Origin of the sequence: Microbacterium sp. OR16 (genome assembly GCF_047306725.1) — a bacterium.
Taxonomy (GTDB): Bacteria; Actinomycetota; Actinomycetes; order Actinomycetales; family Microbacteriaceae; genus Microbacterium.
Genome location: NZ_JAZEXK010000001.1, coordinates 112,043 through 561,208, shown reverse-complemented (window position 1 = coordinate 561,208; position 449,166 = coordinate 112,043). Strand labels below are relative to the sequence as shown.

The window sequence follows — 449,166 nt, the reverse complement described above, 5'->3', positions numbered from 1 at the left end:
GGCCGCGTTCGACAAGGGTGAGAGCAAGAACACCTACGGCACCGGCTGCTTCCTGATCTTCAACACCGGCGAGGAGGTCGTGCACTCCAAGAACGGCCTGCTCACCACGGTCGGGTACAAGCTCGGCGACGGCCCGACCCACTACGCCCTGGAGGGATCGATCGCGGTCACCGGCTCACTCATCCAGTGGCTGCGCGATCAGCTCGGCATCATCGGCTCAGCGCCCGAGGTCGAGGACCTCGCTCGTCAGGTCGACGACAACGGCGGCGTGTACATCGTCCCGGCGTTCTCGGGTCTGTTCGCGCCGTACTGGCGCCCTGATGCCCGTGGCGCCATCGTGGGCCTGACCCGGTACTCGAACCGGAACCACATCGCTCGTGCCGCTCTTGAGGCCGTGGCCTTCCAGACCCGCGACGTTCTCGACGCGGTGAACGCGGATGCCGGTGTCGATCTCTCCGAGCTGAAGGTCGACGGCGGCATGGTCGCGAACGACGCGCTCATGCAGTTCCAGGCTGACGTTCTGGGCGTGCCGGTCGTGCGTCCGGTCGTCGCCGAGACCACCGCGCTCGGGGCCGCCTACGCCGCCGGTCTCGCCGTGGGCTTCTGGAGCGGGCTCGACGACCTGTCTGCCAACTGGCAGGAGGACAAGCGCTGGGAGCCGAGCATGGACGCCGAGGAGCGCGACCGTCAGCTGCGCCTGTGGCGCAAGGCCGTGTCGAAGTCGATGGACTGGGTCGACGCCGACGTGCGCTGATCGCCGACTGACGAAGCGGGCCCGGGGATTCCTCCCCGGGCCCGCTTCTTCATTCGTTCTCGAGAAGGAGCGCTTCGATCACGGCGAGGAACGCCCGCCCGGCCGCGCGGGGTGCCCGCGCGTCCCACGCGGCGTACTCCACCCGGAGCGGACCGTCCAAGACCTCAACCGGGACGACGTCCGCCCGCGATCGTCTGACGACGCCCGGCGACAGCAGCGTGACCGCGAGTCCGGCGGCGACGAGTCCGAGCAGCAGCTCCGCAGAGTCCGCTTCGAAGGCGACATCGCGACCGAGACCGGATGCCGCGAACGCCGTGTCACCCTGCGCCCGTCCGGACGTCCCCGCGGGGAAGTCCGCGAATACGGCACCGGCGAGATCGTGAAGGCGGATGCTGTCCCGACCGGACAGCTCATGACCGGGTGGCACGGCGACGACGAGCCGCTCCCGGGCGAGCATGCGCAGGCCGACGCCACCGGGGAGGATGTCGGCGCGGAGCCCGATGAGCGCGACGTCGAGGTCGCCGCGGCGGACGGCAGCGATCAGCGCGTCGCTGTTTCCGACCGTCAGCTCAACCCGAACGGCGGCGTGCGCCTCGCGGAATCGTGCTATCAGCGCGGGCACGTCGACGGCGGCGACCGTCGGGATGACGCCGACGCGCAGCGTGCCGATCACTCGCCCCGCCGCCGCCACGGCATCCTCCTTCGCCGCATCCGCCGCGGACACGGCGATCCGCGCCTGCCGCAGGAAGGCTTCGCCCGCCTCGGTCAGACGCACGCTCCTGCTGGTGCGGGTGAACAGCATCTGTCCGAGTTCTCGTTCGAGCGCGGCGATCTGATGGCTCAGTGCGGACTGGGTGACGAAGCAGCGCGCGGCCGCGCGCGTGAAACTGCCGGTGCCGGCGACCTCGACGACGTAGCGCATCTGCTGCAGGTCCATGAATTCATGATCTCAGTTCATGGCTAAGGCGCAAAGCATGCGTTGGAGTCATGACTGCGACTGGAGCACGCTGGAATTATGAACCGGCTGACCCTGCTGCTCCTCACCGCCCTCGCCCCGATGGCCTGGGGCACGACGTACCTCGTCACTAGCGAACTCCTGCCCGCGGGGCATCCATTGCTCGCCGGTCTCCTGCGCGCGCTTCCCGCCGGCCTCCTCGCGACCGCGATCGGACGCACGCTCCCCCGCGGAGCATGGTGGGGCAAGGCTGCGGCCCTCGGCATCCTGAACATCGGCGCCTTCTTCCCGCTGCTGTTCCTCGCCGCCGAACGCCTTCCCGGAGGCGTCGCGGCCGCCGTCGCAGGCGTGCAGCCGCTCATCATCCTCGGACTCGGGTCGCTCATCCTCAAAGAGCGCATCCGCCCGCTCACGGCCGCCGCTGCAGTGGCCGGCACCGGCGGTGTGACACTGGTCGTGCTCGGCCCAGCCGCCGAACTCGATCTGATCGGCGTCCTCGCCGCGCTCGGCGGCATCACGGCCACGGCCTTCGGCATCATCCTCACCAAGCGGTGGGGCCGGCCGAGCGGCGTCGGCCCGATCGCCTACGCGGGTTGGCAGCTGACCGCGGGCGGGCTCTTCCTCCTCCCGCTCACACTGCTCCTCGAGGGCGCACCGACGACCGTCGACGCCGGAGCCGTCCTCGGGTACATCTGGCTGGGCACGGCCGGCGGTCTCATCGCCTACACGCTGTGGTTCCGCGGCATCCAGCAGCTGCCGGTGGCCGCTCCGGGTCTGCTCGCCCTGCTCTCACCTGTGGTCGCCATGGCACTCGGCGCGCTCGTCGCCGGGGAGACCTTCACACCGATGCAGGCCGTCGGACTGGTGCTGGTGCTGACCGCGCTCATCGCCGGTCAGATCTTCGCGCAGCGGACCAGGATGCCGTCGGCGCCTCGCGCCGAGGAGATCCGCACGGACGAGCTCGTCCGGCGCTGACGGATCAGCCCTTGCCGAACAGCTTCTGGATCTCCGCGAGATCGGCCTCGCTGGGCGCCTTCTGCCCGCCGAGCCCGAAGCCGGTGCCCGTCGGCGTGGTGTTCGAGGTCGCGAGGCCCGCGTTCTCTGCGGCGCGCTTGGCCGGGTTGCCCGAGCGGGAGCCACCGCCCTTGCCCTTGGCGCCCTTCTTGCCGCGCTTGCTCGAAGCGCCGGGCTTGCCCATGGGCCCCATGCCGGGGATGTTCGGCGTGCCGCCGCGGGCGACGGTCTTCATCATCTTCGCGGCCTGCTCGAACCGCTGCACCAGCTGGTTGACGTCAGTGACCGTCATGCCCGAGCCCTTGGCGATGCGCATGCGGCGCGAGCCGTTGAGGATCTTGGGGTTGCGACGCTCGCCCGGGGTCATCGAGCGGATGATCGCCTCGGTGCGGTCGATCTCGCGCTCGTCGAAGTCCTCGAGCTGCTGCTTCATCTGGCCCATGCCCGGCAGCATGCCGAGCATCTTCTTCATCGAGCCCATCTTCTTCATCTGCTGAAGCTGGTCGAGGAAGTCCTCGAGGGTGAAGGCCTCGTTGGCGAGCTTCTCGGCCATCTTCATGGCCTCTTCCTCGTCGAAGGCCTGCTGGGCCTGCTCGATGAGGGTCAGGATGTCACCGAGGTCGAGGATGCGGCTCGCCATGCGGTCGGGGTGGAACGGCTCGAGATCCTCGAGGTTCTCGCCGGTGGAGGCGAAGATGATCGGACGCCCGGTGACCGACGCCACCGAGAGCGCGGCGCCACCGCGCGCGTCGCCGTCGAGCTTCGACAGCACGACACCGGTGAAGTCGACGCCCTCCTGGAACGCCTTGGCCGTGTTGACCGCGTCCTGTCCGATCATCGCGTCGATGACGAACAGCACCTCGTCGGGACTGGTCGCCTTGCGGATGTCGGATGCCTGCTTCATCAGCTCGGCGTCGACGCCGAGGCGTCCCGCGGTGTCGATGATGACGACGTCGTGCTGGTGGCGGCGCGCGTAGTCGACGCCGTCCTTCGAGACGCGGATCGGGTCGCCGACGCCGTTGCCGGGTTCGGGGGCGAAGACCGTGGCGCCCGCGCGCTCGGCGACGACCTGCAGCTGGTTGACGGCGCTCGGACGCTGCAGGTCGGCGGCGACGAGCAGCGGCGTGTGCCCCTCACCCTCGAGCTGCTTGGCCAGCTTTCCGGCGAAGGTGGTCTTTCCCGATCCCTGCAGCCCCGCGAGCATGATGACCGTCGGCGGGTTCTTGGCGAACTCGAGACGACGCTGCTCGCCGCCGAGGATCGCGATGAGCTCCTCGTTGACGATCTGCACGACCTGCTGCGCCGGGTTCAGCGCCTTGTTGACCTCGTCGCCGAGGGCGCGCTCGCGCACCTTCGCCGTGAAGTCCTTGACCACCGCGAGCGCGACGTCCGCGTCGAGCAGAGCGCGACGGATCTCGCGGACGGTGCCGTCGACGTCGGCGGGAGTCAGCTTTCCCTTCGTGCGCAGATTGCGGAAGGTCTCGGTGAGCCGATCGGAGAGCGTGCCAAACGTAGCCATGGTGCCTCTGATTCTACGCGAGCGGCGAGCGTCGTCCGATCAACCCCAGGGAAGGTCGTGCACGCTGCGCATCGCGTCCTCGAACTGCGCCTCGAGCGACGCCTGCCCGGCGCCCCGCTCGGCCCACACCCGCACGGATGACAGCACTGCCGTCGCGAACGCGGAACCCAGGATGTCGGCGCGGATCACCTCGATGCCGGCGCTGCGTGCTGCCGCGGCGATCGCCGATGCCAGCCGCGCGTGCCGCAGCCCCGTGTCCCGCATCAGCTCCGCTTCCACGCCCATCGCGCTCGCATGACGCAGCGCGAGCGCCAGCGGATCGGGTGCCAGATCGTGGAGCATGGGTCGCAGCGCGTCTCGTACCGCCGCGCCGTCGGCATCCGTCCCCAGGCGCGCCAGCGCCACCAGGGCCGCATCGACTCTGGCGTCGAATCCCGACCAGAGCACGTCGCTCTTGGACGAGAAGTAGTTGAAGAAGCTCGACCGGCTCACTCCGGCGCGACGGGTGATGTCGACGATCGACGTCGCCTCGTACCCCTGCTCGAGGAACAGTTCGCAGGCGGCCTCCGCGAGAGTCTCGCGAGACGACGCCCGGGGACGCCCTGCTCGCGAAGCCGTGGTCATAGCGATCAGCGTAGCCGCGAGTCGCGCCCGACGGTCGCCTGAACGTCGTATTGTGAATGTCACCACTTCTTGGACCCCATCCAACAATAAGGAATCTCCGATGCTCGACATCCAGACCCCCAGCCTCGCACCCGACTTCGTGCCCTACCTCGACGGGTGGGAGCTGCAGCGCAGCATCCACCACGACGTGGTCGCGGGCACCAGGCCCGACACGCTGCTGCTGCTCGAGCACGAGGCCGTCTACACCGCAGGCAAGCGCACCGAGGCGCACGAGCGACCGCACGACGGCACGCCCGTCGTCGATGTCGACCGCGGCGGGAAGATCACCTGGCACGGCCCGGGTCAGCTCGTCGGCTACCCCATCGTCCGTCTTCGCGAGCCGATCGACGTGGTCGAGCATGTGCGTCGACTCGAGCGGCTGCTGATCGGCATCCTCCGCCCGCTCGGCGTGGACGGCTATCAGGTCGACGGCCGCAGCGGCGTATGGGTGCGCCGTCCGCTGGGCGAGGACAAGGTCGCGGCGATCGGGGTGCGGGTGCAGCAGGGGGTGACCATGCACGGGTTCGCGATCAACTGCGACAACACGCTGGCAGGTTTCCGCGGGATCATCCCGTGCGGCATCACCGACGCCGGCGTGACGACCGTGAGCGAGGTCACCGGTCGGCACGTCACCCCGGCTGACATCGTGCAGTCCGTCGCCGACGTCTTCGCTGCCGACTACGCGACCGAGGACGAAGGGATCGCCGCATGAGCGCCGCACGCCCCGAGGGCCGGAAGCTCCTGCGCCTGGAGGTCCGCAATGCCGAGACGCCGATCGAGCGCAAGCCCGAATGGATCAAGACCAAGGCGAAGATGGGTCCGGAGTACACGGCCCTGCAGTCGCTGGTGAAGACCGAGGATCTGCACACCGTCTGCCAGGAGGCCGGCTGTCCGAACATCTTCGAATGCTGGGAGGATCGCGAAGCGACCTTCCTCATCGGCGGTTCGCAGTGCACCCGGCGGTGCGACTTCTGTCAGATCGACACCGGCAAGCCGGACGCGTACGACACCGATGAACCGCGCCGGGTCGCCGAGAGCGTGCGGAGGATGGGCCTGCGCTACGCCACGGTCACGAGCGTCGCCCGCGACGATCTGCCCGACACCGGTGCGTGGCTCAATGCCGAGACGGTGCGGCAGATCCACGCGCTGAACCCGAACACCGGAGTCGAGCTGCTCGCGAACGAGCACAACGCCGACCCCGCCTTCCTCGGCCAGATCTTCGATGCCCGTCCCGAGGTCTTCGCCCACAACGTCGAGACCGTGCCGCGGATCTTCAAGCGCATCCGCCCTGCGTTCACCTACGAGCGCTCGCTGAGCGTGATCACCCAGGGCCACGAGGCGGGACTCATCACGAAGTCGAACCTCATCCTCGGGATGGGCGAGGAGCCCGAGGAGGTCGTGGAGGCGCTCAACGACCTTCATGGTGCCGGATGCGACATCATCACGATCACGCAGTACCTGCGGCCGACACCGCGTCACCTCCCGGTAGCGCGCTGGGTGAAGCCTGACGAGTTCGTCGAGTTCAAGGCCGAAGCCGAGCGCATCGGGTTCCTCGGCGTGCTCGCCGGCCCGCTGGTGCGCTCGTCGTACCGCGCCGGACGACTCTGGGCGCAGTCGATGATCTCGAAGGGGCGGAAGATCCCGCCGCATCTCGCGCACATCGCCGAGGGCGCCGACCTCGGATTCGCTCAGGCGGTGTAGACGGGCTCCGCTCGACGGGGTGCTGCGCGAGGCGGAGGGGCCCATGCGCCCCGAGGCTCCACGCAGCGCCCAGCGCTGTCTGGAGCGGGCGTGGGGATCAGTCGGCGCTCGTGACCGACTGCACCGAGCCGTCGGATGCCAGGTTGACCAGCAGCACCTCGTCGGTCTCGTCGGCGTCGAGCGCATACTCGAGCACGGCGAACGGCTCCGACCCGCCGTGTTCGTCGGCGAGGATCGTCATGCTCGACAGCCGCAGCGACCGGATGATGTCGACCGCGGCGTCGCCGCTGACGTCGACCAGCACGTCCTCGAGGTCGTCGCCGAACGCCTCCTGCTGCTGCAGGATGTACTCGGTCACCTCACTGGTTCGATCGTCGACTTCGGTGAGCATCGCGCCGCGCACCGTGGCATCCAGCTCCTCGATCCCGGCGATCAGCGCAGCGGCGATGTCGAGCGCCGCCATCGAGACGTCGTCCTGGTCGGGAGCCGTGAGATCGACGGTCACCGACTGATCACCGAAGTCCACTCGCTCGGTCCAGAAGATGGCGCCGTCGGGCCCCGAGGACAGCACCCCGAAGTAGTCGTGTTCGATCGCCATATCGCTATGAAACCAGCCTCTCCGCCACGGCGGTAGCCCCAGGTCGTCTCACGCGCCGACCAGCGACGACACGAACACGTGCGGAGTGAAACCGGTGAGATCGTCGATGCCCTCGCCCTGGCCGAGCAGCTTGACCGGGATGCCGGTGCGCTCCTGCACGGCGAGCACGAAGCCGCCCTTGGCCGAGCCGTCGAGCTTGGTGATGACGAGCCCCGTGACGCCGGCGTGCTGCAGGAACGACTCCGCCTGCATGACCCCGTTCTGGCCGGTCGTCGCATCGAGCACGAGCAGCACCTCGCTGATCGGCGCCTGCTTCTCGATGACGCGGCGCACCTTCGACAGCTCGTCCATCAGGCCGCTCTTGGTGTGCAGGCGGCCGGCCGTGTCGATGATCGCGATCTCGATGCCCTGATTCTTGGCGTACTCCACCGTCTGGAAGGCGACGGATGCCGGGTCCTGCCCCTCCTGCTGCGGGCGGACGATGGCCGCTCCCCCGCGCTGCGCCCAGGTCGCGAGCTGCTCGACGGCCGCCGCGCGGAACGTGTCGGCGGCACCTACCACGACGCTGCGCTCGAAGCCGCGCAGGAACTTCGTGAACTTTCCGATCGTCGTGGTCTTGCCGACGCCGTTGACGCCGACCACGAGCACGACGGCCGGTCGCTCGGTGAGCTTGAGCGTGGTGTCGAACTTGGCGAAGCGCTCTTCGAGGGTCTCGCGCAGCATGCGCTGCAGGTCGCGCGGATCCGTGGTGCGGTACCGGTCGACCTTCGCGTGCAGCTCGTCGAGCAGCTGCTCGGTGATGTCCGGGCCGAAGTCGGCGGTGATCAGCGCCGTCTCGAGGCCTTCCCACGTCGTCTCATCGATCGTGGGCTTGACGAACATGCCGCGCAGCGCACGACCGAGGGACCAGGACTTCTCCGCCATGCCTCCAGCCTAGGTGTTCACGCTGGGTTGAGCCGGATCAGGCGGATGCCGCGGCGCGGTCGCCCACGCGCTGCCCGACGACCGCCGAGACGCCGTCCTGGCGCATGGACACGCCGTACAGGGCGTCGGCGATCTCCATCGTGCGCTTCTGGTGCGTGATCACGAGCAGCTGCGAGCTCTCGCGCAGCTGCTCGAACACGGTGAGCAGCCGACCGAGGTTCGCGTCGTCGAGCGCCGCCTCCACCTCATCGAGGATGTAGAACGGGCTGGGCCGGGCTTTGAAGATCGCGACCAGAAGCGCGACCGCCGCGAGCGACCGTTCGCCGCCCGAGAGCAGGGAGAGCCGCTCGATCTTCTTGCCGACCGGTCGCACGGCGACCTCGATACCCGTGGTCAGCATGTCGTCCGGGTCGGTGAGCGAGATGCTGCCGGACCCGCCGGGGAACAGCAGCGGGAACACCTCGCCGAAGGCCTGCCTGGTGTCCTCGAACGCGGCGGCGAAGATCGTCTGCATGCGCTCGTCGAGCTCGGCGATGATCGTGAGCAGATCCTGGCGCGTCTTGGTCAGATCGGCGAGCTGCTCGGTGAGGAAGGCATGCCGCTGCTCGAGCGCCGCGAACTCCTCGAGGGCCAGGGGATTCACCCTGCCGAGCTGCGCGAGCTTCCGCTCGGCGTCCTTAAGTCGTCGCTCCTGTGCGCGCCGGTTGAACGGGATGCCGGCGTCGTCGTCGCCGCCGTCGGCCTCGGCGCCGGGGTCCCGGGGAATCAGCTGATCCGGACCATATTCCGCTACGAGAATATCTTCATCGAGCGCGAGTTCCGATGCCACCCGGTCGAGGAGGCTGCCGAGGTGCAGCTTCTTCTCGTGGATCTGCAGTTCGAGGCCATGCACGCTCTCGGTGAGTCCGGCGAGTCGGTCACGCAGCGAGCTCTCCTGCTTGCGCAGCGCGACCAGCTCCTCGTTGTGCGCCGAACGCTCTGCCTCGGCGGCCGCGAGAGCGACCCGCGCCTCGCTCACGGATCGATCGATCGAGTCCAGCACACGGGGCAGCTCCTCCGCGACCCGCGACGCCGCCGCCCGCTGCGCGCGGCGGATCACGGCGCGTCTGGCCGCTTCGGCCGCGGCATCCCTCTCCTGCTCCCGCTGACGCTCGAGAGCGACGACGCGCGCCTGGGCCGCACGCACTCGCTCGCGGAGGGTCTCGATCTCGAGGCGCGCCCGCACCTCGCCCTCGCGTGCCGTTTCCAGCGCGTCGAGCAGCCCGTCACGGGCGGAGGCGTCGAGAACGGGACGCGGCTCGGACTCGGCTGCCCGCAGGTCTTCCCTGGCAGCGAGTGCCTTCTGCTCGGCATCCGCCACGGCTGACTGCGCCTGTGCGAGGCTCGACTCGAGTCGGTCGCACTCGGCGACCGCCGCTTCGTGCTGCACGGTGACGCGGTTGACCTGCTCGGCGTGATTCGCCAGCGCGGCGTCGTGCTCCCGCAGCGCTCGCAGCGCGTCCTTCGAGACGCGCCTCGCCTCATCGAGGCGGTCGGTGGCATCCACGCGCGCCTCGCGCATCGCGTCGACGATCGTGCGCACCTCTGCGAGGCGCTCCGCGGCGGCGTCCCGCTCTGCCGCGAGTTCGAGGCGCGACGTCTCCCCGGATCCGGCGCGGAGGGTGTGCGCCGTGACCACCTCGCCGGTTCTGGTGACGATCGTCGTGCGATCATCGCCGAGCTCGTCGAGAACGCGGCGCACCCGCCTCGCCGCGTCGATGTCGTCGGCGATCAGCACCGCGGCGAGCAGAGACCTCACACCGTGCGGAGCGTCGACGACCTGGACCGCGGGAACGGCCCCGTCGACAGCTGGAGCGTCGATCGACGCTCGCACCGTGCCTTCGGCGACGACCAGGTCGACCGTCGCGCGTGCGCCTTCCGACACGAGAGCGAACGCATCATCGACCGAGTCGACGAGCACGCCCTCGGCGAGCGGGCCGAGAACCGCGGCGATCGCGCCCTCGAACCCCGCACGCACCTGCACCGCGTCACCGACCAGGCCGCGCACCCCTGGGGCTCCGGATGCCACCATCTCCGCCGCTCCGCCCGAGAGCGACAGCGCGCTGGTCAGTGCGGCCGCCTTGGCCGTCAGCGCATCGGCTTCGCGTTCGGCCTCGTGCAGCCGCTCCCGCAGCGAGTCGCGCTCGGCCTCCGCGGCGGCGACGTCCTTCTGCGCCTGGTCGTACGCCGCGGCGTACTCTGCGGCGGAGCCGTCTGGTGCGTGCGCGTCGTCGATCGCCTCGAGCGCGTCGGCTGCCTCGCGGCGGCGCTGGTGAGCGGATTCCAGTGCCTGCTCCTGCCGCAGCACCGCCCCGCGGACGGCGGCGAGAGCGGAAGCCGCCGCGTCGGCGTTGCCGCGCAGGGTGTTCAGCCGCATGTCGTACTGCGACACCAGCGCGCTCTGCTCGGCGATGTCGACGTCGAGAGTGTCGAGCTCGGCCCGAGCGTTCACGACATCCCGACTCGCGGCCACCGCAGCGTCCTGCGCGTCGCCGAGGCCCTCCGAGATGCGGGTGATCTCGTCGGCCGCCTCGTCGATGGTCTCCTGCGTGACGGTGATCGCGGTGACCGCGTCGTCGTCTTCGCTGCCGAGCAGCGCGAGACGCTGATTCGCCAGCGTGTACAGGCTGCGCATCCGCTCCTGCGCCTGCTCGAGCGCGAATGCGACGCTGCGCGCTCGGTCGACAGCGGCGGAGTTCTGCTGCTGCTCCAGGCGCTGGATGCCCGCCCGGACGCCCTCGGCCTGCTCGGAGAGCACGAGTCGCTCGGTGTGCCGCTCGTGCTCGGTCCGGGCGTGGTCGGCGAGGGCGGTGCGCAGCGCGACCACATCGTCGGCGAACAGGCGGGCCTTGGCGTCTCGCACGACCGCCGCGATGGTCTGCGCCTCGCGGGCGATCTCGGCCTGCCGCCCCAGCGGCTTGAGCTGCCGACGGATCTCCCCGGCGAGATCGCTGAGCCGGGTGAGGTTCGCCTCCATCGCGTCGAGCTTGCGCACCGTCTTCTCCTTGCGGCGACGATGCTTGAGGATGCCCGCGGCCTCCTCGATGAAGCCGCGGCGGTCTTCGGGCGATGCCTGCAGCACGGTGTCGAGGCGCCCCTGGCCGACGATGACGTGCATCTCACGGCCGAGTCCCGAGTCGCTGAGCAGCTCTTGGACATCGAGCAGGCGGCAGCTCGAGCCGTTGATGGCGTACTCGCTGGAGCCGCTGCGGAAGAGCGTGCGGCTGATCGTCACCTCGGCGTAGTCGATGGGCAGCGCGCCGTCGCTGTTGTCGATGGTCAGCTGCACCTCGGCACGGCCGAGGGGACCACGGGTCGACGTGCCCGCGAAGATGACGTCCTCCATCTTGCCGCCGCGCAGCGTCTTGGCGCCCTGCTCCCCCATGACCCAGGCGAGGGCGTCGACGACGTTCGACTTGCCCGACCCGTTCGGGCCGACGATGCAGGTGACCCCGGGCTCGAACACGAAAGAGGTGGGCTGCGCGAACGATTTGAAGCCCTTCAGCGTCAGGCTCTTCAGATGCATGCCGGCGCCTTCGGGGTCAGGGGGTTCACGGGTCAGACGCTACCGGAATCACGCGGAACGACACGGATTCCGCGCCGTATTCCACGCGTTCAGCCCTGGGATGCGGTACCCGCGACACGCCGGGCCGAGAGAAAAAGCTTGACGAGAGCTGAGAGTCTTCACTAGCGTGGCGTCCGATCACAAGAGAGGAGGTCACCGATGATCACGAACGACAACGCCGCCTGGTTCTTCACCATGCCGCTTGCGAGCGCGCCACACGCCGCCGCGTCGGTGACCTTCGCCCGTTCTCAGGGCTAGAACCACACCGCCTCTCCCGATCTCTTCGACGCATCCCCGCGTCAGATCGATGATCGCCGTCGCCGTCCCGCGGGTCGTCGACCTCCGCCCGCACTGCGGGCCTCGCCCGTCAGCATCCTGACAGTCGACCGGACCACGTCCGTCCCGACCGTTCGGAGACGCTGCGTTCCCGGGCGCCGTCTTCGCCGTCTCGGCGACGACGGGCCCCGCCACCTCCCACAGAAAGCACACACATCGTGAGCACCGTTCTGCTGACCGATCACCGGCAGCAATCCACGTCCATCCATCCACCGGATACCGAGGGTCGCCAGACCATCAGCATCCCCGACCGAGACGGTCTGCAGCGCCTGACGCTGATCGACCGGCTCTCCTTCCGAATCGGGCTGCGGCTGCTGCAGCACAGCACGAGGACTCGGGTAGCCGCGCGTTCGTTCGTGCCGGATCTCGACCGTCGGCCGATTCGCGAGACCGAGGCGATCAGCCTGCTGGTCTGGGGCTACCAGCGCCGGCAGCTCTGAAAGGCAGATGATGTCCACCACTCCGATCGCCGGCGCGGTCCTGCGTCCGCTCGAGCTCCCCGCCCGAGCGGACGCGGGTCCCTCCCCCGCAGTCCGCGCCTACGCGACGGTCCGCAACGAGCTGCTCATCGAGACCACCGGTCGCGACGATGACTGCCTCACCGCGTCCGAGCTGCTGTCCACGCTCTTCTCCACCCCTGACCGCGACCGCCGTCATTGGACGATCGAACTCGACGGAGACACCGTCGGACGCTGTGCACTCGATATTCTGCAGGATGACGGCGGTGAGACGGGATTCGTGACGGTCGCTCTGCTCCGTCGCGCCTGGGGCCGGGGAATCGGACCGGCCGTATACGCGCAGATCGAGACCGTGGCGCGGGACGCGGGCGTGCGCAAACTGCTCAACTGGTCGGAGCACCACGACGCCGATCCTCCGCTGGCGCGGATCGAATCCCCGACGGGCGCCGGATCCGCTCCCCTCGACCGCACGGCACGCTTCCTGCAGCGCACCGGCTTCCGGCTGGAGCAGGTCGAACGCGGAAGCGCGCTGACCTGGAGGCGGGACACTGCCGAGCACCTGCGCCGCCTGCGTGACGATGCGGCCGCGCACGCCACCGAACACCGGATCGTGCAGTGGACGATGCCGACGCCGGACGAGCACGTCGGCGGCTACGCCTGGATGAAGTCGCGCATGTCGACCGACGTGCCCGATGGCCAGCTCGGCATGCCGGAGGAGACCTGGGACTCCGAGCGCCTTCGGCGGGAGGAGGCGCGGCTGATGCAGCGCGGCTGGACGCTTCTCGTCACCGCCGCCCAACATGTCGCGACCGGCGAGCTCTGCGCGTTCAACGAGCTCGCCATCGGAACGGAGCAGACCGCCGGAACGCATCAGTTCGACACTCTCGTGCTGTCCGAGCATCGCGGGCACCGGCTCGGCATGCTCGTGAAGACCACCGGACTGCTGGCCTGGCGCGAACAGCATCCGTTCTCTCCTCGGGTGACCACCTGGAACGCCGAGGAGAACCGACCGATGCTCTCCATCAACGAAGCCATCGGCTTCACCCCGATCGCCTATGAGGGCGCATGGAGGAAGGACCTCGCATGAGCACGACCATCCCGACCGACGTCACCGGAGTGACGATCGCCCCGCTGAGGATTCCGGAGACGCTGGACGCCCCGGACGCGGCTGAATTCCACGCCTTCGTCGCTCTGAACAACGCCATCTGTCTCAGCGACACGGGATTGCACGACCTCGATACCACCGCCGAGGAGATGCTGCCGCACTGGCGCGCGACGACCGACTACGTGCAGCAGACGCTGCTCGCCCGCGAAAAGGGCGAGATCGTCGGCGCCGTGACCGTGACGCACGCGACCGCAGAGCCCACCAGCGCGGAGATCGACCTGATGGTCATGCCCGAGAACTGGGGCCGCGGCATCGAGCGGGCGCTGCTCTCTGCGGCGGAGGCGCAGGTGCGACGGCTCGGCCGCAAGGTGATCCAGACGTGGACCCTGCACCGGCCCGATCCAGGCGACTCGCCTCTGGCGCCGAGGACCGGATGGGGACGGGTGTCGCGCACTCCCCACGCGCAGCTGCTCGACGGCGACGGGTTCACACTCGAGCAGGTGGAGCGCAACAGCGCCTTCGATCTGCAGGGCGATCTCACGCCGATCGAGGGGATGCTCGCCGACGCACTGGCGGTCGCCGGCGACGACTACCGTCTCGTCGAGTGGACCGTACCCACCCCGCCCCAGCTGCGCGCGGGCTATGCGTGGGCGCTGTCGCGGATGTCGACGGATGCACCCAGCGGAGACCTCGAAGTGGATGAGGAGATCTGGGATGCCGATCGCATCGCGCGGCGCGACGCCAGATTCGTCGAGGGCGGCCAGACCGTCTCGGTCGCCGCGGTGGAGCACGTCCCGACGGGCACGCTCGCCGCGTTCAACGAGCTCGTGACCGGCACTGATCCCGAGGGCGTGACGCACCAGTACTGCACGCTGGTGCTCAAGGAGCACCGCGGGCACCGTCTCGGCCAGATCGTGAAGTGCGCCAACATCCTGCGCTGGCGCGGCATCGCCCCGGGCTCACCGCGGATCAACACGTTCAACGCCGAGGAGAACCGCCCGATGCTCGACATCAACGAGGCGATGGGCTTCGTGCCCGCCTCGTACGCGGGCGCCTGGCAGAAGAAGCTGGCCTGATGCTCTTCACCACCTCACGCCTCGACCTTCGCGAGCTGACCGCCGACGACCTGCCGGCGCTTCGTGCCATCCTGCAGGATCCGGAGACGATGACCGCGTACGAGGGCGCGTTCGACGAGCAGATGGTGCAGGCCTGGCTCAGCCGGATGCGCGAGCGCTACCGCGACGACGGGTTCGGGCTCTGGGCCGTGGTGCTGCGCGAATCCGGGGAGATGATCGGCCAGTGCGGACTGACCAGGCAGCACATCCTCGGGGAGGACGTGATCGAGGTCGGCTACCTGTTCAATCGCGAGCACTGGCGGCGCGGGTACGCGACCGAGGCGGCGGCCGGATGCCGTGACCATGCGTTCACGGCACTCGGTGCCGACCGTGTGTGGGCTCAGGTGCGCGACACGAACATCGCGTCGATGAACGTCGCGATCCGACTGGGCATGACAGTGCGAGGACGCTTCATCAAGCACTACCGCGGTGTGGACATGCCCCACCTGGCGTTCGCGATCGACCGTCCGGCGGAATGACGGCCCGGCTCAGCGGCGACGCTGGCAGCGCGGGCAGTAATGACTGGAGCGGTTCATGAACGCCTCGCGACGGATGGGACCGCCGCAGCGTGGACACGGCTGACCTCCGCGCCCGTAGGCGTTCAGCGAGTGCGCGAAATAGCCGGCCTGCCCATTCACGTTGACGTACTGCGCGTCGAAGCTCGTACCGCCCTCTGCCAGGGCCTTCTCGAGCACGAGACGGACCTCGGCGAACAACCGGCGCAGCGCCTGCACCGACAGGGCGGTGCCGTGCGTCTCGGGGTGTATGCGCGCCGCCCACAGCGACTCGTCGGCGTAGATGTTGCCGATGCCGCTGACCAGTGACTGGTCGAGGAGGATGCGCTTGATCGCGCTGGATCTGCGACGGATGCGCGCGACCACATCTGGCTCTGCGAACGCGGGGTCGAGCGGATCGCGGGCGATGTGCGCGACCTGCGACGGCACCAGCGGATCGGCCGTGCCGTAGCCGCCGGGTGCGGCATCCGGCGTGGGCAGCAGACGGTCGACGGCGAGCGAGCCGAAGGTGCGCTGATCGGCGAAGACGACGGCGAGTACGCCGTGACTCGGATGCTCGATGCGCAGGCGCACGCGTTCGTGGCGCTCGAGCGGGGCATCCGGATCGCGCAGCAGCATCTGCCCGCTCATGCCCAGATGCGCGACCAATGCTTCCACTTCCCCGCTGCGCGCCGACAGCGGCAGCCAGAGGAACTTCCCCCGCCGCGCAGCGGCGCGCACGTCGCGGCCCTCGAGACGGCCGACGAAGTCGGCGGCGTCATGCGGATGCCTGGTGAGCGCCCGCTCGTCGAGCACGTCGACCGACAGCACGCGCGCGCCGGTGACTGCGGGTGCGAGGCCGTGACGGACGACCTCGACCTCGGGAAGCTCGGGCACGCCGGATCAGACCCGTTCGCTGAGCAGCCGCCAGGCGTTGAGCGCGGCAGCCATCTCGGCCGTCTTCTTGCTCGTGCCGACGCCGCTGCTCGTCAGGTCGCCGACCCGCACTGTCGCGGTGAACACCCGGTGATGGTCGGGGCCGTCCGACTCGATGGAGTACACCGGCGGGGTCGCCCCGAGCCGGGCGGCCAGCTCCTGCAGACTCGTCTTGGGGTCCATCGCCGCGCCGTAGCGCTCCGGGTCGGCGAGCAGCGGCTCGGTCAGCCGCAGCACCAGCTCGGTGGCGGCATCCGGCCCCGCCGACAGGAAGGTCGCGCCGAAGACTGCTTCCATCGTGTCGGCGAGGATCGAGTCCTTGTCGCGACCACCGGTCTGCTCCTCGCCTCGTCCGAGCCGGAGGTGCTCACCGAGTCCGATAGCGCGAGCGACCTCGGCGAGGGCGACTGTCGAGACGACGCTCGCGCGCCGCTTGGCCAGCTCGCCCTCGTCGAGGTCGGGAAGCGTGGTGAAGAGCATGACGGTCACCGCGAGCCCGAGCACCGAGTCCCCGAGGAACTCGAGACGCTCGTTGTTCGGGATGCCGCCGTGCTCGTACGCATAGGAACGATGCGTGAGCGCTCGCTCCAGCAGCTCAGGATCTATGTCGACGCCGAGCTTCTCGACCAGCGATGCCCGCCCCGTGAGAATATCGGTCATGACCGATCCGATCAGATGTCGGCGACCTTGCGGCCCTTGTACTCGAGGAACAGCTCGGTGCCCTGCGAGTCGGTGACGACCTTCGCCTGGTGCGGGCGGCTGTAGACGACCTTGCCGTTCTCGACCGTCTTGACGAGCGCGGGAGCCTCGGCCTTCCACTGCGCGCGGCGCGAGCGGGTGTTCGAACGGGAGACCTTGCGCTTCGGGGGGTTACCAGCCATGACTAGCTCTCTTCTTTCTCGGCGGCGCGGCTCTCTGCCGCGCCGTCCTGGTCTGTGATCTGTCGGAGCGCGCTCCACCGAGGATCGATGGGAGCAGGGCTCTCTGCACCGGCGCTCTTGGACAGCTTCTCGCCCGTGTTCGGGTCGAGACCCGGGCAATCCGGCTGACACACCGGCTGAAATGGAAGCGACAATACGATCGCATCCCTGACCAGAGTTTCAAGATCCACGTGGTCGTCTTGAACTTCGAAGTCAGTTTCTTCCTCACCAGGATACGCGAAAAGCTCCTGGAACTCGACTTCGACAGGCGCGGAGATCTCGGTGAGGCAGCGTCCGCACTCTCCGGAGTACTCCGAATCGGCCGTGCCCGACACGAGGATCCCCTCGTGCACCGACTCGAGGCGCACGTCGAGGTCGAGAGTCTCGCCGGCTTCGACCGCGACGATTCCCTCACCCCACTTCTCGCTGAGGGTCACCTCGAAGCGGTGCTCGCGCATCTCGCCCGGCTTGCGGACGATGTCACGGACAGGGAGGAAGAAGGGGCCGTCGACTCGGGATTTCACCCCGCCATGCTACCGGTCGTGACCTGCACCAGGGCCGAACGGCTCAGAGCCCTCGGGCTCCGGTGTCGAGGAACGATGCGACGACGGGCGGAACGAACGGCGAGACGTCGCCGCCGAGCGCGGCCACCTGGCGCACCAGCGAGCTGGACACGAGCGCGTGCGCGGGATCGGGAAGGAGGAACACCGTCTCGATGTCGGCCAGGTGACGGTTCACGATCGCCATCGGCGACTCGTAGGCGACGTCGACCTGAGAGCGGATGCCTTTCACCAGCACCCCGGCGTCGACGTCGCGGGCGTAGTCGACGAGCAGGCCCATGCTCCACGATCCGACGATGATGTGTCCGTCGATACCCGCCTCGGCGATCGACTGCTCGAGCAGGCTGAGCCGCTGAGCGATCGGCAGCATCGCCTCTTTGCCGGGGTTGTGCACGACCAGCACGTGCAGCTCGTCGTACAGACGGGCGGCGCGCGAGATGACATCGAGATGCCCCAGCGTGGGCGGGTCGAACGATCCGGGAACGACGGCGATCCGAGAATTCACTTCGATGCACTCCGCTCACTCAGTACAGGCACGACTTCAGCCTATGACACCGCACCCTCAGTTCTTGCTGAGGGCGGCGCGATCGGATTCGCTCACCCGGCCGGCGATCGCGACGCGCAGCCCGGGGTGCGCCACCAGCATCGGATCGTCTTCGAGGATGTCGGCGGCGATGTCCCGCGCGTAGGCGATGAGCCCGGCGTCTTTGACCACCCGAAGCAGCCGCAGCGATGACTTGACGCCGGCCTGGGCGGCGCCGAGCACGTCGCCTTCACCGCGCAGCTCGAGGTCGACCTCGGCCAGCTCGAATCCGTCGAGTGTCGCGGCGACCGCCTCGACCCGCTCTCTCGCGAGCGAGGCGCCCTCGGCCTCGGTGACGAGCAGGCAGAGGCCGGGGTGCGCACCGCGGCCGACGCGACCGCGCAGCTGGTGCAGCTGCGAGACACCGAATCGATCGGCGTCCATGATGATCATGGTCGAGGCGTTCGGCACGTCGACGCCGACCTCGATCACCGTCGTGGCGATGAGCAGGTCGATCTCGCCGCGCGCGACCGCGCGCATCACGGCGTCCTTCTCCTCCGCCGGCATCTTGCCGTGCAGCACCGCCCGTCGCACTGTGCCGAGTACCGGATGCGTGGCGAGCAGCTCGTCCAGCTGCACCACTCCCCACCGGGGACCCTTGCCCTCGACGTCGGCCGGCGGCTGATCGTCGGCCTCCACCGACTCCTTCGCCGTGTCGATCGCCGCGCACACGGCGAAGACCTGGCGCCCATCCGCGATCTCCTCGGCCGCGCGCGCCCAGACCCGCTGGAACCACTCCGGATGCTCGGCCAGCGGCGCGACGTGCGTGGCGATGCCGGCACGGCCGGCCGGCATCGACCGGATGACCGAGGTGTCGAGATCCCCGAAGACGGTCATCGCGACGGTGCGCGGGATGGGCGTCGCGGTCAGCACGATGGCGTGCGGGGCGGTGCCCTTGGCGCGCAGCATCTCGCGCTGCTCGACGCCGAAGCGATGCTGCTCGTCGACGACGACGAGCGCCAGGTCGGCGAAGGTGGTCTTCTCGGAGAGCAGGGCGTGAGTGCCGATCACGATCAGCGATTGACCGGATGCCACGCGCAGCGCGGCTTTGCGCCGCTCCGGCGCGGACATCTGGCCGGTGAGCATGGTCGGGATGAGCTCGGAGGCCATGTCGGGGCCGAGCATCTTCGTGATCGATCGGAGGTGCTGCGCCGCGAGCACCTCCGTCGGGGCGATGAGCGCGGCCTGTCCGCCCGACTCGGCCGTCTGCAGCATCGCTCGCAGCGCGACCAGCGTCTTGCCCGAGCCGACTTCACCCTGGATCAGACGGTTCATCGGCCGATCGGCGCTCAGGTCGGCGGCGATCTCGGCGCCGACGCGCTGCTGGTCTGGAGTGAGGGTGAATTCGAGGCGGGCGTCGAAGCGCTCGAGCAGTCCCCCCGGCTGGGCGATTCGCGGGGTGGCGGTCAGCGCCCGCACCTGGATGCGCTGCTGTAGCAACGCCGTCTGCAGCACGAGGGCCTCGTGCATGCGCAGCGTGCGGACGGCCGGATCGATGTCGGCCTTGCGCCGCGGCCGATGGATAGCTTCGAGTGCCTGCCGGGCGGTGAGCAGCCCCTCGCGGGCCCGGACGTCGTCGGAGAGCGGGTCGGGCACCTCACCCAGCTGATCGAGCACCACGCCGACCAGCTTCGCGATCTGCCAGCTCTGCATCGCCGAGGTCGCCGGATAGATCGGGATGGGGACGTCCTGCAGGGCATCCGCCTGACGGTAGGCGCTCTCGGTGTCTTCGAAGAGCTGGTAGTCGGGATGCGCGAACTGCACCCGGTCTTTGAACATGCCGACCTTGCCGGAGAAGATGCCGCGGCGCCCGACCGACAGCTCCTTCCGGCGCCACTCGGCCTGTCCGATGTTCTTCGCGAAGAAGGTCAGCGACATCTGCCCGACGCCGTCGCCGATGATGACCTCGAGCATCGCACCACGCCGATTGCGCATCTCGCGGGCCGTCGCCGATATGACCTCGCCGACGATGGTGACGGTCTCGCCGACGGGCAGCTCGAGGATCGGCGTCAGCTCGCCGCGATCGGCGTAACGCCGCGGATAGTGCCCCAGCAGATCGCCGACGCCGGTCATCCGGAACGCCTTCTCGAGTGTCTTGGCCGTTGACGCGCCGAGGGCGGTCGTCAGCGGCGTGTCGAGCTCGAAGGACATGGTTCGAGTCTACGGAGCGCCGGGGACATCGACCGCTTGTCGTATCGTGATCGGGTGACGAGGATCATCGCCGGCGGCGCACGCGGCGCACGGCTCGACGTGCCCGGCGCCGGAACAAGACCCACCAGCGACCGGGTGCGCGAGTCGCTCTTCGGGGCGCTGGAGGCGATGGATGCCATCGCCGGGGCCCGCGTGCTCGATCTGTACGCCGGCAGCGGTGCGCTCGGCCTGGAGGCCATGAGCCGGGGCGCCCGGTCGGTCGATCTCGTCGAGATCTCGCGCTCGGCTGTGGGCGTCGTCGGCCGCAATGCGGGCGTCGTCGCCAAGGCCATGGGCGGCGCTGCGGCGTCGAAGGTCCATCAGAGCACTGTGCGCGCCTATCTGTCGCGCGCGCAGGGTCCGTTCGATCTCGTGTTCACCGACCCGCCCTACGACCTGGACGACTCGGCGATGACAGCCGATCTCATCGCTCTCGCTCCTCTGCTGTCGACGGACGCGGTGGTGGTCATCGAGCGCGGAAAGCGCGCGGCACCGCCCGACCTCGACGCCGCCGGCCTCACTCTCTTGAGAGAGAAGGCTTACGGAGACACCCGGGTGTGGTGGGCTGAGCCCGCCAGCGACGACGCCTGACGTCGTCCCACCGGGGTCAGCGCGCGTGATCCCAGTCGCGGTACGGGTCCCAGCCCGTCTCGTCGACGGGCTGCCCGTCGACGAGAACCGGAGCCCCCATGCGGGCGGTCACCGTGCCGATCCTCTCGAAGCCCTCGGGCACGACGCCGCCGTCGGGGAAGATCGCCAGCAGGCCGTGGTCCTCTCCCCCGCCCAGCGCACGACCGCGATCGCCGCCGAACGCCAGCGCGTCCAGCGCCGCTCCGGAGAGCGCGATCGTGACTCCCGAGGCATCCGCCAGTCGTGAGGCGTCGAGCGCCAGGCCGTCGGAGAGATCCATCATGGCGTGGGCGCCGGCTTCCGCCGCGACCGGTCCGAGATGCAGCGGTGGCACCGGGCGCAGCTGGCGATCCAGGGCGCGCTGCTGAACGGCATCCAGCGACGCGCGATCGACCGGAACCGCAGTGGCACCGTCGCGGAATCGGGCGAACAGCAGCCCGAGGCCCGCCGCCGCGACGCCGAGCTCGCCGGCCAGGGCGACGACGTCGCCGGGGCGCGCACCGGCACGGGTCACCGCAGGGCGTCCGTCGAGGTCGCCCAGCGCCGTCACCGCGATCATCAGCAGCTCGGACACGGTGAGATCGCCCCCGACGACCGAGCATCCAGGCGCAAGCCGGGCGCAGCACTCGCGGAAGCCGTCGGCCATCGCCGTGATGAACGACAGCCGGGTGTCTGCGGGCACCGCGAGCGACACGAGCAGGCCGGTCGGGACCGCGCCCATCGCGGCGATGTCGGAGAGGTTGACCGCCGCAGACTTCCAGCCGAGGTCGTAGCCGCTCGACCACGCGAGCCGGAAGTCGGGCCCTTCGACCAGAGTGTCGGCGCTGGCCACGACCGACCCCGACGGGGCGTCGATCACGGCCGCGTCGTCGCCGGGACCGAGCACGGCGTGCGCGGCCGGTGCCGTGCGCGAGAGGATCGCGCGGAGCACCGCTCCCTCCGAGATGTCGCCGATGCGCGGGTCGTCGTCGGAACCGGATGCCATGCCGACAACGGTAGCCTGGAATCATGCTGCGCCGTCTCGCCCTGATCACCGGTGCGGCGATGATGCTCGCCCTCACCGGCTGCTCGACCACCGTCGCCCTCACCCCCGCCGACGATGCGAACAATCCCGCGTGCGCGGAGGTGACGGTGCGCCTGCCGCAGAGCGTCGCCGGGCAGGACCGTCGGTGGACCGACGCGCAGGCCACCGGTGCATACGGCACGGACGGGAAGACGAGCGTGATCCTGACCTGCGGAGTCGCCGTTCCGGGTCCCACCGCCGACCTGCAGTGCGTGACCCTCGAGGGCATCGACTGGCTCGTCGACGAGTCGGACGCGCCGCGGATGCGCATGACGACCTACGGCCGCAACCCGGCGGTGCAGGTCTTCGTCGACACCGAGGTCGTCAGCGCCAACGATGTGCTCACCAGCTCCGGCATCGTGTCGGGCGTGCGGATGATCGAGGCCGACAGCGCCTGCTCGACCCCGGACGAGCTGCCCGAGTAGCCCTTCGGCAGGCTCAGGGCCCCAGAGGGAGCAGAGGCCCCGAGGGCTCAGCGGCGCAGCCCGCCCTCGATCAGCTCGGTGATCAGGTCGCCGTAGCTCAGGCCCGACGCGATCCAGCACTTCGGGAACATCGAGATCGGGGTGAACCCCGGCATGGTGTTCAGCTCGTTCACGACGATCCCGCCGTCCGCGGTGAGGAACACGTCGACCCGCGCGAGGCCCTTGCCGTCGACCGCCTCGAACGCGCGCACGCCGACCTGCTGCACGGCCGCGATCTCGGCATCCGACATCTCCGCCGGGCAGACGACGTCGACGCCGTCGCCACCGAGGTACTTGCCCTCGAAGTCGTAGAATCCGCGCGAGGTGAGCACGATCTCACCCGGCAGCGATGCGCGCACGCCGTCGGCGGTCTCGAGGATCGCGACCTCGATCTCGCGGCCGACGATGCCCGTCTCGACGAGCACCTTCTCGTCTTCCGCGAAGGCCACCTCGAGAGCCGCGTCGAGCTCGCCGAGACTCTCGACCTTCGACACCCCGACGCTGGACCCCGCCCGCGCGGGCTTGACGAAGAGCGGCAGACCCAGCTCGGCGATCGCCGCGCGCAGCGGCGCCGACTCCTGCTGCCAGGCACGCTGCCGCACGGTCACCCACGGCGACACGGCGATGCCCTCGGATTCGAGGGCGACCTTCATGAAGTGCTTGTCCATGCACATCGCCGAGTCGAGCACCCCGCCGCCCGCGTACGGGATCTCGAGGATGTCGAAGAAGCCCTGGATCGTGCCGTCCTCGCCGTGCGTGCCGTGCAGGATCGGCAGCACCACGTCGACGGCGGCGAGCTCGACCGCGGAGCCGTCCGGCGCGATCACCCGCAGGACGCGGTCGCCGGCTTCGGGCCAGCGGATCCGGGTGCCGTTGTCGATCACCTCGGGCATGCTCGCCGCGTCCAGCGCGAACTTCGCCGGGTCGTCCTGCTCGAGCACGAACGCGCCCTCGCGCGTGATCCCGACCGGAATCACGTCGTAGCGATCGCGGTCAATCGCCGCCAGCACCCCGCCCGCCGTTGCGGAGCTGATCGAATGCTCGCTGGAACGCCCGCCGAAGAGCACCACCACCGTCTGCTTGTCCATGATTGGTCCTCTCCTCCTGCGGAGTGTCGTCGTCGGTGGTCAGGTGCGGTGCGATGTCGCGCGGATCCATCCGTCCGTCGAGCACCATCTTCACCTGCTGCACGATGGGCATGTGCACCTCGGACTCGTGCGCGAGCTGCAGAATGGGCGCGACCGAGGCCAGTCCCTCGGCGGTCTGATTCATCTGCTTCACCACATCGTGGAAGCTGTAGCCCTGCCCGAGCAGCCGCCCGGCGGTGTTGTTGCGACTCAGCGGCGACTGACAGGTGGCGATGAGATCGCCGAGCCCGGCGAGACCCTGCAGGGTCTCGGGCCTGGCGCCGTTGGCGACTGCGAAGTCGGTCATCTCGACCAGACCGCGGGTGATGATCGACGCCTTGGTGTTCTCGCCGTACCCGACGCCGTCGACGATGCCGATGGCGACCGCGATGAGATTCTTCAGCACACCGCCGAACTCGGTCCCGATCACGTCGGTGTTCACGAACGAGCGGAAGTACCGGTTGCGGGCGGTGCGCGCCACGACATCCGCCGTCTCCTGACTCCGCGCGGCGATCACGGCCGCCGTGGGCTGCTCGCGCGCGATCTCGAGGGCGAGATTGGGTCCGGATGCCACCGCGACCCGATCCGGATCGCACCGCAGCTCCTGCTCGATGACCTGACTCATCCGCAGTCCCGACGAGCGCTCGACGCCCTTCATCAGGCTGACGATCGGGATGTCGCGACCGGCGAGCAGCGGGCGGAGAGCCTTCAGGTTCTCACGCAGGGTCTGACTCGGCACCGACAGGTACACCTGCTCGGCGCCGTCGAGGGCGTGGGCGAGCTCGTGCGTGGCTCTCATGCTGCGGGGCAGATTGATGCCGGGCAGGTATTTCGAGTTGCGCTTGGCCTCGTCGATCTCGTGTGCGAGCTCGGGCCGGCGCGCCCACATGGTGACCTGGGCGCCGCCGTCGGAGAGGATCTTGCCGAAAGTGGTGCCCCAGCTGCCCGCCCCGATGACGGCCGCTCGTGTGCCGGACGGCTGCGGTGTGCGCTTATGAATCAAGGCGCCCCGTCTCCTTCTGGCCGTGATCGCCCGGATTCCAGCGCTTGTCAGGAGCTTTCTCGTCGCGCAGCTCTTCAAGCAGAGCCGTGATGGCGTCCATCAGCCGCTCGGTCGCGATGTTCAGCACACCGGGGTCGCCGGCGTGACCGCGCAGGTCTGACAGATCGACGGGATCGCCGATCAGCACCCGCACCCGCTTGCGCAGCGGCCAGAGGCTGAGCCCCTTCTGGTAGCGCCCCATGATCTGCTGGGTTCCCCACTGCGCCATCGGGATGAGCGGGATGTCGCCGGTGAGCGCAAGGCGCACCGCACCCGACTTGCCGCGCATCGGCCACATCCCGGGGTCGCGGGTCAGCGTCCCCTCGGGATACACGATCACGCCGCGACCGTTCTCGACCAGTTCACGGGACTGCGTGAGCGTCTGCTTCGCCGCCGATGCCGACGACGCGCGCGCGACGGGGATCATGCCCGTCTTCCGCAGGATCCAGCCCAGGACGGGCACGCGGAACAGGCTGTCCTTGGCCATGAACCTGGGCAGCCGGCCGGAGCGGAACACGGCGATCGCGACGATCAGCGGATCGAATTCGGAGTAGTGGTTCGGCGCCACGACGTAGGCACCTGTGCGGGGCAGCTTCTCGGCTCCGGTGACCGTGATCTTCGCGAGGAGCGACACCGGCGGGATGACGATCGCCGCGAGCGGCCAGAACAGACTGGGGCGGCTGCGTTCGGAGGCGGCCATCAGCTCACCGGACGACGTCGAAGTCCGCACCCAGGGCGCGGAGCTTGTCGAGGAACTTCTCGTAGCCGCGGCTGAGGATGTCCACACCCGACACCTGAGACTCGCCCTCGGCCGTCAGAGCGGCGATCACGTGGCTGTAGCCGCCGCGCAGGTCGGGCACCACGATGTCGGCGGCATGCAGCGGCGTGGGTCCGGTGATGACCGCCGCCTGCTCGAGCTCCCGGCGCGGCACGCGCCGCGGTCCGTTCTGCAGCCCGTGCGGGTGCACCTCGATGTCGGCGCCCATCTTCACCAGGGCCTGGGTGAATCCGAAGCGGTTCTCGTAGACCGTCTCGTGCACGATCGAGCGGCCGGGCGCCTGGGTCAGCGCCACGATCAGCGGCTGCTGCCAGTCGGTCATGAATCCGGGGTGCACGTCGGTCTCGACGATGACCGGCTTGAGCTCGCCGCCGCGCCGGAAGAGGATGCCGTCCTCCTGCACGTCGAACCAGCCGCCCGCCTTGCGGAAGACGTTGAGGAACGTGAGCATCTCCTGCTGCTTGGCTCCGGCGACGAAGATCTCACCGTCGGTCGCGAGTGCGGCGCACGCCCACGATGCGGCCTCGTTGCGGTCGAAGATGGCTCGGTGATCGTAGCCGCGCAGCGTCTCGACGCCCTCGATCAGGATGACGCGGTTGGGCTCGTACGAGATGATGGCGCCCATCTTCTGCAGCACCGCGATGAGATCCATGATCTCCGGCTCGATGGCGGCGTTGCGCAGCTCGGTCACGCCCTGCGCGCGCACCGCGGTCAGCAGCACCTGCTCGGTGGCGCCGACGCTCGGGTACGGCAGGTGGATGTTCGCGCCCTTGAGACCGTTGGGGGCCGAGAGCCGGATGCCGCTCGGCTGCTTCTCGACGACCGCACCGAACTTGCGCAGCGCGTCGAGGTGGAAGTCGATCGGACGGTCGCCGATCCGGCATCCGCCGAGGTCGGGGATGAACGCCTGGCCGAGCCGGTGCAGCAGCGGACCGCAGAACAGGATCGGGATGCGCGACGCGCCGGCGTGCGCATCGATCTCCTCGTAGTGGGCGGATTCGACGTCGCTCGGGTCGAGGATCAGCGAGCCGGGCTCGTCGCCCTCGGTGACGGTCACGCCGTGCACCTCGAGCAGCGAGCGCACCACGGCGACGTCGCTGAGACCGGGGACGTCGCGCAGCGTGCTCGCCGTCTCGCCGAGCAGGGTCGCGACCATCGCCTTCGTGGCGAGGTTCTTGGCGCCCTTGACGTCGACGCGCCCACGCAGCGGTCTGCCGCCGCGGATCGCGAGAACGGATCCGGCGGGAGCCGGCATCCGATCGTCTACAGCAACTCGCGGCGATGTCGTCATTCGGGCCTCATCTTCTTCGGGACATCGCGGCGGTCACCGCGTGTCTGCGTCTGTCACGGCGGATGCCGCGGGGCTTGTGGCCCCCGGCCCACGATGCTGCGACCTATCGGACAGGAAGCGTACGTGGCCGCCACGACTCGCGACGGGCCTCGAACTGCGCGATCTTCTCTTCGTTGCGCAGCGTGAGCCCGATGTCGTCGAGCCCTTCGAGGAGCCGCCATCTAGTGTAATCGTCGATCCCGATCGAGGCCTGGAAGACAGGCCCCGCTCCTGCCGTCGATCCGGGTACGGTCACCGTGCGAGCCTCGAGGTCGACCGTGATCACGCGGCCGGGCTGCTCGTCGATCAGCTCCCAGATCCGCTCGATCTCCGACTCCTCCACCGTCGCCGCCAGCAGCCCCTGCTTCCCGGAGTTGCCGCGGAAGATGTCGGCGAAGCGCGAGGAGAGCACGACCGCGAACCCGAAGTCGCGCAATGCCCAGACCGCGTGCTCGCGGCTCGATCCCGTGCCGAAGTCCGGCCCCGCGACGAGCACGGACGCGCCCTGGTACGGAGCCTGGTTCAGCACGAAATCCGGGTCCTGACGCCAGCCGTGGAACAGGGCGTCCTCGAAACCGGTCTTCGTGACGCGCTTGAGGAACACCGCGGGGATGATCTGGTCGGTGTCGACGTTCGAGCGCTTCAGCGGAGCGGCGATGCCGGTGTGGGTGGTGAACTTCTCCATCAGATGCTCGCTTCCAGGTCGGCGGGGCTCGACAGCGTGCCGCGGACCGCAGTCGCGGCGGCGACCAGCGGCGAGACCAGGTGGGTTCGACCGCCCTTGCCCTGGCGGCCCTCGAAGTTGCGGTTGGACGTCGACGCGCAGCGCTCACCCGGAGCGAGCTGGTCGGGGTTCATGCCGAGGCACATCGAGCATCCGGCGAAGCGCCATTCGGCGCCGAACGCCTCGACGATCTTGTCGATCCCCTCGGCCTCCGCCTCGATGCGCACACGCGCGGAGCCGGGGACGACCATCACGCGCACGCCGTCGGCCTTCTTCCTGCCGTCGATGATCGATGCGAAGGCCCGCAGATCCTCGATGCGGCTGTTGGTGCACGAGCCCATGAAGACGGCGTCGACCTTCACCTCCTTCAGCGGCGTGCCGGGAGCCAGATCCATGTACTCCAGCGCACGCTCAGCGGCGGCGCGCTCGTTGGCATCGGCGATCGAGGCGGGATCCGGAACGGACGACGACAGCGAGCTGCCCTGGCCGGGATTGGTGCCCCAGGTGACAAAGGGCTCCAGCGCGTCGGCGTCGATGAACACCTCCGCATCGAAGGTCGCGCCCTCGTCGGTAGGCAGAGTGCGCCAGTATGCGACCGCATCGTCCCAGTCCTGCCCCTGCGGGGCATGCGGCTTGCCCTTCACGTACGCGAACGTGGTCTCGTCGGGCGCGACCATGCCGGCACGGGCGCCGGCCTCGATCGACATGTTGCAGATCGTCATGCGCCCCTCCATCGAGAGGGCGCGGATGGCGCTGCCGCGGTACTCGAGCACGTAGCCCTGTCCCCCACCGGTGCCGATCTTCGCGATCACGGCGAGGATGATGTCCTTGGCGGTGACCCCGGGGCGCAGCGTCCCCTCGACATTGATCGCCATCGTCCTGAACGGCTTCAGCGGCAGGGTCTGGGTCGCCATGACGTGCTCGACCTCGCTGGTGCCGATGCCGAACGCCATCGCTCCGAAGGCGCCGTGCGTGGAGGTGTGCGAATCTCCGCAGACGACGGTGATGCCGGGCATCGTCAGCCCGAGCTGCGGCCCGACCACGTGCACGATGCCCTGCTCGGCGTCGCCGAGCGAGTGCAGTCGCACGCCGAACTCCGCGGCGTTGCGACGCAGCGTCTCGATCTGCGTGCGGCTGGTGAGGTCGGCGATCGGCTTGTCGATCGCGAGCGTCGGCGTGTTGTGATCTTCGGTCGCGATCGTCAGATCGAGCCTGCGGAGCGGGCGTCCCTCGGCGCGCAGCCCGTCGAACGCCTGCGGGCTGGTGACCTCGTGCACGAGGTGGAGGTCGATGTAGAGAAGATCGGGTTCGCCGTTCTCGCCCTTGACGACGAGGTGGTCGTCCCAGACCTTCTCGGCGAGGGTTCGCGGCGCTGTGCTGCTGGTCATGCGGTGTGTTCCTTAGATGGCTCGAAGAGTCGGCCCATGATGGACTCCGCGACGAGGAAGGCCTTAGATCGAGGTCCCGTCGCGGCTGCTAAGAAGAAGAACCACCCGCCGCATGCCGGTCAGTTTACACGGCGTCGACGGGTGGCCTTCCGGTGTGTTTCACACTGCGGAACCGGTCGGGATCAGCCCTCGATCGCGGCCTTCCGGTCGCGCCGCGAGGCGACCAGGCTGGCGATGGTGGCGACGGCCATCGACGCGAAGATCACACCGAGCGACACCCAGTTGTTGATGTCAGGAGCCCACTCGATCGGCTGACCGCCGTTGATGAACGGCAGCTCGTTCTCGTGCATCGCGTGCAGGATCAGCTTGACCCCGATGAATCCCAGGATGAACGCCACCCCGTAGTGCAGGTAGCGCAGTCGATCGAGCAGGTCGCCGAGCAGGAAGTACAGCTGACGCAGACCCATCAGAGCGAACAGATTGGCGGTGAAGACGATGAACGGGTTGGTCGTCACCCCGAAGATCGCGGGGATGGAGTCGACCGCGAACATCAGGTCGGTGACGCCGAGCGACACGAAGACGATGAGCATCGGCGTGAAGATCTTGCGACCGGCCACGACGGTGCGCAGCTTCGGGCCGTCGTACTCGTCGCTGATCGGGATCACGCGGCGGATCTGCCTGACGATGAAGTTCTCGGTCTTCACGTCGTCCTGCTCCTTGTCGGGCATCGCCTGACGCACAGCGGTGAAGACGAGGAACGCGCCGAAGAGGTAGAAGATCGGGCTGAGGTGCTCGACCGCCGCTCCGACGATGAGGATGAAGATCGCACGCAGGATCAGGGCGATGATGATCCCGACCATCAGCGCCTCCTGCTGATAGCGGCGCGGCACCGAGAACTGCGTCATGATCAGCACGAACACGAACAGGTTGTCGATGGAGAGGCTGTACTCCATCGCCCATCCGGTGAGGAAGTCGAGCGACGACTTCGTGTCGCCGAAGAAGAACAGCGTTCCGGCGAAGATCAGCGCGAGCGCGACGTAGAACGCGACCCAGAGGCTGGATTCCTTGGTCGAGGGGATGTGCGGACGCTTGAGGATGAGCAGCAGGTCCGCGATGAGGACCACGGTGAGCACGATGAGGGACGTGACTTCGAACCAGACGGGAATCAAGGACTGACGCCTTTCGGAGGGTGCGGTGAGTACCGAAAGTCTCTCCCCGCATGGTGACATGCGTCGCACGGCCGGAGCAGCTTTGATGGTGCTCGTGATGACGATCCGTGCGATCTCGGGATACTCCCCCTCGCTGAATCGATCGTAGCCGATCCGAGACGGTGGCCCGTTCCCGGACACCTGCATATGAGAGACACTCAGACTGTCGACGACGATCGGAAGAAGGATGCCGGCAAGCACGCAGGACCGCGAGTGGGCCGCCAGGGCTGCGTCCGGTGATCAGGATGCATTCCGCGCGATCTACCGCGCCCATGTGCGTCCGGTGTACTGGACCGCGTTCGGGATTCTCGGCTCGCTCTCGGATGCCGAGGACGTGGTGCAGGAGACCTTCGTGGTCGCTTGGCGGAAGCTGCCCGGACTCGACCTGCTGGGCGAGTCCTTGCTGCCGTGGCTCGCGACGATATGCCGGTTCCAGGCGGCGAACCGCCTGCGTCGCATGCGCCGCGACGCGGCGAACACCGCCGATGCCGCGGACGAGTCACTGCCCGACACGGTGAGCGTCGAGGATCAGGTCATCGCGTCGTCGCTCGCCGAGCGGATAGCCGCCGAGGTGGAGCGCCTGGGCGACACGGATCGCGAGATCTTCCGCCTGTGTGCGGTGGAGGGCTACGCCTACGAGGCTGCCGCCGCGAAGCTCGGGGTGAGCCACGCCGTGGTCCGCAATCGTCTCTCGAGGGTGCGTTCGCGACTTCGCGGCGCAGTGAAGGAAGAGAGAGACGCATGAGCGAGGAGATCGGGCTGCCGCCGCTGAGCGACGAGCGCATCGCCGGCATGGAACGGGCGGTCTTCGACCGCATCGCGCGGGAACCGCGTGAACCGAGCGGGGTGCAGTCGGCTCGAGATCGGCGCAGGCGCGGGTGGGTCACCGCGCTCGGCGTCGCCGCAGCGTTCGCAGCAGGCGCTCTGATCGCGCCCCCGCTGCTCGACGGCATCGGTACGGGCCTGAGCGCCTCAAGCGGCGACTCGTCGGCGGTGTCACCGGAGGGCGACGCCGTCGGCCAGGTTCCGCCCACCGCAGTCGAGGGCTTCTCGGGCGGATCCGCGGACGGCGGCACCGACTCCGCAGGCGGCGGCGTCGTCGCACCTCGCGACGACCCCGGGAGCAAGGGCGCCGATCTGCCGTTCGCCCACCTCGATGAGACACGCGAGATCATCGTCACGGCGGAGATGACGCTCCGCGTGCGCGATGCCGAGAAGGCGGCGGACGACATCACGGCACTGGCCGTGGAGCACGGCGGCTTCGTGGAGTCGGCCTCACTCGGCCTGGATCCGGATGCCGGCGACACCGTCCCCGAGCAGCCTCGCGAACCGGGCACCGGGTGGATCAGCATCCGAGTTCCCGCCGCCGATCTCGACGAGGTGATGGCGGCGGTCGGAGACGATGCGGAGGTCGTGCGCTCGTCGATCTCGCGCGATGACGTGACCGCTGCGGCCGTCGACCTGCGAGCCCGGATCGATGCGGCGCGCGCGTCGGTGCAGCGTCTGACCGAGCTCATGGGCAAGTCGGGTTCGGTGGGAGATCTGATCGAGGCGGAGTCTGCGCTGAGTGAGCGTCAGGCACTGCTCGAGAGCTACGAGCAGCAGCTGAAGCGGCTCGACGAGCAGGTGGCGCTGTCTACTCTGACGATCCAGCTGACCGAGCAGACGACGGCGAGCGAGGCGGATCCTGCGGGCTTCGGCGACGGTCTGCTCGCCGGCTGGAACGGCCTGATCGGCGCCCTGAACGGACTCGTGGTCGTCATCGGGTTCCTGCTGCCGTGGCTCGGCATCGTCGCTGTCGTGCTGCTGGCCATCTGGCTGATTCGCCGACGGCGTCGCGCGGGACGGCCTGCGGACGCCGCCCCGTGATCTGACCGCCTTCTTCCAGGGCGACCCGGGCGTCCGGTAGCGTGCGGTGATGACAGCTCAGACCTTCACCCCGCGTCACGCCATCGTCACCGCCTCCGACTCGGGCATCGGCGCCGCGACGGCGCTGGCACTCGCCGACGCCGGCATGGATGTCGGCATCACCTGGCACAGCGATGAAGAAGGGGCCGAGCGCACCGCAGCAGGCGTGCGCGAGCGTGGTCGCAACGCGATCGTCACGCGGTTCGATGCGACCGAGCTCGACCACGTCGCCGGGGTGATCGATGATCTCGCGGAACGCCTCGGCGGACTCGACGTCTTCGTGAACAACGCCGGCGCGAGCGTGCCGCGTCCGTTCCTCGATGTGCCTCTGCGCGAATGGCGCGAGACGGTCGCGCTGAACCTCGACGGCGCGTTCGTCGGGATGCAGGCGGCGGCACGCCGCATGGTCGCCTCAGGGGCGGGCGGACGGATCGTCGCCGTCACGAGCGTGCACGCGCACCAGCCGCGAGTGGGATTGGCCGCCTACATCGCGGCGAAGCATGGCCTCTCGGGTCTGATCAAGACGATGGCGCAGGAGCTCGGCGTGCACGGGATCACGGCGAATGCCGTGGCGCCCGGCGAGATCGCCACGGCCGCGAGTGGACGCACATCGAAGGATGCCGATCGCACCCACCGACCCGGCGTGCCGCTGGGACGCCCGGGCAAGGCGGAGGAGGTCGCGGCCGTCATCGCCTTCCTCGCCTCGGCGGATGCGAGCTACGTCACGGGAGCGGACTGGAGCGTGGACGGTGGGATGCTGCAGATGGGCCCGCAGGCCGGATCGCACTTGACCGATGACGAATGGCGCAAGGGCTGAGGCGCCTCAGATGCGAAGAAGGCCCTCCGGAACCGGAGGGCCTTCTTCATGTCGGTGACCCCAGCGGGATTCGAACCCGCGTTACCGCCGTGAGAGGGCGGCGTACTAGGCCGCTATACGATGGGGCCGTCACTGCAACCGTTCAAGTATGCCATGACCGTTCCCGGCGATCCAAATCGGTGCGCCACCTGCTCAGGCGAGCATGTCCTTCACCATCGGCACGACCTTCTCGCCGTACAGGCCGATCGAATCCAGCATCGTGGCATGGGTGATACCGCTCTGGTCGTACTTCAGATCGAAGCGGTCGACGTCCAGAGTGCGCAGCGTGCCGACGATCTTGCGAGCCACCGTCTCCGGGGATCCGATGTACAGCGCACCGCTCTCGATCTCCCGCTCGAAGTCGCCGACAGCGGGGGGCGGCCAGCCCCGCTCCCGACCGAGCCTCGTGCGCATGGCGAGCCAGCCGTCGTGGGTGAGTGCACGAGCCTGTTCGTCGGTCTCGGCGACGAGGCCAGGTGAGTGCACGGCGACAGGCTGATGGGGCACTCCGAACTGATCCTGCGCCCGCGTGAACAGGTCGATGTACGGCGCGAAGCGCGCCGCCGGACCGCCAATGATCGCGAGGAAGAGTCCGAAGTTGTAGCGTGCGGTGCGGACGACCGAGTCGGGACTGCCACCCACCCCGACCCAGGTGCGCAGGCCGTTCGCCGTCGTCGGGTAGACCCGCTGATTCTCGAGCGGCGGACGCGTGCTGCCCTGCCAGGTCACCGGCTCCTCCTTCAGCAGCAGCGAGAGCAGGTCGAGACGCTCTTCGAACAGCTCCTCGTACTGACGCAGATCGAAGCCGAACAGCGGGAACGACTCGACGAACGACCCGCGTCCGGCGACGATCTCGGCCCTCCCGCTCGAGACGGCGTCGAGTGTGGAGAAGCGCTCGAACACGCGCACCGGATCGTCGGAGCTGAGCACGGTCACGGCCGAGCCGAGCCGGATGCGCTCGGTTCGCGCAGCGATGGCGGAGAGAACGATCTCGGGGCTCGAGACGGCGAAGTCGGGGCGGTGGTGCTCGCCCAGGCCGAAGAAGTCCAGTCCCGCCCGGTCGGCAAGTTCGGCCTCCTCGATGATGTCGCGGATCACCTGCGGATGCGGGACGGCTTCGCCGTCGGCGTCCTCGGTGACTCCCCCGAAGGTGTCGAGCCCGAATTCGATGTCAGTCATGCCGACAGGAACCGTCTGTCACGAAGATTCATTCCGGTGAATGCAATATGCGGATATGCAGAAGGCCCTCCCAGATCTCGGAGGGCCTTCTGTGTCGCTGTGACCCCAGCGGGATTCGAACCCGCGTTACCGCCGTGAGAGGGCGGCGTACTAGGCCGCTATACGATGGGGCCGTTCGGCCCTGAGGGCCGATCTGGCAACCGTGCAAGTCTGTCACGCTGCGCGCCGACCGTCCAAATCGCCCCGCAGTCGTCCGCATCACGGGCGTGTCGCATCGGCCGACTTGCTCGGAGAGGACCGGCGGAGTTTACTTCGGTCATGCGCATCACGAAGTACGAACACGCAGCACTGCGCGTGGATGAGGCCAACGCGACCCTTCTGATCGATCCGGGTTCGTTCACCACCCCGCCCGACGATCTCAGCGGGATCGTGGCCGTTGTGATCACGCACGAGCATCCGGATCACTGGACCTCTTCCCACCTCGACCGGGTTCTTCGTGCCGCACCCGGCACGCCGATCTTCAGCACAGCGGGCGTAGCGGGCGCCGCGCCCGGTTACGAGATCACCGTCGTGTCGCCTGGTGACGAGGTGACGGTCGGCGGATTCACCCTGCAGTTCTTCGGGGGTCGGCATGCCGTGATCCACGAGAGCATGCCGGTGGTCGATAATCTCGCGGTGCTCGTCAACGACGAGCTGTACTATCCCGGAGACTCCTACGCGATCCCCGAGGGCATCGAGGTGCGCACCCTCGCTGCACCGCTCGGTGCTCCCTGGCTGAAGATCGGCGAGGCCATGGACTTCGTGCTGGCGGTCGCGCCGCGACGATGCTTCGGCACGCACGACATGACCCTGTCGACGGTCGGGCGCGACATGCACCGCCAGCGCCTGCAATGGGCTACCGAGCAGGGCGGCGGAACGTTCTTCGAGCTCGACCCGACCGAGAGCCTCGACGTCTGACTCCGGCCTTGGACGTTTGACGCAACGCCTCGACGTCTTCCGCAACGCCTCGACGTCTGGATCAGTGCCGCTCCGCCTTCACAGCCCGGCCTGAGCCGCCCGCACCCGCAGATCGCGTGCGAGATCGTCACGCGACTCGATCACCAGGCGTCGGAGTGCGCCGGGCGCATCGGCGTTCTGATCCAGCCAGGCGTCGACGGCATCGGTGCTCTCGCTCGCGGGGAAGAGACCCAGCACGAGACGCTGCGCCAGCTCGATGCTGCGCTCGGCCCAGGCTCCCCGGATGCGCTCGAAGTACTGCTCGTCGAAACGGGCGATGAGATCGCGACGCCCACCGGCCCGGAATCCGGAGATCGTGGCGTCGAGGTGGTCGTTGCTCAGGTCGAGGTCGTTCCACGCCGACTCCCATGCCGCGGCGCGGGTCGACGCGTCGGGTCGGGACGCCAGTGCACGGATCTCGGCCGTGCGGCCGGCGGCTGTGTCGTCGGCGGCATGCTCGGCGGCGATCGCCTCGGCATCCGCATGCCCTGTGGTCGCGAGCGCGGTGAGCAGAAGCCAGCGCAGGTCGGCGTCCATCGGCAGCCCCTGCGGTGCGTCTCCGTCGAGGATGGCGCGCACGTCGGCGGCCCGGGAATCGTCGAACGACGATGCGGCGGCGAAGGCCCGTGCCCATGCGAGCTGAGCGTCGCTGCCGGAGTCGGCGCTCTGCAGTGCCGCCCAGGTCGAGTCGACCCACGAACGGCGCTGCCGGGCGCGCTCGTCGTCGACGACGTAGTGCCCGATCGCGAACGCGGCGTTCAGCAGCGTCGCACTCAGCAGTGCGACGTTCGGCTCGGCGGGCGCATGCGCCCGCACGATCTCGAGATAGCGGGTGGCGGCCAGCTCGCCGTCTCGTGTGGCGTTCCACAGTGACGACCAGATGAGGCCGCGGGCGAGGTCGTCCGACATGGTCGACAGCGACGCGGCGACCGTGCTGAGCGAGCGCTCGTCGAGTCGCACCTTGGCGTAGGTCAGGTCTTCGTCGTTGAGCAGGATGAGGTCGGCATCCGGGATCTGCACCTCGGTGCGCTCCTGGTCGACGGTCACCTCGATGCGCTCGCGCAGGGCGAGCGTGCCGTCGACGACGTCGTACAGCCCGACGCGCAGCCGGTGCGGGCGGGGGGCGACCTCCCCGCTGTCCTGCACGATGACGCGTCGCCCCTCGGCATCCGTCTCGAGCCACAGAGCCGAGACACCGCTGGTCTCGAGCCACGACCGCGACCAGTCGCGCAGGGGCTGGCCGGAGGCCGCCTCCAGCTGGTCGAGGAGGTCTCCCAGGGTCGTGTTGCCGAACGCGTGCGCGGCGAAGTAGCGGCGGGCGCCCTCGAAGAACGCCTCCTCGCCGACGAACGCCACCAGCTGCTTGAGCACGGAGGCGCCCTTCGCGTAGGTGATTCCGTCGAAGTTCAGCTTCGCCGCTTCAAGATCGGGGATGTCGGCGACGATGGGGTGGGTGGTGGGGAGTTGGTCCTGCCGGTACGCCCAGGTCTTGCGGCTGTTCGCGAACCGGGCCCACGCGTCGGTGAAGCGCGTGGCTGCGGCCGAGGCGTGAGTGCCCATGTAGTCGGCGAACGACTCCTTGAGCCACAGGTCGTCCCACCAGCGCATGGTCACGAGGTCGCCGAACCACATGTGCGCCATCTCGTGCAGAATCGTGTTGGCGCGCGCGCCGCGCTGAGCGTCGGTCGCCGCTCCCCTGCTGATGTAGGCCTCGGTGAAGGTGACCAGACCCGGGTTCTCCATCGCACCGAGGTTGTACTCGGGCACGAAGATCTGGTCGTACTTGCCCCACGGATAGGGATACGCGAACACGTCGGTGAAGAAGTCGAGCCCCTGGCGGGTGACCTCGAGGATCTCGTCTGCTTCGAGGTGCTCGGCGAGGGACGCGCGACACAGCACGCCGAGGGCGATCCGCTGGTCGTCCCGCATCCACTCGCCGTCGATCCGGGCGTAGGGCCCGGCCGCGACCGACGTGATGAAGCTCGAGATGGGCAGCGTGGGGGCGAACTCGACCGTCTGCACGCCGATGCCGGAGACCACGTGCGCGGGCGACTGGTTCGACAGCACGTGCCAGCCGGCGGGAGCGACCACCCGGAAGGTGTAAGCGGCCTTGAGGTCGGGCTGCTCGAAGCACGCCATCACCCGGCGCGAGTCGGCCGGCTCGTACTGCGTGTAGAGATACGTCTCGCCGTCGACGGGGTCGTGGAAGCGGTGCATGCCCTCGCCCGAGCGACTGTACGCCGCGACAGCCTCCACGCGGACGACGTGCGAGCCGCCGAGGCCGTCGAGCTGGATGCGAGCGCCGTCCCAGCGCACCTCCCGCTCGTCACCATCGACGACGACTCGGTCGACGGATTCCCCGATGAAGTCCAGCCACGTCTCGGCCTCGGACGCATCGAAGGTGAGCGTCGTCACCGTGGGGAATCCGGTGCGAGCGCGTTCGGGCGCACCGGCGAGGTCGAGTTCGACGCGCACCTCGCGCAGCGCGATCGACGCTGCGCGACGGGAGGCCTCGTCGCGGGACAGGTTGGCAGAGCTCATTCCTCCATCGTGTCATGTCGCGGCAGCCGTCGCAGTGGCCTGCGCCGAGAGCGCAACCCCCTTTCCGTGCGGATCCAGTGACGCGAGCCTGGTTCGGGTACCCACGTGAGAAGGAGTGAACATGACCGACGAGAACACCCCCGACCAGCTGATCTTCCAGAACCCCGTGGATCGTTTCCCCTCGATCACCCCGCCGAAGCAGGATCAGCCCGAGCCGGGCCTCGACGCCGAGCTGAAGCCGAAGGCCGACCGAGGAGAGCAGTCCTACCGCGGAACCGGGCGGCTCGAGGGGCGTCGTGCCCTGATCACCGGCTCCGACTCCGGGATCGGCGCGGCTGTGGCCATCGCGTTCGCCCGCGAAGGTGCCGACGTCGCGCTGTCGTACCTGCCGGAAGAGGAGGAGGACGCGCAGCATGTGAAGGCCGTGATAGAGGAATGCGGGCGTCGGGCATTCCTCTTCCCTGGAGACCTCACCGACCGCGATTTCTGCGCCGAGCTCGTCGGGAAGGCGGTGCAGGCCCTCGGCGGCCTCGATGCCCTGGTGAACAACGCGGGCAAGCAGATCGCCGTCGAGGACATCGCCGACCTCAGCGACGAGCAGGTCACCGAGACGTTCACGACGAACATCGTCGCGATGTTCCGGATCTCGCAGGCGGCCCTGACGCACATGCCCGCCGGGTCGACCATCGTGAACACCACCTCGATCCAGGCGTACGAGCCTTCGCCGCACCTGCTGGATTACGCCTCGACCAAGGCTGCGATCAACAACTTCACGAAGGGTCTTGCGCAGCAGGTTGCGGGCAGGGGCATCCGTGTGAACGCGGTCGCGCCCGGTCCGATCTGGACGCCCCTGCAGGTCTCGGACGGCCAGCCGAAGGACGCGCTGCCGGAGTTCGGCAAGAGCACTCCGCTCGGTCGCGCCGGTCAGCCCACCGAGCTCGCCCCGGCCTACGTGTTCCTCACCTCGCCGGAGTCGAGCTACGTGCTGGGCGAGACCCTGAACGTGAACGGCGGCATGCCCACGCCTTGAGCACGCGCGATGTCGCCGGTGCGGATCACGCCGTGGTGCGCACCGGCGCCTTCGCGAGCGCCTGCTCGAGGTCGGCGAGCAGGTCGTCGACATTCTCGAGCCCGATGGACAGCCGCACGACATCGGCCCCCGGTCGCGCCTCCGGTGCGACCGGACGATGGGTGAGCGCGGCCGGATGCTGGATCAGCGAGTCCACGCCGCCGAGGGACACCGCGTGGGTGAACAGGCGCACGGCTCCGGTGAGCGCCTCCGCCGCGGCGTAACCGCCGACGAGGCGGATGGCGATCATCGCTCCCCCACCGCGCATCTGCCGTCCGATCAGCCCCCGCTCGTCGCCGAACTCCGGATACAGCACCTCGCTGACGGCCGGATTCTGCTGCAGGGCGTGAGCGAGCGAGCGGGCGGTGCTCTGCTGCGCGTGGATGCGCATGGGCAGTGTGGCGAGGCCTCGATGCAGCAGATACGCGCCGAGCGGATGCAGCAGCGCACCCGTGATCGCGCGCACTCGCCGCAGCGCCTGAGCGGTCTGCTCGCTGCACGAGATCACGCCGGCGATGACATCGCCGTGACCGCCGATGTACTTCGTCGCGCTGTGCATCGACATGGTCGCGCCGAGGTCGAGGGGGTTCTGCAGCAGCGGGGTCGCGAACGTGTTGTCGACGAGTACGGGGACGCCGCCCGACTGCGCCACGACGGCGGCGATGTCGACGAGGTCCAGCGTCGGGTTCGCGGGCGTCTCGAGCACGATCATGCCGGTGTCCTGGCGGATGCTCGACGACACCTCGTGCTCGTGGCAGAAGGTGACCTCGGCCCCCAGCAGGCCCGAGTCGAGCAGATGATCGGTGCCGCCGTACAGGGGCCGCACCGCGACGATGTGGCGCTTGCCGACGGCGGTCGTGTGAGCGAGGATCGCGGCGGTCATGGCCGCCATCCCCGAGCCGAAGGCGACGGATGCCTCGGAGTGCTCGAGCTCGGACAGCGCCTCCTCGAAGCGCGCCACCGTGGGGTTCCACAGCCGGGCGTACACGTTGCCGCCGTCGGGCAGCGGATGGCCGCCGGTCGCCATCGACTCGTAGGAGTCGCCGCCGTGCAGGATGTCGGGCAGCGGGTTCGTCGACGACAGGTCGATGGGCGCGGCGTGGACGCCGAGGGCGCCGAAGTCGGCGCGGCCTGCGTGGACGGCAACGGTGTCGGGGTGCAGCGGCATGTCGGGCATGCCGTAGATCCTGCTCTCATCTCGCATCCCAGTCCAGCCTCATTGTCGAAGAATGACACCGAACACGCGTATGTTGTTCGCAGAGCAATTCGCCGTGAGACTCAGGAGCACAAGTTGGCCGCAGCACAGCACGGCCTCGTCGACGAGCTCGACCTGCGCATTCTGGCGGCGCTGATCGAGGCCCCCGACGCCCCGATCAAAGAGCTCGCGCTGGAGCTGGGCATCCCCGCATCCACCTGCGCCTTCCGGCTGCGTACCCTGCGCGGTCGCGGAGTGATCACGGGCTCACGCCTCGAGATCGATCCGGCGAGTGTCGGCGCTCCGGTGCAGGCCATGATCCGCGTGCGCCTCGGCACTCACAGCAGGGACGGCGTGGAGGCGCTCTTCGACGCCCTCGCGACGACCCGCGGTGTGCTGCAGGTGTTCCACATCGCCGGGGCCGACGACTTCCTCGTGCACGTGGCCGTGGCCGATGCCGCCGCGCTGCGCGACATCGTGCTCGAGCGCATCACGGTGCACGACATCGTGCGGGCGACCGAGACGCAGCTGGTCTTCGAGCTTCGCGAGGGCGCGGGCGTCATACCGCGTCGGTGAGCTCAGCGCTCCGCCGCGATCTCGTCGGGACGATCTGCGACGGGCTCTCCGGCGAAGCGACGGGTGCTGAGCCACAGGATCACGCCCACGGCCAGCAGGATCGCCGCGAAGAGCCAGACGATCGGGCGCTGCTGACTCAGCAGCACCAGGCACGAGATCACGCCGAGCACGGGCACGAACGTCCACACCCGGAAGTGCTCGTGCTGCACCCTGTCACGGCGCAGCACCAGAACCGACACATTGGCGCTGATGAAGACCAGCAGCAGAAGCAGCACGACGGTCTCGGCGAGAGTCGCGAGGTCGCCGACCAGCGTCAGCAGCATCGCCACCACGGTCGTCGATGCGATCGCCACCCACGGGGTGCGCCGCCGCGGCAGCACCCGCCCCAGCGGTGCGGGGAGCAGACCCTGCTCGGCCATGCCGAACGCAAGCCGGCTGGCCATGATCATCGTCAGCAGAGCGCCGTTGGCGACGGCGATCAGAGCGATGAGGCTGAACAGCCACGACGGCACGCTGACCCCGGTCGCCTCGACGACCGCCAGCAGGGGACCCGTCGACTTCTGCAGCTCGTCGGTCGGCAGGGCTGCAGCACTCGCGACGCCCACGAGCACGTAGACCACACCGGCGGTGACCAGGGCGCCGAACAGCGCCCGCGGATACACCCGACTGGGCCGCTTCACCTCTTCGATCACGTTCGCCGAGGTCTCGAACCCCACGAACGAGTAGTAGGCGACGATCGCGCCGCCCAGCACCGCGCCGGCGACGCCGACCCCCTCGGGCAGCTCGGTCGCTCGGCCGAGGTCTCCTCCACCCCCTCCGACGTATATGGCCACGACGACGATCACGATCACGAGTCCGGAGAGCTCGATGGCCGTCATCACGAGATTCGTGCCCATGGATTCGCGGATGCCTCTCGCGTTGAGCAGTCCCACGAGAACGAGGAACACCATCGCCGCAGGGATCACCGGCACGTCGATGAAGGTGGCCAGGTAGTCGCCCGAGAACGCGATGGCGAGGCCCGCCGCGCTCACGACGCCGGCCGCGAGCATGCTGAACCCGACCAGGAACGACAGCAGGGGGCTCCGGAACGCGCGCTCGGCGAACACGGCCGCTCCCCCGGCCCGCGGATACTTGGTCACCAGCTCGGCGTACGAGCCCGCGGTGAGCAGCGCCAGCAGCAGCGCGACGATCAGGGGTGCCCACAGCATGCCGCCCGCGCTCTCGGACAGCACACCCATGAGGGCGTAGATCCCCGCGCCCAGCACATCGCCGAGGATGAAGGCGAACAGCATCGGGCCGCTGATCGCGCGGCGCAGGCGGGGAGAGCTCTCGGTGGTGTCCATCCCCCGACGCTACGGAGAGTGCGCCGCCGGCGCATCCCCTTGACACCTGCTCGGCTGCACCGATAGCCGCACGGGCGGCCGGGGCTCAGGCCGTCGCGTCGGCCTCGCGACGAGGCAGCACCCAGCCCGCGCGCGGGAAGTGGCAGGTGTAGCCGTTCGGGTAGCGCACGAGATAGTCCTGGTGCTCGGGCTCGGCCTCCCAGAACGGCCCGGCGGCCTCGATCGTCGTGACGGCCGGGGCGGGCCACAGTCCCGAGGCGTCGACGTCGGCGATGGTCTCGCGCGCGATCCGCTCCTGCTCGGCGTCGAGCGGGAAGATCGCCGAGCGATAGCTGGTGCCGATGTCGTTGCCCTGACGGTTGAGGGTCGACGGGTCGTGGATCTGGAAGAAGAAGGCAAGGATGTCGCGGTACGTCGTCTGCGACGGGTCGTAGACGATCTCGAGCGCCTCGGCGTGACCGGGGTGGTTGCGATAGGTGGCGTGATCGTTCTCACCGCCGGTGTAGCCGACCCGAGTGGCGAGAACACCGGGCTGGCGACGCACCAGATCCTCCATACCCCAGAAACAGCCGCCCGCGAGCACCGCCGTCTCAGCGCCGTCGCGGCGGGTGATCTCTCCGGTGTCGCTGGTTCCGCTGGTCATGCTCGTCTCCTCTTGATCGAATCCGGATGCCCGGGTCTTCCATTCTGCCCTCGTCGGGCCTGCCGAGGGCCGGTCTCGGCGCCGACTGCCCGGGAATGCAGGGCTCGGCGTCTAGGTTGGTGCTGAGAGCCGCACGGCGGCGGGTCCCGGCATCCGAGGAGAGAAATGCGCCCCTATCTCGACAAGTCCGCTCCCGAGGTCTGGAAGGCCGCGGGCGACTACTCTCGCGCTGTGGCAGGCGAAGCCGAGCGCCGCGGCCTGACGCTGCAGGAGAGCGAGTTCATCAAGATCCGCACCTCTCAGCTGAACGCCTGCGCGTTCTGCCTCGATCTGCACACGCGCGAGGCCCGAAGCGCCGGAATCCCGCAGCAGAAGATCGATCTTCTGCCGGCATGGCGTGACACGAGCCTCTTCTCCGAGCGGGAGAACGCGGTGCTGGCGATCGCGGAGGCTGCGACCCGTCTGCCGCTCACGGAGGAGTCGAAGGCCGATCTGTCGGGTGCTCATGCCGTTCTCGGCGACGAGGCGTTCGCCGCCGCGGAATGGGTTGCGCTGACCATCAACATGTTCAACAGGATCTCGATCCTCAGCGAGCATCCGGTGCGCCCACGCAACGACAACGGAAAGGTGCTGTCATGACCGAGAAGCGATTTGAAGTCCGCGAGGTTCCCGACCAGTCGCACTACGTGCTGATCGACCGCGGGCCGGACGGCACGCTGTCGGATGAGATCGGCGAGTTGTCGTACGCCGACGTGGGCGACGAGCGGGTGCTGTACCACACCGGCGTCTCTGAGGCGTACAGCGGGAAGGGGCTGGGGTCGAAGCTGGTGCGCGCCGTCGTCGACGACGTGGTCGCCGCCGGCAAACGCATCGTCCCGGTCTGCCCCTATGTCGCGGCGTGGCTTCCCAAGCATCCGCAGTACGCCGATCACGTCGTCGAGCGCCGCAGCGAGCACGGCGCGGCGGTCAAGGCTCTGACCGACTGAGAGGCATGATCATGATCATCGCCGCGCTCGTCCTCGCCGCTCTGGCGGCGCTGCTGCACGTCTACATCTTCTACATGGAGTCGATCGCGTGGACCAGTCCACGGGTGCGCTCGACCTTCGGCACCTCGCTGGAGGAGGCGCAGGCGACGAAGGAGATGGCGTACAACCAGGGGTTCTACAACCTGTTCCTCGCGCTGATCACCGCGATCGGCATCGCGCTCATCGTCAACGGAGCCGCAGACGCGGGAGCCGCGCTCGTCTACGCCGGTGCCGGCTCGATGGCCGCCGCCGCGACGGTGCTCTTCGCCTCCAGCAGTGACAAGCGCGGGGCCGCGCTGACGCAGGGCGTGCTGCCGCTGCTGACCGTCATCTCCCTGACGATCGGTCTCGCGCTGCGGGGTTGAGCTACTCGCGCGGGCGCAGCCGCACCGTCGGCAGCGGCGGAGCCGGCAGCGGGGCGAGCTGACCGTCGGCATAGGGACCGAACAGCGCAGGCTTCCCCATATCGCGCGGGTCGGCGCTCTCGAACCCGAGCTCCGCCTGGTAGCGCCGGCGGAACTCCTCGATCTCGTCGTGGCTGCGCCCGATGAAGTTCCACCACATCACGATCTGCTCGCCCAGCGGCACGCCGCCCAGCAGGATCACGCGCGCGCCCTCGGGTCCCGCGGTGATCTGCATCGTGTCAGCGCCGGTGGGCACGTAGCCGAGCTCGCGATGCTGCACTGCGGCGTCGTTGACGGTGATGGATCCGGTCTCGGCCAGGGCCGCGTGCTCGAAGTCGCGACGAACCGGCAGCGTGACACTCGCGCCGGGTTCGAGAAGAAGCTCGGCACCGAGCATGTCCGGGGTTCGCGTGTCGACCGGAGAGGTTGATCCGAGCAGCGAGCCGATGAACACCCGGATGCTCGCGCCGGGCAGTTCAACGGGGTCCGGCGCGTAGTGCGCGAAGCCGTGCTCTGAGAACCGGGTGGCATCCGGGAGGGCATACCAGAGCTGCACGCCGTGCAGCACCGTCGTCTCAAGGGTGCTGATCTCCTGATGGGTGATTCCCTGACCCGCGATCATGAGGTTGAGCTCACCCGGCAGCACCGCTGCCGCGACGCCGTTCGAGTCGAGGTGGTCGATGCGCCCGGTGAAGAGCCACGACACCGTCGCGAGTCCGGTGTGCGGATGCCGCGGCACCTCCATGCCGCCTGTCTCGGCGACGTCATCCGGGCCGTAGTGATCGAGAAAGCACCACGCTCCCACGAGCGATCGACGCCGCTGCGGCAGAGTGGGGTAGACCGTCATGGCCCGGATGCCGCCGAGCGGCACCTCACGAGGTGTGAGCACCTCCACCGCGGTGCACGGCTCGCCCGGGTCGAGAACGCGCAGCGGCGGGTTCTTCTCGAGGTTGGTCATCGCGGCTCCTGAGTCTGTTGCGACTGCGTGCGGGATGCAGTCAGCGTAGCCGCGATCCACATGAATCCGTCCCTGGACGGTGCAGCCGCGACGGGCGGCACGTCGGATGCCGCGAGGTCAACCCCCTCCTCGGCGCAGGGCTCAGCGTCGACTCTGGGGAGATGACGTGGGCATGATCCGCCCACCAGACGTCAGGAGTCGAGATGAGCACACCCAATTCGGATCCTCGTGACCGCGAAGCCGCAGCCGTGTCCGCCGAGCGAGGACCCACCCAGCGCGAAGAGGCACTGGAGCGGGAGCAGGAGCGGTTCGGCGGCTTCAAGTGGGGATCGGCCTTCTTCGGCTGGCTCACGGCGACCGGCACGGCGGTTCTGCTGACGGCGCTTCTGGGTGCGGTCGGGGCCGGCCTCGGTCTCGGTGTCACCGAAGGCGACGTCGAAGACGCCGCGCAGGAGATCGGGGCGAATGCTCAGACGGTCACCATCATCGGGGCGATCGCCCTGGCCGTCCTGCTGTTCATCGCCTACTACTGTGGCGGCTACGTCGCCGGTCGGATGGCCCGATTCTCAGGGGCGAAGCAGGGCCTGGCCGTCTGGATCTGGGCCATCGTCATCGCGATCGTGGTGGCCGTCATCGCCGCCGTGGCCGGTTCGCAGTTCAATGTGCTCGGTCAGCTGAACAGCTTCCCCCGCATCCCCGTGGATGAGGGCAGCCTGACTGTCACCGGCATCGTCACCGCGATCGTCGTGGCTCTGGTCAGTCTGGGCGGCGCGATCCTCGGCGGCATCGGCGGAATGCGCTACCACCGCCGGGTCGACCGCGTAGGACTCGGACGCTGAACCGCCGGCGACAGAGAGGAGGACAACCCATGATCGAGGCACACAGGATCAACAGCCTGTTCGACGCGGACGTCGTCGACGCGGACGGATCGAGGATCGGCACGGTGAAGCACGTGTACGTCGATCCGGAAGGCGGTCAGCCGCTGTTCGCCGGTGTCGCCACCGGCTGGTTCGGCAGATCGGAGTCGTTCGTGCCGCTGCGCGACGCCGACTTCGACGGCGAGGTGCTGCACCTGCGGCACGATAAGGACACAGTCAAGCACGCCCCCCGCATCGATGCGGACGGCGTTCTGACCGACGACGACATCGATCGCATCCAGGACTACTACGACGACGGCGACACCGATTCCGGCGACGCCGACACGCGCGATGCCGCCTCGGTCGAGTCCGCCGCTGTGGACCAGCGACCCGCGCGCAAGCGGATCCGCGTGCACAGGTACGTCATCACGGACGAGCGGACGGCCACGGCTTCTGGCACGCAGCACGACGCAGCGTCGGATCGTGGCCGGGTCGTCGACGAGACACGGTACGAGACGGTCGAGGACCCGGGTCCGGACCGGCTCGACGAATCGCGAGTGAGCGCAGCGGACGAGTCGCGCGATCGCGGAGGCGACGAGCTGCGGCGCCATCGCGAGTGAGCGCGACGGCGCCGCAGGGCGACTCGGCATATCGCTGTCAGTCGTCGATGTCGCTGAGCAGGTCTTTCAGAGCCTCCTCGATCGACGTGTGATCGTACTGGCCCGCCCTGCTCTCGGCCGAGATCACCGCGCACCGGTGCAGACGGCGGAAGTCGCCGTACGGAAAGCTGTACCGGCCCTTCGTGCCCTCGGTGGCGCTGGTGTCCTCACCCAGATGCCAGAGCGCGAACTCGTCCATGCCGTGCTTGTCGATGAACGCGTTCTCATCGTCCGTGCTCGGCGCGTGCTCGCTCCAGTCGTCGCGTTCGTCTCGGACGACGTCGCCCTTGCGCAGCAGTCCGCGGGCGTGCTCGAGAGCCTTCTTGTTCAGCTGGGTGGCCATGGTCTTCTCCCCTTTTCTCGTGCGTGCCTGCTCCACATTGCGACAGCGGGGCGGCGACCCGAAGGCCCTGGCGGGTGCGGAGGACGGATGCTAGGCACGCGGCGCGCATTCGATCCGATCCGGTTCTGATTCCGAACCACTCAGCAAGCGGCCCTCGGGGCCGATCGGAGGATCGGGGAGCAATGTCGAAGCAGAATCGTCGGGGCACGTTCATCGTCTTCGCCGCGATCGCGGGAGTGGTCAGTGGTCTGGTGTTCCTCGCGGCGGCAGAGCTGTCGGCGCTGCTGGTCGCCAGGGATGCGAGTCCGGTGCTGGCGGTGGGCTCGTTCGTCATCGACGTCGTGCCGCAGCCGCTGAAGGAGTTCGCCATCTCGACGTTCGGGGAGTTCGACAAGATCGCGCTGCTGATCGGACTGGGACTCGCAGTGGCCATCGCATCGGCTGTGGCCGGCATCCTGCAGCTCGTCCGGCCCCCTCTCGGCGTGATCGCACTCGGCATCGCCGGGGCGCTGTCGGTGGCCGCGACCACGACGCGCGCGGGAGTCGCCCCGCTCGCGTTCCTCCCGCCGGTGATCGGGGCGGTCGCGGGATGCGTCGCGCTCATCTTCCTCCGCAAGCGGCTCGTATCCTGGCAGCGTGCGGCCGTCGCCCCCGAGGCAGGAGCCGCCCCCGCAGACGGCGTGACCATCGACAGGCGACGGTTCTTCGCTCTCGCCGGGATCGCCGGGGGATCCGCGCTGATCGTCGGGATCACGGCCCGCGCAGTGAACGCGGCGACCGCATCCGTCGCGGCGATCCGCAAAGGACTGCGTCTGCCACCGGCGCGCACATCGGTGACCATCCCCGATGGAGCCGAACTCGACGTCCCGGGGATCTCGCCGCTGTTCACCCCCAACTCGGACTTCTACCGGGTCGACACCGCCCTCACCGTGCCCACCGTGGACCCGGCGAGCTGGCGGCTCGTGATCGACGGCATGGTCGACAAGCGGGTCGAGCTCTCGTTCGACGAGCTGGTGGAGATGGGATTGGACGAGTACGCGATCACCCTGACCTGTGTCTCCAACGTCGTTGGCGGCGACCTGGTCGGCAACGCGATGTGGCTGGGTGTGCCGCTCCGAGACGTGCTGCGGCTGGCCGGCCCGCACACCGATGCCGACATGGTGCTCTCCCGCAGCGTCGACGGCTACACCGCCAGCACGCCGCTGTCGGCCCTCACCGATGACGGCCGCGATGCGATCCTCGCCGTCGGCATGAACGGACAGCCGCTCCCGCTCGAGCACGGATTCCCCGTTCGCATGGTGGTCCCGGGACTGTACGGGTACGTGTCGGCGACGAAGTGGGTCACCGAGCTCAAGGTCACCACGTTCGAGAAGGATGAGGCGTACTGGACGCCGCGCGGCTACAGCGCCCAGGCCCCCATCAAGTTCTCGTCGCGCATCGACACCCCGAAGATCGGCAAGAGCGTCGCGGCCGGACGCATCCCGATCGCGGGTGTCGCGTGGGCGCAGACGGTGGGCATCGAAGCCGTCGAGGTGAGCATCGACGACGGCGAGTGGCAGCGCGCGACGCTCTCCGCCCCGATCAACACCGACACCTGGGTGCAGTGGATGCTGGAGTGGGATGCCACCCCGGGAACCCACTACGTCACCGTGCGTGCGATCAACAAGGACGGCGAGATGCAGGTCGAGGAGAGCGCGCCGATCGCGCCGGACGGATCCACGGGCTGGCAGCGATCCCTGATCGCCGTGAGCTGAGACTCGCGCGTCGGAGAAACAGAGAACCCCCGCCTGAGCGGGGGTTTTTCTTAGCTGGGGTACCTGGACTCGAACCAAGAACAACTGAACCAGAATCAGCCGTGTTGCCAATTACACCATACCCCAAGGGCGAAACCGGAGCCTCGCACCGAGAGTCAAGCTTACCCGAGCGGCGTGCAGATGGCGAATCGGCGCCGGATGCCCGGGCGTGGCGCACCCGGCGCCATCACAGCTCCCCCATGCGGGCCGGCTTCGTCCACCGCAGGAACACCGTCGAGCGGGTGATGCGCGCGAGATCCGCCAGCAGGGCGCCCACCTTCGTACCGATGCACAGGCTGAGGAACATCATCGGCGCCGACGCCAGCGCCTGCGCGTCGAAACTCGCCAGCGACATCAGACCGACCGTGCCGGGCACGAGCAGCAGGAACGCCGGCTGGAACGACACGGTGGCGGGTACGGCCAGCATCACGCGCTCGAGCACGCGGGCGGCGACGAACAGCACGGCTGCCGCGATCCCGATCGCCACCACGCTGCCCACCATCGGGCTGAACGCGGCCAGCACGCCGTAGGTGCCGGTCATCGCCACGATGCAGACGAGGGTCAGACGGAAACCCGATCCGAACGCCAGCCCGATACCCACGGCCAGCACGATGACGGCGATCCATGCCGTCCACACTGGCGGCAGAGCGTCCCACCCGGCGCTCTCGTTCGACAGCTGCACGGCCTCGCCGACCAGCGCCGCCGATGCCGAGTCGACGCGCAGGCCGGTCAGAGCGGCCCCTGCGTACAGGCCGGCCGCCATGAACGCCAGCATGATGAGTCCGTACATCAGGCGCGATGCGCCGGTCACGATGTCCGTCGAGGTCAGCTCGAGCAGCGCGTTCGTGATCAGCGCGCCCGGAACGAGGATCGCCACCGGTGCGCACACCGCGAACAGCGGCACGGGCCCGAGATCCAGCGCGTTCGCGACGACCCCGACGAGCAGAGTCGACAGGAACGACGACACGAAGGGGGCGACCGCCGCCGCTGCGCGCACCCGCATCATCAGCAGGGTGAGCCCGCCGACGAGCAGTCCGACCAGCAGCGCGAGCGCCGCCGCCCACCACGGGCAGCGGAACAGCACCGCCAGCGCCGCCGAGAGCAGTCCGCAGCCGATGACGCTCTGCGCGCCCGGCATCCGGCGGGGCGTCGCGCGGATCGCCGCCATGCGCGCGGGAGCGGATGCCAGCGGCACCGCCCCCATCTCGAGGTCGCGCACCAGCCTGCTCGCGCGAGCGGACTGACGGAACGTCAGCGCCTCGCCCTTGCCGATCACCGTCGTGGTCGCCGACGCCGCACCGGGCCTGCTGACCATGACCATCTCCGGCAGGATCGCGAACTCGAGGGTCGTCTCGGGCGCCGCGCGACGGCTCACCTGCTCGAGAGATCCCCGCACATCGGTCACCGAGGTGCCGCATTCGAGAAGCAGCACGCCGAGATCGCCGAGGATCACATCCGTCTCGGCGGCCGGCATCACGGCATCCGGCGCCAGACGACTCACGCCAGGAAGTCGGCGAGCATGCGCAGACGACGCAGCGACTCGCCCTTGCCCAGCAGCTCCATCGACTCGAACAGCGGCGGCGAGACGCGCCGACCCGTCAGAGCGACGCGCGGCGGACCGTACGCGATGCGGGGCTTCAGCCCGAGCTCGTCGACGAGCTTCGCCGAGAGCGCCGCCTGGATGGCATCCGGGGTGAAGTCCTCGACCGGCTCGAGAGCCGCGGCGCACGCCTCGAGCACCTCGGCGGCGTTCGCCGGCAGGCCCTTCAGCGCATCGGCCTCGTACGAGACGTTGTCGGTGAACAGGAAGCCGAGCATGCCGGCGGACTCGCCCAGCAGCTGCATGCGCTCCTGCACGAGCGGCGCCGCGCGGAACGCAAGAACGATCTGCTCGTGGGTCGGCTCGCCGCCGAACACGTCGGCCGCGGCGAGATAGGGCAGCATCCGCTCGGCGAAGTCCTTCTCATCCAGCATCCGGATGTGGTCGCCGTTGATCGACTCGGCCTTCTTCTGGTCGAAGCGGGCCGGGTTCGGGTTGACGTCGGCGATGTCGAACGCGGCGATGAACTCGTCGAGCGAGAACACGTCGCGGTCGGCCGCGATCGACCAGCCGAGAAGCGCCAGGTAGTTCAGCAGGCCCTCGTGGATGAAGCCGCGCTCGCGGTGCAGGAACAGGTCGGCCTGCGGATCGCGCTTGGACAGCTTCTTGTTGCCCGTCTCGCCGAGCACGAGCGGCATGTGCGCGAAGCGCGGCACGAAGGTGGTGACGCCGGCCTGGATCAGCGCGTCGTACAGCGCGAGCTGGCGGGCGGTCGACGGCATGAGGTCTTCGCCGCGCAGCACGTGGGTGATTCCCATCAGCGCGTCGTCCACGGGGTTCACGAACGTGTACAGCGGCACGCCGTTGGGGCGCACGACGACGAAGTCGGGGAACGAACCCGCGGGGAACGTCACCTCGCCGCGGATGAGGTCGACGTACGTGAGGTCCTCATCGGGCACCCGCAGCCGAAGCGCCGGCTGACGGCCCTCGGCGCGGAAGGCGGCCTTCTGCTCGTCGGTGAGGTCGCGGTCGAAGTTGTCGTAGCCGAGCTGCTTCGCGCGGCCGTTGGCCTCGTTGCGCGCGTCGATCTCCTCCGCCGTCGAGTAGCTCTCGTAGAGCGCGCCGGTCGCCAGCAGCTTCTCGATGACGCCGCGGTAGATGTCGTGCCGCTCGGACTGGCGGTACGGCGCGTGCGGACCGCCGACCTCGACCCCTTCATCCCAGTCGATCTTCATCCAGGTGAGCGCGTCGACCAGCTGGCGGAAGCTCTCCTCGCTGTCGCGCGCCGCGTCGGTGTCTTCGATGCGGAAGACCAGCTTGCCACCGTTGTGGCGCGCGTACGCCCAGTTGTACAGCGCCGTGCGCACCATGCCGACGTGCGGCAGGCCGGTCGGCGAGGGGCAGAAGCGCACGCGGATGTCGGATCCGGTCGCGGTGGTGGTGAGGGGATGCACGGTAGCCATATCCCCTCGATTCTATCCGGGGCGGATGCCCGAGCCCGGCGCGTCCCGATACCGCACTGCGATCAGCGGACGTGCTCGACGGCGATCGCTGCGGTCTGCGTCATCGGCATCCGTCCGCCGTCGGCGCGATCTGCGGTCAGGTCGTCGAACGCCGTGCGGAACCTCGCGCGATCGGCGTCTGCCAGCGTCGCGTAGAACGCACCCGCACCGGCCACTCCCCCGGTGACCGACTGCCAGAGCGCCTCCGGCTCGACGTGCCACGTCCACGTGAGCTCAGTGACCTCGGGGTGCCACCCCGCCTCGGTCAGCATCCGTCGCAGGCCGTCGGCGGTGCGCTCGAAATCCCTATCGGGGTCGAGTCGTGCCGGGGATGCCGGAGCGAGGCCGGCGCGCGCGGTGACCTCGCGCCACAGCGCAGTCGGTGCCGCCGACCAGGTCGTGACGATCACGAGGTCGCGGGACACCCGTCGCAGCTCGGTGGCCGCAGCTCGCGGGTCGGGAACGTGGTTCAGCACGAAGTTCGCCGTGACCGCGTCGAACCGGCCGTCGTCGAACGGGAGATGCGGTAGCGCGTGGCTGACGATGGGCAGCTTCGGATGCCGGGCGCGGGCGACCTCTCGCATGCTGGGCTCGGGCTCGGCTGCGGTGACCCGCCAGCCGGCATCCGCCCATGCCGCGGCGAGGGTGCCGTCTCCCGCGCCGACGTCGAGCAGCGCGCGGCCGCGAGCAGGCCCGGCGATCTCCCGCAGCCGTTCACCCGTGCCCGCGCACAGCGCGGCGTACGAGGCGGCGAACGCCTCGCCCGTGCCCGCCCAGCTCACGCCGCACCATCCCGGATCATGCCGCACTCGCCGATCATGCCGTCTCGCGGATGCGGCCCAACGGCGAGAGGGCGATGATGGCGATCACGAGCACCAGCGCGACCGTGGCGAGGCCGCCGTAGCCGAACTGGGTGAGCACGATACCCGCGCCTGCGGCGCCGACGGCCGCCGTGAGGCTCATCAGCGAGTCGCTGACGCCCTGACGCCTCGGGCGCATGAGCACGGTCGACGATTCGGTCAGCAGCGCCGCTCCGGCAACGGTCGCCGCGCTCCAGCCCAGGCCGAGCAGGATCAGCGCGACCATCACACCCGCCGGATGATCGCCGGCGATCATCGCGGTGAGCAGCGAGGCGGTGAGCACGGCCTGCCCGAGCAGCACGACCCGGATGCGCCCCCACCGATCGGCGAGGATGCCGAACAGCGGTGACAGGCCGTACATGCCTGCGACGTGCAGCGCGATCGTGACACCGACCAGCAGTGTCACATCCTGCGTCGATCCGTGTCCGCCGCCGTGCGCCATGTGCTTCAGATGGATCGGCGTCATCGCCATGACCGACGCCATCACGGCGTGCGAGCCGGAGACGGCGAAGATCGCGTAGCGCGCGACGACCGGTCGGTCGATGTCGGCGCCGAGCACGGCGCCCTTCGCCGAGGATCCCGCCACCCTCATGGCGGTCAGCAGCGGGTCGGGACGCAACGCGACGACGTACAGCACGAGCGCCGCTGCCTGCGCGATGAGCGAGAAGAGGTACGAGCCGGTCAGCGGCGGCATCCCGATCCGAGCGCCGACCTCTTCGCCCAGCGGCAGCAGCAGAGGCCCGGTCACGCCGCCCACGGTCGTCGACCAGACGACGATCGACAGATCACGCCCGCGGTGTGCGGGCGAGGCGAGGTCGGTGGCGGCGAAGCGCGACTGCAGATTGCCGGCGTTGCCCATCCCGATCATGATGATGCCGACCAGCAGCAGCGGGAAGAAGCGCAGCGCGGCGGAGGTGATCACGATGCCGATGCCGATGAGGGCCAGCAGGTTGCCTGCAGTCAGCGACATCCTCCGGCCGCGGCGCGCCGCGAACCGGGACAGCGGGATGGCGAAGGCGGCGGCTCCCAGGGTGACCGATGCGGTCGCGAGCCCCGACAGCGCGTCATCGCCGGAGAGGTCGGCGGCGAGCAGCGCGCCGAGCGAGACCGTGGCGCCGAATGCGATGCCGCCGAGCACCTGCCCGGCGGCGAGCACGCCGACGGTGCGCCTCTGGACGGCGGGCAGATCCTCGATCGGCGGCGTGCTCACCGCACTCACGCGGCGGGGGCGGCGTCGCGCACGGGATTGCGCAGCACGCCCAGTCCGCTGATCTCGATCTCGACGGTGTCTCCTGCCACGATCTCGCCGACGCCCGCGGGTGTCCCGGTCATGATCACATCCCCGGGCAGCAGGGTGAAGACCGCAGAGGCGTAGGCGATGATGTCGGCGACCGAGTGGATCATGTCGGTCAGCGGAGCCTGCTGGCGGGTCTCGCCATTCACACGGGTCTCGAGCCTGGCGCCGGCCGCGTCGAACTCGGTCTCGATGATCGGCCCGAGCGGGCAGAAGGTGTCGAACCCCTTGCCGCGGGTCCACTGCCCGTCCTTGCGCTGCAGATCGCGGGCGGTCGCGTCGTTGCCGATCGTGTAACCGAAGACGTAGTCCAGGGCATCCGCGGCACTGACGTTCTTGGCGATGCGGCCGATGACAGCGACGAGCTCGCCCTCGAACTCGGTGCGCTCGGAGATCACGGGGCGCACGATGCTGTCGCCCGGGCCGATGACCGCGGTGTTCGGCTTGAGGAAGAGCAGCGGCTCCTCCGGCGCGACGTTGCCGAACTCCGCTGCGTGGTCGTGGTAGTTGCGCCCCACGCAGACGACCTTCGAGCGTGGGATCACCGGGGCGAGCAGCGCGACGTCGCCGACCGGCACGCGCTCCCCCGTCGGCTCGTAGCCGGCGAACATGGGGTCGCCGTCGAGCACGACGATCTCGTCATCGTCGAGGATGCCGTACCGGATGCCGTCGTTGTGACTGAAACGCGCGATCTTCACCCCGTCAGCCTATCCCCGCCGTCCCTCCCCCGCGGGTCCTCCGCCCCGCCTCCCATCAATTGCGCCGACACCCCTACTTCTTGCCGACACCCCTACTTCTTGCCGACACCCCTACTTCTTGCCGACACCCCCAGCTACGGGCGACCGTACGTAGGGGTGTCGACAGTAGGTGGGGGTGTCGGCGGCCGCGCGACCGGCGGCTGGGAGGCGGGAGCGCGAGCAGCGAGCAGAAGGCAAGAGCGCTCAGCCGGGTGGACGGACGCCGAATGCCGCGAGGCGCGCGCCGAGGGCATCCGGCGTCCTGATGTGTTCGTATCCCCAGCGGGCGAATCGCCACCCGGTCACGCCGCGGATGTCGTCCTCACGCCGCTTCTCCGCCAGCACTGCCGTGTGTGCGTCAGGCGCGCTCCGCAGAGTCGCGTCGGTGTACTTGCCCTCACCATCGAACTCGCCGAAGGTGCGGGAACGCAGGAATGCGAAATCGACCCAGTACTGGTCGCCCTGCGACCCGGTGACCGGGATCTGCAGGTCATATTGCGAGAACCCGAGCTGGTGCAGGCGGACTCTACTCACACTCTCGCCTGGCAGCTGAGCGCGGCCGTCGGCGAACTCGATGACGCACCGTGCCTGCCGCACGCCTCGGAGCCCGATGCCTGCCCGTTTCAGGACATCCGCTCGCCATTCCGCGTCCGCGTCGGAATCCCGCTGCTGGCCGGTGACCGACACCTGCCGAAGTGCCGCATCGGCACAGCCGACGGCCATCTCGAACGTTCCCGTCCGCGCGACGTCTAGTGCAGTGCGGGCCGGCGATGTCAGCCGAAGGCCATCGAGCTCCGCCACCTCGTCAGCCGCCAGCCGCATGTCCCGCCGGATGACCCCGGCGATCACCCGACTGTGCCGTCGTCCGTCGACGACGATCTGCACCGGCTTGTCGCCCATGCGGTACAGCGGCAGGCCCCAGATGACCGCTGCGGACGTATGACTGAACAGGGGCCCCGTTCCGGGACTGGCTGCGCGCACCGCCAGCACCTTCAGCAGATGCCGGCCCTCCCACCACAGAGTGGACCAGTCCCCCGCGCGGACATAGGCACCGCGATGCAGCCTGATCAGTCGCCCCGCAGCGACGTCCTGGCGCAGTCGCCGAACAGGTAAGCCAGCCGCCAGAAGCTGCTCTCTGCTCAGCAGCAGCTTCCTGGCCTGAGAGATCTCGAGACGTCGGCGCATTCCGACATCCTGATCCGCCGGACCGGGCACATTCCGGCCCTCCACAGGCAAGATCGCTGAGCCCTGCCTGTGCAGAACGAGTCCGTACCCCGCGACACCCCTACAAAAGGACGACACCCCTACCTGCGGGCGGCCGCACCTAGGGGTGTCGGCAGCAGGTGGGGGTGTCGGCGAAGAACGGCAGAGAGGCCCAGGTCAGTCGACGCGGACGAGCCAGCCGTGCTTGTCTTCGCGCCGGCCGTACTGGATGTCGGTCAGCTCCTCGCGCAGCGAAAGGGCCAGGTCGCCGAGTGGCTGCTCGTCTTCGAAGTCGTCCGAGACGAGGGAGCCGATCGGGGTGACGACGGCGGCGGTGCCGCAGGCGAACACCTCGACGATGTCACCGGATGCCACACCCTGGCGCCACTCGTCGAGCGAGACCGCACGGCGCTCGACCGTCAGCCCCCGGTCTTCCGCGAGCTGCAGCAGCGAGTCGCGGGTGATGCCCTCGAGGATGCTGTCGGACTGCGGCGTCACGACCCGGCCGTCCTTGTACACGAAGACGACGTTCATGCCGCCGAGCTCTTCGACATTGCCGTCCTGATCGAGGAAGACGACCTGGTCGCAGCCCTTCGCCGAGGCTTCGGCCTGCGGCAGCAGGCTGGAGGCGTAGTTGCCGCCGGTCTTGGCCGCACCCGTGCCGCCCTTGCCCGCGCGGGCGTAGGTCTTCGACAGCCAGATGCGCACCGGCTTCACGCCACCGGTGAAGTAGGCGCCTGCGGGCGAGGCGATCAGGTAGTACGCCACCTTCTTCGCGGGGCGCACCCCGAGGAACGCCTCCTTCGCGAACATGAACGGCCGCAGGTACAGGCTCTGGTCGACTCCAGACGGCACCCAGGCTCCGTCGACGGCGATGAGCTCGCGGATTGACTGCACGAAGTACTCGGTGGGCAGCTCGGGCAGGGCGAGACGGCGGGCGCTGCGGCGCAGGCGCTCGGCATTGCGATCGGGGCGGAAGGTGTACACGCCACCGTCGGCATGGCGGTACGCCTTGATGCCCTCGAAGATCTCCTGCCCGTAGTGCAGCACTGCGGCGGCCGGGTCGAGTGAGATCGGGCCGTACGGCTGCACGCGCGGCCGGTGCCAGCCGCCCTTCTCCGACCAGCAGATGTCGACCATGTGGTCGGTGAAGTTCGTGCCGAAGCCCGGGTTCTGCAGGATCTCCTCACGCTGTGCCGGGCTCTTGGCGGCGAGATTCTTCGTCACGGCGAACGTGAGCTCAGCGGTGTCGGAGCTGGCTGTGGTGGCGGTGTCGGTCATGTCTGTCCTCTGTCGGGATGCGGCGGCGATGCGCGCGTGCTCTCAGGTTACGCCTGCAGCCGGGCGATGATCGCGTCGCCCGTCTCGGCCGTGGTGCGCGCGGCGCCCCGGCCGGCGATGTCTGCTTCGACCGCCCGCTGCACCCGCGCGGATTCGTCGCGCAGGCCGAGGTGGTCGAGCAGCAGGGCGACCGACAGGATCGCTGCGGTCGGATCGGCCTTCTGCTGCCCCGCGATGTCGGGAGCCGAACCGTGCACCGGCTCGAACATCGAGGGGAAGGCGCCTTCAGGGTTGATGTTGCCCGAGGCTGCCAGGCCGATGCCGCCCGTGACGGCACCGGCGAGGTCGGTGAGGATGTCGCCGAACAGGTTGTCGGTGACGATCACGTCGAATCGCGCCGGATCGGTCACGAGGAAGATGGTGGCGGCGTCGACGTGCAGGTAGTCGACGGAGACGTCGGGATGCTCGGATGCCACCTGATCGACGATCCGCTTCCAGATCGCACCCGCGTGCACCAGCACGTTGGTCTTGTGCACGAGGGTGAGCTTTCGGCGCCTCCGCTCGGCGAGCTCGAAGGCGTAGCGGACCACGCGCTCGACGCCGAATGCGGTGTTGACGCTCGTCTCGTTCGCGACCTCGTGCGGGGTTCCCTTGCGGATCGCCCCGCCGTTGCCGACGTACGGCCCCTCGGTGCCCTCGCGCACGACGACGAAGTCGATCTCGCCGGGGTTCGCCAGCGGGCCGGATGCCCCGGAGAACAGCTTCGAGGGACGCAGGTTCACGTAGTGGTCGAGTTCGAAGCGCAGCTTCAGCAGCAGGCCGCGCTCGATGTTCGCGTCTTTCAGGCGTTCGTCACCTGGCATGCCGCCCACGGCGCCCAGCAGGATCGCATCGTGCGAGCGGATCGCCTGCAGGTCGTCGTCGGTGAGAGTGTCGCCGGTGGCGAGGTAGCGATCGGCACCCAGCGAGAACGATGTCTTCTCGAATGTCACGTCGCCGTCTGCGGTGACCGCATCGAGCACCCGCTCGGCCTCGGCGATGACCTCTCGTCCGATGCCGTCACCCGGGATGACGGCCAGCTTCACGACGCGCGACATGAGTCTCCTTGGGGCCCTGCTCGTCCGCAGCGCGGGTCGCCGCGGACTCTGTCTCCAGCGTAGCGGCGCCCTGGCGCCGCTCACGCCGGATGTCAGCGCGTCGGACGCAGTGTGGTCGCGGCGACGACGATGGCGGATGCGACGAGCAGCGCGCCGATGAGAGAGGTCGTCACGATGCCGGAGTCGAAGGCGTGCGCGGCGGCCCGCCACAGGGCATCCGCCTGGCCGCTCGGCAGATCCTGCGCGGCCGCGTACGCGCCGGCGAGAGTCTCGCGTGCCTGGGCGGCGGCCGTCCCGGACACGCCGTCCGGAATCGTGAGCGCGCCGCGGTAGAAGGCCGTGATGATCCCGCCCAGCACAGCCGTGCCGAGCACCGCGCCGAGCTCGTATGCGGTCTCAGAGACGGCGCTCGCGGCGCCCGCCTTCTCTGCCGGAGCGTGAGCGAGGATGAGCTCGTTCGAGATGGTCTCGGCGGCGCCGATTCCGATGCCCAGCACCACGAATGCCAGGATCAGCCAGGCGACGCTGTTCCACTGAGCGGTGAACGCGACGATCAGGTATCCCCCGACCGACAGCAGCAGCCCTGCGGGAACGACGATGTGCGGTGGCACACGCCGCGAGATGGGCACCACGCTCAGGCCGGCGACGATCATGGCGGCCATGCCGGGCACCAGGGCGAGACCGGCGACCATCGGCGAGAGCCCGAGCACGAGCTGCAGCTGCTGAGGCACGAAGTAGAGGAATCCGACGAGCGCGATCACGCTGAGCAGGTTCACGAGGATTGCACCGCTGAAGCCGCCGCGACGGAACAGGCTCATGTCGAGCATGGGCGTCTCGGCGCGCAGCTGGCGACGCACGAACAGCCACCCCATCACCAGGCCCACGACGACGAGCAGCGCGGCGACGATCGTCGGCCCGTCGACGGCGAACGACTTGATCGCGTAGACGATGGGGATCATCGCGGCCATCGACAGGGCGATCCCGAGCGGGTCGATGCGTCCTGGGTTCGGGTCGCGGCTCTCCGGCAGCAGCCAATAGCCGCCGACGAGCAGCGGCACGAGCATGGGCACCGCGATGAGGAACACCGAGCCCCACGCGAAATGCTCGAGCAGGAATCCCCCGACGACCGGCCCCAGCGCCGATCCAGCCGAGAAGCCCGATGCCCAGATGGCGATGGCCAGGCGGCGCTGGTCGCGGTTCGGGAAGATCGAGCGCAGCAGCGACAGGGTCGATGGCATGAGCATGGCGCCGAAGAAGCCCAGGGCCGCCCGTGCGGCGATGAGCAGGCCGGCCGTCGGCGCGAACGCCGCCAGCGCGGACACGACGGCGAAGCCGGTGGCGCCGATGAAGAGCATCCGTCGCCGACCGAACCGATCGCCCATGACGCCCATGGTGACGAGCAGGCCCGCGAGCACCAGGGAGTAGACGTCGATCACCCAGAGCTGCTCGGCACCGGTGGGACGAAGAGCGAGCGAGATCTCGGGCAGCGCGAAGCTGAGCACGGTGTTGTCGACCGACACCAGCAGCACGGGCAGCATGAGCACGGCCAGCGCGGCCCACCCTCGTGCACCGACGCGCGCACCATCGTCGTGGGTCAGCCGGGTCGGGGCTGTGACGGACATTCCTGCACCTCTTCTGCTTCGCCGGTTTCTAAACCGTCCGGCTGGTACAGTAACACAGGATCCCGATCGTCAGGAGTAGCCGATGTCCCGTCCCCCGCTTGCTCGCGAACGCGTACTCGACGCATATCAGAGCATCCTCATCGCCGAGGGCGAGCGAGCCGCCACTCTCGAGGCGGTGGCGCGCGAGGCCGGGGTCTCGAAGGGCGGGCTCCTCTATCACTTCGCCGCGAAGGAAGACCTGACGGCCGGACTCGTCGCCCGACTGGCCGCGCTGACCGACGATGACCTGCACCGCATGTCGGCCGCGGCGGAGGGACCGATCGCCTACTACGTGCGCACCTCGGTCATGGAGGACGACGCGCTCGACCGCACGCTCATCGCCATGACGCGGCTCGCCCAGGGCGGCTCGGCGACGGCATCCGATGCCCTGCGCGAGGTGCGCACCCGGTGGGCGGATGCGATCCGTCCGCACGTACGCGACGAGACGGCGCTCGATCTGGTCATGCTGCTCAGCGACGGGCTGTACTTCAACAACTCGCTCGCCGAGCCCGGCGACGACCAGAGCACGCTGAGCGAGTTCGTGCCCGCGGGCGCCGCGCTCGAGCGACTGATCGACCTTGTGGTGAACGCGACGACCCCGACCGCGGGCTGAACCGGGCTCCGCGTCACGCGGCTCGCCCGCGCCTGTCCGGGAGCCAGGTGTCGCCTGCGCGGGGTCCATAACCGGCATCCGGCTCCTCGCCTCAGCCGACCCCAGCCCGCATGGCTCCTCGCGTCAGCCGACCCCAGCCCGCATGGCTCCCGGCCTCAGCCGGCCCCACCCCGCCCGGCGGAGGCCGGGAGCCACATGCCGGCTGTGAGCGCCGCATCACCGGCACGTGCCTCCTCGCATCAGAAGCGAGGAGGCACGTGAGAGCTATCAGACCTCGGCGATCTCGATCTGACGGAACAGATCCGCGTCGATCGCCGCGCTGACGTCTTCGAGCAGCTCCTCGGCGACGGGCGAGTCCAGGGTCAGCACGCTGAGCGCCTGGGCACCGGCCGCCTCTCGTGCGATCTGCATCCCGGCGATGTTGATGCCGGCGTCGCCGAACTTCTGGCCGTAGACGGCGACGATTCCGGGTCGGTCTGTGTACAGCATCACGACGTGGTGCTTCTCGATGGGCAGCTCGATCGCGTGCTCGTTGATCGAGACGAGCTTCTCGATCTGCTTCGGCCCGGTGAGCGTGCCGGACACCGCCAGCTGCGACCCGTCGGAGAGAGCACCGCGCAGGGTGATGACGTTGCGGTACTCCTCGCTGATCTCATCCTGCAGCAGGCGCACGGCGATGCCTCGCTGCTCGGCGAGCAGCGGCGCGTTCACGTACGACACCGTCTCGCTGACGATGTTCGTGAACACGCCCTTGAGCGCGGCGAGGCGCAGCACGCTGACGTCGTAGTTGTTCAGCTCACCGTGCACCTCCACGTCGAGACTGGTGATCGGCGCCTGCGCGAGCGCGGAGAAGATCTGGCCGAGCTTCTCGACGAGAGGGATGCCCGGACGCACGTACGGGTCGATGACGCCACCGGCGACGTTGACGGCGTCGGGCACCAGGTCGCCGCCGAGCGCGAGGCGCACCGAGCGCGCGACGGAGACGCCGGCCTTCTCCTGCGCCTCGTCGGTGCTCGCACCGAGGTGCGGGGTGACGACGACGTTGGGCAGACCCAGCAGCGCCTGGGCGGTGCTGCCCTCGGCGGGGGGCTCGGAGGTGAACACGTCCAGTCCGGCGCCGGCGATCTCGCCGGCGACGAGCGCCTCATGCAGGTCGGCCTCGTCGATCAGACCGCCGCGCGCGACGTTGACCACGAACGCGGTCGGCTTCATGGAGGCGAACTGCTCGGCCGCGATCATGCCGGTCGTCTCGGGCGTCTTCGGCATGTGGATGGTGATGAAGTCCGACTCGGCGACGAGCTCGTCGAGCGTGACGAGCTGCACCCCGAGCTGCTGCGCGCGAGCGCTGGTGACGTAGGGGTCGTAGGCGATGACGCGCATGTCGAAGGCGTTCAGTCGCGCCGCGACGAGTGCGCCGATCCGGCCGAGGCCGATGATGCCCACGGTCTTCTCGAACAGCTCGGCTCCGGTGAACGAGCTGCGCTTCCATGCGCCGCTCGACAGGGACGCGTGTGCAGCGGGGATGCGACGGGCCAGGCTCAGGATGTGCCCGACGGTGAGCTCTGCGGCCGAGACGATGTTCGACGTCGGCGCGTTGACGACCATGACGCCCGCGGCGGTCGCGGCCTTGATGTCGACGTTGTCGAGACCGACGCCGGCCCGGGCGACGACCTTCAGCTTCGGTGCATGCGTGAGCGCCTCGGCGTCGATGCGCGTGGCGGAGCGCACGAGCACCGCGTCGGCGTCGGCGAGGGCCGCGAACAGCGCCTCACGATCGGTTCCATCGACCTCGCGAACGTCGAAGTCGGGCCCGAGCGCCTCGATCGTCGCGGGCGAGAGCACCTCCGCGAGCAGGACGACGGGCTTGGTGGCGGTGTTGTTCGGCACAGGTATCCTTCGGGGCAGGACGAGCGATGGTCAGCCGATGCGCCGCACGCCGTCGGGGCGCAATCGCGACAAACTTTACCTCAGCGCCGCCGGCGCCCCCGACCGTGTGACGGCCCGAGTCAGCGGCACGATCGCGGACGGTCAGCTCAGCAGCGACGCGCCGTTGCGCAGCGCGAAGCTCAGCGTGTCGAGCCAGAACACCGCGCTGAGGCCGAGCCCGGCCAGCATCGCGACGATGAACACGCCGAGCGGGCGGCGGCGCGTGACCAGCAGCGCAACCGCGAACACGATCATCGGCACGATCACCGGCATCACCAGCAGGGTCCAGCCGTACCCGCTGATGCCGGCCTGCGCCATCTCGATCAGATAGAAGGTGGCATTCCAGATGACGAATGCGTAAGCCAGACCCAGGATGCCAGTCGCGAACCCGCGCGCCGCGCTGACGAGCCGCGATGCCGTGGGGGCGGCGGTCGGAGTGTTCTCGCTCACAGCACTCCCCCTCCGCCGGCGACGACGAACGGCCAGGGCACGAGCAGTGCGGCGCCGACCACCAGGGCGCTGATGCGCACCCAGTCCCTGACACCGCGGGTGAGCAGGATCGTGGCGGTGAACCAGAGCGCAGGCGCGAGCACGGCGATCCACATGCTTGCGAGATACAGCGGAGCCGGGAGCATGAACATCGCCTTCGCCTGCATCCCCACTCCCCCGATCGCCCAGCCGATCGTGTAGAGCAGGTAGACGCCGCCGAGGATCCCGAGCAGCACGAGCGTCGCCGTGCCGATGCCCTGCGACTCGTCCTCGACGTCGGCCCCGCGGACGGAGTCGGCCGTCGCGGGTGCGTCGGGATGCCCGCCCGCGGGGGCGACGGCCGCTTCTGCGGATCTCTGATCAGCTGATCGGCGGTCCGCGGGACGAAGGGATGCGACATCGCGGTCCTGTTCGCGGCGCGGGTGAGGTCGGCGCGCCTCTAGCGCGTCGTCGCCCTCCCAGCTGAGAGCGTCATCCTCGGGATCGGAATTCATCCCTCCAGCGTACCCAGCGCGCTGCGACCCTCCCACTAGGCTCGGGCTCACAGCATCCGGGAGGACGAACGTGACAGACGACAGCAGGCGGGTCTCCGAGCCCCGTGACAGCAGCGCGGCCGCGGCCGAGCACAGCTGGCGGCCGACGGCCGAGGCCAAGCGGAGGTCGACGATGCTGCGCGCGATCGCCGCCGCGCTCTGGGCGATCGCCATCGCCGCCGAGGCCACCGCGATCTTCTGGCTGCTGCGGCAGCGCGAGACGACCGGCGGCGAGGGTCGGCTCATGCGCGACCCCGAGAGCGGACTGCTCGTGAAGGACGGCGCAGAGTCGGTGTTCCCGCAGTGGGCGTTCATCACGCTGCTCGTGCTGCTCGCCGTCATCGCCGCTCTGGCCATCAGCGGCTCCATCCTCTGGAAGAGAGCGAATCGGCTCGACCCGGCGCAGCGCTCCGACGCCGTGCGCTTCTTCGTGCAGAATCAGCTGGGCGCCATCATCGCGGTGGTGGCGTTCCTTCCGCTGATCATCATGGTCTTCCTGAACAAGGACATGAGCGGGCGGCAGAAGACGATCGCCGGTGCGGTCGGCATCGTCCTCGCGGTCGTCGCGACGATCATCGGGGTCGACACCGAGCCGCCTTCCGTCGAGCAGTACACCGCCGACCAGTCGACCGTCGTCCAGCTGCTCGGTGCGGATGAGGTGACCTGGGTCGACGGCGGCAGGGTGTACCACGTGTGCGATCAGGTCCCCGACATCCAGACCGGCAGCGAGATCAGGTACGGCACGACCGGTGAGGCCGTCGAGGCCGGCAAGACCCGGTTGACGCTCGAGTTCGCCTCCGAGCTGCGCACCTGCGCTCTGCCCGTGCCGTCCAACGCAGCGGAGATCGCCGATGCGCTGCGTGCGATCCGCGACGGCGCGGCGGTCACCCTGCCCGCACCGCGATGGGGGCAGGGCGATACACCCCCGATCGTCGTCGACGACGCCCCGGCGGCCGGCTGACCCGAGCCAGGAGACGAAGTGAGGGAGGCACCCGGCGAACCGGATGCCTCCCTCACACGAACGGGATCAGCGCGCCGCGCTGCCCTCGACGTAGTCCTCGTCCTGCGACTTCCATGCGAACAGCGAACGCAGCTCCTTGCCGGTCGCCTCGATGGGGTGGCCCTGCTCCTTCTCGCGGAGGGCGAGGAACTCCTCGGCGCCGTTGTCCTGGTCCTCGATGAAGCGCTTCGCGAACGCGCCCGACTGGATGTCGGCGAGCACGCCCTGCATGCGCTCCTTGACACCGGCGTCGATGACGCGCGGACCCGAGACGTAGTCACCGAACTCGGCGGTGTCGGAGATCGACCACCGCTGCTTGGCGATGCCGCCCTCCCACATCAGGTCGACGATGAGCTTGAGCTCGTGCAGCACCTCGAAGTAGGCGATCTGCGGCTGGTATCCCGCCTCGACCAGCGTCTCGAAGCCGGCCTGCACGAGGTGGCTCATGCCACCGCAGAGCACGGCCTGCTCGCCGAACAGGTCGGTCTCGGTCTCTTCGGTGAACGTGGTCTTGATGACGCCGGCGCGGGTGCCGCCGATCGCCTTCGCGTACGACAGGGCCAGCTCCCACGCCTTGCCCGAGGCGTCGCGCTCGACGGCGATGATGTCGGGGATGCCTCGGCCGGCGACGAACTCGCGGCGCACGGTGTGGCCGGGAGCCTTGGGGGCGATGAGGATGACGTCGATGCCCTCGGGAGCGTCGATGTAGCCGTAGCGGATGTTGAAGCCGTGCGCGAAGGCGAGCGCCTTGCCGGGGGTCAGCTTGTCCTTGATGGACTCGTTGTAGATGGTGCGCTGGTGCTGGTCCGGCGCGAGGATCATGATGACGTCGGCCCACTCGGCCGCGTCGGCGACGTTCTTGACAGGGAAGCCGGCCTCCTCGGCCTTCGCGATCGACTTCGAGCCCTCCTTGAGGGCGATGGTGACCTCGACACCCGAGTCGCGAAGGTTCATGGCGTGGGCGTGGCCCTGCGAGCCGTAGCCGACGATCGCGACCTTCTTGCCCTGGATGATCGAGAGGTCGGCGTCTGCGTCGTAGAAGATCTCGGTGCTCACGGTGTTGTTTCTCCTTGCTAGTGGTTGAACGGGCCCTTCGACAGGCTCAGGGACCCAGAAGTTCGTATCGTCTGCGAGTCAGCCGCGCAGGACGCGCTCGGTGATGCTCTTGCCGCCGCGGCCGATGGCGAGCAGGCCCGACTGGGCGAGCTCCTTGATACCGAAGGGCTCGAGTGCGCGCAGCAGCGCCTGCACCTTGCCCTGGTCGCCCGTGACCTCGACGACCACGGCATCCGGGGCGTAGTCGACGATCGACGCCCGGAACAGGTTGACGATCTCGAGCACGTTCGAGCGGGTGTTGTTGTCGGTGCGCACCTTGATGAGCATGTGCTCGCGCTGCACCGAGCTCGACGGCTCGAGCTCGACGACCTTGATCACGTTGATCAGCTTGTTCAGCTGCTTGGTGACCTGCTCGAGCGGCAGGGCGTCGACATCGACGACGACCGTGATGCGGGAGATGCCCGCGACCTCGGTCACGCCGACGGCGAGCGAGTGGATGTTGAACCCGCGGCGGGCGAAGAGGCCCGCGACGCGGGTCAGAATGCCCGGGGTGTCCTCGACGAGGAGGCTCAGCACGTGTGTGGACATGGCTCAGATCTCCTCATCGAATGCCGGGGCGTGATCACGCGCGTACTGGATGTAGCTGTTGCTGACGCCCTGGGGCACCATCGGCCAGACCATCGCGTCGGCACTGACGACGAAGTCGATCACGACCGGACGGTCGTCGGTCTCGAGTGCCGTCCGGATCGCGGCATCCACGTCCTCCTGCTTCTCGACTCGCAGCGCGAGGCAGCCGTACGCCTCGGCGAGTTTGACGAAGTCGGGGATGCGCACGGTGCCGTGTCCCGTGTTCAGGTCGGTGTTCGAGTGCCTGCCCTCGTAGAACAGCGTCTGCCACTGGCGCACCATGCCGAGCGACGAATTGTTGATGATGGCGACCTTGATCGGGATGTTGTTGATGACGCAGGTCGCGAGCTCCTGATTCGTCATCTGGAAGCATCCGTCGCCGTCGATGGCCCAGACCACGCGGTCGGGCTCGGCCACCTTGGCGCCCATGGCCGCCGGAACGGAGTAGCCCATGGTGCCCGCGCCACCCGAGTTCAGCCAGGAGTTCGGCCGCTCGTACTTGATGAACTGCGCCGCCCACATCTGGTGCTGCCCCACCCCGGACGCGTAGACCGCCTCGGGGCCGGTGAGCTCGCCGATGCGCTGGATGACGTACTGCGGCGACATCAGGCCGTCCTCCGGCTGGGCGTAGCCCAGGGGGAACTCGGATTTCAGCCCGTCGAGGTACGACCACCACTCCTCGGTGTCCGGCGTCCCACCCGCGATCGCGCCGCGGAAGGCCGTGTCGAGGTCGACGAGCACATCGCGCACATCGCCGACGATCGGCACATCGGCCGTACGGATCTTCGAGATCTCAGCAGGGTCGATGTCGACGTGCACGACCTTCGCGTTCGGGGCGAAGAGTGCGGCCTTGCCCGTGACACGATCGTCGAAGCGCGCGCCGAGCGAGACGATGAGGTCGGATTCCTGCAGCGCCAGCACAGCCGGGACCGTGCCGTGCATGCCGGGCATGCCGAGGTGCTGCGGGTGTGAGTCGGGGAACGCACCACGGGCCATCAGCGTGGTCACGACAGGCGCGCCGGTCGACTCGGCGAGCGTCAGCAGCTCGGCCGAGGCGTGCGCGCGGATCACGCCGCCACCGACGTACAGCACGGGCTTCTTCGACTCGGCCAGCAGGGTGGCCGCGGCCTGGATCTGCTTGCCGTGCGCCTTGGTGACGGGGCGGTACCCGGGCAGGTCGATCCGCGGGGGCCACACGAACGGTGCGATCTGCTGCTGTGCGTCCTTGGTGATGTCGACGAGCACCGGGCCGGGACGGCCGGTCGAGGCGACCTCGAACGCCGCGGCGATCGCGCCGGGGATCTCCTCCGCGGTCTTGACGAGGAACGAGTGCTTGGTCACCGGCATGGTGATGCCGACGATGTCGGCCTCCTGGAAGGCGTCAGTTCCCATCAGCGTCGAGAACACCTGACCGGTGATCGCGACCATCGGCACCGAGTCCATATAGGCGTCGGCGATCGGGGTGACGAGGTTCGTCGCACCGGGGCCGGAGGTGGCGATGCAGACGCCGACCTTCCCGGTCGCCGCGGCATAGCCTTCGGCGGCGTGACCCGCGCCCTGCTCGTGCCGGACCAGCACGTGACGCAGACCCGAGGCGTCCATGAGCGGGTCGTACACCGGCATGATGGCGCCGCCGGGGATGCCGAAGACGTCGGTGACGCCGAGCTTCTCGAGCGAGCGGACGACGGCCTCGGCCCCTGAGATCTCGGGAGCTGTGGAGGGACGTGCGGGCGGCCGCGGCACGGCGGTCGCAGATTCAGGAGTCATTTCGCATCCTTGGTGATCTGTGTCGTCAGGAGGTCAGCCGGTCACCGCGCCCTGTGCGGCGGAGCGCACGAGACGGGAGTACTTGGCGAGGACGCCACGGGTATAGCGCGGGGGAAGGGGCTCCCAGCCCTCACGGCGGGAGCTCAGCTCAGCCTCCTCGACGAGTAGCTCGAGGGAGCGAGCCGCGATATCGACCCGTATCAGATCACCATCGCGCACGAAGGCGATGGGACCTGCGTCCACGGCTTCGGGTGCTATGTGGCCGATGCACAGGCCGGTTGTGCCGCCTGAGAATCGTCCGTCCGTCAACAGTAGTACATCTTTTCCGAGGCCCGCGCCCTTGATGGCCGCGGTGATGGCGAGCATCTCGCGCATGCCGGGTCCGCCCTTGGGGCCCTCGTATCGGATGACGATCACGTCGCCGGCATTGATCTCCCCGGCCGCCAGGGCATCCATCGCCCCGCGCTCGCGCTCGAACACGCGTGCCGGACCCTCGAACACGTCCGCGTCGAAGCCCGCGGACTTCACCACGGCGCCCTCGGGAGCGAGCGAGCCGTGCAGGATGCTGATGCCGCCCGATGCGTGGATCGGGTTGTCGAAGGTGTGGATCACGTCGCCGTCGACGGGATCCGGGTTCAGGTCGCGCAGGTTCTCGGCGACGGTCTTGCCGGTGACGGTCAGCGCGTCGCCGTGGATCAGGCCCTCGTCGAGCATCGCCTTCATGATCACCGGGATGCCGCCGTGACGGTCGACGTCGTTCATCACGTACTGACCGAACGGCTTCATGTCGGCCACGTGCGGGGTGCGGCTTCCGATGCGGTTGAAGTCGTGCAGCGACAGCTCGATGCCCGCCTCGTTGGCGATCGCCAGCAGGTGCAGCACGACGTTCGTCGAGCCGCCGAGCGCCATCGCCAGCGCGATGGCGTTCTCGAACGACTCCTTGGTGAGGATGTCCTTCGTGGTGATGCCCTGACGCAGCAGGTTCACGACGGCCTCGCCCGAGCGGTGCGCGAAGTAGTCGCGGCGGCGGTCGGCCGCCGGTGGCGCAGCCGAGCCGGGAAGGCTCAGGCCGAGCGCCTCGGCGACGGATGCCATGGTGTTGGCGGTGTACATGCCCCCGCACGCGCCCTCACCCGGCGCGAACGCGCATTCGATCCGCTTGAGGTCCTCCTCAGACATCCGGCCCGCTCGGCACGCGCCCACGCCCTCGAACGAGTCGATGATCGTGATGTCCTTCTCGGTGCCGTCAGAGAGCTTGACCCAGCCGGGCGCGATCGATCCCGCGTACAGGAACACGCTCGACAGGCCGAGGCGAGCGCTGGCCATCAGCATGCCGGGGATCGACTTGTCGCAGCCGGCGAGCAGCACCGTGCCGTCCAGGCGCTCGGCCATGATCACCGTCTCGACCGAGTCGGCGATGACCTCGCGAGACACCAGTGAGAAGTGCATGCCCTCGTGGCCCATCGAGATCCCGTCCGAGACGGAGATGGTGCCGAACTGCAGGGGGTACCCGCCACCCGAGTGCACGCCCTCCTTCGCGCCCTGTGCGAGCCGGTCGAGGCTCAGGTTGCACGGCGTGATCTCGTTCCAGCTCGATGCGATGCCGACCTGCGGCTTCTCCCAGTCGGCGTCGCCCATGCCCACGGCGCGGAGCATGCCGCGGGAGGTGGTCGCCTCGATGCCGTCGGTGACGACGCGGCTGCGGGGCTTGATGTCGATGTCTGGCTGGGCGCCCGACATGCCGGGCTGAGAATCGCGGGTGGACATGACGGAAGTCTATTCCGGTCGGGCGGCCCGTTCCGACGCGATGACTTCCAGAAGTTCGGCGACCTGCTGTGGGGATCCCACACGCAGCGTGGCGGCTGTCTCCCCCGGTCCGACGCGCACGCCGAGGTCGTCACGGGTGAGCACCCGCAGTGCGTCTTCGTCGGTGACGTCGTCGCCGGCGAACAGGATGCCGGTGGCACCCGTGTGCGCGCGCAGCACCGCGATCGCCGTGTCCTTCCCCTCGTCGCGCGAGGAGTACTCGAGGATGCGATCGCCGGTGCGGCGGCGCCAGTGCCGGGCGCGGCGCGCGAACACCTCGTCGACCGCTGTGAAGGCCTCCTGCTCCACCTCGGGCAGTGCGGGGCGACCGTGGATGCCGATCCCGAACGTCTTGCTCTCCAGCTCGACCCCGGGATACGCGCTCAGAAGGGGTGCGAGCTCTTCGAGCAGGGCGTCGCGCAGCATCCTGTCCGGGTCTTCGGCGTCAGCCCCCGCCTCGCCCTCCCCGGGGTACCAGTACTGGGCGCCGTGGGATCCGGCCAGCACGATCGGCGAGTCGTCGCGGTGCTCGGCGATCTCGCGCAGGTGCACGAGGCTGCGTCCGGAGATGAAGGCCACCGTCGTGTGCGGCAGAGCGGTGAGATCGACCAGCGCCTTCTGCACCTCGGGGATCGCGCGCGCCGACATCGGGTCTGCGACGAGCTCGGACGCCGTGCCGTCGAAGTCGAGCGCGACGAGCAGCCTCTGCGTGCGGGCGATCGCCGACAAGGCCGGGTCGGATGCGCCCGGATGCCACTCGCGGGTCATCCGTGTGCTCCCTCGTGCTGGCGGTGGCGATTGCGCCCGGCCTGCTCGAGCGCGCGCAGGAACGACTGCGACCAGGCGGTGACGTCGTTCTCGAGCACTCGCTTGCGCAGCGCGCGCATCCGCTTGCCCTGCTCGGCGCGGGGCATCTCGATCGCGTCGACGATGGCATCCTTGAGGCCCTCGATGTCGTGCGGGTTCACCCGCAGGGCCTGGCGCAGCTCGTCGGCGGCGCCCGTGAACTCGCTCAGCACGAGCACGCCGCGGTTGTCGGCGCGGGTGGCCACGTACTCCTTGGCCACGAGGTTCATGCCGTCGCGCAGCGCAGTCACGAGCATGACGTCGGCGGCGAGGTACATGGCGACCATCTCCTCGCGGGGGAACCCCTGGTGCAGGTAGCGGATCGCGGTGTGTCCGAGCGTGTCGTGGTCGCCGTTGATGCGGCCGATCGCGAGCTCCACCTCGTCGCGCAGATGCATGTAGGCGTCCACTCGCTCCCGGCTCGGGCTCGCGACCTGGATGAACGCGACGTCCTCGACCGAGATGCGCCCCTGGTCGAGCAGCTCGCCGTACGCCTTGATGCGGTGCCGGATGCCCTTTGTGTAGTCGAGGCGATCGACGCCGAGCAGGATGTGCTTCGGGTTGCCCAGTCCTTCGCGGATCTCGAGTGCCCTCGCGCGGATGTCCGGGCGCTGGGCGAGCTCGCGGTAAGGCGTCGTGTCGATCGAGATCGGGAACGCCTTCACCAGCGGCATCCGCCCGTCGGGAAGGGTGATGCTCGACGCCCTCGTCTCGTGGCCGAGTCGTCGTTTGGCTGCGGCGAGGAAGTTCGCGGCGTCCTGCGCCCGCTGGAAGCCGATCACGTCGGCCCCGAGCAGCCCGCGAAGCACCTGGTCGCGCCAGGGAAGCTGTGCGTAGAGGCCGTGCGCGGGGAACGGGATGTGATGGAAGTAGCCGATGGTCACGTCGGGGCGCAGGCTGCGCACCATCTCGGGCACGAGCTGCAGCTGGTAGTCGTGCACCCAGACGGTGCCGCCCTCGGCGACGGCGTCGGCCGCCGCCTCGGCGAAGCGCAGATTGACGGCGACGTAGGCCTCCCACCACTCCCGGTGGTACTGCGGAGGCGCGATCACGTCGTGGTACAGAGGCCAGATCGTGTCGTTCGAGAAGCCCTCGTAGTAGTCCTGGATCTCCTGCTCGCTCAGGGTCACGGGAAGCAGCCGGATGCCGTCGGCGGTGAACGGCTCGATCCGCAGGTCCGCCTGACCTGCCCAGCCGACCCACGCGCCGTCGACGCTGCGCATCATGGGCTCCAGCGCTGCGACCAGCCCGCCGGGAGACGTGCGCCAGATCTCCTCGCCGTCGGGGGTGATGATCCGATCGACCGGAAGGCGGTTGGCGACGACCACGAACTCTGCGGCGACCATGTGACTCCTCTGCTCGGTGTCTCCAGGCTACCGATGACCGCAGCGAGGGTTACGGGGGTTGACGAGCCGTCGTCAGCGCTGCACGGGGCTGATCAGGCGGTTCACGATGCCGGCGATCAGCACGATCCCCGAGGCGATGAGCGGCAGCAGCAATGCGGCTTGCGTGCCGAGGCTCTCGGCGATCGCTCCGGTGCCGGCGGAGGCCGCAGCCTGGCCGACGACCACGCCCGAGCCGAGCATCGTCATCACCGTCGCCGAGCGACCGAGCGGGCTTCGCGCGGCGCCGAGACTGTACTGCGTGACGATGGTCGGCCCGACGCCGATGCCCAGCAGCGCGAGCGCGAGGATCATCGCGCCCACCGACCCGGCGGCCGCGAACAGCGCAGAGCCCGCCACGAGGATCGTCGCGAACACGATCCAGCGCGCATGCAGCGTGAATCGCGGCGGCAGCCACACGACGCCGAGCGCGAGCACGGCCGATCCGACGCCCATCACCCCGTACAGCAGACCCGCCTGCTCGGCGGCCCCGCGATCGGCCATGAACGAGGTGAGCGCGGTCAGCGCGGTGCCGAAGAACAGACCGATGCCGAAGATCCCGGTCACGACCACGAGCAGGGCGGGGCGGAACAGCTCACGCGCGCGCGACGGCGCGCGGCCGTCGGAGTCGCGCTCGAGGGAGACGTGGCGTCCGGTGGGGTGCAGCGCGAAGGCTCCGACGAACAGCAGCGTCAGGGCCGATGCGATCGCGATGGGCGCCCATGGCGCGATGAACGAGGCGAGGATGCCGACCAGGAACGGTCCGAACACGAACACGGTCTCATCGGCGGCCGACTCGTACGACATGGTCGCCGAGGTGGTGCGGGCGCGCTGCATCTCGGGCATCCGCTCGGCGATGATCGTGACGAGCCGGGAGCGCGACATCGGCGAGACCTGGGGCGCGGTCGCCCCGATGGTGAAGGCCGATGCCAGCACGAGGGCGTCGGCGGCGGGGGCATAGACGATCAGGGCGAACACGGCGAGCATCGCGGCGTTCAGCACGCCGCACAGCAGCAGCACGGGCCGCTGGCCCCACCGGTCGGCCGCCGCGCCGAGGAACGGACCGACCAGTGCCGTGCCGAGGCCGACGGCGGCGGAGGTGAGCCCGCCGAGGCTCAGCGAGCCGCGGACGGTGACGACCATGGTCAGCACGCCGACGACCATCATGGCGAAGGGCAGTCGCGCGACGAACGCGATGACGAAATACGGGATGCCGATCAGCCGCAGCAGGCTCGGCGAATTGGCGGTGATCTGTGTCATGTGGCTCTCACACGTCGAGGGACGCGGGTCGGGTGCCGCCGCTGTCCGCCGGGATGCCGGCGGCCGGTAGATACACAGCAGGATCTGCTGTCAACCCTACCCGAGCATCCGGCCCGCTCGGATAGCGTGGAGCCATGCGCTATCTCCTTCGCACCGGACTCTTCAGCGCCATCTCCACGGGGTGGACCCTGCTGCGCGGCTCGCGCGGCCAGAAGTTCACGTGGCGGGCGGTTCTCGCCTGGGTGAGCTGGGCGATCACGCTCTCACTCGCGATCGGCGCAGTCAAGGACATGCGCCGCGTCGACAAGGGGCTGCCCGTCTCGGCCGACTCGCCCTTCGCGCCCAAGCCCGACAAGAAGGAGCTTCGCGAGAAGCGCCGCGACGAGGTCAAGCGCCTTTCGAAGCAGCGCTGATCGCGCATCGCGCTCCGACCGCCGCCGGGCGTCGGCCGGAGCGCCGGCGAAGAGCCTCAGCGGGTGAGGATCAGTGCCTCCCCCTGCCCGCCTCCGCCGCACAGCGCGGCGACCGCGGTGCCAGATCCGCGGCGTGAGAGCTCGTGCGCCAGGTGGACGACGAGGCGGGCTCCGCTCGCGCCGATCGGATGTCCGATGGCAATGCCACCGCCGTGCACGTTGATCATGTCGCTCGACAGTCCCAGCTCCTGCTGCGATCGTGCGACAACCGCGCCGAAGGCCTCGTTGATCTCGACGAGGTCGAGATCGCCGGCGGTGATGCCCTGCTTCTCGAGCGCCCGCTCGATGGCGCGCGCCGGCTGCGCCTGCAGCGAGTTGTCCGGTCCTGCGGTCTGGCCGCTGGCACCGATGACGGCGAGCACCGGCCACCCCCGGGCGTCGGCGTTCTCTCGGGTGGTGACGACGACGGCGGCCGCGCCGTCGGAGATCTGCGAGGCGTTGCCCGCGGTGATCGAGCCGCCCTCGGCGAACGCGGCGCGCAGACCGGCCAGCGACTCGACTGTCGTGTCGGGACGGATGCCCTCGTCGCTGACGAGCACGATGGGCTCCCCCTTGCGCTGCGGCACGCTCACCTCGACGATCTCGGCGTCGAACACCCCCTCGTCCTGCGCCGCGGCGGCACGCTGGTGCGACAGCGCGGCTACAGTGTCCTGCATCTCCCGGGTCATCCCGAATCGCGGGTTGTGCCGCTCGGTCGACGCGCCCATGCTCTCGCGATCGTAGGCGTCGGTGAGCCCGTCGTGGGCCATGTGATCGAGGACCTCGACGCTGCCGTAGGTCCATCCCTCGCGCGAGCCCATCAGCAGGTGCGGCGCGCGGGTCATGGACTCCATGCCGCCCGCGACGACGGTGGTGGCGTCGCCGGTGCGGATCATGCGCGCCGCATCGATGATCGCCGTGAGCCCCGACAGGCAGACCTTGTTGACCGAGCTCGCCGGCACGTCCCAGCCGATGCCCGCGCCGACCGCGGCCTGGCGGGCGGCGTTCTGCCCGGAGCCTGCGGCCAGCACCTGCCCCATGATCACCGCGTCCACGGCATCCGGCGCGACCGACGCCTGCTCGAGCGCGCCGCGGATGGCCAGCGAGCCCAGCTGCGGTGCGGTGAACGAGGCCAGCTGACCCTTCAGCCGCCCCTGCGGGGTGCGGGCGGCGGCGACGATGACGATGTCGCTCATGAGTGCTCCTTCAGAGTTTCGGGGATGGTCAGTGCGGGCTCGGTGGCGGCGACGACGTCCTGCACGCTCACACCCGGCGCGGTCTCGACCAGGACGAGCCCGTCGTGTGTCACGTCGATGACGGCGAGATCGGTGATGATCCGGTCGACCACACCCCTGCCGGTCAGCGGCAGCGAGCAGTCGTTCACGATCTTCGCCGATCCGTCCTTGGCGACGTGCTCCATGAGGATGATGACGCGGCCGGCGCCGTGCACGAGGTCCATGGCACCGCCCGGGCCCTTGACCATCTTGCCGGGGATCATCCAGTTCGCCAGGTCGCCGGTCGCCGACACCTGCATGGCGCCGAGGATCGCGGCGTCGATCTTGCCGCCGCGGATCATGCCGAAGCTCGTCGCCGAGTCGAAGAACGCCGCGCCCGGCAACAGGGTCACGGTCTCCTTGCCGGCGTTGATCAGGTCGGGATCGACGTTCTCCTCGGTCGGGTACGGGCCGACCCCGAGAATGCCGTTCTCGGACTGCAGCACGACGGTCACGTCGTCCGGCACGTGGTTGGGCACCAGGGTGGGCAGACCGATGCCGAGGTTGACGTACTCGCCGTCGGTGAGCTCCTGGGCGGCTCGGGCCGCCATCTCGTCGCGGGTGAGCGCCATGGTCATCTCTTCCCTTCCTGGGGGCGGGTCGTGCGGCGCTCGATGCGCTTCTCGATGTCGCTGCCCACCTCGACCACCCGGTGCACGTAGACGCCGGGGAGGTGCACGCTGTCGGGGTCGAGCTCGCCCGGTTCTACGAGCTGCTCCACCTGCGCGATGCAGATGCGGCCCGCCATGGCCGCGAGAGGGTTGAAGTTTCGTGCGGCCTTGTTGAACACGAGGTTGCCGTGCCGGTCGCCCATCAGCGCGTGCACGAGCGCGAAGTCGGTGGTGATCGCCTCTTCGAGCACGAAGTCGCGCTGTTCGCCGTGGAAGTCGAAGGCGCGCACGTCCTTGACGGGCGAAGCCACGGCGATCGTGCCGTCGGCGTTGTACCGGCGCGGGAGCCCGCCCTCGGCGACCTGCGTTCCGACACCCGTCTGCGTGAAGAATGCGGCTATGCCTGAACCGCCCGCGCGCAGCTTCTCAGCCAGCGTCCCCTGCGGGGTGAGCTCGAGCTCGAGGTCGCCCTCGAGGAACTGCCGTTCGAACTCCTTGTTCTCGCCGACGTAGGAGGAGGTCATCTTGCGGATGCGGCGCGATCCGAGCAGGATGCCCAGGCCCCAGTCGTCGACGCCGCAGTTGTTGCTCACGACGCTGAGATCGCCCGTTCCCTGCGCATGCAGCGCCTCGATGAGCGCCATGGGATTGCCGGAGAGGCCGAAGCCGCCGACGGCGAGCGACGCGCCGTGCGGGATGTCGGCGACCGCCTCGGCCGCCGATGGGAACTGTTTGTCGATCAAGACCACTCCTTCGTGTGCGCTGTCTCCAGCATCCGCGCACGCCCGACAGCAGGCAAGCCGGCGCTTGCGATGTGGTCGTCCGACCGACTAGCGTCCACATCGTGGAACGGCTGGACGGCACGCGGCGCACAGTGCCCGGAGCGCAGGCGGTCGCGCGCGCTGCGGCGCTGCTGCGCCTGGTCTCGGCATCCGCAGACGGTGTCGGCCTGCAGTCGCTGGCGCGGGATGCCGGGCTGAGCCGCTCGACCGCGCACCGCCTGCTCACGGCGCTGCGCGTCGAGGGGCTCGTCGACCAGGACGAGACGACGGCGAGATGGATGCCGGGGCCCGAGCTGTATCTGATGGGAACCGTCGCGGCCGCGCGGTACGACATCACCGAGCTCTCTCGCGACATCGTGCGATCGCTCGCCGTGAAGACAGAGGAGAGCGCGTTCCTCTCCACGCGTCGTGCTGACGAGACGGTGTGCCTGGTGCGCGAGGAGGGCTCGTTCCCCATCCGCTCCTTCGTGCTCAGCGAGGGGGTGCGCTTCCCCCTCGGTGTGGCGAGTGCGGGCCTGGCGATCCTCGCTTTCCTCCCCGACCACGATGTGGATGCGTATCTCGAACGCCACCCAGAGCTGGAGGAGCGATGGGGCTCGGCGCACGGCGACCGCCCGCTGCGGCGAAGGCTGGGCGAGACGAAGGCGCGCGGGTACTCGGTCAATCCCGGGCTGATCGTGGAGGGCTCGTGGGGCATGGCGGCCGCGGTGTTCGACAGGGAGGGCCGTCCGGATTGGGCGCTCAGCATCACCGGCGTCGAGTTCCGCTTCTCAGCGGACAGGCTTCCCCAGCTGGGCCGAACACTGCTGGCGCACGCGCACCAGCTCTCGTCGCGGATCGCAGGCGGCCGCCACTGATCCATTAGATACCGCCAGGTATATACTTGTTGGTATGCATAAATCCGAAGCGGTCACGGCGATCGTTCTCGCCACGCACGCGCTGGCGCGGATCGCCGCACACGATGCCGGCAACGACGCACCGTCCGCGCAGTGGCGTGCTCTCAGCATCCTCGATCAGCGGGGCGGGATGCGTCTCGGCGCCCTGGCGTCCGCCGCCCGCACGACGCAGCCGGGCATGACTCGCCTGATCGGCACGCTCGAGCAGGCGGGCCTCGTCGAGCGCACTGCCGACCCCCACGACTCCCGAGCCACCGTCGTCACCGCGACGGAGGCCGGAATCCGCGCCCTCGACGACTGGCGCACCGAGCTGGGCGCCACGCTCGCCCCGCGCTTCGACGGCCTCAGCGACGACGACTGGCGAGCGATCGAGCGCACCGCCGCCATCCTCGGCGAGCGCGTGCAGAGCACATCATCCGACACGACGGGAGCACACGAATGAGCGGAACACCACAGGGATCGATCTGGCGTCAGCCGGCACAGGTGTGGGCGGTCGCGTTCGCGTGCGTCGTCGCGTTCATGGGCATCGGCCTGGTCGACCCGATCCTTCCTGCGATCGCGGAATCGCTGCAGGCCTCCCCCGTCGAGACGGAGCTGCTGTTCACCAGCTACCTGCTGGTGACCGGGCTCGCGATGCTCATCACCAGCTGGATCTCCAGCCGCATCGGCGCCAAGGCCACGCTGCTGGTGGGCCTCGGGCTGATCGTGATCTTCGCCCTGCTGTGCGCGGTGAGCGGCAGCGTCGACTGGGTGATCGGCTTCCGCGCCGGCTGGGGACTGGGCAACGCGCTCTTCATCTCGACCGCGCTGGCGACCATCGTCGGCGCCGCTGCCGGCGGCAGCGGCGCCGCCATCGTGCTCTACGAGGCGGCGCTCGGTCTCGGCATCGCGGTCGGTCCGCTGCTCGGCGGTCTGCTCGGCGAGCTCAGCTGGCGCGGCCCGTTCTTCGGCGTCGTGGTGTTGATGGCCATCGGGTTCATCGCCGTGCTCACGCTCGTGCGCACCGACGGCGAGCGCCGCGAGCCGATGCCGTTCTCGGCGCCGTTCCGCGCGCTGCGCCGCCCCGCCCTCGCCGTGCTCGCCGTGGCCGCCCTGTTCTACAACATCGGCTTCTTCGTGCTGCTGGCGTTCTCGCCGTTCCCCCTCGGCTTCGGTGCCATGGGCATCGGTCTGACCTTCTTCGGCTGGGGTGTGGCACTCGCGGTCACGAGCGTCTGGGTGGCTCCCGCCCTGATGCGCCGCGCCTCTCGTGCATCGATCATCCTCATCACCCTGCCACTTCTGGCCGTCGACCTCATCGTCGCGGGTCTCGTCGTCGCCGACCCCGCTGCGCTGGTGGTGTGCATCATCGCCGGCGGTCTGCTGCTCGGCGTGATGAACACCGTCCTGACCGAGGCCGTGATGGAGGCCACCGACCTGCCGCGCTCGGTCGCCTCGTCGGCCTACTCCGCCGTGCGGTTCCTCGGCGGCGCGATGGCGCCCCCGACGGCGGCCGCCCTCGCCCACGCGTACGGCGACACCGTTCCCTACCTGTTCGCGGCGGCCGCCGTGCTGCTCGCGGCTCTGACGGTTCTTCTCGGTCGCCGCGCCCTCGCCCACATCGACGATCCGGCCGCGGGCGACGGCGAGGAGGCCGCGGCTATCCTCATCGGAGACGCCGCGTGAGCGGCATCCACCGTTCGCGCCGATGAGGAGAGAGCTCGTGACCGATTCCGACACGCTTCCGCCCCGCAGCCGTCTCGTGCGCGAGCGTCTCGCCGAAGCCGGGATCGACGCCCGCATCATCGTGCTGCCCGAATCGGCGCACACCGCCGCGCTGGCCGCGCACGCCATCGGATGCCCGGTGGGCGCGATCGCGAACAGTCTCGTGCTCGTCGCCGACGGGGAGCCGATCCTGGTCATGACCAGTGGGGCCCATCGTGTGGACTTCGTCGTGCTCGCCGAGCAGATCGGGGCGGAGTCCGTGGCGATGGCGTCGCCGGCGGTCGTGCGGTCGTCGACGGGACAGGTCATCGGCGGGGTGGCGCCGGTCGGGCACCCCGCTCCCCTGCCGACCTACCTCGACGAGTCTCTCAGCGCGTTCGGCGAGGTGTGGACGGCAGGGGGCACCGCCGAGACCGTGCTGCCGCTCACCTTCGCGCAGCTGACCGAGGTGACCGGCGGCAGGATGGTGCGGGTGCGCTGATCACTCGACCATCAGGTCGTCGATCTCGAGGTCCTCGTCGAGCAGGCAGTAGATGATCAGGTCGGGGTACTCCTCCGGCGCGATGAAGAGCAGCGTGATGCCTCCGTCGCCGAACACCACAACGCCGTCCAGAGCGATGTCGTCTCTCAGCGCCTGCAGCGCCTCGACCAGGTCGGCCTCGTCGTCGTCTTCGTAGGCGGCTTCGGTGAGCTCTTCGACGACCTCGCTCTCGCGCGCCTCGAGGATCTCCTCCGTGAGACGCGCCAGGGCGTGCTTCACGGTCTCCTGCATGGTCTCGAGGTCGGGAAGGTCCTCGCGTTCGACAGGCTCCTCGTCCTCTTCGTCGTCCTCATCTTCGTCGTCGTAGTCGAACTCCTCATCGAATTCGTACTCGACCGTGACGCGTCGGCCTCCGGGCAGTTCCACGGTCGCGGTGAGCGCGCCGTCCTCATCGGTGTCGATGTCGTCGAGATCGATCATGAGAGCCACCTCCTGTCCGCCATGTTCTCACCGGGAGGCCGCGTACGGAAGAGCCGAAGGAAGCGTGGTGCCGGTGCCGCGCTGCTCTAAGGTCGTCGCATGAGGAGAACGCGTGGACGGGTCGTCGATGTCGACACGCTCGCGGACTTCGACCGCCGTCTCGCCGCAGGCGCCCGCTCGCTCTACGGATGGCGGATGCGCGCACTGGACCTGACCGAGCGCAGCAGCGCCCTGCGGTCGGTCGATGTCACCGGATCGCTGTTCCTGGGCTGTCGCCTGGCGCTCGCCGACGAGTCGTCGGTGCGGGCGCGTGGCGCGGTGGTGTTCCCGGAGGTTCCCGGCATCCCGATCGACACTTACCGCACTGCGCTGTACACGCCTGGCGAGCTGTTCGGAACCGCGGACTACGCGGACAGCCTCGATGCGCGCACCTACGCCTGGTCGAAGCGCGTGACGTCGAGGGATGCCGCACTCGCGAAGTCGCTGCACGATCACACCATCGATCTGGCGCTCTCGGACTGGGTGAGCGGTCGGCGGCTCGTCGGCGTCATGGGCGGGCATGGTGTGGTGCGCGGCAGCCGCGAGTACGCCGACGGAGTCGAGCTCGGCCAGCACCTGTCTCAGACGCTGACGGTCGCGACCGGCGGCGGACCGGGCGCGATGGAGGCCGTCAACCTCGGCGGATATCTCGCGGGCCGAGGAGCGGATGCCCGAGAGCACGCGCTCGGGATGCTCGCCGCGGTGCCGAGCTTCGCACCGAGCATCGCCGCGTGGGCCGACGCGGCATTCGCCGTGCGGCACGAGTTCCCCGGCGGCAGCGAATCGCTCGGCATCCCCACCTGGCACTACGGACACGAGCCGCCGAACCCGTTCGCCAGCGCGATCGCCAAGTACTTCCGCAACGCGCAGCGTGAGGCGATCCTGCTGGAGGTGTGCCAGGCCGGCATCGTGTTCCTGCCGGGGTCGGGTGGCACCGTGCAGGAGATCTTCCAGGATGCCTGCGAGAACTTCTACGCCGACGAGTCGTCGGTCGCCCCGATGATCCTCGTCGGGTGTGCGTACTGGACCGAGCAGTACCCCGCCTGGCCGCTGCTGACCGCACTCGCCGCCGGGCGGCCGATGGAGCGCCACGTGCACCTCGTCGACACCGTGCAGGAAGCGGTCGATCTCGCCACCGCCGGCGCCTGAGGCGCGCAACCCGCCCGGCAGACCGATGCGATTTGGCGCGACCATCAGCCGCTGGTAATGTAATTCCTCGGCCGGGGAAATCTTCCCGGGCCACGCACCTCTAGCTCAATCGGCAGAGCAACTGACTCTTAATCAGTGGGTTCAGGGTTCAAGTCCCTGGGGGTGCACGGACAAGCCCCGAAGACTCTCGCCAGTCTTCGGGGTTTTTCTGCATGCGGGCCGCACGTCGCCACACGCCACGTAGAGTTCCGGCATGGAGATCACGCCGGACGTCGTCGTCAGCCTGCGCGCCGATGAGGTGTTCGTCTTCGGCAGCAACGCCGCAGGTCAGCACGGCGGGGGCGCCGCCCGCGTCGCCCACGAGAGGTTCGGCGCCGTGTGGGGCGAAGGGCACGGCCATCACGGTCAGTCGTATGCCATCGACACGATGAGCGGCCTCGACGTGCTCACACGTGAGGCGCGTGCATTCATCGGGTTCGCGACCGAGCATCCGGATCTGCATTTCCTGCTCACCCCGGTGGGCTGCGGCATCGCCGGATACACGCCGGAGCAGGTCGCCGTTCTGTTCGCGGGTGTGCCCGAGAACGTCGCCGTCCCCGCTTCGTTCGTGCCGTACCTCTGAGCGACTCGGCCTGCAGAGGCCGGGCGGCGGGCGCGTTTCGTGTCTGGACCGATATCCTGCAGGCGGGTTCGCCCGAGAGGCCGCGCTTATCCTGGATAGGTGACCGACACCCGCGACGACGCCGACCTCGCCGCCGATCTCGCGCTCGCTCTGCGGCTGGCGGATGCGGCGGACGCCCAGTCTCTCCCCCGCTTCGACGCGGCCGATCTGCAGGTCTCGCGCAAAGCCGACCGCACGCACGTGACCGATGCCGACCTCGCCACAGAGCGCGCGATCCGAGAGCTGCTCGCCGCCGAGCGCCCTGCCGACGGCATCTTCGGCGAGGAGTACGGCGCGGAGGGCGACACCCACCGGCAGTGGATCATCGACCCCATCGACGGCACGGCGAACTTCCTGCGCGGAGTGCCGCTGTGGGGCACGATGATCGCCCTGGCGATCGACGGCGTGCCACGCGTCGGCGCGGTCAGCATGCCGGCCCTGTCACGCCGCTGGTGGGCCGCCGACGGTCTCGGCGCGTGGACGAACACCGCAGACGCTCCCCGCCGCCTCTCGGTGTCTGATGTGGACTCGCTCGACGATGCCAGCATCAGCTTCCAGAGCATCGGTCAGTGGGCCGACGCCGGGAAGCTCCCCGAGCTCCAGGCGGTCGCCGACCGCGTGTGGCGCGACCGCGCCTACGGTGACGTGTACAGCTACATGCTGCTCGCCGAGGGCCGCATCGACATGGTCGCGGAGTTCGACGTCAAGGAGTACGACATCGCCGCAGCCGTGGCGATCGTCCGAGAAGCGGGCGGCCGCATGACCGCCTTCGACGGGGCCGAGACCCTGTCGGCGCTGTCCACGCTCGCCACGAACGGCATACTGCACGACCCCTTCCTGTCCCTGTTCCGCGACGCGCGACTCCCCTGAGCACGCCGCGGCACCTCCCCTCTCCCCGGATTCCCCATGAGCCCCCGCACTCCCCTCGCCTTCAGCGCGCTCGCAGCCGTCCTCCTGCTCGCGTCGTGCTCCGCACCGGACCCTACGCCGACGCCCACGCCCCCCGCATCGACGAGCGTCGAGCCGACGACTGCCGCGACCACCGCGCCGGTCGACGACGCCACGCCGGCGCCCAGCGCCGAGCCCACCTGCAAGACGATCATCACGCCCGGCACCGTCGACGCCCTGACCTCCCAGGGATGGACCGCGAAGCAGGAAGAGCTGCGCATCGGCGAGACGCTCATCGAGGACGGCCTGCTGTGCATGTGGGCCGACTTCAGCACGGCGTCGGACCACGGCCAGATGTACGGGTGGGGCGCGCTGGACGCGCGCACCTCCGACGTCGCCCAGTCGAACCTGAAGCGCGACGGCTGGCTGCGCTCGACGGAGGGCGATCTGGTGTACTTCACCGAGGACCCGGCCTACGCCATCGCGACCGACGACGACGGCTTCGGCATGACCTACGAGTTCGGCGACGGCTGGGTGAAGTTCGCGGACACGAAACAGGGCCTGCTGCTCATCGAATGGAAGGGATGAGCGAACAGGCCCGGGAGCGAAGGCGCCGCGCGAGCGGCGCCTTCCGTCACTTCTGGCGCTGACCCCAGCTGTCGGTGCGGCGCGTCGCCGAGCCGCGCTGGCGCATCACGTACGCCATGGCCAGGCTGACGAGGATGATGCCCGCGCTGAACGCCACGCCCTGCCAGGCGGGCATCTCCCACGCTGCGCCGAGAAGCCACATGCCGCCCAGGAACAGCACGAGGAACACGATGAAGTCGACCATGTCGAAGCCTTTCCGATCGTCGGATTACCCTCTCAGCTTACCGGTCTGACCGGCGACTCCGCGGCCGCGTCCGTGGGAGCCGCGCGGTTAGAGTTGGTGCATGCCGAGGACTCGCCCGTGACCGCGACGACAGACCGGCCCTCGCGCCGCGGACGCCCGGGGCATGATCGTGCCGACGTCATCCGCGTGGGCGTGCAGCTGTTCAACGAGCAGGGCTACGACGCGACATCGGTGTCGGATCTGACCGCTCGGCTCGGCGTGACGAAGTCCGCGCTGTACCACCACGTCGATTCCAAGGAGCAGATCCTGCAGATCGCCCTCGACGACGCCCTGGGAGGTCTGGAGGATGCCCTGCACGCGGCGCTCGAGCATCCCACGGCCGGTGAGCGGCTCACCGCCATCGTCGACGGCGCCGTGCGGGTGCTGACCGAGCGGCTGCCGCAGGTCACGCTGCTGCTGCGCCTGCGCGGCAACAGCGAGATCGAGCTCGCCGCTCTCGAGCGGCGTCGTCGGTTCGACCACACGGTCACCGGCATGGTGCGACAGGCGCAGGCCGAAGGACTGGTGAGAGCGGATCTGGACGCCGGTGTCGCCACCCGCCTGATCTTCGGGATGATCAACTCGGTCGTCGAGTGGTATCGGCCGGATGGCCCCGTCGACCCGCAGCTGCTGGGCGCGGAGATCCGCGCGGTCGCACTCGACGGGCTGCGCCCTCGGGTGTGAGGGGCGTGGGTCCTCGGGACTGGTCTTCCACAGTGACAGCGGCTGGTGGAGCTGGGGGGAATCGAACCCCCGTCCGACGCTGCTAATCCACGTCTTCTCCGGGCGCAGTCTGTGGAGGCGTTCTGCTCGGCTCCGACCTTTGTCACAGACACCTAAGTCGACGAGCCCAGTCTGGGAAGAGTCCCACGTGACGTCCAGACGCCGTCACGCAGCAAGATCCCTAGATGACGCCAGGGTCCGTATGGGGATCACATACGGTCTGACGGACTATCGGGCTCGCTTAGGCAGCGAGGGCGAAGTCGTTGCGCTTGGTTTCGGCAACTATGTTTTTGCAGGGAGCGTTCACGAGATAACCCTGCATCCTCGGCCCGCTTCTCGTCGATACACAGGCGCCGTCGAAACCGATCAGCCCCGTGGACCTTCTCGCGAAGGAGCCGCTGTCACACTGTGGAATTACCAGCGGGAGCATGTGCTCCCGAGCATCACAGACTACAACGGATCGACGCCGGATGCTATTCCGCCCCGGGTCCGTCCGCACCCGCCGGTCCGCGCTGTGCCGTACAGTCGCTCGCATGAGCGAAGTCATCATCACCGTCCGCGGCGAGCACGAACTGCGCGTCGCGCCCGAGCGCGCCACCGTCCGACTCAGCGTGGCGCTCGACGGCCCCGAGCGAGAGGCGGTGGCGCAGCGGGTTCTGGCCCTCGCGGGGCCGGTGCGCGAGAGCATCGTCTCACGGGAGGACGCGGGCAGCGTGACCGCCTGGACCAGCCAGCGGCTGAGTGTGTACGCCGAGCGGCCCTGGAACGCCGATGGGCGCAGGCTCGCGCCCGTCTACCGCGCAAGCATCGACTTCACCGCCACGTTCGCCGACATCTCGGAGCTGTCGCTGTGGGCCACCGAGCTCTCCGCCGAGGACGGCGTCGCCCTCGGCGGGGTCGATTGGCATCTGACCCCTGAGACCGAGCGCGAGGTCGAGCGCGAGGTCGCGACCCAGGCCGTCGGCGTCGCCGTCTCGCGCGCTCGGGCCTACGCTGAGGCGCTCGGTCTCAGCACCGTCATCCCCCTGGAGATCGCCGATCGCGGGCTGATCTCGGCCGAGACCGCCGGCTTCGCACCGGTCGCGATGCGTGCTGCCGGAGCCTTCGACACGGCGCCGGCGATGGAGTTCCAGGGCGAGGAGATCACCGTCTCCGCCACGGTGGAGGGCCGCTTCTCGGCATCCTGACAGCTCCTGCTGCGGGCGAACCGTCGCCCGCAGCAGCAGCCGTCAGCCGATGGCGAAGGGCGCGAGTTCGGCCGCGAGGCGCTCGGAGACGTGCGCGTGCACGGCCGTGCCGTTCTCCTCGTGTTCAGCCGAGACCAGGACACCGCTCTCGTGAACCGCCGAGATGAGATCTCCCCTGTCGTACGGCACGAGCGCGCGTACCTCGACGGCCGGCATCGGCAGGCGCCGCTCGATCTCGGCCCGCAGCTCCGCGATGCCCTCCCCCGTACGCGACGACACGAAGTGAGCGTCGGGTGCGAGGCCGCGCAGCACGAGGCGCTCGTCGGGGTCGATCAGGTCGGCCTTGTTGAAGACGACGATCTCAGGGATGTCCCGCCCGCCGACGTCGCCGATCACATCGCGCACCGTCTGCAGCTGCGCGGAGGGGTCGGGATGCGAGCCGTCGACGACGTGCACGAGCAGATCGGCCTGGCCGACCTCCTCCAGCGTCGAACGAAACGCCTCGACCAGCTGATGCGGGAGATTGCGCACGAAGCCGACCGTGTCGGCGAGCGTGTACACGCGGCCGTCGGCCGATTCGGCCCGCCGGACGGTGGCATCCAGTGTCGCGAACAGCGCGTTCTCGACGAGCACGCCGGCGCTGGTCAGAGCGTTCAGCAGGCTCGACTTGCCGGCGTTCGTGTACCCCGCGATCGCCACCGAGGGAATGGTGTTGCGCTTGCGTTCGGCCCGTTTGGCGTCGCGCGCCGGAGCGAACTCGCGGATCTGCTTGCGCAGCTGCGCCATGCGGGTGCGGATGCGACGGCGATCGAGCTCGATCTTCGTCTCACCGGGTCCACGTGAGCCCATGCCCGCGCCGCCCGCGCCGACCTGGCCGCCGGCCTGACGGCTCATCGACTCGCCCCAGCCGCGCAGTCGCGGCAGCAGGTACTCGAGTTGAGCCAGCTCGACCTGCGCCTTGCCCTCGCGGCTCTTCGCATGCTGGCTGAAGATATCGAGGATGACGGTGGTGCGGTCGATCACCTTCACCTTCACGACGTCCTCGAGCGCGCGTCGCTGACTGGAGGCGAGCTCGGTGTCGGCGATGACCGTGTCGGCGCCCACGGCGGCGACGATGTCTTTGAGCTCCTGCGCCTTGCCGCGGCCGAGGTAGGTCGCAGGGTCGGGGTGCGGCCGGCGCTGCAGCAGACCGTCGAGCACCACGGCGCCTGCCGTCTCAGCGAGGGCGGCGAGCTCGCGCAGCGAGTTCTCGGCATCCTCCTGCGCGCCCTGCGGATACACGCCGACCAATACGACGTTCTCCAGACGCAGCTGCCGGTACTCGACCTCGGTGACGTCCTCGAGTTCGGTCGAGAGGCCCGCGACACGTCGGAGGGCATGGCGATCCTCGAGGTCCCACTGCGCGCCGTCCGCGTCGGTGTGGGCGGCTGATGCCGCATCCTGCAGCGCCTGGGCGGCGCCGAAGACGCGCGCCTGCGTGCGCGGCTCTGCGTTCGCGAGCACGCGATCCAGTGCGTCCTGTGTGATGTTGTCGTCGTTGGTGTTCGTCATCCGGTGGTGAACTCTGTCCTCTCTGAGAAGCGCCTTAACCTTAGCCCGCGGTGTCCGGTACGCTCACTGCATGCCGTCGTCCGATCATTACTTCAGTGCGGCCCCGGCCAGTGCCGAGAACCTCCGAACCATCACCGTCCCGCTCGCGGGACGCGATCGGGAGGTGACCACCGCGGGCGGCGTGTTCAGTCCCGACCGGCTCGACACCGGCACTGCGGTGCTGTTCGCCAACATGGCTCCTCTGCCGCCGAGCGGCAACTTCCTCGATCTCGGATGCGGGTGGGGCCCGATCAGTCTCACCATGGCCCTCTCAGCGCCGCACGCCACGATCTGGGCGGTCGACGTGAACGAGCGGGCGCTGGATCTCACCAGGCGCAACGCCGAGTCCCTCGGCCTCACCAATGTCAACGCCGTGAAGCCCGAGGATGTTCCCGACGACGTGGTGTTCACCACGATCCGCTCGAATCCGCCGATCCGGGTGGGCAAGAGCGAGTTGCACTCCATGCTCGAGCGCTGGATCCCCCGCCTCGACGAGCGCAGCGACGCCTGGCTGGTGGTGCAGCGCAACCTCGGCTCCGACTCGCTGCAGCGGTGGATGGCTTCGGTGTTCACCCCGGGCTTCAGCGTGACCCGCGCGGCGACCGGCAAGGGGTACCGCATTCTCAAGGTGCGCCGGCACGGCACCCCGCCGACCGCCCCGATCGTGCTGCCCGAATGAGCGATCGGCCTCAGACGAGGTCGATCTCACCCCGGTAGACGAGCTGCGCGGGCCCCGACAGGGCGACGTGCTCGCCGTCCTCCGCGGGGAACATCCGCACCCCGAGCACCCCTCCGGGCACCTCGACGCGCCACTGATGCGGCGCTTGCGACCCCGCCCAGTGCCGTACCGCGAGGGCGGTCGCCGCCACACCCGTTCCGCAGCTGAGCGTCTCGCCGACACCGCGCTCGTGCACGCGCATTCGCACATGCCCGATCCCGTCTCTTACCAGGGGCTCGCCCGGCACCACGAACTCGACGTTCGCACCGTCGACCGGGGCGGGGTCGAGAATCGGTGTCGGGTTCAGGTCGAGCCCGGCGAGCTCGTCGTCGGATGCCAGGGCGACCACGACGTGCGGATTGCCCACGTCGATCCCGAGGCCAGGGCGCGGGACCGAAAGTCCCGCCGCCCGCGCGAGCGGCTCGCCGCCGACGAGCTTCCACAGGCCGAGATCGACCTGGTAGCCGTTCTGGGAGCGCAGCACATCGCGCACCCCGGCCCTCGTGCCGATGGGCAGCGTCGAGCCGCTGTCGATCGTGGCGAGGCCAGCGCGAAGCAGGTAGTGCGCGAAGACGCGGATGCCGTTGCCGCACATCTCGGCGATCGACCCGTCTGCGTTCCGATAGTCCATGAACCACTCGGCATCCGGCTCCTCGGCCAGAGCCGCCGCGCCTTCGGGAATCGACGCGGATCGCACCACGCGCAGCACGCCGTCGGCGCCGACGCCGAAGTTGCGGTCGCACAGGGCCTGCACCTGAGTGGCCGCGAGATCGAGAGCGCCGTCGGCGTCTTCGATGATCACGAAGTCGTTCCCCGTGCCGTGCCCTTTGGTGAATGCGACCATGCGAACAGTCTAGAGATCGTCGGAACCCCCGACCCGGTACCTGCCGCACATGAAGCTGCGGTTGCGCGCCACGTCGATCAGCTCGAGGTCTACTCGCCGTGGCAGGAGCGGCGCCCCCGATCCGAGCATGACCGGCGCGTACTGCACCCAGACCTCGTCGAGCAGCCCGGCGTCGGCGAACTGGCCGGCCAGGTCTCCCCCGCCGACGATCCAGAGGTCCTTCCCCTCGGCCGCCGCCGTCATCTCGGCATGCACCTGACGCACGTCCTCATGTGTGAAGCGCACGTCGCCCCGTGCCGGAGCGGGGATGTCGCGGTGGGTGAACACCCAGGTCGGCTGCGCGTAGTCCCATCGTCCCTCCTCGTGCCGCATGACCCACTCGAACGTGGACGATCCCATGGCGAGAGCCCCGATCCCGGCGATGAACCCGGGATAGGCCATCGGACCGTTCTCGTCGATGTCCTGGCTGAGCAGCCAATCCAGCGAGTGCTCGGGTGTGGCGATGAACCCGTCGAGTGACGAGGCGGTGTAGTAGTGCGTGGCCATGCGCCCATCGTGCCTGCAGCCGCCGACGCCCGCCAGAGTCAGTCGATGAGCGAGTCGACGTCGACGGGGTGCTCGGCCCATTCGATGTCGGGGTAGCGCTTGAACCACGACACCTGTCGCCGCGCGTAGCGGCGAGTGAGCGCCTGCGTCTCGGCGATCGCCTCATGCTGGTTCAGCTCGCCGCCCAGCTGCGCGAGCGCCTGCGCGTATCCGATCGCGCGTGACGCGGTGACGCCCCTCTCGATGCCGTCGGCGCGCAGGCGGTCGACCTCTTCGAGCATCCCGTCCTGCCACATCCGCTCCACGCGTCGGTCGAGGCGCTCGACGAGCTGCTCTCGCGGCGTGTGGAGGCCGATGATCCGTGTCGCGGGATGCCACAGCTCGGGCTTCTCGGGCAGAGCCGCCCCGTGCGTCGCGCCGCCCTGCTCGATGACCTCGAGCGCGCGGACGATACGGCGTCCGTTCTTCGGATCGATCCGGGCGGCGGTCTCGGGATCGCGCGCGCGCAGCTGCTCGAACACCGCTCCGGCACCGTGCGCGTCGAGCTCAGCTTCGAGACGGGCTCTGACGGCCGCATCCCTCGGCGGGAAGCGGAAGTCGAAGATCACGCTCGAGACGTACAGTCCGGAACCGCCGACGAGGATCGCATCGCCGCCGTGGGCGTGGATGGCTGCGATCGACTCTCGGGCGCGCGGCTGATACCAGGCGACCGCCGCCTCGTCGGCGACCTCGCGGACATCGAACAGGTGGTGCGGGATGCCCCGCCGCTCGGCGACGGCGAGCTTGGCCGTGCCGATGTCCATGCCCCGATACAGCTGCATGGCATCGGCGTTGACGATCTCGGCCGGATTGCCGCGTGCGCGCAGCCGCTCGGCGAGGTCGAGAGCGAGCTCGCTCTTGCCGGTGCCCGTGGCGCCGACCACCGCCCAGAGCCGGGGGTGGCCCGGTCGCGCCGAGTGCGGGGTCAAGACCCCGCGGGGCGCAGGGTGGGCAGGCCCAGCGAGACGGTGCGCGGCGCACCCGACTCGCCAGCCGTGGCGGGAACCCCGCACGATGCGGCCTGCGCGCGGTCCCATGCGTCGCCGCCTCGGGTGCGGCGGATGCGCAGCGGCGCACCGGTCGGATCGTCGGCGAGGAGATGGAACGGCGCGCCGTGGGTGATCTTGACGGTGACGACGTCGCCGGGGCGCGGCAGCTCGGAGCCCGGCGTCACCTCGAAGTGCACCAGACGGTTGTCCTCTGCACGACCGGTGAGGCGGTGCGTGGAGGCGTCCTTCTTGCCCTCGCCGACCGAGACCAGCACCTCGACCTCACGGCCGACCTGCTTCTGGTTCTCTTCCAGCGAGATCCGCTCCTGCAGCGCGATGAGGCGCTCGTAGCGCCGCTGCACCACATCCTTGGGCACCTGGTTCGGCATGGTCGCGGCGGGCGTGCCCTCGCGGATGGAGTACTGGAACGTGAAGGCGCCTGAGAAGCGGGACTGCTCGACGACGCGCATGGTGTCTTCGAAGTCCTCATCGGTCTCGCCGGGGAAGCCGACGATGATGTCGGTGGTGATGGCGGCGTGCGGGATGCGCTCGCGCACCTTCTCGATGATGCCGAGGTAGCGCGAGCTGCGGTACGAGCGGCGCATCGCCTTGAGGATGCTGTCGCTGCCGGACTGCAACGGCATGTGCAGCTGCGGCATGACGCTGGGGGTCTCGGCCATCGCGTCGATGACGTCGTCGGTGAAGGCTGCGGGGTGCGGACTGGTGAACCGGATGCGCTCAAGCCCCTCGATCTCGCCCGCCGCACGCAGCAGCTTGCTGAACGCCTGGCGGTCGCCGAATTCGACGCCGTAGGAGTTGACGTTCTGCCCGAGCAGAGTGACCTCGATGGCCCCGTCTTCGACGAGCAGGCGGATCTCATTCAGGATGTCGCCGGGCCGGCGGTCCTTCTCCTTCCCGCGCAGGCTCGGCACGATGCAGAACGTACAGGTGTTGTTGCATCCGACCGAGATCGACACCCAGCCGCTGTGCGCGGAGTCGCGCTTGGTGGGCAGGGTCGAGGGGAAGACCTCGAGTGACTCGAGGATCTCGAGCTCCGCCTCGCCGTTGTGGCGAGCGCGCTCGAGCAGCCCCGGCAGGGAGCCCATGTTGTGCGTGCCGAAGACGACGTCTACCCAGGGCGCCTTGTCGAGCACAGCCTGCTGATCCATCTGCGCGAGGCACCCGCCGACGGCGATCTGCATGCCCTCGTGCTTGTCCTTCCGGGACTTCAGATGCCCGAGGGTGCCGTAGAGCTTGCCGGCGGCGTTGTCGCGGACGGCGCACGTGTTGATGATGACGATGTCGGCCTCGTCGCCGGCATCAGCCCGCACGTACCCTGCGCTCTCGAGCGAGCCGGAGAGACGCTCGGAGTCGTGCACGTTCATCTGGCAGCCGAAGGTGCGCAGCTCGTAGGAGCGACGGCGCCCATCGGCGGCGATCGCCGCGTCGGAGAGCGCGATGATCGTCGGTTCGGAGGAGAGAGAAGACATGATGCGTCCATTCTACGAGCCGCCCGGCCTGGTGGCTGAGCGGCCCGTAGAGCGGATGCTCAGTCGGAGTCGACGAACCGGACGCCCGAGGGCCGCATGCCGGGGCGGGTCGCCGCACGACGCACGCCGACCTCGCTCAGAGCTGTGCGAGCGGCGTCCATCGCGACCGATCCGCCGTAGCCGCGACGGGCGAGCTGCCCGTGAAGCCGGCGCAGGGCGGTGTCGTACTCGAGGCGGCTCATGCCGGATGCCTTGCTGCGGGCGAACTCCAGTGCACGCTCGGCATCGTCGTCGGGCAGCTCTGCGAGTGCGTCGTCGACGATGTCGCGCGGGATGCCGCGCTGCGCGAGCGATCGAGCCAGGGCGATGCGGCCCTGTCCCTTTCGCTCGGAGCCCGAGGTCACCAGCAGCGACGCCAGCGTGTGATCGTCGAGATAGCTGCGGCGGAGGAACTCATCGATCACGTCTTCGATCGCGTCGCGATCGAGGCCGTTCTCGCGCAGAACCGATCGCGCTTCCGAGACCGACAGCTGCTTGGCGCGGAGCTTGCGCACCAGGGTCTCCTCGGCGCGCTGACGGATCTCGTCGGCGTCGGGTTCGACCGGCGCTGGCTCGTCATGGGCGTCGCCCGGATCGTCGAATCGCACGCCGGCCGGCGCGGGCGCGGCCCTCACGGAGTCCGTGGCAGGGCCGACGCCACGCGCGCCAACGAAGAGCGGGATCACCGGCGCGAGCTTGTCAGCGGATGACATGACTCACCACGGTTGTTGAGCGACGTCGAAACACGTCAGCGGATGACATCAGGCCGGACGACGCTCGGCGAGCTCGTCGACGGTGGCCTCGGCCTTGACGCCGACGCCCAGCTTCTGCTTGATCTGCGTCTCGATCGCCATGGCGATGTCGTCGTTCTTGATCAGGAAGTTGCGGGCGTTCTCCTTGCCCTGCCCGAGCTGATCGCCGTCGTAGGTGTACCAGGAGCCCGACTTCTTGACGATGCCGTGCTCGACGCCGAAGTCGATGAGGCTGCCCTCGCGCGAGATGCCTACGCCGTAGAGGATGTCGAATTCGGCCTGCTTGAAGGGCGGGGCCATCTTGTTCTTGACGACCTTGACGCGGGTGCGGTTTCCGACCGCTTCGGTGCCGTCCTTCAGCGTCTCGATTCGACGGATGTCGAGGCGGACCGAGGCGTAGAACTTCAGCGCCTTACCACCGGCCGTCGTCTCCGGAGAACCGAAGAACACACCGATCTTCTCGCGCAGCTGGTTGATGAAGATGGCGGTGGTCTTCGTCTGGTTCAGCCCACCGGTCAGCTTTCGCAGTGCCTGCGACATGAGTCGGGCCTGCAAACCCACGTGCGAGTCGCCCATCTCGCCCTTGATCTCCGCCTCGGGAACGAGGGCGGCGACGGAGTCGATGACGACGAGGTCGATCGCGCCCGAGCGGATCAGCATGTCGGCGATCTCGAGCGCCTGCTCACCCGTGTCGGGCTGCGAGACGAGCAGCTGATCGATGTCGACGCCGAGCTTGCGCGCGTACTCGGGGTCGAGCGCGTGCTCGGCGTCGATGAACGCGGCGATGCCGCCCGCGCGTTGCGCGTTGGCGATCGCGTGCAGCGTGAGCGTGGTCTTACCAGACGACTCGGGACCGTAGATCTCGATGATGCGTCCGCGCGGCAGACCTCCGATGCCCAGGGCGACGTCGAGGGCGATCGACCCGGTCTGGATGACCTCGACGGGAGCGCGCTCGTCGCTGCCCAGTCGCATGATCGAACCCTTGCCGAACTGACGCTCGATGTGCGCGAGCGCGGAGTCCAGGGCCTTCTCGCGGTCGTCGGTTGATGGCATGACGTGCTCCTCTGTATCTCGAAGTTCTGCCGCCTGTAGGCTGTCGCGGCCGTTCCGGATGGAGTGACTCTGCGACAAGGCGTATGGCTCAGTGCCACATCCCTCACCGTACGAGCAGCCACCGACATTGGTTCGGCGACAGCGTCTGATGTGGAGAAGATGACCTCAAGACCACTTGTGCAGAACACTACGCGGACATCGAACACATCTTCGACGACACGCCGAAAGCGAACCGCGGAGTTTCGTTCAGCGCTCGCGGGGATCCAGGCGCCCGACGCCGTAGCGACGCGTCGCGGGAACGTCGGTCTCGTCGCACAGCGCGAGCCAGATGTCGCGCGGGGGAACACCGGCATCCAGCGCCTCGCGCGCCGTCCTGCCGAGCGACCCGAGGATCAGGTCGTGCACAAGAGAGTCCGCGCGGCCGCCGAACTCATCGGCGACCGCGCGGAGGAACTCGCTTCGTCTCATGGGAGTCGCTGCAGCGTCAGTGCAGCGACAGCTCGGGCTCGACCTCGGCGACGAGGTCGTCTGGCACCACATCCGGGAACGGGCTGAGGCCCTCGAGCACGGAGATGCGGTCACCCACTTCGCGCATGATCGTCGAGATCGGCACATCGAGCGCTTCGGCGACCGATGCGAGGATCTCGCTCGACGCCTCCTTCTGACCGCGCTCGACCTCGCTCAGGTAGCCGAGGGCCACTGAGGCCTTGCTCGCGACCTGTCGCAGGGTGCGCCCCTTCTGCAGGCGGAAGTCCCGCAGCACATCGCCGATTTCCTGTCTGACGAGGATCATCGGAACCTCCTCTCCTTCGCGCCACCCGGAACCTGCTCCGAGGGAATCGCCAGTCTAACCCGACCGGGTGTCGTTGAATCTACTGTTTCTCGCTGTGTTTGAGTTGTGAGTGAACGACTTGTCACACAGGGAGGAACGCCGGCGCGCGAGGCGCTATTCCCGCACGGCGTCCAGCGCCGCCGCGATGGCCGCCGCGGTCGCCTGGGCGCGGATCTCGGCGCGCGTCCCCATGAACAGATGCGGGATGCTCCTTGCGCCCGTCGGGGTGACGACGCCGATGTGCACGGTGCCCACCGGCTGGCCGTCGGGCGAGTCGGGCCCGGCGATGCCCGTGGTCGCCATGCCGACGTCCGCGGGGCGCGCATCGACGGCCACAGCCCGCCGCACGCCCTCGGCCATCTGCACGGCGACGTCCGGATGCACCGCACCATGCTCGACGAGCAGACCGGCGTCCACGCCGAGCAGGGTGTGTTTGACCGGCGTGGCATAGGCGACCACGCCGCCCAGCAGCGTCGCGGACGCACCGGGGACCGACACGATCTCGGAGGCGACTGCTCCGCCGGTGAGCGACTCGGCCACGCCCAGCGTCCAGCCGCGCTCGCGCAGAGCGGCGACCAGCAGCTCGGCGTCGGTCATCCGGCCCTCCGACGACCGCGCACCTGTGCCACGACGTAGTCGATGCCGCTCGCGACGGTGAGCACGAGCGCCAGGATCATCAGCACCTGCGTGACCACGACCCAGGCCGTCTGACCGACCAGGCCGTGCAGCGGCAGCAGCGCCCAGCTCAGGGCGATGCCCTGGACGACGGTCTTGATCTTTCCCATCCAGGCCGCGGCGACCACGTGCTCGTGCACGAGAGTGAAGCGGTGGATGGTGATCGCCCACTCCCTGATCAGGATCACGACGATGATCCACCAGGGAACCTCGCCGAGGATCGCCAGCCCGAGGAAGCCCGCACCTGTCAGCAGCTTGTCTGCGATCGGGTCCCACAGCTTGCCGAAGTCGCTGACGATGTCGTACCTGCGGGCGAGGTAGCCGTCGACCCAGTCGGTCGATATGGCCAGCACGAACAGCACGGCGGCCACCCAGCGCATGACGATGTCGTCGGCGCCGAATGTGCCTGCGATGAGCAGGAGCACGAAGAAGACGACCGCGAGAGGGATGCGCGCGACCGTGATCGCGTTGGGGAGCTGCCGGGGAATCGCCATCAGTCGCGCCCCGTCAGGCCCCAGGCGTCCTCGTCGCCGTCGTCATCACTCTCCACCACCGGCAGCCCTTCGAACTGCCGGGCCACCGGGTCGTGGCCGTACTGGTCGGCGGAGGCGGACGCGCTCGCGGCCGGCGCGGCCGGCGCGGCCGGTGCCGGCGCGTCCTCGCCGCGCAGCTTCGCGAGCACACCGGGAAGCTGCTCGGATGTCACCAGCACATCGCGGGCCTTGGATCCCTCGGATGGGCCGACGATCTCGCGCGACTCGAGCAGATCCATGAGACGACCGGCCTTCGCGAAGCCGACGCGCAGCTTGCGCTGCAGCATCGAGGTCGAGCCGAACTGCGACGACACGATCAGCTCGGCGGCGGCGAGCAGCAGCTCGAGGTCGTCGCCGATGTCCTCGTCGACCTCCTTCTTGCGCGCCTCGGCAGACTCCTGCACGTCGGGCCGGTACTCCGGGCGCGCCTGCTGAGTGACGTGCTTGACGACCGCCGAGATCTCGGCCTCGTCGACCCAGGCGCCCTGCAGACGGAACGGCTTCGACGAGCCCATCGGCGAGAAGAGCGCGTCTCCCTGGCCGATGAGCTTGTCAGCACCCGGTGCGTCGAGGATGACCCGGCTGTCGGTCACGCTCGTCACGGCGAACGCGAGTCTGGAGGGCACGTTCGCCTTGATCAGGCCCGTGACCACGTCGACGCTGGGGCGCTGCGTGGCGAGCACGAGGTGGATGCCAGACGCGCGGGCCAGCTGCGTGATGCGCACGATCGAGTCCTCGACGTCACGCGGGGCGACCATCATCAGATCGGCCAGCTCGTCGACCACGACCAGCAGGTACGGATAGGGCTTGAGCACGCGCTCGCTGCCCGGCGGAACCTGCACCTCGCCGGCGCGGACGGCCTTGTTGAAGTCGTCGATGTGGCGGTACCCGAACGACGCCAGATCGTCGTAGCGCATGTCCATCTCCTTCACGACCCACTGCAGCGCTTCCGCCGCCTTCTTGGGGTTCGTGATGATGGGCGTGATCAGGTGCGGCACACCGGCGTAGCTGGTCAGCTCCACCCGCTTGGGGTCGATCAGCACCATGCGCACATCGGCGGGGCGGGCGCGCATGAGCAGGCTCGTGATCATCGAGTTCACGAAGCTGGACTTTCCCGACCCCGTCGAACCGGCCACGAGCAGGTGCGGCATCTTGGCCAGGTTCGCCACGACGATGTTGCCGCCCACGTCCTTGCCGACGCCGATGGTCAGCGGATGCGTGCTCTTCTGCGCGGCGCTCGAACGCAGCACGTCGCCGAGCGCGACGGTCTCCTTATCGACGTTGGGGATCTCGATGCCGATGGCACTCTTGCCGGGGATGGGCGACAGGATGCGCACGTCGTTCGATGCGACCGCATAGGCGAAGTTGTTGCTCAGCTGCAGGATCTTCTCGACCTTGACGCCGTGACCGACCTCGACCTCGTACTGCGTGACCGTCGGTCCGCGTGAGAAACCGGTGACCTTGGCGTCGACCTTGAACTGCTCGAGCACGCTGGTGATCTGCTCGATCGTGCGGTCGGTGGCATCCGAGCGCACCACCGGCGGCGGTCCCGACTTCAGCACCGCCGTCGAGGGCAGCACGTACGGAGCCGCTGGCGCCTGCAGCCCCTTCTCCCCCGGTCCGTCGGTGCCGAAGCCGTCGAGCCCTGGCAGCTCACCGGTGGATCCGGAGTCGTCGAGCAGCGCCGTCGTGTTCTGCTCACCGAGCATCCCGGTGAGGGCGCTGACGTCGGAGAGCACCTCGGTCGCCGCATCCGCCCCGCCGTGCGCGGGCTCGTCGTCGACGATGACCGCCTGGTCGTATGCGGTCTTCTGGGCGGGCTCGTCGAAGAGAGCCGTGATGGCCTGGGAGTCGACGTCGTCGTCCGGCGTCTCCTCCCGCCCGCTCTTGTTGCGGCGCCACCACGGCAGCGCGTCGTCGTTCTCCGCGTGGTCAGCGGCGCCCGCCTCCTCGGCGGTCTGGCGCAGGGGGCGCTCGGCGCCGAACATCCACGCGTACAGATCGCCCAGTCGCTCGCCGATGCGGTTCGGCGGCGTCTTGGTGAGGATCAGGATGCTGAGGACGGCCAGCATCGCGAGGACGATGTACGCGACGACCGGGGTCAGGAAGGCCAGCGGCTCACCGAGCATCCAGCCGAAGAGGCCACCGGCGGCGCTGAGCTCGGGCATCCCGTCGCGCGGCTGCGGCCGGACGATCGCGCCGGTCGCCCCGGTCGTGCCCGATGCGACATGCAGGATGCCGGCGAGCGAGAGCACGAAGAGCCCGAAGCCGATCCCGATCCGGCCGTTGTCGTGCACCGACGACGGATGCCGGAACAGCCAGCCCGCGAGAAGAAGCAGCAGCACGGGAAGCACGAACGCGACCCGGCCGACCAGCAGCCCCCAGGTGAAGGCGCTGACGTTCTGCGCGATCACGTCGCCGATGAAGAACCACTCGACCACGCCGCCGACGATGGCGAAGAGCACCAGCAGCAGCGGGAAGCCGTCGCGCCGCTGGTCCTTCTCGAGGTTCTCGGGTCCGAACGCGCGGAACAGACCGCCCACGCCGTGCGCGAGCCCCAGCCACATGCGCACTCCGAGCGGCGGCCGCTCGGCGTCGTCGATGTACTTCTTCGGAGCCGGAGCGGCTTTCGCGCTCGATCGGGCCGTCGTCTGCCGCTTCGGGCGAGACGAGCTCGCGCTCTCGGACGCGCGCTCGGACTTGGTGGTGCTCCTGGCCATGTCATCCACGGTACGGCCGACGGCGGACAACGGCCCGCAGTGACGCGGCTTTGCGCGGTATCAGGCCTCGATCACGAGGGGCACGATCATCGGGCGGCGGCGCAGCTTCTGGTTGACCCAGCGACCGATCGTGCGACGGATGATCTGCGAGAGCGCGTGGTTGTCGCGCACGCCGTTGCTCGCCGCCTCTTCGAGGGCGGCGACGATCTTCGGCGTGATGTCGTCGAACACGCGGTCTTCCTCCGCGACGCCGCGCGCATGGATCTCGGGGCCCGAGATGATGCGTCCAGTCGAGGAGTCCACGACGACGATGACGGAGACGAAGCCCTCTTCGCCGAGGATCCGGCGATCCTTCAGGTCTGCGTCGGTGATGCCGCCGACCGTCGATCCGTCGACGTACACGAAGCCGATGTCGAGCTGCCCCGCGACCCGCGCCTCGCCGTCGCGGAGGTCGATGATGGTGCCGTTGCCCCCGACGATCGTGCGCTCCTCGGGGATGCCGGTGTCCTGCGCGAGCTTGGCGTTCGCGATCAGGTGGCGGTACTCACCGTGCACGGGCAGCACGTTCTTCGGCTTCAGGATGTTGTAGCAGTAGATCAGCTCACCGGCCGCAGCGTGTCCCGAGACGTGCACCTTCGCGTTGGCCTTGTGCACGACGTCGGCGCCGAGCTTGGTGAGCCCGTCGATGACGCGGTAGACGGCGTTCTCGTTGCCCGGGATCAGGCTCGAGGCGAGGATGACGGTGTCGCCCTCACCGGGCTCGATCGCGTGGTCGAGATTCGCCATGCGGCTGAGCACGGCCATCGGCTCACCCTGCGAGCCGGTGGACATGTAGACGATCCTGTCGTCGGGCAGGTCGCGCGCCTTCTTGTAGTCGATCAGCACGTTCGCGGGCACCTTGAGGTACCCCAGCTGCTCGGCGATCGTCATGTTGCGCACCATGCTGCGGCCGAGGAAGGCGACGCGACGCCCGTGCGCGTGCGCGGCGTCGATGACCTGCTGCACGCGGTGCACGTGGCTGGAGAAGCTGGCGACGATGACGCGGCGACGCGCCTTGCCGATCACCTGCTCGAGCACGGGGCCGATGGAGCGCTCGGTCGGTGTGAAGCCGGGCACGTCGGCGTTCGTGGAATCGACGAGGAACAGGTCGACGCCCTCCTCGCCGAGACGCGCGAAGGCGCGCAGATCGGTGATCCGTCCGTCGAGCGGCAGCTGGTCCATCTTGAAGTCGCCGGTCGCCAGCGCGAGGCCGGCAGGGGTGCGGATGGCGACGGCGAGGGCATCCGGGATGGAATGGTTGACCGCGACGAACTCGAGGTCGAACGGCCCGACCCTCTCTTCCTGGCCCTCCTTCACCGTGAGCGTGAAGGGCTTGATCCGGTGCTCTTTGAGCTTCGCCTCGACGAGCGCGAGCGTCAGCCCCGATCCGATCAGCGGGATGTCCTGCTTCAAACGCAGCAGGTACGGCACCGCGCCGATGTGGTCTTCGTGGCCGTGGGTCAGCACGACGCCGACCACGTCGTCGAGCCGATGCTTGATCGGCTCGAAGTCCGGCAGGATCAGGTCGACGCCCGGCTGGTGCTCTTCAGGGAAGAGCACGCCGCAGTCGACGATGAGGATCTTGCCCTCGTACTCGAACGTGGTCATGTTGCGACCGACCTCGCCCAGACCGCCCAGCGGGGTGACCCGCAGCGTTCCGGGGGCGAGCGGCTCGGGGTCGGCGAGGGGGAAGGTCATTCGGTCTCCTCAAGCGGGCGTGAGGCCCGGTCATGTCGGTGTCAGCGCGCAATCGCGCTCATCGTGTGGTGCCGTGCACCTTGGGCAGTGCGCCGCCCGCGGCCGCGTTGCGGTCGGGGCGGAAGTTCGAGAAGTCGGCGCCGGCGACATCCTTGACGAGGGCGAGCTCGTCCTCGATGAGGGCCGCCTCCCACTCCTCCGGCCCCACGAGGGGCAGACGCACACGGGGGCTGTTGATGCGACCCAGGCCGTGCAGGATGTACTTAGCCGACACGGTGCCGGGCACGTGCGTCATCGCCGCGCGCACGAGCGGCTCGAGACGCTTGTGCTCGGCGGTCGCCGTGGCGAGGTCGCCGCGGTTCACCGCGTCGACGATCGTGCGGTAGGGCGCCGAGGTGATGTTGGCGGTGACGCCGATCATGCCCGTGGCGCCGATCGAGAGGTGCGGGAGCACGTTCGAGTCATCGCCCGAGAAGTACATCAGATCGGTCTGGTTCAGCACGCGGCTGACCTCGCTGAAGTCGCCCTTGGCGTCTTTCACGGCGAGGATGTTGGGGTGCTTGGCCAGGCGCAGGATCGTCTCGTACCTGATCGGCACGCCGGTGCGGCCGGGGATGTCGTAGAGGATGACAGGCAGATCGGTCGCGTCGGCGACGAGCCGGAAGTGGGTCAGGATGCCGGCCTGGGTCGGCTTGTTGTAGTACGGCGTGACGATCATGATGCCGTCGGCGCCGGCCTTCTCGCTCGCCTTGTACAGCTCGATGGCGTGCGCGGTCTCGTTGGACCCTCCGCCGGTGATGATCTTCGCCCGCCCCGCCGAGACGTCCTTGCCGACCTCGACGAGACGGATCTTCTCGTCGTCGGTGAGTGTGGAGGTCTCGCCGGTCGTCCCGGTGACGACGATGCCGTCGGCACCGTCGCTGATGACGCGGTCCATGTGCTTCTCGGTGGCCGGCCAGTCGACCTCGCCGTCGGCGGTCATCGGGGTGACCAGTGCGACCAGCACCTGTCCGAAGGGATTTTCCGCGTGCGTCATCCTCTCAGCGTAGCGTTTCACCGCCCGCCGCCGGGACCCGCGTCAGACGCGACCGCGACGTGCGATGCCGGAGGTGAGCCGGCTGGGCAGCACGCGCGTGAGCGCGACGATGAGCTTGTACCTCAGCGAGGGGATCGACACGGGGCGGCCGAGCCCGGCATCCCGCAGGCCTGCGCGCACGACCCGGGGTGCGTCCAGCCACATGATGCCGGGCACGCCCTCCCGGCCCGGCGTGAGCCCCATCCTCTCGTGGAAGCTCGTGTGCGTGAAGCCGGGGCACAGCGCCGTGACGCTGATGCCGTCCCGGGCATACTCGGCGTTCGCCCACCGGCTGAACCCGATCAGCCACGCCTTGCAGGCGGAGTAGGTGGAGCGGGAGATGAATCCGGCCACGGATGCCACGTTGATGATCCGTCCGCCGCGGCCGCGCATCGCGCGGATGGCCGCGTGCATGAGTCGCATCGACGCCTCCACGTGCACGCGCAGATGCCGCACCTCGTCATCGATCGGGTTGTCGGCGAACTGCAGGGGCAGCCCGAAGCCCGCGTTGTTGACGAGCAGGTCGATCGGGGCTGCGGCGTCGGCGACCCGCTCCGCCACGCGGTGCAGGTCGGCTTCGAGCGCCAGGTCGGCGACGATCAGCTCGACGTGCACGCCGTGCTCCTCGCGCAGCTGTGAGGCCGATGTCTCGAGGGCGTCGGCGCTGCGCGCCACGAGGACGAGGTCGGCGTGTCGCGCGGCGAGCTGCCGCGCGAACTCGGCGCCGAGTCCTGCGCTGGCTCCGGTGATGAGTGCGGTCGGCATCAGCGCTCGTATCCGAGGAAGCGGTACCGGATGCCGGTGCGGGACGTCTGCCACTCCCCTTCGTCGACCAGACGCCAGCCGTCGACCGAGGGTGCATACGCGTCGCCGTCGACCTCGATGTCGAGCTCGGTCACCTCGAGGCGGTCGGCGTCGCCGATCACCTGCCGGAAGATCTCCGCTCCGCCGATGATCCAGACGCGATTCTGACCCCGCACGGCCTCGGCGATGCCGGCGACGCGACGAGCGCCGTCCGCACTCCAGTCCTGACTGCGGGTGATGACGATGTTCTCGCGGTCGGGCAGCGGGCGGAAGCGCTCGGGCAGCGAGTCCCACGTGCGGCGGCCCATGATCACGGGCGTGCCCGAGGTGACCTCCTTGAAGTGCGCGAGATCCTCGGGTACGTGCCAGGGCATCCCTCCGTCGGCTCCGATCACGCCGCCTCTCGCCTGGGCCCAGATAAGCCCTGCCCAGGTCATACCGCCACCGCCGCTCGGATCGCCGGGTGATGCTGATAGCCCTCGACGACGAAGTCCTCGTAGCGGTAGTCGAGGATCGACTCCGGCGTGCGCGCGATCTTCAGCGTGGGATAGGGATACGGGTCGCGCCCGAGCTGCTCGCGGACCTGCTCGACGTGATTGTCGTAGATGTGGCAGTCGCCGCCGGTCCATACGAAGTCGCCGGGTTCGAGCCCGGTCTGCTGCGCGACCATGAGGGTCAGCAGCGCGTAGGAGGCGATGTTGAACGGGACGCCGAGGAACAGATCGGCGCTGCGCTGGTAGAGCTGGCACGACAGCCTGCCGTCGGCGACGTAGAACTGGAACAGCGCGTGGCACGGTGCGAGCGCCATGTCGGGGATGTCGGCGGGGTTCCACGCCGACACGATGAGGCGGCGCGAGTCCGGTGTCGCCCTGATCTGCTCGATCACCTGGGAGAGCTGATCGATGTGGCCGCCGTCCGGTGTCGGCCAGGAGCGCCACTGCACTCCGTACACCGGTCCGAGGTCGCCTGAGGCGTCGGCCCACTCGTCCCAGATCGTCACGCCGTTCTCCTGCAGCCAGCGCACGTTGGAGTCGCCGCGCAGGAACCACAGCAGCTCGTATGCGATCGACTTGAAGTGCACGCGCTTGGTGGTGATCAGGGGAAACCCCTGAGAGAGGTCGAACCGGATCTGGCGTCCGAAGACGCTGGTCGTGCCCGTACCCGTTCGGTCGTCCTTGTGGGTACCCGACTCCAGCACGTCACGCAGCAGATCTTCGTATGGTGTCGGCACGACTGCACTCATGCCAGCAACGATACGTCACGCGATGTCACACTCGGGCGCGGCTGCGGCGTTCGACGTAGCCTCGACGCATGCCGCTCGAGACCGCCCTGCTCACCGTCGGCGCCCTGCTGGTCGCGACCGTCGGCGTCGGGGCGGTGTGGCGGGTGCTCGACGGCCGGCGCCGGCGTGCATCCGGTCGCGTCGACGTCGTTCGCCTTGGCCTGACGCCGGGCCGAGCCGCCTTCGTCCTGTTCAGCACCGAGACCTGCGCTCGCTGCCCGCAGGTGAGACGGATGCTGCACGGAGTCGTCTCGGATCGCGGTGCGCTCGTCGTGCACGATGTGGATCTCACGCACCGCGCAGATCTGGCCGCGAAGAACCACGTCCTGAGCACGCCGACCACGCTGCTCGTCGACGCCGATGCTCAGGTCGTCGCCCGATTCACCGGCGTGCCGCGCCGGGAAGCCGTCATCGCCGCTCTCGACGAGCTGCCCGCCCTCCAGGACGCCTCATGACCTCGCACACCACGATCGACCCGCGGGCTCCGCGATTCGCCGCATGGATCACCTCCGCACTGCTGCTCATCGCGACCGTCTTCGCGCTGACCGGCATCGCGGCATCGAGCGCGAGCGCGTCGTTCGGGTGGTTCGCGTATCAGCCCCTCGCATCCTCGACGTTCCCCGCTGGTCATTGGCTGATCGGAACGGCGTCCGTCGCGGAGCGGGCATCCGACCCGGGCTTCATCATCGCCTCGGTCGTCGCCGCCCTGTTCGTCTGGGGCGTCGTCTCTCCGTCCACCTCGCCGTGGTCGGTGCTGTTCCGCACGTCGGTCCGCCCTCGCCTCGCCCCTCCCGTCGAATTCGAGGATGCGCGCCCGCCGCGCTTCGCGCAGGGTGTCGGGCTGATCGTCGTCGCAGCCGGGCTGGTGTTGCACCTCGCAGGTGTGCCGCTGGCCCTCCCGATCGCGACCGCCGCGGCGTTCGTCGCGGCCTTCCTCAACGCGGCGTTCGGCTTCTGCCTGGGCTGCCAGCTCTATCTGCTGCTGCAGCGCGTGAGCCCGCTCGGACGCGGCGGGGCGTCCGCCTGAGTGCTGTTCCCGCGGAGCCTGCGTCTGGATAGGCTGGCCGGGCGACGCGAATCCGCGTAGCGATGCGACGAGCGATTCTCGGAGGAACAATGACCGTCACCAGCGAAGCCGCAACCACCTGGACCGGATCCCTGATGGAGGGCTCGGGCACCGTCGCCTTCTCGAGCTCGAACCTCGGCACCTTCCCGATCGACTGGAAGTCGCGCAGCGAAGGGTCCGAGTCGACCACGACGCCGGAGGAGCTGATCGCCGCAGCGCACGCGTCGTGCTTCAGCATGGCGCTCTCGCACGCCCTGGCCGAGAACGGCACCCCGCCCGAGCGGGTGAACACCTCGGCGTCGGTGACCTTCAAGCCGGGCACCGGCATCACCGGCAGCCACCTGAACGTCAACGCGAGCGTTCCCGGCCTCACTCCCGAGAAGTTCCAGGAGATCGCCGAGGGCGCCAAGACCGGATGCCCGGTCTCGCAGGCGCTCGCCGGCATCGAGATCACCCTCGAGGCCAGCCTCGCCTGAGATCCGCGTCGTCAGGGCCGCGTCCGGGAGAGCCTGATCGCCTCGCGGATGCTGGCCCTGGCGTCCTTGCGCCGTCCGGCGGCGTCCTGCACCACACCCAGGCGGTAACGAGCGCGCCAGTCGGCGGGCTCCGCCTCCGCGGCCGCGGCGTACTTCTCGACCTGCGGCTCGATGTCATCGCGCATCAGACGCCCGCTCGGCGTCAGCTGCTCCGGCGCGGCCGGCATCCCGCCCTCGGCGTCGAGCGTGCGCCCCAGCCGATCGGCCGCGAAGCCGAAGATCAGCTCGCGCACCAGCGCCCACGCCCCGATCGCGGAGATCAGGATCAGGGCGGTCGCCATCCCGATCGAGGTCGGAGTCGCGACCCGGAGGAACATCACCGCCAGCCAGCCCGCGGTGACGACGTAGAGCAGCAGGGCCGCTGCCATCACAGCCACCCCGATCCGTGAGCTCATGCGCGGGCCCGGATGCCGATGTCGACGAGATTCTCGAGGCCGACGACCACCCCGCGCGCATCGCGCGCGTACGGAACCGCGAGCCGGATGCCGGGGGCGTAAGCGGCCGCCGAGTCGATCGTGTCGTGCACGACCGTCAGCGTCTCCCCCGGACCCGACAGGATGGCCTCCTGCTTCGCGATGACGCCCGGGCGGCGCAGCGAGTGCACCGGCACCCCGGCGATCTGCTGCCCGCGCGCACGCTGGTCGACGTGCGGCGCCTGGAACGGACCCTGCGCCTCGCGCGCGGCGACCATCAGCTCGGCCGTGCGCACCGCGGTGCCGCTGGGCGAGTCGATCTTGCGATCGTGATGCGCCTCGATGATCTCCGCCGAGGGGAAGAACGGCGCCGCGGCCGCCGCCAGCGCCGAACCCAGGGCCGACCCCAGGGAGAAGTTCGGGATGAACACGGCACCGGTGTCGGCGGCATCGACCAGGGGCCGCACCAGTGCGATGCGCTCCTGCGACCATCCCGAGGTCCCGACGAGCACGTTGATGCCGCGCTCGACCGCCGCCCGCACCACGTCGATGCTCACCGCCGGAATCGACGCATCGACGACGAGGTCGGCGCCGTCCATCTCATCGAGGTCGCTCGCCGATCCGAGCACGGAGCGCACCTCGAAGCCGTCGAGCTGATCGATCACCGCGTGGATGATGCGACCGAGTGAGCCTGTACCGCCGACGAGGGCGACCTGTGTCGTCATGCTCCCAGTCTAGATTCGCCGGCCGGGAGGCTCCGCGAACGTGACCCGGCAGCTCGCCGCCGAGTCAGACGAGCGCGCCCTCGGGCAATCCGGTGCGCAGCTCCATCGGCAGGTGCCCCAGATCGTTGTGGCTCAGCAGCGTCCACGGTCTGCCCTGCTTCTGAGCGATCACGGTCAGTCCGCAGTGCGCCTGGTTGAGTGTCATCCACCGCCAGTCCGGGGCGCCGAGCACCTCGCGCACGAACCACGAGATGACGAAGTTGTGGGTGATCAGCACCTCGTGCACGTCGCCGTTGCGGCGCCGCAGGAACTCGCCCACCGCATCTGTCATCTGCGCCGATCCCGCCTCGATCTCGGCCTCGCTGACCGATCCGAAGAACGGCTCGTACACCGAGGGCACGTCGTCGCTCATCCCGCTGGGCACGCAGTCGAAGAGCAGAGCCGACGGCACCGGGTCGACCGAGGGCAGCCGGGCCGCGACGGTGCGTGCGGTCTCCGCCGCGCGCAGCAGCGGAGAGTGCCAGACCGAATCCAGCGGCAGCCCCGAGAGGCGATCCGCGATCAGCTCGGCCTGACGCCGTCCTCGAGGCGAGAGGGGTCCGTCGTCGACGCCGTGCTCGGCATCCTGATGTTCACCGTGTCTGACCAGATAGATGTAATGCGTCACTGCCCGCTCGCTTCAGCCCGTCCCCCTCGGAAGGGCGATCCCAGCTTAGGTCACCGCACCGACACGACGCCGAGGCGCGACGGGATGCGCACGGACTGTGCGCTCAGTCGCCGGCGCGGGTGAGCTCGGCGACCTGCGAGCGCAGCAGCGTGACCCCTGCGCCCTGCATGAGCTCCTCGACGTGCTGCGGCGCGAACGCGTTCACGATCGGAGCCACCACTGTGCGCTGCGCGAGCAGCCACGCGATCGAGACGGCCGCGACCGGTACCGAGAGCTCCGCCGCGATGCGGTCGAGCACTCGCAGCACGCGGATGCCGCGGCGGTTGAGGTTTCCCTTCATCTGCTCGCCGCGTACGCCGGCGACCGCGGACCTGCTGCGGTGCTGACCTGAGAGGAAGCCGTGCTCGAGCGCGTGCGACGGAGTGACCGCCAGGTTCTGAGCCCCGGCGACCAGGCGCAGATCGCCCTCGAATCCCCGACGACGCACGAGGTTGTAGGGCTCGTCGACGACCTCGATGCGCGGGTAGCCGGCCGAGGCGAGGATCCTCGCTTCGACGAGACGCTCCGCGGCGAAGCGGAACGCTCCCACCGAGCGGATCTTCCCCGCGTCGCGCAGCCATTCCACCGTCGCGAGGGTGTCTTCCAGCACCGAGCTGCCATCGAGTGAGGCGTCGAGGTACACCACGTCGATGCAGTCGACGGCGAGTCGCGTGAGCGACCCCTCGACCGCGCGGACGAGGTTCACCGATCCGAGACCGGGGTTGTCGGCGTGGGAGCCGATGCGCACGCTCAGACTGATCCGGTCGCGCACGCCGCGCGCACGCAGCCACTGCCCGATGATGTGCTCGCTTCGTCCGCCCGAGAAGCCGTCGGCGGTGTGCACCGCGTTGCCGCCGAATTCGACGTAGCGATCGAGGATCTGGCTGCTGGTGTGCTGGTCGATGCTCCAGCCGAACTCGGCGGCGCCGAGCATGAGGGGGAAGATCGACAGTCCGGTCTCGCCGAGAGGCACCCTGATCCCCTCGCCGACCCCGGGTCCGACCACTGGGATCGGCGCCGACGGGTGCGAGTCGAGGCCGGGCGCGGTGCTGGTCGGCGCGCCGGCCGAGCCTGCCGTGCCTGTGCCGAAGAGCTTCACATCGCCACCCCCGTAGCCACGCACCTCTGGTGCGTACTTCGAGGGTAGGCGAGCGCGGGCACGGTTCCGCTCACGACAGCGGCACGGGCGGCAGGTTCTCGTAACGGTTCGATCACATCGGATACGAAAGAACCCGGGATCGCGGCGCTGGGCGCGCGATCCCGGGTTCTCGGGTCGGGGATGCCGATCAGCCGGCATCCCCGTGGCTCACGCTTCGGCGGTCTCCGACGCGCCCTCTGCGGGTGCGTCGTCGATGACCGGCTCGAGCGACAGCTTGCCGCGGTCGTCGATCTTGGTGATTCGCACGAGCAGCTTCTGACCGACCGAGAGGACGTCGTCGACGTTCTCGACGCGCTTGCCACCGGCGAGCTTGCGCACTTCGGTGACGTGCAGCAGGCCGTCCTTGCCGGGCAGCAGCGACACGAAGGCGCCGAAGGTGGCGATCTTCACGACGGTGCCCAGGAACTGCTCGCCGACCTCCGGGTTGGTCGGGTTGGCGATCGCGTTGACCTGAGCGCGGGCGGCCTCGGCCGACGGGCCGTCGGTCGCTCCGATGTAGACGGTGCCGTCCTCCTCGATGGAGATCTGCGCGCCGGTCTCATCCTGGATCGCGTTGATGGTCTTGCCCTTCGGCCCGATCAGCTCGCCGATCTTGTCGACCGGGATCTGCACGCTGATGACGCGCGGCGCGGTCGGCGCCATCTCGTCGGGAGCGTCGATCGCGGCGTTCAGCACGTTGAGGATCGTCAGGCGCGCGTCGCGCGCCTGGGTCAGGGCCCCTGCGAGCACCGACGACGGGATGCCGTCGAGCTTGGTGTCGAGCTGGATGGCCGTGACGAACTCGCTCGTGCCGGCGACCTTGAAGTCCATGTCGCCCAGGGCGTCCTCGGCTCCCAGGATGTCGGTGAGGGCCGCGTAGCGGGTCTCACCGTCGACCTCGTCGGACACGAGGCCCATGGCGATGCCGGCGACGGGGGCGCGCAGCGGCACACCGGCGTTCAGCAGCGACAGGGTCGATGCGCACACCGAGCCCATCGAGGTGGAGCCGTTCGAGCTCAGCGCCTCGGAGACCTGGCGGATCGCGTAGGGGAACTCCTCGCGGCTGGGCAGCACCGGCACGAGCGCGCGCTCGGCGAGGAAGCCGTGCCCGATCTCGCGACGCTTCGGCGACCCCACACGACCGGTCTCACCGGTCGAGTAGGGCGGGAAGTTGTAGTGGTGCATGTACCGCTTGCTCGTGGTGGGCGAGAGCGAGTCGATCTGCTGCTCCATCTTGAGCATGTTCAGCGTGGTGACGCCCATGATCTGGGTCTCACCGCGCTGGAAGATCGCCGACCCGTGCACGCGCGGGATGACCTGTACCTCCGCGTCGAGCGGACGGATGTCGGCCAGGCCTCGGCCGTCGATGCGCACGCCGTCGGTGAGGATTCGTCCGCGGACGATCTTCTTGGTGACGGACTTGTACGCCGCGGAGAACTCGAGCGGGGCGGCGGCGGGCAGCTGGCCGGCCTCGGTCGCCTCGATGAGCTCGGCCTTGACGCGGTCCTTGATCGCGTCATCGGCGCTCTGGCGCTCCTGCTTGTCGGCAATCTGGTAGACACCGGTGAGCTCGTCGTAGGCGCGGCCGGCGACGAAGTCGTAGACCTCCTGGCTGTACGCCGGGAATACCGGGTAGACGCCCGGCTCCTTCGACGCCGTGGCGGCGAGCTCCGCCTGCGCCTTGACGAGCTGGGCGATGAACGGCTTCGCGGCCTCGAGGCCCTCGGCGACGACGTCCTCGTTGGGCTTGGTGGCGCCGGCCTTGATCAGGTTCCAGCTGCCCTCGGTCGCCTCGGCCTCGACCATCATGATCGCGACGTCTTCCGAGCCGTCGGCCTTGGTGACGACGCGGCCTGCGACGATCAGGTCGAACACGGCCTCGGAGACCTGCTCGGCGGTGGGGAACGCCACCCACTGATCGGCGTGCTCGCCGTGACCGGGGATGAACGCGAGGCGCACACCGGCGATCGGGCCGGAGAACGGCAGACCCGAGATCTGGGTCGAGGCGGAGGCCGCGTTGATCGCCAGCGCGTCGTAGTACTCGCCGGGGGCGATCGACAGCACGGTGATGACGATCTGCACCTCGTTGCGCAGGCCGTCGACGAACGACGGGCGCAGCGGGCGGTCGATCAGACGGCAGACGAGGATCGCCTCGGTGGAGGGGCGGCCCTCACGGCGGAAGAACGAGCCGGGGATCTTTCCGGCGGCGTACGAGCGCTCCTCGACATCGACCGTCAGCGGGAAGAAGTCGAAGCCCTCGCGCGGGTGCTTGCCGGCGCTGGTGGCCGACAGGAGCATGGTCTCGTCGTCGAGGTAGGCCGCGACCGAGCCCTGGGCCTGCTGGGCGAGGCGTCCGGTCTCGAAGCGGATGGTGCGGGTGCCGAAGCGGCCGTTGTCGAGAACGGCCTCGGTGGCGGTGATTTCAGGACCTTCCAAGAGGTCTCTCCTTCTTTGTTTAGGCTCGCGCGCCCGTGTGGCGCGCGAGTTATCGCGAAGGAGCGGATGCGGACAGATATAAGCGCGCGGGCATCCCGCGAATCTCGCCTGCGCTGGCCACCAGTAGAAGACCACCCGGCGCCGTGTGCGACGAGGAACCCACCACAGGGGACCAGCTTCTCAGCCGACCGCTCCGTACCGTGTTCTGTTGTGCGGCGCAGAGTGCGCCACGCCCGATCCTATCAGTCGGCGTGTCGGGGGCGGGATCCGGGGTCGTGATCGCGGTCGGATGCAGGCTTCGCCTAGGCTGACCACCATGAGCGAAGACAAGGCAGTCTCCTCCGAGGAGATGAAGCGCAAGTTCAAGGAAGCGCTCGACAAGAAGAACGCGCAGAATCGGGGCGGCGAGGCCCACCTGGACGGCGATTCCGCCGTGCATGCCACGCACGCGCCGCAGATGAAGCGCGAGTTCCGGCGCAAGAGCGGCTGAGCTGCTTGCCGGGCAACGACGAAGGGCTGCGACGGGACCGTCGCAGCCCTTCGTCTCTCACTCCCCGGCCAGCCCGCCGAGCAGGTGACCGAACGAGCGACCCTCGCCGAGGTAGGTCGCCGGATCGTAGGGGTCGACGACCTCGGCGGCGCCGCGCCTGACGATCGCCTCGGCGAGCTCCTTCGCCCCCTTCTCGATCCGCTTGGCCAGCGGGGCCACCTCATCGCCCGCGCCGCCCCAGTCGCTCGATGCCGCGAACACTCCGGTCGAGACCGCCTCGGCGTGCAGATAGGCGAAGAGCGGACGGATCGCGTAGTCGATCGCCAGGGAGTGCCGAGGCGTGCCGGCGTTCGCGCCGATGAGCACGGGTTTGCCGGTCAGGGCATCCGGGTCGAGGACGTCGATGAACGACTTGAAGAGGCCGGAGTAGCTGGTCGAGAAGATCGGCGTAACCGCGATCAGCGCATCCGCCGAGACGACTGTGTTGATCGCCGTCTCGAGCGCCGGAGGCGCGAAGCCGGTGAGGAGGTTGTCGGTGATGTCGTGCGCGAGGTCGCGCAGCTCGATCACGTCGACCTTCACGTCGATGTCCTGCTCATGCAGCGCCTTAGCCGTCTCCGCCGCCAGTCGGTCGGCGAGCATGCGGGTCGACGAGGGGTTCGACAGGCCGGCCGAGACGACGGCGATGCGTCGCTCGCTCATCTCAGGCTCCCTTCCGCGCGAGACCGAACGCCGCACCGGCGGGAACGGGTGCGTCCTGATAGGGGGATCCGGCGGTGAGGTTGTCACCGCGATTCGCAGACGGGCGCGCCTGGCGAGAGGGCCCGTCACCGTAGACCGCACGCACCCGTGCAGCATGTGTGGGGGCATCCGGAACCGTCTCGGGGCGATCCTTGGCGAGTTCGCGACGCAGCACCGGCACGACCTCGCCACCCAGGATGTCGAGCTGCTCCAGCACGGTCTTCAGCGGGAGACCCGCGTGATCGATGAGGAACAGCTGACGCTGGAAGTCGCCGAAGGTGTCGCGCATCGACGCGTAGCGGTCGATGACCTGCTGCGGCGATCCGACGGTCAGCGGCGTCATCTCGGTGAAGTCCTCCATGCTGGGACCGTGGCCGTAGACCGGCGCGTTGTCGAAGTAGGGGCGGAACTGCGTCACCGCGTCTTGGGAGTTCGCGGCCATGAACACCTGACCGCCGATGCCGACGATGGCCTGCTCGGGCGTGCCGTGGCCGTAGTGGGCGTACCGCTGCCGGTACAGCTCGATGAGGCGCTGGTAGTGCTCCTTCGGCCAGAAGATGTTGTTCGCGAAGAAGCCGTCGCCGTAATAGGCGGCCTGCTCGGCGATCTCGGGCGTGCGGATGGATCCGTGCCAGACGAACGGCGCCACGCCGTCGAGCGGCCGCGGGGTCGCGGTGAAGCCCTGCAGCGAGGTGCGGAACTTCCCCTCCCAGTCGACGACGTCCTCGTCCCACAGCTTGCGAAGCAGCGCGTAGTTCTCGATCGCGAGGGGCAGCCCCTGGCGGATGTCCTTTCCGAACCAGGGGTAGACCGGGCCGGTGTTGCCGCGACCGAGCATGAGGTCCATGCGTCCGTCGGTGACGTGCTGCAGCATCGCGTAGTCCTCGGCGATGCGCACGGGGTCGTTGGTGGTGATCAGCGTCGTGGAGGTCGACACGATCAGTCGCTCGGTCTGCGCGGCCACGTGGGCGAGGAAGGTGGTGGGGCTCGACGACCAGAACGGCGGGTTGTGGTGCTCGCCGATCGCGAAGACGTCGAGGCCCACCTCTTCGGCGTGCCTGGCGATCGTCGCGGTCGCCTTGATGCGCTCGGCCTCGCTCGGAGTCACCCCGGTCGTCGGATCCTGCGTGATGTCGCTGACCGACATGATGCCGAACTGCATCGCGCTCTGCTCGTTCACTGTTCTCTCTCCGCTCCGGATGCGGGACCGCATCCGTTCTATTCACTTGAATGTACTTGGTGAAACGCCGAAGCGGTCACTTTATTCCCGCCCACCCGCAACCGCTAGCCTCATGCCATGAGCAGTGCCGAGCAGCATCCGCCCGCGACCGCCGCGGTCGCCAAGCCGCGTCGACGGGTTCCGTTCTGGGACAACGCGCGCTTCGCCTGCATCGTACTGGTCGTCATCGGGCACGGCACTCAGCGTCTGATCTACGATTCCGACGTCTCGTACGCGTTCTACCTGTGGGTGTACGCGTTCCACATGCCGGCCTTCGCGATCATCTCCGGCTACTTCTCCAAAGCGGGAAGCCCGACCAGACGTCAGATGGCTCGGGTGATCACCGACATCCTCGTTCCCTACGTGATCTTCGAGGGGCTGTGGACGCTCACGAAGTGGCTCGTCGAGGGGAAGGCCGACCCCAACCTCACGAAGCCCTCCTGGACGCTGTGGTTCCTGCTCGCCCTCGGCATCTTCCGTCTGGTGCTCCCCTATCTGGCGCTCTTGCGCTGGCCCCTCGTCTGGGCCCTGGCGATCTCGGTCGGAGTGGGGTACGTCACGAACGTCGACAGCACGTTCTCGCTGTCGCGGACGCTGGGCCTGCTGTTCTTCTTCACGCTGGGGTGGTGGCTCAGAGAGCGTGACGTGGTGCGGCGGCTGCACCTCATCGAGTTCCGCCCCTGGTGGGTGCGGGCCGTCGCGGTCGCCGTGCTCGTCGCGTGGGGGGCGGCCTGCTGGCTGTGGCTGGATGTGTGGGAGACCATCGACCTCAGGCACTGGCTGTTCTACGACGACTCCTACGCCGACCTCGCCGGTGAGCAGTGGTGGGCGGGTGGCATCCGCCTCGGCCTCATCCTTCTCGCCGTGCTGCTGAGCGCTTGCTTCTTCGCGCTGCTGCCGCGGCGCACCCAGCGCTGGACGACACTCGGGCAGTACACGATGTACGTGTACCTGCTCCACTCGTTCGTGCTCTACCCGTTCCGCGAATCGGGCGTGCTGCGGGGCCTGGATCCGACGTGGATCTGGCTGCCGCTGATCATCGCGCTCTCGGTCGGCATCGCCTTCGTGCTCTCGTCGAAGCCGGTGCGCTCGCTGTTCCGCCCGCTGATCGAACCGCGCCCGCGCTGGATGTTCCGCGACTCGGACCTGTCGTCGGGCGGCGACCACCGCAGCGATCCCACCGGCTCGCGGCGCAGCCGCTGAGACCGCGTCAGGCGAACAGCGCCGCTCCCACGTAGGATCCGGAGGCCGCGCCCGGCGGCACCGCCCACACGCCCGACCCGACGTGCCGGATGTATTCGATGAGCAGATCGGTCGACAGGCGCTTCTGCAGCGCGGTGAACTGAGCGGGATCCCGCTGGTACGAGAGGAAGAACAGTCCGGCATCGAGACGTCCGAGCGCGTTGTTCCCGCCGACGTAGTTGAAGCCTCGGCGCAGGATCCGCACGCCGCCGTTCGTGTCCGGGTGCGCGAGTCGCACGTGGCTGCGCACGTCGAGGCCGGCCAGCTTCGGCTTGGCCATCTCGGTGCCGCCGCTGAGCGGCGCGCCCTCGGCCTTATCGCGCCCGAAGATCCGCTCCTGCTCGCCGAGGCGCACGCGGTCCCACGTCTCGATGAGCATCGCGATCTTGCGGGCCACGAGGTACGAACCGCCCGCCATCCATTCCGGATCCTCATCGCCCGCCCAGACGTGCGTGTCGAGCGCGTCCCGGTCGTCGGCGAGGATGTTCGCGGTGCCGTCCTTGAAGCCGAAGAGGTTCCGAGGCGTCTGCTGCTGCGCACTCGTGCGGGACGTCTTCCCGAAGCCGAGCTGCGACCAGCGCAGCTTGGCGCGCCCGAAGGCGATTCTGCTGAGGTTGCGGATCGCATGCACGGCGACCTGGGGGTCGTCCGCGCAGACCTGGATGCACAGATCGCCGTCGGACTGACCAGGATCCAGGTCGTCGCCGAGGAACGCCGGCAGCCGTTCGAGCTTCGTCGGGCGTCTATCGCCGATTCCATACCGATCGCCGTCCTCGTTCGCGAACAGGGTCGGTCCGAACCCGAACGTGATGGTGAGGTTCGCGGCGTGCAGCCCGAGAGCCTCCCCGGTGTCGTCGGGCGGGGAGTCGGGCCCGCCGCCGATGGCGCCGGACGCGCTCACCTCGAGTCCCTGCGTGAGGCGCGACGCCGCGTAGCTCCAGTCCTGCAGCAGCTCGATCAGGTCGGTCCGGTCGCTGCGGGGCATCATGTCGAATGCGGCGAAGTGCAGATGCTCCTGCACGTCGGTGGTGATGCCCGCCTGATGCTCGCCGAAGAACGGGTGCCGGTCTTCGGCATCCGCGTCCCTGCGCGGGGCGCCGAATGCGTATCCGATGCCGCCCCCGGCCAGCGCGAGCGCCGCCCCTCCTCCGGCGGCCAGGCCCAGCAGACCCCGCCGGCTCAGGCCGGCGCGGGGCTGCTCGTCGTGCTGCGGCATGCCTGCTCCCCTCAGGACAGCGTCGTGGCGGTCAGCCGCGACAGCGGCTCGGCGAGGGCGTTGATGAGATCGATGAGCTCTCTTCTCTGACCGTCGGTCAGATCGGTGAACGCGACGAAGCCGTTCTGCAGGGATCCGTGCTGAGCGAGCGCGCCCTCGAGGTCGGCGTAGCCGGTCGCTATCTCGTCGACGAGCCGCTCGCCGTCGGCGCCCTTCGACGCGGCCAGCTCCCGCACCAGCGAGAATGCCATCTTCGATCCCTCGACGTTGGCGGCGAAGTCGTAGAGGTCAGTGTGCGACCACCAGTCCTCCTCGCCGGTGATCTTCCCTGTTGCGACCTCGTCGAGAAGCGCCACGGCGCCGTTCGAGATCCCGGTGATGCCCTGGTCGTCCAAAGCGGTCGTGAAGTCGTCCGAATGCACGTAGTCGAAGAGCTCCTGCACGTCGGCGACCAGCAGATCCCCGTACTCGCCGCGCTCCTCGGGCGTCGACGGCGCCCACCCCTGCCAGGCGGGAGTCGCACCGTCGGAGTTGAGGGCATCCGGTGCCGGCTGCCAGAGATCCTTCTCGATGCGGTGGAACCCGGTCCACTCCAGCCCCTCGGCGACGGCGTCGACCTCGCGGTAGTCGATGCGCGGGTCGAGGTCGCCCAGCGCCTCGGCGACGGGCTCGATGCGCTCATAAGAGGCGCGAGCCAGCGGGAAGAGCGCACGTGCCCGCTCGTCGTCCCCTGCCGCGTAGGCGCTCACCAGGTCGGCGACATCGGGTACGAGGGCTCCGACCTGATCTTTCACGAACGCGGCGTAGAGATCTACCGCCTGCTGCTTCTGCTCGGCGTCCGGCCCGTCGATGCTGACCTTGTCGCCCGTGACCGTGAATGCGGCCTTGCCCACGCCGTCTCCGATCATCCCGGGCTTGCACACGGTGTAGTAGTCGCCGGGCTGCGCGACGACCGTGAGGGTGCGCGACGCCGCCGGAGCGATGTTCTCGACCTCGCCGACGATGCGCAGGCCGTCGTCGGCCAGAAGGTAGAACTCGGTGACCTGGTCGCCGGCGTTGGTCACCTCGAATGTCAGCGTGCCGCTCGTGGCCGTGCCCGTCGAGACGTCGCATGCACTGTCGGTCGAGGACACGGTGAACGATGCCGCGGGGTCGGCGGACTGCTTTGCGACGCAGCCGCTGAGGGCCGTCACGGCGATGGCGCCGAGCGCGAGGACGCTCAGCGTTCGGGGTGCGTGGGTCATGCTGCTCCAGAAGAGTGGGTCACGAGGTCTTCGCGGCGCACCGCGGACGCGGATGCGGGACTCGAAACGGGTTGAGGGGCGCGGGAGCGCGCCAGCCCGCGAACGAAGAGAGTGCCGACGACCGCCATGTACAGCGTCCATGCGATCACCTGCAGCCAGGTCATGCGCGGCATGAAGCCGATCGTCGCCTGAAGGACGGTCGCCCAGGCACCGCCTGGGGCGATCACGGCGGTGGCGTCGAAGGCCCACCCGAAGGGGAAGCCTGCGAGTCCGGTGAGCACTGCCCCGGTCAGCGCATCCGTCGGCGCGGCGGCGGTGAACGGACCGCCGAGCACGCCGGCCTCCTGCAGATCCATCACGGCGTAGGCGAGCACACCCGCCGCGACGACGACGAGGAAGCCGCCCGTCCAGGCGAAGAACCGCCTGAGGTCGAGCTGCACGGCGCCGCGTGCGAGCAGCCAGCCGACGATCACGGCGAGAAGCAGGCCGAGCAGCGCACCGAGCAGCGACTGCGGCGCGTTGCCGAAGGACTGCACCATCGACCACAGCAGCAGCGTGGTCTCGATGCCCTCGCGGGCCACCGAGACGAATCCCACGGCGATCAGCGCCCACAGGCTCCCGTGCGCGAGAGCGCGATCCACACCGCCCTGCAGGTTCGACTTCATCGTGCGGCCGGCCTTCTGCATCCAGAAGATCATCCAGCTGACCATGCCCACCGCCACCAGCGAGAGCGAGCCGCCGATGATCTCCTGCGCCTCGGTGGTGAGCGCGTACGCACCGAAGGTGAGGACGGCGCCGATGCCGAGCGCGAGGGCGATGGCGATACCGATGCCGATCCACATGCGCCCCAGCACGTCCGCGCGACCGAGTCGGCGGATGTATGCGACCAGGATGCCTACGACGAGGGCGGCTTCGAGGCCTTCGCGAAGGCCGATGAGGAGCGCTGCGAACACGGGATTCGATTCTGCCGACGGATTGATAAGGGGTGCCTTACCTAAGCAACTTTAGCATTCGGTTCTCGGCATCCCCGTGCGTCCACCGGTAAGAGAAGGCAACATTCGTGCGAGCCGGCGGGCGGGGACCTAGCGTCGACGCATGACCGATCTCACCCTCCCCATCCTCGACCTGTCTCAGCTCGACGCCGGCGCAGACGCGGCCGACCGGTTCCGCGCGGACCTGCGCGCCGCGACGCGGGACGTGGGATTCTTCTACCTCACCGGAACGGGCATCCCGACCGATCTCGAGCAGCGGCTGCACCGCGCCGCGAGGGACTTCTTCGCGCTCGACGACGACGACAAGCTCGCCATCGAGAACGTGAAGAGCCCGCACTTCCGGGGGTACACGCGCATCGGCGGGGAGCGGACGAAGGGCGCTGTCGACTGGCGCGAGCAGATCGACATCGGTCCGGAACGGGACGCCGTCGAGGGCGGTCCGGCGTTCAACCGCCTCATCGGGCCGAATCTCTGGCCCCAGGCGCAGCCGGAGCTGCGCGCCGTCGTCGCCGAGTGGCACGCCGCTCTGTCGGGCATAGCACGGAAGCTGCTGCGCGCGTGGGCACTCGCCCTGGGCGCCGAGGAGTCGTACTTCGACGACCACTTCGGTGAGCCGTCGACGCTCATCAAGATCGTCCGATACCCGGGCACGACCGACCCCGAGCCGCAGCAGGGCGTCGGCGCCCACAAGGACAGCGGCGTGCTCACGCTGCTCTGGGTGGAGCCCGGGCGCGGCGGCCTGCAGGTCGAGCGCGACGGCGAGTGGGTGGACGCCCCGCCCGTCGACGGCGCGTTCGTGGTGAACATCGGCGAGCTGCTCGAGTACGCGACGAACGGGTATCTCAAGGCGACCAACCACCGGGTCGTCTCCCCGCGAGCGCCGCACGACCGGCTGTCGATCCCGTTCTTCTTCAATCCGGCTCTCGACACGAAGCTGCCGCTGATCGAGCTCCCGGCCGATCTCGCCGCACACGCGCGCGGCGTGACCCGCGACCCGGCGAACCCGATCCACAGCCTCTACGGCGAGAACGCGCTGAAGTCGCGCCTGCGAGCGCATCCCGACGTCGCGGCCATCCATCACCCCGACCTCGTCGGGGCAGCCTCCTAGCCCGCCACGGCAGGGCCCGGCTGGCCGGGCCGGTCCGGTTCGCGAGGCTGGCCGGGTCGGACCGGGTCGCGATGCTGGCCGGGCTGATCCGACTGGGCCGGAGCCGAGCCGAACTCCACGATCGCTCGCAGCGCATCGAGGTGCGCCTGGAACGCGTGCCGACCCTCGGCCGTACCCGCCACCCAGGTGCGCGGGCGACTGCCTGCCCGTCCCCGCCTGACCCGCACGTAGCGCACCGTCTCCAGCGCCGAGATCGCCTTGCTCAAAGCCGAGTCCGACACCTGCAGGATGCTGCCGAGTGACCGAGGTGGCAAGCGCGGCAGGAATGACGAGAGCCGCCCACACCGGTGGGCGGCTCTCCAAGAATGTTCTGCGCGATTGAACGCTGGTCGATTACCGGCGCAGACCGAGACGCTCGATGAGCGAGCGGTAACGGTTGATGTCGACATCCTGCAGGTAACCCAGCAGGCGACGGCGCTGACCGACGAGCAGGAACAGGCCACGGCGCGAGTGGTGGTCGTGCTTGTGTGCCTTGAGGTGCTCGGTGAGGTCCTTGATGCGCTGCGTCAGCATTGCGACCTGCACCTCGGGGGATCCGGTGTCACCGGGGTGCGTCGCGTACTCTTCGATGATCGCCTTCTTGACGTCTGCTTCCAGTGCCATAGATTCGATCCCCTCTCTGCTTGTTGCGCGGTGCCCGACGCCGAATGCGTGGGCTCTCTTTATCCGCGGCCGATCAAACGGCAACCTCGACAGCCTACCAGCATTCAGCAGGGCGGATGCGCACCGGTAGCCTCGTCGGGTGCAGTTCTCCCGCGCCCACCTGATCGATCTCAGCCCGCTGAGATCCAGCCCGGCCTTCGCCCGCATGTGGATCGGCTCTGCACTCGCCGGGATCGGCGGCCAGCTCACGATCGTGACCGTCATGCTGCACGTGTTCGAGCTGACCGGCAGCACATTCGCCGTCTCCATGATCGCGGTCGCCGGCCTGGTGCCGATGATCCTCGCCGGACTCTACGGCGGGATGCTCGCCGACGCGTTCGACCGTCGACGTGTGGCGCTCATCGCCGCGTCCGTCGCGTTCGCGGCCACGGCGCTGCTCACCGCGCTGACATGGACGGGCACCGAGACGATCTGGTGGCTGTACGGCCTCAGCATGGTCATCGCCGCAGCCAACTCGGTGGGCATGGCGACCCGCACGGCGATCGTGCCGCGACTGATCCCGCTGAATCAGCTCGCCGCTGCGTCGGCGCTGAACGGCGTCGCCTTCGGCTTGACGGTGATGGTCGGGCCCGCTGTGGCGGGCGTGCTGGTCGCCCTCACCGGGTTCGGATGGACGTACACGATCGACGTGGTCCTGATGCTGTGCATGTTCCTCGGGCTGTGGACACTGCCCGCCCTGCTGCCCGAGGGCACGATCGTGCGGCCGGGGCTGGCATCCCTCGTCGACGGCTGGCGCTTCCTGCGCCGGGCGGGCAACATCCGCGCGCAGTACCTGCTCGACATCGCTGCGATGACCTTCGGCAACCCTCTCGCGCTCTACCCCGCCCTCGGCACGGTGCTGCTCGGCGGGGGCGCCGTGACGACCGGACTGCTGACCGCGTCGGTCGCGGTGGGGACATTCGCGTCGAGCCTGTTCTCGGGCAGGATCGTGCAGTACCGCTGGCACGGAGTCGGCATCGCCAGGGCGGTGCAGGCCTACGGCGCCACGATCGCGATGTTCGGCGTCGTGCTGCTCATCGGGGCGTTCCTGCCCACGGCATCCGAGCACTCCCCCGATGTGCCGCTCATCGTCCTGGCCTGCATCGTGCTCGCCCTCTCGGGAGCGGCCGACAACATCAGCTCCATCTATCGCAACACGATGATGCAGGCAGCGGTGCCTGACGCCATGCGCGGACGCCTTCAGGGGGTCTTCATCATCGTCGTCGCCGGCGGGCCGCGACTCGGGGCGCTGTACGCCGGCACGCTGGCGACGCTCACCGCGCTGTGGTTCCCGCCGCTGCTGGGCGGGATGCTGGTGATCGGCCTCGCCGTGATGATCGCCCGGCTCACACCGCGCTTCCGCGCCTACGATGCACTGAGCCCGAAGGCCTGAACCGCTCTCGTGGCGGCTCGACCCCCGGGCTCGGGATGCCTCGTGCTCAGGCCTGCAGGGCGCCCTGCAGGTCGAGGTTGATCGTGATGTCCTTGCCGACGAGCACGCCACCGGTCTCGAGAGCGGCGTTCCAGGTCAGACCGAAGTCCTCCCGGTTGATCACCGTCGTGGCCGAGGCGCCGGCCTTGTAGTTGCCCCACGGATCGGTGCCGAAGCCGCCGAAGTCGAACTCGAAGCTCACCGGCTTCGTGATCCCGCGGATGGTGAGGTCTCCGTCGACGAAGAAGTCGCCGTCCTCGACGCGCACTCCGGTGGAGACGAACTCCATGGTCGGGAAGTTCTCGACGTCGAAGAAGTCCGCCGAACGCAGGTGGTTGTCGCGACCCTCGTCCTTGGTGTCGACGGACGCGACGTCGACGCTCGCCTCGACCGTGGCATCGAGCGGGTTCTCAGGTGCGGTGAGCGTGGCGTTCTTGATGCCGAAGGAGCCGCGCACCTTCGAGATCATCATGTGGCGCACGCTGAAGGTGACCTCGCTGTGGCTCGGGTCCAGGACCCAGGTGCCGGGACGATAGCCGGGGATCTCGATCGACATGTGTGTGTTCTCCTTGATGGTCATACGTGCGCTGTCGCGCCGTACCGAGAATAACTTACATTCACATGCATATATTCCCGAGATGTCGGATCGATGCGAGAACCCCCGCCCACTGATGTGGACGGGGGTTCCCTGGGTACGGATCCGCTCAGCCGACCGCGACGAGGTCGATGATGAAGATGAGGGTCTTGCCGGAGAGGAAGTGTCCGGATCCGGCCGCGCCATAGGCGAGGTGCGGCGGGATGACGAGCTCACGGCGTCCGCCGACCTTCATCCCGGGGATGCCGTCCTGCCAACCCTGGATCAGGCCGCGCAGCGGAAACTGGATGGTCTCGCCTCGGCCCCACGACGAGTCGAACTCCTCACCGGAGTCGTACTCGACACCGGCGTAGTGCACGGTGACGGTGTCGCCGGGCTTCGCCTCGGCGCCGTCGCCCTCGACGATGTCGCGGATGACGAGCTCTGCGGGGGCGGGTCCGGTGGGTGCGTCGAACTCAGGCTTCGTGCGTTCAGTCATGGCTCCATCCAACCCCGGCGCGCGTGCCTCGGTCAATGCGAGACATCCGCTGAGCGCGTAACCGTGACCTGGCCCTTCCCCGTGGCGATCCGCGCAGGGTCTTGACTTCGCCGGGTGCGCGAGGCACCCTGTGTGTAGATCAACTCAGCGCCCGGGAGACTCGCAGGCATCGCCGCAGCACCGGGCGCTGAGTCTGTCCCTGGGCTACGGCCCGAGCCGTCAGTACGCGAGCAGGCGGGCTCTGGCATCCCGGGTGCGCATCAGCAGCGCGTGCTCGTCGGCCGAAGCGAGCGGGTCGCGTCCGGTGATCGCCCGCTGGCGTACCGCGGCGAGAGCGGCGGCATCGCGGATGAACGCCTTCATCACGTCTCGGCGGTCGCCGCGCAGGCCGGCCGCCCACTGCAGACCGGTGCGCCGGCCGGCCGGCGTCGCCAGCATCTCGACCTCCTGCGGGGTGAACCATCCCGCAGCGGCGTAGTCGCCGAGGCGCAGACGCGTCAGCCGCGCCTCCTCCCGTCGCAGCGCCAGGATCGCGATGATGAAGGCGATGAAAAGCGGCACCTGGGTGGTGATGTACAGCGCGATGAAGTCGCCCAGCAGAGACGAGCCGTTCCAGTACGCGTGCAGTGCGATCGCGCCGACCAGTCCCGTCGCGGCCGATCCGACAGCGCCTGCCGTGCTCGCACCGCGACGCGCGGCCAGGCCGATGGCGAATCCCGTCAGGGCCGTGAACATCGCATGCGCGAACGGCGAGACGAGTCCGCGCAGGATGAACGTGACGGTGAGCTCTCCGGCACCGCCGGAGGTGAGACTGGTGCCGAAGTACTGGATGTTCTCGGTGAACGCGAAGCCCGCGCCCACCAGTGCGCCGTAGACCACGCCGTCGACCGGGCCGTCGAACGCCCGTCGACCGATCACGAAAACCAGCAGAACACCGGCTCCCTTGGCGAGCTCCTCGATCACAGGCGCCTGGATGACCGCGGCGAAGAACTCGTTGCGCTGACCGACAGCCAGCGCGAACGCCAGGTCGACAAGCAGCGTGATGCCCACGGCGGCCACCGCTCCCCAGGCGAGCGCGAAGATCACGAGGCTCTTCGGCTCCGGCTCCCACCGGTCGATCATGCGCACGCCGGTGAGCACGATCGCAAGCGGCACGAGAGCGAGGACGAGTCCGACGACGGACGCGCCGACTCCGAGGAACAACGCGAAGTACGCGATCAGCGCGATCAGCAGGAAAGCGAGCACCCCGAACACCCAGACCGACGCGCTGCGTCCCCGTCGGGCCGGCATCGGAATCGCCGGCATCGCCGGAGCGGGCGCCGGCGCCGACGGCGCAGGCGGGGCGTACGGTGAGCGACCGGCGAGCATGGTCGGGAACGGGTCCGAGGGCTGCGCGGCCGAGGGCCGTCCTCCAAAGCTCATGAGCAAAGCCTAGAGGCCACCTCTGCCGCGGGCGGCACCGCGACGGGTAGCGTAGAGACATGCGTTTCGCCCATCTGAGCGCTCGCGATTCCGAGGCTCTGCAGCTCGCCGTCATCGACGGCACGGAGGCCACCCTCGTCAGCGACCTCCTCTCCCCCGCTCCGTCGACCCTGCAGCAGCTGATCGAGGGCGGCGACGAGCTGCTCGAGCAGCTGCGCGCCGCATACAGCGCGGGCGACGCACCGCGGCATCCGGTGGCGGATCTGCGATTCGGCCCCGCCGTCGTCTCGCCCCCGCTCATCCTGGCCGTGGGCCTGAACTACGCCGCCCACTCGAGTGAGCTGGGGCTCAAGACTGACACCGCGCCCACCGTCTTCACGCTGTGGCCCAACTCCCTCGCCGCCCACGGCGGCACCACCTCGTGGCCGCGCGCGCTGAGCGAATCGGTCGATTACGAGGCGGAGCTCGGTGTGATCATCGGCCGACCCGCGAAGGACGTCACCGCCGACGAGGCGCTCAACACCGTGTGGGGATACACGGTCGTCAACGACATCACCGCGCGCGACATCCAGTTCGCCGAGGCGCAGTGGTCGCGCTGCAAGTCGTTCGACGGCTTCACCCCGACCGGCCCGGTGGTGGTGACGGCTGATGAGATCCCCGACCCGCAGGACCTGCACATCTGGGCGGTCGTCGACGGGCAGACCGTTCAGGACGCCAGCACGGGGCAGATGGTGCGCAGCGTCGCCACGCTGATCGCGCACCTGTCGTCCTCCGCGACCCTGCAGCCCGGCACCCTGATCTCCACCGGCAGCCCCGGGGGCGCCGGCTACTCGCGCGATCCGCAGATCTTCCTGCGCGACGGCTCCACCGTCACGGTGGCTGTGGACGGCATCGGCGAGCTCACCACGCACTGCCGCACGTCCGGCTGATCCGAGTCCGCTCCGACGCCGAATCCCCGCTCTGACGCCGAAGAGGCGGATGCCGTACGGCATCCGCCTCTTCGCATCTCCCTGCCTACGCCTGCGGGAGGTCTTCCGCGCCGATCACGGGGATCGCGGCGGTCACGGTCTCCAGTCCCGACAGGCGGGCCGGCGAGATCTGCTTCATGACCTCGTCGCGCGACATGAGGCCGGCCTCGACCACCAGGTCGGCGACGTTGCGGTTGGTGAGCAGCGCGGTCTTGGCCAGCGCCGCGGATGCCGCGTAGCCGATGAAGGGGGTGAGCGCGGTGACGACGCCGACCGACGCGCCCACCATCGCGCCGAGGCGCTCGCGGTTCGCCGTGATGCCGTCCACGCAGTTCACGCGCAGCGTCCACATCGCCTGGCGCATCCAGGTGATCGACTGGAAGATCGAGTGCGCGATGACCGGCTCGAACGCGTTGAGCTGCAGCTGACCGCCCTCGACCGCCATGGTGACCGTGACGTCAGCGCCGGCGACGGCGAAGGCGACCTGGTTGACGGCCTCGGGGATGACGGGGTTGACCTTGCCTGGCATGATGCTGGAGCCGGCCTGCATGGCCGGAAGGTTGATCTCGCCGATGCCCGCCTGCGGACCAGACGAGAGCAGACGCAGGTCGTTGCAGATCTTGGAGAGCTTGATCGCGTTGCGCTTCAGCGACGACGAGAACGACATGAAGGCGCCGGTGTCGCTCGTCGCCTCGACGAGGTCGGTCGCCGTGCTGAGGTCGAGTCCGCTGATCTCGCGCAGGTGCTTGAGCACCGTGGGCGCGTAGTCGGGGTGGGTCGTGATGCCGGTGCCGATGGCGGTGGCGCCCATGTTGATCTCGGTCAGCAGCGAGGCGTTCTCGGTGAGACGGCTGTGGTCCTCCCCGAGGGTCGTCGCGAAACCGTGGAACTCCTGCCCGAGGGTCATCGGCACGGCGTCCTGCAGCTGGGTGCGGCCGACCTTGAGCACGTCGTGGAACTCGTTCGCCTTGCCGAGGAACGACTTGCGCAGCAGGTCGAGCTCGTCGAGCAGCGAGACGAGGTTCAGCGAGAGTCCGATCTTGACCGCGGTCGGATAGACGTCGTTGGTGGACTGGCTGCGGTTGGTGTGGTCGATCGGCGAGAGGAAGGCGTAGTCGCCCTTCTCCCGACCCGCCATCTCGAGCGCGATGTTCGTGATGACCTCGTTGGCGTTCATGTTCGTCGAGGTGCCGGCCCCGCCCTGGATGACCCCGACGATGAACTGGTCGTGGAACTCGCCCTCGATGACTCGCTGCGCGGCCGCGTCGATCAGATCGGCCTTGTCGGGGTCGAGCACCCCGATCTCCTTGTTCGCGCGCGCGCTGGCCTGCTTGACCATCGCAAGGCCGCGCACCAGGTCGGGGTACACCGAGATGGGGCGCTTCGTGATTGGGAAGTTCTGCTCGGCCCGCAGCGTGTGCACGCCGTAATAGGCGTCTCCCGGGATCTCGATGCTTCCGATCGAATCGGTCTCTGTGCGGGTAACAACAGGCTCAGACGCGGCCATGTCACATCCTTGTGGGTAGTGGCGATCAGGGATTCGGGGGATTCCTCTAGTCTATGACGCTTCAGCGCACGGGCTTGCGGGAGAACTCCTCGAGTCGCTGCTGCGGTGTCAGGGACGCCATGCGCTGCGCCCACTCGCGCGTGAAGTGGTCGCCGGTCGGCGCTGCGATCACCGGCACCACCGTGTGGGTGATCGTGTCGGGGTGGACGTGCGCGAGCTGGAACGACTGAGCGGCATCCATGCCGTTGACCTCGACCGCCGGCCGCGCGACGTTCATGGTGTAGCAGGTCGCGGAGGCGACGCTGACGGGGATGCCGGCGAACAGTCCGTGCGATGAGTAGTGCAGGTGTCCGGCCAGGATGGCACGCACGTCGGTGTCGCGCAGCACGTCGGCGAGCTCGTCCTGATGGCGCAGCTCAAGGATGTCGAACAGCGGGATGTGGCTGGGCAGCGGCGGATGGTGCATCGCCAGGATCGTGCCGTGCGGTGCCGGCTCTCGCAGCACGTCGCTAAGCCACTCGAGCTGATCGGCCCCGAGGTCGCCGTGGTGCCAGCCGGGAACGCTCGTGTCCAGAGCGACCAGTCGCAGCCCGTCGAGATTCCACACCCCGGTGACCGGCTGCTCGGTCGGCTCGAGATCGAGCAGGTGCTGCCGCAGCGCAGGTCGTTCGTCGTGGTTGCCCGCGACCCAGACGATCGGGCAGCCGAGATCGGCCGCGAGCGGCTCCATCGCGGCTCGGAGGCGGCGGTACGCGTCGGGCTCCCCCAGGTCGGCGAGATCCCCGGTGACGACGATCGCCGCCGAATCGCTGCCGATGGCTCGGATCGCGTCGAGCGTGCGGCCGAGGCTCTCCTCGACGTCGAACCGACCGCCCAGACGAGCACCGCCCGCGAGCAGGTGGGGATCGCTGATGTGCACGATGACGTGGGACGCCGGCGCGTGGCGGCCGAACACGAAAGGGCCTGACATGCCCTCAGCCTAGGACCGCCCTCGCCCGTGGATCCGCGTCAGTGGCCGACGACGATGAGAAGGATGCCGCCGAGCACCGCCGCGCCGCACAGGATGAAGCAGCCGATCGCGGCCACGAAGGCCAGGGTCTTCTGCCCCTCGCTCAACGGGCTCTTGCGCGCAGCCTTGGCCGCCTGCTTCGCCGCGCGTCTGATCTCCTTCTCGGAGAGCACGGTGATGGCATCCGTGAACTCCGCCGGCGTCACCACCGGAACCCGTCCGGCACGGACGAGCATCCGCAGACCCAGCGCGTAGAACAGCACGATGGTGCCGGCCCCGAGCAGGGCGGCGAGGAAGACGTTGACGAAGGCGCCCCAGTCGATGCTCATCGTGCGTCCTCCTGCTCGTCCACGGCGATGTCCCACTCGGCGAGCTTGGCCCGGGCCTTGCGGTTGGCGATGGCGCTCTCCCACTCCTGAGCGGCCTTCTCGGCGGCGGCGAACTTGTGCGCCGCCTTCTCGGCAGCGCGCTTGGCCGCCTTGATCTCGGCGGGCGATGCGCCCGCCTTCTTCAGCTTCTTCGCCCGGCGTGCCGCGCGCTCGGCCTCGTCCGCCTTCCGCTCGGCGCGCTCGAGCGCGCGCACGAGCTCCATCCGGCTGGCGCGACGGGTGGGGGCCGGCACATCGGGCTGGTCGACGGCGAGGCCGGACTCGGCCACGTCGCTCATCGCGTTCGCGGACGTCACAGCGTTGCGGCGCGAGTACAGGAACAGGCCCACGATGATCACAAGCGCCAGCACCGCGTCGATCGCGACACCCCAGTTGCCGAACCAGATGACCAGGAGTGCGGCGAGGGCGCCGACGCCGCCCGCCGCGGGAAGGGTGAGCAGCCAGCCGATCGCGATGCGGCCGGCGGTGGCCCAGCGCACCGAGGCGCCGCGTCGACCGAGGCCGGAGCCGATGACCGAGCCCGAGGCGACCTGCGTCGTCGAGAGCGCGAAGCCCAGGGCGCTGGAGGCGAGGATCGTCGCGGCGGTGGAGCTCTCGGCGGCGAAGCCCTGTGCGGGCTTGACCTCGGTGAGACCCTTGCCGAGGGTGCGGATGATCCGCCACCCGCCGAGGTACGTGCCGAGGGCGATCGTGAATGCGCAGGCCACGATGACCCAGAACTCGGGGTTGTGGTAGTCGTCGCTGCCGGGATCACCCGTCTGCCAGCCGATCGTGATCAGCGCCAGAGTGATGACGCCCATGGTCTTCTGCGCGTCGTTGGTGCCGTGCGACAGCGCCACCAGGGAAGAGGTGAAGATCTGACCCCAGCGGAAGCCCGAGCGACCGTCGGGCTTGCCGTCGTACCGACGCGTGACGCCGTAGGCGATCTTCGTCGCGATGAATGCGATGATGCCGGCGGTGAGCGGTGCGATCATGGCGGGGAGGATGATCTTCGACAGCACCATGCCGAAGTCGATGCCCGTGGCGCCGACGCCCACCAGGGTGGCGCCGATGAGGCCGCCGAACAGCGCGTGCGAAGAGCTCGAGGGCAGACCGAGCAGCCACGTGAGCATGTTCCAGGTGATGGCGCCGATGAGTCCGGCGAAGATGAGCGGCAGGAAGATCTGCGCGCCCATCTCGCTGATCGCGTCTTCTCTGATGATCCCGCCCGAGACGGTCTTGGCGACCTCGGTCGACAGGAACGCGCCGACCAGGTTCAGCACCGCGGCGAGCAGCACTGCCGTCTTCGGCTTCAGTGCGCCGGTGGCGATGGGGGTCGCCATCGCATTGGCGGTGTCGTGGAATCCGTTGGTGAAGTCGAAGAAGAGCGCCAGCGCGATGACCAGCACGACGATGAGGGCTGCGGTTTCCACCGGTCTCTTTCGTTGGGACTGCCAGGGAGGGGCCGAGAGATCGGCTTGTGACGAACGAAGAGTTCACCGTGGGTTTGTCATCCGTTAGAGGACCCTGATGAATCCTCCCATCCTGCCCGGTCGCGGTCAACTCGCCGGGTAGCGTGGCAGGGTGACCGATTCCCGCATCCAGCCGCCCGCGGCGGCCCGCCGCATCACCACGCGCTCCCACCACGGCGACGAGTTCGCCGACGCATACGAGTGGCTCCGGGCCAAGGACGATCCCGAGGTCATCGCGCACCTGGAGGCGGAGAACGCCTACACCGAAGCGCGAACCGCGCATCTCGCCGCGCTGCGCGAGACCCTGTTCGAGGAGGTCCGCTCGCGCGTGCAGGAGACCGACCTGTCCGTTCCCACGCGGCGGGGCGACTGGTGGTTCTACAGCCGCACCGAGGAAGGCGCCCAGTACGGCATCCACTGCCGCACCGCCGCCCACGGCGACGACTGGACGCCGCCCGTGCTCGAGCCGGGCGTGCCGGTCCCGGGCGAGGAGGTGCTGCTCGACGGCAACGTCGAGGCCGAGGGACACGAGTTCTTCTCGCTCGGCGCCTTCGATGTGTCGGACGACGGCACGCGACTGCTGTGGTCTGTGGATGTCGAGGGCTCGGAGCTGTACACCGTGCATGTGCGCGATCTGGCATCCGGAGACAAGCTCGCCGACGTGATCCCGAACACCGGCCAGGCGTTCTTCACGCCGGACGGCACGTCGATCCTGTACACCACGCGCGATGAGGCCTGGCGACCCGACACCCTGTGGCTGCACCGTGTCGGAACCCCCGTCGGCGAGGACGTCAAGCTGTTCCACGAGCCGGACGAGCGCTTCTGGATGGGCGCGGGCATCACCCGCAGCCGCAGATACCTCGTGATCGGGCTGGGCTCGAAGATCACCAGCGAGGAACTGCTCATCGACCTCGCCGAGCTGGCCGCCGATCCGCTGACCGTCGAAACGCAGGTGGTATGGCCGCGGCGTGACGGCGTGGAGTACTCCGTGGATCACGCCGTGGTCGACGGCGAGGATCGCCTGCTGATCCTGCACAACGACGACGCCCTCGACTTCGAGCTGGTCTCGGTGGCGGCATCCGACCCCGCGGGCGCACGGCAGGTGCTGATCGCGCACCACGCAGGTCGGCGGATCATCGATGTCGACTGCTTCCGCGACTTCGCGACCGTCGAGTACCGCAGCGAGGGGCTCGTGCGCTCGGCGATCATGGATCTCGCGACGGGGGCGCTCGACGACGTCGATTTCGACGAGCCGCTGTTCGACGCCTACTTCAGCGGGAACCCCGAGTGGCACTCGCCGTTCCTGCGGATGGCGTACACCTCGTTCGTCACGCCGTCGCAGGTGCTCGATCTCGACGTCGCGACCGGCGAGAAGCACCTGCGCAAGCAGATGGCGGTCCTCGGCGGATACGACCCGGCCGATTACGGGCAGCAGCGAGTGTGGGCGACGGCCGACGACGGCGCCCAGGTGCCGGTCTCGCTCGTGTGGAAGCGCTCTTTCGGCGATCCCGGCGTCGAACCGCGCGCTGTGCATCTGTACGGCTACGGATCGTACGAGCACTCGATCGATCCCGCGTTCTCCACCATGCGCCTGTCGATGCTCGATCGCGGCGTGATCTTCGCGGTCGCCCACGTGCGCGGTGGCGGCGAGATGGGCCGGCACTGGTACGAAGAGGGCAAGGAGCTGCACAAGCGCAACACCTTCACCGACTTCGTCGCGTGTGCACAGCACCTGATCAGCACCGGAGTCACGGTGCCCGAACAGCTCGTCGCCGAGGGCGGCAGCGCGGGCGGCCTGCTGATGGGCGCCGTGGCCAACCTCGCCCCCGAGCTGTTCGCCGGCATTCTGGCCGGCGTGCCCTTCGTCGACGCGCTGACCTCGATCCTCGATCCCTCGCTGCCCCTCACCGTGGTCGAGTGGGACGAGTGGGGAGACCCGCTGCACGACCCCGAGGTCTACGCGTACATGAAGTCCTACACGCCGTACGAGAACATCCGCGAGGGTGTGCACTATCCACGGATCCTGGCGATGACATCGCTCAACGACACCCGCGTGCTGTACGTCGAGCCGGCGAAGTGGGTCGCGGCTCTGCGGTACGCCGGCGCACAGGACGTGATGATGAAGTGCGAGATGTCGGCCGGGCATGGCGGCGTCAGCGGACGCTACAACTCCTGGCGCGAGCGCGCGTTCGAGCTCGCGTGGATCCTGGACGTGCTGGACCTGACCGACTGACGGCCCGGGCGCACGGCGTCCGCCCCGGTCGATGAGCTCCGACCGGGGCGCTCAGCCGAACAGCGCGGCTGCTTCGTCGTACCGGCTGCGAGGCACGGTGTTCAGCTCGCCCAGTGCCTCGGCGAAGGGCACCCGTACGATGTCGGTGCCGCGCATCGCGACCATCTGACCCCACGCGCCGTCGACGAGGGCGTCCGCCGCGTGCAGCCCGAGTCTGGTCGCCAGAACCCGGTCGAATCCCGAAGGGGATCCGCCGCGCTGGATGTGACCCAGCACGGTCGAGCGCGTCTCGATGCCGGTGATCCGCTCGATCTCGGGAGCGAGGATCTCGCTGATGCCGCCCAGACGCGGCCGGTTGAACGCGTCGAGTCCCTTGTCGCTGTACGCCTCGTCCATGCCCTTGAGGGTGAAGCCCTCCGAGACGACGACGAGGGGTGCGCGGCCGCGAGCCGCGGCGCTGCTGACCAGCGAGCAGATCTCGTCCATCGACATGGGCACTTCAGGGATGCAGATGACGTGCGCCCCGGCGGCCATGCCGGCGTGCAGCGCGATCCAGCCCACGTGCCGGCCCATGACCTCGGCGACCATGCAGCGCTGGTGGGAGTCGCCGGTCGTGCGCAGCCGGTCCATCGCGTCGGTGGCGATGTTCACCGCGGTGTCGAAGCCGAACGAGTAGTCGGTCGCGCGCAGATCGTTGTCGATCGTCTTGGGCACGCCGAGCACGTTGATGCCGTCCTTGGCCAGACGATCCGCGGCCGCGAGGGTGCCCTCGCCGCCGATCGCCACGATCCCGTCGATCCGGTGACCGTACAGCGTCTTGGCGATGTTCTCGGCTCCCCCGCGCGTGCCCTCGTACGGGTTGGTGCGGCTCGTGCCCAGGATCGTGCCGCCGACCTTCGACAGCCCCTTCACCTCGTGGCGGGTGAGCGGGAAGAAGTCGCCGTCGACGACGCCCCTCCAGCCGTCGCGGATACCGACGAACTCGAGGTCGTAGGTGGTGGTGCCCTTGAGCACGATGCCGCGGATGACCGCGTTGAGGCCGGGACAGTCGCCGCCGCTGGTCAGGATGCCGATCTTCATGCTGCTGCCTTCGTGCTTCGGGTGGAAAGGAGAGAAAAGGCGACGCTGCCTGCTGTCGACCCTAGCGCTCCTCGGTCTCGAAACGCCATTCGGGGTCGCCGAAAACGGAGGATCTTGCCGCGAGCGTCGCCGCAATGTGCGGTTCTTGGACGATATCGCCCTGAACAGACGCGAACGGGCGCCAAGAACCTGTGTTCTTAACGCCCGTAGTCGCTCCCCGGGTCATTCCGCGCCGAGAGCCTCCCGCAGCAGATGCATCAGCGCAGCCATCTGCACCGACTCGCCCGGCTCCTCGGCGACGGCCTCGCCGTCGAGCGCGCGGGCGGCGAGCCCCTGCTTCTGGTCGATCAGCTCGGCGATCTTCGTGTCGAGGGTGTGCGCGGCGATGATGCGCCACGCGGTCACCGGCTCGTCCTGACCGATGCGGTGCACGCGGTCGATCGCCTGAGTCTGCTCCGCCGCCGTCCAGCTCAGCTCTGCGAGCACGACGTTCGAGGCCACCTGCAGGTTGACGCCGACGCCGGCCGCCGTGAGCGAGCAGACCGCCACGCCCACCTCAGGGTCTGTGTTGAACGCGTCGATCGCCTGCTGGCGCGCGGGGGTCGTCTGGTCGCCTCGGATCGATACCGACTTGATCCCGGCGGCGGCGAAGTGCGCCTCGGCCTGATCCATCACGTCGACGTGCTTGGCGAAGAACACGACCTTCTCGACCGAGCGCTGCAGCTGCGCCGCGTAATCGGCGGCGAGCAGAGCCTTGGCCTGGCCGATCTTGCGCACCATGGTGAAGACGTTGTCGCCGCCGGCTCCGGCGGCCTTCGACTCCTCCAGCTCGTTGTGAGCGACGAGGCGCACGATGTCGTCGTCGATGCTCTGCGACACGCTCGAGGACCCGCCTGCAGACGACCCGTGCGCGGCGGTGCGCGCCTCGACGATCCGGCGGTACTTCGCGGCCATCCGCTCGCCCAGCTCGCGCTCGGCCGCCCGGATGCCCCGGCCGAACTCGTCGTCCAGCTGCACGGGGAGGTCGGCGATGAGCTTGTCGGGCAGATCCGCTGCGACGTCCTTCTTCTTGCGCCGCACGATGCCCATCGAGATGACCGCCTCGCGCGCTTCGGCGTAAAAGGACTTGTCCGCCGGGGTCAGTCCGGTGGCATCCAGCTTCTCCATCAGCTCGCGCTCGGGCTTCTCGCCGTTCGTCCAGCCGAGGAAGCGCCAGATCGCGTCGAAGTCCTCGACGTCGTTGATCAGCGGAGTGCCCGTCAGCGCGAGCATGAGCGGGTTGCGCTCGCGGTCACGGATGCGACTCGCGAGAGCCAGCACGTTCTGCGAGCGCTGCGACGACAGGTTCTTGATGAAGTGCGCCTCGTCGACGACCATGCCCTTCAGGCCGATGGAGCCGAGCCACGACAGGTGCCTGTCGAGGATCTCGTAGTTGACGATGAAGACGTCGGCGAAGGCGTCGATGTCGGCCCCGTCGCCCTGGATTACGGCGGCCCGGCGCTGCGGCGTCCAGCGCTCGACCTCGCGCGCCCAGTTCATCTTGACGACGTTGGGAACGACGACGAGCAGCGGGTACGCGTTCGCGACCGAGGCGGCGAGCACCGACTGCGCCGTCTTGCCGAGTCCCGGCTCATCGGCGAGCAGGAAGCTGCGATGACCTGAGCGCACCGCCTCGACGAAGCGTGACTGATGCACCATGACCTCGCGCCCCTTGGGCGAGATGTGGTCGTACTCGGGCGTCGGGGGCAGCTCCATCGTGGCCGCTCCCCCACCGGCACCCGACTCGAACGCCTTGTACAGCGGACCCATCAGCTCCCATCCGTCGAGCCGGCGGCGCGGCACGGCGGCGGGGCGGGGGGTCAGATCGGGCGGGAGGAAGGGCGACGCCAGCAGACGCGACTCGACCGACGGCGGGGTGACCTGCTTCTCTGCGAGAGCGGCCGGAACCACGGGGGTCTGCACGATCGGGGCGACGTCGGTGATCACCAGCTCCTCGGGGGCGAGCTCGGCCCCCGACTCGAGCAGCCAGTCGCGACGCATGCGCTTCGCGACCGGCGAGGTGGCCTGATCAGCCTCGAGCAGCTGGATCAGCGACGTGTCGCGGGCGGCCGTCTTCGCGAGGATCGTGGCGACCCCGTCGAGCCGCTTGAGCAGCTCGACCCTGGCCGCGTCCGTCAGCTCGCCGTCGGCCTTGACCCTGGCGCGCTCCTCACGCACCAGAAAGGCGATCACCTGGAACTTCACCCGGTTGGTCGGGCCCAGCTTGGCCCGCTGCGCCTTCGCCTCGATCTCGCGCACCTTGCGCGCGAGGATCGGGATCAGCGGCGCCTCTTCGTCTCGACGGGACGTCTTCTTTCGCCGCGGGGCGGCGGTCGCCGTGCTCGGCATGCTCCTCCTGAGCGTGAGTACCGGTCATCCGGCGGGGCCGGAAGCTGCTCTCCGTGAGCGGCTCCGATGAGGCGACCGCGAGGATGCGGAGTGCGAGGGTCGGGTGCGGACCTGGTCAGAAACGCGGATGCCAGAACCCTCGCCAACAGTCTACGCCATGCCCGAGGTCATCCCCAGAGCTGTGCGACCATGTCGTCGGCGTACCCTGCCATGTCGACGTTGATCCACTTCGTCGACAGCCACGCGTTGGCCCGGAAGACGTGGATCTCGCCGATCGCACCGGGCATCTCGCCTTCGAACCTCTCCTCGGCGAGGCAGCGCGTCTGCTGCGGGTCGCCGTCGACGACCTGGCAGTCCGATCCCGCGGCGCGGTACGCATCACGCAGGACCTCCGACTGCTCTGCGTCGACGAGTGCGACCGTCGTCGCGATGCCGACCTCCGACGCCACTCCCCACGTGCAGCGCAGGTGCGGAAGACCCTCGATCATCTGCACCGCCACCGGCAGGTCGGTCGAAGGCATGGTCAGGGTCGGGTCGTTCGCCGGCAGATGCGCCGCGGTGAGGCGATCGCGCATCGACGCGCTGAAGACGTCCTCGCATGCTGCGGGCAGCTCGATCGAGTCGTCGGCGGGTGCCGACGTGCTCGAAGGAGCCGCTGAAGGCGTGCCCGTGCTCGCGGGGCCAGGGCTGGCTGCCGACGTGTCACTCGCCGTGGGGTCCGGCGTGCCGGGCGTGCAGGCGGTCAGCGAGACGGCGATGATCGCGCCGCTGACGATGGCGAGACGCATTCGAGCGGACATGCCCCGATGCTACTCGCCCCCGGTCGCAGGGCCGAGCGGGCCGATGAACTCGTTCGCACGGCGGGTCAGCGGTGGCCGAGCAGTCGCTCGCGCGCGACCGACACGTCGTCCGCCATCTGCGCGATGAGCGCTTCCATGCCCTCGAACGCCACCATGCCGCGCAGGTGGTCGGTGAACTCGACCGTCACACGATGCCCGTACAGATCGAGTCCGGTCTCATCCAGCACATGCGCCTCGACCTGGCGGCGCTCGACGTCGTCGAAGGTCGGGTTGGTTCCGACCGAGATCGCCGCAGGATGCCGGATGCCCGTGACGTGGTCGTCGAGCCATCCCGCGTACACGCCGTCGGCCGGTGCGAGGGCGTCGATCATCTCTGACAGGTTGGCGGTCGGGAATCCGAGTTCCCGGCCGCGCTTGAGCCCGTGCACGACCTCGCCGGTGACGGTGACCGGCCGCCCCAGCACGGTGGCCGCGTGGGCGACGTCACCGGCGGCGAGCAGCTCGCGCACCCAGGTCGACGACACCCTGCGGCCGCCGCCCTCGGGGGTGACGTCGTCGATCACGTCGACGCTGAAGCCGTACTGCGGGCCGAGCTTCTGCAGCAGTGCGGGATCGCCCGCGCCGCCGCGACCGAAGCGGAAGTCCCTGCCGACGAGGATCATCGCGGCGTGCAGGGAGTCGACCAGGATGTCGCGGACGAAGTCCTCGGCGGCCAGTGCCGCCAGTGCGCGGTCGAAAGTGAGCACCAGGGTGGCGTCCAGGTCGAGCTCGCCGAGGAGCTCGACCTTGCGGTCGGTCGCGACGACGTTCTCCGGGCACAGCTCGGGACGAAGCACCTCGAGCGGGTTGCGGTCGAAGGTCACGGCGACGGTGCGAGCCCCGATCGCGCGCGCATCCTCACGCATCCGCTCGATCACCGCTCGATGCCCCACGTGCACGCCGTCGAACTTCCCGATGGCGACGACGGAGCGGCCGAAGTCGGGCGGCACGTCAGCGGGATCGCGGAAGACGATCATGCCGCCTCCCTCTGCGGCCGGTGCGTGCGCAGCCACCACAGCCCGAACACGGGCAGCACGAGCGGAATGAAGATGTAGCCCATCCCGAAGTACGACCAGACGCTGTCGTGGCCGAACAGCGCCGGCGCAAGCAGGCTGAGGGCGCCGACCACGATCACACCGGTCAGCTCGAAGACGATCGCGATCCAGGCGACGGTGTACCAGCCACGGCGGTGCGCCAGCACGAGCGCCAGCGTCGCGAGGATGTACACCGCGGCGGCCAGCACCGAGAGGCTGTAGGCCAGCGGCGCCTCATCGAAGCGGCGCACCACCTGGACGAAGCTGCGACCGGTGGCCGCCAGAGCCATCACGGCGTAGACGATGACGAGGACTCGGCCGATACCCGTCATCCGGGCGCGCGAAACGGTGTGGGACATTGCGTCGTCCATCTTACGCGCGTCGGCGACACGGGCCGACGGCATCACGCGACCTGGATGGTCCAGATCGCGTTCATCCGCCACAGCATGATCGCCAGCGACAGGCCGATCACACCGAGGATGACCGTGCTCCACCTGGTGCGATCGATCAGCGCCCATGCCGCACCGCCGACGGGCAGCAGCACGGCCGAGACGAGGTAGACCCAGAACTCGAGCAGATCCCCGGTGGGAGGGTTGCCGGCCAGTGGCGCGACAATCGCCATCACCACCTGGGCGATGAGCAGCAGCTCGACCAGCAGCAGGCTGCCGACCGTCCAGTCGCTCGGTCGGCGTCCGGCGAGTCCGGCGACGAGGCAGAACAGCCCTGCAGCGGATGCGACGACGATCTGCGTCAGGGTGAACCACAGGATCACGGCTGAACCTCCGGCATGTTCATGGCGCTCTTGATGTCCTTTCCGCGGGCCTCGACCACGCCGACGAGCTGCCCATCAGGGTCGATCGCCGCGACCTCGGAGTCGGCCAGCCGCCCCGCCTGGCCGTGGAGCCGTTTGCCGTGGCGCAGATCCTTCGCCTCGTCGCCGGTCACAGCCAGCACCGGCATCGTGCGCCCGGCTGCGGCGGCCGGGCTCAGGGTCACGGCACCGGCGAGCCCGTCGATTCCGACGGCGTCGGCCACGTCGAAGCCGCCCACGCGGGTGCGCCGCAGAGCGGTGAGGTGCCCGCCGACGCCGAGTGCCGCCCCCAGATCCCGGGCCAGGGCGCGGATGTAGGTTCCCGACGAGCAGTCCACGATGACGTCCACGTCGATGACGCCGTCCTCGCGACGGACGTCGAGCATCTCGAAGCGCGAGACGGTGACCTGCCGTGCGGCGAGGTCGACCTGCTCGCCCGCTCGCACGCGGTCGTACGCGCGTCGTCCGTCGACCTTGATCGCCGAGACCGAACTCGGCACCTGCGAGATCGCGCCGGTGAGGGCGGCGACGCCTGCCGCGATGCCGCCATCGGTCACGGTTTCGACATCAGCGCGCTCGGCGGTCTCGACCGTCTCACCCTCGGCGTCGTCCGTCGTGGTGCGCGCGCCGAGCCGGATGGTCGCGGTGTAGGTCTTGTCGGCGCCGACGATGTACGTGAGCAGCCGGGTGGCCCCTTCGATGCCGATCACCAGAAGTCCGGTGGCCATGGGGTCGAGGGTGCCGGCATGTCCGACCTTGCGGGTGCCGAAAGCGCGCCGGGTGCGGGCGACGACGTCGTGGCTGGTCAGCCCGCCGGGCTTGTCGACGAGCAGGATGCCGGGTGAGACCATCCCTCAAGCCTAGAGCGTGCACATCGGCGCACCGACGCGTCGAGCCGGCAGGCCGGCGGCTTAGGCTGGTCGGATGCCCGTGTCCTGCTCGCAGTCAGCCGACGCGTGGCGCGGAGCGCTGCTCGACTGGTACGCCGCGACCGCGCGCGACCTGCCGTGGCGGCGCGCCGAGTTCGCCGTGGAGTACGGCGCGTGGGGCACGCTGGTGAGCGAGTTCATGCTGCAGCAGACGCCCGTGACCCGGGTCATCCCGCACCTCGACGCGTGGCTGCGCCGCTGGCCGACTCCGGCCGCCATGTCGAGCGCCTCGCCTGCCGAGGTCGTGCATCAGTGGGCGAACCTCGGCTACCCACGGCGGGCGCTGTGGCTGCACAGGGCGGCGACCGAGATCGTCGAGAATCACGACGGCACCGTGCCGCGCGACGTGCCTGCGCTGCTCGCGCTGGCCGGCATCGGCGAGTACACCGCGCGCGCCGTGGCGGTCTTCCATTACGGCGACCGGCACCCGGTCGTCGACACGAACACGCGCCGCGTGATCGCCAGGGCGGTCGACGGGCGCTCCCAGCCCGATCCGCCGGCGAAGCGGGATCTCGCCAGGATGGCCGACCTGCTGCCAGATGACGTCGCCGAGTCGGCGGTCTTCAACGCCGCCATGATGGAGCTGGGAGCGGTGGTCTGCACGGCGCGCACACCGAAGTGCGGCGTCTGCCCTCTGGCATCCGGATGCGCGTGGCTGGCCGCAGGCCGGCCCGACACCGGTGATTCGCGTCGCCGGCAGGCGCGCTTCGAGGGATCGGATCGTCAGGCACGCGGAGCGGTGCTCCGCGCGCTGCGTCTCGCACCCGACCACCGGCTGGCGGCGGACGCGGTCGCGGCCGACTGGCCGGATGCTGCTCAGCGCGATCGTGCGATCGACTCGCTCATCGCCGACGGGCTCATCGAGGCAGTCGGCGGAGCGCTGCTGCTGCCCCGCTGAACAGCACGGGTGTCAGTCCTCGTCCTCCTCGTCGCGACGATACGGGTCGGCTTCGCCCGCGTGCGTGGCGGAGGACGCCAGTCTCGCCACCTCGGCGTCGCGCTCGCGCGCCTCCCGCAGGAGGTCGGCGATGTGACCAGCGCTCTCGGGCAGCGCATCCGGGATGAACTCGAGCGTGGGAACGAGGCGCACGTTGAGCTGCCGACCGACCTCCTTGCGCAGCAGTCCGGTCGCCGACGTGAGCGCCGCGCCGCTGGCGACGCGCTCCTCGTCCGTGCCGAGCACGGTGTAGAACACCGAGGCGTGCTGCAGGTCGCCCGAGACGCGCACCTCTGTGATGGTCACGAATCCGAGACGCGGATCGCGCAGCCCCTTCTCGAGACGCTCGGCGAGGATGACGCGGATGCGGTCCGCCAGACGTGCCTGTCGTTCTCCAGCCATTTTCACTCCTTTGGTGACGAATGAGGGGCGCCCGCAGGCGCCCCTCATCGTGCCGTATGGATCAGCCGCGAGGCTTCTCGACCATCTCGGTGGTCTCGATCTCGTCGCCGATCTGGATGTCGTTGTACTTGCCCAGGCCGATACCCGCCTCGAAGTCCGTGCGGACCTCGGTGACGTCGTCCTTGAAGCGACGCAGCGACTCGATGGCCAGGCCATCGGCGATGACGACGCCGTCGCGGATGACGCGCGCCTTGGCATTGCGCGTGATCGTTCCGGAGCGGACGATGACACCGGCGATGTTGCCGAACTTCGAGGAGCGGAACACCTCGCGGATCTCGGCCACACCCGACTGGACCTCTTCGAACTCGGGCTTAAGCAGGCCCTTGAGCGAGTTCTCGATCTCGTCGATCGCGGAGTAGATCACCGAGTAGAACCGCACGTCGACGCCCTCGCGGGCGGCGGCCTCGCGGGCCTTGGTGTCGGGGCGGACGTTGAAGCCCACGATGATCGCGTTGTCGATCGTCGCCAGGTTCACATCCGACTCGGTGATCGCACCGACGCCGCGGTGGATGATGCGCAGCTGAACCGAGTCGTCGACCTCGATCTTGAGCAGCGATTCCTCCAGCGCCTCGACGGCACCGGAGACGTCGCCCTTGATGATGAGGTTGAGCGTCTCGACCTTGCCCTCTTCGAGCGCACGGGTGAAGTCCTCGAGCGAGATGCGCTTGCGGGCCTTGGCCAGCAGGGCGTTGCGCTCGACGGCCTCACGCTTCTCAGCGATCTGGCGCGCCATGCGGTCCTCGTCGGTGACGATGAAGACGTCACCGGCGCGCGGCACCGAGTTCAGACCCTGCACCTGCACCGGGCGCGACGGGAAGGCCTCGGAGACCGACTCGCCGTTCTCGTCGAGCATCGCCCGGACGCGGCCGTACGCGGTGCCGGCGACGATCGCGTCGCCGACGCGCAGCGTTCCGGACTGGATCAGCACGGTGGCGACCGAACCACGGCCCTTGTCGAGCTTCGCCTCGATGGCGACACCACGGGCTGCCTTGTTCGGGTTGGCCGTCAGGTCGAGACCCGCGTCGGCGGTCAGCAGGACCGCGTCGATCAGCTCCTGGATGCCCGTGCCCTGGCGAGCCGAGACGTCGACGAACATGACGTCGCCGCCGTACTCCTCGGCGACCAGCCCGTACTCGGTGAGCTGCTGGCGCACCTTGGCCGGGTTGGCCTCGGGCTTGTCGACCTTGTTGACGGCGACCACGATCGGCACATCGGCGGCCTGCGCGTGGTTGAGCGCCTCCACCGTCTGCGGCATGATGCCGTCGTCGGCGGCGACCACCAGGATCGCGATGTCGGTGACCTGGGCACCACGGGCACGCATGGCGGTGAACGCCTCGTGACCGGGGGTGTCGATGAAGGTCACGGCACGGTCGATGCCGTCGTGCTCGGTCCAGATCTGGTATGCACCGATGTGCTGCGTGATGCCGCCGGCCTCGCCCTCGATGACGTTGGACTGGCGGATCGCGTCGAGCAGTCGGGTCTTACCGTGATCGACGTGACCCATGACCGTGACCACGGGCGGGCGGATCTCGAGATCCTCGTCGCTCTCGGCCTCGAGCTCGGCCGCCAGGTCGAGGCCGAAGCCCTCGAGGAGCTCCTTGTCCTCGTCCTCGGGCGAGACCATCTGGATCTTGTAGCCCAGCTCCTCGCCGAGCACCTCGAAGGTCGCCTCGTCGAGCGACTCGGTGGCCGTGGCCATCTCACCCAGGTTGAACAGGATCGTCACCAGGGTGCCAGGCTGCACGGTGTAGCCGTTCAGAGCCTCGAGCTTGTCGGCGAAGTCCGCGATGGATGCGCCGCGGCGCAGACGGATGATCTCGCCGTTGCCCTTCGAGACGTTGACGCCGCCGACGACCGGCGCCGACCGCATCTCGAACTCTTGGCGCTTCGCCCGACGCGACTTGCGCTGCTTGCTCTTGCCGCCGCCCTTGCCGAAGGCGCCTGCGGTTCCGCCACCGGGGCCACGACCGCGGCCACCGCCACCGCCGGGACGACCGGCGAAGCCGCCGCCCGGACGCTGAAAGCCGCCGCCTGCACCTGCACCGGCGCCGCCGGGACGGCCGGGAGCGCCGGGACGCTGCTGGAACGGTGCACCGGGACGTCCGCCCTGACCGCCGCGCGCGCCACCGGGACGACCGGGACGCGGGGCGCCGACGCGGGGGGACCCGGGACGCGGAGCCTGCGGACGCGGGATGTTGCCGGGGGTGGGTCGCTGGCCCATGCCCTGAGCCGAGGCGAAGGGGTTGTTGCCCGGGCGAGGGCCTGCGGGGCGCTGCCCCATGCCCTGAGCCGACGAGAACGGGTTGTTGCCGGGGCGCGGGGCGCCGGGCTTCGGGGCACCGCCGGGCTTCGGGGCGCTGTCACCCGCGGGGGCGCTGCCACCGGGCTTGGGAGCCGACGGCTTGGCGGGTCCGGGCGTGGGCGCGCCGGACGTCGCCGCGGGAGCGGCAGGCTCAGCGGGCGTCTCGACGGCGGCCTCGGCCGGAGCCGTCTTCCTGGCGGGACCCGGCTTGGGTCCGGGGGTCGGCGCCTTGGGCGAGGTGACCGCGGACTTCGCCGCCGGCTTCGCCTCGGTCTTCTCGGCCGGCTTCGCGTTGGGGTCGGCCTCGATCGCAGCGCGCAGCTTGCGCGCCACCGGGGGCTCCACCGTCGAAGACGGGCTCTTCACGAACTCGCCGAGCTCCTTGAGCTTCGCGAGCGCGAACTTGCTGTCGACGCCGAGTTCAGCGGCGATCTCGTGCACACGTGGTTTGGCAGCCACAATTCTCCTGTCTGGGTCGGTCCGCCCAGGCAGGGCAGACCACTAGTCGCGGACGGGTCTCATTTCGAGCCGTTCACTTTGTTTCCATAGCCGTTCAGCCTTTGTTCCGGTGGAAGTACCGTTGGATGGTCTGCGCGTCCTCCGCCTCGGGGAATCCGATGGACGGCGGCACGCGGAGTGCTCGTGCGAAGGCCCGTCTCCGCAGCGCGGTGTCGAGGCACTCGGGCGTCGGATGCAGCCACGCGCCCCTCCCCGGCAGAGCAGCCCTCTCGTCTACGACGAGTCGGTCGTTCTGCACGACCACCCTGATCAGGGCGGATCGAGAGGCACGACCGCGGCAACCTACGCACGTTCGTACAGGTTCCATCTTACACCTCAGCGCGTCGACCGACGCCCGCCGCACCGCCGGCGGGCAGGCCGACGCTGCTCACTCCATCACGCTGTCGGGCTGGATGTCGATCTTGGCGCCGGTCAGCTTGGCGGCGAGGCGGGCGTTCTGCCCCTCCTTGCCGATGGCGAGCGACAGCTGGTAGTCGGGCACCAGTGCCCGCACGGCCTTGGTGCTCGCGTCCAGGACGAACGACGAGGTCACCTTCGCCGGTGACAGGGCGTGCGCGACGAAGGTCGCCAGATCCGGGTGGTGGTCGACGATGTCGATCTTCTCCCCCGCGAGCTCCTCTGTCACAGCGCGGACCCGTCGACCCATCTCGCCGATGCACGATCCCTTGGCGTTCACCGAGGGATCGTTCGCCTTGACCGCGATCTTGGTGCGGTGGCCGGCCTCGCGGGCGAGCGAGACGATCTCGACGAGGCCGCCGGCGATCTCGGGCACCTCGAGGGCGAAGAGCTTGCGCACGAGGCCGGGGTGGGTGCGCGACACGGTGATCTGCGGACCCTTGGCGCCCTTGGCGACGCTGGTCACGTATACACGCAGGCGACGTCCGTGCGCATAGTCCTCACCGGGCACCTGCTCCTCCGGCGGCAGGATGGCCTCGACCGTGCCGAGGTCGACGTGGATCATGCGCGGGTTGGGACCCTGCTGGATGACGCCGGCGACGATGTCGCCCTCCTTGCCGCGGAACTCGCCGAGAACGGCGTCGTCGGCGATGTCTCGCAGCCGCTGGCTGATGACCTGCTTGGCGGCGTAGGCCGCGATCCGGCCGAAGCTCTCGGTCGCAGCCTCCTCCTCGCCGATGACCGCGCCCTCCTCGTCGGTGACGGACTGCAGGACCGCGACGTGTCCGGTCTTGCGGTCGAGCTCGACCCGCACTCCGGCGGGAACCGAGCCGTCCTCCGAGACGTGCTTGCCGTAGGCGGTGAGGATGGCCTGCTCGATGATCGACACGAGTTCGTCGAAGGGAATCGCCTTCTCCTTCTCGATTCCACGCAGCAGGGCGAGTTCGATGTCCATCAGCGGTCTCCTCTATTCAGCTCTCACCGCGGACAGGTGCTCCGCGGGCATCAGACAAGAATAGCCGATCCGGCGCGGCTCAGCTCGCCGAGGGCAGCTCGTTGATGGCCCGGATCAGGGCGTAGAGCTGGCCGACGCTGCGCTGCTCGAGGTGCAGGGCCAGGCGGGGCAGCTCCACGACGTCGCCCGCGGTGCGCTCGACGTCGAGAGGTTCGGTTCGCTCGATGCGACCGTACTCGCACATGTGCCCGAAGCGCTCGTTGAGGCTCTCGATCTCAGCATCCGTCGGAGCGTGCACCAGACGCAGCACGAGCAGACCGTCGACCCAGCGCAGCGAGTCGTAGTTGCTCCAGAATCCGGTGACGCTGGCGGCCGCCTCTTCCACCGAATCGGTGATCAGCACGCGATCGAGGTCATGCGGTGAGATCACCCCGGCCGGTGCGAGGTGTTCGTCGACGAAGCGCTTCAGTCCGCTCCAGAATGTGCCATCGGGCGCGTCGAGGAGCACTATCGGCATCGGCTCGGCCTTGCCGGTCTGCTGCAGGGTGAGCAGCTCGAACATCTCGTCCATGGTGCCGAAGCCGCCGGGCAGGCAGATGAACCCGCGCGACTCCTTGATCAGCATGAGCTTGCGGGTGAAGAAGTACTTCATCGACACGACCTGCGTGCTCTCGGCGACGATCGTGTTCGCGCGCTCCTCGAACGGCAGGCGGATCGACACGCCGAGAGACATCTTCGATCCGGCGCCCTCGGCCGCCGCCTGCATGATCCCGGGCCCGGCGCCGGTGACGACCATCCAGCCGTCGTCGGCGAGGGCCGACGCCACGTCGCGGGCCTGCACGTACAGCGGGTCGTCCTCACCCGTGCGTGCGGAGCCGAACACCGTGACCTTGGGCACGTGGTGGAACGGCTGGAACAGACGGAATGCGTTGTGCATCTCCTGCAGTGCAGCCGAGGCGATCTTCAGATCGAGTCGGTCGGTGCCCTCCTGGCCCAGCGACAGCGAGGTCTGCAGCAGCCGGGCGATGAGACCCCGCTCGGTGCGGATGCCTGCTTCGTCGAGAAGCGCGGTGATCTGCCGGCGCAGGTCTTCGTCAAGCGCGGCGTCCGTCATGCCTCCACCTTCGCACAGCCCTCCCGAGGCGGCCTGCAGAACTCACGCGGTGAGTCGGGCGACGGCCTCGTCGGCCGACAGCGATTCCCGCTCGCCGGTGGCGCGGTCCCACAGCTCGACCTGCCCGTCGGCCGCCCCGCGGCCGACGATCACGATCTTCGGCACGCCCACGAGCTCGGCGTCGCCGAACTTGACCCCGGGCGACACCTTGACCCGGTCGTCGTAGAGCACGTCGAGCCGAGCGGCCTCGAGCCGGTTCGCGATGTCCTCAGCCACGTCGAAGGCGACCTGGTCGCGACCGGCGGCGACGACCTGCACATCGAACGGCGCGACGGACGCGGGCCAGATCAGGCCCTTGTCGTCGTTGTTCAGCTCGGCGATGATCGCGAGGATGCGGGTGACGCCGATGCCGTACGAGCCCATCGTCACGGTGACGAGCTTGCCGTTCTGGTCGAGCACCTTCAGTCCCAGCGCCTCCGCGTACTTCCGCCCGAGCTGGAAGACGTGGCCGATCTCCATGCCCCGGGCCAGCGAGACCGGGCCCGACCCGTCGGGTGCCGGGTCGCCCTCGCGGACGTTCGCGATCTCGACGGTGCCGTCGGCGATGAAGTCGCGACCGGCGACGACGGTGTGCGCGTGCTTCTGATCGATGTTGGCACCCGTGATCCAGCGGGTGCCGTCGGCGACGCGGGGGTCGACCAGGTACCGGATGCCGGTGGCCGACTCCTCACCGAGAACGGGTCCGGTCTCGGACCACGGGCCGATGTAGCCGCGGACGAGCAGCGGGTTCCGCTCGAAGTCCGCGTCGGTGGCAGCCTCGACCTCGGCGGGTGCGAAGGCGACCTCCGCGCGCTTGAGATCGACGTCGCGGTCGCCGGGGATGCCGACGATCACGAGCTCGCGGGAGCCGTCGAGGTGGGTCAGCGCGAGCACGACGTTCTTCAGCGTGTCGGCTGCGGTGTACTCCCCGTCGAGCACGGCGTTGCTGTGGGCGACGAGCGTGTCGATGGTCGGGGTGCCGGGCGAGTCGAAGATCGTCGCCGGTCCCACGCCCTCCCAGCCGACGGCATCCGGAGCGGTGGTGGTGTACGCCTCGACGTTGGCGGCGTAGCCGCCCTCGCTGCGCACGAAGGTGTCCTCTCCGACGGGCGTCGGGTGCAGGAACTCCTCGCTTCGCGAGCCGCCCATCGCGCCGGCATCCGCCTGCACGATCGCGTACTCGAGGCCGAGGCGCCGGAAGATGCGCTCGTAGGCGTCGCGCTGCGCCATGTAGCTGGCGTCGAGGCCCTCGTCGGAGGCGTCGAAGGAGTAGGCGTCCTTCATCGTGAACTCGCGGCCGCGCAGCAGCCCTGCACGGGGACGGGCCTCGTCGCGGTACTTGTCCTGGATCTGATAGAGCGTCAGCGGCAGATCCTTGTACGACGAGTACAGGTCTTTCACGAGCAGGGTGAACGCCTCTTCGTGGGTGGGTGCGAGCAGGTAGTCGCCGCCCTTGCGATCCTGCAGCCGGAACAGCAGGTCGCCGTACTCGTCCCACCGTCCGGTGGCCTCGTATGGTTCGCGGGGCATCAGCGCCGGGAAGTGCACCTCCTGGGCTCCCGCCGCGGCCATCTCCTCGCGGATCACGGTCTCGATCCTGGCCTTCACCCGCAGGCCCAGCGGCAGCCAGGCGAAGATGCCCGCCGCCTGCGGCCGGATGTACCCGGCGCGGATCAGCAGCTTGTGGCTGGCGACCTCGGCGCCGGCCGGGTCTTCGCGAAGCGTGCGGAGGAAGAAGTTCGAGAGACGAGTGACCACGGGGCAAGTCTAGTGACCCGCGGTCACCCGTCCCGTCGTGGTCAGTTCAGGGCTCGGGTGCTCTCCGGGATGACGCCGTTCGCGTACAGATCGGTTCCGAGGTCCTGCAGTGCGGTGAGCGCGACACGCTGCGTCATCGGCCCGTACGATATGCGCGAGACGCCCAATGCCTCGTACTCGGCTGCGGTGAGCGCTCCCGGCAGCCCGATGACGCTGACCTTGTTGCGGCCGATTCCGTCGACCAGGGTGCGGGTGGCATCGGCGTCGAGCACCCCGGGGACGAAGACGGCGGTCGCCCCCGCCTCGATGAACGCGCGACCGCGCTGCACGGCATCCGTCAGCTTGTCGGCGAGCGGCTTGTCGCCGCCACGAACGATCGCGTCGGTGCGGGCGTTGAGCGCGAACGGCACGCCCTCCGCCTCCGCGGCCTTGACGATCGCCTCGACCTTCGCGACGGATTCGGCGAACGGCGCGAGTCGATCCTCGATGTTCGCGCCCACCACGCCGACGCCGATCGCGAGCCGGGTGGTCTCGCCGGCGTCGCCGTATCCGTCGTCGAGGTCGGCGGTCACCGGCAGGTCGACGCCGGCGGCGATGCGGCCGACGAAGTCGATCATGAGGTCGCGTGGGATCTGACCGTCGGCATAGCCGAAGGTCGCCGCGATCGAGTGACCGGCCGTCGCGAGAGCCTTGGTCTCGGGAAGCGCGGCGACGGCCTTCGCTGAGACGACGTCCCAGATGTTGACGACGCGGAGGATCTCGGGGGCGTCGTACAGGTCGATGAGGGTGCGGGCCTTGTCAGCATTCGTCATGCCCTCACGGTAGTGCGCGTGGCGCGGTGCGGGGGCCGCTGTCACCCAAGATCTCCAGGGCTCTGCATAGGGTGGACGCATGCCTCAGCGTCGATCACACGTTTCGCCCTCCGCCGCGCAGAGCGAGCTCGCTGAGGCGCTGACCGCGCTACGCGAGGGGATCGAGGCGCCCGTCGAGTTCCCACCTGAGGCGGTCGCCGAAGCCGAGGCGGCGAGCGCGCCGACGCCGGAGCTGGATCTGCGCGACGTGCCCTTCGCCACTCTCGACCCGCTGGGCTCGAAGGATCTCGACCAGGCGTTCCACCTCGAGCGCGCCGGCTCGGGCTACCAGGTGCGGTACGCGATCGCCGATGTGCCCGGCTTCGTGACGCCCGGTGGCGCCGTCGACGCGCAGGCCCGCCTGCGCGGGCAGACCCTCTATCTCGCGGACGGCAGCATCCCGCTGCACCCCCGGGTGCTGTCCGAGGATCGCGCGTCGCTGCTTCCGGATGCCGAGCGGCCGGCGCTCGTGTGGACGTTCACCCTCGACGCCGAGGGGTCGAAGACGGACTTCCGGCTCGAGCGCGCCCTCATCCGGTCGCGAGCGCAGCTCGACTACGTCTCGGCACAGGCATCCGTCGATCGGGACGGAGATCACCATCTCCCTCTGCTGCGGGAGATCGGCGAACTGCGCCGCGTGCAGGAGGCCGAACGCGGTGGCGCGAGTCTGAACCTGCCTGATGAGGAGGTCGTGCAGCGCGCGGACGGCCGTTACGACATCGAGCGCCGCCACCCACTGGCCGTCGAGGACTGGAACGCGCAGCTGTCGCTTCTGACGGGAATGGCAGCGGCCGAGCTGATGATCGACGCGAAGGTCGGCGTGCTGCGCACCATGCCGCAGCCGGACGAGCAGGCCTTCGCGCGCTTCCGCCGGCAGACCGAAGCGCTGGGGCGGCCGTGGAAGGACGGCCGGTACGGCGAGTACCTGCGCGCGCTCGACAAGAACGATCCGCTGACGCTGCCCGTTCTCGAGGCTGCGGCGTCGCTGTTCCGCGGCGCCGGCTACGTCACCTTCGACGGGCGACTGCCCGACGGTGACCTCGAACAGGCCGCGATCGGCGCACCCTACGCGCACGCCACCGCTCCCCTGCGCAGACTGGTCGACCGGTGGTCGCTGGCGATCTGCGAGGCCGTGTCGCAGGGCCGACCCGCGCCGGACTGGGCACGCGACTCACTCGCGGAGCTGCCGTCGCTCATGCAGGAGTCGGCGCAACGGGCGTCGCGGCTGAATGCCGAGACCCTCAACCGGGTCGAGGCGGCGCTGCTGCAGCCGCTGGTCGGGACACGGATCGACGCCACGGTCATCGAGCTGCGCGGCGAGGATCGCGCCGCGGTGCAGATCGCGGAACCCGCCGTGACGGCCACGGCACCCGTGCCCGAGGACGCCGAGCTGGGCTCGCACGTACGGCTTCACCTGATCGCCGTCGACATCGCCCACGGCGAGGTGGAGTTCGCCGCGTGAACAGCTGGCATGGTGGTCGCCTGCAGCGCTCTCAGGCGGCATGGGTACACGCGCGTCTGTCCGAGCCGACGCTGATCGACGACCTGTCGTGGGATTCGTCGGACTCAGTGGTGCTGCACGTGCGCACGACCGACGGCGATGTCATCGTGAAGGCAGGCGGCCCGGCGAATCACCACATCGGCCGTGAGATCAGCGCCCACGTGGGGTGGACGGCGCCTCTCGAGGCGACCGGGCATGCTGCCCGGCTGCTCGACAGCTCCGCTGACGAGCGGGTGATGGTGCTCGCGCATCTGCCTGGTGAGCTGGTCGAGGGGACTGACGCCGAAGGGCATCCGTCCACCTACGTTCAGGCGGGGAACCTGCTGCGGCGGCTGCACGACCGCGAGCAGCGCACGGATGCCGGATATGAGCGCCGGGCGAACGAGCGCGCCCTCGCCTGGTTGGACGGCACTCACCGGGTGGATCGAGCATCCGCAGCGCACGCGCGAGGCGTCCTCCTGGCAGATCCCGCAGCCCCGGTGACGGTCGTGCCCACCCATGGCGATTGGCAGCCGCGGAACTGGCTGGTTGACGACGGCACGGTGCGGGTGATCGACTTCGGGCGCTTCGCGTTCCGCCCCGCCGCCACCGATCTCACCCGACTCGCCGCGCAGCAGTGGCGAGACGACCCGACCCTTGAGGCTGCGTTCTTCACTGGCTACGGCGGCGATCCCCGCATCCCGGACCGCTGGCGGATGGATGCCCTTCGTGAGGCCATCGGCACGGCCTGCTGGGCGTTCCAGGTCGGCGACGAGGCCTTCGAGGCGCAGGGGCACCGGATGATCGCAGAGGCGCTCGCCGCGATCTGATCCGCCGCTGCTGCTCCGCACCGCTAAGCATTCGGGCGGAATATCTCCGGTAGTGCCTCGACGAAGCCCTCGAAATGGCTGTACCACATGGAATGGGCAGCGCCGTCGATGGCTCGGACGTCGACGCCGGCGAGGCGCAGTGCGTTCGCATCGTCGTCGGAGACGAACCGGCTCGGATGCGCCCGAACGAGGATCGCACCGGCGCCAGGACGGTGATCGACGTCCGACTCCGATGACACCGATGCCGCAGTCGCCGGATCGAAGCGCCAGGCCGCCCTGGCCTCGACGACCGCGTCGTCAGCGCTGTAGAAGAATCGACTCTGTCGCAGCCGATCGGCGTCGATACGTGCGCGACGGTCTGCCTCGTACTGCGTGGTGAGTTCGCTGACGTCGCCGCCCCCGGCGAACGCGCATACGGTGTCGACGTAGACCTGCGTGTCGAGGGCGAGGCGCGCCGCTGCGGCGCTCAGGACGGTTCCGCCGTAGGAGTGTCCTATGCCGGCGAGTCGACGAGGATGGCCGATGAGCCGATGCCGGTGCGCGAGCGCGGCGACCGTCGCAACCACCGCATCCGCAGCCGAGCCGACCGAGCCTCGCGGATCGCGCGGCGACAGCCCGTGGCCCGGCAGATCCAGCGCTATCACGCGCGTGCCCTGTGCCGCGAGCCGTTCGCTGACTCGCCACCAGCTCTCCGACGATCCCATCATGCCGTGCAGCAGGAGGACGCTGCGTTCGGCGTCGGCGGGCCCGGTGACGACGGCGTTCAGCAGCATCCGCTCAGTCAAGCATGGGTGTCACCAGGGCCATGCGCCGGGGCCGCCGATCCGCGCGGCGTGAAGAGTACGCGAACCACCGCATCTCGTCCCGACGCGTTGCGGACGTTCTGGGCAGACCGACTGGCTGAGGGGCCGACGCTGTCGGATGCCGAATCCCGGCTTCGCCGATACATCATCACCGACCTGCTCGACGATCTTCGTGATGCGACGGATCCCCTCGAGAAGCAGATGATCTCCGGTCTGCTGTTCGAGCGGACGGCAGAGCTCATGCTGCTGCTGGCGGGAAAGTGGATCGGAACGGGCAAATGGCTTCCCCGGCGCCTGCGCGAGTGGGACGCGACGCGCGCACAAGCGCTCGCCGAACCCTTGGTGTCCGGGGATCATGCCGCGTTGGCCGAGCGGGTTCACGCGGAACTCGATCGTGCCGGCGGACGCGTGCAGGCGGGGTTCCGACGATGAGACGGATGTTCAGTGTCTCCGAGGTTCGCGCGAGCCCATTCGCCGGCCTGTCTCGTCCCGCGTGAAGACGGGTGATCAGGCGGGCGTGACCGTCGTCGTCATGACCAGCAGCTGCGGGTCACTCAGATCCAGGGCGACTCTGATGGAGGAGAATTCGGCCAGCGACCGCACGTGCGTGCCACCGCACAGGAATCCGACCTCGCCCTCGGGCAGCGTGCAGCGCCACGTGCGACGGTCGATGATGCTCGGCCCGTCGACATCGATGCGACTCGCGCCGGCCGCGGCGACCCAGCCGGCGAGTGTGTCGTTGATCCGCGTCTCACGCTCGGCGAGCGTGGCGGCGAATCCCTCGGAGTCGAAGCCGGCCTTGCGCAGGCTCTTGCCCAGGCGATACTCGTCGACGCTGCCGTCGGCGTGGATGCGGCTGGACTGGTTCGCCTTCCCCTCGAAGTCGGGATTGCCGAGCGGGTCGGTGCCGATCTCCTTGCGCCACAGGTCGGCCAGCGCCGCGTCGAGGGCGAGGGATGCCAGGTGGCACGCGGTGTGCCCTCGGCTCAGCGACGCCCGGCGATCGGCATCCACTGTCAGTGTGACGGAGGCGCCGACGGCGATATCTGCCGGGATCGCTCCCTCGGTCCGGTGGCCGACCATCCACGTCCAGCCCTCGCCGCCGCGCTTGACGGGGATGTCGGAGCCGACCGCCAAGGCACCTTCATCACTGATGGCAGCCATGACGGCCTCAGTCACGCTCACCTGCACGTCGCCGACGGTGATCGCGCCGGAATCGCCGGGCTGGTCGGGCCAGGTGTGGTCGACAGGATGGAACGGGGTGGCGTCCACCACCACGATCGCGGCGGTCTGATCGACGAGAAGCACCTCGCCCTCGCCGGTCAGTGCGCCATCGGGGAACGAGACGAGCGTCGACTGCATGGCTTCCTCTCGCCGGCTCAGCCGGTGATGACCTGGGCGGTGCCGAGCGGTGCGTCGGAGCCCATCTCGGCTGCGATGCGGTTGGCCTCTTCGATGAGCGTGGCGACGATGTCAGCCTCGGGGACGGTCTTGATGACCTCGCCCTTGACGAAGATCTGGCCCTTGCCGTTGCCCGATGCGACGCCGAGGTCAGCCTCACGCGCCTCGCCGGGGCCGTTCACGACACAGCCCATCACGGCGACACGCAGCGGGACCGTCATGTCCTTGAGCCCCTCGGTGACGTCTTCGGCGAGCGAGTACACGTCGACCTGCGCACGACCGCACGACGGGCACGACACGATCTCGAGCTTGCGCTCGCGCAGGTTCAGCGACTGCAGGATCTGATGCCCGACCTTCACCTCTTCTGGGGGCGGCGCCGACAGCGAGACGCGGATCGTGTCGCCGATTCCCTCACCCAGCAGGATGCCGAATGCGGTGGCGCTCTTGATCGTGCCCTGGAACGCCGGGCCCGCCTCGGTCACGCCGAGGTGCAGCGGCCAGTCGCCGCGTTCGGCAAGCTGGCGGTACGCCTTCACCATGACGACGGGGTCGTTGTGCTTGACCGAGATCTTGAAATCGTGGAAGTCGTGCTCCTCGAAGAGCGAGGCCTCCCACACCGCGCTCTCGACCAGAGCCTCCGGCGTTGCCTTGCCGTACTTCTCGAGCAGTCGGCGGTCGAGAGACCCAGCGTTCACGCCGATGCGCAGCGAGACGTCGGCCGCCTGCGCGGCCTTGGCGATCGCGCCGACCTGGTCGTCGAACTTGCGGATGTTGCCGGGGTTCACGCGCACCGCCGCGCACCCGGCGTCGATCGCCTGGAACACGTACTTCGGCTGGAAGTGGATGTCGGCGATCACCGGGATCTGGCTCTTCTTCGCGATGATGTGAAGCACATCGGCGTCGTCCTGCGACGGCACGGCGACGCGGACGATCTCGCAGCCGGATGCCGTGAGCTCGGCGATCTGCTGCAGCGTGCCGTTGATGTCGGTGGTCTTGGTCGTCGTCATCGACTGCACGCTGACCGGGGCATCGCCGCCGACGAGCACCTTGCCGACCCGGATCTGACGGGACTTGCGACGCGGGGCGAGGACTTCGGGGACGCGCGGCATCCCAAGATTCACTGCAGGCACGCGTCCAGGCTACCGCCGCCCGATCGACGTCGGCTGGAAGCGGGCCTTTTCGTGTCCGTCACGACATCGACGAAAGTATGGACGCTATCGAATCTTTGTTCTATACTGGTGGCATGCTCATCGATGAGGAGTCCGGCCCGATCCCGCAGACAGCGGGTGATGTGCTGGGCGTGCTTCTCGATGACGTGACCTGTTCTGAGGTGGATGCGAATCGGTATGCGGCGCGTCAGGCGCAGCGGGTGGTGGAGGCGGTGGATTTCGCGCGTCGGCATCCGGAGGTCTACACGATCGACGCGGACGTGCAGATGGCGGAGCGGGCTGTTGTTCTGGAGCTGTCGCTGCGGTTGCGGATCTCGCAGGAGCGGGTGCGGGAGCTGTGTTCTGTCGCGGAGACCGCGGCGCGGGATCTGCCGTTGCTGTGGCAGCGCGCCCGGGATGGGTTCGCGTCGATGCACAACGTCGGGGTGATCGTCACCGCCGCCGGCGCGCTCGCGTCCCCGGTGGGTGCGCCGCGGGAGGTCGAGGATGCCGAGGCCGCCGCTCTTGCGCGGCTGGATCGTGCGGCGCAGGAGTGGGTGCTGACCTGCTCATCGGCGGTGCTGCGGCAGCGGACGAAGAAGCTCGTCGACCGGATCACCGGCGACAGCGCCGCCCGCCGGCACACCCGCGCGATGGCCGAACGGCATGTCGGCCGCTCCCCCGCCGGCGACGGAATGTCGTGGATCACCGCGCTCGTGCCCACTCACGAAGCCGTCGCGGTGATGCAGCGCCTGACCGCCACCGCCAAGCACACCCAGAAAGACAGGCGCGACGGGCGCACGCGGGATCAGATCCGCGCCGACCTGTTCAGCGCCTGGCTGCGCGGCATCGGCACCGCAACGGCAGTGAAGACGAAGATCTTCGTCACCGTCCCCGTCCAACTCCTCGCCGGCCAACCCGTTCCCGTCGAATCCGCCTCAATCGTCGGCGGCGACAGCATCGACCCACTCACCGCCAAGCAGCTGTTCCTCGACGCCCGAGGCTTCCGCCGGGTGATCACCGACCCCGTCAAGGGCGTCGTGGCCGACATGGACCGCCGCACCTACCGCCCCACCCGAGCACAACGCGACTGGCTTACCCTGCACCACGGCACCTGCTCCCGCGACGGATGCACCCGCCTCGCCCTCGACGCCGACCTCGACCACGACCGCCCCTGGGCCGAAGGCGGGACCACAGATCTGACGCAACTGCGACCACTCTGCCCGCGCGACCACACCATCCGACATCGCACCCGCGTCCGCTATCGCACACGGCCCGACCGCACGGTGCAGATCGTCTCCCCCACCGGATACACCAGCACCGCACCACCACCCTTCTGAACCGTTGGAAGCGGGCACCGTGTCCGTCATACGCCCGATCGCGCCCCGCGCGATGTGCTAATTTCACGGTATGTCCGCGACCCGCACCTGGTGGCCCGCCTTCTAGGCGGTGATTCGCGTACCCACGAGATCAGACCGCCTTCCGGGGCGGTCTTTTTCTTGTCCGCACCGGATCCCCGACCGAGGAGACACCGATGACCGCAGTTCCGCTCGCCCGACTGGCTGAGCTCACGGCCGATCACGACGCATCGTTCGTGCTGGTTGCGCGTGAGGGCGGCATCGACCTGCTCACGGGCGATGTCGCCGATGTGGATCATCTCGCCGACATCCCGCTCGACGGCCCGGATGGACCTCGCGAGGTGTTCGCCCTGGTTCCGTACCGCCAGGTGCGCGAGCGCGGGTTCGACGCGCAGGACGACGGCACGCCCCTGCGCTGCCTGCTCGTCGACGAGCACATGCAGATCGACAGGGCCGAGCTGATCGCCGCCCTCCCGCAGAGCCCGATCGCGCTCAGCGATGGAGGCTTCGACATCTCCGATGACGACTACGCCGACATCGTCGAGCGCGTCATCGCCGATGAGATCGGCAGGGGCGAAGGGGCGAACTTCGTCATCCGTCGCGACTATCGCGCGAGGTTCGACGCCGACGACCGCACGGCCGCCCTCACCTGGTTCCGCGCCCTGCTAGAGCACGAGCGCGGGGCGTACTGGACGTTCGCGGTCATCACCCCGGGCCACATCGCCGTCGGCGCCAGTCCCGAGGCGCACGTCGTCGCACGCGACGGCGTCGTGACCATGAATCCCATCTCGGGCACCTTCCGCCACCCGGCGGGCGGATCGACTCGCGAATCGCTGACCGAGTTCCTCTCCTCGACCAAAGAGACCGAAGAGCTGTTCATGGTCGTCGACGAAGAGCTCAAGATGATGAGCCAGGTCTGCTCGGACGGCGGGCGGATCACCGGCCCGCACCTCAAGGAGATGTCGCGACTCACGCACACCGAGTACATGCTGCGCGGCCGCAGTCGCCTCGATCCGCGTGACATCCTGCGCGAGACGATGTTCGCCCCCACCGTGACCGGATCGCCGATGCAGAACGCGTGCGCGGTCATCCGCAGACACGAACGGTCTCCGCGAGGCTACTACTCGGGCGTCGCCGCGCTCTTCACCCCCAACGGCGACGGCGGACACGATCTGGACGCCCCGATCCTCATCCGCACGGTGTATCTCTCCGACAGGCAGCTGCGAGTGCCGGTCGGTGCCACGCTGGTGCGCCACTCCGACCCGCTCGGCGAGGTCAGCGAGACGCACGGCAAGGCGGCCGGCGTGCTCGGCGCCATCGGCGCGATCGAGCGTGACCGTGCGGCCGAGGCGCGGGATGACGATGCACCGGGCGAGACTCGGCTGGCCGACGACCCCGAGGTCTCCGCTCTGCTTTCGTCCCGAAACACTCGCCTGGCCGACTTCTGGATGCAGCCGCAGAATGCCCACCCCGGTGGCCGCTTCGCCGGTCGGAGTGCGCTGGTCGTCGACGCCGAAGACCGCTTCACCACCATGCTCGCCCACCAGCTGCGCCACCTGGGACTCGACGTCGAGATCGCCGCGTGGGACGTCGTGACCGACAGCGCGATCGATGCCGCAGACCTCGTCGTCGCAGGCCCAGGGCCGGGCGATCCCCGCGACGCCGCCTCGCCGCGCATAGCGCGCATGCAGCAGGTCGTCGCGCGCCGACGCGACGCAGGGGCACCGCTTCTCGCCGTGTGCCTGAGCCATCAGATCCTCGCTGACCGGCTCGGCATCGACCTGGTGCCGCTCGACGCACCGCATCAGGGCGTGCAGAAGACCGTTCCGGTCTTCGGGCAGGACGCCTCGGTCGGCTTCTACAACACCTTCACCGCCCGGGTTGCACCCGGCACCGCTTCGGTGGCGGATGCCGAAGTGTCGGCTGACGCCTCCAGTGGCGACGTCTTCGCGCTGCGCGGCGAGCGCTTCGCGTCCGTGCAGGGGCACCTCGAGTCGATACTGTCGCGCGACGGACTCGAGACGCTCGAACGGCTCGCCGCCCACGCCCTCGCCTGACTCGCGAGGCTCTGCCCGACAGACTCGTGCCGGCAAGCCTGCTGAGAGGGTCAGATGCCGGCAGAGCCTGCTGAGAGGGTCAGCCGCGGAGACTCTGCTGACAGACTCAGCCCAGCAGGCTCATCGGCTTCACGAGGTCTGCCACGATCAGCAGCGCGCCCATGCCGATCAGCAGCACCGCCACGACCACGGTCACCGGAACGAGCCGGGTCGCGTCGACGGGCTTCGGAGCCGCGCGCCCGGTGATCTTCGCCCACGCGCGTCTGACGCCCTCCCAGAGAGCGACGACGACGTGCCCGCCATCGAGCGGCAGCAGCGGAATGAGGTTGAACACGAACAGCGCGATGTTCAGTGCCGCGAGCAGGTTCATCAGCACGACAAGGCGGTTCAGCACCGGGGCATCCGTGGCGGCCACCTCGCCCGCCAGACGACCGACGCCGACCACGCTGAGCGGACCGTTCGGGTCGCGCTCGGCCCCCGTCACGAGAGAGGCGCCGACGTTCCACAGCTTCGCGGGCAGGTTGACCACGAGAGAGGCGACGGCCCCGGTCTGCTGCAGCGCGAGCTCAGGACCGGTGGCGATCGGCTGCGGCACGTACTCGCTCTGCGCGAAGATGCCCGCGTACCCGACCGTGCGCGTGACCGGTTCGCCCTGCTCGTCGAGAACCGCGCGGCCCTCGGCATCCACCTCACCGCGCTCCGCGGCCACCGGTGTCAGCGTCAGATCCACCCGCTGACCGTCGCGTTCGACGACGAGATCCAGCGGCTCGCCCGGTGAGCGCTGGATGATCGCGGAGGCCTCTGCGAACGTGTCGACCCGCTCGCCTCCGACGCTGACGAGCACATCGCCCGCCTGGACACCCGCCTGCGCCGCGGGTGCGGCAGGGTCGTCCCTCTCGCAGCTCTGCTGGGTCGTGCCGGCGGGCAGAACGCATTCGGTCACCGACGCGACGGTCGTGCTGGCCTGCTGGATGCCGATTCCGGATGCCATGATCGTGAAGATGGCGATGGCGAGCACGAAGTTCATCGCCGGCCCGCCGAGCATGATGATCACGCGCTTCCAGACCGGCAGGCGGTAGAAGACGCGATCCTCGTCGCCGTCTGCGATCGTCTCGTCATTGGCGGCGCGCGCATCCTGCACGAGGGAGGCGAACAGACCGCGGGCGGGGGTGCTCTTCGCCGACGGCGGGTACATGCCCGACATCGATATGAAGCCGCCGAGCGGCAGCGCCTTGAACCCGTACTCCGTCTCGCCGATCCGCTTCGACCACAGCCGCGGACCGAAGCCGATCATGTACTGACCGACGCGCACGCCGAACAGCTTCGCGGGCAGCAGGTGCCCGACCTCGTGCAGGCCGATCGACAGGCCGAGGCCGATCAGCATGAACACGACGCCGCCCAGGTACAGCAGGATCTCCACCCGTCCACGCTAGTGGCAGGTCTGAGGAATCCCCTGGATCCCCCGAACGCCGGGGGCGACCGGGCCGCGTGAGATCATGGACGGGATATGACCACGACATCGCTGCCCCCTGTGCTTCGTCCGGCCGACCCACCGCGTCGTGCGCTGACCGAGCTGGCCGACCGCTTCGCCCGAGACGTCCGGGGTGACATCGACGGCGTTCAGCTGAGCGGCATCACCCTCGCCACCGCCGACCTGCGCGCGGGTGAGGCCTTCGTCGCCATCCAGGGCGTGAATCGCCATGGTGCCGAGTTCGCGCAGATCGCGGCAGAGCAGGGCGCAGTCGCGGTGATCACCGACGAGGCGGGCGCGCAGATCGCCGCCCCGGCAGGCCTGCCGGTCGTCGTCGTCGACGACCCGCGCGGGGTGCTGGGTGCGCTGAGCGCCTGGGTGTACGGCACCGGCGCGGGCGACCCGCTGCCGCTGCTGTTCGGCACGACAGGCACCAACGGCAAGACGAGCGTGACGCACCTGCTGCAGGGGCTGCTGGATCAGATCGGGGTCGTGTCGGGTCTATCGTCTACGGCGGAGCGTCACATCGCGGGCGAGGTCATCGTGTCGCGCCTGACGACACCCGAGGCATCCGAGATGCACGCCCTGCTCGCCCTCATGCGCGAGCGTGAGGTCGAAGCCGTCGCCGTCGAGGTCAGCGCGCAGGCCCTGTCTCGCCACCGCGTCGACGGGATCATGTTCGACGTCGCCGGATTCACCAACCTCTCGCACGACCATCTCGACGACTACGCCGACATGGAGGAGTACTTCGAGGCGAAGCTGCCGCTGTTCACTCCCGAGCGCTCGCGTCGCGCGGTGGTGAGCGTGGACTCCGCTCCCGGAGCCGTCGTCGTCGAGCGCGCCACCGTCCCCGTCGTCACCGTCGGCACGCCGGCGATCGCGGCCGATCCCGATGCCGCCTCACGCGCAGACTGGGTCGTCTCGATCGACGACGAACGCCCCAGCGGCACCGCGTTCACGCTCACCGGTCCTGCCGGACGCACGCTGTCGACCGTCGTGCCGGTGATCGGACCGCACATGGCGGCCAACGCCGGACTCGCGATCGTCATGCTGCTGGAGGGCGGGTACGACTGGGAGCGCATCACCGACGCGCTCGAGCGCGACGGGCACATCGTCGCCCACCTGCCGGGGCGCACCCAGTTCATCTCGGGCGAGACCGGTCCCGCCGTGTACGTCGACTTCGGGCACTCCCCCGACGCCTTCGAGAAGACGCTCGCCGCCGTGCGGCGAGTCACCTCGGGCAAGGTCCTCATGCTGTTCGGCGCAGACGGCGACCGCGACGCCACCAAGCGCTTCGACATGGCCCGCACTGCGGTCGAGGGCAGCGACATCCTCGTGGTCACCGATCACCACCCCCGCTTCGAGGATGCCGCGTCGATCCGCGCCACCCTCGTCGAGGGCGCGCGTCGCGCACGACCGGACGCCGAGATCCACGAGGTGTCTCCTCCGGAGGACGCGATCGTGACCGCCGTCGGGCTGGTCGGCGAAGGGGATGCCATCCTCTGGGCGGGGCCGGGGCACCAGGACTACCGCGACATCCGCGGAGTCCGCACGCCGTACTCGGCCCGCGAGCTGGCCCGCCGGGCGCTCATCGCCGCCGGCTGGCCGACGCCCGAATCGCACTGGCCCGTCCCCTACGCCGACTGAGCTCGGATCGGGGGGTCTGCGCTGGGCTTCGGCCGATCAGGACGCGGCGATCAGGGCATCCGCTTCTGCTCGCGCCCAGGCCTCGGCCTCGGCGAGCGCCTCGATGGTCAGTTCGTCCGGCGCATCGTGGGCATCCACGACCCGCCGCACGGTGTCGACGATGCCGAGGAAGGTCAGCCGGCCCTCGTGGAACGCGTGCACAGCCTGCTCGTTCGCGGCGTTGTAGACCGCCGGGAACGTGCTGCCGGCGCGACCGACCGCCTTCGCGAGAGTGACGGCGGGGAACGCCTCGTCATCGAGGGGCTCGAACGTCCATGACTTCGCGGTCCGCCAGTCCAGCGGTCGGCCGACCCCGCCGACACGGTGCGGCCAGTCCAGGCCGAGCGAGATCGGCAGACGCATATCGGGTGGAGAGGCCTGCGCGATGGTGGAGCCGTCGACGAATTCGACCATCGAGTGCACGATCGACTGCGGATGCACGACCACCTCGATGTCGTCGTAAGGCACGTCGAACAGCAGATGCGCCTCGATGACCTCGAGCCCCTTGTTGACGAGCGTCGCCGAGTTCGTGGTCACCATCCGCCCCATGTCCCAGGTCGGATGCGCCAGCGCCTGCGCGGGCGTCACGTCACCCAGCTCGGCGCGCGAGCGGCCGCGGAACGGCCCGCCGGATGCGGTGACGACGAGCCTGCGGACCTCGGCGCGTGTGCCGGCGCGCAGCGCCTGAGCGAGGGCGGAGTGCTCCGAGTCGACCGGGACGATCTGATCCGGCGCCGCCGCCGCGCGCACCAGCTCACCGCCGACGATCAGCGACTCCTTGTTGGCGAGAGCCAGGGTGCGTCCTGTGTGAAGAGCCGCGAGCGTCGGCCCGAGGCCGATCGATCCAGTGATCGCGTTCAGCACGACATCGGCGTCCACGTCGCGCACCAGCTGCTCGGCTTCGACAGCGCCGAGAGCGGTGTGCTCGACCTGGAACTGCCGTGCCTGCTCGGCGACCTTCTCGGCGTTGCTGCCCGCTGCGATGCCGACCAACTCGAACCGGCGCGGGTTCGCGCGAATCACATCCAGCGCCTGGGTGCCGATGGAGCCTGTGGAGCCGAGGACGATGACGCGACGCATTCCGTCAGCCTATGCGAGAGGGCGGCGACCCTGCCGGATCGCCGCCCTCTCGTTCAGCGGATCACTGCGCGGCGGGTGCGTGCTGCGTCGCGAGGATGTCGATGACGAACACGAGGGTCTTGCCGCCGAGTTCGTGGCCCTCCGGGTCGTCGCCGTAGGCGAGCGCCGGGGGGATGACGACGAGCACCTGGGATCCGACCTTCTGACCGGCGAGCGCCTGCACGAATCCGGGCACGTAGGTGTTACCAGGTGCGGCGTACGGCGCGCCCTTCGACCACGACGAGTCGAAGCTCTCGCCGCTCTCCCAGTCGACGCCGTAGTACTGCAGCAGGGTGGTGTCGCCGTCGGCGACCTCGGGCCCGTCGCCCTGCTTGAGAACAGAGATCTTCAGCTCGTCGGGGGCGTCGCCGGCGGGGACGGCCACGTCGGGTTCTCCGTCCTTGGCGAGCTTGACCGTCGGCATCCCGTCGACCGGCTCCTGCTTCTCGCCCCACGCGGCGGTGGGCACCTTGTCGAGCACGTCGATGATGTACAGCTGCGACTCTGCGCCGCCGGAGGCGGGCAGCGCGAACGCGACGCGCGTGCCGACCGGAGAGCAGCCGACCGCCTCGGCGAGCGCCTGGTTCGCCAGCGCGTCCTGCGGAAGCAGCTCGCCCTCGGCGTAGCCGATGTCACCGAGGTGGTCACCGGTCTTGGAATCGAAGGCGCTCATCGCGTAGGCGATGTAATCGCCCTCGCTGACCTTCTCGCCCTCGCCCTCGGAGATGACGGTGCGCTGCACCTCATCGACCTTCTGGTCCTTCTTCAGGGTGATCTCAGCGGGCTGACCGAATTCGCCGCTGACGTCGACGCTGTCGGTGAGTGCGCCGGGCGCGGCGACCTGCGCGCAGGCGTCGGCGCCGCCCTTCGAATCGGCGGACTTCGACTCGTCCTGTCCTCCGGAGCAGCCGGTGAGCAGCAGTGCGGTGACGGCCACGGTGGACGCAAGGGTGAGGGGGCGCAGACGCAAGATGAGACCTCGGATTCGCGGAACGGGAAGATCCCATCCTGATGCACCGTGCTTTGCCGTCGCTGAGTGCCCGACCCGCGCGGCGTCATTCCGTGGCGGGCATGCACCGGAAGATAGGCTCTTCCGGTGAGTTCTGAGCAGTCGGCGATCCCCGCGGATCCCGGACCCGAGACGCCGCGGCACCGATCCCCCCGCCAGGCCGGTTTCAAGTACAAGGTCGGACGGATGCTCGCGGCCTCTGTGGCGCGGGTCGTGTACCGGCCCCGCATCGAGGGGCGCGAGAACGTGCCGCTCACCGGCGCGGTGATCCTCGCCAGCAATCACCTGTCGTTCATCGACTCGATGGCGATCCCGATCGCCGCTCCCCGCCCGGTGCACTTCCTCGCGAAGTCGACCTACTTCGAGGGCACCGGGCTCAAGGGCGCCATCTCGCGCGACTTCTTCACGTCCGTCGGGGCCATCCCCGTGCGCCGGGGGGCGGGCCAGGCCGCTCTCGACGCGCTCGACCAGCAGCGCCAGCTGCTCGACGACGGCCTCGCCGTCGCCCTGTATCCCGAGGGCACCAGGTCTACGGACGGCCGGCTGTACAAGGGACGCACCGGCGTGGCCTTCCTGGCCCTGCAGACCGGGGCTCCCGTGGTTCCCGTCGGCCTCATCGGCACCGACAGGATGATGCCGAAGGGCGCGAAGATGCCGTCGCTCAGCGAGCGCGTCACTGTGCGCTTCGGCACCCCGATCGACGTGTCGACGCACGGCCCGGCGACGAGCGGACGGGCTCGCCGACTCGCCACCGACGAGATCATGGCCGCCATCCACGCCCTCAGCGGGCAGGAGCTCGCGGGCGTGTACAACGAGCCGCCCGCGCAGACCCCGATCGAGAAGATCAGGCAGGCGCTCCCCCACGAGCGCCGCTGAGCTCAGGCCGGCGCGGGCGCCACGATGACCGTCGCCTCGTGATGCACGGGGAAGTTCACCGAGTTGGCGATGAAGCACCACTCGTGTGCAGTGTGGTGCGCGCTCCTGGCCGCGTCGAGCATCGATTCGTCGGCCACCTGCACTCGAGGTCGCAACGTCACCTCTGTGAACGCACCACCGCCCCGGCCGTCCTCGCGCATCACTCCCGTCGCGTCGTCGCGGTAGTCGGTCACCACCACACCCGCGGTGACGCACGCATGCAGGTACGACAGCAGGTGGCATTCCGACAGGGCGGCCAGAAGCAGGTCCTCCGGGTTCCACCGGCCGGGGTCGCCGCGGAACGGCTTGTCTGCCGAGGCGAGCAGGTCGGGTTTCCCTTGGATGCCGATCGTGACGTCGCGGGTGTAGTCGCGGTAGCCGCTCGTGCCGGTGCCGCGATTGCCCGTCCAGGTGGTCGTGAGCGCGTAGTGGTGTTCGCCGAGGGAGGCCATCGCGCCAGTCTGCCATCCGGCGGCGCATTAGGCTTGTGTGGTGCTCGAGACTCTCACCATCGCTGACGCCGTCGAACTCGCGATCGTGGAGCGCAACGGCTTCGTGGAGTCCCGCCATGCGGGCGCCGCGGTCGTGCTCTCCCCCGAAGGAGAGGTCATCGCACAGCACGGCAATGCCGAGGCCCTGATCCTGCCGCGCTCGAGCCTGAAGCCGCTGCAGGCGATCGCCAGTGTGACGGCGGGTGCGACGCTGGAGGGCGAGCAGCTCGCTCTCGGCACGGCCAGCCACAGCGGCACGGATCGGCACGTGGAGGTCGTACGCGAGATGCTCGCCGCCGGCGGGCTCAACGAGGACGACCTCGGCTGCCCGGCCGCATGGCCCTCTGACTCGACGGCACGGCGCGACATGCTCCGCGATCACGCCGACAAGGCGCGGGTGCGGATGAACTGCTCGGGCAAGCACGCTCTGATGCTCCGCGCCTGCGTCGCGACCGGGTGGCCGACCGAGGGATACCTCGACACCGCGCACCCGCTGCAGGTGCACATCCGCGATGTCGTCGAGCGCCTCGCCGGTGAGAAGATCGCGCACACGGCGATCGACGGGTGCGGCGCGCCGGTGCACGCCATCACTCTGCTCGGCCTGGCGCGGGCGATCCACCGGATCGGCTCGGCCTCCGAGCGCTCCCCGTTCGCCCTGCACCGGGTCGCCGGCGCGCTCGTGCGGGCCGTGCGCGAGAACCCGTGGACGATCGCGGGACCGGGCGAGCCGGACACCATCGCCATCGAGACGCTCGGCGTGTTCGCCAAGCACGGCGCCGAGGGCGTGATGGTCATGATCGCCCCCGACAACACGACCGTTGCGCTGAAGACCCTCGACGGCAGCAGCCGCGCATCGGCGATCGTGGCCGCGACCCTGCTCGCGCGCACGGGAGCGCTCACCGAGGCGGACGTCGCCGCTCTCGCGACGGCGCTGCCGCTCGACGTGCTCGGCGGCGGTCAGCCCGTAGGCATGATTCGTCCCGGTTCCGGCATCTGACGCCCCCGCTCGTCACATCACCCGCACGCGCCTCGCGCGGCCTCCTGCCACCACCGCCCACGCCCTGCCCTCGTGGAGCCTGGCGAACGGCGGAGTATCGCGCACCCCGGCGAGCTGGCGCAGCTCTGTGGCGCATTCGGCCGCGACCACGAGTTCGCCTGCGGTGCGGATGCTCTGCAGCAGCGACCACTGCGCACGCCACCGCTCGGGATCGCCGACGATCACCCGCGGCGAGCCATCGGCATCCGGGGAGTCCGCCGCGGCATCGCGCTCCGCCAGGGTGATCACCCGGCATCCGGGGTTCGCGTACGCGAGCGACGCGCGGGTCTCGTCGACCGCCGATGTCACGACCCCCGCGGTCGAGCGCTGCGGCCGCCAGGTAGCGCCGTCGCGAGCGCGCGTGCCGGCCCCACGCCCGCTCGTCCCAGCGACCGGATCCGCCCAGCACAGCTGCACGTCACGGCCGTCCACCCATCCGCGGCCAGCCGGGCGATGCGGATCGAACCCGGCGGAGTCTCCGCCGGCGGCGATGTGCTCCACCCTGCTGCCCAGCCGCAGCAGCGCTCGGTGCGTCACGCCGTCGAGCAGCCGGCCGACCGGACCCGACGCCCGCGACACGGTGATCACGGCACCCGCCGGGGCCCGGAGGATGCGCTCCCAGCGGCTGACGAACAGCTGCGCGTGCTCGGCCGGGTACTGAGCGAACAGCACGTCGAGATCATCGCAGAGGACCATCCCGTGGCGGCCCGACGACAGCTCGGCGACAGCATCCCACGCCTCCTCCGCGTCCACCGGGATGACGACCGCATCCGGGACCTGGGAGTGCACGGCGCGGATCAGGGTGCTCTTGCCCGAGGACGGCCCGCCGATGACACCGAGCCCTTCACCGGCTGCAAGACGCACCCACGGCTGTCTCTGCTGCTCGGGCTCATCCGCCCTGCCGAGCACGACGCCGCCGCGCTCGCCACCGCTGCGGTCGGCGGGCACGTCGATCATCCGGGGCAGCGGCGGCAGCCAAGGGCTGGCCGGCGTCTCGACTCCCGCCCACCGGCGCACCACCGTCGCGAGGTCGTGCGGTGCGGTCAGCGCGACGCGCATGGCCTGCGGCTCGACGTCCTCCGGTCGTCGCACGTAGGCCAGCCCGCGCGACGCCGGTCCGCCTGGCAGCTCGGCAGCGGCCTCCGATCCGATCACCAGGCGGCTGTCGGCGGGTTCGGCCACGCGCAGGCTCAGCCGAAGCGGACAGTTCGCCGCCAGGGCATCCCGGATCACGCCGCCCGCGCGCTGCGTGCCGAGAACGAGGTGCATGCCCAGCGCGCGACCGCGCGCGGCGACATCCGTGAAGATCGCCGCGAGATCGGGATGCTCCTGCACGAGGGCGGCGAACTCGTCGACCACGATCACGAGCCGCGCGAGCGCGGGCAACGTCCCCACGTCCCGCGCACCGGCTGCGGCCAGCGCCGCCTCCCTGCGACGCAGCTCGGCGCTGAGGCTCCCCACACCGCGTCGGGCGCCGGCCGCGTCGAGATCGGTCACCACCGCGACGACGTGCGGCAGGGCGCGCAGCGGATCGAACGCGGTGCCTCCCTTGAAGTCGATCAGCACGAACGTCACCTCCTCGGGTGCGTGCGCGGCCGCGATCGCCGCCACCCAGCTGGTCAGCAGCTCGCTCTTGCCCGTGCCGGTCATGCCGGTGACGATCGCATGCGGCCCGTCGTCGACGAGATCGACGAGCACGTCGCCCTGTGCGCCCCGCCCGAATCGGGCGAGGAGCCGACCGTCTCCGCCGGCCCCGGCCTCGAGCTCCCCGAGCGTCACGGCATCCGGGAGCCGAGCGTCGTCCTCCGACCTGCTGGCGGCTCCGACGGCGATCATGCCGACCTGCTGCTCCGAGACCGCCTCGAGGGACAGATCACTCAGCCCCTCCGCGGTTCGCGCCACCGCACGCGATGGCGCGATGCACTCGAGTACGGTCGTGACGCCCTCCGGTGGCTCCTCCCCCGGCAGCCGAATGCAGATGACCGCCTCGGCAGGTTCTGCTCCGTCGCCGACCCTCAGCCGCAACCGCGCTCTGCGTCGATCGACGTGCGGGAAGCCGCCGAGCCCCCAGTCCGAGACTCCGGGGCCGTGCAGGCTCAGCTCCGATGGCCCGAACCGCAGGCAGAGCTGCGCCACCAATGCCCGGACGACGGCGGTCGCGACCGGCCGCGGCGCGCGCACGCACACTCCGCCGCCGAGCTCGACGATGATCGGGGCGTCGGCGAGCTGCTCGGCGCGCTCGCGAAAGACGCGGGATCTTTCGTCGTCGCCGCCCGACGCACGCACCCGGCTCGCGGTGCGCCCTCGCCCGATCACGAGCTCGGTGGCGGCGCTCAGGCTCGTACCGCCGCGTAGCGGCGGGTCGAGCAGGCATCCGGCCAGGTCGGGTGAGCGATGCCAGAGAATGCGGTGCTCCTGCTCATGCAGGCGCACAAGCTCGTCTTCCGCGCGCTGCCACGCCGCATCGGATTCGCCCTCCGCCTGCCGACGCGCTCTGCGCCGCGATCGCATGCCGTCGAAGAAGGAGGCGAGCAGCATGAGTGGGCCGAGAGCGGCGAAGCACAGTGCGAACAGAGATCCCGTGATCAGCCACAGCACCACGCCAGCGATGACCGGGACGATGGCGGCCAGCAGCGGGAGCGGTGGTCGCGTCGGCGGCGCGGGAGCTGCGGGCAGGACGATGGTCGTGGCATCCATCCGCCCATCTCAGCGCATCGCGGCGGCCCGCTCGGACCTGTCCACAGGCCCGAGCGGCTCAATCCTCGATTGCGGGTTCTGTGGAGGAGGACTCTTCGGCGGCGGCCGAGCGCCCCGCTGCGGTCTGGTCGTCGGCGCCACCGGTGAAGCGCACGTTGAGCACGATCAGCGTGACGTTGTCTCGTCCGCCGTTCTCGAGCGCGGCATCGACCATCGCGTTGACCGCATCTGCGGGCTCGGCGTTCTCACGCAGGAAGTGCAGGATGCCATAGTCGGTGAGCTCTTTGGTGAGGCCGTCGGAGCAGATGATGAAGCGGTCGCCGTCGACGACGTCTATCGCGACGTAGTCGGGTGAGACGAGCTCGTTCGCCCCGACCGCTCGAGTGATGACGTTGCTGTACGGGTGGGCGTCGGCCTCTTCCGGGCTGATCTTGCCCGAGGCGATGAGCTCCTGCACGACCGAGTGATCGGTGGTGACCTGGATCAGGCGGCCTTCGCGCTCGAGGTAGACCCGCGAATCGCCGATATTCAGCGAGATCCAGCGCCAGCCGTCCTCACCCCGATCCAGGTACACGCCGGTGAGGGTCGTTCCGGTGCCCTCATCGGTCGTCTCGGGATGGCGGTGGATGTCATCGACGGCGAGCTGAAGGGCGGCGACGATGCGCTCGTCGTCGATCGGGCCCGCGTCGACCATGTCGGAGAGCCGATCGACGGTGGCCTGGCTGGCGATCTCCCCACCCGCGTGCCCGCCCATGCCGTCGGCGACGATGAACAGCGGGTACTTCGCGAGGAAGGAATCCTGGTTGTTCTCGCGGCGGCGGCCCCGGTCGGTCACGCCCGCCCAGGTGAGCTCGAGGTCATCGCTGACGCGGAAAGTCTGCGTCGTGGTCTCAGGCACGTGGGCTCTCCATAAGGCGGTGCGGCGGCCGGTCGGCCGCAGGATTCATGATCATCGTAGTGGCGCCGTCACATCCGGTCGCCAGGGTCCTCGGGCAGCGGGAACAGTGCGTCGATCTCGGCCAGGTCGTCCGCCGACGGCGTCCAGGCGTCGGCGGCGGCGGCGTTCGCCTCGACCTGCTCGGGTGTCGTCGCCCCGGCGATCACGCTCGAGACGGCGGGCTGTGCGAGCAGCCATCCGAACGTGGCCTGAAGCATCGTGATGTCGCGCTGATCACAGAAGGCCTGGTACTGCTCGAGAGCGTCCCAAGGGGCATCCGCCCAGATGTGCTGACGCGTCTGCATGATCCGGCTGCCCGACGGTCCGCCCTCGCGGGTGAACTTGCCGGTGAGCAGCCCGTTCTTCAGCGGGAAGAACGGGAAGAAGCCGAGATCGTAGCGGTCGACTGCCGGCAGCACCTCGCGCTCGGAGGCACGCGCCAGCAGCGAGTAGTGGTTCTGCGCGGAGATGAAGCGCCCGGTCGAGCGGGCGCGGGAGGTGAGCTCGGCCTCGGCGATCTGCCAGCCGGTGAAGTTCGAGTGCCCGTAGTAGCGGATCTTGCCCTCGTCGACGAGCTCGTCGAGGGCGTCGATCGTCTCTGCGATCGGCGTCTGCGGGTCGGGCAGGTGCAGCTGGTACAGGTCGATCCAGTCGGTGCGCAGACGGCGGAGCGAGTGCTCGACAGCGTGCCGGACGTATCGGCGCGATCCGCGACCACCCGGGAAGTCGTAGCCCATATCGCGCTCGTGACCGAACTTGGTGGCCAGCACGACGCGCTCGCGGCGTCCCTCGAGCGCCTCGCCCATGAGCTCTTCGCTTCGGCCCGCGTCGGCGCCGTACATGTCGGCGGTGTCGAAGAAGAACACGCCGTTCGCGAGCGCAGCGTCGATCACCTCGCGGGTGCCGACGAGCGTCTCGGTCACGGTTCCCGCACGCCCGAAGTTGTTGCAGCCGAGACCGGCGGCGGATACGACGAGTCCGGATGCGCCGACGCGACGCTGCGAGGTGACCATATGTCCACACTATCGGGGCGACGGACGTGCCCGGACCGGCGCGGCGGTCGGGTGACGCCATCGCGACGGCGGATGCGCCCGGACCGGCGGACGTGCGGCGCACTGACACGACAGAGCCCCCGACGAGGTCGGGGGCTCTGCGCTATCGGTTCAGGGACGCGGCTGCGACGGGTCCTCCGGGTCTGCCGGGGGCGCAGGAGGTGCGGCCGGAGGCGCTGCCGGCGGGGCGGGAGGCGCGGGAGGGGTCGCCGGCGGGGGCACAGGCGCGCCCGGTGCCGGCGGAACCGGCGCTGCGGGGTTGACCGGAGCGCCAGAGCCCGGCTGCTCGTAGCCCGGCTGGGCCGGCTGCCCGTAACCGGGCTGCGCCGGAGGGGCGTAGCCCTGCGGGGCGGGAGGCGTGTACCCCTGCGGGGCAGGCGGCGCATAGCCCTGCGACGCGCCCCAGCCGGCCGCCGGGGCTGCGTTCTGGCCGGGCTGCACGGGGACGCCGTCCCAGACCGTGCGGTCGGCGAGGAAGCCGTTGCCGGCCCACGGCGCGGGCGCGATGTTCGGGTTCCAGCGTGAGCGGTCGAACGCGGCGATGCCCATCCACACGATGTTCAGCAGCACGAAGAGGATGACCCAGGCCGCTTCCTTCTGCAGCTTGAGCCCCACGCGCCAGCCCGCCATCGCGAAGAGCGCGGTGAAGACCAGACCGAAGATGCCGCCGATGCCCGTCCAGGAGAGCAGAAGCGTCGCGCCCAGCGTGTACAGCACAAGCCAGGGGCTCATGTCGCCGAGCTTGAAGAAGATCATCTCGCGGTAGACCGGTACCCAGGCGCGCCACTTACCGACGACGCCGGCCTTCTCGAAGATCTTCATCATGAAGATCGACGAGATGACGTACATGATCGGCCCGACGATGAACAGCAGCACCGTCACCAGGCCGATGATCGCAGCGAAGGCGGTGTAATCGCCGTAGTCGCCATATCCCATGAATGAACCAGTCTCTCGTAGAGAGGAAGCCGTCGTGCTCCCCCGTGCGGATCTCGTGCACCCGACATGCTAGCGAAGCCGCCGGATCACGGGCAACGAGACGCCGGCGGATCAGTCGCCGACGACGAGCTCCAGCACACCGGCATCCGCGCTCTCGCGCATCCGGATGCCGTTCTGCTCGGCCCACCGCAGCAGCGCGCCCGCGGATCGAGCCCTCGGGCGTGTCGTGGCGAGGGCGCGCACGAGAGCGCCCTTGCCCCTCTTGTTGAAGTGATTCAGCGCGCGACCCTCGTCGGTGACCACCCGCACGTATGTCGATGGAACGACCCCCGCCACCGGCCCGAGCGCCACATACGACTCGCTGCGCAGATCGAGCACGAAGCCGGCCGCCGTCAGCGCTTCGGAGGTCGCCTGCGCCCAGTGGCGGCGCAGAGCCCTGATGCCGGGCAGGGAGGTGCCGGCCGCCAGCCGGTACACGGGGATCTCGTCAAGGGCGCCGATCGGGCCGAACGGCGCCGAGTGGATCAGGACGTGCTCGCCGAGCCAGTGCCGTGCCTGCCGATCCAGTGAAGCGGCATCGAGAGCGTCGTAGAGCACGCCGGTGTAGCGGTCGATGGCGGCCATCGTGGGGGCTGCGCGCAGCATCCGGTTGCGCTCGACCTCACCCGCCTGACGTTCGCTGAGCTTCAGCACTCGCCGGGCCTCGCTCTCGTCGGCGCAGAGCGCGACGAGGGCGTCGATCAGCTCGGCGCGTTGCGGGGTCAGCGCCGGCAGCGCAAGGCTCTCGAGGCGCAGCGGGCCTCCGGATCCGCCTGGACGCTTGGTCTCTGACGGGGGCAGAAGGATCTTCATGGGCTCCACACATGAGAAGCGTCCGCTCCGGTTCGTGCGGGGCACGATCCGGAGCGGACGCGGGGCAGTACTGCTGTCAGGCGATCAGCGCGGCGTTGCCGGCAACGATGGTGAGCGTCTCGCCCTCCATCGAGAGGAAGCCGTCCTGAGCGTTCGCGAGCACCTTGCTGCCGTCGGTCTGAGTGATGCGGACCTCGCCCTGAGCGAGGATGGCCAGCACCGGCTCGTGACCGGACATGATGCCGATCTCGCCCTCGACGGTCTTGGCGACGACGAGCGACGCCTCCCCCGTCCAGACCTCCGCGTCAGCGGAGACGAGGCTCACGTGCAGCGCCATGGTCAGGCGTTCTCCTTCTGGATCTTCGCCCATGCCTCTTCGACGTCGGAGATGCCGCCGACGTTGAAGAACGCCTGCTCGGCGACGTGGTCGAAGTCACCGCGGCAGATCGCATCGAACGACTCGATGGTCTCCTTCAGCGGCACGGTCGAGCCCTCGACGCCGGTGAACTTCTTCGCCATGTAGGTGTTCTGCGAGAGGAACTGCTGGATGCGACGGGCACGCGAGACGACGATCTTGTCCTCTTCGGAGAGCTCGTCGACACCGAGGATGGCGATGATCTCCTGCAGCTCCTTGTTCTTCTGCAGGATCTGCTTGACGGTGGTCGCCACGCGGTAGTGGTCCTCGCCCAGGTAGCGGGGGTCCATGATGCGCGACGTCGAGGTCAGCGGGTCGATCGCGGGGTACAGACCCTTCGACGCGATCTCACGCGAGAGCTCGGTGGTGGCGTCGAGGTGCGCGAACGTGGTCGCGGGGGCCGGGTCGGTGTAGTCGTCGGCCGGCACGTAGATCGCCTGCAGCGAGGTGATCGAGTGGCCGCGCGTCGAGGTGATGCGCTCCTGCAGGAGGCCCATCTCGTCGGCGAGGTTCGGCTGGTAGCCCACAGCCGAGGGCATGCGGCCCAGCAGCGTGGAGACCTCGGAACCGGCCTGCGTGAAGCGGAAGATGTTGTCGATGAAGAGCAGCACGTCCTGCTTCTGCACATCGCGGAAGTACTCCGCCATGGTCAGCGCCGACAGGGCGACGCGCAGACGCGTCCCCGGCGGCTCGTCCATCTGGCCGAAGACGAGGGCGGTCTTGTCGAAGACGCCCGCCTCCTCCATCTCGTGGATGAGGTCGTTGCCCTCACGGGTGCGCTCGCCGACACCGGCGAACACCGACACACCACCGTGGTCCTGCGCGACGCGCTGGATCATCTCCTGGATGAGCACGGTCTTGCCGACACCCGCGCCACCGAACAGACCGATCTTTCCACCCTGCACATAGGGGGTGAGGAGGTCGATCGACTTGATGCCGGTCTCGAACATGGTGGTCTTCGACTCGAGCTGGTCGAAGTTCGGCGCCTTGCGGTGGATCGGCCAGCGCTCGGTGACCTCGATGGTCTCGCCGGGCTCGGCGTTGAGGACCTCGCCGATCACGTTGAAGACCTTGCCCTTGGTCACGTCGCCGACGGGGACCGAGATGGCCTCGCCGGTGTCGCGCACCTCCTGACCGCGGACGATGCCGTCGGTCGGCTTCAGGGCGATGGCGCGGACGAGGTCGTCGCCGAGGTGCTGTGCGACCTCGAGCGTGATCTCGGTCGAGTCCTCGCCGATCGTGATGGTGGTCTTGAGGGCGTTGTAGATGTCGGGGATCGAGTCGTGCGGGAACTCGATGTCGACAACCGGACCGTTGACGCGTGCGACGCGTCCGACGACCGCGGTCGCCGGCTGCTCAGCCATGGCGGTGGTGGTCATTTCTCGTCTCTTCTCCTGATGTGTGTCAGCTGGATGCCAGGGCGTCGGCGCCGCCGACGATCTCTGCGATCTGCTGGGTGATCTCGGCCTGGCGAGCGTTGTTGCGCAGGCGGGTGTAGTCGGTGATCAGCTTGTCGGCGTTGTCGCTGGCCGATTTCATCGCCTTCTGCGTCGCGGCCTGCTTCGCGGCCGACGACTGCAGAAGCGCGTTGAACACGCGGCTCTGGATGTAGACCGGCAGGATCGCGTCGAGCACGGTCTCGGCGTCGGGCTCGAACTCGTAGAGCGGGTACACCGCGGCGGTCGCCGTGTCCTCGGCCTCTTCGATCTCGAGCGGCAGCAGACGAAGGGCTGTGGGCTCCTGCGTCATCATGCTGACGAAGCGGTTGTACACCAGCACGATCTCGTCGACGCCCTCGGAGGCGCCACCGCGCAGGAAGGCCTCCTGCAGCGTGTGCGCGATCTCCTCGGCGGTGTGGAACGACGGCGTGTCGGTGTCGCCGATCCATTCCGCGGCGGACTCGATGCGACGGAACTGGAAGTACCCGACCGCCTTGCGGCCGATCAGGTAGTACACCGGCTCCCGGCCGAGCTCGCGCAGACGCTCGCCCTGCTCGAGACCCTCGCGGATCACCTGCGAGTTGAACGCGCCGGCGAGACCGCGGTCACTCGAAAAGATGACGACCGCCGTGCGACGGATTGTCTCTGCCTCGCGGGTGAGCGGATGATCGACGCTGGAGTGCGTCGCGACGGCCGACACGGCCCTCGTCACGGCCTGCGCGAAGGGGCTGGACGCCTTGACGCGTGCCATCGCCTTCTGGATGCGCGAAGCCGCGATGAGTTCCATCGCCTTCGTGATCTTCTTGGTCGTCTGAGCAGAAGAGATCTTCTGCTTGTAGACCCTGAGTTGAGCGCCCATGAATCAGTACCTCACGCGATTACGCGCGACGACCCTTGACGATCTTCTCCTGGCTGACGTCACCGGCGTCCTCTGCCGACACCTGCTCGTTGCCCGGTGCGCTGATCGACTGGCCCCTGCCGCCCTGGAACTCCAGGATGAAGGCGTCGGTCTGCTTGTCGAGCTCTGCCACCGTGGCGTCGTCGAGGACGTTGGTCTCGCGCAGCGTGTCGAGGATCGACGTGTTGCGACGCAGGTAGTCGAGAAGGTCGCGCTCGAAGCGGAGCACGTCCTCGACCTCGAGCGAGTCGAGCTTGCCGTTCGTGCCGGCCCAGATCGAGACGACCTGCTCCTCGACGGGGTACGGCGAGTACTGCGGCTGCTTGAGCAGCTCGGTCAGGCGCGCACCTCGGGCGAGCTGGCGGCGCGATGCGGCGTCGAGGTCGGAGGCGAACATCGCGAACGCCTCGAGCGAGCGGTACTGCGCGAGCTCGAGCTTCAGCGTTCCGGAAACCTTCTTGATCGACTTGACCTGTGCGTCACCGCCGACACGGGAGACCGAGATTCCCACGTCGACCGCCGGACGCTGGTTGGCGTTGAAGAGGTCGGACTGCAGGAAGATCTGGCCGTCGGTGATCGAGATCACGTTGGTCGGGATGTACGCCGAGACGTCGTTCGCCTTGGTCTCGATGATGGGCAGACCCGTCATCGAACCGGCGCCGAGCTCGTCGGACAGCTTCGCGCAGCGCTCGAGCAGACGCGAGTGCAGGTAGAAGACGTCACCGGGGTACGCCTCGCGCCCCGGCGGGCGGCGCAGCAGCAGCGACACGGCGCGGTAGGCCTCGGCCTGCTTCGACAGGTCGTCGAAGATGACCAGGACGTGCTTGCCGCCGTACATCCAGTGCTGGCCGATGGCCGAACCGGTGTAGGGGGCGAGGTACTTGAAACCGGCCGGGTCGGACGCGGGAGCGGCGACGATCGTCGTGTACTCGAGGGCGCCGGCCTCTTCCAGCGCGCCCTTGACGGACGCGATGGTCGAGCCCTTCTGGCCGATCGCGACGTAGATGCAGCGCACCTGCTTGTTGACGTCGCCGGACTCCCAGTTGGCCTTCTGGTTGATGATCGTGTCGATCGCGATGGCCGTCTTGCCGGTCTGGCGGTCGCCGATGATCAGCTGACGCTGACCGCGGCCCACCGGGATCATGGCGTCGATCGCCTTGATGCCGGTCTGCATCGGCTCGTGCACCGACTTGCGCTGCATGACGCCGGGCGCCTGCAGCTCGAGCTCACGCGAGCCCTCGGTGGCGATGGCGCCGAGTCCGTCGATCGGGTTGCCGAGCGGGTCGACGACGCGGCCCAGGTAGCCGTCGCCGACGGGGACCGAGAGGACCTCGCCGGTGCGGGTGACCTCCTGGCCGGCCTCGATGCCGGTGAAGTCGCCGAGCACGACCACGCCGATCTCGTGCTCATCCAGGTTCAGGGCGAGGCCCTTGGTGCCGTCCGCGAACGTGACGAGCTCGTTGGCCATGACGCCGGGAAGTCCCTCGACGTGCGCGATGCCGTCGGCCGCGTCGATGACGGTGCCGACTTCGGTCGCGACGGCGCCGGTGGGCTCGTACGCGGCGGCGAAGTCCTTCAGCGCGTCACGGATGACGTCGGGGCTGATCGATAGTTCTGCCATTGTCTTCCCTTTGTGTGTCTGGGTGTCCGCGGTTCCCCGCGTGAAGTTGTTCAGCTCGCGAGCTTCTGGCGAAGATCGGCGAGTCGGGCGGAGATGCTGCCGTCGATGACGTCATCGGCGATCTGCACGCGCAGGCCACCGACGACGGTCTGGTCGATCACCTGGTTGATGGAGATCTCGCCGCCGTAGCGGCGTGCGAGCGCGTCGTGCAGACGCGTCTGCTGCGCATCGGTCAGAGCGGTCGCGGTGTACACCGTCGCCACCGTGCGGTCGGCCTGTGCGGCGACGATGTCGATCGCACGGCCGAGCACCTGGCGGACACGGCGCTCTCGCGGCATGCGCACCAGCGACGAGGCGACCAGCACGGTCGCCGGTGACGCCGAGCCGCCGAGCACCTTCTCGACGAGTTCGCCCTTCGCCGGCGCGCCGCCGAGGCGGCTGCCGAGGGCGAGCTCGAGCTCGGGATTCGCCGCGACGAGGCGGGAGAAGCCGAACAGCTCACCCGCGATGTCGTCGCCGGGAGCAGCCTTCGCCGCAGCCCGGATGGCGAGCTCTTCGACACCATCGACCAGGTCGGACGTCGACGACCACCGCTCGGCTGCGACCGCGGTCAGCAGCGTGCGCACCGGAGCCGAGACACCGGCGAAGACGGCCGAGACGAGCGCGCTGCGCGCCTCAGCCGGAGCTGCGGGATCGGCGAGCGCGCCGCTCAGCTGAGCCGACTCCCCGATGGTGCGGGCCGCAGCGAAGAGCTCGGCCGCACTGTCGAGGTTCAGGCCCGACGCTGCGGCAAGCGCGTCCGTCGATGCCGCGAGTGCCTGAGTGGTCGCGCTGCCCATTACTTGGCCTTCTCGAGGTCGGCGAGGAAGCGGTCCACGACGGCCGTCGCACGGGCGTCATCGCTGAGGGTCTCCCCCACGACGTTGCCGGCGAGGTCGATCGCGAGCGTGCCGACCTCGCTGCGCAGCGAGACGAACGCCGCCTGGCGCTCGGCCTCGATCTGCGAGTGAGCGGCTGCGGTGATGCGGCCGGCCTCGGCGACCGCGGTCTCCTTGGCCTCGGTCACGATCTTCTTGCCGTCCTCACGGGCGGCTTCGCGGATCTCACCGGCTTCGGTGCGTGCCTCGGCGAGCTGGCGGGTGTACTCCTCCAGCGCGGCCTCGGCCTGCTTCTGCGCCTCATCCGCCTTGGCGATGTTGCCTTCGATAGCGGCTGAGCGCTCGTCGAGCATCGCGGTCAGGCGAGGAAGGGCGACCTTCCACACCACGATGAGGATGATGAGGAACCACAGGCCCGACCAGATGATGTCGTACCACGCGGGGATGAGCGGGTTCTGCGCCTCGGTCTCCGCCGCGAGGTTCGTGACAAGAGCGTTCAGCATCCTGTCTCCTTCAGAAGTCGGTGTGGATTACGCGGGGAACGGGATGAATGCGACGGCGATGCCGACGAACGCGAGTGCCTCGGTGAAGGCGATACCGATCCACATGAGGACCTGGAGACGGCCGGCCAGCTCAGGCTGACGGGCGACACCCTCGATGGTCTTGCCGACGACGATGCCCACGCCGATGGCCGGTCCGATGGCTGCGAGGCCGTAGCCGACCGCACCGATGTGACCGTTGATTTCAGCGAGAACCGTAGTAGCGTCCACGGGTTTTTCCTTTCGTTGGGTGGGACGGCAGTTGCCGACCCGCTCAGTGCTCTTCTGCGACCGCGAGCTGGATGTAGATCGCGGTGAGGACGGTGAAGACGTAGGACTGCAGGACGACGACCAGGATCTCGAAGAGAGTGAAGGCGCCGCCGAAGGCGAGCGTGCCGACGCCGAGCGCCGCCCAGCCGCCACCTGCGGTGAAGAAGAAGAAGTGCGTTGCCGCGAAGCACAGCACGAGGATCATGTGGCCGACGACGAGGTTCATCATCAGACGCAGGGTGAGGGTCACCGGACGGATGATGAAGGTGGAGATGAACTCCAGCGGGGTGACGATGATGTAGACCGGCCACGGCACGCCCGCGGGGAAGAGCGAGTTCTTCCAGAACCCGAGCGGGCTCTTCTTCATGCCGGCGTAGATGAAGGTCACGTAGCTGATCACGGCGAGCGTGAGCGGCACGGCGATGATCGCGGTTCCCGGCATGTTCAGGAACGGGATGATCCCGGTGATGTTCATGAACAGGATCATGAAGAACATCGTCACGAGCAGCGGCGCGAACCGCTCGCCGTCCTTGCGGCCGAGCAGGTCGTGACCGATGCCGGTGCGGACGAAGCCGATGCCCATCTCGACGAGGCTCTGGAAGCGGCCCGGCACGACCTTCATGCGACGGGTGCCGAGCCACATGATCAGCACGACGGCGATGACCGACAGCAGCTGGATGAGGTGGATGCGGTGCATCGGCACACCGAACACGGTGAAGAGGATGTCCGGGAAGAACTCGTCCATCGACGGGCCGTGGAATTCACCGTCACCGGCGATCGGACGAAGGGTCAGGGTCGCAACGGGATTCAACAGCGCGGGCTCCAGCTTCGGGTCACCGGCGAGAACCGGGGCGACGAGGGACGTTGTGCGTCAGCGCAAGCGCTCGCGAGACGAGCGGCGGGCACGGGACTACATTACCAGATTCAGCGGTCGCCCTCGGTCGCACCATGCGCGTTTCGGCCGCCGGTGTCGGGTTCGTCCTCGGGGTTGACCGTCGGGAGTTCGATGTCGCTCACGTGCGGCAGACGCATGCGGACGAGCACGACCGCGTCGACGACCAGGGAGAGGATCACCCCGGCGACGATGGAGAGGAAGAAGACGAGCGGCGAGATCCACGGCTGTCCGCTGATCACGATCATGATCACGAGGAACAGACCCAGTTTGACCAGCCAGCCGCCCAGCACGATCGCGAAGAAGAGCTGCACGTAGAGGGGTTGTCCGAACCAGCGGTTCGCGAACAGGATGCTTCCGGCCGTGATCCCGAGGAACACGAAGGCGAGCAGCACGCCCACCAGTCCGCTCCACAGCCCGCTCGTCCCGTCGACGGCGTATCCGATGCCGCCCGCGGCGAGGGCGAGCACGACGGCCGCACCCGCCGACCACGTCAGCGTGCGCCGCAGGATGGGTGTGCTGGAGACGGGGCTCGGGGTCATCGGGGCTCCATGTGCTCGGTGTCGGGAAAGGTCGGATCGGATGGGCTGGCGGCTCTGCGCTCTGCGGCTCTTCGCCGCACCCGCAGCGGGGTGCGCGTGACGATCAGGCAGGCGACGACGCCCACGATGCCGAACGCGACGGCGGCGAGGTACCCGCCGGGCCAGTCCTGCCGCCCGGCGATGTACATCAGCAGCACGGTCAGCGAGATGATCGCACTCCACGCATAGAAGATCAGCACGGCGTCGCGGTGGCGGTGACCGAGATCGAGCATCCGGTGATGCAGGTGCTTGCGGTCCGGAGAGAACGGCGACCTGCCCGCGCGCATGCGGCGTGAGACGGCGAGGCCGAAGTCGAGCAGCGGCAGCATGACGATCACGAGCGGCAGGACGATGGGGATGAACGCACCGAGCAGCTGCGAGCGGCCGAAGCGCTCGGGATCGAAGGCGTTGACATCGCCCTGTGTCGTCAGCGCGATAGTTGAGGTCGCCATCAGCAGACCCAGCACCAGGGCACCGGAGTCGCCCATGAAGAGCTTCGCCGGGCTCCAGTTCAGCGGCAGGAATCCGAGGCACGCCCCGATGAGCACCGCCGCGAGGAAGGTCGCGAGGTTGAAGTAGCTGGTCGCGCCGGAGTCGCGCGTGAGGATGTAGGCGTAGACGAAGAACACGCCGTTGGCGATGAGACAGACGCCCGCGACCAGCCCGTCCAGCCCGTCGATGAAGTTGACGGCGTTCATCACCACGACGATCGCGAACATCGTGATCGAGATGCTCACCCAGCTGGAGACGAGGATCATGTCCCCGACCGGCAGCGACAGGATCTGCAGTCCGCCGCCGACAGAGATGATCCCAGCGGCGAGGAACTGCGCGGCGAGCTTGATCATCCAGTCCAGATCGATCAGGTCGTCGATCACGCCCACCACCGCGATCAGAAACGCGGCGGCGAGGATGGCCCACAGGGTGTTCGGCGGCGACCACATGTTCTCGAAGAACGGGTTCGCGGCGGAGATGAGGACGGCGCTGGCGATGCCTATGAACATGGCGACGCCGCCCAGGCGCGGGGTCGGCGTCTTGTGCACATCGCGTTCACGGATGCCGGGGTACAGCTTGAACCGCAGGCTCAGCCGCCACACCGCCCACGACAGCGCGAAGGTGATCGCCGCCGTGAGGATGATCGTGAACAGATACTGCTTCACTCTTCGTCGACCGGGCTCTCGTCGACCGGGCTCTCGTCGACCGGGCTCTCACCGGCCGGGCTCCTCCCGTCCTCGCCCGGCTGCTCCTCGGGCTCGAGCAGGTCGCCGAGCACCTCGGACAGCTGCTCCCTGGTCACTGCGCCGTCACGGAGGATCCGCACCATCGGGGTCTCGCCGTCGGGCGCGGCGACGAGCGAGGTGGCGTCGACGATGGTCGAGGGCACGCCGGTCTCGCTGTAGCCCTCCTCCAGGTAGACCGCGACGCTGTCGCCCAGCATCGCCTGCGCGTCCGACGCGATGATCGCCGCGTCGCGGCCGCTGAGGTTGGCACTGGAGACGGCGAGCGGGCCGGTCTCGGCCAGCAGCTCGAGTGCGATGCGACGATCCGGCATCCGCACGGCGACGGTGCCCTTCGTCTCGCCAAGGTCCCAGGTCAGCGACGGCTGGGCGGGCAGCACGATGGTGAGCCCCCCTGGCCAGAACGCGTCGACGAGCTTCTGCACCGGCGCGGGAACCGACTCGACGAGGGCGGCGAGCACGTCCGGTCCCGCGACGAGGACGGGCGGCGGCATGTCGCGTCCGCGACCCTTGGCGTCGAGCAGGCGCTGCACGGCGGCGGGCGAGAACGCGTCCGCGGCGACGCCGTACACGGTGTCGGTGGGCAGCACGACGAGCTCGCCACGGGCGATCGCCTGACGGGCATGGCGCATGCCGGCGAGGATCTGGGAGTCGTCGCGGCAATCGAAGACAGTTGACATGGCGCTCCTAGTCTACGTCGGTGATCTCCGTGCCCCCTGGCGTGCGAGCCCGCCCGGGGCGGCCGCGATCAGGCCCGCAGCGCCGTCGTCGCGCGGTCGCGACGGGTGAGGTCCTGATGCGTCGCTGCTGCGCGCCAGCCGTCGACGGTGAGGATGTCGCGGATGGCGGCACCCTGCAGCTCGCCGTGCTCGAGCACGAGCAGCCCGCCGGGGTGCAGCAGCTGCCGCGCACGCGAGCTGATCACGCGCACCACATCCAGGCCGTCCGCGCCACCGTAGAGCGCCTGCGCCGGGTCGTGCAGCCGCACCTCGGGGTCTCGCGGGATCGCGTCGTCTGGCACGTACGGCGGGTTCGAGATGACCACGTCGACAGCGCCGCGCAGCTCATCGAACGCCGTGGCGAGATCGCCGAGCACCAGCGTGAGATTGCCGACACCGCTCACGTTGCGCTCGGCCCAGGCATGCGCGTCGGCGGAGCGCTCGACCGCGTGCACCCTCGCGTGCGGCACCTCCGTGGCCATCGCCAGTGCGATCGCGCCGCTGCCGGTGCCGAGGTCGACGGCGATCGGCTGCGCGGACGCGCTCTCCAGCAGCGCGTCGATCGCGAACTGCACGACGGTCTCGGTCTCCGGCCGCGGCACGAAGACGCCCGGGCCGACGGCCAGCTCGAGGTGACGGAAGGCTGCTCGGCCGGTGAGGTGCTGCAGGGGCTCGCGCGCTGCGCGCCGGTCGACCAGGAGGGCCAGCCGCTCGGCATCCGGTTCGGCGATCCGCTCTCCCCGAACGACCGCCGCCTGCAGTTCGCCGCGACCGAGCCCGAGCACGTGTCCGATGAGCAGCTCGGCGTCGACGAGCGGGTCCGGGACGCCCGCATCGGCGAGTCGCTGCGCGATGACGCGCAGCTGCGCCGAGATGAGAATGGGCATCCCCTCAGCGTAGGCGGTGCGGGCGCCCGGTCACACTTTGTCATCATCCAGACCACGCCCCGTAGGCTGATCTCGCTGAACTCCGTTCACCAGAACTCCGCTGACGAAAGGTCTGCCATGACCGGCATCCACAACGACATCACGAGCACTTTCGGCAACACGCCCCTGGTGCGGCTGAACCACCTGACCGAGGGCCTCGACGCCACCGTTCTCGTCAAGCTCGAGTCGTTCAACCCGGCCTCGAGCGTGAAGGACCGCATCGGCATCGCGATCGTCGACGCCGCCGAGGCGTCGGGAGAGCTGGCGCCGGGCGGCACCATCGTCGAGGCGACCAGCGGCAACACCGGCATCGCCCTGGCGATGGTCGGCGCCGCACGCGGCTACAAGGTGATCCTCACCATGCCCGCCTCCATGTCGAAGGAGCGTCGCGTGCTGCTGAAGGCGTTCGGCGCCGAGCTCGTGCTCACCGACCCGACGCTGGGCATGAAGGGCGCGATCGAGAAGCTGCAGGAGATCATCGAGTCCACCCCCGGAGCGGTGTGGGCCCGTCAGTTCGAGAACTCCGCCAACCCGCAGATCCACCGTGAGACGACCGCACAGGAGATCCTGCGCGACACCGACGGACAGGTCGACATCTTCGTCGCCGGCGTCGGCACGGGCGGCACCATCACCGGCGTCGGGCAGGCCCTCAAGTCGGTCAAGCCCGAGGTCCACGTCGTCGCCGTCGAGCCGGCCGATTCCCCCCTGCTCTCGGAGGGACGCACCGGCCCCGCGAAGATCCAGGGCATCGGACCCAACTTCGTGCCCGCGATCCTCGATCGCGACGTGATCGACGAGATCATCACCGCGGGCTTCGAGGAGTCCCTCGAGACCTCCCGTGCGCTCGCGGCCAAGGAAGGCATCCTCGTGGGCATCTCGGCCGGCGCCGCCGTCGCGCAAGCGCTGAAGATCGCGGCTCGACCCGAGAGCAAGGGCAAGCAGATCGTGGTCATCGGCTGCGACACCGGCGAGCGGTACCTCTCCACCGCGCTGTTCGAAGACCTGCGCGAGGACTGACCGTCCCCGTGAGCATGCTCTCCCGGGTCCGCGAAGACATCGCGGCCGCCCGCCGTCGCGACCCCGCTGCCCGCAGCGGGGTCGAGGTGGCTCTGCTCTACCCCGGCCTGCACGCCGTGTGGGGTCACCGGGTGTGGCACGCGCTGTGGCGGCGCGGGCTGCGCTTCATCGCGCGCATGGGGTCCCAGCTGACGCGCTGGCTCACGGGGATCGAGATCCATCCGGGCGCGCGCATCGGCCGGCGCTTCTTCATCGACCACGGCACGGGCGTCGTGATCGGCGAGACAGCCGAGATCGGCGATGACGTCATGATCTACCACGGCGTCACGCTCGGCGGCCGCACGCGCGATCACGGCAAGCGGCACCCCACCCTCGAGGACGGCGTGTCGGTGGGCGCCGGCGCGAAGATCCTCGGTCCGGTGCGCGTCGGCGCGCGGTCGGTCGTCGGCGCGAACGCCGTCGTCACCAAGGATGCTCCGGCCGACAGCATCCTCGTCGGAGTTCCGGCGAAGCCGCGGCGGCGCACCGATTCGGACGACTCGCGGGCGCTGCTGACAGCGCCCGACTACGCGATCTGAGACCTGTCGCTCACTCGCCGCCGAGGGCGGACAGCCTGGCCTCCTCGTCGGCGTGGATGGCCGACTCGATGATGGGCTCGAGCGCGCCGTCCATCACCTGGTCGAGGTTGTACGCCTTGTACCCGGTGCGGTGATCAGCGATGCGGTTCTCCGGGAAGTTGTAGGTGCGGATCCGCTCGGAGCGGTCCATGCCGCGGATCTGCGAACGGCGGGCGTCGGATGCCGCGGCATCCCGCTCCTCCTGCTGTTTCGCGAGCAGCCGGGCACGCAGCACGCGCATGGCCGCCTCGCGGTTCTGCAACTGCGACTTCTCGTTCTGCATCGACACCACGATGCCGGTGGGCACGTGCGTGATGCGCACCGCGGAGTCGGTGGTGTTCACCGACTGGCCGCCCGGGCCGGACGAGCGGTAGACGTCGATCTTCAGGTCGTTCTGATCGATCTGGATCTCCTCGGGCTCGTCGACCTCGGGGAAGACGAGCACGCCCGTGGTGGACGTGTGGATGCGGCCCTGCGACTCGGTGGCGGGCACGCGCTGCACACGGTGCACGCCGCCCTCGTACTTCAGGTGCGCCCACACGCCCTGCGACGGGTCGGACGACGCGCCCTTGATCGCGACCTGGACGTCCTTGTAGCCGCCCAGATCGGATTCGTTGCGCTCGAGCAGCTCGGTCTTCCAGCCCTTGGATGCCGCGTACTGGACGTACATGCGCAGCAGGTCGGCGGCGAAGAGGGCGGATTCGGCGCCGCCCTCCCCTGCCTTGATCTCCATGATCACGTCGCGAGCGTCGTCGGGGTCGCGCGGGATGAGCAGGCGCCGCAGCTTCTCCTGCGCCACCCGCAGCCCCTCCTCGAGCGCGGGCACCTCGTCGGCGAAGGCGTCGTCCTCCCTGGCCAGCTCGCGAGCCGCCTCCAGGTCGTCTGATGCCGTCGTCCACGCCTCGTGTGCGGCGACGATGCGGTTCAGCTCGGCGTAGCGCCGGTTGACCCGCTTGGCGCGCGCGGCATCGGCGTGCACCGCCGGGTCGGAGAGCTCCTCCTGCACCCGGCGATGCTCCTCGATGAGGGCCTGGACCGATTCGAACACGCCTCTGCTCCGCTCAGCGGTGGGTCAGCGGATGCTGTTCTCGTGGGCGTGCGCGCCGCCGTTGGTGTTCGGCGTCGGCACAGACTTCTGCATCTGGAAGAGGAACTCCACGTTCGAGCCGGTCTCCTTGAGCTTGCCCAGCACGACCTCGAGCGCCTGCTGCGGGTCGAGGCCGGCGAGGGCACGACGCAGCTTCCACGTGATCTTGACCTCGTCGGCCGACAACAGCATCTCCTCGCGGCGCGTGCTCGACGCGTTCACGTCGACCGCAGGGAAGATGCGCTTGTCGGCGAGCTGACGCGACAGACGCAGCTCGCTGTTGCCGGTTCCCTTGAACTCCTCGAAGATGACCTCGTCCATCTTCGACCCGGTCTCGACGAGAGCGGTCGCGAGGATGGTGAGCGATCCGCCGTTCTCGATGTTGCGCGCGGCGCCGAAGAAGCGCTTCGGCGGGTACAGCGCCGCGGCGTCGACGCCGCCGGTGAGCACACGGCCAGACGCAGGCGTCGAGATGTTGTACGCGCGGCCGAGGCGGGTGATCGAGTCGAGCAGCACGACGACGTCACGACCCAGCTCGACGAGGCGCTTGGCACGCTCGATCGCGAGCTCGGCGACCGTCGTGTGATCCTCTGCCGGACGGTCGAAGGTCGACGCGATGACCTCGCCCTTCACGGTGCGCTGCATGTCGGTGACCTCTTCGGGGCGCTCGTCGACGAGCACGACCATGAGGTGCACCTCGGGGTTGTTCTGCGCGATCGCGTTGGCGATCTGCTGCAGCACGATGGTCTTGCCCGCCTTGGGCGGTGCGACGATCAGGCCGCGCTGGCCCTTTCCGATCGGCGCGACCAGATCGATGATCCGCTGGGTGAGCTTCTCCGGAGCGGTCTCCAGACGCAGCCGCTCCTGCGGGTACAGCGGTGTCAGCTTGCCGAACTCCACGCGGTTCGCGGCGTCGTCGGGCGAGAGGCCGTTGATCGAGTCGACCTTGACCAGGGCGTTGTACTTCTGGCGGCCCTGCTGCTCGCCCTCGCGGGGCTGCTTGATCGCGCCGACGACCGCGTCGCCCTTGCGCAGGTTGTACTTCTTCACCTGGCCGAGCGAGACGTAGACGTCGCTGGAACCGGCGAGATAGCCGGTGGTGCGCACGAAGGCGTAGTTGTCGAGCACATCGAGGATGCCGGCGACGGGGATGAGCACGTCGTCCTCGCCGATCTCGGTCTCGAACTCGTCGGCTGTGGTGTTGCCGCCGCCGCGGCGCTTGCTGCCCCGCTGCCGGCCGCGGCCCGAGCCGCCGTCCTCGTCGGAGTCGCTCTGTCCGCCGGTCTGGGAGCCGCCGTTCTGGCCACTGCTGCTCTTGTCGCCGCCGTTCTTGTCGCCGCCGCGCCCGCGACTGCGGTTACGGCTGCGACTGCGGCTGCGGCCGGAGCCCTCGCCATCGCCGTCGTTGTCGCCGCCGCTCTGCTCGTTCGCCGGCGAGGTCTGCTCGCTCGGGGCGGATCCGGCCGGTGCTTCGGCGCCGCTCTCGTCTTCGGCGGCCTTCGCGCCGCGGCGTCCGCGAGAGGGACGCTTGGCGGGCTCGGCAGGGGCGTCCGCCGTCTGCTCATCGATGGCACCGGCGGCCTCGCTCGCTGCGGCGGTCGTCTCGGTGGCGCCCTCGTCGCTCGTCGGCTCGGCGGGGGCTTCGCTCTTCTTCGCGCGGGAGGGGCGCTTGCGAGCCGGCTTCGCCGGCGCCTCCGCGACGTCGGTCTGCTCGGCCGGAGCCGCGGTCGTCGCCGAAGCATCCGTCGCGGACTCGCTGGGCGCGACGGACGCCGGTGCGGCTGCAGGCGCGTCCGCGGCCGGCAGGTCGAGCGTCTCGGCGTCGGCCTTCTTTGCGCGCGTGCGCCGTGGCGCCTTGGCCTTCGGCTGCTCCGCAGCAGGCGCCGCATCGGCTCCCGGCCCGGGCTGGGCTGCGGCGGAGTCGGCCGCAGGCGCCGTCGAGGTGTCAGCGGCGCCGGCCTCGGCTGCTGCGGCGGCGGAGGCCGTCGTCGCGCGGCGCGGAGCGCGCTTGCGTGCCGGCGCCGGAGTCTCGGTCGTCACCGACTCGGTGGTCGTGGTGTCGTTCTGGGTCTCGGAGAGGTTCTCCACGAGTACTCCCTCATATGTCGTGGGAAGACGAGCAGTCCGAAGTTGCACGCAGCAGATGCTGCGGGCATCACACGCGCCGACGCAGAGCGCCTGCCAGCCAGTACCTGGATGTTCCTGGGGATCGCGTGCGGACTTCGCAGAAGTGCGATAGGGCGAGATTCACGAAGTTACGTGGTGCCCTCCGCTCGTTCCCTCACTGTACCACCCTGCACGTCCACTGCGAGCATGTGCGCCTGCCACGGAGTGTCCGTCACCGTATCGGCCAGCTCCACGGCGCGCTGGCGCGCGCCTGGCCCGTCCGCCAGCACGAGAACACTGGGGCCGGCGCCCGAGACGACCGCCGCGAACCCCTCGGCCCGCAGCGCCTGGACCAGACGCAGGGTCTCCGGCATCGCCGGACCGCGGTACTCCTGGTGCAGACGGTCGTCGGTCGCGTCGAGCAGCAGCTCGGGGCTCTGCGTGAGCGCGGCGATGAGCAGCGCCGAGCGCGACACGTTGAAGACGGCGTCCTCGCGCGAGACGTGCGGCGGCTGCAGCGAACGGGCGAGCGACGTCGACATCGTGAAGCCCGGCACGAACACGAGCGGCGCGACGCCGCGGTGCACGAGCAGCTTCTTGTGCTGCGGGCCGCGCTCCCCCGTCCAGGCGATGGTCAGACCTCCGAACAGGGCGGGCGCGACGTTGTCGGGATGGCCCTCGAGCTCCGTCGCCAGGCGCAGCAGCGCCTCGTCGTCGAGGTCGACATCCCCCGCCAGCAGCCCCTTTGCGATCAGGATGCCCGCTGCCACAGCCGCGCCTGACGATCCGAGGCCGCGCCCATGAGGCACGCCGTTCTCGGCGTGCAGGTGCAGACCCGGCATCCGGCGGCCGACATCGGCGTAGACGTGCGCGACGGATCGGACGACGAGGTTGCTCTCGTCGGTCGGGATATCCGCCGCGCCCGACCCGGTCACCTCGATCACGAGACGGTCGTCGTCGAAGGACGAGGCGGTGAGCGTGTCGTACACGCTCAGTGCCAGACCGAGGGTGTCGAATCCGGGGCCGAGGTTGGCGCTGGTCGCCGGGACGGTGACCATGACGGTGCGGATCGCGCCGTCGACGTGCGGCGTCTGGGAGGTGACCGGCTCGGCCGGCACGAGGGTGACCCCCACGCTCATTCCCCCTCGACGCGCAGCACCGACACGACCCGCTCGACGACATCGCTCGCCGTCAGCCGGTCGACGGCGGCGCTCAGGGCGCTGTCGGTGGCACGGTGCGTCCCGATGATCAGCCGCGCGCTCTCCCGGTCGGTGCCGTCGGATGCCGGGATGACGGTCTGCACGAGCGTCGCGACGGACACGCCGCCGTCACTGAGCAGGCCGGCGATGGCCGCGAGCACACCCGCCTCGTCCGATACCTCGAGAGTGATCTGGTAGCGGGTGAGCACGTGGCCGATCGAGACGATCGGCAGGTTGGCGCGCGTGGATTCGCCGACGCCCGTGCCGCCGGCGATGTGCCGCCGTGCGGCCGAGACGACATCGCCGAGCACGGCGGATGCGGTCTGCACGCCGCCTGCACCGGCGCCGTAGAACATCAGCGATCCGGCGGCCTCGGCCTCGACGAAGACGGCGTTGTTCGCTCCGTGCACGGCGCCGAGCGGGTGATCGCGAGGGACGAGGGCCGGGTACACCCGCACCGAGATCGACTCGGGCCCACCCTCGCCGAGACGCTCGCACACGGCCAGCAGCTTGATGACGAAGCCGGCTTCCCTGGCCTCCTCGATCATGTCGGCCGTCACGCCCGTGATGCCCTCGCGATGCACGGCCTCGAGCGGAACCGCGGTGTGGAAGGCGAGCGATGCCAGGATCGCCGCCTTCTGCGCGGCGTCGTAGCCTTCCACATCGGCCGTCGGATCGGCCTCGGCGTAGCCGAGCCGCTGGGCGTCGGCGAGCACGTCGGCGAAGTCGGCGCCCTCGCCGTCCATGCGGTCGAGGATGTAGTTCGTCGTTCCGTTGACGATGCCCATGATGCGCACCACCCTGTCGCCGGCCAGCGAGTCGCGGAGCGGGCGGATGATCGGGATCGCGCCGGCGGCCGCGGCCTCGTAGTAGACCGAGGCACCCACCCGCTCGGCCGCTTCATAGATCTCCGGCCCGTGGGTGGCGAGCAGCGCCTTGTTCGCAGTGACGACATCTGCGCCCGAGCCGAGGCCCAGCAGGATGTGGGAGCGAGCCGGCTCGATGCCGCCCATGAGCTCGATGACGATGTCGGATCCGGTGATCAGCGTCTCGGCGTCGGTGGTGAACAGCTCGCGAGGCAGGTCGACGTCGCGTGGAGCGTCGACGTCGCGCACGGCGATGCCGGCGAGCTCCAGGCGGGCGCCGGCGCGGTCGGCGAGCTCGTCGCCGTGACGCAGCAGCAGGGAGGCCACCTGAGAGCCCACGGCTCCGGCTCCCAGCAGCGCCACACGAAGTCGTCGGTAGTCAGTCATCTGCGCTCCTCAGCACGTTCGGGTCGGGGCTTTCGGTCTGGCCGCGGACGGCCCGGGCTCACTGCGGGATGCCCGCGTCGCGAGCGAGCAGGTCGGCGAGCGATTCGCCGCGCACGATCACGCGTGCCTCTCCGTCGGCCACGGCGACGATGGGCGGCCGGGGCACATGGTTGTAATTGCTCGACAGGGGCGCGCAGTAAGCTCCCGTGGCGGGGACGGCGAGGAGGTCGCCCGGGGTCAGATCGCCCGGCAGGTACTCGTGGTCGACGACGATGTCGCCCGACTCGCAGTGCTTGCCCACGACGCGCACCAGCACGGGATCGTCGGTGCCTATCCGGGAGGCCAGGCGCGCCGAGTACTGCGCGCCGTACAGGGCCGGGCGGGCATTGTCGCTCATACCTCCGTCGACGCTCACGTAGCGGCGAGTGGCCGTCTCGAGAGCGACGTCCTTGGTCGTCCCGATCTCGTAGAGGGTCACGCCGGCGTTGCCGACGATCGCCCGGCCCGGTTCGAACGAGAGTGCGGGCACGGGGATGCCGCGGGCTGCGCACCCTTCGGCGACAGCCGCGACGATGCCGTCGGCGAGATCGGCGATGGGCGTCGGGTCGTCGACGCGCGTGTAGGCGATGCCGAACCCTCCGCCGAGGTTGAGCTGGGGGATGTCGCCGCCCTCGAGCAGCTGCTGGTGCAGGTCGAGCAGGCGCGAGGCGGATTCACGGAACCCGGCGACCCCGAAGATCTGGGAGCCGATGTGGCAGTGCAGGCCGGCGAACACGAGTCCGTCGATCTCGCGGATCCGCGCGACGACGGCCGGCGCCTGCCCGAGCGGGAAGCCGAACTTCTGGTCCTCGTGGGCGGTCGCCAGGAAGTCGTGGGTCTCGGCGTGCACGCCGCTGTTCACGCGCAGCATGACCCGCTGCGACGCGCCGGTGCGGGAGACGATGGCGGCCAGACGCTCGACCTCGATGACGCTGTCGATGATGATGGTGCCCACGCCGGCATCCACGGCCCGCTCGAGCTCTGCCACCGACTTGTTGTTGCCGTGGAAGCCCAGCCTCCCGGCATCCGCTCCCCCGGCCAGCGCCACCTCGAGCTCGCCGCCGGTGCAGACGTCGACGTTCAGCCCCTCGTCCAGCACCCAGCGCACGATCGACGTGTTCAGCAGAGCCTTCCCCGCGTAGTAGACGCGCGCCGTCGTTCCGTGAGCGGCCGCCGCTCGCTCGAAGGCGGAGCGCAGCGCTGCAGCCCGGCGGCGCACCTCCGACTCGTCGATCACCTGCAGAGGCGTGCCGTGGACGCGGACCAGCTCGCCGACCGCCACGCCGGCGATGTGCAGCTCACCGTCGGCATCCCGCTGCGCCGACATCGGCCACACCCCCTCGACCAGGTCGTTGGCGTCGTCGGGGACGACCAGCCATCCGGGGGCGGGAGAGGAGTCGGGGGAATGCACGCAGCGCCAATCGGGTCACGGTTCTGACGGGGTTCGCCGTGGAGACGAGGTCGACCCTGATTCTAGGACACCCCCGAGTCAACCCCCGTTCACATTCCGACGCACTCAATAGTGTGGTGAAGATGGAGAGGCCGACGAGTTCCGACCCCGGTTCGACCCCCGAGCAGAAGGGATGGATGGCGCGGACATCTGCGATGGTGATCCGCCGCCTGCTGCAGCTGCGCATCGTGCGCGCCGCGCTGCTCTACACCGGCAGGCGCGGGCCGATGCTCGCCGATGCGGTCACGTACCGCGCGCTGTTCAGCGTGTTCGCCGCCGTGCTGCTCGGGTTCTCGGCGGCGGCGCTCTGGCTCTCACAGGACGCCGCGGCCTGGACCGCCGTCGTCTCGGCCGTGGACTCGGCTGTGCCCGGTCTCATCGCGACCGGCGACGACAAGGGCATCGTCGACCTCGATGACATCAAGGCGCCGGGCGGGCTGTCGGTCGCAGGGGTGATCTCGCTGATCGGTCTCATCGGCTCGGCGCTCGGGGCGATCGGGTCGATGCGCAATGCGGTGCGCACGATCGCCGGGACGGAGTCCGCCGATGTGATCTGGTATCTCGTGCTGCTGCGCAGCGTGCTGCTCGCGCTGATCATCGGCGGCACCTTCGTCGCCGCCGCAGGCCTCACCTTCGCCGGGGAGCTGATCGTGGGCTGGTTCGCCGGGATCGTGGGAGTCGCCGGCGACTCGGCCGTGGTGTTCTGGACGGTCCGTCTGCTGTCGATGGTGATCGTGTTCGCGCTGGATGCCGTTCTCATCGCCGCGGTGTACCGGATGCTGTCCGGCGTGCGCGCCTCGGCCGGCGTGCTGTGGGGCGGCGCCGCGATCGGTGCGGTGGGCCTGCTCGTCCTTCAGGAGCTGTCGAGCCTGTTCGTCGGCGGCGCGAAATCGAATCCGCTGCTCGCCTCGTTCGCGTCGCTGCTGGCGCTGCTGCTGTGGCTGAACCTCTCGTCGCAGGTCATCCTGCTGGCGAGTGCCCTGATCACGATCTCGCACCGCGAGCGCAGCGACCGGGTCGCGGAGCGCTTCGGGGCCGAGACGCTGCCCGAGTTCGCGCTGCGTCGGGCAGAGGACGACGTGCGAGCCGCCACGGCGAATCTGCGCGCGGCGCAGAAGGCGGCAGCTCCCGAGTGACCCGCACTGCGGCCGCCTGAGCCTGCCGAAGGGGCGCGCTCCCAGGGTGGGCGGGCTCTCGACGCGTCGAGGGTCCGGGCAGTTAGGAGCGGGGGCAGGTGCCGGGCTCGAGGAGCGCCGGGTCGACCGCTATGCGACCATCGGCGGCGATGTCGGCGACGGCGCGGCTGCCCTCGACGCGCAGACCGGTGAGGGTGATGCCGGCGGGGAGACGGTCGGCGATGCAGATGCGCTGCGGCTGTGTGATCGCCGCGCCCGCCGCACCGACCAGGCCCGAGACGGCATCCAGGTTCACCGCGGCTCCGTTGAACATCACCGCGACGGGTGTCAGCACCAGATCGCCGTCTTCGGCCCCGGGCGTCACGGTGAGCCCGACCGGGATCCGACTGCCGAAGAGCTCGAGGTCGGCCTCTATCGTCGCGTCAGGCTCTGTCAGCTCGATGCCCGAGATCGGCAGCGACGACGCCTCCAGCAGCGAGCCGAACTGGCTCTGGTCGATCGAGACCGTTCCCTCCGCCGCGCCCAGTGCTCCTCCCGAGACCGGGACGTCGCGGGCGGTGACCCGCGCGGAGCCGGTGATGCCGCCGATGGTGACCTCGTCCGAGGCGAGCTTCACCTCGTCGAGGGTGCCTGCGATCAGCTGCGGCAGCATCACTCCCGCCACCTGCACGTCGAGCTGCTGCTCCTCGGGCAGATCGAGGTTCGAGATCACGAGCGAGCGGATCGTGTTCGGCACGATGGCACGCGCGACGAGCTCTCCCGCGGCCACGAGAGCCGCCAGCACCAGCACGATGACGAGCACGACCCACGGCCAGCGAGGTCGACGCGTGGTGGCGGCCGCGTTCGTCATCGGGTCACATCCGCTCGGGGGCCGAGACGCCGAGCAGGTCGAGCCCGTTGCGCAGCACCTGTCCGGTGGCGTCGTTCAGCCACAGCCGCGTGCGATGCACCGTCTCGATCGGATCGTCGCCCTTCGGGATCACGCGGCAGCTGTCGTACCAGCGGTGGTACAGGCCCGCGAGCTCCTCGAGGTAGCGCGCGATGCGATGCGGTTCACGCACCTCGGCGGCGAACGCCACCAGGCGGGGGAACTCCTGCAGCGCGCCGAGCAGAGCGCTCTCGGTCTCATGCGTGAGCAGCTCAGGAGCGAACTCCGAACGGTCGACGCCGGAGTCGCCGGCATTGCGCGCCACATTGTGCGTGCGAGCGTGCGCGTACTGCACGTAGAACACCGGGTTGTCGTTGGTGCGCTTCTGCAGCAGCTCGGGATCGAGATCGAGCGGCGAATCGGCAGGCGAGCGCTCCAGCGCGTAGCGCAGCGCATCGGTGCCGATCCATGCCCGCAGATCGTCCATCTCGATGATGTTCCCGGCACGCTTGGACAGACGAGCGCCACGCACCGAGACGAGCTGACCGATCAGCACCTCGATGTTCTTCTCGGGGTCTTCACCCGCCGCGCCCGCGACCGCCTTGAGGCGGTGCACGTAACCGTGGTGGTCCGCACCGAGCAGATAGATCTTGTTCTGGAAGCCGCGGTCGCTCTTGTTCAGGTAGTAGGCGGCATCGGCGGCGAAGTACGTGTACTCGCCGTTCGAGCGCCGGATGACGCGGTCCTTGTCATCGCCGAAGTCGGTGGTGCGCACCCAGACGGCGCCCTCCTCGTCGAACACATGCCCCTGAGCGCGCAGCCGGTCGACCGCCTGATCGACGAGGCTCGCGCCGTCAGGTCCCGCGGCATGCAGAGTCCGCTCCGAGAACCACACGTCGAAGGGCACGTTGAACGCGGCGAGGGATGCCCGGATCTCGGCCAGCTGATACTCGTATGCCTGATCGCGCGCGATCACGAGCTGCTCGACCTCGGGAAGATCGAGAAGACCAGGGTGCGCGGCGAGCACGCGTGCGGCGAGTTCGGCGATGTACTCCCCCGGATAGCCGCCCTCCGGCGTCGGCTCGCCCTTGGCGGCCGCGACGATCGACTGCGCGAACCGCTCCATCTGCGCCCCGGCGTCGTTGATGTAGTACTCGCGCACGGCATCCGCCCCGCTGGCCAGCAGCAGGCGCACGATCGAGTCCCCCAGAGCAGCCCACCGGGTGTGGCCGATGTGCAGCGGTCCGACCGGGTTCGCCGAGACGAACTCGACGTTCACCGAGACTCCGACCTGGGATTCGTTGGTGCCGTACGACGCGCCCGCATCGACGATGGTCTTCGCGAGGGCGCCGGCCGCGCCGGCCTCGAGACGGATGTTGATGAATCCAGGACCGGCGATCTCGACACCCTGGATGCCGTCGATTCCGGCCAGGTCGTCGGCGATCCGCTGCGCGAGATCACGGGGACTCGAGCCCAGCCGCTTGGCCAGACGCATCGCGATGTTCGTCGACCAGTCACCGTGATCCCGATTGCGGGGACGCTCGAGCACGATGTCCGCAGCGTCGACGCCGAGTGCCTCATCCGGTCGCAGCGACGCCGCGATCGGGTCGAGGACGGCGAGGACGGCGGCGGAAAGGGCTTCAGGGTTCATAGGAGACCAAGTCTACGGCTCGCCGCATCTCCGACTCGAAACAGGCGGGGCGGTGGCGCCGCCGGCCTTCGTGATTCATTCGTGACGAGGCGATGTTTGACGTTTTCGTCGCATGAGAATAGTTTTCAGTGCAACGGGGATCCCGGACGAGGGCTTGCGCTCTCGCCCCGCAAAGAACCTGGAGGCAATGGTGCCACGGACCCGCGACAACGGAAACGGCCTGACGATCGCACGGCGCATCGCAGACCGTCGTCGCGCCATGCCGGCGGCGATGAGCAGGATCGCCGACGTCATCGCCGAGCATCCCGCCGCTCCGGTCGAGATGACGATCACCGAACTGGCCGGCCACGCCGGAACGTCGGCGGCCACCGTCACCCGGTTCTGCCGCGCGCTCGGCTTCGACGGGTACACGCAGTTCCGGGTGGGCGTCGCGTCCGAGATCGGTCGGGGCGATGCCGAGGAGAGCTGGCACGCCGACATGGGGCGCGAATTGAGCGCATCCGACGAGCCCGGCAAGATCCTGCAGACGCTGCTGAGCCTGCACATCGAGAGCCTGCAGAGCACCGCCTCCGGCCTCGACCTCGATTCCGTACTGCGCGCGGCGGACGCGATCACGGCGGCGCGCCACGTCGACATCTACGGTGTCGGCGGGAGCGGGGTCATGGCTCGGGAGTTCCAGGGGCGGCTGTACCGCATCGGGGTGAACGCGCACAGCTGGTCCGACGTGCACGACGGTCTCACCAGCGCTGTCCTGCAGGATCAGTCGTCGGTCGCGATCGGCATCTCGAGCACCGGTCGCACCGAGGAGACGGTGCAGATGCTCTCCCAGGCGCGCTCGGCCGGGGCGTTCACCGTCGCCATAACCCACGACAGCGACTCGCCGCTCGCCGCGCTCGCCGACATCTCGCTCGCCACCGCTGAGCCCACCGCCTACCTGCGTCCGGACGACCTGTCGGTCAAGCACTCCCAGCTGCTCGTGCTGGACCTGCTCTACGTGCTCGCCGCGCAGCAGACCTTCGGCGTGGCCTCCACCCGACTGGCGGCCAGCGCGATGGCCGTGGCTCCGCACCGCCGGGCGCCGCGCACCCACCGGCCCGATGCCGCCGTGCCCTGAACCCAGGGAAGACCCCGAACCCGAATACCGATTCACACCCACAACGGAAGGTAAAGAGATGGACATCAAGGACGCATCCATCAGCCGTCGCAACCTGCTGCGCGGTGCGGCGGCCGCAGCACTGCTGCTGCCGTTCAGCGCCACCCTCGCCTCGTGCGCTGCTCCCGGCGGCGGCGGAGGCGGCAAGGCACCGGCCGGTGAAGTCACCGCGGACAACCCGTTCGGCGTGGCAGCCAACTCGAAGGTCGACGCGGTCATCTTCAACGGCGGCTACGGCATCGACTACGTCGAGAACTCCGCGAAGCTGATGGAGAAGAGCAAGGGCCTGGACGGCGTGACGGTGAAGGTCTCGCCGTCGACCAAGATCGCCACCGAGCTGCAGCCGCGGTTCGTCGGCGGCAACCCGCCCGACCTCATCGACAACTCCGGTGCGAACTCGATCGGCTGGAACACGATCCTCGAGCAGCTCGAAGAGCTCGACGACGTGCTCGACGCCAAGAACAGCGACGGTGAGACGATCAGCGACACCGTCTTCGCCGGTGTCAAGGACCCCGGCACGTTCGATGGCAAGTTCGTCGCGCTCAACTACGTGCTGACGGTCTACGGCATCTGGTACTCGTCGAGCCTCTTCGAGCAGAACGGCTGGGCGGTTCCCACGAGCTGGCAGGACCTCAAGGACCTCGGCGCCAAGGCCAAGGAGCAGGGCAAGTACCTGTTCCTCTGGGGCAAGGAGGCGGCGACCTACTACCAGACGATGGTCATCGACTCGGCGGTCGTCCAGGCCGGCGACGACGTGCGACTCCCCCTGGAGAACCTCGCCGAAGACGCCTGGTCGCACCCTGTGCTGCAGGACATCCTGAACATCTTCTACGAGCTGATCCAGGCCGGCTACGTCAAGCCGGGCGGCTCGGGCACGCAGTTCACCGAGGCGCAGGCGCAGTGGAGCAACGGCCAGGAGGCCCTGCTCTACCCGTCGGGCTCGTGGATCGAGAACGAGATGAAGGATCAGACGGCCGACGGATTCAAGATGAAGGGCATCTCCGAGCTGCCGCTGGACGGCAACCAGACGACGCCCGCCGGCACGGCACGCGTCGAGGCGGGCGAGCCGTTCATCGTCCCGTCGAAGGCGAAGAACCCCGAGGGCGGCAAGGAGCTGCTTCGCACCATGCTGTCGAAGGAGGCTGCCACCGACTTCGCCAAGAGCAAGCTCGCGCCCACGGTCGTGAAGGACACCGTCCCGGCCGACGGATTCGGTTCGACCGCGCTGGTCTCGCAGTCCGAGATCATCGATGCAGCGGGCAGCAACGTCTTCACGATCAAGTCGACGAACCTGTACGGCATGAACGGCGACCAGCTGCCGATCTGGAACTCGTTCCTCGACGGCAAGATGGACGTCGCCACGCTCACCAAGCAGCTGCAGGCGCTGGTCGACAAGGTGCGGGAGGACGACTCCATCAACAAGATCGAGATCAAGTGACCACTGCTCCCGGAGTCGACGCGGCGCTGGACACCGTCGCCGTGACGGCGGCCCGGGCGGGGCGGCGCAAGCCGCCCCGCCTCGGGCGGCGCCCGCTGACCTTCGACTACGTCTCCTTCCTGCTGGTGTTCCTCGGCCTGCCGGTCGCGGTGTTCCTGATCTTCGTGATCTCGCCGTTCGTGCAGGCCGTGTACTACGCGATGACGAACTGGACCGGCTTCACCCCCGAGATGGACTTCATCGGGGTGAAGAACTTCGTCAAGCTCTTCAACGACTCGACTTTCATGCAGGCGATGGGCAACAACATCCTGCTCGCCATCGTGCTGCCGCTGATCACCCTCACGATCGCTCTCATCTTCGCGAGCATGATCACCATCGGCGGCCCCAGCAGCGGCCAGGTGCGCGGGCTGCGTGCGTCGAGCTTCTATCGCGTGGTGTCGTTCTTCCCGTACGTCATCCCCGCCATCGTCATCGGCATCCTGTGGAGCATGATCTACACGCCCAGCGGCCTGCTGAACGGGCTGCTCGGCGCGGTCGGCATCGACATGAACGACTTCGCCTGGCTCGGCGACGAGCGCACCGCGATGGGCGCCTCCATCTTCGTCATGGCCTGGGGCATGATCGGCTTCTACATGGTGCTGTTCATCGCCGCGATCAAGGGGGTGCCGGCCGAGATCTACGAGGCTGCGCGCATCGACGGCGCAGGCCGGTTCCGCACCACGGTGTCCATCACGCTGCCACTCATCCGCGACAACGTGCAGACCGCCTACATCTACCTCGGCATCATGGCCCTGGACGCCTACGTGTACATGGTCGCGCTGAACGCGACCGGTGGCCCAGGCAACAGCACGCTCGTGATGAGCCAGTACCTGTTCCGCACGGCCTTCGAGAAGGGCCAGTTCGGCCTCGCCAGCGCCATGGGCGTGGTGCTCGCCGTGATCACACTCATCTTCGCCGCGGCCGTGTTCCTCGTGAACCGCCTCACCGGCGGCAAGGACGACGGAGGTCGAGCATGAGCCAGCAGACCCGCACCCTGGTCGCGGTCGACCCCGCACGCGCGCGCCGCGAGGCCGGCGCCGATCGCAAGGCCACCATGACCGCAGGAGACCGCGTCGTCGGCGCCGTCTCGCACGTGGTGCTGACCATCTGGGCGATCATCGTGATCCTGCCCATGCTCTGGACGCTGCTGAGCTCGTTCAAGTCCACGAAGGAGATCTTCGCGTCTCCGTTCGGCCTGCCGGCGCAGTGGAACTTCGACAACTACGTCTCGGCCTGGGGCAAGTACAACTTCGGCCAGATGTTCCTGAACACGGTCGTCGTCGTCGGATCGGCGCTGCTGCTCGTGATGCTGCTAGGCGCCATGTGCGCGTACGTGCTGGCCCGCTTCTCGGTGCCAGGCAGCCGGGTGATCTACTACCTGATGCTGGCCGGGCTCACTTTCCCCGTGTTCCTCGCGATCGTGCCGCTGTTCTTCATCCTCCAGGGGATGGGCCTGCTGAACACGCTGCCCGGACTGATCATCACCTACGTGGCCTTCGCCCTGCCCTTCACGGTGTTCTTCCTGTTCTCCTTCTTCAAGTCGCTCCCCTACGAGATCCAGGAGGCCGCCTACGTCGACGGCGCAAGCGAGTGGCGCACCTTCTTCCAGGTGATGCTTCCGATGGCGAAGCCGGGACTCGCCGCGGTGGCGATCCTGAACTTCCTGGGACTCTGGAACCAGTTCCTGCTGCCGGTGGCGCTGAACACCGAGCAGGCGAAGTACGTGCTCTCGCAGGGCATGGCGGCGTTCGCGTCCGCCGCCGGGTACGCGGTGGACTTCGGCGCGCTGTTCGCCGCGGTGATCATCACGATCGCCCCGGTGCTGCTGGTGTACGTCTTCTTCCAGCGTCAGCTGCAGGGGTCGGTCACGCAGGGCACGTCGAAGTAGCATCCTTCGCTTACGCTCTTCTCATGACCCTGCACCCGCCGACCCGACGGCGCCGCACGGCCCTTGCGATCGGAGGCGCCCTCGCGGTGGCGCTCGCCGTCACCCTGGGCATCACCCGCCCCTGGCTGCCGCCGGCGGAGACCGCTCCGGTGGCTGCCGCCGAACACGGCGTCTCACCGGTGGCGCTCGCCCTGCCTGACGATCCCGAGGTGCTCGTCTTCGGCGATTCGTGGACCTACGGCTCGGCCGCGACTGTGCCGACCGACGGGTACGCGTACCGCCTTGCCCGACTGCTCCCCGGCGACACGGTCGTGCGCGGGGTGCGCGGCAGCGGGTACCAGCGAGCAGGACTCGACGGACCGGACTTCCTCACCCGCGTCGGCGAACTGGAGTCGTGGATCGATCCGGATCTGATCATCCTGCAGGGATCGATCAACGATCGGCTGTCTGACGCGGCGGCCTATCCCGCCGCGGTGAACGCGGTGTGGCATGCCATGGTCGCGAAGTACCCCGGCGTGCCGATCGTCATCCTGGGACCGGCGCCACACGAGCTGCCGGTCGGCGCGTCGACGGCGCGCATCGATCGCGATCTCGCCCGTCTCGCCGAGGCGCGGGGCTGGTGGTACATCTCCCCCGTGCAGGACGACTGGATCACCGACGCGAACTACCTGCAGCTGATCGACGTCGGCGCCGGTCGCAGGCATCCGTCGGATGCCGGTCACGCCTACCTCGCAGAGAAGGTCGCCGCCGCGCTCGAGCGCTTCAGGACAGCCCCGGTGACCGCCGCCGACGAGGCGAAGCCGAAGCCGGCCAAGTAGTCACTCGGTCGACGGGTACTCCACCACTCCACCGCTGATCACGGCTCCGCGCGTCAGCGTCGCCTCTGCCACGCGCCCGTCGGGCATCAGATGGCCGACCGCGATGTCGCGCGCCAGCAGATGATCGGCGATGATCCGCCGGTGGCAGCGCCACCAGACCGCCTCCGAGCACATCACCGCGGCCCGCCCGTCGATGCTGTCGGCGACCGCCAGCAGCTGCTCCATCCCCTCGGCGAAGTCGGCGCCCAGTGCGTAGTCCGCATAGTTGTGGAAGCTGCGGTTGCGCCACATGCCGTTGACCTCATCCGGGATCTGACGCTGCAGGTTGCGGCGTCCGCCGAGCTGTTCGATGCGCAGATACCGGATGTCATGCTCGGGCATCGATGCGGCGAGAGAATCGGCGTTGAACCACGGGTATCGGTTCGAGCCCGGCAGCCGGCGCACGTCGATCAGCGCGCCCACCTCGGCCGCGCGCAGCAGCTCGGTGAACTCGTCCAGAGGGTGCGTGGAATGGCCGACAGTGAGGATCATCGCTCAGTCATCGAGCAGCGTCAGAGCGCTTCCCTTGTGCGCCGCGACGTGGTCGGTCTTGTCGCTCTTGATCTCGTACTGCGGGTCGTCGTCACTGGCGCGTCGCGTGCGGCCCATGAATTCGAAATCGGACGTGTGCACCTTCGTGATGCGCCCGCGCACGCGCCCCGCCTCGGAGTTCCAGCTGACGTGCTCTCCGACCTTGTACCTTCTCGTCATCGCCGCGCTCCTCTCGAAGATCCGCCGCCGGAGACGGAGAAGACCGCCCGTGGGCGGTCTTCTCCGATACGTGCCCCCGACAGGAATCGAACCTGCGACCTACGGTACCGGAAACCGGCGCTCTATCCGCTGAGCTACGGAGGCGTACCGGTCGAGCCTACCAGCTGCGCACCCCGCGGATTGCACGCGCGCGACGGCTGCGCGCCAGCGGCTCCGAGCATCCAGACCGTCAGTGCGATCACGGCGAGCAGCGGCGCCGTGCCCTGAGTGGCGGCGGCACGGAGCTTGGTGCGGTCGGAGAAGACCAGCACGAGGGCTGCGGCGAGCAACATCCCCGTGCCGGCGAGGGCGAGGGTGACACCCGCCGCCTGTGCCCCACCGCGACGAGGACCACCCCGAGCAACGTGGCGACGTCGAGGAAGAGGTTGTAAAAGCCCTGGTTGAAGGCGAGGGCACGCGTCGTCTCGGCGTCGGCAGCGCTCTGCACGCCGAAGATCCGGCGGGTGGCCCTCGACCCGCTGGCACCCTGCCGCGCCGGCCTGGCCGGGAGCCCAATGCCGGTCACCAGGCACCCACACCCGACATCTGGCTCCCCCACCCGCGCCGGACCCTGCCGCACCAGCCTGGGCGGGAGCCGTATGCCGGTCACCGGGCCCGCGCACCCGACATCTGGCTCCCCGACGCGGGCGCGGAGACCGCCCGCCAGGGACCGGTCAGACGAGGAAGAACGGCAGCAGCCCGGGATTGTGGGCGTGCACGAGCACAGCGAACACGACGGCGTCGAAGAGCAGGTGCACGGTCACCACGTACGCGAGCGAGTGGGTGCGCAGGAAGATCCAGCCCTGCAGCAGCGCGAACGGGATGGTCAGCACCGGTCCCCAGGCCCGGTAGCCGAGCTCCCACAGGAAAGACACGAACACGATCATCTGCAGCACGTTGGCGCTGAGAGCCGGCATGTGCCGGCGCAGCAGCGCGAAGACCGTGCAGATGAAGAACAGCTCGTCCCAGATGCCCACCGCGCCGACGCCGACGAACAGCCGGGCGATGAGATCGGCCGTGTCCACGACCGGCCAGTTGTGGTAGACGCCGCTGGTGATGAAGTAGAACGGCAGGATCAGCCACCCGAGCACGAGCACCCCGATCAGCCACACCCACTGCCACGGCGCCCAGCGCATGCCGGTGCGCCAGGGGAACGAGATCGCCCGGTCGCGGAACGCGAAGCGCGACAGCAGGTACGGCACGAGCAACGCTCCCCCGAGCGCGAGCGTGAAGCGCAGCATCGAGAGGTCGTCGAGCTGCGCCTCGAGCGAGATGGCGTGCACGATCAGCATCCCGATCGCGATCAGCGCCAGGTCGCGAGTCAGCGACGGCACGCGTCGCTCGCCGATCACCCGGTCGGGTCGGTGTCCGACCGACACGGCGATCGAGCGCGGAGACCTGCGTTCGATCAGCGCGGCGGTCCCGAGGCCGAAGATGATGAGAAGCCACCCGGCCCAGGTCCAGCCGAGCACGAAGAAGGCGGGCGCGGCAGCGCACACCAGCGCCGCCGGAGGGATGCTGCGCCAGGCGGTCTTCGTCACACCCGCGGCACCCGGCGGTAGGTGAGGTCGCGGATCTCGCGTCCTCTGGCGATGCCCTTGCGCTCGAAGGCGGTCATCACGCGGCCGTCGAAGCGCTCGGCCCACTCGCCGTCGAAGGCGCGCTCGAACTCGGGCGCCTCGTCGAGCACCTCGCGCATCTGCAGCGCGTAGTCCTCCCAGTCTGTCGCCAGACGCAGCACTCCCCCCGCGGCGATCGCGTGCGCGGCGGTCGCCGGGAAACCGGGCCGGATGAGCCGCCGCTTGGTGTGGCGCTTCTTGTGCCACGGGTCGGAGAAGAAGATCCACACCTCCGACGCCGATCCCTCGGGCAGATACGTCGAGAGCACCTCGGGAGCATTCGCCTCGACCAGCCGCAGGTTGCGAACGTCGGCGGCCGCGGCGTCGAGCATGGTGCGCGCCAGCCCCGCCCGGAACACCTCGACCGCCAGGAAGTCGGCGTCGGGCGCGGCGGATGCGGCGGCGACGATCGCGTGGCCCTGGCCGGAGCCGATCTCGACGATCAGCGGCGCCTCGCGTCCGTACTCGGCCGCGACATCGAGCCGCGCCTCGGGGTGCACCGAGGTGAAGGCCACGTCGCGGGGGACGTCCAGCAGATAGAACGGCGCGTGCTGCTCGAATGCCCGTTCCTGCGCCTCGGACATGCGGCCGCTGCGGCGCACGAACGAGACGGGCTCATCGCGGAAGGTGCGTGGTTCAGGCATCCCTCCAGGGTACCGGGGCGCTTCGACAGGCTCAGCGACCCGGGTGGACGGGATGCCCCGCGAACGGCCGGTCACCGCGCGGGCTCCGTGACGAAGTCGATCAGCTCCTCGACCCGGCCCAGCAGGGCGGGTTCGAGGTCTCGGTAGGTCGTGACGCGAGAGAGGATCCGCTTCCAGGCGTGGGCGATGTCGGTCTGGTCGTCGGCCGGCCAGCCGAAGGCGCGGCAGATGCCCGTCTTCCAATCCGTGCCGCGCGGGATCTCCGGCCATGCTCGAATGCCCATCGCCGCAGGGGTCACGCACTGCCACACATCGATGTAGGGGTGCCCGACGATCTTCAGGTGCCGGCCGTGCGGACCGCGCATGATCTGATCCACGATGCGAGTCTCCTTCGAGCCGGGCACCAGGTGATCGACCAGCACACCGTAGCGACGGGTGGACGACGGCGGCGACTCCGCGAGCAGCTCATCGAGCAGATCGAGACCCTTCAGGTACTCGACGACGACGCCCTCCACGCGCAGGTCCGCTCCCCAGACCTTCTCCACGAGCTCGGCATCGTGCCGCCCCTCGACGAGAATGCGGCTCGGCAGCGCCACTCGCGCCCGGTCGTCGGCTACGGCGAACGACCCGGATGCCGTGCGGCGGGGTCCTGTCCGCTTCGCGACGGGCACGACGAGCTTCACCGGCTTGCCGTCGATCATGAATCCGCCGCCGAGCGGGAAGCTGCGCCGACGGCCCTTCCAGTCCTCGAGCTCGACCATGCCCGCCTCGATCCGGGTGACCGCACCGCAGTACCCGTCCTGCGCGACCTCGACGACGAGATCCCTCTCTGCCGCGACCTCGGTCGTCTTGGCGAAACCGCGCTGCCGCCAGCCGTCGGCGAGCACGTCGGAGCCGTACATGTCGTCCATGCCTCCCAGCGTATGCGTCTGCGCTGAGGGCGAACGGCGAACCCGCCGTGGGTGCTGTCGCCGGTCGGGCCCAGTGCATAGACTCGTGCCATGGTGCACGCCTGCCGGCCGGAGGGAACACGATGAGGAATCGGTGGCGGACTGCGACCGCGGTCCTGCTCGGTGTTCTGATGGGCGCGCTCTCGCTGAGCATGGCGTCCGCGACCGATCCCGGTGAGCTCGACGGGCAGATCACCGACCGCAGCGGTGTGATCTCCGCCTCCGATCGGGCGGATGCCGAGGCGACCCTCGACAGGCTGCGCGAAGAGGCGGGCATCGACCTCTTCTTCGTCATGGTGCCGCAGTACACGTCGCCGGCCGATCCTGCCGCGTGGACGACGCAGACGGCGCAGGGCAACGGGTTCAGCGACACCCAGTACCTCATCTCGGTCTCGACCGAGGGTCGCAATTACACGATGTACCGCCCGGACCGGGGCGAGATGAGCGTCGAGCAGCGCGACGAGATCCTCGCCGCCATGCGACCGGATCTGTCGGAGAGCGACTTCAGCGGCGCCGTGGTCGCGGGCGCGGACCGGGCGTACGACATCTACGTGCTCGAGCCGCAGCGAGCGGCAGAGCAGCAGCAGCGCGCTGCGGAGATCGCCGCACGCACAGCGATCATCGTCGGCATCGTCGTCGTGGTCGTCGTCGTGATCGTCGTGATCGTGCTACTCGTGCGCCGCGCCCGCAGGCGGGCGGCGGAGCAGGCCGAGCGGCAGGCGCAGCTGGCCGAGCTCGGCAGGCAGGCGAACATCGCGCTGGTGCGCACCGACGACCTCGTGCGCACCAGCGAACAGGAGATGGAGTACGCGCGTGCGCAGTTCGGCGACGAGGTGATCGGCCCGTTCGTGACGGCCCTGCAGACCTCGCGCACCAACCTCGACCAGGCGTTCTCGCTGCAGCAGAAGCTCGACGACGAGGTTCCCGACACCGACGAGCAGCGCATCGAGTGGAACCAGCGCATCCTGCAGCTGTGCTCGGACTCGACGCAGGTGCTCGTAGAGCGCAAGGCCGAGTTCGACGAGCTGCGCGAGCTCGAGCAGAACGCCCCCGCCGCGCTCGAGAACGTGCGCCGTCTGCGCGCCGCCGCCGGCGCCGAGATCGAGCGGGCCGATCGCATCCTCGACGACCTCGCCGCCGTCTATGCGCCCTCAGCGATCTCCCCTGTGGTCGGCAACACCGCCGAAGCCCGCTCTCGCATGACATTCACCGACGAGCGCATTCGGGAGGCCGATGCGCTGATCGCCGAGGGCGAGACCGGCGACGCCGCCGTCGCCGTCCGCGCGGCGGAGGGCGCCGTGCAGCAGGCCACTCAGCTCGAGGACGCGGTCGAGAAGCTGCAGAGCGATCTGCAGGCCGCCGACGAACGAGCCGCCGCGCTCATCTCCGAGCTGAACGCCGATGTGCAGACGGCCCGTTCCCTCCCCGACTCGCAGGGCGGCATCGCTCAGGCGGTGACGGCCACGCTGCAGGGCATCCAGCGCGCTCAGGCGATGCTCGGGCCCTCCGGGCGGCAGCCTCTCGACGCCCTTCGGGTTCTGGAAGCCGCCAACACGTCGATCGACGCCGTCATCCAGCACGGCCGCGACGAGCAGGCCAGGATCGCACGCGCACTCAGCATGCTCGCCGATGCGGTGCGCCGCGCCGAGATGCAGATCTCCACCGCGGAGAGCTACATCCTCAACCGCCGTGGTTCGATCGCATCGACCGCGCGCACCCGTCTCGCCGAAGCACGGGCGACGCTCGAGCAGGCTCGCTCACTCGCTCAGACCGACCCGGTCGCGGCGCTCTCGCTCGCCCAGCGGGCGGACGCCCTGGCGTCGGAGGCCATCCGGATCGCACAGAGCGACTACTCCGGGTTCAGCGGCGGCGGCGGTCGCGGCGGTGACACCCTCGGCGCTCTGCTCGGCGGCATCCTCATCGGCCAGGCCACCGGCGGTCATCACGGCGGCGGCTGGGGCGGCGGCGGCTGGGGCGCAGGAGGCGGCGGCTGGAGCTCCGGCGGCAGCGGCGGGGGCGGCTTCTTCGGAGGCGGCGGAGGCGGCGGCTTCTCGGTCGGCGGCTTCGGCGGCAGCTCCGGCAGCAGCGGCGGCGGAGGCGCGTTCTGACGTCGACGCCGGGCCCCTCACGATCTGACACGACCATCGACCACGACAACCTGAGAACAGCAAAGGAATGAACATGGCCAAGGAATCCATTTTCGGGCGCATCTCGACCCTCGTCCGCGCGAACATCAACTCGCTCCTCGACCAAGCCGAGGACCCGCAGAAGATGATCGACCAGCTCGTCCGCGATTACACCAACAACATCGCCGACGCGGAGTCGGCGATCGCCGAGACCATCGGCAATCTGCGCCTGCTCGAGCGCGACCACGAAGAGGACGTCCGCGCCGCACGCGAGTGGGGCAACAAGGCACTCGCCGCCAGCCGCAAGGCAGACGAGCTGCGCTCGGCCGGCAACACGACCGACGCCGACAAGTTCGACAGCCTCGCCAAGATCGCCCTGCAGCGTCAGATCGGCGAAGAGCGCGAGGCACAGGCGGCCGAGCCGCAGATCGCGGCGCAGACCGAGATCGTCGAGAAGCTCAAGGGCGGGCTGAACGGCATGAAGGAGAAGCTCGGCCAGCTCAAGACGAAGCGCAGCGAGCTGCTCGCCCGGGCGAAGGTCGCCGAGGCGCAGACCAAGGTGCAGGATGCCATCGGCTCGATCAACGTGCTCGACCCGACCAGCGAGCTCGGTCGTTTCGAAGACAAGATCCGCCGTCAGGAGGCCCTCGCCCAGGGCAAGGCCGAGATCGCCGCCTCCTCGCTCGACGCGCAGTTCGAGAGCCTCGAGGACCTCGGCGAGCTGACCGAGGTCGAGGCCCGCCTCGCCGAGCTCAAGTCCGGCGGCACCTCGCGTGCCGCCCTCGAAGCAGAGTGATTCCGAGGGGTGGATGCCGTGCGCGGCATCCACCCCTCCTTCTCCCCCCGGAGAGACCATGACCCGTTTCCTGATCGTGCCTCAGTGGCAGGGCTCGCCGTCGGCCCGCGCCATGCTGCTCACCGACGGCGCCGCCGCGATCGCCGGCGATCTGCCGCGCCGTGATACGACGATGCTCGACGTGCCGCTGGAGGCCGGCGACTCTCTCGGCACCGGCATCCGGCGGCTGAGCGCTCTGCTGCGCACTCGTGAACTCGTCACCGAGCGCATCGCCGCCACGAGCGAGCCGACCGTGGTGGTCGGCGGCGACTGCAGCGTGAGCGTCTTCGCCCTCTCGGCGATCGACACCTCGGAGCTCGCCGTGCTCTGGTGCGACGCGCACCCCGACCTGAACGACGCGTCCACCTCGCCGTCCGGAGCATTCGCCGGGATGGCGCTCCGCGCGGTGATGGGCGAGGGCGAGCCGCAGCTCGCCCTGTCACCCGGGGTGCCCGCCGAGCGGATCGTTCTGCTGGGCTCGCGCTCCATAGACGACACCGAGCGGGATGCCCTGGAGCGGGTCAGCGTGCTCTCCTCCGACAGCCTGGCAGATGTCGGCGCCGTGGCCGCAGCGGTGCGTGCGACGGGTGCGAGTCGGGTGTGGGTGCACATCGACGTCGACGTGCTCGATCCTGCGGAGTTCGAGGGCGTCTCCGAAGCCGCGCCCTTCGGGGTGAGCGCGACTGATCTCGCCGCCGCGCTGAGGCGCCTTCGCGAGGAGGTGCCGCTGGCCGGCGCGACCATCGCCGGTTTCGCGCCCCGCAGCCCGGCGGATGCCGTGCTCGACCTCGGCGCGATTCTTCGTCTGATCGGCGCCGTGGCATGACGGCCGAGTGGCGGGCCCACGCAGCGCGCGCGCTCGCGCGCGGACGCCGCGTCGACAGGATCCTGCCTTCGGTGCTGCTCGACTCGCCGATCAGCAGCCTGGGCTATGCCTGGGGCACCGCCGTCGGGTGGGTATGGGGTTCGCTGTGGAGCACGGGGAGAGTGCAGCGTCGAGAAGGACTCTGGGTCTTCCAGGGGCTGCCCGCGTGGGCATTCGCGCGCGGTGGAGTCTGCGTGGGCGGATGCTTCCTCACCGGCGACCGTGATCCGTCAGACGCCGTGCTCAGGCATGAAGCCGTCCACAAGCGCCAGTGGCGCCGATACGGGTTCCTGATGCCCGTGCTGTATCTGCTCGCGGGACGGGATCCGCTTCGCAACTGGTTCGAGGTCGAAGCGGGCCTGGAGGACGGCGGTTACGTGCCGCGGTCGCGGCGAGTCGGTCAGTCGGACGTGAGACCGTAACGGGACGGAGCGTGGATCGCCTCCGCCGGCACGGTTCCCGCATTCGTCAGGTGGTCGACGATGTCGGCAGTGCTCAGCCAGCCGCCGAGCAGAATGACCTCGGTGCCCAGACCGGCGCCGGATTCGTCGCAGAGCATCTCGTCCGCCCAGGCGATCGCGGCTCGGCTGAGCGCCTCCCCCGTCGCGCGCGGCTGCAGGCCCCGCCGCGAGCGAGGCAGCCAGGCCACGGTCATCCGCGGCGGCGCCGAGATGACGCCGATGTCGCCGGCATCGGGCACCTCGATGAAGACGCGGCCGACGGCGCACATGGGCAGCGTGGCGAGGGCGAGCTCGAGATCGGCGAGCGAGTGCTCGTCAGCCGTGATCAGGTGCTGCACCTGCGGTCGGCGGGACGCTCGGCGTGCGGCGCGGCCTGCTGCGTACGTCTGAGTGGTGCCCATGATGACTTCACTCTACCACCTATGTAGGGTTGCCTAACCTCATTCGACCGCGCACCGACGGGCGCGATCAGGCGAGCAGTGCCTCCGCCAGCGCATGGAGCTCGGCGTCGGCCATCCCGGCGTCGCGCAGGAACGCCGCCACCGATCCATAGCGGTCGTCGATGTCGGCCAGAAGCGACGCCATCACGGGAGCGGGTGACTCGGTCGCAAGCTGCACGGCGTTCGTGGCGTCGGGCAGGTGCGCGCGCAGGTACTGCACGATCGCGCGGTTCCGCTCCGGCGGCAGCTGCGACGCGGTGAGCGCGTAGTCGGCGACCACGGCATCCCGATCTGCCCCGACCGCACTGAGCGCGAGAGCGACCGTGACACCGGTGCGGTCCTTCCCCACCGTGCAGTGCACGAGTGTCGGCTCGCCTGCCGCGATGATGCGAACCGCGTCCACCAGCCTCGGTGCGGACTCGTCCACGAGATGACGGTACATCGCGGTCAGATCCATATTGAGCGCGAAGAACGAGCCGACCGATCCGAGGAACAGCGGGATCCGCGTGATCGGGACGCCGCTGAGAGCGGACGGCTCCCGGTCCACCTCGGCGTCGTCTCGGAGATCGACCACGTGCCGCACGCGGTCGGCGAGCAGCGCACCACCCTCGGGCGTGAGGTCTGCGAGGTGACCGGAGCGCAGCAGCACTCCGGAGCGCACCCGCGCGGAGCCAGCGCGGATGCCGCCGACGTCACGGAGATTCGCGACACCGCCGACGCTGAGCACACTCATGCTCGCACTCGGATCAGACGCGGGGACATGCCTCCACCCTACGCGCCGTACGGCGCGTCAAACGAAACACCAGAAATGCAGATAGACAAGCCTTAAGAACGATATCTGAGCAATATACAAAGTATGACACGCACAAGTCGTGCAGACTGATCCCGCATTTCTCGCTGCACCCGCCGCAAGAGCAGAATATGGCCGTGGTTGAAGACATCAGCGAGTTCGGCTACCTGCCCCAGCAGGCGCAGGCCCTGGGCACCGACCTGCCCCGCGCCGAGCGTATCGCGATCACCCTCCCCGACAGTCGCGCGCTCAGCGCGCTGCGCTTCGGCGACGGCGACCCCGAGGTGACGCTGCTGCACGGTGCCGGTCTCAACGCCCACACGTGGGACGCTGTCGCGCTGCTGCTCGGCCGTCCGGCCATCGCGATCGATCTCGCCGGTCACGGTGACTCCTCCTGGCGCGACGACCTGGACTACTCCCCCGCCGTGCTCGCCGCCGACGTCGCGCGCGCTCTCGCGGCCTGGGCGCCGCGCCCGCAGATCCTCGTCGGCCACTCCCTCGGCGGGCTCACGGCACAGATCGTCGCGTCCGAGCATCCGGAACTGGTTCGCGAGCTGATTCTGGTCGACATCGTGCCCGGCCTCGACACCGACGCAGCTCCGTCGGTGCTGCGCGAGTTCTACGCGGTCACCGACTTCGCCTCGCGCGATGAGGCGGTCGACCGCGCGCAGGCGTTCGGCTTCGGCGGGAGTCGAGCCGACACCGAGCGCGGCGTCTTCTTCAACACGCGCGTGCGCGACGACGGCCGCGTCGAATGGAAGCACCACTTCGCGCACATCATCGCGTCGGCCTTCGACTCGCTGAAGACGGAGCGCACCGCGCCAGGCGCCGCACCGTGGGCGCAGCTCAGCGCCGTGGACGCCCCGGTCACGCTGGTGCGCGGTGAGCGCGGCTTCCTGCAGGATGCCGACGTCGTCGCGTTCACCGAGCACCTTCCCACCGCCGCTGTCATCACCGTCGACGCCGGACACAACGTCCAGGAGACGGCCCCCGACTCCCTCGCCGCCATCGTGACCGGCGCGCTGACCCGCGGGACGCGCTGAGCGCGCGCCGCACCCCTTCGAGAGGACGACCCTTGTCTGCTTCCCCCGCCCGGCGCTCCGCCGGATTCGCCGCACTCGGCCTGCTCGCCGCCGGCGCGATCGCGCTCAGCGCCTGCGCCCCTGCCACCGAGCCCACGCCGACGGCGTCCGCTGCGGTCGACCCCGATGCGACCCTCACCGTCGGACTCGTCCTCGAGCCCACCAATCTCGACATCCGGCACACCAGCGGTGCCGCTCTCGAACAGGTGCTGGTCGACAACATCTACGAGGGGCTCGTCACCCGCACGCAGGACAACGGGATCGAAGAGCGTCTGGCGAGTGCGTACGAGGTGTCGGCCGACGGACTGACCTACGAGTTCACGCTCAACGAGGGCGTCACCTTCCACGACGGCACTCCGCTCACGTCGGCCGATGTCGTCGCCTCGTACGAGACCGTCAGGACGGATGCCAGTGTGCAGGGCAACGCGGAGTTCGCCGGCGTCGCCTCGATCGCAGCTCCCGACCCCCAGACGGTGACGATCACCCTCACTCAGCCCGACCAGAACTTCCTCTTCACCCTCACCGGGCCCGCCGGACTGGTGTTCAAGAACGGCGACACCACCGACCTGAAGACCGATGAGAACGGCACGGGCCCGTTCGTGCTCGATCGCTGGGCGAAGGGCAGCGCCATCACCTTCGACAGGTACGACGAGTACTGGGGGGAGAAGGCCACGATCGGAGAGGTGGTGTTCGAGTACATCCCCGACTTCACCGCCGGAGTGAACGCGGCGCTCGACGGCACACTCGACGTGCTCACCGCCGTCGACCCGAACCTCGTCTCCCAGCTCGAGGACACCGGCGACTTCACCATCACGAGCGGCCGCACCACCGACAAGGCGACCCTCGCCTTCAACAACCGAATGGCCCCCCTCGACGACGTCCGGGTGCGCGAGGCGCTGCGTCTCGCCGTCGACCATGAGGCGCTCGTGGAGGCGATCGGCGCCGGCCAGACGCTGTACGGTCCGATTCCCGAGCTCGACCCCGGTCACGAGGATCTCAGCGACGTCGCGCCCTACGACCCGGCGAAGGCGAAGAAGCTGCTGAAAGAGGCCGGTCACGAAGAGCTGGATCTCACCCTCACCATCCCGTCGTTCTACGGCACGACCGCGGCTCAGGTGCTGGTGTCGGACTACGCCAAGGTGGGCGTCTCGCTCGAGGTCAAGCGCGTGGAGTTCCCCACCTGGCTCGACGACGTGTACACGAACCACGACTACGAGCTCAGCTTCGTGCTGCACGTCGAACCGCGCGATTTCGTGAACTTCGCCAATCCCGACTACTACTTCGGCTACGACAACGCCGAGGTGCAGAAGCTGTACGCCCAGTCGCAGACCGAGATCGACCCGAAGAAGTCGGCCGACCTGCTGAAGAAGGCCGCACGCATCGTCTCCGAGGACCACGCGGCTGACTGGCTGTACAACGGCGCCACGCTCACCGCGCACACCGCGGCGGTCGCCGGCTTCCCGACCGACTCGATCAACTCGCGCATCGATCTCGCCGGCGTGACGAAGTCCGCGGAGTGATCCGCTACGCGCTCACACGAGGAGCCCTGCTGGTCGCAGGGCTCCTCGTGTCGAGCGCGATCATCTTCCTGACGCTGCGGGTGTTCCCCGGGGACGTCGCGCAGCTCATCGCCGGCACTCAGGCCGACCCGCAGACCGTCGCGGCGCTGCGCGAATCGCTGGGCCTGAACAAGCCGCTGCTCGCGCAGTACACCGACTGGATCGGCGGCATCCTGCGCGGCGATCTGGGCACCTCGCAGCTCAGCGGCGCGTCGGTGGGCTCCGAGCTGGTCGAGAAGTCGCGTGTCACGGTTCCTCTCGGGCTGATGGCGCTCGTCATCGCCCTGCTCATCGCGGTGCCGTTCGGGGTGGCATCCGCCCTGCTGCGCGGCCGCGCGGGCGGCACCGCCCTGAGCTTCGGCGCGCAGGCCCTGGCCGCGGTCCCCGTGATCTGGGCCGGGATGATGCTGGTCGTCGTGTTCGCCCACTGGCTGGGCTGGCTGCCGGCGCAGGGCTTCCCCCGAGCGGGGTGGACGACTCCCGCCAAGGCGTTCGAGTCGCTGCTGCTTCCTGCCCTGACCATCGGCATCGTCGAGGGCGCCATGCTCATGCGCTTCGTCCGCAGCGCCACGCTGCAGGCCGCCGGTCAGGACTTCGTGCGCACCGCGGCCGCGAAGGGCCTCACACGGCGCCAGGCGCTCATCCGTCACGGCATCCCCGCCGTGGGGCTCTCGATCGTCACGGTGCTCGGCGTGCAGGTCGCCGGCATCGTGGTGGGCTCGGTCGTCATCGAGCAGCTGTTCACCCTTCCCGGCATCGGGCGGATGCTGGTCGCCGACGTCGGGACGCGCGATCTGATCAAGGTGCAGAGCGAACTTCTCGTGCTCACCGGATTCGTGCTGATCATCGGCTTCATCGTCGACCTCGTGCACCACGCCGTCGACCCCAGGCAGAGAGCGGAGGAGAGCTGATGCCCCGCTGGCTGCGCGCGCTGCTGTCATCGTGGACGGGCCGGTTCGCCGCGCTCGTCGTGGTCGTGATCGCGCTGACCGCCGTCGTGTCGGTGTTCTGGACCCCGTTCGATCCGATGCTCTCCGACGTGCGCGGGCGCTGGGCGGCGCCCGGCTGGCCGCATCTGCTCGGCACCGACAGCACCGGACGCGACATCCTCAGCCTGATCATGGCTGGTGCCCGCACCACGGCCTTCGTCGCCGTCGGGGCGGGCATCGTGGCGACGCTCGTCGGCGTCTCCCTGGCCGCCCTCGGCGCGTTGACCGCGAGATGGGTGCGCGAGAGCGTCGCCGTGCTGGTCGACATCCTCATCGCGTTCCCCGTGCTGATGATCGCCATGATGATCTCCGCCGTCTGGGGCGGATCGCTGTGGGTCGTCGTCTTCGCCGTGGGAATCGGCTTCGGGGTGAGCATCGCCCGGGTCACGCGCCCCGAGCTGCGCCGCGTGCAGCAGAGCGACTTCGTGCTGGCGGGCCGGGCATCCGGGCTCACCGCCGGCCAGAACCTCGTGCGCCATCTGCTGCCGAACATCGCCCCGGTGTTCATCGTGCAGCTGTCGTGGTCGATGGCCGTCGCGGTGCTCGCCGAGGCCGGGCTGTCCTACCTCGGCTTCGGTGCATCGCTCACCGAGGCGTCGTGGGGCACGCTGCTGGCCGATCTGCAGCGCTACATCGGCGTGCATCCGCTCACCGTCGTCTGGCCGGGCATCGCCATCACGCTCACCGTGCTCGGGCTCAATCTGCTCGGCGACGCGCTGCGCGAGGCCACCGACCCCACGCTGTCGCGCCGCTCCGCGCAGGTGCACGTCCCGGAGGTGGTCGCATGACTCTCGAGGTCGAATCGCTGGTCGTCGAGATCGACGGCGCACGCGTGGTCGACGGCGTGACGTTCACGGTGCAGGACGGTCAGCGACTGGGCCTGATCGGCGAATCCGGATCCGGCAAGTCGATGACCGCGCTGGCGATCCTCGGGCTGCTGCCCGAGGGGGCGGAGGTCAGCGGCAGCATCCGCTGGGACGGCGCCGAACTGGTCGGCATGCCAGACCGGGACCTCGCCCGCCTGCGGGGCGATCAGATCGGCATGATCTTCCAGGAGCCGCGCACCGCCCTCAATCCCATCCGCACCGTGGGCAGGCAGATCGCGGAATCCGTCCGCATCCACGAGCGGATCGGCAGGCGCGAGGCGCGCGAGCGCGCCATCGCCGAGGCGGCCCGCGTGCAGCTGCCCGACCCGGCATCCGTCGTCGATCGCTACCCGCACCAGCTGTCCGGCGGTCAGCGCCAGCGCGTCGCCATCGCGATGGCGCTCGCATGCCGGCCGCGGCTGCTCATCGCCGACGAGCCCACCACCGCGCTGGACGTGACCATCCAGGCGGAGGTGCTCAAGCTGCTGCTAGGACTGGTGACCGATGAGGGGATGTCGCTGGTGTTCATCACGCACGATCTCGCCGTGCTCTCGCAGGTCGCGACCCATGCGGTCGTACTCGAGCACGGCCGGGTCGTCGAGCAGGCGCCCATCTCGACGCTGCTCAGCTCGCCGGCTTCGCCGGTGACGCGCGCGCTGCTGCGCGATGCGACCGCGACGCTGTGGCGAGCTGATGCCCGCGGCGAGGGGACGGGATCATGAGCGCGCCCTCCGGGCCCGCCGAGCGCGGACTCATCGTCGCCGAAGCCCTGAGCCGCAGCTTCGCCGTGAGACGTCGCACGATGTTCGACCGACCGCGCACGGGCGTCGCGCTGCACCCGACCGACCTCGAGGTCGCCGAAGGCGAGTCGCTCGGTCTGATCGGCGAGTCCGGATCAGGAAAGTCGACGCTCGTGCGGCTGCTGCTCGGACTCGACCGGCCCACCGGCGGCCGGGTGCGCGTCGCCGGTCGCGAAGTGGACGCCTCGGCGGGCGCCAGGTCGCTGCACTGGCTGCGCCGGGAGACCGGGCTGGTCTTCCAGGATCCGTACGCATCACTCGACCCGCGCATGAGCGTGGGCCGGATCGTCGCCGAGCCGCTATGGGCCCTCGACATCCCCGGCGACCATCGCGCACGGGTGCGAGAGGTGCTCGCGCAGGTGGGTCTCGACGCCGAGATGGCCGACCGGCATCCGCACGAGTTCTCGGGTGGACAGCGGCAGCGCATCGCGCTGGCGCGCGCGATCGTGCACCGCCCGCGCATCCTCGTCGGCGACGAGCCGATGTCGGCGCTCGACGTCACAGTGCGTGCACAGATTCTCGCCCTGCTGGCCCGGCTGCGCGATGAGGAGGGACTGACGATGATCACCGTGTCGCACGACATCGGCCTCGTGCAGCACCTCAGCGACACCGTCGCGGTGATGAAGGATGGCCGCGTCGTGGAACGCGGGACCGTGGCGACGGTGCTGCAGCATCCCGCCGAGGAGTACACGAAGCGCCTGCTCGCCGCAGTGCCGGTCATCCCCTCGCCCTGACGGCCGGCGATGTGGGCGGTGGCGAGAGCTACAGCGCCTTCTGCAGGAAGTGCACGCCCAAGAGTCGACCGAACTTCTCCCCCACCTCGGTGAGCCGGCCGGCGTCGACGAAGCCCGCCTTGCGGTGCAGTGCGATCGATGCGTCGGCTCCGTGATCGGCGATCACGGCGATGATCTGGCGAAGACCGGCATCCCGGCATCGGTCGAGGAAGACGGCCAGCAGCGCCCAGCCCACACCCCGACCGGCCGCCGAGGGGGCGAGGTAGATCGAGTTCTCGGTCGTGAACCGGTACGCCGACTTCGCCGACCAGGGCACGCCGAGCGCATACCCCAGCAGCTCGCCGGACTGCGTCTCGGCGACGAGGAACGGGATGCCCGCCTCGGCGATCCGAGTCACCTTGCCCGCCCAGTCGTCGAGGGTCGATTCGACCTCGTCGAAGGTCACGGTCGAGGTTCGCACATAGTGGTTGTAGATGTCGCGGATCGCCGGCAGATCGACATCCGTCACCGAACGCACGCGCAGCTCGCTCACGCCTCCCCCGCCACGCGCCAGTCGACCGGGTCGGCGCCCATCGATTCGAGCAGGGCGTTCGCGCGCGAGAACGGCCGGGAGCCGAAGAAGCCGCGGCTCGCCGACAGCGGCGAAGGATGCGCGGACTCGATCGTCGGCGTCTGCCCGAGCAGGGGCTTCAGCGCTGCGGCGTCCTTCCCCCACAGCACCGCGACCAGCGGCAGCTCACGTGCGACGAGCGTGCTGATCGCCAGCTCGGTCACCTTCTCCCATCCCCACCCGCGGTGCGATGCCGGGGCGCCGGGGCGAACCGTGAGCACCCGATTCAGCAGCAGCACTCCCTGCTCGCTCCACGCGGTCAGGTCGCCGTGCGGCGCCGGAGGGATGCCCAGATCGCTGTGGCGCTCCCGGTAGATGTTCCCGAGACTCCGCGGCAGCGGGCGCACGTCACGATCGACGGCGAAAGACAGACCGATCGGGTGACCCGGCGTGGGATACGGGTCCTGCCCGGTGATCAGAACCCGAACATCGGCCAGCGGACGCTGGAAGGCCCGCAGCACGTTCGCACCCGCAGGAAGGTAGCCGTGACCGGCTGCCTTCTCGGCTCGCAGCCGGTCACCCAGCTCGGTGATCATCGGCTGCACGGGCGCGAGCGCCTGCGCCCAGCCGGGGTCGATCTCGCCGTTCTCGGCGAGCTCGACGAGCGGGCTCCGCATCAGTCGTCCGTGCGCACGTGCAGCGCACCGCGTGCCAGCAGGTGCTGTGCGGCCTGGGCCAGCGGGCGCATGGTGACCAGATCGAGGTTCACGCGACGAGGTGCGTTCAGCGCATAGGCGATGAGCTCTGCCACATCGTCCGCGATCAGGGGCTCGGCGACGCCGTCGTACACCGACTCGGCTGCGACCGCATCGCCGCCGAGACGGTTGAGCGCGAACTCCTCGGTGTGCACCATGCCCGGCGCCACCTCGACCACACGGATCGGCTCGCCGTGCAGCTCCTGGCGAAGCACCTTCACGAGCATCGCCTCGGCGGCCTTGGCTGCGTTGTATCCGCCGCCACCCGGATACGCGGCCTGCGCCGCGGTCGAGGTGACGAACACCGTGTCCGCATGGCCGTCCGCGGCAGCGGCCCGGCGCAGCAGCGGGAGCAGGCCCGCGACGAGCCGCTGCGTGGCGAGGACGTTCGCGTCGTACATCCACTGCCAGTCGTCGATCGACCCCTGCTCGATGCTGTCGGTGCCGCGCGCGCCGCCGGCCACCTGCACGAGCGCGTGCACGGGCCCGGTGCGCTCGAGCTCGGCGACGAGCGCGGCGACGGCGTCCGAGTCGGTGAGATCGCAAGCGACGGTCGACGCCCCGGTCTCGGATGCCAGCTGCGCGAGCCTGTTCTGCCGCCGTGCGACGCCCACGACCTCCCAGCCCTGAGCGCGCAGCACGCGCACGGTCGCCTCTCCGATACCCGAGCTCGCTCCGGTCACCACGGCACGTCTGATCACCATGGTCTCCACCGTATGCGGAACCCGGCCCATATCCGATCATCGCGCTGTGTTACGTAACATTTCCCGGCGGTTGTCGCCCGCCGCGCGGGTTCGTAGTGTCGCTTGCAGGCATCCAGCCGACCGACCCCACGACCCGAACCTGGGAGCACGTCATGACCGCAGCCGAGAACTGGCGCTTCGAGACCAAGCAGATCCACTCGGGCGCCGCGCCCGACCCGGTCACCAAGGCCCGCGCCACGCCGATCTACCAGACCACCTCGTACGTGTTCGACAACGCCGACCATGCCGCGAACCTGTTCGCGCTGGCCGAGTTCGGCAACATCTACACCCGCATCCAGAACCCCACGCAGGACGTGCTCGAACAGCGCCTCGCCGCTCTCGAGGGCGGCACCGGAGCCCTTGTGCTCTCCAGCGGTCAGGCGGCCTCCACCTTCGCGATCCTGAACATCGCCGAGGCGGGCGACCACTTCGTGGCATCCAGCGCGATCTACGGCGGCACCTACAACCTCTTCAAGTACACCCTCGCCAAGCTCGGCGTCGAGGTGACCTTCGTCGAGAATCAGGACGACCTCGACGAGTGGCGCGCAGCCGTGCGCCCGAACACGAAGCTGTTCTTCGCCGAGACGATCGGCAACCCGAAGATCAACGTGCTCGACATCCGGGGGGTCGCCGACGTGGCCCACGAGAACGACGTGCCGCTGATCGTCGACAACACGATCGCGACGCCGTACCTCATCCGCCCGTTCGAGCACGGTGCCGACATCGTCACGCACTCGGTGACGAAGTTCCTCGGCGGTCACGGCACCACCATCGGCGGCGCGATCATCGACGGCGGCACTTTCGCGTGGTCGCAGCACGTCGACAAGTTCCCCGGTCTCACCGAGCCCGACCCCTCGTACCACGGTGCGTCGTACACGACCGCGGTCGGCGACGGCCTCGCGTACATCATCAAGGCCCGCGTGCAGCTGCTGCGCGACCTCGGCTCCGCCATCTCGCCGCAGAGCGCGTGGAACCTCATTCAGGGCGTCGAGACCCTGTCGCTGCGCATCGAGCGTCACGTGCAGAACGCGCAGGAGATCGCCGAGTGGCTCGAGAACCACGACGACGTCGCCTCGGTGAACTACTCGGGTCTGCCGTCGTCGCCCTGGTACGCCAAGGCCAACGAGTACGCCCCGAAGGGCGTCGGCGCGGTGCTGTCGTTCGAGCTGAAGGGCGGAGTGGCGGCCGGACGCGAGTTCGTGAACAGCCTCACCCTGTTCAGCCACCTCGCCAACATCGGCGACGTGCGCTCGCTCGTCATCCACCCCGCATCGACCACGCACTCGCAGCTCTCACCCGAGCAGCAGCTCTCGGCCGGTGTCACGCCGGGCCTCGTGCGCCTCTCGGTGGGCCTCGAGAACATCGACGATCTCAAGGCCGACCTCGACAGCGCGCTGGCTGCCGCCCGCCGCGTCGCCGAGGCCGCCCGCGCCTGACCTGCTCCACTACCGCGGATGCCCCGGACCGGACGGTCCGGGGCATCCGTGCGTTCCGGGCCGGCGGCCCTCCGTCGGCGCCCCGACCCGCGGGAGAGCTGCACGGGAGGCATAGGTCTGTTCCCGCGCCCCCACAACCGACATCCGGCTCCCCCACACACCCGACGGCAGCACCGGCCAACTGCCGGTCGGGGCCACTTGCCCCGTCAGGCCGTGGCGATCTCCAGTCGCGCCGCTCGGGCACGCGTCAACCGCCCGAGGAACGCGGATGGGTCGGTCAGATCGGACTCGGTCAGCCGGATCACGATCCACCCGAGATCCTCGAGCCGACGTTGGCGACGGATATCGGCACGCCATTGCTCTTTCTCCGTGCGGTGCCCGTCGCCCTCGTACTCGATCGCGATCTTGAGCTCGGGGTAGGCCAGGTCGATGCGCGCGACGAAATCACCGCCGTCGCGCACGATCCACTGCATCACCGGCTCCGGCAGCCCGTGATCCATGATCAGCACGCGCGTCTCGGACTCCTTCGGAGACTCGGCGCCCTCACGCGCCATGTCCAGCGCACGACGCGCCCTGACGCACCCGGAGAATCTCCCCCACTCCTCCAGCCGGCACCGGATCTCCTCACGGGTCGCCAAGGGTCTCGGTGCCTTGATCCCGGGGTAGTTCGCGGCGGTGGTGAGAAGCGCGTCGAAGGCCGCCACCAGCTGAGCGAAACCGAGGGCGGACCGCGTGGTGAGCACTGCCGCGACCGGGTCGACCACTGCCGCCCCCGTGAAGATCATCTGCCGGGCACGGTGCGGCACCAGCCGACGTCCCTTCACTCCCGCACCGCGGGGCGGCGCCGCGTCCGGCCCGACGCACACATGCAGCGGCTCTGCAGCGCTCCAGGCATCCGGAAGCGGCAGTCCCCACAGACGCATCGCGGTGGGACCGACGAACACCTGTCCGGGCAGCATGATGGCGCGATAGCAGTCGACCAGATCGCGAAAGCTCGCCGGGGCGCTTCTCGCACGAGCGCCGTGGAAAGGACGAGCGAGATCAACGGCGTCTCTTCGTGATCGCCCCACTCCGGCAGCGGCAGCAGCACGGGTTGTGAATCGGTCACCGAGGCCACGGGGCAGGGGCTTCGGTCGGCGCATCCCGACATCGTCGCCGCATCGCGACAGGTGCGGATGCCCAGATCCCGGCATCCGTGCACAACTTCCCGGATGCGGCAGACTGTGGACGAATCCTCCGCGAGCCGTCCAGTGCACCGGCGTCCGGCGCGGCAGATCCCCCGTCCGGGAGCCAGACGCCGGTTACAGACCGCCGAGAACCCGCATTCGGCTCCCGCCCACCACGCAAGCGGCTGACAGCCGACGGACCTTGCAGATCCCGCGTCCGGGAGCCAGACGTCGGTTGCAGACCGCCGAGAACCCGCATTCGGCTCCCGCCCATGACGCGGGCGCAGTCACGCCGAGTCCACCGGGAGCTAGACGTCGGTTGCAGACGCCCGAGAACCGACATCCGGCTCCCGCCCAGCACATCCGCAGCAACCGGGCCGACGTGGCACGTCAACCCGTAACCTGCGGCGGGGTCAGTCACCCACAGGCGAGAATGGACGCATGGACTGGCAGACGACGTCTGAGGACACGGTGCCATCGGCCCCGGTGACCGAGGCCGACGTGCGTCTGCTGCGCGCACGCCCCCCGGCCACGGGCGCCTGGCGGGACGGCGATCCGGCGGGTGAGCGGCACTTCACGTTCCTCGGCGACTTCCGCACCGAGAACGGTCAGCTGCTGCCGGCCACCCGCCTGGCGTGGGAGAGCTGGGGCGAGCTGAACGAGGCGCGCGACAACGCCGTGCTGATCCTGCATGCCCTCACCGGCGACAGCCACGTCCGCGGCCCTGCGGGGGCCGGGCACCCCACCGCCGGATGGTGGGAAGACATCGTCGGACCTGGATCGGCGATCGACACCGACCGGTGGTTCGTCATCGCGCCGAACATGCTGGGCGGATGCCAGGGATCGACAGGACCCGCGAGCATTGCGCCGGACGGGCGGGAATGGGCATCCCGCTTCCCCTACCTGACGATCCGCGACCAGGTCGCGGCGCAGATCGGCCTCGCCGACACGCTCGGCATCGAGCGCTGGGCTGCGGTGATCGGCGGTTCGATGGGCGGCATGCACGCCCTGGAATGGGCCGTGATGCAGCCCGAGCGCGTGGAGCGCCTGGCCGTGCTCTCGTCTCCCCCGGTGACGACCGCCGACCAGCTGGCGCTGAACTTCGTGCAGCTCGAGACGGTGCGCATGGACCCGCGTTTCGCCGGCGGGGAGTACTACGACGCGGCGCTCGGCGAGGGCCCGCACCGCGGCCTCGCGCTGGCGCGCCGGATGGCGCTGCTGAACTACCGCAGCCCGATCGAGCTCAACCAGCGCTTCCAGCGCTCGTGGCAGTCGGATGTGTCGCCGCTCGGGCGCGGCGGACGGTTCGCGGTCGAGTCGTACCTCGACTTCCACGGCAACAAGTTCACCCGCCGGTTCGACGCCAACAGCTATCTCACCGTCGTCGAGGCGATGAACTCGCACGACATCGGCCGCGATCGCGGCGGCGTCGAGCAGGCGCTGCACACCGTGACGGCGAGAACCCTCGTGCTCGGGATCGACACCGACCGACTGTTCCCCGTCGACGGCCAGCAGCGCATCGCGCGCAGCATCCCGAACCTCATCGACGATGAAGCCGTGGTCCTCACCAGCGACTTCGGGCACGACGGCTTCCTCATCGAGACGGACCCCGTCGGAGCGCATCTGGAGCGTCTGCTCGCCTCGTGACGCGAGTGCCGATCCCGGTCGGGCAGGCGCAGACGCTGGCGTGCGCCGGATGCCCGTTCAGCCCCGCTCGTATTGCCACGGCAGCGCAGCCATCGTGAGCCGATGCCGCGCACCCGGCGCCCCCGGCTGGTCCGGATGCTCCTCGTCGCCGGCCCACAGCGCGCGCATCCCGCGCTCGAGCTGCTGCATCCGCGTCTCGTAACGGGCGAAGGCGCTGATCGCCGCGAACGCGTCATCGACAGTGCGATGCTCACGCAGCGCATGCAGCGTGACCCACGTCGGCGGAAAGAGCGTGAGCTCCCCCGCCGCGTGCCGTTCCAGCGCCCCTCCGGGCGTCATCCAGAGCGCTTCCTCGATCTCGCCGGGGTTCGGCCGCAGCGCCTCCCCGTCCTCGCGGGCGAGGAAGAACCAGGTGCGGAACCGCACCGGTGTCTCGGCCGGCGGCACCCAGCGTGAGAGGGTCGCCAGATCGCGGATGCCGATGCCGGCCTCCTCACGGGTCTCCCGCACGGCCGCACGAGACGCGGCCTGCTCCTCGTCGTCGCCGTCACGCTCGTCGCCAGGGTCGACGCGCCCGCCCGGGAAGACCCAGGCGCCGGGGAATGAGCCGGTCGCGGGGCGCCGCAGCATCAGCACCTCGACGCCGTCCGCAGCGTCTCGCAGCACCACGGCGGTGCCGGCGACGCGCATCGGGGCATCCATGCCGACACTCTAACGGCCGCGTGCCGCCGTCTCCGGCGCCGGCGTCTGCTCCGGTGCCGACGACTGCGCACGGTAGGCGATCAGCACGATCGCGAGTCCGAGCACGGCGAGCACCGCCCCGACCCATTCGGGGGCGGTGTAGCCGAAGCCCAGCGAGATCGCCGCTCCGCCGAGGAAGGCCCCCAGGCTGTTGCCGATGTTCAGCGCCGAGTGGTTCAGCGCCGCCGCGATCGACTGGTTGTCACCTGCGACGTCCATCAGACGGGTCTGGATCGCGGGGCTCAGCACCGAGGCGATCGCGCCGACGAGCATGGCGGTGATGATCAGCGGCACGACCCAGAACGACAGCACCGCGAGCAGCACGAGCACCGCCGCGAGCGCCGCGAGACCCCAGACCAGGGTGGCTCGCAGATCGCGGTCGGCCAGCCGTCCGCCGGCGAGGTTGCCCGCGGTCATGCCCACCCCGACCAGCACCAGGGTCACCGGCACGACCCACTGCGGAGCGCCGGCGACCTCGGTCACCAGCGGGGCGATGTAGCTGTACACGGCGAAGAACCCGCCGAAGCCGATCGCGCCCATGCCGAGCGTGAGCCACACCTGCGGCACCCGGAACACGCCCAGCTCCGATCGCAGCGTGCGGCCGGGATCGCCCGGATGCGCCGGCACGAACAGCGCGATGCAGACCGCCGCGAGCGCGAACACGGCGGTGACCACGAGGAATGCCGTACGCCAGCCCCACTGCTGCCCCAGGAAGGTTCCCAGCGGCACCCCGACGACGTTGGCGACGGTCAGCCCGGTCAGGATGAACGCGACACCCTGCGCGCGCTTGCCCGGACCGAGCATGTCGGCCGCCACGAGCGCGCCGATGCCGAAGTACGCGCCGTGCGGCAGGCCGGCGAGCAGCCGCGACGCGCCGACCAGCCCGAAGCCGGGCAGCACCACGGTGAGCGCGTTGCCGAGGGTCAACGCGATCGCGAGCGCCAGCATCACGCGGTGCCGTGGGAAGCGCGCGACAGCTCCGGCGATCGTCGGCGCGCCGATCACGACGCCGAGCGCATAGAGCGAGATGAGCAGACCGCTCTGGCCGATCGCCTGCTCGCTGCTCGCCGCCCAGACGTCGGGAAGCAGGTCCTGGGCGATCTCGGGCAGCAGGCCCATGATGACGAATTCGGTCATGCCGATGCCGAAGCTGCCGACGGCGAGGGAGAGGAGCGCCCTCATCGCCGCCCCCCTCGAGGGATTCGAGGGAGTCACCCGCCCATGCTACCGGCCGATCGCATCACCGTCGGCGGATGCGTCGATCGCCTTCTCGAGGCGCTCGATCTTGGCATCCAGCTCGCCGCTGTATCCGGGGCGGATGTCGGCCTTCAGCACCAGCGAGACACGCGAGCCGAACGGCATCACGGCCTCGGTGGCCCGCTTGACGACGTCCATGACCGAGTCCCAATCCGGGCCTTCGATCTCGGTGAACATGCTGGTGGTGCGGTGCGCGAGACCCGACTCCCGCACCACCTTCACGGCGGCTGCGACGGCGTCGTGCACCGAATCGCCGGAGCGGCCATCGCCCGAGGGGGCGACGGAGAATGCGACGAGCATGATTCCTCCTGTTTTCGTGGTCGATCGCGTTTTCGTGGTCGATCGCGTCAGCGACGCGTCGTGGCAGTGCGCAGCACAGCGTGCACGGCGACGACGAGCGTCACCACGAGCATGGCATTGCGCACGGTCAGCAGCAGCACCGGCACCGGATGCGCGGCGAGCAGTCCGTCGTAGGTGAGCGGGTAGATGCAGAACGTCAGCGCGCACACCAGCAGCACGAGGGCCGTCGTCGTGTGCGCACGGGTGTGGTCGAAGACGATCCACAGCATCGCCGGCACGATGAGCCAGGTGGTGAACTGCGGCGAGCCCACCCTGTTCGTGACGATCAGCGCGGCGACGAGGGCGAGCGCGAGCGGCGGCAGCAGATGCGTCCACGCGGCGCCGCGGTGCGCGCGAAGCGCTCCGAGGATCAAGATACCCGCGACCGCGATCACCATGGCCGGTGTCGTGACCGCCGCGACGGCGGCCGCTCCGTCCGCGTCGATCTGGAAGGTGAGGATGTCGAAGCTGTACTCGATCCTCGCGTCGCCGGCGACCGCCGCCCACAGGAACGGCGTTGCGGCGACTGCCTCGATCTGCAGACCTCGGCCGGTCTGGGCGGTGACGAACCCGAAGAGTCGCTCGCCCGCGCCGAGCGCCAGCAGTGTCGCGGCGATCGCGGCGGTGACCGCAGCTGCGGTCACCGCGAGCTCCCGTCCGCGTCGGCCGGCGGCGATCGCAGCGACCAGCAGTGCGCCGGGCCAGATCTTGACCCACGCGCCGACGGCGAGCGCGGCCGCACCCAGGCGCGGATGCGAGGCCAGCCACAGTCCTCCGGCGAGCGCGAGTGGCACGGTGATCGCGTCGATCCGGTACATCGAGATCGGGCCGAGCAGCAGCAGCGCGGCGACCCAGAACCAGGCGGCCGCGAGGCGACGCGGTCCGCGACCTCGCAGCAGCAGGGTGAGCCCGAGCGCGTCGCACGCGGTCACCAGCAGCGCCCAGCCCACCAGGTACGCCCCGGGACCACCGAGAAGGGGCACGAACAGCACGGCGATGGCGTGCGCGGCCAGCATGGGCAGCAGCGCGAGCTGCGGGTACACCCAGCTCTCGGTGATCCCCACGATCGCGTCGCCGCCGAGCGCCGCCTGCGCCCACGGCTGATACACGAGCACGACGTCGCCCATCGGCTGGCTCGGCAGCAGCCACCCGGCGGCCGCGACGATCGCATGCACGATGAGGAACGCCGCCCATACCGGCCAGGGGCGCGACATCACCTCCGGCGCCCCGGCGTCATGACAGCAGCTCGCCGATGGCGCCGGGCAGCGCTTCGGCGACGTCGAGCGCGACGATCGGATGCCCGGCCCGACCTCCTTCGGCCGTCGATGCGCCCGCGACTCCGGATGCCCGTGCCGCCGCCCGCCCGTGCAGCCAGACTGCTGCTGCGGCCGATTCCGCCAGAGAACGACGCGGATCGGCTGCGATGAGCGCGCCGATCACCCCGCCCAGCACGTCGCCCGTGCCGGCGGTCGACAGCCAGGCCGTGGTGTCGCCCACGACGATCGGCTCGTGGTCGGGCCCGGCGATCATCGTGCGGGAGCCCTTGAGCAGCACGGTGGCTCCGAGGCGCGACGCGGTCTCGGACGCCGCCTCGACCCGTGCATCCTCGCCTGCGAGGTCGACCTCCGCGAGTCCCAGCCCAGCGCGCAGTCGCGCGAACTCGCCGGCGTGGGGTGTGAGCACCATCGGAGCGGTGCCGTCGGCGGCGAGATCCAGCGCGCCCGCGTCGACGACGACGGCGGCGTCGCCGTGCAGGATCTCCTCGAGCACCTCGCGTTCGCGTGCGTCGCGGTGCTCGGCATCCGTCCCCGATCCGATCACCCATGCACCGACCCGCGTCCGGCCGGCCTCGTCTCTGGCAACGGTCTCGGGCCGGCGAGCCAGCACGGCATCGCGCGCACCGCCGGTGTAGAGCACGTACCCGGCCCCGGCCCGCCAGGCCGCCTCGACCCCGAGCACCGCGGCGCCCGGATACGCGGCGGAGCCGGTGCGCAGTCCCACGACACCGCGCGAGTACTTGTCGTCGTCGGCGGTCGGCACACGCAGCAGCGCACCGGTGTCGGCCCTCGTCCACTCCCGCAGCATGAAGAACACGCTAGCGCGCCCTGCTCCCCCGCTCGGGCGATAGCGTCGAGCTGTGACCATACTCTCGACACCACGACTCTTCGCCCCGCTCGACATCCGCTCGCTCACCGTCCGGAACCGGCTGTGGGTGTCGCCGATGTGCATGTACAGCGCCGTCGACGGCGTGCCGCAGGACTGGCACCGCACGCATCTGGCGCAGTTCGCGTCCGGCGGTGCCGGACTGATCCTCGCCGAGGCGACCGGCGTGGTGCCCGAGGGGCGCATCTCGCCGCGCGACACCGGGATCTGGAACGACGAGCAGCGCGATGCCTGGGCGCGCATCGTCGACGACGTGCACGAGCGCGGCGGACTGATCGGCATCCAGCTCGCCCATGCCGGGCGAATGGCCTCGACGTGGTGGCCCTGGGCCGATCAGCGCGGCACCGTGCCCGCGTCCGAGGGCGGCTGGCCCACGGTCGCCCCCTCCGCGATCGCGTTCGAGTGGTACGCGGCTCCCGCCGCTCTCGACACGGCGGGCATCGAGCGGATCGTCGAGGCGTTCGCCGCTGCGGCCCGGCGCGCCCTGGATGCCGGATTCGACGTGCTCGAGGTGCACGGAGCGCACGGCTATCTGCTGCACGAGTTCCTCTCCCCGCTGGCGAACGTGCGCGACGACGAGTACGGCGGTCCGCTGGCGAACCGCGCCCGGCTGCTGCTGCGCATCGTCGAGCGCGTGCGCGAGGTCGCGGGCGACGCGACCCCGGTCTTCGTGCGGCTCTCGGCCACGGACTACGCGGACGGCGGCTTCACTCCCGAAGAGGCCGCCGAGGTGGCCGCCTGGGCGATGGATGCCGGAGCCGACCTCGTCGACGTCTCGAGCGGCGGCATCGTCGCCCACCCTCGGATCGAGTACCGCCCCGGCTTCCAGGTGCCGTTCGCGCGGACCGTCCGCGCGGGCGGGCGCGTGCCCACCGCCGCCGTCGGACTGATCACCACCGGCGCGCAGGCCGAGGAGGTTCTCGCCTCGGGCGCTGCCGACGCCATCTTCGCGGGACGCGAGTGGCTGCGGGATCCGCACTTCGGCCTGCGCGCGGCCCACGAGCTGGGCGCCGAGGTGCCCTGGCCGCCGCAGTACCAGCGCGCCCACTGGCGCTGACTGCGCGAAAGCCGGCCCGGCAGGCGATCCCTGCCGGGCCGGCGTGCGTCAGCGGCGGGTCAGCGGCCGTGGCCGCGACGAGTCGCGTCCTGCACCTCGCCCACGAGCTCCTCCAGGATGTCCTCGAGGAAGAGCACGGCGGTGGTCTCGCCCGAGCGGTCGCGCACCTTGGCGAGGTGCCGCCCCGCGCGGCGCATCGAGGCCAGGGCATCCTCGAGATCGGTCTCCTCCTGAACGGGCAGCATGTGGTGGATGCGCTTGGCCGGCAGGGGCTGGGAGATCTTCTCATCGGGCTCGGGCCCCTCGGCCGCGCGCAGCACGTCCTTCAGGTGCACGTAGCCGATCGGCGAGTGCTCGTCGTCGACGATCACGTATCGCGAGAAGCCGTAGCGCGCGACCGCACGCTCGACGTCGTCCGGCGTGGCGGTCTCGGGCAGGGTGATCAGGTCGGCGAGCGGCACGGCGATGTCGCGCGCCTTCTTGTCGGTGAACTCCACGGCCGCGGCGACCGCACCGGAAGAATCGGTCAGCACGCCCTCGCGCCGCGATCGGTCGACGATCGTCGCGACCTCCTCGAGCGTGAACGTCGAGGCCGCTTCGTTCTTCGGCTGCACGCCGAACAGACGCAGCACGCCGTTGGCGATGCCGTTCAGAGCCCAGATGATGTGTCGGAACACCCGCGACACCCAGACCAGCGGCGGCGCGAGCACGAGCACGGCGCGGTCGGGTATCGAGAACGCGAGGTTCTTCGGCACCATCTCGCCGAACACGACGTGCAGGAACGACACGAGCGCGAGCGTGATCACGAACGCGCTGACCGAGATCACCGCGGGATCCCAGCCCAGCGCGTGCATCGGCACCTCGAGGAGGTGATGGATCGCGGGCTCCGAGACGTTCAGGATCAGCAGCGAGCAGATCGTGATGCCCAGCTGCGAGGTCGCGAGCATGAGGGTGGCGTGCTCCATCGCGTACAGGGCTGTCCTGGCCGCGCGGGAGCCGCGTTCGGCGAGCGGCTCTATCTGCGAGCGACGCGCCGAGATGACGGCGAACTCGCCGCCGACGAAGAAGGCGTTCGCGGCGAGCAGCACGACGAGCCAGACGAGTCCTGCCCAGTCGCTCATCGCTCGTCCTCCGTCGCGTCCTGTGCCGGGTCGGCGGTGTACCGGATGCGGTCGATCCGGCGGCCGTCCATGCGCACCACGCGCAGCACGCCGGTGCCGATCCTCACCTCGTCATCGAGCACGGGGAGCCGCTCGAGCACGCTCATCATGTAGCCGGCGACGGTGTCGTACACCTCACCCTCGGGCACCTCGATCCCCGTGCGGGAGAGGAGCTCGTCAGGACGCAGCTCGCCGGGGAACGTGATCGAGTCGAGCCGGCGCACGATGCCGGCCCGGGAGCGGTCGTGCTCGTCGGACACCTCGCCGACGATCTCCTCGATGAGGTCCTCGAGGGTCACGATCCCGGCGGTGCCGCCGTACTCGTCGACCACGACGGCCATCTGATAGCCCTTCGTGCGAAGCTCGGCGACCAGCACGTCCAGGTGCACGGTCTCGGGCACGCGCAGCGGCTCGGTGCTCAGCGCGCCGACGGGCACCTCGGCCCGCTTCTCACGAGGCACGGACACGGCGGCCTTGACATGCACGACGCCGGTGATGTCGTCGAGGTCGTCGTCGTACACCGGGAATCGGCTGTGGCCGGTGCGCCTGGCGAGCCGGATCACGTCGTCCGCCGAGTCGCCCACCGAGATGGCGTGCATGCTCGGCCGCGGCGTCATGATGTCGTCTGCGGTGAGGCGGGCGAAGTTCAGGCTGCGATCCAGCAGCGTCGCGGTGTCCTTCTCGAGCACGCCCTGGCTCGCCGAGCGGCGCACCAGCGACGAGAGCTCCTCCGCGCTTCGCGAACCCGAGAGCTCCTCCTTCGGCTCGATGCCGATGCTGCGCAGCACGCCGTTGGCGCTGCCGTTGAGCACCACGATCGCGGGCTTGAAGACGGCGGTGAACACGGTCTGGAACGGGATGACCAGCTTCGCCGTGGCGAGGGGCAGCGCGAGGGCGAAGTTCTTCGGCACCAGCTCGCCCAGGATCATCGAGAGGAAGGTCGCGACGAGCATCGCCACCGTGACTGAGATGGGCGTGGCCGCGGCATCCGGAATGCCCCACGCCTCGAGAAGCGGCGCGAGCAGCTTCGAGATGGCGGGCTCCATCGTGTAGCCGGTCAGCAGGGTCGTCAGCGTGATGCCCAGCTGCGCCGACGACAGATGCGTGGAGGTGATCTTCAGCGCGCGGATCGTCAGGCTGAGCCGGGATTCGCCCCGCGCCTGACGGGCTTCGAGCTCTGCGCGGTCGAGATTGACCAGAGCGAACTCGCTGGCGACGAAGAGTCCCGTCCCCACGATGAGCAGCAGCCCCACGCCCAGCAGCAGGAATTCCATCAGCTGCGTCCCTCGACATCCTTGAGGAGCGGGCAGTGGGGCGATGTACTACAAGAAGGAGGGTCGTCCATAGTGCGCACGATCTTACAGAATGCGGCTGTGCTCGCATCGGGCGAAACGGCCAGCGCGCCAGACGATTCGGAATCCGTTTGGCATTAGGCTTGATGACTGTTACGCAAGTGCGACCCGGGCGCTGCAGCCAGCGCCAGGTGGCACGTGAGCTTCAGCGACGAAAGAGGGCGATAGAGCGTGTCGAACCAGGTGACCGGCGTCGGTGGCGACGGGGGGTTCGGAGCCAACTCCTGGCTCGTGGATGAGCTCTACGAGCAGTTCAAGAAGGACCGCAACTCGGTCGACAAGGAGTGGTGGCCGATTCTCGAGCAGTACACGCCGGATGCCGCGGCTCAGCCCGCCGGCGGCGCCCCGGCAGCGTCTGCCGAACCCGCGCACCCCGTCACCGCGCCGATCCCCGTGATCGGCGCGCAGCCCGTCGCCCGCACGACGGCGAAGCCCGCCAAGCAGGCGCCGATCCCGGCGCAGGCACCCAAGCGCGAGGCGAAGGACGACGCGCCGGCCGAGGAGGAGCGCGTCACGCCGCTGCGCGGCATGCCGAAGACCCTCGCGGCCAACATGGATCAGTCGCTGTCGGTGCCGACCGCCACCAGCGTGCGCACGATCCCCGCGAAGCTGATGATCGACAACCGCATCGTCATCAACAACCACATGTCGCGCACCCGTGGCGGCAAGGTGAGCTTCACCCACTTGATCGGCTGGGCGCTGATCCGCACGCTCAAGGACTTCCCGAGCCAGAACGTGTTCTACGCCGAGGTCGACGGCAAGCCGTCGGTCGTCGCGCCGGCGCACGTGAACCTCGGCATCGCCGTGGACGTCCCCAAGCCCGACGGCACCAGGGCCCTACTCGTGCCGAGCATCAAGCGCGCCGACACCATGACGTTCGGCGAGTACCTCGCCGCCTATGAGGACCTCATCGCCCGCGCGCGGGCCAACAAGCTCACCGCGGCGGACTTCGCCGGCACCACGGTCTCGCTGACCAACCCGGGCGGCATCGGCACCGTGCACTCCGTGCCCCGCCTCATGAAGGGCCAGGGCTGCATCATCGGCGCCGGCGCCCTCGACTACCCTGCGGAGTTCCAGGGATCGAGCCAGCGCACGCTCACCGAGCTGGGCATCGGCAAGACGATCACGCTGACCAGCACCTACGACCACCGCGTCATCCAGGGTGCGGGGTCGGGCGAGTTCCTGAAGAAGGTGCACGAGCTGCTGATCGGCGAGCGCAGCTTCTACGAGGACATCTTCGCGTCGCTGCGCATCCCCTACCAGCCGATCCGCTGGAACGCCGACATCGCCGTCGACCTCGCCGAGCGCGTCGACAAGCAGTCGCGCGTGCAGGAGCTCATCAACTCCTACCGCGTGCGCGGTCACCTGATGGCCGACATCGACCCGCTCGAGTACGTGCAGCGCTCGCACCCCGACCTCGAGATCGAGAGCCACGGACTCACCTTCTGGGACCTCGACCGCGAGTTCGTGACCGGCGGCTTCGGCGGCCGTCGCGTGATGAAGCTGCGCGACATCCTCGGCGTGCTGCGCGACTCCTACTGCCGCACTCTCGGCATCGAGTACATGCACATCCAGGATCCCGAGCAGCGCCGGTGGTTCCAGGAGAAGCTCGAGGTCAAGTACGTCAAGCCCAACCACGACGAGCAGCTGCGCGTGCTGCGCAAGCTCAACGAGGCCGAGGCGTTCGAGACGTTCCTGCAGACGAAGTTCGTCGGACAGAAGCGCTTCTCGCTCGAGGGCGGCGAGTCGCTCATCCCTCTGCTCGACGAGGTGCTGCAGGGCGCGGCGAACGCCGGCCTCGACGGCGCGGCGATCGGCATGGCGCACCGCGGCCGGCTCAATGTGCTCACGAACATCGCGGGCAAGACGTACGGCCAGGTGTTCCGCGAGTTCGAGGGATCGCTGACCCCAGGCAACCAGCGCGGTTCGGGCGATGTGAAGTACCACCTCGGCACCGAGGGCACGTTCATCGCCGAGGACGGCGCCGAGCTGCCCGTGTATCTGGCCGCCAACCCCTCACACCTCGAGACCGTCGACGGCGTGCTCGAGGGCATCGTGCGTGCCAAGCAGGACCGCAAGCCCATCGGCACCTTCGCCTGGCTGCCGATTCTGGTGCACGGCGACGCGGCGTTCGCCGGTCAGGGCGTGGTGGTCGAGACGCTGCAGATGTCGCAGCTGCGCGGCTACCGCACCGGCGGCACGGTGCACATCGTCGTGAACAACCAGGTGGGCTTCACCACGCTGCCGACCGATTCGCGCACCTCGGTGTACGCCACCGACGTCGCGAAGACGATCCAGGCGCCGGTGTTCCACGTGAACGGCGACGACCCCGAGTCGGTCATCCATGTCGCACGTCTTGCCTTCGAGTACCGCGAGCGCTTCCACCGCGACGTCGTCATCGACCTGATCTGCTACCGCCGGCGCGGTCACAACGAGGGCGACGACCCCTCGATGACCCAGCCGCTGATGACCGACCTCATCCAGGCGAAGCGGTCGGTGCGCAAGCTGTACACCGACGGCCTCGTCGGCCGCGGCGACATCACCGAGGAGGAGTACGACCAGGCCAAGGCGGACTTCCAGAACCGCCTCGAGATCGCCTTCGCCGAGACCCACGCCGCCGAGACGGGTGCGACGCCGATCGCCCCCGACCTGGCGCCGGTCGATGCGCAGGTGGGCGCCCCCGACGTCACCGGCGTGCCGCTCGAGGTCGTCCACCTCATCGGCGACGCGCACGCGAACAAGCCGGACGGCTTCACGGTGCACTCGAAGCTGCAGCAGCAGCTCGACAAGCGCGTGGCGATGAGCCGCGAGGGCGGCATCGACTGGGGCTTCGGCGAGCTGCTCGCCTTCGGGTCGCTGCTCGTCGAGGGCACTCCCGTGCGCCTCGCCGGACAGGACTCCCGTCGCGGCACGTTCGTGCAGCGTCATGCTGTGCTGCACGACCGCCGCAACGGCCAGGAGTGGTTGCCCCTCGCCAACCTGTCCGACAGTCAGGGCCGCTTCTTCGTCTACGACTCGCTGCTCAGCGAGTACGCCGCGCTCGGGTTCGAGTACGGCTACTCGGTCGAGAACCCGGATGCCCTCGTGCTCTGGGAAGCGCAGTTCGGCGACTTCGCCAACGGCGCCCAGTCGGTGATCGACGAGTACATCTCGGCCGCCGAGCAGAAGTGGGGCCAGCAGTCCAGCGTGGTCATGCTGCTGCCGCACGGCTACGAGGGGCAGGGCCCCGATCACTCCTCCGCGCGCATGGAGCGCTTCCTGCAGCTGTGCGCGCAGGAGAACATGTACGTGGCCCGCCCCTCCACGCCGGCGTCGTACTTCCACCTGCTGCGTCGCCAGGCCTACGCCCGTCCGCGCAAGCCGCTGATCGTCTTCACGCCGAAGGCGATGCTGCGTCTGCGCGGTGCGACCAGCGAGGTCGAGGACTTCACCGCGGGCCGCTTCGAGCCGGTGATCGACGACGACCGCGGTCTCGACCGCGACGCCGTCACCCGGGTGCTCGTGCACTCGGGCAAGATCCACTGGGATCTGCGCAGCGAGCTCGAGAAGAACCCGAATCCCCAGATCGCGCTGGTGCGCCTCGAGCAGCTCTACCCGACGCCGATCGACGAGCTGAAGGCGATCACCGACTCGTACCCGAACGCCGAGCTCGTGTGGGTGCAGGACGAGCCCGAGAACCAGGGCGCCTGGCCGTTCCTGGCGCTGCAGTTCGCCGAGGTCCCCGGACCTCGCCAGTTCCACGCGGTGACCCGTCCGGCAGCCGCGTCGCCGGCGACCGGGTCGTCGAAGGTGCACGCGGCCGAGCAGGTCGCTCTGCTGAAGACCGCGCTGAGCGTCGGCTGACGCTCGAGCGGATGCGAGAGGCCGCCGCCCTCCTCGGAGGGCGGCGGCCTCTCGCCGTCATCGGATGGCGGTCAGTACCAGATGCCGAGCAGCGGAGAAGGCGTCGTCAGGAACGCCAGGGAGAGGGCTTCGACCGCGGCGTCGGCGCCGTGGATGCGACCGGCTGCGGCGAGCTGCGCGGCAGGCACTCCCCCGGCGTAGATCGTCGACAGCTCGACCACGCCGAGCGTGACGTCCGGCGAATCCGACGTCGCGCCCAGCCGGCACCGGCCGCTGTCGTCGATGGTGATCCGCCAGTCGCCTGCGGCGAATCCGAGCGGGTCCTCGACGCGGATCACGAGATCGAGCGGCGCACGGTACGTGCGCGCGGCGAGCGCCGCCTCGACGTCGAGCACCCGCAGCCAGCCGTGGTCGTGCACCTCGGCCGTCACCGCGCGCTGATCGGCGACCAGCCAGGGCAGCGGATCGTCGATCGGACGCAGGTCGACGCGCGCCTTGTTCACCAGGTCGTGCTGCACGACGAACCGCCAGATCGCGCGCAGCGCGTCGTCGGAGGTCGTGATGATCGAGCGGATGCGCATCTCGGAGCGGAAGCCGCCCGGGACCTCGGCGAGCGTGTACGCCATGGCGCCCTGCAGCGCGCCGTCCGCGTCGGTGAACCGCACCCCGCGGACGGCCGCCGCCTCCTTGTCGCCCTCGGCGAGGCCCGCCATGCGCTGCCAGCGACCGCGCCACCCGCGGATCTGGCCGGAACGCACCCCTCGGGATGCCTCGTGCAGGCGCTCGAGGTCGTCGGCGAGAGTCTGCTTGTCTGCGTAGATCAGTCGCCCGGCCGACGTCTCGACCCCGCCCCAGCCCGCCCGGGCCGTGTCGACGGTGAATCGCATGACGGGCACGGCGGGGCCGAAACCGTAGCGGCCGTAGATCGTCGCCTCGGATGCCGTGAGCCCGGCGACCGGGACGCCGGCGTTCGCCGCGGCTCGCAGCTCGCCCTCGAGAAGGCTGCGCGCGATGCCGCGTCGACGGTGGGTGCCGGCGACGGTGACCGAGCTGATCGCCCACATGTCGATCTCGCCACCGGGGACGCTCAACGGCGTCACCCAGCTGTTCACCGTGGCGATCGGCCAGGTGCCGGCCGACGGGTCGTAGACGCCGATGTTGCGCCGCATGCGCATGGTCTCGCGGGTCTGCGCCAGTTCGGCGTCAGTGGGGTCCTCATCGAGGAAGCCGCGCGAGTCAGCGCGGAGGAAGCCCTCCGCGTCGGCATCGACTGCCATGTCGGCGATGCGGTAGTCCAGGCCCTTCTCGCGCAGGCGTCGCTGCGACTCCGGGTCGACGGAGATGATGGTCTCTTCCGATGCGGTCATCCGTCCAGCCTAGGGGGACGTGCTCCCGCCACCGCCGTCAGTGAGTCGCCTGGGCCGCTCTCAGGCGCGCGAGCACCTGGTCGCGCAGCTCTTCGGGTGCGGTCTCCTTGCAGGCGCGCGCCACGACCTCCGTGAGGGTCGTGGCGACGAGCGCCTCGTCTTTGCATGCCTCGCAGTTCTCGAGATGCTCGCGGATCTCGAGGTGCCCGGTGCGGCACACCTCGTTGCGGAGGTACTCCTCCAGATCCCGGCGCGCCTTCTCGCAGCCGCAGTCACTCATTTCCTGCTCCTCGGTTCTGCCGCGCGGATTCCCCGTTCAGCGGCGTAGTCGGCCAGCAGCTCGCGAAGCATGCGCCTGCCACGGTGCAGACGGCTCATCACGGTGCCGATGGGGGTCTTCATGATGTCGGCGATCTCCTGGTAGGAGAACCCCTCGACGTCGGCGAGGTAGACCGCGAGGCGGAAGTCCTCCGGCACCTCCTGCAGCGCGTCCTTCACCACCGACGCCGGCATGCGGTCGATCGCCTCCGCTTCGGCGGAGCGGCCGTGCGACGCGGTCGTCGACTCGGCGCCGCCGAGCTGCCAGTCCTCGAGTTCGTCGATCGTGCCCTGGAACGGCTCTCGCTGACGCTTGCGGTAGATGTTGATGTACGTGTTCGTGAGGATGCGATACAGCCACGCCTTGAGGTTCGTGCCCTGCGTGAAGCTCGACCACGCGCCGTAGGCCTTCACGAAGGTCTCCTGCACGAGGTCGGCGGCGTCGGCCGGATTGCGCGTCATGCGCATGGCCGCGCCATAGAGCTGATCCATGAAGGGGATCGCCTGCTCCTCGAAGTCGCGTCGAGGATCGCTGGAAGCTGTCTCGTCCATCACCGGCCAGTCTAGGCGGGAGCGCACCGCGTCCGAGGGGGCGTCGACGCGGTCGAGGAGCACGTTCGCCGTCATCCGTCTTCTCCTCTCCCTCTGTCGCAGGCCTTCACTAGGCTAAGAACCGATGAGCACTGAACGGTATTCCCCCGCATCCTCGCGAGGCCGGTACGTCGCGCCGGCCGCCGAGCACGCCGTGCGCGCGTCCGTCACGATCCCCGGCTCGAAGTCGCTCACGAACCGCGAGCTGGTGATCGCCGCGATCGCCGACGGTCCCGGCCGGCTGATCCGCCCGCTGCACTCGGACGACTCGCGTCGCATGATCGAGGCGCTGCGCCAGCTGGGCGTCGGCATCGAGGAGGAGCCGTCGGACGGCGAGTTCGGCCCGGATCTCGTCATCACGCCCGCGCGCCTCCGCGGAGGGGTGAGCATCGACTGCGGTCAGGCCGGCACCGTGATGCGCTTCATCGCCCCACTCGCGGGCCTCGCCGACGACGAGGTGCACCTGACCGCGCACGAGAGCGCGCTGCACCGCCCGATGGGCGCGCTGATCACCGGGCTGCGGGATCTCGGTGTCGACGTCGACGATGAGGGCACCTGGTCGCTGCCGTTCACCGTGCGCGGGCACGGACGCATCCGCGGCGGACGGGTCGAGATCGACGCCTCGGGATCCAGCCAGTTCGTCTCCGGGCTGCTCCTCGCCGCACCGAAGTTCGACGTCGGCCTGCATCTCGTGCACACCGGCGAGCGCCTGCCGAGCCTGCCGCACATCGACATGACGATCGAATCCCTCAGCCGACGGGGCATCCGCATCGAGCGCCCCGCCGCGGGCGAGTGGCTCGTCGAGGCGGGCGTGCCGCGGGCCAAGGACGTGGCGATCGAACCCGACCTCTCCAACGCCGCGCCGTTCCTGGCGGCCGCGCTGGTGACCGGTGGGGAGGTCACGGTTCCGGGGTGGCCGCTGCACTCCACGCAGCCGGGCGCCCTGCTGCCCGACATCCTGCACGCGCTCGGCGCCCACACGAGCCGGCACGGCGGTGCTCTCACGGTGCGCGCGGGCGACGGCATCCGCGGCCTCGACATCGACCTGTCGGCGGCCAGCGAGCTGACGCCGACCATCGTGGGTCTGGCAGCGTTCGCCGACGGTCCCACCACCATCCGCGGGGTCGGGCACATCCGCACGCACGAGACCGACCGCATCGCGGCGCTCGTGAACAACCTGCGCGCCCTCGGCGGCGAGGCCGAGGAGCTCTCGGACGGTCTTCGGATCATCCCGCGTCCGCTGCACGGCGGCGTGTGGCCGGCGCATCACGATCACCGGATGGCGACCACCGGCGCGCTCATCGGCCTGCGAGTCCCCGGCGTCGAGATCGACGACATCGGCACGACGGCCAAGACCCTGCCGGAGTTCACCCTGCTGTGGGAGCGCATGCTGACGGGCGCCATCGCGTGAGCTGGCTCGGCGACGACGACGACCTCGACGATGTCGAGGAGTTCGACGAGAGCCGCATCCGCACCCGCCCCAACCCGAAGGCGAACCGCCCGCGCACGAAGCGCCGCCCGGCGCACGACGACGCGGAGATCGGGCGCATCCTGGGGGTCGACCGCGGCCGGTACAGCGTGCTGCTCGGCGAGGACACCGCCGACGAGCGCATGATCACCGCCGCCCGAGCCCGCGAACTGCGTCGCACGCCGATCGTGACCGGCGACGAAGCCCGTGTCGTCGGCGACCTGTCGGGCGACGACGGCACCCTGGGCCGCATCGTCGGCATCGTAGAGCGCACCTCGCTGCTGCGCCGCAGCGCCGACGACACCGACCAGGTCGAGCGCGTCATCGTCGCGAACGCCGACCAGATGCTCGTCGTCGTGGCAGCGGCGGATCCCGAGCCGCGCGCCCGGCTCGTCGATCGCTACCTCGTGGCAGCGCTGGATGCCGGCATCCGCCCTCTGCTCGTCGTGACGAAGACGGATCTCGCCGATCCCGCCGACTTCCTCGCCCACTTCGACGGTCTCGACCTGACGGTGTTCACGAGCGCGCGCGGGCACATGCCGGTCGACGAGATCGGTACGGCCCTGGTGGGCCATTCCACCGTGTTCGTCGGGCACTCCGGCGTGGGCAAGTCCACCCTGGTGAACGCGCTGGTACCCGAGGCGCACCGCGCGACCGGGCATGTCAACGAGGTCACCGGCCGCGGCCGGCACACCTCGTCGTCGACCGTGTCGCTGCGCTACGTCGGCGCGACGGGCAGCGGCTGGGTGATCGACACCCCCGGTGTCCGCTCGTTCGGGCTCGGGCACGTCGATCCCGCCAACATCCTCACCGCCTACACCGAGCTGGCGGAGATCGCCGAGAACTGCCCGCGCGGCTGCACGCACCTGGCCGACGCCGAGGACTGCGCGCTGAACGAAGCGGCGGCAGACGGCGAGCTGAGCGAGACCGGACAGGCCAGGCTGGAGTCGCTGCAGCGGCTGCTGGCCACCTTCGCCGGATAGGCTGGACGGGTGACGACACGCCTGGAACCCGGTACGCCCGCCCCCGACTTCTCGCTGCTCGACCAGGACGGCAACACCGTCTCGCTCGCCGATCTGCGCGGCCGCAGAGTCATCCTGTACTTCTACCCCGCGGCCATGACGCCCGGCTGCACGACCCAGGCGTGCGACTTCCGCGACAGCATCTCGTCGCTGCAGGCGGCCGGGTACACCGTGGTCGGCGTCTCCCGCGACGAGCCTCAGAAGCTGAGCACCTTCCGCGAGCGCGACGGGCTCACCTTCACGCTGCTCAGCGATCCCGACCACGCGGTGCACACCGCGTACGGCGTGTGGGGCGAGAAGATGAACTACGGCAAGGTCGTCGAGGGCGTCATCCGCTCGACGTTCGTCATCGACGAGCAGGGCACGATCAGCGCGGCGCAGTACAACGTGAAGGCGACCGGTCACGTCGCCCGGCTGCGCAAGATGCTCGGCATCGACGCCTGAGCTCCGAGCGGGGCGCCCCTCTCAGTCGCGGGCGCCCCTCTCGCCCGGCTCAGCCCCGGTCGCCCGGCTCAGCCCCGCTGGCCCGGCTCGTCGCCGCTCCGCAGCCGCGGATCGGATGCGCCGTCGCGGCGCGTGGCGCTGATCAGCAGCACCAGGCCGATCAGCGCGGGCCCGCCGACTCCGAGGGTGAACAGCCACACCCTGGGCTCGAGGCTGAGCGAAGCCAGCCCGAGGGCGACCCCGAGCACCTGGAACACCACTCCTCCCGATCGCGCCCAGGACGCACGACGCAGCGTGCCCCACGAGAACGCGCCGAGCGCGACGGCGGCGATGAGGGTGAGCACGATGAGCGCGATGCCGCCGATGGTCGACGACGTCCCACCGCCGCCCAGCGCCAGCAGCTCGATGATGCTGACGATGCCCAGCGCGATGCCCTCCAGGGCGAGAACGATGGCGGCGGCTATGGTCGGGCCGGAAGGGCGCACGGGTGCTCCTCTCAAGAGCTGCATAAAACCCTTGATTTCAAACTGCTTCTGTAACACAATGGAACAAGCCATGTGCTCCCACATCGGAGTGGGGCGGGCGATCGCCCGCATCACCAGGGTAGCCGACCCCGATCCGCTCACCCGATCTGAGCGCCGCGCGAACGGCGCCCGCACCGAAACACTATCTCTGAGGAGCCCCCCGTATGGATTGGCGCGATAAAGCAGCCTGCCTGACCGTCGACCCCGAGCTGTTCTTCCCCGTCGGGAACACCGGACCGGCCGTCGACCAGATCGAGAAGGCGAAGGCCGTGTGCGCCACCTGCACCGTCACCGAGATCTGCCTGCAGTACGCCCTCGAGTCCGGCCAGGACTCGGGCGTCTGGGGCGGCCTGTCCGAAGACGAGCGACGCGCTCTCAAGCGCCGCGCCGCCCGCGCACGCCGCGCCGGCTGACCCCGGCCGCCAGCCTCCCGATCCGATCCCAAGCACCCACGATCGCAGAAGCGCCGGTCATCCTGAGCGATGACCGGCGCTTCTGCGCGGTGCGGGACGGCGTCGTCCGGGTCAGACCGAGATCCAGCGCATCGGGATCTCGATGACCACCTCGGTGCCCTTGCCTTCGGCGCCCTTCCACTCGATGCTGCCGCTGAGCTCGCCCTGGATGAGCGTGCGCACGATCTGCGTGCCCAGGCCCTGGCCCACCCGCCCCTCGGGCAGGCCGTGCCCGCTGTCCGCCACCGTCACGCGCAGCAGCTCCGAAGTGCGGGTCGCCTCGATGTGCACAGTGCCCTCCTGTCCTGCGAGACCGTGCTCGACGGCGTTCGTCACCACCTCGGTGAGAGCCAGCGCGAGCGGGGTCGCGTACTCGCTCGGCAGCACGCCGAAGCGACCCTCGAGCTGCGTGCGCGCGCGGGTGTTGGGCGCGGCGGCCACCTCGGCGACGAGCTTGAGCACCCGGTCGAACACCTCGTCGAAGTCGACCGTCTGCGCGAGACCGCTGGCCAGGGTGTCATGCACGACCGCGATCGACTCGACGCGCCGCATCGCCTGAGTGAGCGCCTCGCGCGCCTCATCGGAGTGCGTGCGACGGGCCTGGATGCGCAGCAGCGACGCGACGGTCTGCAGGTTGTTCTTCACACGGTGGTGGATCTCGCGGATCGTGGCGTCCTTGGTGATCAGCTCCTGCTCCTGGTGGCGCAGCTCCGACACATCGCGGCACAGCACGATCGCACCGATCCGGGTGCCGTGATCCTTCAGCGGGATCGCTCTCAGCGACACCGTCACGCCGCGCGCCTCCATGTCGGTGCGCCAGGGTGCGCGACCGGTGACGACGACGGGCAGCGACTCGTCGACCTGGCGCGACGGCGGCACGAGGCGCGTGGTGACCTCGGCGAGCGACTCCCCCTCGAGCTCGTCGTCGAAGCCCATCCGGTTGAACGCGGACAGCGCGTTGGGGCTCGCGAAGGTCGTGATGCCGTCCACATCAAGACGGATGAGTCCGTCCGACGCACGCGGCGCTCCGCGGCGCGGTGCCGTGGGTGCGGCCAGGTCGGGGAACTCGCCCGAGGCGATCATGTGGAACAGGTCGTTCGCGCACTCGTCGAAGCTGATCTGCTGGCGCGACGGCATCCGTACCTCACCGAGGTTGGTGTGCCGCGTGAGGACGCCGATGATCTCCCCCTCATCCTTCCCCTCCCGGCGGCGCACCGGCACGGCCCGCACCCGGGTCGGAGTCTCCTCGAACCAGTCCGGCGATGACGAGTCGACGATCGCACCGGACTCGAACGCGGACTGCACCTGCGTGCGCCACTGCGGACGCACCTTCTCACCGACGAGGTCGCGGTAGAACAGGGTGGCTGCGCCGCTTGGGCGGGAGTGGGTGACGGCGACGAACGAGCCGTCGGCGGTCTTTATCCAGATCACCATGTCGGCCGAGGCGAGATCGGCCAGCAGCTGGCCGTCGCCTGCCAGACGATGGAGCCACTCGACATCCGCATCGGTGAGAAGACCCTGGGCGTGGACGAGGTCGCTGAGTGTTGACACGCCTTCAGCCTACTGGCGCCTCGCCTGCCGTTCAGAAGGCGATCAGAGGATGGCGAGTGAGCTCGCCCGCCATCTGGCGTCGAAGCCCTCCAGCCGGATCGCGACGGCGCGCGTGCGCCCGGGCCCCGCCACCACCACGACCGCTTCGATCACATTGTCGACGGGCGCGCTCTCGCGGATCGAGAGGATCTGGAAGCTCGGGCGGGTCGGCGCCTGGTTGCGCGCGCTGCGAGCGCGTGCCGACAGGTTCGCTCTGGTGACGAGAGCGCGGAACGCGTCTTCGCTGAACCATCGCGCGAGCTGGTCGACCTCGCGCACACCGGCGAGCACCTCCAGCGCCCCCTGCGTCAGACTGCGCAGCAGCGGCACCGGATCGGGCAGCTCTGCCGCCGAGGTCGGCTGCGGAGCGAAGTACTCGTTCAACGTCGTCGTCATTCCGCGATACCCCCCGGCTCGTGGTGCTGCTCATCTTCGTAGCGAACCCCACGAAAGTAGCACAGGGCCTCGGCCGTGACGAGGGCGTCCGCACCCGGCTGTGGATAACCCGCATGATGCCGATCGGTTCTCCTCTACTGTCGACAGCGTGGAATGGGAGCATCTCTTCGACGACCTCGAGGGCCAGCTCGCGGCCGAGTGGGAGGCGGAGCGGGCGGCGCTGGATGCCGAGTCCGAGCGACTGCGCATCTCGAAGCTGACGTTGCACGACCGCCTGCGTGCGATGAGCGCGACCGAGGGCAGGATGGTGCTGGAGCTGGCCGGCGGCGAGCGATGGGATGCTGTGCTGCGCGTGGTCGGCGCCGACTGGGTGGGAGTGAACGCGGGCGGCGACTCCCGGATGAGGATCGCGCCGCTGGGGGCTGTCCACTCGGTCGCGGTCGACCACGGCACCCTGCTCGGCAGTCTCTCGGCCGACCCGCCCGACGGCGGCCTGCGCGGGCGGATGACGCTCGGGTTCGTCCTGCGCGACCTCGCACGGCGGCGGGTGCCCGTGACGGTGGGCAGACGTTCGGGCGACCCGCAGCACGGCACGATCGATCGCGCGGGTGCGGACCATCTCGATCTCGCTCTGCACGATCCGCACGAACCTCGACGCGTGCGCGCGGTGCGCGGGTTCCGAAGCATCCCGTTCACCGCCCTCAGCTGGGTGCGCGTCGAAGACGCCTCCGGCGCCGTCTGAGCGGTCGGCCTGCTGGAGCCGGGAACGCTGTCAGTCCCTCCGGAGCGGCGCGGTCCCCCACACCTCGGGGAAGCTGGCCTCGTTCGACTGCCGCCAGAGCGCCATCCGGCGCGCCTCCTCGGACTGCGCGTCGAGGTACTCGGCGAGGCTGGCGTGCTCGACCCGCCATCTCGGCGGCGATCCGACCCGGGATCCGCGCAGGCGCCCCTCGTGCACGAGGTCGATGACTTCGTCGACCTCGATGCTGAGAAGCTCCGCCACCTGCGCGGGCGCGAGGAAGCGCGGAGCCTCTCTGGATGCGTCGGACATGCCTTCATTCTCCCCCGCCGGTGGATGAAAGCCGTCGCGGACAGGCCGCTGTGGATAACTTCGGCGGCGATCATCCGACTTCTGTGACGATGTCTGGATGATCCGCTCCCGTGCCCATCGCCCGTTCTTCGGCGACCTGCGCTTCGTGATCGGCGTGGCGCTCGTGATCGCCTCGGTCGCCGGCGTCTGGATCCTGGTCTCGACCTCACGTCAGACCGCTCCGGTGCTCCAGGCGACGCGGACGGTGCTTCCCGGCGAGTCGATCAGCTCTGCCGACCTGCAGGTCGTGGAGGTGGGGCTCGGGTCGCTCGGGGACTCCTATCTCGCCCCGCACAGTCTCGAGTCAGGCGCGGTCGCGGTGCGCACGCTCGCCGCCGGGGAGCTGGTGCCGCTCGCCGCCGTCGGAGACGCCGACGACCTGAGAACCACGTCGGTCGTGATCGGCAGCACAGCCGTGCCGGCCGATGTCACGAGCGGCGCGTTCGTCGAGCTGTGGCATGCGCCTCCGATCGAGGACGGCCGCGCGTTCGAAGAGCCCCGCATCCTCGTCGCCGACGCGGTCGTCGCGCGCGTCGCCGAGGAGGAGGGGATGCTGGCGGGAGCGCGCACCGACGTCGAGGTCATCGTCGACCGGGCCGATGTCGCCGACGTGCTCGCTGCGATCACGGGCGGGGACGCCATCTCGATCGTCCCTGTGGGGGCGGGCTCGTGATGAATCTGATCCTTGTCGACGACGGGCCCGATGCGGCGCTGCTCGCGACCGATCTCGAGCTCGAGGGGGCGCGGGTCGCGCTCGTGCCGCCAGACGCCGTGCCCGCTCTGCAGCTGAGCGGGATCGACGCGCTGCTCGTGCCGCCGATCCGCTCGCTGCTGACGGCCGAGCTGATCAGCGCCTGCGATCGCGCGGCGGTGCGCGTGGTGCCCGTCGGCACGACCGATTCGCGGATCGCGTCGCGCTTCGGGCTGCCCGCTCCCCTGCCGTTCGACACGCCCGCCGCGCACGTCCTCGCCACCATCGCCGGCGGCAGCGGCGCCAGCGAAGCTTCCGATCCCGCCCGGCCTCCCCGCGTGCTGGCGGTGTGGGGGCCGCACGGCGCACCCGGGCGCACCACGCTGGCCATCCAGCTCGCGGTGGAGCTGACCAGGGCGGGACGCCGCACCGCGCTGGTCGATGCCGACACCGTGGCACCGTCGGTCGCGCTGCAGCTGGGGCTGGGCGATGAGTCGCCGGGGCTCGCCGCCGCGTGTCGGCGAGCGCAGCTGGGCAGCCTCGACGTCGCCGAGCTGGCGCGGCTCGCGGTGCCGCTGGAGACATCGGCGGGAGCGCTCGACGTGCTCAGCGGGCTCAATCGTCCCAGCCGGTGGCCGGAGCTCGCAGCGGCGCGCGTGCGCGCGACGCTCGCGGTCGCCCGGGACTGGCAGGACGAGATCATCGTCGACGTCGCAGCGGCCTTCGACGAAGACGACGATCTGCTCGGGCCCGATGCGCCGCTGCGCCACGCGGCCACCGCCGCCGTGCTGCTCGAGGCGGATGAGGTGGTCGCGGTGCTCGGTGCGGATCCGCTCGGCGTCAGCCGCTTCCTTCGGGGGTACGCCGAGCTGCGTCATCTGGTGGGAGACACGCCCGTGACGGTGGTGGCCAACCGGGCGCGTCCCGGTCCCCTCGGCATCGATGCGAGGGGGCAGATCCGTCACACGCTGAGCCGGTTCGCGGGGATCGACGACGTCGCCTTCGTCCCACAGGATCAACGTGCGGCGGATGCCGCGGCACTGCACGCCAAGGCGATCGCCGACGTCTCGCCGCGCTCTCAGCTCGTCAGCTCGGTGCGGCGCATCGCCGCCGGCCTCGGCGCTCGCGCCGAGGTCACTGCCGGTAGCTGGAGAGGAAGTTCCCGAGGCGCTCGATCGCCTCGCTGAGCACGCGGGCCTCCGGCAGGGTCACGACGCGCAGGTGGTCCGGGGTCGCCCAGTTGAATCCGGTGCCCTGCACGAGCAGGATCTTCTCCGACACGAGCAGGTCGTAGACGAGCTTCTCGTCGTCGCGGATCTCGTGCACCTCGGGGTCGAGCCGCGGGAAGGCGTACAGCGCTCCTGCGGGCTTCATGCAGCTGACGCCGGGGATCGACTCGAGACCGCGCCATGCGATGTCTCGCTGCTCGTGCAGTCGGCCGGTCGGCGCGATCAGCGAGTCGATCGACTGCACCCCGCCGAGAGCCGCCTGCACGGCGAACTGCGCGGGCACGTTGGGGCACAGACGGGTGGATGCCAATAGGGTGATGCCCTCGAGGAACCCCTGCGCGTGCGACTTCGGCCCCGTGATGACGAGCCATCCGGAGCGGTACCCGGCGACCCGGTAGGTCTTGGAGAGCCCGTTGAAGGTGAGGCAGAGCAGATCGGGGGCGAGCGTCGCAGTGGGGATGTGCGTCGCCTCGTCGAACAGGATGCGGTCATAGATCTCGTCGGAGAGCAGCAGCAGCTCGTTCTCTCGAGCGATCTGCACGAGACCCTCGAGCACCTCTCTCGAGTACACGGCGCCGGTCGGGTTGTTGGGGTTGATGATGACGATCGCTTTGGTGCGCGATGTCACCTTCGAGCGGATGTCGTCGAGGTCGGGCTGCCAGCCGTTCTGCTCATCGCAGACGTAATGCACCGGCGTGCCGCCGGCGAGCGAGGTCATCGCCGTCCACAGCGGGTAGTCCGGGGCGGGGATGAGCACCTCGTCGCCCTCGTCGAGCAGCGCCTGCATGACCATGGTGATCAGCTCGGAGACGCCGTTGCCGAGGAAGACGTCGTCGGGGTCGAAGCGCGGGAAGCCCTCGATCTCCTCGTACCGGCTGACGACGGCACGACGAGCGGTGATCACGCCCTTGCTCTCGCTGTAGCCGTGCGCGGTGGGCAGGGCCGCGAGCATGTCGCGCACGATCTGGTGTGGCGCCTCGAAACCGAAGGTCGCGGGGTTGCCGGTGTTCAGCTTGAGGATCTGGTGCCCCTCGGACTCCAGGCGCGCCGCCTCGACCAGTGCCTTGCCGCGGATCTCGTAGAGAACGTTCCTCAGCTTCGACGACTGATCAAGTGTGCGGCGGGTCATTCCGCAAGGATACCGGCAGCGGCAGAGTGAGCTGACGCGGGCGACGTCCGCCGCCCGCGTCCGCGCGCACTACTTCTTCTTCTTGCTCTGCGCCCGTCGCTGCTCACGGTTGCCGGCGGGCTGCTCATCGGCATCCACCGACTGACCGAACGCGCCGCGCGCGGATGCCCGCGCGGTGGCCGCCTTCTGCACCTGGCCGCTCTCGTTGCGCACCTCGACGTCGCCGGCGTCGTTCGGCGCCGAATACTCCAGCTTCTGGACGGGCTGCTCGTCGACCAGGCCCTTGGCCTCGACCTCGGTCTGGTCCTCGCCCGCACGACGCACCTCGACCTCGAGGTTGAAGAGGTAGCCGACCGACTCCTCCTTGATCTGGCCCATCATCGCCTGGAACATCGCGTACCCCTCGCGCTGGTACTCGATCAACGGGTCGCGCTGCGCCATGGCCCGCAGGCCGATGCCGTCCTTCAGGTAGTCCATCTCGTACAGGTGATCGCGCCAGCGACGATCCAGCACCTGCAGCACGACGCGACGCTCGAGCTCGCGGGTCGCGGCCTCGCCGAGCGTCTGCTCGCGCTTCTCGTACGCGATGCGCGCATCCGAGAGCAGCTCGCGCTTGAGGCCCTCGGCGGTGATGGCGCCCTTGCGGTCGCCCGCCTCGGCGACGACCTCGTCGATCGTCACATCCATCGGGTACAGCGTCTTGAGCTCTGCCCACAGCGCGTCGAAGTCCCAGCTCTCGGTGTGACCCGTGCTGGTGTGGTCGTCGACGATCCCGCCGATGGCATCCTCGATGAAGTGCTGCACGCGGTCGGCGATGTCATCGCCGTGCAGGATCTGCCGACGGTCGGCGTAGATCGCCTCGCGCTGGCGGTTCAGCACGTCGTCGTACTTCAGCACGTTCTTGCGCATCTCGGCGTTGCGCGCCTCGACCTGCGACTGGGCGCTGCGGATGGCGCGGCTGACCAGGCCCGACTCGATCGGCACGTCGTCGGGGAAGTTCGTGCGGGCCAGGATGGCCTCGGCCGCGCCCGACTGGAACAGGCGCATCAGGTCGTCGGTGAGGCTGAGGTAGAAGCGGCTCTCACCGGGGTCGCCCTGACGGCCCGAGCGTCCGCGCAGCTGGTTGTCGATGCGACGCGACTCGTGACGCTCGGTGCCGAGCACGTACAGGCCGCCGGCCTCGGCGACCTTGACGCCGTCCTCGGCGACCTTCTTCTTCATCGCCTCGTAGGTGTCGTCCCACGCGGCCTCGTACTCCTCAGGAGTCTCCTCCGGATCGAGGCCCTTGGCCTTGAGCTCCTGCACCGCGAGGAACTCGGCGTTGCCGCCGAGCATGATGTCGGTTCCTCGGCCGGCCATATTAGTGGCGACCGTGACCGCACCGAGCTTTCCGGCGAGCGCGACGATCTCCGCCTCCCGCGCGTGGTTCTTGGCGTTGAGCACCTCGTGCTTGACGCCCTTCTTCGCGAGCAGGCGCGAGAGGTACTCGCTCTTCTCGACGCTCACGGTGCCGACGAGCACGGGCTGACCCGCCTTGTGGCGCTCGGCGATGTCCTCGACGACCTGGGCGAACTTCGCCTGCTCGTTCTTGTAGACGAGGTCCGGCTGATCCTTGCGGATCATCGGGCGGTTGGTGGGAATCGGCACGACGCCGAGCTTGTAGGTCGACATGAACTCGGCCGCCTCGGTCTCGGCGGTTCCGGTCATGCCGGCGAGCTTGTCGTAGAGGCGGAAGTAGTTCTGCAGGGTGACGGTGGCCAGCGTCTGGTTCTCGGCCTTGACGGGGACGGACTCCTTGGCCTCGATCGCCTGGTGGATGCCCTCGTTGTAGCGGCGCCCCACGAGGATGCGGCCGGTGTGCTCGTCGACGATCATGACCTCGTCGTTCATCACGACGTAGTCGGTGTCGCGCTTGAACAGGGCGATGGCCTTGATCGAGTTGTTCAGGAACGAGATCAGCGGGGTGTTGGCCGACTCGTACAGGTTGTCGATGCCGAGGTAGTCCTCGACCTTCTCGATGCCGGGCTCGAGGACTCCGATGGTGCGCTTCTTCTCGTCGACCTCGTAGTCGACGCCGGGCTCGAGGGTGCGGGCGATCTTGGCGAATTCGGTGAACCATCGGTTAGCCTCGCCCGACGAGGGTCCGGAGATGATGAGCGGGGTGCGGGCCTCGTCGATGAGGATCGAGTCGACCTCGTCGACGATCGCGAAGAAGTGCTCGCGCTGGACGAGGTCCTCCTTGCGCCATGCCATGTTGTCGCGCAGGTAGTCGAAGCCGAACTCGTTGTTCGTGCCGTAGGTGATGTCGGCCGCGTACTGCTGGCGGCGCACCTCCGGGGTCTGACCGGAGACGATGGTCCCGGTGGACATTCCCAGCGCCCGGTGCACGCGGCCCATCAGCTCGGACTGGTACGAGGCGAGGAAGTCGTTGACCGTGATGACGTGCACGCCCTTGCCTGCGATGGCGTTGAGATAGGAGGGGAAGGCCGCGACGAGCGTCTTGCCCTCACCGGTCTTCATCTCGGCGATGTTGCCGAAGTGCAGGGCCGCACCGCCCATGATCTGCACGTCGTAAGCGCGCATGCCGAGGGTGCGGCGCGCGGCCTCGCGCACGGCGGCGAAGGCCTCTGGCATCAGCTGGTCGAGCGTCTCACCTTTGTCGAACCGCGCGCGCAGCTCGGCGGTCTCGTTCCGCAGCTCGTCGTCGGTGAGCTTCTCGAAGTCGTCTTCGAGCGCGTTCACGGCCTTCGCGACCTGCTTGAGCCTGCGGAGGATGCGTCCCTCGCCCGCGCGCAGCAGCTTCTCGAGAGGATTCGCCACGGATGTCTCCCTTGGGTATACGTCCCGGAACAACGGTCTGCACCGGACATGCTTTGCCATGTTACCGGCGCGTGACCTGCGCACGCTGTGCACCGGCGGGTCGGCGCACGCTCACGGCGAACGGACACGCCGGGCGGGCTGCGACGAGCATCCGATGTTGCCGGATATGCATATACCGAGAAACGCGATACCGGTGCGTCCGGTCGAGGAGTCACCATGTCCGTCCGCCAGAGCCTGCTCGCCATCCTCGACCAGGGGCCGTGCTACGGCTATCAGCTGCGCGCGGAGTTCGATCGTCGCACGGGCTCCACCTGGCCGCTCAACGTGGGCCAGATCTACAACACGCTCGAGCGCCTCGAGCGCGACGGCCTCGTCGAGAGGGGCGCGGTCGACGAGCGCGGGCACGTGTACTGGGAGATCACCGCTGCCGGGCGCGCGAACGTGCGCGACTGGCTGGGATCCCCCGTCGAGCGCGCGCACAGCACCCGCGACGAGCTGGCCGTCAAGCTGGCGGTCGCCGCGACCCTGCCCGGAGTGGACGTCGGCGCCGTCATCCGACGACAGCGGACGGCCTCGCTGCAGCAGCTGCACCAGCTGACCGAGGCACGCGGCGCGTGTGCCGATGCGAGCGACCCGGAAGAGCTCGCCCGCTCACTGGTGGTCGACTCGATGATCTTCGCCGCAGAGGCCGAGACGCGCTGGCTCGATCACCTCGAGCGGCGCCTCGGCGAGCAGCCGCTGCAGGCCATGCAGCTCGCGCTGTCGACCGACCGCCCCAAGCGCGGCCGGCCCGCGAAGACCCCCGCCTGACGTCGACGTCGGCCGACGCGGCCGTGACGTTCGCGCACGGCGCATCGGATGCACAGCACGCGCATCGACCTCGACCGTAGGATCGACACATGGCCGGATTCTGGGGCAGACGCAGACGTGAAGATGAAGCGCTCGCAGCGCAGGACGCGGATCTGGCGCGCCGCGCCGAGCAGGCACTGGTCGCCGCCGACGAGCGCATCCGCACCACCTCGGACGAGCTCGCGTTCGCACAGGCCGAGCTGGGCGACTCGCTGACCGCCGACCTCGGCAACGCGCTGCGGTCGGTGCGCACCCACCTCGGCGAGGCGTTCCAGCTGCACCAGCTGAACCACGACGAGATCCCCGACACGACCGAAGAGCTGCGCACTCGCAACGCGCGGATCGTGCAGCTGTGCGAGTGGGCCGAGAGCCTGCTCGACGAGAAGACCGGTGAGCTCGCCGAGACGGTCGCGAAGGTGCGCCGGGCCCCAGAGATCATCGCGCAGGTGCGTCGGGATGCACAGTCGCTCGCCGCGCGCATCCCCCAGGCGCGCTCGACGATCGAGCGTCTCTCGTCGCGGTACTCCGAGACCGCGATGCGCCGCATCGCCTCGTCCGGCGATGAGGCCGAGCAGCTGCTCGCGTTCGCCACGCACGGCGCCGACGTGTCGGAGCGTCGCCGGGCCGCCCGCCAGAACGAGGAGGCGAACCTCGCGCTCGAGACGGCGACCGAAGCCGTGCGCCGCGCCGGCGCCCTCCTCGATGCTGTCGAGGACTTCGAGATCCAGGCGCTGCGCGCCGAGTCGACCCTCGCGGACGTGGTCGCCGATTCACGGGGCGACATCGTCGCCGCCCGCAACGCACCGCAGACGCCAGAGGTCGCGAAGGCGACCGGCGAGCTCGAGGAGGCGCTGCTCGCACTCGCGCCGTCCGGCACCCGCAACGATCCGTTCGCCGAGCTCACCCAGCTGCGCGCGGCCAACACGGCCCTCGACGACGCCATCGCGAAGGCACAGTACCGCGCACAGAACCCGCTGCCCTCTCTCGATCACGTGCAGCACGCCCTCGACGACGCCGATCGCCAGCTGGGCGTGGCGCGCGGTCTGATCGCCGGGCATCGCGGCTGGATCGGCGCCGATGCGCGCACGCGACTCGCCGAAGCCGAGCGGCTGCGCATGGACGTCCCCGCGATGCTCCCCGCCGAAGACACCCGCGAGCAGGCGCTGGCCGCCGCACGGCGGGTGGCGCTGCTGGCATCCGAAGCCCTGCAGCTCGCTCAGCGCGACATCGACTCGTCCCGACCGCAGAACCAGGGCTGGGGCGGCGACAGCTGGGGTGGCGGGGGCCGCCGCGGCGGCATGGGCGGCGGCGACATCATGGGCGGCGTCCTCGGCGGCCTGGTCATCGGCAGCATCCTCGACGGCATCTTCGACTAGCTGTACTGACCGGACACGTTGATCAATCGTGAGAAGGGCGGCTGGTTGCCGCACGCGGTGTGGGGCCTGTGGTGGTTGTACTGATGCAGCCAAGCACCCAGGGCGTCGCGTCGTTCTTGCTCGCTGGTGTAGCAGCGGGCGTAGGCCCACCCGTCGGCCAAGGTGCGATGGAAGCGCTCCACCTTCCCGTTGGTCTGCGGCCGGTACGGACGTGTCCGCTTCGGAGTGATCGACAGGGCTTCGCAGGTGTCGCTCCACAGGTGCGACCGGTACGCGCCGCCGTTGTCCGACAGGACACGTTCGATGGTGACGCCGCGGTCCGCGTACCACTCCACGGCGCGGTGCAGGACGGCAACTGCTGTGGCGGCGGTTTCGTCGTCGTGGACCTCGGTGTATGCGACGCGGGAGTAGTCGTCGATAACGGTGTGCACGAACGCGTACCCGAGCTTCGGGTTGTGCCACTTGCTCTTTGGTTTCCCAGGGGTCGCCGCGCGGTTCCGTTCTCCCTGCGGCCGGCCGACAAAGCGCCACCCGCCGCCGTCGGGGATGTTCCCGAGCTTCTTCACGTCCACGTGCACTAAGGACCCGGGGTGGGGGTGCTCGTACCGGCGGATCGGCTCACCGGTGGCCCGGTCGACGTACGACAGCCGGTTGAGGCGGGCCGTCGTGAGGATGCGGTGGACTGTCGACGGGGCGATGCCGAGCCGGGCGGCGAGCTGAACTGGCCCTTCCCGCAACCGCATTCGCAGGCTGACGCAGCGCTTTGTCACCGACTTCGACGTCTTCTTGGGCGACGTCCTCGGGCGCGACGAACGATCCTGCATCGGCTCGCCGGCGAGGTAGCGGTCGACCCACCGCTTCACGGTCGGCCAGGAGACCTGAAACCGGGCGGCGATCTCGCTGATAGGCCACCCGTCCTCGACGACGAGGCGAGCGACTTTCAGGCGATAGCGCGGGGTCAGTGCGGCGTTGGGGTGGCTCAAAACTCCTCCTGACATGGGTCGGTGGCCGGCTGCGTCAGCGACCGGCCACCGTGGGCGACGTTCTACTTGGTGCCCTGCGCTGCGTGGAAGGACAGCGCGGGCGCGAGCCAGCTGTCGAGTCCGGTCCCTTCGAGCGCGGCCGGCTCGACGCTGATCCAGCCGTCACCCATGGGTCGGTCTGTCCCCATGAGCGCGGGGCGGGCGCCCGGGCGGGCGAGCAGTTCCGCCGCCGTGCTGGGGTCGATGCGCAGCAGGAGCGCCCCTTCGCGGCGCGCGGCGACGACCATGCGGCCCTCCACCATGAAGGACACGCCCCCGAACATCGGTACCTCGCGGGGGCTACTGTCCCGCAGTGCGTGGCGAACGCGTTCAACGAGGCTCCGCTGGGCCGTCATCGGCCGCCCTTCTCGATGTACTCGGGGCCGTTGTAGTGCAGGTTCAGGGACGTGATGAGGTCGCCGTCGAGGGTGAAGAACTCGGCAAAGGTCATGGGGCCGCCGGGCATGGTCGCCGTGTACAGCACGGCCGAGCCGGTGGGGCCGGTCACGTCGTGGATGATCTCGATCTGCTTGACCGTCGCGATGAAGCCTGAGACGCCTCGCAGGAAGCCCTCAGTGGCATCGGGGCGGTGGCCGGCGAGGGGCCCGGTGAAGTCGAGATGGTCGCCGAGCAGGGGCCGCAGGGCGGCCCCGTCCCCGTAGTTGTCGGAGCCGGACTCGAGGATCCGGTAGTAGTCCTTGAGGACCTGCGGGGCAGTGGAGGACAGGGTGGCGGGCATGGCTCTCCTTGGTGTGAGAATGATGCTTGAAACTTTCAAGCAGGAACTTGAGAAAGTCAAGGAGTGTTGGGTGAAGTCCTACGGACAGCTGTGCTCGATCGCCCGCGCCCTAGATGTGGTCGGCGACCGCTGGACTCTTCTGATCGTGCGCGAGCTCCTGATCCAGGGGCCGTCGCGGTTTGGGGAAGTGCAACGCGGCCTGCCCGGCATCGCGACAAACCTGCTCACCCAGCGCTTGCGCGACCTCGAGGCGAATGGGGTCGTCACCCGCGAGTCATCCCCCGGAGCGACGGGCGTCCCGACATACCGGCTCACCGACCGTGGCACGGCCCTGGACGGAGTGTTGCGTGAGCTCTTGAAGTGGGGCGCGCCCACGGTTCCAGACGCGGCGCGCGACGCGATCTTCCAGATGCACTGGCTCAGCCAGCCAGCGCGCTTCCTGCTCCAGGACCACCGGCCGACCGAGCCGGCCGTCGTCATCCGCTTCGGCACCCTCGATGACGGCTTCGACCTCACCGCAGCGAGGGGAGTCGTGGCAGTCCAGCCCTGCAAGCTCGACGCGAGCCCCAGCGCCAGCGTCACGGGTCCAGGACCTGTCCTGGTCGCGCTGCTGCAGGGAGCCATGCCCCTAGCTCTTGCCGTCGCAAATGGTGTTCGCGTCGAGGGAGACGCCAGTGCACTTGACCGAGTCCTGCCACCCACGCGCTGATCAATCAACGTCCCCGGTCAGTACACCTAGCTCTTGCCGTCGCAAATGGTGTTCGCGTCGAGGGAGACGCCAGTGCACTTGACCGAGTCCTGCCACCCACGCGCTGATCAATCAACGTCCCCGGTCAGTACAACTAGCCCTCTGGCAAGCTCAGACAGACAGAGGCGCCTTCCCCGAGGGGAAGGCGCCTCTCGTGCGATCAGGAGGCGATGGCCTCCTCGGGCGGGGCCGCGGTGGTCAGCGAGATGACACCGTAGTCCCAGCCCTTGCGGCGGTAGACGACGCTCGGGTGGTCGGTGCGGGCGTCGACGAAGAGGAAGAAGTCGTGCCCGACCAGCTCCATGCGGTCGACGGCCTCCTCGACGGTCATCCATTCGGCGTCGAAGCTCTTGGTGCGGATGACGACGGGCGAGTACTCCTCTTCCTCGTCGCTCTGGACGGGGATGGCTCCGGTGGCCACGGCGCGCAGCACGTCGACCGAAGCCGGCTGCACGTCGATTCCGGCGAGCGCTCCGCTCTCCTTCTCGAAGTGGGCACCGCGGGGGTGGTTGCGCCCGTCGATCCTCTTCTCCTTGGCGCGGCGCAGCTGCTCGGCGAGCTTGTCGAGCGCCATGTCGAAGGCCGCGAACTTGTCGGGATCGACCGCTTCAGCCCGGATCACCGGGCCCTTGCTGAGCAGCGTGAGCTCGACCGTCTCATCGGGTATCCGGCCGTTGCGATAGGCACGGTGGGTGACCTTGATCTCGAGTCGCTGCGCCCGCGGGGCGAGCGTCTGGATACGGGCTGTCTTCTCTTCGACAACGGTGCGGAATCGATCGGAGATGCTCACTCCGACGCCGACGATGCTCGTTTCCATCACTGTCTCCTTGTCCCGGTCCGCCCGGCCAAGGGCGGACCGTGGTCGCCTTGTGACCCCCTACGCTAGTCGCCGTACACCGACATGTCACTATCCGCTCCCGATGATTTCACCGTGTCGTGCAGACGCGGTGTCGCGGCGAGCGCGACGGCGCACACGGGGGTGAATCCGGCGGCGCGCAGCGCCCGTGCCGCCTCATCGAGTGTCGCCCCGGTGGTCACCACGTCGTCGACGATGACGACCCTCCCCCGCCCGCGGCGGGCGGCGCGCATGCTGGCCGAGACGTTGCGAGCGCGCGCCTCGCGGCCCAGGCCGCGCTGATCGCCGGTGCGCCGTGCGGGCACCAGCAGCCGGTGCGCGCTCGCGCCGGCGCGGCGGACCAAGAGATCCGGCACCCGGTAGCCGCGACGGCGGAAGGCTGCGCGGCTGGTGGGCACCGGCACGATGAGAGCCCCGGTGCCGCTCGTGCGCAGGATGCCGGTCAGCGCCGCGCCGAGCGGACGGGCGAGCATGGTCGCGCCGTCCTCCTTCAGTCGCCTGATCGCGCGCGCGGGGACACCCTCGTATCGCAGCGCGGCGTGCACGGGCATGCCCTTCGGCGTGCGCACCTGCTGCGGGTCGGCGCGCAGCAGCATCCGGCATCCATCGCACAGCAGAGTGCCGCTGCGGTCGCATCCGGGGCAGCTCGCCGCGAGCAGCAGGGCGAGCGCGTCGCCGCCGATCCGTCGCCAGGCATCCGCGTCCATGCGTCGACAGTGCCTGATCGCGCGGCACGCGCGCACGGCGCAGCGCGTCTGTCGGGGACAACTCGGCGCTCCGCGCCCCGGTGCAGGACGACTCAGTAACCCGCTCGGGTGCCGAGCACGCGCACGTCTGCGATCGCCTCCTGCCAGAACGAGCCGCGCAGGGCGTACACCGACTGATCGGTGGAGAGCACGCGCACCCCGGTGACCGTCTTCGCTCCCGAGAGCGCGACCGCCCCCGCCGGCGCCGACGAGACCGCCGATGGGCCGCCGATCATGTGCGTCGTCAGCGTCGGGTCCGGTGTGGCGCTGAGCACGGCGACCGCATCGGCGCCGACCCACGACAGCCCCTGAACCGCTCCGGAGAGCTGCGCTACGTCGTAGTAGGGCGTGCCGAGGCTGATCGGACGCTGCTCCTCGTCGCGGATGATCGAGGCGACGACGAGGCGGCGCTCGCCCCCCGAGGTGACGATCGCGGCGACCCGCGCGCCGTCGGCCGACACGCGCAGCTGGTTGATGGCATCCGCCGACGGCCAGGCGTCGGCGACGGCCGATGGCTCGGCCTGCGCGGTCGACGCCTGCACCGCGGTCGGGTTCGAGGTCGGGACGGTCCAGATCAGCCCGAACGGATCGAGTGACGGCGTGATCAGGCCGGAGCGACCGTCGACCTGATTCGTGTGGCCCTCGCTCACCGCGAACACGCGCCCGTCGCGCAGCTGCACGGAGGCGAGCTGTGCGTCGGCCGAGACGTCGACTGCGGCGATCGGGTCGTCGATCTTCGCGATCTGCCCCGTGAGACCGCGGACCGGAGCGATCTCGCCGCCCGATGTGGCGGTGCCGAACATCTCGTCGCCGAGCACCAGCACGCCGGGGTCGACGATCGGGTCGTCGACCGTGATGCGACCCGCGTCGAGCGGGACGCCGTCGACGAGCAGCCGCACCTCGGCGACGCCCGCGCCCTGCAGGCTCGCCTCCAGCTGGGTGCGCATCCGCGCCAGGTCGGTCGGCGAGGCAGAGAGCGCGGCGCGGTTCAGGGGCACGGACGCGACCTGCGCCGCGTCAACCGTGACCGCGTCGCCGACCATCTCGACGTCGGACGAGAACGGCCGCACGGCCGGCGCGAGCCATTCGCTCGGCTCACCCGAGATCAGCGCCCGCACCACCGTCGTCGCCATGGCCGCCCGGCGGGGGAACCAGCGCACATCCGGCACGAGGTGCGTCCAGGTGGGGTCGAAGTACTTCAGCGAGAACTTCTCGTAGACCTGCGAGAACGTCTCGACGTCGAGGGTGACGCCGTCGGGTGCCTCGGCGATCCGCCACTCGCCGCCCTTCTCGCGCACGAGGCGGTAGGTGGCGTTCGCCGTGCCGGTGTCGGCGCTGTAAGCCCCCGTGCCGTCCACGCTCGCCACCTGCGCGAGCGACACGCTGACCTCCGCCGAGGTGGCGTCCTCGTCATCCGACTCGACCGTCGAGTCGTAGTCGCGATCCTCAACCGACTTGTCGATGGTGACACCGGCGTCGGGCTTCCATGTGCTCTGGAAGTCGTCGGTGAGGAACTTCCTGGCCGTCTTCCACGAATCGGCGGGCGACATCGACGCGTCGAGGAATCCCTCGACGATCCGCGCGGGGCCCGCGCCGGGCTCGGGATCGTCGGCGATGAACGAGAAGGGGGGCTCCTCGATCTCCTCCCCCACCGCGAGTCCCGCGTTGGGAGGGCCGGAGGTGGGCAGTCCGGTGCAGCCGGCCAGCACGACCGCGGCGGCCAGCGCGGCGGCGAGCGCCGACAGAAGACGGATGCCAGTGCGCGAGGTCATGATCTCCGCCGTCCCTTCTCGCCGAGATCGCCGGGGCGGCCGGGATCGCCGGCGCTCGGCTCCGGGGCGTCCGCTTCCGGCTCGTCCCGCGCACCGCGCAGTGTGATCGGCTCGGTGACGTCGATCAGGTCGACGACGCCCTCCGTCGGCTCCAGCGGCACAGGACCGCGCCCGACCTCGACGTCAGGGCCGCGCGGGATGGTCAGCACGAAGTTCGTGCCGACGCCCAGCTCCGACCACACGTCCAGGGTTCCGCGGTGCAGTCTGGCGTCGCCGAGTGCGATCGAGAGCCCGAGACCGGTTCCGCCGATCGTGCGCTTGCGCGACGGGTCGGCGCGCCAGAACCGGTCGAACACGTGCTCGGCGTCTTCGGGGCGCATGCCGAGCCCGAAGTCGCGTACGCCGATGGCCACGGCGTGCTGATCGCTGTCGACGGTGATGACGATCGGCTCGCCCTCGCCGTGCTCGATCGCGTTGCCGATGAGGTTGCGCAGCACCCGGCGCACCCGGCGCGGGTCCATGTCGACGGGTGAGTAGCCACCCGGCGCCACGAGCCGCAGCTCGCTGCCGTGCGCGGCTGCGAGCGGGCGCATCTGATCGACCATCTCCTCCGCGAGCTGTGCGAGGCTGGTCGCCTCGACCTCGAGCTGCACGGATCCCGCGTCGTATCGGCTGATCTCGAGCAGGTCGGCCAGCAGGGTCTCGAAGCGCTGCACCTGGGTGTGCAGCAGCTCGGCGGTGCGGGCGGTGACCGGATCGAAATCGTGCCTGGTGTCGTTGATCATCTCCGCGGCGAGGCGGATCGTCGTCAGCGGCGTGCGCAGCTCGTGCGAGACGTCCGAGACGAAGCGCTGCTGCACGAGCGAGAGCTCGGCGAGCTCTCTGATCTGACTCTGGATGCTGTCTGCCATCGCGTTGAACGAGCGTCCGAGACTCGCGAGCTCGTCTTCGCCGTACACGGGAAGGCGCACCTCGAGGTCGCCCGCGGCGAGGCGCTCACTGGTCTCGGCCGCCTCGACGATCGGTGCCGATACCGAGCGCAGGACGAGCCAGAGGATCGCGGTGATGAGCGCCACCAGGGTGAGTCCGGCGAACCAGAGGGTGCGCTGCACGAAGAGCAGGGTCTCGTCGGCGTCTGCCAGGTCGTACGCGATGTACACCTCGTATGTGCCGACGCCGCGGAACTCGAGCAGCTGCCCGACGACGATGCCCGCGGCGACGGTGCCATCGGGCTGGGGCAGGGCGATCGACTGCCAGGCCTGGCGCGTCGTCACCTGCGTCACGCGCGTGCGCAGCTCGTCGCTGAGCGCCAACTGCCCCGACGAGTACTCCAGGCTGCGGAAACCGGTCGGCGTGTAGCCGTCGCCCTGTGCCGCGGAGATGAAGCCGACGATGCGGCTCGACGAGGCCGTGCGGCCCAGCACGCGCTGCGCTTCCCCCCACACCGCCGCGATCGTCGCGCGATCATCTCCGGTCTGCCCCGAGTCGAGCTGCTTCTGCGCGGCCGACACCGCTGCTCGAGCGTTGTGCAGCGCTTCGTCCTTGCGCGATTCGAAGAGATCGCCGCGGATGACCAGGGCGATCACCACGCAGATGATGAAGATCGCGAGCGACGTGAGCAGCAGGGTTATCGCCGTGGCGCGGAAGCGCATCGAGGTGCGCCACAGGCCGGAGACGACGTCAGGCCAACGGCGAGGCCCTCCCCAGAGCGCTGCGGTGACGCGCGTCGGAGGATTCACGGCCACGATCGGACCTAGCCGACGCTGCCGGCGCGGTAGCCCACCCCGCGGACGGTCGTGACGATGCGCGGGTTGTCGGGGTCGAGCTCGACCTTCGCCCGCAGGCGCTGCACATGCACGTTCACGAGGCGCGTGTCGGCCTTGTAGTGATAGCCCCACACCTGCTCGAGAAGCATCTCGCGCGAGAAGACCTGCTGCGGCTTGGATGCCAGGGCGACGAGCAGCTGGAACTCGAGCGGGGTCAGCGCGATGGGAGCCGTTCCGCGGCGCACCTCGTGCGCATCGACGTCGATCGTCAGATCGCCGACGCGAAGCACCTCGGTCTCGGCCTGCGGCGCGGGGCGGAGACGGGTGCGGATGCGCGCGACGAGCTCCTTCGGGTTGAACGGCTTGACGATGTAGTCGTCGGCGCCGACCTCGAGCCCGCGCACCACGTCGGCCGTGTCGCTGCGGGCCGTGAGCATGATGACGGGGACGCCGGACTCGGCTCGGATGCGGGTGCAGATCTCGATGCCGTCCATCCCGGGCAGCATGAGATCGAGAAGCACCAGGTCGGGCCGGCTCGAGCGCCATTCGTCGACAGCCAGCGCGCCGTCGGCGCAGAACAGCGCCTCGAAGCCCTCGGTGCGCAGCACGATGCCGATCATCTCGGCGAGCGCCGTGTCGTCGTCGACCACGAGGATACGAGAGGTCATGTTCCGCTCAGCCTCAGCTTTCTTCCTGTGCGGCACCGGCAGCGCCCCGGGGAGGCGACTCGGATCAGCCTACTTGAGAATGCTCGTCGCGCGCGGAGGCGGAGCACGCGTCCGGTCGGGGGCATGTGCCACGATGGGAGGGCGCAGGGAGGGAGTGCGAATGAGCGGTCAGACCTGGACCCCGGCACCGAGGAAGAGTGCGATCCCATTGCACCCGATGACGTTCGGGATGATTTTGGGGCGATCGTTCAGCGCTCTGCGGCACAACCCGAAGGTGCTGTTCGGATTCGCCGTCGCGGTGCAGTTCGGCATCACGGCCATCGCCGTCGTCGTGATCGTGCTCGTCGCGGGCTTCTCGGCCGCCCGCATCGCGAGCGTGCCGGCGGGATCGCCGGATCAGGGCCCGATCATCGCCGGGACCGTCGCGCTGGGCATCGTCGTCGGCATCGTGCTGACTCTGGCGAGCGTGGCGTTCACCTCGATCGTGCAGGGCCTGGTCGCCGCCGACGTGTCGTTCGCCGCCCTCGGGCGGAAGGCCCCGCTGCGCTCGCTGTGGTCGCGGGTTCGTCCCGCGTTCTGGCGGCTGTTCGCCTTCGCGCTGCTGCAGGGGCTCGCGGTGCTGCTCTGGATGCTCGCCATCGCCGGCGCCGCGATCGCGATCATGGCCGGCAGCGACTTCTCGGGCGGATCGATCGGTCTCGCCATCGGCCTGGTGGTTCTGCTCGTGCTGGCGAGCATCCCGCTGGTGGTCTGGCTGAGCACGAAGCTGCTGGTCGTGCCCGCGGCTCTGGTTCTGGAGCGGGCGCCGCTGGGCGCGGCGCTCGTGCGTTCGTGGCGTCTCATCCGCGGCCGCTTCTGGCCCGCCCTCGGCGTGATGTTCCTCATCGGCGCGATCATGGGCCTCGCCGCTCAGGTGGTGAGCGTGCCGGGCTCGATCCTCTCCGGCGTCCTCGGCGGCGTGATGGCACCGTCCGGATCGCCGGATGAGAGCGAGGTGATCGGCTTCCTCGCGCTGACGATCCTGCCGCAGATCCTCGTGCTCGCCGTGCAGGCGATCACCCTCGTCGTGCAGGGCACGGGCGCCACTCTCATCTATCTCGACAGCCGCATGCGCTACGAGGGCCTCGACCAGACCCTGATCCGCTTCGTCGAGCGCAGCGCCCACGGCGCATCGGACGACGAGCTCGGCGACCCCTACGCAGTCGATCCGGCGCGCGCGGTGTCGAAGACTCCCCCGCCCAAGCAGCAGGCACCGGCGTACGCGGGGTACGCACCGAGCACTCACCCCGGCGGGCAGTACGGCACTCAGCCGTATGGGACTCAGCCGTACGCCGGCCAGCCGTACGCCGGCCAGCCGTACCCCGGCCAGCCGTACGGGACTCAGCCGTACCCCGTCCAGCAGTACGGCGCTCAGCCCTACCCAGGCCAGCAGCAGGCGGCACAGGGCCACCCCGGGCAGACGTATCCGGTGCAGCCGCCCGCCTCCGGCGCATCGCCCACGTCCGGGCAGCTGCCGCCGTACGCCGCCCCGCCCCAGCCGCCGATGCCGCAGACCCCGAGCGCTGCGCCTTCGCCGTCGCCGACCGCGTCCTCCTCCGACGGCTGGGCCGCACCGGGCGGAGCCGGATGATCGCACTGCTCGCCGCCGCAGACGTGTTCGTGCCCGACGGCGACGAGGCGCGCCGCCGCGCGCAGGAGGAGCTGTCGAAGCCCGAGTACCAGGCGGCGAAGCCGAACTGGTTCGACCAGCTCGCCGCTGACGTCGCAGACTGGTTCTTCGGGCTGTTCGACGGCGACGGAACGGGCGCCGTCGCGCCTCTGGCGCTCACGATGATCACGATCGTCGTGGTCGCCGCGGTGGTCGTCGCCCTCATCGTCTGGGGCAGGCCCCGCGCCTCCAGGGCGATGCGCGGACGCGCCGACCTGCTCGGCGAGAAGGACGACCGCTCGGCGGCGCAGCTGCGCACCGACGCCGAGCGCCGCGCGCGCGAGGGCGACTGGGACGGCGCGGTCGTGCTGCGCTTCCGCGCACTCGCCCGCGGCCTGCTCGAGCGAGACCTCATCGACCCCGCCCCCGGCGCCACCGCACAGGGCATCGCTCGCGAGGCCGCGCCCGCTCTGCCGCAGCTCACGCAGACGCTGCACGAGGCGGCCACGCTCTTCGATGCGGTGCGCTATCTCGGAGCGCCCGTGAGCGAGGCCGACTACCGCACCCTCGCTGCCGCAGACGACCGCGTCCGGAACACCGCGCCACGCCTGACCGCCGATGCCGGGACGGTGCACGCATGAGCACGAACGACATCAGCACGAACAGCGCGGGCGCAGCCGACTCGAGCAACACCTCCCCTGCCGACGCTGCCGACGCTGCGGGAAGCACGGCCGCCGCACGGCGACCGGGCCGCCGCGGCAACGTGCTCGGCTGGGTCTTCGTCGTCGCCCTGCTGATCGGCATCGCACTGCTCTCGCTGCGCCTGGTCAGCACCGCTCCTCCGCTGGGCGGCGTGCTCAACCCCGAGTCGCCGGCGCCGGGCGGCGCGAAGGCGATAGCCGAGCTCGTGCGCCAGCAGGGCACCGAGGTGGAGGTGGTGCGCAGCCGCGCGGCGGCCGCCGCCGCGCTCGAGCCCGGCAGCGCGCTCGTGCTGGCCGACCCCGTCGCCCTCACCGACACCGCGGTACTCGACCTGATCGACGGGGCCGATCGCGTGATTCTGCTCAGCACGAGCGCCCGGATGCTCGAGCTGCTCGAGCTCGGCACCGGTGCAGGCGGGCTCGGCGCCGTCGAGGCCGGCTGCGATCGCGCGGAGTTCTCCGACACGGGAACGGTCGAGGCCGAGCGCATGTTCGACCCCGCCGACGGCGTCGAGGGCTGCTTCCGGGGCTCGGACGGCGGCGCCGCCCTGCTGATCGCCGACCGCGAGGGAGCGCGCATCTCGTTCATCGAGGCGACCCGCATGCTCTCCAACCGTCATCTCGCAGACGACGGCAACGCCGCGCTCGGGCTCGCGCTGCTCGCGCAGACCGATCACGTAGTCTGGTACGTCGGATCGCTCGAAGACGGCGACCGGGTGGCCGATACCCCTGCGACTCTTGGCGAGCTCACTCCGGCCTGGCTCACCCCGGCCATCCTGCTCCTGCTCGTCGCCGGCGTCGCCGCGATCTGGTGGCGAGGCGCGCGCTTCGGCCCGCTGGTCTCCGAGTCGCTGCCGGTGACCGTGCGCGCGTCCGAGACCATGCACGGCCGTGCCCGTCTCACCGCGAAGGCCGCGGATGCCGCGCATGCCGCCGCCGCGATCCGAGCGGGCACGCGCGCCAGACTCGCGCAGCGCCTCGCCCTCAGTGCCCGGGCGACGGCCGTGGAGGTCGCGGACGCGGCATCCGATCGACTCGGAATCCCCCGAGGATCGCTGCATGATCTGCTCGGCGGCACCGCCCCCGCCGACGACCGCGAGCTCGTCGAGCTCGCCAGACGACTCGCCGAACTCGAGACGGCGGTCGACGCCGCCCATACCGAAAGGAATCGCCCGTGAGCGACGAGAGCACCACCCCCACCGCCACGCTGGACGACGACGCGCTGCGCCAGGCGATGCACCGCGTGCGCACCGAGGTCGACAAGGCCGTGGTCGGGCAGGCCGGCACGGTCACCGGTCTGCTCGTGGCGCTGCTGGCGCGCGGGCACGTGCTGCTGGAGGGCGTGCCGGGCGTGGCGAAGACCCTCGTGGTGCGCAGCTTCGCCCGCGCCGTGGGACTCGACACCAAGCGCGTGCAGTTCACCCCCGACCTCATGCCGGGCGATGTCACCGGCTCACTCGTCTACGACGCCCGCACCGGCGAATTCGAGTTCCGCGCAGGGCCCGTCTTCACCAACATCCTGCTCGCCGACGAGATCAACCGCACGCCGCCGAAGACGCAGGCGGCCCTGCTCGAGGCCATGGAGGAGCGCCAGGTGTCAGCCGACGGCCTGAGCCGTCCGCTGCCCGACCCGTTCCTCGTCGCCGCCACGCAGAACCCCGTCGAGCACGAGGGCACGTACACGCTGCCCGAGGCGCAGCTCGACCGGTTCCTGATGAAGCTCGTCGTCGGCATGCCGGAGCGCGACGCCGAGGTCTCGGTGCTGCGCCTGCACGCGAGCGGATTCTCGCCTCGCCTGCTGACCGGGGTCCAGGCCGCCGTCAGCGCCGACGAGATCCGCGCGGCGCAGGATGCCGCAGCGCGGGTGCAGGTCAACGACGACGTGCTCGGCTACGTCGTCGACCTCGCCAGGGCGACGCGACACTCCCCCTCGGTCGAGCTGGGCGCGAGCCCCCGCGCCTCGACCGCGCTGCTGGCCGCCGCCAAGGCTTGGGCGTGGCTGAACGCGTCGACCGCGGTGACGCCCGACCACGTGCAGACCATGCTCATGCCGGTGTGGCGTCACCGCCTGCAGCTGCGACCGGATGCGCAGATGGAGGGCGTCTCCGCCGACGCCGTGCTGCAATCCGTGGTGCAGCAGACTCGCGTGCCGATCTGACATGTTCGTCACCGCTCTTCTCGCCCCGCTGATCGCGCTGGGCGTCGTGCCGACGGCGCTGCTGAGCGTCGCCGGCGCGCCGCCGTGGGCGGTGTTCGGCGGCTGGGTGCTGCTGTGCGTCCTGCTCGTGACCATCGACGTCGTGACTGCCCCGAATCCGCGTTCGCTGATCCTCACTCGGTCTATTCCCGCTCGTGCACGCCTCGGCGAGCCGGTGCAGACCAGCGTCGCCGTGCAGAACATCGGCACGCGCACCCTGCGCGGGCAGCTCCGCGACGCCTGGCAGCCGACCGCGGGAGCCGATGAGGAGCGCGTGCGGCTCAGTGTCCCCGCCGGAGAGCGTCGGCGCTTCGATGTGCCGCTGCGCCCGCGCCGCCGAGGCGAGCTGGTCAGCGAGTTCGTGGTGGTGCGCTCGCGAGGACCGCTGGGTCTTGCGGGACGGCAGGCGCGGCACGATGTGCGGGGGGCGCTGCGGGTGCTGCCCGCGTTCAGCTCGCGCAAGCATCTGCCCTCACGCCTGGCGCGGCTGCGCGAGCTCGACGGCAACACCTCCATCCAGGTCAGAGGCCAGGGCACGGAGTTCGACTCGCTGCGCGAGTACGTGCGCGGAGACGACATCCGCTCGATCGACTGGCGGGCCACCGCACGCGCCGGCACGACGATGCTGCGCACCTGGCGCCCCGAGCGCGACCGGCAGGTCGTCATCCTGATCGACACGGGCCGCACCGCCGCCACCCGCGTGGGCGACGGCACCCGGCTGGATGCCTCGCTCGAAGCTGCTCTGCTGCTCTCCGCCCTCGCGGCTCGGGCGGGCGACCACGTCAACCTGCTCATGTACGACCGGGTGGCCCGCGCGCGCGTCACCGGCGTCGAGGGTGCGGCGCTGCTGCCGGCACTGACCGATGCGATGGCGCCCGTGCACGCACGCCTGGTCGACACCGACTGGGCGGGCGCGTTCGCCGCCATCCGCACGCTGACGACGCGACCGTCGCTGATCGTCGTGCTGACCGCACAGGATGCGGCCGAGACGGCGCGCGGATTCCTCGGCGCGTTCCCGACGGCCTCGCGGGCGACGACCGTGCTGGTGGGCTCGGTGACCGACGACGCGATCGCAGAGCTCGCCCGGCGGCGGGAGTCGAGAGCCGACGTCTATCTCGCCGCGGCCGCCGAGCAGACCATGGCCGACGCGCAGGTCGTCGCCGATGCCATCCGGCGCGCCGGCGGCGAGGCGATCGCAGCCGATCCCGAGCAGCTCCCGCCGCGCATCGCCGATCGCTACCTCGAGCTGAAGGCAGCAGGTCGCCTGTGACACGCTGACCCGATGCATTCGCTTTTCTGACTGATTCAGAATAAGGTGGAGGCATGCCCCCCTCCGATGTCGCTGCTCAGCAGCGCCTGCGCGATGCCGGCCTGCGCGTCACCGTGCAGCGGATCCGGGTGCTCGAGACCCTCGCCGCGAGGCCCCACGCCTCGGCGGAGGTCGTCTTCACCGGCATCCGTGACGCGCTTCCTGGCATCGCGCTCGCCACGGTCCACGGCATCCTGAACGATCTCACCGAGGCCGCCATCGTGCAGCGCGTGAATCTCCCCGACGTCGGCAGCGCCCTCTACGAGCTGCGCACCGACGACAACCATCACCACGTGCAGTGCGTGAGCTGCGGGCGCGTCGAAGACGTCGCCTGCGCGATCGGCGCCGCCCCCTGCCTGCACCCCTCTCACGACCACGGCATGCGAATCCTCGAAGCCGCGGTCACCTACCGAGCCCTCTGTCACGAATGCGAAAGGAACGGCAATGGCTGACAAGCCCGCAACCACCACACAGACAGGAACGCCCGTCGCAAGCGATGCGCATTCGCTGACCGTCGGCGCCGACGGCGTCACCGCGCTGCACGACCGCTACCTGGTCGAGAAGCTCGCATCGTTCAACCGCGAGCGCGTGCCGGAGCGCAACCCGCACGCCAAGGGCGGCGGCGCGTTCGGCGAGTTCGAGGTCACCGAGGACGTCTCGGCGTACACCCGCGCCGCCGTCTTCCAGCCCGGGGCGAAGAGCGAGACGCTGCTGCGCTTCTCCTCCGTCGCCGGCGAGCAGGGCTCGCCCGACACCTGGCGCGACGTCCGCGGCTTCTCGCTGCGGTTCTACACCACCGAGGGCAACCTCGACATCGTCGGCAACAACACCCCGACCTTCTTCCTGCGCGACGCGATGAAGTTCCCCGACTTCATCCACTCGCAGAAGCGCCTCGGCGCGTCGGGTCTGCGCGACGCCGACATGCAGTGGGACTTCTGGACCCTCTCCCCCGAGTCGGCCCACCAGGTCACCTACGTCATGGGCGATCGCGGCCTGTCGCGCTCGTGGCGCCACCTCAACGGCTACGGCTCGCACACCTACCAGTGGGTCAACGCCGCCGGTGAGCGCTTCTGGGTGAAGTACCACTTCCTCTCCCACCAGGGCGTCGAGCGCATGTCGGCCGGCGAGGCCGAGCGCATCGCCGGTGAGGACGCCGACTACTACCGCCGCGACCTGTTCGAGGCGATCGAGCGCGGCGACTTCCCGAAGTGGGACGTGTACGTGCAGATCATGCCGTACGAAGAGGCCAAGACCTACCGCTACAACCCCTTCGACCTCACCAAGACCTGGTCGAAGAAGGACTACCCGCGCATCAAGGTGGGCACGTTCACGCTGAACCGCAACCCGCAGAACTTCTTCGCCGAGATCGAGCAGGCCGCCTTCTCGCCCGGCAACCAGGTTCCCGGCACCGGCATCTCGCCCGACAAGATGCTGATGGCCCGCGTGTTCTCGTACTCCGACGCGCAGCGGTACCGCATCGGCGCGAACTTCAACCAGCTGCCGGTGAACCAGCCGCACGCGGCCCAGGTGCGCAACTACATGCACGAGGGTCAGATGCAGTACCACTACGCCCCGGCCGAGCACCGGGTGTACACCCCGAACTCGTACGGTGCCGCAGGCGGCCCCGAGGCCGACCCGCTGCTCGGCGTCGAGGCGAGCTGGGAGTCGGACGGCGAGCTGGTGCGCGCCGCCGCCACGCTGCGCGAGGACGACGGCGACTTCGTCCAGGCGAGCATCCTCTACCGCGAGGTCTTCGACGACGAGGCGCGCGAGCGCTTCGTGCAGACCCTCGTCGGCCAGTACAACGGGCTGACCGTCCCCGCCATCCAGGAGCGCTTCTTCTGGTACTGGGGTCAGGTCGACCAGGACCTGGAGGCTCAGCTTCGGGCGCTCGCGGGCGCGCCGATCGGCGAGCCCGAGCCGATCGGCATCGGCGAGTAATCCCGCTCACGCGAACACGAGGCCCCTTCATCGCCGCGATGGAGGGGCCTCGGCGTGTGCCCGCCCGGCTCACCCGGTGATGCGGGATCATCGAAGGACGATCCGGCGCGTGGCCGGCATGATGAGGAGAGCCGGCATGACCGAACCCCGCACGTCCGTCGCAGCCGCGGCCGCTTCCCGTGGCGCCCGGCTGACCGCCGAGGGATTCGGCTCGTTCCTGATCGTCTTCCTCGGCGTGGGCGCGTCGCTGTTCACCGCCACGCTGTTCGCCGATCCCGGCGCGGGCTCAGCCGTGAATCTGACCGTGGCGCTCGCATTCGGCATCGCACTGCTCGCCGCCTTCAGCTCGTTCGCGGGCATCTCCGGCGGGCACTTCTCCCCTGCGGTGACCATCGGCGCCGCTGCCGCCGGCCGCCTGGCATGGCGCGACGCGCTGCCGTACGTGCTCGCGCAGGTCGTCGGCGCGGTGATCGCCTCGACGGCGCTCATCGTCGTGGGCCTGTTCGGCCCGGACCGGTGGCTGGAGCGCGTGCAGGATGCCGGGTTCGCGAGCACGGGCTGGGGCACGCTCTCGCCGGGCGGGTTCGGGATGCCCGCGGTGATCGTCATCGAGATCATCCTCACCGCGCTGCTCGTGCTCGTCTTCCTCAGCGTGACCCACCCCGAGCGTCGAACCGCGGCGGGTGGCGTGGCGATCGGGCTCACCTTCGCGGCGATCCAGTTCGTCGCCATCCCGGTGGCCGGCGGCGCCGCGAACCCCGCGCGCGCGATCGCCACGGCGATATACGGGGGCATCGGCCCGCTCGCTCAGCTCTGGGTGTTCCTCGTCTTCCCCGCCGTCGCAGCGGCGGCGATCGGCATCGCGTACCGTGCTCTCTTCGATGGCACAGTCGAACCGGATGGCGGCGAGTCGGACGACGACTCCGGAGGGTGGTCCTCGCTCACCCAGCCGTGAGCGTCGGCGTGCCCGCCTCGTACTCGACGAGGTCGCCGCTCTCGCCCCGACGCGCTGCGCGCCTGCCGATGACGAGCATGTAGAACAGGAACGCGCCGAGCGCCAGCGCGCCGATCCCGATCTTCACGGGCCACGGCAGGTTCGAGCCGGTCACGAAGCCCTCTACCAGACCCGAGAGGAACAGGGCGAAGACCAGGCCGATCGCGACCGTGGCGAGAGCACGACCGCCGGCGGCCAGCGACTCGGCCCTGGTCCGCCGCCCGGGGGCCGCCCACGCCCAGAAGATGTGCAGGCCCGCAGCGGCCGCGACGAAGATGGCGGTGAGCTCGAGCATCCCGTGCGGCAGGATGTGCAGCACCATGGTGTCGAGGTGTCCGTAGGCCGACATGACCGCGGCGGAGACTCCGAGCCCGAAGGCGTTCTGGATCAGCATCCACACCGGCCAGATGCCCGTCACACCGAACAGCACGCACTGCATGGCGATCCACGCGTTGTTGAGCCAGACCATCCCCGCGAACGACGCCATCGGGCCGTAGTAGTCGACGAAGTCCTCCTCGGCGTACTGCCGCAGCACATCGGGCGGCCCCAGCGTCGCGATCAGCGCAGGATCGGAGGCGATCCACGCTGCCGTGAGCGCCACCACGAGCACGAAGGAGATCGCGATGACAGCGGTGGTCCAGCGGATCCGGTACAGCGCCGCGGGCAGCTGCAGCGCGAAAAAGCGTGCGGCCTGCGCGAGCACGTTGTCGCCCGCCCCGGTGAATCGCAGCCGCGCGGCAGCGAGAATCGTCGACAGGTACGCGCCCTGCGGCGAGTCACCCACCGACGTCTTCAGCTCGGCGAGGTCGGCGGACGCGGCGCGATATCGCACGATCAGCTCGTCGACCTCTGCGCCGCTCAGGCGGCGTCTGCGGCTCAGCGCATCGAGCCGTTCCCATTCGGGGCGGCGGGCGTCGGCGAGGGCATCGGCATCCACCTGATTTACTGTACTCATGTCAGCCACGATCACCGATGAGCAGGAGATCCTGTCGGGCGAGGCCGTCGCCATCGACGTGCAGCCGGTCGGCTTCGTGCTGCGCGCCGCGGGCGCTCTGATCGACATGGCCATCGGGTTCGCCCTGTTCCTCGCGGTCACCTTCGTGCAGGTGTGGCTGATGACCGAGGGCCTGCTGACCGAGCACACCTTCCGCATCCTGATGATCTGCGCCGCCGTGCTGAGCTTTCTCGTGCTGCCGATCACCGTCGAGGTGGCCATGCGCGGCCGCAGCGTCGGCAAGCTCGCGGTCGGCGGGCGCATCGTGCGGGTCGACGGCGGGGCGATCACCTTCCGACACACGTTCATCCGCGCCCTCGTGGGGGTGCTCGAGGTGTACATGACCTTCGGCGGGGCCGCCGTGATCACCGGTGCGCTCACCGCCCGCTCGCAGCGACTCGGCGACCTGGTCGCCGGAACCTACTCGCAGCGCGTGCGCACCCCCGCCCTGCCCTCGCATCAGCCGCATTTGCCGCCGTCGCTGCAGGGGTGGGCCGCCGTCGCCGACGTCGCGCGGATGCCCGATCGGCTCGCTCGGCGCATCTCGCAGTTCCTCGCAGGCGCTCAGCGTCTCTCACCCTCGGCACGAGCCAGCGTCGCGCACGAGCTCGCTCTCGAAGCGCAGCCGTTCATCTCGCCGGTGCCGGCGGTGTCTCCCGAGGAGCTGCTGCTCGGGGTGACCGTGCTGCGCCGCAGGCGCGAACAGCGCGCGCTCGCGCTCGCCGACGAGCGCGCCGAGCGCCTGAGCGGACGGCGCATCGGGCTCTGAGCGCGGCGCCGCGATCGGCGCTCGTCAGTCCGTGACGAGCGCAGCGGCTGACGGTGCGGTCATCAGGGCGTGGTCATCAGGGGGGGCGCTCACGAGCGCAGCGCCTCGTGGCGGATCACCAGCCACCCGGCGGGCACCGACAGCCGATCGGCGTGCTGGGCGCACAGGTCGTGCGCGTGCGGGTCGCCACCGGGCCCGAGCGGACCGAGCGCGGCCATCTGGTCGCCGTAGTCGAAGGTGAGCGTCGCGATCGCCTCGCGCGCACAGGCGACCTTCGAGCACAGCCGTTCACCGACGGCCAGGTGCGCGTCGAGGCGCGATCCTCGGTCGCGTCGCGACGCATCGTCGAGTCGGAGTCTGTCGTCCATCGCCTCCACACTATGACCGGGTCGTGCGAGCGGGGTGCAGCCGCGCGGCAGCGAATAGACTTTCGGCATGCCCGCCCGACGCTCCTCCCCCGCACCCCGGCGCGGCACGCGTCACGGCCGCCACGGTCGACTCGGGCGCAGTGAGGTGGTCAGGCCGCCCCTGCCGCCGCTGGACGGGCGGCTCGACCGGTTCGAGATCACGGTCGGCAGCGCGGTCGAGTATCTTCGCGGCACCTGGGAGGAGCTGCGAGACGTGCGCTTCGAGATCGCCGCGATGCCCGCGCACGATCGCGCCGACGGCATCCCGCTGTGGCGAGCCGACCCTGCTGCGCAGCGGGTGACGCTGTACCGGGTGCCGATCGAGCGCCTGCTGCCGAAGGGACACGACGACGCGGCCCATCGCCGCATGGCCGTCGAGAGCGCCGTATTCCATGCGGCGGCCGAGTACGTGGGGCGCGAGCCCTGGGAGCTCGGGCCGGACGGCCGCGACCACTGATCGCTCGCGCGCGGACCGGACGGGCCCGACGGGTCGTCAGGGGTGCACGATGATCGGCTGCTGCGTCGCCGGCGGCGCCCACAGCGGCCAGCCCGCGATCGCCGCGTCGCCGAGCAGGCCGACCGCGGCGTGAACCGCCCCGTCGGCGGTGAGCAGATGCTCGCCGGGCTGCAGCGAGACCTGCTCGACGCCGTTCGGCGCCAGTACGACCGTTCGCTCGTCGACGCCCTCGAGGGCCACCGTGGCGGTGCTGTCCTCGGCGTTGCTGAGGTACAGCGTCGCCGCCGCACCACCGGGAACGCTGAAGGGCACGGTGCCGGTCAGCTGCGGGGCGGGCAGCATCCAGGCGAAGTCCTCGCGCCCGTCCGCACGCACCGTCTGACGCGCACCGGCGACGACCTGCGCGGTCGCGTCGATCTCGATGTCGTGCGCCCCCGCGCCCATCCCCGTCAGGGAGACCTCGGTGGGGGTCTCCGCGGTGAGTTCGATCACGTACTCGTCGGAGTCGACCGTGCCGTCCGCGCCGCGCACGCGCACCGTCGCGGTGGCGTCTTCCCGCGGCGAGAGGATGCGCAGCAGGATGCCGGTCGAGTCGTCTCCCTCGGAGATCGGCTGCGACTGGGCGCCCAGCAGCCGCAGACTGCGCTGTGCGCCGCCGACGCCGTCCTGCACGTCGATGCCGACCGCGTCGAGCGTGCGCACGTGCGCCGACTGCAGCGCTGCGCGCACGGGCGCTCCGGCGGCGATCACCTCGATGACCGGACGCGGCTCGGCACCCGCGACGGATGCCAGCGTCAGGGTGGTCTGCGTCTTCGGCGGGACGATCTTGGTGGTCGTCTTGCGCTGGGCGCCGTAGACGTTCAGCTGAACGGTGGAGGGCACGTCGGCGGGGTTGGAGAGCAGGATCAGGTCGGACGATCCCGTCGAACCGTCGCCGCCGACCAGCCATGAGCTCATCCCCGGCTCGCGGCACGGCGCGGCGGCGAATCCGCGCAGATCCTCTTCGTCGAGGCTGACCGCTTCCGATGCGGAGATCAGCGGCGCGGTGCGATCCGCGACGGCCGCCGTGATGCTCTGCGCGCCCTCCCCGCCCAGCACGTTCGGCATCGCCAGGTCGGTCGTGGTCGTCTCGTGCTCGCGCGCGTCGATCCGCACCGTGGGGGCGGCCGCCGAGACCAGCGACTCGGCCCGGCTGGAGTCGCGCCCCAGCGCACGGAAGGCTCCGTTGCACACGATCGTCGCATCGCCCGGCACCGGGGTGACCGTCGCGGCGGCGGGCTCGTTCTGCACACTCGGCCACGGCGTGGCGACCGCGGCGACGACGCCGAGAACGCATGCCGCGGCGACGACCGCCCCGGTGGCGAGCCTGGCGCCGGTGGCCGCGAGGCGGATCGTGCTCTGCTTCATCGGCTGTTCTCCTCGGCGGCGGGATGCGGAGTGGCCGTTGCCGCGGTGGGCGACACGACTCCGGCGGGTTCGGGCTGACGCTCCCGGGCCGGTGGGCCGGACTGGGCGGGGCGCGCGTCGTCGGCAGCGTCGCCGTCGCGCGCATCGGCGACCTGCGCACCGGAATTCTGCGCATCGGAACCCTGCGCACCGGTATCGTGCGCATCGGTATAAGTTGCAACGGCATCGCCATCCGCCCGTCGCGGGGCGATCGGCTCGTCGAGTGAGCGGCCGACGACACGCGAGCGAGCGCGAGCGGCGCGACGCGACGCGCGCGTCGGGATCGACAGCAGCACGGCGGCCAGCACGACGATGAGCTGCCCCAGCCCGATGAGGTTGCCGAGGGCGTTCTGCGCATGCGAGGGCTGTGCGCGCTCAGCGGGTGTCGTGGCCGTCTGCCACAGCATCCCGTTGGGGGTGTCGCCCGCCTTCACGAAACCGGCGCGCTGGTCGATCGCCGTGATCGCGGTCTCGCTCATGCGGCGAGCCTGATCGCTCTGGCCGGGAAGCGAGGAGAGCAGCACGAAGCCGATCCCGCGATCGGTGAGCGCCGCCGCGGCATCGAAGTCGCGGGCCGAGAGCAGGTCGACCGCGTCAGCGGCGAGAGAGTCGTCGCGCACACGCGTCGCAGTGGTGAGCATCGTGCTCTGTGCACTGAGTGTGGCGCTGGGGCCCCACACCACCTGGGTGGCGAGGGAGCCGTCGTCGAGGGGCGTCATGACGAGCGTGCCGCTGTCGGCGTCGTCGGAGGCGTGGGCGGCGACCAGAGCCGGCAGCGTGCTTTTGGCTCCGTTGCGGATCTGCGCCTCACCGAGGTTGACCGCGAGCAGGCCTGGCACAGCGCACACGAGCACCCCGACGCCGGTGACGAGCGCTGCTGCGGAGCGGAATGCGGGCACCGCCACGACCGTGTCGAGGGTGACCAGCGCAGCGCCGACTGCACCAAGCCACGCGAAGCTGAGTCCGGTTCCGGGCCAGATGGCGACGGCCTCGCCCTGGGCGAACGACACCTGCACGCCTACCGCGATCATCGACGTGACGAGTCCGGCCATCGTGGTCGCGAGAAGGGCGAAGCCCGCGCGCCACCGCGGAGAGAGCGCCGAGGTCAACGCGAGCACCGCCACCGGCAGCAGCAGCAGGAAGGCGAACGGCGCGAAGCTGCCGCCCAGCAGCCACTCCCACCCGCCGCGGTCGGGCGACGGGAAGCCCTGAGCGATGAGCAGGCGTCCTGCGGCGTCCGAGGCCGCCTGGGCGAGGGGCGCGACGGCGCCGGGGTCGGCCAGCAGCGCCCACGGATCGCCGTGGCGCAGCTGCCAGTAGACCAGGGGTGCGAACAGCGCGGCCGCGGGGATCAGCAGCCAGAACACGCGCACGGCTCCGCGCACCCGGCCGGCGGCGAGCATCGCCATCACCGCCAGGCCCCAGAGCGCGACGACAGCCGGCGCGAGCGACGGCGCACAGGCGAGGGAGGCTGCCGCGAGCAGGGATGCCGCTCCCGCCGCTCCCCAGGATCGGTGCGCCACGGCCGCGGAGTGGAACAGCCAGGGCAGCAGCAGGTGCAGCAGCACCGCCGCCGGTCGGCCCTGCACGAGAGCGGCGAGGAACGTGGGAGCCAGCGCCCACAGCACGCCGCCGAGGATCCGCAGGCCGGCACGGTCGGTGATCCTGGTCGCGGCGAACCACCCGCCGAGCACCGCGAGCGGAAGGGCACCCAGCCAGAGCAGCACGACCGCGAACGACGGCGAACCCGGCCACAGGGTGCCGAGCACCGCGAGCACAGCCGCGAACGGGTCTGCCGGTCCGATGATGCCGGGGCCGAGATCGCGCAGACCCCAAGCGGCGTCGTTCCAGAGGTCGGCGACCGCCTGCTGCATGGGAAGAAGCTCGCCGCCGCCGATGCTGGGCCAGGCGAGCAGCGGGAAGAACGCGGCGATGCTGACCACGAGCGCCGCGAGCACCGCCCACGCACCCCCGCCGCTGAAGAAGTGCAGCTCGCTGACCGCGCCGCGCTCGCTGCCGTGCCCGTCATCGAGGCGGTGCCGCAGCTGGGTCCGCGTCACGCGAAGCGGAGCGATGCCGGCCCATGACGCCGTGCGGAACGAACGGATCGCACGTCGTGAGCGCGCCACTGCCGGCACCGCTAGCATGGCGGCCAGGGCCGCTCCCCATTCGGGGGCGACAGCACCCGGCCGCTTGCCGATGAGGTGAACGATCGAGCGCCAGAGGGCCAGCGGCAGCAGGCTCAGCCAGTGCAGCGGAACAGCGAAGGCCGGCGCGTAGGCCAGGCGCCGGTGCAGCTGGGCGCGACGGATCGCCCACGTGCGCGCGGCTTCTCTCTGCGGGAGTGCGGCGACGCCGTCGGGTCGCACGCCGATGCGCGCCTTCGGCACGAGCACGATGCGTGCGCCGCCGAGCCGGGCGCGCACGCCGAGGTCGAGCCCCTCATCGGCGCCGCCGAGACCGGGATCGGGCCGCAGCACGACGGGCGCGGCTCCGCGGATGAGCATGCCGCGCACGTCTGCACCGAGGACGTCTTCGGCGGCGTCGTGCTGCCCCTGATCGAGTTCGTCGGCGGCGAGCTCGACGGCTCTGCCGAACCGGCTCATGCTCACGCCCATCGACACGATCTCGCGGTCGTCATCGTATCGCACGAGCTTCGGGGCGGCGAGAGCGGCCGACGGCGAGCGCTCGAGCGAACCGGCGAGAAGCTGCAGCGCCTTGCGCCGCGGCCTCGAGTCGTGGGTGAGCATCCACACCGAGCTGCCACTCGCCACGCGCGGCTGCGCCAGGGCGACGGCTTCGGCGAACGTCGTGGTCGCCCGCGCCTCGATGATCGCCTCGACGCTGTGCCCGATGCCGTCGATGGCGCGCACCTGGGCACCGCTGCCGAGCACCACGACGGTGACGGCGTCAGGCGGGGTCGTCTGAGCGCGGAGGGCGTCGAGGGTCTCGCTGAGCTGTGCTGCTGCGGAGTCGCCGGTGCGTGCGACGACGATGGCGTGTACTCGGGATGGCATGGCAGAGACAGCCTAGACAGGCATCCGCGGGGCGCCGATCATCGACCTCGGCGTGCCCGCGAAGCCGTCAGCTCGCGCGGCGCTTGAGCTTGCGGCGCTCGCGCTCGCTGAGACCGCCCCAGATGCCGAAGCGCTCGTCGTTGCTGAGCGCGTACTCGAGGCATTCGCCCCGCACGTCGCACGATGTGCAGATGCGCTTGGCGTCGCGCGTCGAGCCGCCCTTCTCGGGGAAGAACGCCTCGGGGTCGGTCTGCGCGCACAGCGCGTCGACCTGCCAGGCGAGCGCGCCATCATCTTCGGCGTCAGCCCGGCGTACTCCGGGTACGCCGAGGTTCACTGGATCGACGAACCAATTCTCGGGAACGTCTGACCGGTAACCCGTCATCTCGATCTCCCAACCCTGCTTGTGCCCCCTCCGGGCCGTGCACCACTAATTACACCCGTGTCATTCGCTGCGGTCAAGTCGCGGATCGTAAACCCTCAACGGGGCGTTTAAGGTTCATTGAACGCCCATCGGCGTGTCGCGCCGGTGTACGCGAGCACGGTTGGAGGCGAGTGCGAGCGAGGCCGGGCGCGGTAGCCTGAACCCGATGGCCGTGTACAGCAAGCATCCCGTGGCCCCTCGCCCCGCGGCGCCGCCCCGCGAGACGACCGGGCACCTGCTGGTGCGCGCGTACAGCGTCCTGGCTCTGTTCTGCGTCTTCGCGCACACGGCCGTGTACAACACCTTCGGGGCGCTCGGATCAGGCATCCTGCTCGTCGTGCTCACGGCTGGCGCGCTGGCCATCTGGGTGCCGGAGGTCGTCGCGCAGCGTCCCACCCGCTTCCCCTGGCGCCGACTGCCGTGGGCGGCGCTCGGCTATGCGGCCCTGGCCCTGACATCCTCCCTCTGGTCTCGCTGGCCCGCCGCCACGCTGCTGACCTGGTCGCTGCTGGCCGCCATCACCGTTACCGCGGTGCTCATCGCGACCACCCTCACCTGGAACGAGATCGCCCGCGCGATCTCGACCGCACTCAAGCTGATCCTGGGGCTCTCCCTCGCTATCGAACTATGGGTCGCGCTCGTGCTGCGCCGCCCGCTGCTGCCGAACTTCGTCGATCTGCCGGAGGGGAAGATCGATCCGCACCTCTACTGGGTGCGCGGCAACCTGTTCGACGACGGCCGGATCCAGGGGGTCGTCGGCAACGCGCACACCCTCGCGATGATGTGCCTGTTCGCGCTGATCGTGTTCGCCGTGCTGTACGCGACGCAGGTGCGACGGCGCACCATGCTGATCTTCTGGGCTGTGCTCGCCGTCGTGCTGCTGGTCAAAGCCGCGTCGGCCACGGTCTACCTGAGCATCGCGGTCGTCGTGGCGGTGCTGGCCGCCGTGATGCTGATGCGTGCCGCGACGCCCCGGGGGCGCGGCCGGCTGTACCTGCTCTTCGCCGCTGTCGCCGTCGTCGGCGTCGGGGGCGCGGTGCTGCTGCGCGATCAGCTCCTGTCGGCGCTCGGCAAGGGCTCGGATCTCACCGGGCGCATCGAGATCTGGCAGGCGGTGTGGGAGCGTGCCATCACCCGGCCCGTGTTCGGCAACGGCTTCTCCTCCCCCTGGGTTCCCTGGGATCCGGCGTTCGACGGCTGGATCGTGAACCACGGGCTCAGCGTCTTCCACGCGCACGACATGTGGCTCGACGTGTTCCTGCAGCTCGGCGTGGTCGGCGTCGTGCTGATGGCGGTCGCCTGGCTGGCGCTGCTGTGGCGGGCGTGGTTCTTCGCCGTCGACCGGCCACGGTGGGATCTCGACGCCCGTCGCCCCTACTCCCCCCTGTCGCTGCTGCCCGTGCTGTTCACGGCCGTGCTGCTCGTGGAGGGCCTCGCCGAATCGGCGCCGATCATGCTGTGGGGCTGGCTGCTGCTGATCCTGCTCTCGTTCAAGATGAAGGCGGTGCCGCTCATCGGCGTGGGGGTCGGCGAGCGCACGCCGGTCATCTCGCACGGCCCGCAGCCGCGGCAGGTGCCATGACGCCGCGGCGCCTCGTCGTGTCGATGCTGGGTTCGGCGCTGTTCGCACGCGCCTACACGCTGACCGCGCTCACCGCGGTCTTCTCGTCGTTCCTCATCGAGCGGATGATGTCGCCGGTGAGCCTCATGACCATCATCGGCGCCCTCGCCGTGATCGGCGCCGCGGTGCTGGTCGTGCGCCGCGAGGAGCTCTCGCTGCTGCGGCTCGCCCCGACCTCGCTGCTCGGCTTCCTGCTGCTCGCTCTGCTGAGCGTGCTGTGGTCTTCGGATCGCGGGGGCACGGTCGCCGGGTGGTTCACCCTGATCGGCTACGCCGTCATCGCGATCACGATCGGACACGTGCGCGACACGCTGCAGACCGTGCGGGCCATCGGCGACACGCTGCGCTGGCTGCTGAGCCTGTCGCTGGCGCTCGAGATTGTGTTCGGCATCCTGCTCGACACCCCGTTCCGCCTGCTGGGCATCGAAGGCTCGCTCGCGGTCGGCGGCCCGGTGCAAGGGATCTTCGGCACCCGGAACATGCTCGGCTTCATCGCGGTGATCGCCCTGATCACGTTCGTGATCGAATGGCGCACGCAGTCGATCGGTCGCGTCGCGGGCGTGCTGTCGGTGGCGCTCGGCGGGTCGCTTGCGCTGTTCTCCGCCTCGCCGACCGTCGTGGTGCTCGCCGCGGCCGTCGGTGTGGCGACCGTCGCGCTCGTCATCGTGCGACACACGCCGGCCCACCGCCGCAGCGCCGTCCAGGTGGCGCTGGGAGGGCTGGTGGTCGTGGGGCTCGTCGTCGCATTCGCGCTCCGACACCAGATCATCCGTCTGCTGGATGCCGGCTCCGACTTCTCGACCAGGGCCGACCTGTGGAACATGATGCTCGACTTCATCGCCCAGCGGCCGATCACCGGTTACGGATGGTTCGGGCCATGGCCGCGGGGCGAGTACCCGTTCACGTACATCAACTTCCTGCTGTCGGATCACCACCAGTCGGCGCTCAACGCGTACTTCGACCTGCTGCTGCAGCTGGGCTGGGCGGGGCTCGCGCTCTTCGTCGTGCTCGGCGGGGTCGCGCTCGTGCGCTCGTGGCTGGTGGCGAGCGTGCGCCGCTCGGTCGTGTACGCGTGGGCGCCGCTCGTGCTCGTCACGCTGGGGGTGGAGTCGATGTTCGAGAGCTTCGCTCTCACCTCGACGGGCTGGCTGCTGCTCGTGCTCTGCGCCCTGCGCGCGGGGCAGACCAGGTCGTGGCGCGAGAGCATCGACGCGGCCCACACCGGCGCGATCCCGACGCTCGGGTCGGAGCGCCCGCCGCTCCCGGGCGCCACAGGATGATGGAGATAGACTGTGATCCCGTGACCCCCGTGACAGAATCCCTGCCCGTCCGCACCCGCTCGGAGAGCTGGGCATGACCGGCAGCGCGTTCGATCCGTCCACCGCGTCGATCGTCATCGTCACCTACAACCGCTCGCACCTGCTCAGCGGGCTGCTCACCAGCATCCGGTCGATGGATCCGAAGCCCGGCCGCGTCGTGGTCATCGACAACGCATCGTCGGACGACACGACCGAGGTCGTCGACTCCTTCCGCGACGACCTCGGCACAGAGATCGTCTACCGCCGCCTCGAGACCAACACCGGCGGCTCCGGCGGCTTCAGCGAGGGCATGCGCACGGCGTACGAGCTGGGATCCGAGTGGATCTGGATGATGGACGACGACGTCGAGGTGCTGCCGGACGGCCTCGCGAAGATGGGTCGCTGGTCGCGGCGCTTCAAGAGCATCCAGGGCCGGCGCTACGACTACGACGGCAGCGAGTTCTACTGGCAGTACCGGATCGCCGACCGGATGGGCATCCCGATCCCCTTCGCGCCCTCGAAGTTCGACTCGTCGGGTTTCAAGGAGATGAACAGCGGATGCTTCGAGGGCATGTTCATCCATCGCTCGATCGTCGCGCAGATCGGCCTGCCCGACCCGCGCTTCTTCATCTACTGGGACGACCAGATGTACGGCTGGCTGGCCTCTCGCCTGACCACCGCGGTCATCGTCGACGAGTTCGTGCTGCGCCGCACGCGTGAGATCAAGCAGTGGGACATGGGCATCCGGCACATGAACGCGTCGAGCAACGCGTACCGGTACTACATCATGCGCAACCGCGCGTTCATCAAGAACTACTACCGGGTGCACGGGGTGTACAACCCGGTGCTGTTCGGCCTGGGCACCTCGGCGACGTTCGCCAAGGAGCTGATCCGGCTGCTCTTCGTCGAGCGCACGGTGCGCGGGACGAGCAACCTGTTCCGCGGTCTGCGCGATGGCGGCCGGATCGGCCGCGATCGCACCTGGCAGCCCATGCCGGCACTGGAGGCACGATGACCGAGCAGCAGCCCGAGTACGTCTGGGCGTACGCGGACGAGGTGCCCAAGCGCGGCCGCACGTGGCTGATCGTCGGCCTGGCGGTGGCTGCGGTCGTGATCGCGGCGCTGGTGTTCTGGCTGTTCCTGCGGCCCGGTGCGCCGCTCGCGAGTGCGACCGCGACGCCGAGCGCGACGCCGTCTGCGAGCGTTTCGCCCTCGGCGTCTGCTTCTGCAACGGAGTCCGCGACTCCTTCTGCGGCGCCGTCCGAGGCGCCCGAGCCGTCGATGACGCCGGTGACCACACCTCCCCCGCCGGTCGACCCGAGCATGGATGCGTTCCGTGGCCAGGTCGGCGGCTGGCTCGATGATGCGCTGACCGGACTGGGCATTGTCGAGGATAGCCGCGGCCAGGAAGCCGTCGCCGTTGTAGACACGCTGCGAGCGGATGCCCAGCGACTTGGTGAACGAACCGCACCGTCGTCGATCGCGTCGGATTGGCAGGAAGGCGTCCGAACCTACTCGGAACGCCTGAGCGCGTTGCGTGCCGCAGCGGCCGCGGGCACGAGCGTGTCAGTGGACGCGTCGCGGTCGTCCGTCGAAGCATTACGCGAACTGGTCGGTCTCTGAGACCGTTGCTCAATCCACCAATGTCCAGGATCGTAGCCCCGGCGCTGGGCCTCACATGCTGTAAAGCCGCTTCGCCAGTTCCGCTTTCTGCGCCCCCAGCGTCCTAGCTGTCTGCGGGAAGGACGCCGACGCAGACGCACGCGCCAACACGTCGCCCTTACCCGTACTATCGGGCTGTCTGCTCCAGCCAGTACCGGCTCGGAGCAGCAGATCGTGCTTCACGTCGTAATATCCAGGCCGAACGTTCACAACGGTCCCCTGTGCTCCCGCAGCTGCGGCCAGTAGATGGAAATGGAACCGTGACGTGAGCCATTTTTGACCTTCAAAGGCAGGGAAGCCTTCGTCCCACATGCGCAAGAATGGGAAGAACTCAGCACGCTCGCCGAGATGAGGTTGCGCAAAACGCGTATCGTCCGGTGGGATAGCTTCAGCGAAGCCCACAGTCGTACCCTCGCTCACGTCGGCAACAAAATCGCGGACGTGCGCGGCCAAACTTGCCTCATCGCCCTCAGCAATCAGATCGCCTTGAATCAGCACCATCGCCGGTGGCAACGAGTCCCGCTGAGCGTAGATCGGTCGCTTATTCGCGAACGCGAGAAAGGCGTCGTCGGTACCTAAGTGGATGTCGAAAATTGATGCTCCCTCATGGTCGCGCGACTCGACATAATCAAACTGGGCCAACTGATCCCGCATCCAGTGTCTCGTCGACGGTTCATGGGGAAGAAGACCCTGGCCCGTTGCGAAGACTTTCACGCCGTAATGCCGCTTCACTGCCGTGATGGCGGCAACTATAGCGAGATTCCTTGACCAGATGGTATTCATGTACCCGCCACCTAGCACATGAATTGAGGACATAGCCCGCAACTGTCGCAAACCGAGATCGTTCTTAGGGGATCCTAGACCGGTTACCATCGCTTCTATCCACTGCGCCGCGTCGTGCACCTCACTCGGGCCATTGCCGTGGGCCATCTGCCACAGAGTGTTCGTCGTTCTCAACCGGGGATGAGTATCTCGAAATAAGTGAGCGGCTCGTCCGGGCTCCATGCAGTCGAGCCACACCTCGCGTTGCGGATGGTGTTCAGCAAGCCAGTCCAGCCACGACCTCGCGATGAACTCGTCACCGAAATTCGGATGACCAGCAGCAGAGATGAGGTAGATAGGTTCCGGTTGCTCCACATCTCGGAACCGGAATCGGGCGCACAAATTGCGCATCACTTTTCGCATACGACCTAACCGACCTCGACTGTAACCGACCGACTCGACGACCGAGCGACGCCGCGAGACCAGTATATCGTGCGGTTCAGGGCATTTGCTGGCAGGGTGGGCTTCACGAGGAATGCTCGGCGTTGTAGCGGTCGAGCACGTCGCCGATAGACGCGTCGAGAACCAGCGCTCCCTTGTCTAGATAAAGTCCTCGCTTGCAGAAGCGGCGCAGGTCGCGCTCGTTGTGGCTGACGAAGAAGAGCGTTCGCCCTTCCGCGAGCAGCTCGTCGATCCGCTGATAGCACTTCTCCCGGAATGCCTTGTCCCCAACAGCGAGGACCTCGTCGACGAGCAGGATCGGCTCGTCGAGCTGAGACACGACGGAGAACGCGAGCCGCACCTTCATCCCGTTGGAGAGGTGTTTGTAGGGTGTGTCCTGGAAGTCTTCGAGCTCAGCGAACGCGATCATTTCGTCGTATCTTCTCGAGACCTCGGCGCGGGACATGCCGTGCAGTCCTGCCGTCATCCGCACGTTCTCCCGCACCGTGAGGTCGCCAACGAATCCGCCGGTGAGTTCGATCAGGGGCGCGACGCCGCCGTGCACGGCGACCTGTCCCTCGTCGGGAAGAAGCACGCCGGCGACGAGCCGGAGCAGGGTCGACTTGCCCTGGCCGTTTCGGCCGACCACGCCGATCGACTCCCCCGGCTGCACGGTGAAGCTCACACCTCGCAGGGCCCAGAACTCGCCAGGCCGGGAGCGACGGGATGCCCCGGCGAAGAGATCCTTAAAGCTGCGGCGTCCGCGGCGGTTGCGCCGGAAGTGCACGCCGAGGTCCTTCACCTCGATTGCTGCGGCCATTACAGCTCCTTCAACACGGGGCGCTCGAGCGTCCGGAACACCCACACGCCCAGCCCAAGGATCATCAGGCTCATCACCGCGCTGATCACCACGGTGAGCGCGTTCCACTGATCAGGGAAGAAGGCCATCCGGTACAGCGTGAAGATGCCTGCGAGGGGGTTGAATGCACCGATCACATCGAACGGTTCAGGCAGGTTCGAAACGCTGTAGATGATCGGGGTCGCGTAGAAGAGCGCCCGCAGGATCAGCCCGGTGGTGCGTTCGAGGTCGGCGTACAGGGCGCACAGCGGTGCCACGAGCAAACCGAGTCCGATAAGGAGGATGATCTGCAGCACCACCGCCACCGGCAACCACAGAAGCCCCCAACCGATCTGCACTGTGTGACCCGAATCGCTCTCCGTGAGCAGGTTCACGACGACGAACAGCGCCATCACGGGCAGTGAGAAGAGGAACTCGATGCCTTTGCTCAGCACGATCCGGTTGACCCAGATCGAGCGGGGAATGGCGGTGGATCGAACCAGCCTGGAGTCGCGTTTGAAGGCCTTCGTGAAGTCCGATACGGAAGAGTTGAACCACACCCACGGCAGAAGACCGCTGATGAGGAAGATGATGTACGGGTCCTCGCCGACGTCCCGTTTGAAGACCTGAGTGAAGACGAACCAGTAGATCGCGCTCATCACGAGCGGATCGAGCACCGACCAGAGGTACCCGAGCGCGCTCGTCGAATAGCGCACCTTCAGGTCGCGCGCCGACAGCAGCCACAGCGAATGCAGATAGCGCTGCGGTGTGCCGGGCGCGCCGACCGTGGTCCTGCTCATCTCTCTCCTGCGCTGATCAGACCGCATCCCGCGGACGCGGAAAGCGGTCAGTTCTGCACACTATCGATCGTCTTGCGCCACTGCTCGGCGGAGGTGATCATCGGCGCGCCCTTCGAGTACTGCTCGGCGAGCCGCTTCCATCCGAGAGCGAGCTTGAGGTTCAGCCGGATGCTGCGCCAGAGGAACTTGTGCATCGTCGCGCGGTCGCGCTGGTACCACGCGACGCCGAGGCCGTCTGGAGAGGTCACCAGCGCGGAATCGATGTCGGCGAATCGCCACCAGGTGATGTCCGGCGCCGGGATGACGCGCTCGGGGTTGCGCCGACTGCCTGCCGCCTGCTTAATCAGCAGCTGGCGCATGGCGACGCGGACGGCGAGGGCCAGAGTAGCCACCGGATTCGTCGGCTTGCGCACGCTGCCGAGGATTGCCACCGAGGAGCGGCGAACCGGCGGGAGCGCGGAGAAGTCGTCGACGACCTTAGAGTCGACGTACTTCGTGCGCAGCTCACGGATCTCCGCCTGCTTGCTCGGAAGCAGGTCCGGGAGTACGGACGGCCCGCGGAACGCGTCCTTCAGCGCCTCATGGCGAAGGCGAACCGCCGAGTACTGCAGCATGAACAGCAGCTTGATGTCGCCGAGGAAGGAGTGCAGCGGAAGGTATCCCCCGTTGCGCACATCCGAGTGCAGAAGACCGGTGATCACACGGTTGCGGTGGATGAAGTACTCCTCCCACGTGCGCGTGGGGTCCTTGTCGTGCCACGCCATGTGCCACACCGCCACACCGGGCAGGCACACGGTGGGGTACCCCTTCGCCCGCGCCCGCAGAGAGAACTCGATGTCGTCGAACTTCAGGAAGACCGGGAGCGAGAGGCCGATCTCCCGCAGGATCGACGTCGGGATGAGGCACATCCACCACCCGTTGAAGTCGGCGCCGAGGTAGCGGTGCAGCTCAGGCGTCTCGCGCAGGGGCTCCTCGGCGAAGTCGTGGTCGTACTCGCTCGCGCCGGAGGGTCGCATCCACGACTTCCGCGGATCCCACACCTCACCCTGAGTGTAGAGTACGGAGCGATCGTCGAGGTGGAGCATGCCCCCTCCCACGATCGTGGGCGTCACCGCGAAGTCTGCAAAACGCACCGCCCGCACGATCGCCTCCGGTTCGGAGATCGCGTCGTCGTCGAGCAGCAGCACGTAGTCGCTGCTCTCCGAGCTGAGCCCCTCGAGCATGGCGCGTGAGAATCCGCCGGAGCCGCCCAGATTCGGCTGGCGGACGATCTCAAGGGTGTCGCCGAGCGCTGCGGCGGCATCCCCGAAGCCCGGCTGGTCCGACACGAGATCGGTGCCCTGGTCGACCACGATGACGCGGTCGAGCACCTCGTGCACGTGCTCGTTCTGCCCGACGGCGATGATCTGATTGAGGCAGTACGTGGGTCGGTTGAACGTCGTGATGCCGACGGTTGTCTTGCCGGGCTTCCAGGTCTCTGGTGCAGCAACCTGCCATTCCGCCGATACGAGAGTGACGTCCTCGTCGCCTGATGCGAGGTCGAACCAGTATGAACCGCCATCGATGAACGATGTGATCGGCAGTTCGAAGGTCACCGTCTCGTCCGCGAACGACTTCGACGCCAGCGCCGACGCCCGCCCTCGCGCGCTCGATTTGTAGACCGAGATGAGGCCACGGCCCTCGACGGTGGCGACCAGCCGTACCGACCGGACCCGGGTCCAGTGCTGCCAGTAGCTCGCGGGGAACGCGTTGAAGTACGTGCTCAATGACACGCGACGGTGAGCGTACACACGAATGCTACGCCGGTCGACGATCTCGTACGCCTCTCCCGGCTGCGACCCGTCGCCGGAGCCCGTGTCGACGTACAGGGCCGAAACCTCCGCCACCCCCTCGAGGGGGAAAACGGTGTGGTTGACGGCAATGTAGTTCTTGTTCTGTTCGTCAGTCATGTCGCCGTCCCTCACGCGAGCTGATTGTTCCACATGGTGAGCGCCGAGCCGATCGCCATGTGCATGTCGAGGTACTGGTACGTGCCGAGGCGACCGCCGAAGTGCACGTCCTGCTCGCCCTTGGCGAGCTCGCGGTATGCCAGCAGACCGTCGCGGTCCGCGGGCGTGTTGACCGGGTAGTACGGCTCGTCCTCGCGGTTTGCGAATCGCGAGAACTCGCGCATGATGACCGTCTTGTCCGACTCGAAGATCGCCTTGCGCTCCGGGTGGAAGTGCTTGAACTCGTGGATCCGGGTAAACGGCACGTCCAGGTCGGGATAGTTCATCACGCTCGTTCCCTGGAAATCGCCCACGTTCAGCACCTCCTGCTCGAAGTCCAGCGTGCGCCAGCTCAGCTCACCTTCCGCATAGTCGAAGTAGCGGTCGACGGGACCCGTATAGACGACCGGCAGCTGTCCCACCGTGTCGCGCTTGTTCAGCGGCTGAGTCTCATCGAAGTAGTCGACATCCAGCTTCACCTCGATGTTGGGGTGATCGGCCATCCGCTCCAGCCACGCCGTGTAGCCGTCGGTCGGCAGACCTTCCCAAGTGTCGTTGAAGTAGCGGTTGTCGTAGGTGTAGCGCACCGGGAGCCGGCTGATGATGTCACCCGAAAGCTTCTGCGGGTCGGTCTGCCACTGCTTCGCGGTGTAGTCGCGGAAGAACGCCTCGAACAGCGGGCGACCGACGAGGGCGATGCCCTTCTCCTCGAAGTTCTGCGCAGACTTCACGTCGAACTCCCCCGCCTGCTCCTTGACCAGCGCACGCGCTTCGTCGGGCGAATAGGCAGCGTGGAAAAACTGGTTGATCGTGCCGAGGTTCACCGGCATCGGATACACGACGCTGTTGTGGTTCGTGTAGACGCGGTGCACGTAATTCGTGAAGGTCGTGAATCGGTTCACATACTCCCACACCGTCGCATTCGACGTGTGGAACAGGTGCGCACCGTACCGGTGCACCTCGATACCCGTCTCGGGTTCGGCTTCGCTGTACGCGTTGCCGCCGATGTGGCCACGCCTGTCGATGACAGTGACCTTTCGTCCCGCTTCGGCTGCGCGTTCAGCGATGGTGAGGCCAAAGAAGCCCGACCCGACGACGAGGAGATCCATGTATGCAACTTTCCTGATACTGAGCGACGGAAGCGTGTGCGCGCCCGCGAGAAGCAGACGCCTTGCCATCTTAGCTGGCCGTCGGCTAGCCCCCTGAGGAGAGGAGCGGCGTCAGCTGCGCCACGGCGATTGGCATCGGCCTAAGGACGACGGCTGCGATGCCGGAAGTGCTTCTTCAGCCGCGGCGACATACAGCCCGTAATACGAATAGCCGCGCCACCGCGTCAGCGGAGCAGTGCTAGGACATCCTCTGGAATCTTCCCCAACCTGTCGTCCAGGGCGTCCTTCCAGCCGGCGCGAATTGCGCGAAGCTGCTTCCAACGATCCGGAGCGAGGAGAGAGCCACCCAGCACCATTTCTGCAAGCTTCATGTTTCGGACTCGCACCCAGTCTCGAGCGGAATCTCGGTAGGTTCGCGCCAGCCAACGGCTGTTGCGCACCATGTAATAAGTCCTCATTGGAGAGTGGTAAAGGACGTGGCGCGGGCGTCCGGCCAGAACCAACTGCCTACCGAAAACGGTGATGGGTACGAGCTCCCCTAGGGCGTGTGCCATCTCGAGCTCATCGTCCATGACGAACTCGAATCCGGCGGTATGTGCCCGCACCGTGAAATCGGAATCGACGGCGTCAATGAACAGTCGCTCAGTGAAGCCGCCCATCTCCTCAAAGGTTTCGACTGGCACAACCTGTCCGGACTGAATCGGATCAAACGGTCGTCCGTCGGAATCCCGGAGCACTGGCGCCCCACCAACAACGCCAGGAACGCCCGCAGCGACGCGAACGCCACTCGACACCGCCGCATCGATTAGGTCGATCAGTCGAGACACGTGCCCGGGCAGAAGCTCAGAATCCTGATCGAGCGTGAGCACGTGTGTGGCTTCCAGCTCCCTTGCGCGTTGAATAGCTACGTTGAGGGCTTTGGCGATTCCGCCGTTCTCGGGCAGAGAGATGGAGTGGAGCCCGTCACCGTTCAATCCAAGCGGTGCAAGGCTGGACGAGCCATCGTCAACGAGTACAACGTCATTGACCTGGCTCAGCAATGCTCTCGCTCGATCCGGCAAGTCGCGCGGTGCGCCGAAGACTGAAATCACCGCGACGACACGACGAGAATCCACTTGATCTGCCTTTCTACCGAGCGAGCGCGATCCTTGATCGTAGTTCATCATCGTCGCGCGACTCGGTTGTACAGATCCGTCAGCCGCCTCCGGAATGCGTAGTACCCGTAGGTCCGCTCCGCCCATGATGCCGCTGTCGCAGTTCGACCCATGTCGGGCTCACGGAGTTCGCGCACGATCGCTCCGGCCAGAACTTCAGGATCGTCATCGACAGCGGCAAACAGTTCGTGAGCGTCGATACCCTCGGCTCCCACCGAGGTTGCGACCACCGGAACGCTTCTGAGCATCGCATCGACAGTCTTGAACTTCACGCCGGCACCCGTGAGCAGCGGAGCAATGAAGACGCTGGCGCGTGCGTAGTACGGTTCGAGCGATTCCACAAACCCGGTCAGTTCTGCGGAGGTGGCTGCCTCGACGGCGCGACGGAGAGATTCGGGCGGATTCGCACCCGCGATGACCAGGCGAGCTTCGGGCACCGCCTCGACTACTTTTGGCCAGGCCGTGCGCAGAAACCACTCTGCACCTCGAGAATTGTCTGGTCTTCCCAGGGCACCTGTGAAGAGCACCTCGGGGCGTTCTCGACTTGGGTCCCGCGGCAGAGTGTTCTCAGTGCTGAGCCCGGGGTGCACCACCTCCACGCGCAGCCTCGGGGCAAGCTGGCGGGCGAGCAGAGCGTCCTTCTCGCTGAAAACCACCAGGAGGTCGAGGGAGTCGAACGATCGAGCCTCACGACGGCGGCTGCGCGCTGCGATGAAGCGGAATCCCATGCGCCTCAGCGGGCCAGCCGCCGCGTCAGTCGCTCGCTCCCACCGTTGGGTGATGATGTCATGCGCGATTCCGATGAGGAACGCATCGGGAACTCGGGTGCGCAGAAGCGGAGCCAGTGCTATAACCTCCGACCACTGGAGCTCGACCAGGTCTGCGCGTTCGAGAACCCTCCATGGCGCATGCCGGGTGTGGAACAACCATCGCCATGGCCAGGGAACGGCGCTCCCAGAAAGGGCAGACTCCACGTCCCACAGCGCTTTGCATCCACCCCTGCCGCCTGGCCCTCTTCCGCGAAGCAAGTCAACGGTCGATACATCCGCACCCTGGCGAAGCGATTCCCTGTTGACGGGAGTATCGACCCCGAAGATCCTGAGTTCGGCGAACTCCTCGAGTACGCGATAGTGTGCCAGCACATACTGCCCTCCCGCGTGAGCGATAGAGGGATACGGGATATACTTCGTGAGGCTCGCTATCGTCGGGGTCGCCCCCAGACGTGGAACGCGCGAGAAAACTTCGGAGGCCACGTCTCCAGCCTAGGACACGTCAGCTGTCGATTCGGGGACCTGATCATCACCGCTTACACCGCCGTCGTCATCGCATACAAGCAACCTCAGCTCCTTAAAGAGGTCCTGCATCGACTGTCCTCGCAGACGCTTCTGCCCCGCGACGTCATCGTCGTCGACAACGGCGGGACTGTGCTGAGAAGCGACATCGACGGTTCCGCGTTGCGAGATCGGATCTCGATCATTCCGCGTCCCGACAACCCCGGGTATGCGGCAGCGGTCAACGAAGCACGCGGACGGTGCGCAGAAGCAGTGCTCGTGCTCACTCACGACGCCAACTTCGGCGATCACCTCGCGGAGGAACTCATCTCGTCCCTCGAGGCAGATCCGTCTGCCGGGGCGACAGCACCCATTCTTCACTGGGCGTCGGAGCCCGACCGGATCTTCTCAGCGGGCGGGTATCTGACCTCAGGGGGTCGAGCAGGTCATCTCACACAGATGCGGTCCCTAGACCCGTACGCTGTGGACTGGGCGGACGGCGCCATTGTCATGTACCGCAGATCGGCACTCGACGCGATCGATTGGTTAGACGAGCGCTATTTCCTCTACTTCGAGGATGTCGACACCGCATGGCGGATGGCACGCATCGGATACAGCACGCTAATCGTGCCGGCGGCCAAAGCAATGCAGCAGCCAGGTGCACATCCGGTGTACCTGGGCATCAGGAACATGACCCTCTTCGCGCGAACTGCCAGTGTCACGCCTCTGGCCCAACTCGGGGCCGTGGTGCGCAGACTCGTGGAAGAGAGTGCGGCGTCGGTGCTTCGGGGACGACCTCCGCGCGTGATCGACGCATGGCGCGGATGGCGAGACGGCCGCCACGGACGCTCCGGCAAACCTCCTTCTGGGGCATCGTGATGGAGATCGATGTCATCCTTCCCTACTACGGAGACTCGCCGCACTTTCGTGCCGCCGTCCGGAGTGTGCTCGCGCAGCGCCACACCGACTGGCGCCTCGTGTGCGTCGACGATGCGAGCATCGATGGCGGTGCCGGCACGTGGCTTGCCTCGCTCAACGACCCGCGAGTTCGCTCTGTCCGGAACGATCACAACCTCGGAGTTGCCGGCAACTTCGCGCGGTGTCTCACGCTGGTCGAAGCGCCACACTTCATCATGATGGGGAGTGACGACCTCATGCTCCCCTCCCATCTGTCAACACTCGCGGCCGCTGCCGATCGACATCCTGGCGCGGAAATGTTCCAGAGCGGTGTCCAGGTGATCGATGAGGACGGACGACCGACACTGCCTCTCGCAGACCGCGTCAAGCGAATCCTCCGTCCTCGAACCGAGCACGGAGACGTCGTTCTCAAGGACGAGCCACTAGCCGTCAGCCTCACACGAGCGGACTGGGCCTACTTTCCCTCAATCCTCTGGAGGAGCGAAACGGCCCAGCGGATAGGCTTCGACCAGCGATTCGACATCGCTCTCGACCTCGGTCTCATCCTCGACATCGCGTTGGACGGCGGGCGCCTGATCGTCATCGATCCCGTCACTTTTACCTATCGACGTCACCGTGCTTCGGCGTCGATGTCCTCGGCGAGGTCAGGAGAGCGCTTCATGCAGGAGCGCCTCTTCTTCCTCGAATACGCCGAGCGATTCCGTCGTCGAGGCTGGTCTCGTGCTGCAAGAGTCGCTCAGCATCACGTCATCTCGAGGCTCAATGCTGCAACCGAAACGCCCGGGGCCCTTCTGTCACGCGATTGGGTCGCCGTTCGCAGCCTCGCCGCCCACCTCTTCCGATGAGGCTCCACGCTCATTCGATCTTCGATGGGATCCTTGACGCTCCAGGCGATCGAGCCTAGCGCCGACGATCGCGACCTCTTCCGCGAGACGCCGGGCCTCGTCTTCGCTCTGTGACAATTCCCACGACAGATGAAGAGCGATACCAAGAATCACAAGGATCGCTGCTGCAAACAGAAGATTGATGGGGAGCTGGACGCCGAGCAGATGCGTTGTCCAGTCGAGTAGCGCGGGAAAGAGGCCGAGCACCAGCAGCACGACGCCCAGGACAAGCCACAGGACGGCATACTTTTCGCGCAGCCGCCGTGTAAGAAGCATCCACAGCACGGTGGCGATGATCGTCAAAGCCATCACCACGCCCAATGCCACGATCATGATGCTCCACCTCCGTCTGAATGTGCAGGCTCATCCCGCTTCTTGGTCGGCGACGGTCGCATCAACGCCAATGTCAGAGCAAAACAAGACCGCAGTAGGTAGATCGTCGAACCGATCGGACCCTGACTTGGGCTTCCGTGCCTGCGCGGTCTCATCGCGACGGGCACCTGCGTCACCGTCAGTCCTGCGTGACACGCGGCTACAAGCGAGTCGAGTGTGTCTCCAAGATACTCCGCCGGATAGTACCGAACGTACTGATCAATTGCTCGCGGACCGGCCGCACGGAAACCACTGGTGACATCAGTGAGACGCGTCTTCGCCACCCCGGAAACGACGCGAGCCAGTACCACCATCGCCCACCGGCGCGGGCCCCGGACCGTATAGTCACCGACATCGGCGAACCTGGCGCCGATGGAGATGTCCGCGTCGTTCAGCCCCTGCAGAACTCGTTCGATGTCGGCAGGGTTGTGCTGGCCATCGGCATCGACTTGAATGGCGCGACGGTAGCCCATTCGCTGAGCGTAGGTGAATCCCGCGCGCATAGCGCCCCCGACACCGAGGTTGAACGGAAGAGACATCACGAGCGCACCCGCATCGCGCGCCAGGTCAGGCGTGGCGTCTGAAGAGCCGTCGTCCACGACTAGAACGTCATAATCCGGATCTGCGAGCAGGATCTCACGGACAGTAGCGCCAACGCTCTTGTGCTCGTTCCACGCGGGAACGAGCACAAGCACTCGATTCTCGGTTTCGCGCCCCATAGTACGTCAGGACCCGCTCTGGCCGAGGTAGCTCCGTAGCCTCTCCACAGCATCCCCGGGGTGAAAACCGGTCGCTTCGATCGCGTCAAGCGACAGCACACTGTTGCGCGGTCGCGGAGCGACCGGAAGGGTCGCGGAGGCGAAATACGTGTCGGTACTCACTCCGGTGACGCGAGCGGGATCCGCTCCGACAAGCGTGAAGACGTGGCGGGCGACGTCAGCCCAGGACATCGGGTCGCCGGTGCTGGTTAGGTTGTACGTGCCATACGGCGGGCGGACCTCGAGCAGGTGGCGAATCCCTCGAGCCAGGTCGGACGTGAATGTGAGACGTCCAAATTGGTCGTCCACGACGTCAGGGTCGACGCCGCGCTCGGCAAGCGACTGCATGGTGCGGACGAAGTTCCGTCCCTCTCCTATGACCCAGGAAGTGCGAAGCACATAGTGCCGCGTTGCCGTCGCGATCGCGATGTCTCCAGCTGCCTTCGATTGCCCGTAGACGCCAAGCGGTGCCAGTGGGGCGTCCTCAGCGTACGGTTCTTGCGCGGCACCATCAAAGACATAGTCACTGGAGACATGGATGATCGTCAGTCCGAACTCCGCTGCGATCGCTGCTAGCGCTGCAGGTCCGGCAGCGTTAGCCGCCCATGCCTGATGTCTCCCCTCGGGCGTCTCAGCCAGGTCGACGGCGGTGTAGGCGCCGGCGTTGATGATCGTGTCGTAGTCACGCCACTTCCGTGCGTGGCGCAGATCACCCCGGCCGAGGTCGAGTTCCTGACGGGAGGCCCACTCGAAGCGGGCGGAGTCCCCGAACTCTGCGCGAATCGCTCGGCCGAGCTGCCCCGTGGAGCCGATGACGAGAGTCTTGCGTGGAGGAATCGGGTTGACCTCGCCCAGGCGTGGGTGAGCTGCGTCCTTGGCAGAGATCTCGGCAGCGGCGAGCGGAATGGGCCAGTCGATCGCGACGTCTGGATCTGCGAGGTTCAAGAAGGAGTATGACGCGTTGGGAGACCAATGATCGTTGACGAGATACGTGTACGCAGTGTCCGGCTCGAGGGTCTGGTAGGAGTTGCCCACCCCTCGCGGAACGAACACGGCGCGAGATGAATCCAGTTCGATGGTAAAGACTGTGCCGAAGCTCGGCCCCTCGCGCAGATCGACCCAGGCCCCATATATTCGGCCCGTGGCGACCGACACCCACTTATCCCACGGCTCCGCGTGGATGCCACGCGTCGTTCCGACAGCGTCGTTGAACGAGATGTTGTTCTGAACGGGACCAAAATCAGGGAGACCGAGCGCGACCATCTTCTCCCGCTGCCAGTTCTCTTTGAACCAGCCCCGGTTGTCACCGTGCACGGGTAGATCGAACACCACCAGCCCAGGAATGGGCGACGGCGTGGATCCCAGCGGTTTTCCGAAGGCGATGCCGCTCACTGTGTGCTATTGCCCCTTCGTCGCGTAGAAAGCTTCCGTCTGGTCCTTTGACGGCGCCCACCAGGATTCGTTGTCGCGGTACCACCGAATGGTGTCGGCGAGGCCAGACTCGAAGTCCGCGTACCGCGGCTCCCACCCGAGCTCGGTTCTCAGTTTCGTGGAATCGATCGCATATCGCAGGTCATGACCTGCCCGATCAGTGACATGGTCGTACGCGTCGCGGGGCTGGCCCATCTCGGCGAGGATCAGTTCCACCACATCCCTGTTGTTGCGCTCACCGTCTGCACCGATCAAGTAGGTCTCGCCGATGCGGCCCGATTCCAGAATCGTCAGCACAGCGGAGGAATGATCGTTCGCGTGAATCCAGTCACGCACGTTCTCGCCGGCGCCGTAGAGCTTCGGGCGGATCCCGCGGATGACATTGGTGATCTGGCGCGGGATGAACTTCTCGACATGCTGGAACGGACCGTAGTTGTTCGAGCAATTGGATATCGTCGCCTGGACTCCGAACGAGCGCACCCACGCCCTCACGAGCAGATCACTGCCCGCCTTGGTCGACGAGTACGGCGACGAGGGGTTATACGGCGTGTGTTCCGTGAAGCGCTCAGGGTCGTCGAGCTCGAGATCGCCGTACACCTCGTCAGTCGAGATGTGGTGGAAGCGCGTCTCATGGCAACGCGCGGCCTCAAGAAGCGTGTATGTGCCGACGATGTTCGTGTCGAGGAACGGCCGCGGGCTGTGCAGCGAGTTGTCATTGTGGGATTCGGCTGCGTAGTGGACGACGGCATCGGCGTCCGCGACGAGCCGATCGACGAGCTCGGCGTCGGTGATGTCTCCGCGAACGAAGGTCACACGATCCTCCGGCAACCCAGCAAGCGACTCGAGGTTGCCCGCGTAGGTAAGCGCATCGAGCACAGTGACGACGTGATCCGTGTTGTCCACGACATAGTGCACGAAGTTGGATCCGATGAAGCCGGCACCACCGGTCACGAGGAGATTCGACATCAGCGACCTCTTTCCACTGTCTCGAGCAGATAGGTTCCGTACCCCGACTTCACCAGCCTGTCCGCGCGGTCGCGAAGCTCCTGATCCGACAGGAATCCCTGGCGCCACGCGACCTCCTCCGGGACTCCGATACGAAGCCCCGTGCGGCGCTCCATGGTGCGCACGTAGTCTCCAGCATCCGACATCTGATCGAACGTTCCGGTGTCGAGCCAGGCCGTTCCTCGCGGAAGTACCTCGACCCGCAAAGACCCGCGCTCCAGGTAAGCGCGGTTGATGTCGGTGATCTCGTATTCTCCGCGCGCGCTGGGCTTGAGCCCGCGAGCGATCTCGACGACGTCGTTGTCGTAGAAGTAGAGCCCGGGGACGGCGAAGTTGCTCTTCGGAACTGCCGGCTTCTCCTCCAGAGAGACAGCGCGGCCAGCGTCGTCGAACTCGACGACGCCGTACGCGCTCGGCTCCGCTACCCAGTAGGCGAAGACAGCCCCGCCGACGACGTCGGTGTATCGCTTCAGCTGGGCGCCGAGCCCCGGACCATAAAGAAGGTTGTCCCCCAACACCAACGCGACCTTGTCGTCGCCAATGAAGTCCGCACCGATGACGAATGCCTGCGCGAGGCCGTCTGGCGATGGCTGCTGCGCGAACGTCAGGTTGACGCCGAACTGCGAGCCGTCTCCGAGCAACCGCTCAAACTGCTCGGCGTCATGCGGCGTCGTGATGACGAGTATGTCCCTGATTCCCGCCAGCATGAGCGTCGAGAGCGGGTAGTAGACCATCGGCTTGTCGTAAACCGGAATCAGTTGCTTGGAAACTCCGAGCGTAATCGGATGCAGCCGTGTACCGGATCCCCCGGCGAGAATGATGCCCTTCACGGTTCAATCGTGTCACAGATCCGCTGGACGTTCGGATGGCGCAATCATGAGCCTGCGGCGCAGACCCATCACTGCGACCGCCTGAACGGCCGTCACCAGGGCCTCGGAGACCGCGAATCCGGCGGCCGCCCCGGCCACTTCACCAAGCCATGCGCCCACGATTATCGCCGGGACGCCGAAAATCGCACCGACGACGGTGCTCGCGGTGACGGTTCTCACCTGGCCGAAGGGCACGAGGATGAGTCGTCCGAGTGCTGTATTCAGTGCGATGGAAAGAAAGGCCAAGCCAATCATCGAGGATGCAAGGTATTCGATCCTGTACTCCGGTCCGAAGAACCATTCGGTCACCCAGGGCGCGAGCGCGGCGATCCCGACCGCGCCGACCGCCCCGATACCGCCGAGCACGACGACGGCGCGTCGTCCACGTGCCGCGAGAGACTGGTGACTCGAGTCCTCGCTAACCCAGCCTTGAACCGCGTTGGCGGACGCGACCACTGCCGTGAGTGACGCTTTGAAGAGGCGATCCGCCATTCCGTACACCGCGACGACCTGGACAGATCCGCCGATCGCCACAAGGCTGACCGTCGCGGAACTGTACACACCACCCGATACCATCGCGAGTGCTGCCGGGATCTCCGCCTGCAGCACGCGACCCGCACGTTGCCATGACGAGCGGCGTACGACCCAGTGAACCGCGCCGGTGCGGACCATAAAAGCGATCTGCCCCGCGCAGGTCCCCACGAGCAGGCACATCGGGTACCAGATCACGTCTTTCGTCGTCGCCACGAGCACGACTGCTCCCAAGCCGGCCAGAGCGCGCGGGACTGTGTCGTACACGGCGAGAAGCGCTGGCTGGCTTCGTCCCACAAGGAACCAGGACGGAGAGAGCGCTCCGACCGCCGATGCGAGGACGGCCAGCGCCACAATGCCGAAACTGTCTGCTGGCGCGAGCACCGCCGCAAGCAGCCCGGCCGGCAGCAGCGCAATGAGCAAGATGATCAGCCGGGGAACGATGCTCTCCGCGAACGCATGAGCGGCGCGCAGCGGCGATAGGTTGGCGACCCTCGCCGGTCCCGTGAGCGGCCACCCATATGCACCGATCAAGGCGACCATCGCGCCGATGGAATCCCCGATCCCCAACGCGGCCACCTCGCCCTGGGACGCAGTACGCGAGATGATAGGGAGGATGAGGAACGGGACCAGCAACGAGATGAAAGGCAGAAGGGCCAGCCCGCCGAAGCGCCGGACCGACATACTCAGTTCGCACCGGTGAGCGGCGAGTCGTCCTCCCAGCGGCCTTCGATGAAGGCGCGCCTGACTTCCTGCGCAAAGCGCTTCTCGTCGTCGAGGATCCAGTTGAGGTAGCCCTCCTGGGCCTCGACCGCACTCGAGACGTCTCTCAGAACCGCGGCGATGCGCCCGGCAGCGTCCGTCGCGAAGTCCCTGCTCGACGTCACCTTGAACTGATCCGCAATCGGAACATCACCCCAGTACGCCCCAGCTCCGCGACGCGCGACCATCGTCACCGCCCCGTTCAAGGCAGCCTCACGCGGCATCCGATCGCGTCCCGGATGATACCCCGGATCGAAATAGACAGCGCTTCGCCGGAGCATGTCGGCTACCCCCTCGGCGCTCAGACCCTCCAACCGATGCCACTCCACGCCCGGCAGTAGTGGGCCCAGGAGATCAGGAACCCACGGGGCTTTCTTCGGGTTGAAGGCGATCGATTTGGACCGCGGGGTGTGTGCCTCTCGCTCGCCCGTCGTGCTCCGGGGGATGTAGTCGGTCACGAATGTCCCCGCCATACCGTAGTGAGTCTGGATGTATGCCCTCGCATACGCGGACTGAGCCAGGTGCTTGCTGGATCGGAGGATCTCCCCCATGGGCATGGCCGCCATGACACGACGCTCGATCGCAACCTTCGCAGACGGTGCCCACGGAACATGAGGCACTCCGAGCCGCGCCGTGAACTTACGATCCAACCGCTCCTGCGTAGGCAGGAAAGGCATCGCATTGTCGATACTCAACCACCAGATGATTCGTTCGGCGCTTCGCACACGGCGCAACGTGCTGATGGCAGACTCCGGCACGATGACCGCGTTGCCGGGAGCATCTTCGATACGGCTTACCTCCGGGGCGTCGTACTTGTCGTACTCCCGCACCCGCGGGACGTGCTCCATCCCCGGGAGCGGAACAAGTGTGGCATCGACCTCGATCGCCCGGAGGTGATGAACGAGCTGGTGAAGTGCCTCCGGACCACCAGTACGGGTTCCACGCGGATAGTAGACGAAAACCCGGCCATAGACGCCCGCCATGAGCCGTCCTCTCACGCTCGGTCTGGTCGAGCATCGTATGAACTCGAATCGTCAGATAAGTCTAAAGGGTAGGTTTCCAGCGTCACCGACCGCCCGCAGGCGCAGCCGAGGACGATCGCTGACTGCAACTCGAACATCGCTGGTAAATTGAACCACAGTGGCATCAGGCCAATTTGTTCGACAGAATGACCATGTGTCCCTATTGAAAAGTGAACGCAGCCGTAAGCACGTCGCTGTCTTCGCTCTGCTCGCCCTGATCATCGGAGTTCTGCCCTCCGCTGTCCTCGCTCCGCCCGCCGAGGGCGCCCAAGCCAGCACCGTCAGCGCAACGACTCCGTCAAACGCACGGCCCGCCGCAAACTTGGCGAACTTCAACCCGGGGCACATCGTCTCAGACGCCGTGTTCTTCAACTCGCAGACTATGAACGCGACTCAGATCGACACGTTCCTGCGCTCGAAAGTGTCTACGTGTCAGTCAGGCTATACCTGTCTGAAGGACTACCGGCAGAACACACCCAACCGTCCCTCGGATCAGTACTGCGCAGGCTACACCGGAGCCCCGAATGAGTCGGCCGCGACGATCATTTCCAAAGTAGCGAGATCCTGCGGTATCAACCCGCAGGTATTCATCGTCATGTTGCAAAAGGAACAGGGCCTTGTGACGCACACCTGGCCGAGCGACTGGCGGTACTCCGCAGCTCTGGGTCAGGGATGTCCCGACACGGCTCCATGCGACCCGCAGTTCGCAGGCTTCTTCTACCAGATCTACGGCGCAGGACGCCAGATGAAGATCTACACGGAGGGCCGGTGGTTCACCTACTATGCCCCCGGCAAGACCTGGAACATCCTCTACCACCCCAACAGCGCCTGTGGTCGCGGCCCTGTCAGCATCAAGAATCGCGCCACATCCGCGCTCTATTACTACACGCCGTACCAGCCCAACGCCGCAGCGCTGCGCGCAGGTTACGGGGAGGGCGACGGATGCTCCGCGTACGGTAACCGCAACTTCTACAACTACTTCTCCGATTGGTTCGGCGATCCAACCCGAGACGCCGCGGCCGGCCCGTCATTGATTCGGGCAACCGACGGCGCGGCCATCTACCTCGCCGTGAGCGGCATCCGATACCACGTTCAGACGGCTGATGACCTCAACACACTCACTGCCAAATTCGGACCGTTTGCCATAGTCGCACCATCGCTCGTGGCTGGGCTCTCTGACGGCGGCCCGGTCAGTCGATCAGTACGTGACCCAAGGGATGGCGTCGTCTATTTCTTGGAACCCGACGGTTCAAAGCACAGATTTCCGACCGTGGAGGTCGTGTCTGCCTATGGATACGACGTCACGGCCGCAGCGAACATGCCGCCCGCAGTTCTCGATGCTTTCTCGACAGGGCCCGAGGTTGGAACCGTTTTTCGCCCTGCGGATTCTCCGCATGTGTTCGTTAAATCCGACAAGGTGCGTCGCCATGTTTACGACCAAACAGCCCTGAGCAGCGTGCTCGCCGATCAGAAGACGTACGTCGCGACGACTTCAGCGGGAGCGATGCTGGCTCTGCCTCAGGGTAACGAGTTCTTCGGAAATCGGCGGCTGATCCGTGCCTCGACCTCTCCCGCGACCTACTTCACAACACCAGGCACGCTTGTGCATGTTCCAAGCTTGGAGCTCGCGTCTGCTTTCGGTGCATCGTCAACGGTCACTGAAGTTGCCGCTGCATCGATCAGTGGCTATCCCGTTGCGAAGGACATGCTCCGTCCTGCGGTGGCCTGCGATGGGGAAGTGCGTGTGCTTGACGGAACCGACTTCCGTCGAGTGAATGACAGTTCCGCAATCGTGTCCACCAAACTCTCGGCTGGCGACTGCGCCGCCCTTCCCGCACCGAGCGGTTCGACCATCGACAAGGCCTTCGTCAAGTCTTCTGGGGCCGCCGCCGTTTACACCTTCGACGGTTCCACCGTCCGTCACGTCATCTCGTACAACGACCTCTTGGCCCTCAACGGAGAGCGAGCATCGATCTCCACGGTCAGCTGGTCCGAGTTCGCGATGAATGCATATGGCGTGGGCAAGCCGCTACTCGCACGAGACGGCGCGGTGATCTCCTTCACCGGCTCCCCTGAGGTCTACGTGTTGAAGGACGGCTCGCTTCGCTGGGCGACGACCTGGGCCAGTCTGGTCGCGCTCGCAGGCGCAGCGCCGCAAGTTGATATGCGCGCACCCGAGCAACGCGCACTCTTCACGATCGGGAAACCCTACCTTGCTGAGCGTTCTTACGTGCGGTTTGGGAGCGCGTCCGAGATCTACCTGATGAGAGATGGGGCCCTGAGTTACATCCCCACGTGGGACACGTTGCTCGGATCGAACAACGGCAAGGTTCCCGCCGTGGAAACCCTAGCTCCGTCGTTGCGTGGACAGATTCCGGAGGCGAAGGCTTTCGTTCTCGCAGGCACCTTCGTGAGATTCGGCGATGCACCCGAGATCTACCTGATGGAGGATGGAGATCTTCATCACATCCAAACTTACGAAGCGCTGATAAGACACGGCAAAGGCGACGTCCCCCCGATCATCTCCATACCTGGGTCCGCCAAAGACTTTACAATCGGTGTTCCTTACCCTTGAGCCTCTTTTGACGGCGGCCTAACGGCCTACGACAGGGGCCCACCAGTACGCCAGTCAACGGAAGCGCTCACGAGACGAGTCGTGTTATGACCTCGGGGATGACACCGCGCTGGTCCCAAAGGTGTCGCCGCGATCCATCTAATCCGCTCGCCTCACTCAATCACGCCGCCTGTTCGACGCTCATTTACTGCCACGGGTTGAGAACCACAGCCGTGGACGCGTCGCGGTCCGGAAAGCGACTCGAGTTCGCGAATCTGAACCGTTCAGTCATCTACCACAGTCCGCATCCGACAATCTCGTAAAGGCCGACCCCACCGGAAGTCACTACAGGCCTCACCACGTCGGCGGCCTCCACCCCGCGGAAGCCCGCGAATTGTCCCTCCGCCCACTCGCCAATATGAAGAGTGTCGTCGAAGTCGAGATACCAACGAATGTGATGATCCCGAACGGCCCTGCACACCGTGGGATCTGTCGCGGCCTCTCGAAGTCTGAGCGAGACAGGCTTATAGGCGTCCGGCGTAGCGCTCAGAGTGTGATATTGAGTGACATGCCTGTCCTCCAGCCCATACGCGAGCGAAGATCCGTCCCAAGGATTCACAGCGATCATCTCGTCCGGCGCGACCACTTCTGCCAACTTGTCGAGCACACGAGTCTCATCAACGGTGAGGAGCAATGAGTCCTCCGTAACCTGAAATTCTCGCGCAGTCGCGGCAACGGTTCCCCTCATGGTGGGACCAACGGCGACGCAGATCGCGACCAAAGTAACCCCGACGAACACTAGTCTGCGAGATGACCGATCGCTCAATCGCGGCATGCGACCGCGAACCCATCTGGCGGCCTTCTGTGCCAGGAAGGATGCACCCGCGCTGGCGAGCAGCACCACTGGCACGGAGGTGAGTGCCGCTAAACGGAAGCTGTCGTTGTACCACGAGCCGGTCAGCGCCGACCTCAACAATCCGGGCGAGAGGCTTGCCGAGACCACCCACAGCACGCCGGTGATCAACCAGGTCGCGGTCAGCCAGCGCAATCGCGGGTTGCGGGCGCTCAGGACCGCTCCGGTGCATACAAGGAGCGTGATCACAAGATCCGCAATGTTCCCGTTGAAAGAGTTGGTGATGAACTCCCCCGAGGCCTGCCCGCTAGGTAGCTTCGGCGGCCAAACGCTGGCGCTTGCCGGCGGGCGCACGAGGACCCAAATCCCGAGTATCGCCACCACGACCGCCGTGAATGCGCACAGTCGAGCGCGCAGATGGTCTTGGCGCTGGCGCAACACGTTCCATGCGGACGCAAGTGTGACCGGGCCGATGAGTACGGCCAAGCTGGTTACAGAATTGGGGTGCGCAAGACAGAGGGAGATGCCAGCGAGTACGACCGGGACAAACAACGACAAGAGCCCCCGCAGCTCCTCTCGCGCGACTACTCTCATTCCGCACAGCACAAGGGCGGTCGCTGCCGGGAGAACGGCATACCCGAGAAGGTTGGGGTATAGGATCCCCCACTTGAGCATCAGCGTGGGGAAGCCAACGACAACTCCACTGAACGCGCCGGTCGCGAACGTGAAGAGGACGCTTTGAGGTCGGATGATCCGCGCCAACTCCACCATTGAAAGTGGCCATGCGATCGCACATACTGCAAAGGTCACAGCGTTCGTCGCGCCGGGGACAGTTGCGCCCGTCGAGAGAAAAACCAATGAGACAAGGTCATGCCAAGCGCCCGGGTAAAAGCTCAACCCGTCAGACCCCGAGACGATCCGGTTGAGCGTCAAACTGGAACCTGAACCGGTCTCAGCAATCTGACGCACAGCGTTTAGATGAAATATATTGTCGTAGCTCTGCGAGATAGCATCTGGTTTTCCTAGGATGAGCACAAGCTGCGTTGTAATCACCGCGGCGCCAACGGAGGCCCCGATAACTCCGGCGATCAGGGAGCGCGCTTGACGAGCAGACCGGAATATCACCGGTTGAGAGTTCCGGGACGATCGGGGAATCAACCATCTCAAAATGACGACCGCAACTATCGCCATGGCGAGGAACACGGCATAGTTTCCGATGTTCCACCTCAGATGCACAACGTCAAGCACAATCGCTCCGACGCTGACCAAACCCACCGAGAACAGCGGCCCTAAGAGCAAAGCATGAGGGTACGCAATTCGCAGCGCGAGGGCAAAGCAAAAGCCCGGAACGAACACCAGCACGACAGCTAGCGCCACCGCGGGAATGAAACTGAGCCACTCAGACAAGCAGCTTCCCCTCTCGCACATAGGGAGAACGTTGAGACGTCGGCCATCGCATTCGATGCACTCCGGACACGAAGTTGCCCACGTTAACCCTAGCCGCCTCCTCCGTGAACTCTGGGCGTGCCCTGCGGGGGGCTTTCCTCGCGCGCCCCGCTTCGGGGCGGCCGACAGCGGCATTCGGCTTTAGTGTCTCATCGCATAGTCCGTCCGCAGTCAGGCACGCGACGACGACAGTGGAGCTACCATGCCTCGCCCCGTTACTTTCTTCGTGACCCGTCGAGCGAGCATGCTGGGCGGTGACGGCCTGCCGGGCCCGGCATGATTGCTGCCCTCTGTCCTTGATGATCCGGGGGTGTTGTCACCGGACCTGGTTGGCGGTGTGTGATCGCTGATAGGGGCTGGACCCGAGCATGCTCGAGGCCGTTCGTAACGTGGATGCCTAGACGCACCGCCTGGTGGACGCCGTCGCAAGGGAAGCGGAGGACACAGTGGTCACCAGCATCGACAGATACGACGACGTCGACGTATTCATCGGTCTCGACGTCGGCAAGGACGAGCACCACGCCGTCGCCCTCGACCGGACCGAGAAACGGCTGTTCGACAAGGCGCTCCCGAACGACGAGTCACGGCTGCGAGCAGTCCTCGACCAGCTCGCAGGGCACGGGCTGGTTCTCCTCGTCGTTGACCAGCCGGCGACTATCGGGGCGTTGGCGGTCGCAGTCGCCCAGGCCTGCGGAGCTTTGGTCAGTTACCTACCGGGGCTGGCGATGCGGCGCATTGCAGACCTGCACCCGGGCGAGGCGAAGACCCACGCACGAGACGCGGCGATCATCGCCGAAACGGCCCGCACGATGCCACACACGCTACGGTCGATCCAAGTCTCCGACGAACAGGTCGCAGAGCTCAGCATGCTTTGCGGCTTCGACGATGGCCTTGCCGGCCAGATCACCCAGGTATCCAACCGGATCAGAGGTCTGCTCACACAGATCCACCCCGCGCTGGAGCGGGTGCTCGGGCCGCGGCTGGACCATTCCGCGATCCTGGACCTGCTGCAGCATTACCCCTCGCCAGCCGCGATGAGAGCGGTCGGCGAGAAGCGACTCGGGAACAGGCTGCTGCGAAACGCACCCCGCAAGGGCCGCATTTGGGCGGCAGAGGTCATGGCCGCGGCTGGACCAGCAGACCGTTGTGGTCACCGGCACTAACGCCGCAGCCCCTGTCCTCCCACGACTCGCGGAGCAGCTCGCCGCGCTGCGGCGGCAACGGGATGAGATCGCCACCGAGGTCGAGAAGATCGTCGATGCTCACCCTCTTCAGTCGGTCCTGACAAGCATGCCCGGAGTCGGCGTCAGGACCGCGGCCCGGCTCCTCACCGAAGTTACCACCAAGACCTTCCCGACCGCAGGGCACCTCGCTGCCTACGCCGGCCTCGCACCCGTCACCAGGAGATCGGGCAGCTCTATCCGCGGCGAGCATCCTTCCCGAAGGGGCAATAAGGTTCTGAAGCGGACCATGTTTCTATCCGCGTTCGCGGCCCTCTGCGACCCTGAGTCTCGGGTCTACTACGACCGCAAGATCGCCCAAGGAAAACGCCACAACCAAGCGCTCATCACTCTCGCCCGGCGCCGCTCCGACGTCCTCTTCGCGATGCTCCGCGACCGCACCCTCTATCAGTTACGCATCACTGGACCTGTCCTCGCCGCTTGACAGACGATATAGCCCCCCCCCGATAGCGACCGCCGCCAGGCACGAAGTTGGCGACCGCCGACTCGACGACGTTCCCATTGATGAGCGAATGCGTCTGACAACCTATGATTGGGGAGGCGTTCACCCGAGAAGGACGCCCCATTCAGATGAGGAGTACTGTGTCGCAATCAGCTGCGCCGTCGGAGCTGAGGTTGGCCGCACCTGGGGCGAGCAATGGACTGCTCGATGTCTTCCGCCGCCGCTACCTCCTCAGCCTCATCGTCCGTAAGGAAGTCGGGATCCGGTACCGAGGCTCGGTTCTCGGATGGCTGTGGTCGTACGTCAAACCGTTGATCCAGTTCCTCGTCTTCTACTTCGCGCTCGGCGTGTTCTTGCGACTCAACGACAGCATCGAGTACTACCCGCTCTACCTGCTCTCCGGTATCACTGCCGTGACGTTCTTCAACGAGTCGTTCGCGAACGCCACGAGATCGTTGGTGGAGAACGCCGCGTTGATCAAGAAGATCTACTTCCCGCGGCAGATGTTCCCGGTGGCCAGCACACTGGTCGCTGCTGTCAACACCCTGCCGCAGATTGTCGTAGTCGTCGTCATCGCGCTGTTATTCGGCTGGGCGCCGACGGCGCTCAGCATCGCGGCTCTCCTCCTCGGTCTGGTCATCATCGCGCTCCTCGCAACGGGGCTCGGCCTTCTTTTCGGAGCTATCAACGTCACCTTCCGAGATGCGCAGAGCTTCGTAGAGATCATCGTGATGATCTCTGTGTGGGCTTCGCCCGTGATGTATCAGTGGCAGATGGTCTCGTCGAAGGTGCCCGCGTGGCTCTTCCAGGTGTATGCCCTCAATCCGATCACCACCGCCGTGGAGCTGTTCCACTACGGGATCTGGCACGCCCTCCGTCCGGGTGGCGCGGAGGTCTTGCCCTCGCTCTGGCCGCACGCAGCTGTTGCTCTAACGGTTTCCATCGTCGTTCTGATCGTCGGCGAGATCGTGTTCCGCCGCTTGGAGGGTCGCTTTGCCCAGGATCTTTGAACCGTCCAGCCCGCGGGTCCTCGTGGAAGGCGTTCATAAACACTTCAAACTCCGCCACACCCACTCCATCAAGGAGACGTTCGTCGCGGCCATGCGGCGCAAGTCGCTGAGTTCCGAATTTAAGGCTCTCGACGGAGTGTCATTCGAGATTGCCGAGGGCGAAGCAGTGGCGTTGCTGGGGTTCAACGGCTCTGGTAAGTCGACGATGCTCAAGCTCATCTCGGGCGTTCTGCGACCCGACGAAGGTCGGATTCTCGCGCGCGGCCGGATCGCTGGCTTGATCGAGGTCGGCGCGGGCTTCCACCCCGACCTGTCCGGCCGAGAGAACATCTTCCTCAACGCGGCAATCCTCGGAATGAGCCGGAAGGAGACGGAAGACCACTTCGACGACATCGTCGCCTTCAGCGAGATCGAGCAGTTCATCGACACCGAGGTCAAGCACTACTCATCGGGGATGTTCCTGCGTCTGGCCTTCTCGGTGGCGATCCACACTGAGGTGGATATCCTCCTGATCGACGAGATCCTCTCGGTCGGCGATGAGCCGTTCCAGCAGAAGTGCCTAGCGCGGATTCGACAACTGCACGCCGCTGGTAAGACGCTAGTGGTCGTAAGCCACGACTTGAACATGGTCTCGGACCTCTGCGAACGTGGCATTCTCCTTCGCGACGGCAAGGTCAAGTTCGACGGGCCGAGTAAGCAAGCCGTCGAGGTCATGCGCGCCTGAGGCGAGGCCGACTATCAGAGTTCTGCGTGCAGAGCCCACACGCGCTCGGCTGAGCTCGCCCACGAGAAGGCGCGAGCTCGGTCAGCGCCGAGCACCTGCAACCGCCGGCGCCCGGAGCCCAGGGCATCGACGAGCGCCTCGTCGAGCTGACCCGAGGGGACGACCGTGCCCCCGTCGGCGATCACGTCGCTGTGCACTCCCGAGTCCACCGCGACGACCGGCACGCCCAGCTCCATCGCTTCGATGAGCCTCCACGGCCAGGCCATCGCGGCCGAGGTCGCCACCATGGCGCCGGCCGCAGCGAGCACTGCGGCCCGCGAGGAGTCATCGAGTCCATCAAGCAGATGCATCCGTTCTGCAGGCAGTCCCGCCGACGTGGCGAGTTCGATCAACGCGGCACCAGTACCGTCCCGCGCATCCAGCACGACTGCATCCATGTCCGCACTCGCGGCAGCGCGGAACCCGTCCGCGTACGACTCGCCATCACCCGTGACCGCGACGTAGCGCTCGGGCAGCCGCATGTCCTCGCGCAACCGCGACGCATCGGCGGGTTCGCGAAACCCCGCCGGAGCGGCACCGGCGATCACCCGGATGCGATCGCCAAGAGGAGTGATCTCGGCCAGCCGCTCTGCCATCGCATGCGACGGCACGACCACCGCATCCGCGTGCTTGACCGCTCTCTTCAGCATGGCGCGCTGCCATGCGACGCTCGTCTTCGGCAGAGCATCCGGGTTCTCCCACGCGCACAGATCCCACAGCGTGACAGTTGTCTGGTCGTTGTCGTGCACCCGATCGTGACGCACCAGGGGTGCGAGCAGCGTCGGCGAGTGGATTAGCCCGCCCCCGACCCCGGCGGCGATCCCCATCTGCCAGGCGGCGGCCAGCTCACGCCGCGCGAGCGGCAGGGTACGCAGGTCGTGGAGACCGGCGACTGACGCCTCGGCGCCGTTCGGCACGATCCCCGAGACGACGCAGCCGCGAGGCGCCGTGTTGACCAGCCCCTCGGTCAGGCCGAGCGCAGCGCGCGCCAGATCGGCGTCGACACTGATCTGGTCGACGACCACACGCAACTGCACAGTCATGATTTCAGCCTATGGCGGCTCCCTGGGCGTTACCGGCGCACCGCCGCCACGCCCTCGACCGAGACTGGTGGATTCCCTCTCCAGCCGTCGGCGCGCACGCGCTTATCGCCAAGGTTCTGGCGGCGTGCTTGAATGCTCCCGTGAGCGACAACTCCGCACCTCGAACCGGTCGCCGACCCCGTCGCCCGGTCATCTGGGCGGCTGTTGTCGTGGCTGCCATCCTGTTGCTCGCCGCCGCCTGGGTGCTCGCCCGGGGCGCGGTGGCGGCGGGAGAACTGCAGAAGCTCGAGAAGACGGCATCCGGGCTGCGCGCGGCAGTCGCGTCGGGTGATCTCGACCGGGCAGCGCGCGATGCCCGGACGCTCTCCGAGCACGCACGCTCTGCCCGGGATCTGACCGGCGATCCGATCTGGCGCGCCTTCGAGATCGTCCCCTGGGCCGGGTCGAATCTCACTGCGGTGCGTGAGGCGTCCCAGATCGCCGCCGACATCGCCGACGGCGCGCTCCCGCCCCTCCTCACCGCGGCGAAGAGCATCGATCCGGCTCGGTTCACCATCACGGAAGGGAGGATCGACCTGGCACTGTTCGCCGAAGCGCAGGAACCTCTCGCCCAGGCCACCGACGTCCTGACAGCAGCGGCAGCACACGCGGACCGCATCGATGGCGAGGTGACGATCCCCCCTATCGCCGAGGCGGTCGACCAGCTGCGCGCAGTCGTCCACGAGTCTCTCGACATCGTCGAGGCCGCGCACTCGTCCGCCGTTCTGATCCCACCCATGCTGGGCATCGACGCTCCTCGCACTTACGTGGTGGCCATGCTGAACAACGCCGAGCTGCGCTCTGCCGGTGGCATCGCCGGCGCGTTCGCTCTCGTCCGCGCCGAGCACGGGGCGCTCAGTATCGTCGGTCAGGCATCGACGAGCGACTTTCCCCCACTCGAAACGCCGCTGCAGTTGAGCCCGGCGACGGTGGCGCTCTTCGATGATCGGCCCGGCCGGCACATCCAGAATCTGCCCAGCATCCCGGACTTCGGCGAGGCCGCACCGGCGATGGCGTCGCGCTGGCAGGAGAGGTTCGGCGACCAGATCGACGGCGTGATCGCGATCGATGCCGTCGTCGCCCGTCACCTGCTCGCGGCGACCGGCCCGCAGACGGTCGGCCCGTTCACGATCGACGCCGACAACGTGCTGACCGTGCTGCTGTCGGAGGTCTATCGCCGATACTCCGACCCTCGGGAGCAGGATGCGGTGTTCGCCCAGACGGCCGCGGTGCTATTCGACGCCGCTGTGCACGCCGACGATCCTGCTGCACTGGTCAAGGCGCTCGGCGCCTCGGTCACCGAGGGTCGCATCCGCATCTGGAGCGCCCACGACTCCGAAGAGCGGATCCTGGCGGCATCCGCTGTGGGCGGCGGCATCCCCTCCGACTCGCCGGAGGCGCCGGTGGTCGGCGTGCTGCTCAACGACACGAGCGGCAGCAAGATGGACGTGTACGCGCATGCCGCGATATCGACCCGTGCCGGCGTCTGCGATGGTGTGCCGACCACGCGCGTCGAGGTGACCTGGTCGAACGAAGTTCCTGCAGACATCGTCCCCACACTGCCGCCCTACGTCTCCGCCTACGGGTGGTTCGGAGTTACCCCCGGCGACACTCGCACACTCATCGCGGTGTACGGACCGGCCGGTGCCGCCGTCGCTCGATACGACCGCGATGGCGCGCAGGAACCGGTGCAGACCGCGCAGCTCGACGGTCGGGTGGTGGTGCAGCACAGCGTGACCCTGTCGCCCGGTGCCTCTTCCACGATCACCGTCGACTTCATCGGCGAAGGAGCCGGCGAAGCCGGCACCGTCGTGCAGCACACCCCCATGGCGACCGATGTCGAGGTCTCAGCCGCGCCGCTCCGCTGCGGTTCGTGACTTTCGACCCCGCTCGGGGTACCGTCGTATCACTGGGGAATGCCGAGCCGGACATTTCGCCGTGGGGGCGAAAGGGGTTCGACGCGTTCGACGGCTGGGGAGCCGATCGTCGCGATTCCGCATGAGTCCACTGGGGAGAATCATGCTGAAGAATAAGGTGGCGGCCATCGGCATTGTCGTGGCTGCTCTCACGCTGTCGTTTCCGTCGGTCGCCTCGGCCGAGACGGATTCGTACGCAGGCAATCCATCGGTGCGCGTGCAGGATGCGGCGATCAAGTCGTGTCAGCGATCGCAGCTGCTGTTCGACGCCGGATACTTCTCACCGGGGTCACCGGTGGCGGTCGACGTCGCCGGGCCTGCAGCCGAGCGCGTATCCACGTCGGGTGACACCGCGGCCGCTGACGGAAGCCTCGTCTTCTCGTTCCAGCCTGTGATGGGACAGGCTGGCGTCTACACGGTGACGTTCACGGGCGCCGCCCCGGCCGCTCAGGCCGTCCGCGCTGCGGCCGCGACGCGCACGTACAGCGCTGTGATCAGTGTGACCAGCGACGGAAGCTGCCGTGCACCGGCTGCGACGGCGTCGACGCGCACGGCCGGAGCGGAGGCCGGACCAGCCCTCGCCGCGACGGGCGGGTCTGTCTCGCCGTGGATGCTGGGCGGTGGCGCGCTCGCTCTTCTCGCGGGCGGCACACTGGTGGGCGTCAACGCATCCCGTCGACGCCGGGGATGACATCTGCTGGGCTGGACGCCACAGGTCTCCGGCCCAGCACCGCTCACCGTCGCGCGGCGAGGCGCAGCAGGTCATGCTGCTCGATGAGCTCGAGCGACAGCACGCGGTAGCCCTCGCTGTCGAAGAACACCGTCATCCTGTCGTCGTCCACACTCATCACCGTTCCCGCGCCCCACTCGGCGTGCGTGACGGCATCGTCCACACGGAAGCCTTCGGCGCGCTCTTCGACAGCGGAACCCTCCCCGTCGTCGACGACTCCCGCAGCGCACGTGTCGCAGTTGCCGCACGGGTCGTCGAGCTCGTCACCGAAGTAGCCGAGCAGCACCTGACGGCGGCACCGGCGCGTCTCGGCGTACGAGCGCATCATCTCGATCCGTGACTGATCGATGCGCTCGCGCTCCTCGACCCGCTCGAGCGCGTCCGAGACGGCTGCCGCCGCGTCGTGGCTGAGCAGCGTGGCTCCGCTTCGGCCGATGCGCACGTGCCCGGTGTCAGACAGCAGGGCAAGCAGCGCGGTCACGCGTCGGGCTGAGAAACCGGATGCCTCCGCCAGCTGTGCACGTTTGCGAGAGCCGCCCTCGAGGGCGTGCAGCAGTCGGCGGATCTCGCCGCCGGCGGGCTTGCGCCCCGCGAAGTACCTGCGCAGCGCGAGATCCTCGGGTCGGAAGTGCAGAGTCGCCTGAGCGGGTTCGCCGTCCCGGCCGGCGCGGCCCACCTCCTGGTAGTACGCGTCGACCGACTCCGGCGCGTCGGCGTGCACCACGAACCGCACGTTGGGCTTGTCGATGCCCATCCCGAAAGCCGACGTCGCGACCACGACATCCAGCCGGTCATCGAGCAGATCCTCGTGCACCTGCGCCCGCGATTTCGCCGGCATACCCGCGTGATAGGCGGCCGCGCGCAGACCGCGCTCCTGCAGCTGCTGCGCGTACTGCTCGGTGTCGCGTCGCGTTGCGGTGTAGACCAGGCCCGGCTTCGGCAGCTCGACGACCTCGTCCACCACCGCGGCTCGCTTGTCGGCATCGCGGGTGTGCCGCCGCACCGTCAGCGTGATCTCGGGCCGGTCGAGCTCGCCGATGCTCTCGAACGGATCGCGCAGACCGAGCCGCCGCGAGATCTCGGCTCGCACCGGCGTCGAAGCCGTCGCGGTCAGTGCCATGATCGGCGGACGCCCGAGGCGTTCCGCCACGGCGCCGAGCATCAGGTAGTCGGGCCGGAAGTCGTGGCCCCACGAGGCGATGCAGTGCGCTTCGTCGACGACGAGCAGAGAGACGTCGAGCTCGGCGAGGGCGGTCAGCACCTCCTCTTTCGCCAGCTGCTCGGGTGCGAGCAGCACGAACTCGGCTCGTCCCGAGCGCAGCATCCGCCACGCCTCGCGCGTGCGGCGCGCCCCACCGGTGGAGTTCAGCGCGACTGCGGCCGGCGCGCCGGGTGCGCTCTCGATGCCGACCAGCTGATCCTCCTGCAGTGCGATCAGCGGTGAAACGACCACCGTCACGCCCTCGCGCAGAGTCGCGGCGATCTGGTACATCACCGACTTGCCGTACCCGGTCGCGAGCACCCCCAGCACGTCGCGGCCGGCCACGGACGCCTCGATCGCGTCGCGCTGCGCGGGCTTGAGCTGGTCGATTCCGAAGGATTCGCGGGCGACGCGATCGATGTCGTCTGGGATCACCCGCTCATTCGATCGCAGGAGGCCGGTCGACGCGACAGGGTTGCGTGAGGAGGCGATACGGCATAAGCGCTTCGACAGGCTCAGGGGGCCCAGCGCTGGGGTAGGCATTTCGACGGCTCAGGGACCCAAGACGGGTCAGCGCCCAGGCAGGCTCGGTGGCGGCCCCTTCGGCAGGCTCGGTGGCGGCCCCTTCGACAGGCGCAGGGGCCCAAGACGGGACAGGGCTCAAGGAGGTGCAGGAGCCCAGACCCTCAGGGGCTGGGGGTCGGCGTGGGAGTCGGCGGGTGCAGCGCGGCGTCGACCATCTCGCGGATCAGCGTGTAATCCGGCTCGGCCTCCTCGATGCCGTTGTCGGGCGTCAGCTCGATCTGCGCGACCGGCTGGTCCTTGGCCTTCTTGACGAGATCGAAGAACTCGGGCAGCTTGCTCGTGGGCAGATCGGTCTGAACGAGCTCTGTGCCGGCCGCGGCGATCTCGTTGAATCGCATCAGAACGGTCTGCGGGGTGAACTGCTGCAGGATCGCCACCTGCAGCTCACGCTGCCGCCTCATCCGATCGAAATCGCTCGTCGTGTACCGCGACCGGGCATACCACTGCGCGGTGTCACCGTCCATGTGCTGGGGTCCCGGCTCGATCCATCCGGTTGCCCACTCCGCGGCCGGCTGCCCCGGGTATGCCGGCCCACCGCCCTCTGGCAGGCGCTCCACGACCGTCACGTCCACCCCGCCGAGCGCGTCGATGAGCGCGGCGAACGCGTGCATGTCGACGAAGACGTAGTACGGGATCTCGATCCCGAGGATCCCCTCGGCGGCGTCCTTCGTCGCCTCGATCGCCGGCGTCGAATCGCGGGCCGCGGCGTCGGGGTAGATCGAGTCTCCGCGATCTTTCCGGCATTCCTCCACCGCATTGGTGAGCTGGTTGATGCCGGCCCCCCAGCCGCACTGGCGGTCGTCGTGCCCCTCGAAGTAGTTGCGGTAGTCGTAGCCGACGAGCTCGGGATCGCGCATCGGGCTGTCGTCCGCGAACGGGAACTCCCTCATGTCGCGGGGAATGCCCGTGATCGTCACCGCGCCGGTCGAGGCGTTCACCGACACGACGGAGATGCTGTCGAACCGCATCGAATCGCGCCCGTCACCGCTGTCGGCGCCGAGCAGCAGGATGTTGTAGTACCCGTCGCTGGGCGGCAGGCTCGGACCGCTCTGCCCGAAGATGTTGCCGATCGCTCCGCGGCTGGATGCCGCCACGGTCGACCCGTAGATCGCAGACGAAGCGGCGAGCGCGAGCACCAGCACGGATGCCACCGCCATCGTCCATCGTGAGATGACCGGCACACGCACCAGACGCACCAGACGCAGGGTGTCGATGGTCAGCACGACCCACAGGATCGCGTATCCGATCAGCAGCACCTGCACGAGCGTGAGCAGGAACCAAGACAGCGGCCCGGTGACGAACCACACCAGCGCGTCCTGCGCGAACAATCCCATTCCCGCGCCGACGATGAGCAGGAACCACCCCAGCAGGGTGGCCCCGAGCCCGAAGCGCCCCAGACGCCGGTTGCCGGCGAGCACCTGCGCCGAGCCCGGCACGAGCACGTTCAGCGCCACGAGCCACCATCCCCGGCGGCTCATGACCGCCCGGTCCGACACGTCGGGGTGCCGCAGCGGACGGGTCTCGATGAGCGGCCGCCCGCCTCGCGCCGGGGCGTGCGGAGCGGCCAAGGTCACAGCGAGTCCTTCAGCCGCTGGTTCTTCTGCTCGACCTGCTGCTCGAGGTCGCGCGCGTACGCCTCGACGCGGTCGGCGATCGCGGCGTCGGAGGTGCCGAGGATGCGGGCGGCGAGGATGCCGGCGTTGCGGGCTCCGCCGATCGACACGGTCGCCACCGGGATGCCGGCGGGCATCTGCACGATCGACAGCAGCGAGTCCATGCCGTCGAGGTAGGCGAGCGGCACGGGGACGCCGACGACGGGCACGGCGGTGACCGAGGCGAGCATGCCGGGCAGGTGCGCTGCTCCCCCGGCGCCGGCGATGATCGCCCGAATGCCGCGGCTGCGCGCCTCGCGCCCGTAGCTCATCAGCTTGTCGGGCGTGCGGTGCGCCGAGACGACCTCGACCTCGTGCGGGATGCCGAAGTCGGTGAGGGCCTGGGAGGCGTCGCTCATCACTCGCCAGTCGGAGTCGGATCCCATGACGACCCCGACCAGGGGCGTGCTCGAGGAGTGCAGTGGCTCAGTCACCATGACAGGCTACGGTGCACCGCTGGGAGAACGTCGCAGCGGCACGCACGTGCTCAGACGAACAGGGCGGCAGCGGCGCGGGCGGTGTAGACGACCTCGTCGAGGTCGTCGCCCGAGACGTTCACATGCCCCACCTTGCGGCCCGGTCGGGGCGCCTTGCCGTAGGTGTGGATCTTCGCCTCGGGGTACTCCTCCATCGCGGGTGCGAAACGGTCGGCGAGCGTGCCCTCGGCGGGTCCGCCGAGGATGTTGATCATCACGGTCCACGGCTCGCGCGGCTCGGTGCGGCCGAGCGGCAGGTCGGCGACCGCGCGCAGGTGCTGCTCGAACTGCCCCGTGATCGCGCCGTCCTGGCTCCAGTGCCCGCTGTTGTGCGGACGCATCGCGAGCTCGTTCACGAGGATGCGATCGTCGTCGGTCTCGAACAGCTCGACGGCGAGCATGCCCGTCACGCCGATCCCCTCGGCGATCCGGCGCCCGATCTGCTCGGCGAGATCGACGACGCGCTCGGTGGTGCCCGGCGCGGGCGCGATGACCTCGGCGCACACGCCGTCGCGCTGCACGGTCTCGACGACCGGGTACGCTGCCATCACGCCGCCGGGGCGGCGGGCGATCTGCTGGGCGAGCTCGCGGCGGAACGCGACCAGCTCCTCTGCGAGCAGGGCCTCGCCGTCGGCGGAGGCGAACCAGTCGTCTGCCTCGGAGCCCGAGCGCACGACGCGCACGCCCTTCCCGTCGTAGCCGCCGCGGGGCGTCTTCACGACCGCTCCCCCGCCGTGCTCGTCGATGAACCGCTGCAGCTCGTCGGCGTCGTGCACCGGCGCCCAGTCGGGCTGAGGCACGTCGAGCTCGGCGAGACGAGCGCGCATGACGAGTTTGTCCTGCGCGAACTGCAGAGCGTGCGGCCCCGGGTGCACCTGCGTTCCGTCGGCGACGAGCGCGCGCAGCACCTCCTGCGGGACGTGCTCGTGATCGAAGGTGATGACGTCGACGTCGCGGGCGAACGCGCGCACCGTCTCGAGGTCGCGGTAGTCGCCGACGGCGGTCGCGGCCAGCTGCGCCGACATCCCCTCGTCCTCGGCGAGCACCCGGATGTCGAGTCCGATCTCGACCGCCGGAGCGATCATCATCCGAGCCAGCTGTCCTCCGCCGATCACACCCACGCGCACGGTCATGCAGCGCCCCTTTCGTCGCCTCCATTCTCGCGCACTCCGTCGCGGGCGGAAGACGATCGGCCCTCAGTACCCCCGGCTCGCGGTCTGCGCGTCGCGGTGAGCGAGGATCTGATTGACCTCGACCTGATCGGCGAGCACCTCGTGCACGAGGCTGGCCATGGGCACGTTCACCAGCCGCACCGGCTCGTCGGAGCCGTTGCTCAGCGTGATCGTCGCCGCTCCCCACATCCGCTGCAGCGGCCCCCGACGGATGCTGATCGAATAGCCCCGCATGTGCGACAGCTCCCGGCGGCGCCGTGAGCCGAGCCCGTCGCGGACGATGACCCGCCGGGTGGTGATCGTGAAGGTGCGCGAGATCCAGAACAGGAACGGCATCACCACGAGCAGCAGCACGACGATGCCCGCCGCGGCGAGCAGCATCCAGTTCTCGTACGGATCGGGCAGGTTGTCGTAGAAGTAGGCGGTGGCACCGGCGGTGGCGATCAGCAGCGCCGCCGACCAGAAGAGCCGGCGGGCATGGCTGCGCAGACGCGCGACGAGCAGCTCTTCGGCGGGCGCGCCCGGCGGCGGCATGTTCGGCCGGCCGCCGAGGGTCACGGGCTGGGTCACCCCTCCATTGTGCCTGCGGCGGCTGCGGGGCGCGGAAGGCCCGCCGGGCGCGTCGGCTCAGGCGAGCCGGGCGTGCACGACATCACCGGATGCCACGGCGCGCTCGGCGCCGTCGGCTTCGACCACCAGGCATCCGTCGTCGTGCAGACGCACGGCGCGGCCGTGCAGCGTCTCGCCGTGCGGCATCGTCACCTCGACGTCGCGGCCGAGGCTGAGACAGCGCCTCTCGGCCGCGGCGTGCAGCCCGGACGCGACAGGCCCGACGCGGGTCAGCTCGGCGACCAAGTCGCGAAGGCCGGTGAGGTAGTCCGAAAGCAGGCGATCGATGTCGGCAGACGCGCCCAGCGCCGCGAACGACGTGGCCGTGGGCACCGGCAGCTCATCGACCGTCATCGCGGTGTTCACCCCGCTGCCCATGATCACGCCGTCCGGCGTGACCTCGGCGAGTATGCCGCAGATCTTGCGGCCGCCGACGAGCACGTCGTTGGGCCACTTGAACCCCACATCGTGCGCGGACAGCTGCGCGGCCACGGCATCCGTCATCGCGACTCCCGCAGCGAGCGGAAGCCAGCCCCACGCGTCGACGTCGGCGGGCAGATCGCGCAGCAGCACCGAGACGGCGAGCGCGGAGCCCGCAGGTGTGGTCCACGTGCGATCCAGCCGGCCCCGGCCGGCGGTCTGCGAGTCGGTCACGAGCGCCGCGAGATGTCCGAGCCGCTCGCCGGCGAGCCGCGCGCGCAGCTCGGCGTTGGTCGAGCCGCACGAGTCGAGCACGATGAGCGGGTCGGCGACGGCTCGGCTGTGCGCAAGCCGCATCAGTCGTCGTCCTCGTCGGCTCCGTCGCCGCCGTCCTGGTCGGATGCCCGGGCTCCGGCATCCCTGGCATGCCACTCGTCCCACTTCTGCATGAGCTGCTCGATCGCGCCGTGGAACTTCGCGGTGGCAGCTCCGGGGGCGGTGTCGCCGAAGTAGTGCTGCACCCAGGTGCGCAGCCGCGCGACCGCCTCGCCGTCGGCGGCGACCCGCTCGACCTCCGCCACGATGCGCGCAGCGCCATCGACGGTGAGCCACTCGCAGGCCGACAGGTATCCGGTCGTGTCGATGGATGCCCGCTCGTCGGACGGACGCGTGATCAGCAGCGGCTTGCCGGCGGCGAGCCGGTCATAGACCATCGCGGATATGTCGACGACGGCGACGTCGGCCGCGGCCAGCTGCCAGCCGAGCTCGGGGCCGTCGTCGTAGACGTGCTGCGCGCGGGGGTCGGCGGCGTTGGCCTGGTCGATCGCGGTGAGGATGCGGCGGTGCGCCGCGTCGTACTCGTCGTTCACGACGCCGCTGCGCGGATGCGGACGGTAGATCACCCGGTGGCGCCCGGTGGCGAGCAGCCCGGTGACCAGGGTCTCGCCGTGCGATGCGATCGAGCCGTAATGCGCCGACGGACGATCGCCCTCCCAGGTCGGGGCGTAGAGCACGACCATGCGCTCATCGGGGGTGTACGGCAGAGTGCCCGAGTAGTGGTCGGCCTGGGGCCGGCCGATCTCGATCGTGCGCGTGTCGAGGTCGTAGTCCCACAGCGTGCGACTGAGCCGATCGCGAGCGGCCTGACCCGCGATCAGCGCGTAGTCGTACGCCTTGTACTGATTGGTGGTCATGTACATCTTGTCGGACTCGCCGTGGTTGATGAACACGTGCCAGCGGCGACCGTAGCGGAACATCTGGAAGTTGCGGGTGTTCTGGTTGACGTAGAGCACGATGCGGATGTCCTGCTCGGCGATGAACCGCTCGAGATCACGTACGGTCGGCACGAAGGCGACCGGAGGGGCGTCCTCCTCGATCAGCCGCTCCGCGCCGGTGGCGCTGCGGGAGAGCACGACGACGGGCCACCGCTTCGCCAGCTCGGCGAGCGGCCGGTACCACTGGCGCATCTGATACATGTTGACGGCGCCGTCGGCGAAGTACACCGCGATGCGGTAGTGCCCCTGCGGGTGCGGGCCCTGCGCGGCGAGGCGGCGTCGCACCCGCTGCACGGCCGCGCGCGAGACGAGCGCCTTCTTCAGCAGTCGATACGCCTTCTTCCCGTCTGAGACCACACCCATCCCTCCAGGATACCGGGCGGTCGTGATCGCCCTCAGGCGTCGGGATGCCCGGCGGCGGCCTCCCAGAGCCGCTCGATCGCGGCCTCGAAGCGCGCGGTCGCCGCACCCGGCGAGGTGTCGCCGAAATAGCGCGTCGCCCACCGGCCCAGACGCTCGATGGCCGCCGAGTCCACGCGCACGCGATCGATCTCGGCCACCGCATCGCCGCGGGCGGCGGTGGCGGTGAGCCACTCGCAGGCCGAGAGATAGCCGCTCTCGTCGATCTCAGCCTCCTCGCTCGCCGGGCGGGTCACGAGCAGCGGACGCCCGGTGGCGAGCCGGTCGTAGACCATCGCCGAGACGTCGAGCACCGCGACGTCCGCCGCGGTCAGCTGCCAGCCGATGTCGGGACCGTCGTCGTGCACGTGGTGCGCGGCGGGATCGGCGGCGTTCGCCTCGGACAGCATCGCGATGATCCGCTCGTTCGCGGCGCGGTACTCGGCATCCATCACCCCGGTGCGCGGGTGAGGACGGTAGACGACCCGATGCCGCCCGGTGGCGAGCAGGGCGTCGACGAGCGCGACGCCGTGCGTGCGCACCGACCCGTACGCCATCGATGCTCGATCCCCCTCCCAGGTCGGCGCATAGAGCACGACCGTGCGCTCATCGGGCGTGAACGGCACGTCACCGGCGAAGTGATCGGCCTGCGGCCGGCCGATCATGCTCGTGCGCTCGTCGACGTCGTACTCCCACAGCGCATCGGCCAGCCGCTCGCGCGCCGCCTGCCCGGCGATGAAGGCGTGATCGTAGGCCTTGTACTGATTGCTGCTCATGTAGACCTTGTCGGACTCGCCGTGGTTGATGAACACGTGCATGCGCCGGCCGTACCGGAACATCTGGAAGTTGCGGGTGTTCTGATTCACGTACAGCACGATGCAGATGTCCTGCTCGGCGAGGAACGCCTCGAGCTCCGTGACCTCCGGCACGAACGCCACAGGCAGGGCGTCGTCGCGCAGCAGCGCCTGCGCCCCGCGCGGCGAGCGCGAGAGCACGACGACGGGGTGCCGGTCGGCGAGGCGCTGCAGCGGGCGGTACCACTGCCGGATCTGGTACATGTTCACCTCGGTGTCGGCGAAGTACACCGCGATGTGGAACCGCCCGGCGGGCAGGGCCGGCCTGACGGCGAGCATCTCCCGCACGCTGCGCCGCGCCTCCCTCAGCCGCATTGCGCGCCGCATCAGCCCTACGGCCTTCCTCGCGTCTCGCAGAACGTCCATCCCCGGACGGTATCGAGGCAACCTCCGAATCGCCCGTGCCGGCGGGCTGAGGGCGCATGACATGATCGACACGTGCAGGATGACGACAGCTCCACCTCCGCCGGCGTCTCGTTCGTGATGCCGGTTCTGAACGAGCGCGACTACCTCGAGCACGCCGTGCGCTCGGTGCTGGAGCAGGACATCGACGGCCCCGTCGAACTCGTGCTCGCGCTGGGTCCGTCCAGCGACGGCACCACCGAGCTGGCCGGACGCCTCGCGGCTGAGGACCCTCGCATCATCCTGGTCGACAACCCCGCCGCGCACATCCCAGTGGGACTGAACGCCGCGATCCGGGCCAGCCGGCACCCCACGATCATCCGCGTCGACGCGCACTCCGAGCTCTCCCCCGGGTACGCCCGCCGCGCGCTCGAGACGCTGCGGCGCACGGGAGCGGCGAACGTCGGCGGGATCATGCGCGCCGACGGCCGCACCCCGTTTCAGCGCGCCGTGGCGCGACTGTACAACTCGCCCGTGGGGCTCGGCGGCGGCGCCTACCACGGCAGCGAGCACGAGGGCGAAGCCGAGTCGGCGTATCTCGGCGTGATGCGCCGCGACGTCGTCGAGCAGGTGGGTCTGTTCGACGAGACCATCCGACGCGGCGAGGACTGGGAGCTGAATCTGCGAATCCGGCAGGCCGGTCACCTCGTGTGGTTCGACCCGGCGCTCTCGGTCACGTACTGGCCGCGCGAGAGCTGGTCGCGTCTGGCGCGGCAGTTCCGTGCCACGGGTGCGTGGCGGGGCGAGCTGGTGCGCCGGTTCGGCCGTCGCAACGGGCTGCGCTTCTTCGCGCCGCCCGCCCTGGTGGTGGTTACGGCGGTCGCTCCGCTGGTCGGCATCCTGCAGCTCGTCGGCGTGCTGCGCGGCATCGCCGCCCTGATCGCCTCGGTGATCTATCTGCCCCTCATCGCCTACGCTCTGCTGGTCATCGGAGTGGGCGTGGTGAGCCCGGGCCCGGTGCGGCAGCGTCTGTGGACGATGGCCGTGCTGCCGACCATGCACCTGTCATGGGGGCTCGGCTTCATCGGTGGCGCGCTGCGCGGTGCCGGCGACACGGTGGATGCGTCGCGACTCGGGTCGCGCAATACGCCGCTGCCCTGAGTCGTCGATGGGTCGGCCCTTCGACAGGCGCAGGAGCCCAGACAGGCTGGTGCTCAGGCGGTCAGCCATCCCTGATCGAGGATGCGCGAGACGACGCGATCCGCGGCCTGCCCGTCATCGCGCCGGTTGAACTGCGCGCGCCACGCGGCGTACCGCTCGCGGTAGGCCTCTGGCACCTCCGGCTCGTCGAGCGCTCGCACCAGTTCCTCCTGGCTGTGCACGAGCGGCCCCGGCGCGCGCTCGGCGAGGTCGAAGTAGAACCCGCGCAGCTCTCCGCGGTAGTGCTCGAGATCGGGCACGAGGAAGAACATGGGCCGTCCCGTGACGCTGAAGTCGAACATCACCGAGGAGTAGTCGGTGACGAGCACATCGGCGACGAGCAGCAGCCGAGCGGTCTCGGGGTACCCGGTTACGTCGATGACCCTGGCCCCGGCATGATCGCGCCCCGGCCGGATGGTGCGCGAGTGACCGCGCACCAGCACGACCGAGTCGGTCTGCTCGGCCAGCAGCTGCGGGTCGACGAAGTCGACCATCTCGGAGCGGTCGTCGCGCCAGGTGGGCGCGTAGAGGATGACCCGCTCGTCGGCGCGGATGCCCAGAGCCTCGCGGACGGGAGCCGGATCGCCGTTCACGAGCACGTCGTTGCGGGGGTAGCCCTCGACCCAGATCGGCTTGCCGAAGAACGCGTACGCCTTCTTCAGGATGCGGGCGGCGTACGGGTTCTGCGCGAGCAGCACATCCCACCGACGGGACTCCTTGAAGACCGCCGCCATCCGGCGCGGGTCGAATCCGGGCCGGTGCAGGGCGAGCCGCTTCAGCGGTGTGCCGTGCCAGGTCTGCAGCACGATCTGGCCGGGTTTGCGCACGAAGCGACGTCTGAGCCAGTCGTTGACGATGAGCATCCGCGATTCCGCACGTGCCCGCCACCAGTCCGGTCCGCCCTCGACGACCGGCACCGCGCCCTCTGGCACCTCCACCGACAGGTCGGTGACGCTCCAGTACCTGGTCACCGACGGGGCACGCTCGGCGAGCACGCGGTCGATCGCCCGCGGATTGCATCCGGCGGTCTGGCCGTAGAAGCTCTCGAAGAAGACCGCGTTCTCACCGGCGCCGATCTGCGAGGCGTATCGCTGCTCGAGCGTGCGCTGCCCCTCCGGCGTCTCGTAGATGGGCGCGATGGGCGGGGCGATGACGACATCCGCGCCGCGCGCCTCGATGCGCAGACCTGCCAGCAGCGTCGGCTCGATCTCGACGTCGCCGAGCTCGACGCCCTCCACCGTCAGCTCGTATGCGCCCGCGGGCAGCGGCAGCGCTGCTCCTCCCCAGCGCGAGGTCTGCAGCGGCAGCGTCGCCTTCCACGTCTTCCCGCCGCCGGTGAGGCGCGCGCTGACGCGGGCGCGCGGCCCGACGAGGGCGGCGGATGCCGGACGGGCGCCTGTGCCCGAGACGATCAGCGTCTGAGTCTGCTCATCGATGCGAGCCGTGGTCATCGTGCTCCCTTCGGCGCGGGGATGCCGCGCGCGCGGATGGCCTGGTACACGCGGCGGGCGTTCTGCCCGTCGCGATGCGCGTGCATGTGCGCGCTGAGTTCGGTTGAGCGCGCCGAGCGCTCGGCCCTGACCGCGTCGTCGGCGAGCACGGCGTCGAGCTGCTCGAGCGCTCCCGCCCAGTCGGTCGCGTGATCGTCACCCGCGACATCGGAATACGGTCCGTAGAAGCCGCGCTCGCGGGCGTACTGCTCGGCATCCGGTGCCAGGTACACGACCGGCATGGCCAGCAGGCCCACGTCGTACGCCATCGAGGAGTAATCGGTGATGAGCACGTCGACGCGGGGCAGCGCCGGGGTGACATCGGCGAGCAGGTCGGAGTTCAGCATCCGCACCCGGCCGCTCGACCACGGCGGCGCGTACGCGCCGGCGCCGAGCGGATGCGATCGGATGAACAGGATGGCGTCGTGCTTCTCGAGCAGCCGCACGATGTCGACCCACTGTGCGGCTGAGGGCACCGCCGGATCGGGGGCGCCGTCGCGCCAGGTGGGGGCGTACAGCAGCACCCGCTGAGAGGTGAGCACCGGGCCGGTGCGGGTGAGCAGCTGCGTCGCGGTCGCGCGGCGCTGCGCGGCGGAGCCCTGCGAGAGCACGTCGACGCGGGGCTCGCCCGTGATGACCACCCGGTCGTCGCCGAGACCGAAAGCCGACTCGAGCCGGCCGCGCGAGCGGTGCGAGGCGGCCGGCAGCACCTGGATGCGCTGGGCGGCGCCGCGGTACATGGCCGTCAGCAGCCGACGCAGCAGCCCGGCCCCTGGGATCCCCGCCGGCACCTCTGCGGTGATCGGCGAATCCAGTCCGATGCGCTTGAGCGGGATGCCGTGCCAGAGCTGCACGACGAACGCGTCACTGCTGCCGTATCTGTTCACATCCCCCAGCCCGTGCGTGACGACGAGCACACCCGCGCGGGTCGTCGCCCACCAGCCGCGGACGCTGTCGCGCGGGACGGTGCGGATGCCCAGGGCCCTGGCGTCGTCGGCATCCCGCGGCGAGCGCGCGAGCCACAGCACGCGATGTCCGGCGTCGGCCGCCACGCGGTACAGCGCGAGGGCGCCGTCGCCGACGCCGGCCCCGCAGCCGAAGACCCAGCGGTCGCCGCGCGGGATCAGCAGCGCCGCGATGCGTCCTGCGGCATACAGCGGCATCCGGAGCAGCTTCGCCGCGTTGCCGGAGCCGAATGAGAAGGACGCCACCTCGCGAGCCTATCGCGGGGTGGCGTCCTTCTCGGGGAGTCGGCCGGCAGGGCTCAGAGCTTGAGCTCTCCCAGCGTCACCTTCGCCTCGTAGGTCTTGCCGGAGCGGACGTAGCTCAGCGTGGCCTCGCTGCCGGCCGCCGCCGCGCGAACCTGCGCGGTGAGGTCGCTGGCGCCGGTGATCGGCACGCCGTTGAACTGGGTGACGATGTCTCCGGACTTCAGGCCCGCTTCGTCGGCCGCGCCGCCGGGGGTCGGTGTGTCGATCGCGGCGCCCGCGACCGACGCGCCCTTCACGCTCGACGCGTCGCGCACGGTGGCGCCGAGCAGGCCGTGGGTCGCAGCACCGTCGGCGATGATCTCGTCGGCGACGCGCTGGGCGATCTTCGACGGGATTGCGAAGCCGAGGCCGATCGACCCTGCCTCGCTCGACGACGAGCCGCCGGCGGTCGCGATCGCGACGTTGATGCCGATCAGGCTTCCCTTGCTGTCGACGAGTGCGCCACCGGAGTTTCCGGGGTTGATGGCCGCGTCGGTCTGGATGACGGCGATCGAGATCGACTGCTTCGCCTGCTGCTGGCCCATGCCGGGGATGTCGAACTGGAAAGGATTGCCGCTGCCGCCCTGGTCGCCTTCGCTGTCGGGCTGCGCCGAGCTGTCGGGAAGCGCAGACGAGGCGACCTCGATGCTGCGGTTCAGCGCGCTGACGATTCCCGTGGTGACGGAGTTCGACAGGCCGAGCGGTGCGCCCACCGCGACGGCGGTGTCGCCGACGTTGAGCTTGCTCGAATCGGCCATCTCGATCGGGGTGAGATCCTTCGCTCCCTCGAGCTTGATCACGGCGAGGTCGTACACCGGGTCGGTGCCCACGACGCTCGCCTGGAAGATCCGGCCGTCGGACGTGGTCACGCGGATGGCCGGGTCGGCGACGGCGCCGCCGAGGGTGACCACGTGCGTGTTGGTCAGGACGTGCCCCTCCTTGTCGAGGATGACACCGGAGCCGCTGCCCGACTCGCTCGAGCCCGCGACCTCGATGGTGACCACCGACGGCAGCACCTCGCTGGCGATGGCAGTGGTCTCGTTGACCGAGCCCGGGTTGTTGACCGTGACGCTCTGCGGACCGGTGGCCGACTGGGATGCCGGTCGGTCGAACACGGCCGTGCCGATGGCGCTGCCGCCGAATCCGGCCACACCGCCGACGAGCGCCGCGGCGAGGATGAGACCCGCGACCTTGACCGGTCCGCCGCTCCGCTTCTCGGTGCTGTTCGGGCCCTGCGCGGCGGTCCCGGCCTGCGGCGTCGATCCGGTCGGGGCGGCGACCAGCGTCGGGTCGAGGCTGAGGGTGGGCTGCTCGGACGAGGGCGATCCCGTCGGATGCTGCGGCTGGGGCATCCCGTGCTGGGGGGCGCCGTACGGCGCACCGAGGGGGTGGGCGCCGGGGTGGGCGCCGGGCTGAGCGCCGCCGGGCTGGGGGGCGCCGGGCTGGGGGGCGCCGGGCTGGGGGGCGCCGGGCTGGGGGGCGCCGGGCTGGGACTCGGCCGCGTGACCGAAGCTTCCGCCGGGCTGCGGCGGGGTGCCGTATGACGCGCCCGGCTGAGGTGCCGCGGGGGCCTGCCACCGCGCCTGGTCGGAGCCGAAGTGCGAGGGCGCGTGCTGCCCGGGCGCCGACGACGGCGGGGTCTGAGCCGAGGCCTCGGGGTTCGAGGGCTGGTCGGGGGTGCTGTTGTCGTTCATCTTCTGCTCCTTCTCAATGCCCTATCAGAGTGACAACCGAGTCTGTGCGTTTCGTATGCCGCCGATGACATTCGCCTATGGTCTTAGCCTGTTCTGCATGGATGTCATACCAGGAGCCTGGCGCCGTACCGCCGCAGGGGCGGGTCTGCTCTCCGCGGACGGCCGGGTCGCCCCCACCATCTTCGCCGAGATGTCGGCCGCCGCGGCGCGAACCAGGGCGGTGAATCTCGGGCAGGGCTTCCCGGACGAGGACGGTCCGGCCGCGGTGCTGGAGGCGGCGAGGGATGCCATCGCGCACGGCGCGAACCAGTATCCGCCCGGCCGGGGCATCCCCGATCTGCTCGCGGCGATCAGCGAGCACCAGCACCGCTTCTATGGACTCGAGGTCGATCCGGGCACGGAGATCCTGGTGACGGCGGGGGCGACTGAGGCGCTGACCGCCACCCTGCTCGCACTCATCGACGGCCCCGACGACGAGGTCGTCGTCTTCGAGCCGTACTACGACTCGTATGCCGCGGCCGTCGCGCTCGCGGGTGCCCGGCTGCGCACCGTGCCGCTGCGGCGACCCGACTTCCAGCCGGATCTCGACGAACTCGCCGCCGCGGTGAACGACCGCACCCGCGTGATCCTCGTCAACGACCCGCACAATCCCACAGGCGCCGTGTTCGCACCCGAGGTGCAGGCGGAGATCGTGCGGGTGGCCGCGCAGCACGACGCGGTGATCGTGACCGACGAGGTGTATGAGCACCTGTCCTTCCACGCGCCGCACGTGCCGATCGCCACGCTGCCCGGCGCCGCCGAGCGCACTCTCACTATCTCCTCGGCCGGGAAGACGTTCTCGACCACGGGGTGGAAGATCGGCTGGGTGCACGGACCGGCCGCCCTGATCACGGCGGTGCTGACCGTCAAGCAGTTCCTCACCTACGTGAACGGATCGGCCTTCCAGCCCGCGATCGCGGTCGGTCTGCGTCTGCCCGACTCCTACTTCGACGACGCCGCGGCCACCATGCTGCGCAAGCACGAGCTGCTCGGCGCCGCGCTGCGCACCGCGGGATTCGAGGTGTTCACCCCGCAGGGCGGATACTTCACCGTCGCGGACGCCACGGCGCTCGGCGGTGCCGACGCCGCAGCGTTCTGCCGCGCGCTGCCGGAGCGGGCGGGTGTCGCGGCGATCCCGATCAGCGCGTTCGTCACACCCGAGAACCAGGGGCGGTACGCCGGCCTGGTGCGCTTCGCCGCCTGCAAGCGCGTCGACGTGATCGAGGAGGCCGGCCGCCGCCTCTCCGGCCTGCGCTGACGCGCCCGGGGCACGGTGGTCGGCGGCGCGGGCACGTTGGCCGGGTGGTGGGCGCGGGCGTCGCGGGTGCGGCGGGGCGGCGGGGCGGCGGGGCGGGCACGGGGCGCAGCGCCGCCGGCACGCGGCACGGGACGGCGTAGGTTCGCGGCGTTCCGGGGACCGACACGTTCCGGGGGCCGACACGTTCCGGGGACAATACGTTCCGGGGGCCGACACGTTCCGGGGGCCGACACGTTCCGGGGACAATACGTTCCGGGGGCCGACACGTTCCGGGGGCGATACGTTCCGGGGGCCGACACGTTCCGAGGGCGATACGTTCCGGGGGCGATACGTTCCGGGGCGATACGCTCCGGGGGCCGACACGCCAGATGTCGGACGCTTCACGCGGATCGGTCCGACATCTGGAGTGTCGGCCCCCGATTCGTAACCGGTGGAGGTGTCGGCCCCCGATTCGTAACCGGCCGCGGAGCGGGCCGCGATTCGTAACCGGTTGCGGCGCAGGCCCCCGCGGGGGCCGCGACGGGCGAGGGGGCTCAGCGAGGTACGACGCGGTAGCGGCGCAGCCGCAGCGATGGGTTCGTCTCACGCGTGCGGGCGACCAGGTCGGGGTCGAGGGATGCCACGGCCACGCCCTCCCCCGCGCTGACGCCCGCGACGACCACGCCCTGCGGGTCGATGATCTGCGAGAAGCCGACGCCGACGGGGGCCGGATGGTCGGACGCGATCACATAGGTCGTGTTCTCGATGGCGCGCGCGGTGAGCAGCGTGTTCCAGTGGTGCTCCTTCAGGGGTCCGCGCACCCATTCCGCCGGGACGATCAGGGCGTCAGCCCCGGCGTCCACCAGCATTCTCGCCACCTCCGGGAAGCGCAGGTCGTAGCAGGTCATCAGCCCGAACCGCAGGCCGAGCGCGTCGAAGACCGCCGCCTCGCCGAGCGCGCCCGGCTCGATCCAGTCCGACTCCCGCTGGCCGAACGCGTCGTAGAGGTGCTGCTTGCGATAGATCGCCTGCACCCCGGCATCCGACACGGCGACGACGGTGTTGTGCACCCGCCCCCTCTCAGCGGTCTCGACCATCCCGGCGACGACGATGAGGCTGTGCTCGGCGGCCAGCGCGCGCAGCGCCGCGACGAACGCACCGTCGAGGCCCTCGGCGTTGCGTGCGAGGGCGCCGTCCATCTCCGGCGTGAAGTAGTTCGAGTACTCCGGAAGCACGACCACATCCGCACCACGCTCCGCGGCCGCGGCGACGAGCTCGCCGATCCGCTCCCGGTTGCGCTCGGATGCGGCATCCGGAGCGAACTGGCAGACGGCGACGAGAGGAGCGGCTGCGGTCATGCTGCCATCCTCTCTCACTTGCGCGGCGCGAGCACTCTGGCTTCGGGTGCGGTGCACGCCGTGCGGGCCCCGCGACGCTCGCGCGGGAACGCGCTAAGCTCGGCCTCGCGCGGCGCGTGTACGGCAGGAAGAGCAGGGCGACGGCGCCGACCGGGGCGAAGAGGTTCGGCACCGCCGCCGTGGCGATCCGGATGCCCAGCTGCGCACCCTCTATGTCGCTCCGGCGGACCCCGTCGTCCGCATGCTCATGGCGGGACTGAGACGCATGTCCCCGTCTTCGGCGGCTAGCCTGTCCGCCGCACGGGGACAAGGGCGCACATGCAGAAGGCCCGGTCCTTGCGGACCGGGCCTTCTTCTTGTTGCGGGGACAGGATTTGAACCTGCGACCTCCGGGTTATGAGCCCGGCGAGCTACCGAACTGCTCCACCCCGCGGCACGTCTTAAAGCCTAACACGGCTTCGGAGACAGGGCGAATCGGGCTCGGATGCCGGGAGTGTCACGGCGCGTCGGGCTCGGGGTGCGCGTGCTCGAGCTCGCAGTCGGGGCCGGGGAAGAGCAGTGATTCGCTGCCGTCGTCGAAACGCACCAGGTACGGCGGACCGCCGTCCTCTCCCCGTGTCTCGACCACCTCACCACGGCGTTCGGCACGGTCGACGTGTGCGCCGTGGATGACGATCCTCGAACCGGCTGCCGCTCGCATCGTGATCATCCTCCTCGAAGAGACCGATGCTCCCATTGTGCGCTCGCGTCTGTCGTCGCGCCAGAGGCGTGTGAACGCAGAAGGAGGGCACCCCGCAGGATGCCCTCCTTCTGATGACGCCGGTTCTAGCCGTTCGCGGCTTCCTCTTCAAGGGCGAGCAGCTTCTCGATGGCGGCCGTCAGCTTCTTGTCCTCGGCGGCGAACCGCTCGAGGTCACCCGACTTCAGCGCGGCCTCTCGAGCCGACAGCGCCGCACGCGCCTCTTCGAGCGCCGTCAGCGTCTCGCCGGCCGGAGGGGTGCTGCCCTGATCCGGCTCGGTCGGGGCATCCGGATCGGCCGGGGTGCCGGGGTCGGTCGGCTCCACGTCGTCGTCACCGCCCGCAGCTCCCGCGTCGCCGCCGAAGAGCACGTCGAGCGCCTCGGTGAGCGTGTCCTCGAACGCGACACGATCACCGAATGCAACCAGCACCTTGCGGAGGTTCGGCAGCTTGGTGCCCTCCGACGACTGCACGAACACCGGCTGCACGTACAGCAGGCCGCCGCCGACCGGCAGGGTCAGCAGGTTGCCGTACCTCACGTCGGACTTGCCGAGGGTCAGCACGTTCAGCTTGTTGGCGATCTCGGTGTCGGAGTCGAAGGTGTTCTGCACCTGTCCGGGGCCGGGAACCGTGGTGTTCGTATCGATCTCCAGCAGGCGCAGCTTGCCGTAGCCCTCCGACTTCTCGCCCTTCTTGCTGCCGGCGTCGGAATCCACGGCGAGGTAGCCCATCAGCACCTCGCGGCTCTCACCCTGCGCGGAGGCGGGGATGAAGGTCGAGAACATCGAGAAGCGCGGCTCGTCCTGACCCGGCATCTTCATCGACAGGTAGTACGGCGGCTGCAGACGGTCCTTGGCGCGCGGGTCGTCGGGCGTCTGCCAGCGGTTGTCCTCCTGGGCGAACGAGCGCGCGTCGTCGATGTGGTAGACGCCCAGCACGTCGCGCTGCACCTTGAACAGGTCGGTCGGGTAGCGCACGTGGCTCATCAGGTCGCCCGACATCTCGCTGATCGGCTCGACCGTCGTCGGGTAGACCTTCTGCCAGGCCTTGAGGATCGGGTCCTCGTCGTCCCACGCGTACAGCTTCACCGAGCCGTCGTACGCGTCGACCGTCGCCTTGACCGAGTTGCGGATGTAGTTGATGTTGTCGAACGAGACGACCGATGCCGGGGTGCGGGAATCGGCGATGGCGTCGCGCAGGCTCACCGTCTTCGAGTACGGGTAAGTGGCACTCGTGGTGAAGCCGTCGACGATCCAGACGATCCGACCGTCGACGACGCTCGGGTACGGGTCGTTGTCGAGGGTCAGATAGGGCGCGACCTTCTGCACGCGGGTCTTCGGGTCGCGGTCGTAGAGGATCTGCGACTCGGAGTTGACCAGGTTCGAGAAGAGGATCTGCTCGGACTGGAACTTCATCGCGTACAGCAGCTTGACGAAGGTGTTGCCGATGCGGGGACCGCCGTCGCCGTCGAACGTCGTCTTGGTGTCGCTCGCGCCGTCCTCACCGCGCGGGTAGTCGATCTCGACCGGGTCGGTGCCCTCCGGGGCGCCGACGATCGAGTACTCCGGCGACGACTCGCCGAAGTACACGCGGGGCTGGAACTTCTCGGTCTCGGTGAGGAAGCCCGAGGTGGGGATGCCCTGCTCGAGGAACACCGGCTCGCCGTCGCTCGTGCGCTGGTTTCCGGCGAGCGCGACGAGACCGTAGCCGTGGGTGTACACCGCGGCGCGGTTGTTCCAGCTGTCGCCGCCGCCGAGCTTGGTCAGGTCGAGGTCGCGCACCGAGACGACGGTGTCCTGCGACTTGCCGTCGATCTCGTAGCGGTCGACGTCGAGCTCGGGAGCGAACTGGTAGTACGAGCGGTACTGCTGCAGCTGGCGCACGGTCGGGCTGATGATCGCGGGATCCATGATTCGCACGGATGCCGTGGTCTCGGCGTCTTCACGCAGCTGTCCGGGCTCGGTGTCGGTCGCCGCGGCGAACGGGGTGACCTCCATGTCGGCGACACCGTACGCCTCCTTCGTGCTCTCGATGCTGCGGTCGTAGAACTCCGCCTGATAGGCGTTCTCGTTCGGCTTCACCTGGAAGGTGGTCACGACCCACGGGTAGCCGATGCCCACGACGAGCGACGCGACGACGAACAGCGCCGTGGCCGCCAGCGGGAAGCGCCACCGGCCGATCACGGCGGTCACGAGGAAGAGCACGGCGACGACCGCGGCGATGATCGACAGGATAGCGAGCCCGGGGATGGTCGCGTTGGCGCCCGTGTAGGCGGCACCGGTGATGCGGCCCTCGGGCTGCACGAGGGTGAGGTAGCGGTCGAGCCACAGGCTCACGGCCTGGACTGCGAGGTAGAGACCCGCGAGCACCGCGAGCTGGATGCGCGCCGGCTTCGAGATGCGCAGCTCGCGCTGGCCGATGCGCACCGAGCCGTACAGGTACGACACGAGAGCGGTGATCACGAGGCAGAGCAGCAGCACGGCCGACGCGAACGCGAGCAGTGCAGAGTAGAACGGCATCGCGAAGAGGTAGAAGCCGGTGTCGACGCCGAACTGCGGGTCGAGGGTGTCGGTGGTCACGCCGTTCGCCCAGAGCCACACGGTCTTCCAGTTGCCCGCGGCCGCGAAGCCGGCGAACACGCCGAAGAACACGGGCATCCCCCACATGGCGAGGCGGCGGAGCGGCTCGATGACCTCCTGGTAGCGGTCGAGCTGCGAGCTCAGCCGCACGTAGACCGGACGCAGCCGGTAGGCCAGCTGGATGCACAGGAAGATCGGCAGCGCCATGCCGAGGAAGCCCACCACGAACATGGTCGCGGTGGCGATCCACTGCGTGGTCAGCACGGAGGCGAAGTCGAGCTGGTCGAACCAGAGGAATTCGGTGTAGAGCGAGGAGAACACGAAGAACGCCGCGATGATGGCAGCGATGATCGCCACCGAGATCGCGAGTATCCGTCGTGATGTGCTGGGCGTGGCCGGCTGCGGCGCTGAGGTCGAGGTCACCGTTCCATCCTAGGCAGGCCACCTATGACGCGGCCCCGGATCGGCGTCCTTCGACGAGCTCAGGAACCCATCCGCGGGGCTCAGGAATCCATCCGCGGCCCGGGAACGGGTCCGCGGCTCAGCGCTTCGCGGTGCAGACGGGAAGCGCCGATGCGTCGCCGCCCTCGGCGACGACCTCGAGAATCTCGAGCGATTCCTGCAGCGTGCCCGTGCGGAACACCTTCAGCCCGTCGGGCACGTGGCCCACGACCTCGTCGCAGTTGCCCTCCGGTGCGAGGAAGACGGTCGCGCCCGCGTCGCGCGCGCCGTACAGCTTCTGCCGGATGCCCCCGATCGGCCCCACGGTGCCCGCAGCGTCGATTGTGCCCGTGCCGGCCACATCCTCGCCGCCGTTGAGCTCGCCAGGTGTGAGCGTGTCGATGATGCCGAGCGCGAACATCATCCCGGCGCTCGGGCCGCCGACGTTGTCGAGCTGCAGCCGCACGTCGATCGGGAAGTCGTAGTCGGTGGTGAGGGCGATGCCGATCAGCCACACCTCGTCGCCTGCGGCGTCGGTGGACTTCTCGGGCGTCACCGAGACGGTCTTCTCCTGCCCGGCTCGCTCGATCGTGAGCGTCACCTCGGCCCCGTCGGCCTGCTGGATGGCATCGCGCAGCGCGGTCGCCGAGTCGATCGCCTCGCCGTCGATGGCGAGGACCAGGTCGTCGGCGCGCAGCTCGCCGCCGGCGGGGCTGTCGGCCACCGTCTCGACCACCCGCACGGTCGCGCCGACGTCGTAGCCGAGCTCGGTGAGCGCCGCCGCGGTGGCCTCGTGCTGCGAGTCGACCATCAGAGCGGCATTGCGCTCATCGCGCTCGTCGGAGCTCACACCCTGCGGGAAGACCGTGTCGATCGGCACGACCGCACGCGTCGGATCGGTCCACGCCACGGCCAGTTCGAACCAGGTGGGGGTGCGCTCGCGGTTGCCGATGACCTGCACGGTCGTCAGATCGAGCGTGCCGCCGGTCGGATACGTCTCGGCGCCCTCGATCTCGATCAGCGGCACCTTTACGCCGTCGGCGCTGCGGGCGGTGCCGAGGGTGTCGTACACCGGCCCCGGGCGCTGGATGACGTACGGCGTCGGCACGAAGGTCAGCGCGACCAGCGCGACCAGCGCGACGCTGAGCGCCACGATGCCGGTGACCGTGCCATTGCTGCGGCGTGATGACACGGAACCTCCGGGGCGTTCGCGAGCGGCGTACAGGGATCCGCGCGCATCGGGGGCGAGCACAGGATCGTGTGACTAGCGTAGAGCGCACACGCTACGGGCATGCTGAGAGGGCAATCGCATGGCAGATGACGATCGGGATCCGTCCGACTTCGAGGAGATGCTCCGGCGCATGATGTCGGGTGGGCAGATCGACCCGGAGGCGCTGCGCGACGCCCTGTCGGGAATGGGCGGGATGTCGATGGACCCGGCGCAGATGTCGGGGCTCATGGCGCAGCTGCAGGGCATGTTCGGCGGCGATCCGTGGCAGAGCGCGAAGCAGCGCGCGCTGCACATCGCCAATCGCGACGGTCTGGGCATCGCCGACGGCTCCCGCGCATCGCTCGCGGATGCCTTCGCTCTGGCGAACCTCTGGCTCGGTGAGGCGACCACGATCTCGGAGCTCGCCGCGCCGCCCCAGGCGATGACGCGCGGCGAATGGGTCGAGAAGACCCTGCCGGTCTGGAAGGAGATCGCCGACCCGGTATCTACGTCGATCGCGGATGCCCTGACCGGCGCGCTCGAGACGCAGGTGCCGCCCGAGATGCAGAGCATGGTGCAGGGTGCGGGCCAGCTGATGCGGGGCCTCGGTGGCTCGCTCTTCGCCGCGCAGTTCGGTCAGGTGCTCGGCCGGCTCTCGCTCGAGGTGGTCTCGGGCGGTGACGTCGGCATTCCCGTGCTCCCGCCGGGCACCGCCGCAGTGATCCCGCAGAACATCGCCGACTTCGGTGAGGGACTCGAGATCCCCGAAGACCAGATCGCGCTGTACCTCGCCGTGCGCGAACTCGCGTACGCCCGGCTGTACCGGCACGCGAAGTGGCTGCACCTGCACGTGCTCTCGCAGATCACCGACTTCGCACGCGGGGTGACGGTCGACGTCGAGGTGCTCGACGACCTGGCGTCCCGCCTCGATCCCACCAACCCGGAAGAGCTGCGCGCGGCGATCGAGGGCGGCGCCCTGCTGCCGGCGCAGACCGACGCGCAGCGCGAGGCACTGTCGCGCCTTGAGAACCTGATCGCCACGATCGACGGATGGGTGGACGTGGTCACCGAGGAGGCGACCTCGCGTCTGCCCGACGGTGCACGCCTGGCGGAGGCCGCCCGCCGCCGTCGCGCGGTCGGCGGGCCGGCCGAAGACGCCCTGGGTGCGCTCGTCGGACTCAAGCTCCGGCCCCGGCGCCTGCGCGAGGCATCGGCGATGTGGCGCGCGGTGACGGATGCCGTCGGCGTCGCCGCGCGGGATGCGCTCTGGGACTACCCCGACATCATGCCGCTCGCCTCGGACATCGACGACCCCTCGGCGCTTATCGCACGCCTCGAGGCTCTGCAGCGCGGCGAGACGCCCGTGGCGGACGAGCTCGACGAGGCGCTCGCACGCCTGCTCGACGGAGAGGAGTTCGGGAAGGACACCCCCGAGGGCGACGCCCCCAACAGCACCTCCCCTGACGACGCCGTGGACGATGAGCCAGACCGCCCCGAAGGAGACCGTCCCGTCTGACGCCGTCGCTGTCCGCCATCTCCGTCCGGCGGCGCGCCGGTCGGCAGTTGCGGGAACTGATCCTGCACATCGCGGTGAAAGGACGATCAGTCCACAGATGGCCGTTCTCCGCCCCGCGGGCGGGGCGCGGCGGGACACAATCGGGTCATGAGCCCGATGACGCCCACGACACTGACCCGTCTGGACCCGCGTTATCCGCTGCTCTGGCGCGATGCCGACACCGTGCAGTTCGGGCTCGAGAACGTCGTGCGCCTCGAGGTCTCGGGCGCCTGGGTCGAGCCGCTGCTGAACCGGCTGCGCGCGGGCATCCGGCTCAGCTCGTTCGACGTCGTCGCGCACGGCGTCGGCGCGCCGCGCGGTGAGGCGAGGCGGATGCTGACGATCCTGCGTCCGCTGCTCGTCGAGGATGCGCTGCCGGCGCCGCCGTTCTGGACCGATGCCGTCAACGTCGCAGACGGCCGGGGACAGGAACGGCTGCGACAGTCGCTGGTCGACGAGGGTCTCGACGAAGCCGATCCGCGCTCACCCGGTGCGGTGGCGGTGGTGATGGTCGGCGGGGCCGCGGCCGCATTGCAGCTCGCCCGCTTCCTGCGCGATGATCTGCCGCATCTGCCCATCGGGTTCGAGCAGGACGCCGCGGTCGTGGGCCCACTTGTCGTTCCAGGGCGCACGCCCTGCCTGTCGTGTCGCGATGCGCACGAGCGCGACCGCGACCCCGCCTGGCCGCGCCTGCATGCCCAGCTCGTCGGCACCACCACTCAGGTGACCTCGGCGCGCATCGCGCACGCCGCATCGCTGGTGGCCCGCATCCTCCGTACTCCCACACCTTCGGCGGGGCTGATGGTGCGGGTCAGCCCTGACGGACGGCACGCCTGGAGGTCGGTGCGACATCACGCAGAATGCCCGTGCCTCGAGCTGTCGTTCCGATCTCCGCCAGGAAGCGCGACGGAGACCGCTCCCCTCGTCCCGCTGACCGCGCCCACGACACCGCCAGCGTTCGCGCGGCCCGCGTGATGCCGACGTAGGCGAGACGTCGCTCTTCGTCGATGTTCTCGAACGTCGTCGCGTACGAGATCGGCAGCGAGCCCTCGGCCCACCCGGCCAGCAGCACGTGCGGCCATTCGAGGCCCTTCGCCGCGTGCAGCGTCGAGAGGGTGACGGTCTGCAGCGTCGGCTCGTGCTGATCCTTCGCGCGCGCCATCAGCTCGTCGGCGAAGACGCGCAGCGTCGTGCCGGGCGGCGCCTCCTCTGCCAGCCGCAGGATCGCCCGGCGCGCCTCCCACCCGTCCCGCTGCGCACCGCCGGCCTGCGGCGGCTCGTCGGTGAGGCCGAGCCCGCGCAGCACGTCGCGCACGGTCGGCAGGAATCCCGCATCGGTCGGCGCCACCGCGGCGCCGCGCAGTGCGAGCACCGCCTGCCGGACCTCGGGCATGTCGAAGAAACGCGTGCCGCCGAGAACGCTCGTCGCGACACCTCGCGCGGCGAGCGCCTGCTGCAGCACGGCCGACTGCGCGTGCGCGCGATAGAGCACGGCGATGTCGGAGGGTGCCGCACCCCCGGCGATGCGCCTCACGATGCTGTCGGCGATGCCCGCAGCCTCGTCGGTCTCGCTGTCGTACGCGGTGACGGTCGGCTGCTCGTCGTCGCCGGCCGGCGCACCGGCGGGCGTCAGGGCCAGCGCCCCTGGCCGCCCCTTCATCAGCGCATTCGCGGCGGTGAGGATCGGCTCACGGGAGCGATAGTTCGTCTCGAGCCGCACGACCGTGGCATCGCCGAACCGGCGCTCGAACTCGAGCAGGTAGCGCTGCTGCGCCCCGGCGAAGGAGTAGATGGTCTGGCTGGCGTCGCCCACGACGCAGATGTCGCGTCGATCGCCGAGCCACAGCTCGAGCAGGCGGTTCTGCAGAGGCGATACGTCCTGGAACTCGTCGACGGTGAAGTGCCGGTACTGCTCGTGCACGGCCGCCGCGACGCGGGGCTCGGCTTCGAGCATCCCGGCACAGGCCAGCAGCACGTCCTCGAAGTCGAGCTGGCGTCGTTCGTCTTTGAGCGCCTCGTAGGCGGTCTGCAGCTCGATGAGCTGCTCGTGGCGGATGCCGCTGATCGGCCGCTGCAGCTCGGCGTACTGCTCGATCGACAGCATCGAGACCTTCCGCCACTCGATCTCGGCTGCGATGTCGCGCAGAGTCGCCGTGCTGGGACGCAGACGCATCGCGTCGGCGGCCTGCCCCAGCATCCTGACTTTGTTGTCGATGAGCGACGGAGCGGAGTCGCCCGCGACCGTCGGCCAGAAGAAGTTCAGCTGCTTGAGCGCCGCGGCGTGGAAGGTGCGCGCGGCGACCCCGCCGACGCCGAGTGCGCGCAGGCGCCCGCGCAGCTCTCCCGCGGCCTTCGCGGTGAAGGTGACGGCCATCACGCGCTGCGGCGAGTAGGCGCCGGTGTCGACGCCGTGCGCGATGCGGTGCGTGATGACCCGCGTCTTGCCCGTGCCGGCTCCCGCGAGCACGGCCACGGGTCCGCGCAGCACCGAGGCGGCCTCCCGCTGGCGCTCGTCGAGTGCGTCCAGTGCGCTCACTTCGCCACGTCGTCTCGGTGCGCTCGCTCAGCGCACCGCTCGCTGCGCTCGCTCAGCGCACCGCGCTTCTCGCCAGCCCGGTACCAGTCCTCGATGAGTTTGCGCGCGATCGACGATCGGCTCGGCAGGCCGACGGGCCCTTCGCCGTCGAGCGAGCTCCCGATCTCGGCACGCGTCAGCCAGCGCACGTCGATGATCTCCTCACCGTCGGCCCTCACGTTCTCATCGGCGGCGACGGCGCGGAATCCGACCATCAGCGAGCGCGGGTACGGCCAGGGCTGCGACGAGATGTAGCGCAGCTCGCGCAGACGAACCCCGGCTTCCTCCGCGAGCTCGCGGTGCACGGTCGTCTCCATCGACTCCCCCGCCTCCACGAATCCGGCGAAGCACGAGTACATCGTGCCGCGCCACGCGGCGTTGGCACCCAGCAGCAGCCGCTCACCGTCGGCGCTCTCGACCGCCACGATCACGGCGGGGTCGGTGCGCGGGAAGTGCTGTGCGTCGCATCCGGGGCAGTGCCGCGACCATCCGGCGCTGCGGAGTTCGAGCTCGGTTCCGCAGCGGCTGCAGTGACGCACGTCGACCAGCCACGCGGCGACCGCGACGGCGGTCACGAAGATCTCCGCTTCGAACGGATCGAGCAGACCGCCGACCTCGCGCAGCCCCAGCCACGTCTCCTCGGGTGCCGCATCGATGCTCTCGGTCTGCGGCGGGACGGATGCCAGGAGCAGGGGCGCGCCATCGGCATCCCGTCCCAGCAGAGCCCAATCGGCCTCGCCGACCTGACCCGCGTCGACGCGCACGACGGCCCGGTCCGCGACGCGCAGACGACGGTCGCGCACGACGACCACCCTGGTTCCCTCCACGGCGCGCAGCCGCTCGATCACGCCGGGTTCAGCGCGCAGATCAGCCGCCCTGTCGAGGATGTCGGACCTGGTGCTCATGAGTCCTCCTGCTCTCGTGCGGCCCTCCCGGAAGCGATGTTTGCCGCGGCACTCGCGTGGCGTGGACGCCAACTGCGCGGGGGCAGACCTACGCTGGGGAGCATGGCACGCTCTCCTTTCACTCTAGTGGCGGCGGTCACGGCCGCTGTGCCCGGGGCGGAGGTCACCGGCGCTCGCGCTCTGACCGCGGACGGCGACGGGAGGTTCGACTCGGCCATCGCCACGCTCGCCGACGGCAGCGAACTCGTCATCCGGGTCGCCGCCGATGACGCGGCCGCCGTCGAGCTGGCGGAGGAGGCGCTCGCGCTGCGCGCGCTGACGGCCGGAGCCAGGGAGATCCTGCCCTTCCGCGTGCCCACCGCGCTGGGAGAGACGCGGGTCGGCGAGGCGCGCGCGCTCGTCACCGATCTCATGCCCGGCTTCCAGGTCGAGGCCGCGCACCTTCCCGCCGGGCGGGGCGCGGCCGTGTCGGTCGGACAGGCGATCGCCGCGGTGCACGCCCTGCCGCCGTCGGTCGTACGTGCCGCCGGGCTGAGTGTGCGTGACGCAGCCGCCGTGCGCGCCGAGACCGAGCAGTTGGTCGACCGCGCGTCGGCGACCGGACGGGTGCCGGCACGTCTCAGCGCACGATGGCGAGGGGCTGTCGCCGACGACGCCCTGTGGCGCTTCGAGAGCGCCGTGACGCTGGGCGGCATCCAGGCCCTCTCGTTCCTGTTCGAGGACGACCCCCATGACGGTCCGCAGGTGGTGGCGGTGCTCGGCTGGCGCGGGCTCGCCGTCGGCGACCCCGCAGAGGATCTGGGATGGCTCTCCGGTGCTCCTGATGCTGCGGCCGATGTCCTCGCCGCCTACACGGCTGCGTCGCAGCGCGCGGCCGATGACGCGCTGCAGGCGCGCGCCCGCCTGCACGCCGAGCTCGAGTTCGCGCGCTGGCTGGTGCACGGCGACGAGCTGCGCCGGCCCGACATCGTCGATGACGCCGCCGCCCTGCTGGACTCGCTCAGCTCGGGTCTGCGCGCCGACGACCTGCGCGCGGCCGCGACGTACACCGGCGGTGTGGATTCGGCTCTCGACGTGCTCGACCGCGTGCCCGCCACCGCCTCGAGCGACATCGACACCTCGATGCAGACCGACGCCTACCGCCCCGAAGACCTCTGGCACGACGCCGAGGCGGACGAGTCGGGCGACGACCGCGAGCACGCGGACCCGAATACCGCCACCGGATCACTCCGCGCGGACGGCCACGAGCACACAGAGTCACCGACCGCTTCGGGTCATGCATCGTGGGACGAGCCCACGCAGGATCTCACGGACGTCGCCGGCGTGCGCGGGTCGACCCGCGACGGGCACGACGGCACCTCGGCACGGGACGCCGAAGGCGCTGCCAGCACCGATCATCAGCTGGCATCCGCCGAGACGGACTCGGACGAGGCTCAGCGGGCCGCCCGCGCGGCGCTCCAGCGCTGGACCAGGTCCGACTCGGAATAGATCCGGTCGTCGCGGATGACCAGGTCGTCGGCGACGTAGAACAGCGCCACGTCGATCTCCTCCAGCGGCACGCCGAACCGCCGGTGGTACGCGAGCCGGTACAGCGCCAGCTGCAGCATCCGCTCCTCGCGCTCGGCGGCCGTGCGCGGTGCGCGGCCGGTCTTCCAGTCGACGATCTCGATGCGTCCGCCGCGGTCCTCACGGCGGTAGACGGCGTCGAGCTTGCAGATCACGATGTGTCCGCCGCCGTCTGCCGAGTCCTGGGCTCCGCTGAACGCGAAGTCGATCTCGATCTCCACTGCGATCGGCTGCAGCGGAGCCCATTCGCTGCGCTCGAACACCGCCCGCAGCTCGTCGAGGGCGCGCTCGTCGTCACTGCCGACGTGAGTCGCAGTCGCCGCGTCGGCGCCCTCGTCGTCGAGCTCCCAGAGCGCGCTCTCGACGGTGGAGCTCGCGCCCACGAGACCCGAGCGATGCTCGACCCACGCGTGGAACAGCGTGCCGATGCGGGTCTGCGTGTAGGGCCGCTCGGGCATCGGACGTCCGAGGTCGCGCAGCGTGCCGCGGTAGTCGGTGACCCAGTCTTTGAACCGCGACGCGGGAACGCGCGTCGGCACCTCGGCCGCGGCGCCCTGCTGCCGCTCGGCCCGCTCGGCGAGCAGCCGTCTGAGCTGTTCGGTGGGCTCCGGTCGCTCTGCACGGGCAAGGGCTGCGCGCGCCTCCTGCTCGGCGGCGGCGACCCGCGGCCGGCGATCGCCCAGCGGGTCCATCGGCCACGAGCGCGTCATCCCGGGACCGTCGTACGGGTTGTCGTCGGGGTCGACGCCCTCGATCGGGTCGAGACCGAGCACGTCGAGCGCGTCGAGCAGATAGGGGCTGGCCTGGCGCGGCTTCACCTGACCGGCCCAGTGCGCCCCGGAGAGCAGCAGATCGCTGCGCGCGCGGGTGAACGCCACGTAGGCGAGTCTGCGCTCCTCCTGCTGCTGGTAGTCGCGGTACTCGTTCTTGAACCGACGCAGCGCGCCGCCGTTCGGGTACGCTCTCGTCACGCCTGCAGCGAGCGCGTCCAGGGCGGCCTTGTGCCGCTTCGCGGGCACGTCGCCCGCGGCATCCATCTCCGCCTGCGGATCCCAGCGGAACACGGGCAGCGCGTCGCGGTCGCCGCGCAGCGCGAACGGCACCACCCCGAATCCGAACCACCCGGCCGTGTCCTGCGGACGCCCGGGCAGCTCTCCGTCGACGAGCCGGACGACGGCCACAGCGTCCCACTCGAGCCCCTTGGACCCGTGGATCGTCAGCAGCTGCACCACGCCGGGCTCGGGAGGTTCGGGCCGCGGCATGAGCTCATCGGTGCTCTCGGCCTTATCGAGCCACGCGAGCAGACTTCCGATCGTTCCGCGGTCGTCGGCGCTGAGGAACGCGCGCACCTCGTCGGCGAAGGCGCGTAGCTGGGTCGCGGCGACCCGCGCGGGTCCGCGCGATTCGTTCGCCGCGAGCTCGATGTCGAGTCGCAGTTCGAGCTCGATCAGGCGGATCAGCTCGGGAATGGGCAGGCCGGCCGAGCGCCTGAGCCGTTCGAGGATCTCCCCCGCCGACCGCATCCGTCGACGGCCCTCCGGACTGATCGCCGCGATCAGACGGTAGTCGTCGGGAGCGGCGCGCAGGAAGTCGACGGCGTCGACGATCGACACGGCCTCGTCGGCGCCGCGCGATGCGCGCAGCCGCTGCTGCACCTCGTCGGGGAGGGGCGAGAGATCGGCGTCGCGCCCGGCGAGCGCGGTCGCCAGGTCGTAGAGCGCCGCCATGTCGGCGACGCCGATCGCGAAGCGAGGCCCGACGAGCAGACGGATGAGAGCGGAACCCGCCGTCGGGTCGTGGATCACCCGCAGCATCGAGACGACGTCGACCACCTCCGGCGTCGACAGCAGCCCGCCGAGCCCGAGGATGCGGTGCGGGACGCCCTGGCGCGCCAGCGCGCCGGCGAAGGTCTGCATGTGTCGTTTCGACCGGAACAGGATCGCACCGGTGTGCGCGCGATCCGGATCCGACTGCTCATGCTCGCGACGCCGCGATGCGAACCACTCGGCGACCTGTTCGGCCTCATCGTCGACGGTGTGCGGGAAGAGCACTTCGACACGGCCCCGTCCTGCGCCCGGGCGCGGTTCGAGAGCCGGAACGTCGAGCCCCGCGCGTGCGAGGGGCTCGAGCACGCGGTTGGCGACATCGAGGATGCGCGTGTCGTTGCGCCAGCTGGTCATCAGGCTGTACGTCGTCGCTGCCTGGTCGTGGGCGAACGCGCGGCTGAAGGCATAGAGGTTGTCGGCGCTCGCACCACGCCAGCCGTAGATCGACTGGTGCGGGTCTCCGACCGCCATCACCGCGCTGTCGCGGAACAGCGCGGCGAGGAACCGGGTCTGGATGACAGAGGTGTCCTGATACTCGTCGAGCAGCACCACCCGATGCTGCTCGCGCAGGTCGGCGCGCACGTCGGGCGCGCTCTCGATGATGTCGAAGGCGCCGCCGACCTGGTCGGCGAAGTCGAGCACGCCGCGGCGCTGCTTCTCGGCCATGTAGTCGCGCACGAGGCGGGCGAGCACGGGAATGCTGCGCAGGTTCAGCGCCGCGGTGTCGACGTCGCGATTCGTGCGGTACGGCTCGAACGCCGCCGCCTGCTCGGCCGCGATGCGCTCGACCGCATCGAGGTCGGCTCGGTGATCGAGCACTTCGGCGGCGAGCCTCTGCACCGCGTCGATGACTCCGCCGAGCGACCGGTCGATCTCCTCGAGATCGGGGATGTCGGCACGCAGCACGACGGCACGGGCGATGAGCCAGGAAGCCGACTGGCTGAGCATGGCCGCCTCCGGATCGCGTCCGATGCGCGCGGCGTGCTCGCGCACGATGCCGTCGGCGAATGCGTTGTAGGTCGACACTCGGGGGCGGATGAGGAGATCCTCCGCCGCGCGCGGCGTTCGGGGGTCCCACCCCGTGCCGTAGTGCTCGGCGAGCTCGTCGAGCACCTGCACGCGCACCGCGTCGCGCTGCACGCCGGCGACGGCGGCGTGCACGCGCCGCAGCGCGTCGTCGGCGACGATCTCGGCGAGGTGCGGCAGAAGCCCGCGTCGGGCGAAGTGGTCGATCATCTCGAGCCGCCGGCCGATGCGCTCGGCCAGTTCCCCCGCCGCCTTGCGCGTGAAGGTCAGACCGAGCACCTCGTCGGGGCGCACTCTGCCGTTCGCGACGAGCCAGACCACGCGCCCGGACATCGTCTCGGTCTTGCCGCTGCCCGCCCCCGCGACGACGAGCGCGGGGGTCGGCGGCGCTTCGATCACGCGCTGCTGAGCCTCGGTGGGCACGGGAAGGCCGAGCGCGAGGGCGATGGTCTCGGCAGAGATCGTGGCCGTGCCGGCGAGGGTGCCGCTCATGGTCATGCGCTCACCGCCGGGACGGTGTGGATGTGGCAGGGCGAGACCCGCACCTGGGTGTCGGCGCAGTGCGCCTCGACCTGTGCGGTGAAGCTGCTGGCGGCCATTCCGCGGCCCGCGGCGACGACCCGCTGCAGGAACGCGGTGCGCGCCTCGTCGCCGAGCGTGTGCTGATGCGCGACGCGGTACTGCGCCTTGCCGACGGTCTTCGAGACGACCACCAGCCGGGCGCCGCTGAGCGATTCCGCCGGTGCTCCTTCGATCAGCCCCTGCTGCACCGCGATCTGGTAGGCGGCGAGCTGCGCGTGCTCGCGCACGTTCGCCTCGGTGTCGGGCTCGTACTTCCCGGTCTTCAGGTCCACCACGACGACTCGCTCGCCCTCTCCGCTCATCCGCTCCCACTTCTGCCCTCGGGCCGCGTCGTGCTCGCCCGCCCCTGCGGGGTACACCTCGACCCGGTCGATGACACCGCTGACCAGCGCCAGCGGCGTCGACTGTCGGGGGCCCGCACTCGTGTCCGCGACGTGGGCGGGTGCGCTCACCGCGGCGCCGGTGTCGGCGGCGCCGGTGTCGGCGGCGCCGGTGTCGGCGGTCTCACCTGCGGCGAGTACGGCGCCGGTCTCCAGATCGACCGAGAACCGGAACGGCGCCTCCGCGCCGACCACTCGACCGCCGTCCCTCGACACCTCGCCCAGGTACGAGCGCAGCCGTTCGAGGTACAGATCGGCGCGGCGGCGCTCCTTCCGGCCGATCCACGCCGTCTCGAAGTCCAGCTCCGGCCAGTGCTCGTCGATGATGGCCCGCATCGCCTCGGGGTCGCCGTCGGGCACCTTCTCCATCACCTCGTGCACGATCGTGCCGATCCCCGCCGAGGGAGGCATGACGCTGTCACCGCCGAGCGATGACACCACCCAGTTCAGCCCGCACTCCTCGAAGGCCTCCAGGCGCGAGGGCGACACCCGCACGGGAGCCGCCTGCAGATCGCGCAGCGGCGCCGCGCTCGAGCTCTCGGTGACCCCGTACCAGTCGTCGACGTGCGCGCCGGGCACGCCCTCGTCGGCGAGGATCCGCAGCTGTCCGGCCGCGAAGGCACGCTCGGCCGAATCGGTCGAGGTCGTCAGGGTGCGCCGGTGCCGCGCGACGAGCCCGCGCAGCGTCAGCGGGTGCGCGAAGCGCACCTCGTCCTCCTCGGCGGGCGGCGGGGACGGCAGGAACGAGAAGAAGGGGCTCGGCGACATGTCGTCGTCGTCCACCGCCGTCACGACGAGCCGAGTGCGGGCACGCGAGACGGCACGCACGAACAGCCGCAGCTCGTCGTGCAGCGCCGCTCTGCGGCGGTCGAGCACGCCGGGCACGGTCTCAGACTCACCGGATCGCGCGGCGGAGACGGCCTCGTCCAGCCGCCAGGTCTCGAGCATCCCGCCGCGCAGGCGGACGTTCGGCCAGATGCCGTCCTGCACGCCGGCGACCACGACCGCCTCGAATTCCGCGCCGAGCGCGGTCGCCGGTGTCAGCAGGGTCACGAGGCCGGGCCGGTCGGGGGTGGAGAGGGTGTCTTCGGGCACCTCGCTGTCGAGGATGTCGCGGATGAACAGCGCCGGCTTCTCCTGCGGCGAACGCTCGACGAACCGCTTCGCGGCGTCGAAGAGCGCGACCAGGCTGTCGAGCGAGCGGGAGATCTCCGCGCCTCCCGGCTGATCCGCCGCCGCGCGCCACGCGGCCTGCAGCGAGCCGCCGCCGATCGAGCGCGCACGGTCCCACACGATCCACAGCAGCTCGTGGATCGTGCGACCCGCCGTGCCCTCGTCGTGCAGCATCCGCAGCGTCTCGGCGAATCGCTGCGCGATCCTCGCCTCCGGCGCGTCGACCCGGTCGAAGAGATGCGGGAACTGCATCGCCTCCCTGAGCAGCTCACGCGCCGGTGTCGACCCGCCCTGCTCGAGCTCGACGTGGCGCAGGCGCGCTCGCAGCCGGCGCAGGCCGACGGCGTCGAGGCCTCCGAACGGCGAGGTGAGCGTCTCGGCGAGCACGTCCGACGCACGCTCCTCCGGCGGCAGCAGTCCGAGCCGTACGATCTCGACGATCTCGCGCACGATCGCCTCGCTGCCCAGCGGACGCGGCACGCCTGCCGCTCTGGTCGGCACCTCGCGGGCGGCCAGCTCGGCCTCCAGCATGACGATCTGGCGCGTGTCGTGCGCGATGACGGCGAGGCGGCTCCACGGGATCCCGTCGCTGAGATGCCAGTCGCGCAGTACGCCCGCGATGCGGTCGACCTCCTCGTGCGGTGACGGCGCGATCAGCGTGCGCACACCCGCGCCGTCGGTCTCGTCGGGCGGGCGGCGGTGGTCGACCCGACCGGCGACGCCGATGGCCTGCGTGACGGTGCGGGTCAGCGCGGTCAGCGCCGGGCTCTGCCGGTGCGCGGCGTCGAGCACGTGCACGTCGCCGAGCACGCGTGCGAGCTCGGCGAACAGCTGCGGGCTGGCGCCGCGGAAGGCACCCGAGGAGATGTCGGGGTCGCCGAAGGCGAGCACCGCGACGCCGCGCGAGCGCAGCGCCCGCACCAGTCGCACTCCCCCGCGCGTGAGCTCCTGCGCGTCGTCGATCAGCACGACGCGCAGCCGGGCCAGCGGTCCGAGCGCCACGGGCTCAGCGGTGCGCAGGATGGCGGTGGCCTCGGCGAGCAGCTCGGGCACATCCCGGTGAGCGACCCGCATGCCGCCCATCACGTCGCGGTACTCGGCGAGGAAGTCGTCGGCGGCGCGCCAGACCTCGCGCCCGGAGCCGGCGAGCTCGCCGGGCCGGATGCCCAGCTCGGTGCACTCGGCGAGGAAGGCGCGCAGCTCGGAGCGGAATCCCTTCGAGGCGCGCACGGCCGGGCTCAGCGCGTCGGGCCAGCGACGCACACCGTCTTCCGCGTCGCCGGCGAGCAGGTCGGCGAGGATGCGGTCCTGATCGGCGCCGGTGAGCAGCGCGGGCGGCTCGTGTCCGGCGTGCATCATGGCACCGCGGACGAGCTGGAAGGCGAACGACCCGAGCGAGCGCGCCAGCGGGCCGGGCGTCGCCTGGTCGATGAGCACGCCGATCCGGTCGCGCAGCGCCGTGGCCGCCTGACGGCTGGGGGTGAGCACGAGCACCTCATCGGCGGACATGCCCGTCGCGAGCAGATGCACGACACGGTCGATCAGCGCGGTCGTCTTGCCCGTGCCGGGGGCGCCGATGATGACGCCGGATGCGGTGGCATCCCCCTTCACGACGGCGAGCTGAGCGGCATCCGGGATCATGCTTCCACGCTATAGCGGCCCGCCGACACCGAGCGCTGCGGCCGGGCCCTGGCACGGCTGTGCGCCCAGGGCGAAATCGACGCCGACCACCGGCCCGGCGTCGGACCAGCCGGTAGAGTTGCCGGTGTTCGCCCAACCTGAGGAGATCGCGTGGAAATCCGCATCGGCATCATCAACACCGGTCGTGAGCTGAGCTTCGACACCTCCAGCACCGCTGACGAGGTGCGCGCGCAGGTGGTCTCGGCTCTCGAGCAGAATGCCAGCCACATCAGCCTCACGGATGCCAAGGGAAGCTCGTACATCGTGCCGACCGCGAACCTCGCCTACATCGAGCTGGGCACCGAGGAGTCGCGCCGCGTCGGCTTCTTCGCCTGACATGTACATCCTGCTCGCCCTGATCGCGGCGTGCTCGCTGGGCGTGGCCCTGCACTTCGTGCTGCCGCGGCGGGAGCTGCGCGGCGTCGCCGTGACGCCGGCGATCGCGACCGCCACGACCGCCGCCGCCTACACGATCATGCAGTGGGCGGGTGTCGGCGAGGGCGACGTCTGGCTCTGGGTCGTGAGCATCGCAGCCGGCATCGCGGTGGCGACGGCATCCACCCTCGTCCTGACGTCGCAGCGCACGCGCCGCGACGCCCTCGAGAAGCAGGCGCTCGGCATCTGAGACGATCAGCCGCCGGATGCGGTGACCATTCCGGATGCTACGAGGCGAGCCCCATGGCATCCATCCGCCTGGCGTGCGCACCCATCAGCTCGGTGTACACCGGCTCGATCCGCTGATCGTCTGCGACGAGACGGCCGGGGCGCAGCGCGTCGCGGCACACCAGCAGGGTGTCGCCGACGAGGCGGCGCCCCCACATCGACAGCAGCGATCGCCATTCGTCGTCGCTCTCGATCGTCTGCTGGATGATCGAGACGATCTCACCACCACGGTCGTCCTCGCGCAGGATCGCCGCGACGCGCTCGCCGGTCTCCCCGTAGCTGCCTGCCAGCGCGAGGTAGAAGTCGTCGAGCATGCCCGCGGTGAGATACACCGCGAGCAGGGTCTCCTCCTGCCGCTCGCCGATGGTCTTGCGGCGAAACTCGTCGAGATTCTCACGGAAGGGCAGCATGACCTGCGTCGGGTCGTCGCCCAGCTCGGAGATCACCTGAACGATCCCGCGGTGCTTGTCGAGAGCGGCGCCGGCGGCGCGCGACAGCGCCTCTTTGCGCGCCAGTTCCTGGGTTCCGCGGATGCCGCGGCTGAGCGTCTCGAAGTACCCCAGCTGCAGGTAGGCCGCCTGCCCGAGGAAGCGGTTCAGCTCGGGGGCGAGCTCGGCGAAGTCGACACGGGTCGTGCCACTCGCCTCGCCGCGACTGCGCAGCTTCAGAGTGCGCCGCTGAGGCCTGCGCTTCCAGAACCAGTTGACCACGAGCCCAGACTACTGGGCGCGGGGCAGTACTCCGGTAGGCTTGTCCCGTCCTGCCATCGGAGCAGGGCCCCGCGCCTGTGGCATGCACTGAGACGGCGTGGATCCGTTACGAGGCGCCCGCGTGGCACACTCCGCGCTCGCGCCGGACAGGCAAGAGAACACTGTGACTTCATTCGCTGATCTGGGAATCGATCAGGACATCGTCGACGCGCTCGCCGCGAAGGGGATCGTCGACGCCTTCCCCATCCAGGAGCAGACCATCCCCCTGGGCCTTCCCGGCCAGGACATCATCGGTCAGGCCAAGACCGGCACCGGCAAGACGTTCGGCTTCGGCATCCCCGTGGTGCAGCGCCTCGGACAGAACCCCGAGCACGGCGTCAAGGCGCTCATCGTGGTTCCGACCCGCGAGCTGGCGGTGCAGGTGTACGAGGACATCGACCTGCTCACGTCCAACCGCTCCACCAGCGTGGTCGCCATCTACGGCGGCAAGGCCTACGAGGGTCAGATCGACCAGCTGAAGGCCGGCGCGCAGATCGTGGTCGGCACTCCCGGCCGCCTCATCGACCTGGCCAACCAGCGCCTGCTCGACCTCTCGAACGCGAACGAGGTCGTGCTCGACGAGGCCGATAAGATGCTCGACCTCGGCTTCCTCGCCGACATCGAGAAGATCTTCTCGAAGGTGCCGCCGGTGCGCCACACCCAGCTGTTCTCGGCCACCATGCCCGGCCCGATCGTGGCGCTGGCGCGTCGGTTCATGTCGAACCCCATCCACATCCGCGCCAACGACCCCGACGAGGGGCTGACCCAGGCGAACATCAAGCACATCGTCTACCGGGCGCACTCGCTCGATAAGGACGAGATCATCGCCCGCATCCTGCAGGCCGAGGGCCGCGGCAAGACGGTCATCTTCACGCGCACCAAGCGCGCCGCGCAGAAGCTCGTCGACGAGCTCGGCGACCGCGGCTTCAACGTCGGCGGCGTGCACGGAGACATGGGCCAGGAGCAGCGCGAGCGCTCGATGGCCGCGTTCAAGGCCGGAAAGAGAGACGTGCTGGTCGCGACCGACGTCGCCGCGCGCGGCATCGACGTCGACGACGTCACGCACGTCATCAACCACACCATTCCCGACGAGGAGAAGACCTACCTGCACCGCGCCGGCCGCACCGGCCGCGCCGGCAAGACGGGCATCGCGGTCACGTTCGTCGACTGGGAGGACCTGCACAAGTGGGCCCTGATCAACCGTGCGCTCGAGTTCGGTCAGCCCGAACCCGTCGAGACGTACTCGTCGAGCCCGCACCTGTTCACCGACCTCGACATCCCCGAGGGCACCAAGGGACGTCTGGTCACGGCGCCGAAGGCCGAGAAGCCGGCATCCGAGCGTCGCCAGCGTCAGCCGCAGAAGGCGGCGGATGCCGCAGCCGAGGGCACCGATGACGGCACGACCAAGCGGCGCCGGCGCCGTCGTCGCGGTTCGGGCGGCGACAAGGTGGGGTCGACCTTCACCGAGGGCGTCGAGGGCGCCGAGCAGCAGGCATCCGGTTCGTCCTCCGCCGCAGAACGCGAAGCCGACGGCGCGGGCACGCACGACGGCGACGCCACCACCGAGCACCGTGACGGCAAGCCCGCCCCGCAGCGCAGGCGCCGTCGCCGCCGCAGCGGCGGAGCGGCTCCCAGCGGCGCCTGACGCATCAGCTCATCGAGGCCTCTCCTGCTCGGCAGGAGGGGCCTCGACCACGTTCCGGCGGGATGCGCCTGCTCCGGATGCCCGCGACGGGCGCTCGTCCTCGTCGATCCGCTGCTCGAGCGGTGCACACCATCGTCTGACCGGACGCTATGGGCTTCAGTCCGGGCGAGCGCCGGCAGAAGCGGCAGAATGCCGGGGCGTCAGGGTGTGCGTGGCGCGGTGCCGGTGGCCCGCTCGACGATGCGCGCGACCATCTCGTCGGCCGTGGTGTTCTCTCCGGGGCGATTGGGCTTCCCGCCGCCGTGGTAGTCGCTGGATCCTGTGACGATGAGGTCATGGCGGGCGGCGATGTCGCGCAGCAGCCGCTTGCCGTCTGCGGTGTTCTCCCTGTGGTCGACCTCGAAGCCGGCGAGCCCCTCGCCGATCAGCCGCTCGATGTACGACAGGGGCATCATGCGGTCGCGTCCCGCGGTCACGGGATGCGCGATCACCGCCACTCCCCCGGCGCTGGTGATCAGGCGCACCGCCGTCAGCGGGTCCGGAGCGTAGTGCGGCTCGTAGTAGCCCTCGCGCGGATGCAGGATGCCGTCGAACGCCTCCGTGCGATCGCGGACGATGCCGCGGGCGACGAGCGCATCGGCGATATGCGGACGCCCCACCGTGGCATCCGGAGTCGTCTGCGCCAGCACGTCGTCCCAGCCGAGGTCGTAGTCGCGGCCGATGCTGCGCACGATGCGCTCCGCCCGCCCGACCCGGTCGCTGCGGATGCGGTCGGTCTCGGCCACGAGATCGGGGTCATCGGGATCGAAGAGATAGCCGAGCACGTGGACGCTGCGCCACTCGTGCTTGGCCGACAACTCCATGCCGGGCAGGAACGTCATGCCGAGCGAGACGGCGGCATCACCCGCCTCCCGCCAGCCGGTCGTGCGGTCATGGTCGGTGAGGGCGGCGGTGCGGATGCCGTGGGCGTGCGCCTGACGCATCACCTCGGCGGGCGGCTCGGTGCCGTCGGAGTGGTTGGAGTGCATGTGCAGGTCGCTCGGTCCCCGGAAGCGGGCGGAGGGGCCTGTAGTCATCCTCCGAGGGTACCGCCAGCGGCGGCTCAGCCGTCTCCTCTAGGCTTTCGGGCGATGCTACGACTCGTCGGAATCCTCCTCACCGTGCTGTTCGCCATCGCGACGGCGATTCTGGTGTGGCCGCAGTTCTTCCACCTCGAGCTGACCTTCCCGATCACCCAGATCATCGCCTCCAGGGCAGCACTCGCCGCCGGGTTCCTGGGCGTCGCGCTGGTCTCCGCGCTGCTGCTCTTCGCGCGGCCGATGCGCGGCTTCGCGGCCTCGATCCTCATCCTGTCGCTGATCGGAGCAGGATCCATCGGCGTGATCGGCGCCATGCGCGGATACGGCTCCGACTCCCTGCCGCAGAAGACCGATGAGGCGGTGCGCGTGCTGTCGTGGAACACGGCGGGTGCGGCAGTGTCGGCCGAGACGATCGCGGGGGTGATCACCGATCGGCAGATCGACATCGTGGCGCTGCCCGAGACGTCTGAAGAGGTCGGCGAGCAGATCGCCATCATGATGCGCGACGCGGGACGTCCGATGTGGGTGCACCATGTCAACATCCATCCCGACGTGCCCGACGGCCCGCAGGCCTGGCAGACGACGATCCTGATCTCGGCCGATCTCGGCGAGTACTCGGTGATCGACTCGTCGCGAGACGGCTCGAGCAACACCGGGTCCGTGCCGAGTGCGGTGGCGATGCCGGTCGACGGCACCGGTCCGACCATCGTCGCCGTGCACGCCGTGGCCCCCCGAGAAGACGCCATGTCGCAGTGGCGATCGGATCTGGAGTGGATCGCCGACCAGTGCCCGGAGGGCGAGTTCATCCTCGCCGGCGACTTCAACGCGACCCTCGATCACATGGCGTCGTTCGGCTCGGAGGGCGGCACCATGGGCCGTTGCGTGGATGCCGCGGCCAGCACCGGCAACGGCATGATCGGCACGTGGCCCGCCGACCTCCCGCGCCTGGCCGGCGCTCCGATCGACCACATCATGTCGAGCCCGGAGTGGAAGGCCACCGGAACCCTCGTGCTCGAGGAGTCGGGCGGCAGCGACCACCGGGCGGTCATCGCACAGCTGGAGCGGGCCGGCCGGTAGCGGGCATCGTGTCCGCGACGGGTGAGAGGATGGATGCATGACCAGCGCAGACACCGACGCCGCCGTCGAGACCCCCGCCGAGACTGTCGCAGCGGAGAAGAACCCCCGCAAGCAGCCGTTCCCCCAAGGATTCCTCGACACCATCTCGACCGGGTGGGCCGATCGCCCCGAGTCCATGCCCGCAGCACGCGCCCAGGCGCCGTACGCCGCCGCTCGCCGCGCCAAGGTATCGGCGGCCTTCCCCGGCAAGCGCCTCGTCGTGCCGGCCGGATCGTTCAAGCAGCGCAGCAACGACACCGACTACCCGTTCCGCGCACACTCGGCCTTCGTGCACCTCACCGGATGGGCGAACGAGTCCGAGCCCGACTCGCTGCTCGTCTTCGAGCCGACCGCGAACGGCCACGATGTGACGCTGTACTTCCGCGAGCGCGCCGACCGCACCACCAGCGAGTTCTACTCCGATGCCACGATCGGCGAGTTCTGGATCGGGCCGCGCCCGTCGCTCGCCGGCGTCGCCGCCGACCTCGACGTCGCGACCGCTCACGTCGACTCCTTCGTCGCCGGAGACGATGACCTCGTCGTCGACGCCGACGAGGAGCTCACCCGCTTCGTCTCCGAGCTGCGTCTCGTGAAGGACGAGTTCGAGGTCGCCGAGATGCGCCACGCGGTGGCCGTCACGGCATCCGGATTCGACGACATCATCCGCGACTTCGACCGCGCCGTGGCCCACCCTCGCGGGGAGCGGATCGTCGAGGGCGTGTTCCACCAGCGCGCCCGCAGCGACGGGCACTGGGAGGGCTACGACACCATCGCCGCATCGGGCCACCATGCGTGCTACCTGCACTGGACGCGCAACGACGGCGCGGTGGTGCCGGGAGACCTGATCCTCATCGACGCCGGCGTCGAGGTCGACAGCCAGTACACCGCCGACATCACCCGCACCCTGCCGGTGAACGGAACCTTCTCAGAGGTGCAGCGCCGCGTGTACGAGGTCGTGCTCGAGGCCGCGGACGCCGCATTCGCCGCGGCGAAGCCGGGCGTGAAGTTCCGCAGCGTGCACGAAGCCGCGATGGAGGTCATCGCCACGCGCACCGCCGAGTGGGGCGTGCTGCCTGTGTCGGCCGAAGAGGCTCTCGACGCCGACCAGGGCGGCCAGCACCGGCGGTACATGGTGCACGGCACCTCGCACCACCTCGGCATCGACGTGCACGACTGCGCACAGGCGCGGCGGGAGATGTACTACGACGGCGTGCTCGAAGAGGGCATGGTCTTCACGATCGAGCCGGGGCTGTACTTCCAGATCGACGATCTCACCGTGCCCGAAGAGCTGCGTGGCATCGGCGTGCGCATCGAGGACGACATCCTGATGACGGCCGACGGCGCCGTGAACCTCTCGGCTGACATCCCCCGCACGGCGGACGACGTTGAGGCGTGGATCGCGCGGCTGAAGGGCTGAAGGAGGCCAGCTGTCGACGATGGCGAGAACTCGCGAGCTCTTGATCAGCCGCGAGTTCTCTCCCGCCCGCCTTTCAGGGGGGCGTCGCGCGCGTCGAACTTCGACGATCACGGTGCGGGGAGAAGGGCGCCACAGGTGCGGAGCGCATTCCGCGATGAGTCGTAACCCGCGAAGTGGTGTGTGCGGATGTGCTTTTTGAGCCCGTTCACCACCTCCCACTGTCCAAGTTTCGTGACCTTTTCGTGATTTCTTGAGCGTTTCGTATTCGTTCTTCTGTTCGAATGTCGGTGGCCCCGCTCACAATGGAGTCATGGCCCTCTTCACCGACATCGACGCCCAGGTCACCGCGCTGCGCGATCTGATCGGTGACGATGTGACGCCGGAGGACCTCCCGGTGCGGATGTCGGCCTTCGGCACGAACGAGTTGGTCGACACGGTGACCGCGGTGGCCGCACTCGTGCGCGGCGTCGAACGGATCGGCATCGTCGCGGCCGGTATCACCGCGAGACGCTCCCGTCGCGACGCCGGTCAGGACGGGCTCGCGCAAGGACTGGGACACCGCACACCGGCCGCCATGCTGCAGGACATCACCGGAGTCAGCAGCGCCGAAGCGCAACGGCAGGTGCGCCTCGGTCTGTCCGTGCTCGAGGCTGATCCGTCCCAACCCGGTGGAGATGCCGAACAGGATTCGTCGACGCCGTCAGGGGGCCTGACGGATGTCTCGGCAACCGAGCCAACGCGACTGCCGTGGCACGCGCCGCTGTCGGCCGCTCTGCTGCGCGGCGCGCTCTCCCCCGCACAGCACGACGCCATTCAGCGCGGGCTGGGCCACCCTGTGGATGAATTGCACGACACTCACGCGGCGTGGAGCGCAGCGGCGGAGCAGCTGATCGCCGACGCCACCGCCCGCACCGTGGAGGAGCTGCGCATCCAGTCCAGGGCGATCCGCGACCAGCTCGATCCGGACGGTGCGGAGCGCCGATTCGCCGAGCGCTATGAGCGCCGCGGATTCCGACTCTGGACCGACGCGGACGGCGTGGAACGGGGTCGCATCGATTTCGAAGACGACGGCGCCGCGTGGGTGCGCGCTATCCGTGATGCGGCGCTTCGGCCGCGACGCGGAGGGCCCCGATTCGTCGACTCCGCAGAGGCGCGGCGAGGACAGGACCTCGTCGACGATCCTCGTACCAACGATCAGCTCAGCTACGATTTGCTGCTCGATCTGCTGCGCGCCGGGGCACTCGCCGACGCGACCGCCGTCTTCGGCACCCGGCAGGCGGGCGTTCGCGTCGTGCAGGTGATCGACTCCGCCGGGCAGCCGATCAGCGCCCGCACTGAAGACTTGAACCACCCGCTGCCGCAGTCGGCCGTCGATCACCGCATCTGCGAGAGCGGAACTGTGCCGGTCGACGTCAACCGGACCGGCGATCCGCTCAACGTCGGGCGAGAGCACCGCCTCTTCACACCGAAGCAGCGCATCGCTCTGGCGATCAGAGACGGCGGATGCCGCTGGCTAGGCTGCGATCGCGCGGCTTCGTACGGCGAAGCCCACCACATCGACGAGTGGCGCCGCGATGGTGGTCGTACCGATATCGACCGCGGAATCCTGCTCTGCAGACACCACCATATGCAGCTGCATCACGGCGGCTGGCAGATCACACGTGACGGCCGGGGCGACTTCCTCCTCCACCCGCCGGGACGCCGACCAGCCGTCCCGCTTCGACCCCGCGCAGCGCTGACCGCTGCCTGGGCCGGCATCGACCCGCCCCCGAAGCGGTTCAGACCCGCGGCCTGAGGATGCGTCCTCAGCGGTCCATGATCTCCTCCCGGCGGGGGTGGCATCAGTGACGGCTCGGCGCGCGTCTGATGCACTCAGCGCAACCTGGACCCATCCGGTACCCTCGGCGCACTAAGTGGGACCGCGACGTGCCCAGCGCAAACCCGACCTACTCAAAGCGCCTCGACGCACTCGCGCAACCTCGACCCACTCGCGCAACTTCGACGCACTCGGCTCAACCTCGACGCATCCAGCACTGTCCGGCGCGACTACGCGTCAGCGGCGCTCGACCTCGTCGATGAACGCCACCACCAACGGCGCCAGACCCGCGCCGACGACGTCAGCCGTCCGCTTGACGCCCTTGACCTCGAACGAGTGCCCACCACCGTCGATCCACGTGATCCGGGCATCCCGACACGACGCCACAGCCTCCTCCAGCTGCGACAGCGGCTGCACGAACGGGTCGTTCGTGCCCTCCACGAACAGCTGGGGCGCACGCACGGCGGGCAGATGCTCGACCCTCGGCTTATCGGGCCTGCCGGGCGGATGCAACGGGTACCCGAGGTACACGAGCCCATCCACGTCGAGACCGTCCGCGACAGCCATCGACGCCATCCTGCCGCCGTACGACTTGCCGCACGCCCAGATCCCGGCCTCGGGGCGCTCGGAACGGATCGACGCCACCACGGCTCGCCAGGTGAGCACGGCGTGCGCGGCGGGGCCGGGCATCCGCCGACCCGCCTCCACGTAGGGGAAATTGAATCTCAGAGTCGTGAACCCCGCGTCACGCAGCGCCGCGGCGAATCCGACCAGGAAGGGATGATCCATGCCCGCACCGGCTCCGTGCGCAATCGCGATGACACCGCGCGACTCGCCATCCGGCTCCTCCCACGCCGTCGTCACCGACGCTGCGCCGGACGGCAGATCCACCGCTACGGACATCAGACGCTCCGCGCGAACGGAAGGCGAACAACCTCACCGCGCCGCGCGCGCCGCAGCGCGAACAGCACGACCACGAGGTGCACGACGCACACGAGCACGTACAGCAGCAGCGGGATGGCGTGCGGCAAAAAGCCGGGTGCAGGAGCGCTCGACTGCGTCATCCGCACGAGCCCCAAGCTCAACTGCACGAGCAGCAGCGCCGTCGACACGATCAGGAACAGCCGCCCCCACGAGCGCGCGAGAGCCGCGTTCCTCTTCGCCAGCGGACCCTGTCGCGACAGCGACCCGTAGGCCGCGATCATTCCACCGCCGGCTCCCAGAGATCCGAGGAACGGGATCGGAAGCAACACGAGCAGCCCCAGCGCCCACGCCGAAGCGCCCGTCGCCTGGCCACTCGAACCCGTCATCGCGGGTCGGTCGGATTCGACAGGTCGCTGCCGACTCCGGGCTTCGGCGCCGCGGGGATGCCCGGAGCCGGATCAGCCGGGCTGGCGGGTCCATCGATGCCGGGCTCCGCCCCAGGGAGGGGCGGCTTCGGAGGAACGACCGGCCCGCCGGTCGACCCGGGAGCAGGGTTCGGCGCGGGAGCGGGGTCGGATCCGGGAGCAGGGTCGGATCCGGGAGCAGAGCCCCGACCGGGAGCGGGGTCAGACCCCGGAACGGGGTCGATGCCCGGAGCAGGAGAAGAACCAGAGGCGGGATCCGAACCCGGCGCAGGAGACGCACCGGGCGCCGGATCTGAACCAGGGGCGGGATCCGAACCCGGCGCAGGAGACGCACCAGGCGCCGGATCTGAACCAGGTGCGGGATCCGAACCCGGCGCAGGAGACGCACCAGGCGCAGGATCAGCGACGGGAGCAGGATCAGCGACAGGCTGCGGCGACGGAGACACCGGTCCACCCGGAGCAGCGGGATCGGTCTGCCCCGTCGGCGGAACGCGCTCGCCGTACCGCGGCGGCTCGCTGAGGTCGACCGGCGGACGAACCGTCTGCGGTCGCTCGGGCCCCACGACGCCTCGCGCCTTCGTCAGCGACGCCGGCTGCACCCGCACCTCGTAGTGGTCGGCGAGCATCTGCATCATGCTCGCGAAGTCGCGACGACGGCGCACGATCGAGTACGTCACCAGGCTCATGATCATGCCCAGCGCGACACCGATGAGCAGGAAGCCGAGGAAGAGCGAGATCGGGGCATCCGGGGTGCCGAACAGCATCACAGCCGACAGCAGCAGACCGATCAGCACGCCGTTGGTCGCGCCCGACCGCGCGGCGGCCGCGTATCCGAGCTTGCCGGTCACGCGCTCGACCGTGCGCACACCCTCGCCGACGATGGCGATGTCACGCGCGGGCACCTCGCCCGCGATCAGCTTCGAGACGATCTTCTGGGCGGCCTCGTAGTCCTTCGTCGAGGCGATCACCTCGCCGAGATCGGTGCCTTTTCCCGGTCGATTCAGCATGCTCATCCGGCCATTGTCCCATCGACCCCTATGCGCCGTCACCCGCCCGGCCCACAGCGGCCCCGCGGACTACGCTTGACGCGTGAGCACACAACGGGTCTTCGTCGCACGTCTGGCAGGATGCGCCGTCTTCGACCCCGTGGGCGATCGACTCGGCAAGGTGCGCGACGTCGTCATCGTGTACCGCAAGACGGCCTCCCCGCGCGTGATCGGACTGGTCATCGAGATCCCCGGACGCCGGCACGTGTTCCTCTCGATAGGCCGGGTGACGTCGATCCGAGCGGGTCAGGTCATCAGCACCGGTCTGATCAACGTGCGCCGCTTCCAGCCGCGCCCCGGCGAGGTGCGCGTCGTCGCCGAGTTCCTCGGCCGCCGGGTCAGCCTCGTCGACGGCGGAACCACGGCCGTCGTAGAGGACGTCGCGATCGAGCAGGATCGCCACGGCGAATGGGGCATCACCCAGCTGTTCCTGCGCAAGGCGAAGACCAGCGCATCGCCCTTCGCCAAGGGGCCGACCACATTTGCCGCATGGAACGAGGTCGCCGAGCTGCGAGAGCCGGGCGAAGCCCAGTCCGCCGAGCAGCTCGTCGCCACCTACTCCGAGCTGCACGCCGCCGACCTCGCCACCACCCTGCTCGACCTCCCGCAGGAGCGCCGCATCGAGGTCGCCGAGGAGCTGCCCGACGAGCGGCTCGCCGACGCGCTCGAGGAGATGCCCGAAGACGACCAGGTCGGCATCCTCGATCGGCTGGGCGACGAACGCGCCGCCGACGTGCTCGACGAGATGGAGCCCGACGACGCGGCCGACCTGCTCGCCCAGCTGCCCCCGGAACGACTCGAGCACCTGCTCACCCTGATGGACCCGGAGGAGGCGGAGGACGTCAGGAATCTGCTGCGCTACGGCGCCGACACCGCCGGCGGTCTGATGACCCCCGAGCCGATCATCCTGTCGGCCGACGCGACCGTCGCCGAGGCGCTGGCGCTCATCCGACGCCACGAGCTGCACCCGGCCCTGGCCGCAGCCGTGTTCGTCACGCTGCCGCCCTTCGAGACGCCGACGGGGCGGCTGCTCGGCGTCGTGCACTTCCAGAAGATGCTGCGCTATCCCCCGCACGAGCGGCTCGGGGCGATCCTCGACGAGTCCGTCGAGCCCGTCGCCGTCACCGCCTCGGCGGCCGAGGTCGCGCGCATGCTCGCCAGCTACGACCTCGTCTCGCTGCCCGTGATCGACAGCGCGCATCGTCTGGTGGGCGCGATCAGCGTCGACGACGTGCTCGACTACCTGCTGCCCGATGACTGGCGAACCCACGACGCCGACGAGCCGACGGCGGGCGCCCGATGATGGCGCGCACCTCGCGCACCGCGCGCCTCGACACCCCTGGCACCCGCGGGGTCACCCGCACACAGACGCCCTCGCGCGACCGGTTCGGCCGCTTCACCGAGTGGGTCGCCCGCGCGATGGGCACCCCGACCTTCCTCACGATCCTCACGCTCTTCTGCGCGCTCTGGATCGGATACACGATGCTGGCGGAGCAGAACGGGTGGTGGCGTTTCGACTCAGCCGCCCTCGGCTTCACCGCACTCACGCTGATCCTTTCGCTGCAGGCCTCGTACGCCGCACCGCTTATCCTGCTCGCGCAGAACCGACAGGACGACCGCGACCGCGTGCAGATCGAGCAGGATCGTCAGCGCGCCGAGCGCAACCTCGCCGACACCGAGTACCTCGCCCGCGAGATCGTCGCCCTGCGCATGGCCCTCGAAGAGCGCTCGAACCAGCAGATCACGCGCGACGTGCTGCGGCAGGAGCTGAAGGCGCTGCTCGCCGACCTGGGCGACGACGAGCGCGCGGCGGAGGGGCGCCATGACGCTCGCTGACCGCGTGCGTGCGGCGGTCGCCGCCGTCACCGACCCCGAGCTGCGACGCCCGATCGGCGACCTCGACATGGTGCGCGACATCGACGTCGACGGAACGACGGCGCGGGTCGGGATCGTGCTCACGATCGTCGGATGCCCGGCCGCCCAGCGCATCGAGCAGGACGTCAGGGATGCCGCAGCTTCCGTCCCCGGGATCGCCGACGTCACCGTCGAGGTCGGCGTGATGACCCCGGACGAGCGGCGAGCGCTCACCGAGAAGCTGCGCGACGGTCGTCCCGCCCGGCAGATGCCGTTCGGGCCGGACTCGCTGACGCGGGTGATCCTCGTCTCGAGCGGGAAGGGCGGCGTCGGCAAGTCCACCGTCACCGCGAACCTCGCCGTCGCACTAGCCCGCCAGGGGCTGCGGGTCGGACTGGTGGATGCCGACGTGCACGGCTTCTCGATCCCGGGGCTGCTCGGCATCGCGCCGGGCACTCAGCCCACCCGAATCGACGACCTGATGCTTCCGCCTGTCGCCCACGATGTGAAGACCGTGTCGATCGGCATGTTCCTGCGCGACGGCGAAACCGTGGTCGCGTGGCGCGGACCGATGCTGCACCGCACCGTGCAGCAGTTCCTCACCGACGTGTTCTTCGGCGACCTCGACGTGCTGCTCATCGACATGCCCCCGGGCACCGGAGACATCGCGATCTCGATCGGGCAGATCCTGCCGCACGCCGAGGTGCTGGTCGTCACCACCCCGCAGCCGGCCGCGGCCGACGTCGCGATCCGCAGCGGCCTCGTAGCCAGGCAGACCGGTCAGCGGGTGATCGGCGTGATCGAGAACATGGCCGCGTTCGCCCTTCCCGACGGAACCCTGCTCGACCTGTTCGGCGCGGGCGGTGGAGCCGAGGTCGCCCGCGCGCTCAGCGCCGACGGCGATGAGGTTCCGCTGCTGGCATCCATCCCGCTCAGCCCGGCGCTGCGCCGCGGCGGCGACCAGGGCGTCCCGGTCGTGCTCGGCGAGCCCGACGACATCGCGGCGCGGGCGATCGACGACGTCGCGCAGCGGATCGCCCACCGGGGGCGAGGCCTCTCCGGCCGATCCCTTCCCCTTCGGCTCAGCTGAGCAGAGTCGACTGAGCAGCGTCGGATGAGCAGAGCCGGCCGAGCAGCGTCGGCTGAGCAGAGTCGGATGAACGACGGTCAGGTGGCCTCGACGTCGAACGGCGGCGGAGTCTGTCGGGAGAAGTACGTCCTCGTCATCCGCGGCCGCACCGGGGCGACCGGGTCGGTCGCGACGGCGGTGGTCGTCGAGACCGGCTTCGCCTCGAACTCCGGCTCTTCGAACAGCGCGTCGCGGATGATCCGGCGCGGGTCGTACTGGCGCGGGTCCAGCTTGCGCCAGTCGACCTCGTCGATCTCCGGACCCAGCTCATCACGCATCCTGCTCTTGGTCTCGCGGAGGTACTCCCCCGCGCGGCGCACGAACTTGGCGAACGACTCGGCGGCCTTCGGCAGACGCTCGGGGCCGATGATGATGACAGCGACAAGCCCGATCAGCAGCAGCTTGTCGAAGGTCAACCCCAGTTCCATCCCCCCAGGCTACCCGCCGCGCCTCACCGCGTGATCCGCCCCGCCCGCTTACGCTGGTGACCACAAGCTTTTCCGAGGAGAGACCCCATGAGCGAGCACGACGCGAACGCCCGATTCGCGCGAGAGACCATCGTGGAGCCCGCCGCGATCGCACGCGCGCGCGCCCACGCCCTGGAGCTCGGAGCCGCCCCGATCAGCGCCGCCGTGGGAGCGCAGTGCGCGGTGCTGGCCGCCGCGAGCGCCGCCCGGTCGGTCCTCGAGATCGGCACCGGCGCCGGAGTCTCCGGCCTGTGGCTGCTGCGCGGAGCACCGCAGGCGGTGCTCACGACCATCGACAACGAGCGCGAGCATCTCGCCGCCGCTCGCCAGGCGTTCACCGACGCGCGGGTGCCCGCCGCCCGCGGTCGCTTCATCACCGGCCGCGCGTCCGACGTGCTGCCGCGCATGAACGAGGGCGCCTACGACATCGTCTTCATCGACGCCGACCCCGAGAACGTCATCGAGTACGTCGAGCACGGCCTGCGCCTCGTGCGCACCGGCGGGCTGGTTCTCGTGCCGCGGGTGCTGCAGGGCGGCCGCGTGGCCGACCCCGTGCAGCGCGACGGGGTCACCAGCGCGTACCGTTCGCTGGTGCAGGAGACGCAGGAGTCACAGGCGGTGCTGGCCGCCCTCTCCACCGTCGGCGAGGGGCTGCTGCAGCTCGCCCGCATCGCCGAGTAGCACGCGAGCAGATCCCGGAACACGGCCCGGACGACTCGGCCCGGACGACAGAGGGGCGGTGGATCCGTAGATCCACCGCCCCTCTCATCGGGAGGTCAGGCGCTCACGACGGCGCCCAGCACGTCGTGAAGCTCCTTCGCCTCTGCGTCGTTCACGGAGACGACCAGACGGCCGCCGCCCTCGAGCGGCACCCGCACGATGATGAGTCGCCCCTCCTTCACGGCCTCCATCGGTCCGTCGCCGGTCCTCGGCTTCATCGCTGCCATCGTGGCACCCTTTCCCTCGGTGGTATGGGTCAAGTTTATCGGTAGCCTCCGCCTTCGGTGTTACGCGCGTCACATCCGCGTCACGGGATCTGCCAGTACGTCTGCGCCGAGCCGTACATCGCGAGGATCCAGGCCCACTGCAGCAGCAGGCAGAGCAGCAGCATCCCCCACCGGTACACGCGGGAGCGGGGCACCGCGAGTGCTCCGGCGAGCGGCGTCAGCGGGAAGAGCAGGCGGAAGGTGCTCGACTGCGGGAAGAACACGGCCAGCAGGTACAGCAGGTAGCTCGCGCTCCACAGCCGGATGTCGAGGCCGAGCCGCCGCACGCTGCGCGCGCGCAGCAGGGCGTACCCGGCGCCGGTCACCAGAACCGCAAGGATCATCCAGCCCGCCCAGGCGGGCATCCCCCACTGCCCGGCCCAGAACTCGGCACCGCGAACGAAGCCCTCGAACGGGACGAAATCCGCAGACGGGTCCGTCAGCCAGTTGCGGCGCCACGACAGCTCGGTCTTCAGATACGCGCCCGGGTCGCCGGTGACGAGCCCGGCGATCACCTGCCACGCGAAGCCGACCGCCGTCGTGAGCACGCCGAGCGCGACGATGTGCGCGACGTCCTTCGCCGGCAGCGGATGCCGCTCGCGCGACACCCATCGCGAGATGCCGTGCAGCCCGAGGAACAGGGCGAAAGCCAGCACTCCCGGCCGGGTGAAGCCCATCACCGGGACCACGAGGTACAGCCACCCGTATCGACGACGCGAGACCAGATCGAGCGCCACGAGCAGCAGCAGCACGAACAGGCTCTCGGCGTAGCCCACCTGGAACAGTGCGGCGAGCGGCCCGCTCGCGAAGAATGCCACCGCCCACAGCGCCGCCGCGGCGCCGATCCGGGCGCGCAGCAGGCGGAACAGGGCGAGACAGGCCAGATAGCCGGACGTGAGCGACACCAGCACGGCCCCCGCCACCCAGTCGCCGAACCCGGCGACCCGCGCGAGATGGGCGTACACCGGCATGAACGCCCAGGCGTTCTCGAGCACCTGGCCGGCCTCGTTCACCGGCAGCGCCGTCGGGTAGCCGAAAGTCGCGACCGTCCAGTACCACTGGGCGTCCCAGCCCGCCGCGTAATCACCCAGCGTGGGCGTCGCGCCGAAGCGGGATGCCGGGCTCGAGCCGGCCGCGGCGAGCGCAAAGTACCCCGTCGTCACCAGCCGGGACAGCAGGTAGATGACCGCGATGCGAGCCGGAACCGGCGTGCGCACCCATCCGCGCAGCACGCTGGTCAGCGGGCGGTAAGCCACGCGCGCAGTCCGCGTTCGACATCCTCGGTCTGCGCGACGGGCACGCGCTCCTCGTCGTGGTGCGCGAGATGCGGATCGCCCGGACCGTAGTTCACCGCGGGAACCCCCATGGCAGAGAAGCGCGCGACATCGGTCCAGCCGTACTTGGCGTGCGCCTCTCCCCCGACCGCGGCGAGGAACTGCTGCGCGATCGGCGCGTCCAGTCCCGGACGAGCGCCCCCGGCCGCATCGAGGATCTCGACCTCGAACCCCGCGAACACAGCACGCACGTGAGCCTCGGCGTCGGCGACGCTCTTGCTCGGCGCGAAGCGGTAGTTGACCTCGACCTCGCACAGGTCGGGGATGACGTTGCCTGCGACGCCGCCGCGGATGCTGACCGCGTTGAGACCCTCGCGGTAGCCCAGCCCCTCGACCGCGATCTCCCGAGCGCGGTATTCCGCCAGCCGCGTGAGGATCGGAGCCGCCGCGTGGATGGCGTTCTCGCCGATCCACGAGCGTGCGCTGTGCGCACGCACGCCGCGCACGCGGACGACCGCGCGGAGCGTGCCGTTGCAGCCGCCCTCGACGCGCCCGTCTGAGGGCTCGCCCAGGATGGCGAAGTCGGCGGCGAACAGGTCGGGGCGCGCCTCGGCGAGCAGGTGGAGACCGTTCAGCGAAGCGTCGACCTCCTCGTTGTCGTACCACATCCATGTGATGTCGACCGAGGGGTCGGTGAGCTCGGCTGCCAGCTTGAGCTGCACCGCCACGCCGGCCTTCATGTCGACCGTGCCGCGCCCCCACAGGTACCCCTCGCCGTCGATCTCGACGTCGCGGGTGGGCACGTTGCCGTTGATCGGCACGGTGTCGATGTGTCCGGCGATGACCACGCGCTGAGCCCTGCCGAGATCCGTGCGGGCGACCACCGTGTTGCCATGGCGCACCACCTCGAGGTGCGAGTGAGCCCGGATCGCCGTCTCGATCTGATCGGCCAGCGACCGCTCATCGCCGGAGACGCTGGGGATGTCGCAGATCGTGCGAGTGAGATCGAGAGAGGATGCAGTCAGGTCCAGCGCCATGCGCCCAGCCTAGCCACGCCGACATATCCCGCCGCGAATCGGCATGGCCCCGTACCGTAGAGGGATGAGCACCGCACGCACGGTCTGGGGCATCGGCCTGAGCACGATCGCATCCGACGGCACCGTCCTCGACGCCTGGTACCCCGAGCTCGGCCTCGGCGCGCAGGAGCCCGATGACGCCGCAGCCGCGGCATCCACCTGGGGCGCTTTCGCCGACGACGACGAACGCCGCGGGGTGACGATCGAGGTCGTGCAGCTCACCATCGATCTCGACGCGCCCGTGGCCTCCACGGCCGACGCCTACCTGCGTCTGCACGCCCTGTCGCACCTGTTCGTGCGCCCCAACGAGCTCAGCCTCGACGGCATCTTCGGCCACCTGCCCACCGTCGCGTGGACCAACGCCGGACCGATGCGCCCCGCGGATGCCGCCAGGCTTCGACCGGTGCTGCAGCGGCACGGCATCCAGGTGCAGGGGCTCGACAAGTTCCCCCGGCTCACCGACTACGTGCAGCCCGCAGGCGTGCGCATCGCGGACGCGTCGCGGGTTCGCCTCGGCGCCCACCTCTCCCCCGGCACCACGGTCATGCACGAGGGCTTCGTGAACTTCAACGCCGGCACCCTCGGCGCGTCGATGGTGGAGGGCCGCATCTCGCAGGGCGTGGTCGTCGGCGACGGCAGCGACATCGGCGGCGGCGCATCCATCATGGGCACGCTCTCCGGCGGTGGGCAGCACCGCGTATCGATCGGCGCGCGCACGCTGCTGGGAGCCAACGCGGGAATCGGCATCTCGCTGGGCGACGACTGCATCGTCGAAGCGGGGCTCTATCTGACGGCGGGCACCAAAGTCGTCATCGCCGATGCGCAGGCCCCGGCAGACGGCGAGCGGCCGATGGTCAAGGCCGCCGAGCTCTCGGGCCGCAGCGGGCTGCTGTTCCGTCGCAACTCGCTGAGCGGCGCCGTGGAGGTCGTGCAGCGCTCGGGTCACGGGGTGACGCTGAACGAGATGCTACACGCCTGACGACGGTGCGCGCTGAGGCCCGCGGTCGCGGCTGCTGTCGGGTGCGCACGACGCGCGCTCAGGCTCGCGGTCGCCGCTGCTGTCGGGTGCGCACGACTCGCCCTCAGGCTCGCGGTCGCGGCTGCTGTTAGGCTTGAGTCGACGCCCCTCGCGAAGCGAGACGTCTGCGTCGTCGATACCCCTCCGCACCGGCACCCGGTCGCGGTCACTCGAGCGGCGAAACGATGCGCGATCCCGCGCCGTCGCCCACTTCCGCAGCCACGCTGCGCCTTCCCGGAGATACTCCTATGCCTTCCTTCCTCGATCTCGGCGTGCCCGCCGCGCTGGCTGACGTTCTGGCCGCCGACGGCAAGACCGAGCCGTTCGCCATCCAGCGCGACACCCTTCCCGATTCCCTCGCGGGCCGCGACCTGCTCGGCCGTGGGCGCACCGGCAGCGGCAAGACCATCGCCTTCGCCCTGCCGCTGGTGGCCCGTCTCGCCTCGTCCGGCACGCGCCGCCAGCCCGGCCGCCCCCGCGGTCTCGTGCTCGCGCCGACCCGCGAGCTCGCCACCCAGATCGCCGCGACCATCAAGCCGCTCGCCGAGGCCGTCGGCATGCGCGTCACCACCGTGTTCGGCGGCGTCTCGCAGCGCCCGCAGGAGCAGGCGATGCGCAGCGGCGTCGACATCGTCGTGGCCTGCCCCGGCCGCCTCGAAGACCTCATGAAGCAGGGCGTCGTCTCGCTCGGCGGCGTCGAGGTCGCCGTGCTCGACGAGGCCGATCACATGGCCGACCTCGGCTTCCTGCCCGGCGTCACCCGCATCCTCGCGGCCACCCCGGCCGGCGGGCAGCGTCTGCTGTTCAGTGCGACCCTCGACCGCGGCATCGACGCACTCGCGAAGCGGTTCCTCAGCGATCCGGTCAGCCACGAGGTCGACGAGGCCAGCGTGCCCGTCGGCGAGATGACCCACCGCGTGCTCATCGCCTCCGACGCGGATGCCAAGAAGAAGCTCGTAGAGGACCTAGCGTCCGGCCTCGGCCGTCGCATCCTCTTCACCCGCACGAAGCACCACGCCAAGAAGCTGGCCAAGCAGCTGACCTCGGCGGGCATTCCGTCGGTCGACCTGCACGGCAACCTCGGTCAGAACGCACGCGAGCGCAACCTCGCCGCGTTCGGCGCGGACCCCGCGAACGGCGGCGTGCGTGTGCTCGTCGCGACCGACGTCGCCGCGCGCGGCGTGCACGTCGATGACGTCGAGCTGGTCGTGCACGTCGACCCGCCCGTCGAGCACAAGGCGTATCTGCACCGCTCGGGCCGCACCGCCCGTGCCGGCGCTGCGGGCACCGTCGTCACGCTGATGCTGCCCGAGCAGCGCCGCGACGTGAAGGACATCCTGCGCAAGGCGCAGATCACGGTGGGCCTGGAGGACGTGACTCCCGCGATCGTCGACGAGCTGGTCGGCGAGCGCGCCCCGAAGATCAAGACCGTCCCGGTCACTCAGCAGCAGAACAAGCCGAAGGCGAAGCCTGCGCAGCAGTCGGGCGGCCAGTCCGGCGCACGCTCCGGCTCCGGCCGTCGTCGCTCCGGTCGCGCCGGCGACACGGCCCAGCGCACGGATGTCGGCCGCGAGCGCGCACGCTCGCACGCCCAGAGCAGCCAGCCGCGCTACTCCACCCAGACCGGATCACCCGCGGGCCAGCAGCGCCAGGGCGACCACGGCGCCGCCCGCCCCTCGACGGGCCAGCAGCACGGCGCGGGACGCGCCCACACTGGCTCGCGCCGCGCCAGCCGGCCGCAGGGACGCTGACGAACAGATCCCGACTGCGTACTCGGAGCGGCCCGTCACGGAATCCCGTGACGGGCCGTTCTGCCGTCACACGAGGCGTTCCGCATCCGGCATCCGGCATCCGGCATCCGGCATCCGGCATCCGGCATCCGGCATCCGGCCAGCCTCGCCACCGTCGAGGCACGGCGCCGATACCATCTCGGCACAGCGCTGCCGCCGTTCGCGGCACAGCGCTGCCACCGTCAGCACCTCTCGGCGCGAAACGAATCTCCTGGACTCAGCGCGCCGGGAACGAGCGCTCGGGCGACCCGACGTAGAGCTGCTGCGGGCGGCCGATCTTGGTCTGCGGGTCTAGGTTCAGCTCACGCCACTGCGCCAGCCAGCCCGGCAGGCGGCCGATCGCGAACAGCACCGTGAACATGCGTGTCGGGAAGCCCATCGCCTTGTAGATGACGCCGGTGTAGAAGTCGACGTTCGGGTAGAGCCGGCGCTCCTTGAAGTAGTCGTCGGCGAGCGCGATCTCCTCGAGCTCCTTGGCGAGGTCGAGCAGCGGATCGGTGACGCCGAGCTCGGAGAGCACCTCGTCGGCGGCCTCCTTGACGAGCTTCGCGCGCGGATCGTAGTTCTTGTAGACCCGATGTCCGAAGCCCATCAGCTTCACACCGGCCTCCTTGTTCTTCACGCTCTCGACGAAGCGCTGCACGCTCTGTCCGGAATCGCGGATCTGACCGAGCATCGTCAGCACCGCCTCGTTCGCCCCGCCGTGCAGCGGGCCCGAGAGCGCCTGGATGCCGGCCGAGATCGACGCGAACTGGTTCGCGCCCGTCGAGCCGACCAGACGCACGGTAGAGGTCGAGGCGTTCTGCTCGTGATCCTCGTGCAGGATCAGCAGCAGCTCGAGCGCCTTCGACATCACCGGGTTCACCTCGTACGGCTCGCTGTGCACGCCGAAGTTGAGCTTCAGGAAGTTGTCGACGAAGCTCAGCGAGTTGTCGGGGTAGAGGAAAGCCTGTCCGACGCTCTTCTTGTGCGCGTACGCGGCGATGACCGGCAGCTTGGCGAGCATGCGCACCATGTTCAGCTCGACGTGCTCGGGGTTGTGCGGGTCGGTCTGGCCCTCGTAGTAGGTCGACAGCGCCGCGACCGCGGATGAGAGCACCGACATCGGGTGTGCGGTGTGCGGCAGAGCCGAGAAGAAATGCTTGAGATCCTCGTGCAGCAGGGTGTGCCGGCGGATCTTCTCGTCGAACTCGGCGAGCTCGGTCGCCGTCGGCAGCTCGCCGTAGATCAGCAGCCAGGCCACCTCGAGGTAGCTGCAGTTCTTCGCGATCTGCTCGATCGGGTATCCGCGGTAGCGCAGGATGCCCTGATCGCCGTCGATGAAGGTGACGGCCGACTTGGTGGATGCTGTGTTCACGAAGCCGTAGTCGAGACCGGTGTAGCCGGTCTGACGCGTCAGCGTCGAGAAGTCGATGCTGTCGGTGCCGCTGCTTCCGCGGACGACGGGGAACTCCGCCGTGGTGTCGCCGATCGAAAGAGTCGCCTTCTCGGGCTGAGCTGCGCTCACGCCAACCTCCTGCTGCGTTCGTCTCGTCGTGGGCGATGAAAGACGCACGCAGCGCCGGTCCAGCAGACCCCATCGCCCCTACAGCCTAGTCGTGACCTCGGCCTACTGTGACATCCGCCAAGAGATGCGGGTCATCACGGCGTGGTACACACAAAAAACTCAGCGATCGGCCCCGCGCAGGCGCTCCGCGGCCTGCTCGACGCGCTCGAGCGGCGCGGTGAGCGACAGACGCACGTGCTGGGCGGAGTGCTCGCCGTAGAAGTGGCCGGGCCCTGCGAGGATGCCGAGGGACGCCAGGCGGTCCATCGATTCCCAGGCATCACGCCCCTCTGTCGCCCACAGGTACAGGCCCGCCTCGGAGCCGTCGATGCGGAATCCGGCGTCGACGAGCGCCGGCAGCAGCGCGTCGCGGCGCTGACGATAGAGCTGCTTCTGCGCGGCGACGTGCTCGTCATCACGCAGGGCCACGGCCATCGCGTGCTGCACCGGCGCGGGCGGCATCAGGCCGAGGTGCTTGCGCGCAGCGAGGATGTCGCCGATCAGCGTCGAGCAGCCGGCGATGAAGGCGGCGCGGTATCCGGCGAGATTGGACTGCTTGCTGAGCGAGTAGACGCTGAGCAGGTTCGCACGGCTGTCGCCTGTGACACGCGGGTCGAGCACCGACGGGATGGCCTGGCTCCGCCACGGGCCGTCCCAGCCGAGCTCGGCGTAGCATTCGTCGCTCGCCAGCACGGCGCCGAGCTCGCGAGCGCGGCGCACCGCGGCGCTCAGCGCCTCGAGGTTCCAGGTGCGCCCGTCGGGGTTGCCGGGGGTGTTGATCCAGATGAGCTTCGCACCCTCGGGCCATTGAGCCGGGTCGTCGGCGGCGACGGCCGTCGCCCCGACGACCGCCGCACCGACGGCGTATGTCGGGTACGCGACGCGAGGATGAACGACGACATCGCCCGCACCGAGGCCGAGCAGGAGAGGCAGCAGCGCGACGAGCTCCTTCGAGCCGATCGTCGGCATGACGTTCGCCTCGGTGAGCCCGGGCACGCCGCGCCGGCGGGCATACCAGTCGACGATCGCGTGGCGCACATCGACCGTGCCGACGGTCTGCGGGTACGCGTGCGCGTCGGTGGCCTCGGCGAGCGCGCGGCGGATCACCTCGGGCGTGGGGTCGACCGGCGAGCCGATCGACAGGTCGACGAGGCCGTCGGGATGCTGAGCCGCCCGCTCGCGATAGGGGACGACGGCGTCCCAGGGGTAGTCCGCGAGATCCCGGACCCCCACTCAGTCCCCCTGCGGTGGCAGGACGCTGATCACCGGGTGGTCGAAGTCGTAGACGCCGACCTTGGATGCGCCGCCCGGAGAGCCGATCTCGTCGAAGAACTCGACGTTGGCCTTGTAGTAGTCGGCCCATTCCTCGGGGAGGTCGTCTTCGTAGTAGATCGCCTCGACGGGGCAGACCGGTTCGCAGGCGCCGCAGTCCACGCACTCGTCGGGGTGGATGTACAGCATCCGCTCGCCTTCGTAGATGCAGTCCACGGGGCATTCGTCGATGCAGGCGCGATCCTTGACATCGACGCAGGGAAGGGCGATCACGTACGTCACGGCTTCAGTCTACGACTCCTCAGCGCGCCTCGCCCCGCGGTGCCGCCGCACTCGCCGACAGATCCCTCAGCCGACGGGTGTCCGGCCACGCCACGACGAGCATGACGATGCCTGCGGCGACGTACATCCAGATATTGCCGAGGGCCGTGTTCGGCACCACGATCGATCCCCCCGGTCCGCGCTGAGAGATCACCAGCAGCAGCGCCATCATGCCCAATCCCGCGGCGAGCGCGGCCCAGCGATCTCCCGTCAGCGCGCGCAGCGCGATCAGCAGCGCGGCGCACGCGACACCGCCGAGGATCAAGCCGACGGGGATCGGCCCGATTGTGAAGCTGTGCGCGATGGTGGCGGCGATGCCGTAGACGGCACCGACCAGGGCCGCGGCGAGCCACGAGAGGCCTCGGGAGAGCATTCTGCGCACGGAGTCAGCCTACTGCGCGCCACCGTCCGTCACCTGACGCAGCCCGTGTCACCCGGCGAGCCCGACCAGACGCAGCAGCGCCGCCACAGCCGCAGCGGCGAAGACGACGACGAGGAAGGACTGGCGCATCCACAGCAGACCGGCGGCGACGAGGACGGCCGGCACCCTGGCATCCACCATCACCGCCTGCCCGGCGCCCAGCGACTGCACCGCGACGAGCGCGCCCAGCAAGGCGACGGTGAGCAGATCCGAGATCCGTGCCGGCCTTGGCGCCTCCAGCAGGCCGGCCGGCACGAGGTACCCGGCGGCTTTCAGCCCGACGCAGATGCAGGCCGCGAGCAGCACAGCGCTCCACACCGTCATGACGTCGCCTCCGCCGTCGTCCCTGGGCGCCCCAGCCAGTTGAACCATCCGATGACGACCGCGACGAGCGCGGCGACGAGCACCGGGAGACCGGGCAGGAGAAAGGGCGTGAGGCCAGCGGCTACGACCGCGGCGGCCACACCGACGGCGATCGCCTGCCGTTCCCGGAGCCGCGGCCAGAGCAGCGCGAGGAACGCGGCGGCGGCCGCCGCGTCGAGGCCCCACGTCTTCGGGTCGCCGAGCACGTCTCCCAGCAGGGCGCCGGCGAGCGTCGTGAGGTTCCAGCCGACGAGCACCCCGAGGCCGGTGAGCCAGAACCCGAGACGACGCAGGTGCGGCGTCTCCTGCGAGATGGCGACGGCTGTCGACTCGTCGATGGTGACGTGGGCGGCCGCCGCCCGGCGCCAGAAGCCGCCGCCGATGATCGATGACATGCGCATGCCGTAGGCGACGTTGCGCACGCCGAGCAGCGCGGCCGATGCGATCGCCGAGGGAAGAGCCGCGATGCCGCCGGCACTGAAGACGCCGATGAAGGCGAACTGCGAGCCGCCGGTGAACATCAGCAGGCTCAACACGCAGGTCTGCCAGACATCGAGCCCGGATGCCACTGACAGCGCGCCGAACGAGATGCCGTACGCGCTGGTGGCGATGGCGACCGCGAGGCCCTCCCGCCACACCTCCCTGCTGGCGCGGTCCGGCGGCCGTGTTCGCTCGAATGAACGCATGGACATCATTGTGAACAGCTATCGGTGTCCAGTCAAATCGAACGATCGTTTGCCATAATGAACACATGGATCTACGCGAACGTCTCGCCCTCGCCCTGCGCCGGGAGCGGGAGGGAGCCGGCTTATCGGTCTCCGAGCTCGCCAGACGAGCGGGAGTCTCGAAGGCGACCGTCTCGCAGCTCGAAGGGGGATCCGGCAACCCCAGCGTCGAGACGCTGTGGGCCATCGGCGTGGCATTGGGCGTGCCGTTCGCGACCCTGGTCGACGACCGTGCGCCGACGGCGCGACTGATCCGTCTCGGAGATCATGCGGGGGTGCCGTCAGCGGCATCCCCCTATCTCGCCACACTGCTGTCTGCGGCGGCACCGGGCACGCGCCGCGACATCTACCTCATCCAGGCCGAGCCGGGCGAACCCAAACGCTCGCTGCCGCACCATGCGGGCACGACCGAGCACATCGTGCTGATCAGCGGCGAGGCGCTGGTCGGACCCGACGAGGCGCCCGAGCTGCTGCAGCCGGGCGACTACCTGTCGTACGCCGGCGACGCGCCGCACATCTTCGACGCGCGCAGCCCCGGCACCAGCGCGGTGCTGGTGTCGGAGTTGCGCTGACGTCTCGGCGGCTCAGTACCAGTTGACCGCCTGCGAGTGGCCCCAGGCCGCGCACGGCGAGCCGTAGGCGCGGTCGATGTAGCCCAGCCCCCAGGCGATCTGCGTCGCGGCGTTGGTGCGCCAGTCGGCGCCGGCGCTGGCCATCTTGCTCCCAGGAAGCGACTGCGGGATGCCCGTGGCCCCGCCGTTGGAGTTGTAGGCCTGGTAGTTCCAGCCCGACTCCTTGGTCCACAGCTTCGCCAGGCACGAGAACTCGCCCTCGCCCCAGCCGTAGCGCTCAGCGGCCATGGCGCGCGCGGTCGCCTTCGCGCCCTCGGGCGTGTTCGCCGCTGCCAGGCGAGCCTGCTCCTCAGCCGCTCGTCGTGCCGCTTCCTCGGCGGCGATGCGCTCGGCCTCCGCCTTCGCGCGCGCCGCCTCCGCAGCCACGCGTGCGGCCTCCGCTTCCTTCCCGGCGGTCAGCGCGTTCTGCAGGTCGGAGGTCTTCGACTGGACGATGGTGGTGCCCAGCACCACATCGGCCGTGAGGTCGGCGACCTCCTCAGACGACAGCTGATCGGTCTTCACGAGCTTCTTCACGTCGGCCGTCAGCTCGCTGAGGTCGATCTCGGTCTGCTCGGTCGGCAGCGAGAACTCGACCTGGGCGACCACGTTGTTCAGCGACTCGGCGTTCACCAGGGCGATCTTGCCGTGGTCCGCGGCGTCGGCCGCCTGCTCGAGGGCGTGCTCGGAGGGGATGGCGCCGATCGCGGCGGGGGCGAAGACCGCGCCGGCCGCGGCCGTGGCGGTCAGCACCGCGGCGACGGCGACGGCGATGAACGGACGCCGCATGCGGGAGGGGGCGGATGCCAGGTGTGCGACGCGCTCGGGCGCACGGGTGTTCTGGATATCGATCATGGGGTGAGGTTCGACCTTCGGGTTGTCGACGGCCCGGACCCCTCGGGGCGCGCTCATCGGGAGCGCCGTATCCCGGGCACGAGAGACAAGCCTGTCCCCTGCACCTGGACGCCACCCTGCTCTCATCTGGACAGAACGTGCGCGCTTCCCGAGAATGACGCGCCACAGCACTCGGGGAAGTATGTTATGCGTTCGTTACTTTCCACACGCGCGGGCTGACCCGATGCCCGGCGTCGACGCCCGCTTTCAACGCTGAGGCCCCCGTGCAGCGACGCCGCCCGGAGGGGCGCGGATGCTGCGAGGGGGCCTCGACGAACTGCCGGCGGGTCAGGCGTTGGCGTCCTGACGCTTCAGGCGCGACGCCTCGCGACCGCGGGTGGTCTGGTCGAGGATCACCTTGCGGATGCGCACGGCATCCGGCGTCACCTCGACGCACTCGTCTTCGCGGGCGAACTCGAGCGACTCCTCGAGCGACAGGATGCGCGGCGGGGTCATCGACTCGAACGTGTCGGCCGTGGAGGAGCGCATGTTGGTGAGCTTCTTCTCCTTGGTGATGTTCACGTCCATGTCGTCGGCGCGCGAGTTCTCGCCGATGACCATGCCCTCGTAGACCTCTTCGGTGGGCTTGACGAAGAACGACATGCGCTCCTGCAGGGCGATCATCGCGAACGGGGTCACGACGCCGGAGCGGTCGGCGACGATCGAGCCGTTCTGACGCGCGACGATCGAGCCCGCCCATTCGTCGTAGCCGTGCGAGATCGCGTTGGCGATGCCGGTGCCGCGGGTGATCGAGAGGAACTCGGTGCGGAATCCGATCAGACCGCGGGAGGGCACGATGAACTCCATGCGGATCCAGCCGGTGCCGTGGTTGACCATGTTGTCCATGCGGCCGCGACGGTTCGCCATCAGCTGCGTCACCGCGCCGAGGTGTTCCTCGGGCACGTCGATGGTGAGGTGCTCGTAGGGCTCGTGCACCTTGCCGTCGATCTTGCGGGTGACGACCTGTGGCTTGCCGACGGTGAGCTCGAAGCCCTCGCGGCGCATGTTCTCGACGAGGATGGCGAGCTGCAGCTCACCGCGGCCCTGCACCTCCCACGCATCCGGACGCCCGATGTCGTTCACACGCAGCGACACGTTTCCGATCAGCTCACGGTCGAGACGGTCCTTCACCATGCGAGCCGTCAGCTTGTGACCCTTGACCTTGCCGACCAGCGGCGAAGTGTTCGTGCCGATCGTCATCGAGATCGACGGCTCGTCGACCGAGATCTGCGGCAACGGGCGCACGTCCTCCGGGTCGGCGATGGTCTCGCCGATCATGATGTCCGAGAAGCCCGCGATGACGGCGATGTCGCCGGGCCCGGCCGACTCGGCCGGGTAGCGCTCGAGCGCCTTGGTCATGAGCAGCTCGGTGATGCGCGCGTTCTGAGTGGTGCCGTCCTGACGCACCCAGGCGACGGTCTGACCCTTCTTCAGGGTGCCGTTGAAGATGCGCAGCAGCGCCAGGCGGCCGAGGAAGGCCGACGAGTCGAGGTTGGTGACCCACGCCTGCAGCGGAGCCTCGTCGTCGTACGACGGGGCCGGCACGTGCTCGAGGATCGCCTCGAACAGCGGCTCGAGATCGTCGTTGTCGGGCAGTTCGCCGTTCGCGGGACGGTTGCGGGAAGCGGCTCCCGCGCGACCGGAGGCGTAGACGACCGGAACGTCGAGCAGCGCGTCGACGTCGAGGTCGGGCACGTCGTCCTGCAGGTCGCTGGCCAGGCCCAGCAGCAGGTCGTGCGCCTCTTCCTCGACCTCGGCGATGCGGGCGTCGCCGCGGTCGGTCTTGTTGACCAGCAGGATGACGGGCAGCTTGGCCTCGAGCGCCTTACGCAGCACGAAGCGGGTCTGCGGCAGCGGACCCTCGGAGGAGTCGACCAGCAGCACGACGCCGTCGACCATCGACAGCGCGCGCTCGACCTCGCCGCCGAAGTCGGCGTGACCGGGGGTGTCGACGACGTTGATCGTCACCGGCCCCTCGCTGTGCTTGCCGTTGTAGGTGATCGCCGTGTTCTTGGCGAGGATCGTGATGCCCTTCTCACGCTCAAGGTCGTTCGAGTCCATCGCGCGCTCTTCGACGTGCGCGTGCTCGCCGAACGAGCCGGTCTGACGGAGCATGGCATCGACGAGCGTGGTCTTGCCGTGGTCGACGTGTGCGACGATCGCGACGTTTCGGAGGTCAGAGCGGAGGGCGTGCGCCATTCAAGAAGTCCAATGCGGATTTGGTGTGAGATGGGGTGCCGCGTGCGCCGGATGAACGAGAGCGACGTTCCAGAATAGCGCACGCTCTCTGAACAGTGCCTGACGCGTTCGAATCGCCGAAATGGCGACGATCGGGCGTGGATGCGGCCGATTGAGCTATCCGAACGGTCGCATCTACGATCAAGAGGGTGACGGCGACCAGGACGCGGCTGTGGTGGGAGCTCGGCATCGTCCTCGCTCTGGGGCTCGGCCAGTCGGCGGTGTACGCGGTCGTACAGCTCGCCTACCGGCTCACCGACTCCACTCCCCTGGCCGATCAGACCGCGACGCTGAACCCCTCGCGCAGCGACCGAGAGGTCTTCGACCTCATCTATCAGCTGCTTTCGATCGGCTTCGGCGTCATGCCCGTGCTGCTGGTCTGCTTCCTGCTCTGGCGGTCACGCAGCCCGCATCTCGGGATGCTCGGACTCGACGGCACGAGACCCACGCGCGACGTCGGCTGGGGCCTCGGGCTCGTGGCCGTCATCGGCATCCCGGGGATGGCGCTCTACTTCGTCGGCCGCGCGCTCGGCTGGTTCGTGGCCGTCGACCCGGCAGGCCTCGACGCCCACTGGTGGACGGTGCCGGTCCTGCTGCTGTCGGCGGCTCGGGCATCGATCCAAGAGGAGTTCGTCGTGCTCGGCTACCTGTTCGCCAGACTCAGGCAGCTCGGCTGGGGCATGTGGCCGATCATCGTCGCGACCAGCGCGCTGCGGGCCACCTATCACCTCTACCAGGGTCCCGGTGCGTTCGTCGGCAACCTCGCGATGGGGCTGCTGTTCGGATGGCTGTTCGCTCGGACCGGGCGTCTGATGCCGTTCCTTGTGGCGCACTTCGCGATCGACGCGATCGTCTTCGTCGGGTACCCGTGGGCAGCCGATACGTGGCCGGCGCTGTTCGGTCTCTCCGGCTGAATGTCGCTCGCCTCAGGCGCGCGTGACCAGCACGGCCGTCGCGGCCCAGGCGATGAGGACGAGCAGGGCGATGATCGCCGGGAAGTCCCACCCTCGTCGCACGGGCGGGACCGGCGTGACGTTCACCGCGCTCGCCTTCGCCTTGCGCAGCGCCGCCACGGCATCGTCAGCGCGTCCGTTGGCGTCTTCCTTGGTGCGTCCAGGGCCGAGGCGCTGCGGCCGGCGCCTGGCGGGACCGCCGAAGCAGGTCACCAGCGAGCCGTCGTCGAGAGTGATCTCGATCTGCCAGCGCATCCGGATCTGCTGCACCCGCGCCCAGGGCACGAAGACGGTGCGCAGCAGGTTCTGCACGAGAACACCATCCCGAGTGGCACGCACCCGGGACGCCACGCCGAGAACGTACACCGCCCACAGCACGAGCAGCGGCCACGGAGCCAGCAGCGCCGCCGTGACGGCATCCGCTCGCACCGCGGCGTCGACCAGCAGCACCGCCGCGACGATCGAGCAGATCACCAGCAGCGCCACCCCGCCCCGGCTGCGGAGCGAGGCGGCGCCGGCTGGTGCCCTGGGAGGCTCGGCTGTCACAGGCCGGCGCCGCCCAGCGGCAGGGATGCGCCCGGGATCGCGTCGAGCAGGCGACGGGTGTACTCCTCCTGCGGGTCGGAGAAGATCGAGTCGACCGTGCCCTGTTCGACGATCCTGCCCTTCTCCATCACGCACACGAGGTCTGCTGCCACACGCACGACGGCGAGGTCGTGCGTGATGAACAGGTACGTCAGACCGAGCTCGTCCTGCAGGTCGGAGAGCAGATGCAGGATCTGGTCCTGCACCAGCACGTCGAGCGCCGACACCGCCTCGTCGAGCACGACGATGTCCGGCTTGAGCGCGAGGGCCCTGGCGATGGCCACGCGCTGGCGCTGACCGCCGGACAGCTCGTTCGGATACCGCTCGGCGAGCTCGCGCGGCAGCGAGACCTGGTCGAGCAGCTCGAGCGATCGCCTGTGCTGCTCGTCGCGCGTGCCGATGCCGTGCACCTGCAGCGGCTCGCTGATGAGGTTGCCGATGCTGCGCAGCGGGTCGAGCGAACCGTACGGGTCCTGGAAGACCGGCTGCATGCGCCGCCGCAGTGCGAAGACCTCCGCACGCGACATGGCGCTCGTCGCCTCGCCGTCGATGAGGATCTCACCGTCGGTCGGCTTCTCGAGCTGCAGCAGCATCTTCGCGACGGTCGACTTCCCGGACCCCGATTCGCCCACCAGAGCGAGCGTCTTGCCCCGAGGAATCGAGAACGACACGCCGTCGACCGCCAGGAACTTCTCGCTGCGCAGGCCACCGCTGCGGATCGAGTACTCCTTGACGAGGTCGCGCACCTCCACCACGGCAGGCGCGGCATCGACCGCATCCGCCTCCCGGGTGGTCACGGCGCCGATCCGCTTGGATGCGAGGCTGGGCGCGGCGGCCACCAGGCGCTGGGTGTACGGGTGCTGCGGTCGGGAGAGGATCTCGGTACTGGGTCCGGCCTCGACGATCTCGCCCTGGTTCATCACGATGATGCGGTCGGCGCGGTCACCGGCGAGACCCAGATCATGCGTGATCAGCAGCACCGAGGTGCCGCGTTCGCTGGTCAGGCTCGCCAGGTGATCGAGGATCACCCGCTGCACGGTCACATCCAGTGCACTGGTCGGCTCGTCGGCGATCAGCAGCTGGGGATCGGCGGCGAGGCCGATGCCGATCAGCGCACGCTGTCTCATGCCACCCGAGAACTGGTGCGGGAACTGGTGCATGCGGCGGGCGGCGTCGGCGAGACCCGCCTGCTGCAGCACCTCGACGGCGCGGTCGTGCACCTCCTGACGGCCCTGGGCCAGTCCGTTCGCGCGCACCGCCTCCTTCACCTGGAAGCCGATCGACCACACGGGGTTGAGATTCGACATCGGATCCTGAGGGACGTAGCCGATCTCGCGGCCGCGGATGTTCTCGAGCTCGGCCCGCTTCGCGGTCGTGAGCTCGCGTCCGTCGAGCGTGATGCTGCCACCCGTGACGTGTCCGGTGCCGGGAAGCAGCCCGATGATGGCGGCCGCGGTGGTGGACTTGCCCGAGCCCGACTCCCCCACGATCGCCAGCGTCTCGCCCGCCATCATGTCGAAGCTCACGCCATGCAGCACTTCGCGGATCTTCTTGCCGCTGCGGAATGCGACGCGCAGGTCGCGCACGCTGAGCAGAGGTTCGCTCATCGCTGGGCCCTCGCCTTCGGGTCGACGGCGTCGCGCAGCAGCTCACCGAGCGTGACGAACGCCAGCACGGTGATGGTCAGGGCCAGCGACGGCCAGAACAGCGCCATCGGCGCGGTGCGGATGGTGGTCTGAGCCTGGCTGATGTCCAGGCCCCACGACATGGTGCCGCTGAGGCCGACGCCGAGGAACGACAGCGTCGCCTCGGCGACGATGGCACCCGCCAGTGCAAGCGTGGCGACCACGATGACGGGGGCCATCGCGTTGGGCAGCACGTGCACGAGAAGCGTCTTGAACTTCGACATGCCGATGGACTCGGCCCCCATGACGAAGTCGGCCTGTTTGACCCGGAGCACTTCAGCGCGCATGATGCGCGCCGTCGATGCCCAGGCGAAGCCGCCGATCGCGAAGGCGAGCACGATCTCGTTGCGCTGCGGCAGCACCGACATCACGACGATCGCCGCGATGATGTACGGGATCGTGAAGAAGATGTCGCCCACCCGGGAGAGCACCGAGTCGAGCCAGCCGCCGTAGAAGCCGGCAAGAGCCCCCATGACGATTCCGACGATGGTACTGATCACCGTGGCCAGAGCACCCACGATGAGCGAGGTGCGGGTCCCCCAGATCACGCGCGAGTACACGTCGCAGCCCTGACGGGTGAATCCGAACGGATGCCCTGACTCGGGCCCGGCGTTGCTCTTCGACAGCACGCAGCCGTTGGCCGGAGGCACGTTGGTGAACAGGCTCGGCGCGAGCGCGACGATGATCACCAGCAGCACGAAGGCGGCCGAGATCCAGAACAGCGGGCGGCGGCGCAGGTCGCGCCATGCGTCCAGCCACAGGTTGCTGGGCTTGGCGTCGATGCGCACGACGTCGACGGGCACCGATGTGGTGTCCGCGGGCGCGACGTAGTGGCCGCGGTCGAGGTCAGGTCGTGACATAGCGGATCCTCGGGTCGAGCAGGCCGTAGAGAAGATCCACGACGAGGTTGATGAGCACGTACACGACGACGAACACCGTCACGAACGACACGACTGTCGGATTCTCGCCGCGGATGATCGCCTGGTAGAGGGTGTTGCCGACGCCGGGCACGTTGAAGATGCCCTCGGTCACGGTCGCGCCGACCATGAGGATGCCGAAGACGGTGCCGAGGTCGGTGACCATCGGGATGAGCGAGTTGCGCAGCACGTGCACGGGGATGACCCGGCGGCGCGAGAGGCCCTTGCTGTACGCCGTGCGCACCCAGTCCTGCCCGAGGGTCTCGATGGTCGACGCGCGGGTCAGCCGCATGCTGGTGGCGTAGACGCTGAAGCCGAGCACGATCGCCGGCAGCCAGAGATCACCCCAGTCGTTGCGCGCACCCACCGTGGGCCTGAACCAGCCGAGCTGCACCGCGAGGAAGTACTGCGCCAGGAAAGACAGCACGAAGATCGGCACGGCGATGAAGATCAGCGCCAGCACGAGCATGGAGTTGTCGAACAGGCCGCCCTTATCGAGCGCGGAGAACAGGCCGATGATGATCGCGAGCACGAACGCGATGGCGACCGCCATGACCGCAAGGCGCAGGGTGACCGGGAACGTGCGCGCCAGGATGTCGGAGACGGCCTGGCCCGAGAAGCTCGTGCCGAAGTCGAGCCGGAAGATGCCGGCGATGTAGTACCCGTACTGGACGAGGAACGGCTCGTCCAGGTGGTACTCGGCGCGCAGCCGCTCGAGCACGGCGGGGTTCGGCTGCTTGTCGCCGAACAGTCCGGCGATGGGGTCGCCGGGCATGGCGAAGACCATGAAGTAGATCAGCAGGGTCGCACCGAAGAACACGGGGATCGCCTGCAGGATTCGTCTGAGGATGTAAAAGGCCACCCTCGACCTCCCTTCGGGTACGGGGCGCGGATCGCGCGCCTCGAGGGCAAAGATAACGAGGCGGTGGTGCGAGCACCACCGCCTCGTTGCGAAGGGTTACTCCGCCTTCTTCTTCTCGATGTCGGAGAAGAGCGGAACGGAGTTCCAGCCGAACTTCACGTTGTCGACGTTCTCGCCGTAGCCGCCGACGACGTTCGAGTACCACAGGGGCATCGCGGGCAGATCCTCGAGGAGGATCTCCTGCGCCTGCTGGTACAGCTTGTTCGCCGCCTCGGGGTCGGTCTCCGAGACACCCTCCGACAGCAGCTTGTCGAACTCGGGGTTCGAGTAGTCACCGTCGTTGGAGCCGGCGTTGGTCGCGTACAGCGGTCCGAGGAAGTTGTACAGACCCGGGTAGTCGGCCTGCCATCCGGTGCGGAACGCGGTCTCGATCGTGCGGTCGGTGACCTTGGAGCGCAGCTCCTTGAAGGTCGGGTACGGGGCGCCGGAGGCGTCGATGCCGAGCGTGTTCTTGATGGAGTTCACGGTCGCGTCGACCCAGGCCTGGTGGCCGCCGTCAGCGTTGTACGCGATCTGGAACGAGCCGCTCCACGGGCTGATCTTGTCGGCCTCGGCCCACAGCTCCTTGGCCTTCTCCTCGTTGAACTCGAGCACCTCGGCGCCCTTGAGCGTGTCGGTCCAGCCGTCGATGACCGGCGACGTGAAGTCGCTGGCGGGGGTGCGGGTGCCCTGGAAGATCACGTCGGTGATCTCCTTGCGGTTGATCGCCATCGACAGCGCCTGACGACGCAGCTTGCCCTCTTCGCCGCCGAAGTGCGCGAGGCGCTCGGGGATCGTGAACGACTGGAAGATGGCCGCCGGCTGGTTGACCGCGCGGTCGCCGAGGTCGGACTCGTAGTTGCCGAAGGCCGAGTCCGGGATGGCGTCGAGGACGTCGAGCTCGTTGGCGAGCAGGTCGTTGTACGCGGCGTCCTGCGTGGCGTAGAAGACGATCTCGAGACCGCCGTTGGCAGCCTTCTTCGGGCCGTCGTAGTCGGGGTTGGCGACGAGGTTGATGCCCACGTCGTGCTTCCAGGCGCCCTCACCGTCGAGCATGTAGGGGCCGTTGCCGATGGGGTTCTCGCCGAAGGCCGCCATGTCCTCGAACGCGACGTCCGGGAGCGGGTAGTAGGCCGAGTAGCCGAGGCGCTGCGCGAAGTCGGCGGCCGGCTTGTTGAGCTTGATCGTGAAGGTGTGGTCGTCGACCTGCTTCAGACCGGTCAGCTCGGAGTCCTCGTCGTAGCTGAAGCCCTCGATGTCCTCGAAGAAGTAGCTGGAGAGCTGCTCGTTCGACGCCAGCGCGCCGTAGTTCCACGCCTTGATGAAGTTGTCGGCGGTGACCTCTTCACCGTCGGTGAACTTCAGGCCCTTGCGCAGCTTGACGGTGAGGTTCTGCGGGTCGTCGACGGTGATGTCTTCGGCGACGTCGTTGAACACCTTGCCGTCGGCTTCGTAGCCGATGAGTCCGGCGAAGATCGCGTCGAGGATCTTGCCACCACCGACCTCGTTGGTGTTGGTCGGGATCAGCGGGTTTTGAGGTTCAGAGCCGTTGACCTTGATGATCGCGGACGCATCGGCGCTCGAGGAGCCCTTGTCTGCGTCGGGCTTATCGCCGCTGCTTGCGCATCCGGAGAGTGCCAGGGCACTCGCCGCGAGCAGCGCAATGCCCGCGAGGGTGATCTTGTTGTGCTTCACAGTGTCCTCCTGTGGACCGGGACAAGCACGCGCTCGGCGTCGAACGCGCTCACCTCCGATCCTAAGACCCGACGCGGATGTCACCAGCACGCCCGCAGAAGTGTTATGCACCCTTAACCGAATCACCCCCGCCGCGGTTGCGACGGGGGTGATTCACCGCTATCAGGCGAACGCCTCGATGGGCGGGCAGGCGCACACGAGGTTGCGGTCGCCGTACGCCTGGTCGATGCGCCGCACCGGCGGCCAGTACTTCGCGGCGATCAGGGCGCGCACCGGGTACGCGGCCACCTCGCGCGAGTAGGCGTGCTGCCACTCCCCTGCAATGAGGGATGCCGCGGTGTGCGGCGCATTCACCAGCGGGTTGTCGTCGGCGGGCCAGGTGCCGGCGGCCACGGCATCCGCCTCCGCCTTGATCTGGATCATCGCCTCGATGAAGCGATCGACCTCGGCGAGGTCCTCGGACTCGGTCGGCTCCACCATCAGCGTACCTGCGACGGGGAACGACATCGTGGGCGCGTGGAAGCCGTAGTCGATCAGGCGCTTCGCGACGTCGTCGACCGAGATGCCGGTCGCCTCCTTCAGCGGGCGCAGGTCGAGGATGCACTCGTGCGCGACCCGGTCGTTCTTCCCCGTGTACAGCACCGGGTAGTGATCGCGCAGACGCTGGGCGATGTAGTTCGCCGAGAGCACGGCAGCCGCCGTGGCGCTGCGCAGCCCCTCGGCGCCCATCATCCGCACGTACGCCCACGAGATCGGCAGCACGCCGGCCGAGCCGTAGGGAGCGCCCGAGACAGGGCCGCCGTCGAACACGAAGCCTCCGGCGTGCTCGCTCTTCTGCGCCTGCGGATGGCCGGGCAGGTAGGGCGCGAGGTGGGCCTTGGCCGCCACCGGACCGATGCCGGGACCGCCGCCGCCGTGCGGGATGGCGAAGGTCTTGTGCAGGTTGAGGTGCGACACGTCGCCGCCCAGGTCGCCGAAGCGCGCGTAGCCGAGCAGCGCGTTGAGGTTCGCTCCGTCGACGTACACCTGGCCGCCCGCCTCGTGCACCGCGGAGGTGATGTCGACCACCTGCTGCTCGTACACGCCGTGCGTCGACGGATAGGTGATCATCAGCGCCGACAGCGCCTCGGCGTGCTGAGCGATCTTCGCGCGCAGGTCGTCGAGGTCGACGTTGCCGAGCTCGTCGGTGGCCACGACGACGACCTTCATGCCGGCGAGCACCGCCGACGCCGCGTTCGTGCCGTGGGCCGAGCTCGGGATCAGGCAGACGTCGCGGTGCGCGTCTCCGTTCGCGAGGTGGTAGCCGCGGATCGCCAGAAGCCCTGCCAGCTCGCCCTGCGAGCCGGCGTTCGGCTGCAGCGAGACGGCGTCGTATCCGGTGACCTCGGCGAGCCACGCCTCGAGCTGGTCGATCATCGCCAGCGAGCCCTCGACATCCTCCGCCGGGGCGAACGGGTGCAGCTGAGCGAACTCCGGCCAGGTGATCGCGGCCATCTCGGTGGCCGCGTTGAGCTTCATCGTGCACGAGCCCAGCGGGATCATGCCGCGATCGAGCGCGTAGTCGCGGTCGGCGAGCTGCTTGAGGTAGCGCATCATCGCCGTCTCGGAACGGTGCGCGTGGAAGACGGGGTGAGTCAGGTACTCGTCGTCACGGCGCAGCGCCTCGGGCAGCGCCGCGTCGCCGACCATGAACCCGAAGACCCGCTCCTGCTTGCCGCCGAACAGCACCGCCACACGGTGCAGGTCGGTGAACGTGGTGGTCTCGTCGACCGAGATGCCGACGGTGTCGGCATCCGTCAGCCGGAGCAGGATGCCCTGGGCGTGCGCCTTGGAGACCACGGTCTCCGCCGCGCCAGGGACGCGCACGGTGATCGTGTCGAAGAACGCACCGTGCACGACCTCGGCACCGGCCTCGACGAGCCAGTCGCGCAGCACTGTCGCCTTGGCGGCGACCTCGGCGGCGATCGCACGCAGGCCGTCGGGGCCGTGGTAGACGGCGTACATCGAGGCCATCACGGCCAGCAGGACCTGCGCGGTGCAGATGTTGGACGTGGCCTTCTCGCGGCGGATGTGCTGCTCGCGGGTCTGCAGCGAGAGGCGGTACGCCGGGTAGCCGGCCGCGTCGACCGAGACGCCGACCAGGCGGCCGGGCAGCTGGCGCTCGAGACCGGCGCGCACGGCCATGTAGCCGGCGTGCGGGCCGCCGAAGCCCATCGGCACGCCGAAGCGCTGGGTCGTGCCCACGCCCACGTCGGCACCGAGCGAGCCCGGCGAGCGCAGCAGCGTGAGGGCGAGCAGGTCGGCCGCGGCGACCGCGATGCCGTTCGCCAGGTGCGCGGCGTCGATCACGGCGCTCGGATCCCACACGCGTCCTGAGGCGCCGGGGTACTGCACGAGCACACCGAACAGCTCGTCGGGAAGCTGCTCGCCACCGGCGAGATCGCGCTCGACGAGCTCGATTCCCACCGCATCCGCGCGCGTGCGCAGCAGCGCCTTGGTCTGCGGAAGCGCGTCGGCATCGACGACGAAGACGTTCGACTTCGACTTGGACGCCCGCCGTGCCAGCAGCATGCCCTCGGCGACGGCTGTCGACTCGTCGAGCATCGACGCGTTCGCGGTCGACAGGCCGGTGAGGTCGGCGACCATCGTCTGGAAGTTGATCAGCGCCTCGAGGCGTCCCTGCGAGATCTCCGGCTGGTAGGGCGTGTAGGCCGTGTACCAGGACGGGTTCTCGAGCACGTTGCGCTGGATCACCGACGGGGTGAGCGTGCCGTAGTAGCCCAGGCCGATCATCGGGCGGTTCACCGTGTTGCGGCCGGCGAGCGCGCGCAGCTCGGCGAGAGCCTCCGCCTCGCTGGCCGCGGCGGGGATGATCGACTCGTCGGAAGGGCCGGTGAAGATGGATGCCGGCACCGCCTGGCGCATGAGGGCCTCGATCGGCTCCTCATCGGTCGGTTCGAGTACGGGCGCCTGCTGGATGCCGAGGGCGCGGAGCATGTGCGCGCTCGCCTCGGAGGTCACGCCGATGTGGCGATCAGCGAACGAGACCACTCTCACGCCTCCGTGTGCGCCACGTAGGCGTCGCGGTCGAGCAGTCCGTCGAGCGCGCCGTCGGCCACCTCGACCTTGATCAGCCACGCGTCGCCGAAGGGCGCCGAGTTCAGCAGCGCGGGGTCGTCGACGACCGCGTCGTTGATCTCGACGACCGTGCCGGTGACGGGCGCGTACAGCTCGGAGACCGACTTGGTCGACTCCGCCTCGCCGAACGCATCGCCGCGGGTCAGCTCAGCGCCGACCTCGGGCAGCTCGACGAACACGATGTCGCCGAGCGCGTCAGCGGCGAAATCGGTGATCCCGATCGTCGCCGTGGCGCCGTCGAGGGCGACCCACTCGTGCTCTTCGCTGTACTTGAGGGTGGTGAGATCGGTCATTTCTTCCTCCGGTAGAAAGGCAGGGCGGTGCGGGTGGCGGGGATCTTCGTCCCCCTGACGTCGAGGAACAGGTCGGCTGCGTCTTCGGCGTGGATGGGATCGATGTAGGCCATCGCGATCGGGTGGCCGAGCGTGGGGCTGAGGGCGCCGCTGGTGACCTCGCCGACGACGGTGCCGTCTTCGAGCACGACGAGATACCCCGCGCGCCCGGCACGACGCCCCTCGGCGGTCAGGCCGACGAGCACGCGCGCACCAGCGGGCGGCTCGACCGCGTCCTTGCCGACGAAGCGCTCCTTGTCGGCGACGACGACGCGTCCGAGGCCCGCCTGCACGGGTCTGATCTCGCGGGAGAGCTCGTGGCCGTAGAGCGGCATGCCCGCCTCCAGGCGCAGGGTGTCGCGTGCGGCGAGACCGGCGGGCACGAGACCGTGCGATTCGCCCGCCGCGAGCACGGCATCCCAGAGCTCTGCGGCGTCTGCGGCCGAGACGAGCAGCTCGAAGCCGTCCTCCCCGGTGTACCCGGTGCGCGCCAGCAGAAGCGGCTTGCCGGCGAAGGTCGCGCTCGCCCACGAGTAGTACTTCTGCTCCGCCCACGGGACGCTGAGCTCGTCGATGCCGGCGACCTCGGTGAGGATCCGCTCGGACGCCGGCCCCTGCACGGCGATCAGCGCGAACTCGTCGGAGACGTCCTCGACCGTGACGGCGTGCCCTCCGGCGACGAACGCGAACGAGCCGTCCTCGCCGACGGTATCCGCGGTCGCGGCGAACTCGGCGGGACGGATCCGCGCCTCCAGCGCCTCGCGCACGGCATCCCTGTTGCCGGCGTTCGAGATGATGAGGAAGCGCTGATCGCCCATCCGGTAGACGATGACGTCATCGATGATGCCGCCGTCCTCCGCGAGCAGCAGCGAGTACTTCGCCTTGCCGACGGCCATGGCCGAGAGGCGGCCGGCCAGGCAGTAGTCGAGGTAGGCGGCGGCAGCGGGACCGTCGACGAGGAACTCGGCCATGTGCGAGATGTCGAAGACGCCGGCGGCCTCGCGCACCGCGCGATGCTCGGCGAGGTCGGAGGTGTAGCGGACGGGCATCTGCCAGCCGCCGAAGTCTGTGAAGGATGCGCCGAGCGCCTCATGGCGTTCGCGCAGCGGGGTATAGCGGGGTTCGGTCATGGAGTTCTCCCGGTCAGGATCGGGCAGGACGACGTCGTCGACATCCTCGGAACTCCCCCTCTGTCATCGGGCCTGAGAGCTTCGCCTTCGCCACCGGCTCGAAGAGCTGATGGACGAGGGCTTTCACCGTCGGCGGATGCGTGAGCATCTCTTTTCAGAGCGGCCGGACCTGGGCGGTAGGGGTACCTGAGAGATTGGCGGGGAGGCTTGCTCCTTCGGTGCCCGATCGCGTTCACCGGGCTCTCCCGCACGGGTCATGCGGCCTGTGTTCGATTAGGTCTCTCAGCATACCGTCTAGGCTCGTCGATGTGAGTGGCACGACCGGCGACACAGACACGATCGGCGTCGCCGTGTCGACCGTCATCTTCTCGCTGCGCACCTGGGACGAAGGCGACCGGCTCATGCTGCCGCTCGTGCGTCGCACGCGCGAGCCGCATCTCGGGTCGTGGGCGCTGCCCGGCGGGTGGCTGGATCCGAGGGAGGATCTGGATGCCGCGGCATCCCGCACCCTCGCCGAGACGACCGCCCTGCAGCCGAGCTATCTCGAGCAGCTGTACACGTTCGGCGACGTCGGCCGCTCCCCCTTGCGCACCATCTCGATCGTCTACTGGGCACTGCTGCGCTCCGACCTCGTCGACGCGCAGCGCGCCCGGGCGGGGGCGCCGGAGAACGTCGAGTGGTTCGACGTCGACGCTCTGCCCGCGCTCGCCTTCGACCACAACCGCATCGCGGAGTACGCGCTGTGGCGTCTGCGCAACAAGGTCGCCTACAGTCGCATCGCCGCGGGCCTGCTTCCCGACGAGTTCACCCTCACCGAGCTGCGCGAGGTCTACGAGGCCGTGCTCGGACAGCGCCTGGACCCGTCGAACTTCCGCCGTCTGCTCGAGGGGTCGGACGAGCTCGTGCCGACCGAATCCTTCCGCACCGGCAAGCACCGCCCCGCCCGCCTGTACCGCTACGTCGCACACGCCTGAGCAGGGCCTCGTCGACGACGCGTCGTCATCTGATTGCACTTGTGGTCAGATCGACCTAATCTGTTCGCAGACAGTAAATGTCATAGCGACCAGAAGGCGGTCCCGCATGTCCCCCCTCCCCGCGCTCGACCCGTCCGTCGACCACGCACTGCAGGCGATCGTCTCAGGCGCCTCGCTCGATCCGACCTGCAGCACGGATCTCGCCGCCGGCCCCTGGGACTTCGACTCCCGCCCCGGGTACGGTCCGGGTTCGTCGATGGGAGACGTCATCCCGGTCGGAGCCCCGCGCCAGGGTGAGCTGCCAGCCGCCTACCGCGAAGCCGGCGAACAGGAGCTCGACGGCCGCATCCGCGCGGCGAAGCACGCCCTCGGCGATCGCGTCGTGGTGCTCGGCCACTTCTATCAGCGCGAGGAGGTCGTGCGGCACGCCGACTACGTGGGCGACTCGTTCCAGCTCGCGAACGCCGCGCTCGAGCATCCGGATGCCGAGGCGATCGTCTTCTGCGGGGTGCACTTCATGGCCGAGACCGCCGACCTGCTCTCCGGCCCCGACCAGGCGGTGATCCTGCCCAATCTCGCAGCCGGCTGCTCGATGGCCGACATGGCCGACATCGATCAGGTCGAGGACTGCTGGGAGCAGCTCGCCGACGTGCTGGGCCCGCTCGATCAGCCGGACGCCGAGGGACTGCTGCCCGTGATCCCGGTGACGTACATGAATTCCTCCGCTGCCATCAAGGGATTCGTCGGCAGGCACGGCGGCATCGTGTGCACCTCGTCGAACGCCGCGACGGTGCTGGAGTGGGCGTTCGCCCGCGGGCGGCGCGTGCTCTTCTTCCCCGATCAGCATCTCGGGCGCAACACCGCGAAGGCGATGGGGGTGCCGCTCGAGCGGATGCCGATGTGGAACCCCCGCCGGCCCCTGGGCGGATCCAGCGCCGACGAGCTGCGCGACGGTCGCGTCATCCTCTGGCACGGCTTCTGCTCGGTGCACCGCCGGTTCACCGTCGACCAGATCGATCGGGCGCGCGCCGAGCATCCCGGCGTTCGCGTCATCGTGCATCCGGAATGCCCGGTCGAGGTCGTCGACGCCGCAGATGAGGCGGGATCGACCGACTACATCCGCAAGGCGATTGCCGGTGCGAGCGACCCGACGACCTTCGCGATCGGCACCGAGATCAACCTCGTGCGGCGCCTCGCGGCCCAGCATCCGCAGCACGAGATCTTCTGTCTCGACCCGGTCGTCTGCCCCTGCTCGACGATGTACCGCATCCACCCCGGCTACCTCGCCTGGGTGCTCGAGGAGCTCGTGGCCGGACGGGTGCAGAACCGCATCCGCGTGGCCGACGACGTCGCCGAGCCCGCCAGGGTCGCGCTTGAGCGGATGCTGGCGGCGCGACCGCGATGAACGTGATCGTGATCGGCGGCGGCATCGCGGGTCTCACCGCCGCCCTGCGGGCCGACGCGCTGGGTCACCGCGTGACCCTGCTGGTCAAAGGCGCGCTCGGTGACGGCTGCACCGCGCGAGCGCAGGGCGGGATCGCCGGGGCGTACGGACCCGGCGACTCCCCCGCGCTGCACGCGCTGGACACGCTGCAGGCCGGCGACGGCCACGGCGACGCCCTCGCGATCACCGCGCTGGTCGATGGTGCCGCAGCCGCGATCGACGAGCTGATCGCCGCCGGCGTGGCCTTCGACCGCTTCGCGGACGGCCTGCTCGCGCGCGGCCTCGAAGCCGCGCACAGCCGGCCGAGGATCGCGCACGCCGGCGGTGACGCCACGGGCGCTGCGATCTCGGCGGCCCTGGTGCGCCGATTGCGGGCGTCCTCGGTCGAGGTGCGCGAGGGGGCCTTCGTCGCAGACCTGCTCATCGTCAGAGGCCGGGTGTGCGGCGTCCGGTCGCTCGACGGCGTCGAGACGCACGCCGACGGCGTGATCCTGGCGACCGGCGGCGCCGGCCAGCTGTACGCGCACACCACCAACCCTCCCGGCGTCACGGGCGACGGGATCGCCCTCGCGCTGCGAGCGGGCGCTGCGGTCGCCGATCTCGAGTTCGTGCAGTTCCATCCGACCGTTCTCGCCGGCGGCGCGCCGTTCCTCATCTCCGAGGCGGTCCGCGGGGCGGGCGCCGTGCTGCGAGATGCCGGCGGGCACCGTTTCATGCTCGACGAGCACCCGGATGCCGAGCTCGCCCCACGCGACGTCGTGGCACGGGCAGTCGCCCGTCGCGCGGCAGCACAGGCGGGGCCGGTGATGCTGGATGCCACGGCGCTCGGCGCCGAGACCCTGGCCGAGCGATTCCCCACCATCGGCGCCGAACTGCGACGTCGCGGGATCGACTGGTCGCGACGACCCGTGCCGGTGACCCCCGCTGCGCACTACCTGATGGGCGGGGTCGCCACAGACATCGACGGCCGCACGACTCTGCCCGGCCTGTGGGCTGTCGGCGAGACCGCACGCACCGGCGTGCACGGCGCGAACCGACTGGCATCCAACTCCCTCCTGGAGGGCGCCGTCTTCGGCGCTCGCGCAGCCGAATCCCTGACCCGCCATCCGCTCCGGTATGAGTTCGTGCCACCTGAGACCCCCGAGGGCGACGCGAACTCATCCGGGCGGGAGCAGCGGGTGGTCGTGGGCAGCGGCGGACAGGACGCGGACATCGTCGAGCGGACGACCCTGCAGCAGCTGATGTGGGAGCAGGTCGGACTGATGCGCACCGAGGAGGGCCTGCGCGATGCGGTCGCCCGCCTGCACGCGTGGTCGCCGCCATCGGCGACGTCGCCGACGGCCCAGGAGGACGCCGATCTGCTCACCGTGGCGCGAGCCGTGGCATCCGCCGCTCTCGCCCGCACCCGCTCGCTCGGCGCCCACTTCATCGTGTCCCCCGCCCTGATCGGAGCCGCATGATCACCCCGGCAACCCTGCGTCGTACCGTGTCGGCGGCTCTGGAGGAGGATGCCCCGTGGGGCGATCTCACCAGCACCGCGCTGCTGCCCGCCTCCGCCCGCGCGACGGCGGATCTCGTCGCCCGCGAGCCCGGCGTCTTCAGCGGCGGCGAGGTGTTCACGGCGGCCTTCACGCTCACCGACGCCGACGCGGTGGTCGACCTCCACGTCGCCGACGGCGACCGCTTCGCGACGGGTGATGTGCTCGCGTCGGTGAGCGGCGCCGCACGCGCCCTGCTGACGGCCGAGCGGGTCGCGCTGAACTTCACGCAGCGGATGAGCGGCATCGCCACGCTCACGGCTGCCTACGTCGACGCGGTCGACGGCACAGGTGTGCGCATCGCCGACACCCGCAAGACGACGCCTGGGCTGCGCGAGTTCGAACGCCATGCGGTCGTCTCGGGCGGCGGCAGCAATCACCGGCGCACGCTGTCGGACGCCGTGATGGCGAAGGACAACCACCTTGCCGTGCTGCGTCAGAGCGGGCGGGATCTCGCCACGGCGCTGCGTGAGGCGCTCGGCCGCCTGCCGCACACCACGCACGTCGTGGTGGAGGTCGACCGGCTCGATCAGATCCCGGCTGTGCTCGAGGGCGGCGCGCACACCGTGCTGCTCGACAATTTCAGCCTCGCCGATCTTCGGGCGGCCGTCGCCCTGATCGGCGGCCGGGCGACAGCGGAGGCGTCCGGCGGTGTGAACCTCGACACCGTGCGGCGCATCGCCGAGACCGGCGTGCAGGTGATCTCGGTCGGTGCACTCACCCATTCCGCGCGGGCGCTGGATCTCGGGCTCGATCTGCGGGTCGGCTGACATGCTCTACCTCGACCACGCCGCCACATCCCCCGTGCGACCCGAGGTGCTCGAGGCGATGCAGCCCTATCTCACCGGCGCGTACGGAAACCCGTCGAGCCACCACACGGTGGGTGAGGCGGCCGCGCGAGCGCTGGAGTGGGCGCGCGGGCGGGTCGCCGCGGCGCTGGGCAGACGAGCGAGCGAGGTCATCTTCACCTCCGGAGGCACCGAGGCGAACAATCTCGCTGTGAAAGGCGTCGTGCTCGGCTCGGCTCACGAGCCGCCCGCGCGACGACGACTGATCACCACCCCGATCGAGCACGCGTCGATCCTGCAGTCGGCCGAGTATCTGCGGCGGCTGCACGACGTCGAGGTGACGCTGCTGCCCGTCGACGCGCACGGAGTCGTGGCGGTCGACGATCTGCGGGCGGCGCTGGACAGGGGCGACACGGCCCTGGTGAGCGTCGGCCATGCGAACAACGAGATCGGCACCATGCAGGACGCCGCCGCGCTGATCTCTGCAGCAGGCGAGCACGACGTGCCCGTGCACCTTGACGCGGTGCAGACAGCCGGGTGGGTGGACCTGCGCGACCTCGGCGCTGACTGCATCTCGATCGCAGGCCACAAGCTCGGCGCCCCGAAGGGCGTCGGCGCCGTCGCCGTGCGCGCGCGTGTGCCCCTCGAGCCGCTGCTGCACGGCGGAGGTCAGGAGCGAGGGCGGCGCAGCGGAACAGAGAACGTCGCCGGAGCGGTCGCGCTGGCGGTTGCCCTCGACCTCGCCGAGGCCGAGCGGGCGCGCAGCACCGCGGCCGTGGCCGCGCAGACCGCGGAGTTCATCGCCGCGGTTCGCTCTGCCGTGCCGCAGGCCGCGCTGACCGGCTGCACACGACACCGCCTGCCGAATCTCGCGAGCTTCACGTTCGCCGGCACGAACGGCGAAGCCGTGCTTCTCGAGCTCGAGCGTCGCGGTGTGGTCTCATCCAGCGGGTCGGCCTGCGCCGCAGGCAGTGACGAACCCTCCCCCGTTCTTCTGGCGATCGGCATCCCGGCGACCGTCGCCCAGACCTCTGTGCGCTTCACCTTCCCCCGCGCGCCCCTGCCGGCAGGTTCCGCCCGGCATCTCGCACAGCTGGTCGCCGCCGCTGTCGCCGCGGTCTCATCCTGATCAGTCAGGCGAATCCGCGAACGGCAGGTGACGAACGAGCCGGCAGTCATCGGGGCATCTGCTGAACCGTAGACTCAGCCTGTGAATCCGCTCGCGACGATCATCGTGCCCGGCCGCGATATCGCCACCTTCGCCCCGGCCGCCATCGCGTCTCTGCAGCGGCAGACCGAGAGCCGCTGGCGCGCGCTGCTGATCGACGACGGCTCGCACGACGACACCCCGGCCGTGTTCGCCGACGCGGCGGCTCGCGATCCGCGCTTCGAGGTGCTTCGCCACGACGAGGCGCGTGGTCTGGGGGCGGCGCGCAATATCGGCCTCGATCGCGTCGATACTCCCTTCGTCGGCTTCCTCGACGCCGACGATGAGCTGACTCCGTACGCAGTCGCGACCTGGCTGGCGACGCTCGACGAGTCAGGCAGCGATTTCGTGGCGGCCGCGTACGTGCGCTCCCGGCTCGTCGAGGGCGCCTATCGCGCCGGCCGCGTGCAGCCGTGGGTCGCGGCAGCCACCGCCCCGCGAAGGCTGGGAGTGACGCTCGCCGAGCACCCCGATGCCTCGGCCAACATCGTCGCGTGGTCGAAGCTCAGCCGCTCCTCCCTCTGGGAGCGACTGCGCTTCCCCGAGAACGTCGCGTACGAGGATCAGGTCATCGCGCAGCGCATGTACACCGAGGCGCCCGCCTTCGACGTCATCCCCGACGTCGCCGTGCTCTGGCGCGTGCGTGCCGACGGCACCTCGATCACACAGGGCAAGGCGCAGCTGCCCGTGCTCCACGACTACCTCGCGGCTCTTCTCGGCGGCATCGACGTGCTCGTCGCGGCGCATCAGCCCGACGCCGTCCGCGCTCGCATCGCACTCATCCGCGCAATGGACCTCCCCTCGCTGCACGCGATAGCCGCCGAGCATCCAGACCCGGCCTATGCCGCCGCTCTCGACGCCTTCGAGACGACGCTCCGAGCCCTGCCCGAGTACGGCGACGCGATACCCGACGCGACGATGATGGAGGCGCTGGCATGGTGAACCTCGACGACCTCTTCTCTCTGAACGGCCTCACCGCGGTCGTCACCGGCGGATCGTCCGGCATCGGCCGGGCGATCGCGACCGCTCTCGCCGGCGCGGGCGCGTCGGTCGCGGTCGTGGCACGAGGCGGCGAGCGCATCGATGCGGCCGTGCGCGAGATATCCGAATCCGGAGGGCGCGCTGCCGGAGTCGTCGGCGACCTCAGCACCCGCGAGGGCATCCTCGCCGCCGCGGATGCTGCCGCGGAGCCCTTCGGCGAGCCGGACATCCTCGTGAACTCGGCGGGCATCAACCTGCGTCCCCCGATGAACGACATCGAGATGGACGTCTGGGATGCCACGATGACCGTCAATCTCGAGGCGCCCTTCCTGCTGAGTCGTCGCTACACCCCGGGCATGCTCGAGCGCGGCTTCGGCCGGCTGATCCACATCAGCTCCCAGCAGGCCCACCGCGCCTTCGTGACCAGCGGGGTCTATGGCGTCTCGAAGGGCGGGCTCGAGTCGCTCACCCGGTCTCAGGCCGAGGCGTGGTCGTCTCAGGGGGTCACGGCGAACACCCTGGTGCCCGGCTTCGTGCTCACTCCGCTGAACGCACGCTTGCAGGAAGACCAGGAGAAGGTGCAGCAGCTGGCCGAGCGCACCATGGTCGGCCGCAACGGTGTGCCGGACGACTTCGCGGGCATCGCAGTGTTCCTCGCCGGACGCTCGTCGGGATACATCACCGGACAGTCGCTGTTCGTCGACGGCGGCCTCTCGGTGCACTGACCCGCATCAGCGACGGCTCTCAGCGCTGCCGTTCCTCGACGGCCCGCGCCGATGCCATCTGCTGCGCCGCGAGCGTCGCGTACAGCCCGCCGCTCACGAGCAGCTGGGCGTGCGTGCCCGACTCGACGATGCGACCGGCCTCGACCACGTGGATCATGTCGGCGTCGATGACGGTCGAGAGCCGGTGCGCGATCGACAGCGTGGTGCGGCCCCGCGCCGCGGTGTCCAGCGCCTCCTGCACGACCCGCTCCGACACGGTGTCGAGGGCCGAGGTCGCCTCGTCGAGCAGCAGCACAGGCGGGTCCTTCAGCAGCACCCGCGCGATGGCGATGCGCTGCTTCTCGCCACCTGACAGCCGGTACCCGCGCTCGCCGACGACCGTGTCGTAGCCCTGGTCGAACGATGTGATGACGTGGTGGATGTTCGCGGCACGGCACGCGCGCTCGAGCTCTTCATCGGTGGCATCCGGCTTCGCATACCGCAGGTTCTCGCGGATCGTCGCGTGGAACAGATAGGTCTCCTGCGAGACGATGCCGATCCGGTCGATGATCGACTCCTGCGTGAGCGACTTCACATCGGCGCCTGAGAACTCGACAGCGCCCCCGGACGCCTCGTACAGGCGCGGCGCGAGGTAGAGGATGGTGGTCTTGCCCGCTCCCGACGGCCCGACGAATGCGACGTGCGTCCCGGGCTCGGCGACGAAAGAGACGCCGTCGAGAGTCGGGCGCGCCTCGGGCGGGGCATCCGGATACCGGAACACGACGTCTCTGAACTCGATGCGACCGCGGGGCCCCGGAGCATCGGCGACGTCGATCGCGTCGGGGGCGTCCTGGATCTGCGGCACCATGTCGAGGTACTCGAAGATACGCGCGAACAGAGCGGCCGAGGTCTGCAGATCCAGCGCCACGCGCATCAGGCCCATCAGCGGCATGAGCAGCCGCGCCTGCACTGTCGTGAACGCGACGATCGCGCCCGCGGTGATCTCGGGCGCGCCTCCCATGAGGAAGAAGCCGGCGACGAGATAGACGATCGCCGGCACGCTGGCCATGATGACCTGAACGACGGCGAAGAAGCCCTGACCGCTCATCGCGCGTCGCACCTGCAGCCGCACCTGGTTGCGGTTCTCGGCCTGGTAGCGCACCGACTCGGTGCGCTGGCGGTTGAACGACTTCGACAGCAGGATGCCCGAGACGCTCAGTGTCTCCTGCGTGATGCTGCTCAGCTCCGACAGCGATTCCTGCGTCTCGCCCGCGATGCGCGCCCGCACCTGTCCCACTCGCCGCTGCACGAGCACCAGGATCGGCATGAGGACCACGGCGATGAGTGTCAGGCGCCAGTCGATGAGAAGCATCGCGACCAGCGAGGCGATCACCGTCACGGTGTTGCCGAGCACGCTGGTCACGGTGTTGGTGAGCACGCCCGACACACCGCCGACGTCGTTCTGAAGCCGCGACTGGATCACTCCGGTCTTGGTGCGGGTGAAGAAGCCGAGCTCCATGGCCTGCAGGTGCTCGAACAGCCGCACGCGCAGGTCGCCGGTCACCTCGTTGCCGACCGTTGAGGTGAGCCAGGTCTGGGTCACCCCCAGCACGGCCGACAGCAGGAACAGCCCGATCGTGATGCTCACCAGCATGGTGAGCAGCGGGATGCGCGGGCCGCCGCCATCGAGGGGGAACAGGGCGTGATCGAAGATGCGCTGCACCAGCAGCGGGGGGATCACGGCGATCCCGGCCCCCACGATCACCAGCAGCGCGGTGACCGCGAGACGCCCGCGGTAGGGGGTGAAGAGGGCGACGACCCGACGACCGAGACCGGGCACCGTGGGGGCGGCGGCGTTCATGCGCCGCTGCGCGGCCTCGTCGACCCCGCGGAAGAGGGCGCCGCGTCCTCCCCCGCCTCCCATGCTCATCCCTTCAGGCTAGTCCGCAGAAGACGAGGGAATGCCTGTGCGCGCGCAGGGGTTAGGATGGACGGCTGATCTTCTCGACCGGCGTCGGCCGGCCGTGTCCTGCCCCCTCGTGGGGCTTTTCGCCGTTCGCACTCACCCTCGAGGAGACCGATGTCTGCTGTTCACACCGGGTCGACTCCCGTCGCGCGTCGATCCGCCGGCCTCATCCCCGCCAAGGACATGGCGGTGATCTGGGTGCTGCTCGCTGCCGCCTTCGTCGCCATCCTCAACGAGACGACCATGGGCATCGCGATCCCCCATCTGATCGCCGATTTCGGCATCACTCCCCTGGCGGCGCAATGGGTCACCAGCGCGTTCATGCTGACCATGGCTGTCGTGATCCCGATCACCGGCTTCCTGCTGCGTCGCTTCACGACGCGGCAGATGTTCCTCGGTGCGATCACCCTGTTCTCGACAGGGACCCTGATCGCCGCGCTGGCGCCCGGATTCGCGGTGCTGCTGATCGCGCGCGTCGTGCAGGCATCCGGTACGGCCGTGATGATGCCGCTGCTGATGACAACGATCATGAACCTCGTGCCCGCGTCGTCGCGCGGCCGGATGATGGGCCGGGTGAGCATCGTCATGTCGCTCGCGCCGGCGATCGGACCCACGATGTCGGGGTTCCTGCTCGACCACTTCGGATGGCGGGCCATCTTCGTGGTCGTGCTGCCGATCGCCCTGGTCGCGATGTTCATCGGGTGGCGCTGGCTGACGAACGTCGGCGAGACGATGCGCGCCCCGATCGACCTGCTCTCGGTCGTGCTGTCGGCGTTCGGCTTCGGCGGGCTCGTGTTCGGGCTGAGCCAGATCGGCGGGCTCGGCAACGGCGCAAGCTGGGCGCCGATGGCGATCTCGCTCACCGTCGGCGTGCTCGGGCTTGCGCTGTTCCTCTGGCGTCAGGTGCTGCTGCAACGAGAGGATGACGCGCTGCTCGACCTGCGCGTGTTCGCTTCGCGGGACTTCTCGCTGTCGATGATCCAGATGTTCCTGCTCTCGCTCGCCTTCTTCGGCAGCATCACCGTCATCCCGCTGTTCCTGCAGGATGCCCTGCAGCTCACAGCACTCGAGGCCGGGCTCGTCGTGCTGCCCGGCGCGCTCATCATGGGCCTGCTGGGGCCGGTGATCGGGCGCATCTACGACAGCCACGGCACTCGCATCCTGCTCATCCCCGGGTCGATCCTCGCGGCCTCGATGCTGTGGCTGTTCACGACGGTGACGGTCGACAGCTCGATCTGGCTGGTCCTCGTCGCTCAGACGCTGCTCTCCGTCGGCCTCGCGCTGTCGTTCACCCCGCTCTTCACGGCGTCGCTCGCATCCCTCAAGCCGACGTTCTACTCGTACGGCAGCGCCGTGATCGGCACCGTGCAGCAGGTCGCCGGCGCAGCCGGGATCGCCGTGATGGTGGCGGTCTTCACGGCCGTCGTGAACACCGGAGGCGGCACCGAGGTGCCGGCTGCCGTGGCGGCGGGAACCCGGATGTCGGTGACGATCGGCGCCGTCATCGCGACCATCACGATCATCGGCGCATTCCTGATCCGCAAGCCCGAAGACGACGGCGAGGGCGCGCCCGCGCACAGTGCTCACTGACGCTCTTCCGCCGACGCCGGCACCGGAGTACCGTCCGCTCCATGATCATCACCACCCCGGCGCCGGAGAGCGCCAGCGACGCCGTCGCACAGATGTACGAGGACGACCTCGCTGACGACGGCTTCGTGCATTCCTACACCGCGGCGATGGCGGTGAACCCCGAGGCGCACGATGCGTTCGTGGCGCTCGTTCGCACGGTGGTGCCCTCCATCGGCGTGCGGATCTACGAGGCCGCCACGCTCGGCGCCGCCAGAGCGATCGGGTCAGCGCACTGCCTGATCGCGCACGGACGCAAGAGCATGACGGCGGGCGTCGTCGACGAGGCGGGCCTGCGCGCCTTCGCCGCCGACGACGACTCGGCGTTCACCGAGGCCGAGCGGGCTGTGATCCGGTACGCCGAGCGCCTGTCGACGTCACCCCGGGACATGACGGACGCCGACGCCGAGTCGCTGCGCGCGCACGGCTTCACCGACAGGCAGATCGTCGACATCACGCTCGCCGCCGGGCTTCGCAATCACTTCAGCCGTTCGCTGATGGCCCTCGCCGTGCCACTCGATGACGACCCGCTGATCGCGCCCGAGCTCGCCGCCGCACTCCGTGATCGGGCAGAGCGCCGCTCGGCGTAGACGGTTCAGTCGGCGTCGGACGTCTCTGCCCGGGCACCCGCCCGGCGGCTCTCGTCTTCGTCGGCGCCCCGCGACACGGTGGCGGGCAGCGCGCAGTGCCCGTCGGCGCACACGCCGGCGGCGGCATCGGGGGCGATCAGCCGCAGTCCGGGAGGTGCTGAGAGGGTGTGCGACCGGATCTCGGGTGCCTGGTTCTGGGGTGCCTGGTTTTCGGGCATCCCTCGATGGTACGCCCGCGCAGCGCGGCAGGCACGAGCGAGCGGGCGTCACCCCGCAAGCCTCTCGCCTGCGGAGGGAGCGGGCGTGTAGCGTCCGATGTCATGAACGACCCGCAGGCCGATGCCCAGCACGACGGGCGCGACGAGACAGCGTCTGAGCGCGCCGACCGAAACTGGGAGGAGCTGATGCAGGAGCTGCGCGTCATGCAGACGGGCACGCAGATCCTCACCGGCTTCCTTCTCGCCGTCGCCTTCCAGCCGCTCTTCAAGGACCTGTCCGACCAGCAGCGCCTTCTCTACATCGTGCTGGTGCTGCTCGCCGCCGCGGCGACCATTCTCGCCCTCACCCCGGTGGGGATGCACCGCATCCTCTTCGCGAAAGGGCGCAAGGCCGAGCTCGTGCAGGCAGCGCATCGGATCGTGAAGGCGAACATGGTCGTCGTCGCGGCACTCACGGTCGGCATCACCGTCCTCATCATCGACTTCACGTTCAACCACGTCTTCGCATTCATCGCGGGCGGGATCGGCCTCGTAGTGATCCTGCTGCTGTGGCTCGGACTGCCGCTGCTGCTGCGCCGCGACCGGTGAACGCTCGACCCTGGGCGGCGCACACGCGCTTCGTGTGAAACCCCTCAGAGTCCCGAGCTGAGCTTGAAACGGTGCGTGCGGGTGCGGAATCGTGGCACGCACATCGCGCCGCACGGTGTGGTGTCCGCAACCGGAAGGAGAGCCGATGCTCACCCTGACCGAGAACGCAAACACGATCGCGGCGACCATCGTCGCCCAGCAGAGCACGACGCCGGATGCCGGACTCCGCATCCACTCGTCGGGCACCGAGACCGAACCGCGCTTCGCGGTGACTGTCGCCCCCACGCCCGAGCCGGGCGATTCGATCATCGGCGACGAGGACATCCGTGTGTTCCTCGAGAAGGCCGCCGCCGACGCCCTCGGCGACAAGGTGCTCGACGCCTCGGTCGACGAGCAGGGCGCCGTGTCGTTCAGCCTGCTCCCGCAGCCGGCCTGAGTGCCGCATCAAGCGAGGGCCGTCACCCGATCGGGTGACGGCCCTCGCTGTGTGTCGGGGTCACGACGCGGGAGTGCGGTTCTCCGCGCTGACCATCCACGCGAACTGCTCGAGCTTCTCGATGATCGCGTGCAGGATGTCGGCCGAGGTGGGGTCCTCGTCGTCGACCTGGTCGTGCACGCGGCGCATGGTTGCCACCGTCGCCTCGAGCCGGACCGTGATCAGGTCGATCGTCTCTGTCGTCGAGACCTCTCCCATCGGGAACTCGGGCAGAGTGGTCGCCTTGGCGACGGTCGCGCTGCGCCCGTCCGGGGCGGCGTGCAGCGCGCGCATCCGCTCGGCCACCGTGTCGCCGAACCCACGGGCCGCCTCGATGATCTCGTCGAGCTGCAGGTGGGTGTCGCGGAAGTTGCGGCCGACCACGTTCCAGTGCGCCTGCTTGCCCTGCACGGACAGCTCGATGAGGTCGACCAGCACGGCCTGCAGATCGCGCCCCAGCTCGGGTGAAGCCTGGAACCCCTTCTCAGCGTTCTCGAGCGGCGTGGTCTCGGCGGCATCCTTCGTCTTCGCCGAGTCCTTCGTCTTGGTGCCGGCGTTCTTCGACTTCTGGGTCGCGGTGCTCTTGGCTGCCATGAATACCACCTCTGTCTTCTGCGCGGCGCCGGGGCGTCGCGCGGTCGGTTGTGTGTTCGGCCCGACGCTAACACCCGACGTCGGACGCGCTGAGGGGGTTGATTTCGTCGCGCGACTCATCCCCCGGTCGTCATGCCTCCGTCCGCATGCTGACTGCCGTAGCGTGGTCGGATGCTTCGACGCCTGATCGCGCGGGTCTTCTGGCTCTGCAGCCGCTGGACTCTTCGCTCAAGCCCTGCGCCAGCCACGCCGACCGTGCTGATCGGCGCTCCGCACACCTCGAACTGGGATTTCGTGCTCATGCTCGCGATCGCCTGGCGGTTGGGGATCGATGTGCGCTGGCTGGGCAAGAAGAGTCTCTTCCGCGGCTGGCGCGGTCCGCTCATGCGCGCGCTCGGCGGCATCCCGGTCGATCGCGACGATCCGGGACGGGTCGTCGCCGACGTGGTCGAGATGGCACGACGTGGCGAGGTGTTCGGCCTCGTCGTCACTCCCGACGGCACTCGCCGTGGCCACAAGCATTGGAAGTCGGGCTTCTACCGGATCGCCCGCGAGACGGGGATGCCCGTGACCCTCGGGTACGTCGACCGCACCACCATGACATCGGGCCTCGGACCGACCATGGATCTCACCGGCGACATCCCGGCGGATATGGACCGCATCCGGGCGTTCTACGCAGACAAGGCGGGGCTGCGCCCCGAGCACCGAGTCGAGCCGCGCCTGCGCGAAGAGGGATGATGGACGGATGGCCGATCTCGATGTGACGTACGCCCCCATCTCGACCGACGACGCCGGAGAGGTGCTGACCCTGCAGCGGGCTGCATTCGTGTCGGAAGCCCAGATCTACGGCAGCGCCGACATGCCGCCTCTGACGCAGACCCTCGATGCGGTGAGGGCCGAGCTCGCCGATTGCTACGGCTGGACGGCTCGCGTCGACGGCAGGCTCGTCGGCGCGCTGCGCGGACGCATCGACGCAGACCTGCTGCTGATCGGCAGGATCGCCATCGCTCCCGACATGCAGGGCGAGGGCATCGGCCGGGGGCTGCTGGATGTGGCCGAGCGCGAGAGTCGCGCCGCGCAGGCGGAGCTGTTCACCGGCAGCCTGAGCGAAGCGAACATCCGCCTCTACGAATCCTGCGGCTACCGCATCAGCGAGCGGGTGCCGCAGGATGACGGCACCGAGCAGATCTTCATGCGGAAGGATCTGCACGGCTGACCACGGTCGGTCGGCATCAGTCCCAGTCGAGGTACTCCTCGATCACGACGGCGGTCTCGATCGGGTGCGTCGCGACGAAGTAGTGATCGGCCCCGGGGATGCGGGTGACGGTCGCACGCTCAGGTGCGGTCGCTTGCAGCGCTTCGGCGTTCGCGGGCGGGGTGACGTCGTCGTTCTCGGCCTGGATGATGAGCACCGGGATGCCGGGCGCGAGGGGGATCTGCTCGTCTTCGACGCCGAGCATCAGCAGACCGTTGACCCGCGCGGGGTGCTCGACGGCGAAGGTGCGCGCGATGGTGCTGCCGCGTCCGTGACCGCCGATCCAGGTGTCTTCGATGCCGAGGTCTTCGATCACGGCAGCCGCGTCCGCCGCTCGGTCGGCGGCGGTGATGCCCTCGGCGGTCGCGCGCGAGCCGATGCGGACGACACGGAATCCGGCCTCTTCGGCGAGGTAGTGCGAGATGACCCCGAGGCCGTCAGCCTCGAGGCTGCGGTCGGTGACCAGCACGAGCGTGACAGGGCCTTCGCCCTCGTCGACGAAGGGGACAGCGCGGCCTTCGGGCTCGAAGGTGCTGGGCTGGGTCACGATGTGTGCTCGCTTCCGGTCGGTCGATGGCGCGTCGTTGGCCTCTCCCAGCGTACCGGGAGGTGATCACCGGCGAGCAGTCACCAGCGCCGCTTCGCCATTCTGAGCGCGTCGCGCAGGCCGTCCACCGCACGGCTCATGATCGCCGAGCCGGTGTCCTGGAACGAGCCCATCCCGCCGCGCCACCACAGCATCAGCGCCTCTCGCGCGTTCTGGCGCAGCGCCCGCGCATCGGCGATGTTCGCGAAGCGTCGCTCCATCACGTCCGCGACGTCGAAACGCTGCGGATCCTCGTCCGCGAGACTCGCCGCCCGCAGCGTCCTGATGGCTTCATGCACGTCTCGCAACCGCGTAGCCCACCTCGGCTCCGGCATCCGCTCCCCCGATCCGTCGACGTCGTCTCCGCAGAAGACCATACCGTCACGATCGCTCGCCCAAGCCTGCCGGGCATCGGGCACCATGGGTGCATGCCCCTTGCCACGCCGCCTGCGACTCCATTCCCGCTCTTCGACGAGTGGTTCGCCGAGGCGCGCAGCGCCGAAGCATCCGACCGTCCGTTCTCGGCCACGGCGATGACGCTCTCCACTGTCGCCAAGGTCGGGGATCATTGGCGGCCGCGTTCTCGCGTCGTGCTGCTGAAGGACTGGGACGAGCGGGGCTTCGTGTTCTTCACCCACATCGACTCCGACAAGGGCCGTGAGCTCGCCGCATGCCCGCAGGCGTCGCTGGTGTTGCACTGGCCCGAGCTCGAGCGGCAGGTCCGGGTCGAGGGGGTGGCGGCCCCGGTCACCCGCTCCGAGGTCGAGGCGTATCACGCCACCCGTCCGCGCGGGTCGCAGCTGGGCGCGTGGGCGTCGCGTCAGAGCAGGCCGATCGCCGACCGAGCGGAACTGGAGGCCGCGGTCGCCCAGGCCGAAGCGCGCTTCGCGGATGCCGAGGTGCCGGCGCCCCCGCACTGGGGAGGCTTTCGGATAGCGCCCGAGCGGATCGAGTTCTGGCAGGGTCGACGGTCGCGCCTGCACGACCGTCTCGTCTACCGTCGCGGCGAGTCCGGCTGGACGACGGAACTGCTGGCCCCGTGAGCGCTTCCCGAGCTGAGGCGGTCGGGCTCCCGGCCGACTGGGCGCCCTGGCGTGCGCCGTCGCCACTCGACGGCAGACGTCCCGGCCCCGCCGATCTCGCGCGCGCGTCGGCCGCTGGTCTCGGCCGCGACGACGTGCTGCCCTACCCGACCGACGAGGAGTCCGCGGGCCGCGTGCGCTTGCTGATGGTCGGCATCAACCCCAGTCCGTGGACGGTCGCCGTGAACGCGCCCTTCGCGCGTCCGGGGAATCGGTTCTGGCCGTCGCTGGCCACGGCCGGCCTCACCGACGAGGTGGTCGACGCCTCGCGCGGCCTGTCGCCGGAAGACGAGCGGATGCTGGCCGCGCGCGGCATCGGCATGACGAACCTCGTCGCACGCCCGACGGCACGCGCCGACGAACTCGCCTCGCACGAGCTGCGCGCCGGCGGCCGCCGTCTGCTCGAGCGGGTGCGCGTGCTGCGGCCCCGCCTGGTCGCCGTCGTCGGCGTCACCGCGTTCCGCACCGCGTTCGCGGTGCCGCGAGCGCGTATGGGCGCGCAGGAGGCGGATGCGCTCAGCGGATGGCCGGAGGAGATGCCGCTGTGGGTGGTGCCCAACCCGAGCGGGCTGAACGCGCACGAGACGGTCGAGAGCCTCGCGGAATGGTGGCGGAAGGTGTGGGCGGCGAGCGGGCCGTCATCCGCGCCGTAGCGAGACGGCCGCTCTGCGTGACATCACCGCGGCTGCCCGTTCGCGATGCGACGCGATCTTGACGGGATCCATCTGGTCGAGCAACCGGGCGATCATCCGCGACCGGGGATTCTGCGCGAAGACATCTCGGTGATCGTCGACGAAGGTCCAGTACAGGTCATCCCAGTCACCCTCCCATTCGCCGTGCGGCAGGTCCGACATCTTGCGCAGGTAGTTGCTGCCCGACACGTACGGCTTCGTGGTGATGGCCTCCCCAGCGGCGAACTGACTCATCGCGTAGACGTTGGGCACCATCACCCAGTCGTACGCGTCGACGAACATCTCCATGAACCAGCGGTAGACGTCGTCGGGGTGCACACGCAGCAGACTCATCGCGTTGCCCAGCACCATCAATCGCTCGATGTGGTGCGCATAGCCCGTGCGCAGCACACGTGAGATGACGAGATCGACGGGAGCCAGCCCGGTGCGGGCATCCCACCACCCTTCGCCGAGCCGCTTCGAGTGCGCGAGCACGTTCGAGGTGCGCAGCTCGGTGCCCCGAACCCGATACGTGGCGCGCATGTACTCGCGCCAGCCGATCACCTGTCGCACGAAACCCTCGATCGAGGCGAGGGGCGTGTGCGAGCCCATTCCGTCGAGCACCGCCCGCACCACCTGGCGAGGATCGAGCAGCCCGATGTTCAATGCGGCCGAGATCAGGCTGTGGTCGATGAAGGGGTGAGTGGCCGAGATGGCGTCTTCGTACGGACCGAAGTCGGCCAGACGGTCGGCGACGAACTCGGTGAGGTGCGCCCGTGCCTCCTCCGGTGTCGTCGGCCAGGCGAACAGCTCGGGGTCGCCCGGAGCATCCGGGAACTCCGCACGCACCCAGGCGATCGCGGCGGCGACGTCCGGATCGCGGTCGATGTGAGGGATGCCGTCGCCCTCGCCCCCGAAATCGAGCATCCCGCCGGAATTGTCGGGCTGCGTGACCGCGCGGAAGCGTTCGGGTGTGGGCGGCAGGTATCCGCGCGGCAGCTTCTTGCGGTTCTCGGCGTCGTACGACCACGCTCCCCCGGCAGGTCGGCCCTGATCGTCGACGAGGATGCCGAGTCGCCGCCGCTGCCAGATGTAGAACTCCTGCATGCGCGCGCCGTGCCGACCGAACCAGTCGTCGATGTCAGCACGAGTGGTGAGGAAATTGGGCGTCTCGAGCTCGTCATCCTGGTGGGTCTCGTACCCGCCGTCGTGGAGCGCCGAATGGATGTCGCGCTCGAGCCACTCATCGACCGGATCGAACCAGGTCACGCTCGACGGGGCGCGCCGGGCGACGAGTGCGGCCAGCTGCGCCCGGCTGCTCTGCTCGGCTGAGCTGCGCAGCACCTCGGTTGCGAAGCCCTTGTCGCGCAGCCGCCGTGCGAAGGCATCCATCGACGCGCGATGCAGCACGAGCTTGTGGGAATGGAAGGCGTACTGGCGCAGCAGCAGGTCGTGCTCGATTAGCACCATCACGGTGCTGTCACCGGCGTCGAGATGCTCGGTGAAGAGCTGGTGCGGGAAGACGAGCCGCAGCGCAGCGCCCGTCACAGCGACGCCTCGTCGCACTCCCACAGCCCGCTCATCATGCGGCCAGCGTAGACGCAGTCAGCCGCGGGAGTGGTGCGCGGAGTGATCCGCGACATCGGGTTCGGCTCTCAGGGCGTCGGCGATCTCCTCCTCCGGCCGCGGCGCGATGCTCTCATCGGCCTCGATCTCGGGAACGGTCGGCTCGTGTCGGTCGTCTCCGAGGGGAGAATCGTGGATCGGTTCGGACATCGTCTCTCCTTCAGTCGGCACCGGCGGGGTGCGCCTGCACGGCACGGTAGTGCAGCATCGTGAAACCGTTCTCGAAGACGCGACTCTCGATCAGACGCAGATCCAGACGCGCATCCTCGGGCAACGCCCGCAGTCCGCCACCGAGAATCACCGGGACGACGAAGAAGCGGAAGTCCTGAACGAGGCCCGCGCGGATGGCCGGCGCGGCCGTCGTCGGCCCGAAGATCTCCACCTCCCCCGACGCATGCTGCGTGATACGGCGGATCTCGTCGAGCGTGAGCCGCGTGACGAGCCTGTGGTTCTCGCGCGTGATGTCGTCTGAGGTCAGCGACGATGACGCCGCGACGATGTCGAGCCCCTGCCACAACCGCGCGAACTCGCGTTCGTCGTCGCCCCAGTCCTCTCCCTCGGGCTCCGCCTCCCAGTAGTGCATCAGCTCGTAGGTGCGCCGCCCGAGGATCTCGGTGGAGATCGCGGCCATCCGCTCGACGTGGAAACGGAACACCTGCTCGCTCGGTGCACCGAACTGGAAGTCGCCGTCGGGGCCGGCCGCGTACCCGTCGATCGAGATGGTCGCGGTAAAGCTCAGAGTGCCCATACCCCATGCTCGCGCCGTGCTGCCGGATGTGCAATCGCCCTCGCGCGCGTCGAGCTCTCGGCTGCTTCACGATCGCGTCGCGACCGCTCGCGTGCAAGAGCCGGCTCACGAGAAGAGCTGACGCAGCGCGTCCAGGTCTCCGGCGTCGACGACCTTCTGCACCGCATCGATGGTCGTCTGATTCGAGAACATCGGTCTCAACGTGTCGTTCCAGATCCGCTGCACGGTGCGGATGTCGCCGGCGTCGACCGCCCTGCCTGCCGCCTCGATCGCCTGCTGGTACGGGATCTGCAGGAATCCTGCAGGCGCGTCGTGCGGGCCGTAGTAGTCCACCCAGGGGGTGTCTGGGTTCGGTGTGAGCCAGAGCACCTGGCCCGGATGGATGTCCCGCCTGTGATTCATCGAGCCGAGGTTCGGGTAGGCACAGAGCCGTTCCGCGACCACGGCCTCGACGTCGCCGGGGGCGACGGTGTAGGTCACGGGAGTGCCGTTCTCGTCGACGCCCACCTCCCCCTGCGCGAACTCTCGCGCACCTCGATCGCGGAGAGCCCCCTGACGCTGCAGGTATAGCCCGTCGGTGTGGCTGATGACCTCGGACAGGCGGGAACAGGAGTCCGCCTCCGGCGATTCCGTCGAACTCGGCGTCGGCGTCGGTTCCGCGGCCGTCACGGGAACCGCTGTCGAGGTCGGAGACGGTCCGGCCGCTCGAGTCGGTGCGGTGGTGGTGCAAGCGGCGAGCACGGTCACGGTCAGCCCGAGTGCGGCGACGGCGACGGCGAGCCTGGCTGTGATCATGACGCCATGTTCGCAGAACGTCGGTGCGCCCTCCATCAGGTCTCGCAGCGATGGAACGTCTGCCTCGAGTCCGACGACAATGGCTTGATGACAGAGCACACGCGCAGGCGGCTGAATTTTCTCATGCTGGGACACTCGCCCGATGGTGCGACCGGTTGGCCGCATCCAGCGACGATCACCGTGCACCCGCGCGGCGAGACGACCCTGATCAACTTCTCGATGGGTCCGCACATCGCGAATGTCGGCGGACAGGTGCCGATCACGCGCGTCATCCACGACGGCGAGCTGAAAGAGACCTTCGCCGAGGAGTTCGACGCCTGCGAGGCACGATGGCTCGTGCCGCACCTGGCCCGACTTGCCGCGGGTGAGAACCTCACCGAAGACGACCTCGCCCTGGCATATGAGGCACGGTTCGGTCGCCGCCCGAAGACGGAGACATCGACCGACATCACGTTCTGAGCGGAGCGCATCTGCTGCCAGGCGCCGAAGCACACCGCTACAGCACCTTGTCGAGCGGCATCTCCCGGCAGGAGCGAGGAAGCAACCCAGGTTGACAACCCGCCTTTTAGCAACGTAGGTTGACGGCATGGAGTCCCCGCTGATCGTCTCAGTCGCAGCCGATACCAGCGACCCGAAAGCAGGATTGCGGGCCGTTGTGTCCTTACGCGTGCTCGCGGACACTCTAGAACTTCGGCAGGTCGAGGCCGCGTTGCGTTCAGGCATGAGTTGGCAGGAGATCGCCGACGCGCTCGGAGTGACGCGACAAGCCGCCCACAAGAAGCACTCCAAGAGAATCGACCCCGCGATCACGACGCCCAGGAGGAACAAATGAACAAGCTCGTCCGCGCCGCCCAGACCAGTCAACCGCTTTCCCTGGCCGCCATGGAGGAAGCATCCCGGCTCGGGCTCCGCGAAGCCGACATCGACCACCTGTTCCTCGCATTGGTCATCAACGACCAGTCCGCCGGCCACACACTGCGCGAGCTGGGTATCGACATCGACAGCGCCCGTCTCGCCGTCGAGGAACAACGCGATGCACAGCTGACGGCGCTCGGCATCGAGGCGTCGTTTCCCGCGGCCGGGCGCATCGTGTTCCACGAGACGGATGGGTACGAGTGGACTCCTCGTGCCTGGGGCCTCATCGCGAAGTCCAGCAGCAAAGGCAAGCCGGGCGACGCTGCCGCCGTGCTCCGAGAACTCGTCGCAGAACCCAGCGGTCTGATCACGGATATCCTGGACCGCCTTGGCACGACATCTGATCAGATCATCGAACATCTCGATCGGGCCGACTCCCCCTCTGTGAAGCCCATGCCCGCAGCAGTGAACGTGAAGGGGCGGGCCACGGGGTCGGCTGAGACGTTCGTGTCCGCTCCGCTGAACGAAGTTTGGGCGTTCCTCACAGATCCCGCACGTATACCCGAATGGGAACCGAGCATCGGCATCGTCGATCAGATCGGCCAGGAACCGAGGCCAGGTACGGTCTGGGAGGCCGCTGCACCCGCAACCTATCCAGACGGCAAGCCTGTGAAGATCAAGCCTCAGTTTCGTCGACGCAGTGTTGAACTCATCGCGATCCACCAACCGCACGGGATCGCGTGGAGCTTCGGATATCCCGATGTCGCGCGAAGCAATTCGGTTCTGACTGAATTCGCCTTGGCGGAGGCGACCGGTGGCACACAGGTACGGATCACCACATCCTGGTCGCGGCGCACAGGGTGGCGGGGACTTGTCGCGTGGCCGCTGCGTCCGATCCAGAAGTTCCTGGTGTGGATCACCCTGTTCCAGATCGGCAGCGCGATCAGCCGAACATTCCGCTAGCGCGCAGGCCGCGGCGACTCGCCTGCGGGTCGCACATGAGGCGCCGGGAGCTCCCTGTGGGGGAAATCCGGGCGCTCGAACCAGACGTTGAGGCGGAACGGAACTCAACCGGGTGGCGTTACGGATAGGCCTCTCACCGACCGCTCCCCATTTTGTTGAGGCAGGAGACGAGCGCGCGGGCGACCTCATCCGCCGTTCGTGCTGTCGTGTCTAACTCCAAGACCTCATCTGACCACACCGCGTAATCGGCACGACGCCGCTGAACGTCCGCCCACGTCGGCTCGCCGACATGGGCGAGACCACGGTCCCTGTTGCGAAGCCGCTGCATGTGCGTTCTTGCGTCCGTGATCACGAGGTGCACGAAGTCGAGCCGCGCGCCCGTCCGCGATGCCGCAGTCCGCCAGGTCTGCCGAGCCACTTCACTATCGTTCACCGCATCGACCACGACGCTGCGACCGAGTTGCAGATTCAATTCCGCCATCGCGCGAGTCGCCTCGTACGCGGCTACGCCGACTTGCCGGCTCGCGGGCAGTCCGCAAGAGAGCATCGACTCCTCCACCGCGTCGATGGACAGGTGAATGGAGCCCCCGAGTGCAGCAGCGATCTCAGCGACACTGGTCTTCCCGACCCCCGGAAGACCAGAGATCACGACTAGATGACCACTCACGCGATCCGCAATCCGGCATTGTCTGTGATCGTCCGCAATCTTCACCTCCGGGTCGTGGCTGCAGTCCAGCCTACGGTGATGCGTTTCGTCTCGCGGAGACCCGCACTGAGCGAGCGAAGCGAGACGAAGTGTCGCTCGACGACCGGGTTGGCTCAGACGTTGAAGCCGAACTCCACCGGGTTACGTCACCGTCAGCGGTGTGCACGGTGGCGGTCGAACGCGGAAAGATGGAGAGCATGTGCGCCACCAATCTGTGGGCGATCAACGCCGCAGCCTTCACTTCGGAATTCCAGCGATTCACCGAGGACGAGCTGGGCGTGCCTCCCCTGCGGACCACCATGCGCATAGCCTCTGGTCGAGTGCGGGGCTCGTCGGCAGTATTCACACTGACCCGCCGGATGTGCGACTGCGACAGTCTCATCGGGCGTCGCAACGACCCACCGGTGCAAGAGGAGATCGACGCCGACGCGTGGCTCGGGTGGTTGCGCGAGATGCCGGACCACGTCACGAACGTCTCGCGCATCGCAGTACTCCGCGCGTGGAGCCCTGAGGACGACGATGTCGTGCCCTCCCACGCTCGAGGTGTCGGAGTGGGAGACCTCACCGAGGACGTGCTCCGCGACATCCGCGACGACAGTCTGCTGACTATCGACTACCCGCGGATGGCCTGAGCCCAGGCCACTTCCAAGCGCCGTTCAGCTTTTTGAAGGGGGACTCCACCACGTCTTGGACAGAACGCACGTCTGAGACCATCAGTCTTGTGCAGACTTGACCGCGCGTGAAGGATCGTGGGTGTCTTGATGACGATGCCAGCCAAACTGGTTTCGCTGGGCGGGACTATCCTTCCCGCCCGGATGGTCACGAATGGCACGCGGCAGTTGTGTCGTGAACTCCTCCCAGCCCAGTCCCGCCTGCTGCACGCTCACGCGGCCCACTCCTTGTTCGCCTTCCGCAGGTCGACCTCGGGTTGAGTGAGGTCCCGTCGACGTACTCGGCGAAGCGGTCGGCGATGAATCGAGCAAAGTCGTCGGTGATGTGCTTCTCGTGATCGGTGAGGGTCAGCATGATCCTCTTCACGGGGTCATCTGCCGGTCCGATGCCCTCGACGTCGGGAAAGCTCAGTCCAAAGCGATCGTTGGACACCCAGCCGTCCTGGTCCTGGGTCCAGGCGATCCCGCTGGACAACTCCGCGGCCTCCCGCTCGGTCATCGGCCAGTTCGCGTCCACCCAGAACTGCAGCATGTCTAGCGCTTCATCGACCGGAATCGACTGCCAGATGCTCATCATTTTCCTTCCGTCGCAGTCGGCAGGTCCAACCTGTCCGGATCGAGTCGGAGCTTGGTGACCCCGATGGAGCCGTCCGGTTTTGCCGGGACGACATCGTCTCGCACTTCATCATCACACGTCACGATCGAGCGAACGTTCGGTCCCTCGTGGCATCCTTGCCCGGCGTGGCGAGTACTTGTCGCATGGCCGCTGCGTCCGACCCAGAAGTTCCTCGTGTGGATCACCCTGTTCCAGATCGGCAGCGCGGTCAGCCGAACCTTCCGCTAGCGCGCAGCCGCGGCGAATTGCCTGCGGGTGGCACATGAATCTGGCGCCCGGAGCTCCCTGTAGGAAATGCAGGCACTCGAACCAGACGTTGAGGCGGAACGCGACTAGACGTTGAAGCGGAACTCCACCACGTTCGATAGCCGAATAACCTCTGACGTAGATTGACTCCATGAGTGCTGAGCCTCGCCGGGCCGCCGTCTACCTGCGGATCTCTCAGGATCGCGAGAACCGTCGCCTGGGTGTGGACCGCCACGGGGAGGACGCCGAGGCGCTCATCAAGGCTATAGGATGGACTCCAGCAGGGGTCTACGAGGACAACGACATCTCCGGCAGTGGAGTTCTCCGATGGCGCCATCGCCCCCGCCCTGCTGGGCGAGGACCTGTCCGTGGGGCCCTACACGACCGCGGCGGGCACGCGCATGCCGGCCGCGCGGTGGGCAATCGCGGCGGCGCCCGCCGTTACCAGCGGCGGCCCGAACGGCCCGGACGGCTTCCGGGTCACCGGGCGGCGCCCACCCCCGCCACCACGAGGTCGATGAGCCGGCGGAGCACAACATCGACGTCCTGGCCGTCGATGCGCCCCTGCCGGGAGCGGTTGAGCTCGGCCAGCACCCCGGCGACGATGAGCCGGGCGCCGGTTGTCGCAGCCGCACCGGGCTCCTCGCCGGCAGTGCCTGTCACACCGTCCCGCGCCGCTCCGATCGCACCGGAAGCGTCGGCCCGGCCGTCCTGCAGGCGCGCGGCGATCTGCTCTTCTAGGCGATCGACGTGGTCGAGGACCCGCCGGCGATGCGGCATGTCCGCACCGAAGAGGATCTCGCGGGCGACCCACGTCGCAAGCTCGGACCACCGCCGCATCGCGGTGACGAGCGGCGAGATCAGCTCCGCGATCCGGTCCGCGGTCTCCCCGCCCGCCGTCGCGACGCCGGGCGCGACGAACGCAGAGAGCGAAGGGGTGGTCGTCCCGCGCTCATGGGCTCCCCAGAGCGCATCGACGACCATCATGAGCAGCTCGACCTTCGTCGCCGCGTACTGGAAGACAGTGCCCTCGGCCACATCCGCCGCGCGCGCGACCTCGCTCATCGAGGTCCGCTCGAAACCGCGCTCCTCGAAGAGCGCGCGCGCCGCGGCGAGGATGCGGGCGCTCTTCTCCGCCTTCGCCCGCTCGCGCCTGCCCAGCGTCGCCGAGGGCGCCAGCTCCGTGTCATCCCGAGTTTCCATGCGGCAATTGTAGTCGACTCAATTCTGAGTACACTCAATATCGCGCCGGGTGATCGGCATCCGGCGCGCGACGGGAAGAGCGCCCGCAGCCGCCGCTGGATCTGGACGCTCCCGGTCCCGTACTGGCGGATCTCGTCGGTGGCCGCGGCCACGTAGCCGGCCCAGCTGCGCGTCCAGTCGCGCAGCACCGACGCGTCGGGGTGGGCGGCAGGAGCGCCTCGCGCTTCGCGATGTCCGAGGCGAGTTCGGCGAGGAGGTCCTCGATCTCGTCGAGCGCCTGGACGGCGCGGCTGCGGTCGTTGACCGCGGGCGAGAGCGCCTTGAGCGCGATGTCGACCATGGCGCGGATCGCGCCGAAGTGCCCGCTGACGGGCGAGAGCGCGTCGCGAACGCCAGCGCCGATTCGAGCGCGCGGCACTGGGCCCGGCCCACCGGCGCCGAGGTCCGCAAAAGGATCCCGCCGCTCGGCGCGGGAGTGCCCAGGCTGGGCACGAGCTCGATGCGCATGCCCCACGGGTCCTCGCAGTCGAGCAGGCGCGGGATGTTGACGGCGAGCACGCCCCCCCCCGGGGCGCGGCGGCGCCGGCGCACCGAGCGGCCGCCGGCGACGGTGCCGGTGGCGAGCTCCGCAACGCGGGTGTGGAAGCGGGCCGGGTCGTAGCGGGTGGAGTCGCGGCGACCGCGATGAACTTGGCGCCGCAGCCCACGGTGATGTCCACCGCCACGACGGTCGAGTCCCAGGGGCGGTAGGCGTCCCCGCCCACTGCGATCGAGAGCGCGATGAGAAGCGCATAGGCGAACGTGCCCACGAAGCAACCCAGCCCCCACTGGATGACGCGATCGGCCTGGAAGACCGGCGAGATGCGCACGGACAGGGCGGTGACGCCCAGGCTCATGTCGGCTGTCAGCGCGCTGAAGACGAGGCCGGCCAAGGTGACCATGGCCCCGGAGATGATGCCCAGCAGCGACCCCGCGTCGACCTGCGGGTAATGCAGCGGCGGCGCGAGCGCGGTCGGGGCAGGCAGCACGGCGCCGAGGGCGAGGGCGAGCAGGGGGATGCCCCGCATCGTGGGCACGCGGACGTGGCGCACATGGCCGCCCATTCGCGGCGGTCGGCGGCTGTCTCCCGGCGGGCCGGGCCCGCCTCGGAATCGCCGTCCCTCAGCGCTGCACAGACACGGAACTCCTAGCGACCGGGCCGCCCGGCGGCGCGCCCGCCGCACCCATGGCGCGGCAGGTCGAGCCTACCGAGCGCGGCCCACCTCCACCACAGAGCGGGCGGGGCTCAGCCCTGCGGGTCGTCGTAGAAGCCGCCGCCCGCGCCGGCGCCCATGCGGCCGCGGTCGATGTAGTGCTCCTTGAGCCAGGCGGCGAGGCGCTGGCTGTGCTCATCGCCGCTCGACAGGATGTTGTAGGCGGTGCCGAGGCCCACGATGTCGTAGATCTGGAACGGTCCCATGGGCGCGCCCGTGGCGATCCGCCAGACGTTGTCGACGTCCTCTGGCTGTGCGTAGCCGCCCGCCGCCAGGTCGAGGGCCGCATTGAGGAAAGGCACGAGCAGCGAGTTGAGCACGTAGCCGGGGCGCTCCTTGAGCACGGGAATGGGCACCATACCGATGGCGCGGGCGAACTCCACGACCGTGTCGAAAACCGCGGGGTTCGTCTCCGCTGTGCCCATGACCTCGGCGGTGTTGAACTTCCAGATCTGGTTGGCGAAGTGCAGGGCGAGGAAGCGGTCGGGCCGCCCCGTGAAGTCCTTCATGTCGCTGGGCAACAGGGTCGAGGAGTTCGTCGCGAAGATCGTGTGCTCGGGGGCGAGCGCCGCGAGCTTCTCGTATGTCTCGCGCTTTATGTCGAGGCGCTCCGGGACGGCCTCGATGATGAGATCGGCATTCCCCGCGGCCTGCGCGAGGTCCGTCGTCATCGCCAGGCGCTCGAGCGCTGCCTGCGTGCTGGCCTCGGTGGCGCCCTCGACCTCGGCCCGGTAGGCGGTGACGAGCGCGTCCAGGCGCTTGCGGCCGGCGCTCAGGGCCTCGTCGCCGATGTCGTAGACGGTGACGTCGAAGCCGGAGTAGGCGGTCTGGTAGGCGATCTGGGCGCCGAGCACTCCGGCGCCCAGCACGGTGACGCGGGCGATGTCGCTCATGATGTTCCTCCTCGATGGGCCGCCGGGGCGGCAGCCGCGCAACCTGCGCGCCTATTTTTGAGCTTACTCATTTTTCCGCGCACGGCAAGGGCGCGGCCTGGCGCCCGCTCCCCTCGCGTCCGGGGCTACTTCCGCAACGCGCAGCGCGCGGCGCGCGGCGCACGAGCGCGGCGACGAACCGCGCCCGGTCGGCAGGGGCGACCAGCGCGGCCAGCGCCTCGGGCTCGGCTGGCAGCCCCGCCCGGCGCGTGCCCTCGAGCGCCTGGCATCGAAGACCGGCGGGAGGGACCAGATCCCCTGGAGCTCGCGCAGGAAGATCTGCGCCCCGGCGGGCCCGATGCCGGGAAAGGCGCGCAGCAGACGGCTCAGGGCCGCGGGCTCCGCGTGCCCCGCTGGACGCAGCCGGCGCAGGTCACCGCCGTAGTCCGCGAGTAGCTGCTCTGGCCTGCGGCCCAGGCGGGTCGCAGTGCTCTCGTCGTAGCGGCCGTAGCCGGCGCGGCGACGCGTCGAGGCGCGCATGGGCGCCGGGGGTGGTGAGGCCGGCGTCCCACAGCTCACGCGCGGCGGCCACCGCGATGTCCGCCCCGTCGTGGTCCCTTCGAAGTGGAGCAGGTCCATCGGAACCTTAGCTATGGCCACCGACAACGAGAGACGTGTTCGGGCCGCAGAAGGCATCTATGGACCTATCGCCAGACGTTGGATCGGAGCACTCAGACCCCTTGCCCGCAGGGCCCAAGCAACACAACCCCTGGCCAGGCCGGCTCCCTAGACGTTGAAGCGGAACTCCACCACGTCGCCGTCCTGCATGACGTAATCCTTGCCCTCGAGGCGGGCCTTCCCCTTCGCACGCGCTTCTGCGACCGAACCCGTCGCGACGAGATCCTCGAACGAGATGACCTCGGCCTTGATGAAGCCCTTCTCGAAGTCGGTGTGGATCACGCCTGCCGCCTGCGGCGCCTTCGCGCCCTGCGGGATGGTCCAGGCGCGCGACTCCTTGGGGCCGGCGGTGAGATAAGTCTGCAGACCGAGCGTCGCGAAGCCGATGCGGGCGAGCTGGTCGAGACCCGATTCGGTCTGACCGGTGGCCTCCAGCAGCTCCTGCGCGTCCTCCGGGTCCAGCCCGATCAGCTCCGACTCGATCTTCGCGTCGAGGAACACGGCCTGCGCGGGCGCGACAAGAGCCTGCAGCTCTGCCTTCCGCTCCTCGTCGGTGAGCACCGATTCGTCGACGTTGAACACGTAGATGTACGGCTTCGCCGTCAGCAGACCGAGCTCCTTGATCGGCGACAGGTCGATGCCCGCCGTCGAGAGCAGCTGACCGCGCTCGAGGGCATCCTTCGCTGCGTTCGCGGCATCCAGAACCGACGGGTCGGTCTTCTTCTGCTTCACTTCCTTCTCGAAGCGCGGCAGCGCCTTCTCGATCGTCTGCAGATCGGCGAGCATGAGCTCGGCGTTGATGGTCTCCATGTCGCCCTTGGGGTCGACGGTTCCCTCGACATGCACGACGTCATCGTCGACGAAGCCGCGCACGACCTGCGCGATCGCGTCGGCCTCGCGGATGTTGGCGAGGAACTGGTTGCCGAGCCCCTCCCCCTCGCTCGCGCCGCGCACGATGCCGGCGATGTCGACGAACGACACGGTGGCGGGCAGGATGCGCTCGCTGCCGAAGATCCCGGCCAGCACCTGCAGGCGCGGATCGGGCAGGTTCACCACGCCGATGTTCGGCTCGATCGTCGCGAACGGGTAGTTCGCTGCGAGCACGTCGTTCTTGGTCAGCGCGTTGAAGAGGGTGGACTTGCCGACGTTGGGCAGGCCGACGATTCCGATAGTAAGAGCCACGGGATACGAGTCTACCGGCGGGGACGCCGCCGCAGAGTCGGTGGGATCAGCCGCGCAGCGCCCGGAATGCCCAGGTCACGTACGGCACGTCGATGCTCGACTCCTCATCCAGCCCCAGTTCGTCGAACAGGTCGTCCATCCCCCGCCGGATGCTCGCCCGCTCACTCTCCGATGCGGTGATGAGGTGGCTGCGCGACGCAGCCATCCGGTGCAGCTGGGCACGCGTCATCGGCCGCCGCCACTCCCACCGCTCGCCCTCCAGCGAGCCGAACGGCGGTGCGACGGTGGGACCGCCGGCGTCGAGCATCTCTTCCGCGGCGCTCGCGCGCATGATCGCCGTGAGCCGGCGCACCCAGTCGACGCGGCCGTCGCGTGCGTTCCAGATCAGCCCCAGCGTCCCACCCGGGCGCACCACCCGCCCGATCTCCGCGGACGCGGTGACGGGGTCGGCCCAGTGCCACGCCTGCCCCAGCACGACCGCGTCGACACTGGCATCCGGAAGCGGCAGCGCCTCCGCTGTGCCGAGGAACATCGGCACGCCCGGCACCTGCTCACGCAGCTTCGCGAGCATGGTGGCATCCGGATCGATGGCGACGACCTCCGCGTCGCGCGCCTCGACGACCACCCGGGTGAGTTTGCCGGTGCCCGCGCCGACATCCGCGAGACGACGCGACCCCTCGGGCATGCACTCGAGCATCCACGCGACCGCCTCGAAGGGATAGTCCGGTCGAGCCGCCTCGTAACTGTCGGCCTCGGCGCCGAAGGATGTCGCTCGCGAATCGCCCATGTTCGTCAGCCTACGGCGAGCCTGCCGGGCGGCGTCCGGATGCCGCGGGATGGTGGATCCGTGCCACTGGACTTCACTGCGATCGATTTCGAGACGGCGAACTCCAGTCCCGCCTCCGCTTGCTCCGTCGGGCTCGTCCGCGTCCGCGACAGCGCGGTGGTCGCGCAGACCGGATGGCTTATCCGTCCGCCGATGGGTCACGACGACTTCAACGAGTGGAACATCCGGATCCACGGCATCCATCCGCACCACGTCATCGGTGCCGCGACGTGGGCGGAGCAGCTCGACCGCCTCTGCGATTTCGCGGGAGATGACGTGCTCGTCGCGCACAACGCCGGATTCGACCTGAACGTGCTGCGTCGCGCCTGTGAGGCCACCGGCCTCGCCGCGCCGCCGTACCGCTCACTGTGCTCGCTCGCCGTGGCCCGCAAGACCTACACGCTGGACTCGTACCGACTGCCGCTCGCGGCCGCTGCGGCCGGTTTCGGCGAGTTCGCGCACCACGACGCTCTCGCCGACGCCCGTGCGTGCGCGCAGATCGTCATCGACGCCGCCCGTCGTGCAGCGGTGCGCGATGTCGCGGCACTCGGCGCCGCCCTGGGCGTGGCTCTCTCGGCCCCGCTCGTGTGTGAGCTCGAGCCCGCTGTGGCCTGACCTGGCGACATCCGAGACAATGGTCAGGTGACGAACGGACTGAGCCTCGAAGTCATCGAGGGCACTTTCGACCTCGCCCGCCAGGGTCGCACCGAACCCCTGGGCGAGATGATCGACGCCGGTGTGCCCGTCGACGTGCGCAATCCACGTCAGGACACCCTGCTCATCGTCGCCGCCTACGCCGAGCACGTCGAGACGGTCGGTGAGCTGATCGCACGGGGCGCCGACCTGGACGCCGTCAACGCGAACGGGCAGACCGCGGTCTCGTGCGCCGTGTTCCGCCGCAACGAGCCGCTGCTGCGGCTGCTGCTCGATGCCGGTGCCGATCAGGATGCCGGTGGGCACAGCGCGAAGCAGATCGCCGACCAGTTCGGCCTCGGCGACATGCGCGCCGTCCTCGACTCCTACTGAGAGGCCCGAGTGAGCGCTCGGCGACTCACGCGCCGCCCGGCACCCACGACAGCAGCGCGATGACGACGCTGGAGGTCGCGAGGAACGCGCCGATGAACCACCACGAGCTCAGCTCGTGTCCCTCTTCGCGCCGAACCCGGAAGAGCACGTCCGCACGGCGTGCTGGATCGAATCCGGGCTGCACCGCGGCCTTGGCCTGCTGAGCGGCCATGATCTGCTCCTCGGTGACACGGAGGATGCGGCCGGTCGGGGTGGTGATGTGCGCGGCGCGGCTCGGACTCGCAGACGTCTCGTTCAACGGCATCCCGAGCACTCCTCTTCATGACCATGGCGGCGCGCTGGTCACGCCGTACACGTCTATTCTGCCAGCCTCTGCTGGGAATGCCGGGATGCGAGGTCGGATGCCAGGGTCAGAGCCACTTCGAGACGAGGTGGTCCGACACGATGCGACGCAGTGTGCCCGACGCGCCACGCAGCACGACGCTCTCGGTGTAGAGGTAGTTTCCCTCACGCCGCACGCCCCGCACGAGCTGACCATCGGTGACGCCGGTCGCGACGAAGATCGTGTTGTTCCCCTGCACGAGGTCGTCGGCCTCGTACACCTTGTCGAAATCGAGCCCCGCGTCGATCCCGCGCTGGCGCTCGTCGTCGTCGCGCGGCCAGAGCACGCCCTGGATGTGACCGCCGAGCGCCTTGATCGCGCAGGCGGTGACGATCCCCTCGGGGCTGCCGCCGATGCCGACGCACATGTCAGTGCGGGCGTCGTGGCGCGCGGCGTTGATGCCGCCGGCGACGTCGCCGTCGCTCATCAGGCGGGTGCCGGCCCCGGCCTCGCGGATCTCGGCGATGAGCTTCTCGTGACGTGGGCGGTTCAGCACCGAGACGACGAGCTCGTCGACCGGCTTGCCGAGGGCCTTCGCGAGGCGACGCACGTTCTCGCCGATGGGCTTGCGGATGTCGACCACGCCGACTCCGGCCGGCCCGGTGACGAGCTTGTCCATGTAGAAGACGCTCGACGCGTCGAGCATCGAGCCGCGATCGGAGACCGCCAGCACGGAGAGAGCGTTCTGGCGTCCTTCCGCAGTCAGCGTCGTGCCGTCGATCGGATCGACGGCGATGTCGCACTCGGGGCCTCGACCGGTGCCGACCACCTCGCCGTTGAACAGCATGGGAGCGTTGTCCTTCTCGCCCTCGCCGATGACGACCCGGCCCTGGAAGTCGACCGTTCCGAGGAAGGCGCGCATCGCGTCGACGGCAGCGCCGTCCGCAGCCTCCTTCGCGCCGCGGCCGATGAACGGCACGGCACGGATGGCCGCCGCCTCGGTGGCGCGTACGAGCTCCATCGCGAGGTTGCGGTCGGGACGGAGGGGGCTGAGATCTGCTGTGAGGCTCACCATGCCGGTCAGCCTAGTGACGAAGCAGGATGGAAATCGGGACTTTTCACGATATGAAGGCGAAGAAAACGCACTTCTTGCCACCTGATAAAGATTCGCGCCCGGGCGGGCGTAACCACGCGGATATCCGCACCCCTGCGGGCTAAAGTGAGCATGCACCCCGACCGACAGAAGCAGGAGAACTCATGCCCGTAGCCACTCCGGAACAGTACGCAGAGATGCTCGACCGCGCGAAGGCCGGTGGCTTCGCGTATCCCGCTTTCAACGTCTCGAGCTCGCAGACGATCAACGCCGTTCTGCAGGGTCTCACCGAGGCAGGCTCCGACGGCATCATCCAGGTGACCACGGGCGGGGCCGACTATTTCGCGGGCCACACCGTGAAGGCTCGCGCCACCGGCGCCCTCGCTTTCGCGCGCTACGCGACCGAGGTCGCCAAGAACTACCCCGTGACCGTCGCCCTGCACACCGACCACTGCCCGAAGGATGCGCTCGGCGGGTTCGTCGAGCCGCTGATCGCGGCATCCGAGGAAGAGGTGAAGGCGGGCCGCAACCCGATCTTCCAGTCGCACATGTGGGACGGCTCGGCTGTGCCGCTCGACGAGAACATCGAGATCGCCAAGGAGCTTCTGCCCCGTATGAAGGCGATCAACGCCATTCTCGAGGTCGAGATCGGCGTCGTCGGCGGCGAAGAGGACGGTGTCGCCCACGAGGGTTCGAACGACGCCCTCTACACCACCTTCGCCGACGTCGACCAGGCGATCCAGGCCCTCGGCCTCGGCGAGCAGGGCCGCTACATCGCCGCCCTCACCTTCGGCAACGTGCACGGCGTCTACAAGCCGGGCGGCGTGAAGCTGCGCCCCGAGCTGCTGGGCGAGATCCAAGCCGAGGTCGCCGCGAAGTACAACACGGGTCCGAAGCCGCTCGACCTCGTCTTCCACGGCGGCTCCGGATCCAGCGACGAGGAGATCGCCCTGGCGGTCGCCAACGGCGTGATCAAGATGAACATCGACACCGACACCCAGTACGCGTACACGCGGGCGATCGCCGACTACATGTTCAAGAACTACGACGGCGTGCTCAAGGTCGACGGCGAGGTCGGAAACAAGAAGCAGTACGACCCGCGCGCCTGGGGCAAGATCGCCGAGTCGGCGATGGCCGCTCGCGTCGTCGAGTCGACCCGTCAGCTCGGCTCGTACGGTCAGTCGAAGAGCTGACCACAGCCCGAGAGCTGAGCGCTCTCTGACACGGAAGAGGGATGCCCTGACCGCTTGGCGGTCCGGGCATCCCTCTTGTCGTCGACGCAGCGGTCGCGGCTCAGTGCCCGCGAGCGCGGCTGCGACGCACCCAGATCGCCAGATCGATGATCGCGTCGCAGACCATCAGCACGCCGATTCCTCTCGTAGCCGCCGAACGCGACCGCCCGGCAGCGACTCCGGCGGTGAACTCCGCGACACTGATCGCCGCGCCGAGCGCCGGCCTCTCCCGCAGGAATCGCGCGGCCCGCGCGAGCGGACGCTCACGACGGGTCAGTGCCGTGAGTTCGGCGACGCCGCCGACTGCGAGGTCGATCACCGTTCGGGGCCAGCCACGGGGCGCGTACCGCTGCCCGGCTCCGTTCCCGTCGATACCGGCGGCGACGAGTGATGCCGGCACGCCGAACGCGGCGACGAAGGCTCCGATGCGCTCGAGCTCGCCGACCGTCCCGCCGAGCGCCTCCGGTGCACATGCCCGCACCGCCGCATCGATGTCGAGCGCGACGCCCAGGCGCAGTCCGCGCAGCTCGTCGCCGGTGCCGTCGGCCTCGAGAAGCATGCGCCGGTAGACCTCGGCGCTCTGCGGCACCGCGATGGTGTCGACATCGAGCAGCGGCTGCGTGAACCGCTCGATGTTCGGCCAGAACATCCCCGTGCCTCCGTCGGCGGTGACCTCGATCCACGCCTCCCCATGCTCGGGGAGGTTCACCTCGATGATCGGATTGTCGGCGCGGCCGCTCGTGACCGCCAGATGCGTGCCGCCGGTAGCGTAGCGGTACAGCGACCAGGTCTCCGTCTCGACGTATTCGACATCGGCGCCGGTGATCTGCGCGGTGATGCGCGCACCCCACGGCCCGCGCCGCGAGAACTCCGCAACCGTGACCGGCTGCACGGCGAAGCCGTCGTCGTCGACGCTGTCGGGCATCCCGAACCCGCCGAGGTCCTCCGAAGCCGCTGCAGGGTCGTCGAGCTGCTCGAACGCGGCGCCGAACTGCTCATCGAGCTCTTGATCGACCTCCTCGAGAGCATCGTCGGAGGCGCCGAGATGCAGCGTCAGCCCGGCATCGTCGAACTTCTGCTGCAGAGCGAGAGCAGACAGATCGAACCGCAGCCGGTCATCCGCATCGAGCGAGACCACAGCGCCGCTCTCGGTGACGGGGATCAGGAAGACCGCTTCACCGCCGTCGGACCCGCGGGATGCTGCGAGCACGCGCTCTGCCCGCAGCAGCTCGGACGCGACCGCTGTCGGATCCTCGCCTTCCGCGGACTCGACGAGGGCATAGCTGACGTGGAACGCGATCTGCTCTTCTGACACCCCTCGAGGCTACCCGGCGGGTGCGTTGAGCAGTCCGGCGGTGAATGCCGGATCGCCCAGCATCACGACCGAGATGCATCCCGACACCAACGACATCGTGATGACGAAGCCGATCAGCGGGATCCACCACGCGACTCTGCCGCGCTTCATCTGCCGGAACGACAGCCATGCGGTGGCCGCGTAACCGACGAGCAGAACCACCACGGCGATCACGCCCCACGTGCGCGCAGCCGCGAAATTGCTGAACTCTCCCTCGAGCCCGAGCAGCGACATCGACTCGGACAGCGTGGTCGACATGTTCACGAACTGCGGAATCGACGACAGGACGTTCACGAGCCCGAAGCCCAGCAGCACCAGCGTCACGAGCCGGCCGACCGGGTGCGCCGGGGTGCCCTGCGGCGCAGGTCGAGCGCCGCGGCCATGCGCTCGGGCTGGGGCTGGCGACGGTGCTGCGGCCGGCGCCGGATCGGCGATCAGAGGGGGCAGACCTGCACGCGCACGCTGCTCTTCAGGCGAGGCATACTCACCGTACTGCGGCCGATCGACGCTCATGCGCGCGAGACCCGACCTCCGAGAGCGCGCTCGTCGCGCTTGCCCGAGTTGTCCTGGCGCAGCTCCTTGGGCAGCGAGAACATGAGGTCCTCCTCCGCGGTGCGCACCTCTTCGATGTCTGCGTAGCCGGCCTCGTCGAGGGCGTCGAGAACCTCGCGCACGAGCACCTCGGGCACCGAGGCCCCGCTGGTCACGCCGACCGTGCGCACCCCGTCGAGCCACTCCTGACGCACCTCGTCGGCGTAGTCGACGCGGTACGCGGCCTTCGCTCCGTACTCGAGGGCGACCTCGACCAGGCGCACGCTGTTCGACGAGTTCGCCGAGCCGACGACGATGACGAGATCGGCATCCTTCGCCACCTTCTTGATCGCCACCTGACGGTTCTGCGTGGCGTAGCAGATGTCATCCGACGGCGGGTTCTGCAGTTCGGGGAATCGCGTGCGCAGCCGGTTCACCGTCTCCATCGTCTCGTCGACGGACAGCGTCGTCTGCGAGAGCCACACGACCTTGCTCGGGTCCTTCACCACCACGGTGTCGGCCTCGTCGGGCGAGTTGACGATGGTGACACGCTCGGGCGCGTGACCCGCGGTGCCCTCGACCTCTTCATGCCCTTCGTGACCGATCAGCAGGATCTCGAAGTCATCCCTCGCGAAGCGCACGGCCTCGCGGTGCACCTTGGTGACGAGCGGGCACGTGGCGTCGATCGCGTGCAACCCGCGATCCGCAGCGCCCTGCACGACCGCCGGCGAGACGCCGTGCGCGCTGAAGACGACGTGCGCGCCCTCGGGCACCTCATCGACCTCCTCGACGAAGATGGCACCCTTCCGCTCGAGCTCGGTCACCACGTGGATGTTGTGCACGATCTGCTTGCGCACGTAGACGGGGGCGCCGTAGCGCTCGAGCGCCTTCTCGACGGCCACGACAGCGCGGTCGACTCCCGCGCAGTAGCCACGGGGGGCGGCCAGCAGCACGCGCTTCTCACCGTCGACCGGACGGTTCTCGAGGCGCGCACGCTCGGCGGCGCGACGACGGGTCGGGATGTGCGGCAGAGGCAGCGAGACAGTGGTTGAGCTCACCCCGCCAGTCTACCGACGCCACCTGTTCACGGGCCGGGAGCGGGCGGGGGCTGCGCGACCCAGTCGGCCGCGCCGCTCCGGGTGCCGCCGCACCTCGAGGGCCGCGCCACCCTGGGGGCCGACACTCCAGATGTCGGACGGATTCGCGGGATCCGTCCGACATCTGGAGTGTCGGCCCCCGGAATGCAACGCCGGGGCCGGTCTCGGTCGCCGCGTCGGCGGCATCCGGAAGAATGGTCGGGTGACCGTCTTCGAAGCCACTGCGATCCCCGGCGAGCCGCCGCCCGCCGACTCGGTCGCGCCGCGCGACTCGCGACCGGATGCCCCCACCTCGGTCGCCCGGCTGAACGGCACGATCCGCGATTTCATCGCCCGCTGGAACACCGTCTGGGTGGAAGGCGAGATCACCTCGTGGAACCTGCGGGGCGGCAACGTCTTCGCGCGCCTGAAGGACAACCGCTCCGATGCGCAGATCTCGATCCGCGTCTGGTCGAGCGTGCGCCCGCGCATCCCCGCCGACCTCGCCGTGGGCGACCACGTCGTCGCGGCCGTCAAGGCCGACTACTTCGTCAAGGGCGGCGACTTCAGCTTCATCGTCTCGGCGATGAAGCACGTCGGTCTCGGCGATCAGCTCGAGAAGCTCGAGAAGCTGCGGGCGCAGCTGCGACAGGAGGGCCTGTTCGACTCCGCGCGCAAGAAGCCGCTGCCGTTCCTGCCGCACTGCATCGGTCTGATCACGGGCGAGCGGTCGGATGCTGAGAAGGACGTGCACCGCAACGCCGAGCTGCGCTGGCCGCAGGTGCATTTCCGCACCGAGCACGTCGCCGTGCAGGGAGACCGCTGCGTTCCCGAGGTGCTCGCGGCGCTGCAGCGCCTGGATGCCGATCCCGACGTCGACGTGATCGTCATCGCGCGCGGCGGCGGCGACCCGCAGACCCTGCTCGGCTTCAGCGACGAGCGGCTCGTGCGCGCCGTGGCCGCCTCGTCGACCCCGGTCGTCAGCGCGATCGGGCACGAGAACGATCACCCGCTGCTCGACGACGTCGCCGATCTGCGCGCCTCGACCCCGACGGATGCCGCGAAGCGGATCGTTCCGGATGTCGGCGAGCAGCGCGCGATCGTCGCGCAGCTGCGGGCCAGAGCCACGACACGCCTCACTCAGAGGATCTCGCACGACATCGCGCAGCTCGAGCAGCTGCGCTCGCGCCCGGTGCTGCGCTCGCCCGATCCGATCATCGACGACCGCGCCCAGGAGGTGTGGCTGCTGGCATCCCGCGGCCGGGACACCGTCACCAGGGCGCTGGATGCCGCTCAGCGCTCCACCGCCGAGCTGCGCGCCTCCCTGCGCGCCCTCTCCCCCGCCGCCACCCTTGCGCGCGGCTATGCGATCGTGCACCTCGACGACGGGCGCATCCTCAGCGACGCCGCCGACGCTCCCGTCGGCACCGCGCTCACGGTGGCGGTCGACCGCGGCTCGCTGCGCGCGGTGTCCGAGGGTGAGACGCCCGAGGCCGGCTGACCAGTTCCCGGCACCCGCCTTCGGCATTCGACCGGGCTCCGGGTCCGTCCCGGCATCCGGCCCCGGCATTCCGGATACGTTCTGGGGGCCGACACTCCAGATGTCGGACGCTTTCCGGGGATGCGTCCGACATCTGGAGTGTCGGCCCCCTTTCCGCCGCGGCATCACCGGATCGGCGATGTCCGACACGCCGGTAAGATGGGGGCGTGACTGCCCCCAGCGACTCCCCTGTCGAAGAACTGTCGTTCGAGGCCGCACGCGATGAACTCGTGCGCGTGGTCGCCGAGCTCGAGCAGGGCTCGCCCACGCTCGAGCACTCCCTGGCTCTGTGGGAGCGCGGCGAGGCGCTGGCCGCCCGTTGCGAGGAGTGGCTTCTCGGCGCGAAGCGCCGGCTCGATGCCGCCCGCGACGCGGCATCCGGCGGAGCGGGCGAATGAGCCGGGAACCGCGGGTCGTCGCAGGTCTCGGGCGACCCGAGACCGCGCAGGAGACCGCCGACCGCAAGGCGGAGGCCAGCCGCGTCTACCGCTCGAGCCAGACGTTCCGCAACCTCATCGCCGCGCTGATCGTGACGGTCGCAGTGGTCGCGATCGTGGTGCTGGGAGTTCCTCGCGGCGAGGTTCCCGACCGCCCGGCGATCGACGTCGCCGCGATCGCCGCAGACGTCGAGACGTCGATGCAACGGCCCGCACTCGTCGTCGAGGCCGACGACTACTGGCGGGTCAACGAGGCCGCCCTCTCGGGTGGCAGCACCCGTGTCTGGACGATCACGCTCGCCCCCGCCGCCGACGACGCGCGCGGATTCGTCCGCGTGGCGCAGGCGTTCGACGCCGACGTGACCTGGGCACCGCAGGTTCTCGACGGCATGGCCCCCAACGGCACGACGACGATCGCCGGTCGCGAGTGGGACGAGTTCGACCTGCGCGGTCGCGGCTCCGCCAACATCTCCTACGCCATCGGGACCCAGGCCGGGCCCGACTACGTCCTGCTGTACGGCTCGCAGTCGCCCGAGGCGACGGCCGAGCTGGCAGAGACCCTGTCCGCACAGATCGACGACCTCGAGGAGGCCGAATGACCGCAACGCTCACCCCCGCTGAGGCATGGCGGGAGATGCTCGACGGCAACAGGCGATTCGTCGCCGGCACGCCCGCGCATCCTCACCAGGACGTCTCCAAGCGCCATGAGCTGGCCGAAGGCCAGGCGCCCATCGCGACTCTGTTCGGATGCTCGGACTCGCGTCTCGCCGCCGAGATCATCTTCGACAAGGGCCTGGGCGACCTGTTCGTCGTCCGCAACGCGGGGCAGGTCATCGGCGAGTCGATCGTCGCCAGCCTGGAGTATGCCGTCGGCATCCTGAACGTGCCGCTGATCGTCGTGCTGGCGCACGACTCGTGCGGAGCGGTGCGCGCAGCGATCGACGGCACCGCCATCGACTCGGCCCCGCTTCCGGCCGGCATCTGGAAGCTCATCGCACCGATCGTCCCGGCAGCGCGCAAGGTGCTCGCCGAGACCGGCGGCACGACGCCCGCCGACATCGACGCCGAACTGGTCGGTCGCGAGCACCTGCGCAACACCGTCGCAGACCTGCTGCACTCGTCCGAGATGATCAGCAACGCCGTCGCCGACGGCCGGCTGGGCATCGTGGGCGCGAACTACCGCCTCGCAGAGGGCACCGCGGTGCCCGTCGTCACTGTGGGCATCGACACCGAGGGGCACATCCCCGCTTCTGAGGAGGGATCGGCATGACCGACATCGAGTACCGCATCGAACACGACACCATGGGCGAGGTGCGCGTGCCTGCCACTGCGCTGTACAGCGCGCAGACCCAGCGCGCCGTCGAGAACTTCCCCATCTCGGGCAAGGGCCTCGAATCGACGCAGATCGCTGCCCTCGCCCGCATCAAGAAGGCCGCGGCGCTCGCCAACAAGGAGCTCGGAACCCTTGACGGCGCAATCGCCGACGCGATCGCCCAGGCTGCCGATGAGGTCGCTTCCGGCAAGCACGACGGCGAGTTCCCCGTCGACACCTACCAGACCGGCTCCGGCACCTCGTCGAACATGAACATGAACGAGGTGCTGGCGAACCTGGCATCCGGAATCCTCGGCTCGGCCGTGCATCCGAACGACCACGTCAACGCATCGCAGTCGTCGAACGACGTGTTCCCGACGTCGGTGCACATCGCCGTCACGCAGGCGCTCATCGACACCCTGATTCCCTCACTCGACCACCTCGCCGTCGCCCTCGAGGCGAAGGCGGAGTCGTGGAAGGACGTCGTGAAGTCGGGGCGCACCCACCTCATGGACGCGACGCCGGTCACCCTCGGCCAGGAGTTCGGCGGCTACGCCCGTCAGATCCGCCTCGGCATCGAGCGCGTGCAGTCGGCTCTCCCCCGCGTGGCGGAGGTGCCCCTCGGCGGCACTGCCGTCGGCACCGGCATCAACACCCCGCTCGGCTTCCCGCAGAAGGTCATCGAGCTGCTCGCTGCCGAGACCGAGCTGCCGATCACCGAGGCGAAGGATCACTTCGAGGCGCAGGCCAACCGCGACGGCCTGGTCGAGACCTCGGGTGCGCTGCGCACGATCGCCGTGTCGCTGACGAAGATCAACAACGACCTGCGCTGGATGGGATCGGGCCCGAACACGGGTCTGGGAGAGCTGCACATCCCCGACCTGCAGCCCGGCTCGTCGATCATGCCCGGCAAGGTCAACCCCGTCGTGCCCGAAGCCGTGCTCATGGTGTGTGCGCGCGTGATCGGCAACGACGCGACGGTCGCATGGGCCGGCGCATCGGGCTCGTTCGAGCTGAACGTGGCGATTCCGGTGATGGGCACGGCGCTGCTCGAGTCGATCCGTCTGCTCTCGAACGCCGTGCGCGTGCTGGCCGACAAGACCATCGACGGCCTGGAGGCCAACGTCGAGCGGGCTGCGGCCTTCGCCGGCATGAGCCCGTCGATCGTCACGCCGCTGAACAAGGTCATCGGCTACGAGGCAGCCGCCAAGATCGCCAAGCACTCGGTCGCCAAGGGCATCACCGTGCGTGACGCGGTCATCGACCTCGGCTACGTCGAGCGCGGTGAGATCTCGGAGGAGGAGCTCGACGCGAAGCTCGACCTCCTGTCGATGACGCACGCGGGCTGAGTCCGCAGGCCTTCGGGTCTTCGGGCGGCGTCGCCAGGGGCTCTTGCCGCCCTACCGGTTACGTTTCGGGGGCTTGCCGCCCTACCGGTTACGTTTCGGGGGCTTGCCGCCCTACCGGTGACGTTTCGGGGGCTTGCCGCCCTACCGGTTACGTTTCGGGGGCGCTTGCCGCCCTACCGGTTACGTTTCGGGGGCGCTTGCCGCCCTACCGGTTACGTTTCGGGGGCCGACACTCCAGATGTCGGACGTTTCGCCATGATTCGTCCGACATTTGGCGTGTCGGCCCCCGTTTCGCATCCGTCCCCAACCGGAGCGGAGAGGCGAGTTGTCCACAACCCCCGCTAAACGGGATCGAGCGCGAACGTCCTGTCGCGGATGCTGGGGACATGTTCGATCCCCATGATCTGCTCACCCGGCTCGGTGGGCTGGCGCACGGCGCCCAGCTTCAGGATTACGGTGTCTCGCGGATGCAACTGAGCAGAGCCGTGCGAGACGGGCGGATCGAGCGGTTGCGTCCTGGCGTGTTCGCGACACACGGAGCCGCCGACGCCGAGCGGGACGCCGCTCGGCACGGGGGCGCACTCACATGCGCTGCAGCGCTGCGGCACCTGGGCGTGTGGGTGATGTCGACGGAGCCGGCACCGCATGTCTGGGTCGGCCGCCGTGGGCGCGTCTATCCGCACTCCGGATGCCGTTGCGTAAGCCACTACTTCCGCACCGGACGCGTGCGCTTCGGAGTCGTCGACGTCGAAACCGCTCTTCTGCATCTCTACCGCTGCGAGGGTGAGGAGTCGTTCTTCGCCTCACTCGAGTCGGCGTTGAAACAGCGCAAGCTCACCCGATCCGCACGCGCACGCGTGCGTGTGGCACTGCCGGCGCACGCGCGATGGCTCGTCGACTTCGCGCGGTCGGATTCAGACAGCGGGCTCGAATCGCTGCTGCGGCTGCGCCTGCATCTGCTGGGGATCGCGCTCGACTGCCAGGTCGTCATCGGCGGTGTCGGACGAGTCGACTTCGTGGTCGACGGGCGTCTCATCATCGAAGCGGACGGGAAGGAGAACCACGACGGCTCGACCATGCGGCATAAGGACCTGGTTCGGGATGCCGCTGCTTCCGCCCTCGGGTACGAGACGCTGCACTTCGACTACGCCCAGATCATCCACGACTGGTCCGCGGTGCAGCGATCCATCATCTCGGCGTTGCAGCGGACGGCTCAGCGAGAATGAACGTGGTTGTGGACAACTTCGACGGGGTCTCGGCGATCCAGGTTAGCGTGGTGCGGTGACGATGACGACCACCCTCGCGCGCACGGGCTCGGCCCTCGCCGCAGCCGGCCTGCTGATCGGGATGCTGTCGGCGTGCACCCCGGAAGCAGAGCCGACTCCAAAGCCCACGAAGTCTGCTGCCTTCGCCTCAGCAAATCTAGACTCCGTCCGGGCCGCAACTGCGGCTGCAGAAGCTACGTACCGCGGATATCTCACCAGCAGCAATGAAGTTGATCTTGCCGCCCCAGAAACGTTCGAGTCCGTTTTTCAGTGGCTAGCGGGTGACGCACTCGCTTCCGCACGCGAAAGCTACAGCGCGATGCGGGCCGATGGATTGACTCTGACCGGCGAGAGCACGTTCGATCGATTCGATCTGGTTTCCCACACCGATGAAGAAGTCGTGGCAGAGCTTTGTGCAGATGTGAGCATGGTGAATCTCACCAATGAGAAGGGCGAATCGGTAATCTCGCCAAACAGGGTTCCGCGCCAGCGGGTTGAGGTTCAGTTTGTTCGGTCCGCGACGCCCAGTGGCCTCGCGATCACCCGGAGTACGGTCGTGCAAGAGAGCTCCTGCTGATGGATACTGTCAGGGCTCTTTCGCTCGCAACTCTTCTGCTGATCCCATTTGCTGATACCCCACCACAATCGGATGGCGGCCTGGAGTCCCTATACCAGAACACAGGCACCAGCGTAGAAGTGCGGGGGCATAGCAGAGCGCCTGGAGCGCCCGGTAGATCAAACGACAGTTCGAATGGGAACCGCATCGACGTGCGACACACGATCGATAACACGCCTCGTCAGCCGACGCCGTTCGAGGAATGCCTTGTGGACTGGGACTCGTACATCGGGTGCTGGAACGTCGTGCCCTCAGACGACACGCCACCCGACGAAGGCGACGAATCGCCCGGTATGCCGCCGATCACCATCACCGACCTTGCGAGCTTCTCTCCGGCGCAGGGCATCGTAGTGGGCGAGCCAGGAAATCTCGGGGTCGTGGGCCTCCCGACGAACTTCGTGACCGAGGCTGCGACGCACGTCCGCTCGGGTCAGCTGTTCGGATTCCCGATCGACGTGCGCTTCACACCGGTTTCCTACACGTTCCACTACGGAGACGGGCAATCGCAGACGACCTCCTCCCCCGGCACCAGCTGGGAGAGCCTCGGCCAAGCGCAGTTCACGCCCACTGACACCAGTCATACCTACGCCGATCGCGGAACCTTCGACGCGAGCGTCGACATCGCCTACACAGCCGAGATCGACCTGGGTGTCGGCTGGTTCCCGGTCGAGGGCCAGCTCGACATCACCGGCCCGGCACAGCAGATCCGCATCTTCGAAGCGCACACCGCGCTGGTCGCTCGCACGTGCGCTGAGCAGCCTTCCGCCCCCGGCTGCTGACCCGAGCATCGCCTCGAGCCATCGAGTTCGCCGACGCGCTCGCCTCAGCTTGAAGCTCGCCCCCCAACCGAGGCCGACGATTGCGGCGCGAGGCGTGCGCGGCCGAGAGGATGCGCCGTCGAGACCGTGCCCCGTCGAGACCGGGCGATTTCGAGAGCCGACGATGCCGAGATCGTGCGAACCCGAAAGCGTGCCGTCGTCGAGCCCGCGGAGCCGGAAGCGTGCGTCGCCGAGTTCACGACGCGGTGAGCGTGCTCCGCCGAGAGCCCGCGATGCCGACCGCCGGCTTCACCGGCCACGCGGGTTTCATGCTCGACGTATCCCGGCATCCGGCATCCGGCATCCGGCATCCGGCATCCGGCATCCGGCATCCGGCATCCGGCATCCGGCATCCGGCATCCGACCTTCCGCCAACGCGATGCGAATCGGGGGTCGACACTCCAGATGTCGGACGGATTCGCGAGAAACGTCCGTCATCTGGCGTGTCGGCCCCCGAAACGTAACGGAAGCGACGGCCGGAAGCCGTAAGCGGAAGCGATACCCGGAACCGCGACGCCCGCGAACCGAACGGACGCGAACCGTAACGGCCCGGAACCGCGACGCCCGCGAACCGAACGGACGCGAACCGTAACGAGCGCGAACCGCGACGCCCGCGAAGCGAACGGACGCGAGCCGTAACGGGCGCCCGCCGTCACGCACGCCGCCACGGATGCACACGCTTCCGCCGGCCCGACTCAGCTGAGCTCGCCGCCCTCCAGCAGTTCGGTCACGAGCGCTGCGATCGCCGAGCGCTCCGAGCGCTGCAGGGTCACGTGACCGAACAGATCGTGCCCCTTCAGCGTCTCGATCACGCTCGCGATGCCGTCGTACCGGCCGACTCGCAGGTTGTCGCGCTGCCCGACATCGTGGGTGAGCACGACGCGCGAGTTCTGACCGATCCGGCTCAGCACCGTCAGAAGCACGTTCCGCTCGAGCGACTGCGCCTCGTCGACGATCACGAAGGCGTCGTGCAGCGATCGGCCTCGGATGTGCGTAAGCGGCAGCACCTCGAGCATCCCGCGGGCCACGACCTCTTCCAGCACGTTGCCCGAGACGACCGACCCGAGAGTGTCGAACACCGCCTGACCCCACGGGTTCATCTTCTCGCCCTGGTCTCCGGGCAGGTATCCGAGTTCCTGACCACCGACGGCGAACAGAGGTCGGAAGACGATGATCTTCTTCTGCTGCTGCCGCTCGAGCACCGCATCCAGACCGGCGCACAGCGCCAATGCTGACTTGCCCGTGCCGGCCCGCCCGCCCAGCGACACGATGCCGACCTCCGGGTCGAGCAGCAGGTCGATCGCGATCCGCTGCTCGGCAGAACGACCGTGCATCCCGAACACGTCGCGATCCCCTCGCACCAGCCGGTACTCGCCGTCGGCCACGACGCGCCCCAGCGCCGACCCACGCTCGGAGTGGATGATCAGCCCGGTGTTCACGGGCATTCCGCGCACCTCTTCGCTGAGGCCGACCTCGCTCTCGTACAGGTCGCTCATCTCGTCGCCCGAGAGATCGAGGGTCGCGATGCCCGTCCATCCGGCATCCACCGCCTGCTCGGCGAGGTACTCCTCCGCAGCGAGCCCGAGCGAGGCCGCCTTCACGCGCATCGGCAGATCCTTCGACACGATCGTGACGTTCTGCCCCTCTCCGGCCAGCTGCGCCGCCGTGGCGAGGATGCGGCTGTCATTGTCGCTGAGTCGGATGCCCGCCGGCAGCACCGACATGTCGACAGCTCCCAGCTCGACCCGCAGCGTGCCGCCGTCGCCGATCTCGATGGGGAAATCCAGCCGCCCGTGCTCGACCCGCAACTCATCGAGGTGACGCAGCGCGCGGCGGGCGAAGTAGCCCAGCTCGGGGTCGTGGCGCTTGCCCTCCAGCTCGCTGATCACCACCACCGGAAGCACGATCGAGTGCTCCGCGAACCGGAACAGGGCCTGTGGATCGCTCAACAGCACCGAGGTGTCGAGCACATATGTGCGAAGAGCCGTGTCATCGTGTGACACGGCTCGGGCTGCTGACGTGGACTGCTGCTGTGCTGTACGTGTGGTCACGATCCACTCCCACTCGGGATGTGCTCCCGGCTCTGCAGCGAGTCGACCAGGGTCACGAGTCGCGAACCTGGAGGCCGACCCGACCGGACACGGTGTCCGATGCCATGAACGTACTTCCGCTCGCCGCACACAACGGGAGACACGCGGAACGGTTCGCTTACGTTCCGGTGAACGACGAGGGTCAGGATGCCGAGAGGCGGCGTCACCGCCCGAAGCGGCGGTCACGATCGGCGAAGTCGCGGATGGCGCGGAGGAAGTCCACCTCGCGCAGGTCGGGGCCGAGCGCCTCGACGAAGTAGAACTCGCTGTGCGCGCTCTGCCAGAGCAGGAAGTCGCTGAGCCGCTGCTCGCCGCTCGTACGGATGACCAGGTCGGGGTCGGGCTGACCCCCGGTGTAGAGGTGCTCGCCGATCATCTCGGGCGTCAGCTGCTCGGCCAGATCCTCGAGGGTGCCGCCCGACGCGTTGTGCTTGCCGATGATGCTGCGAACCGCGTCGACGATCTCGTGGCGGCCCCCGTAGCCGACCGCGAGGTTCACGTGCATCCCGGCGTGGCCGCTCGTGCGCTCCTGAGCCTGGGCCAGCACCCGTGACAGCTCCGGCGGCAGGATGTCGGAGCGGCCGACGTGCTGCACACGCCATTCGCCGTGCTCGGCGAGCGTCTCGGCGAGCTCGGCGATGATCTCGATGAGATCGTCGATCTCCTTCGAGTCGCGCTTGAGCAGGTTGTCGGCCGAGAGGAGGTAGAGCGAGACGACGCCGATGCCCAGCTCATCGCACCAGCCGAGGAACTCGCGCATCTTCGCGGCCCCGGCGCGGTGCCCGGCGGCGGCGCTGTCGAAACCGAGCTGTCGCGCCCATCGACGATTGCCGTCGATCATCATCGCCACGTGGTGCGGCGCCTTCGACACGTCGATCCGCCGTCGCAGGCGTCGTCCGTAGAGCCGATAAAGGGGTCCCCGTCCCGAGCTCTCACGTGCAGTCACGTGCCTACGCTACTCCCACCCGACGCGAGCCCACGGCAGCTCCCAGCTCATGTACCGCTTGCGGCATGCGCCCGAACGTAGAGTGAGCGCGTGAGCACCCGCCCCTCTGACAACGCAGACGTCCCCGAGCTCCCCCTGATGGAGGCGGCCGCAGTCGATGCCGCGGTCGAGGTGAGGCCGACCTGGCGAGGGTGGATTCACGCGGGCACCTTCCCGATCGCGATCGTGGCCGGCATCGTGCTCATCGTCCTCGCTCAGGGCGGCCCGGCCAAGTGGGCGGCCGCGGTGTTCATGGTGACGTCGCTGCTCCTCTTCGGCAACTCCGCGCTCTACCACCGCTTCGATTGGGGTCCGACGACCAAGGCGGTCCTCAAGCGCATCGACCACGCGAACATCCTCCTCCTCATCGCCGGCACCTATACGCCGCTGGCTGTTCTCGCCCTTCCCCCGCAGAAGGGCATGGTGCTGCTGATCGTCGTGTGGAGCGGGACGGTGCTCGGCATCCTCTTCCGGGTGTTCTGGATCAACGCCCCGCGCTGGCTCTACGTCGCGCTCTATCTCGCGCTCGGCTGGGCTGCGGTGATGTACATGGTCGATCTGCTGCAGGCGAACGCCGCGATGATGGTGCTCGTCTGCGTCGGCGGTCTGCTGTACACCGCGGGAGCGATCGTCTACGCGATGAAGAAGCCGAACCCGTGGCCGGGGCACTTCGGGTTCCATGAGATCTTCCACGTGTGCACGGTGCTCGCCTTCCTGTGCCATTGGACGGCCTGCCTGCTCATCTCGCTCGACCCCCTCTCCCCGTCACTCGGCTTCGGCAGCTGACGCAGGCGGGCACGCGCCGCATCCGGATGCCGATCGCCGGCCCTGTCGCGGGAGGTAATGCTCCGACACGTCGAACCCCGACGCGGGATACGCTCGATACTCCCGTCAGAGCAGAGGAGCGACAATGGCCGAAGTCGAGAGCTTCACCCTGGATCACACCGCCGTCGTGGCGCCGTACGTGCGTCTCATCAGCGTCGAGCACGGCCCGAAGGGCGACGCGATCTCGAACTTCGATGTGCGCTTCGTGCAGCCGAACGAAGGCGAGATACCGACGGCGGGACTGCACACCATCGAGCACCTGCTCGCCAGCCTCGTGCGCGACCGCATCGAGGGGTTGATCGACATCTCGCCGTTCGGATGCCGCACCGGATTCCACGCGATCTTCTGGGGCGAACCCGCCGTCGCGGACGTCGTCGCCGCGGTGCGCGGCGGCCTGGAGTTCATCGCCGAGAGCGCGGAATGGAGCGACGTGCCCGGCGTCTCGGCCGTGGAGTGCGGCAACTACCGCGACCACAGCCTGCACAGTGCGAAGGAGTGGTCGAAGACCATCCTCGATCAGGGAATCAGTCTCGACGCGTTCGAGCGCACCGGCGTGTGAGCCGAGCGGGGCTCAGCGCGCGCTCTCGTCGCCGTCGGCCTGATCGCGCAGTGCGGCCTCTTCGGCATCCAGCTCTTCTCGCACCTCTTCGCGGTAGCGCACCTTGCGGATGCGGCGGTTCATGTCCCAGATCAGCAGCACGACGGCCGCGACGATGATCACGATGATGGCGAAGCCGGCGAACCCCGGGGTCACCGAGTTCGGATCGACCGTCATCGACGGCGTCGGCATCGGGGTGGTCTCACCGAACAGGATCATGGTCCGCCTTCTCCTCGCAGGTCGAATAACCTGGAAGTCCAGCCTATCCGCCGTCCACACCCGGGAGAGACGTGACCACCGCACGCGAGCTCGATGAGCGATACGGCCGCACTCCGCGGCGGCGTCTGCCCTGGATCATCTTCGGCGCCGTCGCCCTGGCGGCCGTCGTCGCGCTCGGCTGGACGATCGTGGCACAGCAGATGCGCGCGGTGGATGCCGATGACCTCGCCTTCACCGTGGTCGACGCGCACAGCGTCGACCTGCGCTTCCAGTTCACCGCACCGCAGGGGGCGGATGTGGCCTGCGCCGTGGAGGCGCTCGACGAGGAGTTCGGCGTCGTCGGCTGGAAGATCGTCGAGATCGCCGGCGGCGAGCATCACACGAAGGGCGTCGCGGTCAGCATCCCGACCGTCGCGGAAGCCACGACCGGTTTGGTGAAGACCTGCTGGGTCGCCTAGAATCATCCGAAAGATGACCGACGCCCCGGCCGATGCCGGGGCGTCTTGCATATCCCACGGGCCACGAGACGGCTCGACATCCCCAAGCCCCTGAAGGGGCCCGCACCGAAGGAGCAGGCTGTGTCCACAGACGCTCAGGTACCTTTCCTCACCCAGGAGGCCTACGACCGGCTCGTCGAAGAGCTCGAGCACCTCTCGACCGTCGGCCGTGACGAGATCGCCGCCCGCATCGAAGCGGCCCGCGAAGAGGGCGACCTCAAGGAGAACGGCGGCTATCACGCCGCGAAGGACGAGCAGGGCAAGCAGGAGGCGCGCATCCGCACGCTGCAGCAGCTGCTGAAGACGGCGAAGGTCGGCGAGGCGCCCACCAGCCGCGGCATCGTCGAGCCCGGAACGGTGGTCACCGCGCTGGTCGCGGGCGACGAGGAGGTCTTCCTGCTCGGCAGCCGTGAGATCGCCGCCGGCGGCGACCTCGACGTGTACAGCGAGGCGAGCCCGCTCGGCCAGGCGATCATCGGCCTGAAGGTCGGCGACAAGTCCAGCTACGAGGCGCCCAACGGACGCGCGATCACCGTCGAGATCACCGGCGTCGAGACCTACACCGGCTGACTCCGCAAGGACGACGAACGGCGGGATGCTGCATGGCATCCCGCCGTTCTGCGTCTTCCCGGTCAGCCCTCGTCAGTCCGGTGCGCGGTCGGCCCGGCGCGCGGTCGGCCCGGTGCGCGGTCGGCCCGGCGCGTGGTCAGTCCGGCACGACGACGGGGGCGAATCCCGCCTGCCGCAGCGTCTCGAGGGCGAGCTCGGTGTGCTCGGGTCCGCGGGTCTCGATCGAGAGCTGCAGGATCATGTCGCTGATCTGCAGACCGTGACCGTGGCGCGTGTGCAGCACCTCCATGACGTTGGCGCCCGCCTGCGCGAGCAGATCCGAGACCTTCGCGAGCTGACCCGGGCGGTCGGGAAGCGGCACACGCACGGTCGCGTATCGACCCGACGCCGCAAGACCGTGCGCCACGACCCGCTGCAGCAGCATCGGGTCGATGTTCCCGCCCGAGAGGATCGGCACGGTCACGCCCGTGTCGTGCACCTTGCCGGCCAGGATGGCGGCCACGCCCACGGCGCCGGCGGGCTCGACGACGACCTTGGCGTGCTCGAGGAGCACGAGCAGAGCGCGGGCGATGTCGTCCTCGCTGACCGTGACCACCTCGTCGACGAGTTCGCGGATGATCTCGAACGGAACGTCCCCTGGCCGTGCGACGAGGATGCCGTCGGCGATCGTCGGGTGGGTCTGGATCTCGACGGGGCTGCCGGCCTGGAGCGACGGCGGCACCGCGGCGGCGTTCTCGGCCTGCACGCCGATGACCCGGACAGTGCGACCGGCGGCTGCGGCAGCTGCCTTGACCGCAGCCGCGACGCCGGCGATGAGTCCACCGCCGCCGATGCCCATGATCACCGTGTCGACGTCGGGGACGTCCTGGATCACCTCGAGGCCGAGCGTGCCCTGCCCCACGACGATGTCGCGGTGGTCGAAGGGGTGGATGAGCACGGCACCGGTGCGCTCGGCGAACTCGGCTGCGAGGCGCAGGGAGGTGGCCACCGTCTCGCCCTCGAGCACGACCTCGGCGCCGTAGCCCCGGGTGGCGAGCAGCTTGGGCACGGGCACGCCGAGCGGCATGAAGATCGTCGCCGGGATGCCGAGCATCTGAGCTGCGAGAGCCACGCCCTGCGCGTGGTTGCCGGCCGAGGCTGCCACCACTCCCCTGGCCCGCTCCTCGTCGGTCAGCCGCGAGAGGCGGTAGGTCGCCCCGCGGATCTTGAACGACCCGGTTCGCTGCAGGTTCTCCATCTTGAGCATGACGGGCGAGCCGAGGGTCTCCCCCAGGGCGCGCGACAGCTCGGTCGGCGTGCGGGAGATCACCCCGGCGAGGCTCTCCGCCGCCGCGGTGAACTCGGCAAGGCTCGGGATGGCGGCGACGCTCGGGATTGCGGTCATCGATTCCTCCTCTGCCGCTCGCGCGGCACTGTGCTCCAGATCAGATCTTCGGGGGCGGGTTCACGCCCGGTGCGCCACGCGCCCGAGCCGATGGTGACGGCGGCGACGTTGACGAATGCGGCCAGCGGAACCGCGAACAGGGCGCCGGGGATGCCGGCGATCATCGCGCCACCCGCCACCACGAGCACCACGGCCAGGGGGTGCACCTTCACGGCCGAGCCCATCAGGATCGGCTGCAGGATGTGGCCCTCGAGCTGCTGCACCAGCAGCACCACGCCGAGCATGAGCAGCCCGATCACCGGACCGTTGTACACCAGGGCGAGGAACACCGCCACCGCTCCGGTTACCACGGCGCCCACGATGGGCACGAACGACCCGAGGAAGACGAGCACTGCGACCGGGATCGGCATGGGCACTCCGAGCAGCGCGGCGCCGACGCCGATGCCGACCGCGTCGATGCCGGCGACGAACATCTGCGTGCGCGCGTAGTCGACCACCGTCGCCCAGCCGTTGCGGGCCGCCGCGTCCGCCGCCGGGCGCGCCATGCGCGGGAACAGCTTGAGCGTCCACCGCCAGATGCCCGCACCGTCGGCGAGCAGGCAGATCAGGATGAACAGCGACAGCAGCGCACCGGTGAGGATGTGTGCGGCGGTCCCGGTGACGGCGAGAGCGCCGTTGAGCAGCAGATCGGCCTGCTCGTTCAGCAACCCCATGCCCTGCTGGATGTAGCCGTCGATCTGCTTCTCGGTGAGATGCAGCGGACCGTCGAGCAGGAACATGCGCACCTGCTGGATGGCATCCATCGTCTTGGCCTGCACGTCGGGCAGCTGGCTGCGCACCTGCCAGATCACCAGCCAGAACAGCCCCGTGACCACCCCGAGCGTGCCCAGGACGGTCACCGCGATCGCCAGCCAGCGGGGGAAGTGCGCGCGCAGCATGAGCTGGAAGGCCGGCCACAGCAGCGCCGTGATCAGGATGCCGACCAGGAGGGGGATGACCAGGAGCTTCAACAGCATCACGAGCCAGATGAACAGCGCGATCAGGCCGGCGATGACAAGCAGGCGCCAGGCGTATGCGGCGGTGACGCGCAACGGTGCCGGCACGGCCTCACCGGCTGTGGTGGTCACCGTGCGCTCGAGCACGGGCGGCTGATACCGGAAGGGATTGCGGAACCTCGGCCGGGGGTCGTCGCTCATTGTGCAATTCTACGTACGCCTCGAATCGGCATCGCACCCGATGTCGGTCGGTGCGGATACTCTGGCGCGGTGACCGCTCCGCCCTCGAACACCCTCAGCGCTGCCGAAGCGCGCCGGATGACGCTGGCGGCGCAGGGGTTCTCCCGGCGCCGACCGGATGCCGTGGCGGTCCGTCATCTGCACAAGGCGATGTCGCAGCTGGGCGTGCTGCAGATCGACTCGGTCAACGTCTTCGCGCGTTCGCACTACATGCCGATGTTCTCCCGCCTGGGCGCGTACGACCAGACCCTGCTCGATCGCACCTTCCTGGCGCGCACCACGCACTACGTGGAGTACCTCGCACACGAGGCGACGTTCATGCCGGTCGCGGACTGGGCGCTGTGGGGCTTCCGCATGCGGGAGTGGCGCGAGCGAGCGGAGCGACCGGGCGGGTGGGGCCATGTGCACCGGCGCACCCTCGATTGGGTGCGCGATGAGCTGCACGCCCGCGGCCCGCTGCGGCCTGCCGACCTGCGCGACGACGCGCCTCGCGAGCGAGGCTCCTGGTGGGACTGGGATGAGGCCAAGATCGCGCTCGAGCAGCTGTGGCGATGCGGTGAGGTCGCCATCGCGGGGCGCGTCGGATTCGAGCGCCGCTACGCCCTCGCGACCCAGATCATCCCGCCGGAGATCCGACGCACCGTCATCCCCCGCGATGAGGCTGTGCGCGAGCTGGTGCGGCGGGCGGCGCGGTCGTACGGCGTCGCGACGATCGCCGATCTGAACGACTACCACCGCCTGCGCGATCAGTCCGCGGTGCGGGCGGCGGTGGGCGACCTCGTCGACGCGGGTGAGCTGGAGCCGGTCTCGGTGCGCGGCTGGGAGCGCGCCGGCAAGCCGATCGCGGCGTGGCGGCATCGGGATGCTGTGCTGCCGCGGCGCATGGATCGCGCCGCGCTGCTGACCCCGTTCGACCCTGTGGTGTGGTTCCGCGATCGGGCGCTGCGGACGTTCGACTTCGACTACCGCATCGAGATCTACGTGCCGGCCGCCGAGCGCCGCTTCGGGTACTACTCCCTGCCGGTTCTCGTCGCTGACCGTGTCGTCGGGCGGGTCGATCTGAAAGCGGATCGCGCATCGTCGACACTGCGGGTGCAGTCGGCGTGGTGGGAGCGGCAGGCCAGGCCGCAGGCCGACGCGGAGCGCGTCGCGGAAGAGCTCGTGCGCGCTGCGCTCTGGCAGGGCCTCGAGCGGATCAGCGTGTCCGGGTGGGGCGACGCGGCGGATGACGTGGCGCACGCGCTGCACGGCGCCATGACGTCGGTCGAGCGGCACGTGCATCCGCGGGAATGACGAACGCCCCGTCGGATGGCGGGGCGTTCGGCGCTTTCGGCGTTGCGACTCGCAAGCTCGCTCAACCTTGACACGAAGAGGCTCGATGCGACTTCGTCGCATCGAGCCTCTTCGTGTCAGAACTGCACGCGCGGAGGTTCGGAGATCGCCCCGTCGTCGTTGACCTCGAAGAATTCGCGCTCGGTGAAGCCGAGTCCGCGGGCGAAGAGGTTGTTCGGGAAGACCTTGATCTTGGTGTTCAGCTCGCGGACGCCCCCGTTGTAGAAGCGACGAGCCGCCTGCACCTTGTCTTCGGTGTCGACCAGCGAGTGCTGCAGCTGCAGGTAGTTCTGGCTGGCCTGCAGCTGCGGGTACGCCTCGGCGACGGCGAACAGACTGCGCAGCGCCTGCTGCAGGTGCCCCTCCGCCACTCCGGCCTCGGCCGGTCCCGACGCGGCGAGCGTCTCGGCGCGCGCTCGGGTGACCCCTTCGAAGACCTCTTTCTCATGCGCGGCGTAGCCGCGCACCGTCTCGATGAGGTTGGGGATGAGATCGGCTCTGCGCTTGAGCTGCACGGCGATCCCGCTCCACGCCTCGTCGACTCGCACCTTCAGCTGCACCAGCGAGTTGTATGTCGACCACAGATAGATCCCGACGAGCAGCAGCACTCCGACGACGATCAGTACCGGCCACAGCCATTCCATGCACAGCCCCCTCTTGAACCGACATCCATCCTATGCGCGTATCACTGCGCGTCGGCTGGACGACAGGCCGCGCTCAGGCGCCGAGGATGCGCTTGAGGTGCCGGTTGCCGAACAGCCGGTCGGGATCGAGCCGGTCGCGCAGTGCGACGAAGTCGTCGAACCGCGGATAGCGCTCGCGCAGCTGCTCGGCGGTCAGACTGTGCAGCTTTCCCCAGTGCGGGCGGCCGCCGTGGGCGAGCATGATCTGCTCGACCGCGTCGAAGTACTCACGCGGATCCGCGCGCCAGTAGCGGTGCACGGCGATGTACGCGGTGTCCCGACCGGACGCAGTCGACAGCCACAGGTCGTCGGCGGCGGCGAAGCGCACCTCGACGGGGAACTCGATGCGCCACCCGCGGTCGGCGATGAGCCGGCGCAGCTCGCCGAACGCCGAACCGACACTCTCGGCCGGCAGCGCGTACTCCATCTCACGGAAGCGCACGTTGCGGTGGTGGACGAGCACGCGATGCGAGCGATCGGAGTACTCCGCGTCACCGGTCAGCGTGACCGCGAGCCTGTTGAACGGCGGGATCACCGCGGGGACCGCGCGACTCACCGCGCAGAATGCACCGAACACCCCGTTCGTCAGCAGCGTCTCATCGATCCAGCGGCGCACGGGCGGGATGGGGCGCCGTGGCGCGGACTCGGGAAGTCGCGTCTGCGTCTTGGTGAGCGCGATGTCAGTGTGCGGATGCCAGTAGAACTCGAAGTGATCGGCATCCGACACGCGTTGGCGCAGCGAACCGAGAGTCTCGTCGAGCGGCTCTGGGGCGTCGATCGCGTGCATGACGAAAGCCGGAACGCACTGCAGCGTGACCTCGACGACGATGCCGAGGGCCCCCAGACCCACCACGGCTCCCGCCAGCAGTTCGCTGTCGTGCTCGTCGTCGATGCGCAGGAACTCGCCCGCCGCCGTCACCAGGGTGAGGCCGCGCACCTGCGTCGCGATGCCGCCGAAGCGCGCACCCGTGCCGTGCGTGCCCGTCGAGATCGCACCGCTGATCGACTGCCGGTCGATGTCGCCGAGATTCTGCATCGCCAGGCCGTAGGGCTTCAGCAGAGCGGGGATGCGGTGCAGCCTCGTGCCTGCGAGCAGCGTCACCCGCCCCGTCTGCGGGTCGGCCGACACCAGACCTTGAAGGTCGTCGAGCTCGAGTAGCACACCCGGTGCAGCGGCGATGCCGGTGAAGCTGTGGCCCGCGCCGACCGCCTTGACGGTGAGCCCCTGCCGTGCCGCGACCACGACAGATCGCTGGACACCCTCGGGCGAGCGCGGACGCTCGACGCGAATCGGGCGCACCGACGCGGTACGACCCCAGTTCTGCCAGGTTCCGCCCGGTCGGGTCATAGAAAGGCCTTCCCCTCGCCGCGGTAGGTGGGCAGCTCGCCGATCACGGTGCCGCCCGAGACGAGATGGTACCGCTCGACACGCTCTGCTCCCTCTCCGCTCTTGGCGTGCCGGAACCAGACACGGTCGCCCACGCTCAGATCGCGCGCGCTCGGTCCACGCAGCGGCGTCTGCACCTCGCCGGCGCCTTCCCGCCCCAGGGTGTGCAGTCCTGCCGGCCAGACCGGAAGGGGCTGGCGGGAAGCCACGGCCGGGCCTGACGCGACCCAGCCGCCGCCGAGCACGGTCGCGATGTCGTTCGTCGGCTTTCGGACCACGTCGAAGGCGATCGCCGCGGCAGGCGCGGGACGGAACGAGCGGTACCCGTCGAAGAGATGGCCAGCGAGCAGACCGCTGCCCGCGGTCGCCTCGGTCAGCGACTCGTCGCTTCCGGTGAACTCCAGAGAGCCCGTTCCTCCTCCGTTCAGGAACTCGAGCGGAGCGACCTGCGTCATCGCCTCGGCGATCTCGGCGCGTCGTCGGCGCAGCTCGTCGCGTGAGCGGGATTGCACCATGCGGATCACCGGGGCGTCTGGCCCCGCGGCATCCCCCTGACCGGCGATCTGCGCCTCGTACATCTGCAGCCCCACGAGACGGAAACCACGGCGACGCACGACCTGCCGCGCGAAGGCGGCGACGTCCGAAGCCGAGTGCAGCGGCGAGCGGCGCACGCCGACATGGCCGAGAGACGGGGAGCGCAGCGACGCGTCGATGTCGATCGCCACCCGCACCTCGGGCCTCGATCCCGGTCCAGCCACCGAGTCGATCACGTCGAGGTGGGCGATGTTGTCGATCATCAGCGTGATGCGGGATGCCGCGCGCTCGTCGGCGAGCAGCCGCGCCAGGGCGGCCCGGTCGACGGTCGGGTAGCCGAGCACGATGTCGTCGTGCTGCTCGGCGAGCCAGAGCGCCTCGGCGAGGGTGAAGGCCAGCAGACCGCGGTACCCGGGGATCTCGAGCACGGCATCGAGGACGGCGCGAACTCGCACGGACTTCGTCGCGACCCGGATCGGGATGCCACCGGCGCGCACGAGCAGGTCTATCGCGTTGTGGCGCAGAGCCTCCCGGTCGATCACCGTCACCGGGGCGGGTAGGTGGGCGGTCGCGTCGGTCAGCGACGACCAGAACCGGTCGGGATGGCTCCAGAGCGCGTCGGGATCGGATGCCGGACGCCGGCCTGCGGTGAGATCGAGCACTCCCCCACCCTACGACCCGACCGAGGCGTCGATAGGCTGAATGCGGGCCCCCATAGCCCAATGGCAGAGGCAGGCGTCTTAAACACGCTTCAGTCTGGGTTCGAATCCCAGTGGGGGCACGCAGTGACGCCACTGGGTGAGAAGCCAGACCAGGGGCCACGCCGGCCCGAGGCTCCGCGCGACGCGCAGCGGCGCGTGGAGTGGCCGGTGAGAAGCCCGACCAGGGGCACGGAAAAGGGTCCGCCCGAGCTCTCGCTCGGGCGGACCCTGAGTCCTTCGCGTCAGACCGTCGTCTCGACGCTCTCGGGCTTCTTGGCAGCGGGCTTCTTGGCAGCAGGCTTCTTGGCGGCCGGCTTCTTGGCAGCGGGCTTCGCGGCGTCGGCCTTGTCAGCCGGCTTCGCGGCATCCGACGTGGCCGGCTTGCCGGCATCCGACTCCGCCGCGTCCTTCTGTGCGGCGGGCGCCGCGGTCTCGGCGGCCGCCGGACGCGGACGCGCGGCGAACTCCTCGAAGGCCGCACGCGGGTGCTGCACTGCGGCGAGGTTCGCGAAGTCGCGACCGAGCCACAGGTTGTTCCACCAGCCCCACAGCACGCGCCACTTGCGCTCCCACGTGGGCATCGCGAGACCGTGGTAGCCGCGGTGCGCGACCCAGGCGATGAAGCCCTTGAGCGCGATCTTGCCCGACTGGAAGACGCCGTTGTACAGGCCGAGACCTGCCACCGCGCCGAGGTTCTTGTGATAGTAGTCCGTCGTTCCCTCACCCCGAAGGACGGCGACGAGGTTCTTCGCGAGCAGCTTCGCCTGCCGAACGGCGTGCTGCGCGTTCGGCACGCAGGTGCCGTCGGGAAGGCCGCCGGTCTTGTCGGGAACCGCGGCGACGTCACCGGCGGCCCACGCACCCGCGACGGGGTTGCCCTCGGCGTCGACGACGCGCAGGTCGGCCTGCGCCGAGATGCGCCCGCGCTGCTCGGTCGGCAGGTCGCCGCCGCGCACGACGGTCGGGTTGGCCATGACACCGGCGGTCCACACGATCAAGTCGGTCGGGATGACCTCACCCGTCGACAGCTCGACGTTGCCGTCGACCGCGCTGGTCACCTGGGTGTCGAGGTGGATGTACGCGCCGCGCTTGCCGAGGTCCTTCATGACCCACTTGCTGGTCTCGAGCGAGACCTCGGGCATGATGCGGCCCATCGCCTCGATGAGGTGGAAGTGCGTGTCGTCGAACGACAGCTGCGGGTACTTCGAGATCAGCGACGAGGCGAACGAGCGCAGCTCGGCGAACGCCTCGATGCCGGCGAAGCCACCGCCGACGACCACGACGGTCAGCAGGCGGTCGCGCTCGGGACCGGCGGGGATCGCCGCGGCCTTGTCGAAGTTCGACAGCAGGCGATCGCGCACCGCGACGGCCTCCTCGATGGTCTTCAGGCCGATCGCGTTGTCGGCGATGCCCGGGATCGGGAACGTGCGCGACACGGCGCCTGCGGTGACGACGATCTGGTCGTACGCGAACTCGTACGGCTCGCCGATCGGCGGGGTGATGGTGGCCACCTTGTTGGCGTGGTCGATGCCGGTCACCTTGGCGGTGATCACGTTGGTCGTCTTGAGATGACGACGGTGCGTGACGACCGCGTGGCGCGGCTCAATCGATCCGGCTGCAACCTCGGGGAGGAACGGCTGGTACGTCATGTACGGCAGCGGGTCCACCATCGTCACGTCGGCCTCGCCCTTGCGAAGGTGCTTCTCGAGCTTCCAGGCGGTGTAGAAACCTGCGTAGCCTCCACCGACAATCAGAATGCGGGGCGCAGTGCTGTTCTGAGGCACAGGGGGACAACTCCTCGTCGTCAGGGTGTGGGAGTGCGTCTACCGCGCTCCGATCGGATGCGCCGGGCAGCTGCGGTGACGCCAAGCGCTACCAGGATACCAGGCACGGTGAGGGCCAGCAGCGGCAGGGTACCGTATCGCAGCGACTCCTCGGTCGGAAGCAGCGGAGACGCGGCATCGACCGACTGCTCGACGGGGGGAAGAGGCGGCACGGCGACCGGGGTCGCAGGCTGCTCGGTCGCCGGCTGCTCAGGCGCGTCCGCGCGGCGGTAGACGCGGATCCACTCCTTCAGATCGCCCATCGGATTGCTCGAGACGCGCGGGATGGATGCCGTGACCGCCGCCTCGGCATTCAGCAGACCGAAACCGTAGAGCGGGTCGGGCGTGCGGGCCATCTCGGGCACCGGCACGGCGGTTCTGATGAGGCGGTTGATCACGTTGGCGGCGTCCAGATCGGGGTGGGCCGCCCGCACCAGCGCGGCAGCGCCGGCGACGATCGGTGCAGCGCCGCTCGTGCCGTCCCAGGATCGGAGCGTGCCGTCGGCCGAGACCCCCAGCAGCGATTCGCTCGGCGCGGAGATGCCGATCGTGATGCCCTGGGTGGATGCCCCCTCGCTGGCGACCCCGGTCTGATCGACGCCCCCGACGGTCAGCACCCCGGGGATCGTGGCCGGTGCGCCGATCATCGAGGTGCCGCTGCCCCGGTTGCCGGCGGCGACGATCACGACGACGTCGTGCTCGAATGCGTACAGGAACGCGTCGTCCCAGCTGCGGTCCCAGTCGAGGGTGTTGGTGGTGAAGGAGAGGTTGATGACGTCGGCGCCGTGGTCGACGGCCCATTTCATGGCCTCCACCACCTGGTCGACGAACGGCTTCGTCGAGGACGAACCGGGGAAGCCGAGCGAGACCGACAGGAGCTGCGCTTCCGGCGCGACGCCGATCATGCCGGTGCCGTCGGGGTTCCCCCGCCCGGCCGCCAGCGAGGCTACCCAGGAACCGTGATTGGGGTCGCGCACGCCGACCGGGGTGCGCCCGTCCGCGCTGCCGACGCCCGACACGTCCGTGCCGTCGGCCACCGCACCGTCGAAGACCACTGGAGGCTTGCCGATGCCCGTGTCGATCACCGCGATCTTCACGCCCTTGCCCCTGGTCACGTTCCAGGCCTGCCGGATCCCGGCCCCGTCGAGCCAGTACTCCATCGCCCGAGCCGGATCGTTCGGGTCGTCCGGGATGGGCGGCGCAGCCGGCGTCACCGTCTCTGCGGGCACCTGCAGCACAGGCGCCGGCTGGGCTCCGGCCGCCGACGCGGGCACGGCGGCGAGAACCGCGGATGCCACGATCGCCGCAGTCACGGCGACACCACGCAGCATCCGGGGAGCGGTCATGACGCGCGGTCCGCCAGCGCAGCGCCGGGGTCGACGCACGCGCAGCGTTCGGGCGACCAGCTGGAGCGCTCGAGCGCGGCATCCCCCACCGGGTTGACCCCGGGCCCCGCGGCGAGGGCGTGCCCGGCGAGCGCGTGCAGGCACTTCACGCGCGTCGGCATGCCCCCCGCCGAGATGCCGTCGATCTCGGGCACGTCGCCGAACTGAGCACGGTCGGCGAGGTACGCCTCGTGAGCGCGGCCGTAGGCCGCGGCGATGTCGGCGTCCTCCTCGAGCATCCGAGCCAGCTCCGGCATCACCTGCGTCGCCTCGAGGGTCGACATCGCTGCGGTCGCCGCCGGATGCGTCAGGTAGTAGAACGTCGGGAACGGCGTTCCGTCGTCGAGACGCGGTGCCGTGGCCACGACGGTCGGGTTGCCGCAGACGCAGCGCGCGGCGATGCCGATGACGCCGCGGGCGGCGCGGCCCAGCTGGCTCGAGACCACGTCTATCTCTGCAGCGGTGGGCGTCGGGAAGGGAGGTGTCGTCACCTCACCAGGGTACGGGAGGGTCGCTGTGACACCCCTCACCCCTGCGGGCTCGGCTCCTCGACGGCGTTCTTCGCGAGTCCCGCCGCGGTCAGGCCCCGCAGCAGCTGCGGCATCCAGTCGGACGGGCGCTCCTTCAGCTGGTCGCTGACCTCCCGCTGCTCGGGCGGCAGATCGGCGGGGTCGAGATCATCGTCGACGAGGAAGACGACCTCACCCGGTTTGACGTAGTACAGCCGCTCACGCGCCTGCGTGGTGATGTAGGCCGGATCGTTCCAGCGATCGCGCTCGCGCTCGAGGTCGGCGATCTGCTCTTCGGTCACCTGCACCGACTGCTCGAGCGCGGCGATCTTCTGCTTCTGCCCCAGGTAGGTTCCGATGGTCGGCACGAGCACCCAGGTGCCCAGCACGACGAGCGACAGCATGATCACCGCGAAGCCCGACAGCCGGATGCCGCTGGCCCACTCGCGCACATCCACCGTGCGGCCGGCCGAGGTGCGACGGGGCGCATCCGCAGCCGCCACGGACGGCGAAGGAGGAGGAGCCGGTCGTCTGGCCATGCCCCTCCTCCTTCATCCGTTCAGATCAGCGTGCGCTCCTGCTCAGGCCTGGAAGCGCGGGAAGGCGGATGCGCCCGCGAAGACCGCGGCGTCACCCAGCTCCTCTTCGATGCGCAGAAGCTGATTGTACTTCGCCACGCGCTCGCTGCGCGCGGGCGCACCGGTCTTGATCTGACCCGCGTTGGTCGCCACGGCGAGGTCGGCGATCGTGGTGTCCTCCGTCTCGCCCGAGCGGTGCGAGAGCATGGCGGTGTAGCCCGAGCGCTGCGCGAGGCTGACCGCGTCGAAGGTCTCGGTCAGGGTGCCGATCTGGTTGACCTTCACCAGCAGCGAGTTCGCGACACCGCGCGCGATGCCGTCGCCGAGCCGCTGCGGGTTGGTGACGAACAGGTCGTCGCCCACCAGCTGCACCTTGCTGCCGAGTGCATCGGTGAGCTGCTTCCAGTTGTCCCAGTCGTCCTCGGCGAGCGCGTCCTCGATCGTGACGATCGGGAAGTCCGCGACCAGACCCTGGTAGTACTCGATCAGCTCGGGGCCGCTCCAGTCCTTGTTGTCGAGGCGGTACACGCCGTCGTTGAAGAACTCCGTCGCGGCGACGTCCAGGCCGAGCGCGATGTCCTTGCCCGGGGTGAAGCCCGCCTTCTCGATCGCCTTGATCAGGAACTCGAGGCCCTCGCGGTTGCTGGGCAGGTCGGGCGCGAAGCCGCCCTCGTCGCCGAGGCCGGTGGCGTAGCCGGCGGCCTTCAGCTCGCTGCGCAGCACGTGGTAGGTTTCGACGCCCCAACGCAGCGACTCGGAGTAGGTGTCGGCGCCGATCGGGGCGAGGAAGAACTCCTGCATGTCGATGCCGTTGTCGGCGTGCTCGCCGCCGTTGATGACGTTGAACAGCGGCACGGGCAGCAGGTGCGCGTTCGGACCGCCGAGGTAGCGGAACAGCGGCAGGTCGGCCGAGTCGGCGGCCGCCTTGGCCACGGCGAGACTGACGCCGAGGATGGCGTTGGCGCCGACGCGCTTCTTGTTGTCGGTGCCGTCGACCTCGTTGAGGATCTCGTCGACGATGCGCTGCTCGCTGGCCTCGACGCCCTCGATGGCGGGGCCCAGCTCGTCGATGACGGCCTCGACGGCCTTCAGCACGCCCTTCCCGCCGTAGCGGCCCTTGTCTCCGTCGCGCAGCTCGTACGCCTCGAAGGCGCCGGTCGACGCGCCCGAGGGAACGGCGGCGCGCTGCACCACGCCGTCGTCGAGGAGCACCTCCACCTCGACGGTCGGGTTTCCGCGCGAGTCGAGAATCTCGCGTGCGCCTACAGCCTCGATCAGTGCCACAGAAGTGCTCCTTCGAAAGGGAGGGAAGGGTGGTGGTGGAGCGACGTCGATCCGCGTTTCAGTCTAGCCATGCCGGTTCTCACCACTCGTGTGCGTGTCAGACGACGACGGCCAGCGCGAAGCCGTCCCAGCCCTTCATGCCCACCGTCTGCAGGGCGGTCGCATCGAAGCGGGGGTCCTCGCCCAGCATCCGGAGCCCGTCGCGTGTGCCGACCACCATCGGGTCGGTGCTCTCGGCGTCGGCGATGTCGCCGCTGCGCCCGATGTTGTCGACGACGACGACGGTGCCGGGATGCCCGAGCCGGGCAGCCCAGTCGAGGTAGATCGTGTTGGATTCCTTGTCTGCGTCGATGAAGACGAGGTCGAACCCGCCGACCAGGGTGGGCAGCACGTCGGCCGCCCGGCCGATGCGGATGTCGACCCGCTCCCCCACCCCGGCCGCGTCGATGCTCGCGCGCGCCACCGCGGCATTGGCGGCCTCGGCCTCGATCGTCGTGACTCGGCCGGCGTCGCCGACGGCGCGGGCCATCCAGATCGTGGAGTACCCGCCGAGGGTTCCGATCTCGAGCACGCGCTGTGCGCCGCTGATGCGCACCAGCAGGTTCAGCAGCTTGCCCGCCACGGGCGCGACTTCGATCTCGGGCATCCCGGCGGCCCGTTGCGCCTGCAGTGCCGCCTCGAGACCCTCATCGGGCCCGACGAGGGTCTCGGCCAGGTAGTCGTCGGCCCTGCGCCAGTTCTGCGGAGTGGATTCGGTCATGTGCCCAGCCAAACCGTCGGGCCGCGCTCGGTCAAGCGGTGGGGCCGTGTCGAGCCGCCGTCCGGATCACGCGGGGGGCTGGACCGGCGGCAGGGTGGATGCCGGATACTTCGGCGGCCTGCGCTCTGCGAGCGCCGGCTGCCGACGGAACTGACTTGTCACCAGCAGCACGACGATCACGACGGCGCCGACGATCCAGCCCGAGACACCGAGCGCCGTCGACAGCGCGGGATCGTACTCGGCGCCCGCCGCCAGGAACAGCACGGGCAGCCCCACGCTGGCGTTCAGCGCGCCGTGGGCGAACACCGCCGGCCACATCGAGGCGCTACGCAGGCGCAGCCAGCCCAGCAGAACGCCCCACACCGTGCATCCGGCGGTCATCAGCAGCACCCCCGTGAGGTCGGTGCGGCCGAAGTTGTAGCCGAGCAGGATCAGGGGCGAGTGCCACAGCCCCCAGACGACGCCGCTGATCAGCAGCGCGGGCCAGGTGCCGTACCGGCGCAGCGCCGGCACGAGGAATCCTCGCCAGCCGACCTCTTCGCCGAAGGCCGCGAGGGCATTGATCGTCGCGGCGGCGAACGGGATGGAGGCGAGCTGCACGGCGAGCAGCTGCCATGGTGAGGGGAGTTCGACTCCGGCGGGCAGACTCGGCGCCAGCATCTGCGAGAAGCCGGAGAGCCCCGCGAAGTCGGCCTGCAGCCAGCCGAACGCCACCGCGAGCAGCATGGCCGCGATCACGACGACGACCGGGCCGAACAGTCCGAGCACGCTCATCCCGATCACGCGCTTCGCCGGCCGCAAGGGCCACATGCCGAGGAAGCGCAGTCGCTGTCCCGTCGGGATCGGCCGCATCGTCACCAGGACGATCAGCAGCGCGAGAGCCGGCGTGTACATCGTCACGACCAGCAGCACCCCCGCGAACGGCTCGGCGAGACCGTCGCCGAGCCACAGCGGCAGCGCGACCAGCCAGGCCAGGCCGACCGCCAGCACGATGAAGGCGATGATCACCCGGAGGGGGACGCGCGGCATCCGCTCGTCGGCCCGCGGGAAGTCCTGCGTCTCACTCATCTCGGTCTCCGTCTCTCGCGTCGTGCACGCCGGAGGCGCGGCGGTCGATGTGCGCCTGCAGCGTGGCCGCCCCCACCTCGGCCCCGTCCACCGTCACCACGACCGCGCCCTTGCCGCGGCGGGCGATCTCGATCGCGGGGCCTGTGCGAAGCACGATACCGGTGCGGCCGTCCAGGCCGACGCGCCAGCCCACTCCGCCGAACTCGGCGAAGGGGTGGCACTCGATCGCACGCACCGACGTGATCTCCTCGAGCGGCACGTGCAGACGCGGGAATCCGAGCTGGGAGCGCACGACCAGCCCGACGGCGCCCGCGCGCACCCGGAACGATGCCGTCGCCGCGAGCGCGAGAGCGACCACGACGAGCACGAGCAGCGGGATCCACGCCCGATCGGCCGCCTGCAGCAGCATGACCGCGGTCACTCCGACCAGCACGACGCAGGTGGTTCCGATGATCAGGACACCCGCGCGCGCGATGTTCGCCGTTCCCATCCAGACGACCCGTTCCCCCGGCGAGATGGACGGCAGCCGCATGCTCTTCAGCGTCACCGGCTCGGTGGCCTCGACGTCGGGCTGCAGCACCCATCCGGCAGCCGAGAGCAGCAGCAGAGCGCAGAACGCGCTGACGAGTACGGGCAGCACGTCCGCCGCGTCGGCGGCGTCGGACAGCCCGCGCTGCAGCCACGTCGAGCCTGCCGTGGTCACCGCGCTGAAGCCCGACAGTCCGAGGGCGAGCGCGCCGAGGAACCGCGCCGTGACACCCCACTGCTGCCGCGCCATCGTGAGCGTGACCGTGACCAGCAGCAGCGGGAGGCCGAACCCGGTGGCCACGGCGAGCCACAGGTAGGTGGCAGGTGGGCCGTATCCGTCCACGCCCCCGGCGCCCCAGTGCGTCGCCGCGGGGTCGGGCAGCTCGGGCATCCACACGGCGATGAGAGCAAGCGCGACCGCCGTCAGGACGGCGGGAATCACCAGGCCGACGACGATGAGCGAGCGTCGTGCTCGGCCGACGTCGGTCT

The 449,166-nt window shown here is 69.2% G+C and carries 433 protein-coding genes, 7 tRNA genes, 1 other RNA gene, 2 pseudogenes and 1 riboswitch (2 of these 444 only partly in view); of the genes and pseudogenes, 164 read left to right on the top strand and 279 right to left on the bottom strand.

The window, feature by feature from the left end:
- On the top strand, positions 1 to 754 hold the 3' portion of the coding sequence (glpK, locus tag V2S05_RS02730; protein WP_413633751.1) for a glycerol kinase GlpK. The gene continues 761 nt to the left of window position 1, outside the view; 754 of the gene's 1,515 nt are visible here — the last part of the coding sequence; its start codon lies off the left edge, out of view; the stop codon is at positions 752 to 754.
- Positions 755 to 803: 49 nt separating this feature from the next.
- On the opposite strand, the gene V2S05_RS02725 is transcribed toward glpK, so the two are convergent.
- The gene (locus V2S05_RS02725; RefSeq protein WP_413633750.1) at positions 804 to 1,691 is read right to left on the bottom strand and encodes a LysR family transcriptional regulator; all 888 of its coding nucleotides are present in this window, start codon (positions 1,689 to 1,691) and stop codon (positions 804 to 806) included.
- A gap of 78 nt (positions 1,692 to 1,769) precedes the next feature.
- Between V2S05_RS02725 and V2S05_RS02720 the strand changes: the two genes are divergently transcribed.
- On the top strand, positions 1,770 to 2,684 hold the full coding sequence (locus V2S05_RS02720) for an EamA family transporter (RefSeq protein ID WP_413633749.1): 915 nt from the start codon (positions 1,770 to 1,772) through the stop codon (positions 2,682 to 2,684).
- A 4-nt stretch (positions 2,685 to 2,688) separates the two neighbouring features.
- On the opposite strand, the gene ffh is transcribed toward V2S05_RS02720, so the two are convergent.
- Both ffh and V2S05_RS02710 read right to left on the bottom strand, forming a co-directional pair.
- A complete protein-coding gene (ffh, locus tag V2S05_RS02715) occupies positions 2,689 to 4,242 on the bottom strand; it encodes a signal recognition particle protein (protein WP_413633748.1) in 1,554 nt (517 codons plus the stop codon).
- Positions 4,243 to 4,281: 39 nt separating this feature from the next.
- A complete protein-coding gene (locus V2S05_RS02710) occupies positions 4,282 to 4,866 on the bottom strand; it encodes a TetR/AcrR family transcriptional regulator (protein ID WP_413633747.1) in 585 nt (194 codons plus the stop codon).
- A gap of 100 nt (positions 4,867 to 4,966) precedes the next feature.
- Here V2S05_RS02710 and lipB point away from each other — a divergent pair, with 100 nt between their 5' ends.
- Together lipB and lipA are read left to right on the top strand one after the other, a co-directional pair.
- Entirely contained in the window at positions 4,967 to 5,617 is a 651-nt protein-coding gene (gene lipB, locus V2S05_RS02705) for a lipoyl(octanoyl) transferase LipB (RefSeq protein ID WP_413633745.1), read from the top strand.
- Positions 5,614 to 6,606 carry a lipoyl synthase gene (gene lipA / locus V2S05_RS02700; protein WP_413633743.1) on the top strand — a complete coding sequence of 331 codons (993 nt, stop codon included), beginning with the start codon at positions 5,614 to 5,616 and terminating at the stop codon, positions 6,604 to 6,606. Before lipB ends, lipA begins: the two co-directional genes overlap by 4 nt.
- Before the next feature lie 97 nt (positions 6,607 to 6,703).
- On the opposite strand, the gene V2S05_RS02695 is transcribed toward lipA, so the two are convergent.
- Genes V2S05_RS02695 through smc form a run of 3 tightly spaced genes read right to left on the bottom strand, consistent with a single transcriptional unit; the run spans position 6,704 to position 11,693 of the window.
- A complete protein-coding gene (locus V2S05_RS02695) occupies positions 6,704 to 7,204 on the bottom strand; it encodes a DUF2004 domain-containing protein (RefSeq protein ID WP_271637750.1) in 501 nt (166 codons plus the stop codon).
- A 48-nt stretch (positions 7,205 to 7,252) separates the two neighbouring features.
- Positions 7,253 to 8,128: a signal recognition particle-docking protein FtsY gene (gene ftsY, locus V2S05_RS02690; RefSeq protein WP_413633741.1), complete on the bottom strand. Its 876-nt coding sequence runs from the start codon at positions 8,126 to 8,128 to the stop codon at positions 7,253 to 7,255.
- 37 nt (positions 8,129 to 8,165) lie between these two features.
- Positions 8,166 to 11,693 carry a chromosome segregation protein SMC gene (gene smc / locus V2S05_RS02685; RefSeq protein WP_413633739.1) on the bottom strand — a complete coding sequence of 1,176 codons (3,528 nt, stop codon included), beginning with the start codon at positions 11,691 to 11,693 and terminating at the stop codon, positions 8,166 to 8,168.
- A gap of 533 nt (positions 11,694 to 12,226) precedes the next feature.
- Here smc and V2S05_RS02680 point away from each other — a divergent pair.
- The 4 genes from V2S05_RS02680 to V2S05_RS02665 are packed head-to-tail and all read left to right on the top strand — an operon-like array spanning position 12,227 to position 15,225.
- A complete protein-coding gene (locus V2S05_RS02680; RefSeq protein ID WP_413633738.1) occupies positions 12,227 to 12,508 on the top strand; it encodes a hypothetical protein in 282 nt (93 codons plus the stop codon).
- Between the two features lie 10 nt (positions 12,509 to 12,518).
- Positions 12,519 to 13,613: a GNAT family N-acetyltransferase gene (locus V2S05_RS02675; protein WP_413633737.1), complete on the top strand. Its 1,095-nt coding sequence runs from the start codon at positions 12,519 to 12,521 to the stop codon at positions 13,611 to 13,613.
- Positions 13,610 to 14,707: an N-acetyltransferase family protein gene (locus V2S05_RS02670; protein WP_413633735.1), complete on the top strand. Its 1,098-nt coding sequence runs from the start codon at positions 13,610 to 13,612 to the stop codon at positions 14,705 to 14,707. The genes V2S05_RS02675 and V2S05_RS02670 overlap by 4 nt, the downstream gene beginning before the upstream one ends.
- Positions 14,707 to 15,225: a GNAT family N-acetyltransferase gene (locus tag V2S05_RS02665; protein ID WP_413633733.1), complete on the top strand. Its 519-nt coding sequence runs from the start codon at positions 14,707 to 14,709 to the stop codon at positions 15,223 to 15,225. Before V2S05_RS02670 ends, V2S05_RS02665 begins: the two co-directional genes overlap by 1 nt.
- Positions 15,226 to 15,234: 9 nt before the next feature.
- Here V2S05_RS02665 and mutM read toward each other — a convergent pair whose 3' ends face one another.
- The 6 genes from mutM to V2S05_RS02635 form a co-directional block, all read right to left on the bottom strand.
- Entirely contained in the window at positions 15,235 to 16,137 is a 903-nt protein-coding gene (gene mutM, locus V2S05_RS02660; RefSeq protein ID WP_413633731.1) for a bifunctional DNA-formamidopyrimidine glycosylase/DNA-(apurinic or apyrimidinic site) lyase, read from the bottom strand.
- Between the two features lie 6 nt (positions 16,138 to 16,143).
- Positions 16,144 to 16,836, bottom strand: coding sequence for a ribonuclease III (gene rnc, locus V2S05_RS02655; RefSeq protein WP_413633730.1), 693 nt, complete (start codon positions 16,834 to 16,836; stop codon positions 16,144 to 16,146).
- A gap of 11 nt (positions 16,837 to 16,847) precedes the next feature.
- Entirely contained in the window at positions 16,848 to 17,057 is a 210-nt protein-coding gene (rpmF, locus tag V2S05_RS02650; RefSeq protein ID WP_040165203.1) for a 50S ribosomal protein L32, read from the bottom strand.
- A 2-nt stretch (positions 17,058 to 17,059) separates the two neighbouring features.
- The gene (locus V2S05_RS02645) at positions 17,060 to 17,554 is read right to left on the bottom strand and encodes a YceD family protein (protein WP_413635210.1); all 495 of its coding nucleotides are present in this window, start codon (positions 17,552 to 17,554) and stop codon (positions 17,060 to 17,062) included.
- A gap of 109 nt (positions 17,555 to 17,663) precedes the next feature.
- Positions 17,664 to 18,161 carry a pantetheine-phosphate adenylyltransferase gene (coaD, locus tag V2S05_RS02640; protein ID WP_271637759.1) on the bottom strand — a complete coding sequence of 166 codons (498 nt, stop codon included), beginning with the start codon at positions 18,159 to 18,161 and terminating at the stop codon, positions 17,664 to 17,666.
- A gap of 57 nt (positions 18,162 to 18,218) precedes the next feature.
- Positions 18,219 to 20,390, bottom strand: a complete 2,172-nt coding sequence (locus V2S05_RS02635; RefSeq protein WP_413633729.1) for an ATP-dependent DNA helicase RecG — start codon at positions 20,388 to 20,390, stop codon at positions 18,219 to 18,221.
- Between the two features lie 54 nt (positions 20,391 to 20,444).
- Between V2S05_RS02635 and rsmD the strand changes: the two genes are divergently transcribed.
- Positions 20,445 to 21,020: a 16S rRNA (guanine(966)-N(2))-methyltransferase RsmD gene (gene rsmD, locus V2S05_RS02630; protein ID WP_413633727.1), complete on the top strand. Its 576-nt coding sequence runs from the start codon at positions 20,445 to 20,447 to the stop codon at positions 21,018 to 21,020.
- 16 nt (positions 21,021 to 21,036) lie between these two features.
- On the opposite strand, the gene thiL is transcribed toward rsmD, so the two are convergent.
- Positions 21,037 to 22,044: a thiamine-phosphate kinase gene (thiL, locus tag V2S05_RS02625; protein WP_413633725.1), complete on the bottom strand. Its 1,008-nt coding sequence runs from the start codon at positions 22,042 to 22,044 to the stop codon at positions 21,037 to 21,039.
- A 23-nt stretch (positions 22,045 to 22,067) separates the two neighbouring features.
- Between thiL and V2S05_RS02620 the strand changes: the two genes are divergently transcribed.
- Positions 22,068 to 22,547 (top strand): DUF3515 family protein, encoded by a 480-nt coding sequence (locus V2S05_RS02620; protein ID WP_413633724.1) that lies wholly within the window; start codon positions 22,068 to 22,070, stop codon positions 22,545 to 22,547.
- Between the two features lie 47 nt (positions 22,548 to 22,594).
- Here V2S05_RS02620 and V2S05_RS02615 read toward each other — a convergent pair whose 3' ends face one another.
- The 7 genes from V2S05_RS02615 to V2S05_RS02585 form a co-directional block, all read right to left on the bottom strand.
- A complete protein-coding gene (locus V2S05_RS02615) occupies positions 22,595 to 23,674 on the bottom strand; it encodes a D-alanine--D-alanine ligase family protein (protein WP_413633723.1) in 1,080 nt (359 codons plus the stop codon).
- Complete coding sequence (locus V2S05_RS02610) at positions 23,580 to 24,716, bottom strand: NAD(P)H-dependent glycerol-3-phosphate dehydrogenase (RefSeq protein WP_413633722.1); 1,137 nt, start codon at positions 24,714 to 24,716, stop codon at positions 23,580 to 23,582. The genes V2S05_RS02615 and V2S05_RS02610 overlap by 95 nt, the downstream gene beginning before the upstream one ends.
- Positions 24,706 to 25,455: a lysophospholipid acyltransferase family protein gene (locus V2S05_RS02605; protein WP_413633721.1), complete on the bottom strand. Its 750-nt coding sequence runs from the start codon at positions 25,453 to 25,455 to the stop codon at positions 24,706 to 24,708. Before V2S05_RS02605 ends, V2S05_RS02610 begins: the two co-directional genes overlap by 11 nt.
- A gap of 4 nt (positions 25,456 to 25,459) precedes the next feature.
- Entirely contained in the window at positions 25,460 to 26,788 is a 1,329-nt protein-coding gene (gene murA, locus V2S05_RS02600; RefSeq protein ID WP_271637768.1) for a UDP-N-acetylglucosamine 1-carboxyvinyltransferase, read from the bottom strand.
- A 139-nt stretch (positions 26,789 to 26,927) separates the two neighbouring features.
- Positions 26,928 to 27,548 (bottom strand): 3-isopropylmalate dehydratase small subunit, encoded by a 621-nt coding sequence (leuD, locus tag V2S05_RS02595; protein ID WP_413633720.1) that lies wholly within the window; start codon positions 27,546 to 27,548, stop codon positions 26,928 to 26,930.
- Entirely contained in the window at positions 27,548 to 28,975 is a 1,428-nt protein-coding gene (gene leuC / locus V2S05_RS02590) for a 3-isopropylmalate dehydratase large subunit (RefSeq protein ID WP_413633718.1), read from the bottom strand. Before leuC ends, leuD begins: the two co-directional genes overlap by 1 nt.
- Positions 28,976 to 29,157: 182 nt before the next feature.
- The gene (locus V2S05_RS02585) at positions 29,158 to 30,144 is read right to left on the bottom strand and encodes a TerC/Alx family metal homeostasis membrane protein (protein ID WP_413633717.1); all 987 of its coding nucleotides are present in this window, start codon (positions 30,142 to 30,144) and stop codon (positions 29,158 to 29,160) included.
- Positions 30,145 to 30,370: 226 nt separating this feature from the next.
- On the opposite strand from V2S05_RS02585, the gene V2S05_RS02580 reads away from it, so the two are divergent.
- From V2S05_RS02580 to V2S05_RS02570, 3 genes are read left to right on the top strand one after another with little or no spacing between them, the layout of a single operon-like run.
- Positions 30,371 to 30,928, top strand: a complete 558-nt coding sequence (locus V2S05_RS02580) for an RNA polymerase sigma factor (protein WP_413633716.1) — start codon at positions 30,371 to 30,373, stop codon at positions 30,926 to 30,928.
- Positions 30,925 to 32,052 (top strand): DUF4349 domain-containing protein, encoded by a 1,128-nt coding sequence (locus V2S05_RS02575; RefSeq protein ID WP_413633715.1) that lies wholly within the window; start codon positions 30,925 to 30,927, stop codon positions 32,050 to 32,052. The genes V2S05_RS02580 and V2S05_RS02575 overlap by 4 nt, the downstream gene beginning before the upstream one ends.
- Positions 32,053 to 32,101: 49 nt before the next feature.
- Positions 32,102 to 32,908, top strand: coding sequence for an SDR family oxidoreductase (locus V2S05_RS02570; protein WP_413633714.1), 807 nt, complete (start codon positions 32,102 to 32,104; stop codon positions 32,906 to 32,908).
- A gap of 55 nt (positions 32,909 to 32,963) precedes the next feature.
- Here the strand turns inward: V2S05_RS02570 and V2S05_RS02565 are convergent.
- From V2S05_RS02565 to V2S05_RS02555, 3 genes are all read right to left on the bottom strand, one after another.
- Positions 32,964 to 33,036, bottom strand: a tRNA-Glu gene (locus V2S05_RS02565).
- A gap of 64 nt (positions 33,037 to 33,100) precedes the next feature.
- Positions 33,101 to 34,126, bottom strand: a complete 1,026-nt coding sequence (locus tag V2S05_RS02560) for an Atu2307/SP_0267 family LLM class monooxygenase (protein ID WP_413633713.1) — start codon at positions 34,124 to 34,126, stop codon at positions 33,101 to 33,103.
- A gap of 100 nt (positions 34,127 to 34,226) precedes the next feature.
- A tRNA-Glu gene (locus V2S05_RS02555) sits at positions 34,227 to 34,299 on the bottom strand.
- A gap of 145 nt (positions 34,300 to 34,444) precedes the next feature.
- On the opposite strand from V2S05_RS02555, the gene V2S05_RS02550 reads away from it, so the two are divergent.
- Positions 34,445 to 35,083 (top strand): MBL fold metallo-hydrolase, encoded by a 639-nt coding sequence (locus V2S05_RS02550; RefSeq protein WP_413633712.1) that lies wholly within the window; start codon positions 34,445 to 34,447, stop codon positions 35,081 to 35,083.
- A 78-nt stretch (positions 35,084 to 35,161) separates the two neighbouring features.
- Here the strand turns inward: V2S05_RS02550 and pepN are convergent, their stop codons facing one another.
- Entirely contained in the window at positions 35,162 to 37,663 is a 2,502-nt protein-coding gene (gene pepN / locus V2S05_RS02545; protein ID WP_413633711.1) for an aminopeptidase N, read from the bottom strand.
- Between the two features lie 121 nt (positions 37,664 to 37,784).
- Between pepN and V2S05_RS02540 the strand changes: the two genes are divergently transcribed.
- Positions 37,785 to 38,693 (top strand): SDR family oxidoreductase, encoded by a 909-nt coding sequence (locus V2S05_RS02540; RefSeq protein WP_413633710.1) that lies wholly within the window; start codon positions 37,785 to 37,787, stop codon positions 38,691 to 38,693.
- Positions 38,694 to 38,718: 25 nt separating this feature from the next.
- On the opposite strand, the gene V2S05_RS02535 is transcribed toward V2S05_RS02540, so the two are convergent.
- Positions 38,719 to 39,909 (bottom strand): trans-sulfuration enzyme family protein, encoded by a 1,191-nt coding sequence (locus V2S05_RS02535; RefSeq protein WP_413633709.1) that lies wholly within the window; start codon positions 39,907 to 39,909, stop codon positions 38,719 to 38,721.
- A gap of 114 nt (positions 39,910 to 40,023) precedes the next feature.
- Between V2S05_RS02535 and V2S05_RS02530 the strand changes: the two genes are divergently transcribed.
- Positions 40,024 to 40,503: an Lrp/AsnC family transcriptional regulator gene (locus tag V2S05_RS02530; RefSeq protein ID WP_413633708.1), complete on the top strand. Its 480-nt coding sequence runs from the start codon at positions 40,024 to 40,026 to the stop codon at positions 40,501 to 40,503.
- Positions 40,504 to 40,505: 2 nt separating this feature from the next.
- Here the strand turns inward: V2S05_RS02530 and V2S05_RS02525 are convergent, their stop codons facing one another.
- Both V2S05_RS02525 and msrA read right to left on the bottom strand, forming a co-directional pair.
- Positions 40,506 to 41,846 carry an APC family permease gene (locus tag V2S05_RS02525; protein WP_271637781.1) on the bottom strand — a complete coding sequence of 447 codons (1,341 nt, stop codon included), beginning with the start codon at positions 41,844 to 41,846 and terminating at the stop codon, positions 40,506 to 40,508.
- 85 nt (positions 41,847 to 41,931) lie between these two features.
- Entirely contained in the window at positions 41,932 to 42,489 is a 558-nt protein-coding gene (gene msrA / locus V2S05_RS02520) for a peptide-methionine (S)-S-oxide reductase MsrA (RefSeq protein ID WP_413633706.1), read from the bottom strand.
- 165 nt (positions 42,490 to 42,654) lie between these two features.
- On the opposite strand from msrA, the gene V2S05_RS02515 reads away from it, so the two are divergent.
- Genes V2S05_RS02515 through V2S05_RS02505 form a run of 3 tightly spaced genes read left to right on the top strand, consistent with a single transcriptional unit; the run spans position 42,655 to position 43,879 of the window.
- Entirely contained in the window at positions 42,655 to 43,128 is a 474-nt protein-coding gene (locus V2S05_RS02515) for a carboxymuconolactone decarboxylase family protein (protein WP_271637782.1), read from the top strand.
- Positions 43,125 to 43,475, top strand: a complete 351-nt coding sequence (locus V2S05_RS02510) for a GNAT family N-acetyltransferase (protein WP_413633705.1) — start codon at positions 43,125 to 43,127, stop codon at positions 43,473 to 43,475. The genes V2S05_RS02515 and V2S05_RS02510 overlap by 4 nt, the downstream gene beginning before the upstream one ends.
- Before the next feature lie 11 nt (positions 43,476 to 43,486).
- On the top strand, positions 43,487 to 43,879 hold the full coding sequence (locus V2S05_RS02505) for a DUF1304 domain-containing protein (protein WP_271639657.1): 393 nt from the start codon (positions 43,487 to 43,489) through the stop codon (positions 43,877 to 43,879).
- Position 43,880: 1 nt separating this feature from the next.
- On the opposite strand, the gene V2S05_RS02500 is transcribed toward V2S05_RS02505, so the two are convergent.
- A complete protein-coding gene (locus V2S05_RS02500; RefSeq protein ID WP_413633704.1) occupies positions 43,881 to 44,876 on the bottom strand; it encodes a pirin family protein in 996 nt (331 codons plus the stop codon).
- A 203-nt stretch (positions 44,877 to 45,079) separates the two neighbouring features.
- Here V2S05_RS02500 and V2S05_RS02495 point away from each other — a divergent pair, with 203 nt between their 5' ends.
- Positions 45,080 to 45,715 carry a hypothetical protein gene (locus V2S05_RS02495; RefSeq protein ID WP_271637786.1) on the top strand — a complete coding sequence of 212 codons (636 nt, stop codon included), beginning with the start codon at positions 45,080 to 45,082 and terminating at the stop codon, positions 45,713 to 45,715.
- Between the two features lie 29 nt (positions 45,716 to 45,744).
- On the top strand, positions 45,745 to 46,353 hold the full coding sequence (locus V2S05_RS02490; protein WP_413633701.1) for a PRC-barrel domain-containing protein: 609 nt from the start codon (positions 45,745 to 45,747) through the stop codon (positions 46,351 to 46,353).
- Positions 46,354 to 46,390: 37 nt separating this feature from the next.
- On the opposite strand, the gene V2S05_RS02485 is transcribed toward V2S05_RS02490, so the two are convergent.
- Positions 46,391 to 46,735, bottom strand: a complete 345-nt coding sequence (locus V2S05_RS02485) for a hypothetical protein (protein ID WP_413633699.1) — start codon at positions 46,733 to 46,735, stop codon at positions 46,391 to 46,393.
- A 182-nt stretch (positions 46,736 to 46,917) separates the two neighbouring features.
- Between V2S05_RS02485 and V2S05_RS02480 the strand changes: the two genes are divergently transcribed.
- The gene (locus tag V2S05_RS02480; protein WP_413633698.1) at positions 46,918 to 48,489 is read left to right on the top strand and encodes a molybdopterin-dependent oxidoreductase; all 1,572 of its coding nucleotides are present in this window, start codon (positions 46,918 to 46,920) and stop codon (positions 48,487 to 48,489) included.
- 54 nt (positions 48,490 to 48,543) lie between these two features.
- Here V2S05_RS02480 and V2S05_RS02475 read toward each other — a convergent pair.
- The 10 genes from V2S05_RS02475 to V2S05_RS02430 form a co-directional block, all read right to left on the bottom strand.
- Positions 48,544 to 48,615: transfer RNA gene (locus tag V2S05_RS02475), tRNA-Gln, on the bottom strand.
- A 100-nt stretch (positions 48,616 to 48,715) separates the two neighbouring features.
- Positions 48,716 to 50,029: a threonine/serine exporter family protein gene (locus V2S05_RS02470; protein ID WP_413633696.1), complete on the bottom strand. Its 1,314-nt coding sequence runs from the start codon at positions 50,027 to 50,029 to the stop codon at positions 48,716 to 48,718.
- Entirely contained in the window at positions 50,026 to 51,531 is a 1,506-nt protein-coding gene (gltX, locus tag V2S05_RS02465) for a glutamate--tRNA ligase (RefSeq protein ID WP_413633695.1), read from the bottom strand. The genes V2S05_RS02470 and gltX overlap by 4 nt, the downstream gene beginning before the upstream one ends.
- Before the next feature lie 62 nt (positions 51,532 to 51,593).
- Positions 51,594 to 52,352 carry a class I SAM-dependent methyltransferase gene (locus V2S05_RS02460; RefSeq protein WP_413633694.1) on the bottom strand — a complete coding sequence of 253 codons (759 nt, stop codon included), beginning with the start codon at positions 52,350 to 52,352 and terminating at the stop codon, positions 51,594 to 51,596.
- Positions 52,353 to 52,386: 34 nt separating this feature from the next.
- Positions 52,387 to 53,640, bottom strand: coding sequence for an MFS transporter (locus V2S05_RS02455; protein WP_413633692.1), 1,254 nt, complete (start codon positions 53,638 to 53,640; stop codon positions 52,387 to 52,389).
- A 5-nt stretch (positions 53,641 to 53,645) separates the two neighbouring features.
- Complete coding sequence (locus V2S05_RS02450; RefSeq protein WP_413633691.1) at positions 53,646 to 54,422, bottom strand: fumarylacetoacetate hydrolase family protein; 777 nt, start codon at positions 54,420 to 54,422, stop codon at positions 53,646 to 53,648.
- 243 nt (positions 54,423 to 54,665) lie between these two features.
- Positions 54,666 to 55,646: a hypothetical protein gene (locus V2S05_RS02445; RefSeq protein ID WP_413633690.1), complete on the bottom strand. Its 981-nt coding sequence runs from the start codon at positions 55,644 to 55,646 to the stop codon at positions 54,666 to 54,668.
- Positions 55,647 to 55,841: 195 nt separating this feature from the next.
- A complete protein-coding gene (locus V2S05_RS02440) occupies positions 55,842 to 56,945 on the bottom strand; it encodes a branched-chain amino acid aminotransferase (RefSeq protein ID WP_413633689.1) in 1,104 nt (367 codons plus the stop codon).
- A gap of 47 nt (positions 56,946 to 56,992) precedes the next feature.
- A complete protein-coding gene (locus V2S05_RS02435; RefSeq protein ID WP_413633688.1) occupies positions 56,993 to 58,042 on the bottom strand; it encodes a 3-isopropylmalate dehydrogenase in 1,050 nt (349 codons plus the stop codon).
- 92 nt (positions 58,043 to 58,134) lie between these two features.
- Positions 58,135 to 59,664, bottom strand: a complete 1,530-nt coding sequence (locus V2S05_RS02430) for an MFS transporter (protein ID WP_413633687.1) — start codon at positions 59,662 to 59,664, stop codon at positions 58,135 to 58,137.
- Between the two features lie 82 nt (positions 59,665 to 59,746).
- Between V2S05_RS02430 and V2S05_RS02425 the strand changes: the two genes are divergently transcribed.
- The gene (locus V2S05_RS02425; RefSeq protein WP_413633686.1) at positions 59,747 to 60,316 is read left to right on the top strand and encodes a TetR/AcrR family transcriptional regulator; all 570 of its coding nucleotides are present in this window, start codon (positions 59,747 to 59,749) and stop codon (positions 60,314 to 60,316) included.
- A gap of 267 nt (positions 60,317 to 60,583) precedes the next feature.
- Here the strand turns inward: V2S05_RS02425 and serA are convergent, their stop codons facing one another.
- The 3 genes from serA to V2S05_RS02410 all read right to left on the bottom strand — a co-directional run bounded on the left by serA (position 60,584) and on the right by V2S05_RS02410 (position 63,225).
- The gene (serA, locus tag V2S05_RS02420; protein WP_413633685.1) at positions 60,584 to 62,203 is read right to left on the bottom strand and encodes a phosphoglycerate dehydrogenase; all 1,620 of its coding nucleotides are present in this window, start codon (positions 62,201 to 62,203) and stop codon (positions 60,584 to 60,586) included.
- A 141-nt stretch (positions 62,204 to 62,344) separates the two neighbouring features.
- On the bottom strand, positions 62,345 to 62,692 hold the full coding sequence (locus V2S05_RS02415) for a hypothetical protein (RefSeq protein WP_413633684.1): 348 nt from the start codon (positions 62,690 to 62,692) through the stop codon (positions 62,345 to 62,347).
- A complete protein-coding gene (locus V2S05_RS02410) occupies positions 62,689 to 63,225 on the bottom strand; it encodes a hypothetical protein (protein ID WP_413633682.1) in 537 nt (178 codons plus the stop codon). Before V2S05_RS02410 ends, V2S05_RS02415 begins: the two co-directional genes overlap by 4 nt.
- A gap of 70 nt (positions 63,226 to 63,295) precedes the next feature.
- Between V2S05_RS02410 and V2S05_RS02405 the strand changes: the two genes are divergently transcribed.
- Positions 63,296 to 64,225 carry a hypothetical protein gene (locus V2S05_RS02405; protein ID WP_413633680.1) on the top strand — a complete coding sequence of 310 codons (930 nt, stop codon included), beginning with the start codon at positions 63,296 to 63,298 and terminating at the stop codon, positions 64,223 to 64,225.
- Between the two features lie 66 nt (positions 64,226 to 64,291).
- Here the strand turns inward: V2S05_RS02405 and ilvC are convergent, their stop codons facing one another.
- The 7 genes from ilvC to V2S05_RS02370 form a co-directional block, all read right to left on the bottom strand.
- A complete protein-coding gene (gene ilvC / locus V2S05_RS02400) occupies positions 64,292 to 65,320 on the bottom strand; it encodes a ketol-acid reductoisomerase (RefSeq protein WP_271637823.1) in 1,029 nt (342 codons plus the stop codon).
- Positions 65,321 to 65,398: 78 nt separating this feature from the next.
- On the bottom strand, positions 65,399 to 65,908 hold the full coding sequence (ilvN, locus tag V2S05_RS02395; protein ID WP_271637825.1) for an acetolactate synthase small subunit: 510 nt from the start codon (positions 65,906 to 65,908) through the stop codon (positions 65,399 to 65,401).
- Between the two features lie 3 nt (positions 65,909 to 65,911).
- Entirely contained in the window at positions 65,912 to 67,714 is a 1,803-nt protein-coding gene (locus V2S05_RS02390; protein WP_413633678.1) for an acetolactate synthase large subunit, read from the bottom strand.
- Positions 67,715 to 67,747: 33 nt separating this feature from the next.
- A complete protein-coding gene (ilvD, locus tag V2S05_RS02385) occupies positions 67,748 to 69,481 on the bottom strand; it encodes a dihydroxy-acid dehydratase (RefSeq protein WP_413633676.1) in 1,734 nt (577 codons plus the stop codon).
- A 9-nt stretch (positions 69,482 to 69,490) separates the two neighbouring features.
- On the bottom strand, positions 69,491 to 70,288 hold the full coding sequence (otsB, locus tag V2S05_RS02380; RefSeq protein ID WP_413633674.1) for a trehalose-phosphatase: 798 nt from the start codon (positions 70,286 to 70,288) through the stop codon (positions 69,491 to 69,493).
- Positions 70,285 to 71,712: an alpha,alpha-trehalose-phosphate synthase (UDP-forming) gene (locus V2S05_RS02375; protein ID WP_413633673.1), complete on the bottom strand. Its 1,428-nt coding sequence runs from the start codon at positions 71,710 to 71,712 to the stop codon at positions 70,285 to 70,287. The genes otsB and V2S05_RS02375 overlap by 4 nt, the downstream gene beginning before the upstream one ends.
- A 72-nt stretch (positions 71,713 to 71,784) precedes the next feature.
- Positions 71,785 to 73,008: an MFS transporter gene (locus V2S05_RS02370; protein ID WP_271637831.1), complete on the bottom strand. Its 1,224-nt coding sequence runs from the start codon at positions 73,006 to 73,008 to the stop codon at positions 71,785 to 71,787.
- A gap of 134 nt (positions 73,009 to 73,142) precedes the next feature.
- Between V2S05_RS02370 and V2S05_RS02365 the strand changes: the two genes are divergently transcribed.
- Positions 73,143 to 73,421 carry a hypothetical protein gene (locus V2S05_RS02365; protein ID WP_271637832.1) on the top strand — a complete coding sequence of 93 codons (279 nt, stop codon included), beginning with the start codon at positions 73,143 to 73,145 and terminating at the stop codon, positions 73,419 to 73,421.
- Between the two features lie 56 nt (positions 73,422 to 73,477).
- On the opposite strand, the gene V2S05_RS02360 is transcribed toward V2S05_RS02365, so the two are convergent.
- The 3 genes from V2S05_RS02360 to V2S05_RS02350 are packed head-to-tail and all read right to left on the bottom strand — an operon-like array spanning position 73,478 to position 76,088.
- Positions 73,478 to 74,656 carry an acetyl-CoA C-acetyltransferase gene (locus tag V2S05_RS02360; protein WP_413633672.1) on the bottom strand — a complete coding sequence of 393 codons (1,179 nt, stop codon included), beginning with the start codon at positions 74,654 to 74,656 and terminating at the stop codon, positions 73,478 to 73,480.
- Positions 74,653 to 75,306: a CoA transferase subunit B gene (locus tag V2S05_RS02355; protein WP_271637834.1), complete on the bottom strand. Its 654-nt coding sequence runs from the start codon at positions 75,304 to 75,306 to the stop codon at positions 74,653 to 74,655. Before V2S05_RS02355 ends, V2S05_RS02360 begins: the two co-directional genes overlap by 4 nt.
- Before the next feature lie 2 nt (positions 75,307 to 75,308).
- Positions 75,309 to 76,088, bottom strand: coding sequence for a CoA transferase subunit A (locus V2S05_RS02350; RefSeq protein ID WP_413633671.1), 780 nt, complete (start codon positions 76,086 to 76,088; stop codon positions 75,309 to 75,311).
- Between the two features lie 110 nt (positions 76,089 to 76,198).
- Here V2S05_RS02350 and V2S05_RS02345 point away from each other — a divergent pair, with 110 nt between their 5' ends.
- From V2S05_RS02345 to V2S05_RS02330, 4 genes are read left to right on the top strand one after another with little or no spacing between them, the layout of a single operon-like run.
- Complete coding sequence (locus tag V2S05_RS02345; protein WP_413635209.1) at positions 76,199 to 76,984, top strand: IclR family transcriptional regulator; 786 nt, start codon at positions 76,199 to 76,201, stop codon at positions 76,982 to 76,984.
- Between the two features lie 34 nt (positions 76,985 to 77,018).
- Positions 77,019 to 77,465 carry a MarR family winged helix-turn-helix transcriptional regulator gene (locus V2S05_RS02340; protein WP_413633670.1) on the top strand — a complete coding sequence of 149 codons (447 nt, stop codon included), beginning with the start codon at positions 77,019 to 77,021 and terminating at the stop codon, positions 77,463 to 77,465.
- On the top strand, positions 77,462 to 78,688 hold the full coding sequence (locus tag V2S05_RS02335) for an MFS transporter (RefSeq protein ID WP_271637838.1): 1,227 nt from the start codon (positions 77,462 to 77,464) through the stop codon (positions 78,686 to 78,688). The genes V2S05_RS02340 and V2S05_RS02335 overlap by 4 nt, the downstream gene beginning before the upstream one ends.
- A gap of 22 nt (positions 78,689 to 78,710) precedes the next feature.
- Positions 78,711 to 79,208 (top strand): YbaK/EbsC family protein, encoded by a 498-nt coding sequence (locus V2S05_RS02330; protein WP_413633669.1) that lies wholly within the window; start codon positions 78,711 to 78,713, stop codon positions 79,206 to 79,208.
- On the opposite strand, the gene V2S05_RS02325 is transcribed toward V2S05_RS02330, so the two are convergent.
- On the bottom strand, positions 79,209 to 79,688 hold the full coding sequence (locus V2S05_RS02325; RefSeq protein ID WP_271637841.1) for a hypothetical protein: 480 nt from the start codon (positions 79,686 to 79,688) through the stop codon (positions 79,209 to 79,211).
- 99 nt (positions 79,689 to 79,787) lie between these two features.
- On the opposite strand from V2S05_RS02325, the gene V2S05_RS02320 reads away from it, so the two are divergent.
- The 5 genes from V2S05_RS02320 (at position 79,788) to V2S05_RS02300 (ending at position 83,013) form a co-directional block, all read left to right on the top strand.
- A complete protein-coding gene (locus tag V2S05_RS02320) occupies positions 79,788 to 80,876 on the top strand; it encodes an LOG family protein (RefSeq protein WP_413633668.1) in 1,089 nt (362 codons plus the stop codon).
- Positions 80,877 to 80,970: 94 nt separating this feature from the next.
- Positions 80,971 to 81,043 (top strand) — tRNA-Lys (locus V2S05_RS02315).
- An 86-nt stretch (positions 81,044 to 81,129) separates the two neighbouring features.
- Complete coding sequence (locus V2S05_RS02310) at positions 81,130 to 81,498, top strand: hypothetical protein (protein WP_413633667.1); 369 nt, start codon at positions 81,130 to 81,132, stop codon at positions 81,496 to 81,498.
- A gap of 99 nt (positions 81,499 to 81,597) precedes the next feature.
- Entirely contained in the window at positions 81,598 to 82,407 is an 810-nt protein-coding gene (locus V2S05_RS02305) for an inositol monophosphatase family protein (RefSeq protein ID WP_413633665.1), read from the top strand.
- A 36-nt stretch (positions 82,408 to 82,443) separates the two neighbouring features.
- Positions 82,444 to 83,013 (top strand): hypothetical protein, encoded by a 570-nt coding sequence (locus tag V2S05_RS02300; RefSeq protein WP_413633663.1) that lies wholly within the window; start codon positions 82,444 to 82,446, stop codon positions 83,011 to 83,013.
- 46 nt (positions 83,014 to 83,059) lie between these two features.
- Here the strand turns inward: V2S05_RS02300 and V2S05_RS02295 are convergent, their stop codons facing one another.
- Complete coding sequence (locus V2S05_RS02295) at positions 83,060 to 83,257, bottom strand: hypothetical protein (RefSeq protein WP_271637847.1); 198 nt, start codon at positions 83,255 to 83,257, stop codon at positions 83,060 to 83,062.
- Between the two features lie 117 nt (positions 83,258 to 83,374).
- On the opposite strand from V2S05_RS02295, the gene V2S05_RS02290 reads away from it, so the two are divergent.
- The gene (locus V2S05_RS02290) at positions 83,375 to 83,980 is read left to right on the top strand and encodes a TetR/AcrR family transcriptional regulator (protein WP_271637848.1); all 606 of its coding nucleotides are present in this window, start codon (positions 83,375 to 83,377) and stop codon (positions 83,978 to 83,980) included.
- Between the two features lie 43 nt (positions 83,981 to 84,023).
- On the opposite strand, the gene ssrA is transcribed toward V2S05_RS02290, so the two are convergent.
- Positions 84,024 to 84,393, bottom strand: a transfer-messenger RNA (tmRNA) gene (gene ssrA, locus V2S05_RS02285).
- Positions 84,394 to 84,552: 159 nt separating this feature from the next.
- Between ssrA and V2S05_RS02280 the strand changes: the two genes are divergently transcribed.
- A complete protein-coding gene (locus tag V2S05_RS02280) occupies positions 84,553 to 85,206 on the top strand; it encodes an SIMPL domain-containing protein (protein WP_413633662.1) in 654 nt (217 codons plus the stop codon).
- A 42-nt stretch (positions 85,207 to 85,248) separates the two neighbouring features.
- On the opposite strand, the gene hflX is transcribed toward V2S05_RS02280, so the two are convergent.
- A complete protein-coding gene (gene hflX, locus V2S05_RS02275) occupies positions 85,249 to 86,757 on the bottom strand; it encodes a GTPase HflX (protein WP_413633660.1) in 1,509 nt (502 codons plus the stop codon).
- Positions 86,758 to 86,827: 70 nt separating this feature from the next.
- Here hflX and V2S05_RS02270 point away from each other — a divergent pair, with 70 nt between their 5' ends.
- Positions 86,828 to 87,475 (top strand): class I SAM-dependent methyltransferase, encoded by a 648-nt coding sequence (locus V2S05_RS02270; RefSeq protein WP_413633659.1) that lies wholly within the window; start codon positions 86,828 to 86,830, stop codon positions 87,473 to 87,475.
- 10 nt (positions 87,476 to 87,485) lie between these two features.
- Here the strand turns inward: V2S05_RS02270 and dapF are convergent, their stop codons facing one another.
- The 16 genes from dapF to V2S05_RS02190 form a co-directional block, all read right to left on the bottom strand.
- On the bottom strand, positions 87,486 to 88,358 hold the full coding sequence (gene dapF / locus V2S05_RS02265) for a diaminopimelate epimerase (protein WP_413633657.1): 873 nt from the start codon (positions 88,356 to 88,358) through the stop codon (positions 87,486 to 87,488).
- A 9-nt stretch (positions 88,359 to 88,367) separates the two neighbouring features.
- A complete protein-coding gene (locus V2S05_RS02260; RefSeq protein WP_413633655.1) occupies positions 88,368 to 88,904 on the bottom strand; it encodes a dihydrofolate reductase family protein in 537 nt (178 codons plus the stop codon).
- A 38-nt stretch (positions 88,905 to 88,942) separates the two neighbouring features.
- Positions 88,943 to 89,872 (bottom strand): tRNA (adenosine(37)-N6)-dimethylallyltransferase MiaA, encoded by a 930-nt coding sequence (miaA, locus tag V2S05_RS02255; protein ID WP_413633654.1) that lies wholly within the window; start codon positions 89,870 to 89,872, stop codon positions 88,943 to 88,945.
- Positions 89,869 to 91,422, bottom strand: coding sequence for a tRNA (N6-isopentenyl adenosine(37)-C2)-methylthiotransferase MiaB (miaB, locus tag V2S05_RS02250; RefSeq protein WP_413633653.1), 1,554 nt, complete (start codon positions 91,420 to 91,422; stop codon positions 89,869 to 89,871). The genes miaA and miaB overlap by 4 nt, the downstream gene beginning before the upstream one ends.
- Positions 91,423 to 91,481: 59 nt before the next feature.
- Positions 91,482 to 92,174 (bottom strand): regulatory protein RecX, encoded by a 693-nt coding sequence (locus V2S05_RS02245; protein WP_413633651.1) that lies wholly within the window; start codon positions 92,172 to 92,174, stop codon positions 91,482 to 91,484.
- 48 nt (positions 92,175 to 92,222) lie between these two features.
- Positions 92,223 to 93,266 (bottom strand): recombinase RecA, encoded by a 1,044-nt coding sequence (gene recA, locus V2S05_RS02240; protein ID WP_182252964.1) that lies wholly within the window; start codon positions 93,264 to 93,266, stop codon positions 92,223 to 92,225.
- Positions 93,267 to 93,512: 246 nt separating this feature from the next.
- Positions 93,513 to 93,734, bottom strand: a complete 222-nt coding sequence (locus V2S05_RS02235; RefSeq protein WP_271637859.1) for a DUF3046 domain-containing protein — start codon at positions 93,732 to 93,734, stop codon at positions 93,513 to 93,515.
- A gap of 16 nt (positions 93,735 to 93,750) precedes the next feature.
- Positions 93,751 to 94,059, bottom strand: a complete 309-nt coding sequence (locus tag V2S05_RS02230; RefSeq protein WP_071642381.1) for a helix-turn-helix domain-containing protein — start codon at positions 94,057 to 94,059, stop codon at positions 93,751 to 93,753.
- Between the two features lie 153 nt (positions 94,060 to 94,212).
- Complete coding sequence (locus tag V2S05_RS02225) at positions 94,213 to 94,695, bottom strand: CinA family protein (RefSeq protein WP_413633648.1); 483 nt, start codon at positions 94,693 to 94,695, stop codon at positions 94,213 to 94,215.
- Positions 94,692 to 95,267 (bottom strand): CDP-diacylglycerol--glycerol-3-phosphate 3-phosphatidyltransferase, encoded by a 576-nt coding sequence (gene pgsA / locus V2S05_RS02220; protein ID WP_271637862.1) that lies wholly within the window; start codon positions 95,265 to 95,267, stop codon positions 94,692 to 94,694. Before pgsA ends, V2S05_RS02225 begins: the two co-directional genes overlap by 4 nt.
- Positions 95,267 to 98,026, bottom strand: coding sequence for a DNA translocase FtsK (locus tag V2S05_RS02215; RefSeq protein WP_413633647.1), 2,760 nt, complete (start codon positions 98,024 to 98,026; stop codon positions 95,267 to 95,269). Before V2S05_RS02215 ends, pgsA begins: the two co-directional genes overlap by 1 nt.
- Before the next feature lie 60 nt (positions 98,027 to 98,086).
- Complete coding sequence (locus tag V2S05_RS02210) at positions 98,087 to 99,763, bottom strand: ribonuclease J (RefSeq protein ID WP_271637864.1); 1,677 nt, start codon at positions 99,761 to 99,763, stop codon at positions 98,087 to 98,089.
- Between the two features lie 58 nt (positions 99,764 to 99,821).
- On the bottom strand, positions 99,822 to 100,799 hold the full coding sequence (gene dapA / locus V2S05_RS02205) for a 4-hydroxy-tetrahydrodipicolinate synthase (RefSeq protein ID WP_271637865.1): 978 nt from the start codon (positions 100,797 to 100,799) through the stop codon (positions 99,822 to 99,824).
- A gap of 42 nt (positions 100,800 to 100,841) precedes the next feature.
- Complete coding sequence (locus V2S05_RS02200; protein ID WP_413633645.1) at positions 100,842 to 101,603, bottom strand: SDR family NAD(P)-dependent oxidoreductase; 762 nt, start codon at positions 101,601 to 101,603, stop codon at positions 100,842 to 100,844.
- A complete protein-coding gene (locus V2S05_RS02195; RefSeq protein WP_413633644.1) occupies positions 101,603 to 102,079 on the bottom strand; it encodes a dihydrofolate reductase in 477 nt (158 codons plus the stop codon). Before V2S05_RS02195 ends, V2S05_RS02200 begins: the two co-directional genes overlap by 1 nt.
- A complete protein-coding gene (locus tag V2S05_RS02190) occupies positions 102,076 to 102,885 on the bottom strand; it encodes a thymidylate synthase (RefSeq protein WP_413633643.1) in 810 nt (269 codons plus the stop codon). Before V2S05_RS02190 ends, V2S05_RS02195 begins: the two co-directional genes overlap by 4 nt.
- Positions 102,886 to 102,953: 68 nt before the next feature.
- Between V2S05_RS02190 and V2S05_RS02185 the strand changes: the two genes are divergently transcribed.
- The 3 genes from V2S05_RS02185 to V2S05_RS02175 all read left to right on the top strand — a co-directional run bounded on the left by V2S05_RS02185 (position 102,954) and on the right by V2S05_RS02175 (position 104,466).
- The gene (locus V2S05_RS02185; RefSeq protein ID WP_413633642.1) at positions 102,954 to 103,379 is read left to right on the top strand and encodes a thioredoxin family protein; all 426 of its coding nucleotides are present in this window, start codon (positions 102,954 to 102,956) and stop codon (positions 103,377 to 103,379) included.
- Positions 103,376 to 103,951: a DUF4395 domain-containing protein gene (locus V2S05_RS02180; protein ID WP_413633641.1), complete on the top strand. Its 576-nt coding sequence runs from the start codon at positions 103,376 to 103,378 to the stop codon at positions 103,949 to 103,951. Before V2S05_RS02185 ends, V2S05_RS02180 begins: the two co-directional genes overlap by 4 nt.
- 89 nt (positions 103,952 to 104,040) lie before the next feature.
- Positions 104,041 to 104,466, top strand: coding sequence for an OsmC family peroxiredoxin (locus tag V2S05_RS02175; protein ID WP_071642358.1), 426 nt, complete (start codon positions 104,041 to 104,043; stop codon positions 104,464 to 104,466).
- Between the two features lie 11 nt (positions 104,467 to 104,477).
- Here V2S05_RS02175 and V2S05_RS02170 read toward each other — a convergent pair whose 3' ends face one another.
- The 5 genes from V2S05_RS02170 to V2S05_RS02150 all read right to left on the bottom strand — a co-directional run bounded on the left by V2S05_RS02170 (position 104,478) and on the right by V2S05_RS02150 (position 109,944).
- Positions 104,478 to 104,921: a hypothetical protein gene (locus tag V2S05_RS02170; protein WP_413633639.1), complete on the bottom strand. Its 444-nt coding sequence runs from the start codon at positions 104,919 to 104,921 to the stop codon at positions 104,478 to 104,480.
- Positions 104,918 to 105,664, bottom strand: coding sequence for a 4-hydroxy-tetrahydrodipicolinate reductase (gene dapB, locus V2S05_RS02165; RefSeq protein ID WP_271637873.1), 747 nt, complete (start codon positions 105,662 to 105,664; stop codon positions 104,918 to 104,920). Before dapB ends, V2S05_RS02170 begins: the two co-directional genes overlap by 4 nt.
- 64 nt (positions 105,665 to 105,728) lie before the next feature.
- The gene (locus V2S05_RS02160; protein WP_413633638.1) at positions 105,729 to 106,331 is read right to left on the bottom strand and encodes a histidine phosphatase family protein; all 603 of its coding nucleotides are present in this window, start codon (positions 106,329 to 106,331) and stop codon (positions 105,729 to 105,731) included.
- Between the two features lie 103 nt (positions 106,332 to 106,434).
- Positions 106,435 to 107,493: an aldo/keto reductase gene (locus tag V2S05_RS02155; RefSeq protein WP_271637875.1), complete on the bottom strand. Its 1,059-nt coding sequence runs from the start codon at positions 107,491 to 107,493 to the stop codon at positions 106,435 to 106,437.
- Positions 107,494 to 107,676: 183 nt separating this feature from the next.
- Positions 107,677 to 109,944 carry a polyribonucleotide nucleotidyltransferase gene (locus V2S05_RS02150; RefSeq protein ID WP_271637876.1) on the bottom strand — a complete coding sequence of 756 codons (2,268 nt, stop codon included), beginning with the start codon at positions 109,942 to 109,944 and terminating at the stop codon, positions 107,677 to 107,679.
- Positions 109,945 to 110,260: 316 nt separating this feature from the next.
- Between V2S05_RS02150 and V2S05_RS02145 the strand changes: the two genes are divergently transcribed.
- Positions 110,261 to 110,434 carry a DUF5302 domain-containing protein gene (locus V2S05_RS02145; protein WP_099194908.1) on the top strand — a complete coding sequence of 58 codons (174 nt, stop codon included), beginning with the start codon at positions 110,261 to 110,263 and terminating at the stop codon, positions 110,432 to 110,434.
- 57 nt (positions 110,435 to 110,491) lie between these two features.
- On the opposite strand, the gene V2S05_RS02140 is transcribed toward V2S05_RS02145, so the two are convergent.
- A complete protein-coding gene (locus V2S05_RS02140) occupies positions 110,492 to 111,136 on the bottom strand; it encodes an FMN reductase (protein WP_413633637.1) in 645 nt (214 codons plus the stop codon).
- A 1-nt stretch (position 111,137) separates the two neighbouring features.
- Positions 111,138 to 112,337, bottom strand: a complete 1,200-nt coding sequence (locus tag V2S05_RS02135; RefSeq protein ID WP_333909443.1) for an LLM class flavin-dependent oxidoreductase — start codon at positions 112,335 to 112,337, stop codon at positions 111,138 to 111,140.
- Positions 112,338 to 112,472: 135 nt separating this feature from the next.
- Between V2S05_RS02135 and V2S05_RS02130 the strand changes: the two genes are divergently transcribed.
- Positions 112,473 to 113,597, top strand: a complete 1,125-nt coding sequence (locus V2S05_RS02130) for an acyltransferase family protein (RefSeq protein ID WP_413633636.1) — start codon at positions 112,473 to 112,475, stop codon at positions 113,595 to 113,597.
- A 7-nt stretch (positions 113,598 to 113,604) separates the two neighbouring features.
- Here V2S05_RS02130 and efeB read toward each other — a convergent pair whose 3' ends face one another.
- From efeB to efeU, 3 genes are read right to left on the bottom strand one after another with little or no spacing between them, the layout of a single operon-like run.
- Positions 113,605 to 114,852, bottom strand: coding sequence for an iron uptake transporter deferrochelatase/peroxidase subunit (efeB, locus tag V2S05_RS02125; protein WP_413633634.1), 1,248 nt, complete (start codon positions 114,850 to 114,852; stop codon positions 113,605 to 113,607).
- 11 nt (positions 114,853 to 114,863) lie between these two features.
- The gene (efeO, locus tag V2S05_RS02120) at positions 114,864 to 116,096 is read right to left on the bottom strand and encodes an iron uptake system protein EfeO (RefSeq protein ID WP_413633633.1); all 1,233 of its coding nucleotides are present in this window, start codon (positions 116,094 to 116,096) and stop codon (positions 114,864 to 114,866) included.
- Entirely contained in the window at positions 116,093 to 117,049 is a 957-nt protein-coding gene (gene efeU, locus V2S05_RS02115) for an iron uptake transporter permease EfeU (protein WP_413633631.1), read from the bottom strand. Before efeU ends, efeO begins: the two co-directional genes overlap by 4 nt.
- A gap of 142 nt (positions 117,050 to 117,191) precedes the next feature.
- On the opposite strand from efeU, the gene V2S05_RS02110 reads away from it, so the two are divergent.
- Positions 117,192 to 118,196 (top strand): isopenicillin N synthase family dioxygenase, encoded by a 1,005-nt coding sequence (locus tag V2S05_RS02110; RefSeq protein WP_413633630.1) that lies wholly within the window; start codon positions 117,192 to 117,194, stop codon positions 118,194 to 118,196.
- On the opposite strand, the gene V2S05_RS02105 is transcribed toward V2S05_RS02110, so the two are convergent.
- Positions 118,193 to 118,645, bottom strand: coding sequence for a transcriptional regulator (locus tag V2S05_RS02105; protein ID WP_413633628.1), 453 nt, complete (start codon positions 118,643 to 118,645; stop codon positions 118,193 to 118,195). The genes V2S05_RS02110 and V2S05_RS02105 overlap by 4 nt on opposite strands.
- Positions 118,590 to 118,859: a 30S ribosomal protein S15 gene (gene rpsO, locus V2S05_RS02100; protein ID WP_071642334.1), complete on the bottom strand. Its 270-nt coding sequence runs from the start codon at positions 118,857 to 118,859 to the stop codon at positions 118,590 to 118,592. Before rpsO ends, V2S05_RS02105 begins: the two co-directional genes overlap by 56 nt.
- Before the next feature lie 205 nt (positions 118,860 to 119,064).
- Here rpsO and V2S05_RS02095 point away from each other — a divergent pair, with 205 nt between their 5' ends.
- The gene (locus tag V2S05_RS02095) at positions 119,065 to 120,291 is read left to right on the top strand and encodes an MFS transporter (protein ID WP_413635208.1); all 1,227 of its coding nucleotides are present in this window, start codon (positions 119,065 to 119,067) and stop codon (positions 120,289 to 120,291) included.
- Between the two features lie 46 nt (positions 120,292 to 120,337).
- Here the strand turns inward: V2S05_RS02095 and V2S05_RS02090 are convergent, their stop codons facing one another.
- From V2S05_RS02090 to V2S05_RS02080, 3 genes are all read right to left on the bottom strand, one after another.
- Positions 120,338 to 120,886, bottom strand: a complete 549-nt coding sequence (locus tag V2S05_RS02090; protein ID WP_413633626.1) for a YceI family protein — start codon at positions 120,884 to 120,886, stop codon at positions 120,338 to 120,340.
- A gap of 148 nt (positions 120,887 to 121,034) precedes the next feature.
- Complete coding sequence (locus V2S05_RS02085) at positions 121,035 to 121,403, bottom strand: FKBP-type peptidyl-prolyl cis-trans isomerase (protein WP_271637890.1); 369 nt, start codon at positions 121,401 to 121,403, stop codon at positions 121,035 to 121,037.
- Between the two features lie 219 nt (positions 121,404 to 121,622).
- Complete coding sequence (locus V2S05_RS02080) at positions 121,623 to 122,825, bottom strand: PrsW family intramembrane metalloprotease (protein WP_413633625.1); 1,203 nt, start codon at positions 122,823 to 122,825, stop codon at positions 121,623 to 121,625.
- 59 nt (positions 122,826 to 122,884) lie between these two features.
- On the opposite strand from V2S05_RS02080, the gene V2S05_RS02075 reads away from it, so the two are divergent.
- Positions 122,885 to 123,754 carry a fumarylacetoacetate hydrolase family protein gene (locus tag V2S05_RS02075; RefSeq protein WP_413633623.1) on the top strand — a complete coding sequence of 290 codons (870 nt, stop codon included), beginning with the start codon at positions 122,885 to 122,887 and terminating at the stop codon, positions 123,752 to 123,754.
- Positions 123,755 to 123,839: 85 nt separating this feature from the next.
- Here the strand turns inward: V2S05_RS02075 and V2S05_RS02070 are convergent, their stop codons facing one another.
- The 4 genes from V2S05_RS02070 to V2S05_RS02055 form a co-directional block, all read right to left on the bottom strand.
- The gene (locus tag V2S05_RS02070; protein ID WP_413633621.1) at positions 123,840 to 125,300 is read right to left on the bottom strand and encodes an aspartate ammonia-lyase; all 1,461 of its coding nucleotides are present in this window, start codon (positions 125,298 to 125,300) and stop codon (positions 123,840 to 123,842) included.
- Positions 125,301 to 125,361: 61 nt separating this feature from the next.
- Positions 125,362 to 126,270 (bottom strand): metallophosphoesterase, encoded by a 909-nt coding sequence (locus tag V2S05_RS02065; RefSeq protein ID WP_413633620.1) that lies wholly within the window; start codon positions 126,268 to 126,270, stop codon positions 125,362 to 125,364.
- Between the two features lie 38 nt (positions 126,271 to 126,308).
- Positions 126,309 to 126,638 carry a peptidase gene (locus V2S05_RS02060; RefSeq protein ID WP_271637895.1) on the bottom strand — a complete coding sequence of 110 codons (330 nt, stop codon included), beginning with the start codon at positions 126,636 to 126,638 and terminating at the stop codon, positions 126,309 to 126,311.
- Positions 126,635 to 128,110 carry an inorganic phosphate transporter gene (locus V2S05_RS02055; protein ID WP_413633619.1) on the bottom strand — a complete coding sequence of 492 codons (1,476 nt, stop codon included), beginning with the start codon at positions 128,108 to 128,110 and terminating at the stop codon, positions 126,635 to 126,637. The genes V2S05_RS02060 and V2S05_RS02055 overlap by 4 nt, the downstream gene beginning before the upstream one ends.
- A 151-nt stretch (positions 128,111 to 128,261) precedes the next feature.
- Between V2S05_RS02055 and V2S05_RS02050 the strand changes: the two genes are divergently transcribed.
- Positions 128,262 to 130,382, top strand: a complete 2,121-nt coding sequence (locus tag V2S05_RS02050; RefSeq protein ID WP_413633618.1) for a S9 family peptidase — start codon at positions 128,262 to 128,264, stop codon at positions 130,380 to 130,382.
- A 51-nt stretch (positions 130,383 to 130,433) separates the two neighbouring features.
- Here the strand turns inward: V2S05_RS02050 and V2S05_RS02045 are convergent, their stop codons facing one another.
- The 7 genes from V2S05_RS02045 to truB form a co-directional block, all read right to left on the bottom strand.
- Positions 130,434 to 131,462 (bottom strand): ATP-dependent 6-phosphofructokinase, encoded by a 1,029-nt coding sequence (locus tag V2S05_RS02045; protein ID WP_071642302.1) that lies wholly within the window; start codon positions 131,460 to 131,462, stop codon positions 130,434 to 130,436.
- A gap of 222 nt (positions 131,463 to 131,684) precedes the next feature.
- Positions 131,685 to 133,850: a DEAD/DEAH box helicase gene (locus tag V2S05_RS02040; protein WP_413633616.1), complete on the bottom strand. Its 2,166-nt coding sequence runs from the start codon at positions 133,848 to 133,850 to the stop codon at positions 131,685 to 131,687.
- 167 nt (positions 133,851 to 134,017) lie between these two features.
- Positions 134,018 to 134,650, bottom strand: a complete 633-nt coding sequence (locus tag V2S05_RS02035; RefSeq protein ID WP_413633615.1) for a hypothetical protein — start codon at positions 134,648 to 134,650, stop codon at positions 134,018 to 134,020.
- Positions 134,651 to 134,715: 65 nt separating this feature from the next.
- Positions 134,716 to 135,666, bottom strand: coding sequence for a bifunctional riboflavin kinase/FAD synthetase (locus tag V2S05_RS02030; protein WP_413633613.1), 951 nt, complete (start codon positions 135,664 to 135,666; stop codon positions 134,716 to 134,718).
- Positions 135,663 to 136,082, bottom strand: coding sequence for a hypothetical protein (locus V2S05_RS02025; RefSeq protein WP_413633611.1), 420 nt, complete (start codon positions 136,080 to 136,082; stop codon positions 135,663 to 135,665). The genes V2S05_RS02030 and V2S05_RS02025 overlap by 4 nt, the downstream gene beginning before the upstream one ends.
- A gap of 44 nt (positions 136,083 to 136,126) precedes the next feature.
- Positions 136,127 to 136,495 (bottom strand): hypothetical protein, encoded by a 369-nt coding sequence (locus V2S05_RS02020; protein ID WP_271637901.1) that lies wholly within the window; start codon positions 136,493 to 136,495, stop codon positions 136,127 to 136,129.
- Entirely contained in the window at positions 136,492 to 137,385 is an 894-nt protein-coding gene (gene truB, locus V2S05_RS02015) for a tRNA pseudouridine(55) synthase TruB (RefSeq protein ID WP_271637902.1), read from the bottom strand. Before truB ends, V2S05_RS02020 begins: the two co-directional genes overlap by 4 nt.
- A gap of 73 nt (positions 137,386 to 137,458) precedes the next feature.
- Between truB and V2S05_RS02010 the strand changes: the two genes are divergently transcribed.
- Positions 137,459 to 138,361, top strand: coding sequence for an A/G-specific adenine glycosylase (locus V2S05_RS02010; RefSeq protein ID WP_413633609.1), 903 nt, complete (start codon positions 137,459 to 137,461; stop codon positions 138,359 to 138,361).
- A gap of 12 nt (positions 138,362 to 138,373) precedes the next feature.
- Here V2S05_RS02010 and rbfA read toward each other — a convergent pair whose 3' ends face one another.
- The 7 genes from rbfA to V2S05_RS01975 all read right to left on the bottom strand — a co-directional run bounded on the left by rbfA (position 138,374) and on the right by V2S05_RS01975 (position 146,757).
- On the bottom strand, positions 138,374 to 138,802 hold the full coding sequence (gene rbfA, locus V2S05_RS02005; RefSeq protein WP_271637904.1) for a 30S ribosome-binding factor RbfA: 429 nt from the start codon (positions 138,800 to 138,802) through the stop codon (positions 138,374 to 138,376).
- A 61-nt stretch (positions 138,803 to 138,863) separates the two neighbouring features.
- Positions 138,864 to 141,623, bottom strand: a complete 2,760-nt coding sequence (gene infB / locus V2S05_RS02000; protein ID WP_413633607.1) for a translation initiation factor IF-2 — start codon at positions 141,621 to 141,623, stop codon at positions 138,864 to 138,866.
- 94 nt (positions 141,624 to 141,717) lie between these two features.
- Complete coding sequence (locus V2S05_RS01995; RefSeq protein WP_271637906.1) at positions 141,718 to 141,990, bottom strand: YlxR family protein; 273 nt, start codon at positions 141,988 to 141,990, stop codon at positions 141,718 to 141,720.
- Positions 141,991 to 142,050: 60 nt separating this feature from the next.
- Positions 142,051 to 143,034, bottom strand: coding sequence for a transcription termination factor NusA (gene nusA / locus V2S05_RS01990; protein WP_413633605.1), 984 nt, complete (start codon positions 143,032 to 143,034; stop codon positions 142,051 to 142,053).
- A 79-nt stretch (positions 143,035 to 143,113) separates the two neighbouring features.
- The gene (locus tag V2S05_RS01985) at positions 143,114 to 144,148 is read right to left on the bottom strand and encodes a TIGR00730 family Rossman fold protein (RefSeq protein ID WP_413633604.1); all 1,035 of its coding nucleotides are present in this window, start codon (positions 144,146 to 144,148) and stop codon (positions 143,114 to 143,116) included.
- Between the two features lie 42 nt (positions 144,149 to 144,190).
- On the bottom strand, positions 144,191 to 145,945 hold the full coding sequence (locus V2S05_RS01980) for a proline--tRNA ligase (RefSeq protein WP_413633603.1): 1,755 nt from the start codon (positions 145,943 to 145,945) through the stop codon (positions 144,191 to 144,193).
- Between the two features lie 41 nt (positions 145,946 to 145,986).
- Positions 145,987 to 146,757: an isocitrate lyase/PEP mutase family protein gene (locus V2S05_RS01975; RefSeq protein ID WP_413633601.1), complete on the bottom strand. Its 771-nt coding sequence runs from the start codon at positions 146,755 to 146,757 to the stop codon at positions 145,987 to 145,989.
- 79 nt (positions 146,758 to 146,836) lie between these two features.
- On the opposite strand from V2S05_RS01975, the gene V2S05_RS01970 reads away from it, so the two are divergent.
- Positions 146,837 to 148,258 carry an RNB domain-containing ribonuclease gene (locus tag V2S05_RS01970; protein WP_413633600.1) on the top strand — a complete coding sequence of 474 codons (1,422 nt, stop codon included), beginning with the start codon at positions 146,837 to 146,839 and terminating at the stop codon, positions 148,256 to 148,258.
- On the top strand, positions 148,255 to 149,106 hold the full coding sequence (locus V2S05_RS01965; protein ID WP_413633599.1) for a phosphotransferase: 852 nt from the start codon (positions 148,255 to 148,257) through the stop codon (positions 149,104 to 149,106). The genes V2S05_RS01970 and V2S05_RS01965 overlap by 4 nt, the downstream gene beginning before the upstream one ends.
- A gap of 23 nt (positions 149,107 to 149,129) precedes the next feature.
- Here V2S05_RS01965 and V2S05_RS01960 read toward each other — a convergent pair whose 3' ends face one another.
- Complete coding sequence (locus V2S05_RS01960; RefSeq protein ID WP_271637913.1) at positions 149,130 to 149,879, bottom strand: alpha/beta hydrolase; 750 nt, start codon at positions 149,877 to 149,879, stop codon at positions 149,130 to 149,132.
- A 60-nt stretch (positions 149,880 to 149,939) separates the two neighbouring features.
- Here V2S05_RS01960 and V2S05_RS01955 point away from each other — a divergent pair, with 60 nt between their 5' ends.
- Entirely contained in the window at positions 149,940 to 150,341 is a 402-nt protein-coding gene (locus V2S05_RS01955) for a hypothetical protein (protein ID WP_413633598.1), read from the top strand.
- A gap of 75 nt (positions 150,342 to 150,416) precedes the next feature.
- On the opposite strand, the gene V2S05_RS01950 is transcribed toward V2S05_RS01955, so the two are convergent.
- Together V2S05_RS01950 and ispG are read right to left on the bottom strand one after the other, a co-directional pair.
- Positions 150,417 to 151,271 carry a hypothetical protein gene (locus tag V2S05_RS01950; protein WP_413633597.1) on the bottom strand — a complete coding sequence of 285 codons (855 nt, stop codon included), beginning with the start codon at positions 151,269 to 151,271 and terminating at the stop codon, positions 150,417 to 150,419.
- Between the two features lie 17 nt (positions 151,272 to 151,288).
- Positions 151,289 to 152,419 (bottom strand): flavodoxin-dependent (E)-4-hydroxy-3-methylbut-2-enyl-diphosphate synthase, encoded by a 1,131-nt coding sequence (ispG, locus tag V2S05_RS01945; RefSeq protein WP_413635207.1) that lies wholly within the window; start codon positions 152,417 to 152,419, stop codon positions 151,289 to 151,291.
- A gap of 134 nt (positions 152,420 to 152,553) precedes the next feature.
- Here ispG and V2S05_RS01940 point away from each other — a divergent pair, with 134 nt between their 5' ends.
- Positions 152,554 to 153,798 carry a DUF222 domain-containing protein gene (locus tag V2S05_RS01940; protein WP_413633595.1) on the top strand — a complete coding sequence of 415 codons (1,245 nt, stop codon included), beginning with the start codon at positions 152,554 to 152,556 and terminating at the stop codon, positions 153,796 to 153,798.
- Positions 153,799 to 153,992: 194 nt separating this feature from the next.
- Positions 153,993 to 155,873 carry an anthranilate synthase family protein gene (locus V2S05_RS01935; RefSeq protein ID WP_413633594.1) on the top strand — a complete coding sequence of 627 codons (1,881 nt, stop codon included), beginning with the start codon at positions 153,993 to 153,995 and terminating at the stop codon, positions 155,871 to 155,873.
- Positions 155,874 to 155,979: 106 nt separating this feature from the next.
- On the opposite strand, the gene V2S05_RS01930 is transcribed toward V2S05_RS01935, so the two are convergent.
- A complete protein-coding gene (locus V2S05_RS01930) occupies positions 155,980 to 157,293 on the bottom strand; it encodes a M50 family metallopeptidase (protein WP_413633593.1) in 1,314 nt (437 codons plus the stop codon).
- A gap of 87 nt (positions 157,294 to 157,380) precedes the next feature.
- Here V2S05_RS01930 and V2S05_RS01925 point away from each other — a divergent pair, with 87 nt between their 5' ends.
- Positions 157,381 to 158,991, top strand: coding sequence for a Mur ligase family protein (locus V2S05_RS01925; RefSeq protein ID WP_413633592.1), 1,611 nt, complete (start codon positions 157,381 to 157,383; stop codon positions 158,989 to 158,991).
- 36 nt (positions 158,992 to 159,027) lie between these two features.
- Here the strand turns inward: V2S05_RS01925 and dxr are convergent, their stop codons facing one another.
- Positions 159,028 to 160,110, bottom strand: a complete 1,083-nt coding sequence (gene dxr, locus V2S05_RS01920; protein WP_413633591.1) for a 1-deoxy-D-xylulose-5-phosphate reductoisomerase — start codon at positions 160,108 to 160,110, stop codon at positions 159,028 to 159,030.
- A gap of 61 nt (positions 160,111 to 160,171) precedes the next feature.
- Positions 160,172 to 161,086, bottom strand: coding sequence for an FKBP-type peptidyl-prolyl cis-trans isomerase (locus V2S05_RS01915; protein ID WP_413633589.1), 915 nt, complete (start codon positions 161,084 to 161,086; stop codon positions 160,172 to 160,174).
- Between the two features lie 159 nt (positions 161,087 to 161,245).
- On the opposite strand from V2S05_RS01915, the gene V2S05_RS01910 reads away from it, so the two are divergent.
- Positions 161,246 to 162,034 (top strand): lysophospholipid acyltransferase family protein, encoded by a 789-nt coding sequence (locus V2S05_RS01910; protein ID WP_413633588.1) that lies wholly within the window; start codon positions 161,246 to 161,248, stop codon positions 162,032 to 162,034.
- Positions 162,035 to 162,036: 2 nt separating this feature from the next.
- Here V2S05_RS01910 and V2S05_RS01905 read toward each other — a convergent pair whose 3' ends face one another.
- Positions 162,037 to 162,525 carry an OsmC family protein gene (locus tag V2S05_RS01905; protein ID WP_413633586.1) on the bottom strand — a complete coding sequence of 163 codons (489 nt, stop codon included), beginning with the start codon at positions 162,523 to 162,525 and terminating at the stop codon, positions 162,037 to 162,039.
- Between the two features lie 40 nt (positions 162,526 to 162,565).
- Here V2S05_RS01905 and V2S05_RS01900 point away from each other — a divergent pair, with 40 nt between their 5' ends.
- Positions 162,566 to 163,561: an asparaginase gene (locus V2S05_RS01900; protein ID WP_413633585.1), complete on the top strand. Its 996-nt coding sequence runs from the start codon at positions 162,566 to 162,568 to the stop codon at positions 163,559 to 163,561.
- Between the two features lie 12 nt (positions 163,562 to 163,573).
- Here the strand turns inward: V2S05_RS01900 and V2S05_RS01895 are convergent, their stop codons facing one another.
- The 17 genes from V2S05_RS01895 to prmC form a co-directional block, all read right to left on the bottom strand.
- A complete protein-coding gene (locus V2S05_RS01895; RefSeq protein WP_413633584.1) occupies positions 163,574 to 166,297 on the bottom strand; it encodes an FtsK/SpoIIIE domain-containing protein in 2,724 nt (907 codons plus the stop codon).
- A gap of 58 nt (positions 166,298 to 166,355) precedes the next feature.
- Complete coding sequence (locus V2S05_RS01890) at positions 166,356 to 167,195, bottom strand: PP2C family protein-serine/threonine phosphatase (RefSeq protein ID WP_413633583.1); 840 nt, start codon at positions 167,193 to 167,195, stop codon at positions 166,356 to 166,358.
- A 68-nt stretch (positions 167,196 to 167,263) separates the two neighbouring features.
- Entirely contained in the window at positions 167,264 to 168,247 is a 984-nt protein-coding gene (locus V2S05_RS01885; protein WP_413633582.1) for an aldo/keto reductase, read from the bottom strand.
- Between the two features lie 150 nt (positions 168,248 to 168,397).
- The gene (locus V2S05_RS01880) at positions 168,398 to 169,222 is read right to left on the bottom strand and encodes a large exoprotein (protein ID WP_413633581.1); all 825 of its coding nucleotides are present in this window, start codon (positions 169,220 to 169,222) and stop codon (positions 168,398 to 168,400) included.
- Positions 169,223 to 169,333: 111 nt separating this feature from the next.
- Positions 169,334 to 170,074: a YaaA family protein gene (locus tag V2S05_RS01875; RefSeq protein WP_413633580.1), complete on the bottom strand. Its 741-nt coding sequence runs from the start codon at positions 170,072 to 170,074 to the stop codon at positions 169,334 to 169,336.
- 76 nt (positions 170,075 to 170,150) lie between these two features.
- Positions 170,151 to 170,411 (bottom strand): F0F1 ATP synthase subunit epsilon, encoded by a 261-nt coding sequence (locus V2S05_RS01870; protein WP_099197126.1) that lies wholly within the window; start codon positions 170,409 to 170,411, stop codon positions 170,151 to 170,153.
- Positions 170,412 to 170,413: 2 nt separating this feature from the next.
- Positions 170,414 to 171,868: a F0F1 ATP synthase subunit beta gene (gene atpD / locus V2S05_RS01865; RefSeq protein WP_271637930.1), complete on the bottom strand. Its 1,455-nt coding sequence runs from the start codon at positions 171,866 to 171,868 to the stop codon at positions 170,414 to 170,416.
- A gap of 25 nt (positions 171,869 to 171,893) precedes the next feature.
- Positions 171,894 to 172,787, bottom strand: a complete 894-nt coding sequence (locus V2S05_RS01860; RefSeq protein WP_413633578.1) for a F0F1 ATP synthase subunit gamma — start codon at positions 172,785 to 172,787, stop codon at positions 171,894 to 171,896.
- Between the two features lie 19 nt (positions 172,788 to 172,806).
- Entirely contained in the window at positions 172,807 to 174,447 is a 1,641-nt protein-coding gene (atpA, locus tag V2S05_RS01855; RefSeq protein WP_413633577.1) for a F0F1 ATP synthase subunit alpha, read from the bottom strand.
- 50 nt (positions 174,448 to 174,497) lie between these two features.
- On the bottom strand, positions 174,498 to 175,286 hold the full coding sequence (locus V2S05_RS01850) for a F0F1 ATP synthase subunit delta (RefSeq protein ID WP_413633576.1): 789 nt from the start codon (positions 175,284 to 175,286) through the stop codon (positions 174,498 to 174,500).
- Positions 175,286 to 175,828: a F0F1 ATP synthase subunit B gene (locus V2S05_RS01845; protein WP_099195851.1), complete on the bottom strand. Its 543-nt coding sequence runs from the start codon at positions 175,826 to 175,828 to the stop codon at positions 175,286 to 175,288. Before V2S05_RS01845 ends, V2S05_RS01850 begins: the two co-directional genes overlap by 1 nt.
- A gap of 27 nt (positions 175,829 to 175,855) precedes the next feature.
- Positions 175,856 to 176,095 (bottom strand): ATP synthase F0 subunit C, encoded by a 240-nt coding sequence (gene atpE / locus V2S05_RS01840; RefSeq protein ID WP_045265023.1) that lies wholly within the window; start codon positions 176,093 to 176,095, stop codon positions 175,856 to 175,858.
- Between the two features lie 43 nt (positions 176,096 to 176,138).
- The gene (atpB, locus tag V2S05_RS01835; RefSeq protein WP_413635206.1) at positions 176,139 to 176,879 is read right to left on the bottom strand and encodes a F0F1 ATP synthase subunit A; all 741 of its coding nucleotides are present in this window, start codon (positions 176,877 to 176,879) and stop codon (positions 176,139 to 176,141) included.
- Between the two features lie 179 nt (positions 176,880 to 177,058).
- The gene (locus V2S05_RS01830; RefSeq protein ID WP_413633575.1) at positions 177,059 to 177,568 is read right to left on the bottom strand and encodes a hypothetical protein; all 510 of its coding nucleotides are present in this window, start codon (positions 177,566 to 177,568) and stop codon (positions 177,059 to 177,061) included.
- Positions 177,565 to 178,764, bottom strand: coding sequence for an MraY family glycosyltransferase (locus tag V2S05_RS01825; RefSeq protein WP_413633574.1), 1,200 nt, complete (start codon positions 178,762 to 178,764; stop codon positions 177,565 to 177,567). The genes V2S05_RS01830 and V2S05_RS01825 overlap by 4 nt, the downstream gene beginning before the upstream one ends.
- Positions 178,761 to 179,522 (bottom strand): L-threonylcarbamoyladenylate synthase, encoded by a 762-nt coding sequence (locus tag V2S05_RS01820; protein ID WP_413633573.1) that lies wholly within the window; start codon positions 179,520 to 179,522, stop codon positions 178,761 to 178,763. The genes V2S05_RS01825 and V2S05_RS01820 overlap by 4 nt, the downstream gene beginning before the upstream one ends.
- A 68-nt stretch (positions 179,523 to 179,590) precedes the next feature.
- Entirely contained in the window at positions 179,591 to 180,448 is an 858-nt protein-coding gene (prmC, locus tag V2S05_RS01815) for a peptide chain release factor N(5)-glutamine methyltransferase (RefSeq protein WP_271637939.1), read from the bottom strand.
- Between the two features lie 117 nt (positions 180,449 to 180,565).
- On the opposite strand from prmC, the gene cysK reads away from it, so the two are divergent.
- Positions 180,566 to 181,504 (top strand): cysteine synthase A, encoded by a 939-nt coding sequence (cysK, locus tag V2S05_RS01810; RefSeq protein ID WP_413633572.1) that lies wholly within the window; start codon positions 180,566 to 180,568, stop codon positions 181,502 to 181,504.
- A gap of 14 nt (positions 181,505 to 181,518) precedes the next feature.
- The gene (gene epsC / locus V2S05_RS01805; RefSeq protein ID WP_271639665.1) at positions 181,519 to 182,082 is read left to right on the top strand and encodes a serine O-acetyltransferase EpsC; all 564 of its coding nucleotides are present in this window, start codon (positions 181,519 to 181,521) and stop codon (positions 182,080 to 182,082) included.
- A gap of 10 nt (positions 182,083 to 182,092) precedes the next feature.
- On the opposite strand, the gene prfA is transcribed toward epsC, so the two are convergent.
- The 5 genes from prfA to lysA all read right to left on the bottom strand — a co-directional run bounded on the left by prfA (position 182,093) and on the right by lysA (position 189,216).
- Positions 182,093 to 183,169, bottom strand: coding sequence for a peptide chain release factor 1 (gene prfA, locus V2S05_RS01800; RefSeq protein ID WP_413633570.1), 1,077 nt, complete (start codon positions 183,167 to 183,169; stop codon positions 182,093 to 182,095).
- A 24-nt stretch (positions 183,170 to 183,193) separates the two neighbouring features.
- A complete protein-coding gene (gene rho, locus V2S05_RS01795) occupies positions 183,194 to 185,296 on the bottom strand; it encodes a transcription termination factor Rho (protein WP_413633569.1) in 2,103 nt (700 codons plus the stop codon).
- A 167-nt stretch (positions 185,297 to 185,463) separates the two neighbouring features.
- Positions 185,464 to 186,372, bottom strand: a complete 909-nt coding sequence (thrB, locus tag V2S05_RS01790) for a homoserine kinase (RefSeq protein WP_413635205.1) — start codon at positions 186,370 to 186,372, stop codon at positions 185,464 to 185,466.
- A 77-nt stretch (positions 186,373 to 186,449) separates the two neighbouring features.
- Positions 186,450 to 187,766, bottom strand: a complete 1,317-nt coding sequence (locus V2S05_RS01785) for a homoserine dehydrogenase (RefSeq protein ID WP_413633568.1) — start codon at positions 187,764 to 187,766, stop codon at positions 186,450 to 186,452.
- Between the two features lie 58 nt (positions 187,767 to 187,824).
- Entirely contained in the window at positions 187,825 to 189,216 is a 1,392-nt protein-coding gene (gene lysA, locus V2S05_RS01780) for a diaminopimelate decarboxylase (protein ID WP_413633567.1), read from the bottom strand.
- Between the two features lie 176 nt (positions 189,217 to 189,392).
- On the opposite strand from lysA, the gene V2S05_RS01775 reads away from it, so the two are divergent.
- Positions 189,393 to 190,391, top strand: a complete 999-nt coding sequence (locus V2S05_RS01775; RefSeq protein WP_413633565.1) for a YihY/virulence factor BrkB family protein — start codon at positions 189,393 to 189,395, stop codon at positions 190,389 to 190,391.
- Positions 190,392 to 190,473: 82 nt separating this feature from the next.
- Here V2S05_RS01775 and V2S05_RS01770 read toward each other — a convergent pair whose 3' ends face one another.
- Together V2S05_RS01770 and V2S05_RS01765 are read right to left on the bottom strand one after the other, a co-directional pair.
- On the bottom strand, positions 190,474 to 191,241 hold the full coding sequence (locus V2S05_RS01770; RefSeq protein WP_413633563.1) for a DUF2993 domain-containing protein: 768 nt from the start codon (positions 191,239 to 191,241) through the stop codon (positions 190,474 to 190,476).
- Between the two features lie 4 nt (positions 191,242 to 191,245).
- Entirely contained in the window at positions 191,246 to 192,910 is a 1,665-nt protein-coding gene (locus V2S05_RS01765) for an arginine--tRNA ligase (RefSeq protein ID WP_413633562.1), read from the bottom strand.
- A 187-nt stretch (positions 192,911 to 193,097) separates the two neighbouring features.
- Here V2S05_RS01765 and V2S05_RS01760 point away from each other — a divergent pair, with 187 nt between their 5' ends.
- From V2S05_RS01760 to V2S05_RS01740, 5 genes are all read left to right on the top strand, one after another.
- A complete protein-coding gene (locus V2S05_RS01760) occupies positions 193,098 to 194,024 on the top strand; it encodes a MurR/RpiR family transcriptional regulator (protein WP_271637950.1) in 927 nt (308 codons plus the stop codon).
- 58 nt (positions 194,025 to 194,082) lie between these two features.
- Positions 194,083 to 195,501, top strand: coding sequence for an N-acetylglucosamine/diacetylchitobiose ABC transporter substrate-binding protein (gene ngcE, locus V2S05_RS01755; RefSeq protein ID WP_413633560.1), 1,419 nt, complete (start codon positions 194,083 to 194,085; stop codon positions 195,499 to 195,501).
- Between the two features lie 26 nt (positions 195,502 to 195,527).
- Positions 195,528 to 196,517: a carbohydrate ABC transporter permease gene (locus V2S05_RS01750; protein ID WP_413635203.1), complete on the top strand. Its 990-nt coding sequence runs from the start codon at positions 195,528 to 195,530 to the stop codon at positions 196,515 to 196,517.
- Between the two features lie 77 nt (positions 196,518 to 196,594).
- Positions 196,595 to 197,428, top strand: a complete 834-nt coding sequence (locus tag V2S05_RS01745) for a carbohydrate ABC transporter permease (protein WP_271639669.1) — start codon at positions 196,595 to 196,597, stop codon at positions 197,426 to 197,428.
- A 23-nt stretch (positions 197,429 to 197,451) separates the two neighbouring features.
- The gene (locus V2S05_RS01740; RefSeq protein WP_413633558.1) at positions 197,452 to 198,246 is read left to right on the top strand and encodes an SGNH/GDSL hydrolase family protein; all 795 of its coding nucleotides are present in this window, start codon (positions 197,452 to 197,454) and stop codon (positions 198,244 to 198,246) included.
- On the opposite strand, the gene V2S05_RS01735 is transcribed toward V2S05_RS01740, so the two are convergent.
- The 8 genes from V2S05_RS01735 to V2S05_RS01700 all read right to left on the bottom strand — a co-directional run bounded on the left by V2S05_RS01735 (position 198,247) and on the right by V2S05_RS01700 (position 202,209).
- A complete protein-coding gene (locus tag V2S05_RS01735) occupies positions 198,247 to 198,777 on the bottom strand; it encodes a DUF488 family protein (protein WP_413633557.1) in 531 nt (176 codons plus the stop codon).
- A 3-nt stretch (positions 198,778 to 198,780) separates the two neighbouring features.
- On the bottom strand, positions 198,781 to 198,996 hold the full coding sequence (locus V2S05_RS01730) for a DUF2945 domain-containing protein (protein ID WP_413633555.1): 216 nt from the start codon (positions 198,994 to 198,996) through the stop codon (positions 198,781 to 198,783).
- Positions 198,997 to 199,067: 71 nt separating this feature from the next.
- Positions 199,068 to 199,140, bottom strand: a tRNA-Arg gene (locus V2S05_RS01725).
- Positions 199,131 to 199,328 carry a hypothetical protein gene (locus V2S05_RS01720; protein ID WP_413635268.1) on the bottom strand — a complete coding sequence of 66 codons (198 nt, stop codon included), beginning with the start codon at positions 199,326 to 199,328 and terminating at the stop codon, positions 199,131 to 199,133. The genes V2S05_RS01725 and V2S05_RS01720 overlap by 10 nt, the downstream gene beginning before the upstream one ends.
- The gene (locus tag V2S05_RS01715) at positions 199,235 to 199,483 is read right to left on the bottom strand and encodes a DUF1304 family protein (RefSeq protein WP_413633554.1); all 249 of its coding nucleotides are present in this window, start codon (positions 199,481 to 199,483) and stop codon (positions 199,235 to 199,237) included. Before V2S05_RS01715 ends, V2S05_RS01720 begins: the two co-directional genes overlap by 94 nt.
- Positions 199,484 to 199,709: 226 nt before the next feature.
- Entirely contained in the window at positions 199,710 to 200,576 is an 867-nt protein-coding gene (locus tag V2S05_RS01710; RefSeq protein WP_413633553.1) for a CPBP family intramembrane glutamic endopeptidase, read from the bottom strand.
- The gene (trmB, locus tag V2S05_RS01705) at positions 200,573 to 201,298 is read right to left on the bottom strand and encodes a tRNA (guanosine(46)-N7)-methyltransferase TrmB (RefSeq protein ID WP_413633552.1); all 726 of its coding nucleotides are present in this window, start codon (positions 201,296 to 201,298) and stop codon (positions 200,573 to 200,575) included. The genes V2S05_RS01710 and trmB overlap by 4 nt, the downstream gene beginning before the upstream one ends.
- A 71-nt stretch (positions 201,299 to 201,369) precedes the next feature.
- A complete protein-coding gene (locus tag V2S05_RS01700; RefSeq protein WP_413633550.1) occupies positions 201,370 to 202,209 on the bottom strand; it encodes a DUF3097 domain-containing protein in 840 nt (279 codons plus the stop codon).
- 170 nt (positions 202,210 to 202,379) lie between these two features.
- On the opposite strand from V2S05_RS01700, the gene V2S05_RS01695 reads away from it, so the two are divergent.
- The 4 genes from V2S05_RS01695 to V2S05_RS01680 all read left to right on the top strand — a co-directional run bounded on the left by V2S05_RS01695 (position 202,380) and on the right by V2S05_RS01680 (position 206,496).
- Positions 202,380 to 204,356: a TPM domain-containing protein gene (locus V2S05_RS01695; RefSeq protein WP_413633549.1), complete on the top strand. Its 1,977-nt coding sequence runs from the start codon at positions 202,380 to 202,382 to the stop codon at positions 204,354 to 204,356.
- Positions 204,357 to 204,429: 73 nt separating this feature from the next.
- On the top strand, positions 204,430 to 205,170 hold the full coding sequence (locus V2S05_RS01690; RefSeq protein ID WP_271637960.1) for a PspA/IM30 family protein: 741 nt from the start codon (positions 204,430 to 204,432) through the stop codon (positions 205,168 to 205,170).
- 58 nt (positions 205,171 to 205,228) lie between these two features.
- The gene (locus V2S05_RS01685; RefSeq protein ID WP_413633548.1) at positions 205,229 to 206,035 is read left to right on the top strand and encodes an arginase family protein; all 807 of its coding nucleotides are present in this window, start codon (positions 205,229 to 205,231) and stop codon (positions 206,033 to 206,035) included.
- A complete protein-coding gene (locus tag V2S05_RS01680) occupies positions 206,032 to 206,496 on the top strand; it encodes a Fe-S oxidoreductase (RefSeq protein ID WP_413633547.1) in 465 nt (154 codons plus the stop codon). The genes V2S05_RS01685 and V2S05_RS01680 overlap by 4 nt, the downstream gene beginning before the upstream one ends.
- Here the strand turns inward: V2S05_RS01680 and V2S05_RS01675 are convergent.
- Positions 206,475 to 206,936, bottom strand: a complete 462-nt coding sequence (locus V2S05_RS01675; protein ID WP_413633545.1) for an SIP domain-containing protein — start codon at positions 206,934 to 206,936, stop codon at positions 206,475 to 206,477. The genes V2S05_RS01680 and V2S05_RS01675 overlap by 22 nt on opposite strands.
- 67 nt (positions 206,937 to 207,003) lie before the next feature.
- On the bottom strand, positions 207,004 to 207,708 hold the full coding sequence (locus V2S05_RS01670; protein ID WP_413633544.1) for a tyrosine-protein phosphatase: 705 nt from the start codon (positions 207,706 to 207,708) through the stop codon (positions 207,004 to 207,006).
- Positions 207,709 to 207,896: 188 nt separating this feature from the next.
- Here V2S05_RS01670 and V2S05_RS01665 point away from each other — a divergent pair, with 188 nt between their 5' ends.
- The 6 genes from V2S05_RS01665 to V2S05_RS01640 are packed head-to-tail and all read left to right on the top strand — an operon-like array spanning position 207,897 to position 213,795.
- Positions 207,897 to 208,808: an alpha/beta fold hydrolase gene (locus V2S05_RS01665; protein WP_413633543.1), complete on the top strand. Its 912-nt coding sequence runs from the start codon at positions 207,897 to 207,899 to the stop codon at positions 208,806 to 208,808.
- Positions 208,809 to 208,840: 32 nt separating this feature from the next.
- Positions 208,841 to 210,367, top strand: coding sequence for an ABC transporter substrate-binding protein (locus V2S05_RS01660; protein ID WP_413633542.1), 1,527 nt, complete (start codon positions 208,841 to 208,843; stop codon positions 210,365 to 210,367).
- Positions 210,364 to 211,317 (top strand): ABC transporter permease, encoded by a 954-nt coding sequence (locus V2S05_RS01655; RefSeq protein WP_413633541.1) that lies wholly within the window; start codon positions 210,364 to 210,366, stop codon positions 211,315 to 211,317. Before V2S05_RS01660 ends, V2S05_RS01655 begins: the two co-directional genes overlap by 4 nt.
- On the top strand, positions 211,317 to 212,183 hold the full coding sequence (locus V2S05_RS01650) for an ABC transporter permease (protein ID WP_413633540.1): 867 nt from the start codon (positions 211,317 to 211,319) through the stop codon (positions 212,181 to 212,183). The genes V2S05_RS01655 and V2S05_RS01650 overlap by 1 nt, the downstream gene beginning before the upstream one ends.
- Positions 212,180 to 212,983, top strand: coding sequence for an ABC transporter ATP-binding protein (locus tag V2S05_RS01645; RefSeq protein WP_413633539.1), 804 nt, complete (start codon positions 212,180 to 212,182; stop codon positions 212,981 to 212,983). Before V2S05_RS01650 ends, V2S05_RS01645 begins: the two co-directional genes overlap by 4 nt.
- A complete protein-coding gene (locus tag V2S05_RS01640) occupies positions 212,980 to 213,795 on the top strand; it encodes an ABC transporter ATP-binding protein (RefSeq protein ID WP_413633537.1) in 816 nt (271 codons plus the stop codon). Before V2S05_RS01645 ends, V2S05_RS01640 begins: the two co-directional genes overlap by 4 nt.
- 28 nt (positions 213,796 to 213,823) lie before the next feature.
- Here the strand turns inward: V2S05_RS01640 and V2S05_RS01635 are convergent, their stop codons facing one another.
- The 3 genes from V2S05_RS01635 to V2S05_RS01625 are packed head-to-tail and all read right to left on the bottom strand — an operon-like array spanning position 213,824 to position 215,804.
- Entirely contained in the window at positions 213,824 to 214,327 is a 504-nt protein-coding gene (locus V2S05_RS01635) for an N-acetyltransferase family protein (protein WP_413633535.1), read from the bottom strand.
- Positions 214,324 to 215,022, bottom strand: coding sequence for a uracil-DNA glycosylase (locus V2S05_RS01630; protein WP_413633534.1), 699 nt, complete (start codon positions 215,020 to 215,022; stop codon positions 214,324 to 214,326). The genes V2S05_RS01635 and V2S05_RS01630 overlap by 4 nt, the downstream gene beginning before the upstream one ends.
- Complete coding sequence (locus tag V2S05_RS01625; RefSeq protein ID WP_413633533.1) at positions 215,022 to 215,804, bottom strand: SDR family oxidoreductase; 783 nt, start codon at positions 215,802 to 215,804, stop codon at positions 215,022 to 215,024. Before V2S05_RS01625 ends, V2S05_RS01630 begins: the two co-directional genes overlap by 1 nt.
- A 152-nt stretch (positions 215,805 to 215,956) precedes the next feature.
- Between V2S05_RS01625 and V2S05_RS01620 the strand changes: the two genes are divergently transcribed.
- Positions 215,957 to 217,279, top strand: coding sequence for a bifunctional o-acetylhomoserine/o-acetylserine sulfhydrylase (locus tag V2S05_RS01620; protein ID WP_413633532.1), 1,323 nt, complete (start codon positions 215,957 to 215,959; stop codon positions 217,277 to 217,279).
- 206 nt (positions 217,280 to 217,485) lie between these two features.
- Here V2S05_RS01620 and V2S05_RS01615 read toward each other — a convergent pair whose 3' ends face one another.
- On the bottom strand, positions 217,486 to 218,238 hold the full coding sequence (locus V2S05_RS01615) for an endonuclease domain-containing protein (RefSeq protein WP_413633531.1): 753 nt from the start codon (positions 218,236 to 218,238) through the stop codon (positions 217,486 to 217,488).
- 648 nt (positions 218,239 to 218,886) lie between these two features.
- Here V2S05_RS01615 and metX point away from each other — a divergent pair.
- Positions 218,887 to 220,092 carry a homoserine O-acetyltransferase MetX gene (gene metX, locus V2S05_RS01610; protein ID WP_413633530.1) on the top strand — a complete coding sequence of 402 codons (1,206 nt, stop codon included), beginning with the start codon at positions 218,887 to 218,889 and terminating at the stop codon, positions 220,090 to 220,092.
- Positions 220,093 to 220,149: 57 nt separating this feature from the next.
- Here the strand turns inward: metX and V2S05_RS01605 are convergent, their stop codons facing one another.
- The 5 genes from V2S05_RS01605 to V2S05_RS01585 are packed head-to-tail and all read right to left on the bottom strand — an operon-like array spanning position 220,150 to position 224,514.
- Positions 220,150 to 220,794, bottom strand: coding sequence for an NUDIX hydrolase (locus V2S05_RS01605; RefSeq protein ID WP_413633529.1), 645 nt, complete (start codon positions 220,792 to 220,794; stop codon positions 220,150 to 220,152).
- Between the two features lie 9 nt (positions 220,795 to 220,803).
- Positions 220,804 to 222,015, bottom strand: coding sequence for an MFS transporter (locus V2S05_RS01600; RefSeq protein ID WP_271637980.1), 1,212 nt, complete (start codon positions 222,013 to 222,015; stop codon positions 220,804 to 220,806).
- A gap of 42 nt (positions 222,016 to 222,057) precedes the next feature.
- The gene (locus tag V2S05_RS01595) at positions 222,058 to 222,390 is read right to left on the bottom strand and encodes an MTH1187 family thiamine-binding protein (protein ID WP_271637982.1); all 333 of its coding nucleotides are present in this window, start codon (positions 222,388 to 222,390) and stop codon (positions 222,058 to 222,060) included.
- A gap of 47 nt (positions 222,391 to 222,437) precedes the next feature.
- On the bottom strand, positions 222,438 to 223,643 hold the full coding sequence (locus V2S05_RS01590) for a hypothetical protein (RefSeq protein WP_413635202.1): 1,206 nt from the start codon (positions 223,641 to 223,643) through the stop codon (positions 222,438 to 222,440).
- Positions 223,644 to 223,662: 19 nt separating this feature from the next.
- Entirely contained in the window at positions 223,663 to 224,514 is an 852-nt protein-coding gene (locus tag V2S05_RS01585; RefSeq protein WP_413633527.1) for an NAD(P)H-hydrate dehydratase, read from the bottom strand.
- A gap of 52 nt (positions 224,515 to 224,566) precedes the next feature.
- On the opposite strand from V2S05_RS01585, the gene V2S05_RS01580 reads away from it, so the two are divergent.
- On the top strand, positions 224,567 to 225,649 hold the full coding sequence (locus V2S05_RS01580; protein WP_413633525.1) for an NADH:flavin oxidoreductase/NADH oxidase: 1,083 nt from the start codon (positions 224,567 to 224,569) through the stop codon (positions 225,647 to 225,649).
- A 59-nt stretch (positions 225,650 to 225,708) separates the two neighbouring features.
- Here V2S05_RS01580 and V2S05_RS01575 read toward each other — a convergent pair whose 3' ends face one another.
- Together V2S05_RS01575 and V2S05_RS01570 are read right to left on the bottom strand one after the other, a co-directional pair.
- On the bottom strand, positions 225,709 to 226,770 hold the full coding sequence (locus V2S05_RS01575; protein WP_271637988.1) for a hemolysin family protein: 1,062 nt from the start codon (positions 226,768 to 226,770) through the stop codon (positions 225,709 to 225,711).
- Positions 226,767 to 228,083 carry a hemolysin family protein gene (locus V2S05_RS01570; RefSeq protein ID WP_413633523.1) on the bottom strand — a complete coding sequence of 439 codons (1,317 nt, stop codon included), beginning with the start codon at positions 228,081 to 228,083 and terminating at the stop codon, positions 226,767 to 226,769. The genes V2S05_RS01575 and V2S05_RS01570 overlap by 4 nt, the downstream gene beginning before the upstream one ends.
- Positions 228,084 to 228,332: 249 nt before the next feature.
- Here V2S05_RS01570 and V2S05_RS01565 point away from each other — a divergent pair, with 249 nt between their 5' ends.
- Complete coding sequence (locus tag V2S05_RS01565; protein ID WP_413633522.1) at positions 228,333 to 232,004, top strand: multifunctional oxoglutarate decarboxylase/oxoglutarate dehydrogenase thiamine pyrophosphate-binding subunit/dihydrolipoyllysine-residue succinyltransferase subunit; 3,672 nt, start codon at positions 228,333 to 228,335, stop codon at positions 232,002 to 232,004.
- 71 nt (positions 232,005 to 232,075) lie between these two features.
- On the opposite strand, the gene V2S05_RS01560 is transcribed toward V2S05_RS01565, so the two are convergent.
- The 3 genes from V2S05_RS01560 to V2S05_RS01550 are packed head-to-tail and all read right to left on the bottom strand — an operon-like array spanning position 232,076 to position 234,316.
- Positions 232,076 to 233,371, bottom strand: coding sequence for a GNAT family N-acetyltransferase (locus tag V2S05_RS01560; RefSeq protein ID WP_413633520.1), 1,296 nt, complete (start codon positions 233,369 to 233,371; stop codon positions 232,076 to 232,078).
- A 37-nt stretch (positions 233,372 to 233,408) separates the two neighbouring features.
- Positions 233,409 to 233,651 (bottom strand): zf-HC2 domain-containing protein, encoded by a 243-nt coding sequence (locus V2S05_RS01555; RefSeq protein WP_413633519.1) that lies wholly within the window; start codon positions 233,649 to 233,651, stop codon positions 233,409 to 233,411.
- Positions 233,648 to 234,316, bottom strand: coding sequence for a sigma-70 family RNA polymerase sigma factor (locus V2S05_RS01550; protein WP_271637998.1), 669 nt, complete (start codon positions 234,314 to 234,316; stop codon positions 233,648 to 233,650). The genes V2S05_RS01555 and V2S05_RS01550 overlap by 4 nt, the downstream gene beginning before the upstream one ends.
- A 49-nt stretch (positions 234,317 to 234,365) precedes the next feature.
- On the opposite strand from V2S05_RS01550, the gene aroA reads away from it, so the two are divergent.
- From aroA to bcp, 3 genes are read left to right on the top strand one after another with little or no spacing between them, the layout of a single operon-like run.
- Positions 234,366 to 235,691 (top strand): 3-phosphoshikimate 1-carboxyvinyltransferase, encoded by a 1,326-nt coding sequence (gene aroA / locus V2S05_RS01545; protein ID WP_413633518.1) that lies wholly within the window; start codon positions 234,366 to 234,368, stop codon positions 235,689 to 235,691.
- Positions 235,688 to 236,731 carry a ribosome small subunit-dependent GTPase A gene (gene rsgA, locus V2S05_RS01540; protein ID WP_413633517.1) on the top strand — a complete coding sequence of 348 codons (1,044 nt, stop codon included), beginning with the start codon at positions 235,688 to 235,690 and terminating at the stop codon, positions 236,729 to 236,731. The genes aroA and rsgA overlap by 4 nt, the downstream gene beginning before the upstream one ends.
- Positions 236,732 to 236,740: 9 nt before the next feature.
- Positions 236,741 to 237,214 carry a thioredoxin-dependent thiol peroxidase gene (gene bcp, locus V2S05_RS01535; protein WP_413633516.1) on the top strand — a complete coding sequence of 158 codons (474 nt, stop codon included), beginning with the start codon at positions 236,741 to 236,743 and terminating at the stop codon, positions 237,212 to 237,214.
- Between the two features lie 68 nt (positions 237,215 to 237,282).
- Here the strand turns inward: bcp and V2S05_RS01530 are convergent, their stop codons facing one another.
- A complete protein-coding gene (locus tag V2S05_RS01530) occupies positions 237,283 to 237,699 on the bottom strand; it encodes a hypothetical protein (protein ID WP_413633515.1) in 417 nt (138 codons plus the stop codon).
- A gap of 203 nt (positions 237,700 to 237,902) precedes the next feature.
- Here V2S05_RS01530 and V2S05_RS01525 point away from each other — a divergent pair, with 203 nt between their 5' ends.
- The gene (locus tag V2S05_RS01525; protein WP_071641453.1) at positions 237,903 to 238,151 is read left to right on the top strand and encodes a WhiB family transcriptional regulator; all 249 of its coding nucleotides are present in this window, start codon (positions 237,903 to 237,905) and stop codon (positions 238,149 to 238,151) included.
- 111 nt (positions 238,152 to 238,262) lie between these two features.
- Here the strand turns inward: V2S05_RS01525 and V2S05_RS01520 are convergent, their stop codons facing one another.
- Together V2S05_RS01520 and V2S05_RS01515 are read right to left on the bottom strand one after the other, a co-directional pair.
- Entirely contained in the window at positions 238,263 to 239,741 is a 1,479-nt protein-coding gene (locus V2S05_RS01520; RefSeq protein WP_413633514.1) for a sensor histidine kinase, read from the bottom strand.
- 42 nt (positions 239,742 to 239,783) lie between these two features.
- Positions 239,784 to 240,176, bottom strand: coding sequence for an Rv3235 family protein (locus tag V2S05_RS01515; RefSeq protein ID WP_271638004.1), 393 nt, complete (start codon positions 240,174 to 240,176; stop codon positions 239,784 to 239,786).
- Positions 240,177 to 240,324: 148 nt separating this feature from the next.
- On the opposite strand from V2S05_RS01515, the gene V2S05_RS01510 reads away from it, so the two are divergent.
- Complete coding sequence (locus V2S05_RS01510; protein WP_413633511.1) at positions 240,325 to 240,918, top strand: hypothetical protein; 594 nt, start codon at positions 240,325 to 240,327, stop codon at positions 240,916 to 240,918.
- 30 nt (positions 240,919 to 240,948) lie between these two features.
- Here the strand turns inward: V2S05_RS01510 and V2S05_RS01505 are convergent, their stop codons facing one another.
- Positions 240,949 to 241,227: a helix-turn-helix domain-containing protein gene (locus V2S05_RS01505; protein ID WP_271638006.1), complete on the bottom strand. Its 279-nt coding sequence runs from the start codon at positions 241,225 to 241,227 to the stop codon at positions 240,949 to 240,951.
- 97 nt (positions 241,228 to 241,324) lie between these two features.
- Here V2S05_RS01505 and V2S05_RS01500 point away from each other — a divergent pair, with 97 nt between their 5' ends.
- Positions 241,325 to 241,939 carry an SAF domain-containing protein gene (locus tag V2S05_RS01500; RefSeq protein ID WP_413633510.1) on the top strand — a complete coding sequence of 205 codons (615 nt, stop codon included), beginning with the start codon at positions 241,325 to 241,327 and terminating at the stop codon, positions 241,937 to 241,939.
- Positions 241,939 to 243,144: an AAA family ATPase gene (locus V2S05_RS01495; RefSeq protein WP_413635200.1), complete on the top strand. Its 1,206-nt coding sequence runs from the start codon at positions 241,939 to 241,941 to the stop codon at positions 243,142 to 243,144. The genes V2S05_RS01500 and V2S05_RS01495 overlap by 1 nt, the downstream gene beginning before the upstream one ends.
- Here the strand turns inward: V2S05_RS01495 and V2S05_RS01490 are convergent.
- Both V2S05_RS01490 and secA read right to left on the bottom strand, forming a co-directional pair.
- A complete protein-coding gene (locus tag V2S05_RS01490) occupies positions 243,092 to 244,315 on the bottom strand; it encodes a pyridoxal phosphate-dependent aminotransferase (protein WP_413633509.1) in 1,224 nt (407 codons plus the stop codon). The genes V2S05_RS01495 and V2S05_RS01490 overlap by 53 nt on opposite strands.
- Before the next feature lie 69 nt (positions 244,316 to 244,384).
- Positions 244,385 to 247,135, bottom strand: coding sequence for a preprotein translocase subunit SecA (secA, locus tag V2S05_RS01485; RefSeq protein ID WP_271638010.1), 2,751 nt, complete (start codon positions 247,133 to 247,135; stop codon positions 244,385 to 244,387).
- Between the two features lie 216 nt (positions 247,136 to 247,351).
- On the opposite strand from secA, the gene V2S05_RS01480 reads away from it, so the two are divergent.
- Together V2S05_RS01480 and V2S05_RS01475 are read left to right on the top strand one after the other, a co-directional pair.
- Positions 247,352 to 247,945 (top strand): PadR family transcriptional regulator, encoded by a 594-nt coding sequence (locus V2S05_RS01480; RefSeq protein ID WP_413633506.1) that lies wholly within the window; start codon positions 247,352 to 247,354, stop codon positions 247,943 to 247,945.
- Positions 247,946 to 248,034: 89 nt separating this feature from the next.
- The gene (locus tag V2S05_RS01475; RefSeq protein WP_413633505.1) at positions 248,035 to 249,360 is read left to right on the top strand and encodes a hypothetical protein; all 1,326 of its coding nucleotides are present in this window, start codon (positions 248,035 to 248,037) and stop codon (positions 249,358 to 249,360) included.
- Here the strand turns inward: V2S05_RS01475 and V2S05_RS01470 are convergent.
- The 3 genes from V2S05_RS01470 to V2S05_RS01460 all read right to left on the bottom strand — a co-directional run bounded on the left by V2S05_RS01470 (position 249,357) and on the right by V2S05_RS01460 (position 251,121).
- Positions 249,357 to 250,343, bottom strand: coding sequence for an IS481 family transposase (locus tag V2S05_RS01470; RefSeq protein WP_413633504.1), 987 nt, complete (start codon positions 250,341 to 250,343; stop codon positions 249,357 to 249,359). The genes V2S05_RS01475 and V2S05_RS01470 overlap by 4 nt on opposite strands.
- Positions 250,344 to 250,405: 62 nt before the next feature.
- A complete protein-coding gene (locus V2S05_RS01465) occupies positions 250,406 to 250,666 on the bottom strand; it encodes a TfoX/Sxy family protein (protein WP_277626714.1) in 261 nt (86 codons plus the stop codon).
- A gap of 68 nt (positions 250,667 to 250,734) precedes the next feature.
- Complete coding sequence (locus V2S05_RS01460) at positions 250,735 to 251,121, bottom strand: hypothetical protein (RefSeq protein WP_413633503.1); 387 nt, start codon at positions 251,119 to 251,121, stop codon at positions 250,735 to 250,737.
- On the opposite strand from V2S05_RS01460, the gene V2S05_RS01455 reads away from it, so the two are divergent.
- Positions 251,120 to 251,830, top strand: a complete 711-nt coding sequence (locus V2S05_RS01455) for a winged helix-turn-helix transcriptional regulator (RefSeq protein ID WP_413633502.1) — start codon at positions 251,120 to 251,122, stop codon at positions 251,828 to 251,830. The genes V2S05_RS01460 and V2S05_RS01455 overlap by 2 nt on opposite strands.
- A gap of 199 nt (positions 251,831 to 252,029) precedes the next feature.
- Here V2S05_RS01455 and hpf read toward each other — a convergent pair whose 3' ends face one another.
- From hpf to mtrA, 5 genes are all read right to left on the bottom strand, one after another.
- Positions 252,030 to 252,686: a ribosome hibernation-promoting factor, HPF/YfiA family gene (hpf, locus tag V2S05_RS01450; protein ID WP_271638013.1), complete on the bottom strand. Its 657-nt coding sequence runs from the start codon at positions 252,684 to 252,686 to the stop codon at positions 252,030 to 252,032.
- A gap of 65 nt (positions 252,687 to 252,751) precedes the next feature.
- Complete coding sequence (locus V2S05_RS01445) at positions 252,752 to 253,432, bottom strand: ComF family protein (RefSeq protein ID WP_413633499.1); 681 nt, start codon at positions 253,430 to 253,432, stop codon at positions 252,752 to 252,754.
- A 92-nt stretch (positions 253,433 to 253,524) separates the two neighbouring features.
- Positions 253,525 to 255,243 carry an LpqB family beta-propeller domain-containing protein gene (locus V2S05_RS01440; RefSeq protein WP_271638016.1) on the bottom strand — a complete coding sequence of 573 codons (1,719 nt, stop codon included), beginning with the start codon at positions 255,241 to 255,243 and terminating at the stop codon, positions 253,525 to 253,527.
- Positions 255,240 to 256,982 carry an MtrAB system histidine kinase MtrB gene (mtrB, locus tag V2S05_RS01435; RefSeq protein WP_413633498.1) on the bottom strand — a complete coding sequence of 581 codons (1,743 nt, stop codon included), beginning with the start codon at positions 256,980 to 256,982 and terminating at the stop codon, positions 255,240 to 255,242. The genes V2S05_RS01440 and mtrB overlap by 4 nt, the downstream gene beginning before the upstream one ends.
- Before the next feature lie 14 nt (positions 256,983 to 256,996).
- A complete protein-coding gene (gene mtrA, locus V2S05_RS01430) occupies positions 256,997 to 257,677 on the bottom strand; it encodes an MtrAB system response regulator MtrA (RefSeq protein ID WP_271638018.1) in 681 nt (226 codons plus the stop codon).
- Between the two features lie 160 nt (positions 257,678 to 257,837).
- Between mtrA and V2S05_RS01425 the strand changes: the two genes are divergently transcribed.
- From V2S05_RS01425 to V2S05_RS01390, 8 genes are all read left to right on the top strand, one after another.
- Complete coding sequence (locus V2S05_RS01425; protein ID WP_413633496.1) at positions 257,838 to 259,307, top strand: hypothetical protein; 1,470 nt, start codon at positions 257,838 to 257,840, stop codon at positions 259,305 to 259,307.
- Positions 259,304 to 259,966, top strand: coding sequence for a DUF4129 domain-containing protein (locus tag V2S05_RS01420; protein ID WP_413633495.1), 663 nt, complete (start codon positions 259,304 to 259,306; stop codon positions 259,964 to 259,966). Before V2S05_RS01425 ends, V2S05_RS01420 begins: the two co-directional genes overlap by 4 nt.
- Positions 259,963 to 261,204 (top strand): DUF4350 domain-containing protein, encoded by a 1,242-nt coding sequence (locus V2S05_RS01415; protein WP_413633493.1) that lies wholly within the window; start codon positions 259,963 to 259,965, stop codon positions 261,202 to 261,204. The genes V2S05_RS01420 and V2S05_RS01415 overlap by 4 nt, the downstream gene beginning before the upstream one ends.
- A gap of 56 nt (positions 261,205 to 261,260) precedes the next feature.
- Positions 261,261 to 262,184: an AAA family ATPase gene (locus V2S05_RS01410; RefSeq protein ID WP_271639672.1), complete on the top strand. Its 924-nt coding sequence runs from the start codon at positions 261,261 to 261,263 to the stop codon at positions 262,182 to 262,184.
- Position 262,185: 1 nt separating this feature from the next.
- Positions 262,186 to 263,493, top strand: coding sequence for a DUF58 domain-containing protein (locus tag V2S05_RS01405; protein WP_413633492.1), 1,308 nt, complete (start codon positions 262,186 to 262,188; stop codon positions 263,491 to 263,493).
- Positions 263,494 to 263,546: 53 nt separating this feature from the next.
- Entirely contained in the window at positions 263,547 to 263,984 is a 438-nt protein-coding gene (locus V2S05_RS01400) for a Fur family transcriptional regulator (protein WP_413633490.1), read from the top strand.
- Positions 263,977 to 265,473: a catalase gene (locus V2S05_RS01395; protein ID WP_413633488.1), complete on the top strand. Its 1,497-nt coding sequence runs from the start codon at positions 263,977 to 263,979 to the stop codon at positions 265,471 to 265,473. The genes V2S05_RS01400 and V2S05_RS01395 overlap by 8 nt, the downstream gene beginning before the upstream one ends.
- A gap of 136 nt (positions 265,474 to 265,609) precedes the next feature.
- Positions 265,610 to 266,428, top strand: a complete 819-nt coding sequence (locus V2S05_RS01390; RefSeq protein ID WP_413633487.1) for an aquaporin — start codon at positions 265,610 to 265,612, stop codon at positions 266,426 to 266,428.
- On the opposite strand, the gene V2S05_RS01385 is transcribed toward V2S05_RS01390, so the two are convergent.
- On the bottom strand, positions 266,415 to 267,404 hold the full coding sequence (locus V2S05_RS01385; RefSeq protein WP_413635199.1) for a stage II sporulation protein M: 990 nt from the start codon (positions 267,402 to 267,404) through the stop codon (positions 266,415 to 266,417). The genes V2S05_RS01390 and V2S05_RS01385 overlap by 14 nt on opposite strands.
- Positions 267,405 to 267,420: 16 nt before the next feature.
- On the opposite strand from V2S05_RS01385, the gene V2S05_RS01380 reads away from it, so the two are divergent.
- Positions 267,421 to 268,230 (top strand): RDD family protein, encoded by an 810-nt coding sequence (locus tag V2S05_RS01380; protein ID WP_413633486.1) that lies wholly within the window; start codon positions 267,421 to 267,423, stop codon positions 268,228 to 268,230.
- Positions 268,231 to 268,319: 89 nt separating this feature from the next.
- Here the strand turns inward: V2S05_RS01380 and V2S05_RS01375 are convergent, their stop codons facing one another.
- A complete protein-coding gene (locus V2S05_RS01375; RefSeq protein ID WP_413633485.1) occupies positions 268,320 to 268,598 on the bottom strand; it encodes a DUF3499 family protein in 279 nt (92 codons plus the stop codon).
- A 67-nt stretch (positions 268,599 to 268,665) separates the two neighbouring features.
- Here V2S05_RS01375 and V2S05_RS01370 point away from each other — a divergent pair, with 67 nt between their 5' ends.
- Positions 268,666 to 269,094 carry a hypothetical protein gene (locus V2S05_RS01370; RefSeq protein ID WP_413633484.1) on the top strand — a complete coding sequence of 143 codons (429 nt, stop codon included), beginning with the start codon at positions 268,666 to 268,668 and terminating at the stop codon, positions 269,092 to 269,094.
- Between the two features lie 36 nt (positions 269,095 to 269,130).
- Here the strand turns inward: V2S05_RS01370 and V2S05_RS01365 are convergent, their stop codons facing one another.
- The 3 genes from V2S05_RS01365 to V2S05_RS01355 form a co-directional block, all read right to left on the bottom strand.
- The gene (locus tag V2S05_RS01365; RefSeq protein WP_413633483.1) at positions 269,131 to 270,501 is read right to left on the bottom strand and encodes a DUF5719 family protein; all 1,371 of its coding nucleotides are present in this window, start codon (positions 270,499 to 270,501) and stop codon (positions 269,131 to 269,133) included.
- Positions 270,498 to 273,557 carry a glycosyl transferase gene (locus tag V2S05_RS01360; protein WP_413633482.1) on the bottom strand — a complete coding sequence of 1,020 codons (3,060 nt, stop codon included), beginning with the start codon at positions 273,555 to 273,557 and terminating at the stop codon, positions 270,498 to 270,500. Before V2S05_RS01360 ends, V2S05_RS01365 begins: the two co-directional genes overlap by 4 nt.
- Before the next feature lie 67 nt (positions 273,558 to 273,624).
- Positions 273,625 to 273,942: a WhiB family transcriptional regulator gene (locus tag V2S05_RS01355; protein ID WP_101187161.1), complete on the bottom strand. Its 318-nt coding sequence runs from the start codon at positions 273,940 to 273,942 to the stop codon at positions 273,625 to 273,627.
- 205 nt (positions 273,943 to 274,147) lie between these two features.
- On the opposite strand from V2S05_RS01355, the gene V2S05_RS01350 reads away from it, so the two are divergent.
- The 4 genes from V2S05_RS01350 (at position 274,148) to V2S05_RS01335 (ending at position 278,523) form a co-directional block, all read left to right on the top strand.
- Complete coding sequence (locus tag V2S05_RS01350) at positions 274,148 to 275,563, top strand: O-antigen ligase family protein (RefSeq protein WP_413633481.1); 1,416 nt, start codon at positions 274,148 to 274,150, stop codon at positions 275,561 to 275,563.
- Entirely contained in the window at positions 275,560 to 276,882 is a 1,323-nt protein-coding gene (locus tag V2S05_RS01345; protein ID WP_413633480.1) for an O-antigen ligase family protein, read from the top strand. Before V2S05_RS01350 ends, V2S05_RS01345 begins: the two co-directional genes overlap by 4 nt.
- A 73-nt stretch (positions 276,883 to 276,955) precedes the next feature.
- Positions 276,956 to 277,915: a glycosyltransferase family 2 protein gene (locus tag V2S05_RS01340; RefSeq protein ID WP_413633479.1), complete on the top strand. Its 960-nt coding sequence runs from the start codon at positions 276,956 to 276,958 to the stop codon at positions 277,913 to 277,915.
- Positions 277,912 to 278,523: a hypothetical protein gene (locus V2S05_RS01335; RefSeq protein WP_413633477.1), complete on the top strand. Its 612-nt coding sequence runs from the start codon at positions 277,912 to 277,914 to the stop codon at positions 278,521 to 278,523. Before V2S05_RS01340 ends, V2S05_RS01335 begins: the two co-directional genes overlap by 4 nt.
- A 51-nt stretch (positions 278,524 to 278,574) precedes the next feature.
- Here the strand turns inward: V2S05_RS01335 and V2S05_RS01330 are convergent, their stop codons facing one another.
- From V2S05_RS01330 to V2S05_RS01300, 7 genes are all read right to left on the bottom strand, one after another.
- Positions 278,575 to 279,735 carry a polysaccharide pyruvyl transferase family protein gene (locus V2S05_RS01330; RefSeq protein WP_413635197.1) on the bottom strand — a complete coding sequence of 387 codons (1,161 nt, stop codon included), beginning with the start codon at positions 279,733 to 279,735 and terminating at the stop codon, positions 278,575 to 278,577.
- 115 nt (positions 279,736 to 279,850) lie between these two features.
- On the bottom strand, positions 279,851 to 280,585 hold the full coding sequence (locus V2S05_RS01325) for an ABC transporter ATP-binding protein (protein ID WP_413633475.1): 735 nt from the start codon (positions 280,583 to 280,585) through the stop codon (positions 279,851 to 279,853).
- On the bottom strand, positions 280,585 to 281,403 hold the full coding sequence (locus V2S05_RS01320) for an ABC transporter permease (protein ID WP_413633474.1): 819 nt from the start codon (positions 281,401 to 281,403) through the stop codon (positions 280,585 to 280,587). The genes V2S05_RS01325 and V2S05_RS01320 overlap by 1 nt, the downstream gene beginning before the upstream one ends.
- 47 nt (positions 281,404 to 281,450) lie before the next feature.
- On the bottom strand, positions 281,451 to 283,352 hold the full coding sequence (locus V2S05_RS01315) for a glycosyltransferase (RefSeq protein ID WP_413633472.1): 1,902 nt from the start codon (positions 283,350 to 283,352) through the stop codon (positions 281,451 to 281,453).
- A gap of 11 nt (positions 283,353 to 283,363) precedes the next feature.
- Complete coding sequence (glf, locus tag V2S05_RS01310) at positions 283,364 to 284,500, bottom strand: UDP-galactopyranose mutase (protein WP_413633471.1); 1,137 nt, start codon at positions 284,498 to 284,500, stop codon at positions 283,364 to 283,366.
- A 224-nt stretch (positions 284,501 to 284,724) separates the two neighbouring features.
- The gene (locus V2S05_RS01305; protein ID WP_413633470.1) at positions 284,725 to 285,666 is read right to left on the bottom strand and encodes a glycosyltransferase; all 942 of its coding nucleotides are present in this window, start codon (positions 285,664 to 285,666) and stop codon (positions 284,725 to 284,727) included.
- On the bottom strand, positions 285,663 to 286,382 hold the full coding sequence (locus tag V2S05_RS01300) for a glycosyltransferase family 4 protein (protein ID WP_413633468.1): 720 nt from the start codon (positions 286,380 to 286,382) through the stop codon (positions 285,663 to 285,665). Before V2S05_RS01300 ends, V2S05_RS01305 begins: the two co-directional genes overlap by 4 nt.
- 60 nt (positions 286,383 to 286,442) lie before the next feature.
- On the opposite strand from V2S05_RS01300, the gene V2S05_RS01295 reads away from it, so the two are divergent.
- Positions 286,443 to 287,804: a glycosyltransferase family 2 protein gene (locus V2S05_RS01295; protein ID WP_413633467.1), complete on the top strand. Its 1,362-nt coding sequence runs from the start codon at positions 286,443 to 286,445 to the stop codon at positions 287,802 to 287,804.
- Positions 287,804 to 288,688, top strand: coding sequence for a glycosyltransferase family 2 protein (locus V2S05_RS01290; protein ID WP_413633466.1), 885 nt, complete (start codon positions 287,804 to 287,806; stop codon positions 288,686 to 288,688). The genes V2S05_RS01295 and V2S05_RS01290 overlap by 1 nt, the downstream gene beginning before the upstream one ends.
- Here V2S05_RS01290 and V2S05_RS01285 read toward each other — a convergent pair.
- From V2S05_RS01285 to V2S05_RS01255, 7 genes are read right to left on the bottom strand one after another with little or no spacing between them, the layout of a single operon-like run.
- Positions 288,638 to 289,060, bottom strand: a complete 423-nt coding sequence (locus V2S05_RS01285; protein ID WP_413633465.1) for a DUF2304 family protein — start codon at positions 289,058 to 289,060, stop codon at positions 288,638 to 288,640. The two genes, V2S05_RS01290 and V2S05_RS01285, sit on opposite strands and share 51 nt — an antisense overlap.
- Positions 289,057 to 289,818 (bottom strand): glycosyltransferase family 2 protein, encoded by a 762-nt coding sequence (locus V2S05_RS01280; protein ID WP_413633464.1) that lies wholly within the window; start codon positions 289,816 to 289,818, stop codon positions 289,057 to 289,059. Before V2S05_RS01280 ends, V2S05_RS01285 begins: the two co-directional genes overlap by 4 nt.
- 6 nt (positions 289,819 to 289,824) lie before the next feature.
- On the bottom strand, positions 289,825 to 291,249 hold the full coding sequence (locus V2S05_RS01275) for a sugar nucleotide-binding protein (RefSeq protein ID WP_413633462.1): 1,425 nt from the start codon (positions 291,247 to 291,249) through the stop codon (positions 289,825 to 289,827).
- A 6-nt stretch (positions 291,250 to 291,255) separates the two neighbouring features.
- Positions 291,256 to 292,254 (bottom strand): dTDP-glucose 4,6-dehydratase, encoded by a 999-nt coding sequence (gene rfbB, locus V2S05_RS01270; RefSeq protein WP_413635196.1) that lies wholly within the window; start codon positions 292,252 to 292,254, stop codon positions 291,256 to 291,258.
- On the bottom strand, positions 292,254 to 293,123 hold the full coding sequence (rfbA, locus tag V2S05_RS01265; protein WP_413633461.1) for a glucose-1-phosphate thymidylyltransferase RfbA: 870 nt from the start codon (positions 293,121 to 293,123) through the stop codon (positions 292,254 to 292,256). The genes rfbB and rfbA overlap by 1 nt, the downstream gene beginning before the upstream one ends.
- Positions 293,124 to 293,135: 12 nt before the next feature.
- Positions 293,136 to 294,377, bottom strand: a complete 1,242-nt coding sequence (locus tag V2S05_RS01260; protein WP_413633460.1) for a hypothetical protein — start codon at positions 294,375 to 294,377, stop codon at positions 293,136 to 293,138.
- A 2-nt stretch (positions 294,378 to 294,379) separates the two neighbouring features.
- Entirely contained in the window at positions 294,380 to 295,438 is a 1,059-nt protein-coding gene (locus tag V2S05_RS01255) for a hypothetical protein (RefSeq protein ID WP_413633459.1), read from the bottom strand.
- A gap of 193 nt (positions 295,439 to 295,631) precedes the next feature.
- Between V2S05_RS01255 and V2S05_RS01250 the strand changes: the two genes are divergently transcribed.
- Positions 295,632 to 298,052, top strand: a complete 2,421-nt coding sequence (locus V2S05_RS01250; protein ID WP_413633458.1) for a hypothetical protein — start codon at positions 295,632 to 295,634, stop codon at positions 298,050 to 298,052.
- Between the two features lie 271 nt (positions 298,053 to 298,323).
- On the opposite strand, the gene V2S05_RS01245 is transcribed toward V2S05_RS01250, so the two are convergent.
- Positions 298,324 to 300,291: a DUF6541 family protein gene (locus V2S05_RS01245; RefSeq protein WP_413633456.1), complete on the bottom strand. Its 1,968-nt coding sequence runs from the start codon at positions 300,289 to 300,291 to the stop codon at positions 298,324 to 298,326.
- Between the two features lie 497 nt (positions 300,292 to 300,788).
- Between V2S05_RS01245 and V2S05_RS01240 the strand changes: the two are divergent.
- The 3 genes and pseudogenes from V2S05_RS01240 to V2S05_RS01230 all read left to right on the top strand — a co-directional run bounded on the left by V2S05_RS01240 (position 300,789) and on the right by V2S05_RS01230 (position 303,747).
- A pseudogene (locus V2S05_RS01240) lies at positions 300,789 to 301,995 on the top strand (IS110 family transposase).
- A 158-nt stretch (positions 301,996 to 302,153) separates the two neighbouring features.
- Positions 302,154 to 303,023: an ABC transporter permease gene (locus tag V2S05_RS01235; RefSeq protein ID WP_413633455.1), complete on the top strand. Its 870-nt coding sequence runs from the start codon at positions 302,154 to 302,156 to the stop codon at positions 303,021 to 303,023.
- Between the two features lie 22 nt (positions 303,024 to 303,045).
- The gene (locus tag V2S05_RS01230; protein WP_413633454.1) at positions 303,046 to 303,747 is read left to right on the top strand and encodes an ABC transporter ATP-binding protein; all 702 of its coding nucleotides are present in this window, start codon (positions 303,046 to 303,048) and stop codon (positions 303,745 to 303,747) included.
- Between the two features lie 14 nt (positions 303,748 to 303,761).
- Here V2S05_RS01230 and V2S05_RS01225 read toward each other — a convergent pair whose 3' ends face one another.
- Positions 303,762 to 304,829 carry a glycosyltransferase gene (locus V2S05_RS01225; RefSeq protein ID WP_413633453.1) on the bottom strand — a complete coding sequence of 356 codons (1,068 nt, stop codon included), beginning with the start codon at positions 304,827 to 304,829 and terminating at the stop codon, positions 303,762 to 303,764.
- A gap of 140 nt (positions 304,830 to 304,969) precedes the next feature.
- Here V2S05_RS01225 and V2S05_RS01220 point away from each other — a divergent pair, with 140 nt between their 5' ends.
- Both V2S05_RS01220 and V2S05_RS01215 read left to right on the top strand, forming a co-directional pair.
- A complete protein-coding gene (locus V2S05_RS01220) occupies positions 304,970 to 306,745 on the top strand; it encodes a DUF4012 domain-containing protein (protein WP_413633451.1) in 1,776 nt (591 codons plus the stop codon).
- 142 nt (positions 306,746 to 306,887) lie between these two features.
- Positions 306,888 to 307,475: a hypothetical protein gene (locus V2S05_RS01215; protein ID WP_413633450.1), complete on the top strand. Its 588-nt coding sequence runs from the start codon at positions 306,888 to 306,890 to the stop codon at positions 307,473 to 307,475.
- A gap of 43 nt (positions 307,476 to 307,518) precedes the next feature.
- Here V2S05_RS01215 and V2S05_RS01210 read toward each other — a convergent pair whose 3' ends face one another.
- The 8 genes from V2S05_RS01210 to V2S05_RS01175 form a co-directional block, all read right to left on the bottom strand.
- The gene (locus V2S05_RS01210) at positions 307,519 to 309,150 is read right to left on the bottom strand and encodes a RecQ family ATP-dependent DNA helicase (protein WP_413633449.1); all 1,632 of its coding nucleotides are present in this window, start codon (positions 309,148 to 309,150) and stop codon (positions 307,519 to 307,521) included.
- A 251-nt stretch (positions 309,151 to 309,401) separates the two neighbouring features.
- Positions 309,402 to 310,874 (bottom strand): LCP family protein, encoded by a 1,473-nt coding sequence (locus V2S05_RS01205; RefSeq protein ID WP_413633448.1) that lies wholly within the window; start codon positions 310,872 to 310,874, stop codon positions 309,402 to 309,404.
- Complete coding sequence (gene purE, locus V2S05_RS01200; protein WP_413635195.1) at positions 310,871 to 311,338, bottom strand: 5-(carboxyamino)imidazole ribonucleotide mutase; 468 nt, start codon at positions 311,336 to 311,338, stop codon at positions 310,871 to 310,873. The genes V2S05_RS01205 and purE overlap by 4 nt, the downstream gene beginning before the upstream one ends.
- A gap of 101 nt (positions 311,339 to 311,439) precedes the next feature.
- Complete coding sequence (locus tag V2S05_RS01195) at positions 311,440 to 312,561, bottom strand: 5-(carboxyamino)imidazole ribonucleotide synthase (protein WP_413633447.1); 1,122 nt, start codon at positions 312,559 to 312,561, stop codon at positions 311,440 to 311,442.
- Between the two features lie 63 nt (positions 312,562 to 312,624).
- Positions 312,625 to 313,170 carry a PH domain-containing protein gene (locus V2S05_RS01190; protein ID WP_413633445.1) on the bottom strand — a complete coding sequence of 182 codons (546 nt, stop codon included), beginning with the start codon at positions 313,168 to 313,170 and terminating at the stop codon, positions 312,625 to 312,627.
- 57 nt (positions 313,171 to 313,227) lie between these two features.
- Entirely contained in the window at positions 313,228 to 313,986 is a 759-nt protein-coding gene (locus tag V2S05_RS01185; RefSeq protein ID WP_413633443.1) for a biotin--[acetyl-CoA-carboxylase] ligase, read from the bottom strand.
- The gene (locus V2S05_RS01180; RefSeq protein ID WP_413633442.1) at positions 313,986 to 315,266 is read right to left on the bottom strand and encodes a CDP-glycerol glycerophosphotransferase family protein; all 1,281 of its coding nucleotides are present in this window, start codon (positions 315,264 to 315,266) and stop codon (positions 313,986 to 313,988) included. Before V2S05_RS01180 ends, V2S05_RS01185 begins: the two co-directional genes overlap by 1 nt.
- Positions 315,267 to 315,298: 32 nt before the next feature.
- Positions 315,299 to 316,522, bottom strand: a complete 1,224-nt coding sequence (locus tag V2S05_RS01175) for a hypothetical protein (protein ID WP_413633440.1) — start codon at positions 316,520 to 316,522, stop codon at positions 315,299 to 315,301.
- 117 nt (positions 316,523 to 316,639) lie between these two features.
- Here V2S05_RS01175 and V2S05_RS01170 point away from each other — a divergent pair, with 117 nt between their 5' ends.
- Positions 316,640 to 317,659, top strand: coding sequence for a glycosyltransferase family 2 protein (locus V2S05_RS01170; RefSeq protein WP_413635194.1), 1,020 nt, complete (start codon positions 316,640 to 316,642; stop codon positions 317,657 to 317,659).
- Positions 317,660 to 317,712: 53 nt separating this feature from the next.
- Here the strand turns inward: V2S05_RS01170 and V2S05_RS01165 are convergent, their stop codons facing one another.
- Genes V2S05_RS01165 through V2S05_RS01155 form a run of 3 tightly spaced genes read right to left on the bottom strand, consistent with a single transcriptional unit; the run spans position 317,713 to position 322,132 of the window.
- Positions 317,713 to 319,149: a CDP-glycerol glycerophosphotransferase family protein gene (locus V2S05_RS01165; RefSeq protein WP_413633439.1), complete on the bottom strand. Its 1,437-nt coding sequence runs from the start codon at positions 319,147 to 319,149 to the stop codon at positions 317,713 to 317,715.
- The gene (locus V2S05_RS01160; RefSeq protein ID WP_413633438.1) at positions 319,146 to 320,399 is read right to left on the bottom strand and encodes a CDP-glycerol glycerophosphotransferase family protein; all 1,254 of its coding nucleotides are present in this window, start codon (positions 320,397 to 320,399) and stop codon (positions 319,146 to 319,148) included. Before V2S05_RS01160 ends, V2S05_RS01165 begins: the two co-directional genes overlap by 4 nt.
- A 53-nt stretch (positions 320,400 to 320,452) precedes the next feature.
- A complete protein-coding gene (locus V2S05_RS01155) occupies positions 320,453 to 322,132 on the bottom strand; it encodes a trypsin-like peptidase domain-containing protein (protein ID WP_413633436.1) in 1,680 nt (559 codons plus the stop codon).
- Positions 322,133 to 322,229: 97 nt separating this feature from the next.
- Between V2S05_RS01155 and V2S05_RS01150 the strand changes: the two genes are divergently transcribed.
- Positions 322,230 to 323,429 (top strand): aminotransferase class I/II-fold pyridoxal phosphate-dependent enzyme, encoded by a 1,200-nt coding sequence (locus tag V2S05_RS01150; protein ID WP_413633435.1) that lies wholly within the window; start codon positions 322,230 to 322,232, stop codon positions 323,427 to 323,429.
- 533 nt (positions 323,430 to 323,962) lie between these two features.
- Here V2S05_RS01150 and V2S05_RS01145 read toward each other — a convergent pair.
- The 5 genes from V2S05_RS01145 to V2S05_RS01125 form a co-directional block, all read right to left on the bottom strand.
- Positions 323,963 to 324,766, bottom strand: coding sequence for a carbon-nitrogen hydrolase family protein (locus V2S05_RS01145; protein ID WP_413633434.1), 804 nt, complete (start codon positions 324,764 to 324,766; stop codon positions 323,963 to 323,965).
- A 359-nt stretch (positions 324,767 to 325,125) separates the two neighbouring features.
- Positions 325,126 to 325,199, bottom strand: a tRNA-Met gene (locus tag V2S05_RS01140).
- A gap of 63 nt (positions 325,200 to 325,262) precedes the next feature.
- Positions 325,263 to 325,466 carry a DUF1918 domain-containing protein gene (locus V2S05_RS01135; protein WP_413633432.1) on the bottom strand — a complete coding sequence of 68 codons (204 nt, stop codon included), beginning with the start codon at positions 325,464 to 325,466 and terminating at the stop codon, positions 325,263 to 325,265.
- A 125-nt stretch (positions 325,467 to 325,591) separates the two neighbouring features.
- The gene (locus V2S05_RS01130; RefSeq protein WP_413633430.1) at positions 325,592 to 328,507 is read right to left on the bottom strand and encodes a UPF0182 family protein; all 2,916 of its coding nucleotides are present in this window, start codon (positions 328,505 to 328,507) and stop codon (positions 325,592 to 325,594) included.
- A 118-nt stretch (positions 328,508 to 328,625) separates the two neighbouring features.
- The gene (locus V2S05_RS01125) at positions 328,626 to 329,717 is read right to left on the bottom strand and encodes a PDZ domain-containing protein (RefSeq protein ID WP_413633429.1); all 1,092 of its coding nucleotides are present in this window, start codon (positions 329,715 to 329,717) and stop codon (positions 328,626 to 328,628) included.
- A gap of 118 nt (positions 329,718 to 329,835) precedes the next feature.
- Between V2S05_RS01125 and V2S05_RS01120 the strand changes: the two genes are divergently transcribed.
- On the top strand, positions 329,836 to 331,251 hold the full coding sequence (locus tag V2S05_RS01120; RefSeq protein WP_271638091.1) for a zinc-dependent metalloprotease: 1,416 nt from the start codon (positions 329,836 to 329,838) through the stop codon (positions 331,249 to 331,251).
- Between the two features lie 850 nt (positions 331,252 to 332,101).
- On the opposite strand, the gene V2S05_RS01115 is transcribed toward V2S05_RS01120, so the two are convergent.
- Complete coding sequence (locus V2S05_RS01115) at positions 332,102 to 333,826, bottom strand: ATP-dependent helicase (RefSeq protein ID WP_413633427.1); 1,725 nt, start codon at positions 333,824 to 333,826, stop codon at positions 332,102 to 332,104.
- Positions 333,823 to 334,770, bottom strand: coding sequence for an NAD(+) diphosphatase (nudC, locus tag V2S05_RS01110; protein WP_413633426.1), 948 nt, complete (start codon positions 334,768 to 334,770; stop codon positions 333,823 to 333,825). Before nudC ends, V2S05_RS01115 begins: the two co-directional genes overlap by 4 nt.
- A gap of 102 nt (positions 334,771 to 334,872) precedes the next feature.
- On the opposite strand from nudC, the gene V2S05_RS01105 reads away from it, so the two are divergent.
- Positions 334,873 to 336,258 (top strand): hypothetical protein, encoded by a 1,386-nt coding sequence (locus tag V2S05_RS01105; protein WP_413633425.1) that lies wholly within the window; start codon positions 334,873 to 334,875, stop codon positions 336,256 to 336,258.
- On the opposite strand, the gene V2S05_RS01100 is transcribed toward V2S05_RS01105, so the two are convergent.
- Together V2S05_RS01100 and V2S05_RS01095 are read right to left on the bottom strand one after the other, a co-directional pair.
- Entirely contained in the window at positions 336,204 to 339,680 is a 3,477-nt protein-coding gene (locus tag V2S05_RS01100) for a UvrD-helicase domain-containing protein (RefSeq protein WP_413633424.1), read from the bottom strand. The genes V2S05_RS01105 and V2S05_RS01100 overlap by 55 nt on opposite strands.
- A 2-nt stretch (positions 339,681 to 339,682) precedes the next feature.
- Complete coding sequence (locus V2S05_RS01095) at positions 339,683 to 342,964, bottom strand: ATP-dependent helicase (protein ID WP_413633423.1); 3,282 nt, start codon at positions 342,962 to 342,964, stop codon at positions 339,683 to 339,685.
- A gap of 150 nt (positions 342,965 to 343,114) precedes the next feature.
- Here V2S05_RS01095 and V2S05_RS01090 point away from each other — a divergent pair, with 150 nt between their 5' ends.
- Positions 343,115 to 343,339 carry a DUF3107 domain-containing protein gene (locus V2S05_RS01090; RefSeq protein ID WP_271638099.1) on the top strand — a complete coding sequence of 75 codons (225 nt, stop codon included), beginning with the start codon at positions 343,115 to 343,117 and terminating at the stop codon, positions 343,337 to 343,339.
- Position 343,340: 1 nt separating this feature from the next.
- On the top strand, positions 343,341 to 343,628 hold the full coding sequence (locus tag V2S05_RS01085) for a hypothetical protein (RefSeq protein ID WP_413633422.1): 288 nt from the start codon (positions 343,341 to 343,343) through the stop codon (positions 343,626 to 343,628).
- Positions 343,629 to 343,665: 37 nt separating this feature from the next.
- Here V2S05_RS01085 and V2S05_RS01080 read toward each other — a convergent pair whose 3' ends face one another.
- Complete coding sequence (locus tag V2S05_RS01080) at positions 343,666 to 344,376, bottom strand: ferritin-like fold-containing protein (RefSeq protein ID WP_271638101.1); 711 nt, start codon at positions 344,374 to 344,376, stop codon at positions 343,666 to 343,668.
- A gap of 163 nt (positions 344,377 to 344,539) precedes the next feature.
- Between V2S05_RS01080 and V2S05_RS01075 the strand changes: the two genes are divergently transcribed.
- Positions 344,540 to 346,060, top strand: coding sequence for a DEAD/DEAH box helicase (locus V2S05_RS01075; protein WP_413633421.1), 1,521 nt, complete (start codon positions 344,540 to 344,542; stop codon positions 346,058 to 346,060).
- 200 nt (positions 346,061 to 346,260) lie between these two features.
- On the opposite strand, the gene V2S05_RS01070 is transcribed toward V2S05_RS01075, so the two are convergent.
- Positions 346,261 to 347,136 carry a PHP domain-containing protein gene (locus V2S05_RS01070; protein ID WP_413633420.1) on the bottom strand — a complete coding sequence of 292 codons (876 nt, stop codon included), beginning with the start codon at positions 347,134 to 347,136 and terminating at the stop codon, positions 346,261 to 346,263.
- 54 nt (positions 347,137 to 347,190) lie between these two features.
- Between V2S05_RS01070 and V2S05_RS01065 the strand changes: the two genes are divergently transcribed.
- From V2S05_RS01065 to V2S05_RS01055, 3 genes are all read left to right on the top strand, one after another.
- Entirely contained in the window at positions 347,191 to 348,216 is a 1,026-nt protein-coding gene (locus tag V2S05_RS01065) for an endonuclease/exonuclease/phosphatase family protein (RefSeq protein WP_413633418.1), read from the top strand.
- A gap of 37 nt (positions 348,217 to 348,253) precedes the next feature.
- On the top strand, positions 348,254 to 349,672 hold the full coding sequence (locus V2S05_RS01060) for an aminopeptidase P family protein (protein WP_413633417.1): 1,419 nt from the start codon (positions 348,254 to 348,256) through the stop codon (positions 349,670 to 349,672).
- Between the two features lie 310 nt (positions 349,673 to 349,982).
- Complete coding sequence (locus V2S05_RS01055; protein ID WP_413633416.1) at positions 349,983 to 351,467, top strand: DUF222 domain-containing protein; 1,485 nt, start codon at positions 349,983 to 349,985, stop codon at positions 351,465 to 351,467.
- Positions 351,468 to 351,725: 258 nt separating this feature from the next.
- Here the strand turns inward: V2S05_RS01055 and V2S05_RS01050 are convergent, their stop codons facing one another.
- The 3 genes from V2S05_RS01050 to V2S05_RS01040 are packed head-to-tail and all read right to left on the bottom strand — an operon-like array spanning position 351,726 to position 353,850.
- The gene (locus V2S05_RS01050; protein WP_413633415.1) at positions 351,726 to 352,391 is read right to left on the bottom strand and encodes an alpha/beta family hydrolase; all 666 of its coding nucleotides are present in this window, start codon (positions 352,389 to 352,391) and stop codon (positions 351,726 to 351,728) included.
- Complete coding sequence (locus V2S05_RS01045) at positions 352,391 to 352,798, bottom strand: hypothetical protein (RefSeq protein WP_413633413.1); 408 nt, start codon at positions 352,796 to 352,798, stop codon at positions 352,391 to 352,393. Before V2S05_RS01045 ends, V2S05_RS01050 begins: the two co-directional genes overlap by 1 nt.
- Entirely contained in the window at positions 352,795 to 353,850 is a 1,056-nt protein-coding gene (locus tag V2S05_RS01040; protein ID WP_413633412.1) for a general stress protein, read from the bottom strand. Before V2S05_RS01040 ends, V2S05_RS01045 begins: the two co-directional genes overlap by 4 nt.
- Positions 353,851 to 353,926: 76 nt before the next feature.
- Between V2S05_RS01040 and V2S05_RS01035 the strand changes: the two genes are divergently transcribed.
- From V2S05_RS01035 to V2S05_RS01025, 3 genes are read left to right on the top strand one after another with little or no spacing between them, the layout of a single operon-like run.
- The gene (locus V2S05_RS01035) at positions 353,927 to 355,186 is read left to right on the top strand and encodes a magnesium transporter (protein ID WP_271638114.1); all 1,260 of its coding nucleotides are present in this window, start codon (positions 353,927 to 353,929) and stop codon (positions 355,184 to 355,186) included.
- Entirely contained in the window at positions 355,186 to 355,719 is a 534-nt protein-coding gene (locus V2S05_RS01030; RefSeq protein WP_413635192.1) for a DUF1003 domain-containing protein, read from the top strand. Before V2S05_RS01035 ends, V2S05_RS01030 begins: the two co-directional genes overlap by 1 nt.
- Positions 355,706 to 356,827 (top strand): Mrp/NBP35 family ATP-binding protein, encoded by a 1,122-nt coding sequence (locus V2S05_RS01025; RefSeq protein ID WP_413633410.1) that lies wholly within the window; start codon positions 355,706 to 355,708, stop codon positions 356,825 to 356,827. Before V2S05_RS01030 ends, V2S05_RS01025 begins: the two co-directional genes overlap by 14 nt.
- 77 nt (positions 356,828 to 356,904) lie before the next feature.
- On the opposite strand, the gene V2S05_RS01020 is transcribed toward V2S05_RS01025, so the two are convergent.
- A complete protein-coding gene (locus tag V2S05_RS01020) occupies positions 356,905 to 357,294 on the bottom strand; it encodes a twin-arginine translocase TatA/TatE family subunit (protein ID WP_413633409.1) in 390 nt (129 codons plus the stop codon).
- A gap of 87 nt (positions 357,295 to 357,381) precedes the next feature.
- On the opposite strand from V2S05_RS01020, the gene V2S05_RS01015 reads away from it, so the two are divergent.
- Positions 357,382 to 358,014, top strand: a complete 633-nt coding sequence (locus V2S05_RS01015) for an O-methyltransferase (RefSeq protein ID WP_413633408.1) — start codon at positions 357,382 to 357,384, stop codon at positions 358,012 to 358,014.
- A 95-nt stretch (positions 358,015 to 358,109) separates the two neighbouring features.
- Here the strand turns inward: V2S05_RS01015 and V2S05_RS01010 are convergent, their stop codons facing one another.
- From V2S05_RS01010 to dapE, 3 genes are all read right to left on the bottom strand, one after another.
- The gene (locus V2S05_RS01010; protein WP_071644972.1) at positions 358,110 to 358,280 is read right to left on the bottom strand and encodes a DUF3117 domain-containing protein; all 171 of its coding nucleotides are present in this window, start codon (positions 358,278 to 358,280) and stop codon (positions 358,110 to 358,112) included.
- An 80-nt stretch (positions 358,281 to 358,360) separates the two neighbouring features.
- Positions 358,361 to 359,575 carry a hypothetical protein gene (locus V2S05_RS01005; protein WP_413633406.1) on the bottom strand — a complete coding sequence of 405 codons (1,215 nt, stop codon included), beginning with the start codon at positions 359,573 to 359,575 and terminating at the stop codon, positions 358,361 to 358,363.
- Positions 359,557 to 360,630, bottom strand: a complete 1,074-nt coding sequence (dapE, locus tag V2S05_RS01000; RefSeq protein WP_413633405.1) for a succinyl-diaminopimelate desuccinylase — start codon at positions 360,628 to 360,630, stop codon at positions 359,557 to 359,559. The genes V2S05_RS01005 and dapE overlap by 19 nt, the downstream gene beginning before the upstream one ends.
- A gap of 64 nt (positions 360,631 to 360,694) precedes the next feature.
- Here dapE and dapD point away from each other — a divergent pair, with 64 nt between their 5' ends.
- Complete coding sequence (gene dapD, locus V2S05_RS00995) at positions 360,695 to 361,648, top strand: 2,3,4,5-tetrahydropyridine-2,6-dicarboxylate N-succinyltransferase (protein WP_413633404.1); 954 nt, start codon at positions 360,695 to 360,697, stop codon at positions 361,646 to 361,648.
- Positions 361,649 to 361,935: 287 nt separating this feature from the next.
- Entirely contained in the window at positions 361,936 to 363,438 is a 1,503-nt protein-coding gene (locus tag V2S05_RS00990; RefSeq protein WP_413633402.1) for a DEAD/DEAH box helicase, read from the top strand.
- A gap of 66 nt (positions 363,439 to 363,504) precedes the next feature.
- Here the strand turns inward: V2S05_RS00990 and V2S05_RS00985 are convergent, their stop codons facing one another.
- From V2S05_RS00985 to V2S05_RS00955, 7 genes are all read right to left on the bottom strand, one after another.
- Positions 363,505 to 363,657: a hypothetical protein gene (locus tag V2S05_RS00985; protein WP_413633400.1), complete on the bottom strand. Its 153-nt coding sequence runs from the start codon at positions 363,655 to 363,657 to the stop codon at positions 363,505 to 363,507.
- Positions 363,658 to 363,694: 37 nt separating this feature from the next.
- Positions 363,695 to 364,984 carry a citrate synthase gene (locus V2S05_RS00980; RefSeq protein ID WP_271638125.1) on the bottom strand — a complete coding sequence of 430 codons (1,290 nt, stop codon included), beginning with the start codon at positions 364,982 to 364,984 and terminating at the stop codon, positions 363,695 to 363,697.
- Positions 364,985 to 365,143: 159 nt separating this feature from the next.
- A complete protein-coding gene (gene dapC, locus V2S05_RS00975; RefSeq protein WP_413633398.1) occupies positions 365,144 to 366,256 on the bottom strand; it encodes a succinyldiaminopimelate transaminase in 1,113 nt (370 codons plus the stop codon).
- Positions 366,257 to 366,577, bottom strand: a complete 321-nt coding sequence (gene fdxA / locus V2S05_RS00970; RefSeq protein ID WP_271638129.1) for a ferredoxin — start codon at positions 366,575 to 366,577, stop codon at positions 366,257 to 366,259.
- 19 nt (positions 366,578 to 366,596) lie between these two features.
- A complete protein-coding gene (locus tag V2S05_RS00965) occupies positions 366,597 to 366,989 on the bottom strand; it encodes a histidinol dehydrogenase (protein WP_413635191.1) in 393 nt (130 codons plus the stop codon).
- A gap of 57 nt (positions 366,990 to 367,046) precedes the next feature.
- Entirely contained in the window at positions 367,047 to 367,361 is a 315-nt protein-coding gene (locus V2S05_RS00960) for an AzlD domain-containing protein (RefSeq protein WP_271638130.1), read from the bottom strand.
- Complete coding sequence (locus tag V2S05_RS00955; RefSeq protein WP_413633395.1) at positions 367,358 to 368,086, bottom strand: AzlC family ABC transporter permease; 729 nt, start codon at positions 368,084 to 368,086, stop codon at positions 367,358 to 367,360. Before V2S05_RS00955 ends, V2S05_RS00960 begins: the two co-directional genes overlap by 4 nt.
- Positions 368,087 to 368,151: 65 nt before the next feature.
- On the opposite strand from V2S05_RS00955, the gene V2S05_RS00950 reads away from it, so the two are divergent.
- Positions 368,152 to 368,697: a helix-turn-helix domain-containing protein gene (locus V2S05_RS00950; RefSeq protein WP_271638132.1), complete on the top strand. Its 546-nt coding sequence runs from the start codon at positions 368,152 to 368,154 to the stop codon at positions 368,695 to 368,697.
- Positions 368,698 to 368,709: 12 nt separating this feature from the next.
- Here V2S05_RS00950 and V2S05_RS00945 read toward each other — a convergent pair whose 3' ends face one another.
- Both V2S05_RS00945 and typA read right to left on the bottom strand, forming a co-directional pair.
- Positions 368,710 to 369,591, bottom strand: a complete 882-nt coding sequence (locus tag V2S05_RS00945) for a phospholipase (protein WP_413633394.1) — start codon at positions 369,589 to 369,591, stop codon at positions 368,710 to 368,712.
- 327 nt (positions 369,592 to 369,918) lie between these two features.
- Positions 369,919 to 371,829, bottom strand: a complete 1,911-nt coding sequence (gene typA / locus V2S05_RS00940; RefSeq protein WP_271638134.1) for a translational GTPase TypA — start codon at positions 371,827 to 371,829, stop codon at positions 369,919 to 369,921.
- Between the two features lie 188 nt (positions 371,830 to 372,017).
- On the opposite strand from typA, the gene V2S05_RS00935 reads away from it, so the two are divergent.
- Positions 372,018 to 372,782, top strand: a complete 765-nt coding sequence (locus V2S05_RS00935) for a CPBP family intramembrane glutamic endopeptidase (protein WP_413633392.1) — start codon at positions 372,018 to 372,020, stop codon at positions 372,780 to 372,782.
- Between the two features lie 12 nt (positions 372,783 to 372,794).
- On the opposite strand, the gene V2S05_RS00930 is transcribed toward V2S05_RS00935, so the two are convergent.
- From V2S05_RS00930 to V2S05_RS00895, 8 genes are all read right to left on the bottom strand, one after another.
- Positions 372,795 to 373,307 carry a PH domain-containing protein gene (locus V2S05_RS00930; RefSeq protein ID WP_413633390.1) on the bottom strand — a complete coding sequence of 171 codons (513 nt, stop codon included), beginning with the start codon at positions 373,305 to 373,307 and terminating at the stop codon, positions 372,795 to 372,797.
- Positions 373,308 to 373,363: 56 nt separating this feature from the next.
- Positions 373,364 to 375,013 carry a dipeptide ABC transporter ATP-binding protein gene (locus tag V2S05_RS00925; RefSeq protein WP_271638137.1) on the bottom strand — a complete coding sequence of 550 codons (1,650 nt, stop codon included), beginning with the start codon at positions 375,011 to 375,013 and terminating at the stop codon, positions 373,364 to 373,366.
- Entirely contained in the window at positions 375,010 to 375,951 is a 942-nt protein-coding gene (locus tag V2S05_RS00920; protein WP_271638138.1) for an ABC transporter permease, read from the bottom strand. The genes V2S05_RS00925 and V2S05_RS00920 overlap by 4 nt, the downstream gene beginning before the upstream one ends.
- On the bottom strand, positions 375,938 to 376,870 hold the full coding sequence (locus V2S05_RS00915) for an ABC transporter permease (protein WP_413633389.1): 933 nt from the start codon (positions 376,868 to 376,870) through the stop codon (positions 375,938 to 375,940). The genes V2S05_RS00920 and V2S05_RS00915 overlap by 14 nt, the downstream gene beginning before the upstream one ends.
- Before the next feature lie 96 nt (positions 376,871 to 376,966).
- Positions 376,967 to 378,604 carry a peptide ABC transporter substrate-binding protein gene (locus V2S05_RS00910; protein ID WP_413633388.1) on the bottom strand — a complete coding sequence of 546 codons (1,638 nt, stop codon included), beginning with the start codon at positions 378,602 to 378,604 and terminating at the stop codon, positions 376,967 to 376,969.
- A gap of 162 nt (positions 378,605 to 378,766) precedes the next feature.
- Positions 378,767 to 381,601: an aminomethyl-transferring glycine dehydrogenase gene (gcvP, locus tag V2S05_RS00905; protein ID WP_413635190.1), complete on the bottom strand. Its 2,835-nt coding sequence runs from the start codon at positions 381,599 to 381,601 to the stop codon at positions 378,767 to 378,769.
- Positions 381,602 to 381,657: 56 nt separating this feature from the next.
- Entirely contained in the window at positions 381,658 to 382,035 is a 378-nt protein-coding gene (gcvH, locus tag V2S05_RS00900) for a glycine cleavage system protein GcvH (RefSeq protein WP_271638142.1), read from the bottom strand.
- The gene (locus V2S05_RS00895) at positions 382,032 to 383,204 is read right to left on the bottom strand and encodes a glycine cleavage system aminomethyltransferase GcvT (RefSeq protein WP_413633387.1); all 1,173 of its coding nucleotides are present in this window, start codon (positions 383,202 to 383,204) and stop codon (positions 382,032 to 382,034) included. The genes gcvH and V2S05_RS00895 overlap by 4 nt, the downstream gene beginning before the upstream one ends.
- Positions 383,205 to 383,368: 164 nt before the next feature.
- Positions 383,369 to 383,462, bottom strand: a riboswitch (glycine riboswitch).
- A gap of 50 nt (positions 383,463 to 383,512) precedes the next feature.
- On the opposite strand from V2S05_RS00895, the gene V2S05_RS00890 reads away from it, so the two are divergent.
- From V2S05_RS00890 to V2S05_RS00860, 7 genes are all read left to right on the top strand, one after another.
- Positions 383,513 to 384,178: an NUDIX hydrolase gene (locus V2S05_RS00890; RefSeq protein WP_413633386.1), complete on the top strand. Its 666-nt coding sequence runs from the start codon at positions 383,513 to 383,515 to the stop codon at positions 384,176 to 384,178.
- A gap of 106 nt (positions 384,179 to 384,284) precedes the next feature.
- Positions 384,285 to 385,583 (top strand): quinolinate synthase NadA, encoded by a 1,299-nt coding sequence (gene nadA, locus V2S05_RS00885; RefSeq protein ID WP_413633384.1) that lies wholly within the window; start codon positions 384,285 to 384,287, stop codon positions 385,581 to 385,583.
- Entirely contained in the window at positions 385,580 to 387,082 is a 1,503-nt protein-coding gene (nadB, locus tag V2S05_RS00880; RefSeq protein WP_413633383.1) for an L-aspartate oxidase, read from the top strand. The genes nadA and nadB overlap by 4 nt, the downstream gene beginning before the upstream one ends.
- Positions 387,079 to 387,930 carry a carboxylating nicotinate-nucleotide diphosphorylase gene (gene nadC, locus V2S05_RS00875; protein WP_413633382.1) on the top strand — a complete coding sequence of 284 codons (852 nt, stop codon included), beginning with the start codon at positions 387,079 to 387,081 and terminating at the stop codon, positions 387,928 to 387,930. Before nadB ends, nadC begins: the two co-directional genes overlap by 4 nt.
- Position 387,931: 1 nt before the next feature.
- On the top strand, positions 387,932 to 389,077 hold the full coding sequence (locus tag V2S05_RS00870; RefSeq protein WP_413635189.1) for a cysteine desulfurase family protein: 1,146 nt from the start codon (positions 387,932 to 387,934) through the stop codon (positions 389,075 to 389,077).
- Between the two features lie 81 nt (positions 389,078 to 389,158).
- Positions 389,159 to 390,097, top strand: a complete 939-nt coding sequence (locus V2S05_RS00865) for a glycosyltransferase family 2 protein (protein WP_413633381.1) — start codon at positions 389,159 to 389,161, stop codon at positions 390,095 to 390,097.
- The gene (locus V2S05_RS00860; protein ID WP_413633380.1) at positions 390,091 to 390,861 is read left to right on the top strand and encodes an SDR family NAD(P)-dependent oxidoreductase; all 771 of its coding nucleotides are present in this window, start codon (positions 390,091 to 390,093) and stop codon (positions 390,859 to 390,861) included. Before V2S05_RS00865 ends, V2S05_RS00860 begins: the two co-directional genes overlap by 7 nt.
- A gap of 19 nt (positions 390,862 to 390,880) precedes the next feature.
- Here the strand turns inward: V2S05_RS00860 and V2S05_RS00855 are convergent, their stop codons facing one another.
- On the bottom strand, positions 390,881 to 392,764 hold the full coding sequence (locus V2S05_RS00855) for an ABC transporter ATP-binding protein (protein WP_413635187.1): 1,884 nt from the start codon (positions 392,762 to 392,764) through the stop codon (positions 390,881 to 390,883).
- 156 nt (positions 392,765 to 392,920) lie between these two features.
- Here V2S05_RS00855 and V2S05_RS00850 point away from each other — a divergent pair, with 156 nt between their 5' ends.
- Together V2S05_RS00850 and V2S05_RS00845 are read left to right on the top strand one after the other, a co-directional pair.
- Complete coding sequence (locus V2S05_RS00850) at positions 392,921 to 394,396, top strand: MDR family MFS transporter (RefSeq protein WP_413633378.1); 1,476 nt, start codon at positions 392,921 to 392,923, stop codon at positions 394,394 to 394,396.
- A gap of 41 nt (positions 394,397 to 394,437) precedes the next feature.
- Positions 394,438 to 395,022, top strand: coding sequence for a carboxymuconolactone decarboxylase family protein (locus tag V2S05_RS00845; protein ID WP_413633376.1), 585 nt, complete (start codon positions 394,438 to 394,440; stop codon positions 395,020 to 395,022).
- A gap of 5 nt (positions 395,023 to 395,027) precedes the next feature.
- Here V2S05_RS00845 and V2S05_RS00840 read toward each other — a convergent pair whose 3' ends face one another.
- Complete coding sequence (locus V2S05_RS00840) at positions 395,028 to 395,240, bottom strand: hypothetical protein (RefSeq protein ID WP_413633375.1); 213 nt, start codon at positions 395,238 to 395,240, stop codon at positions 395,028 to 395,030.
- Positions 395,241 to 395,342: 102 nt separating this feature from the next.
- Between V2S05_RS00840 and V2S05_RS00835 the strand changes: the two genes are divergently transcribed.
- Together V2S05_RS00835 and V2S05_RS00830 are read left to right on the top strand one after the other, a co-directional pair.
- The gene (locus V2S05_RS00835) at positions 395,343 to 395,828 is read left to right on the top strand and encodes a DUF6328 family protein (RefSeq protein ID WP_413633374.1); all 486 of its coding nucleotides are present in this window, start codon (positions 395,343 to 395,345) and stop codon (positions 395,826 to 395,828) included.
- A gap of 145 nt (positions 395,829 to 395,973) precedes the next feature.
- Positions 395,974 to 396,264, top strand: coding sequence for a Fe-S cluster assembly protein HesB (locus V2S05_RS00830; RefSeq protein WP_413633373.1), 291 nt, complete (start codon positions 395,974 to 395,976; stop codon positions 396,262 to 396,264).
- Between the two features lie 60 nt (positions 396,265 to 396,324).
- Here V2S05_RS00830 and V2S05_RS00825 read toward each other — a convergent pair whose 3' ends face one another.
- Complete coding sequence (locus V2S05_RS00825) at positions 396,325 to 396,897, bottom strand: Dps family protein (RefSeq protein ID WP_413633371.1); 573 nt, start codon at positions 396,895 to 396,897, stop codon at positions 396,325 to 396,327.
- A 171-nt stretch (positions 396,898 to 397,068) separates the two neighbouring features.
- Here V2S05_RS00825 and V2S05_RS00820 point away from each other — a divergent pair, with 171 nt between their 5' ends.
- Complete coding sequence (locus tag V2S05_RS00820; RefSeq protein WP_413633369.1) at positions 397,069 to 397,635, top strand: 1-acyl-sn-glycerol-3-phosphate acyltransferase; 567 nt, start codon at positions 397,069 to 397,071, stop codon at positions 397,633 to 397,635.
- 7 nt (positions 397,636 to 397,642) lie between these two features.
- Positions 397,643 to 398,113, top strand: coding sequence for a GNAT family N-acetyltransferase (locus V2S05_RS00815; protein ID WP_413633368.1), 471 nt, complete (start codon positions 397,643 to 397,645; stop codon positions 398,111 to 398,113).
- Between the two features lie 16 nt (positions 398,114 to 398,129).
- On the opposite strand, the gene V2S05_RS00810 is transcribed toward V2S05_RS00815, so the two are convergent.
- On the bottom strand, positions 398,130 to 398,699 hold the full coding sequence (locus V2S05_RS00810) for an alpha/beta fold hydrolase (protein ID WP_413633367.1): 570 nt from the start codon (positions 398,697 to 398,699) through the stop codon (positions 398,130 to 398,132).
- Between the two features lie 80 nt (positions 398,700 to 398,779).
- Complete coding sequence (locus tag V2S05_RS00805) at positions 398,780 to 399,037, bottom strand: hypothetical protein (RefSeq protein ID WP_271638170.1); 258 nt, start codon at positions 399,035 to 399,037, stop codon at positions 398,780 to 398,782.
- A gap of 129 nt (positions 399,038 to 399,166) precedes the next feature.
- Between V2S05_RS00805 and pdxH the strand changes: the two genes are divergently transcribed.
- Both pdxH and V2S05_RS00795 read left to right on the top strand, forming a co-directional pair.
- Positions 399,167 to 399,781: a pyridoxamine 5'-phosphate oxidase gene (gene pdxH / locus V2S05_RS00800; protein ID WP_413633365.1), complete on the top strand. Its 615-nt coding sequence runs from the start codon at positions 399,167 to 399,169 to the stop codon at positions 399,779 to 399,781.
- Entirely contained in the window at positions 399,778 to 400,473 is a 696-nt protein-coding gene (locus V2S05_RS00795) for a mismatch-specific DNA-glycosylase (protein WP_413633364.1), read from the top strand. The genes pdxH and V2S05_RS00795 overlap by 4 nt, the downstream gene beginning before the upstream one ends.
- On the opposite strand, the gene V2S05_RS00790 is transcribed toward V2S05_RS00795, so the two are convergent.
- The 4 genes from V2S05_RS00790 to V2S05_RS00775 all read right to left on the bottom strand — a co-directional run bounded on the left by V2S05_RS00790 (position 400,459) and on the right by V2S05_RS00775 (position 403,660).
- The gene (locus tag V2S05_RS00790) at positions 400,459 to 402,039 is read right to left on the bottom strand and encodes a cryptochrome/photolyase family protein (RefSeq protein ID WP_413633362.1); all 1,581 of its coding nucleotides are present in this window, start codon (positions 402,037 to 402,039) and stop codon (positions 400,459 to 400,461) included. The two genes, V2S05_RS00795 and V2S05_RS00790, sit on opposite strands and share 15 nt — an antisense overlap.
- A gap of 57 nt (positions 402,040 to 402,096) precedes the next feature.
- Positions 402,097 to 402,267, bottom strand: a complete 171-nt coding sequence (locus tag V2S05_RS00785) for a hypothetical protein (protein ID WP_413633361.1) — start codon at positions 402,265 to 402,267, stop codon at positions 402,097 to 402,099.
- A gap of 10 nt (positions 402,268 to 402,277) precedes the next feature.
- The gene (locus V2S05_RS00780; protein WP_413633360.1) at positions 402,278 to 402,865 is read right to left on the bottom strand and encodes a dihydrofolate reductase family protein; all 588 of its coding nucleotides are present in this window, start codon (positions 402,863 to 402,865) and stop codon (positions 402,278 to 402,280) included.
- Positions 402,866 to 402,970: 105 nt separating this feature from the next.
- Positions 402,971 to 403,660 carry a hypothetical protein gene (locus V2S05_RS00775; RefSeq protein WP_413633359.1) on the bottom strand — a complete coding sequence of 230 codons (690 nt, stop codon included), beginning with the start codon at positions 403,658 to 403,660 and terminating at the stop codon, positions 402,971 to 402,973.
- Positions 403,661 to 403,747: 87 nt separating this feature from the next.
- Here V2S05_RS00775 and V2S05_RS00770 point away from each other — a divergent pair, with 87 nt between their 5' ends.
- From V2S05_RS00770 to V2S05_RS00760, 3 genes are all read left to right on the top strand, one after another.
- Positions 403,748 to 404,119, top strand: a complete 372-nt coding sequence (locus V2S05_RS00770; protein ID WP_413633358.1) for a hypothetical protein — start codon at positions 403,748 to 403,750, stop codon at positions 404,117 to 404,119.
- Positions 404,120 to 404,246: 127 nt separating this feature from the next.
- Complete coding sequence (locus V2S05_RS00765; RefSeq protein WP_413633357.1) at positions 404,247 to 404,492, top strand: hypothetical protein; 246 nt, start codon at positions 404,247 to 404,249, stop codon at positions 404,490 to 404,492.
- Entirely contained in the window at positions 404,489 to 405,478 is a 990-nt protein-coding gene (locus tag V2S05_RS00760) for a Clp protease N-terminal domain-containing protein (RefSeq protein WP_413633356.1), read from the top strand. Before V2S05_RS00765 ends, V2S05_RS00760 begins: the two co-directional genes overlap by 4 nt.
- A 133-nt stretch (positions 405,479 to 405,611) precedes the next feature.
- On the opposite strand, the gene V2S05_RS00755 is transcribed toward V2S05_RS00760, so the two are convergent.
- Positions 405,612 to 406,190, bottom strand: a complete 579-nt coding sequence (locus V2S05_RS00755) for an AAA family ATPase (protein ID WP_413633355.1) — start codon at positions 406,188 to 406,190, stop codon at positions 405,612 to 405,614.
- 83 nt (positions 406,191 to 406,273) lie between these two features.
- Here V2S05_RS00755 and V2S05_RS00750 point away from each other — a divergent pair, with 83 nt between their 5' ends.
- Positions 406,274 to 406,816, top strand: coding sequence for a hypothetical protein (locus V2S05_RS00750; RefSeq protein ID WP_413633354.1), 543 nt, complete (start codon positions 406,274 to 406,276; stop codon positions 406,814 to 406,816).
- 187 nt (positions 406,817 to 407,003) lie between these two features.
- Here V2S05_RS00750 and V2S05_RS00745 read toward each other — a convergent pair whose 3' ends face one another.
- The 7 genes and pseudogenes from V2S05_RS00745 to V2S05_RS00715 all read right to left on the bottom strand — a co-directional run bounded on the left by V2S05_RS00745 (position 407,004) and on the right by V2S05_RS00715 (position 413,692).
- Complete coding sequence (locus V2S05_RS00745) at positions 407,004 to 407,429, bottom strand: DUF6301 family protein (protein ID WP_413633352.1); 426 nt, start codon at positions 407,427 to 407,429, stop codon at positions 407,004 to 407,006.
- A gap of 768 nt (positions 407,430 to 408,197) precedes the next feature.
- Positions 408,198 to 408,920 carry a TetR/AcrR family transcriptional regulator gene (locus V2S05_RS00740; protein ID WP_413633351.1) on the bottom strand — a complete coding sequence of 241 codons (723 nt, stop codon included), beginning with the start codon at positions 408,918 to 408,920 and terminating at the stop codon, positions 408,198 to 408,200.
- 34 nt (positions 408,921 to 408,954) lie between these two features.
- Entirely contained in the window at positions 408,955 to 409,260 is a 306-nt protein-coding gene (locus tag V2S05_RS00735; RefSeq protein WP_413635185.1) for a DUF2254 family protein, read from the bottom strand.
- A gap of 418 nt (positions 409,261 to 409,678) precedes the next feature.
- Positions 409,679 to 409,987: pseudogene (locus V2S05_RS00730) on the bottom strand (DUF2254 family protein); the annotation flags it as partial.
- 218 nt (positions 409,988 to 410,205) lie between these two features.
- Positions 410,206 to 411,066 carry a 3-hydroxyacyl-CoA dehydrogenase gene (locus tag V2S05_RS00725; protein ID WP_271638189.1) on the bottom strand — a complete coding sequence of 287 codons (861 nt, stop codon included), beginning with the start codon at positions 411,064 to 411,066 and terminating at the stop codon, positions 410,206 to 410,208.
- A gap of 765 nt (positions 411,067 to 411,831) precedes the next feature.
- Positions 411,832 to 412,905: a redox-regulated ATPase YchF gene (gene ychF, locus V2S05_RS00720; protein WP_413633349.1), complete on the bottom strand. Its 1,074-nt coding sequence runs from the start codon at positions 412,903 to 412,905 to the stop codon at positions 411,832 to 411,834.
- A 46-nt stretch (positions 412,906 to 412,951) separates the two neighbouring features.
- Entirely contained in the window at positions 412,952 to 413,692 is a 741-nt protein-coding gene (locus V2S05_RS00715; RefSeq protein ID WP_413633347.1) for a class I SAM-dependent methyltransferase, read from the bottom strand.
- 60 nt (positions 413,693 to 413,752) lie between these two features.
- On the opposite strand from V2S05_RS00715, the gene V2S05_RS00710 reads away from it, so the two are divergent.
- On the top strand, positions 413,753 to 414,346 hold the full coding sequence (locus V2S05_RS00710; protein WP_413633346.1) for a 3'-5' exonuclease: 594 nt from the start codon (positions 413,753 to 413,755) through the stop codon (positions 414,344 to 414,346).
- Positions 414,347 to 414,373: 27 nt separating this feature from the next.
- Complete coding sequence (locus V2S05_RS00705) at positions 414,374 to 414,757, top strand: ankyrin repeat domain-containing protein (RefSeq protein WP_271638194.1); 384 nt, start codon at positions 414,374 to 414,376, stop codon at positions 414,755 to 414,757.
- A gap of 25 nt (positions 414,758 to 414,782) precedes the next feature.
- On the opposite strand, the gene V2S05_RS00700 is transcribed toward V2S05_RS00705, so the two are convergent.
- Positions 414,783 to 415,061, bottom strand: coding sequence for a hypothetical protein (locus tag V2S05_RS00700; protein WP_271638196.1), 279 nt, complete (start codon positions 415,059 to 415,061; stop codon positions 414,783 to 414,785).
- Positions 415,062 to 415,167: 106 nt separating this feature from the next.
- Positions 415,168 to 416,154, bottom strand: a complete 987-nt coding sequence (gene glpX, locus V2S05_RS00695) for a class II fructose-bisphosphatase (protein ID WP_271638198.1) — start codon at positions 416,152 to 416,154, stop codon at positions 415,168 to 415,170.
- Positions 416,155 to 416,336: 182 nt separating this feature from the next.
- Between glpX and fbaA the strand changes: the two genes are divergently transcribed.
- Positions 416,337 to 417,365 (top strand): class II fructose-bisphosphate aldolase, encoded by a 1,029-nt coding sequence (gene fbaA / locus V2S05_RS00690; protein WP_413633343.1) that lies wholly within the window; start codon positions 416,337 to 416,339, stop codon positions 417,363 to 417,365.
- Between the two features lie 100 nt (positions 417,366 to 417,465).
- Here the strand turns inward: fbaA and V2S05_RS00685 are convergent, their stop codons facing one another.
- Genes V2S05_RS00685 through V2S05_RS00675 form a run of 3 tightly spaced genes read right to left on the bottom strand, consistent with a single transcriptional unit; the run spans position 417,466 to position 420,311 of the window.
- Positions 417,466 to 418,719, bottom strand: coding sequence for a hypothetical protein (locus V2S05_RS00685; protein ID WP_413633341.1), 1,254 nt, complete (start codon positions 418,717 to 418,719; stop codon positions 417,466 to 417,468).
- Between the two features lie 9 nt (positions 418,720 to 418,728).
- Entirely contained in the window at positions 418,729 to 419,271 is a 543-nt protein-coding gene (locus V2S05_RS00680; RefSeq protein ID WP_413633339.1) for a DUF6264 family protein, read from the bottom strand.
- Positions 419,268 to 420,311: a 4-hydroxy-3-methylbut-2-enyl diphosphate reductase gene (locus tag V2S05_RS00675; RefSeq protein WP_413635184.1), complete on the bottom strand. Its 1,044-nt coding sequence runs from the start codon at positions 420,309 to 420,311 to the stop codon at positions 419,268 to 419,270. Before V2S05_RS00675 ends, V2S05_RS00680 begins: the two co-directional genes overlap by 4 nt.
- Positions 420,312 to 420,588: 277 nt before the next feature.
- Here V2S05_RS00675 and xseA point away from each other — a divergent pair, with 277 nt between their 5' ends.
- From xseA to V2S05_RS00630, 9 genes are all read left to right on the top strand, one after another.
- Positions 420,589 to 421,866, top strand: coding sequence for an exodeoxyribonuclease VII large subunit (gene xseA, locus V2S05_RS00670; RefSeq protein WP_413633338.1), 1,278 nt, complete (start codon positions 420,589 to 420,591; stop codon positions 421,864 to 421,866).
- 206 nt (positions 421,867 to 422,072) lie between these two features.
- Positions 422,073 to 422,303, top strand: a complete 231-nt coding sequence (locus V2S05_RS00665; RefSeq protein WP_271638205.1) for an exodeoxyribonuclease VII small subunit — start codon at positions 422,073 to 422,075, stop codon at positions 422,301 to 422,303.
- On the top strand, positions 422,300 to 422,941 hold the full coding sequence (locus tag V2S05_RS00660; RefSeq protein WP_413633337.1) for a DUF4245 family protein: 642 nt from the start codon (positions 422,300 to 422,302) through the stop codon (positions 422,939 to 422,941). Before V2S05_RS00665 ends, V2S05_RS00660 begins: the two co-directional genes overlap by 4 nt.
- Positions 422,938 to 423,612 carry a carbonic anhydrase gene (locus tag V2S05_RS00655; RefSeq protein WP_271638209.1) on the top strand — a complete coding sequence of 225 codons (675 nt, stop codon included), beginning with the start codon at positions 422,938 to 422,940 and terminating at the stop codon, positions 423,610 to 423,612. Before V2S05_RS00660 ends, V2S05_RS00655 begins: the two co-directional genes overlap by 4 nt.
- Positions 423,609 to 425,003 (top strand): class II fumarate hydratase, encoded by a 1,395-nt coding sequence (locus tag V2S05_RS00650; protein ID WP_413633335.1) that lies wholly within the window; start codon positions 423,609 to 423,611, stop codon positions 425,001 to 425,003. Before V2S05_RS00655 ends, V2S05_RS00650 begins: the two co-directional genes overlap by 4 nt.
- Positions 425,004 to 425,389: 386 nt before the next feature.
- On the top strand, positions 425,390 to 426,229 hold the full coding sequence (locus V2S05_RS00645) for a DUF559 domain-containing protein (RefSeq protein WP_413633334.1): 840 nt from the start codon (positions 425,390 to 425,392) through the stop codon (positions 426,227 to 426,229).
- A 55-nt stretch (positions 426,230 to 426,284) separates the two neighbouring features.
- On the top strand, positions 426,285 to 426,845 hold the full coding sequence (locus V2S05_RS00640; protein ID WP_413633333.1) for a hypothetical protein: 561 nt from the start codon (positions 426,285 to 426,287) through the stop codon (positions 426,843 to 426,845).
- Positions 426,846 to 427,093: 248 nt separating this feature from the next.
- On the top strand, positions 427,094 to 427,663 hold the full coding sequence (locus V2S05_RS00635) for a hypothetical protein (protein ID WP_413633332.1): 570 nt from the start codon (positions 427,094 to 427,096) through the stop codon (positions 427,661 to 427,663).
- A 251-nt stretch (positions 427,664 to 427,914) separates the two neighbouring features.
- Positions 427,915 to 428,166 carry a hypothetical protein gene (locus tag V2S05_RS00630; RefSeq protein WP_413633331.1) on the top strand — a complete coding sequence of 84 codons (252 nt, stop codon included), beginning with the start codon at positions 427,915 to 427,917 and terminating at the stop codon, positions 428,164 to 428,166.
- Positions 428,167 to 428,397: 231 nt separating this feature from the next.
- Here V2S05_RS00630 and V2S05_RS00625 read toward each other — a convergent pair whose 3' ends face one another.
- On the bottom strand, positions 428,398 to 429,753 hold the full coding sequence (locus V2S05_RS00625; RefSeq protein ID WP_413633330.1) for a PhoH family protein: 1,356 nt from the start codon (positions 429,751 to 429,753) through the stop codon (positions 428,398 to 428,400).
- A gap of 202 nt (positions 429,754 to 429,955) precedes the next feature.
- Complete coding sequence (locus tag V2S05_RS00620; protein ID WP_271638218.1) at positions 429,956 to 430,738, bottom strand: isoprenyl transferase; 783 nt, start codon at positions 430,736 to 430,738, stop codon at positions 429,956 to 429,958.
- Positions 430,739 to 430,876: 138 nt separating this feature from the next.
- On the opposite strand from V2S05_RS00620, the gene trhA reads away from it, so the two are divergent.
- Positions 430,877 to 431,563 carry a PAQR family membrane homeostasis protein TrhA gene (trhA, locus tag V2S05_RS00615; protein WP_413635182.1) on the top strand — a complete coding sequence of 229 codons (687 nt, stop codon included), beginning with the start codon at positions 430,877 to 430,879 and terminating at the stop codon, positions 431,561 to 431,563.
- A gap of 124 nt (positions 431,564 to 431,687) precedes the next feature.
- Positions 431,688 to 432,161 carry an S-ribosylhomocysteine lyase gene (locus tag V2S05_RS00610; protein ID WP_413633329.1) on the top strand — a complete coding sequence of 158 codons (474 nt, stop codon included), beginning with the start codon at positions 431,688 to 431,690 and terminating at the stop codon, positions 432,159 to 432,161.
- Between the two features lie 12 nt (positions 432,162 to 432,173).
- On the opposite strand, the gene V2S05_RS00605 is transcribed toward V2S05_RS00610, so the two are convergent.
- On the bottom strand, positions 432,174 to 432,419 hold the full coding sequence (locus tag V2S05_RS00605) for a hypothetical protein (protein WP_271638221.1): 246 nt from the start codon (positions 432,417 to 432,419) through the stop codon (positions 432,174 to 432,176).
- Positions 432,420 to 432,490: 71 nt separating this feature from the next.
- On the opposite strand from V2S05_RS00605, the gene V2S05_RS00600 reads away from it, so the two are divergent.
- Positions 432,491 to 432,877, top strand: coding sequence for a DUF4307 domain-containing protein (locus tag V2S05_RS00600; RefSeq protein WP_413633328.1), 387 nt, complete (start codon positions 432,491 to 432,493; stop codon positions 432,875 to 432,877).
- Positions 432,878 to 432,997: 120 nt separating this feature from the next.
- Positions 432,998 to 433,486: a transcription elongation factor GreA gene (greA, locus tag V2S05_RS00595; RefSeq protein WP_271638225.1), complete on the top strand. Its 489-nt coding sequence runs from the start codon at positions 432,998 to 433,000 to the stop codon at positions 433,484 to 433,486.
- 136 nt (positions 433,487 to 433,622) lie between these two features.
- Here the strand turns inward: greA and ilvA are convergent, their stop codons facing one another.
- Both ilvA and V2S05_RS00585 read right to left on the bottom strand, forming a co-directional pair.
- Positions 433,623 to 434,870 (bottom strand): threonine ammonia-lyase, encoded by a 1,248-nt coding sequence (gene ilvA / locus V2S05_RS00590; protein ID WP_413633326.1) that lies wholly within the window; start codon positions 434,868 to 434,870, stop codon positions 433,623 to 433,625.
- A complete protein-coding gene (locus tag V2S05_RS00585; protein WP_413633325.1) occupies positions 434,867 to 436,066 on the bottom strand; it encodes an AI-2E family transporter in 1,200 nt (399 codons plus the stop codon). Before V2S05_RS00585 ends, ilvA begins: the two co-directional genes overlap by 4 nt.
- Positions 436,067 to 436,135: 69 nt before the next feature.
- Here V2S05_RS00585 and V2S05_RS00580 point away from each other — a divergent pair, with 69 nt between their 5' ends.
- Positions 436,136 to 437,398, top strand: a complete 1,263-nt coding sequence (locus V2S05_RS00580) for a winged helix-turn-helix domain-containing protein (protein ID WP_413633324.1) — start codon at positions 436,136 to 436,138, stop codon at positions 437,396 to 437,398.
- Positions 437,399 to 437,514: 116 nt separating this feature from the next.
- Here the strand turns inward: V2S05_RS00580 and V2S05_RS00575 are convergent, their stop codons facing one another.
- The 3 genes from V2S05_RS00575 to V2S05_RS00565 all read right to left on the bottom strand — a co-directional run bounded on the left by V2S05_RS00575 (position 437,515) and on the right by V2S05_RS00565 (position 440,703).
- Entirely contained in the window at positions 437,515 to 438,081 is a 567-nt protein-coding gene (locus V2S05_RS00575) for a LemA family protein (RefSeq protein ID WP_071644583.1), read from the bottom strand.
- Between the two features lie 73 nt (positions 438,082 to 438,154).
- On the bottom strand, positions 438,155 to 439,468 hold the full coding sequence (locus V2S05_RS00570; protein WP_413633323.1) for a D-arabinono-1,4-lactone oxidase: 1,314 nt from the start codon (positions 439,466 to 439,468) through the stop codon (positions 438,155 to 438,157).
- Positions 439,465 to 440,703, bottom strand: a complete 1,239-nt coding sequence (locus tag V2S05_RS00565; protein WP_413633322.1) for an amino acid deaminase/aldolase — start codon at positions 440,701 to 440,703, stop codon at positions 439,465 to 439,467. The genes V2S05_RS00570 and V2S05_RS00565 overlap by 4 nt, the downstream gene beginning before the upstream one ends.
- Positions 440,704 to 440,749: 46 nt before the next feature.
- On the opposite strand from V2S05_RS00565, the gene V2S05_RS00560 reads away from it, so the two are divergent.
- A tRNA-Leu gene (locus tag V2S05_RS00560) sits at positions 440,750 to 440,822 on the top strand.
- A 162-nt stretch (positions 440,823 to 440,984) separates the two neighbouring features.
- Here V2S05_RS00560 and V2S05_RS00555 read toward each other — a convergent pair.
- From V2S05_RS00555 to V2S05_RS00520, 8 genes are all read right to left on the bottom strand, one after another.
- Positions 440,985 to 442,526, bottom strand: a complete 1,542-nt coding sequence (locus V2S05_RS00555; RefSeq protein ID WP_413633321.1) for an NAD(P)/FAD-dependent oxidoreductase — start codon at positions 442,524 to 442,526, stop codon at positions 440,985 to 440,987.
- A gap of 20 nt (positions 442,527 to 442,546) precedes the next feature.
- Positions 442,547 to 443,911 (bottom strand): S8 family peptidase, encoded by a 1,365-nt coding sequence (locus tag V2S05_RS00550; protein WP_271638235.1) that lies wholly within the window; start codon positions 443,909 to 443,911, stop codon positions 442,547 to 442,549.
- Positions 443,908 to 444,441, bottom strand: coding sequence for a DUF501 domain-containing protein (locus V2S05_RS00545; RefSeq protein ID WP_413633319.1), 534 nt, complete (start codon positions 444,439 to 444,441; stop codon positions 443,908 to 443,910). The genes V2S05_RS00550 and V2S05_RS00545 overlap by 4 nt, the downstream gene beginning before the upstream one ends.
- 35 nt (positions 444,442 to 444,476) lie before the next feature.
- A complete protein-coding gene (locus V2S05_RS00540) occupies positions 444,477 to 444,998 on the bottom strand; it encodes an FtsB family cell division protein (protein ID WP_271638238.1) in 522 nt (173 codons plus the stop codon).
- Between the two features lie 42 nt (positions 444,999 to 445,040).
- Positions 445,041 to 446,321, bottom strand: a complete 1,281-nt coding sequence (eno, locus tag V2S05_RS00535; protein ID WP_271638239.1) for a phosphopyruvate hydratase — start codon at positions 446,319 to 446,321, stop codon at positions 445,041 to 445,043.
- Between the two features lie 97 nt (positions 446,322 to 446,418).
- Positions 446,419 to 447,081 carry an O-methyltransferase gene (locus V2S05_RS00530; protein WP_413633317.1) on the bottom strand — a complete coding sequence of 221 codons (663 nt, stop codon included), beginning with the start codon at positions 447,079 to 447,081 and terminating at the stop codon, positions 446,419 to 446,421.
- Positions 447,082 to 447,147: 66 nt separating this feature from the next.
- Positions 447,148 to 448,149: a CPBP family intramembrane glutamic endopeptidase gene (locus V2S05_RS00525; protein WP_413633315.1), complete on the bottom strand. Its 1,002-nt coding sequence runs from the start codon at positions 448,147 to 448,149 to the stop codon at positions 447,148 to 447,150.
- Positions 448,142 to 449,166 carry the 3' portion of a DUF1648 domain-containing protein gene (locus V2S05_RS00520; protein WP_413633314.1) on the bottom strand. It continues 19 nt past the right edge of the window, so the window shows 1,025 of its 1,044 coding nt (coding positions 20–1,044); its start codon lies off the right edge, out of view; it ends in the stop codon at positions 448,142 to 448,144. Before V2S05_RS00520 ends, V2S05_RS00525 begins: the two co-directional genes overlap by 8 nt.

Excerpts from the sequence above, each read along its gene's own strand:
- V2S05_RS02725 (WP_413633750.1), bottom strand. The coding sequence starts at position 1,691 with ATGGACCTGCAGCAGATGCGCTACGTCGTCGAGGTCGCCGGCACCGGC.
- V2S05_RS02720 (WP_413633749.1), top strand. The coding sequence starts at position 1,770 with ATGAACCGGCTGACCCTGCTGCTCCTCACCGCCCTCGCCCCGATGGCC.
- ffh (WP_413633748.1), bottom strand. The coding sequence starts at position 4,242 with ATGGCTACGTTTGGCACGCTCTCCGATCGGCTCACCGAGACCTTCCGC.
- V2S05_RS02710 (WP_413633747.1), bottom strand. The coding sequence starts at position 4,866 with ATGACCACGGCTTCGCGAGCAGGGCGTCCCCGGGCGTCGTCTCGCGAG.
- lipB (WP_413633745.1), top strand. The coding sequence starts at position 4,967 with ATGCTCGACATCCAGACCCCCAGCCTCGCACCCGACTTCGTGCCCTAC.
- lipA (WP_413633743.1), top strand. The coding sequence starts at position 5,614 with ATGAGCGCCGCACGCCCCGAGGGCCGGAAGCTCCTGCGCCTGGAGGTC.
- V2S05_RS02695 (WP_271637750.1), bottom strand. The coding sequence starts at position 7,204 with ATGGCGATCGAACACGACTACTTCGGGGTGCTGTCCTCGGGGCCCGAC.
- ftsY (WP_413633741.1), bottom strand. The coding sequence starts at position 8,128 with ATGGCGGAGAAGTCCTGGTCCCTCGGTCGTGCGCTGCGCGGCATGTTC.
- smc (WP_413633739.1), bottom strand. The coding sequence starts at position 11,693 with ATGCATCTGAAGAGCCTGACGCTGAAGGGCTTCAAATCGTTCGCGCAG.
- V2S05_RS02675 (WP_413633737.1), top strand. The coding sequence starts at position 12,519 with ATGTCCACCACTCCGATCGCCGGCGCGGTCCTGCGTCCGCTCGAGCTC.
- V2S05_RS02670 (WP_413633735.1), top strand. The coding sequence starts at position 13,610 with ATGAGCACGACCATCCCGACCGACGTCACCGGAGTGACGATCGCCCCG.
- V2S05_RS02665 (WP_413633733.1), top strand. The coding sequence starts at position 14,707 with ATGCTCTTCACCACCTCACGCCTCGACCTTCGCGAGCTGACCGCCGAC.
- rnc (WP_413633730.1), bottom strand. The coding sequence starts at position 16,836 with ATGACCGATATTCTCACGGGGCGGGCATCGCTGGTCGAGAAGCTCGGC.
- rpmF (WP_040165203.1), bottom strand. The coding sequence starts at position 17,057 with ATGGCTGGTAACCCCCCGAAGCGCAAGGTCTCCCGTTCGAACACCCGC.
- V2S05_RS02645 (WP_413635210.1), bottom strand. The coding sequence starts at position 17,554 with ATGCGCGAGCACCGCTTCGAGGTGACCCTCAGCGAGAAGTGGGGTGAG.
- V2S05_RS02635 (WP_413633729.1), bottom strand. The coding sequence starts at position 20,390 with ATGTCCTTCGAGCTCGACACGCCGCTGACGACCGCCCTCGGCGCGTCA.
- thiL (WP_413633725.1), bottom strand. The coding sequence starts at position 22,044 with ATGGCATCCGGTTCCGACGACGACCCGCGCATCGGCGACATCTCGGAG.
- V2S05_RS02620 (WP_413633724.1), top strand. The coding sequence starts at position 22,068 with ATGCTGCGCCGTCTCGCCCTGATCACCGGTGCGGCGATGATGCTCGCC.
- V2S05_RS02615 (WP_413633723.1), bottom strand. The coding sequence starts at position 23,674 with ATGGACAAGCAGACGGTGGTGGTGCTCTTCGGCGGGCGTTCCAGCGAG.
- V2S05_RS02605 (WP_413633721.1), bottom strand. The coding sequence starts at position 25,455 with ATGGCCGCCTCCGAACGCAGCCGCCCCAGTCTGTTCTGGCCGCTCGCG.
- murA (WP_271637768.1), bottom strand. The coding sequence starts at position 26,788 with ATGCCGGCTCCCGCCGGATCCGTTCTCGCGATCCGCGGCGGCAGACCG.
- leuD (WP_413633720.1), bottom strand. The coding sequence starts at position 27,548 with ATGGAGAAGTTCACCACCCACACCGGCATCGCCGCTCCGCTGAAGCGC.
- leuC (WP_413633718.1), bottom strand. The coding sequence starts at position 28,975 with ATGACCAGCAGCACAGCGCCGCGAACCCTCGCCGAGAAGGTCTGGGAC.
- V2S05_RS02580 (WP_413633716.1), top strand. The coding sequence starts at position 30,371 with ATGCCGGCAAGCACGCAGGACCGCGAGTGGGCCGCCAGGGCTGCGTCC.
- V2S05_RS02575 (WP_413633715.1), top strand. The coding sequence starts at position 30,925 with ATGAGCGAGGAGATCGGGCTGCCGCCGCTGAGCGACGAGCGCATCGCC.
- V2S05_RS02570 (WP_413633714.1), top strand. The coding sequence starts at position 32,102 with ATGACAGCTCAGACCTTCACCCCGCGTCACGCCATCGTCACCGCCTCC.
- V2S05_RS02560 (WP_413633713.1), bottom strand. The coding sequence starts at position 34,126 with ATGACTGACATCGAATTCGGGCTCGACACCTTCGGGGGAGTCACCGAG.
- V2S05_RS02550 (WP_413633712.1), top strand. The coding sequence starts at position 34,445 with ATGCGCATCACGAAGTACGAACACGCAGCACTGCGCGTGGATGAGGCC.
- pepN (WP_413633711.1), bottom strand. The coding sequence starts at position 37,663 with ATGAGCTCTGCCAACCTGTCCCGCGACGAGGCCTCCCGTCGCGCAGCG.
- V2S05_RS02540 (WP_413633710.1), top strand. The coding sequence starts at position 37,785 with ATGACCGACGAGAACACCCCCGACCAGCTGATCTTCCAGAACCCCGTG.
- V2S05_RS02535 (WP_413633709.1), bottom strand. The coding sequence starts at position 39,909 with ATGCCCGACATGCCGCTGCACCCCGACACCGTTGCCGTCCACGCAGGC.
- V2S05_RS02525 (WP_271637781.1), bottom strand. The coding sequence starts at position 41,846 with ATGGACACCACCGAGAGCTCTCCCCGCCTGCGCCGCGCGATCAGCGGC.
- msrA (WP_413633706.1), bottom strand. The coding sequence starts at position 42,489 with ATGACCAGCGGAACCAGCGACACCGGAGAGATCACCCGCCGCGACGGC.
- V2S05_RS02515 (WP_271637782.1), top strand. The coding sequence starts at position 42,655 with ATGCGCCCCTATCTCGACAAGTCCGCTCCCGAGGTCTGGAAGGCCGCG.
- V2S05_RS02510 (WP_413633705.1), top strand. The coding sequence starts at position 43,125 with ATGACCGAGAAGCGATTTGAAGTCCGCGAGGTTCCCGACCAGTCGCAC.
- V2S05_RS02505 (WP_271639657.1), top strand. The coding sequence starts at position 43,487 with ATGATCATCGCCGCGCTCGTCCTCGCCGCTCTGGCGGCGCTGCTGCAC.
- V2S05_RS02500 (WP_413633704.1), bottom strand. The coding sequence starts at position 44,876 with ATGACCAACCTCGAGAAGAACCCGCCGCTGCGCGTTCTCGACCCGGGC.
- V2S05_RS02495 (WP_271637786.1), top strand. The coding sequence starts at position 45,080 with ATGAGCACACCCAATTCGGATCCTCGTGACCGCGAAGCCGCAGCCGTG.
- V2S05_RS02490 (WP_413633701.1), top strand. The coding sequence starts at position 45,745 with ATGATCGAGGCACACAGGATCAACAGCCTGTTCGACGCGGACGTCGTC.
- V2S05_RS02485 (WP_413633699.1), bottom strand. The coding sequence starts at position 46,735 with ATGGCCACCCAGCTGAACAAGAAGGCTCTCGAGCACGCCCGCGGACTG.
- V2S05_RS02480 (WP_413633698.1), top strand. The coding sequence starts at position 46,918 with ATGTCGAAGCAGAATCGTCGGGGCACGTTCATCGTCTTCGCCGCGATC.
- gltX (WP_413633695.1), bottom strand. The coding sequence starts at position 51,531 with ATGGCTACCGTGCATCCCCTCACCACCACCGCGACCGGATCCGACATC.
- V2S05_RS02445 (WP_413633690.1), bottom strand. The coding sequence starts at position 55,646 with ATGCGCCGACGTCTCGAGATCTCTCAGGCCAGGAAGCTGCTGCTGAGC.
- V2S05_RS02440 (WP_413633689.1), bottom strand. The coding sequence starts at position 56,945 with ATGACCGACACCGCCACCACAGCCAGCTCCGACACCGCTGAGCTCACG.
- V2S05_RS02435 (WP_413633688.1), bottom strand. The coding sequence starts at position 58,042 with ATGTCGCGCGTCGTGAAGCTGGCCGTCATCCCGGGTGACGGCATCGGA.
- V2S05_RS02430 (WP_413633687.1), bottom strand. The coding sequence starts at position 59,664 with ATGTCCGTCACAGCCCCGACCCGGCTGACCCACGACGATGGTGCGCGC.
- V2S05_RS02425 (WP_413633686.1), top strand. The coding sequence starts at position 59,747 with ATGTCCCGTCCCCCGCTTGCTCGCGAACGCGTACTCGACGCATATCAG.
- V2S05_RS02410 (WP_413633682.1), bottom strand. The coding sequence starts at position 63,225 with ATGAATTCCGATCCCGAGGATGACGCTCTCAGCTGGGAGGGCGACGAC.
- ilvN (WP_271637825.1), bottom strand. The coding sequence starts at position 65,908 with ATGTCCACACACGTGCTGAGCCTCCTCGTCGAGGACACCCCGGGCATT.
- V2S05_RS02390 (WP_413633678.1), bottom strand. The coding sequence starts at position 67,714 with ATGACTCCTGAATCTGCGACCGCCGTGCCGCGGCCGCCCGCACGTCCC.
- ilvD (WP_413633676.1), bottom strand. The coding sequence starts at position 69,481 with ATGTCCACCCGCGATTCTCAGCCCGGCATGTCGGGCGCCCAGCCAGAC.
- otsB (WP_413633674.1), bottom strand. The coding sequence starts at position 70,288 with ATGACCCGCGAGTGGCATCCGGGCGCATCCGACCCGGCCTTGTCGGCG.
- V2S05_RS02375 (WP_413633673.1), bottom strand. The coding sequence starts at position 71,712 with ATGGTCGCCGCAGAGTTCGTGGTCGTCGCCAACCGCCTTCCGGTCGAT.
- V2S05_RS02370 (WP_271637831.1), bottom strand. The coding sequence starts at position 73,008 with ATGACACAGATCACCGCCAATTCGCCGAGCCTGCTGCGGCTGATCGGC.
- V2S05_RS02365 (WP_271637832.1), top strand. The coding sequence starts at position 73,143 with ATGCGCTATCTCCTTCGCACCGGACTCTTCAGCGCCATCTCCACGGGG.
- V2S05_RS02360 (WP_413633672.1), bottom strand. The coding sequence starts at position 74,656 with ATGAGCGACATCGTCATCGTCGCCGCCGCCCGCACCCCGCAGGGGCGG.
- V2S05_RS02355 (WP_271637834.1), bottom strand. The coding sequence starts at position 75,306 with ATGGCGCTCACCCGCGACGAGATGGCGGCCCGAGCCGCCCAGGAGCTC.
- V2S05_RS02340 (WP_413633670.1), top strand. The coding sequence starts at position 77,019 with ATGCATAAATCCGAAGCGGTCACGGCGATCGTTCTCGCCACGCACGCG.
- V2S05_RS02335 (WP_271637838.1), top strand. The coding sequence starts at position 77,462 with ATGAGCGGAACACCACAGGGATCGATCTGGCGTCAGCCGGCACAGGTG.
- V2S05_RS02330 (WP_413633669.1), top strand. The coding sequence starts at position 78,711 with ATGAGGAGAGAGCTCGTGACCGATTCCGACACGCTTCCGCCCCGCAGC.
- V2S05_RS02325 (WP_271637841.1), bottom strand. The coding sequence starts at position 79,688 with ATGATCGATCTCGACGACATCGACACCGATGAGGACGGCGCGCTCACC.
- V2S05_RS02320 (WP_413633668.1), top strand. The coding sequence starts at position 79,788 with ATGAGGAGAACGCGTGGACGGGTCGTCGATGTCGACACGCTCGCGGAC.
- V2S05_RS02310 (WP_413633667.1), top strand. The coding sequence starts at position 81,130 with ATGGAGATCACGCCGGACGTCGTCGTCAGCCTGCGCGCCGATGAGGTG.
- V2S05_RS02300 (WP_413633663.1), top strand. The coding sequence starts at position 82,444 with ATGAGCCCCCGCACTCCCCTCGCCTTCAGCGCGCTCGCAGCCGTCCTC.
- V2S05_RS02295 (WP_271637847.1), bottom strand. The coding sequence starts at position 83,257 with ATGGTCGACTTCATCGTGTTCCTCGTGCTGTTCCTGGGCGGCATGTGG.
- V2S05_RS02280 (WP_413633662.1), top strand. The coding sequence starts at position 84,553 with ATGAGCGAAGTCATCATCACCGTCCGCGGCGAGCACGAACTGCGCGTC.
- hflX (WP_413633660.1), bottom strand. The coding sequence starts at position 86,757 with ATGACGAACACCAACGACGACAACATCACACAGGACGCACTGGATCGC.
- V2S05_RS02270 (WP_413633659.1), top strand. The coding sequence starts at position 86,828 with ATGCCGTCGTCCGATCATTACTTCAGTGCGGCCCCGGCCAGTGCCGAG.
- dapF (WP_413633657.1), bottom strand. The coding sequence starts at position 88,358 with ATGGTCGCATTCACCAAAGGGCACGGCACGGGGAACGACTTCGTGATC.
- V2S05_RS02260 (WP_413633655.1), bottom strand. The coding sequence starts at position 88,904 with ATGGCCACGCACTACTACACCGCCTCGTCACTCGACGGGTTCATCGCC.
- miaB (WP_413633653.1), bottom strand. The coding sequence starts at position 91,422 with ATGTCTTCTCTCTCCTCCGAACCGACGATCATCGCGCTCTCCGACGCG.
- V2S05_RS02245 (WP_413633651.1), bottom strand. The coding sequence starts at position 92,174 with ATGTCATCCGCTGACAAGCTCGCGCCGGTGATCCCGCTCTTCGTTGGC.
- recA (WP_182252964.1), bottom strand. The coding sequence starts at position 93,266 with ATGCCATCAACCGACGACCGCGAGAAGGCCCTGGACTCCGCGCTCGCG.
- V2S05_RS02235 (WP_271637859.1), bottom strand. The coding sequence starts at position 93,734 with ATGAGACGAAGCGAGTTCCTCCGCGCGGTCGCCGATGAGTTCGGCGGC.
- V2S05_RS02230 (WP_071642381.1), bottom strand. The coding sequence starts at position 94,059 with ATGATCCTCGTCAGACAGGAAATCGGCGATGTGCTGCGGGACTTCCGC.
- V2S05_RS02225 (WP_413633648.1), bottom strand. The coding sequence starts at position 94,695 with ATGACCGACGCCGAGCTGCTGGTCGCCGCTCTGCGCGAGCGCGGCTGG.
- pgsA (WP_271637862.1), bottom strand. The coding sequence starts at position 95,267 with ATGGCGATTCCCCGGCAGCTCCCCAACGCGATCACGGTCGCGCGCATC.
- V2S05_RS02215 (WP_413633647.1), bottom strand. The coding sequence starts at position 98,026 with ATGGCCAGGAGCACCACCAAGTCCGAGCGCGCGTCCGAGAGCGCGAGC.
- V2S05_RS02210 (WP_271637864.1), bottom strand. The coding sequence starts at position 99,763 with ATGACCTTCCCCCTCGCCGACCCCGAGCCGCTCGCCCCCGGAACGCTG.
- dapA (WP_271637865.1), bottom strand. The coding sequence starts at position 100,799 with ATGACGCACGCGGAAAATCCCTTCGGACAGGTGCTGGTCGCACTGGTC.
- V2S05_RS02200 (WP_413633645.1), bottom strand. The coding sequence starts at position 101,603 with ATGCCGACCGCACTCATCACCGGAGCCAGCGCAGGACTCGGCGCCGAG.
- V2S05_RS02195 (WP_413633644.1), bottom strand. The coding sequence starts at position 102,079 with ATGACCTGGGCAGGGCTTATCTGGGCCCAGGCGAGAGGCGGCGTGATC.
- V2S05_RS02190 (WP_413633643.1), bottom strand. The coding sequence starts at position 102,885 with ATGAGTGCAGTCGTGCCGACACCATACGAAGATCTGCTGCGTGACGTG.
- V2S05_RS02185 (WP_413633642.1), top strand. The coding sequence starts at position 102,954 with ATGCCGCTCGAGACCGCCCTGCTCACCGTCGGCGCCCTGCTGGTCGCG.
- V2S05_RS02180 (WP_413633641.1), top strand. The coding sequence starts at position 103,376 with ATGACCTCGCACACCACGATCGACCCGCGGGCTCCGCGATTCGCCGCA.
- V2S05_RS02175 (WP_071642358.1), top strand. The coding sequence starts at position 104,041 with ATGACCGTCACCAGCGAAGCCGCAACCACCTGGACCGGATCCCTGATG.
- V2S05_RS02170 (WP_413633639.1), bottom strand. The coding sequence starts at position 104,921 with ATGAGCTCACGGATCGGGGTGGCTGTGATGGCAGCGGCCCTGCTGCTC.
- dapB (WP_271637873.1), bottom strand. The coding sequence starts at position 105,664 with ATGACGACACAGGTCGCCCTCGTCGGCGGTACAGGCTCACTCGGTCGC.
- V2S05_RS02145 (WP_099194908.1), top strand. The coding sequence starts at position 110,261 with ATGAGCGAAGACAAGGCAGTCTCCTCCGAGGAGATGAAGCGCAAGTTC.
- V2S05_RS02140 (WP_413633637.1), bottom strand. The coding sequence starts at position 111,136 with ATGAGCGAGCGACGCATCGCCGTCGTCTCGGCCGGCCTGTCGAACCCC.
- V2S05_RS02135 (WP_333909443.1), bottom strand. The coding sequence starts at position 112,337 with ATGCAGTTCGGCATCATGTCGGTCAGCGACATCACGCAGGATCCGACG.
- V2S05_RS02130 (WP_413633636.1), top strand. The coding sequence starts at position 112,473 with ATGAGCAGTGCCGAGCAGCATCCGCCCGCGACCGCCGCGGTCGCCAAG.
- efeB (WP_413633634.1), bottom strand. The coding sequence starts at position 114,852 with ATGCCGCAGCACGACGAGCAGCCCCGCGCCGGCCTGAGCCGGCGGGGT.
- efeO (WP_413633633.1), bottom strand. The coding sequence starts at position 116,096 with ATGACCCACGCACCCCGAACGCTGAGCGTCCTCGCGCTCGGCGCCATC.
- V2S05_RS02110 (WP_413633630.1), top strand. The coding sequence starts at position 117,192 with ATGACCGATCTCACCCTCCCCATCCTCGACCTGTCTCAGCTCGACGCC.
- V2S05_RS02105 (WP_413633628.1), bottom strand. The coding sequence starts at position 118,645 with ATGTCGACATCAACCGTTACCGCTCGCTCATCGAGCGTCTCGGTCTGC.
- rpsO (WP_071642334.1), bottom strand. The coding sequence starts at position 118,859 with ATGGCACTGGAAGCAGACGTCAAGAAGGCGATCATCGAAGAGTACGCG.
- V2S05_RS02095 (WP_413635208.1), top strand. The coding sequence starts at position 119,065 with ATGTGGATCGGCTCTGCACTCGCCGGGATCGGCGGCCAGCTCACGATC.
- V2S05_RS02090 (WP_413633626.1), bottom strand. The coding sequence starts at position 120,886 with ATGTCGATCGAGATCCCCGGCTATCGTCCCGGCACCTGGGTCCTGGAC.
- V2S05_RS02085 (WP_271637890.1), bottom strand. The coding sequence starts at position 121,403 with ATGACTGAACGCACGAAGCCTGAGTTCGACGCACCCACCGGACCCGCC.
- V2S05_RS02080 (WP_413633625.1), bottom strand. The coding sequence starts at position 122,825 with ATGAGCTTTGGAGGACGGCCCTCGGCCGCGCAGCCCTCGGACCCGTTC.
- V2S05_RS02075 (WP_413633623.1), top strand. The coding sequence starts at position 122,885 with ATGCGTTTCGCCCATCTGAGCGCTCGCGATTCCGAGGCTCTGCAGCTC.
- V2S05_RS02070 (WP_413633621.1), bottom strand. The coding sequence starts at position 125,300 with ATGGCCGCGTCTGAGCCTGTTGTTACCCGCACAGAGACCGATTCGATC.
- V2S05_RS02065 (WP_413633620.1), bottom strand. The coding sequence starts at position 126,270 with ATGTCAGGCCCTTTCGTGTTCGGCCGCCACGCGCCGGCGTCCCACGTC.
- V2S05_RS02060 (WP_271637895.1), bottom strand. The coding sequence starts at position 126,638 with ATGAGCATCGACTGGGGCGCCTTCGTCAACGTCTTCCTCGCCGCCCTG.
- V2S05_RS02045 (WP_071642302.1), bottom strand. The coding sequence starts at position 131,462 with ATGAAGATCGGCATCCTGACCAGCGGCGGCGACTGTCCCGGCCTCAAC.
- V2S05_RS02040 (WP_413633616.1), bottom strand. The coding sequence starts at position 133,850 with ATGCCGAGCACGGCGACCGCCGCCCCGCGGCGAAAGAAGACGTCCCGT.
- V2S05_RS02035 (WP_413633615.1), bottom strand. The coding sequence starts at position 134,650 with ATGTCCGCTCGAATGCGTCTCGCCATCGTCAGCGGCGCGATCATCGCC.
- V2S05_RS02030 (WP_413633613.1), bottom strand. The coding sequence starts at position 135,666 with ATGATCGTCTTCCGCGATCCCGCTGACGTGCCGCCCGACTTCGGCCGC.
- V2S05_RS02025 (WP_413633611.1), bottom strand. The coding sequence starts at position 136,082 with ATGTCCCACACCGTTTCGCGCGCCCGGATGACGGGTATCGGCCGAGTC.
- truB (WP_271637902.1), bottom strand. The coding sequence starts at position 137,385 with ATGGTCTCACCCGGCATCCTGCTCGTCGACAAGCCCGGCGGGCTGACC.
- V2S05_RS02010 (WP_413633609.1), top strand. The coding sequence starts at position 137,459 with ATGCCCGTGTCCTGCTCGCAGTCAGCCGACGCGTGGCGCGGAGCGCTG.
- rbfA (WP_271637904.1), bottom strand. The coding sequence starts at position 138,802 with ATGGCTGGAGAACGACAGGCACGTCTGGCGGACCGCATCCGCGTCATC.
- V2S05_RS01995 (WP_271637906.1), bottom strand. The coding sequence starts at position 141,990 with ATGGAACCTGTACGAACGTGCGTAGGTTGCCGCGGTCGTGCCTCTCGA.
- nusA (WP_413633605.1), bottom strand. The coding sequence starts at position 143,034 with ATGGACATCGAACTCGCCCTGCTGCGTGGAATCGAGAAGGAGAAGGCG.
- V2S05_RS01985 (WP_413633604.1), bottom strand. The coding sequence starts at position 144,148 with ATGACGGACGCCGCGCTTGACGAAGACCTGCGCCGGCAGATCACCGCG.
- V2S05_RS01975 (WP_413633601.1), bottom strand. The coding sequence starts at position 146,757 with ATGACGAATGCTGACAAGGCCCGCACCCTCATCGACCTGTACGACGCC.
- V2S05_RS01970 (WP_413633600.1), top strand. The coding sequence starts at position 146,837 with ATGCCTCAGCGTCGATCACACGTTTCGCCCTCCGCCGCGCAGAGCGAG.
- V2S05_RS01960 (WP_271637913.1), bottom strand. The coding sequence starts at position 149,879 with ATGCTGCTGAACGCCGTCGTCACCGGGCCCGCCGACGCCGAACGCAGC.
- V2S05_RS01950 (WP_413633597.1), bottom strand. The coding sequence starts at position 151,271 with ATGCAGTCGACGCTCGTCTCGTTCCCCGATGGCGCACTGACCGGCGAG.
- ispG (WP_413635207.1), bottom strand. The coding sequence starts at position 152,419 with ATGCCGCGCGTCCCCGAAGTCCTCGCCCCGCGTCGCAAGTCCCGTCAG.
- V2S05_RS01940 (WP_413633595.1), top strand. The coding sequence starts at position 152,554 with ATGCTCATCGATGAGGAGTCCGGCCCGATCCCGCAGACAGCGGGTGAT.
- V2S05_RS01935 (WP_413633594.1), top strand. The coding sequence starts at position 153,993 with ATGACCGCAGTTCCGCTCGCCCGACTGGCTGAGCTCACGGCCGATCAC.
- V2S05_RS01925 (WP_413633592.1), top strand. The coding sequence starts at position 157,381 with ATGACCACGACATCGCTGCCCCCTGTGCTTCGTCCGGCCGACCCACCG.
- dxr (WP_413633591.1), bottom strand. The coding sequence starts at position 160,110 with ATGCGTCGCGTCATCGTCCTCGGCTCCACAGGCTCCATCGGCACCCAG.
- V2S05_RS01905 (WP_413633586.1), bottom strand. The coding sequence starts at position 162,525 with ATGGCCTCCCTCGGCGAACACCACTACGCGCTCACGACCACCTGGACG.
- V2S05_RS01895 (WP_413633584.1), bottom strand. The coding sequence starts at position 166,297 with ATGGATGCCACGACCATCGTCCTGCCCGCAGCTCCCGCGCCGCCGACG.
- V2S05_RS01885 (WP_413633582.1), bottom strand. The coding sequence starts at position 168,247 with ATGGTCACCTCGCAGCGTCGCGTCGGCGCATCCGGACTCGTCGTATCC.
- V2S05_RS01880 (WP_413633581.1), bottom strand. The coding sequence starts at position 169,222 with ATGGGATATGGCGACTACGGCGATTACACCGCCTTCGCTGCGATCATC.
- V2S05_RS01875 (WP_413633580.1), bottom strand. The coding sequence starts at position 170,074 with ATGAAGATCCTTCTGCCCCCGTCAGAGACCAAGCGTCCAGGCGGATCC.
- V2S05_RS01870 (WP_099197126.1), bottom strand. The coding sequence starts at position 170,411 with ATGGCGCTGCACGTGAGCCTCGTCTCCGCTGACGCGGAGGTCTGGACG.
- atpD (WP_271637930.1), bottom strand. The coding sequence starts at position 171,868 with ATGACCACCACCGCCATGGCTGAGCAGCCGGCGACCGCGGTCGTCGGA.
- V2S05_RS01860 (WP_413633578.1), bottom strand. The coding sequence starts at position 172,787 with ATGGGCGCTCAACTCAGGGTCTACAAGCAGAAGATCTCTTCTGCTCAG.
- atpA (WP_413633577.1), bottom strand. The coding sequence starts at position 174,447 with ATGGCAGAACTATCGATCAGCCCCGACGTCATCCGTGACGCGCTGAAG.
- V2S05_RS01850 (WP_413633576.1), bottom strand. The coding sequence starts at position 175,286 with ATGGGCAGCGCGACCACTCAGGCACTCGCGGCATCGACGGACGCGCTT.
- V2S05_RS01845 (WP_099195851.1), bottom strand. The coding sequence starts at position 175,828 with ATGCTGAACGCTCTTGTCACGAACCTCGCGGCGGAGACCGAGGCGCAG.
- atpB (WP_413635206.1), bottom strand. The coding sequence starts at position 176,879 with ATGGACGAGTTCTTCCCGGACATCCTCTTCACCGTGTTCGGTGTGCCG.
- V2S05_RS01830 (WP_413633575.1), bottom strand. The coding sequence starts at position 177,568 with ATGACCCCGAGCCCCGTCTCCAGCACACCCATCCTGCGGCGCACGCTG.
- V2S05_RS01820 (WP_413633573.1), bottom strand. The coding sequence starts at position 179,522 with ATGTCAACTGTCTTCGATTGCCGCGACGACTCCCAGATCCTCGCCGGC.
- prmC (WP_271637939.1), bottom strand. The coding sequence starts at position 180,448 with ATGCCCATTCTCATCTCGGCGCAGCTGCGCGTCATCGCGCAGCGACTC.
- cysK (WP_413633572.1), top strand. The coding sequence starts at position 180,566 with ATGACCGGCATCCACAACGACATCACGAGCACTTTCGGCAACACGCCC.
- epsC (WP_271639665.1), top strand. The coding sequence starts at position 181,519 with ATGCTCTCCCGGGTCCGCGAAGACATCGCGGCCGCCCGCCGTCGCGAC.
- thrB (WP_413635205.1), bottom strand. The coding sequence starts at position 186,372 with ATGGTCACCGTCCCGGCGACCAGCGCCAACCTCGGCCCCGGATTCGAC.
- V2S05_RS01785 (WP_413633568.1), bottom strand. The coding sequence starts at position 187,766 with ATGACTGACTACCGACGACTTCGTGTGGCGCTGCTGGGAGCCGGAGCC.
- V2S05_RS01775 (WP_413633565.1), top strand. The coding sequence starts at position 189,393 with ATGGCGCGGACATCTGCGATGGTGATCCGCCGCCTGCTGCAGCTGCGC.
- V2S05_RS01770 (WP_413633563.1), bottom strand. The coding sequence starts at position 191,241 with ATGACGAACGCGGCCGCCACCACGCGTCGACCTCGCTGGCCGTGGGTC.
- V2S05_RS01765 (WP_413633562.1), bottom strand. The coding sequence starts at position 192,910 with ATGAACCCTGAAGCCCTTTCCGCCGCCGTCCTCGCCGTCCTCGACCCG.
- V2S05_RS01760 (WP_271637950.1), top strand. The coding sequence starts at position 193,098 with ATGGTGCCACGGACCCGCGACAACGGAAACGGCCTGACGATCGCACGG.
- ngcE (WP_413633560.1), top strand. The coding sequence starts at position 194,083 with ATGGACATCAAGGACGCATCCATCAGCCGTCGCAACCTGCTGCGCGGT.
- V2S05_RS01745 (WP_271639669.1), top strand. The coding sequence starts at position 196,595 with ATGACCGCAGGAGACCGCGTCGTCGGCGCCGTCTCGCACGTGGTGCTG.
- V2S05_RS01740 (WP_413633558.1), top strand. The coding sequence starts at position 197,452 with ATGACCCTGCACCCGCCGACCCGACGGCGCCGCACGGCCCTTGCGATC.
- V2S05_RS01735 (WP_413633557.1), bottom strand. The coding sequence starts at position 198,777 with ATGATCCTCACTGTCGGCCATTCCACGCACCCTCTGGACGAGTTCACC.
- V2S05_RS01730 (WP_413633555.1), bottom strand. The coding sequence starts at position 198,996 with ATGACGAGAAGGTACAAGGTCGGAGAGCACGTCAGCTGGAACTCCGAG.
- V2S05_RS01720 (WP_413635268.1), bottom strand. The coding sequence starts at position 199,328 with ATGTTGCTCGCCGCAGCCCTCGTGCTGGTCTTCTCCGACCGCACCAAG.
- trmB (WP_413633552.1), bottom strand. The coding sequence starts at position 201,298 with ATGCCTGAACCACGCACCTTCCGCGATGAGCCCGTCTCGTTCGTGCGC.
- V2S05_RS01700 (WP_413633550.1), bottom strand. The coding sequence starts at position 202,209 with ATGGACGACATGTACGGCTCCGACGTGCTCGCCGACGGCTGGCGGCAG.
- V2S05_RS01695 (WP_413633549.1), top strand. The coding sequence starts at position 202,380 with ATGGGCGCGCTCTCGCTGAGCATGGCGTCCGCGACCGATCCCGGTGAG.
- V2S05_RS01690 (WP_271637960.1), top strand. The coding sequence starts at position 204,430 with ATGGCCAAGGAATCCATTTTCGGGCGCATCTCGACCCTCGTCCGCGCG.
- V2S05_RS01685 (WP_413633548.1), top strand. The coding sequence starts at position 205,229 with ATGACCCGTTTCCTGATCGTGCCTCAGTGGCAGGGCTCGCCGTCGGCC.
- V2S05_RS01680 (WP_413633547.1), top strand. The coding sequence starts at position 206,032 with ATGACGGCCGAGTGGCGGGCCCACGCAGCGCGCGCGCTCGCGCGCGGA.
- V2S05_RS01675 (WP_413633545.1), bottom strand. The coding sequence starts at position 206,936 with ATGGGCACCACTCAGACGTACGCAGCAGGCCGCGCCGCACGCCGAGCG.
- V2S05_RS01670 (WP_413633544.1), bottom strand. The coding sequence starts at position 207,708 with ATGAGTGTGCTCAGCGTCGGCGGTGTCGCGAATCTCCGTGACGTCGGC.
- V2S05_RS01665 (WP_413633543.1), top strand. The coding sequence starts at position 207,897 with ATGGCCGTGGTTGAAGACATCAGCGAGTTCGGCTACCTGCCCCAGCAG.
- V2S05_RS01650 (WP_413633540.1), top strand. The coding sequence starts at position 211,317 with ATGCCCCGCTGGCTGCGCGCGCTGCTGTCATCGTGGACGGGCCGGTTC.
- V2S05_RS01645 (WP_413633539.1), top strand. The coding sequence starts at position 212,180 with ATGACTCTCGAGGTCGAATCGCTGGTCGTCGAGATCGACGGCGCACGC.
- V2S05_RS01640 (WP_413633537.1), top strand. The coding sequence starts at position 212,980 with ATGAGCGCGCCCTCCGGGCCCGCCGAGCGCGGACTCATCGTCGCCGAA.
- V2S05_RS01630 (WP_413633534.1), bottom strand. The coding sequence starts at position 215,022 with ATGCGGAGCCCGCTCGTCGAGCTCGCCGAGAACGGCGAGATCGACCCC.
- V2S05_RS01625 (WP_413633533.1), bottom strand. The coding sequence starts at position 215,804 with ATGGTGATCAGACGTGCCGTGGTGACCGGAGCGAGCTCGGGTATCGGA.
- V2S05_RS01620 (WP_413633532.1), top strand. The coding sequence starts at position 215,957 with ATGACCGCAGCCGAGAACTGGCGCTTCGAGACCAAGCAGATCCACTCG.
- V2S05_RS01615 (WP_413633531.1), bottom strand. The coding sequence starts at position 218,238 with ATGCTGCCCGGACAGGTGTTCGTCGGTCCCACCGCGATGCGTCTGTGG.
- metX (WP_413633530.1), top strand. The coding sequence starts at position 218,887 with ATGGACTGGCAGACGACGTCTGAGGACACGGTGCCATCGGCCCCGGTG.
- V2S05_RS01605 (WP_413633529.1), bottom strand. The coding sequence starts at position 220,794 with ATGGATGCCCCGATGCGCGTCGCCGGCACCGCCGTGGTGCTGCGAGAC.
- V2S05_RS01600 (WP_271637980.1), bottom strand. The coding sequence starts at position 222,015 with ATGAGGGCGCTCCTCTCCCTCGCCGTCGGCAGCTTCGGCATCGGCATG.
- V2S05_RS01595 (WP_271637982.1), bottom strand. The coding sequence starts at position 222,390 with ATGCTCGTCGCATTCTCCGTCGCCCCCTCGGGCGATGGCCGCTCCGGC.
- V2S05_RS01590 (WP_413635202.1), bottom strand. The coding sequence starts at position 223,643 with ATGTCGCGCCCCTGGCCGGTATGGGCGGCGTTCCTCATCGTGCATGCG.
- V2S05_RS01585 (WP_413633527.1), bottom strand. The coding sequence starts at position 224,514 with ATGCTGCGGGAGTGGACGAGGGCCGACACCGGTGCGCTGCTGCGTGTG.
- V2S05_RS01575 (WP_271637988.1), bottom strand. The coding sequence starts at position 226,770 with ATGAGCGACTGGGCAGGACTCGTCTGGCTCGTCGTGCTGCTCGCCGCG.
- V2S05_RS01570 (WP_413633523.1), bottom strand. The coding sequence starts at position 228,083 with ATGGAATTCCTGCTGCTGGGCGTGGGGCTGCTGCTCATCGTGGGGACG.
- V2S05_RS01560 (WP_413633520.1), bottom strand. The coding sequence starts at position 233,371 with ATGACCGCATCGGAAGAGACCATCATCTCCGTCGACCCGGAGTCGCAG.
- V2S05_RS01555 (WP_413633519.1), bottom strand. The coding sequence starts at position 233,651 with ATGAGTGACTGCGGCTGCGAGAAGGCGCGCCGGGATCTGGAGGAGTAC.
- V2S05_RS01550 (WP_271637998.1), bottom strand. The coding sequence starts at position 234,316 with ATGACGGCGAACGTGCTCCTCGACCGCGTCGACGCCCCCTCGGACGCG.
- aroA (WP_413633518.1), top strand. The coding sequence starts at position 234,366 with ATGAGCACTGAACGGTATTCCCCCGCATCCTCGCGAGGCCGGTACGTC.
- V2S05_RS01525 (WP_071641453.1), top strand. The coding sequence starts at position 237,903 with ATGGATTGGCGCGATAAAGCAGCCTGCCTGACCGTCGACCCCGAGCTG.
- V2S05_RS01515 (WP_271638004.1), bottom strand. The coding sequence starts at position 240,176 with ATGACGACGACGTTGAACGAGTACTTCGCTCCGCAGCCGACCTCGGCG.
- V2S05_RS01505 (WP_271638006.1), bottom strand. The coding sequence starts at position 241,227 with ATGTCCGACGCATCCAGAGAGGCTCCGCGCTTCCTCGCGCCCGCGCAG.
- V2S05_RS01500 (WP_413633510.1), top strand. The coding sequence starts at position 241,325 with ATGATCCGCTCCCGTGCCCATCGCCCGTTCTTCGGCGACCTGCGCTTC.
- V2S05_RS01495 (WP_413635200.1), top strand. The coding sequence starts at position 241,939 with ATGAATCTGATCCTTGTCGACGACGGGCCCGATGCGGCGCTGCTCGCG.
- V2S05_RS01490 (WP_413633509.1), bottom strand. The coding sequence starts at position 244,315 with ATGACCCGCCGCACACTTGATCAGTCGTCGAAGCTGAGGAACGTTCTC.
- V2S05_RS01480 (WP_413633506.1), top strand. The coding sequence starts at position 247,352 with ATGTCCGTCCGCCAGAGCCTGCTCGCCATCCTCGACCAGGGGCCGTGC.
- V2S05_RS01475 (WP_413633505.1), top strand. The coding sequence starts at position 248,035 with ATGGCCGGATTCTGGGGCAGACGCAGACGTGAAGATGAAGCGCTCGCA.
- V2S05_RS01465 (WP_277626714.1), bottom strand. The coding sequence starts at position 250,666 with ATGTTCGGGGGCGTGTCCTTCATGGTGGAGGGCCGCATGGTCGTCGCC.
- V2S05_RS01455 (WP_413633502.1), top strand. The coding sequence starts at position 251,120 with ATGGCTCTCCTTGGTGTGAGAATGATGCTTGAAACTTTCAAGCAGGAA.
- V2S05_RS01460 (WP_413633503.1), bottom strand. The coding sequence starts at position 251,121 with ATGCCCGCCACCCTGTCCTCCACTGCCCCGCAGGTCCTCAAGGACTAC.
- hpf (WP_271638013.1), bottom strand. The coding sequence starts at position 252,686 with ATGGAAACGAGCATCGTCGGCGTCGGAGTGAGCATCTCCGATCGATTC.
- V2S05_RS01445 (WP_413633499.1), bottom strand. The coding sequence starts at position 253,432 with ATGGACGCGGATGCCTGGCGACGGATCGGCGGCGACGCGCTCGCCCTG.
- V2S05_RS01440 (WP_271638016.1), bottom strand. The coding sequence starts at position 255,243 with ATGACCTCGCGCACTGGCATCCGTCTTCTGTCGGCGCTCGCCGCCGCG.
- mtrA (WP_271638018.1), bottom strand. The coding sequence starts at position 257,677 with ATGACCTCTCGTATCCTCGTGGTCGACGACGACACGGCGCTCGCCGAG.
- V2S05_RS01425 (WP_413633496.1), top strand. The coding sequence starts at position 257,838 with ATGAGCGGTCAGACCTGGACCCCGGCACCGAGGAAGAGTGCGATCCCA.
- V2S05_RS01420 (WP_413633495.1), top strand. The coding sequence starts at position 259,304 with ATGATCGCACTGCTCGCCGCCGCAGACGTGTTCGTGCCCGACGGCGAC.
- V2S05_RS01415 (WP_413633493.1), top strand. The coding sequence starts at position 259,963 with ATGAGCACGAACGACATCAGCACGAACAGCGCGGGCGCAGCCGACTCG.
- V2S05_RS01410 (WP_271639672.1), top strand. The coding sequence starts at position 261,261 with ATGCACCGCGTGCGCACCGAGGTCGACAAGGCCGTGGTCGGGCAGGCC.
- V2S05_RS01405 (WP_413633492.1), top strand. The coding sequence starts at position 262,186 with ATGTTCGTCACCGCTCTTCTCGCCCCGCTGATCGCGCTGGGCGTCGTG.
- V2S05_RS01400 (WP_413633490.1), top strand. The coding sequence starts at position 263,547 with ATGCCCCCCTCCGATGTCGCTGCTCAGCAGCGCCTGCGCGATGCCGGC.
- V2S05_RS01395 (WP_413633488.1), top strand. The coding sequence starts at position 263,977 with ATGGCTGACAAGCCCGCAACCACCACACAGACAGGAACGCCCGTCGCA.
- V2S05_RS01390 (WP_413633487.1), top strand. The coding sequence starts at position 265,610 with ATGACCGAACCCCGCACGTCCGTCGCAGCCGCGGCCGCTTCCCGTGGC.
- V2S05_RS01380 (WP_413633486.1), top strand. The coding sequence starts at position 267,421 with ATGTCAGCCACGATCACCGATGAGCAGGAGATCCTGTCGGGCGAGGCC.
- V2S05_RS01375 (WP_413633485.1), bottom strand. The coding sequence starts at position 268,598 with ATGGACGACAGACTCCGACTCGACGATGCGTCGCGACGCGACCGAGGA.
- V2S05_RS01370 (WP_413633484.1), top strand. The coding sequence starts at position 268,666 with ATGCCCGCCCGACGCTCCTCCCCCGCACCCCGGCGCGGCACGCGTCAC.
- V2S05_RS01365 (WP_413633483.1), bottom strand. The coding sequence starts at position 270,501 with ATGAAGCAGAGCACGATCCGCCTCGCGGCCACCGGCGCCAGGCTCGCC.
- V2S05_RS01360 (WP_413633482.1), bottom strand. The coding sequence starts at position 273,557 with ATGCCATCCCGAGTACACGCCATCGTCGTCGCACGCACCGGCGACTCC.
- V2S05_RS01355 (WP_101187161.1), bottom strand. The coding sequence starts at position 273,942 with ATGACGGGTTACCGGTCAGACGTTCCCGAGAATTGGTTCGTCGATCCA.
- V2S05_RS01350 (WP_413633481.1), top strand. The coding sequence starts at position 274,148 with ATGGCCGTGTACAGCAAGCATCCCGTGGCCCCTCGCCCCGCGGCGCCG.
- V2S05_RS01345 (WP_413633480.1), top strand. The coding sequence starts at position 275,560 with ATGACGCCGCGGCGCCTCGTCGTGTCGATGCTGGGTTCGGCGCTGTTC.
- V2S05_RS01340 (WP_413633479.1), top strand. The coding sequence starts at position 276,956 with ATGACCGGCAGCGCGTTCGATCCGTCCACCGCGTCGATCGTCATCGTC.
- V2S05_RS01335 (WP_413633477.1), top strand. The coding sequence starts at position 277,912 with ATGACCGAGCAGCAGCCCGAGTACGTCTGGGCGTACGCGGACGAGGTG.
- V2S05_RS01330 (WP_413635197.1), bottom strand. The coding sequence starts at position 279,735 with ATGCGCAATTTGTGCGCCCGATTCCGGTTCCGAGATGTGGAGCAACCG.
- V2S05_RS01325 (WP_413633475.1), bottom strand. The coding sequence starts at position 280,585 with ATGGCCGCAGCAATCGAGGTGAAGGACCTCGGCGTGCACTTCCGGCGC.
- V2S05_RS01320 (WP_413633474.1), bottom strand. The coding sequence starts at position 281,403 with ATGAGCAGGACCACGGTCGGCGCGCCCGGCACACCGCAGCGCTATCTG.
- V2S05_RS01315 (WP_413633472.1), bottom strand. The coding sequence starts at position 283,352 with ATGACTGACGAACAGAACAAGAACTACATTGCCGTCAACCACACCGTT.
- glf (WP_413633471.1), bottom strand. The coding sequence starts at position 284,500 with ATGGATCTCCTCGTCGTCGGGTCGGGCTTCTTTGGCCTCACCATCGCT.
- V2S05_RS01305 (WP_413633470.1), bottom strand. The coding sequence starts at position 285,666 with ATGATGAACTACGATCAAGGATCGCGCTCGCTCGGTAGAAAGGCAGAT.
- V2S05_RS01300 (WP_413633468.1), bottom strand. The coding sequence starts at position 286,382 with ATGGGATTCCGCTTCATCGCAGCGCGCAGCCGCCGTCGTGAGGCTCGA.
- V2S05_RS01295 (WP_413633467.1), top strand. The coding sequence starts at position 286,443 with ATGCGCGATTCCGATGAGGAACGCATCGGGAACTCGGGTGCGCAGAAG.
- V2S05_RS01290 (WP_413633466.1), top strand. The coding sequence starts at position 287,804 with ATGGAGATCGATGTCATCCTTCCCTACTACGGAGACTCGCCGCACTTT.
- V2S05_RS01285 (WP_413633465.1), bottom strand. The coding sequence starts at position 289,060 with ATGATCGTGGCATTGGGCGTGGTGATGGCTTTGACGATCATCGCCACC.
- V2S05_RS01280 (WP_413633464.1), bottom strand. The coding sequence starts at position 289,818 with ATGGGGCGCGAAACCGAGAATCGAGTGCTTGTGCTCGTTCCCGCGTGG.
- rfbB (WP_413635196.1), bottom strand. The coding sequence starts at position 292,254 with ATGTCGAATCTCCTCGTGACCGGTGGTGCCGGCTTCATCGGATCCAAC.
- V2S05_RS01260 (WP_413633460.1), bottom strand. The coding sequence starts at position 294,377 with ATGTCGGTCCGGCGCTTCGGCGGGCTGGCCCTTCTGCCTTTCATCTCG.
- V2S05_RS01255 (WP_413633459.1), bottom strand. The coding sequence starts at position 295,438 with ATGGCGGGCGTCTATGGCCGGGTTTTCGTCTACTATCCGCGTGGAACC.
- V2S05_RS01225 (WP_413633453.1), bottom strand. The coding sequence starts at position 304,829 with ATGACTGTGCAGTTGCGTGTGGTCGTCGACCAGATCAGTGTCGACGCC.
- V2S05_RS01215 (WP_413633450.1), top strand. The coding sequence starts at position 306,888 with ATGCTGAAGAATAAGGTGGCGGCCATCGGCATTGTCGTGGCTGCTCTC.
- purE (WP_413635195.1), bottom strand. The coding sequence starts at position 311,338 with ATGGGATCCGACTCCGACTGGCGAGTGATGAGCGACGCCTCCCAGGCC.
- V2S05_RS01195 (WP_413633447.1), bottom strand. The coding sequence starts at position 312,561 with ATGACCGTGCGCGTGGGTGTGATCGGCGGAGGACAGCTGGCTCGGATG.
- V2S05_RS01185 (WP_413633443.1), bottom strand. The coding sequence starts at position 313,986 with ATGCGGCTTGCGCACAGCCGAGCCGTCGCCGACCCGCTCATCGTGCTC.
- V2S05_RS01180 (WP_413633442.1), bottom strand. The coding sequence starts at position 315,266 with ATGGGTGTGGTCTCAGACGGGAAGAAGGCGTATCGACTGCTGAAGAAG.
- V2S05_RS01175 (WP_413633440.1), bottom strand. The coding sequence starts at position 316,522 with ATGGACGTTCTGCGAGACGCGAGGAAGGCCGTAGGGCTGATGCGGCGC.
- V2S05_RS01170 (WP_413635194.1), top strand. The coding sequence starts at position 316,640 with ATGCCGGTTCTGAACGAGCGCGACTACCTCGAGCACGCCGTGCGCTCG.
- V2S05_RS01165 (WP_413633439.1), bottom strand. The coding sequence starts at position 319,149 with ATGACCACGGCTCGCATCGATGAGCAGACTCAGACGCTGATCGTCTCG.
- V2S05_RS01155 (WP_413633436.1), bottom strand. The coding sequence starts at position 322,132 with ATGAACGACAACAGCACCCCCGACCAGCCCTCGAACCCCGAGGCCTCG.
- V2S05_RS01150 (WP_413633435.1), top strand. The coding sequence starts at position 322,230 with ATGGATGTCATACCAGGAGCCTGGCGCCGTACCGCCGCAGGGGCGGGT.
- V2S05_RS01145 (WP_413633434.1), bottom strand. The coding sequence starts at position 324,766 with ATGACCGCAGCCGCTCCTCTCGTCGCCGTCTGCCAGTTCGCTCCGGAT.
- V2S05_RS01135 (WP_413633432.1), bottom strand. The coding sequence starts at position 325,466 with ATGCGAGCGGCAGCCGGTTCGAGGATCGTCATCCACGGCGCACACGTC.
- V2S05_RS01120 (WP_271638091.1), top strand. The coding sequence starts at position 329,836 with ATGGCAGATGACGATCGGGATCCGTCCGACTTCGAGGAGATGCTCCGG.
- nudC (WP_413633426.1), bottom strand. The coding sequence starts at position 334,770 with ATGAGCACCAGGTCCGACATCCTCGACAGGGCGGCTGATCTGCGCGCT.
- V2S05_RS01105 (WP_413633425.1), top strand. The coding sequence starts at position 334,873 with ATGGCACGCTCTCCTTTCACTCTAGTGGCGGCGGTCACGGCCGCTGTG.
- V2S05_RS01100 (WP_413633424.1), bottom strand. The coding sequence starts at position 339,680 with ATGAGCGGCACCCTCGCCGGCACGGCCACGATCTCTGCCGAGACCATC.
- V2S05_RS01095 (WP_413633423.1), bottom strand. The coding sequence starts at position 342,964 with ATGATCCCGGATGCCGCTCAGCTCGCCGTCGTGAAGGGGGATGCCACC.
- V2S05_RS01085 (WP_413633422.1), top strand. The coding sequence starts at position 343,341 with ATGTACATCCTGCTCGCCCTGATCGCGGCGTGCTCGCTGGGCGTGGCC.
- V2S05_RS01070 (WP_413633420.1), bottom strand. The coding sequence starts at position 347,136 with ATGACTACAGGCCCCTCCGCCCGCTTCCGGGGACCGAGCGACCTGCAC.
- V2S05_RS01065 (WP_413633418.1), top strand. The coding sequence starts at position 347,191 with ATGCTACGACTCGTCGGAATCCTCCTCACCGTGCTGTTCGCCATCGCG.
- V2S05_RS01060 (WP_413633417.1), top strand. The coding sequence starts at position 348,254 with ATGACCAGCGCAGACACCGACGCCGCCGTCGAGACCCCCGCCGAGACT.
- V2S05_RS01055 (WP_413633416.1), top strand. The coding sequence starts at position 349,983 with ATGGCCCTCTTCACCGACATCGACGCCCAGGTCACCGCGCTGCGCGAT.
- V2S05_RS01050 (WP_413633415.1), bottom strand. The coding sequence starts at position 352,391 with ATGTCCGTAGCGGTGGATCTGCCGTCCGGCGCAGCGTCGGTGACGACG.
- V2S05_RS01045 (WP_413633413.1), bottom strand. The coding sequence starts at position 352,798 with ATGACGGGTTCGAGTGGCCAGGCGACGGGCGCTTCGGCGTGGGCGCTG.
- V2S05_RS01040 (WP_413633412.1), bottom strand. The coding sequence starts at position 353,850 with ATGAGCATGCTGAATCGACCGGGAAAAGGCACCGATCTCGGCGAGGTG.
- V2S05_RS01030 (WP_413635192.1), top strand. The coding sequence starts at position 355,186 with ATGGCGCGCACCTCGCGCACCGCGCGCCTCGACACCCCTGGCACCCGC.
- V2S05_RS01025 (WP_413633410.1), top strand. The coding sequence starts at position 355,706 with ATGACGCTCGCTGACCGCGTGCGTGCGGCGGTCGCCGCCGTCACCGAC.
- V2S05_RS01020 (WP_413633409.1), bottom strand. The coding sequence starts at position 357,294 with ATGGAACTGGGGTTGACCTTCGACAAGCTGCTGCTGATCGGGCTTGTC.
- V2S05_RS01015 (WP_413633408.1), top strand. The coding sequence starts at position 357,382 with ATGAGCGAGCACGACGCGAACGCCCGATTCGCGCGAGAGACCATCGTG.
- V2S05_RS01010 (WP_071644972.1), bottom strand. The coding sequence starts at position 358,280 with ATGGCAGCGATGAAGCCGAGGACCGGCGACGGACCGATGGAGGCCGTG.
- dapE (WP_413633405.1), bottom strand. The coding sequence starts at position 360,630 with ATGGCGCTGGACCTGACTGCATCCTCTCTCGATCTCACTCGCACGATC.
- dapD (WP_413633404.1), top strand. The coding sequence starts at position 360,695 with ATGAGCACCGCACGCACGGTCTGGGGCATCGGCCTGAGCACGATCGCA.
- V2S05_RS00990 (WP_413633402.1), top strand. The coding sequence starts at position 361,936 with ATGCCTTCCTTCCTCGATCTCGGCGTGCCCGCCGCGCTGGCTGACGTT.
- V2S05_RS00965 (WP_413635191.1), bottom strand. The coding sequence starts at position 366,989 with ATGCTCTCCCGAGGCCTCTCGTGGCTCGCCGCGGCCCTGGTCGGTGCC.
- V2S05_RS00960 (WP_271638130.1), bottom strand. The coding sequence starts at position 367,361 with ATGACGGTGTGGAGCGCTGTGCTGCTCGCGGCCTGCATCTGCGTCGGG.
- V2S05_RS00955 (WP_413633395.1), bottom strand. The coding sequence starts at position 368,086 with ATGCGTTCATTCGAGCGAACACGGCCGCCGGACCGCGCCAGCAGGGAG.
- V2S05_RS00950 (WP_271638132.1), top strand. The coding sequence starts at position 368,152 with ATGGATCTACGCGAACGTCTCGCCCTCGCCCTGCGCCGGGAGCGGGAG.
- V2S05_RS00945 (WP_413633394.1), bottom strand. The coding sequence starts at position 369,591 with ATGATCGATATCCAGAACACCCGTGCGCCCGAGCGCGTCGCACACCTG.
- typA (WP_271638134.1), bottom strand. The coding sequence starts at position 371,829 with ATGGCGCACGCCCTCCGCTCTGACCTCCGAAACGTCGCGATCGTCGCA.
- V2S05_RS00925 (WP_271638137.1), bottom strand. The coding sequence starts at position 375,013 with ATGAGCGAACCTCTGCTCAGCGTGCGCGACCTGCGCGTCGCATTCCGC.
- V2S05_RS00920 (WP_271638138.1), bottom strand. The coding sequence starts at position 375,951 with ATGTCACGACCTGACCTCGACCGCGGCCACTACGTCGCGCCCGCGGAC.
- gcvP (WP_413635190.1), bottom strand. The coding sequence starts at position 381,601 with ATGCTCCGCGCCCTCGGCATCCAGCAGGCGCCCGTACTCGAACCGACC.
- gcvH (WP_271638142.1), bottom strand. The coding sequence starts at position 382,035 with ATGACCGATCTCACCACCCTCAAGTACAGCGAAGAGCACGAGTGGGTC.
- V2S05_RS00895 (WP_413633387.1), bottom strand. The coding sequence starts at position 383,204 with ATGACCGAACCCCGCTATACCCCGCTGCGCGAACGCCATGAGGCGCTC.
- nadA (WP_413633384.1), top strand. The coding sequence starts at position 384,285 with ATGTCCCCCCTCCCCGCGCTCGACCCGTCCGTCGACCACGCACTGCAG.
- nadB (WP_413633383.1), top strand. The coding sequence starts at position 385,580 with ATGAACGTGATCGTGATCGGCGGCGGCATCGCGGGTCTCACCGCCGCC.
- nadC (WP_413633382.1), top strand. The coding sequence starts at position 387,079 with ATGATCACCCCGGCAACCCTGCGTCGTACCGTGTCGGCGGCTCTGGAG.
- V2S05_RS00870 (WP_413635189.1), top strand. The coding sequence starts at position 387,932 with ATGCTCTACCTCGACCACGCCGCCACATCCCCCGTGCGACCCGAGGTG.
- V2S05_RS00860 (WP_413633380.1), top strand. The coding sequence starts at position 390,091 with ATGGTGAACCTCGACGACCTCTTCTCTCTGAACGGCCTCACCGCGGTC.
- V2S05_RS00855 (WP_413635187.1), bottom strand. The coding sequence starts at position 392,764 with ATGGGAGGCGGGGGAGGACGCGGCGCCCTCTTCCGCGGGGTCGACGAG.
- V2S05_RS00850 (WP_413633378.1), top strand. The coding sequence starts at position 392,921 with ATGTCTGCTGTTCACACCGGGTCGACTCCCGTCGCGCGTCGATCCGCC.
- V2S05_RS00845 (WP_413633376.1), top strand. The coding sequence starts at position 394,438 with ATGATCATCACCACCCCGGCGCCGGAGAGCGCCAGCGACGCCGTCGCA.
- V2S05_RS00840 (WP_413633375.1), bottom strand. The coding sequence starts at position 395,240 with ATGCCCGAAAACCAGGCACCCCAGAACCAGGCACCCGAGATCCGGTCG.
- V2S05_RS00835 (WP_413633374.1), top strand. The coding sequence starts at position 395,343 with ATGAACGACCCGCAGGCCGATGCCCAGCACGACGGGCGCGACGAGACA.
- V2S05_RS00830 (WP_413633373.1), top strand. The coding sequence starts at position 395,974 with ATGCTCACCCTGACCGAGAACGCAAACACGATCGCGGCGACCATCGTC.
- V2S05_RS00825 (WP_413633371.1), bottom strand. The coding sequence starts at position 396,897 with ATGGCAGCCAAGAGCACCGCGACCCAGAAGTCGAAGAACGCCGGCACC.
- V2S05_RS00820 (WP_413633369.1), top strand. The coding sequence starts at position 397,069 with ATGCTTCGACGCCTGATCGCGCGGGTCTTCTGGCTCTGCAGCCGCTGG.
- V2S05_RS00815 (WP_413633368.1), top strand. The coding sequence starts at position 397,643 with ATGGCCGATCTCGATGTGACGTACGCCCCCATCTCGACCGACGACGCC.
- pdxH (WP_413633365.1), top strand. The coding sequence starts at position 399,167 with ATGCCCCTTGCCACGCCGCCTGCGACTCCATTCCCGCTCTTCGACGAG.
- V2S05_RS00785 (WP_413633361.1), bottom strand. The coding sequence starts at position 402,267 with ATGTCCGAACCGATCCACGATTCTCCCCTCGGAGACGACCGACACGAG.
- V2S05_RS00780 (WP_413633360.1), bottom strand. The coding sequence starts at position 402,865 with ATGGGCACTCTGAGCTTTACCGCGACCATCTCGATCGACGGGTACGCG.
- V2S05_RS00775 (WP_413633359.1), bottom strand. The coding sequence starts at position 403,660 with ATGATCACAGCCAGGCTCGCCGTCGCCGTCGCCGCACTCGGGCTGACC.
- V2S05_RS00770 (WP_413633358.1), top strand. The coding sequence starts at position 403,748 with ATGACAGAGCACACGCGCAGGCGGCTGAATTTTCTCATGCTGGGACAC.
- V2S05_RS00765 (WP_413633357.1), top strand. The coding sequence starts at position 404,247 with ATGGAGTCCCCGCTGATCGTCTCAGTCGCAGCCGATACCAGCGACCCG.
- V2S05_RS00760 (WP_413633356.1), top strand. The coding sequence starts at position 404,489 with ATGAACAAGCTCGTCCGCGCCGCCCAGACCAGTCAACCGCTTTCCCTG.
- V2S05_RS00745 (WP_413633352.1), bottom strand. The coding sequence starts at position 407,429 with ATGAGCATCTGGCAGTCGATTCCGGTCGATGAAGCGCTAGACATGCTG.
- V2S05_RS00740 (WP_413633351.1), bottom strand. The coding sequence starts at position 408,920 with ATGGAAACTCGGGATGACACGGAGCTGGCGCCCTCGGCGACGCTGGGC.
- V2S05_RS00735 (WP_413635185.1), bottom strand. The coding sequence starts at position 409,260 with ATGGTCGACATCGCGCTCAAGGCGCTCTCGCCCGCGGTCAACGACCGC.
- V2S05_RS00725 (WP_271638189.1), bottom strand. The coding sequence starts at position 411,066 with ATGAGCGACATCGCCCGCGTCACCGTGCTGGGCGCCGGAGTGCTCGGC.
- V2S05_RS00715 (WP_413633347.1), bottom strand. The coding sequence starts at position 413,692 with ATGGGCGATTCGCGAGCGACATCCTTCGGCGCCGAGGCCGACAGTTAC.
- V2S05_RS00700 (WP_271638196.1), bottom strand. The coding sequence starts at position 415,061 with ATGCCGTTGAACGAGACGTCTGCGAGTCCGAGCCGCGCCGCGCACATC.
- glpX (WP_271638198.1), bottom strand. The coding sequence starts at position 416,154 with ATGGTGAGCCTCACAGCAGATCTCAGCCCCCTCCGTCCCGACCGCAAC.
- fbaA (WP_413633343.1), top strand. The coding sequence starts at position 416,337 with ATGCCCGTAGCCACTCCGGAACAGTACGCAGAGATGCTCGACCGCGCG.
- V2S05_RS00680 (WP_413633339.1), bottom strand. The coding sequence starts at position 419,271 with ATGAGCGTCGATCGGCCGCAGTACGGTGAGTATGCCTCGCCTGAAGAG.
- V2S05_RS00660 (WP_413633337.1), top strand. The coding sequence starts at position 422,300 with ATGAGCCGGGAACCGCGGGTCGTCGCAGGTCTCGGGCGACCCGAGACC.
- V2S05_RS00655 (WP_271638209.1), top strand. The coding sequence starts at position 422,938 with ATGACCGCAACGCTCACCCCCGCTGAGGCATGGCGGGAGATGCTCGAC.
- V2S05_RS00650 (WP_413633335.1), top strand. The coding sequence starts at position 423,609 with ATGACCGACATCGAGTACCGCATCGAACACGACACCATGGGCGAGGTG.
- V2S05_RS00645 (WP_413633334.1), top strand. The coding sequence starts at position 425,390 with ATGTTCGATCCCCATGATCTGCTCACCCGGCTCGGTGGGCTGGCGCAC.
- trhA (WP_413635182.1), top strand. The coding sequence starts at position 430,877 with ATGGAGGCGGCCGCAGTCGATGCCGCGGTCGAGGTGAGGCCGACCTGG.
- V2S05_RS00610 (WP_413633329.1), top strand. The coding sequence starts at position 431,688 with ATGGCCGAAGTCGAGAGCTTCACCCTGGATCACACCGCCGTCGTGGCG.
- V2S05_RS00605 (WP_271638221.1), bottom strand. The coding sequence starts at position 432,419 with ATGATCCTGTTCGGTGAGACCACCCCGATGCCGACGCCGTCGATGACG.
- ilvA (WP_413633326.1), bottom strand. The coding sequence starts at position 434,870 with ATGACCGCAATCCCGAGCGTCGCCGCCATCCCGAGCCTTGCCGAGTTC.
- V2S05_RS00585 (WP_413633325.1), bottom strand. The coding sequence starts at position 436,066 with ATGAGCGACGACCCCCGGCCGAGGTTCCGCAATCCCTTCCGGTATCAG.
- V2S05_RS00575 (WP_071644583.1), bottom strand. The coding sequence starts at position 438,081 with ATGGAATGGCTGTGGCCGGTACTGATCGTCGTCGGAGTGCTGCTGCTC.
- V2S05_RS00570 (WP_413633323.1), bottom strand. The coding sequence starts at position 439,468 with ATGACCCGACCGGGCGGAACCTGGCAGAACTGGGGTCGTACCGCGTCG.
- V2S05_RS00550 (WP_271638235.1), bottom strand. The coding sequence starts at position 443,911 with ATGACCGCTCCCCGGATGCTGCGTGGTGTCGCCGTGACTGCGGCGATC.
- V2S05_RS00540 (WP_271638238.1), bottom strand. The coding sequence starts at position 444,998 with ATGGCCAGACGACCGGCTCCTCCTCCTTCGCCGTCCGTGGCGGCTGCG.
- V2S05_RS00530 (WP_413633317.1), bottom strand. The coding sequence starts at position 447,081 with ATGACCGAATCCACTCCGCAGAACTGGCGCAGGGCCGACGACTACCTG.
- V2S05_RS00525 (WP_413633315.1), bottom strand. The coding sequence starts at position 448,149 with ATGAGTGAGACGCAGGACTTCCCGCGGGCCGACGAGCGGATGCCGCGC.